General features: G+C 66.2%; 449 protein-coding genes, 2 tRNA genes, 3 rRNA genes and 4 pseudogenes (2 of these 458 only partly in view). 193 read left to right on the top strand and 265 right to left on the bottom strand.

Annotation, left to right across the window (positions count from 1 at the left end; translation table 11 throughout):
* The 3 genes in view from G6N43_RS12050 to G6N43_RS12040 are tightly spaced (each overlapping or abutting the next) and all read left to right on the top strand, a layout consistent with a single transcriptional unit that may run on beyond the window.
* Positions 1-1102: the 3' portion of an ABC transporter substrate-binding protein gene (locus G6N43_RS12050; protein WP_083153305.1), read on the top strand. 92 nt of this gene lie to the left of the window's left edge; only the last 1102 of its 1194 coding nucleotides appear in the window; its start codon lies off the left edge, out of view; it ends in the stop codon at positions 1100-1102.
* Positions 1102-1953: an ABC transporter permease gene (locus G6N43_RS12045; RefSeq protein ID WP_083153303.1), complete on the top strand. Its 852-nt coding sequence runs from the start codon at positions 1102-1104 to the stop codon at positions 1951-1953. Before G6N43_RS12050 ends, G6N43_RS12045 begins: the two co-directional genes overlap by 1 nt.
* The gene (locus tag G6N43_RS12040; protein WP_083153301.1) at positions 1953-2753 is read left to right on the top strand and encodes an ABC transporter permease; all 801 of its coding nucleotides are present in this window, start codon (positions 1953-1955) and stop codon (positions 2751-2753) included. The genes G6N43_RS12045 and G6N43_RS12040 overlap by 1 nt, the downstream gene beginning before the upstream one ends.
* Before the next feature lie 6 nt (positions 2754-2759).
* On the opposite strand, the gene G6N43_RS12035 is transcribed toward G6N43_RS12040, so the two are convergent.
* Positions 2760-3530: a MerR family transcriptional regulator gene (locus tag G6N43_RS12035; RefSeq protein WP_083153299.1), complete on the bottom strand. Its 771-nt coding sequence runs from the start codon at positions 3528-3530 to the stop codon at positions 2760-2762.
* Positions 3531-3872: 342 nt separating this feature from the next.
* On the opposite strand from G6N43_RS12035, the gene G6N43_RS12030 reads away from it, so the two are divergent.
* Positions 3873-5144 (top strand): MFS transporter, encoded by a 1272-nt coding sequence (locus G6N43_RS12030; RefSeq protein WP_083153297.1) that lies wholly within the window; start codon positions 3873-3875, stop codon positions 5142-5144.
* Here the strand turns inward: G6N43_RS12030 and G6N43_RS12025 are convergent.
* On the bottom strand, positions 5141-6406 hold the full coding sequence (locus G6N43_RS12025; RefSeq protein WP_083153295.1) for a low temperature requirement protein A: 1266 nt from the start codon (positions 6404-6406) through the stop codon (positions 5141-5143). The genes G6N43_RS12030 and G6N43_RS12025 overlap by 4 nt on opposite strands.
* A gap of 185 nt (positions 6407-6591) precedes the next feature.
* Here G6N43_RS12025 and G6N43_RS12020 point away from each other — a divergent pair, with 185 nt between their 5' ends.
* A complete protein-coding gene (locus G6N43_RS12020) occupies positions 6592-6957 on the top strand; it encodes a PPOX class F420-dependent oxidoreductase (RefSeq protein WP_407664908.1) in 366 nt (121 codons plus the stop codon).
* 47 nt (positions 6958-7004) lie between these two features.
* Positions 7005-7745 (top strand): IspD/TarI family cytidylyltransferase, encoded by a 741-nt coding sequence (locus tag G6N43_RS12015; protein WP_179968000.1) that lies wholly within the window; start codon positions 7005-7007, stop codon positions 7743-7745.
* Here the strand turns inward: G6N43_RS12015 and G6N43_RS12010 are convergent.
* The 6 genes from G6N43_RS12010 to G6N43_RS11985 form a co-directional block, all read right to left on the bottom strand.
* Positions 7708-8409 (bottom strand): IspD/TarI family cytidylyltransferase, encoded by a 702-nt coding sequence (locus tag G6N43_RS12010; RefSeq protein ID WP_083153291.1) that lies wholly within the window; start codon positions 8407-8409, stop codon positions 7708-7710. The genes G6N43_RS12015 and G6N43_RS12010 overlap by 38 nt on opposite strands.
* A 9-nt stretch (positions 8410-8418) precedes the next feature.
* Complete coding sequence (locus tag G6N43_RS12005) at positions 8419-9099, bottom strand: Rv1363c family protein (RefSeq protein WP_110810438.1); 681 nt, start codon at positions 9097-9099, stop codon at positions 8419-8421.
* Complete coding sequence (locus G6N43_RS12000) at positions 9096-10013, bottom strand: Rv1363c family protein (RefSeq protein WP_083153474.1); 918 nt, start codon at positions 10011-10013, stop codon at positions 9096-9098. The genes G6N43_RS12005 and G6N43_RS12000 overlap by 4 nt, the downstream gene beginning before the upstream one ends.
* Positions 10014-10157: 144 nt before the next feature.
* Entirely contained in the window at positions 10158-11585 is a 1428-nt protein-coding gene (locus tag G6N43_RS11995) for a FadD3 family acyl-CoA ligase (RefSeq protein ID WP_207569320.1), read from the bottom strand.
* Between the two features lie 32 nt (positions 11586-11617).
* Positions 11618-12808 carry an amidohydrolase family protein gene (locus G6N43_RS11990; protein WP_083153287.1) on the bottom strand — a complete coding sequence of 397 codons (1191 nt, stop codon included), beginning with the start codon at positions 12806-12808 and terminating at the stop codon, positions 11618-11620.
* 103 nt (positions 12809-12911) lie between these two features.
* Positions 12912-14441, bottom strand: a complete 1530-nt coding sequence (locus G6N43_RS11985; protein ID WP_083153285.1) for an AMP-binding protein — start codon at positions 14439-14441, stop codon at positions 12912-12914.
* Between the two features lie 139 nt (positions 14442-14580).
* Here G6N43_RS11985 and G6N43_RS11980 point away from each other — a divergent pair, with 139 nt between their 5' ends.
* The gene (locus G6N43_RS11980; RefSeq protein ID WP_083153283.1) at positions 14581-15297 is read left to right on the top strand and encodes an enoyl-CoA hydratase/isomerase family protein; all 717 of its coding nucleotides are present in this window, start codon (positions 14581-14583) and stop codon (positions 15295-15297) included.
* A 5-nt stretch (positions 15298-15302) separates the two neighbouring features.
* Here the strand turns inward: G6N43_RS11980 and G6N43_RS11975 are convergent, their stop codons facing one another.
* Positions 15303-15854 (bottom strand): VOC family protein, encoded by a 552-nt coding sequence (locus G6N43_RS11975; protein ID WP_083153281.1) that lies wholly within the window; start codon positions 15852-15854, stop codon positions 15303-15305.
* The gene (locus G6N43_RS11970; RefSeq protein WP_083153279.1) at positions 15851-16276 is read right to left on the bottom strand and encodes a nuclear transport factor 2 family protein; all 426 of its coding nucleotides are present in this window, start codon (positions 16274-16276) and stop codon (positions 15851-15853) included. Before G6N43_RS11970 ends, G6N43_RS11975 begins: the two co-directional genes overlap by 4 nt.
* A gap of 119 nt (positions 16277-16395) precedes the next feature.
* On the opposite strand from G6N43_RS11970, the gene G6N43_RS11965 reads away from it, so the two are divergent.
* Genes G6N43_RS11965 through G6N43_RS11950 form a run of 4 tightly spaced genes read left to right on the top strand, consistent with a single transcriptional unit; the run spans position 16396 to position 19037 of the window.
* Complete coding sequence (locus tag G6N43_RS11965) at positions 16396-16902, top strand: UCP032817 domain-containing protein (protein WP_083153277.1); 507 nt, start codon at positions 16396-16398, stop codon at positions 16900-16902.
* Positions 16903-16954: 52 nt separating this feature from the next.
* A complete protein-coding gene (locus G6N43_RS11960; protein WP_083153275.1) occupies positions 16955-17374 on the top strand; it encodes a Zn-ribbon domain-containing OB-fold protein in 420 nt (139 codons plus the stop codon).
* Positions 17375-17386: 12 nt separating this feature from the next.
* The gene (locus G6N43_RS11955) at positions 17387-18532 is read left to right on the top strand and encodes a thiolase family protein (protein WP_083153272.1); all 1146 of its coding nucleotides are present in this window, start codon (positions 17387-17389) and stop codon (positions 18530-18532) included.
* A gap of 55 nt (positions 18533-18587) precedes the next feature.
* Positions 18588-19037: an Rv2576c family protein gene (locus G6N43_RS11950; protein ID WP_110810444.1), complete on the top strand. Its 450-nt coding sequence runs from the start codon at positions 18588-18590 to the stop codon at positions 19035-19037.
* A 17-nt stretch (positions 19038-19054) separates the two neighbouring features.
* Here G6N43_RS11950 and G6N43_RS11945 read toward each other — a convergent pair whose 3' ends face one another.
* Entirely contained in the window at positions 19055-19663 is a 609-nt protein-coding gene (locus G6N43_RS11945; RefSeq protein WP_083153268.1) for a TetR/AcrR family transcriptional regulator, read from the bottom strand.
* A 193-nt stretch (positions 19664-19856) separates the two neighbouring features.
* Here G6N43_RS11945 and G6N43_RS11940 point away from each other — a divergent pair, with 193 nt between their 5' ends.
* Positions 19857-21152 carry a cytochrome P450 gene (locus G6N43_RS11940; protein ID WP_083153266.1) on the top strand — a complete coding sequence of 432 codons (1296 nt, stop codon included), beginning with the start codon at positions 19857-19859 and terminating at the stop codon, positions 21150-21152.
* 117 nt (positions 21153-21269) lie between these two features.
* Here the strand turns inward: G6N43_RS11940 and G6N43_RS11935 are convergent, their stop codons facing one another.
* Entirely contained in the window at positions 21270-21647 is a 378-nt protein-coding gene (locus G6N43_RS11935) for a hypothetical protein (protein WP_275989950.1), read from the bottom strand.
* 143 nt (positions 21648-21790) lie between these two features.
* On the opposite strand from G6N43_RS11935, the gene G6N43_RS11930 reads away from it, so the two are divergent.
* Positions 21791-22261 carry an Rv2253/PknI dimerization domain-containing protein gene (locus G6N43_RS11930; RefSeq protein ID WP_244960517.1) on the top strand — a complete coding sequence of 157 codons (471 nt, stop codon included), beginning with the start codon at positions 21791-21793 and terminating at the stop codon, positions 22259-22261.
* 79 nt (positions 22262-22340) lie between these two features.
* On the opposite strand, the gene G6N43_RS11925 is transcribed toward G6N43_RS11930, so the two are convergent.
* From G6N43_RS11925 to G6N43_RS11880, 10 genes are all read right to left on the bottom strand, one after another.
* A complete protein-coding gene (locus G6N43_RS11925) occupies positions 22341-24068 on the bottom strand; it encodes an MCE family protein (RefSeq protein WP_083153262.1) in 1728 nt (575 codons plus the stop codon).
* Positions 24068-25408, bottom strand: coding sequence for an MCE family protein (locus tag G6N43_RS11920; protein ID WP_083153260.1), 1341 nt, complete (start codon positions 25406-25408; stop codon positions 24068-24070). The genes G6N43_RS11925 and G6N43_RS11920 overlap by 1 nt, the downstream gene beginning before the upstream one ends.
* Positions 25405-26904 carry an MCE family protein gene (locus G6N43_RS11915; RefSeq protein ID WP_083153258.1) on the bottom strand — a complete coding sequence of 500 codons (1500 nt, stop codon included), beginning with the start codon at positions 26902-26904 and terminating at the stop codon, positions 25405-25407. The genes G6N43_RS11920 and G6N43_RS11915 overlap by 4 nt, the downstream gene beginning before the upstream one ends.
* Positions 26888-27991: an MCE family protein gene (locus tag G6N43_RS11910; RefSeq protein ID WP_083153256.1), complete on the bottom strand. Its 1104-nt coding sequence runs from the start codon at positions 27989-27991 to the stop codon at positions 26888-26890. The genes G6N43_RS11915 and G6N43_RS11910 overlap by 17 nt, the downstream gene beginning before the upstream one ends.
* Entirely contained in the window at positions 27992-29017 is a 1026-nt protein-coding gene (locus G6N43_RS11905) for an MCE family protein (protein ID WP_083153254.1), read from the bottom strand. It abuts the gene before it with no gap.
* Positions 29014-30210 carry an MCE family protein gene (locus G6N43_RS11900; protein WP_083153252.1) on the bottom strand — a complete coding sequence of 399 codons (1197 nt, stop codon included), beginning with the start codon at positions 30208-30210 and terminating at the stop codon, positions 29014-29016. The genes G6N43_RS11905 and G6N43_RS11900 overlap by 4 nt, the downstream gene beginning before the upstream one ends.
* Positions 30211-30220: 10 nt before the next feature.
* Positions 30221-31078: an MlaE family ABC transporter permease gene (locus tag G6N43_RS11895; protein WP_083153250.1), complete on the bottom strand. Its 858-nt coding sequence runs from the start codon at positions 31076-31078 to the stop codon at positions 30221-30223.
* Between the two features lie 8 nt (positions 31079-31086).
* Entirely contained in the window at positions 31087-31899 is an 813-nt protein-coding gene (locus G6N43_RS11890; RefSeq protein WP_083153249.1) for an MlaE family ABC transporter permease, read from the bottom strand.
* Between the two features lie 288 nt (positions 31900-32187).
* Entirely contained in the window at positions 32188-33396 is a 1209-nt protein-coding gene (locus G6N43_RS11885) for a CaiB/BaiF CoA transferase family protein (RefSeq protein ID WP_083153247.1), read from the bottom strand.
* Positions 33396-34889, bottom strand: a complete 1494-nt coding sequence (locus G6N43_RS11880; RefSeq protein WP_083153470.1) for an aldehyde dehydrogenase family protein — start codon at positions 34887-34889, stop codon at positions 33396-33398. Before G6N43_RS11880 ends, G6N43_RS11885 begins: the two co-directional genes overlap by 1 nt.
* Before the next feature lie 264 nt (positions 34890-35153).
* Here G6N43_RS11880 and G6N43_RS11875 point away from each other — a divergent pair, with 264 nt between their 5' ends.
* The 5 genes from G6N43_RS11875 (at position 35154) to G6N43_RS11855 (ending at position 38892) form a co-directional block, all read left to right on the top strand.
* Positions 35154-35852, top strand: coding sequence for an SDR family NAD(P)-dependent oxidoreductase (locus tag G6N43_RS11875; protein WP_083153468.1), 699 nt, complete (start codon positions 35154-35156; stop codon positions 35850-35852).
* A gap of 41 nt (positions 35853-35893) precedes the next feature.
* Positions 35894-36754 (top strand): mycofactocin-coupled SDR family oxidoreductase, encoded by an 861-nt coding sequence (locus tag G6N43_RS11870; protein WP_083153246.1) that lies wholly within the window; start codon positions 35894-35896, stop codon positions 36752-36754.
* Between the two features lie 21 nt (positions 36755-36775).
* Entirely contained in the window at positions 36776-36970 is a 195-nt protein-coding gene (locus G6N43_RS11865) for a ferredoxin (RefSeq protein WP_083153245.1), read from the top strand.
* 37 nt (positions 36971-37007) lie between these two features.
* A complete protein-coding gene (locus G6N43_RS11860) occupies positions 37008-38387 on the top strand; it encodes a cytochrome P450 (RefSeq protein ID WP_083153237.1) in 1380 nt (459 codons plus the stop codon).
* Positions 38388-38502: 115 nt separating this feature from the next.
* Complete coding sequence (locus tag G6N43_RS11855; RefSeq protein ID WP_083153466.1) at positions 38503-38892, top strand: hypothetical protein; 390 nt, start codon at positions 38503-38505, stop codon at positions 38890-38892.
* Between the two features lies 1 nt (position 38893).
* On the opposite strand, the gene G6N43_RS11850 is transcribed toward G6N43_RS11855, so the two are convergent.
* The 9 genes from G6N43_RS11850 to G6N43_RS11810 are packed head-to-tail and all read right to left on the bottom strand — an operon-like array spanning position 38894 to position 48274.
* On the bottom strand, positions 38894-40102 hold the full coding sequence (locus G6N43_RS11850; RefSeq protein WP_083153235.1) for a DUF1214 domain-containing protein: 1209 nt from the start codon (positions 40100-40102) through the stop codon (positions 38894-38896).
* Positions 40103-40111: 9 nt separating this feature from the next.
* Positions 40112-40885 (bottom strand): sugar phosphate isomerase/epimerase family protein, encoded by a 774-nt coding sequence (locus tag G6N43_RS11845; protein ID WP_083153233.1) that lies wholly within the window; start codon positions 40883-40885, stop codon positions 40112-40114.
* Complete coding sequence (locus G6N43_RS11840; protein WP_275989952.1) at positions 40882-42024, bottom strand: sulfotransferase family protein; 1143 nt, start codon at positions 42022-42024, stop codon at positions 40882-40884. The genes G6N43_RS11845 and G6N43_RS11840 overlap by 4 nt, the downstream gene beginning before the upstream one ends.
* A gap of 23 nt (positions 42025-42047) precedes the next feature.
* Positions 42048-43175, bottom strand: coding sequence for an LLM class flavin-dependent oxidoreductase (locus tag G6N43_RS11835; RefSeq protein ID WP_083153464.1), 1128 nt, complete (start codon positions 43173-43175; stop codon positions 42048-42050).
* 32 nt (positions 43176-43207) lie between these two features.
* Positions 43208-43984, bottom strand: coding sequence for an SDR family NAD(P)-dependent oxidoreductase (locus G6N43_RS11830; protein ID WP_083153229.1), 777 nt, complete (start codon positions 43982-43984; stop codon positions 43208-43210).
* A gap of 10 nt (positions 43985-43994) precedes the next feature.
* A complete protein-coding gene (locus G6N43_RS11825; protein WP_083153227.1) occupies positions 43995-45290 on the bottom strand; it encodes an acyl-CoA dehydrogenase family protein in 1296 nt (431 codons plus the stop codon).
* Between the two features lie 42 nt (positions 45291-45332).
* A complete protein-coding gene (locus G6N43_RS11820; RefSeq protein WP_110810443.1) occupies positions 45333-46109 on the bottom strand; it encodes an enoyl-CoA hydratase/isomerase family protein in 777 nt (258 codons plus the stop codon).
* Positions 46106-47281, bottom strand: a complete 1176-nt coding sequence (locus tag G6N43_RS11815; protein ID WP_083153223.1) for an acyl-CoA dehydrogenase family protein — start codon at positions 47279-47281, stop codon at positions 46106-46108. Before G6N43_RS11815 ends, G6N43_RS11820 begins: the two co-directional genes overlap by 4 nt.
* Positions 47282-48274 (bottom strand): acyl-CoA dehydrogenase family protein, encoded by a 993-nt coding sequence (locus G6N43_RS11810; protein WP_083153221.1) that lies wholly within the window; start codon positions 48272-48274, stop codon positions 47282-47284.
* 287 nt (positions 48275-48561) lie between these two features.
* Here G6N43_RS11810 and G6N43_RS11805 point away from each other — a divergent pair, with 287 nt between their 5' ends.
* Genes G6N43_RS11805 through G6N43_RS11790 form a run of 4 tightly spaced genes read left to right on the top strand, consistent with a single transcriptional unit; the run spans position 48562 to position 52157 of the window.
* A complete protein-coding gene (locus tag G6N43_RS11805; RefSeq protein ID WP_234810137.1) occupies positions 48562-49650 on the top strand; it encodes an amidohydrolase family protein in 1089 nt (362 codons plus the stop codon).
* A gap of 29 nt (positions 49651-49679) precedes the next feature.
* Complete coding sequence (locus G6N43_RS11800; protein WP_083153217.1) at positions 49680-50822, top strand: amidohydrolase family protein; 1143 nt, start codon at positions 49680-49682, stop codon at positions 50820-50822.
* 1 nt (position 50823) lies between these two features.
* Positions 50824-51252 carry a Rieske (2Fe-2S) protein gene (locus G6N43_RS11795; RefSeq protein WP_275989932.1) on the top strand — a complete coding sequence of 143 codons (429 nt, stop codon included), beginning with the start codon at positions 50824-50826 and terminating at the stop codon, positions 51250-51252.
* A complete protein-coding gene (locus G6N43_RS11790) occupies positions 51249-52157 on the top strand; it encodes an alpha/beta fold hydrolase (RefSeq protein WP_083153215.1) in 909 nt (302 codons plus the stop codon). Before G6N43_RS11795 ends, G6N43_RS11790 begins: the two co-directional genes overlap by 4 nt.
* 19 nt (positions 52158-52176) lie before the next feature.
* Here the strand turns inward: G6N43_RS11790 and G6N43_RS11785 are convergent, their stop codons facing one another.
* Positions 52177-52650, bottom strand: a complete 474-nt coding sequence (locus tag G6N43_RS11785) for a hypothetical protein (RefSeq protein ID WP_083153213.1) — start codon at positions 52648-52650, stop codon at positions 52177-52179.
* Positions 52651-52704: 54 nt separating this feature from the next.
* Between G6N43_RS11785 and G6N43_RS11780 the strand changes: the two genes are divergently transcribed.
* The 10 genes from G6N43_RS11780 (at position 52705) to G6N43_RS11735 (ending at position 61946) form a co-directional block, all read left to right on the top strand.
* Positions 52705-54006, top strand: a complete 1302-nt coding sequence (locus tag G6N43_RS11780) for an NADH-ubiquinone oxidoreductase-F iron-sulfur binding region domain-containing protein (protein WP_083153211.1) — start codon at positions 52705-52707, stop codon at positions 54004-54006.
* Entirely contained in the window at positions 54003-54314 is a 312-nt protein-coding gene (locus G6N43_RS11775; RefSeq protein WP_083153209.1) for a ferredoxin, read from the top strand. Before G6N43_RS11780 ends, G6N43_RS11775 begins: the two co-directional genes overlap by 4 nt.
* The gene (locus G6N43_RS11770) at positions 54311-55954 is read left to right on the top strand and encodes a thiolase C-terminal domain-containing protein (protein WP_083153207.1); all 1644 of its coding nucleotides are present in this window, start codon (positions 54311-54313) and stop codon (positions 55952-55954) included. The genes G6N43_RS11775 and G6N43_RS11770 overlap by 4 nt, the downstream gene beginning before the upstream one ends.
* Positions 55955-56001: 47 nt before the next feature.
* Positions 56002-56847 carry an alpha/beta hydrolase gene (locus G6N43_RS11765; RefSeq protein WP_179968036.1) on the top strand — a complete coding sequence of 282 codons (846 nt, stop codon included), beginning with the start codon at positions 56002-56004 and terminating at the stop codon, positions 56845-56847.
* Positions 56847-57665: an NAD(P)-dependent oxidoreductase gene (locus tag G6N43_RS11760; RefSeq protein ID WP_083153203.1), complete on the top strand. Its 819-nt coding sequence runs from the start codon at positions 56847-56849 to the stop codon at positions 57663-57665. Before G6N43_RS11765 ends, G6N43_RS11760 begins: the two co-directional genes overlap by 1 nt.
* Complete coding sequence (locus G6N43_RS11755; protein ID WP_083153201.1) at positions 57662-58453, top strand: NAD(P)-dependent oxidoreductase; 792 nt, start codon at positions 57662-57664, stop codon at positions 58451-58453. The genes G6N43_RS11760 and G6N43_RS11755 overlap by 4 nt, the downstream gene beginning before the upstream one ends.
* Positions 58454-58564: 111 nt before the next feature.
* On the top strand, positions 58565-59767 hold the full coding sequence (locus tag G6N43_RS11750; RefSeq protein WP_083153198.1) for a cytochrome P450: 1203 nt from the start codon (positions 58565-58567) through the stop codon (positions 59765-59767).
* 11 nt (positions 59768-59778) lie between these two features.
* Positions 59779-59979, top strand: coding sequence for a ferredoxin (locus G6N43_RS11745; RefSeq protein WP_083153460.1), 201 nt, complete (start codon positions 59779-59781; stop codon positions 59977-59979).
* Positions 59976-61181, top strand: coding sequence for a cytochrome P450 (locus G6N43_RS11740; RefSeq protein WP_083153196.1), 1206 nt, complete (start codon positions 59976-59978; stop codon positions 61179-61181). The genes G6N43_RS11745 and G6N43_RS11740 overlap by 4 nt, the downstream gene beginning before the upstream one ends.
* A 6-nt stretch (positions 61182-61187) precedes the next feature.
* The gene (locus G6N43_RS11735; RefSeq protein WP_083153193.1) at positions 61188-61946 is read left to right on the top strand and encodes an alpha/beta fold hydrolase; all 759 of its coding nucleotides are present in this window, start codon (positions 61188-61190) and stop codon (positions 61944-61946) included.
* Between the two features lie 104 nt (positions 61947-62050).
* On the opposite strand, the gene G6N43_RS11730 is transcribed toward G6N43_RS11735, so the two are convergent.
* From G6N43_RS11730 to G6N43_RS11670, 13 genes and pseudogenes are all read right to left on the bottom strand, one after another.
* Positions 62051-62338, bottom strand: coding sequence for a DUF1330 domain-containing protein (locus G6N43_RS11730; protein ID WP_083153190.1), 288 nt, complete (start codon positions 62336-62338; stop codon positions 62051-62053).
* Between the two features lie 14 nt (positions 62339-62352).
* Positions 62353-62547, bottom strand: a complete 195-nt coding sequence (locus tag G6N43_RS11725; protein WP_083153187.1) for a ferredoxin — start codon at positions 62545-62547, stop codon at positions 62353-62355.
* Positions 62544-63830 carry a cytochrome P450 gene (locus G6N43_RS11720; RefSeq protein WP_083153184.1) on the bottom strand — a complete coding sequence of 429 codons (1287 nt, stop codon included), beginning with the start codon at positions 63828-63830 and terminating at the stop codon, positions 62544-62546. The genes G6N43_RS11725 and G6N43_RS11720 overlap by 4 nt, the downstream gene beginning before the upstream one ends.
* Before the next feature lie 111 nt (positions 63831-63941).
* Positions 63942-64787, bottom strand: a complete 846-nt coding sequence (locus G6N43_RS11715) for a TauD/TfdA dioxygenase family protein (protein WP_083153182.1) — start codon at positions 64785-64787, stop codon at positions 63942-63944.
* A 19-nt stretch (positions 64788-64806) separates the two neighbouring features.
* Positions 64807-65142, bottom strand: coding sequence for a hypothetical protein (locus tag G6N43_RS11710; protein ID WP_083153458.1), 336 nt, complete (start codon positions 65140-65142; stop codon positions 64807-64809).
* Between the two features lie 2 nt (positions 65143-65144).
* The gene (locus tag G6N43_RS11705) at positions 65145-66416 is read right to left on the bottom strand and encodes an aromatic ring-hydroxylating oxygenase subunit alpha (RefSeq protein ID WP_083153179.1); all 1272 of its coding nucleotides are present in this window, start codon (positions 66414-66416) and stop codon (positions 65145-65147) included.
* Between the two features lie 45 nt (positions 66417-66461).
* Entirely contained in the window at positions 66462-67205 is a 744-nt protein-coding gene (locus G6N43_RS11700; protein ID WP_083153456.1) for an SDR family NAD(P)-dependent oxidoreductase, read from the bottom strand.
* Positions 67206-67222: 17 nt separating this feature from the next.
* Positions 67223-67504, bottom strand: a pseudogene (locus G6N43_RS11695) (2Fe-2S iron-sulfur cluster-binding protein); the annotation flags it as partial.
* Between the two features lie 33 nt (positions 67505-67537).
* A complete protein-coding gene (locus tag G6N43_RS11690) occupies positions 67538-67990 on the bottom strand; it encodes a MarR family winged helix-turn-helix transcriptional regulator (RefSeq protein ID WP_083153454.1) in 453 nt (150 codons plus the stop codon).
* A gap of 7 nt (positions 67991-67997) precedes the next feature.
* Complete coding sequence (locus G6N43_RS11685) at positions 67998-69260, bottom strand: metal-dependent hydrolase family protein (RefSeq protein ID WP_163658073.1); 1263 nt, start codon at positions 69258-69260, stop codon at positions 67998-68000.
* Positions 69257-69586, bottom strand: coding sequence for a hypothetical protein (locus G6N43_RS11680; RefSeq protein ID WP_083154734.1), 330 nt, complete (start codon positions 69584-69586; stop codon positions 69257-69259). Before G6N43_RS11680 ends, G6N43_RS11685 begins: the two co-directional genes overlap by 4 nt.
* Positions 69587-69589: 3 nt before the next feature.
* Entirely contained in the window at positions 69590-70855 is a 1266-nt protein-coding gene (locus G6N43_RS11675) for an aromatic ring-hydroxylating oxygenase subunit alpha (RefSeq protein ID WP_083154732.1), read from the bottom strand.
* Positions 70856-70974: 119 nt separating this feature from the next.
* Positions 70975-71577, bottom strand: coding sequence for a TetR/AcrR family transcriptional regulator (locus tag G6N43_RS11670; RefSeq protein ID WP_083154730.1), 603 nt, complete (start codon positions 71575-71577; stop codon positions 70975-70977).
* Between the two features lie 87 nt (positions 71578-71664).
* On the opposite strand from G6N43_RS11670, the gene G6N43_RS11665 reads away from it, so the two are divergent.
* From G6N43_RS11665 to G6N43_RS11655, 3 genes are read left to right on the top strand one after another with little or no spacing between them, the layout of a single operon-like run.
* The gene (locus G6N43_RS11665; protein WP_083154765.1) at positions 71665-72825 is read left to right on the top strand and encodes a spirocyclase AveC family protein; all 1161 of its coding nucleotides are present in this window, start codon (positions 71665-71667) and stop codon (positions 72823-72825) included.
* Between the two features lies 1 nt (position 72826).
* Entirely contained in the window at positions 72827-73645 is an 819-nt protein-coding gene (locus G6N43_RS11660; RefSeq protein ID WP_083154729.1) for a CbbQ/NirQ/NorQ/GpvN family protein, read from the top strand.
* On the top strand, positions 73642-75336 hold the full coding sequence (locus G6N43_RS11655; protein ID WP_083154727.1) for a nitric oxide reductase activation protein NorD: 1695 nt from the start codon (positions 73642-73644) through the stop codon (positions 75334-75336). Before G6N43_RS11660 ends, G6N43_RS11655 begins: the two co-directional genes overlap by 4 nt.
* A 23-nt stretch (positions 75337-75359) precedes the next feature.
* Here the strand turns inward: G6N43_RS11655 and G6N43_RS11650 are convergent, their stop codons facing one another.
* Both G6N43_RS11650 and G6N43_RS11645 read right to left on the bottom strand, forming a co-directional pair.
* Positions 75360-76217, bottom strand: coding sequence for a PDDEXK-like endonuclease domain-containing protein (locus tag G6N43_RS11650; protein WP_083154725.1), 858 nt, complete (start codon positions 76215-76217; stop codon positions 75360-75362).
* Positions 76218-76314: 97 nt separating this feature from the next.
* Positions 76315-77490: an acyl-CoA dehydrogenase family protein gene (locus tag G6N43_RS11645; protein WP_083154724.1), complete on the bottom strand. Its 1176-nt coding sequence runs from the start codon at positions 77488-77490 to the stop codon at positions 76315-76317.
* Positions 77491-77546: 56 nt separating this feature from the next.
* Here G6N43_RS11645 and G6N43_RS11640 point away from each other — a divergent pair, with 56 nt between their 5' ends.
* The 3 genes from G6N43_RS11640 to G6N43_RS11630 are packed head-to-tail and all read left to right on the top strand — an operon-like array spanning position 77547 to position 80187.
* Entirely contained in the window at positions 77547-78461 is a 915-nt protein-coding gene (locus G6N43_RS11640; RefSeq protein WP_083154722.1) for an NAD-dependent epimerase/dehydratase family protein, read from the top strand.
* A 10-nt stretch (positions 78462-78471) separates the two neighbouring features.
* Positions 78472-79215, top strand: a complete 744-nt coding sequence (locus G6N43_RS11635; protein ID WP_083154721.1) for a hypothetical protein — start codon at positions 78472-78474, stop codon at positions 79213-79215.
* Positions 79216-79224: 9 nt separating this feature from the next.
* Positions 79225-80187 carry a TIGR03564 family F420-dependent LLM class oxidoreductase gene (locus G6N43_RS11630; RefSeq protein WP_083154719.1) on the top strand — a complete coding sequence of 321 codons (963 nt, stop codon included), beginning with the start codon at positions 79225-79227 and terminating at the stop codon, positions 80185-80187.
* Positions 80188-80205: 18 nt separating this feature from the next.
* Here the strand turns inward: G6N43_RS11630 and G6N43_RS11625 are convergent, their stop codons facing one another.
* Positions 80206-80640 carry a VOC family protein gene (locus G6N43_RS11625; protein WP_083154718.1) on the bottom strand — a complete coding sequence of 145 codons (435 nt, stop codon included), beginning with the start codon at positions 80638-80640 and terminating at the stop codon, positions 80206-80208.
* 2 nt (positions 80641-80642) lie between these two features.
* The gene (locus G6N43_RS11620; protein WP_083154716.1) at positions 80643-81398 is read right to left on the bottom strand and encodes an SDR family NAD(P)-dependent oxidoreductase; all 756 of its coding nucleotides are present in this window, start codon (positions 81396-81398) and stop codon (positions 80643-80645) included.
* A gap of 63 nt (positions 81399-81461) precedes the next feature.
* Between G6N43_RS11620 and G6N43_RS11615 the strand changes: the two genes are divergently transcribed.
* From G6N43_RS11615 to G6N43_RS11595, 5 genes are read left to right on the top strand one after another with little or no spacing between them, the layout of a single operon-like run.
* Entirely contained in the window at positions 81462-82118 is a 657-nt protein-coding gene (locus G6N43_RS11615; protein WP_179967998.1) for a TetR/AcrR family transcriptional regulator, read from the top strand.
* Complete coding sequence (locus G6N43_RS11610; protein ID WP_083154713.1) at positions 82115-83125, top strand: zinc-dependent alcohol dehydrogenase; 1011 nt, start codon at positions 82115-82117, stop codon at positions 83123-83125. Before G6N43_RS11615 ends, G6N43_RS11610 begins: the two co-directional genes overlap by 4 nt.
* A gap of 13 nt (positions 83126-83138) precedes the next feature.
* The gene (locus G6N43_RS11605) at positions 83139-84440 is read left to right on the top strand and encodes an acyl-CoA dehydrogenase family protein (RefSeq protein WP_083154711.1); all 1302 of its coding nucleotides are present in this window, start codon (positions 83139-83141) and stop codon (positions 84438-84440) included.
* Between the two features lie 38 nt (positions 84441-84478).
* Complete coding sequence (locus tag G6N43_RS11600) at positions 84479-85462, top strand: phosphotransferase family protein (RefSeq protein ID WP_179968035.1); 984 nt, start codon at positions 84479-84481, stop codon at positions 85460-85462.
* Positions 85459-86424 (top strand): NADPH:quinone oxidoreductase family protein, encoded by a 966-nt coding sequence (locus G6N43_RS11595; RefSeq protein ID WP_083154707.1) that lies wholly within the window; start codon positions 85459-85461, stop codon positions 86422-86424. The genes G6N43_RS11600 and G6N43_RS11595 overlap by 4 nt, the downstream gene beginning before the upstream one ends.
* Positions 86425-86479: 55 nt before the next feature.
* Here G6N43_RS11595 and G6N43_RS11590 read toward each other — a convergent pair whose 3' ends face one another.
* The 3 genes from G6N43_RS11590 to G6N43_RS11580 form a co-directional block, all read right to left on the bottom strand.
* A complete protein-coding gene (locus G6N43_RS11590) occupies positions 86480-86983 on the bottom strand; it encodes a hypothetical protein (protein WP_083154705.1) in 504 nt (167 codons plus the stop codon).
* Entirely contained in the window at positions 86980-87588 is a 609-nt protein-coding gene (locus tag G6N43_RS11585) for a TetR/AcrR family transcriptional regulator (protein ID WP_179967997.1), read from the bottom strand. The genes G6N43_RS11590 and G6N43_RS11585 overlap by 4 nt, the downstream gene beginning before the upstream one ends.
* Positions 87589-87728: 140 nt before the next feature.
* Positions 87729-89012 carry a cytochrome P450 gene (locus G6N43_RS11580; RefSeq protein WP_083154701.1) on the bottom strand — a complete coding sequence of 428 codons (1284 nt, stop codon included), beginning with the start codon at positions 89010-89012 and terminating at the stop codon, positions 87729-87731.
* A 121-nt stretch (positions 89013-89133) separates the two neighbouring features.
* On the opposite strand from G6N43_RS11580, the gene G6N43_RS11575 reads away from it, so the two are divergent.
* From G6N43_RS11575 to G6N43_RS11565, 3 genes are all read left to right on the top strand, one after another.
* Entirely contained in the window at positions 89134-89748 is a 615-nt protein-coding gene (locus G6N43_RS11575) for a TetR/AcrR family transcriptional regulator (RefSeq protein WP_083154699.1), read from the top strand.
* 116 nt (positions 89749-89864) lie between these two features.
* Positions 89865-90704, top strand: coding sequence for a mycofactocin-coupled SDR family oxidoreductase (locus G6N43_RS11570; protein WP_083154697.1), 840 nt, complete (start codon positions 89865-89867; stop codon positions 90702-90704).
* A 5-nt stretch (positions 90705-90709) separates the two neighbouring features.
* Entirely contained in the window at positions 90710-91633 is a 924-nt protein-coding gene (locus G6N43_RS11565) for a TIGR03619 family F420-dependent LLM class oxidoreductase (protein ID WP_083154695.1), read from the top strand.
* A gap of 53 nt (positions 91634-91686) precedes the next feature.
* Here the strand turns inward: G6N43_RS11565 and G6N43_RS11560 are convergent, their stop codons facing one another.
* The 6 genes from G6N43_RS11560 to G6N43_RS11535 all read right to left on the bottom strand — a co-directional run bounded on the left by G6N43_RS11560 (position 91687) and on the right by G6N43_RS11535 (position 98643).
* Positions 91687-92835 (bottom strand): acyl-CoA dehydrogenase family protein, encoded by a 1149-nt coding sequence (locus G6N43_RS11560; RefSeq protein WP_083154693.1) that lies wholly within the window; start codon positions 92833-92835, stop codon positions 91687-91689.
* Positions 92836-92875: 40 nt separating this feature from the next.
* Complete coding sequence (locus G6N43_RS11555; protein WP_083154762.1) at positions 92876-94021, bottom strand: thiolase family protein; 1146 nt, start codon at positions 94019-94021, stop codon at positions 92876-92878.
* A 2-nt stretch (positions 94022-94023) separates the two neighbouring features.
* Positions 94024-94821: an enoyl-CoA hydratase/isomerase family protein gene (locus G6N43_RS11550; protein WP_083154691.1), complete on the bottom strand. Its 798-nt coding sequence runs from the start codon at positions 94819-94821 to the stop codon at positions 94024-94026.
* Positions 94818-96032 (bottom strand): CaiB/BaiF CoA transferase family protein, encoded by a 1215-nt coding sequence (locus tag G6N43_RS11545; protein WP_083154689.1) that lies wholly within the window; start codon positions 96030-96032, stop codon positions 94818-94820. The genes G6N43_RS11550 and G6N43_RS11545 overlap by 4 nt, the downstream gene beginning before the upstream one ends.
* A 54-nt stretch (positions 96033-96086) precedes the next feature.
* Positions 96087-97253: an acyl-CoA dehydrogenase family protein gene (locus G6N43_RS11540; RefSeq protein ID WP_083154687.1), complete on the bottom strand. Its 1167-nt coding sequence runs from the start codon at positions 97251-97253 to the stop codon at positions 96087-96089.
* Between the two features lie 94 nt (positions 97254-97347).
* The gene (locus tag G6N43_RS11535) at positions 97348-98643 is read right to left on the bottom strand and encodes an amidohydrolase family protein (protein WP_083154685.1); all 1296 of its coding nucleotides are present in this window, start codon (positions 98641-98643) and stop codon (positions 97348-97350) included.
* A 260-nt stretch (positions 98644-98903) separates the two neighbouring features.
* Between G6N43_RS11535 and G6N43_RS11530 the strand changes: the two genes are divergently transcribed.
* The 7 genes from G6N43_RS11530 to G6N43_RS11500 are packed head-to-tail and all read left to right on the top strand — an operon-like array spanning position 98904 to position 104723.
* Positions 98904-99443 (top strand): carboxymuconolactone decarboxylase family protein, encoded by a 540-nt coding sequence (locus tag G6N43_RS11530; RefSeq protein ID WP_083154760.1) that lies wholly within the window; start codon positions 98904-98906, stop codon positions 99441-99443.
* A gap of 7 nt (positions 99444-99450) precedes the next feature.
* Positions 99451-100806, top strand: coding sequence for an aromatic ring-hydroxylating oxygenase subunit alpha (locus G6N43_RS11525; RefSeq protein ID WP_083154683.1), 1356 nt, complete (start codon positions 99451-99453; stop codon positions 100804-100806).
* Positions 100799-101128 carry a hypothetical protein gene (locus G6N43_RS11520; RefSeq protein ID WP_083154681.1) on the top strand — a complete coding sequence of 110 codons (330 nt, stop codon included), beginning with the start codon at positions 100799-100801 and terminating at the stop codon, positions 101126-101128. The genes G6N43_RS11525 and G6N43_RS11520 overlap by 8 nt, the downstream gene beginning before the upstream one ends.
* Before the next feature lie 2 nt (positions 101129-101130).
* Positions 101131-102357, top strand: a complete 1227-nt coding sequence (locus G6N43_RS11515) for a metal-dependent hydrolase family protein (protein WP_083154679.1) — start codon at positions 101131-101133, stop codon at positions 102355-102357.
* Positions 102341-102799, top strand: coding sequence for a nuclear transport factor 2 family protein (locus G6N43_RS11510; RefSeq protein ID WP_083154677.1), 459 nt, complete (start codon positions 102341-102343; stop codon positions 102797-102799). Before G6N43_RS11515 ends, G6N43_RS11510 begins: the two co-directional genes overlap by 17 nt.
* Positions 102796-103929 (top strand): acyl-CoA dehydrogenase family protein, encoded by a 1134-nt coding sequence (locus G6N43_RS11505; RefSeq protein ID WP_083154675.1) that lies wholly within the window; start codon positions 102796-102798, stop codon positions 103927-103929. Before G6N43_RS11510 ends, G6N43_RS11505 begins: the two co-directional genes overlap by 4 nt.
* 2 nt (positions 103930-103931) lie before the next feature.
* Positions 103932-104723, top strand: a complete 792-nt coding sequence (locus G6N43_RS11500; protein WP_083154758.1) for an acyl-CoA dehydrogenase family protein — start codon at positions 103932-103934, stop codon at positions 104721-104723.
* Positions 104724-104726: 3 nt separating this feature from the next.
* Here the strand turns inward: G6N43_RS11500 and G6N43_RS11495 are convergent, their stop codons facing one another.
* Both G6N43_RS11495 and G6N43_RS11490 read right to left on the bottom strand, forming a co-directional pair.
* Positions 104727-105509 (bottom strand): enoyl-CoA hydratase, encoded by a 783-nt coding sequence (locus G6N43_RS11495; RefSeq protein ID WP_083154672.1) that lies wholly within the window; start codon positions 105507-105509, stop codon positions 104727-104729.
* An 8-nt stretch (positions 105510-105517) separates the two neighbouring features.
* Complete coding sequence (locus G6N43_RS11490; RefSeq protein ID WP_083154670.1) at positions 105518-106693, bottom strand: acyl-CoA dehydrogenase family protein; 1176 nt, start codon at positions 106691-106693, stop codon at positions 105518-105520.
* A gap of 131 nt (positions 106694-106824) precedes the next feature.
* Between G6N43_RS11490 and G6N43_RS11485 the strand changes: the two genes are divergently transcribed.
* From G6N43_RS11485 to G6N43_RS11460, 6 genes are all read left to right on the top strand, one after another.
* Positions 106825-107550, top strand: a complete 726-nt coding sequence (locus tag G6N43_RS11485; RefSeq protein WP_083154668.1) for a TetR/AcrR family transcriptional regulator — start codon at positions 106825-106827, stop codon at positions 107548-107550.
* Between the two features lie 58 nt (positions 107551-107608).
* The gene (locus G6N43_RS11480) at positions 107609-108430 is read left to right on the top strand and encodes an acyl-CoA thioesterase (protein WP_083154666.1); all 822 of its coding nucleotides are present in this window, start codon (positions 107609-107611) and stop codon (positions 108428-108430) included.
* A gap of 141 nt (positions 108431-108571) precedes the next feature.
* Positions 108572-109768, top strand: coding sequence for a cytochrome P450 (locus G6N43_RS11475; protein WP_083154664.1), 1197 nt, complete (start codon positions 108572-108574; stop codon positions 109766-109768).
* A gap of 37 nt (positions 109769-109805) precedes the next feature.
* The gene (locus G6N43_RS11470; RefSeq protein WP_083154662.1) at positions 109806-110645 is read left to right on the top strand and encodes a mycofactocin-coupled SDR family oxidoreductase; all 840 of its coding nucleotides are present in this window, start codon (positions 109806-109808) and stop codon (positions 110643-110645) included.
* Positions 110646-110656: 11 nt separating this feature from the next.
* Positions 110657-111742 carry a phosphotransferase gene (locus G6N43_RS11465; protein WP_083154660.1) on the top strand — a complete coding sequence of 362 codons (1086 nt, stop codon included), beginning with the start codon at positions 110657-110659 and terminating at the stop codon, positions 111740-111742.
* A 91-nt stretch (positions 111743-111833) separates the two neighbouring features.
* Entirely contained in the window at positions 111834-113267 is a 1434-nt protein-coding gene (locus tag G6N43_RS11460) for a WS/DGAT/MGAT family O-acyltransferase (protein WP_083154757.1), read from the top strand.
* Position 113268: 1 nt separating this feature from the next.
* On the opposite strand, the gene fadD12 is transcribed toward G6N43_RS11460, so the two are convergent.
* Both fadD12 and G6N43_RS11450 read right to left on the bottom strand, forming a co-directional pair.
* Entirely contained in the window at positions 113269-114804 is a 1536-nt protein-coding gene (gene fadD12, locus G6N43_RS11455; RefSeq protein ID WP_234810174.1) for an acyl-CoA ligase FadD12, read from the bottom strand.
* A gap of 63 nt (positions 114805-114867) precedes the next feature.
* Positions 114868-115671: a lysophospholipid acyltransferase family protein gene (locus G6N43_RS11450; RefSeq protein ID WP_083154655.1), complete on the bottom strand. Its 804-nt coding sequence runs from the start codon at positions 115669-115671 to the stop codon at positions 114868-114870.
* 101 nt (positions 115672-115772) lie between these two features.
* On the opposite strand from G6N43_RS11450, the gene G6N43_RS11445 reads away from it, so the two are divergent.
* Both G6N43_RS11445 and G6N43_RS11440 read left to right on the top strand, forming a co-directional pair.
* Positions 115773-116849 carry an NAD-dependent epimerase/dehydratase family protein gene (locus G6N43_RS11445; RefSeq protein WP_083154653.1) on the top strand — a complete coding sequence of 359 codons (1077 nt, stop codon included), beginning with the start codon at positions 115773-115775 and terminating at the stop codon, positions 116847-116849.
* 18 nt (positions 116850-116867) lie between these two features.
* Positions 116868-117695 carry an SDR family NAD(P)-dependent oxidoreductase gene (locus G6N43_RS11440; protein WP_083154651.1) on the top strand — a complete coding sequence of 276 codons (828 nt, stop codon included), beginning with the start codon at positions 116868-116870 and terminating at the stop codon, positions 117693-117695.
* Positions 117696-117717: 22 nt separating this feature from the next.
* On the opposite strand, the gene G6N43_RS11435 is transcribed toward G6N43_RS11440, so the two are convergent.
* Genes G6N43_RS11435 through G6N43_RS11395 form a run of 9 tightly spaced genes read right to left on the bottom strand, consistent with a single transcriptional unit; the run spans position 117718 to position 127664 of the window.
* Positions 117718-118515, bottom strand: coding sequence for an SDR family NAD(P)-dependent oxidoreductase (locus G6N43_RS11435; RefSeq protein WP_083154649.1), 798 nt, complete (start codon positions 118513-118515; stop codon positions 117718-117720).
* 9 nt (positions 118516-118524) lie between these two features.
* Positions 118525-120957, bottom strand: a complete 2433-nt coding sequence (locus G6N43_RS11430) for a CaiB/BaiF CoA-transferase family protein (protein WP_083154648.1) — start codon at positions 120955-120957, stop codon at positions 118525-118527.
* A gap of 26 nt (positions 120958-120983) precedes the next feature.
* The gene (locus tag G6N43_RS11425; protein WP_083154647.1) at positions 120984-121952 is read right to left on the bottom strand and encodes an enoyl-CoA hydratase/isomerase family protein; all 969 of its coding nucleotides are present in this window, start codon (positions 121950-121952) and stop codon (positions 120984-120986) included.
* 9 nt (positions 121953-121961) lie between these two features.
* The gene (locus tag G6N43_RS11420) at positions 121962-123098 is read right to left on the bottom strand and encodes a M24 family metallopeptidase (RefSeq protein ID WP_083154645.1); all 1137 of its coding nucleotides are present in this window, start codon (positions 123096-123098) and stop codon (positions 121962-121964) included.
* On the bottom strand, positions 123095-124336 hold the full coding sequence (locus tag G6N43_RS11415) for a M24 family metallopeptidase (RefSeq protein ID WP_083154643.1): 1242 nt from the start codon (positions 124334-124336) through the stop codon (positions 123095-123097). Before G6N43_RS11415 ends, G6N43_RS11420 begins: the two co-directional genes overlap by 4 nt.
* Complete coding sequence (locus G6N43_RS11410; protein WP_083154641.1) at positions 124333-125508, bottom strand: amidohydrolase family protein; 1176 nt, start codon at positions 125506-125508, stop codon at positions 124333-124335. The genes G6N43_RS11415 and G6N43_RS11410 overlap by 4 nt, the downstream gene beginning before the upstream one ends.
* Before the next feature lie 41 nt (positions 125509-125549).
* On the bottom strand, positions 125550-126785 hold the full coding sequence (locus G6N43_RS11405) for a cytochrome P450 (RefSeq protein WP_083154639.1): 1236 nt from the start codon (positions 126783-126785) through the stop codon (positions 125550-125552).
* 10 nt (positions 126786-126795) lie between these two features.
* Positions 126796-126990 carry a ferredoxin gene (locus G6N43_RS11400; protein ID WP_083154636.1) on the bottom strand — a complete coding sequence of 65 codons (195 nt, stop codon included), beginning with the start codon at positions 126988-126990 and terminating at the stop codon, positions 126796-126798.
* Positions 126987-127664: a TetR/AcrR family transcriptional regulator gene (locus G6N43_RS11395; RefSeq protein ID WP_083154633.1), complete on the bottom strand. Its 678-nt coding sequence runs from the start codon at positions 127662-127664 to the stop codon at positions 126987-126989. Before G6N43_RS11395 ends, G6N43_RS11400 begins: the two co-directional genes overlap by 4 nt.
* 83 nt (positions 127665-127747) lie before the next feature.
* Between G6N43_RS11395 and G6N43_RS11390 the strand changes: the two genes are divergently transcribed.
* Positions 127748-128470 (top strand): alpha/beta fold hydrolase, encoded by a 723-nt coding sequence (locus tag G6N43_RS11390; protein WP_083154630.1) that lies wholly within the window; start codon positions 127748-127750, stop codon positions 128468-128470.
* Here the strand turns inward: G6N43_RS11390 and G6N43_RS11385 are convergent.
* The 9 genes from G6N43_RS11385 to G6N43_RS11345 are packed head-to-tail and all read right to left on the bottom strand — an operon-like array spanning position 128467 to position 138584.
* Positions 128467-129279 (bottom strand): SDR family NAD(P)-dependent oxidoreductase, encoded by an 813-nt coding sequence (locus tag G6N43_RS11385; RefSeq protein ID WP_083154624.1) that lies wholly within the window; start codon positions 129277-129279, stop codon positions 128467-128469. The genes G6N43_RS11390 and G6N43_RS11385 overlap by 4 nt on opposite strands.
* Entirely contained in the window at positions 129276-130136 is an 861-nt protein-coding gene (locus G6N43_RS11380; protein ID WP_083154755.1) for an alpha/beta fold hydrolase, read from the bottom strand. The genes G6N43_RS11385 and G6N43_RS11380 overlap by 4 nt, the downstream gene beginning before the upstream one ends.
* Before the next feature lie 41 nt (positions 130137-130177).
* The gene (locus tag G6N43_RS11375) at positions 130178-131167 is read right to left on the bottom strand and encodes a cyclase family protein (RefSeq protein ID WP_083154621.1); all 990 of its coding nucleotides are present in this window, start codon (positions 131165-131167) and stop codon (positions 130178-130180) included.
* A 10-nt stretch (positions 131168-131177) separates the two neighbouring features.
* Positions 131178-131996 (bottom strand): coniferyl-alcohol dehydrogenase, encoded by an 819-nt coding sequence (locus tag G6N43_RS11370; RefSeq protein WP_083154618.1) that lies wholly within the window; start codon positions 131994-131996, stop codon positions 131178-131180.
* Between the two features lie 41 nt (positions 131997-132037).
* Positions 132038-133375 carry an LLM class flavin-dependent oxidoreductase gene (locus G6N43_RS11365; protein ID WP_083154616.1) on the bottom strand — a complete coding sequence of 446 codons (1338 nt, stop codon included), beginning with the start codon at positions 133373-133375 and terminating at the stop codon, positions 132038-132040.
* On the bottom strand, positions 133372-135141 hold the full coding sequence (locus G6N43_RS11360) for an FAD-binding protein (RefSeq protein ID WP_083154613.1): 1770 nt from the start codon (positions 135139-135141) through the stop codon (positions 133372-133374). The genes G6N43_RS11365 and G6N43_RS11360 overlap by 4 nt, the downstream gene beginning before the upstream one ends.
* Positions 135138-136082, bottom strand: coding sequence for a 3-carboxyethylcatechol 2,3-dioxygenase (locus G6N43_RS11355; RefSeq protein ID WP_083154611.1), 945 nt, complete (start codon positions 136080-136082; stop codon positions 135138-135140). Before G6N43_RS11355 ends, G6N43_RS11360 begins: the two co-directional genes overlap by 4 nt.
* A complete protein-coding gene (locus tag G6N43_RS11350; RefSeq protein ID WP_083154608.1) occupies positions 136006-137694 on the bottom strand; it encodes a bifunctional 3-(3-hydroxy-phenyl)propionate/3-hydroxycinnamic acid hydroxylase in 1689 nt (562 codons plus the stop codon). The genes G6N43_RS11355 and G6N43_RS11350 overlap by 77 nt, the downstream gene beginning before the upstream one ends.
* Entirely contained in the window at positions 137691-138584 is an 894-nt protein-coding gene (locus tag G6N43_RS11345; RefSeq protein ID WP_083154606.1) for an alpha/beta fold hydrolase, read from the bottom strand. Before G6N43_RS11345 ends, G6N43_RS11350 begins: the two co-directional genes overlap by 4 nt.
* Positions 138585-138723: 139 nt before the next feature.
* Between G6N43_RS11345 and G6N43_RS11340 the strand changes: the two genes are divergently transcribed.
* Together G6N43_RS11340 and G6N43_RS11335 are read left to right on the top strand one after the other, a co-directional pair.
* Complete coding sequence (locus tag G6N43_RS11340; protein WP_083154603.1) at positions 138724-139437, top strand: IclR family transcriptional regulator; 714 nt, start codon at positions 138724-138726, stop codon at positions 139435-139437.
* 29 nt (positions 139438-139466) lie between these two features.
* Positions 139467-141077, top strand: a complete 1611-nt coding sequence (locus tag G6N43_RS11335) for an FAD-dependent oxidoreductase (RefSeq protein WP_083154601.1) — start codon at positions 139467-139469, stop codon at positions 141075-141077.
* Positions 141078-141149: 72 nt separating this feature from the next.
* Here the strand turns inward: G6N43_RS11335 and G6N43_RS11330 are convergent, their stop codons facing one another.
* The 5 genes from G6N43_RS11330 to G6N43_RS11310 all read right to left on the bottom strand — a co-directional run bounded on the left by G6N43_RS11330 (position 141150) and on the right by G6N43_RS11310 (position 144956).
* Entirely contained in the window at positions 141150-141446 is a 297-nt protein-coding gene (locus G6N43_RS11330) for a cytochrome C oxidase subunit IV family protein (RefSeq protein ID WP_083154599.1), read from the bottom strand.
* 3 nt (positions 141447-141449) lie between these two features.
* The gene (locus tag G6N43_RS11325; protein ID WP_083154597.1) at positions 141450-142046 is read right to left on the bottom strand and encodes a cytochrome c oxidase subunit 3; all 597 of its coding nucleotides are present in this window, start codon (positions 142044-142046) and stop codon (positions 141450-141452) included.
* Positions 142043-142870 carry a hypothetical protein gene (locus G6N43_RS11320; RefSeq protein WP_083154595.1) on the bottom strand — a complete coding sequence of 276 codons (828 nt, stop codon included), beginning with the start codon at positions 142868-142870 and terminating at the stop codon, positions 142043-142045. Before G6N43_RS11320 ends, G6N43_RS11325 begins: the two co-directional genes overlap by 4 nt.
* Positions 142867-143574 carry a hypothetical protein gene (locus tag G6N43_RS11315; protein ID WP_083154593.1) on the bottom strand — a complete coding sequence of 236 codons (708 nt, stop codon included), beginning with the start codon at positions 143572-143574 and terminating at the stop codon, positions 142867-142869. Before G6N43_RS11315 ends, G6N43_RS11320 begins: the two co-directional genes overlap by 4 nt.
* 74 nt (positions 143575-143648) lie before the next feature.
* On the bottom strand, positions 143649-144956 hold the full coding sequence (locus G6N43_RS11310; RefSeq protein WP_083154591.1) for a glycosyltransferase: 1308 nt from the start codon (positions 144954-144956) through the stop codon (positions 143649-143651).
* 51 nt (positions 144957-145007) lie between these two features.
* On the opposite strand from G6N43_RS11310, the gene G6N43_RS11305 reads away from it, so the two are divergent.
* From G6N43_RS11305 to G6N43_RS11295, 3 genes are all read left to right on the top strand, one after another.
* Entirely contained in the window at positions 145008-145670 is a 663-nt protein-coding gene (locus tag G6N43_RS11305) for a TetR/AcrR family transcriptional regulator (RefSeq protein ID WP_163658071.1), read from the top strand.
* Positions 145671-145770: 100 nt separating this feature from the next.
* Positions 145771-146355, top strand: a complete 585-nt coding sequence (locus tag G6N43_RS11300) for a TetR/AcrR family transcriptional regulator (RefSeq protein WP_083154586.1) — start codon at positions 145771-145773, stop codon at positions 146353-146355.
* Entirely contained in the window at positions 146352-146816 is a 465-nt protein-coding gene (locus G6N43_RS11295; RefSeq protein WP_083154584.1) for a nuclear transport factor 2 family protein, read from the top strand. The genes G6N43_RS11300 and G6N43_RS11295 overlap by 4 nt, the downstream gene beginning before the upstream one ends.
* Here the strand turns inward: G6N43_RS11295 and meaB are convergent.
* On the bottom strand, positions 146813-147682 hold the full coding sequence (meaB, locus tag G6N43_RS11290) for a methylmalonyl Co-A mutase-associated GTPase MeaB (RefSeq protein WP_083154581.1): 870 nt from the start codon (positions 147680-147682) through the stop codon (positions 146813-146815). The genes G6N43_RS11295 and meaB overlap by 4 nt on opposite strands.
* Positions 147683-147777: 95 nt before the next feature.
* Here meaB and G6N43_RS11285 point away from each other — a divergent pair, with 95 nt between their 5' ends.
* Complete coding sequence (locus tag G6N43_RS11285) at positions 147778-148542, top strand: SDR family NAD(P)-dependent oxidoreductase (protein ID WP_083154579.1); 765 nt, start codon at positions 147778-147780, stop codon at positions 148540-148542.
* Positions 148539-149285: an SDR family NAD(P)-dependent oxidoreductase gene (locus G6N43_RS11280; RefSeq protein ID WP_179967996.1), complete on the top strand. Its 747-nt coding sequence runs from the start codon at positions 148539-148541 to the stop codon at positions 149283-149285. Before G6N43_RS11285 ends, G6N43_RS11280 begins: the two co-directional genes overlap by 4 nt.
* Positions 149286-149393: 108 nt before the next feature.
* Here G6N43_RS11280 and G6N43_RS11275 read toward each other — a convergent pair whose 3' ends face one another.
* The 4 genes from G6N43_RS11275 to G6N43_RS11260 are packed head-to-tail and all read right to left on the bottom strand — an operon-like array spanning position 149394 to position 153434.
* On the bottom strand, positions 149394-150161 hold the full coding sequence (locus G6N43_RS11275) for an enoyl-CoA hydratase/isomerase family protein (protein ID WP_083154576.1): 768 nt from the start codon (positions 150159-150161) through the stop codon (positions 149394-149396).
* Positions 150162-151250, bottom strand: coding sequence for an acyl-CoA dehydrogenase family protein (locus G6N43_RS11270; protein WP_083154573.1), 1089 nt, complete (start codon positions 151248-151250; stop codon positions 150162-150164).
* Positions 151237-152052 carry an acyl-CoA dehydrogenase family protein gene (locus G6N43_RS11265; RefSeq protein WP_083154571.1) on the bottom strand — a complete coding sequence of 272 codons (816 nt, stop codon included), beginning with the start codon at positions 152050-152052 and terminating at the stop codon, positions 151237-151239. The genes G6N43_RS11270 and G6N43_RS11265 overlap by 14 nt, the downstream gene beginning before the upstream one ends.
* Complete coding sequence (locus G6N43_RS11260) at positions 152037-153434, bottom strand: class I adenylate-forming enzyme family protein (RefSeq protein WP_083154568.1); 1398 nt, start codon at positions 153432-153434, stop codon at positions 152037-152039. The genes G6N43_RS11265 and G6N43_RS11260 overlap by 16 nt, the downstream gene beginning before the upstream one ends.
* A 115-nt stretch (positions 153435-153549) precedes the next feature.
* Here G6N43_RS11260 and G6N43_RS11255 point away from each other — a divergent pair, with 115 nt between their 5' ends.
* Positions 153550-153861: a 2Fe-2S iron-sulfur cluster-binding protein gene (locus G6N43_RS11255; protein ID WP_083154565.1), complete on the top strand. Its 312-nt coding sequence runs from the start codon at positions 153550-153552 to the stop codon at positions 153859-153861.
* On the opposite strand, the gene G6N43_RS11250 is transcribed toward G6N43_RS11255, so the two are convergent.
* The 4 genes from G6N43_RS11250 to G6N43_RS11235 form a co-directional block, all read right to left on the bottom strand.
* Positions 153849-154907 carry a CaiB/BaiF CoA transferase family protein gene (locus G6N43_RS11250; protein ID WP_083154562.1) on the bottom strand — a complete coding sequence of 353 codons (1059 nt, stop codon included), beginning with the start codon at positions 154905-154907 and terminating at the stop codon, positions 153849-153851. The genes G6N43_RS11255 and G6N43_RS11250 overlap by 13 nt on opposite strands.
* Positions 154904-155860 carry an LLM class F420-dependent oxidoreductase gene (locus G6N43_RS11245; protein WP_083154559.1) on the bottom strand — a complete coding sequence of 319 codons (957 nt, stop codon included), beginning with the start codon at positions 155858-155860 and terminating at the stop codon, positions 154904-154906. The genes G6N43_RS11250 and G6N43_RS11245 overlap by 4 nt, the downstream gene beginning before the upstream one ends.
* A gap of 67 nt (positions 155861-155927) precedes the next feature.
* Positions 155928-156353 carry a cobalamin B12-binding domain-containing protein gene (locus tag G6N43_RS11240; protein ID WP_083154556.1) on the bottom strand — a complete coding sequence of 142 codons (426 nt, stop codon included), beginning with the start codon at positions 156351-156353 and terminating at the stop codon, positions 155928-155930.
* A complete protein-coding gene (locus G6N43_RS11235) occupies positions 156353-157930 on the bottom strand; it encodes a methylmalonyl-CoA mutase family protein (protein WP_083154554.1) in 1578 nt (525 codons plus the stop codon). Before G6N43_RS11235 ends, G6N43_RS11240 begins: the two co-directional genes overlap by 1 nt.
* 190 nt (positions 157931-158120) lie before the next feature.
* Here G6N43_RS11235 and G6N43_RS11230 point away from each other — a divergent pair, with 190 nt between their 5' ends.
* From G6N43_RS11230 to G6N43_RS11200, 7 genes and pseudogenes are all read left to right on the top strand, one after another.
* Positions 158121-158954 carry an SDR family oxidoreductase gene (locus G6N43_RS11230; protein WP_083154551.1) on the top strand — a complete coding sequence of 278 codons (834 nt, stop codon included), beginning with the start codon at positions 158121-158123 and terminating at the stop codon, positions 158952-158954.
* Positions 158951-160441, top strand: coding sequence for a class I adenylate-forming enzyme family protein (locus G6N43_RS11225; protein ID WP_083154549.1), 1491 nt, complete (start codon positions 158951-158953; stop codon positions 160439-160441). Before G6N43_RS11230 ends, G6N43_RS11225 begins: the two co-directional genes overlap by 4 nt.
* 13 nt (positions 160442-160454) lie before the next feature.
* Positions 160455-160757, top strand: a complete 303-nt coding sequence (locus tag G6N43_RS11220; RefSeq protein WP_083154546.1) for a hypothetical protein — start codon at positions 160455-160457, stop codon at positions 160755-160757.
* Positions 160758-160770: 13 nt separating this feature from the next.
* Entirely contained in the window at positions 160771-162237 is a 1467-nt protein-coding gene (locus G6N43_RS11215; protein ID WP_083154543.1) for an adenylate/guanylate cyclase domain-containing protein, read from the top strand.
* 29 nt (positions 162238-162266) lie between these two features.
* A complete protein-coding gene (locus tag G6N43_RS11210; RefSeq protein WP_083154540.1) occupies positions 162267-163076 on the top strand; it encodes a putative hydro-lyase in 810 nt (269 codons plus the stop codon).
* Positions 163063-164382: an MFS transporter gene (locus G6N43_RS11205; RefSeq protein ID WP_083154538.1), complete on the top strand. Its 1320-nt coding sequence runs from the start codon at positions 163063-163065 to the stop codon at positions 164380-164382. Before G6N43_RS11210 ends, G6N43_RS11205 begins: the two co-directional genes overlap by 14 nt.
* A gap of 126 nt (positions 164383-164508) precedes the next feature.
* Positions 164509-164971: pseudogene (locus G6N43_RS11200) on the top strand (MFS transporter); the annotation flags it as partial.
* A gap of 185 nt (positions 164972-165156) precedes the next feature.
* Here the strand turns inward: G6N43_RS11200 and G6N43_RS11195 are convergent.
* Positions 165157-166419: an amidohydrolase family protein gene (locus G6N43_RS11195; protein WP_083154752.1), complete on the bottom strand. Its 1263-nt coding sequence runs from the start codon at positions 166417-166419 to the stop codon at positions 165157-165159.
* A gap of 37 nt (positions 166420-166456) precedes the next feature.
* On the opposite strand from G6N43_RS11195, the gene G6N43_RS11190 reads away from it, so the two are divergent.
* Complete coding sequence (locus tag G6N43_RS11190) at positions 166457-167296, top strand: AraC family transcriptional regulator (protein ID WP_179967995.1); 840 nt, start codon at positions 166457-166459, stop codon at positions 167294-167296.
* 12 nt (positions 167297-167308) lie between these two features.
* Here G6N43_RS11190 and G6N43_RS11185 read toward each other — a convergent pair whose 3' ends face one another.
* On the bottom strand, positions 167309-167926 hold the full coding sequence (locus tag G6N43_RS11185) for a TetR/AcrR family transcriptional regulator (protein WP_083154535.1): 618 nt from the start codon (positions 167924-167926) through the stop codon (positions 167309-167311).
* A gap of 107 nt (positions 167927-168033) precedes the next feature.
* Between G6N43_RS11185 and G6N43_RS11180 the strand changes: the two genes are divergently transcribed.
* Genes G6N43_RS11180 through G6N43_RS11170 form a run of 3 tightly spaced genes read left to right on the top strand, consistent with a single transcriptional unit; the run spans position 168034 to position 170329 of the window.
* Positions 168034-168351, top strand: coding sequence for a WhiB family transcriptional regulator (locus G6N43_RS11180; RefSeq protein ID WP_083154532.1), 318 nt, complete (start codon positions 168034-168036; stop codon positions 168349-168351).
* Between the two features lie 26 nt (positions 168352-168377).
* Entirely contained in the window at positions 168378-168875 is a 498-nt protein-coding gene (locus G6N43_RS11175) for an SRPBCC family protein (RefSeq protein ID WP_083154529.1), read from the top strand.
* Positions 168876-168889: 14 nt separating this feature from the next.
* Positions 168890-170329, top strand: coding sequence for an amidase (locus tag G6N43_RS11170; protein WP_083154526.1), 1440 nt, complete (start codon positions 168890-168892; stop codon positions 170327-170329).
* Between the two features lie 10 nt (positions 170330-170339).
* On the opposite strand, the gene G6N43_RS11165 is transcribed toward G6N43_RS11170, so the two are convergent.
* A tRNA-Leu gene (locus tag G6N43_RS11165) sits at positions 170340-170423 on the bottom strand.
* An 88-nt stretch (positions 170424-170511) separates the two neighbouring features.
* On the opposite strand from G6N43_RS11165, the pseudogene G6N43_RS31035 reads away from it, so the two are divergent.
* From G6N43_RS31035 to G6N43_RS11150, 4 genes and pseudogenes are all read left to right on the top strand, one after another.
* Positions 170512-170589: pseudogene (locus G6N43_RS31035) on the top strand (hypothetical protein); the annotation flags it as partial.
* Between the two features lie 357 nt (positions 170590-170946).
* Positions 170947-171282: an LAGLIDADG family homing endonuclease gene (locus G6N43_RS30675; RefSeq protein ID WP_234810171.1), complete on the top strand. Its 336-nt coding sequence runs from the start codon at positions 170947-170949 to the stop codon at positions 171280-171282.
* Positions 171263-171637, top strand: coding sequence for a hypothetical protein (locus G6N43_RS11155; RefSeq protein WP_083154520.1), 375 nt, complete (start codon positions 171263-171265; stop codon positions 171635-171637). The genes G6N43_RS30675 and G6N43_RS11155 overlap by 20 nt, the downstream gene beginning before the upstream one ends.
* A complete protein-coding gene (locus G6N43_RS11150) occupies positions 171634-171966 on the top strand; it encodes a DUF3817 domain-containing protein (protein WP_083154518.1) in 333 nt (110 codons plus the stop codon). The genes G6N43_RS11155 and G6N43_RS11150 overlap by 4 nt, the downstream gene beginning before the upstream one ends.
* Positions 171967-171969: 3 nt before the next feature.
* Here G6N43_RS11150 and G6N43_RS11145 read toward each other — a convergent pair whose 3' ends face one another.
* Complete coding sequence (locus G6N43_RS11145; RefSeq protein ID WP_083154516.1) at positions 171970-172854, bottom strand: haloalkane dehalogenase; 885 nt, start codon at positions 172852-172854, stop codon at positions 171970-171972.
* Positions 172855-172908: 54 nt separating this feature from the next.
* Here G6N43_RS11145 and G6N43_RS11140 point away from each other — a divergent pair, with 54 nt between their 5' ends.
* Complete coding sequence (locus G6N43_RS11140) at positions 172909-173511, top strand: TetR/AcrR family transcriptional regulator (RefSeq protein WP_083154514.1); 603 nt, start codon at positions 172909-172911, stop codon at positions 173509-173511.
* On the opposite strand, the gene rdgB is transcribed toward G6N43_RS11140, so the two are convergent.
* The 11 genes from rdgB to clpS form a co-directional block, all read right to left on the bottom strand.
* Entirely contained in the window at positions 173508-174122 is a 615-nt protein-coding gene (gene rdgB, locus G6N43_RS11135) for an RdgB/HAM1 family non-canonical purine NTP pyrophosphatase (protein WP_083154512.1), read from the bottom strand. The two genes, G6N43_RS11140 and rdgB, sit on opposite strands and share 4 nt — an antisense overlap.
* Positions 174119-174901: a ribonuclease PH gene (rph, locus tag G6N43_RS11130; RefSeq protein ID WP_083154510.1), complete on the bottom strand. Its 783-nt coding sequence runs from the start codon at positions 174899-174901 to the stop codon at positions 174119-174121. Before rph ends, rdgB begins: the two co-directional genes overlap by 4 nt.
* 32 nt (positions 174902-174933) lie before the next feature.
* Positions 174934-175707 carry a cyclic nucleotide-degrading phosphodiesterase gene (locus G6N43_RS11125; RefSeq protein ID WP_083154507.1) on the bottom strand — a complete coding sequence of 258 codons (774 nt, stop codon included), beginning with the start codon at positions 175705-175707 and terminating at the stop codon, positions 174934-174936.
* Between the two features lie 58 nt (positions 175708-175765).
* Positions 175766-176599, bottom strand: a complete 834-nt coding sequence (gene murI, locus G6N43_RS11120) for a glutamate racemase (protein WP_083154505.1) — start codon at positions 176597-176599, stop codon at positions 175766-175768.
* Complete coding sequence (locus G6N43_RS11115) at positions 176596-177291, bottom strand: rhomboid family intramembrane serine protease (RefSeq protein WP_083154503.1); 696 nt, start codon at positions 177289-177291, stop codon at positions 176596-176598. The genes murI and G6N43_RS11115 overlap by 4 nt, the downstream gene beginning before the upstream one ends.
* On the bottom strand, positions 177282-178244 hold the full coding sequence (locus G6N43_RS11110; RefSeq protein ID WP_083154501.1) for a cysteine synthase: 963 nt from the start codon (positions 178242-178244) through the stop codon (positions 177282-177284). The genes G6N43_RS11115 and G6N43_RS11110 overlap by 10 nt, the downstream gene beginning before the upstream one ends.
* Positions 178245-178517, bottom strand: coding sequence for a MoaD/ThiS family protein (locus G6N43_RS11105; RefSeq protein ID WP_083154499.1), 273 nt, complete (start codon positions 178515-178517; stop codon positions 178245-178247).
* Positions 178518-178541: 24 nt separating this feature from the next.
* A complete protein-coding gene (locus tag G6N43_RS11100) occupies positions 178542-178922 on the bottom strand; it encodes a M67 family metallopeptidase (protein ID WP_234810172.1) in 381 nt (126 codons plus the stop codon).
* Positions 178923-178989: 67 nt separating this feature from the next.
* Positions 178990-180021 carry a P1 family peptidase gene (locus tag G6N43_RS11095; protein ID WP_083154496.1) on the bottom strand — a complete coding sequence of 344 codons (1032 nt, stop codon included), beginning with the start codon at positions 180019-180021 and terminating at the stop codon, positions 178990-178992.
* Between the two features lie 2 nt (positions 180022-180023).
* Positions 180024-180605 carry an oxidative stress transcriptional regulator AosR gene (aosR, locus tag G6N43_RS11090; protein ID WP_083154492.1) on the bottom strand — a complete coding sequence of 194 codons (582 nt, stop codon included), beginning with the start codon at positions 180603-180605 and terminating at the stop codon, positions 180024-180026.
* A gap of 7 nt (positions 180606-180612) precedes the next feature.
* Entirely contained in the window at positions 180613-180915 is a 303-nt protein-coding gene (gene clpS, locus G6N43_RS11085; protein ID WP_083154491.1) for an ATP-dependent Clp protease adapter ClpS, read from the bottom strand.
* Between the two features lie 113 nt (positions 180916-181028).
* Between clpS and G6N43_RS11080 the strand changes: the two genes are divergently transcribed.
* From G6N43_RS11080 to G6N43_RS11065, 4 genes are all read left to right on the top strand, one after another.
* Positions 181029-181985 (top strand): alpha/beta fold hydrolase, encoded by a 957-nt coding sequence (locus G6N43_RS11080; protein WP_083154488.1) that lies wholly within the window; start codon positions 181029-181031, stop codon positions 181983-181985.
* A gap of 59 nt (positions 181986-182044) precedes the next feature.
* A complete protein-coding gene (locus tag G6N43_RS11075; protein ID WP_083154748.1) occupies positions 182045-183349 on the top strand; it encodes a nicotinate phosphoribosyltransferase in 1305 nt (434 codons plus the stop codon).
* A gap of 35 nt (positions 183350-183384) precedes the next feature.
* The gene (locus G6N43_RS11070) at positions 183385-185337 is read left to right on the top strand and encodes an ATP-dependent DNA helicase (protein ID WP_083154749.1); all 1953 of its coding nucleotides are present in this window, start codon (positions 183385-183387) and stop codon (positions 185335-185337) included.
* A gap of 75 nt (positions 185338-185412) precedes the next feature.
* Entirely contained in the window at positions 185413-186852 is a 1440-nt protein-coding gene (locus G6N43_RS11065) for a neutral zinc metallopeptidase (protein ID WP_083154486.1), read from the top strand.
* A gap of 5 nt (positions 186853-186857) precedes the next feature.
* Here the strand turns inward: G6N43_RS11065 and G6N43_RS11060 are convergent, their stop codons facing one another.
* From G6N43_RS11060 to G6N43_RS11050, 3 genes are all read right to left on the bottom strand, one after another.
* On the bottom strand, positions 186858-187619 hold the full coding sequence (locus G6N43_RS11060; RefSeq protein ID WP_083154484.1) for an MspA family porin: 762 nt from the start codon (positions 187617-187619) through the stop codon (positions 186858-186860).
* Positions 187620-187729: 110 nt separating this feature from the next.
* Positions 187730-188578, bottom strand: a complete 849-nt coding sequence (locus tag G6N43_RS11055) for a virginiamycin B lyase family protein (RefSeq protein WP_083154482.1) — start codon at positions 188576-188578, stop codon at positions 187730-187732.
* Positions 188579-188634: 56 nt separating this feature from the next.
* A complete protein-coding gene (locus tag G6N43_RS11050) occupies positions 188635-191247 on the bottom strand; it encodes a glycosyltransferase family 1 protein (protein ID WP_083154479.1) in 2613 nt (870 codons plus the stop codon).
* Positions 191248-191407: 160 nt separating this feature from the next.
* Here G6N43_RS11050 and G6N43_RS11045 point away from each other — a divergent pair, with 160 nt between their 5' ends.
* Together G6N43_RS11045 and glgB are read left to right on the top strand one after the other, a co-directional pair.
* Positions 191408-193489 carry an alpha-1,4-glucan--maltose-1-phosphate maltosyltransferase gene (locus G6N43_RS11045; protein ID WP_083154477.1) on the top strand — a complete coding sequence of 694 codons (2082 nt, stop codon included), beginning with the start codon at positions 191408-191410 and terminating at the stop codon, positions 193487-193489.
* Positions 193490-193493: 4 nt separating this feature from the next.
* A complete protein-coding gene (glgB, locus tag G6N43_RS11040) occupies positions 193494-195701 on the top strand; it encodes a 1,4-alpha-glucan branching protein GlgB (RefSeq protein ID WP_083154474.1) in 2208 nt (735 codons plus the stop codon).
* Positions 195702-195785: 84 nt separating this feature from the next.
* On the opposite strand, the gene G6N43_RS11035 is transcribed toward glgB, so the two are convergent.
* The 3 genes from G6N43_RS11035 to G6N43_RS11025 are packed head-to-tail and all read right to left on the bottom strand — an operon-like array spanning position 195786 to position 198285.
* Positions 195786-196673, bottom strand: a complete 888-nt coding sequence (locus G6N43_RS11035) for a tetratricopeptide repeat protein (RefSeq protein ID WP_179967994.1) — start codon at positions 196671-196673, stop codon at positions 195786-195788.
* Between the two features lie 13 nt (positions 196674-196686).
* On the bottom strand, positions 196687-197058 hold the full coding sequence (locus tag G6N43_RS11030; protein WP_083154470.1) for a DUF3817 domain-containing protein: 372 nt from the start codon (positions 197056-197058) through the stop codon (positions 196687-196689).
* Positions 197059-197103: 45 nt separating this feature from the next.
* Positions 197104-198285, bottom strand: coding sequence for an acetyl-CoA C-acetyltransferase (locus G6N43_RS11025; RefSeq protein ID WP_083154467.1), 1182 nt, complete (start codon positions 198283-198285; stop codon positions 197104-197106).
* Positions 198286-198364: 79 nt separating this feature from the next.
* Between G6N43_RS11025 and mce the strand changes: the two genes are divergently transcribed.
* Positions 198365-198835: a methylmalonyl-CoA epimerase gene (gene mce, locus G6N43_RS11020; RefSeq protein ID WP_083154465.1), complete on the top strand. Its 471-nt coding sequence runs from the start codon at positions 198365-198367 to the stop codon at positions 198833-198835.
* Positions 198836-198846: 11 nt separating this feature from the next.
* On the opposite strand, the gene G6N43_RS30670 is transcribed toward mce, so the two are convergent.
* Positions 198847-199140 (bottom strand): Rv1322 family protein, encoded by a 294-nt coding sequence (locus G6N43_RS30670; protein ID WP_083154462.1) that lies wholly within the window; start codon positions 199138-199140, stop codon positions 198847-198849.
* Between the two features lie 2 nt (positions 199141-199142).
* On the bottom strand, positions 199143-199814 hold the full coding sequence (gene nucS, locus G6N43_RS11010) for an endonuclease NucS (protein WP_083154746.1): 672 nt from the start codon (positions 199812-199814) through the stop codon (positions 199143-199145).
* Positions 199815-199860: 46 nt separating this feature from the next.
* On the opposite strand from nucS, the gene G6N43_RS11005 reads away from it, so the two are divergent.
* Together G6N43_RS11005 and G6N43_RS11000 are read left to right on the top strand one after the other, a co-directional pair.
* Positions 199861-201465 carry an adenylate/guanylate cyclase domain-containing protein gene (locus tag G6N43_RS11005; RefSeq protein ID WP_083154744.1) on the top strand — a complete coding sequence of 535 codons (1605 nt, stop codon included), beginning with the start codon at positions 199861-199863 and terminating at the stop codon, positions 201463-201465.
* Positions 201466-201547: 82 nt separating this feature from the next.
* On the top strand, positions 201548-203344 hold the full coding sequence (locus G6N43_RS11000; RefSeq protein ID WP_083154742.1) for a fatty acyl-AMP ligase: 1797 nt from the start codon (positions 201548-201550) through the stop codon (positions 203342-203344).
* Between the two features lie 5 nt (positions 203345-203349).
* Here G6N43_RS11000 and G6N43_RS10995 read toward each other — a convergent pair whose 3' ends face one another.
* Complete coding sequence (locus G6N43_RS10995) at positions 203350-203853, bottom strand: hypothetical protein (protein ID WP_083154740.1); 504 nt, start codon at positions 203851-203853, stop codon at positions 203350-203352.
* A 159-nt stretch (positions 203854-204012) separates the two neighbouring features.
* On the opposite strand from G6N43_RS10995, the gene G6N43_RS10990 reads away from it, so the two are divergent.
* Complete coding sequence (locus G6N43_RS10990) at positions 204013-205497, top strand: DNA-3-methyladenine glycosylase 2 family protein (RefSeq protein ID WP_083154460.1); 1485 nt, start codon at positions 204013-204015, stop codon at positions 205495-205497.
* Positions 205497-205997: a methylated-DNA--[protein]-cysteine S-methyltransferase gene (locus tag G6N43_RS10985; RefSeq protein WP_272937665.1), complete on the top strand. Its 501-nt coding sequence runs from the start codon at positions 205497-205499 to the stop codon at positions 205995-205997. The genes G6N43_RS10990 and G6N43_RS10985 overlap by 1 nt, the downstream gene beginning before the upstream one ends.
* A 65-nt stretch (positions 205998-206062) precedes the next feature.
* Here the strand turns inward: G6N43_RS10985 and rrf are convergent.
* The 4 genes from rrf to murA form a co-directional block, all read right to left on the bottom strand.
* Positions 206063-206176 (bottom strand): 5S ribosomal RNA (gene rrf / locus G6N43_RS10980).
* A gap of 139 nt (positions 206177-206315) precedes the next feature.
* Positions 206316-209435, bottom strand: a 23S ribosomal RNA gene (locus G6N43_RS10975).
* A 356-nt stretch (positions 209436-209791) separates the two neighbouring features.
* A 16S ribosomal RNA gene (locus G6N43_RS10970) occupies positions 209792-211311 on the bottom strand.
* Together the 16S, 23S and 5S rRNA genes form the textbook arrangement of a ribosomal RNA operon.
* A 314-nt stretch (positions 211312-211625) precedes the next feature.
* Positions 211626-212879: a UDP-N-acetylglucosamine 1-carboxyvinyltransferase gene (murA, locus tag G6N43_RS10965; RefSeq protein ID WP_083157146.1), complete on the bottom strand. Its 1254-nt coding sequence runs from the start codon at positions 212877-212879 to the stop codon at positions 211626-211628.
* Between the two features lie 69 nt (positions 212880-212948).
* Between murA and G6N43_RS10960 the strand changes: the two genes are divergently transcribed.
* Positions 212949-213527, top strand: a complete 579-nt coding sequence (locus G6N43_RS10960) for a cob(I)yrinic acid a,c-diamide adenosyltransferase (RefSeq protein WP_083157147.1) — start codon at positions 212949-212951, stop codon at positions 213525-213527.
* Here the strand turns inward: G6N43_RS10960 and G6N43_RS10955 are convergent.
* From G6N43_RS10955 to rpmE, 15 genes are all read right to left on the bottom strand, one after another.
* On the bottom strand, positions 213524-213970 hold the full coding sequence (locus G6N43_RS10955; protein WP_083157148.1) for a DUF2550 domain-containing protein: 447 nt from the start codon (positions 213968-213970) through the stop codon (positions 213524-213526). The genes G6N43_RS10960 and G6N43_RS10955 overlap by 4 nt on opposite strands.
* Positions 213971-213976: 6 nt before the next feature.
* Positions 213977-214342 (bottom strand): F0F1 ATP synthase subunit epsilon, encoded by a 366-nt coding sequence (locus G6N43_RS10950; RefSeq protein ID WP_083157149.1) that lies wholly within the window; start codon positions 214340-214342, stop codon positions 213977-213979.
* Between the two features lie 3 nt (positions 214343-214345).
* Positions 214346-215830, bottom strand: coding sequence for a F0F1 ATP synthase subunit beta (gene atpD / locus G6N43_RS10945; RefSeq protein ID WP_083157150.1), 1485 nt, complete (start codon positions 215828-215830; stop codon positions 214346-214348).
* Positions 215831-215854: 24 nt separating this feature from the next.
* A complete protein-coding gene (locus tag G6N43_RS10940; RefSeq protein WP_083157151.1) occupies positions 215855-216784 on the bottom strand; it encodes a F0F1 ATP synthase subunit gamma in 930 nt (309 codons plus the stop codon).
* 35 nt (positions 216785-216819) lie between these two features.
* On the bottom strand, positions 216820-218466 hold the full coding sequence (atpA, locus tag G6N43_RS10935) for a F0F1 ATP synthase subunit alpha (protein ID WP_083157152.1): 1647 nt from the start codon (positions 218464-218466) through the stop codon (positions 216820-216822).
* Between the two features lie 51 nt (positions 218467-218517).
* Positions 218518-219852 (bottom strand): F0F1 ATP synthase subunit B/delta, encoded by a 1335-nt coding sequence (locus G6N43_RS10930; RefSeq protein WP_083157153.1) that lies wholly within the window; start codon positions 219850-219852, stop codon positions 218518-218520.
* Positions 219853-220353, bottom strand: a complete 501-nt coding sequence (locus G6N43_RS10925; RefSeq protein ID WP_083157154.1) for a F0F1 ATP synthase subunit B — start codon at positions 220351-220353, stop codon at positions 219853-219855. It lies immediately after the preceding gene.
* A 13-nt stretch (positions 220354-220366) separates the two neighbouring features.
* On the bottom strand, positions 220367-220633 hold the full coding sequence (locus G6N43_RS10920; protein WP_083157155.1) for a F0F1 ATP synthase subunit C: 267 nt from the start codon (positions 220631-220633) through the stop codon (positions 220367-220369).
* An 89-nt stretch (positions 220634-220722) separates the two neighbouring features.
* Complete coding sequence (gene atpB / locus G6N43_RS10915; RefSeq protein ID WP_083157156.1) at positions 220723-221517, bottom strand: F0F1 ATP synthase subunit A; 795 nt, start codon at positions 221515-221517, stop codon at positions 220723-220725.
* 10 nt (positions 221518-221527) lie between these two features.
* The gene (locus G6N43_RS10910; protein ID WP_083157157.1) at positions 221528-221974 is read right to left on the bottom strand and encodes an ATP synthase subunit I; all 447 of its coding nucleotides are present in this window, start codon (positions 221972-221974) and stop codon (positions 221528-221530) included.
* Positions 221975-222218: 244 nt separating this feature from the next.
* A complete protein-coding gene (locus G6N43_RS10905) occupies positions 222219-223421 on the bottom strand; it encodes a glycosyltransferase family 4 protein (protein WP_083157158.1) in 1203 nt (400 codons plus the stop codon).
* Between the two features lie 10 nt (positions 223422-223431).
* Positions 223432-224085, bottom strand: coding sequence for an L-threonylcarbamoyladenylate synthase (locus G6N43_RS10900; RefSeq protein WP_083157159.1), 654 nt, complete (start codon positions 224083-224085; stop codon positions 223432-223434).
* 12 nt (positions 224086-224097) lie between these two features.
* On the bottom strand, positions 224098-224961 hold the full coding sequence (gene prmC / locus G6N43_RS10895) for a peptide chain release factor N(5)-glutamine methyltransferase (RefSeq protein ID WP_083157160.1): 864 nt from the start codon (positions 224959-224961) through the stop codon (positions 224098-224100).
* Complete coding sequence (gene prfA / locus G6N43_RS10890) at positions 224958-226031, bottom strand: peptide chain release factor 1 (RefSeq protein WP_083157161.1); 1074 nt, start codon at positions 226029-226031, stop codon at positions 224958-224960. The genes prmC and prfA overlap by 4 nt, the downstream gene beginning before the upstream one ends.
* 94 nt (positions 226032-226125) lie before the next feature.
* On the bottom strand, positions 226126-226371 hold the full coding sequence (rpmE, locus tag G6N43_RS10885; RefSeq protein WP_083157162.1) for a 50S ribosomal protein L31: 246 nt from the start codon (positions 226369-226371) through the stop codon (positions 226126-226128).
* Between the two features lie 281 nt (positions 226372-226652).
* Here rpmE and G6N43_RS10880 point away from each other — a divergent pair, with 281 nt between their 5' ends.
* Complete coding sequence (locus G6N43_RS10880) at positions 226653-227195, top strand: TetR/AcrR family transcriptional regulator (protein WP_407664907.1); 543 nt, start codon at positions 226653-226655, stop codon at positions 227193-227195.
* 58 nt (positions 227196-227253) lie between these two features.
* On the opposite strand, the gene rho is transcribed toward G6N43_RS10880, so the two are convergent.
* The 6 genes from rho to argS form a co-directional block, all read right to left on the bottom strand.
* The gene (gene rho / locus G6N43_RS10875) at positions 227254-229152 is read right to left on the bottom strand and encodes a transcription termination factor Rho (protein WP_083157164.1); all 1899 of its coding nucleotides are present in this window, start codon (positions 229150-229152) and stop codon (positions 227254-227256) included.
* A 300-nt stretch (positions 229153-229452) separates the two neighbouring features.
* The gene (thrB, locus tag G6N43_RS10870) at positions 229453-230397 is read right to left on the bottom strand and encodes a homoserine kinase (protein ID WP_083157165.1); all 945 of its coding nucleotides are present in this window, start codon (positions 230395-230397) and stop codon (positions 229453-229455) included.
* A gap of 11 nt (positions 230398-230408) precedes the next feature.
* Entirely contained in the window at positions 230409-231491 is a 1083-nt protein-coding gene (thrC, locus tag G6N43_RS10865; protein WP_083157166.1) for a threonine synthase, read from the bottom strand.
* Positions 231488-232813, bottom strand: coding sequence for a homoserine dehydrogenase (locus G6N43_RS10860; RefSeq protein ID WP_083157167.1), 1326 nt, complete (start codon positions 232811-232813; stop codon positions 231488-231490). The genes thrC and G6N43_RS10860 overlap by 4 nt, the downstream gene beginning before the upstream one ends.
* A gap of 2 nt (positions 232814-232815) precedes the next feature.
* Positions 232816-234234, bottom strand: coding sequence for a diaminopimelate decarboxylase (lysA, locus tag G6N43_RS10855; protein WP_083157168.1), 1419 nt, complete (start codon positions 234232-234234; stop codon positions 232816-232818).
* Positions 234231-235883, bottom strand: coding sequence for an arginine--tRNA ligase (gene argS, locus G6N43_RS10850; protein ID WP_083157169.1), 1653 nt, complete (start codon positions 235881-235883; stop codon positions 234231-234233). Before argS ends, lysA begins: the two co-directional genes overlap by 4 nt.
* Positions 235884-235987: 104 nt before the next feature.
* Between argS and G6N43_RS10845 the strand changes: the two genes are divergently transcribed.
* Positions 235988-236063, top strand: a tRNA-Arg gene (locus tag G6N43_RS10845).
* A 3-nt stretch (positions 236064-236066) separates the two neighbouring features.
* Here G6N43_RS10845 and G6N43_RS10840 read toward each other — a convergent pair.
* Positions 236067-238022, bottom strand: coding sequence for a M48 family metallopeptidase (locus tag G6N43_RS10840; RefSeq protein ID WP_083157170.1), 1956 nt, complete (start codon positions 238020-238022; stop codon positions 236067-236069).
* A 13-nt stretch (positions 238023-238035) separates the two neighbouring features.
* The gene (locus tag G6N43_RS10835) at positions 238036-238659 is read right to left on the bottom strand and encodes a LemA family protein (protein ID WP_179967993.1); all 624 of its coding nucleotides are present in this window, start codon (positions 238657-238659) and stop codon (positions 238036-238038) included.
* Positions 238660-238955: 296 nt separating this feature from the next.
* Here G6N43_RS10835 and G6N43_RS10830 point away from each other — a divergent pair, with 296 nt between their 5' ends.
* Positions 238956-239528, top strand: coding sequence for a cysteine hydrolase family protein (locus G6N43_RS10830; protein ID WP_275990162.1), 573 nt, complete (start codon positions 238956-238958; stop codon positions 239526-239528).
* 233 nt (positions 239529-239761) lie between these two features.
* The gene (locus tag G6N43_RS10825; protein ID WP_234810298.1) at positions 239762-240133 is read left to right on the top strand and encodes a hypothetical protein; all 372 of its coding nucleotides are present in this window, start codon (positions 239762-239764) and stop codon (positions 240131-240133) included.
* Positions 240134-240151: 18 nt separating this feature from the next.
* Here the strand turns inward: G6N43_RS10825 and G6N43_RS10820 are convergent, their stop codons facing one another.
* The 3 genes from G6N43_RS10820 to G6N43_RS10810 all read right to left on the bottom strand — a co-directional run bounded on the left by G6N43_RS10820 (position 240152) and on the right by G6N43_RS10810 (position 243674).
* The gene (locus G6N43_RS10820; RefSeq protein WP_083157173.1) at positions 240152-242242 is read right to left on the bottom strand and encodes a hypothetical protein; all 2091 of its coding nucleotides are present in this window, start codon (positions 242240-242242) and stop codon (positions 240152-240154) included.
* Between the two features lie 205 nt (positions 242243-242447).
* Positions 242448-243077, bottom strand: coding sequence for a MarC family protein (locus G6N43_RS10815; protein WP_083157174.1), 630 nt, complete (start codon positions 243075-243077; stop codon positions 242448-242450).
* Between the two features lie 75 nt (positions 243078-243152).
* Positions 243153-243674: a DUF4232 domain-containing protein gene (locus tag G6N43_RS10810; RefSeq protein ID WP_083157190.1), complete on the bottom strand. Its 522-nt coding sequence runs from the start codon at positions 243672-243674 to the stop codon at positions 243153-243155.
* 244 nt (positions 243675-243918) lie between these two features.
* On the opposite strand from G6N43_RS10810, the gene G6N43_RS10805 reads away from it, so the two are divergent.
* From G6N43_RS10805 to G6N43_RS10795, 3 genes are all read left to right on the top strand, one after another.
* A complete protein-coding gene (locus G6N43_RS10805) occupies positions 243919-244242 on the top strand; it encodes a DUF732 domain-containing protein (protein WP_083157175.1) in 324 nt (107 codons plus the stop codon).
* A gap of 234 nt (positions 244243-244476) precedes the next feature.
* Positions 244477-245463, top strand: coding sequence for an alpha/beta fold hydrolase (locus tag G6N43_RS10800; RefSeq protein WP_083157176.1), 987 nt, complete (start codon positions 244477-244479; stop codon positions 245461-245463).
* A gap of 269 nt (positions 245464-245732) precedes the next feature.
* Positions 245733-246728 (top strand): lipoprotein LpqH, encoded by a 996-nt coding sequence (locus tag G6N43_RS10795; RefSeq protein WP_234810299.1) that lies wholly within the window; start codon positions 245733-245735, stop codon positions 246726-246728.
* A 162-nt stretch (positions 246729-246890) separates the two neighbouring features.
* Here G6N43_RS10795 and G6N43_RS10790 read toward each other — a convergent pair whose 3' ends face one another.
* Positions 246891-247781 (bottom strand): SDR family NAD(P)-dependent oxidoreductase, encoded by an 891-nt coding sequence (locus G6N43_RS10790; RefSeq protein WP_083157177.1) that lies wholly within the window; start codon positions 247779-247781, stop codon positions 246891-246893.
* 123 nt (positions 247782-247904) lie between these two features.
* Here G6N43_RS10790 and G6N43_RS10785 point away from each other — a divergent pair, with 123 nt between their 5' ends.
* A complete protein-coding gene (locus G6N43_RS10785) occupies positions 247905-248339 on the top strand; it encodes a hypothetical protein (RefSeq protein ID WP_083157178.1) in 435 nt (144 codons plus the stop codon).
* Positions 248340-248342: 3 nt separating this feature from the next.
* Here the strand turns inward: G6N43_RS10785 and G6N43_RS10780 are convergent, their stop codons facing one another.
* The 5 genes from G6N43_RS10780 to G6N43_RS10760 all read right to left on the bottom strand — a co-directional run bounded on the left by G6N43_RS10780 (position 248343) and on the right by G6N43_RS10760 (position 253150).
* Positions 248343-249236 carry an LLM class flavin-dependent oxidoreductase gene (locus G6N43_RS10780; RefSeq protein WP_083157192.1) on the bottom strand — a complete coding sequence of 298 codons (894 nt, stop codon included), beginning with the start codon at positions 249234-249236 and terminating at the stop codon, positions 248343-248345.
* 63 nt (positions 249237-249299) lie between these two features.
* Positions 249300-250151, bottom strand: coding sequence for a class I SAM-dependent methyltransferase (locus tag G6N43_RS10775; protein WP_083157179.1), 852 nt, complete (start codon positions 250149-250151; stop codon positions 249300-249302).
* A gap of 85 nt (positions 250152-250236) precedes the next feature.
* Complete coding sequence (locus tag G6N43_RS10770) at positions 250237-251583, bottom strand: flavin monoamine oxidase family protein (RefSeq protein ID WP_083157180.1); 1347 nt, start codon at positions 251581-251583, stop codon at positions 250237-250239.
* A 28-nt stretch (positions 251584-251611) separates the two neighbouring features.
* Positions 251612-252622 (bottom strand): nitronate monooxygenase, encoded by a 1011-nt coding sequence (locus G6N43_RS10765; protein WP_083157181.1) that lies wholly within the window; start codon positions 252620-252622, stop codon positions 251612-251614.
* Complete coding sequence (locus tag G6N43_RS10760; protein WP_234810300.1) at positions 252623-253150, bottom strand: GNAT family N-acetyltransferase; 528 nt, start codon at positions 253148-253150, stop codon at positions 252623-252625.
* A gap of 58 nt (positions 253151-253208) precedes the next feature.
* Between G6N43_RS10760 and G6N43_RS10755 the strand changes: the two genes are divergently transcribed.
* Entirely contained in the window at positions 253209-253601 is a 393-nt protein-coding gene (locus tag G6N43_RS10755) for a VOC family protein (RefSeq protein WP_083157182.1), read from the top strand.
* Here the strand turns inward: G6N43_RS10755 and G6N43_RS10750 are convergent.
* Together G6N43_RS10750 and G6N43_RS10745 are read right to left on the bottom strand one after the other, a co-directional pair.
* Positions 253570-254229 carry a maleylpyruvate isomerase family mycothiol-dependent enzyme gene (locus tag G6N43_RS10750; RefSeq protein ID WP_083157183.1) on the bottom strand — a complete coding sequence of 220 codons (660 nt, stop codon included), beginning with the start codon at positions 254227-254229 and terminating at the stop codon, positions 253570-253572. The genes G6N43_RS10755 and G6N43_RS10750 overlap by 32 nt on opposite strands.
* Positions 254216-255118 carry an alpha/beta hydrolase gene (locus G6N43_RS10745; protein WP_083157184.1) on the bottom strand — a complete coding sequence of 301 codons (903 nt, stop codon included), beginning with the start codon at positions 255116-255118 and terminating at the stop codon, positions 254216-254218. Before G6N43_RS10745 ends, G6N43_RS10750 begins: the two co-directional genes overlap by 14 nt.
* 81 nt (positions 255119-255199) lie before the next feature.
* On the opposite strand from G6N43_RS10745, the gene G6N43_RS10740 reads away from it, so the two are divergent.
* Positions 255200-255841: a TetR/AcrR family transcriptional regulator gene (locus tag G6N43_RS10740; protein WP_083157185.1), complete on the top strand. Its 642-nt coding sequence runs from the start codon at positions 255200-255202 to the stop codon at positions 255839-255841.
* Here the strand turns inward: G6N43_RS10740 and G6N43_RS10735 are convergent.
* The 4 genes from G6N43_RS10735 to cysD are packed head-to-tail and all read right to left on the bottom strand — an operon-like array spanning position 255838 to position 259827.
* Complete coding sequence (locus G6N43_RS10735; protein ID WP_083157186.1) at positions 255838-256314, bottom strand: Rrf2 family transcriptional regulator; 477 nt, start codon at positions 256312-256314, stop codon at positions 255838-255840. The two genes, G6N43_RS10740 and G6N43_RS10735, sit on opposite strands and share 4 nt — an antisense overlap.
* A gap of 8 nt (positions 256315-256322) precedes the next feature.
* A complete protein-coding gene (locus G6N43_RS10730) occupies positions 256323-257054 on the bottom strand; it encodes a 3'(2'),5'-bisphosphate nucleotidase CysQ (protein ID WP_083157187.1) in 732 nt (243 codons plus the stop codon).
* Positions 257051-258904: a sulfate adenylyltransferase subunit CysN gene (cysN, locus tag G6N43_RS10725; protein WP_083157188.1), complete on the bottom strand. Its 1854-nt coding sequence runs from the start codon at positions 258902-258904 to the stop codon at positions 257051-257053. Before cysN ends, G6N43_RS10730 begins: the two co-directional genes overlap by 4 nt.
* Positions 258904-259827, bottom strand: coding sequence for a sulfate adenylyltransferase subunit CysD (gene cysD, locus G6N43_RS10720; RefSeq protein WP_083157194.1), 924 nt, complete (start codon positions 259825-259827; stop codon positions 258904-258906). Before cysD ends, cysN begins: the two co-directional genes overlap by 1 nt.
* A 170-nt stretch (positions 259828-259997) precedes the next feature.
* On the opposite strand from cysD, the gene G6N43_RS10715 reads away from it, so the two are divergent.
* Positions 259998-260387 carry a PaaI family thioesterase gene (locus G6N43_RS10715; RefSeq protein WP_083157195.1) on the top strand — a complete coding sequence of 130 codons (390 nt, stop codon included), beginning with the start codon at positions 259998-260000 and terminating at the stop codon, positions 260385-260387.
* A gap of 60 nt (positions 260388-260447) precedes the next feature.
* Here G6N43_RS10715 and G6N43_RS10710 read toward each other — a convergent pair whose 3' ends face one another.
* From G6N43_RS10710 to G6N43_RS10685, 6 genes are all read right to left on the bottom strand, one after another.
* Positions 260448-260939 carry a beta-class carbonic anhydrase gene (locus G6N43_RS10710; RefSeq protein WP_163658069.1) on the bottom strand — a complete coding sequence of 164 codons (492 nt, stop codon included), beginning with the start codon at positions 260937-260939 and terminating at the stop codon, positions 260448-260450.
* A gap of 80 nt (positions 260940-261019) precedes the next feature.
* Positions 261020-262912, bottom strand: a complete 1893-nt coding sequence (locus tag G6N43_RS10705; RefSeq protein WP_163658068.1) for an ArnT family glycosyltransferase — start codon at positions 262910-262912, stop codon at positions 261020-261022.
* 28 nt (positions 262913-262940) lie between these two features.
* Positions 262941-264197, bottom strand: coding sequence for a bifunctional glycosyltransferase family 2/GtrA family protein (locus G6N43_RS10700; protein ID WP_110810406.1), 1257 nt, complete (start codon positions 264195-264197; stop codon positions 262941-262943).
* A 56-nt stretch (positions 264198-264253) separates the two neighbouring features.
* Entirely contained in the window at positions 264254-266128 is a 1875-nt protein-coding gene (locus G6N43_RS10695; RefSeq protein ID WP_083152069.1) for a glycosyltransferase family 39 protein, read from the bottom strand.
* Positions 266129-266151: 23 nt separating this feature from the next.
* Positions 266152-267735, bottom strand: a complete 1584-nt coding sequence (locus tag G6N43_RS10690) for a sensor histidine kinase (RefSeq protein WP_083152072.1) — start codon at positions 267733-267735, stop codon at positions 266152-266154.
* Complete coding sequence (locus G6N43_RS10685) at positions 267713-268417, bottom strand: response regulator transcription factor (RefSeq protein WP_083152457.1); 705 nt, start codon at positions 268415-268417, stop codon at positions 267713-267715. Before G6N43_RS10685 ends, G6N43_RS10690 begins: the two co-directional genes overlap by 23 nt.
* A gap of 189 nt (positions 268418-268606) precedes the next feature.
* On the opposite strand from G6N43_RS10685, the gene G6N43_RS30665 reads away from it, so the two are divergent.
* A complete protein-coding gene (locus tag G6N43_RS30665) occupies positions 268607-269122 on the top strand; it encodes a hypothetical protein (protein ID WP_083152075.1) in 516 nt (171 codons plus the stop codon).
* Between the two features lie 3 nt (positions 269123-269125).
* Here G6N43_RS30665 and G6N43_RS10675 read toward each other — a convergent pair whose 3' ends face one another.
* The 3 genes from G6N43_RS10675 to G6N43_RS10665 form a co-directional block, all read right to left on the bottom strand.
* Positions 269126-269350, bottom strand: coding sequence for a hypothetical protein (locus G6N43_RS10675; protein WP_110810395.1), 225 nt, complete (start codon positions 269348-269350; stop codon positions 269126-269128).
* Complete coding sequence (locus G6N43_RS10670) at positions 269350-269619, bottom strand: hypothetical protein (protein ID WP_110810396.1); 270 nt, start codon at positions 269617-269619, stop codon at positions 269350-269352. Before G6N43_RS10670 ends, G6N43_RS10675 begins: the two co-directional genes overlap by 1 nt.
* A gap of 96 nt (positions 269620-269715) precedes the next feature.
* The gene (locus G6N43_RS10665) at positions 269716-269982 is read right to left on the bottom strand and encodes a hypothetical protein (protein WP_083152082.1); all 267 of its coding nucleotides are present in this window, start codon (positions 269980-269982) and stop codon (positions 269716-269718) included.
* A 181-nt stretch (positions 269983-270163) separates the two neighbouring features.
* Here G6N43_RS10665 and G6N43_RS10660 point away from each other — a divergent pair, with 181 nt between their 5' ends.
* Genes G6N43_RS10660 through G6N43_RS10645 form a run of 4 tightly spaced genes read left to right on the top strand, consistent with a single transcriptional unit; the run spans position 270164 to position 275572 of the window.
* Positions 270164-271138 (top strand): oligopeptide ABC transporter permease OppB, encoded by a 975-nt coding sequence (locus G6N43_RS10660; RefSeq protein ID WP_083152085.1) that lies wholly within the window; start codon positions 270164-270166, stop codon positions 271136-271138.
* Positions 271138-272061 carry an oligopeptide ABC transporter permease OppC gene (locus G6N43_RS10655; RefSeq protein ID WP_083152087.1) on the top strand — a complete coding sequence of 308 codons (924 nt, stop codon included), beginning with the start codon at positions 271138-271140 and terminating at the stop codon, positions 272059-272061. Before G6N43_RS10660 ends, G6N43_RS10655 begins: the two co-directional genes overlap by 1 nt.
* The gene (locus tag G6N43_RS10650) at positions 272058-273893 is read left to right on the top strand and encodes an oligopeptide ABC transporter ATP-binding protein OppD (RefSeq protein WP_083152090.1); all 1836 of its coding nucleotides are present in this window, start codon (positions 272058-272060) and stop codon (positions 273891-273893) included. Before G6N43_RS10655 ends, G6N43_RS10650 begins: the two co-directional genes overlap by 4 nt.
* Positions 273894-273904: 11 nt before the next feature.
* Positions 273905-275572, top strand: a complete 1668-nt coding sequence (locus tag G6N43_RS10645; RefSeq protein WP_083152093.1) for an oligopeptide ABC transporter substrate-binding protein OppA — start codon at positions 273905-273907, stop codon at positions 275570-275572.
* Here G6N43_RS10645 and G6N43_RS10640 read toward each other — a convergent pair.
* Positions 275562-276824, bottom strand: a complete 1263-nt coding sequence (locus G6N43_RS10640; RefSeq protein WP_083152460.1) for an alpha/beta hydrolase — start codon at positions 276822-276824, stop codon at positions 275562-275564. The two genes, G6N43_RS10645 and G6N43_RS10640, sit on opposite strands and share 11 nt — an antisense overlap.
* A 78-nt stretch (positions 276825-276902) precedes the next feature.
* Here G6N43_RS10640 and G6N43_RS10635 point away from each other — a divergent pair, with 78 nt between their 5' ends.
* Positions 276903-277304, top strand: a complete 402-nt coding sequence (locus tag G6N43_RS10635) for a DUF1622 domain-containing protein (protein WP_083152096.1) — start codon at positions 276903-276905, stop codon at positions 277302-277304.
* Here the strand turns inward: G6N43_RS10635 and G6N43_RS10630 are convergent, their stop codons facing one another.
* The 3 genes from G6N43_RS10630 to G6N43_RS10620 form a co-directional block, all read right to left on the bottom strand.
* Positions 277305-278849 carry a GMC family oxidoreductase gene (locus tag G6N43_RS10630; RefSeq protein WP_083152099.1) on the bottom strand — a complete coding sequence of 515 codons (1545 nt, stop codon included), beginning with the start codon at positions 278847-278849 and terminating at the stop codon, positions 277305-277307.
* Positions 278850-278991: 142 nt separating this feature from the next.
* Positions 278992-281634: an AAA family ATPase gene (locus G6N43_RS10625; protein WP_083152101.1), complete on the bottom strand. Its 2643-nt coding sequence runs from the start codon at positions 281632-281634 to the stop codon at positions 278992-278994.
* Positions 281631-282779: a metallophosphoesterase family protein gene (locus G6N43_RS10620; protein ID WP_083152463.1), complete on the bottom strand. Its 1149-nt coding sequence runs from the start codon at positions 282777-282779 to the stop codon at positions 281631-281633. The genes G6N43_RS10625 and G6N43_RS10620 overlap by 4 nt, the downstream gene beginning before the upstream one ends.
* A gap of 150 nt (positions 282780-282929) precedes the next feature.
* On the opposite strand from G6N43_RS10620, the gene G6N43_RS10615 reads away from it, so the two are divergent.
* Positions 282930-283448, top strand: a complete 519-nt coding sequence (locus tag G6N43_RS10615) for a SixA phosphatase family protein (protein ID WP_083152104.1) — start codon at positions 282930-282932, stop codon at positions 283446-283448.
* A 3-nt stretch (positions 283449-283451) separates the two neighbouring features.
* Here G6N43_RS10615 and G6N43_RS10610 read toward each other — a convergent pair whose 3' ends face one another.
* Positions 283452-284003 (bottom strand): DUF3558 domain-containing protein, encoded by a 552-nt coding sequence (locus tag G6N43_RS10610; RefSeq protein WP_083152107.1) that lies wholly within the window; start codon positions 284001-284003, stop codon positions 283452-283454.
* Positions 284000-284593, bottom strand: coding sequence for a DUF3558 domain-containing protein (locus G6N43_RS10605; protein ID WP_083152109.1), 594 nt, complete (start codon positions 284591-284593; stop codon positions 284000-284002). The genes G6N43_RS10610 and G6N43_RS10605 overlap by 4 nt, the downstream gene beginning before the upstream one ends.
* 114 nt (positions 284594-284707) lie before the next feature.
* On the opposite strand from G6N43_RS10605, the gene G6N43_RS10600 reads away from it, so the two are divergent.
* The 3 genes and pseudogenes from G6N43_RS10600 to G6N43_RS10590 all read left to right on the top strand — a co-directional run.
* A complete protein-coding gene (locus G6N43_RS10600) occupies positions 284708-286456 on the top strand; it encodes an ABC transporter ATP-binding protein (protein WP_083152466.1) in 1749 nt (582 codons plus the stop codon).
* Positions 286457-286464: 8 nt separating this feature from the next.
* Positions 286465-288357, top strand: a complete 1893-nt coding sequence (locus G6N43_RS10595) for an ABC transporter ATP-binding protein (protein WP_083152112.1) — start codon at positions 286465-286467, stop codon at positions 288355-288357.
* A gap of 20 nt (positions 288358-288377) precedes the next feature.
* Positions 288378-288554, top strand: a pseudogene (locus G6N43_RS10590) (hypothetical protein); the annotation flags it as partial.
* A 55-nt stretch (positions 288555-288609) separates the two neighbouring features.
* Here G6N43_RS10590 and G6N43_RS10585 read toward each other — a convergent pair.
* Both G6N43_RS10585 and G6N43_RS10580 read right to left on the bottom strand, forming a co-directional pair.
* Positions 288610-289173, bottom strand: coding sequence for an ATP-binding transcription factor AbmR (locus G6N43_RS10585; RefSeq protein ID WP_083152118.1), 564 nt, complete (start codon positions 289171-289173; stop codon positions 288610-288612).
* Positions 289174-289246: 73 nt separating this feature from the next.
* Positions 289247-289450 (bottom strand): hypothetical protein, encoded by a 204-nt coding sequence (locus G6N43_RS10580; protein WP_083152121.1) that lies wholly within the window; start codon positions 289448-289450, stop codon positions 289247-289249.
* A gap of 38 nt (positions 289451-289488) precedes the next feature.
* Between G6N43_RS10580 and G6N43_RS10575 the strand changes: the two genes are divergently transcribed.
* The gene (locus G6N43_RS10575; protein WP_083152123.1) at positions 289489-290379 is read left to right on the top strand and encodes an AIM24 family protein; all 891 of its coding nucleotides are present in this window, start codon (positions 289489-289491) and stop codon (positions 290377-290379) included.
* Positions 290380-290393: 14 nt separating this feature from the next.
* On the opposite strand, the gene dtd is transcribed toward G6N43_RS10575, so the two are convergent.
* Positions 290394-290825, bottom strand: a complete 432-nt coding sequence (gene dtd / locus G6N43_RS10570; protein ID WP_083152126.1) for a D-aminoacyl-tRNA deacylase — start codon at positions 290823-290825, stop codon at positions 290394-290396.
* 154 nt (positions 290826-290979) lie between these two features.
* Here dtd and G6N43_RS10565 point away from each other — a divergent pair, with 154 nt between their 5' ends.
* From G6N43_RS10565 to G6N43_RS10555, 3 genes are read left to right on the top strand one after another with little or no spacing between them, the layout of a single operon-like run.
* Positions 290980-291189 (top strand): heavy-metal-associated domain-containing protein, encoded by a 210-nt coding sequence (locus tag G6N43_RS10565; RefSeq protein WP_083152129.1) that lies wholly within the window; start codon positions 290980-290982, stop codon positions 291187-291189.
* The gene (locus tag G6N43_RS10560) at positions 291189-292073 is read left to right on the top strand and encodes a DUF8832 domain-containing protein (protein WP_083152132.1); all 885 of its coding nucleotides are present in this window, start codon (positions 291189-291191) and stop codon (positions 292071-292073) included. Before G6N43_RS10565 ends, G6N43_RS10560 begins: the two co-directional genes overlap by 1 nt.
* 1 nt (position 292074) lies before the next feature.
* Positions 292075-294270, top strand: a complete 2196-nt coding sequence (locus G6N43_RS10555) for a heavy metal translocating P-type ATPase (RefSeq protein ID WP_083152469.1) — start codon at positions 292075-292077, stop codon at positions 294268-294270.
* Here G6N43_RS10555 and G6N43_RS10550 read toward each other — a convergent pair.
* From G6N43_RS10550 to G6N43_RS10540, 3 genes are all read right to left on the bottom strand, one after another.
* Positions 294254-295165 carry an NAD-dependent epimerase/dehydratase family protein gene (locus G6N43_RS10550; RefSeq protein ID WP_083152134.1) on the bottom strand — a complete coding sequence of 304 codons (912 nt, stop codon included), beginning with the start codon at positions 295163-295165 and terminating at the stop codon, positions 294254-294256. The genes G6N43_RS10555 and G6N43_RS10550 overlap by 17 nt on opposite strands.
* Positions 295166-295191: 26 nt before the next feature.
* The gene (locus G6N43_RS10545; RefSeq protein ID WP_083152137.1) at positions 295192-295605 is read right to left on the bottom strand and encodes a hypothetical protein; all 414 of its coding nucleotides are present in this window, start codon (positions 295603-295605) and stop codon (positions 295192-295194) included.
* Positions 295606-295674: 69 nt separating this feature from the next.
* Positions 295675-296793 carry an adenylate/guanylate cyclase domain-containing protein gene (locus tag G6N43_RS10540; protein WP_083152140.1) on the bottom strand — a complete coding sequence of 373 codons (1119 nt, stop codon included), beginning with the start codon at positions 296791-296793 and terminating at the stop codon, positions 295675-295677.
* Positions 296794-296833: 40 nt separating this feature from the next.
* On the opposite strand from G6N43_RS10540, the gene G6N43_RS10535 reads away from it, so the two are divergent.
* Positions 296834-297331 carry a DNA-deoxyinosine glycosylase gene (locus G6N43_RS10535; RefSeq protein ID WP_083152143.1) on the top strand — a complete coding sequence of 166 codons (498 nt, stop codon included), beginning with the start codon at positions 296834-296836 and terminating at the stop codon, positions 297329-297331.
* Here G6N43_RS10535 and G6N43_RS10530 read toward each other — a convergent pair.
* Positions 297328-298704, bottom strand: a complete 1377-nt coding sequence (locus G6N43_RS10530) for an amidase (protein WP_083152146.1) — start codon at positions 298702-298704, stop codon at positions 297328-297330. The two genes, G6N43_RS10535 and G6N43_RS10530, sit on opposite strands and share 4 nt — an antisense overlap.
* A gap of 115 nt (positions 298705-298819) precedes the next feature.
* Here G6N43_RS10530 and G6N43_RS10525 point away from each other — a divergent pair, with 115 nt between their 5' ends.
* Positions 298820-299260 (top strand): HIT family protein, encoded by a 441-nt coding sequence (locus G6N43_RS10525; RefSeq protein ID WP_083152149.1) that lies wholly within the window; start codon positions 298820-298822, stop codon positions 299258-299260.
* A 29-nt stretch (positions 299261-299289) separates the two neighbouring features.
* Here the strand turns inward: G6N43_RS10525 and G6N43_RS10520 are convergent, their stop codons facing one another.
* Together G6N43_RS10520 and G6N43_RS10515 are read right to left on the bottom strand one after the other, a co-directional pair.
* Complete coding sequence (locus G6N43_RS10520; protein ID WP_083152151.1) at positions 299290-300327, bottom strand: LLM class flavin-dependent oxidoreductase; 1038 nt, start codon at positions 300325-300327, stop codon at positions 299290-299292.
* Positions 300328-300340: 13 nt separating this feature from the next.
* Positions 300341-301240: a uracil-DNA glycosylase gene (locus tag G6N43_RS10515; protein ID WP_083152153.1), complete on the bottom strand. Its 900-nt coding sequence runs from the start codon at positions 301238-301240 to the stop codon at positions 300341-300343.
* 59 nt (positions 301241-301299) lie between these two features.
* Between G6N43_RS10515 and G6N43_RS10510 the strand changes: the two genes are divergently transcribed.
* Positions 301300-302538, top strand: coding sequence for a multidrug efflux MFS transporter Tap (locus tag G6N43_RS10510; protein ID WP_083152156.1), 1239 nt, complete (start codon positions 301300-301302; stop codon positions 302536-302538).
* A gap of 55 nt (positions 302539-302593) precedes the next feature.
* On the opposite strand, the gene G6N43_RS10505 is transcribed toward G6N43_RS10510, so the two are convergent.
* Positions 302594-305209 (bottom strand): LuxR C-terminal-related transcriptional regulator, encoded by a 2616-nt coding sequence (locus tag G6N43_RS10505; RefSeq protein WP_083152159.1) that lies wholly within the window; start codon positions 305207-305209, stop codon positions 302594-302596.
* Between the two features lie 130 nt (positions 305210-305339).
* On the opposite strand from G6N43_RS10505, the gene G6N43_RS10500 reads away from it, so the two are divergent.
* The 4 genes from G6N43_RS10500 (at position 305340) to G6N43_RS10485 (ending at position 310300) form a co-directional block, all read left to right on the top strand.
* Entirely contained in the window at positions 305340-306995 is a 1656-nt protein-coding gene (locus G6N43_RS10500; protein ID WP_083152162.1) for an L-lactate permease, read from the top strand.
* A 22-nt stretch (positions 306996-307017) separates the two neighbouring features.
* A complete protein-coding gene (locus tag G6N43_RS10495; RefSeq protein WP_083152165.1) occupies positions 307018-308385 on the top strand; it encodes an FAD-binding oxidoreductase in 1368 nt (455 codons plus the stop codon).
* A gap of 92 nt (positions 308386-308477) precedes the next feature.
* Positions 308478-309719 carry a cytochrome P450 gene (locus tag G6N43_RS10490; RefSeq protein WP_083152167.1) on the top strand — a complete coding sequence of 414 codons (1242 nt, stop codon included), beginning with the start codon at positions 308478-308480 and terminating at the stop codon, positions 309717-309719.
* The gene (locus G6N43_RS10485; protein ID WP_083152170.1) at positions 309719-310300 is read left to right on the top strand and encodes a TetR/AcrR family transcriptional regulator; all 582 of its coding nucleotides are present in this window, start codon (positions 309719-309721) and stop codon (positions 310298-310300) included. Before G6N43_RS10490 ends, G6N43_RS10485 begins: the two co-directional genes overlap by 1 nt.
* A 4-nt stretch (positions 310301-310304) precedes the next feature.
* Here the strand turns inward: G6N43_RS10485 and G6N43_RS10480 are convergent, their stop codons facing one another.
* The 3 genes from G6N43_RS10480 to G6N43_RS10470 are packed head-to-tail and all read right to left on the bottom strand — an operon-like array spanning position 310305 to position 313885.
* The gene (locus G6N43_RS10480) at positions 310305-311024 is read right to left on the bottom strand and encodes a siderophore-interacting protein (protein ID WP_083152173.1); all 720 of its coding nucleotides are present in this window, start codon (positions 311022-311024) and stop codon (positions 310305-310307) included.
* 27 nt (positions 311025-311051) lie between these two features.
* The gene (locus G6N43_RS10475; protein WP_083152176.1) at positions 311052-312194 is read right to left on the bottom strand and encodes an acyltransferase family protein; all 1143 of its coding nucleotides are present in this window, start codon (positions 312192-312194) and stop codon (positions 311052-311054) included.
* Positions 312191-313885, bottom strand: a complete 1695-nt coding sequence (locus G6N43_RS10470; RefSeq protein ID WP_083152178.1) for a DEAD/DEAH box helicase — start codon at positions 313883-313885, stop codon at positions 312191-312193. Before G6N43_RS10470 ends, G6N43_RS10475 begins: the two co-directional genes overlap by 4 nt.
* Positions 313886-313997: 112 nt before the next feature.
* On the opposite strand from G6N43_RS10470, the gene G6N43_RS10465 reads away from it, so the two are divergent.
* Complete coding sequence (locus G6N43_RS10465) at positions 313998-314531, top strand: LppP/LprE family lipoprotein (RefSeq protein WP_083152472.1); 534 nt, start codon at positions 313998-314000, stop codon at positions 314529-314531.
* 19 nt (positions 314532-314550) lie between these two features.
* On the opposite strand, the gene G6N43_RS10460 is transcribed toward G6N43_RS10465, so the two are convergent.
* From G6N43_RS10460 to G6N43_RS10440, 5 genes are read right to left on the bottom strand one after another with little or no spacing between them, the layout of a single operon-like run.
* Entirely contained in the window at positions 314551-315759 is a 1209-nt protein-coding gene (locus G6N43_RS10460) for a M20 family metallopeptidase (RefSeq protein ID WP_133056556.1), read from the bottom strand.
* A complete protein-coding gene (locus tag G6N43_RS10455) occupies positions 315756-316709 on the bottom strand; it encodes an asparaginase (RefSeq protein ID WP_083152184.1) in 954 nt (317 codons plus the stop codon). Before G6N43_RS10455 ends, G6N43_RS10460 begins: the two co-directional genes overlap by 4 nt.
* On the bottom strand, positions 316706-317677 hold the full coding sequence (locus G6N43_RS10450; protein WP_083152187.1) for an ABC transporter substrate-binding protein: 972 nt from the start codon (positions 317675-317677) through the stop codon (positions 316706-316708). The genes G6N43_RS10455 and G6N43_RS10450 overlap by 4 nt, the downstream gene beginning before the upstream one ends.
* Complete coding sequence (locus G6N43_RS10445) at positions 317674-318465, bottom strand: ABC transporter ATP-binding protein (RefSeq protein ID WP_083152190.1); 792 nt, start codon at positions 318463-318465, stop codon at positions 317674-317676. The genes G6N43_RS10450 and G6N43_RS10445 overlap by 4 nt, the downstream gene beginning before the upstream one ends.
* On the bottom strand, positions 318462-319289 hold the full coding sequence (locus tag G6N43_RS10440; protein ID WP_163658064.1) for an ABC transporter permease: 828 nt from the start codon (positions 319287-319289) through the stop codon (positions 318462-318464). The genes G6N43_RS10445 and G6N43_RS10440 overlap by 4 nt, the downstream gene beginning before the upstream one ends.
* Before the next feature lie 263 nt (positions 319290-319552).
* On the opposite strand from G6N43_RS10440, the gene G6N43_RS10435 reads away from it, so the two are divergent.
* Both G6N43_RS10435 and G6N43_RS10430 read left to right on the top strand, forming a co-directional pair.
* On the top strand, positions 319553-322975 hold the full coding sequence (locus G6N43_RS10435) for a TM0106 family RecB-like putative nuclease (protein ID WP_083152196.1): 3423 nt from the start codon (positions 319553-319555) through the stop codon (positions 322973-322975).
* The gene (locus G6N43_RS10430; RefSeq protein WP_083152199.1) at positions 322972-324324 is read left to right on the top strand and encodes an FAD-binding oxidoreductase; all 1353 of its coding nucleotides are present in this window, start codon (positions 322972-322974) and stop codon (positions 324322-324324) included. The genes G6N43_RS10435 and G6N43_RS10430 overlap by 4 nt, the downstream gene beginning before the upstream one ends.
* A gap of 82 nt (positions 324325-324406) precedes the next feature.
* On the opposite strand, the gene G6N43_RS10425 is transcribed toward G6N43_RS10430, so the two are convergent.
* The gene (locus G6N43_RS10425; protein WP_083152202.1) at positions 324407-326329 is read right to left on the bottom strand and encodes an MFS transporter; all 1923 of its coding nucleotides are present in this window, start codon (positions 326327-326329) and stop codon (positions 324407-324409) included.
* Positions 326330-326413: 84 nt separating this feature from the next.
* A complete protein-coding gene (locus tag G6N43_RS10420) occupies positions 326414-327718 on the bottom strand; it encodes a multidrug effflux MFS transporter (RefSeq protein WP_083152205.1) in 1305 nt (434 codons plus the stop codon).
* Between the two features lie 144 nt (positions 327719-327862).
* On the opposite strand from G6N43_RS10420, the gene G6N43_RS10415 reads away from it, so the two are divergent.
* Together G6N43_RS10415 and G6N43_RS10410 are read left to right on the top strand one after the other, a co-directional pair.
* Positions 327863-328603 carry a hypothetical protein gene (locus G6N43_RS10415; RefSeq protein WP_083152206.1) on the top strand — a complete coding sequence of 247 codons (741 nt, stop codon included), beginning with the start codon at positions 327863-327865 and terminating at the stop codon, positions 328601-328603.
* 226 nt (positions 328604-328829) lie between these two features.
* On the top strand, positions 328830-332495 hold the full coding sequence (locus tag G6N43_RS10410) for a multifunctional oxoglutarate decarboxylase/oxoglutarate dehydrogenase thiamine pyrophosphate-binding subunit/dihydrolipoyllysine-residue succinyltransferase subunit (RefSeq protein WP_234810105.1): 3666 nt from the start codon (positions 328830-328832) through the stop codon (positions 332493-332495).
* On the opposite strand, the gene G6N43_RS10405 is transcribed toward G6N43_RS10410, so the two are convergent.
* Positions 332470-332937 (bottom strand): DUF417 family protein, encoded by a 468-nt coding sequence (locus G6N43_RS10405; RefSeq protein WP_083152211.1) that lies wholly within the window; start codon positions 332935-332937, stop codon positions 332470-332472. The two genes, G6N43_RS10410 and G6N43_RS10405, sit on opposite strands and share 26 nt — an antisense overlap.
* Before the next feature lie 150 nt (positions 332938-333087).
* On the opposite strand from G6N43_RS10405, the gene G6N43_RS10400 reads away from it, so the two are divergent.
* A complete protein-coding gene (locus tag G6N43_RS10400; RefSeq protein ID WP_083152213.1) occupies positions 333088-333918 on the top strand; it encodes an SDR family NAD(P)-dependent oxidoreductase in 831 nt (276 codons plus the stop codon).
* Between the two features lie 18 nt (positions 333919-333936).
* Here G6N43_RS10400 and G6N43_RS10395 read toward each other — a convergent pair whose 3' ends face one another.
* From G6N43_RS10395 to G6N43_RS10385, 3 genes are read right to left on the bottom strand one after another with little or no spacing between them, the layout of a single operon-like run.
* Entirely contained in the window at positions 333937-334779 is an 843-nt protein-coding gene (locus tag G6N43_RS10395) for a glycine betaine ABC transporter substrate-binding protein (protein ID WP_083152216.1), read from the bottom strand.
* A gap of 7 nt (positions 334780-334786) precedes the next feature.
* Positions 334787-335968, bottom strand: coding sequence for an NAD(P)-dependent malic enzyme (locus G6N43_RS10390; RefSeq protein ID WP_179967992.1), 1182 nt, complete (start codon positions 335966-335968; stop codon positions 334787-334789).
* Between the two features lie 48 nt (positions 335969-336016).
* On the bottom strand, positions 336017-337006 hold the full coding sequence (locus tag G6N43_RS10385; RefSeq protein WP_083152219.1) for a malate dehydrogenase: 990 nt from the start codon (positions 337004-337006) through the stop codon (positions 336017-336019).
* 152 nt (positions 337007-337158) lie between these two features.
* On the opposite strand from G6N43_RS10385, the gene corA reads away from it, so the two are divergent.
* Positions 337159-338262 carry a magnesium/cobalt transporter CorA gene (gene corA / locus G6N43_RS10380; protein ID WP_083152222.1) on the top strand — a complete coding sequence of 368 codons (1104 nt, stop codon included), beginning with the start codon at positions 337159-337161 and terminating at the stop codon, positions 338260-338262.
* 71 nt (positions 338263-338333) lie between these two features.
* On the opposite strand, the gene G6N43_RS10375 is transcribed toward corA, so the two are convergent.
* The 6 genes from G6N43_RS10375 to G6N43_RS10350 all read right to left on the bottom strand — a co-directional run bounded on the left by G6N43_RS10375 (position 338334) and on the right by G6N43_RS10350 (position 344020).
* Positions 338334-338939: a suppressor of fused domain protein gene (locus tag G6N43_RS10375; RefSeq protein WP_083152225.1), complete on the bottom strand. Its 606-nt coding sequence runs from the start codon at positions 338937-338939 to the stop codon at positions 338334-338336.
* Complete coding sequence (locus tag G6N43_RS10370; protein ID WP_083152228.1) at positions 338936-340141, bottom strand: ABC transporter ATP-binding protein; 1206 nt, start codon at positions 340139-340141, stop codon at positions 338936-338938. The genes G6N43_RS10375 and G6N43_RS10370 overlap by 4 nt, the downstream gene beginning before the upstream one ends.
* A gap of 4 nt (positions 340142-340145) precedes the next feature.
* The gene (locus tag G6N43_RS10365; protein WP_179968033.1) at positions 340146-340970 is read right to left on the bottom strand and encodes a carbohydrate ABC transporter permease; all 825 of its coding nucleotides are present in this window, start codon (positions 340968-340970) and stop codon (positions 340146-340148) included.
* Between the two features lie 13 nt (positions 340971-340983).
* Positions 340984-341895, bottom strand: coding sequence for a carbohydrate ABC transporter permease (locus G6N43_RS10360; RefSeq protein WP_083152234.1), 912 nt, complete (start codon positions 341893-341895; stop codon positions 340984-340986).
* The gene (locus G6N43_RS10355) at positions 341892-343289 is read right to left on the bottom strand and encodes an ABC transporter substrate-binding protein (RefSeq protein WP_110810408.1); all 1398 of its coding nucleotides are present in this window, start codon (positions 343287-343289) and stop codon (positions 341892-341894) included. The genes G6N43_RS10360 and G6N43_RS10355 overlap by 4 nt, the downstream gene beginning before the upstream one ends.
* Before the next feature lie 209 nt (positions 343290-343498).
* Positions 343499-344020 (bottom strand): YflT domain-containing protein, encoded by a 522-nt coding sequence (locus tag G6N43_RS10350; RefSeq protein WP_083152237.1) that lies wholly within the window; start codon positions 344018-344020, stop codon positions 343499-343501.
* A gap of 119 nt (positions 344021-344139) precedes the next feature.
* On the opposite strand from G6N43_RS10350, the gene G6N43_RS10345 reads away from it, so the two are divergent.
* Both G6N43_RS10345 and G6N43_RS10340 read left to right on the top strand, forming a co-directional pair.
* Positions 344140-344865 carry a DUF4190 domain-containing protein gene (locus G6N43_RS10345; protein WP_083152240.1) on the top strand — a complete coding sequence of 242 codons (726 nt, stop codon included), beginning with the start codon at positions 344140-344142 and terminating at the stop codon, positions 344863-344865.
* Positions 344866-345282, top strand: a complete 417-nt coding sequence (locus G6N43_RS10340; protein ID WP_083152243.1) for a DUF4190 domain-containing protein — start codon at positions 344866-344868, stop codon at positions 345280-345282.
* Position 345283: 1 nt separating this feature from the next.
* Here the strand turns inward: G6N43_RS10340 and G6N43_RS10335 are convergent, their stop codons facing one another.
* On the bottom strand, positions 345284-346240 hold the full coding sequence (locus G6N43_RS10335; protein WP_083152245.1) for an HpcH/HpaI aldolase/citrate lyase family protein: 957 nt from the start codon (positions 346238-346240) through the stop codon (positions 345284-345286).
* A 25-nt stretch (positions 346241-346265) separates the two neighbouring features.
* Between G6N43_RS10335 and G6N43_RS10330 the strand changes: the two genes are divergently transcribed.
* From G6N43_RS10330 to G6N43_RS10315, 4 genes are all read left to right on the top strand, one after another.
* The gene (locus G6N43_RS10330; protein ID WP_083152248.1) at positions 346266-347555 is read left to right on the top strand and encodes a magnesium transporter MgtE N-terminal domain-containing protein; all 1290 of its coding nucleotides are present in this window, start codon (positions 346266-346268) and stop codon (positions 347553-347555) included.
* A complete protein-coding gene (locus tag G6N43_RS10325) occupies positions 347552-348103 on the top strand; it encodes a DUF1003 domain-containing protein (RefSeq protein ID WP_083152251.1) in 552 nt (183 codons plus the stop codon). The genes G6N43_RS10330 and G6N43_RS10325 overlap by 4 nt, the downstream gene beginning before the upstream one ends.
* 88 nt (positions 348104-348191) lie before the next feature.
* Positions 348192-349736, top strand: coding sequence for a lytic transglycosylase domain-containing protein (locus G6N43_RS10320; protein WP_083152254.1), 1545 nt, complete (start codon positions 348192-348194; stop codon positions 349734-349736).
* 32 nt (positions 349737-349768) lie between these two features.
* Positions 349769-350911: an Mrp/NBP35 family ATP-binding protein gene (locus G6N43_RS10315; RefSeq protein ID WP_083152256.1), complete on the top strand. Its 1143-nt coding sequence runs from the start codon at positions 349769-349771 to the stop codon at positions 350909-350911.
* Positions 350912-350918: 7 nt separating this feature from the next.
* Here the strand turns inward: G6N43_RS10315 and tatB are convergent, their stop codons facing one another.
* The 4 genes from tatB to sigE form a co-directional block, all read right to left on the bottom strand.
* Positions 350919-351326, bottom strand: coding sequence for a Sec-independent protein translocase protein TatB (gene tatB, locus G6N43_RS10310; protein ID WP_083152259.1), 408 nt, complete (start codon positions 351324-351326; stop codon positions 350919-350921).
* A gap of 3 nt (positions 351327-351329) precedes the next feature.
* Positions 351330-352820 (bottom strand): serine protease HtrA, encoded by a 1491-nt coding sequence (gene htrA / locus G6N43_RS10305; protein ID WP_083152262.1) that lies wholly within the window; start codon positions 352818-352820, stop codon positions 351330-351332.
* A gap of 69 nt (positions 352821-352889) precedes the next feature.
* Positions 352890-353294: an anti-sigma E factor RseA gene (gene rseA, locus G6N43_RS10300; protein ID WP_083152481.1), complete on the bottom strand. Its 405-nt coding sequence runs from the start codon at positions 353292-353294 to the stop codon at positions 352890-352892.
* 90 nt (positions 353295-353384) lie between these two features.
* Complete coding sequence (gene sigE / locus G6N43_RS10295; protein ID WP_083152265.1) at positions 353385-354182, bottom strand: RNA polymerase sigma factor SigE; 798 nt, start codon at positions 354180-354182, stop codon at positions 353385-353387.
* A gap of 178 nt (positions 354183-354360) precedes the next feature.
* Here sigE and G6N43_RS10290 point away from each other — a divergent pair, with 178 nt between their 5' ends.
* From G6N43_RS10290 to G6N43_RS10270, 5 genes are all read left to right on the top strand, one after another.
* Positions 354361-355026: an O-methyltransferase gene (locus tag G6N43_RS10290; protein ID WP_083152267.1), complete on the top strand. Its 666-nt coding sequence runs from the start codon at positions 354361-354363 to the stop codon at positions 355024-355026.
* A gap of 105 nt (positions 355027-355131) precedes the next feature.
* Positions 355132-355818 carry a TetR/AcrR family transcriptional regulator gene (locus G6N43_RS10285; protein WP_083152270.1) on the top strand — a complete coding sequence of 229 codons (687 nt, stop codon included), beginning with the start codon at positions 355132-355134 and terminating at the stop codon, positions 355816-355818.
* Positions 355790-356725 (top strand): ABC transporter ATP-binding protein, encoded by a 936-nt coding sequence (locus tag G6N43_RS10280; protein WP_083152273.1) that lies wholly within the window; start codon positions 355790-355792, stop codon positions 356723-356725. Before G6N43_RS10285 ends, G6N43_RS10280 begins: the two co-directional genes overlap by 29 nt.
* Positions 356722-358332 carry an ABC transporter permease gene (locus G6N43_RS10275; RefSeq protein WP_083152275.1) on the top strand — a complete coding sequence of 537 codons (1611 nt, stop codon included), beginning with the start codon at positions 356722-356724 and terminating at the stop codon, positions 358330-358332. Before G6N43_RS10280 ends, G6N43_RS10275 begins: the two co-directional genes overlap by 4 nt.
* Positions 358333-358340: 8 nt before the next feature.
* The gene (locus G6N43_RS10270; RefSeq protein WP_083152278.1) at positions 358341-359015 is read left to right on the top strand and encodes a methyltransferase family protein; all 675 of its coding nucleotides are present in this window, start codon (positions 358341-358343) and stop codon (positions 359013-359015) included.
* Position 359016: 1 nt separating this feature from the next.
* Here the strand turns inward: G6N43_RS10270 and G6N43_RS10265 are convergent, their stop codons facing one another.
* Positions 359017-360291, bottom strand: a complete 1275-nt coding sequence (locus tag G6N43_RS10265) for an HNH endonuclease (RefSeq protein WP_083152281.1) — start codon at positions 360289-360291, stop codon at positions 359017-359019.
* Between the two features lie 39 nt (positions 360292-360330).
* Between G6N43_RS10265 and G6N43_RS10260 the strand changes: the two genes are divergently transcribed.
* Positions 360331-360927, top strand: coding sequence for a DUF4126 domain-containing protein (locus tag G6N43_RS10260; protein ID WP_083152284.1), 597 nt, complete (start codon positions 360331-360333; stop codon positions 360925-360927).
* Here the strand turns inward: G6N43_RS10260 and glgC are convergent.
* Positions 360924-362138, bottom strand: a complete 1215-nt coding sequence (glgC, locus tag G6N43_RS10255) for a glucose-1-phosphate adenylyltransferase (RefSeq protein WP_083152287.1) — start codon at positions 362136-362138, stop codon at positions 360924-360926. The genes G6N43_RS10260 and glgC overlap by 4 nt on opposite strands.
* A gap of 126 nt (positions 362139-362264) precedes the next feature.
* On the opposite strand from glgC, the gene glgA reads away from it, so the two are divergent.
* A complete protein-coding gene (gene glgA, locus G6N43_RS10250; RefSeq protein WP_110810397.1) occupies positions 362265-363428 on the top strand; it encodes a glycogen synthase in 1164 nt (387 codons plus the stop codon).
* Between the two features lie 37 nt (positions 363429-363465).
* Here the strand turns inward: glgA and G6N43_RS10245 are convergent, their stop codons facing one another.
* The 7 genes from G6N43_RS10245 to G6N43_RS10215 form a co-directional block, all read right to left on the bottom strand.
* Entirely contained in the window at positions 363466-363633 is a 168-nt protein-coding gene (locus G6N43_RS10245; RefSeq protein ID WP_005059648.1) for a DUF3117 domain-containing protein, read from the bottom strand.
* A 115-nt stretch (positions 363634-363748) separates the two neighbouring features.
* On the bottom strand, positions 363749-364333 hold the full coding sequence (locus tag G6N43_RS10240; protein ID WP_083152290.1) for a DNA-3-methyladenine glycosylase I: 585 nt from the start codon (positions 364331-364333) through the stop codon (positions 363749-363751).
* On the bottom strand, positions 364330-364704 hold the full coding sequence (locus G6N43_RS10235; protein ID WP_083152293.1) for a DivIVA domain-containing protein: 375 nt from the start codon (positions 364702-364704) through the stop codon (positions 364330-364332). Before G6N43_RS10235 ends, G6N43_RS10240 begins: the two co-directional genes overlap by 4 nt.
* A 60-nt stretch (positions 364705-364764) precedes the next feature.
* On the bottom strand, positions 364765-365727 hold the full coding sequence (locus tag G6N43_RS10230; protein WP_083152296.1) for a glucosyl-3-phosphoglycerate synthase: 963 nt from the start codon (positions 365725-365727) through the stop codon (positions 364765-364767).
* Positions 365724-366599 (bottom strand): dihydropteroate synthase, encoded by an 876-nt coding sequence (gene folP / locus G6N43_RS10225; RefSeq protein ID WP_083152299.1) that lies wholly within the window; start codon positions 366597-366599, stop codon positions 365724-365726. The genes G6N43_RS10230 and folP overlap by 4 nt, the downstream gene beginning before the upstream one ends.
* 72 nt (positions 366600-366671) lie before the next feature.
* Positions 366672-368483 (bottom strand): long-chain-acyl-CoA synthetase FadD6, encoded by a 1812-nt coding sequence (fadD6, locus tag G6N43_RS10220; RefSeq protein WP_083152302.1) that lies wholly within the window; start codon positions 368481-368483, stop codon positions 366672-366674.
* Between the two features lie 62 nt (positions 368484-368545).
* Positions 368546-369106, bottom strand: coding sequence for a cytokinin riboside 5'-monophosphate phosphoribohydrolase (locus G6N43_RS10215; RefSeq protein ID WP_083152487.1), 561 nt, complete (start codon positions 369104-369106; stop codon positions 368546-368548).
* A 28-nt stretch (positions 369107-369134) separates the two neighbouring features.
* Between G6N43_RS10215 and G6N43_RS10210 the strand changes: the two genes are divergently transcribed.
* A complete protein-coding gene (locus G6N43_RS10210) occupies positions 369135-371216 on the top strand; it encodes an ATP-binding protein (protein WP_083152305.1) in 2082 nt (693 codons plus the stop codon).
* Here the strand turns inward: G6N43_RS10210 and G6N43_RS10205 are convergent, their stop codons facing one another.
* From G6N43_RS10205 to G6N43_RS10185, 5 genes are all read right to left on the bottom strand, one after another.
* On the bottom strand, positions 371217-371786 hold the full coding sequence (locus G6N43_RS10205) for a hypothetical protein (RefSeq protein ID WP_163658062.1): 570 nt from the start codon (positions 371784-371786) through the stop codon (positions 371217-371219).
* Entirely contained in the window at positions 371776-372876 is a 1101-nt protein-coding gene (locus G6N43_RS10200) for a hypothetical protein (protein WP_083152311.1), read from the bottom strand. The genes G6N43_RS10205 and G6N43_RS10200 overlap by 11 nt, the downstream gene beginning before the upstream one ends.
* A gap of 56 nt (positions 372877-372932) precedes the next feature.
* The gene (locus tag G6N43_RS10195) at positions 372933-374540 is read right to left on the bottom strand and encodes an ABC-F family ATP-binding cassette domain-containing protein (protein ID WP_083152314.1); all 1608 of its coding nucleotides are present in this window, start codon (positions 374538-374540) and stop codon (positions 372933-372935) included.
* 78 nt (positions 374541-374618) lie between these two features.
* Positions 374619-375686: a succinyl-diaminopimelate desuccinylase gene (gene dapE, locus G6N43_RS10190; RefSeq protein ID WP_083152317.1), complete on the bottom strand. Its 1068-nt coding sequence runs from the start codon at positions 375684-375686 to the stop codon at positions 374619-374621.
* A gap of 59 nt (positions 375687-375745) precedes the next feature.
* A complete protein-coding gene (locus G6N43_RS10185) occupies positions 375746-376819 on the bottom strand; it encodes an IS110 family RNA-guided transposase (RefSeq protein WP_110810398.1) in 1074 nt (357 codons plus the stop codon).
* Between the two features lie 318 nt (positions 376820-377137).
* On the opposite strand from G6N43_RS10185, the gene dapD reads away from it, so the two are divergent.
* Positions 377138-378082 carry a 2,3,4,5-tetrahydropyridine-2,6-dicarboxylate N-succinyltransferase gene (dapD, locus tag G6N43_RS10180; RefSeq protein ID WP_083152320.1) on the top strand — a complete coding sequence of 315 codons (945 nt, stop codon included), beginning with the start codon at positions 377138-377140 and terminating at the stop codon, positions 378080-378082.
* Here dapD and G6N43_RS10175 read toward each other — a convergent pair.
* From G6N43_RS10175 to G6N43_RS10165, 3 genes are read right to left on the bottom strand one after another with little or no spacing between them, the layout of a single operon-like run.
* Positions 378079-378633 (bottom strand): M15 family metallopeptidase, encoded by a 555-nt coding sequence (locus tag G6N43_RS10175; protein WP_083152322.1) that lies wholly within the window; start codon positions 378631-378633, stop codon positions 378079-378081. The genes dapD and G6N43_RS10175 overlap by 4 nt on opposite strands.
* On the bottom strand, positions 378630-378983 hold the full coding sequence (locus tag G6N43_RS10170; protein ID WP_083152329.1) for a VOC family protein: 354 nt from the start codon (positions 378981-378983) through the stop codon (positions 378630-378632). Before G6N43_RS10170 ends, G6N43_RS10175 begins: the two co-directional genes overlap by 4 nt.
* Positions 378974-380380, bottom strand: a complete 1407-nt coding sequence (locus G6N43_RS10165; protein WP_083152332.1) for an acyl-CoA synthetase — start codon at positions 380378-380380, stop codon at positions 378974-378976. Before G6N43_RS10165 ends, G6N43_RS10170 begins: the two co-directional genes overlap by 10 nt.
* A gap of 21 nt (positions 380381-380401) precedes the next feature.
* Here G6N43_RS10165 and G6N43_RS10160 point away from each other — a divergent pair, with 21 nt between their 5' ends.
* On the top strand, positions 380402-380944 hold the full coding sequence (locus G6N43_RS10160; RefSeq protein ID WP_083152334.1) for an NUDIX domain-containing protein: 543 nt from the start codon (positions 380402-380404) through the stop codon (positions 380942-380944).
* 65 nt (positions 380945-381009) lie between these two features.
* Entirely contained in the window at positions 381010-381138 is a 129-nt protein-coding gene (locus G6N43_RS30870; protein ID WP_263991990.1) for a hypothetical protein, read from the top strand.
* 7 nt (positions 381139-381145) lie between these two features.
* Here the strand turns inward: G6N43_RS30870 and G6N43_RS10155 are convergent, their stop codons facing one another.
* Both G6N43_RS10155 and pruA read right to left on the bottom strand, forming a co-directional pair.
* Positions 381146-382108: a proline dehydrogenase family protein gene (locus tag G6N43_RS10155; protein WP_083152337.1), complete on the bottom strand. Its 963-nt coding sequence runs from the start codon at positions 382106-382108 to the stop codon at positions 381146-381148.
* 1 nt (position 382109) lies between these two features.
* Entirely contained in the window at positions 382110-383738 is a 1629-nt protein-coding gene (gene pruA, locus G6N43_RS10150; RefSeq protein WP_083152340.1) for an L-glutamate gamma-semialdehyde dehydrogenase, read from the bottom strand.
* A gap of 94 nt (positions 383739-383832) precedes the next feature.
* Here pruA and G6N43_RS10145 point away from each other — a divergent pair, with 94 nt between their 5' ends.
* From G6N43_RS10145 to G6N43_RS10130, 4 genes are all read left to right on the top strand, one after another.
* The gene (locus G6N43_RS10145) at positions 383833-385419 is read left to right on the top strand and encodes a PucR family transcriptional regulator (RefSeq protein WP_083152342.1); all 1587 of its coding nucleotides are present in this window, start codon (positions 383833-383835) and stop codon (positions 385417-385419) included.
* Positions 385420-385509: 90 nt separating this feature from the next.
* Positions 385510-387000: a carotenoid oxygenase family protein gene (locus G6N43_RS10140; RefSeq protein ID WP_083152343.1), complete on the top strand. Its 1491-nt coding sequence runs from the start codon at positions 385510-385512 to the stop codon at positions 386998-387000.
* A 9-nt stretch (positions 387001-387009) separates the two neighbouring features.
* A complete protein-coding gene (locus G6N43_RS10135; RefSeq protein WP_083152344.1) occupies positions 387010-388191 on the top strand; it encodes a sensor histidine kinase in 1182 nt (393 codons plus the stop codon).
* A complete protein-coding gene (locus G6N43_RS10130; protein WP_083152345.1) occupies positions 388188-388823 on the top strand; it encodes a response regulator in 636 nt (211 codons plus the stop codon). The genes G6N43_RS10135 and G6N43_RS10130 overlap by 4 nt, the downstream gene beginning before the upstream one ends.
* Before the next feature lie 47 nt (positions 388824-388870).
* Here the strand turns inward: G6N43_RS10130 and dapC are convergent, their stop codons facing one another.
* Positions 388871-389899: a succinyldiaminopimelate transaminase gene (gene dapC / locus G6N43_RS10125; RefSeq protein WP_234810107.1), complete on the bottom strand. Its 1029-nt coding sequence runs from the start codon at positions 389897-389899 to the stop codon at positions 388871-388873.
* Between the two features lie 80 nt (positions 389900-389979).
* On the bottom strand, positions 389980-390303 hold the full coding sequence (fdxA, locus tag G6N43_RS10120; protein WP_083152347.1) for a ferredoxin: 324 nt from the start codon (positions 390301-390303) through the stop codon (positions 389980-389982).
* 368 nt (positions 390304-390671) lie between these two features.
* On the opposite strand from fdxA, the gene G6N43_RS10115 reads away from it, so the two are divergent.
* Positions 390672-391625, top strand: a complete 954-nt coding sequence (locus G6N43_RS10115; RefSeq protein ID WP_083152348.1) for an LmeA family phospholipid-binding protein — start codon at positions 390672-390674, stop codon at positions 391623-391625.
* A gap of 62 nt (positions 391626-391687) precedes the next feature.
* Here G6N43_RS10115 and G6N43_RS10110 read toward each other — a convergent pair whose 3' ends face one another.
* The 3 genes from G6N43_RS10110 to G6N43_RS10100 form a co-directional block, all read right to left on the bottom strand.
* Positions 391688-392236, bottom strand: a complete 549-nt coding sequence (locus G6N43_RS10110) for a YceI family protein (RefSeq protein ID WP_083152349.1) — start codon at positions 392234-392236, stop codon at positions 391688-391690.
* A 93-nt stretch (positions 392237-392329) separates the two neighbouring features.
* A complete protein-coding gene (locus G6N43_RS10105) occupies positions 392330-392791 on the bottom strand; it encodes a DUF2231 domain-containing protein (protein WP_083152350.1) in 462 nt (153 codons plus the stop codon).
* A 117-nt stretch (positions 392792-392908) separates the two neighbouring features.
* Complete coding sequence (locus tag G6N43_RS10100) at positions 392909-395488, bottom strand: bifunctional FO biosynthesis protein CofGH (RefSeq protein ID WP_083152351.1); 2580 nt, start codon at positions 395486-395488, stop codon at positions 392909-392911.
* Between the two features lie 590 nt (positions 395489-396078).
* Between G6N43_RS10100 and G6N43_RS10095 the strand changes: the two genes are divergently transcribed.
* Positions 396079-396963 (top strand): hypothetical protein, encoded by an 885-nt coding sequence (locus G6N43_RS10095; RefSeq protein WP_133056557.1) that lies wholly within the window; start codon positions 396079-396081, stop codon positions 396961-396963.
* Between the two features lie 2 nt (positions 396964-396965).
* On the opposite strand, the gene G6N43_RS10090 is transcribed toward G6N43_RS10095, so the two are convergent.
* The gene (locus G6N43_RS10090; protein WP_083152356.1) at positions 396966-397394 is read right to left on the bottom strand and encodes a hypothetical protein; all 429 of its coding nucleotides are present in this window, start codon (positions 397392-397394) and stop codon (positions 396966-396968) included.
* 114 nt (positions 397395-397508) lie between these two features.
* Positions 397509-398384: an N-acetyl-1-D-myo-inositol-2-amino-2-deoxy-alpha-D-glucopyranoside deacetylase gene (gene mshB, locus G6N43_RS10085; protein WP_083152358.1), complete on the bottom strand. Its 876-nt coding sequence runs from the start codon at positions 398382-398384 to the stop codon at positions 397509-397511.
* A 40-nt stretch (positions 398385-398424) separates the two neighbouring features.
* Between mshB and G6N43_RS10080 the strand changes: the two genes are divergently transcribed.
* The gene (locus tag G6N43_RS10080) at positions 398425-399660 is read left to right on the top strand and encodes a chloride channel protein (protein WP_083152361.1); all 1236 of its coding nucleotides are present in this window, start codon (positions 398425-398427) and stop codon (positions 399658-399660) included.
* 12 nt (positions 399661-399672) lie between these two features.
* On the opposite strand, the gene G6N43_RS10075 is transcribed toward G6N43_RS10080, so the two are convergent.
* Together G6N43_RS10075 and typA are read right to left on the bottom strand one after the other, a co-directional pair.
* Positions 399673-401589: an ABC transporter family substrate-binding protein gene (locus G6N43_RS10075; protein WP_083152363.1), complete on the bottom strand. Its 1917-nt coding sequence runs from the start codon at positions 401587-401589 to the stop codon at positions 399673-399675.
* 54 nt (positions 401590-401643) lie between these two features.
* Positions 401644-403539: a translational GTPase TypA gene (gene typA, locus G6N43_RS10070; RefSeq protein WP_083152366.1), complete on the bottom strand. Its 1896-nt coding sequence runs from the start codon at positions 403537-403539 to the stop codon at positions 401644-401646.
* Positions 403540-403595: 56 nt separating this feature from the next.
* Between typA and G6N43_RS30415 the strand changes: the two genes are divergently transcribed.
* Positions 403596-403763, top strand: a complete 168-nt coding sequence (locus tag G6N43_RS30415) for a hypothetical protein (protein WP_110810402.1) — start codon at positions 403596-403598, stop codon at positions 403761-403763.
* A gap of 93 nt (positions 403764-403856) precedes the next feature.
* Complete coding sequence (locus G6N43_RS10065) at positions 403857-404123, top strand: hypothetical protein (RefSeq protein WP_083152369.1); 267 nt, start codon at positions 403857-403859, stop codon at positions 404121-404123.
* 34 nt (positions 404124-404157) lie between these two features.
* On the opposite strand, the gene G6N43_RS10060 is transcribed toward G6N43_RS10065, so the two are convergent.
* Both G6N43_RS10060 and G6N43_RS10055 read right to left on the bottom strand, forming a co-directional pair.
* Positions 404158-405234: a hypothetical protein gene (locus tag G6N43_RS10060; RefSeq protein ID WP_083152372.1), complete on the bottom strand. Its 1077-nt coding sequence runs from the start codon at positions 405232-405234 to the stop codon at positions 404158-404160.
* Positions 405235-405282: 48 nt separating this feature from the next.
* A complete protein-coding gene (locus tag G6N43_RS10055) occupies positions 405283-405672 on the bottom strand; it encodes a (deoxy)nucleoside triphosphate pyrophosphohydrolase (protein ID WP_083152375.1) in 390 nt (129 codons plus the stop codon).
* A 27-nt stretch (positions 405673-405699) separates the two neighbouring features.
* Between G6N43_RS10055 and G6N43_RS10050 the strand changes: the two genes are divergently transcribed.
* Entirely contained in the window at positions 405700-405981 is a 282-nt protein-coding gene (locus G6N43_RS10050; RefSeq protein WP_083152378.1) for a 4a-hydroxytetrahydrobiopterin dehydratase, read from the top strand.
* Here G6N43_RS10050 and G6N43_RS10045 read toward each other — a convergent pair.
* Positions 405962-407155, bottom strand: coding sequence for a mannosyltransferase (locus G6N43_RS10045; protein ID WP_083152381.1), 1194 nt, complete (start codon positions 407153-407155; stop codon positions 405962-405964). The genes G6N43_RS10050 and G6N43_RS10045 overlap by 20 nt on opposite strands.
* A 139-nt stretch (positions 407156-407294) precedes the next feature.
* Between G6N43_RS10045 and G6N43_RS10040 the strand changes: the two genes are divergently transcribed.
* Positions 407295-407852: a hypothetical protein gene (locus tag G6N43_RS10040; protein ID WP_083152383.1), complete on the top strand. Its 558-nt coding sequence runs from the start codon at positions 407295-407297 to the stop codon at positions 407850-407852.
* 54 nt (positions 407853-407906) lie between these two features.
* Complete coding sequence (locus tag G6N43_RS10035) at positions 407907-408932, top strand: Rv1157c family protein (protein ID WP_083152386.1); 1026 nt, start codon at positions 407907-407909, stop codon at positions 408930-408932.
* 71 nt (positions 408933-409003) lie between these two features.
* Here the strand turns inward: G6N43_RS10035 and G6N43_RS10030 are convergent, their stop codons facing one another.
* Positions 409004-409150 (bottom strand): DUF1059 domain-containing protein, encoded by a 147-nt coding sequence (locus G6N43_RS10030; RefSeq protein ID WP_083152389.1) that lies wholly within the window; start codon positions 409148-409150, stop codon positions 409004-409006.
* A 33-nt stretch (positions 409151-409183) separates the two neighbouring features.
* On the opposite strand from G6N43_RS10030, the gene G6N43_RS10025 reads away from it, so the two are divergent.
* Positions 409184-409846 carry a nitroreductase family protein gene (locus G6N43_RS10025; RefSeq protein WP_083152392.1) on the top strand — a complete coding sequence of 221 codons (663 nt, stop codon included), beginning with the start codon at positions 409184-409186 and terminating at the stop codon, positions 409844-409846.
* A 107-nt stretch (positions 409847-409953) separates the two neighbouring features.
* Positions 409954-410340, top strand: coding sequence for a recombinase family protein (locus tag G6N43_RS10020; RefSeq protein ID WP_083152395.1), 387 nt, complete (start codon positions 409954-409956; stop codon positions 410338-410340).
* Positions 410341-410357: 17 nt separating this feature from the next.
* Here G6N43_RS10020 and G6N43_RS10015 read toward each other — a convergent pair whose 3' ends face one another.
* On the bottom strand, positions 410358-410936 hold the full coding sequence (locus tag G6N43_RS10015) for an HhH-GPD-type base excision DNA repair protein (RefSeq protein WP_083152398.1): 579 nt from the start codon (positions 410934-410936) through the stop codon (positions 410358-410360).
* A gap of 64 nt (positions 410937-411000) precedes the next feature.
* Between G6N43_RS10015 and G6N43_RS10010 the strand changes: the two genes are divergently transcribed.
* From G6N43_RS10010 to G6N43_RS09980, 7 genes are all read left to right on the top strand, one after another.
* On the top strand, positions 411001-412212 hold the full coding sequence (locus G6N43_RS10010; protein ID WP_083152401.1) for a sensor histidine kinase: 1212 nt from the start codon (positions 411001-411003) through the stop codon (positions 412210-412212).
* On the top strand, positions 412209-412970 hold the full coding sequence (locus tag G6N43_RS10005) for a LytR/AlgR family response regulator transcription factor (protein ID WP_083152404.1): 762 nt from the start codon (positions 412209-412211) through the stop codon (positions 412968-412970). The genes G6N43_RS10010 and G6N43_RS10005 overlap by 4 nt, the downstream gene beginning before the upstream one ends.
* A complete protein-coding gene (locus tag G6N43_RS10000) occupies positions 412963-413337 on the top strand; it encodes a hypothetical protein (protein ID WP_083152407.1) in 375 nt (124 codons plus the stop codon). Before G6N43_RS10005 ends, G6N43_RS10000 begins: the two co-directional genes overlap by 8 nt.
* Positions 413334-415073 carry a sodium/solute symporter gene (locus G6N43_RS09995; protein WP_083152410.1) on the top strand — a complete coding sequence of 580 codons (1740 nt, stop codon included), beginning with the start codon at positions 413334-413336 and terminating at the stop codon, positions 415071-415073. Before G6N43_RS10000 ends, G6N43_RS09995 begins: the two co-directional genes overlap by 4 nt.
* Positions 415074-415231: 158 nt before the next feature.
* Positions 415232-415567 carry a DUF485 domain-containing protein gene (locus G6N43_RS09990; RefSeq protein ID WP_083152413.1) on the top strand — a complete coding sequence of 112 codons (336 nt, stop codon included), beginning with the start codon at positions 415232-415234 and terminating at the stop codon, positions 415565-415567.
* Positions 415564-417228 carry a monocarboxylic acid transporter gene (locus G6N43_RS09985; protein ID WP_110810403.1) on the top strand — a complete coding sequence of 555 codons (1665 nt, stop codon included), beginning with the start codon at positions 415564-415566 and terminating at the stop codon, positions 417226-417228. Before G6N43_RS09990 ends, G6N43_RS09985 begins: the two co-directional genes overlap by 4 nt.
* A gap of 160 nt (positions 417229-417388) precedes the next feature.
* Positions 417389-418543, top strand: coding sequence for an MFS transporter (locus G6N43_RS09980; RefSeq protein WP_083152496.1), 1155 nt, complete (start codon positions 417389-417391; stop codon positions 418541-418543).
* Position 418544: 1 nt separating this feature from the next.
* Here the strand turns inward: G6N43_RS09980 and G6N43_RS09975 are convergent, their stop codons facing one another.
* Both G6N43_RS09975 and G6N43_RS09970 read right to left on the bottom strand, forming a co-directional pair.
* Positions 418545-418712 (bottom strand): DUF5302 domain-containing protein, encoded by a 168-nt coding sequence (locus G6N43_RS09975; RefSeq protein ID WP_110810404.1) that lies wholly within the window; start codon positions 418710-418712, stop codon positions 418545-418547.
* A gap of 40 nt (positions 418713-418752) precedes the next feature.
* Complete coding sequence (locus tag G6N43_RS09970; protein WP_083152415.1) at positions 418753-419196, bottom strand: PPOX class F420-dependent oxidoreductase; 444 nt, start codon at positions 419194-419196, stop codon at positions 418753-418755.
* Positions 419197-419227: 31 nt separating this feature from the next.
* On the opposite strand from G6N43_RS09970, the gene G6N43_RS09965 reads away from it, so the two are divergent.
* The 3 genes from G6N43_RS09965 (at position 419228) to G6N43_RS09955 (ending at position 421434) form a co-directional block, all read left to right on the top strand.
* Entirely contained in the window at positions 419228-420046 is an 819-nt protein-coding gene (locus tag G6N43_RS09965; RefSeq protein ID WP_083152418.1) for a class I SAM-dependent methyltransferase, read from the top strand.
* Positions 420047-420055: 9 nt separating this feature from the next.
* Complete coding sequence (locus tag G6N43_RS09960; RefSeq protein ID WP_083152421.1) at positions 420056-420577, top strand: DUF1697 domain-containing protein; 522 nt, start codon at positions 420056-420058, stop codon at positions 420575-420577.
* A gap of 80 nt (positions 420578-420657) precedes the next feature.
* Entirely contained in the window at positions 420658-421434 is a 777-nt protein-coding gene (locus G6N43_RS09955) for a class I SAM-dependent methyltransferase (RefSeq protein WP_179968031.1), read from the top strand.
* Here the strand turns inward: G6N43_RS09955 and G6N43_RS09950 are convergent.
* A complete protein-coding gene (locus G6N43_RS09950) occupies positions 421431-421796 on the bottom strand; it encodes an Rv1152 family transcriptional regulator (protein WP_083152425.1) in 366 nt (121 codons plus the stop codon). The genes G6N43_RS09955 and G6N43_RS09950 overlap by 4 nt on opposite strands.
* Before the next feature lie 35 nt (positions 421797-421831).
* Between G6N43_RS09950 and G6N43_RS09945 the strand changes: the two genes are divergently transcribed.
* Both G6N43_RS09945 and G6N43_RS09940 read left to right on the top strand, forming a co-directional pair.
* The gene (locus G6N43_RS09945; RefSeq protein WP_083152428.1) at positions 421832-422545 is read left to right on the top strand and encodes an NAD-dependent deacylase; all 714 of its coding nucleotides are present in this window, start codon (positions 421832-421834) and stop codon (positions 422543-422545) included.
* Positions 422546-422646: 101 nt separating this feature from the next.
* The gene (locus G6N43_RS09940; RefSeq protein WP_110810405.1) at positions 422647-423501 is read left to right on the top strand and encodes a type IV toxin-antitoxin system AbiEi family antitoxin domain-containing protein; all 855 of its coding nucleotides are present in this window, start codon (positions 422647-422649) and stop codon (positions 423499-423501) included.
* A gap of 60 nt (positions 423502-423561) precedes the next feature.
* On the opposite strand, the gene G6N43_RS09935 is transcribed toward G6N43_RS09940, so the two are convergent.
* The 3 genes from G6N43_RS09935 to G6N43_RS09925 are packed head-to-tail and all read right to left on the bottom strand — an operon-like array spanning position 423562 to position 427107.
* The gene (locus G6N43_RS09935; RefSeq protein ID WP_083152431.1) at positions 423562-424194 is read right to left on the bottom strand and encodes a class I SAM-dependent methyltransferase; all 633 of its coding nucleotides are present in this window, start codon (positions 424192-424194) and stop codon (positions 423562-423564) included.
* Complete coding sequence (locus G6N43_RS09930) at positions 424178-424855, bottom strand: TetR/AcrR family transcriptional regulator (RefSeq protein ID WP_083152434.1); 678 nt, start codon at positions 424853-424855, stop codon at positions 424178-424180. The genes G6N43_RS09935 and G6N43_RS09930 overlap by 17 nt, the downstream gene beginning before the upstream one ends.
* Positions 424852-427107, bottom strand: coding sequence for an MMPL family transporter (locus G6N43_RS09925; protein WP_083152436.1), 2256 nt, complete (start codon positions 427105-427107; stop codon positions 424852-424854). Before G6N43_RS09925 ends, G6N43_RS09930 begins: the two co-directional genes overlap by 4 nt.
* Positions 427108-427266: 159 nt before the next feature.
* Between G6N43_RS09925 and G6N43_RS09920 the strand changes: the two genes are divergently transcribed.
* A complete protein-coding gene (locus G6N43_RS09920; protein WP_083152439.1) occupies positions 427267-427806 on the top strand; it encodes a DoxX family protein in 540 nt (179 codons plus the stop codon).
* 99 nt (positions 427807-427905) lie between these two features.
* Positions 427906-428037, top strand: coding sequence for a hypothetical protein (locus G6N43_RS30865; protein ID WP_110810410.1), 132 nt, complete (start codon positions 427906-427908; stop codon positions 428035-428037).
* Positions 428038-428131: 94 nt separating this feature from the next.
* On the opposite strand, the gene G6N43_RS09915 is transcribed toward G6N43_RS30865, so the two are convergent.
* The 3 genes from G6N43_RS09915 to G6N43_RS09905 are packed head-to-tail and all read right to left on the bottom strand — an operon-like array spanning position 428132 to position 430989.
* Entirely contained in the window at positions 428132-429130 is a 999-nt protein-coding gene (locus G6N43_RS09915; protein ID WP_083152442.1) for an NAD(P)H-dependent flavin oxidoreductase, read from the bottom strand.
* Positions 429127-429879, bottom strand: a complete 753-nt coding sequence (locus G6N43_RS09910) for a 3-hydroxyacyl-CoA dehydrogenase (RefSeq protein ID WP_083152445.1) — start codon at positions 429877-429879, stop codon at positions 429127-429129. Before G6N43_RS09910 ends, G6N43_RS09915 begins: the two co-directional genes overlap by 4 nt.
* A gap of 18 nt (positions 429880-429897) precedes the next feature.
* A complete protein-coding gene (locus G6N43_RS09905; protein WP_083152448.1) occupies positions 429898-430989 on the bottom strand; it encodes a CaiB/BaiF CoA transferase family protein in 1092 nt (363 codons plus the stop codon).
* A gap of 87 nt (positions 430990-431076) precedes the next feature.
* Here G6N43_RS09905 and G6N43_RS09900 point away from each other — a divergent pair, with 87 nt between their 5' ends.
* Complete coding sequence (locus G6N43_RS09900; RefSeq protein WP_083152451.1) at positions 431077-431895, top strand: enoyl-CoA hydratase; 819 nt, start codon at positions 431077-431079, stop codon at positions 431893-431895.
* Positions 431896-432042: 147 nt separating this feature from the next.
* Positions 432043-433299 carry a tetracycline efflux MFS transporter Tet(V) gene (gene tet(V), locus G6N43_RS09895; RefSeq protein ID WP_179968030.1) on the top strand — a complete coding sequence of 419 codons (1257 nt, stop codon included), beginning with the start codon at positions 432043-432045 and terminating at the stop codon, positions 433297-433299.
* Here the strand turns inward: tet(V) and G6N43_RS09890 are convergent.
* From G6N43_RS09890 to G6N43_RS09880, 3 genes are read right to left on the bottom strand one after another with little or no spacing between them, the layout of a single operon-like run.
* Entirely contained in the window at positions 433296-434018 is a 723-nt protein-coding gene (locus G6N43_RS09890; RefSeq protein ID WP_163658060.1) for a CPBP family intramembrane glutamic endopeptidase, read from the bottom strand. The genes tet(V) and G6N43_RS09890 overlap by 4 nt on opposite strands.
* On the bottom strand, positions 434015-435160 hold the full coding sequence (locus G6N43_RS09885) for an NAD(P)H-binding protein (protein ID WP_083157870.1): 1146 nt from the start codon (positions 435158-435160) through the stop codon (positions 434015-434017). Before G6N43_RS09885 ends, G6N43_RS09890 begins: the two co-directional genes overlap by 4 nt.
* A 40-nt stretch (positions 435161-435200) precedes the next feature.
* Positions 435201-435728, bottom strand: coding sequence for a gamma carbonic anhydrase family protein (locus G6N43_RS09880; protein WP_083157871.1), 528 nt, complete (start codon positions 435726-435728; stop codon positions 435201-435203).
* Positions 435729-435804: 76 nt separating this feature from the next.
* On the opposite strand from G6N43_RS09880, the gene G6N43_RS09875 reads away from it, so the two are divergent.
* Positions 435805-436743, top strand: coding sequence for an SDR family NAD(P)-dependent oxidoreductase (locus G6N43_RS09875; RefSeq protein ID WP_083157872.1), 939 nt, complete (start codon positions 435805-435807; stop codon positions 436741-436743).
* Here the strand turns inward: G6N43_RS09875 and G6N43_RS09870 are convergent.
* On the bottom strand, positions 436740-437696 hold the full coding sequence (locus G6N43_RS09870) for a GlxA family transcriptional regulator (RefSeq protein WP_083157873.1): 957 nt from the start codon (positions 437694-437696) through the stop codon (positions 436740-436742). The two genes, G6N43_RS09875 and G6N43_RS09870, sit on opposite strands and share 4 nt — an antisense overlap.
* Before the next feature lie 82 nt (positions 437697-437778).
* On the opposite strand from G6N43_RS09870, the gene G6N43_RS09865 reads away from it, so the two are divergent.
* Together G6N43_RS09865 and G6N43_RS09860 are read left to right on the top strand one after the other, a co-directional pair.
* The gene (locus tag G6N43_RS09865; RefSeq protein WP_179967990.1) at positions 437779-439053 is read left to right on the top strand and encodes an MFS transporter; all 1275 of its coding nucleotides are present in this window, start codon (positions 437779-437781) and stop codon (positions 439051-439053) included.
* Between the two features lie 81 nt (positions 439054-439134).
* A complete protein-coding gene (locus tag G6N43_RS09860) occupies positions 439135-439920 on the top strand; it encodes a fasciclin domain-containing protein (RefSeq protein WP_083157139.1) in 786 nt (261 codons plus the stop codon).
* Between the two features lie 25 nt (positions 439921-439945).
* Here G6N43_RS09860 and G6N43_RS09855 read toward each other — a convergent pair whose 3' ends face one another.
* Genes G6N43_RS09855 through G6N43_RS09835 form a run of 5 tightly spaced genes read right to left on the bottom strand, consistent with a single transcriptional unit; the run spans position 439946 to position 445602 of the window.
* Complete coding sequence (locus G6N43_RS09855) at positions 439946-441121, bottom strand: aromatic ring-hydroxylating oxygenase subunit alpha (RefSeq protein ID WP_083157138.1); 1176 nt, start codon at positions 441119-441121, stop codon at positions 439946-439948.
* Between the two features lie 32 nt (positions 441122-441153).
* Positions 441154-442536: an aminobutyraldehyde dehydrogenase gene (locus G6N43_RS09850; protein ID WP_407664906.1), complete on the bottom strand. Its 1383-nt coding sequence runs from the start codon at positions 442534-442536 to the stop codon at positions 441154-441156.
* Between the two features lie 7 nt (positions 442537-442543).
* Positions 442544-443425, bottom strand: a complete 882-nt coding sequence (locus G6N43_RS09845; protein WP_083157136.1) for an ABC transporter permease — start codon at positions 443423-443425, stop codon at positions 442544-442546.
* Positions 443422-444363: an ABC transporter permease gene (locus G6N43_RS09840; protein ID WP_083157135.1), complete on the bottom strand. Its 942-nt coding sequence runs from the start codon at positions 444361-444363 to the stop codon at positions 443422-443424. The genes G6N43_RS09845 and G6N43_RS09840 overlap by 4 nt, the downstream gene beginning before the upstream one ends.
* A 6-nt stretch (positions 444364-444369) precedes the next feature.
* Positions 444370-445602: a polyamine ABC transporter substrate-binding protein gene (locus G6N43_RS09835; RefSeq protein WP_083157134.1), complete on the bottom strand. Its 1233-nt coding sequence runs from the start codon at positions 445600-445602 to the stop codon at positions 444370-444372.
* Between the two features lie 91 nt (positions 445603-445693).
* Here G6N43_RS09835 and G6N43_RS09830 point away from each other — a divergent pair, with 91 nt between their 5' ends.
* On the top strand, positions 445694-447079 hold the full coding sequence (locus G6N43_RS09830) for an aspartate aminotransferase family protein (RefSeq protein WP_083157133.1): 1386 nt from the start codon (positions 445694-445696) through the stop codon (positions 447077-447079).
* Between the two features lie 16 nt (positions 447080-447095).
* Positions 447096-448244 (top strand): ABC transporter ATP-binding protein, encoded by a 1149-nt coding sequence (locus G6N43_RS09825; RefSeq protein ID WP_083157132.1) that lies wholly within the window; start codon positions 447096-447098, stop codon positions 448242-448244.
* Here G6N43_RS09825 and G6N43_RS09820 read toward each other — a convergent pair.
* Positions 448231-448890 carry a TetR/AcrR family transcriptional regulator gene (locus G6N43_RS09820; RefSeq protein WP_083157131.1) on the bottom strand — a complete coding sequence of 220 codons (660 nt, stop codon included), beginning with the start codon at positions 448888-448890 and terminating at the stop codon, positions 448231-448233. The genes G6N43_RS09825 and G6N43_RS09820 overlap by 14 nt on opposite strands.
* Positions 448891-449004: 114 nt before the next feature.
* On the opposite strand from G6N43_RS09820, the gene G6N43_RS09815 reads away from it, so the two are divergent.
* From G6N43_RS09815 to G6N43_RS09805, 3 genes are read left to right on the top strand one after another with little or no spacing between them, the layout of a single operon-like run.
* Entirely contained in the window at positions 449005-450627 is a 1623-nt protein-coding gene (locus tag G6N43_RS09815; RefSeq protein ID WP_083157130.1) for a phytoene desaturase family protein, read from the top strand.
* Positions 450628-450663: 36 nt separating this feature from the next.
* Positions 450664-452688 carry an acetate--CoA ligase family protein gene (locus G6N43_RS09810; RefSeq protein WP_083157129.1) on the top strand — a complete coding sequence of 675 codons (2025 nt, stop codon included), beginning with the start codon at positions 450664-450666 and terminating at the stop codon, positions 452686-452688.
* 30 nt (positions 452689-452718) lie between these two features.
* Positions 452719-453552 carry a mycofactocin-coupled SDR family oxidoreductase gene (locus tag G6N43_RS09805; RefSeq protein ID WP_083157128.1) on the top strand — a complete coding sequence of 278 codons (834 nt, stop codon included), beginning with the start codon at positions 452719-452721 and terminating at the stop codon, positions 453550-453552.
* 3 nt (positions 453553-453555) lie between these two features.
* On the opposite strand, the gene G6N43_RS09800 is transcribed toward G6N43_RS09805, so the two are convergent.
* Together G6N43_RS09800 and G6N43_RS09795 are read right to left on the bottom strand one after the other, a co-directional pair.
* A complete protein-coding gene (locus G6N43_RS09800; protein ID WP_083157127.1) occupies positions 453556-453900 on the bottom strand; it encodes a cupin domain-containing protein in 345 nt (114 codons plus the stop codon).
* Positions 453897-455099, bottom strand: a complete 1203-nt coding sequence (locus G6N43_RS09795) for an NAD(P)/FAD-dependent oxidoreductase (RefSeq protein ID WP_083157126.1) — start codon at positions 455097-455099, stop codon at positions 453897-453899. The genes G6N43_RS09800 and G6N43_RS09795 overlap by 4 nt, the downstream gene beginning before the upstream one ends.
* Before the next feature lie 53 nt (positions 455100-455152).
* Here G6N43_RS09795 and G6N43_RS09790 point away from each other — a divergent pair, with 53 nt between their 5' ends.
* Positions 455153-456316, top strand: coding sequence for an acyl-CoA dehydrogenase family protein (locus tag G6N43_RS09790; protein WP_083157125.1), 1164 nt, complete (start codon positions 455153-455155; stop codon positions 456314-456316).
* A gap of 61 nt (positions 456317-456377) precedes the next feature.
* Here the strand turns inward: G6N43_RS09790 and G6N43_RS09785 are convergent, their stop codons facing one another.
* Positions 456378-457163: the 3' portion of an acyl-CoA dehydrogenase family protein gene (locus G6N43_RS09785; RefSeq protein ID WP_083157124.1), read on the bottom strand. The gene runs 357 nt beyond the window's last position; 786 of the gene's 1143 nt are visible here — the last part of the coding sequence; its start codon lies off the right edge, out of view; the stop codon is at positions 456378-456380.

Below are 457163 nucleotides of genomic sequence, written 5' to 3'. Positions count from 1 at the left end.
CACCGGCGAGAAACCGCCGAAGTTGGAGCCGCTGGCGGCCCTCGGTGACGGCGAGGGCGAGCTGAACCTCATCGCGTGGGCGGGCTACGCCGAGGACGGCTCAAACGACAGCACGGCTGACTGGGTGACGCCGTTCGAGCAGGAGACCGGTTGCCAGACCAACGTGAAGATCGGCAACACCTCCGACGAGATGGTCGCGCTGATGCGCAGCGGTCAGTACGACGGTGTTTCGGCGTCCGGTGACGCGACGCTTCGTCTGATCTATGCCGGTGACGTGGCGCCGGTCAACACCGATCTCGTCCCGAACTACGCCTCGATTTCGTCGTTCCTCAAAGACAAGCCGTGGAATTCCGTCGACGGCCAGATGTACGGGATCCCGCACGGCTGGGGAGCCAACCTGCTGATGTACAACATCGATGTCGTTCGCGATGCGCCGAACTCGTGGTCGGCCGTGTTCGACGACGCGGGCAAGTACAAGGGAAAGGTCACCGCGTACGACTCCCCCATCTACATCGCTGACGCGGCGCTGTATCTGTCCAAGACCAAGCCCGAGCTCGGTATCAAGGACCCGTATTCGCTGACGCCCGAACAACTCGACGCCGCAACCGAACTGCTCATGAAGCAGCGGGAGAACATCGGTGAGTACTGGTCGGATTACACCAAGGAGGTGCAGGCGTTCGAATCCGGCACCTCGGTCATAGGGACGACGTGGCAGGTCATCGCGAACACCATCGGCGCGGGAAATCGGGTGCAGGTCAACACGGTTCTGCCCAAGGAGGGTTCGACCGGGTGGTCGGACACGTGGATGCTCTCGGCGAAAGCCGCCCACCCCAACTGCATGTACAAGTGGATGAACTGGATCACCTCGCCGGAGGTCAACGCCGAGGTTGCCGAGTTCTTCGGCGAGGCGCCCGCCAACACCGAGGCGTGTGAGCACACCTCCCAGGCGGACTTCTGCGAGATCTACCACGCCACCGACGAAACCTTCGCCTCGAAGATCCACTACTGGACCACTCCGCAGAAGAACTGCGTCGACGGCAGCGGCGACAACTGCACGGCCTACAACGAGTGGGTCGACAAGTGGCAGCAAATCAAGGGGTGATGCCGCGCGGGGTCGCCCAGTCGGTATCGGTGCGGCGGCGCATCAGCCTCGCGCTCCTGCTCACGCCGCCGTTGACCTGGCTGATCGTCGCGTATCTCGGCTCCCTTGCGGTGCTTTTGGTTTCGGCCTTCTGGAGTACCAACTCCTTCACCGGCGCCGTGGTGCGCTCGTTCACGTTCGACAACGTCGCGCGGGTGTTGACCGATGACATCTTCCGGACGGCGACGGTGCGGACCGTGTCGGTGGCGTTGACCGTCACAGTGCTCTGCGCGGTGCTCGCCGTGCCGCTGGCGTTCTACATGGCCAAGATCGCTTCGCCGCGAGTGCGTTTGGCGCTCGTGGTGGCGGTGACGACACCGCTGTGGGCCAGTTACCTGGTGAAGGCGTATGCGTGGCGGATGCTGCTGTCTCCGGAAGGGCCGCTCTCGTGGGCGATGGACTACACGCCCGGCTACGGGCTGGTCGCCACCATCGTGACCCTCACCTACCTCTGGCTGCCATACATGGTCATCCCGGTGTTCGCAGCGTTCTCCCGCGTGCCGGACTCGCTGATCGACGCGAGCTCCGATCTCGGCGCCTCCGACGCGGCCACGCTCCGAATGGTGGTGGCGCCGTTGGTGTTCCCCGGTATCGCCGCGGGCTCGATCTTCACCTTTTCGCTGTCGCTCGGCGACTACATCGCGGTGACGATCGTCGGCGGCAAGACCCAACTGCTCGGCAACATCATCTATGGCCAGCTCGTCACCGCCAACAACCAGCCGCTGGCGGCGGCGCTGTCGATCATCCCGCTGCTGGCGATCGTGGCCTACCTGCTCGCGATGCGGCGCACCGGCGCACTGGAGAACGTCTGATGCTGTCGACCACAGCCCGCCGTCTGGTCGTGGGATGGGTACTGCTGGTGCTGCTGTTTCTCTACATACCACTGCTTCTCGTGGTGATCAACGCGTTCAACAGTTCGCGCACTTTCGCCTTCCCGCCTACCGGTTTCACCCTGCACTGGTGGTCGGACGCCTGGAACAGCCATGGCATGTGGAAGTCGCTGGCGAATTCGGCGGTGGTCGGCCTGGGCGCCACGGCGATCGCGCTGGTGCTGGGCACGATGGCCGCCGTCGCCGTCCAGCGTTACGACTTCTTCGGCAAGCACGTGGTGAGTTTTCTGGTGGTACTGCCGATTACGCTGCCCGGCATCGTCACCGGTATCGCTTTGAACGCGACGTTCACCTCCGCGTTGGGTGTGGGTCTCGGCCTGGCCACCGTCATCGTCGGACACGCCACCTTCTGCATCGTCATCGTCTTCAACAACACGCAGGCACGACTGCGCCGCATGGGCGGGCATCTGGAGGACGCGTCGGCCGACCTCGGCGCGTCGCCGTGGCAGACGTTTCGCTACGTGACCTTCCCGATGCTGCGGGGCTCGCTGGTCGCGGGTGCGGTGTTGGCCTTCGCGTTGTCCTTCGACGAGATCGTCGTCACCACGTTCACTGCGGGACCAACGGTGCAGACGCTGCCGATCTGGATTTTCGGAAACCTGTTCCGCCCCAACCAGGCACCCGTGATCAATGTGGTCGCCGCTGCGCTGACCGTCGTCGCGATCATTCCGGTGTGGCTGGCTCAACGCATCGGCGGTGACCCCGCAGGCACCAGGGTGTAGCCGGCCTTACTGTCGCCCGGCTTCGCTCAGAATCCCGGTGGTGTAGCGCGACACCGCCGTCGACTCCTGCCGCTGCAGTGATTCGCTCAGCCGATCCGACACGACGCGGTCCCACAGATCGCGGTAATCCTGGGAAGCCCGGCCCAATTCGTCGACCTCGCCGTCCCGCAGCACGTGGTCATCGCCGAACTTCGCTTCGATGTACCGCTCCAGTGCCCGCAGGTAAGCGACCGCCAAATCATTGATGGCGTTGCGGGTCGAGTCGTAGATCTGTAACAGGGCGCGGACGTACGGCAGGTGATCCGTGGTCCGCCCTAGAACCTCGGCGATTTTCGGATCCAGACAGACAACGCGGCCATTCCGCATCTCGGCGAGTCTGGCGTCGATCAGCCGACCCGCCTCACTGCCCGCCGGATCGATGTGGATGACGGGCAGCCCGGCCGACGTCTCTCCGTCCCCCGGACTCGCCTGGACCGGCACGCCCCCGGGATAACCGTCTGCCCGCGGCCCGAGGAGCGCACGCTGGATCCCCAGGATGTCGGCCAAGTCGGCGCCTTGACGCATGCTCGCGAAGAACTCGGCAATGTGGGCCGAGTTGAAGCCCCGCTGCAGCAGCTGCGTGATGGTGCGTAGCTGGGAGAAGTGGTAGTCGTCGTAGAGCGCGGCACGGCCGACCCGGCGCGGAGGGTCCAGCAACCCTCGTTCACGGTAGGCGCGGATATTGCGGGCACTGACACCAGAGATCTTCGCGAGTTCGTCAAGGCGGTACTCAGCCAACGCAGCGCACCCCGATCTGCATCGGGGCGCGGGCGCGCTGATGGCCGCGACGGCTCATGCCCCCTATTTTAGCGTGACGTTCAACACCTGAGCGAAGACCCCATACCTAGGGTTCTCGGATTGCAGCTAATCGACTCATGTGCCACCATCAGCAAATTTTGACGGCATGGTAACTCCGAGACCGACGGTATCGTTAAGTTCTAGCCAACTCGCTTGTCATAGGCGAGCGACCTCACGACAAAACGATTGGCATTCCAGACCGTCGTTGCGGGACGATGAATTTGTCGGTCATTTGAGACAAATCAGACAGATCAAGCCAGATCGGGAAGTCAGAGGTTCGGAGTGCGTCCGTGGATCGTGTGGACCACCGGACTCCTGGCCTACATCGTCGCCGTCCTCGACCGCACGACACTGGGCGTCTCCGGACTTGACGCGGCCGACCGCTTCGGCGCAGGCCCGACCGTGCTGTCCGCGTTCGTCGTCCTCCAGGTCATCGTGTACGCCGGCGCTCAAGTTCCGGCCGGCCTCCTGCTCGATCGGTTCGGCTCCAAGGCACTGATCGTCGCGGGTGCCTCGTTGATGGCCTCGGGTCAGTTCGTGCTGGCGTTCACCGAATCCCTGCCGACGGCCATCGGCGCGCGTGCAGTGGTCGGTCTTGGCGACGCCTTCACCTTCATTTCCGTCCTGCGCCTCGTTCCGCACTGGTTCAAGCCTCGGCAGGTGCCGCTGGTCACGCAGCTCACCGGCATCTGTGGCCAGCTCGGCCAGGTGTTGTCGGCCATCCCGTTCTTCGCCTTGCTCGCCGGTGCAGGGTGGACGACCGCGTATGTGTCGGTGGCCGCGGTGGGACTGCTGTCCATCGTCCTCACGCTGCTTCTGGTCCACGACACGCCCGCGGGCCGCGTCGTCGAGCACGAGGCCACATCGGTGCGCAAGGTTCTGGCCAGCATCAAGACGGTCTGGTTGCGGCCAGGAACCCGCCTGGGGTTCTTCACACACATGGGCACCCAGTTCTCGGTGACGGCTTTCTGTCTGATGTGGGGTGTTCCGTATCTGACGGTGGCCCAGGGGCTTTCCGCCACCGCCGCAGGAACTCTGCTGACGCTCTCGGTCGTCGCCGCCATCACCGCGGGAATCGTGATCGGAATCTTCACCGGCCGCGTACCGCACCGCAGGTCGCGGTTGGTGCTCTGCATCATCGCCAGCAACGCCGTCATCTGGACTGTGGTCCTGGCGCTGCCTGGTCCCGCACCGCTGTGGCTCCTGGTCGTCCTGATTCTGGTGATTTCGGTGGGCGGTCCCGGCTCGATGGTCGGCTTCGACTTCGCGCGGACCTTCAACCCACGCGCGACGCTGGGCACCGCCTCGGGCATGGTCAACATGGGCGGCTTCATCGCCTCGCTGCTCGTCATGCAGTTCATGGGCGTCATCCTCGACGCGGTGGGTGGGATCTCGTTCGAGGCGTTCCGCGTGGCATGGACAGTTCAATACGTCGTCTGGACCGTTGCCGTGGTCGGCATCCTCATCACCCGCCGCAAGGCGCGCGCCGCGATGAGGGCCGAGAAAGAGCTGCTGATCGAGAGTTTCGGGCCGAGCCCCGCGCAAGCTCGCTAGCGACCGCCCCCGAGCGCCTCGAGGATGTCCGCGGCGGCGTGCCGATGGCCCGCCACTTCGTAGCCCACGACGGTCACCAAGGGTGCCAGGGTCACGACGAGCAGGCAGTTGGCCATCGAGAAACCCGCCTCGGCCAACCAGACGGCGACGGCCAGAACCACCGCGCTGAGGACGAGAAGCACAACGTGAAACAGCGCGACCTTCCGCACGATCACGAAGTACAGGGCGTAGATCGAAACGATGTACAACCCGACCGGCAGCGCCACCGCCAAGACGGTCTCCACGGAACTCAGCTTGGAGTGATGCTCGATGTAGTAGCCGGCGACGTGCAGCCCGGCACCGGTCGCCACAATCGCGCCGTACATCACGATCGGCACGTAGCCGAACCAGAACGATCGCTCGCGATGGGCACGCAGCAGTTCCGCCTGCGGGACCACGAAATACGACCACCACATGCCAAACGTCAACCCGATGCCTGCCACCACCACGAACGCGCAATCGAACGACCAGCCCTGTTCGCTGACCACCGCCGACAGGGATGCGACGGTGCCGACCACCCCTTCGCCGAGAGCGATGATGGCCAGTAGGCCGTAGCGTTCGGCGATGTGGTGTGCATGCCACGGGGTGCCACCGGCGCGGTACTCGGCGATGATCGGTCCCAGGGTCTCGATCCCGATCAGCACTGCGACCATCGCGAACGTCACCGGAATCGATTTGTGCACCATGGCTCCTGCGATCCAGCCGACCTGTGCGACGCTGACCCACAGCGCATAGGTCAGACATGCCGCGCGTCGCGCGGGATCCTGCGCGGCGGCACGTAACCACTGCGCCACCAACGCAATTCGCATGATGACGTATCCGGCCACCATCACCCGGCTGTCGACGTGCCCACCCTGTTCGACGGAGGCGAACATCGGCGGAAAGCCCAGTGCCATGATGATGACGCCGACCATCTGCAGCATCGTCATCAGCCGGTACACCCAATCGTCGGTGTCATACGCCGACGCGAACCAGCTGAAGTTGATCCACGCCCAGCACACCGCGAAGGCTGCGAGTGTGAAAGCGAGTAAACCGGCGCCGACATGGTTCTCGGCCAGTTGGTGCGCGAACTCGTTGGCGGCGATACCGAACGCGATGACGAACGTCAGGTCGAACAGCAGCTCCAGCGGCGTCGCCACCCGGTGCGGTTCGTCGGGATCACGGCCCGTCATCCGGCGAACCGGGTGCTGAATCGTGATCGGTGGCTCCTGCGAGTCGCTCATATCTACATTCCACCCCACCACCCGACTGGGGGATCGCACTACGCAGGTGTTCACAGCGGCCGCGGGTACGACCGTCACGCAGATGACTGACGGTCGACGCCGTCCTGCCTGCGTCCTACGTTGGAGCCGTGACCGAACTTTCCGACGACGTCATCGCTTTCCTGTCCGAAGGAACCCGCACCGGGATGCTGGGCTATCTGGCGTCCGACGGCCGTCCGCTGGTGGCTCCCGTGTGGTTCGTCGTGGACAACGGGCAACTGGCGTTCAACACGGGTAAGGGCACCGCCAAAGGCAGGGCGCTCGTCCGGGATCCACGTGTCGTGATGTGCGTCGACGATCCACACCCTCCCTATTCCTTCGTCCAGATCCAGGGCGTCGCTTCGGTCAGCGAAGATCCCCAGGAGGTGCTCGACATAGCCACCCGCGCCGGCGGCCGGTACATGGGTGCGGACCGGGCTGTGGAATACGGACGCCGGAACGGAGTGCCTGGCGAACTGGTCGTGCGAATCACGCCGACCAAGGTGCGCAGCGCCTTCGACCTGGCGAATTGACCGAACGCACGGTGCCCCGCTGAACGCCCAGTGACATGATGTGAGCGATGAGCGCGCCGCAGGTGTCCAACGCTGTGGCCGTCGTGCTTGCCGCCGGTCTGGGCACCAGGGTCGGCGCCGACGGCAACAAGGCCTATCTTCCGATCGGCGGCCGCTCGATGGTGACCTGGTCGATCGACACGCTGACCCAGGTGCCCGAGATCGCCCGCATCGTACTGGTGTTCCGGCGCGGTGAACGCGCGCTGGCGCAGGACGCGCTGCGGCGGGAATTGCCTTCGGCAACAGTCGAGTTCGTCGAGGGCGGCGACAGCAGGCACGGGTCGGAATTCAACGTGCTGCAGTATCTGGCCGACGACATCGAAACCGGGGCCGTCGACGTCGTCGTCATCCACGATGCTGCGCGGCCGGTCGCCGGAGCGGACATGTTCGTCACCGCCCTGAGCCTCGCCCGCGACGCCGGCGGTGCGATCCCGGCGATTCCCCTCGACGATGTGCTCCGGACCCGCACCGACGATGACCTCGAACCGGTGACTGAACCCGGTGCGCTGGTCCGCGTCCAGACCCCACAAGCGTTTCACGCGGCGGCACTGCTGGACGCCTATCGGGCGGCGGCCCGCGAGGGCTTCGAGGGCACCGACACGTCCTCATGTGTCGAGGCCTTTACCGACGTCGAAGTGCGCACGTTCCGTGGCGAACTACGCAACCTGAAGGTGACCTACGCCGCCGACATCGCCGTCGCCGAGCGACTTCTCATGCGCCGTGAGGGTCCTGCGCCCTGCTCGCGATGATCGCCTCGACGAACTCGGCGTCTCCGGGCAGCTCTGTGCGAAACGCATCGGGCTCGCCCTCGACGACGGTGACGGGTCCGGCGAGACCTATGGCGGCCGCGACCTCGTCGAAATCACCCGACGAGTGCTGCGCGAGCATCTCGCTCAACGCGGCGAGGCTGTAGCCGCGCGGGAATTGCACAGCGCGTAGCTGCGATCGGTCGACGGTGGCGGTGATCGCACCGCGTGCATCGACGGCCTTGACGCTGTCCGTAACCGCAAGGATCGGCATCACGACGGTGCCGCCGTCACGCATGGCTGCCGAGACGCGTGTGGCGAGTTCGACGGACGCGAGAGGACGCGAGACGTCATGGACTAGAACGTGACTCGTCGAAAACGCTGCCTCCCGCAGGTATTCCGCACCAGCGCGCAGGCAGTCCGCTCGGGTCGCCGCGCCGCCGACGGCAACGACACTCACCGACGCCAGTCCGTCGGAGGCGAGGGCGTCGCGGACATCTCCGACCAGCGACTCCGCGGCAGCAACGACGACGCGCTTCGGCTCCGCAACCGCTGCGAGCAGCGCCGCTACGACGCGGACCAACGGCGGTGCGGTATTCAGTGGCGCAAACGCCGCCCTGGTGTCCGCGACCGAAATCGGCAGCGGCACAACGCCGGAGAGCTCCACTGACCCGCGCTATACGGGGTCGAAGGCGGAGATCAGCCAGCGGCCGTCGACCTTCTTCAAGCCGACCTTGACGCTGCTCGCGGCGAACGCCCCATCCGGGTTCTCCTTGCTGGTGGTCGTCTGGTTGATGAACACCAGCACCACTGCGGAGTCGCGGTGGATCTCGATCACTCCCGCCCGGACGACCACGGCGACGGTCTTGACCTGCTTCTCCTTGGCAGCCGGGGTGACGATCTGCTCGGTGAATTGCGTGTAATACGAAAGGAAGTCACCGGTCAGATTCGACTTGGCGTTGGCGAAGTCCTGGTCGAGCGTGTCCGGCGAGTACGACAGCAGCGCGACGGTGCCGTTCTTCGCTGCTTCCAGTGCGACGTTCGCCGCAGCGGCATTGGTCTCCTGGTCGGGTTTGTATTGCAAGAAGTACAGACCCGTCGCCAGTCCCGCCGAGATGACGAGTGCCGCCGCCACAATGATGACGCCGAGGTTGCGGCGCGTCGCGCGGAGCAATCGCCGGTCACCGATCTTGCGGCGGGCGGGCTTGTCCTTCTCGTTGGACTCCTCGGAGTCGTCCGCCTTTGAGTCCTCGGCGATTTCGCCGGCCTCAGTGAGCTCGACGGCTTCGCTGCTCTCGTCGAACGTGGGCTCGTCTTCGGGCGCGGCTGTCTTCGCCGTCTTTTCGTCGGTGCTCACGGTACGAACTCAACTTTCGACATCTTCACCTGGCCGTCCTCGACCCGTTCGAGGTTGACCGACAGCCGCCAGGCGCGTGGTTCCTGTTTGGCGCCTGCCGCGTTGGTGACGCGGGAGGTTGCCGCGACGAGTACGACGGCGGAATTGGGCGTCATCGACTCAACGGCGGCCGCCGTGACGGTGACGTCGGTGACCACCTTCGACTCCTGGGCCACCTTGACGAAATCCTCGGCCTGGTTCTCGAAGTCGGTTTTGAACTGTCCGGTGGAGTTCGCGATGATGCGATCCACGTCTTCCTGCGCCTTGTTGAAGTCCAGCGACATCAGAGTGACGACGCTCTGCCGGCCCGCCGCGAGGTACTCCCCGTTGAGTTTTTGCAGGTCGACTTCTTTGCGGTGCTGCACGATCATGTAGCCGCTGGCGGCCAGCAGTGCGACGGTGCCGAGGATCGCCAGCGTCATCGCCACGATCTTGAGGACGAGACCCCACCGACGTCGCTTCGGCGCGGCGTCTTCTTCGCCGTCCTCTTTCTTGACGTCGTCCTCGGCCGTATCGGTGTCGGCTTCCGTCGCATTGTCCGGTTCTGCGACAACGGTGTCGGCCTCGGTCTTCGATTCAGCCTCCGCCTCAGCCTTCTCTGCCCTGGCCTTCTTGGCTTCCTCCGCTTCGCGACGTAACCGGATCGCCCGCGCCCTCGCACGCGCCGCGGCGGCGCGCGCTTCGGCCTCAGCCGCCTCGGCCTCGGCCTGCTCGGCCAGCGTCAGGGGGTCGACCTCGGAGTCATCCGCCGTGTCATCCACCGTGTCTTCCACGGTGTCTTCCACCATCTCGTCCACCTCGTCCTCGACCTTGTCGGCCGGTTCTTCGACGTGATCAGTGTCGGTCGCTGACGCGCGGCGCCTGAATGACGGCACGGCGACCTCCTTGTCCGTTATGCGCACTACTCATGAGAATGCCATTTTCCATTTTTGCGTATCGAGGCGACGATACCCTCCCGCCGCAGGCCCGGACCATGCTGTCCTTCCTGCGGAAATGCTATTTACGTGCTGTGCGCACGCTTAGCTCTGTCGATTGAGCAAGTCGTCCTTCATCACCTTGCCGGTGGCGTTCAACGGCAGCTTGTCGAGGAACTCTACATACCGCGGCACCTTGAATCCCGCCATTCGTCCGCGGCTCCATTCGATCAGCTCGTCGGCGCTGATCGCCGGGCCGTCCTCCTTTGTCACGATGAACGCCTTGCCGACCTGCCCCATCCGCTCATCGGGTACGCCGACGACCGCAGCCTGCGCGACGGCCGGATGCTCCAGGAGAAAACCCTCGATCTCGGCGGGATAGGCGTTGAAGCCGCCGACGATGAACATGTCCTTCTTGCGTCCGACGATCCGCAGTCGTCCTGTCTCGTCGAGCGTGCCCAGATCGCCGGTGTGCAGCCAGCCGTCCGGATCGATGGTCTCGGCCGTCGCGTCCGGGTCGTCGAGGTATCCCTGCATGACGTTGTAGCCGCGCACCAGGACCTCGCCGTCATCGGCGATGCGGACCTCGACGTCCTCGCACGGCAGGCCCGCCGTGCACGCGACGTCCTCTGGCGAATCACCGGGCCGAGACAGCGTGACGTTGCCCGCCTCGGTGAGGCCGTAGCCCGTCATCAGCGACTGGAACGGAAGGTCGTCGCGAATCCGTCGGATCAGTTCCACGGGGATGTCTGCCGCACCGGTCACCGCGGCGCGCAGGGAAGCCAGTTTGGATTTGTCGGCGATGGTCAGCAGCGAGTGATACAGCGTCGGCGGCCCCGGCAGCATCGTGATGCGCTCGGCCTCAACGATTTCCACCACCTTATCGACATCAAACACCGCCAGCGGCACCATCGCGGCACCGCGCAGGAACGACGCGACGAGGCCCGCCTTCAACCCGAAGGTGTGGAAGTACGGGTTGATCATCAGATAGCGGTCACCCTCCCGAAGATCCGCGAGGGTCGCCCACTCCTCGTAGGCGCGCAGCGTCTGGAGGTGATTCATCTTGGCGCCCTTGGGCCTACCCGTCGTGCCCGAGGTGAAGATGATGTCGGCGACGTCGGTGCCCCGCAGGCCGTCGGCCACGAAGGGCGGACCACTGGACAAGAAGTCGGACTTCAGATCGATCACCGGGACGCCGTCGGGCGCGGCGTAGTCCTGACCCAGGAAGCCCTGCTGTATCAGCACGGCCTTGGCGCCACTGCGGGAGATGATGTCGCCGGCCTCGTCGGCCTTGAACCGTGTGTTCACCGGGACCAGCACTCCACCGGCCGTCATGATCCCGAAGGCGGCGATGATCCATTCCGCGGAGTTCGGCGCCCAGACGGCCACCCGATCGCCCTTGGCGATTCCGAACTCCGCGAAAGCGCCTGCCGCGCAACGAATCCGCGCGACAACCTCGGTGAAGGTGAGGCGCAGCGGACCGTCGACGACCGCTTCCGCGTCGCCGAAGCGGTCCGCCGCGCTCAAGACCATCTCGGGGATGGTCTCCCAGGATTGGGTACCTGTCACACGGTGACGAGGCGGCCGAGGTTGCCGCCCATGATCTTCGCCTGATCCTCCATCGAGAGGTGCTCGAGCGCCGTCACGTAGTGCGTCGGCTCGGCCAGCCCCTCAGGATGCGGCCAGTCGGAGCCGTACAGCACCTGGTCGACACCGACCAGGTTGATCAGATCGTCGATGCCCTCCTCGTAGAACGGGCTGACATAGATGCGGTTCTTGATCTCCTCGATCGGGTTGCCCAGGAAGGCTTCCGGCGCCTTCTTGTAGACCTCGGCCATCGAGTCCAGCAGCGGGAACATCCACTTCGACCCGGCCTCGACGATGCCGACCTTCAGCTTCGGGTGCCGGAACAGCGCGCCGTGAATCACCCACGACGCCACCGCATCCTGGATCGGGCGCCACTCGTTGAGGATCGACATGGCGTTGGTCTGGAAGGGCAACATCTCCTGCGCCTTGCCGTCCCACTCCGAGGTGTAGCGCGAGTAGCCGCTGTCAGACGAGTGCATGCCGACGAAGACGTCGTGATGCACGACGCGCTCCCAGAACGGGTCGAACTCGGGCAGCGCGAACGAACGCGGGCCGCGGAATCCGGGCACCGGAGCCGGCCGGATCAAGATGGCGCGCGCACCACGCTTGACCGCCCACTCCAGCTCCTCGATGGCCTTCTCGACGATGGGCAGCGTGATCACCGGGGTGGTGAAAATGCGGTTCTGGTAGTTGAAGCCCCAGACCTCGTCCAGCCACTGGTTGAGCGCATGGATCAGCACGTGGATGGCGACCGGATCGTCGGACAGCCGCTCCTCGATGAGGCTGGCCAGCGTCGGGAACATCAGGGTGCGCTCGATGCCCAGCTCGTTCATCTTCTCGAGGCGCGGCCCGGGCTCGAAGAACGCCGGAATGGCGCGCATCGGCTCACCGAACAGCTCGCGCTTGCTCTTGCCCTCCGGGTTGCCGAACTTGAAGTACTCCTCCCAGGCGCCCGGCCTGGCGACCACGTTGAACGTGGGGTTGGGGATGTAGTTGCTGATCACCCCGCGCAGCGCGATCTTGGTGCGGCCGTTGATCTCGACGTACTGAACGAGGTCCTTGTACTCCTTCGGGAGGTGCTTCGTCATCGCCTCCGGCGGCTCGTACAGATGGTTGTCGGCGTCGAACAACGGAAATGGGATGTCGACCCGGTGCGAAAGCTGACCCATGAAAGACTCCTTATCCTCCTACGAGAATCTTATTCTCCTGATGCCACCGTAACAAGGTTTTGGGCCGGAGTGGTAATGACGTTCTCACACTCTGGCCAGCCATTCACCCCCGCAGGTCCTGGCGGACCCGGAACTTCTGCACCTTGCCGCTCGCGGTACGCGGAAAGTCCTCGACCTCATGCAGCTCTTCCGGCCATTTCTGGACCGCGACCCCTTCGGCTTTGAAGTGGTGACGCACCTCGTCGAGCGTCGGCAGCCGGTAGCCGTCGCGCAGCCGCAGCACCGCCGCCGCACGTTCGCCCAAACGGTTGTCGGGCACCGCGACCACCACGGCCTCCACTACGGCTGGCAACCCGAGCAGAACCTCCTCGACCTCGAGGGCGCTGATGTTCTCGCCACCACGGATGATCACGTCGGCCTTGCGGTCGGTGATGGTCAGATAGCCTTCGTCGTCGAGGACGCCGACGTCACCCGTGCGGTACCAACCGTCGGCGTCGAACGCCTGCTCGGTCAGCGCATCGTCGGTGTAGCCGAGACACAGATCGGGACCACGGCTGAAGATCTCGCCGTCGGGCCCCAGCCGGATCTCGACCCCCGGCCGCACATCGCCGTCGGTGTACAGCCGCTTGCCCTCCGGCGCGTTGCGCCGCGATCCGGTGATCGACGGATGTTCAGTGCTGCCGTAGGAGCGGAAGACGAACATTCCGAGATCGGCCAGCCGACGGGTCACCGCGGCCGGGACGGTCGAGCCGCCCAGTCCCACCGTGGTGAAGTGGCGGATGTGTTCCGGCGTGCAGTCGGGGTGATCCAACACGCTGGTCACGAAGTACGGCGGCCCGCCACCGATGGACAATCCGTCGCGTTCGATCAGCTCGAGCACCCGGCCCGGGTCCCACACATCGCACAGATCGATGGGCGCACCTTCGAGCACCGGGATGAGGAACGCACCGAGCATTCCGATGAAATGCCCGACCGGAGTGGCCGTCAGCTGCCTACCCCGGTCAGGCGGGTAGTTCTCGAGCAGCTGACGAGTCTCGAAGACCAGCGTCTGGTGGCTGTGGATGACGCCTTTGGGATTGCTGGTGGTACCCGAGGTGAAGGCGATCAGCGCGGGGCTCGCGGGGTCGGCGGCGATGGTTCCGGTCATCGGCTTGTCGGCGAGCAGGTCGTCGTAGGTGTCCCCCACCAAGGCGACGATCGGCACGTCGGCACAGAGGTCGGGCTGGAACGTCATCCGGCCGAACGCCGCGGTGGTGATGAAGACCTTGGGGCGCGCCGTCGCCATGATGTGGGCGAGTTCCTTGCGGCCGTAGAAGTGCACGATCGGTACGACGACCGCGCCCAGGAACGTCGCAGCCCAGAACGCCGCGGCGGCCTCCTTCCAGTTGGGCAGTTGGATGGCCACGACGTCACCCGCGCCGACGCCACGCGAACGCAGTCCCGCCGCGAGCCTGCGAGCCTCGATCTCGACGTCGCAGAAGGTGCCGGAGTAGGGCCGCACCGCGGAGTGCACGTAGAAGCCCGTCGCAGGGTTGGCGGCCAGGCCGTCGGCCACCAGATCCCCCAGCGTTTCCTCAGTCCACCACCCTTGCGCCCGATACCGTTTGGTCAGCTCATCAGGGATGTTTCGCATGAGTCCTCTGCTCTTCGCGCAAGCGGTCCCCCGCAAGCGGGAGGTGCCCCTCATCGCGGATTCGGCTGCACCTCCGCGTCGCCGTCCGATGCTATTCTCCGCTAGAGAGAATGCCAATACCGAAGACGGAGAACGTGTGATGGTCGACCTCGAGGTGAACGACGGACTGGCGGTCATCACCGTCGATCGTCCGCACGCGCGCAACGCGATCTCCCTTGAGACCATGGACCAGCTGGAGAAGGCACTCGACGGTGCCGACGGCGCACGTGCGCTCGTCATCACCGGTGCCGGCGACCGCGCCTTCGTCTCAGGCGGCGATCTCAAGGAACTGAGTGCGCTGCGCACCGAACTCGAAGCGTCGGTGATGGCATTCCGGATGCGGACCATCTGCGACCGGATCGCGGGTTTTCCGGGACCAACGGTCGCCGCGCTCAACGGGCACGCGCTCGGTGGCGGCGCGGAGTTCGCGGTCTCGGCCGACATCCGGGTTGCGGCCGACGACATCAAGATCGGCTTCAACCAGGTGGCGTTGGAAATCATGCCGGCGTGGGGCGGAGCCGAAAGGTTGGTTGCTCTGGTCGGCTACAGCAAGGCCCTGCTGCTCGCAGGGACCGGAACCATCATCGACGCCGCGGAGGCCGAACGCATCGGACTGGTACAGCAGGTGATACCGCGAGCGTCATTCGACAGCGGCTGGCGCGACCTCGCCCGTGCGCTGGCCAGCCGTCCGGCAGGTGAGATCAAGCGGGTGATGAAGGGCGCGACGACCACCGAGGCCGTCGCTGCCTTTGCCCGCCTGTGGGTCTCCGACGAACACTGGGCCGCCGCCGACAAGGTGATGAAGCGCGGCAAGTAGGCCGCTTACCCGCCGAGGACGCGAATCGGGTCCCTTCCGTCCCAGTCGACGGCGGCGTCGCGGACGAATTTGCCCATGCCTGCGGTGATTTCGTTGTTCTCCATGATTTCGATGACCTGAGCCGGGCTGTTCGGCGGCTCGACGTAGGCGAACCGCGTTCCGACGTCTTCGTCGCCGAGCCACACGATCGGCCAGCCGGCTTCGCGTATCGAGGCCATCGTGGCGTCGAAATCCTCGGTCCAGTAAGCCAATTGGTGGTACCCGGGACCGTGGGCCTGGAGGAACTCGGTGTAGACGCTCGGGGTGTCGTCCTCCTGCTGGATCAGCTCGAGCTGCATCTCCCCGCTGTTGGCCAACGCCATTGAGATCGTGGTCGCACATTTCTCGCCGCGGTAGGTCGCACGGATCGGAATGCCCCGCATGACGAACCACGGACCGACGCCCAGCGCGACCCACGCAGCGAGCGCGGCGTCGATATCGTCGACGATGTATCCGATCTGGCGGATCGGGCCCGGCAGCGTCGTCGCGGGGCGGTCGGGTGTGAAGTCCTCCGTCATCGCTGCGGCGCCGGCGTGACCCCGGACTGCACCCGCGCGATATGGGTGGTGCGCTTCGCGATTCGCCAGCCGTCGGATGTTCGGACGAGTTCGTCGTCGTAATGGCCAAGGGCCTCAACCCAACTGGCGGGATCGTCGCGCACCGCCTGCAGGTGGGCGAAGACATAGGACCTGGCCGTGGCGCGATCGCCGTCGACATTGATCGTGAAGTTGGACAGCCGGTGATAGGTCGGCCCCATCGACGCGTGAAGTTGTTCCATCAGCTCGGATACGGCGTCGACGCCGGAATACCGCCCCACTTCGCCGTAGTCGCAGTCGACGTCGTCGGTCCAGCAGGTGCGCAGCAGCGCCCAGTCCTTGAAGTCGATTCCGGTGGCGTAACGGGTCAAAACCTCTGCGATCTGCGCTTTGTCGGCGTCCACACCGGCAGGCTAAACCAAAAGTTAGTCCAGTCAACTATGAAACCGGTGGGAATCGTTGCCAATGACGGAGTCAGTGATCATCGCCCTCGTGAACGGCTATCGCAGCCTAGGGTGATGACGTGCGACGCTGGCGCGGTGACCCGATCGACCGGGTGCTGGGCGCGGTGTCGGAACTCGAACTTCCGGCCGCCGTGTTCAAGACGTGTCCGTGGGAGCCACGCGAACTGATCGACACCGGGCTGCGACAGTGGCTGAGATGTTGCGGCGCGGCGCTGCGCGACAACCAGCTGATCGGCATGCCGTCGCACGCCGTCGACGAGGCATGGCACGGCCTGATCCTGTGCACCGCCCGCTACGCCGCGTTCTGCGACAAGGCATATGGCCGGTTCCTGCACCACCACCCCGAGGGTGGCGCACCCGCGGGTGTGGTCACGGATTCGATGGACGAGCAGCTGCGCAGGACGGTGATCGCGTGGTCGGTGGTCGCACGGCCGGGCGAACAATGTGTGTTGTGGGACCTCGACCGGCGCGTCGGGGTCGAACCGCCGTGGGGTCTGGACCTGGACCGGGTGGCGGCCATCGAGGCCGATATCGCGCGGGTCATGGCGGACGAGCGGGCACGCTGACGCGAGGCTGTTCTCTCTAGACGAGAACGTCATTTCCGATTATGGTCAACCCGTGTCCACCCAGAAAGCGCTCGCACCCGAGATTTCCACCTGGCCGGATGAGAATCCGCAACTGATCGGCAGCACCTGCGGCAACTGCGGGGCCACGGTGTTCCCGGTGCAGGACCACTGCCCCAAGTGCAGCGGTGCGGAGATGGCCGAAGTCCTGCTCCCCCGCCGCGGCACCATCGTGGCCTGGACGACGCAGGGCTTCCCGCCCGGCGCGCCCTACGCGGGTCCGACCGGCAAGGACTTCGTCCCGTTCGGCGTCGGGCTGGTGCAACTCGGGGACGTGATCCGGGTCGAGGGCCGGCTCACCGAAAACGATCCCGCCAAACTGCAGTTCGGCCAGGAGGTCGAGCTGACGATGATCCCGTTCACCACCGATGCCGAGGGCAACGAGGTGGTCACCTTCGCGTTCCAGCCGGTGTAAGGAGCTCATGCCATGACGAACGACGTTGCCATCATCGGTGTGGGCCTGCACCCGTTCGGCCGGTTCGACAAGCCCGCCGTCCAGATGGGCGCCGAAGCCATCCGGCTGGCGCTGGCCGACGCGGGTGTCGAATGGAAGGACATCCAGTTCGGGTTCGGCGGCAGCTACGAGGTGTCCAATCCCGACTCCGTCACCCGGCTCGTCGGGCTGACGGGAATCACCTTCACCAACGTGTTCAATGCCTGCGCCACCTCGGCAAGCGCCATCCAGCAGACCGCCGACACCATCCGGCTGGGCAAGTACGACATCGGTGTCGCGGTGGGCCTGGACAAGCACCCGCGCGGCGCCTTCACCGACGACCCGGCCAAGCTCGCGCTGCCACAGTGGTACGCGCAAAACGGGCAGTTCGTCACCACCAAGTTCTTCGGCATGAAGGCCAACCACTACATCCACAAGCACGGCATCTCGCAGGAGACGCTCGCGAAGGTGGCCAACAAGAACTTCCGCAACGGTGCGCTCAACCCGAATGCGTTCCGCCGCAAGGAGATCTCGGTCGAGGAGATCCTCAACAGCACCGTGTTGAACTACCCGCTCACGCAGTACATGTTCTGCGCCCCCGATGAGGGCGCAGCCGCGGTCATCATGTGCCGCGGCGACCTCGCGCACAAGTTCACCGACAGGCCGGTGTTCGTGCGCGCCAGCGAGATTCGTACCCGCACCTTTGGCGCGTATGAGGTGCATGCGACCTCCGCGCCGCTCGACGAGGACGCCTCGCCGACTGTGTACGCGGCCAAGGCCGCCTACGAGATCGCCGGAATCGGTCCCGATGATGTGGACGTCGCGCAGCTGCAGGACACCGATGCCGGCGCCGAGGTGATCCACATGGCCGAAACCGGGCTGTGCGCCGACGGTGAGCAGGAGAAGCTGCTGGCCGACGGTGCCACCGAGATCCACGGCAGCATTCCGATCAACACCGACGGCGGACTGATCGCCAACGGCGAGCCGATCGGCGCGTCGGGGCTGCGCCAGGTGCACGAGCTGGTCCGCCAACTTCGCGGCGAGGCGGGCGAGCGGCAGGTGCCGGGCGAGCCGAAAGTCGGCCTGGCGCAGGTATATGGTGCACCAGGGACGGCCTCGGCAACGATCTTGTCGCTGTGACGCGGATGGCCATTCGGCTCCGGGTCGGAAAACATCGTTCTAAAATTCGCAAATGATGTTTTCGCGGGTTCGGCACCACACTCGTCGCACAGCGCTGGTGACCACCTTGGCAGTCGCCGGCGTCGCGATTCCGGGCACGACGGCCGTCGCTCAGGGGCCTCCCCTGCCGCCGCCTCCCGCACTGCACAGCGTCAAGTACACGATCTTCGCCGAGCAGCCGACGTCTGTGCAGATCTACTACCGCGACGTCGACCCACCGAACTGGGCCGACTACAGCCACAACCCGTACGTGTTCAGCCCCAAAGTGGACGCGAGTGTCGGTCCGGACAGTCAATGGACCCTCGACGTCGCGCTGGCCAACCCCGACGAGTGGGCGATGGTCACGGCGACCAGCGGGCAGGGGGCGAAGACCCCCAACGTCCATTGCGTGATGGCGGTGGACGGCGTCGTCGTGTCCACCGACCAGGGGCCAAAGGGCGCCCTCTGCTCAATCCGCAACTGGTAAGCGCTGATTCGCGACGGTCAATCGACGGGAAGCGGGTCACCCTCGAGACGGCGAATCCATTGCTCGCAATACGCGAACGTCTCGGCGTGGCCGGTGGTCATGCCCAGCGCCCGCTCCATCACCAGACCCTGCGAGACGCTGGTGGCGAACACGGTCCAGACGACGGGCGGAACCTCGTCGGACGCAACGCCGTAGCGCTCGAGTGCGGCAGTGATCGCGGCATTCTGTTCCGCACGGAAACGTTCGGCGTAGTAGACGATTTCGGCGCGCAGCGCCTTGCGATGATTCGCCAGGCCCATGAACTCCATCGTCAGCCGGGTGGCCTCGGGCTGCGTGCTGAACCGCCACAGCGCCCACAGCGGTTGCGGGGACGACAGCGCCGTCGACAGCACACTCAACCCGGCTTCGGCCATGCGGCGAAACACCGCCATGAAGAGGTCTTCCATCGTGCGGAAGTAGTAGTGGACGAGCTGGGGTTTGAGCCCCGCCCTCTCGGCGACCCGGCGCGATGTGACCGCGGCGTAGCCCTCCTCGAGCAGCAACTTCTCCGCGGCATCGAGCAGCACACCGCGGTTCTTCGCCTCCGGCGCCCCGATCCGTCGCGACGCCCCAGACACCCCGGTCATGCCATCAATCCTCTTTCCCGACGCACCCCGTTGCGACACGCCGATCGTAGTGGCGACCTGCCCGCGTGTTCTTGACCCTGACCTTAGCGCCATGCTAAGCAAGTGCTCAGCACATTCGACCAGCCGGCCCGCTCAGTGGCCGAATCAGTCCCGGTCACGACGCGGGTAAGTGCCGACCTTGGAGGGCTCAACGATGACCACCGGTTCCGAGACCACTGATTTCGACTCGGTCGACTACTTCACCGATCCGTCGCTGGTACCGGATCCCCACCCGTACTACGACCACATCCGCGCGAAGGATCCGGTGTGCTGCCCGATCAACAACGGCGTGCTCGCGGTTACCGGCTGGGACGCCGCCAACACCGTCTACAAGGACAGTGAGAACTACTCGTCGTGCGTCGCGGTCATGGGGCCGTTCACGCCGATCCCGTTCACGCCGGAGGGCGACGACATCTGCGCTCAGCTCGAGGCGCACCGCACCGAGATCCCGATGTTCGAGCACATGGTCACGATGGATCCGCCGCAGCACACCGACGCGCGCTCCATCCTCTCGCGGCTGCTGACCCCCAAGCGCCTCAAGGAGAACGAGGACTTCATGTGGCGGCTGGCCGATCGCCACATCGACGAGTTCATCGACAACGGGAAGTGCGAGTTCCTCGCGGCCTACGCAAAGCCATTCTCCCTCTTGGTCGTTGCCGATCTGCTCGGTGTCCCCGAGGCCGACCACGAGGAGTTCCGCGAGTCCTTCGGCGCAAGCCAGCCGGGCACCAACATCGGCGGGCTCGACCACGAGGTGATTGCCGTCAATCCGCTGGCGTGGGCGGACGAGAAGTTCACGCAGTACATCGAGGAGCGCCGCGAGAACCCCCGCGACGATGTGCTCACCTCGATCGCGACCGCGAAGTACCCGGACGGTTCCACCCCCGAGGTGGTCGACGTCGTCCGCACGGCGACGTTCTTGTTCGCGGCAGGTCAGGAGACGACCGCCAAGCTGCTCGGCGCGGCGATGCGGGTGCTCAGCGACCGGCCCGACATCCAGCAGCAGCTGCGCGACGACCGCAGCCTGATCCCGGTCTTCATCGAGGAGTGTCTGCGCATGGACAGCCCGGTGAAGAGCGTGTTCCGGATGGCCCGCAAGACAACGACTCTCGGCGATAAGCCGGTGCCGGCGGGCACGACGGTGATGGTCAGCCCCGGCGCGGCCAACCGCGACCCGAAGCGCTTCGAGAACCCGCACGAGTTCTCACTCGATCGCAAGAACGTGCGCGAGCACATCGCGTTCAGCCGCGGCATCCACTCCTGCCCCGGCGCCCCGCTCGCGCGGGTCGAGGGCCGAGTTTCGATCGAGCGAATCCTCGACCGGATGGCCGACATCACGGTCAGCGAGGAAAAGCACGGGCCGATCGACGCGCGCCGTTACGAGTACGAGCCGACGTTCATCCTGCGCGGGCTCACCGAGATCAACATCGAGTTCACGCCCATCAGGTAACGGCGCGGCGGGAACCAGACTGTTGATTGAGCCGCTTGTTCGTTGACTCTGCGTCCAGGGCGCGATTCGCTCGACTTTTTCGGCCTCACCGCACAGTCAACGCCAAATTGGCGCGGGCTAAAGGTTGCCCTGCTCCCAGTACGCCCTGCCGTCCTTGGCCACACACGTGAGGAACAGTCCGTCGGGCGCCTGCGCCACCTCGCCCTCCATCGCGGGGCACAGATCGTTCTCGAGCTTGATGCCGTGCATCTCGGGTGACCGGAACCACCGGGGCTCGTAACGCCGAGGGGACCCACAGAACACCAGCCGGCCCCAATCCGTGACGCCGAACGCGTAGTACGTCGTATTGCTGCAGTAAGAGCCCAGCACGATGTGGGGCGCGATTCCCGGTGTGCACTCAGGAGAGTTGCACTCCTCGGGGGCCGGCGGAGGCGGTGGCTGTGCGGCCGCTGGAGCCGCCGTTACTGTGCTTACAGTTAGCAACGCAGCAAGCATGCCGATGACGTACCGCACTCAGTCATTTTCCCATGAACGGCAACGAAATTCTCGCTTTTGGAGAGCATTACTCTAAGCACGATTAAGCTGACCGTATGCGCCCACTAGGAGTCATTTCCGGCCTGGCGGCAACCGTAGTCACCGTGCTGGGCAGTCTAAGCGGTACGGCCACGGCGCACGCCTCGAACTACGGCATCGAGCTGAACGGGACATGGCGGGTCATATCGGACGGCGATTGGGCGCGGACCAACGAAGTCAAGATCAAACAGAAGACGGTGATCCAGACCTGGACCATCACGTCGAGCTGTGTGAGTCCCGTCGAATGCACCGGCGAGGTGCACAGCGATCAGGGCTGGAGTGCTCCCATCCGGCTCAACGAATGGTGGATCGTCGACCGCGTTGTGCCCAACTGGATCCCGTGTTCCAACGGCACGTTCGTCGACGGCTTCCAGAAGTTCATGTTGTGGGGAATCAATCCCGTAGCAAACGAACGGGACCTGAAGATCACCGACCTGATGGCAGGACGCGACCGGACCACCGGCCCGAGCGGGGCGTGCGGCGTCAACAAGCCCGTCGTCATCGAGATGCCGTTGCGGTTGGAGCGAATCTCCTAGGGCGGTGATAGGTCGTACCTAGACGGCACGGCGCGTCGCGCACGAAACTCGCACTGAGCCCGCCGGATTCGACGTGCCGTCAGGTCGGCATCAAATCCTGCCACGACTTCGGAGCCGCGCCGATGGCCATGTTCGTCTGCTGCTGCAGCTGACCGTCGGCCGTCAGGTACTGGCCCGTCCCCGGGTCGTACGGGGTGTAAGCGACGGTGGGCCCGCTAGGCGCACGGGAATCGTTGCCGCCGAACGAACTTGGTTGGGCCGGCACGGCGTCCGGAGCCGACTCGGCAGGCGGCGGCGCCGGAATCGGTGTCCCGTTGATCGAGTTACCGGGGGGCGGTGGCGGCGCAACGGGAGCACTGGCGGCTACGGGTCCGCCCGACACGGCAAACGGGGCCTGGTCCGACGGCGGTGGCATGCCTGGCGGCATGAAGGGCGCCGGCTGAAGGGGCTGGCCTGGCGGTAGGCCTGGTGGCGTGCCCGACGGCACCGCACCCGGCGGCAGCGGAGTGCCCTGTATCGGTGCGTAGATCCGCTCCTGGTAGTCCACCCGGTCGTCCAGTGGGACGCCCTGCTTGATCAGGTTGGGATCGATCGGGTACGGCCCGACATAGTGCTGCCGCATGGCCAGCGGTTGATAGCCCTTTGGATCGTTGCAGAGTTCGACTGTGGGAGCGCGTTTTCCGGGGTGCGCCATGCACGGGTAGTTACGCGCGCCGCGCACCGAAATCGGAGAGTCCTGCGGCAGTTTGCAGTACAGCCCATCCGGTGTGTCGACAACCGTCTCGTCGGCCGGGTTACGCCACTGTGACGGCGGCAGGAACCCGACGGTGCACGGCGGCGGATCCGTGACAGTCAGCGCGAAGTCGCCGGACGGCAGGCCCGTCGGGTTGTTCTTCGGCAACCCGAACGCCTGCTGCGCCGAGATGACCGCAGGGAACAACACCAGCAGTTGTTCCAACGACGGGTTGTACGTGACGAGGATCTGGCCGACGGTGGTGAGGTTCGCCAACAAGATGGGCAACGTCGGCTTCACCTGGTTCAGCAGATCCGACACCTCTGCCGCGAAGCCGGGTCCGCGTTGCAGCAGCGCGCGGACCTCGGGGTCGTTCTCCGCGATCTGCCCCGTGACACCGGCGAGGCTGCGCGCCCACGTCCGGATCTGATCGGTGGTCTCGGCCTGCGAATCCAGCAGCGGCCCACTGTCATCGATCAATCCCCGCGTCTCATCCGAGACTGCGTTGACGTCGTTGGTCAGCGTGGATGCGGAGTCGAGCAGCGACTGGAAATCCGGGCCCGCCCCGTTGAACGCCTTGAACGACTCCTCGAGCAGGTCACTGATCCTGTCCCCCGGGATGGTCTCGACCAGCTTGCTCAACTGGTCCAGCATCGGGCCCACTTCCTGCGGAATGGTGGTGTTGGCCACGGGGATTCGTGAACCGTTCTGCAAGTACGGTCCGGAGTCGGTGCGGGGGCGCAGATCGACGTACTGTTCGCCGATCGCCGACACGCTCAGCACATCGGCCCGCAGGTCGGCGGGAATCTTCGGCGAGGTGTTCAAGGACAACTCGGCTTCCGCGCCGTTCTCCGTGAGCTTGACCGACGTGACCTTGCCGATCTGCACACCACGGTAGGTCACATTGCCGAAGCGGTAGAGGCCGCCGGCTGCGGGCAGCTCCAGAGTCACCGTCAGGCGTCCCAGCCCGAGCAGCGTGGGCACCTGCATGTAGGCGAAGAGCATCACCACGACGCCCACGATCGAGGCGATCGTGAAGATGATCAACTGGTTTCGGACGAAGCGCGTCAGCATCAGCCACCGCCTCCCGGTGTCAGTGGTGCGGGTGGCGGAAGCGGCCCAGGCGACGCGGGCGCTTCGGCGTCGTATGGCCCCGCGAAGATCTGCGACGACGACATCGGCGCGGCAGGCAGCCATGGTGCCGCCGCGGGCGGCGGCAGCACCGGCAGCAGCGGGGCGGCGGCGGTCGAGACCTGCGCTGCTCCAGGCTCGGCGGGCGGCGGCGCGACAGCCTCATCCGGCGGCGGAGTGACACCGACCATCATCGGGGCATAGGAGTAGTTCAGGTAATACGGATCACCTGGTGCCGGAATGAGTTTCGCGTTCTCGTCGCCCCACCGCGTGCCGAGCAGCAGCGTCTTCTTCAGACGCGGATACGTGAGATCGAAGACGGCGATCAGGTTGATGTAGTCACCGCGGGTGATCTTGTCGGCGAAGTCGGGCCCGTACGGGAAGGCCGTCGCCCAGATCAGCGCCGTGCTCAGGTCAGGTCCGATGTCGACAAGCGCCTTGAGTGCCGGTTCCAGATTCTTCAGGTCGGCCACGAGGTCATCCCCGGCGTCGTTGACCAGACCCGCAGCGGTGTCGCCGAACTGCCCGAGCTTCTCGAGTGCGGTGGTGAGGTTGGGACGCTCCTTGATCAGGACGTCAAGGGCGGGCGGAATCTCCTTGAGCGCGCGGTCGATCACGTCGCGCTGTCCGGCGAATTTGCCTGCGACCCGGTTCAACTGCTGGATCGAGGCGACGATATTGTCCCGTTGCTCATCCAGCACGCCGACAAAGTTGTCGAGGCGAGTAAGCAGTTCGCGGATCTCGGGTTCGCGGCCGGACACGGCGGTGCTGAAGTTGTGGATGATGTCGCCGATCTGTCCCAGCCCGCCGCCGTTGACAATGGTCGCCAACGAGGACAGCGTCCGTTCGGTCGACGGATAGGTCGAGGACTCGCTCAGCCCGATCGTGCCGCCGGGCTGCAGTCGGCCTTGCGGCTCCTCGCCGAGCGGTGGATTGAGCGCGAGATGCATCGAGCCCAACAGGCTGGTCTGCCCGACCGTCGCAACGGCGTTCGCCGGCACCACCACATCGGGCTTGACCGAGATCTCCACGTCGGCATGCCAGTTGTCGACCGTCATCTTGCCGACACTGCCGACCACAACGTCCGATATCAGGACGGGCGAATTCGACTCCAGCGTCGCCACATTGGCGACCTCCACGTGGTAGGTCACCGCGTCCGGACCCCGCCCCTCCGCGCCGGGCAAGGGCAGCGAGTTGATGCCCTGGAAGGAGCAGCCGGTCAACGCCAGTGCCGCACAGGATCCAGTGATGATCGATCGCTTCACAACCGTCCGTCGAATCATGAGGGTGGCATCCCTTCCGCCGGAAGCAAGGGTGCGTTGGGCGGTACGGGTGCCGACGTCTGCGGAAGCAGCATGCCTTCGACCGTCGCCGGACCCGCCGGAACGTTCGACACGACGTGGGGCGGGCCGGGAATCGGCGCGCCGGGGAACAACGCGGGCGACGGTATCGCCGGCGCATCGTTGTCCGGCTTGTACAACCCGCCCGGACCGGGGGGAGGCCCGTTCCAGCCGGGTGGCGGCGGGACATCGCCCTGACCGGTGTACGCCGACACCGTGGGCGGCGACTCGGGCGGGTCGCCCGGGCCTGCGGCCCCAGGCGCCAGCTTCGGATCGGTGTAGATCATCCGGTCCGGGTTGATGGCAGGTCGCAGGTAGGCGTTGATGGGCAACGGGATGCCGTTGAAGTTCAATTGTCGCAGCGCGGGTCCCAGGTACTGCTCGCAGAGTTTCGCGGTCGTCGGCGCAGTGGTGTTCGCGACGGCGCCGATCATGCCGCAGATCGCGTACACCGGGTTCGAGAAGTTGACGAGCGAGAATGCTCCCGTCACCGAGCCGCCGTTGGGGTAATAGATGTTGTTGTAGTTCGCGATCGCGTTGGGCGTGATGTGCAGAACGTTCTCGAACGCCAGTTTGTGGTCGATCACAATCTGGGTGAGGTTGGCGAGCCGCTGAATCTGCTCGGCGGTCTGGTTTCTGGTGCCCGCGACGAATCGCTGCACCTCGCCAATCGCGACCGACAGGTTCGACACCGCCGCATCCAGATCGGACCGGCTGTCATTGATGACGCTGCTGAGGCTGGCCAGGCGGTTCTGGAACAGCACGATCTGCTGCTTGCTGTCCCGCAGCGCCGAGACGAAGACCTGCAGGTTCTTGATGATGTCGACGATGTTCCCGCTGCCCTCGGCGAAAACCCTTGCCACGCCGGACAGTTGTGAGAGCGTCTCCCGCAGCTTCTCACCGTTACCGTCCAATGCGTTCGCCGCACTGTCGATGAATCGGGCAGTGGAGGTGTCCGCAACGCCGGGCTTGGCGCCGGGCTGTGGGCCCAATTCGGTTGCGAGGCGCATCAATTGGTCTTTGACCTCATCCCACTCGACGGGCACGGCCGTTCGGTCGCTTCCGATCACCGCGCCGTCGCGCATGGTCGGACCGCCCCCGGTCCGGTAGGCAGGGGTGAGTTGGACGTAGCGGGCCGCCACCAGGTTCTGCGCCACGATCACCGCTTTGGCGTCGGCCGGGATGGGCACATCGCGGTCGACCTTGAGGACCATCTTAGTCTGCGTGCCCTCGGGCGTGATCGATTCGATCCTGCCCACCTTCACCCCGGAGACCCGCACCTCGTCGCCGGGATAGATCGCCGTCGCGGTCGGGAAATACGCGGTGATCGTGGTCGGCCCGAAGAACACGTTGCGGACGAGCAACGCGGCTCCGGCCAGGAGGACGATGGCGAGCACGATGGCGGTGCCGGCCACCAGTCGCTTACGGGTTGCCATCATTGGGGAGGTCTCCTGGCTGGGGAAGGCTGTTGACGGGGAACGGCAGTTCCGCCCGCGGCCCGGCGGTGTCCGGCGGCTGACCGGCGTCGATGCCGCGCCGGAAGCCGAAGGCGTAGTCGAGGAACGGCTGCAAAAGCTGTCCGAAGACGAGGTTGGGCACCAGCGCGTTGTAGTACGCGCCGTTCGAGACGATCTCGCCTTGTGTCAGATAGTATTTCGCGGCGCCCGGCAGCATCTTGGCGAGGTTGTCGCGGTTCTTCTCGAGCATCGCGGTGACGGTGTTCAGCCGTTCCAGCGTCGGTGCAAGTTCCTGCTCGTTGTCGGCGACGAGAGCCGTCAGCTCCTGCGACACCGCCGAGGTCGCGGACAGCAGGCTGGTGATCGCGTACCGACGCTCGTTGAGCACGGCCAGCAGATCGTTGGAGTTGAGGATCAGCTGGTTGACCTGCTGACTGCGCTCAGAGAAGATCGCGGTCACGTCACCGGCCGTCCTCAGCAGCTCCGCGAGACTCTCGTTGCGATTGTTGAGCGAACGCGAGAGCCGGGACACCCCCTCGAACGTGGGTCCCAGCTGAGGGGCGATCTGATCGAGCGTCTGCGCCAGCGTGTCCAGCGACTGGTTGAGCGCATCGGTGTCGGTACCGGCGGTGTTCGCGGTCAGCTCGCTCACGGCGTCGGTCAGCGAGTACGGCGACGAGGTTCGCGTCGCGGGAATGACCTGGCGGCGATCCAGCGTCCCGGTGCCCTTGGACTCCAGCGTCAGAACACGTTCACCGAGAAGCGTTCCGGTGCGGATATGCGCGGTGGTGTCGGATCCCAGCGCGTACTTGCCCTCGACCGTGAAACCGACCAGCGCGTCTCCGTTGACGAGTTCGATCGAAGACACCGAGCCGACCTTGATACCCGACATGGTCACGTCGTTGCCGACGTTGAGACCGCCGGCCTCGGCGAACATCGCCTCATAGCGCAGCGCTGTGGCCCAGGAGTACAACCGCTCCGGCTGCAGCCCGATCGCGATGACCAGGATGATGAGGACCACGCCCATGAAGCCGGCCCGCATGAGTTGGGATCCGCGGTACTTAAGCATCTAGCCCTCCCTGCACCTTCCCTCTTCCTGCTTGACCCAGGGGAAGATGACGGTTCGGCCCTCGAGGTCGCTGGCACGGAAGGTGACCGCGCAGATGTAGTACGGGAAGAACGCGCCGTAGGAGCCCACGCGTGCGAGCTTGCGGTAGATTTCCGGCAGACGCTGAATCGTCGCGTCGACGCGGTCCTTGTCGTTGTAGAGAATCGGGGCCAGCTTGTTCAACTGGTCGATGGTGCCCGCCAGCGGAGGCCGCGCCCGGCCGAGAAGATCTGCCAGCGAAGACGTTCCGTTGTCCAGGGATTCGATCGCCGTACCGATCGGGTCACGGTCCGAGGACAGGCCCTTGATCAGCTGCTCGAGCCGGTCGATGGCTCCGGAGAACTCGTCGCCGTCCTTGGACAGGGTGTCCAGCACCGTCCGCAGCTCGTCGATCAACTGCTCGATCACCTGATTGTTGTCGGCGAGCGAGTTCGAGAACGACGACGTCTTGGAGAACAGCGATTCGATCGTGCCGCCCTGCCCTTGCAGGATCTGGACCAGCGACGTCGTGAGGGCATTGACATCCTGCGGATTCAGGCCCTGGATAACGGGTTTCAGCCCACCCAGCAACAGATCGAGGTCCAGTGCGGGTGCCGTGCGATCGGCGGGGATCTGCGCGCCGGCCGGCAGGATCCTGGCCGACCCGGGGGTGTCGACGAGCTCCAGATACCGATCCCCCACCAGGTTGAGATACCGGATCGCGGCCTTGGTGCCGTCGGTCAGCTTGGTGCTACGGTCGGCGTCGAACTCGACCAGCACCTTGCGGTCGGCCTGAAGCGAGACTTTCTTGACCGTGCCGACGCGAATGCCCGCGATCCGTACCGAATCCCCGGCCTCGAGTCGCGACGCATCGGTGAAGACGGCCGAATACTCCTCGGTCGCACCGCTTCTCGACTCGCCGAAGACGACGAATAGGAACGCGGTGAGAACCGTCATCACCACGCCGAAGATTGCGAACTTGACGATGGTGCCGACCGAGCGCGTCATCCCGGCATTCCGATCTGTGCGGTGTTGCGCGGCGGGCCGTCCAGTGGCCCGAACAACCAGTTCTTCAACGCCTCTGAGTTGAGCAGGATGCCCTGATTTCCATACTGTGCCGGGTTCGAGCCGACATCGCCCGCGATGAATGGCGGCGTGAAGCCAGCGGGTAGCTCAGGAAGGCCAAGCGCCTCACAGTAACTGGCGCCACCGCTCTTGGCAGCAACCTTCGGCAGGTCTTTCGGATAGCGATAGCGTTCGACGCCCAGCGTCAGACCGGCTGACACGATGACGGACGAGTACTGCGGCGGTGACTTCGCGAACGGGACGAGGCCACCGAGACCGCACCGCAGCGAGTCGTGGTACAGCGCCAGGATGCCGGTGGTCGGCACCAGCAGGTGGGACACGTCGGTCAGACCCTGCCGGTTGCCGCCGATCACATCGTTGCCGACATCGGCGAGACCTATGGTGCTGACCAGGAATTCGTCGAGGTTCCGTTGCTCGTCGACGATGGAGTTGCTCAGCTGCGTCGCGCTCTCGATGGTCGAGACCAGGTCCGGCGCGGCGTCTCCGTAGGCGGTCAGGGTTGGCACCGACGCCTCGATGTCATGGGCCAGATTCGGCAGGCTCGGTTCGATCTTCGCCAGCAACGCGTTGAAGTCGACCAGCGTCTGGCCGAACTTCTCGCCGCGGCCGTCGAACGCCGTCGCGATGGCGCCGAGCGTCTCGTTGAGCTTCGCGGGATCGATCTTGTCGAGGACCGTGACCAGTTGCTGGAACACGGTGTTGATCTCGACGGTGACGTGCTTGTTCTGGATCACCTGACCGGCGCGCAGCTTCTCCGGGGAGGGATCTTTGGGAGGCACCATCTGCACGAACTTCGCGCCGAACACGGTGGAGGAGGTGATGTCCACCGAGACGTTGCCCGGAATGAGGTGCATCGCGGACCGATCCATCGCCAGGTGGAGGGCAGCCGTGCCGTCGGGCCGCGGCTCGATCGACGACACCTGCCCCACCTGGACGCCGCGCATCTTGACCTTCGCGTCGGGGTTCATGACGAGTCCGGCGCGGTCGGCGATGACGGTGACGGGGACGGTGTCGGCCCAGCTGCCGCGGAAAAGGCTGACAGCCAAGGCGATGATCGCGCCGATCACGACGATCAACGCCAAACCGGTCAGCGGACGTAGCGCACTGCTTTTCATCAACCCGTCCCTACCCCGACAGGTTGAAGTTGCCGTTGGAACCGTAGATCGACAGCGACACCAGCAGCGTCACCGAGACCACGACGATCAGGCTGGTACGCACCGCGTTACCCACCGCCACACCCACCCCCGACGGGCCACCGGAAGCGAAATAGCCGAAGTAGGTGTGAATCAACAAGATGGTGATGGCCATCAACACCGCCTGCAAAAACGACCACAACAAGTCGATCGGATTCAAAAACGTATCGAAGTAATGGTCATACAGGCCACCGGACTGACCGAACAACACCACCGTGGTGAACTGGCTGGCCACGAAACTCAAGATGACCGCGATCGAATACAGCGGGGTGATCGCGATCATCCCCGCAATAATGCGCGTGGACACCAGGTACTCGACCGGGCGGATCGCCATCGACTCCAACGCGTCGATCTCCTCATTGATGCGCATCGCGCCCAGCTGCGCGGTCACCCCCGCCCCGAAGGTGGCGGCCAACCCGATACCGGCGACCACCGGCGCGGCGATACGCACGTTGATAAACGCCGCCAAAAACCCGGTCAACGCCTCGATACCGATATTGCCCAACGACGAATACCCCTGCACCGCCAACGTCCCACCGGCAGCCAAAGTCAAGAACCCGACGATCACCACCGTGCCGCCGATCATCGCCAACGTGCCCGCCCCCATAGAGATCTCGGCGATCAACCGCACAATCTCCTTGCGGTAATGCACCGAGGCATGCGGAATCCCACCCAAGGCCCTCAGGTAGAACAGCATGTGGTCGCCAACACGGCTCAACCACTCCACCGGGCGTCTGGCCCCCCTTGTAAACCGCGGATACGTCGTCTTCAGGATCGTCGCTGTGCCCATGAGCCCGGCTATCCCGTCGTCATCCGGATACCGATCGCTGTGACAAGCACATTGATCACGAACAACGCCATAAATGCATACACCACGGTCTCGTTGACCGCGTTACCGACCGCCTTGGCCCCACCCCCGCTGATCACCAACCCGCGATAACAGGCCACCAACCCCGCGATCAACCCGAACAACGCCGCCTTCACACACGAGATGACCACCTCAGGCACCCCGGTCAACAACGTGATCCCCGCCGCGAACGCCCCCGGATTCACATCCTGGATGAACACCGAAAACGAATAACCACCCAGAATGCCGATCACCACCACGAAACTGTTGAGCAACAACGCCACCAACCCCGAGGCCAGCATCCGCGGAGTGACCAGCCGCTGCACCGGGTTGATCCCCAACACCTCCATCGCGTCGATCTCCTCACGAATCGTGCGTGACCCCAGATCCGCACAAATCGCCGTCGACCCCGCACCAGCGACGATCAACACCGTCACGATCGGCCCGATCTGAGTCACCGCACCAAACGCCGCACCCGCCCCCGACAGATCAGCCGCACCCAACTCGCGCAACAAAATATTGAGCGTGAAGCTCACCAACACCGTGAACGGAATCGCCACCAACAACGTCGGCGCCAACGCCACCCGCGCAATGAACCAACACTGCTCAACGAACTCACGCCACTGAAACGGCCGCCGGAACACAAACCGCACCGCATCAGCCGACATCGCAAAAAACCCACCAACAGCCTGCATCGGCCCGGCAAAACTGCTCAACTGCGGCAACCCCGGCGACCAACGCTCCGGCCCACTACCCCGCGCCACGAGTAGCTCCCTCCAGAATCATCACTGCGGCCATCGCCGCCGGGCCAACAGTATTGTGCGACAAGCCGATCCGCGCACCGTTCAAACCCCCCAGTCGATCGTGATGAGCTTCACGTCGACGAGTGCACAGCCCCCGCAGCCACTCGCCGACGCCGAGGAATCCATACTTGACCAACTCATCCCCCATGTCGAAATCGTGAACTTCGGCCACACGGCATGCGTCAATTCGGCGCGACACATGTGTGCAGGTCGATGCGACGTCGGGCATGGGCTGTGTCCCTCTGGTCCTCACGTGACGGCGCCGGCCGTCTTCAGCTCGATGATGCGATCCCAATCCAGTCCGAGTTCCAGCAAGATTTCGTCAGTTTGCTCCGCAAATCCCGGAGCGGGGCCCGTTTCCGGAGGACTCACATCGAACTGCACCGGATTCGCGACCAGTTCGAGTTCTCCCGCGGGCACCAGATAGTCGTTGGCACGGACCTGCGCATCCTCGGCAGCCTGCAGGGTGTCCTGCACCGGCGCCCATGGACCGAGCAGGGTGGCGAACCTGTCACTCCACTCCGCAAGCGGACGCTTGCTCATCGCTTCCTTGAGGATCTCCGCGGCGGTTTCAGTGTGCTCGGCGATCGATTCGGCCGTCGCGAATCGCGGATCGTCGGCCAGCTCGTCCAGGTCCATGTGCTTGCAGACATCGGCCCAGAACTTGGTAGGCTGCATCATCACGAAGGAGATGTAGCGGTCGTCGGCCGTCGGGTACAGGCCGACCAGCGGGTTGATCGGCGATCCGTGCACTCCGGGAGGGAAGGCCTCCATCCGCTGACCGAGGTGCTTGGTCAACGCCACCGTGTGGCCGAGCGACCACAGCCCGCTGCCGAGCAGCGAGACGTCCACCACCGACGGCTCACCGGTGCGTTCACGCTTCACCAGCGCCGCGGCGATTCCGCCGGCAAGGTTCGTACCGGAGATCGTGTCGCCGTATGCCGGGCCCGGCGGGCCGACCATGCCCGGTGTGCCCGGCGGGGTGATCGTCGCCGCCGTCCCCGCACGGCACCAGAATGCCGTCATGTCGTAGCCGCCCTTGACCGACTCTTCGCCGCGCGGCCCCAGCGCACTACCTCTGGCGTAGATGATCTTCGGGTTGACGGCTCGGATGTCGTCGACGTCGATGCCGAACTTCTGCCGATGACCGGGCAAGAAGCTCGTCAGGAACACGTCAGCGCGCTTGGCCAGTTCGAGCAGTATCTCCTTGCCCTCAGGCACGGACATGTCGAGGCCGAGGCTGCGCTTGCCGCGGTTGGCGTGCTCGATATTGGGGTTGGGATCGCCCTCGACCCGCAGCAGACCGGTCTGACGCAGCCCGCGCTGTGGATCACCGGTCACCGCATGCTCGACCTTGATGACGTCGGCACCCCATTCGCGCAGCACGGCGCCCGCCGACGGCACGAAGCCGTACATCGCGACCTCGAGGACACGGATTCCGTCCAGCGGCCCACTCATCAGCCCACCACCGTCGCGAAGGTCTTGGACTCGAGGAACTCCTCCAAGCCGGCGGTGCCCATCTCGCGTCCGATACCGGACTGCTTGTACCCGCCGAACGGACTGTCGGGGCTGAAGTAGTTGCCCCCGTTGATCGAGAAGGTGCCCGTCCGGATGCGGCGGGCGACCGCGAGTGCGCGGTTCTGGCTGCCGAACACCGCTCCGGATAGGCCGTAGATGGAGTTGTTGGCGATCCGCACCGCGTCGTCATCGTCGTCGTAGGCGATCACGACGAGGACCGGACCGAAGACCTCCTCCTGGGCGATCTCGCTGTCGGGGTCCACGTTGGTCAGCAGAGTGGGCGTATAGAAGTAGCCCGGACCGACCTTCTCGCCGCCGGTCACCAGCGTGGCGCCCGCCTCGACGGCGCGCTTGACCATGCCGTCGACCTTGTCGCGCTGCTTCTCGCTGATGAGCGGACCCATGTACGTCGACGGGTCGGCCGGATCGCCATAGCGCACGAGCTCGAAGTTGTTCTTGATCAGCTCGACGATCTCGTCGTGCTGCTTCCTGGGCACCAACAGCCGCGACGTCAGGGCGCAACCCTGGCCGGCGTGGGTGACCATGCTGAAGGCCGAGAACAACGCCGCGGTGTTGAAGTCAGCGTCGTCCAGCACGATCGCGGCTGACTTGCCGCCGAGTTCCAGGAACACCTTCTTCAGGGTGTCGCTCGCGGCCGACATGATCCGGCGGCCGGTCGGGGTGGAGCCGGTGAAGGTGACCATGTCGACGTCGCGGCTGGTGGTCAGTGCGGCACCGACCTCGGGGTCGGCCCCGCTGAGCACGTTCACGACGCCGGCGGGGATATCGGTGTGGTTGGCGATCAACTCGCCCAGCGCCAGCGTGATCAATGGGGTGTCGGGTGCGGACTTCAGGACCACGGTGCAGCCAGCGACAAGTGCGGGCGCGAGCTTGGCCAGTGCCAGCTGGTTGGGATAGTTGTACGCGATGATCGCGGCGACGACGCCGCCCGCTTCCTTCTCCACCCAGCGGTGGTGTTGCATACCGCGGCTCTCGACGTTCCCGAGATCCTCGGTCATCGGGTAGGTCTTCAGCAGATCGGCGTAGTAGCGGACGATCGCGATCGGCTGGTCCAGCTGCGCGCCCTGGCACAACGCCTCCGTCGCGCCGACCTCGGCGATGGTCAGCGCGGCGAGCTCGTCGCGGTGGTCGAGTAGCGCTTGATGGAACTGCTCGAGGCAACGGATACGCAATTCGGTGTTCGTCGACCAATCGGTCTCGTCGAAGGCACGCCGTGCCGCCGCGACGGCGGCTTCGGCGTCGGCGACGGTGGCGTCCGGCGCGTGGCCGATCACCTCACCGGTTGCGGGGTTGACGCTTGGAAACGTCCGCGACGTGTCGAGGAGCTTGCCGTCGATCAGCAGTCGCCGGTCGACACCTTTCTGGGTGTTGGCGGCTGACTCGTCACTCGAGATCGTCGTCGTTCCCTGCATCATCCTCCTCAGCACACAACCCAACAGACCGAGTGTGATGGAAACTTCATTCTCATCACCGGCGAATCATACATTCGTGACAAGAGAACTCAAGGAAATGTCGAGAACTCCCCCTGCCTGCGGTTAACGGTGCGACAATCGCAGAGCAAACGTCTCACCAGTGCGAATCCGGCCTCCACCCTGTCTTGCGATATTGCAGGTCACGAGAGTACGGTTCTCATAATCGGAAGGATGATTCTTGATGCGTGACCGGCAGGTGTGGGGTTGAAGAACGCTGTTGTGACCGGAGGGGGCTCCGGCATCGGGCAGGCTGTCGCGAACCGGCTACGCGCCGACGGCATGAATGTCGCGGTCCTCGATCTCAATCCCGGGGACGGTGACCACACCTACGTCGCCGACGTCACCGACCGGGCACAGGTCGATGCCGCCCTCGACGCCGTTCGCTCCAAGCTCGGCCCGGTGACGGTTCTCGTGAACGCCGCGGGGCTGGAGAAGTTCAAACGCTTCACCGACATCTCGTTCGAGGACTGGCAGCGGGTCGTCGACGTCAACCTCAACGGCGTGTTCCACTGCATCCAAGCCGTGCTGCCCGACATGATCCAGGCCGGCTGGGGCCGCATCGTCAACATCTCCTCGTCGAGCACCCATTCCGGCCAGCCCTACATGTCCCCCTACGTCGCCGCCAAGTCGGCCGTCAACGGACTCACGAAGTCACTCGCACTCGAGTACGGCCCCGCAGGCATCACCGTCAACGCGGTGCCGCCCGGCTTCATCGACACCCCGATGCTGCGCAAGTCCGAAGCACGCGGCTATCTGGCCGTGCAGCAGACCATCGAGTCGACACCGGTGCGCCGTATCGGCAAGCCCGAGGACATCGCCGCGGCGTGCGCGTTCCTCATCTCAGAGGAGGCGGGTTACATCACCGGACAGATCTTGGGCGTCAACGGCGGCCGGAACACGTAACCAATAGCGGGACCAACAGCGGAATTCGAAAGGACATCTGGATGGGACGAGTACAGGGCAAGGTCGCGTTCGTCACCGGCGCTGCGCGCGGACAGGGCCGTAGCCACGCGGTCCGGCTCGCCGAAGAGGGCGCCGACATCATCGCGGTCGACCTCTGCCAGGACATTCCGACGATCGGATACCCGATGGCGACGCCGGAGGATCTCGAGGAGACCGCCAAGCTGGTCGAGAAGACGGGCCGCAGCGTGTTCACCGCCCAGGCCGACGTGCGTGAGGCGTCGCAGCTGCGCACCGCACTCGAAGAGGGCATCTCCCAGTTCGGCCATCTCGACATCGTGGTGGCGCAGGCCGGTATCGCGGGTATGAAGGGTGACCCGCCACTGCAGGCCTGGGTCGACGTCATCAACACCAACCTCGTCGGCACGCTCAACGCAATCAATGTCGCGCTGCCGCATCTGACCGAGGGCGGGGCGATCGTCGCGACCGGTTCGACCGCCGCATTGATGGACACCCACAACAAGCCCAACCCGGGCAACGATCCGGGCGGTATGGCGTATGTACACAGCAAGCGCGCGCTGTCGGCCTACGTGCACGACCTGGCGACCGAGCTCGCACCGCGGGGCATCCGCGCGAACGTGGTCCATCCGACCAACTGCAACACCGACATGTTGCAGAGCGAGCCGATGTACCGGTCGTTCCGGCCCGACCTGGACAAGCCGACGCTCGAGGACGCCGAACCCGTCTTCTATGTCCAACAAGCCATGAAGGTGCCGTGGATCGAGCCGGTGGACATCAGCAACGCAGTGCTGTGGCTGGCTTCCGACGAGGCGCGCTATGTCACCGGCATGCAGGTTCGCGTCGACGCCGGCGGCTACCTCAAGTGGTACGACTACCACAACTGACGCGGAGGGCAGGAGAACGCCGTGAAGGTTTTCGTTGATCCGCAGCGCTGCCAGGGCCACACACTGTGCTCGATGATCGCGCCGGATTCCTTTGAGCTCAGCGACATTGACGGGACCGCCTCGCCGGTCAACGAAGTGGTGCCGCCCGACCAGGAGGACGCGGTGCGCGAAGCGGTGCAGTCGTGTCCCGAGCAGGCCATCTCGATCGAAGAGTGAAGCCGGCTCGATCGCCGAAAGTACAGGGAGACAAGCGTTGAGTAACGTCGACGACATTGCGGATCGCGCTGCCGCCGACAGCGAGCGCAAGAAGAATCGGTACCACTTCGACCGGCACACCCCGGAGTATCGGGAGCAGTTCGAGAAGATCACCGAGGAGATGCACGCCAAGTGCCCGATGGCGTGGACGGACGTCTACGACGGACACTGGGTCGCCGCCGACAGCAAGCATGTGTTCGAGCTGGCCCGCTGTCCGGTGGTGTCCAACGACCACGACATCAACGGTGAGCGCAGGGGCTATCAGGGCATCACGATCCCAAGAGCGCAGCGGGCCACCGTGGTTCGCGGCGGCATCCTCGAGATGGACGAGCCCGAACACAGCATCTACCGCGGCGCGTTGAATCCGTATCTGTCCCCCGCTGCGGTCAAGCGCTGGAAGCCCTTCGTCGACGAGATCACCCGTGCGGCGCTGGACGAGAAGATCGAGTCGGGTCGCATCGACTTCGTCGACGACCTCGCCAACATCGTGCCCGCGGTGCTCACCCTGGCGATGATGGGCATCGAGCTGAAGAAGTGGCCGGTCTACAGCGAGCCCGCGCACCTGTCGGTGTCCACTCCCGAACACTCGCCCGACGCCCCGCGCGTCGCCGAGATGAACAGGCAGATGGGCATCGACATGATCAACACGATGATGGAGGTTCGGGAGAACCCCAGGCCCGGCCTGATCAATGCCCTGCTGCAGCTGCGCATCAACGGTGAGCCCGCTCCCGACCTCGAGATCCTCGGCAATCTCGGCTTGATCATCGGCGGCGGCTTCGACACCACGACCGCATTGACCGCGCATTCGCTGGAATGGCTGTCCCAGCACCCCGATCAGCGCGAGCTGCTCAGCCGCGAACGCGACACCCTGCTGGACCCCGCCACCGAGGAGTTCCTGCGCTACTTCACGCCCGCACCGGGTGACGGGCGCACCTTCGCCGACGACGTGGAGGTGGAAGGCACGAGGTTCAAGGAAGGCGAACGCCTTTGGATTTCGTGGGCGATGGCGAACCGCGATCCGGCGGTGTTCGAGAAGCCCAACGAAGTCATCCTGGACCGGAAGGGCAACCGGCACTTCAGCTTCGGCATCGGTGTGCACCGCTGTGTCGGCTCCAACGTGGCCCGCACGGTGTTCAAGTCGATGCTCACGGCGGTACTCGACCGGATGCCGGACTACGTCTGCGACCCCGAGGGCACCGAGCACTACGAGACGATCGGCGTCATTCAGGGTATGAAGCACCTGCCCGCGACGTTCACGCCGAGCAAACCGCTCGGCCCGGGTCTGGACGAAACCCTGGAGAAACTGCAGCGTATCTGCGACGAACAGCAGCCGGCCCGGCCTATCACCGAACACAAGAGTGCCGTCGTGATTGACTGAATCACCGTCCCAGTTCCTGACCGAGTGGTTTGATGCAGCCAGCAATCGAGATTGGAGGGCACTCGTGAGGTCGTTGAAGGCGGTCGTGGCCGCGGTCCTGCTGTCAGCGGCCGCCATGGTGGTCCCTGCGCCGGCCAACGCGGCGATGTTGCTGGGTAACTACGACCTGCTCACCAACAGGTACACGCAGGCCTCGTGGGTCTGGTTCGTCGCGCAGTGCATTCCAGAGAAGTCAGCGGAGTGCGTCGACGTCCACGGGATTCCGCGGCTGAAGTTTTACGCCTACTACCAGTCCAAGGCCTATCTGGTGGATGGCCGCTATTCGTTCACCGTCGACGTCAACGACGGCCTGCGTTGCCTCCCGGGTTACAGCATGCCGACCCGGGACACCTATTCGTGGGATGCGGTGTCACTTGTCGGAACCATCGACTCGGTCTATGACGTCGGCTGTTTCAACGGCCCGCCGGGCAAACAGTTCTGGACGTTCAAGCTGCAGCGGCTCTGACTCACAGGTCGTATCGCTGGCGAATCCCGTTGAACCGAGCCCACATCTGCGCGACGCGCTCGTCCGCGGTGACGGTTGTCGTGTCGGGCGGCAGCGTGTCGAACAGGTCGGCACGCTTGACCACCCGGGTGTGCAACTCGGCAGGCTCGCCTTCCAGCATGTGGCGATAGGTGACGTTACCGCGTTCGAAACCCTGTGTGTCGATCCAGTTGTGGACGCCGGGATCGTCGTGGGCGAGCACCAGCCGGACCTTGCCGTCACTATCCACCGCGGTGCGGCTGGGCGTGTAGCTCACCGGTCGGTACAGGTAGTCCATGCTGGTGAAGAAGACGCCCATGTTCGTGAACATCCACAGTCCGTCATGCGCGTCGAACTCGATGACCAGCGTCTCGTCGGCGCTCAGCACCCAGTGCATGTTCGTCGCTGCGCGACCGCGTTTCGCATCTGAGTCGGTGGCCGGTGGCTGCGGGAACCGATTGGGGTTCTCGGCGTCCACCCCGCCGTAGCTGAACGGGAACTCCGGCCAGTCGTCCATCAGGCCCGTGATGAACTCGCCCGCCCAATCCATCGCGGCGATCATCACCGCCGGCGTGGGCGGCGGTTTAGGAGCGTCCATGCCGACCCGCTCGATCCGCATGCGCGCGGGCCTTTCATCCCACGAGTCGAAACCCTGGCGGATGAACAGCTTTCGCGATCCGGCCGTGGTGGGCAGCCAATTCGGACCGCGCTCCTGGCCGCCGATGTAGATCTCGAAGGTGCCGTCGGGCGCGGTGTCGAGCTGCTGTCCGCTCAGATTCGCCTCCGGCACATCACCGAAAGGTTCGTGCAGGACACCGGGGCCGTCTGCGCGCGGACCCTGCACGGTGATGTTGAGAAACCGGGCGGTCCCCCGCTCACCGACGATCCGGTACGTCGACTCACCGTCGATCCATGCCTGCTGGTACACGAAGTCCGCGCAGTCGCCGCCGAGCTTGCGCGTCGGATTGCAGAAAGTGTGCAGCGCCGGGTAGCGGGTGTCCTTGGTCTCCAGCGCCAGGTCGAATGCCTGGCCGAGGTTCTGGGTGAGGAACCGGAAGCCGTCGGCCCGCTGCAGACCGGAGGTGGCGTTGTCGTCCTTGAAGACCCGCTCGCCCGCGGCCTTCAACCGGTCGCAGAACTGCGCCCACGCGGCATTCAACGCCGCATCGTCGGTGCCGTCGCCAAAAGCCATCGTTATCCCCTATGCGCCAAGTCTTTCCAGCATCGCCGACACCGCTTCGCAGGCGCGGCGCGTCGCCTCGACTCGACCCTCGACTTCGATACGCGGGCCGATCAACTCCAGGTCGAAGCCGTGGGCGTAGCCACCTTCGAGGGCCTGCCGGACGAACGGCTCGATCGGGATCGCCCCGTCACCGGGAACGGCACGGGCCGGCAGTGCGCGATCACCGAGCACGTAGTCGCTGAGCTGAATCTGGACGGTGCGCGGCAATGCGCGGTCGAGGAGACCCGCGAGATCGGCCTCGGCCCAGCAGTGAAACAGGTCGACGCAGACCCCGACTCCGGCCATCTCCGCAAGCGCGGTGGTATCGCGCAGCGTGTGAGCGAAGTGGATGTCGGCGTAGAGGGCGGAGGCGTTTTCGATCGCCAACGCCACGCCGGCCTGCCGCGCCGCATTTACACAGGGCGCGACCGCTTCGCAGAAGCGTTCGGCCGCGTGCTCCCAGCTCAATTCGGCCCTGCCGCCGGTCAGCATGTACACGACGCGGGCGCCGACGGCGGCAGCGCTCTCGATGACACGGGACAGTCCCGCGCCCGACTCGAACAGGTGGTAGACGGTGTCGACCGTGTAGCCGTTGTGCTCGATGAGTTGCCGCAGCCCGGGTTCGGTGAGTTGGGAGTCGATGAGGCTGAGCCGCGTGAGTCCGAGCGCGCGCCATATCGCGTGCTGCTCGGCGACGGGCGTGCCGAGGAACGTCACGCTGTGCACCGACAGCCGGCCGCGCACGGTGCTCAGTCCCTCTTCTCCACCGCGACGCCGAATCGCTCACGGAACGGCCGGAATTCCTCGTGCAGCGCGTCGAGGTCCTCGCCGATGTCGGTGAGCAACTTGGTCGAATAGCGGAACTTCCCGTGCCGGTCACCGGGATTGTTCTTCAGATAGGCCCGCATCTCGGCTTCTGCGTCGGCGCGAAGGGTTCGCCCGCAGAACTGGTAGTAGCGGGCCACGGTTCCCACTGGGTCGGCGACGAAATCGGTGTAGCGCACGTGCAGGATTCGAGGGTCGTCGGTCAACGGGTTGGTCATCGTGTTGGCGATGGAGGCCCGCGTCAGTTCGAGATGCATCTTCGCCGCGGCCTGCAGGTCGACGGCGCCGACGATGCCCTCGGCGATGTCGGCCATCATCATGGTGCGCGACGCCGCGACCTGGACGGGGTCGCGGTGCAGCCACAGCAGGGTCGCGTCCGGATAGCAGTCGAAGAACTCCTGCAGACGAAAGCCGTGAAACCCCTTCAGAACCCACTGTTTCGGCGACCGCCCGTACTGGAACTGCTGCAGCATCGCCTTGTGGATGCGGTACTGCGCGGCGGCGTCGGTGGGCAGTCCGCCGACCACCGTCGGCATCGGCACCCGCCACCATGCTGTCGGTGTCATGACGCGAAAGTCGAATGCCCAGGTGCGCTCGTCCTCCGGTAGACCGTTGCCGAGCATGTCGTTGTAGGGATGACTGTGCAGCCATTTCGGCATCTTGGCGTTGATCTCGCGCCAGTCGGCGTCGGACTGGGCGCGGCGCGGATCGTCGTCGTCGGAGGCACCCGGCGGCGGCGACGGGTACATCACCTCCCAGAACCGAAGGGCGCGCGCATCGGGATCGACCGACATCAGGGCGTGCATCAGCGTGGTCCCCGACCGCGGTTCGCCCGTGACGAACATGGGTCGCTCGATCACCTCGTCGGCGACCGGGTATCGCTTGCGGTCTTCGAAGAACTCCAGGCGCGAGGTGAGCAGCCAATGACAGACGTCCTCGGCCCGCTTGCGGCCGTCGACGTCCATGCCCATGCCGTTGAGAAGGTCGACCGCCGTTGCGAATCGCTCTGGCAGTGTCGGATCACCGTAGTCGGTCAGGCCTGTCGCGTCCTGCGCCCGTTGCAGCATGTCGGCAGCGTTCAGCGTCGCGCTCACCGGATGTCCTCGCACAGGCTCAGCAGTTCGTCCTCGACGGCACGCACGTTGTCGGCCGACGCGGCGGAGTATGAGAGCCCGGCCATCCCGCCATAATCCAGGATCTTCGGCACGCGTAGGCCCGCATCGACGTAGTCCTTGATCACGTGTGCGACCTGCTTGGGTGTGCCGTGCGGGACGATGGCCAGGATTGATTCGGGGTCGACGCGGTCGAGGAACTCGACGATGCGTTCGCGGGTCAGGGTCGCCGGGTCGATGTCCTGGTAGCCCCGCCAGTTCTCGCCCATCGGGTGTTCGTAGCCGAGGCTTGCCAGTAACTCGGCCGACACCTGCAGCAGGAACGCCTTGACCAGTGGAGCGTTCAGGATCTCGGCGAGCGCGGCGTCGTCGCGTCCGATCAGACACACCTGGATGTAGCACGGTGTGATGGCCATGGGATCGCGTCCGGCGCGTTCCGCGGAAGCCCTTACGGTTCCGAGCTTTTGGGCATAGTCGTCGGGACTCCACGCCCCCGTCGGCCACCACCCGTCGGCGTAGCGCCCGACGATCTCCAGTGTCCGCGGCCCGCTCGCCCCTATCCAGATCCGCGGCGGTGTGCCGTCATACGGTTCGGTGTCGAGGCGGGCGTGATGTAGATGATAGAACCGACCGTCGAAATCGACCGGTCCCTCACTGTCCCAGAGCAGCCGGATGACCTTCAGCGCCTCCTCGAACCGGCTCACCGGCTTGGCGAAGTCGAACCCGTAGGGCACGGTGTTCTCGGTCTCGCCGCTGCCGAGGCCGAGTATGAAGCGGCCCTTGGCGAGATGATCGATGGTCAGCGCGCTCTGCGCGAGCATCACCGGATGACGGCGCACCGTGTCTACCACGCTGGTTACCAGCGGCACGTTCTGCGTGAGAACCGCCGCCGCCGCGGCGACCGCCATCGCGTCGAGGTGGCGGTGGGGCGACGCGGAAACCGTGGCCAGATCGGTGAATTCGGACGTCCAAATCGAGTCGGGCCAGAAGCTGACCAGGTGGTCCGGCAGCCAGATCGAGTGGTAGCGGCCGCTGTCCAGCTGTTCCAGCACCGACAGATCCAGCGGAAGCGTGGTCCGCAGATAGGCGGCCGGCTGAACCTTCACCGGCGCACTTCCGACCCTGAGCGCCGAGTGGTTCACAGCCGGCCGATCTCGCGAAGGAACGCCTGCGTATGCGCGATGCGACCCGTCAGCGTCTTCGGATCCCCCGTGCACAACGCGAATGCCGTCTCGGTGATCAGCGCGATGTCCTCGGTGTCCGTCTTGGCCAGATCGAGCGCGCCCGCGCCCTCGGTGGCGACGGGGTTGGTCGGCGCAGCGGCGTTGACAGCGATCCCGTCGTTGTAGAGCTCTGCCGCAAGGCTTTTCGTCAACCGATTGAGCGCGGCCTTGACCGTCCCGTAGATGCCGAAGCCGGCCTGACGGTCGAATTCGGAGAAGGGCGGACCCTCGGGTAGGTCGCCGGCGACCGATGTCACGTTCAGCACCCACCCTCGGCCCCGCTCGCGCATCGCGGGGATCGCCAGCTGAGTGAGGTGCAACGGCGCCAGCACGTGCATCTCCATCATGAGCCGCACCCGCCGGTCTGGGAAGTCGTCCAGCGGCCGGAGGAACGTGACGGCGGCGTTGTTGACGAGAATGTCCGGCGCCCCGACCTTCAAGACCACCTCGGTGAAGAGTCGTTCGCGCTCTTCGGGTTTCGAGAGGTCGGCGGGCACAGTGATCGCCGATCCGCCGGCCTGCTCGATCTCCTCAAGCGTCTGTGCCAGTGAGCCCTGGTACTTGCGATCGGGCTCGGCGGTGCGGGCGGTGAGGGCGACGGTCGCCCCCTCGGCGGCCAGCCGCTTCGCAATCGCCTTGCCCAGCCCCCGACTGGTGCCGGTCACCAGGGCTACCTTCCCCTGACACGTCATTGCGAACCTCCTAGCTCCGCGGAATTCCCGCGAGCTTGTCGGCGAACTTCGCCTCGGCCGCTTGGCGCAACCTCAGCAGGTGCTCGGACGGGAACATGTCGGGTGCCGGCTTGCGGTCCTTGAGCAGCAACCGCGCCAGGGTGACCTTGTGGACCTCCGTGGGGCCGTCGGCGAGGCCGAGCACGAAGGACTCGACGAGGTACTGCACGAACGGCATCTCGTGGGTGGTGCCGAGCGAGCCGTGCACCTGTAGAGCGCGCGCGGAAACGTCGTGGAGCACCTTCTGCATCATCGCCTTGACCGCCGAGATATCCGCCCGTACCGCTTTATAGTCGTTGTGTTGATCGATCTTCCACGCCGTCTGCATCGTCAGGAGCCGGAATGCCTCGATCTCCATCCACGAGTCGGCGATCATCTCCTGGACCAGTTGCTTGTTGGACAGCATGTCGCCCTGGGTGTACCGCGACACGGCCCGCTCGCACAGCATGTCGAAGATGCGCCGCACGAGGCCCACGGTGCGCATGGCGTGATGGATCCGGCCGCCGCCCAACCGCGTCTGCGCGACGACGAAGGCCCCGCCGCGGGGGCCGAGCATGTGGTCGGCGGGTACCCGGACGTTCTCGTACCGTACATATCCCTCGCGCCCGCCGCCGATCGGCTGGTAGCCCAGCCCGACATCGCGCATGACGTTGATCCCCGGCGTATCGCCCGGCACCACGAACATCGAATAGCGTTCATACGGCGGCGCATCCGGGTCCGTTATCGCCATCACGATGATGAACGACGCCATCGACGCGAAGGAGGAGAACCACTTCTCGCCGTTGATGACCCAGTGATCGCCGTCCTGCACGGCCGTGGTGGTGAACACCTTCGGATCGGCGCCGCCCTGCGGTTCGGTCATCGAGAAGCACGACACGATCCTGTTGTCCAACAACGGTTCGAGGTACCGCTCCTTGAGCTCGTCGGTGCCGTAATGCGCCAGGATCTCGCTGTTGCCGGAGTCGGGTGCCTGCGAGCCGAAGACGATCGGGGCGCACTCCGACCGCCCCAGGATCTCGTTGAGCAGGGCGAGCTTGACCTGACCGAACCCGGGACCACCGAGGTGCGGACCGAGGTGAGTGGCCCACAGGCCGCGTTCCTTGACGATCTGCTGCAGCGGTGGAATCAGCGCCTGCCGCACCGGATCCCGCAGATCATGGGACTCCTTGACCACGTAGTCGATGGGCTCGCATTCCTCGCGGACGAACTGCTCGACCCATTTCAGTTGTTCTGCCCATTCGGGGTCGGTCGAGAAGTCCCACGCCATTGTGGATCACAGCCCTTTCATCGTTCGGCTACTCACGTCGGACTAGCGAGGCCGCCGTCGTGCCTCGGCTTCGTCCGTCGCGTGGCTGAGCACCTGGTTGCGGTTCTCCAGTTCCAGCGCGGCGCCCAGCCCCGCCGCATCGGTGTTCACCTGCAGCGCCCGTTTCGTCAACTGGGTGCCGAACGGCGGCAGATCGGCGATCGCCCGCGCGAGTTCGAGTGCGCGAGGTATCAGCTGCTCCGGCTCGGTGAGCTCGCTGACCAGGCCGCGGCGGTCGGCCTCGGTCGCCGATACCGTCCGCCCCGTCATCATCCAGTCGGCGGCCACACTCGTGCCGACGATGCGGGGCAGGTGATAGCTCATGCCCATCTCGGCACCGGAGAGTCCCAGCAGGATCGCCCCGTTGCCGAACGTCGCCGCCGTCGAGCAGATCCGGATGTCGGAGGACAGACAGAGGGCGAAGCCCGCACCGACGCAGGGTCCGTTCACCGCGGCGATGACGGGCTGCGGCAGATTCCACATCGCCTGTGGCAGTGCGGCCATCGCCTCCTGGAACCGCAGCCGGTCGATCGCGGGGTCGGACGTCTCGAGCGCCCGCGGGGCGAAATTGCGCACGTCGATACCCGAGCAGAAGCCGCGGCCGGCTCCGGTGATCACAACGGCGTGCACGGACGCATCCGTGCCGATGGCGGCGAGCGTCTCGATCAGCTCGTCGCGCATCACCTCGTTGATGGCGTTTAGCTGTCGGGGCCGGTTCAGTTGCAGCACAACAACTCCGGCGTGCGACCGGTCGAGGATCAGCGTGTCGGTCACCGTCAGCGCCGCGGCAGACCGAGCACCTGTTGCGCGATGATATTGCGCTGGATCTCCGATGTCCCGCCCGCGATGGTGCCGCCGAAGCTGCGCGCATAGCGTTCGAACCAACTAACGAAGTAGTGGTCGAGGTTCATGTGCTCGTACGGGCCGGTCGTCGACGGGTGCGTCAGCCCGTCGGCACCGGCAGCGGTCAGGGCGTTCTCGAAGGCCTGCCGCTCCGCCTCGGAGCCGAACAGCTTGAGCACCGATACCGATGCGGTGTCCATCTCGCCGCGCGCCGCGCGCGCCAGTGCCGCCGAGCCCATGGCCCGCAACGCCTGGTAATCCATGATCGTCGTCGCATACTGGTCGCGCTCCAACTCCGTGCGCGGCTGAAAGTCGGCGATCATGTTGTCGATGCGGTCGGCGAAGCCCAGCCACATCATGGTGCGCTCGTGACCGAGGGATCCGTTGGCCACGCCCCAGCCGCCGTTCAGCGGTCCGACGAGATTCTCGGCGGGCACCCGGGCGTCTGTGAAGAACACCTCGTTGAAGTCCTTGTTCTCCTCACCGGTCATGTCGGCGAAGGGTCGGCACACCACACCGGGAGTGTCGGTGGGGATGATCAGTACGCTGATGCCCTTGTGTTTGGGCGCATCGGGGTCCGTGCGCACAAACGTCAACAGGAAGTCGGCGTCATGTGCGCCCGAGGTCCACACCTTCTGGCCGTTGACCACGAAATGGTCGCCATCAAACTCAGCCCTGGTACGCAGCGACGCCAGATCGGAGCCCGCACTCGGCTCGCTCATCCCCAACGACGCGGTGAGCTCGGCGCGCAGCACGGGCACCGCCCACCGATGCTTCTGCTCCTCGGAACCGAACGAAAGTAGCGACGCCGCAACGATGTTCACACCCTGCGGGTTGAAACTGTGATAGATCCGCCGTCGGCACAACTCGTCGAGGTGCACGAACTGCTGCAGTACGTTCGCATTACGACCACCGAATTCCGGTGGCTGCGCGGGCAACAGCCAGCCGTTATCGAACAGCAGGCGCTGCCAGTCGCGCGCCCACTGTGGCATGTGCGACACCGAACGCGGCCGCTCCTGAGTCGCCGTCTCCGGCGGCAGATGCTCATCGAGGAACGCGGCGAACTCTGCGCGGAACTCCTCGACATCGGAATCGAATGTCAGTTGCATTTAGAAACCCCTGTATTCCGCAGCGATCACGGCGCGATGCTCAGCGGCACCACCCAGCAGCAGTTCACCGGCCTTCGCCCGTTTCAGCGCGAACTGCAGGTCGTTCTCCCACGTGAATCCCATGGCGCCGAACAGCTGTATACCGTGCCGGAAGACCAGCGCCTGCGCCTCCCCCGCCGACGCCTTGGCCATCGCCGCGGCCAGCCGCCGACGCGGATCGTCCTCGGCGATCGTCAGCGCGGCGAAGTAGGACAGCGCGCGCGCCCGTTCGATCGCCACGTGCATGTCGACGGCCTTGTGCTGGACGGCCTGGAACGTTCCGATCACCACGCCGAACTGCTGACGCTGCTTCACGTGCTCGAGCACCAGATCGAGGATGCGTTGGCACGCACCGACGGTGGTGATGGCCATGCCGGTGAGCGCCACATGGCGGGCCCGTTCGGTGTCGACGTGGACGCGGTCGGTGTCGGGGACGTGGACCCCTGCGAAGGTGACCTCGCCGATGTGCAATACGGGGTCGAAGACATTGCTGCGCCGGGTGATGGCGACGCCCGCGTCGACGACGAACACCCCGGCGGCGGTGACGACCGCGAGCCTCTCGGCGCGGTCGCCGTCGAGGACGTGTTGCGCCGTGCCGTTCAGCACCCAACCGTCGGCGTCCCGGTAGGCGTTCACCCCGCTGTGCACGGCCGTGCCGGAGACCTGCGGGTCGAACCGGTCGCCGGCAAGCGGTGCGAACTGCGTCAGGGTCGCGAGGAACGGGGTGGGATCGGTGGCTCGGCCCAGCTCTTCGGCCACGATCGCCAGTTCGACCGCGTGCTCCGGGTCGGCCAGCTCGGTCCAGCCCGCGTCGACATAGGTCTTCCACAGCGGGGTCGGGTCCACGCCGTTCTCGGCGACGCCGCGCACCAGCGACGCCGGGCAGGCCTTGGTCACCGCGTCCCGCACGGTCTCTTGCCACAGCCGCTGATCGGCGTCGAACTCCAGTAACACGTGTGGCCTCCTGGTGGACCTCGTCACTACCCCGTCGGTAGGCACGAGAATAACATTCTCGTTAGATGCTGTAACCGTTCTCTGGTTCCGGCTACCCCATTTCGCCAGCTGAGCGCCAAGCGACTGACCAGCGCACACTCTGACCTGCGAAGAAGTAAGCGATCCGCTGGAGAACACAATTCTTGCCTTTGAAGAACAAGGCTTTACTATGGCTTTATGTCCGGTGCCGGTACATGTTGCAGCCCCACGCGCATTCCGGCCGCCCGGATGGACTTCGGAGGCCCTGCGTGATCACACATCCCGACGGAACGACGACCCCGGTCATCGACGCCAGCGTGCACATCTTCAGCCAGTCGAACAAGGATTTGCGCAGCTTCATGCGCGAGCCGTTCAAGAGCCGCGGCTTCCCCGACTACGAGATGGACTGGTACGGCGCGCCTGGCGGCGAATACCTGTCGAAGGCCGAGGGGCCGGACCGGCAGTATCCAGGCTCTGACCCCGAGATCGTCGGCAAGCACATCTTCGACGAGGGCGTCGCCGACTTCGCCGTCCTGCACCCGATGACCCGCGGAATCATGCCCGACCGTCATCTCGGCACGGCGATCGCGGCGGCGCACAACGAATTGATGGTGACACGCTGGCTCGAGGACAACCCGTACGCGGAACACTTCCGGGGCACCATCCGGGTCAATCCCGACGACATCACCGGTGCCCTCCGGGAGATCGCGAAGTACAGGGACCATCCGCGCGTCGTCCAGGTCGCCGTCCCGCTGCAGTCGCGGGAGTTGTACGGAAAGCCGCAGTTCTGGCCGCTGTGGGAGGCCGCGGTGGAAGCCAATCTGCCGGTCGGCGTGCACATCGAGGTCGGTGCGGGCGTCTCGTTCGCGCCGACACCGTCGGGGGTGCCCCGCACGTACGAGAACTACGTGAGCTTCATGGCGCTCAACTTCCTGTACCACCTGATGAATCTCATCGTCGAAGGGGTATTCGAGAGGATGCCCGACTTGAAGTTCGTATGGGCGGACGGGGCCGCGGACATGTTGACGCCGTTCATCTGGCGGATGGACTGCTTCGGCCGTCCGCACCTGGAGCAGACGCCGTGGGCGCCGAGGATGCCGAGCGACTATCTGCCCGGGCACACCTACTTCGTGCAGGGCGCGATGGACGGCCCCGGTGACACCGACTTCGCAGGCGAGTGGTTCGGCTTCACCGGCAAGGACGACATGGTGATGTACGGGTCGAGCTATCCGCACTGGCAGTACAACGAGCTGAAGGTGCCCGCCTCGTATTCCGACGAACAGCGCGACAAGCTGTGCTGGCGAAACGCCGCCCAGCTGTACGGCATAGACGTCGGGGCAGGCGTCGGCGCACAGTAGAGAAGACTTCTCAAGAGGAGGCCACCACTATGACGGTCACAGCGACAGAGCGAAAGCCCGCAACGGAGCACGTCGCCGTCCGCTGCGTCGACTCCGACGTCCACCCGACGCCGAGGGCGGGCGAGCTGACGCCGTACATCCCCGAGCCGTGGCGCAGCAAGTACTTCCTGACGCGCCGAATCGGTGACCAGATCTATTACGACGCACCGGACTACGCACACGCCTATGCGATGCGCGTGGACACGTTCCCGTCGGACGGCAACTTCGCGGGCAGTGACCCTGACCTCGCCTTCCGGCAGCTGATCATGGAGGCCGGCGCCGACATCGCGATCCTCGAACCCGCCGCCTACCCGGCGCGCTTCCCCGAGGTCAACCACGCGATGAGCATGGCGCTCAACGACTGGCAGGCCAACCACTGGCTGGACAGCCACAACAACTGGCACGGCCGCTGGCGCGGCTCGATCTGCGCGGCGGTCGAGGCCCCGGAGGACGCCGCCCGCGAGATCGAACGCTGGGCCGGCCATCCCTACATGGCGCAGATCCTCATCAAGGCCGAAAACCGCCCGGCATGGGGCGATCCCAAGTACAACCCGGTGTGGGAGGCGGCCACCAAGCACGACATCACGGTCAGCTGCCACCTGTCGCGCAGCCACCACGAGGAGCTGCCGATCCCGCCGGTCGGCTTCCCCAGCTACAACCACGATTTCATGGTCACCTACTCGCTGCTCGCCGCGAACCAGGTGATGAGCCTGATTTTCGACGGAGTCTTCGACCGTTACCCGACGCTGCGAATCGTGTTGGTGGAGCACGCATTCACGTGGATCCTGCCGCTGATGTGGCGCATGGACGCCATCTACGAGGCCCGCAAGTCCTGGGTGGACATCAAGCGCAAGCCGTCGGAATACGTCAAGGACCACATCAAGTTCACCACCCAGCCGCTGGACTACCCCGAGGACAAGACGGAGTTGACCCGCGCATTCGAGTGGATGGAGTGCGAGAAGATCCTGCTCTTCAGCAGCGATTACCCGCACTGGACGTTCGACGATCCGCGCTGGCTGGTCAAGCATCTGCCCGAACACGCACGCGAGGCCGTGATGTTCCGCAACGGGATAGCGACCTATCACCTGCCGGAGACGGTGCCGGCGCTCGAGGGTCAGGTGCGGGTGTTCTGAATTGAGCGACAAGAGCACGAGCGAAAAGAGCGGCAAGATAACCGAAGAGAAGAAACCGCCCCGGCTCGCTCAGGGGCGTGAGCACGTAGTCGCCACGGTCGACGAGATCCCGCCCGGCACACACAAACTGGTGCCCATCGGACGCCACGGCGTCGGCGTCTACAACGTCAACGGCACCTTCTATGCCATCGCGAACTACTGCCCGCACGAGGGCGGTCCCCTGTGTTCGGGGCGCCCGCGCGGCCGCACCATCGTCGACGACGACGTTCCCGGTGACGCGGTGATGGTGCGCGACCTCGAGTACATCTACTGCCCATGGCACCAATGGGGTTTCGAGCTGGCGACGGGCACGACCGCGGTCAAGCCCGAGTGGAGTATCCGGACCTACCCGGTGCGGGTGGTCGGCAACGAAGTGATGGTGCAGGCATGACCTCTACGCAGTCCTCGGGTCTCAAGCTCAAGCGCGGCGAGAAGACGTTCGAGTACAACGGCGGCCGCGTCGTCTACGAAATCCTCGGCAAAGAGGGCGAATTCATCGCGCTGACGCCGGGTGGCCGGTTCAGCAAGGACATCCCGGGGCTGCGGCCGCTGGCGCAGGCGTTGGTCAAGGGCGGGTACCGGGTGCTGCTGTGGGACCGGCCGAACTGCGGCAAGTCGGACGTGCAGTTCTACGGCAAGAGCGAATCCCACATGCGCGCAGAGACTCTGCATGCGCTGATCACCGGCCTCGATATCGGGCCGTGCGTCATCGCCGGTGGTTCGGGCGGGGCACGTGATTCGCTGCTGACTACGATGCTCTACCCGGAGATCGTGCGAAAACTGGTGGTGTGGAACATCGTCGGCGGGGTCTACGGATCATTCGTGCTCGGCGGGCACTACGTGGTGCCGAGCATCCTCGCGGCGCGCGGCCTGGGAATCGAGGGTCTGCTACACGTCCCCGAGTGGAAGGAACGCATCGCCGAGAACCCGGACAACGAGGCGCGCTTCCGCGCACTCGACGTCGACGAGTTCCTCAAGGTGATGTTGCGCTGGCTCAACGCGTTCGTGCCCAAGCCGGGCCAGACCATCCCCGGCGTTGAGGACGAGATGTTCGACAACATCCAAGTTCCCACGTTGATCATCCGCGGCGGCGAGAACGACTGGGATCACCCGAAACGCACCTCGCTCGAGGTGAGCTGCCTCGTCAAGGGCTCCACGCTGATCGATCCGCCGTGGCCGGAGGACGCGTGGGAGCGCGCGGGCGAGAAGTTCGCCGCGAGTGGGGGGAAGAAGTTCTGCCTGTTCGACACGTGGGTGCAGGCCGCGCCCGCGATCCTGAAGTTCCTGGACGCCTGATGCGCTACACGGCGTCGGTTCACACCGTGTGGATATGCACTTCGCAGTTCAGCGACGCCTCCAGCGCGGTGTGTACGCGGCTCTCCGGGACGCGTTCGAGGTCGGACTTGCGCAGCTTCACGTGGACGACGTCCCACCCGTCTTCATCGGCGACACGTTCGATTTCGCCAGTGATCCCGAATCCCGCCAGCACGCCGTGGGCGTCGTCGTCGGTTCCCCGGCTGATGAAGGTCAGCACACCGGGGACCGGCGTCGTGCCGAACGCCTTGGCGCACAGGGCGATCGCGGTCCGCTCGAGTTCCGCGGCGTCGTCCCCCGCGATCAACAACTCGACCTCACGACGGTGCGCAGGCAGGCCAACGAGATTGTTCTCGACCACCTCGATGCCCACCGCAACAGCCGATTCACGCAGGCGCACCATGCCGTCGGTCAACTGCGCGGGCGCGAGCTCGCCCGCCGGGTCGACCCCGACGCGCACCACAGCGGTCCTCATGCCCGTCAGCCTATCCAGCGGTCCCAGCCCGGCCGCAGACCCGGTGGAGGCGCCATGACCACTGCCGCAACCGCTCTCAACGTGGCCGCATGGCCCGACTGTGCGCCGCGACTGCTGCGACCCACGCAAGCCGGTGCCGAGGAACTGGCCGACTATGTCCAGGCCGGTGGCTACCGGCCGTTGGACGACCCAGACGCGCTACTCGAACAGGTCGACCTGTCCGGACTGCTCGGACGCGGCGGTGCGGCCTTCCCTCTCGGGACCAAACTGCGCACCGTGCGCGACACCGGACGCCGCGGCGCCCAGACGGTCATCGTCGCCAATGGCGAGGAGGGTGAACCCGCCTCGGCGAAGGACCGGTGGCTGCTGCGCAACCGGCCGCATCTGGTGCTGGACGGCCTGCGGCTGGCGGCCGCGATCATAAACGCCGACCGCGCGTACGTCTACGTCTCCGACGAGCAGTCCGCCGCAGCGGTGAACCGGGCGCTGTCCCAACTGGACTCGCAGGTATTCGGCGCGACCGACGTCGTCCTGGTGACCGTCGAACCCGGCTACGTCGCGGGCGAGGAAACCGCCGCGGTGCGACGCATCAACGGCGGCCCCGCCAAACCGACGGACAAACCACCCCGGCCGTTCGAGGAGGGCGTTGCGGGGCTGCCCACGACGGTCAGCAACGTCGAGACGCTGGCCAACCTGCCCCACATCCACGAGCACGGCTCGCAGAGTTTCCGCGCCGTCGGCACACCGATGTCACCGGGGACGTTCCTGGCGACCATCACGGGTGGGGGCAAGCCTGCCGCCCTGTACGAGATTCCCCACGGCGCAACATTTTCCGATCTGCTGAAGGTGCACGGCGTGCCCGCGGATTCGGTACGCGGGGTGCTGATGGGCGGATACTTCGCCGGGCTGGTCAACACCGACATCCTCGATGCGACACTCGACCACGAGACGATCCGCCGACTCGGCAGCGGTCTCGGATGTGGGGCGATCTCGATCCTCACCGACGACTGCCCCGTCGCCGTGGCCGCGGCGGTGCTGTCCTACTTCGACCGCGAGAACGCCGGGCAGTGCGGCTCATGCTTCAACGGCACGGCCGCCATGGCCGCCGTGACCTCCGCGCTGCGCGACGGCGCGGCGACCCAGGAGGACATCACGCGCCTGGAGCGGTGGTCGGTGGTGCTGCGCGGCCGCGGAGCGTGCGGCACCCTCGACGGCGCCACCAACGTCGCCGCGAGCCTGCTGCGCCAGTTCCCGCAGCTCATCAGCAGCCACCTCGCCAAGGACTGCCCGTCCTGCCGAAGCGGTGCGTTCCGCCCGGTGCGACCCTACGAAGTGGAGGCGGTGGCCCGATCATGAGTGACGGCTTGAGGATTCGCCTGGATCGGACGCTATGCGACGGCTTCGGCATCTGCGCCAAGCACGCACCGGACTACTTCTCGCTCGACGACTGGGGCTATGCCTCGCTCATCGGGGACGGAACGGTGCCTGAGAAAGACCGCGACGCGGTGATGCGGGCACTGCTGGACTGCCCCGTGCACGCCATCATCTATATGGGTGAGCACCGGCCGTCCAACGACGGGGCCGCGCATCAGGACGCCAAAGAGGCGCCCGAACCTGCGCCGAAAACCGATGACAACGAAGCGATCTCGGAGTTCGTCCGGTGACCAGACCACTTCCCGAACTCACCGCCCAGAACGAATTCTTCTGGACCGCCGGAGGCGACGGCGTCCTGCGCATCCAGGAGTGCCGTGACTGCGAGGCGCTGATCCACCCGCCGCAGCCGGTGTGCCGGTACTGCCGCAGCCGGAACATGGGCGTGCGGGACGTCTCCGGCAAGGCGACGCTGTCGGCATTCACCGTCAACCACCGCTTCGGCTTTCCCGACCTCCCGCCGCCCTATGTCGTGGCGCAGGTCGCCGTCGTCGAGGACCCACGAGTTCGCCTGACCACCAACATCGTCGAGTGCGAACCCGACGAGCTCGAGCTCGGGCAGACGGTCGAGGTGACGTTCGAGAAGATCGAGGACGTCTGGCTTCCGCTGTTCCGTCCGACAGCAGTCAAGGAGATCGGGCCGCTTCCCGAGGACGAAATCACGCCAACCGATTTCGCCCGTCACGTGAGCGCACCGCTGACCGCGACGAAGTTCGAAGAGCAGTCGGCGATCACCGGCATCGGCGCCTCACGGCTCGGCCGCCGGCTGATGGTGGCCCCGCTGTCGCTGACCATCGACGCGTGTGAGGCCGCGATCGCCGACGCCGGCCTGACTATCGACGACATCGACGGGCTGTCGACCTACCCGGGACTCGACGTCGCGGGCATGGGTGAAGGCGGCGTGACCGCGCTCGAAGGCGCGCTCGGCATCCGCCCCACGTGGATCAACGGCGGCATGGACACATTCGGTCCCGGCGGATCCGTCATCGCCGCCATGATGGCGATCGCGACGGGCATGGCGCGCCACGTGCTGTGCTTCCGCACGCTGTGGGAGGCGACGTTCCAGCAGCTGATGAAGGAGGGCAGGACCAGCCCGCCCGGCGGGCCGCGCACCTCCAGCTGGCAGATGCCGTTCGGCGCCACCTCGGCGGCCCACGTGCTGGCGCTCAACGCACAGCGGCACTTTCAGCGGTACGGGACGACCCGGGAGACGCTGGGCTGGATCGCCTTGAACCAGCGCGCCAACGCCGCGCTGAACCCGACAGCGATCTACCGCGATCCGATGACCATGGACGACTACCTGAACGCGCGGCCGATCACGACCCCGTTCGGGCTCTACGACTGCGACGTCCCGTGTGACGGCGCCGTCGCGGTCATCGTGTCGGCGGTCGACGCCGCCAAGGACATGCCGCGCAAGCCGGTGTATTTCGAGGCCGTCGGCACCCAGATCATCGAACGCACCGACTGGGACCAGACCACGCTGACGCACGAACCGCAGGTCCTCGGCCAGTCAGCGCACCTGTGGACCCGAACATCGCTGCGGCCCAAGGACGTCGACGTCGCCGAGCTCTACGACGGCTTCACGTTCAACTGCCTTTCGTGGCTGGAAGGTCTCGGCTTCTGCGGCATCGGCGAGGCGAAGGACTTCCTGGACGGCGGCAAGGCCATCGCACGCGACGGCGTCATCCCGCTCAACACCCACGGCGGCCAGCTCTCCCACGGGCGCACGCACGGCATGGGTCTCATTCACGAAGCGGTCACCCAGCTGCGCGGCGACGCCGGTGAGCGGCAGGTCAAAGATGCCCATGTCGCGGTCGTCAGCAGCGGCGGCCTCACCCCGAGCGGTGTGATCCTGATGCGGACCGACGGGTGAGCGACCCGACCGTGCGGCCACGCGTCGTCTTCGTCGACGGCGTTCCAATGTCCGGCCTCATCGCGGCGGTCGAGGAGCCGAAGGCCGTCGTCGTCGCATTCCACGGAGGCTCAAGCACCGCAGCGTATTTCGACTGCCCGGGGCATCCGTCGCTGTCGCTGCTGCGGTTGGGCGCCGGCAACGGTTACACGATGGTGGCGTTGGACCGACCCGGGTACGGGAGTTCGGCGCCCTACCCGGACGCCATGGAGCGACCGGAGCAGCGTGTGGCGCTCGCCTACGGCGCGATCGACAAGATCCTCGGTACGAATCCCCGCGGCGCCGGCCTGTTCCTCGTCGGCCACTCGGCCGGTTGCGAATTGGTGGTGCGGCTGGCCGCGGATGAGCACGCCGATGAGTCCGACGTCATCGGACTGGAGTTGGCGGGCACCGGACTGCAGTACCACCCGGAGATGGCGGACATCATGAAGGCCGCGACGGCCACGGGCCGCCCGACCGGGCTGCGTGAGGTGCTCTGGCAACCCGCGGAGCTCTATCCCCCCGACGTATTGTCCGGTATGACGAACTCGTCGACCGGCGCCCTCTACGAGATGAACATGACGAGAAACTGGCCCCGGCAGGACTTTCCGGCCCTCGCACCGCAGGTTCGGGTGCCGGTGCAGTTCAGTGTCGCCGAGCACGAACGGGTGTGGCGATCGGACGCGGAGGCCATGGCGCAGATCGCCGCCCTGTTCAGCGCGTCACCACGGTTCGTGACCAACGAGCAGCCGGGGACCGGCCACAACATGTCCTTGTCTCTCAACGCGGCCGCGTACCACAACTCGGTGTTGTCGTTCGTCGGGGAATGCGTTGCCGCGAAGACCAATACATCAGAAGCAATGGAGGCGGGTTGATGCGCGTCGGATTCATCGGATTGGGCAGCCAGGGCGGTCCGATGGCACGCAAGATCGTGGAAGGCGGATTCGAGACGACGCTGTGGGCGCGCCGGGCGGCCAGCCTCGAACCGTATGCCGACACCGCGGCGAAGACCGCGGGTTCGCCCGCCGAACTGGGTGCTGCCAGCGACCTGGTCTGCCTGTGTGTGGTCGGCGACGATGACGTGCGCGAGGTGCTCTACGGCGAAACCGGTGTGCTCGCCGGCCTGGCGCCCGGCGGGATCGTCGCCATTCACAGCACGGTGCATCCCGACACTTGTAGGGAGATCGCCGAGAAGGCTGCCGCGCAGGGTGTTTCGGTGATCGACGCTCCGGTGAGCGGCGGTGGACCCGCTGTCGAGGAGGGCAAGCTGCTGGTCATGATCGGCGGCGACGAGGAGATCGCGGAGCGGTGCCGCCCGGTGTTCGCGACCTATGCCGATCCGATCGTCCACCTGGGTCCGCTCGGCAGCGGGCAGGTCACGAAGATCCTGAACAATCTGCTCTTCACCGCCAACCTGGGCAGCGCCCTGAGCACACTGGATCTCGGTGAAGCCCTTGGCATCCCGAGGGTGCGGCTCGCAGAGGTGCTCAACGGCGGTTCGGCCACCAGCAAGGCACTGGGCAGCATCGCCGTATTCGGCGGCACCGTCGAGGGTCTCGCACCAATCGCAGGTGCGCTGCTGCAGAAGGACGTTCGCCACGCGGCGACCATCGCCGCCAGCGCTTCGGCACCGGAGGGTGCCGTGTTCACCGCGGCCGACACCGCGCTGAAATCCATGGACCACCCGCGATGACCCGAGTCGGATTCGTCGGCGCAGGCCGGATGGGCGGGCCGATGGTCTCCCGTCTCGTCGAGGCCGGCCACGAGGTCCGCGCACTGGGCAGGACGGACGAAAAGCGCCGAGCCGTCGCTGAGCTCGGCGCACAGCCGGTCGCGGGACTTCACGACATCGCCAGGGACGCGGACGTCCTCATCGTCTGCGTCTTCACCGACGAGCAGGTGGCGCAGGTGTGCTCCCCCGGCGTGCTCGCCGCGATGTCCCCCGGCTCCACACTCGTCGTTCACACGACCGGAAGTCCGCGCACCGTCCAGACGGTCGCAGCCCATTCCCCCAACATCGACGTCCTCGATGCGCCGGTCAGCGGTGGACCGCACAACATTGCCGCCGGTGCGCTCACATTGTTCGTCGGCGGTCCCGATGACGCCGTCGCACGTGTCCGGCCGGTGCTCGCCGCCTACGGCGACCCGATCCTGCACGTCGGGCCGCTCGGCGCGGGGCAGGCCGTGAAGCTGACCAACAACGCGCTGTTCGCCGCCCAGATCGGACTGCTGCGGGAGGCGGTCGCCCTGGGCGACCGTTTCGGCGTGGGCGAGGCCGAGCTGCTCGAGGCCATCACCCACGGCAGCGGGGCGAGCACGGTCGCGGGCTTCGTCGCCGCAGGTGGTTCGGTCGACACGTTCGTCGAGCGGACAAGTGAGTTCATCGGTAAGGACGTCGAGGTCGTGCGCAAGATCGCCGCGGAACTGGGCGAGGCGCTCGGCCTGCTCGACGACGTCATCGACGCAGGAATTCAGTCATGAAACGGCGCCGATCCGTTTACCTAAGGCCTTGCCGTGAGGCATACTATGCGTTACACAAATGCAGCCTCGCGTAAAGGAAGCCGACGCCAGCCCGCGGCGAAAGAGGAGACAATGACCAAGCCCAAATTGGTGTTCAGCCCGGTATCGCAGGAGTATTTCGAGAATCCGTACGACATCTACAAGCGGATGCAGGAAGAAGCTCCGATCTACTACGACGAGCAAGAGGACTTCTACGCGATCACCCGGCATGAGGACGTCGCTGCCGCGCTCAAGGACACCGACGCGTTCTCGTCCTCCCGCGGTTGCGACCTCGCCATGGTTCGCTCCGGTGAGCCGCCGCAGAAGTCGATCATCTTCATGGATCCGCCTGAGCACCGGCATATGCGCAGCCTGCTGAACAAGGCCTTCACCCCGCGCGCCATCCAGTCGCAGCGCGAAACCGTCATCGAGGTCGTCGAGCACTACCTGTCGCAGTGCAACCCCGACGGCTTCGACGTCGTGCAGGATTTCTCGGGGCCGTTCCCGGTCGAGGTGATCACCCGGATGGCCGGTGTGCCCGAGGAATTCCGCCAGCAGGTGCGGCACTGGATCGACACCAGCCTCGAGCGGCAGCCCGGTCAGATCGAGTTGTCCGAAAAGAACATGCAGGCCAACATCGACTCGGGCATGTACTACTACAGCCTGGTCCAGGAGCGACGCCAGAACCCGCAGGACGACATGATCAGCCGGCTGATCGCAGCGGAGATCCCCGGTGAAAACGGCGAAATGCGCAAGCTCGACGACATCGAGATCACCGGTTTCTGCGCGCTGCTCGGCGGAGCTGGCGCCGAGACAGTCACCAAGTTGATCGGCAGCGCGGTGGTCGAGTTCGCCAAACATCCCGACCAGTGGCAGCTGCTGCTCGATGACCGGAGCAAGGTTCCAGACGCGGTGGAAGAGTTGCTGCGCTATGTCGGACCGGTGCAGTACAACGTGCGTTTCACGTTGAAGGAAGCCGTACTGCCCAGCGGCACGATCCCGGCGGGCAAGCCGGTCTTCATCATGAAGGCCGCGGCCAACCGTGATCCGCGCGCGTACGACCGCGCCGATGAATTCGACATCACCCGAGACCGGACCCAGTCGCCGCACATGGGCCTCGGCTACGGCATCCACAGCTGCCTCGGCGCGGCGTTGGCCCGGCTGGAAAGCACCATTGCGCTCGAGCATCTGATCGACTTCATGCCGCGCTACGAGGTCGACTTCAGCGGACTGCACCGCGTCACCATGCAGAACGTCGCCGGTTACCACAACGTGCCGGTACGGGTGCTCAAGTAAGGGGGATGCGCATGGCACAGAAAATCGAGGTTGATTTCGGTCTGTGTGAGAGCAACGGGGTGTGCATGGGCATCATCCCCGAGGTCTTCGATCTGGATGACGAGGATTATCTGCACGTCCTGCAGGACGAGGTGACTCCCGAGAACGAGCAGCAGGTGAAGGAAGCCGTGCGGCAGTGCCCTCGGCAGGCGATCTTCATCAAAGACGAATGACCGCTGCCAAGGTCGTCTTCGATCCGTTCTCCGAAGAGTTCTTCAACGGACCGTGGGAGATCTATCGGCGCCTTCGCGAGGAGGCGCCGGTCTACTACAACGAAGAATACGACTTTTACGCCCTGTCCCGGCATGAGGACGTCGCCGCGGCCTACAAGGATTACGAAACCTATTCGTCTGCTTACGGTTTGGACCTTTCGACCGTGCGCTCCGATGAGCCGATGATGGCGAAGATGATCATCGTCATGGACCCGCCGGAGCATCGACAGATGCGCAGCCTGGTCAACAAGGTTTTCACGCCGCGGGCCATCGAGGCCTTGCGCCCCATGGTCACCGAGACCATCGATCGGTACTTCTCGCGCGTCAACCCGCAGCGCTTCGACGTCGTACAGGACTTCTCCGCGCTCTTTCCGGTTCAGGTCATCACGCAGATGCTCGGCGTCCCTGAGGAGTACCGCCAGCAGGTCGGCGAATGGGTCGACACCACGCTGCGTCGCGAGCCCGGGCAGATCGACATGTCCGAGGAAGGCATGCAGGCGGTCGGCGAACTGATGGGGCTGTACTACAACGTCATTCAGCAGCGCCGAGCCGAACCACGCGACGACATGTTCAGCAGGTTGATCGCCGCCGAGATCGAGCGCGAAGATGGCGAGAAGCAGTCGCTCGACGACTTCGAAATCGCCGGATTCGCAACGCTGTTGGGCGGCGCAGGCGCAGAGACCGTCACCAAGTTGATCGGCAACGCGGCGGTCACCTTCGCACGCTTCCCCGACCAGTGGCAGAAGCTGCTCGACGACCGCAGCAAGATCCCTGCCGCGGTCGAGGAGCTGCTTCGGTACGAGGCGCCCAATCAGTACAACGTCCGCCGCTCGATGAAAGAGATCGAGCTGCACGGTGTCACGATCCCCGAGGGCAAACCCGTGTTCCTGCTCACCGGGTCGGCCAACCGGGACCCCGATGCGTTCACGGATGCCGACACCTTCGACATCGACCGCGACCGCACCGAGGCGCAGAACCTCGGGTTCGGGTACGGGGTGCACAGCTGCCTGGGTGCGGCGCTGGCCCGCATGGAGAGCGCGATAGCGCTCGAACGGCTGCTCGACTTCATGCCGCGCTACGAGGTGTTCTTCGACGAGTGCGAGCGGGTGGCCGCGCAGAACGTCGCCGGCTGGTCGCATGTTCCGGTCCGGGTGCTGGACTAGCGCCCGATGCGATTCGTGTTCGTGCACGGCGGATTTCACGCCGCCTGGTGCTGGGAACGGACGATCGCGGAACTGGAAGCGCTCGGACACGTCGGCGTAGCCGTCGACCTGCCCGGCCACGGCGCGTTGGTCGACCACGAGTCGACGCTGGCGAACCGTCGCGACGCCATCGTCTCAGCGCTACAGGCCGGTGACGTCCTCGTCGGACACTCCGGCGGCGGATTCGACGCCACCTTGGCTGCCGACGCCGTACCTGAACTGGTCAGCCACATCATCTACCTGGCCGCGGCCCTACCACGTGAAGGCCGTACCTACCCCGAGGCCATGGCGATGCGCGACGCCGAGGACGGCGAGTTCGAAGCCGATGTCGGAGAGATGTTGGGCTACTTGAAGTTCGACGATGACGGCGCGATGTGGTTCGCCGACTTCGAGGGCGCGTGGAAGTACTTCTACCACGACTGCGACGAGGCCACCGCCCGCTGGGCGTTCGAACGCCTAGGCCCCGAACGCTTCGGCGACACCACCGTCACCCCGGTGTCGGTGCCGAACTTCTGGGCGGCAGACCTCCCCCGCAGCTTCATCCGCTGCCTTCAGGATCAGTCGATGCCGCAATGGCTGGCCGACTCCGTTACGCGCCGACTCGGCGTCGAGCAGTTGACGATCGACACGTCACACTCGCCGTTCCTCAGCAGGCCCGAGGAGCTGGCGGAGTTACTGGTCCACGCCACCATGACGGTGCCGACCGGCCCGCTGGTGCCGAACTAACCTTCCTCGGCACTAGCTTCCTCGGCGAGCAGACGCAAAAACCCCCAAATTTCCGCCAAAATGGGGGTTTTCACGTCTGCTCGCGGGGATTCGTGCGCGGAAGATCAGCCCAGGCCGTGCAGGATGACGCCGTTGCAGTCGGCGGCGGCCTGACGCAACTTGAGCGCCTCCTGATAGGCGTCGGAGTAGTACCACTCCTTGGCCGCCTCTTCCGACTCGAACTCCAGGAGAACGGTCTGCGTACCGTGCCACTGGCCCTCGATCACCTCGGCGTTCGTGTCGAACGACAGCAGCGCGGCGCTGCCCATCGTCTGGCTCGCCAGCTTGCCGTATTCCGCCATCCCGGCCGGATCTTTGACGTCCTCCGTGATGAGGATGTACGCCTTGGGCATTCGATTCTCCTTGATTATCCGTCGATTTCAGAGATGGCTTGTTCCGGGCAGTTGGCGATGGCGTCCTTGGCCGCGCTCTCGAGACCCGCGGGCACCTCGGACGGGTCCGCGACCGCCCAACCGTCGTCGGTCATTTGGAAGACCTCCGGGCACAGCGTCAGGCACATGCCGTGGCCGGCGCAGCGGTCCTCGTCGACGGTGACCCTCATGGCTGGTCCTCGGCGAGATCGAATTCCAGATGCAGTTCCGTCAGCCCGCGCAGGATATATGTCGGAATGTATTGGTAGTTGCGGTTACTCGCGGGTCCGTGGTGCGCCTCGCTGATGCGGATGTCGGTCGTGCGATCGAGGAGACGCTCGAGACCGACCCTGGTCTCCGCGCGAGCCAACGGAGCGCCGGGGCAGCTGTGGATTCCCCTGCCGAACGCCAGATGCTGGCGCGCGTTCTTGCGTTCGGGGTCGAACGTGTCGGGATCCTCGAACCGGCGAGGGTCGCGGTTGGCTGCACCGTTGATCACCATCAGCGTGCACCCCGCGCCGATCTCCTGATCGCCGACAGTCGTCGGCACCCGCGACAACCGGAAGTCGCCCTTGACCGGACTCTCGATGCGCAGGCACTCCTCGATGAAGTTCGGCAGCAGGCTGCGGTCGTCGCGCAGCCTGCGCTGAATATCGGGGTTGTCGCCGATCACCTTCAGCGCGGTGGACAGCAGCCGCACCGTCGTTTCCTGCCCCGCGGAGAACACGTTGGTGGCCACCCGGACGACGTCACCGACCTCCGGCATCGTGCCGTCCGGGAAGGTGGCCGTTGCGAGCCCGGTGAGCACGTCGTCGCGCGGCTCTGCCCGCCGGTCCTCGACGTAGGTCGCGAACACCTCGTACAGGTACTCCAGCGGCGTCTTGGCCAGGGTCTTCTCGGCGTTGCCCAGCCCGCTGCCGTGCGTACCGCGTGCGAGCCGCTCCAGCAGCTCGGGGCGGTCCTCGTCCGGCACGCCGAGCAGGTCGGCGATGACGCGCAGTGTGAACGGACCGGCGAAGCCCTTGATGAACTCGCCCTCACCGGGGGCCAGGAAGTCGTCGAGGATGTCGTCGGCGAGCTGCCACATCGCGTCCTCGTTCTCCTTGAGGCGCTTGGGCGTGATCAGCCGCATCAGCAACGCACGGTGATTCGTATGCGTCGGCGGGTCGAGTGTCGGCAGCTGATCGCTGAACGGAATCTCGTCGCGGTGCGCTTCGATCAGCTCGGTGACGTCGTCACCCTCGAGGGGGACGGGAAACCCGGGGAACGGGCCCGTCACCGAGATGCAGGACGAGAAGGTCTCTGCGTCGTTGTAGACGTCGACGGCCTCCTGCCAGCCGGTCACCATCGTCACGCCGTAGTGATCCTCGCGGGTGACCGGGCACTTGTTGCGAAGCGCCTCGTAGAACGGGAACGGGTCATCCGTCAGGCGACTGTCCCGGAAGAAATCGACCGAGGTGAGGTCCTCCGTCATGCGTCACTCCGTAATCTCTGGTGAGTACGAGAACGTGATTCTCATATGCGGGTATTAGATTTCCATAGTGGCACGTTGGCGTCAACGAGAGGGCTGTGCACCCGCTCAGCGCTACTGGATGGGCTCGTCGCCCAGGACGGTGGTTCGTAGCATTTCCCGAGGTGAATCCGGGTCATACGGAGCGGCCCGATGCAGGACCCCGCGGTTGTCCCAGATGACGGTGTCCCCGACCGACCAACTGTGGCGATAGACCTTCTCGGCCGTCGTGGCGCGGTCGAGCAGCTCGGCGAGCAGCGCCCTGCCATCCTCGAGATCCATCCCGACCACGTAATCGGCGGAGGCCCCGAGCACCAGCGAGCGGCGGCCGTTGCGGTGCGTCCAGACGAGTGGATGCTCGTGCGTGGGCCTGGCTCGCCACCGCGCCAGCAGCTCGGGTGACGGATCGGGCGTGATGCGACGCTGCGACGCCTCCAGCGAGTGCACGACGCGCAGTGACGACAGGCGCTCCTTCTCGTCCTCGGTGAGCGTGTCGTAGGCGCCGTAGCTGCTCGCGAACTCGGTCTCCCCTCCACGCTCGGCCACCTGCCGGGCCGACAGCAGCGTGGCCTTCTGCGGGTACTCGTCGTTGGTCGGCGTGCACCCGTCGATATGCCAGTCGAACGTCGCGCGCAGATACGCCGCCGACGCGTTCTTGGACTTGTCGAGCGTGACCGGATAGATGCCCGCGACGGGATGATGCCCATCCGAGGAGTGGTCGACCTCGCCGAGTCGGCGGCAGAACTCCACCTGAGCCTGCGGATCGAGATGCAATTGCGGAAACACCAGCACGCCGTTGTCTTCGAGCGCTTCGAGCACCGCAGCGCCCATCGCGTCGTCGGCCACCAGGCGGTCGGAATCCAGTCCGATTACCTCGGCACCGACCGAGGACGTGAGCTTGTTGATGGTCAGCACAGTCATTTTCGAGTCGTCCTGTCTGTCACGGCACCGGCGCGCTGACGCGGTGCAGTTCCGCGTCCGCAGAGTCGGTCGGTTTCTGAGTGCCGAAGACCTCGACGGCCATCGAAACCATGATCATCGAATAGATGAGATGCAGCAGGTTCAGGACGTCCTCGGGCAGGTCATCGAGAGGAAACTTGTCGCAATAGTCGATCGCCTCCTCAAACCGTGGCGTGAAAGCATCGTAGAACTCGCGGATCTCGGGCATCGGGGTGGCCAATCGCGTGTTCCACCGTTCGGCTTCTGTTGCCAGACACCACTTCTCGGCGTAGGTCTCGAATTCGGCGAACGCACTCGGCAGTCGGGCGTCGGCCATGGTCACACCCCCACCGGACGGCGCTCGTTCTGGTATTCCTCGACCCAGTCGACGACCACCTTGTGCAGATGACGAACCAGGATCTCCTGGTCGTTGAGCGGGAAGTCGTCGACGATCGGCTCGTCCAGGCCGTACTCGAGGGCGGCCTGGGTACCACCGAGCATGCCGGCGTCCTGCAGCGCGAACTCCTTCAATACCACCGACGCGACTTCGTGTTCGATGCGTTCACGCACTGTGCGCGCGGGATGAAATGCGTTGTACGCCTCGAACCTGTGGGTGTTGTGCGACGTCGGCCAGTAGCGGTACAGCAGGTACCAGCCGTGGTAGATGAGGATCTCCAGGTTGGGGAAGATCTGGAAGTTGGTGATGCCCCACGGTTCGATGCCACCGGGGTTCAGGCCGGCGGAGAAATGCGTCTCCGGCGTCCGCCAGGGGCCGACCAGTCCGCTGCGGGTGGCCCGTTCGACGGGATACATGAACTCCGGATCGAGCAGCCACCGCCGGGTACCCGCGGTCGAGACCAGCCGGTGCGGCCCGTCGATCTGGAAATGTCCGCACTCGAACGTGGCATTGGGCTGGCGCACGGCCGACGGAACCTGTTGGGAATGCAGCGATGGCACGTGGTAGTACTCCTGGAAGGCGTCGGCGAAGATCTTCCAGTTGCTGTTGTTGTGCGCGATGAAGTCGTACCGCTCGGTCATCTGGCCGAACGGGTAGTCGTCCAGCGCCGTGATCATCGGTCCGAGGAACTCCCGCAGGCTCCACCGCGGCTGTGGATCGAAGTTGACGAAGATGAACCCGTTCCAGACGTCGCAGTGCACCGGACCGAGTCCGAACTGCTCGGTGTCGAGGTCGAAGAACTCGCCGGGCTGCTGCACGAAGGTCAGCGCGCCGTCGAGCCCGTAGCGCCATCCGTGGTACTTGCAGGTGAACTGGCGACAGGTGCCCTTGACCTCCTCATTGGGAAAGTCGTTCCACACCAGCTTGTTTCCGCGGTGGCGGCAGATGTTGTAGAAGGCGCGGATCGTGTCGTCCTTGCCCTTCACCACGATCACCGATGTCCGTGCGGCCTCGATCTCCTTGGTGAAGTAGCTGCCGACACGTGGCAGTTCCTCCACTCGGCCGACGTTCAGCCAGGCCCGTTTGAAGACCGCTTCGCGCTCGAGTTCGTAGAACTCGGGCGAGGTCGAATCGCGGAACGACACTCCTCCGGTGCCGAGTCCCGGGTAGTGCTCGGTCCAGCTGCCCTCGGCCGGTTTGGGCCACTTACCCATGTGAACCTCCCTCTGGTACTCCAAGATTCGGACGTGATGGCACGGTCACATCACCGATCCGCCGTTGACACCCAGGATCTGACCCGTGATGAAGCCGGCCTGCTCCGTGCAGAGGAACCCCACCGCGACAGCGACGTCTTCGGCGGTGCCGAGGTGCCCCAGCGGGACGCTCTGCGCCATCTGTTCGTTGGACGGAAGATGCCCCGCGGCCTGACCCGCGTGCTGCATCGGCGTCTCGATGGCCGACGGCGGAATGTTGTTCACCGTGATACCCGCTGGTCCGTATTCGCGGGCAAGCGATTTGGTCAACGACAGCAGCGCGCCCTTGGACGCGGCGTAGTGCGCCATTCGCGGCGAACCGCGCTGTGCGCTCGAGGACGAGATCATCACGATGCGGCCCCAGCCGGCCTCGACCATGTCCGGCACCGCCACCTGCGCGCAGTGAAATGTTCCTGTCAGGTTGACGTCGACCAGTCGTGTCCACTTCTCGGGTGTGATGTCGGTGAAGGCGCAGAAGTCGACCACACCTGCGCTGGTGACCAGGATGTGCACCGGGCCCAGTTCCGCGCGCACCCTCGCGAAGGCCGCCTCGACCGCCGCGCGATCGCTGACGTCGACCGCCGCACTCAGCGCCTCCACGCCCTTCTCTCGCAGCTGCTCCGAGACCCGTTGCGCCGCCTCGCCGTTGACGTCCAGAACTGCGATCTTGTGCCCACGGGCGCCGAGCTCGTGGCAGATCGCCTCCCCCATACCCGACGCACCACCGGTCACCACCGCAACTCGGTTCATCGCACGACCCTCCGTCACTACTCGTACACCACCCGCACGGCTCTGCTCGTCGGCAACGACTGGCAGGTCAGCACCCAGCCCTCCGCGACCTCGTCGTCTTCTAGTGCGTCGTTGTTCACCATGCGCGCGCTGCCCTCGACGATCCGGGCCATACACGATCCGCAGGAACCGATTTCGCACGAGTACGGCGGCTGCAGTGCCGCTGCGCGCGCACTCTGGAGCAGGGTCTCACCCTCGCGGTACTTCAGCGTGGTGGTCCGACCGTCGAGCTCGATCGTCACTTCCTCGGTCGCCTCGGCGACACAGGTCACGTCGTCTGGTGACATCTCGCGTCAGTCCCCGATGTGGTCGTTGAAGAGTGTGTGGCCGGTCCCCTTCTCCACTACCCGCGCCAGCAGGTCGCGCAGTGTCTCCTGCTCTTGGGGAGACAGCACGCCGAAGACGGCGTCGTGGGCTGCGATCGCGTCACCGACGACCGCGTTCGCCACCTCCCGACCCTCGGCGGTCAGCTGCGCCTGCAGGATTCGCGCGTGCTGCGGATCCGGCTTGCGCTCGACCAGGCCCCGCTGTTCCAGCGACTTCAGCGCGAGCTGCACTCCCTGCGGTGTGATCAACAGCCGGCGGGCGAGCTCTGCACCCGATAGCCCCGGTTCGTTGGCGAGCTGACGCAGGATGCCGATCTGCGCGGTGCTGACGCCGTGCTGGCTGACCGCGTCGTTCACCGCCGTCAGCGAGAAGTACCAGGCCTGCTTGAGGTGCCACAGCAGGTTGTCGACGAGCTCCATGCTCGTTTCACGCGCCATCGCTAATACCGTCCTGCTTGTAGACGCGGCCGTCCTTCATCACGAAGCGCACGTCGAGCGTGGTCGTGATGTCCTGCGACGGGTCGCCCGGCACCGCGATGATGTCGGCGAGGTAACCCGGTGCGAGACGGCCCAATTCGTCGTCGGTCTCGATCAGTTCGGCGCTGGTGACCGTGGCCGCGCGGAGCGCCTGCATCGGTGTCATACCGCGGTCGACGAGTGCACACAGCTCTTTCGCGTTCTGCCCGTGCGGGATCGCCGGCGCGTCGGTTCCGCAGGCGATCCGCACTCCGGCGGCGATCGCCTTGGGCAGCATCGCCTGTGCTTGCGGGAACACCACCTCCGCCTTCTTGCGGAGCTCAGGGGCGATGCGGTCGACGGCCATCGCCTCGGTCAGATAGGTGGTCGACACCAGGAACGTGCCGGTGTCGGCCATCAGCTTGATCGTGTCGTCGGTGGCGAGGAAACCGTGCTCGATGCAGTCGATCCCTGCACGAATGCAGGCCCGAATAGCGCTGTCCCCCACCGCATGCGCGGCCACGCGTACACCGGCGCGGTGTGCCTCGTCGGCGATCGCGGCGAACTCGTCGTCGGAGTACTGCTGCGCGCCCGGTGCCGTGCTGTGCGACATCACGCCACCTGACGCCGACACCTTGATCAACTTCGCGCCGTGCCGGACCTGGTAGCGCACGCACGCGCGCACGTCGTCCACACCGTTGGCGATGCCCTCGGCGACGGACAACGGCATGATGCCCGGTGCCAGCCGCTGGAACACCGTAGGGTCGAGGTGCCCCCCGTACGGGGTGATGGCATGTCCCGCCGGATAGATGCGGGGGCCGACGTGCCAACCCTGGTCGATGGCGCGTTGCAGTGCGACGTCGAGCAGATAGCCGCCCGTCTTCACCATGAGACCGAGGTTGCGGACGGTGGTGAAGCCGGCCTCCAGCGTGGTGCGTGCGTTGACCGCGCCACGCAGGGTGCGATAGACGGGGTCGTCCTGCACGCCGTGCATCGGGTTCGGTAGCCCTTCGGGACCGCCAGGACCGCCGATCAGCAGGTTGAGTTCCATGTCCATCAACCCCGGCAGCAAGGTCACGTCACCGAGGTCGACGACGGTGGCATCCGCAGGCAGCTCAGCGGGATTGACCTCCGCGATCCGATTGCCGTCCACCACGATCGCGGCAGGAGCGCGCACCTCGCCCGCGTCGATGTCGGCCCAGCGCTGGGCGCGCAGGACGGTCGGCCCGGTCACGGCACCGGTTCAGACAGGCAGTCCAACGACGCGGCGCCGGAGTCGGGCACGCGTGGCTGCTTCCAGCACTCGACCGGGAAGGACACCATGATCATCGAATACAGCAGGTGCATCAGGTTCAGGACGTCCTCGGGCATGTCGTCGAGGGAGAACTTGTCGCAGAACGCGATCGCCTCCTCCGCACGCGGGGTGATGGCGTCGTAGAACGCCTGCATCTCGGCCATCGAACTGGCCAACCGCTTCGCGTAGCGTTCGGGTTCGGTCGCCAGGCACCACTCCGAGAACCGTTCCAGGTCAGCGAATTCGGGCGGCAGCTTCGCAGTCATCGGTCACACCCCCGCCGTCTTGCGTTGGTACTCGTCCACCCAGGCGGCGGTCTCTTTGTGCAGATGGCGGATGAGCACTTCCTGGTCACACAGCAGGAACTCGTTGACGGCTCTGCCCTCGATCATCGTCTGGGTGGCCTCCAACGTGTTGGCATCCTGCAGTCCGTACTCCTTGAAGGAGACGGCCGCCAACTCCTGGGCGATGCGCTCGCGCGGGGTTCGCGGCTGCGGGAAGTACAACGTGCCCTCGAAAATGTGCGTGTTGTACGACGTCGGCCAATAGTGATAGGTCAGATACCACCCCTGGCCCCAGACCAGGATCACGAAGTTCGGGAAGAGCTGGAACGAATCCAGGCCCCACGGTTCGCATTTCGCGGGATTGAGGCCTTCGGGCATCGGTCCGAGATCCGGCTTGTCCCACGGCCCGAACAGTCCGCTCTGGCAGATGTCCTCCATTGGCTTGCGCATCTCGGGATCCATCTCCCACGCCCGGACACCCGACGTGCTCACCAACCGGTGCGGGCCGTCGATGCGGTAGTGCGGCGCCTCGAAGCCTGCCTCCGCGGCCGCTTTCGAATACGTCGACGGCGACTGGTTCGCGTGCAGGATGGGTGCGTGATAGAACTCCTGGAACGCATCCATGTAGAGCTTCCAGTTCGCCTTCACCTCTGAGCGGTAATAGAAGCGCGAGGTCATCTCGCCGAACGGATAGCCCTCGAGACCGGTGATCATCGGACCGAGGAAATCGCGCAGCCTCTGCTCGGGTTCGGGTGCGAAGTTCACGAAGATGAACCCCTCCCAGACCTCGCAGTGCACAGGCACCAGCCCGTAGCGACTCTTGTCGAGGTCGAAGAACTCCCCCTCCTGCTGCACGAACGTCAGATTTCCGTCGAGGTCGTAGCGCCAGGCGTGGTACTTGCAGGTGAACTGCCTGCACACCCCGCTGGTCTCTTCCAGCGGCATGTCGTTCCACACCAGCTTGTTGCCGCGGTGACGGCAGATGTTGTGGTACGCCTTGACCTCTCCGGAGGTGGTTCGCACCACGATGATCGAGGTGTTGACGACCTTCAGTTCCTTGGTGAAGTAGCTGCCTTTGCGCGGAAGTTGTTCGACGCGACCGACATTGAGCCAGGCGCGTTTGAACACGGCCTTGCGTTCGGTCTCGTAGTACTCGGGGCTGATCGAGTCCTCATAGGAGACGGGGTCCGTGCCGAGTTCCGGATAGTGCTCCGTCCAGCTGCCTTCGGGTGGTTTCGGGAATCGAGCCATCGCATGTTCCTGTCGACATCTGTGGGGGCTGTAGAGCTGACGCTATCTGCTCGACGAATCAATCGCAAGTAGTTGATATTCATCCGTTGCGTCACGGCGTCGTGACAGAAATGCCCTGGTCAGGGCAGTTTGATCGCGGACGCGTACATCTCGATGATGGGCCGGTAGAGGTCGACGTCATCGAGTTCGCTGCCGAGGACAACGGCGTCGCTGGTGGCGATGAGCACCTGAGCGAAGGTACGCGGGGGGATCAGCAGGGCGCCCCCCATCCGGTCTATTCCGTTGACGATGAACTTGGTCAGCGCCTCCACGACCTCAGACCTCTTGGCGGCCACCCGTTCCCGCGCGTCGGGGTTGCGCAGCAGATACAGCGTGAACTCGTGTCCGAGCGCGGCGTGTTCGGCGCCGCGGTCGCGGCTGAGCTTGCGCCACCGCTTGGCGATCTCGTCGAACTCGCGGGCGCCGATCTGCTTGGCCGACGCCATGACCTCGGCGAAATTGTCGAAGTAGCGACGCCAGTAGCGGTCGCTGACGGCCAGGAAGAGGTCTTCTTTGGTCGAGAAGTGTTTGTAGATCGCACCCTTGGTATAGCCGGCGGCACGCGCGATGTCGTCGAGACTGGCTGGGGTGAAACCCTTTTCGGCGAACACTTCCTCGGCGGCGTCGAGGAGGAGCGAACGGGTGCGTTCCAGGCGTCGCTCCCTGGTCCATTCCTCCACCATGGCCCGAGTCTGCCACAGAATCTAAGATCCCCATTGGATACTGAGATACTCGGTGGTATCTTGGCCGACGATGAGAGGGGCGTCGTCGTGAGCGATCTGTCGAACAGGAAACCCGCGACCACCGAATCACTGGACACCGCCGGCCTGGATACGCCGGCGACACCCTCGCGGCGCGTCTACTACTGGGCGACCGCGGGCGGCCTCATCCTGGCCCTGCAGGGCTACGTGTGGATCCGCTGGATCACCGGCCCCTACTTCACGCGCGTCGACCCCGGGCCGACCGATCCGCCGACCTTCATGAAGGTCGCGCTGATGCTCTGGCAGATCGGCTCACCGGTGCTGTTCCCCGTCGCCATCTGGTGGTTCATCATCCGGCCGTGGCGACGGGAACGACGGATCACGTTGGACGGCATGATCATGGTGTCCACGGGATTGTTCTTCTTCCAGGACCCGCTGCTGAACTACATCAACACCTGGTGCACCTACAACGCCTGGGCGTTCAACATGGGCTCGTGGGCACCGCACGTCCCGGGTTGGCTCTCCCCGGAGCGGCCGGGCGCGCAGGTGGCTGAACCCTTGGGAATCAACGTCTCTGGCTACGCCTACGGCGTGCTGCTATGCACGATCTTCGGCTGCTGGGTGATGCGCAAGGCGCAACAGCGGTGGCCACGGCTCGGCACCAAAGGCCTGATCGGAGTGGCGTTCGCGTTCGGGTTCGTCTTCGACTTCGTAATGGAGGGCCTCGTGTTGATGCCGTTGGGGATGTACACCTTCCCCGGCGCCATACAGTCACTGTCGATCAACGCCGGCACCTACTACCAGTGGCCGATCTACGAGGGCCTGATGTGGGGCGGCGTGCAGGCCGCGCTGTGCTGCCTACGGTTCTTCACCGATGACCGCGGCCGCACCGTCGTCGAACGCGGATTGGACAACGTCCGAGGCGGTTTCGCCAAACAGCAGTTCGTCCGCTTCCTGGCGATCTTCGCCGCGATCAGCGCGTCGTTCTTCGTCTTCTACATCATTCCCGCGCAGTTCATGGCTACGCATGCCGACCCGTGGCCCGAGGATGTGCAGAAGCGCTCGTACTTCACGTCGGGGATCTGCGGCGACGGCACCGACCGGCCGTGCCCGGATCCGTCGCTGCCGATTCCCACCAGACACTCCGGCTACATCAACACCGACGGTCAGCTGGTTCTCCCGGAGGGGGTTGAGATGCCGACGGTCGTGCCCCACGAGCGGGGCGACTGAGTTGTCGACCGACAACGGTGCCGTCATCGAAACCCGGTCGACTGCACCGTACTACCGGCCGGTCCGCGATGAGGTGGAGGTTTTCCGCGCCGCGGCCCGTCGCGGACTGCCGGTGCTGCTGAAGGGACCCACCGGCTGCGGCAAGACCAGGTTCGTGGAGGCGATGGCGCATGAACTCGGCCGCGATCTGATCACCGTGGCCGGCCACGAGGACATGACATCAGCCGACCTGGTCGGCCGGTTCCTGCTCAAGGGCGGTGAAACCGTCTGGGTGGATGGGCCGTTGACGCGGGCCGTGCGCGCGGGGGCGATCTGCTATCTCGACGAGATCGTCGAGGCGCGCCAGGACACCACCGTGGTGATCCATCCGCTCGCCGACCACCGGCGGGAGCTGCCGGTCGACCGGCTCGGCACGACGCTGTCGGCCGCGCCAGGATTCCAGTTGGTCATCTCGTACAACCCGGGCTACCAGAGCGTGCTGAAGAACATCAAGGAGTCGACGCGACAACGGTTCGTGGCAATCGAATTGGACTTCCCGCCACCGGATGCCGAGGCCGAGATCGTCGCCCATGAAGCCGGGATCGACGGCGAGACGGCCCGCGCCCTCGTGGCGGTGGGCACCGCGATCCGCAGCCTCGACGGCTCTCCGCTCCGAGAGGCGTCGTCCACCCGCATGCTGATCCTCGCCGGCGGCCTCGCCGCCGAAGGACTCAGCCTACGCCGAGCCGTTCAGTCGGCGATCGTCGAAGCGCTGACCGACGACCGCGATGTCGTGCGCGCGCTCGGTGAGCTCGTCGACGCCGTACTCCCCCGGACGTGAGCGTCGCCGATTGCCAACAGCACGAGCGCTTTCGGCTGCTCGCGAACTTCATCGCCGGCAGAGCTGTTGAGATTGCCGAGGCACCGACCGGTCAGCCGGCGTACACCGACGGTCGTGCCGTGTTCGTCTCCGCTGAGGGTTCGCAGGATCGGCAGCGCCGAGAGGTGGTGCTGCAGTGCGCATTGCTCGGAGCCGGCAGTCTGGCTGCAGAGCTGATCAGACCGTTGCGCGCACGGCCGTCGCTCGCTCGCCGGTATCTCGCGCTCGAGGGCCGTCGCGTACTCGCCGACCTGAGCGCCCGACTACCCCTTGCCGCAGCAATACACATCGACTCGCCGAGCACCACCTCGGCCCTCGAGTCGCTCGAAACGGCCCGCGGTCGTGGTGAAGTCGCCGACCCGCCGTTTTGGTTCGGCGTCATCAAACCGTCCCGGTTGTTGACCGCCGAGGCGAACATGTCCGGACGAGCCACCGATGCCGATCTGCGGCTGCAGTTCCGTCCGGAATACGCGCAACCGGAGGAGGAAGAGTCGGACGACGAACCCGCAGAACCCAGCAAGATTCTGCGACTGTTCGACAACCCTCTGTTCAACTCCGAGGCGGTCGGGGACTTCCTCCGCAAGCTACTCGGCACCTCCCGTTCGTCGGGAGACAGTCGCGGCGGCGCGGAGATGCGAGTCGGCGCCGTAAGGCGCGGGCGCACGGCGACACCCGAAGCTCGACCGCTGCCCACCCGGATCCGCTTCATCGATGACGACCATCCGGGCGCCACGGTCGGTGTGGGCGGTGCACTTTATCCGGAGTGGGATGTGTTCGGGAACCGCTATCGCCCTGACTGGTGCCGCGTCATCGACTATCCGTTGACGACACACGCACAGGTCTCCGCGGCCGGGGTCCGTCGCGACGACATCCTGCGCCGGCGCCTGTCACGCATCGGCCTCGGGCCGAAGATGTTGCGTCGCAGGCCCGATGGCGACGAGCTCGACACCGAGGCGCTCGTCGATCTCGCGGTGGACCTCCGCTCGGGCTACTCACCGCCCGAACAGATCTACAACGAGCACCGCAAAGTCGCGCGGAATCTGGGTGTGCTGATACTCCTCGACGCGTCCGGCTCGGCGACCGACGCTGACCCCGACGGGCTGGCCGTCCACGAGCACCAGCGTCGGGCGGCTGCCACGATCGCCGCCACCCTCGAAGACCTGGGCGACCGTGTTGCGGTGTACGCCTTTCGATCCAAGGGCCGCCATGCCGTGCACCTACCGGCGATCAAGACCTTCGACCAACGCTTCGGCGTCACCGGACGGGCTCGGCTGAATCAACTGCAGCCGTCGGGTTACACCCGTCTCGGCGCCGCCGTCCGCGGCGCGGGCGAGATCCTCAAACGCGACGCCGGTACGCCGAACCGCTTGCTACTGGTGCTGTCTGACGGATTTCCATACGACGACGGCTACGAAGGACGATACGCGGAAGCCGACGCTCACCGGGCGCTGGAGGAGCTGCGGATCGACGGCGTTGGCTGCCTGTGCCTTTCGCTGGGGGCTGCTACCGCGGCTGACGTCCTCGAGCGCGTGTTCGGCGCAGCATGTTATGCCGCCGCCGCGACACTCGCCGACCTGAGCCCGCGGATGGACGAACTGTTCATGTCGTCGTTGCGCGAGCTCGCCGCCCCAAAACCTGCGATTTCGGTGTAGTTGGTCGCGCCCCGCGCGACTAGTTACACCGAAATCGCAGAACGAATGGTCGCAATCACCCGATCGGGATACTCGACCAGGTCGATCCAGGTGAAACGCAGCACCTGCCAATCCATCAACATGATGTTGTTCTGGCGGACACGGTCGCGATGAAAGTCGTCAGGTTCGCTGTGGTACGCAAGACCGTCGACTTCGATCGCCACCTTCGAGTCGGGGAATCCGACGTCCAGCATGTATCCGCCCACGCGATAGTTGGTCTGCCAGCCGGTGATGCCGGCCTTTCGCAGCAGCCTCACCAATAGACGTTCAGCTGCAGACCGTGCGCCATCATCGGCGGCCTGCAGGCGAATTCGCGCTGCCGGCGACCCGTACCGACCCTTGTTGCGCATGTGCGCTCGCCACAACTCGCTGAGCCGAACATCGTGTAGCAGCGCCCAGTCCATGATCTTCATGCCACCCCGGCGCCGAATCGCCGCCTCGACGACCGTGAACGGCACGGCGGTGACGAGAAGCCCTCGGCGCTCCACGATGTCGGCGGAATCCAAGTCTCGTCGCCGCAACACGGATTCCGGCCGGCGGCGACCGCTGGCGTTACGTGGCATCGTCACTTCAACACGATCCGGCGCGAACTGCGTCAGACCATGCCACCACGCGGCGGTCAGTCCACTGCCGACGGCATGGTCGCCATAAGCCCACACGCCGGCCCGGATACGGGACGCGTCGGTGAAGGGGCGGTCGTCTGCGAAGTACACGCCCCGCGAACAGCGACGCCACTCTCCCGACCGCACGCGCCGGTACACCGCATGCTTGCTCAGGCCCGCTTCGCGCGCGTGTTGCAACGTCACCACACCGTCGTGTCGGCGCAGAAACTCGTTGAGCACGTATCAATGGACGCAATACACCCAGCAATCGGTTCCACCCCTCGCGATTTCGGTGTCGAGAGTCGCGCCGACCGCGACCAACGACACCGAAATCGCCTCAACGCGCGGGCAACCCCAGCACGCGCTGCGCGATGATGTTGCGCTGGATCTCCGACGTGCCACCCGAGATGGTGCCGGCATAGCTGCTGATGTACCGGGTGAACCAGCTGGCGGTGAAAAGGTCTGGGCTGTAAGGGTTGTACGGACCCGTGAACACCGGACTGAGAAGACCGTCCGCACCGGCGCCGTCCAGCGCGTGGCGCAGCGCATTCTGCTCGGCTTCGGATCCGAGGAGCTTCAGCACCGAGATTCCCGGGATGTCGCGCTCGCCGCGTGCCGCCTGTCCGAGCGCGACCGAACCCAGCAGACGCAGCGCTTGGTAGTCCATCACCATGGTGGCGTAGCGATCGCGATTGACCTCGCCGTCGGGTTGATAGTCCTCCAGCAGCTGTTCGAGCCGGTTGGCGAATGCCATCCACATCATGGTGCGCTCATGTCCCAGTGACCCGTTGGCCACTTTCCAGCCACCGCCCAGCGGGCCGACGAGATTCTCCGCAGGCACCCGGACGTCGGTGAAGAACACCTCGTTGAAATCGACTTCGTCGCGTCCGTAGACCGATGCGAACGGACGACGCTCCACTCCCGGCGTGTCCGTCGGGATGATCAACGCGCTGATGCCTCTGTGTTTCGGCGCATCGGGGTCGGTGCGCACGAAGGTCAGGATGATGTCGGCATCGTGGGCGCCCGACGTCCACACCTTCTGCCCGTTCACCACGAAGTGGTCGTCCACCAGTTCGGCGCGGGTACTCAACCCCGCGAGATCCGATCCGGCGCCGGGTTCGCTCATGCCGAGCGCGGCCGTCATGTCGGCGCGCAGGATGGGCACGGCCCACCGCCGCTTCTGCTCCTCGGTGCCGAACGACAACAGCGACGCGGCGATGATGCCCACACCCTGCGGGTTGAACGCGTGGTAGATCCGTCGTCGCGAGAGCACCTCGCGGTGGACGAACTGCTCGAGGATGCCGGCGTTGCGACCGCCGTACTCGGGCGGGTTGCCAGGCAACAGCCAGCCGTGGTCGAACTGCACCCGCTGCCACCGCCTTGACCACTCCGGCACATGCGCGGTCGACGTCGACGGCTCGGCAGCCTCGGCCTCAGTGGGCAGGTGCTCGTCAAGAAACCGGACGAACTCCGCGCGAAACGCCTCGACCTCGGCATCGAAGGTGAGCTGCACGGCACAAGAGTATCAAGTACTTAACATTTGAGTCGTGGTGCGCTATGACTGATGGGATGCTCGACTCCGAAAAGATCCTGATCACCGGCGCGACCGGGAAGATCGCGTTCCCGATCGCGCGGGCGTTGGCGCAGCGCAACGAGGTGTGGGGCGCGGCGAGGCTCAGGAGCACGGCCGATCGCGACAAGCTCACCGCCGCGGGCATCACCCCCGTCGCGCTCGACATGAGCGTCGGAGACTTCTCGGTCCTTCCCGACGATTTCACCTACGTCTTCCACGCCGCCGTCGACCCCGGCTCGGGCGACTGGCAACAGTGCGTCGACACGAACGCGCAGAAATCCGGCGATCTGCTCTACCACTGCCGCGCCGCCAAGGGTTTCGTCTTCTGCTCGACCGGTTCGGTGTACGCGTATCAAGGACGACGACCGCTGCGCGAATCCGATCCGCCAGGTGTTCCGCTGCGCCCGAACTACAGCTTCTCGAAGATCGCCGCCGAATCCGTATGCACCTGGATCGCAAGGCAATACGACATACCGCTGACGATCATCCGGATCTGCTCCACCTACGGCCCGCAGGGTGGAGCACCCGCCGACCGGCTCGAGATGATGCTGGCGCACCAGCCCATCCGGCTGCACCCCGACAAACCGAACAACTACAACCCCATCTACGAGGACGACTACGTCGAGCTCGGTATCCGCGCGCTGGAGGTCGCGGCGACGCCGCCTATCGTCGTGAACTGGGCAGGCAGCGAGACCATCAGCGTCGAGGACTACTGCGCGTACATGGGTGAGCTTGTTGGTGTCGAACCCATCTTCACCTACACGGCAGATGCACATACCCCGTTGTGGCCCGACGTCACGTACATGCACGAGGTCCTCGGCCGGACAAAGGTGCACTGGCGCGACGGGTTCCGACGCATGATCGCCGCGCGACACCCCGAGATCGTCCTGCCCGAAACCTCGACGCCCTGAAGGACATCCGATGCAGCTACCCGGGACCCCCTCCGATGAGATCGACGACGTCCTTGCCACCGGTCGCGGCGATATCACCACGCTGTTCGTCTCGATGGCCACCCGGCATCCCGACGGCGCGGACGCCGAATACCTGCGCTGGCACACCCTCGACCACCGCCCCGAGCAGCACCGGCTGTCGGCCGTGCGCGCCTCGCTGCGGCTGGTGTCGACGCCCGAGTGTCGCGCCGCCCGCGCCGCGACCCACGACCCCCACAACTCGATCGACCACGTGATGACGTACTTCTTCACCGACATCGCGGGCATGGACGGCTTTCTCGCGCTGGCGAAGGCGCTCATCGGGGGCAAGCGGAAACTTCCGCTGCTGCCGCCGGTCGAACGCGGCATCTACGACGTGACACACAAGTCGGCGGCGCCCCGCGTGAAGATCGGTTCCGACGTGCTGCCGTGGTGGCCGGTGAAGGGGGTGTACCTGCTGCTGGAAAACGGTGGGGCCCCGACGGATCCGTTGCTTGGTGTCGACGGGGTGGCAGGTGTGTGGTCGGCGACGTCGCTGGACGTGGACGCGCGGTTGGCGAGCGCACCGGGCGGCCAGTCGATCACGTACTGCTTCCTCGACGACGACCCGGTGGTCACCGCGAAGCGGCTGGACCCGGTGCTGGCCACCCGGTGGGAGCAGACCGGTGTCGAACCGATGCTGGCCGCGCCCTTCTATCCCGTCGTCCCGCACGAGTGGGACCGCTATGTGCCGTAGGAGGACTCGATGCGGATCGGCTTGATGGTCGGCTCCGACAAGGAGCGTTCGCGTGCCGATCGGTTGACCGGACTCCTGGACGACGGAAAAGCCGCCGAGAGAGATGGTTTCGCCTCGTTCTGGATGCCGCAGGTGCCCGGCTATCTCGACGCGATGACGGCCGTCGCGCTGCTCGGGCAGGTCACCGACCACATCGAGATCGGCACCGCGGTGGTGCCGATCCAGACCCGCCATCCGCTGATCATGGCGCAGCAGGCGTTGACGACGCAGGTCGCGTGTGCGGGACGCTTCACACTCGGTGTCGGGCCGTCGCACCACTGGATCATCACCGACCAACTCGGGCTGCCCTACGACAAGCCGGCGCTGCTGGTGCGTGACTACCTCGACGTGCTCGATGCGGCCTTCTCCGGTCCCGGTCCGATCGCGGTGGACAACAACAGCTTTCATGTGCACAGCCCGGTGGACGTCACCGAGGCTTTCACGGTGCAGGTGCTCGTCGCCGCATTGGGCCCCGCGATGCTGCGGCTCGCAGGCGAACGCACGGGCGGAACGATTCTCTGGATGGCCGACGAGCGGGCGATCGGCGACTACGTCGTCCCGCGCATCGTCGCTGCGGCGGAGGCCGCGGGCCGGACCGGCATCCGCGTCGTCGCAGGCGTCCCCGTCGCACTGTGCTCGAACAGCGAGGTGGATCGCGCCCGGTCCTACGCCAGCGAGGTGCTCGGCCACGCCGACTTCTCCCCCAACTACGTGCGGCTGCTCGAGCACGGGGACGCCGAAGACGTCGGCGACACCATGGCGGCGGGCGACGACGCGAGCATCCTCGCCCGGTTGCGCCGGTATCGCGACGCCGGTGTCACCGACCTCGCCGTACGAGTCGTGCCGTTGGGCGACGACGCCAAGAGCCGCAGCGAATCACGTTCCCGGACACAGGAGTTCCTGGCCTCCAACATCGCGTCGCTGAGCTCGTGATACCCGGGCCGACGGCCCTCAGGAGACGTCCGAATCCGATTCCGGGGCATAGGAACCCATGAACTCCACGGGCACGCCGCCCATCGTGCAGAAGAACAGGTCGACGCCCGGGACACCGGTGTCGAACACGGTGACGTCGCTGGCGTGGGCCTTGGCCCGCTCGCGCGCACCGGCGAAGTCGTCGGTGAGAAACGACAGTGCCGCCAGGCCCTCGGGAGCGACGCCGCGCAAGTGCTCGGGAACGTCGAGCACCTCTACCAGACCGGCATCGCCGGTGCCCAGCATCGTGACATCCGCCCCGTCCGACGGCGGCCAACCCAGCGTCTTCTCCAGAATCTCCCCCGGCACGCGCATCTGGAACTGCACCTCCATGCCGACCACGTCCGTCAGGAAGGCGACGAACGTCGGCGCCGAATGGCTGCGCATCACCACGTGGTGGAGTCTTGGCGCCATGGCTATGCGCCCAGCATGACGAGGCCGCCGTCGATGGCGACGAGCTGACCGGTCATGAAATGTGAAGCGTCACTGCAGAAGAAGACCAGTGCTGGGCCCAGGTCAGTCTTCGGGTCACCCAGCGCACCGCCGAGTGGAATCGTCTTCTTGATCTCTTCGTCGATGAACGCCGCTGCGGCGGGGCCCAGGAACTCGCGTAACCGGTCGGCGCCGGGCGTCTGCACGGCGGGGGCCAGCGCGATCGCCGACACCTTCTCGGCGGCCCATGCCTTCGCGATCGAGCGGGTCCACGCTGACACCGCACCCTTGGTCGCGGCGTAGACGGCCGAGATCGGGCTGCCCATCACCGCCTCCCCCGACCCGAAGTTGATGATCCGCCCACCCCCGGTCTTACGCATCACCGCGTAGGCGGCCTGGTTGGTGAAGATGGTGGCCTTGAGGTTGGTCGCGACGAGGAAGTCAATGTCCTCGCCGGTGATCTGACCGGGGATGCCCGCCTGCCACAGACCGGCGGCGTGCAGCAGCACGTCGAGGCCACCGAGTTGCTCGACAGCCGTGGCCACCATGTCGTCCACCGCGGCGGCGTCCCGCACGTCGCACTGCAGCCATGAGACGCCGTCGACGTCGGGCGGAGGCGTCGTGTGGTAGGTCGCGACGACGCCGGCGCCCGCCTCCGTCAGCACTTCGACGGCTGCCGCGCCGATACCCGTCGCCCCGCCGGTCACCAGTATTCGTCTGCCATCCAAGGATCCTGTCATCACTAGATAGTTAGACAAACGTCAACTATATGCAAGCCCCAATACAGCTGTTACAGTGCGGCTGTGCCCAAGTCTGTGACGGCGAATGGCGTTGACGGTAGTCAGCGCCGCGCGTCGTTTCAGCGGGCCCGCTCGCACGAGACCAAGCGTGCTCTGGTGCAGGCGGCGATGGCGCTGTGGCGCACCAACGGCTACTCCCAGACCACGGTCGCCGACATCTGCCGTGCCGCGGGCGTGTCCCGTGCACTGTTCTACTTCTATTTCCCCGCCAAAGAGGACATCTTGTTCGAAGTCGGCCTGCTGTCGACGCGGGCGGCGCAGAAGACCGTGCGCGCGATGCTCGGCGCCGACTACGAGGTCGAGGACGTGATCGCGGAGGCGCTACGCAGCCTCGAACGTTCGATGGCGCGCAACCCGCGCGACCTCATCGTCGAGACGATCCTCGAGGGGTACCGGCACGAGCACCGGATCCTGTCCGGGCGCGAACAGACCGACATCGATGCCGACATGTTCGGCGACCTGTTCGCCAAGGCTCAGCGCGACGGCAAACTCGCTGCGGGTGTCGACGTGAAACATCTGTCGCACCTCGCCGGGATGCACGTCAGCGAGGGCGTGCGGCACTGGGCCTCAGGCGGTTTCGGCGGTCGGTCGTTCGCCGAGGTGGTCACTGACGATATCGCGGCCCTGGTGGCCGGATTCAACCTGAAGGCGGCGAAATGAAAGCGACGATGGTGACCGCGCCCGGTGAAACGGAGGTGCTCGACGTGCCGACACCGACGGTCGGACCGAACGATGCCCTGGTCAAGATGCGGGCGTGCGGTATCTGTGGATCCGATTCGCTGTACATCGCCATGGGCGGGATACCTCCCCGACAGGGGTGCCAACCGCTGGGACACGAACCGGCAGGTGAGATCGTCGAGATCGGCAGCGCCGTCACCGGAATCGCGGTCGGGGATCACGTCGTCATCAACCCGCTGGCCGCCCCTTCCGGATTCATCGGCAACGGCGGCCCGGGCGGTGCGCTCGCCGAGTACCTCCTCATCGAGGAGGCTGTCCGAGGGAAGAGCCTGGAAGTGGTGCCGGATCACATTCCGTTCGAGGTGGCGGCGCTCAACGAGCCGATGGCGGTGGCCCGGCACGCGGTCAACCAGTGCGCGCCTGCGCCGGGCGACAGAGTCGTGGTGTTCGGCGCAGGCCCGATCGGGCTGGGCGCGACCATGGCCTTCAGATCCCTTGGCGTAGCACACATCGTCGTCGTCGACCTGATTCCCAGCCGTCTGGACAAGGCGCTGAAAGTGGGCGCCGATGCGGTGATCAATACCGCGAACGAGGACCTCACAGCGCGTCTCATTGAACTGCACGGTCCTGGTGAGTCGATGTTCCCCGGCAAGGCGGACACCGATATCTATCTCGACGCCGCCGGTGTTCCCGCGGTGATCTCGGCGGCGATCGGTGCCGCCAAGACAGGCGCTCGCCTCGGCATCGTCGCGGTCCACAAGGAACCGGTGTCCGTCGACTTCCTCAGCGTCATGAGCAACGAGATCACGATCGTCGGATCAATGGCCTACCCCGACGAGATCTTCGAGGTCACCGCGGACATCGTCGCGAACTGGGAGAAATACGCCGAGATCGTCAGCCACACAATTCCATTCGACGACGTCGATGAGGCGTTGCGATTGGCCACCACCCCGGGCGCCGCCGACAAGGTCGTCGTCACGTTCAACTGAGAGGAGTCCCGACATGGCATGGGATTTCGAGACCGACCCCGAGTACCAGAAGGTGCTGGACTGGGCCGACGAGTTCGTCCGCCAGGAGGTCGAGCCGCTGGACCTGGCGTTTCCGCACCAGCAGTTCGTGCCGCTGGAGGGCAAACGACGCGACGCAGTCGACCCACTCAAGGATGAGGTGCGCAAGCGCGGGTTGTGGGCGACGCATCTGGGACCCGAACTCGGCGGGCAGGGCTACGGACAGCTGAAACTCGCACTGCTCAACGAGATTCTCGGCCGCTCGCAGTGGGCGCCGATCGTGTTCGGCTGCCAGGCCCCCGACACCGGTAACGCCGAGATCATCGCCCACTACGGCACCGAGGAACAGAAGCAGAAGTACCTCATGCCGTTGCTCAACGGTGAGTTGTTCTCCTGCTATTCGATGACCGAACCGCATGCGGGCGCCGACCCCACCCTGTTCAAGACCAGGGCGGTCCGCGACGGTGATGACTGGGTGATCAACGGCTGGAAGTTCTTCTCCTCCAACGCCCGAACGGCGTCGTTCCTCATCGTGATGGCGGTGACGAACCCGGACGTGAGCGCCTACCAAGGCATGTCGATGTTCCTCGTCCCCACCGACACACCGGGCGTGAACATCGTGCGCGACATCGGCCTCTACGGCGAACCCGAGGGCCAGGGTGGGCATGCGCTGATCCACTACGAAAACGTCCGGGTGCCGGCAGAGGCCCTGCTCGGAGGCGAGGGCCAGGCGTTCGTCATCGCCCAGACCCGACTAGGCGGTGGCCGCATCCATCACGCGATGCGCACCATCGGACTGGCCCAGCGGGCGCTCGACATGATGTGCGAGCGCGCGCTGAGTCGACAGACCCAGGGCAGCCGCCTTTCGGACAAGCAGTTCGTGCAGGGGTATATCGCCGACTCGTATGCGCAGCTGCTGCAGTTCCGACTGATGGTCCTCTACACCGCGTGGGAGATCGACAAGTACAACGACTACAAGAAGGTGCGCAAGGACATCTCCGCGGTGAAGGTCGCCATGCCGACGGTGCTGCACGATATTGCCTGGCGGGCAATGCAAGTGCACGGGGCGCTCGGCGTCACCAACGAGATGCCGTTCATGGGCATGGTGACGGGCGCGGCGGTGATGGGCTTGGCCGACGGCCCGACCGAGGTGCACAAGACGACCGTCGCCAAGCAGGTGCTGCGGGACTACCAGGCCACCGAAGACACCTGGCCTACCGAGTGGACGCCGCGCAAGCGGGAGGAGGCGCGGACCAAGTACGCGGACTTCCTCGAGCATCAGGTCGGCAACCTGTGAGCGAGAACGACATCGACGTCGCACGCCTGTCGGCGTGGATGGACGAAGCGGCACTGCCCGGCAAGGGCGAACCGCTGGAAACCCGGTTCCTGTCCGGCGGCACCCAGAACGTCATCTACGAGCTACGCCGCGGTGAGCACAGTTGCGTGCTCCGGATGCCGCCGCCGGGAGCCCCGCCGGATCGCGACAAGGGGATCCTGCGCGAGTGGCGGATCATCGAGGCCCTCGACGGTACCGATGTGCCGCACACCGCGGCCATCGGCGTGTGCCCGGATCCTGAAGTCCTCGGCAGGCCTTTCTATCTGATGGGGTTCGTCGACGGTTGGTCGCCGATGGACCAGCACGGCAAGTGGCCGGAGCCGTTCAACAGCGACCTCGCGACCCGACCGGGACTGTCGTTTCAATTGGCGGAGGGCATCGCGCTGTTGTCGAAGGTGGACTGGAAGGCCAAGGGGCTGCATGATCTTGGGCGTCCCGACGGCTTCCACGAACGACAGGTCGACCGGTGGACGGCGTTTTTCGAGCGCATCAAGGGCCGCGAGATCGACGGTCTCGACGTCGCCACCGAATGGCTGCGTAACCACCGCCCGCTCGACTTCATCCCCGGTCTGATGCACGGCGACTATCAGTTCGCCAACGTGATGTATCGGCACGGCGCACCCGCACAGCTCGCTGCGATCGTCGACTGGGAGATGGGTACCGTCGGCGACCCCAAGCTGGATCTTGGGTGGATGGTGCAGAGTTGGCCGGAAGATACCGACGCAAAGTCGGCGATGAGCTACGTCGACATGCGTGGAATGCCTTCGCGGGCCGAGGTTGTCGACCACTACGCCAAGGTGTCCGGCCGTCAGGTCGACGACCTCGACTACTACCTGGTGCTGGCCAAGTGGAAGCTCGCCATCGTGCTCGAACAGGGTTTCCAGCGTGCCGGGGACAACGAAAAACTGCTCGCCTACGGCCCCGTCATCCTGGACTTGATGCGGTCGGCGGCCGAGCTCGCCGAGTCCAGCGACTACCGGTGAGGGCAGCGGTCTGCCCGGCGTACGGACGGCCCGACGTCGTCCGCATCGAGGAACTCCCGTCGCCCACGGTCGGCCCGGGACAGGTTCGGGTACGTGTCGCGGCCGCGGCAGTGAACTTCCCCGATGTGCTGCTGATCGCTGACAAGTATCAGGTCAGCGTGCCGGCGCCGTTCGTCCCGGGGAGTGAGTTCTCCGGCGTCATCGTCGAAACCGGCTCGGATGCAGAGGGTTTCGCGGTCGGTGACCGGGTGACCGGTGCCGGGATGTACGGGGCGTTCGCCGAAGAGGTCGCCGTCGCGGCGGCGGGCCTCGCCCCAATCCCCGACAGTGTTGACGACCGCACCGCCGCTGCCTTCGGCGTCGCCTATCGGACGGCGTATCACACGCTGCGATCGGTGGCGCGGGTAAAAGCCGGTGACGAGGTGGTCGTGCTCGGCGCGGGCGGCGGCGTGGGCCTGGCCGCCGTTGCGCTCGCGGTGCAACTCGGCGCGTCGGTAACCGCCGTCGCCTCGTCCGACGAAAAGCTGGACGTGGCATCGTCATACGGCGCACGGCACGTAGTCAACCACAAGAGGGACGACCTGCGTGGCGCGCTCAAGGCTGTTCTGCCAGGCGGCGCCGACGCCGTGGTCGATCCTGTCGGCGGCGAATTGTCCGAGCCCGCCCTGCGCTCGCTGGGGCGGGGCGGACGGTTCGTCACAGTGGGTTTCGCGTCGGGCGACATCCCGCGCATCCCACTGAACCTGGTGCTGATGAAGGGAATCGCGGTGCTGGGCTTCCAATTCCAGGACGTTCCGCCCGACGAGTTCACCCGCAACGAAGACGAATTGCGCGAGCATCTCGTCAGCGGCCGGGTGCGACCGCACGTCGGGGCGGTCTACCCGCTGACCGAGACGGTTCGGGCGCTCGAGCACGTCGCCGACGGGCGCGCCATCGGCAAGATACTGATCGACCTGACCTGATCCCTGCGATTTGTGTGCGTTCGCGAGCGGTCAGCGCTCCAAAACGCACACAAATCTAGCTGGCGGGGACCAAATCGGCGGCGACCGAGGCCATCAAACCGCAGCGGAAGGTCTCGCTGGCCGTGACGGCGCCGGCATCCGGCGCGTTGGCCGCCGCGAGCGCGCGGGACTTGAAAGCCCGTGCGGCAGCGCTCAAGTGGTGCGAGGCGGAGTCGACGCTGTCGTTCAGATCGGCGGGCAGACTCTCGCCCCACAGTGTCACCTCCGTGGCGCCCTGGTCGAGCGCGTTGCGCACATGGGTGAGCACGCGGGGGTCGCGGTCGACGAGATCGGCCGCGACGGCGACGGTCTGCGGATGGGGCCGGGCCTCCCAGTCTTCCAACACCGACTCGAGATCCAGCGTCTGCGCACCGAGGATGTGCAGCGGCCGCAGATCGTCGGGGTTGGCGACGAGCACGGTGACGTCCCACCCGGCCATCACGCGGTCGTAGATCCAGCCGCCCGCGTAGCGCACCACGTCGAGCACAGTCGGGGCGACGACGTCGAGGCGGTACCTCACATCGGGCTCCGAGGCGACAAGTCGCGTGCCAGAGACTCCGCGTACCCCTTGAACACCTCGGTCAGCGGTATTGAGGGATCGAGTAGCCATAGGGTCTCCATTCCGTTGATAAAGGCGAGGATCTCGACGGCCTTACTGGCCGCATCGACGTCTGGGCGGTACTGGCCGTCGCTTTGGCCACGCTTGATGAGCTCGATGATGATGTTCGCGGCTTCTCGGTAGCGGTTGTGCAACCGGTCGTGCAGCGGCGCATCGGGGGCGATGTTCTCGACCAGCAGGACCGTGAACGTGCCGACCAGTTCGGGTGCGCGGTCGAACCGCTCGGGTACGCGGCTGAGTTCGGTGACCAGGTCGCCGGAGCGATAGTCGGCATGGATCTCGTCGTCGGCGTCGCGGGCGTCGAGCACCGCGTTGAGCAACTGCTCCTTGGATTCGAAGTGGTGCAACAGCCCCGCAGGCGTCACTCCGGCTTCCTTGGCGATCTGCGCCAGCGACGTGTTGCGCCAGCCGTTGCGGGCGAGGAGCCGCTCAGCCACAGCGAGTATCCGCTGCCTGCGATCCTCGCCTTTCGCGAAGAGGCTCGCATAGGGCCGTGGGGCTGACACGGGGCTCCTTCGTTGAACCAACCTAGTGAACACACAGTAGGTAGGTTTGTCTGCTGTGACAAGGGTCTCATCGAAATTGCCTTTGTGACTTGGGCGTGGCTGGTCTCGCTCAGCGTGACCCAGCACGCCGAATCGCCAGGTCAGCTGGTCGCAGGGGTGAATTCGATGTGCAGTTCGGTGAGGCCGCGCAGCAGGAAGGTGGGTTCGTACGCATACCGACGCTCGCCTACGGGGCCGTGCGCGGCCTCGTCGATGGCGATGTTGCGGGTGCGGTCGAGCAGCCGTTGGACGGTGATCCGTCCCTCGACGCGGGCCAACGGGGCTCCGGCGCAGGTGTGGATGCCGCGGCCGAACGCGATGTGTTCACGCACGTTCTTACGGTCCGGTCGGAACTCGTGAGGATCCTCGAACTTCTCCGGATCGCGGTTGGCGGCCCCGAGGCAGAGCATCACCACGGTGCCCGCCGGCAGGTGCACCCCTCCGAGCGTGGTGGTCTTGCGGACCAGCCGGAAGTCGACCTTCGTCGGGGAGTGCATGCGCAACGATTCCTCGATGAACGCCGGAATCCGGTCCGGCTGCTCGCGGAGCAGCTGCTGGTACTCCGGCCGGTCGCCGAGCACCTGCACCGCCGCGCTCAGCAGCTTGGTGACGGTCTCCTGTCCGGCGGCGAACAGGAACGTCGCCGGCTTGACCACCTCCATCAGCTCCGGCGTCGAACCGTCGGGATAGACGGCGGTGGCCATCCCCGAGAGGACGTCATTACGCGGTTCGCGGCGACGCTCGGCGAGATATCCGGCGAACTTGTCGTCGAGGTACTGCAGCGGGTCGGAACCGACCGGCTCGCCGTCGAGAGCTCCCACGCGCGAACCGTCGGGCCGCTCGGCGCCCAGCGCCGCGAGGAACTCCGGTCGATCCTCCTCCGGAACCCCGAGCAGGTCGATGATCGCCGACGTGGCAAAGGGTTTCGCGTACTCCGAGAGGAACTCGCAGCGACCGGCAGAGATGACGTGATCGAGCTGGGTGTCGGCCAGCTGCCATATGTAGTCCTCGTTCTCCTTCAACCGCCGCGGGGTGAGCAGCTTGGCGAGCAGTGACCGAGCCCGCTCATGGGCAGGCGGATCCATCACGACCATGTGCTCGTAGATCGGAAACAGGTGACGGTGCGCCTCGATCTGCTCGGAGATGTCGTCACCCTCCGGGGTGAACGGCAACGGTGGGAACGGTCCCCCGATGGCGTTCACGGCGGAGAACGACTCGTGATCCTTGAACGCGGCCATCACTTCCCGATAGCCCGTCACGGCGACGACGCCGTAGTTCGGCTCCCTGAACACCGGACCTTGCGAGCGCAGGTAATCCCAGTACTCGTAGGGGTCCTGACTGATCGCCTGGTCGGAGAAGTAGTCGACAGACGCGAGATCAGTCATGCGTATCGGTCTCCCTCTGAAGTCCGGAGCAATATTTGATCGATCGATCAAACTGATAATATGCGACATGCGTACCATGGACCGCGAAACCCGGTCAAGCAATCGAGCTGGGGGCCGCTGAATGCCTGGTTCCAAGACCCGCAAGCCCGCTGACACCGGCGCACGGCAGCGCCTCATCGAGGCGACCGCGAAGATCATGCGCGACGAAGGCTACGCGGCGGCGACCTCTCGCCGGGTAGCCACCGAGGCCGGCGTCAAACAGGCGCTGGTCTACTACTACTTCCCCACGATGGACGACCTCTTCGTGGAGGTGCTGCGCTCCGGCGCCGAAGCCTCGTTGGAGAACATGCGCGCCGCGCTTACCGACGACGATCCCTTGCACACGCTGTGGCTGATCAACAGCGATTCCCGGATGACCGGCCTGAACACCGAATTCATGGCCCTGGCCAACCACCGCAAGGCAATTCGCACGGAACTGAAGGCGTACGCGGAGCGGGTACGGGACATCGAGACCGCGGCGGTGACGGTCGCACTGCGCGCCAAGGGCGTCGACCTCGACGACTACCCACCGATCGCTGTCTCGATGCTCATCGCACAGATCGCGCGCAGCCTCTGCAACGAGGACACGGTCGGCGTCACGCTCGGCCACGACCAGATGCGTGCGTTCATGGAGCGCTGGATGAATCTGCTGACCGATCCGCAGGGCGTAGCCGCACCGCCGACGGCGCGAACCTAGTCCTCCGCACCCGTCCGTGTTCGCGGGCGGGCGGATTGATGGTTGACACCCGTCGGGATCAGTGCCACGCTCCTGATCGATCGACAAATTCTGATCTAACTAAGCGAGGTGGCGACATGGGTGGGCGAGTCGAGGGGAAGGTCGCGTTCATCAGCGGCGCGGCACGTGGTCAGGGCCGTAGTCACGCGGTGCGGCTCGCCGAGGAGGGCGCCGACATCATCGCGGTCGACGTGTGCAAGCGAATCAGCAGCCAGACCGATATCCCCGCCGCGACTCCCGACGATCTGGCCGAGACCGCCGATCTGGTGAAAAACCTGAACCGACGCATCGTCACCGCCGAGGTCGACGTGCGTGACTATGACGCGCTCAAGTCCGTCGTCGACAGCGGCGTCGAACAACTCGGACGCTTGGACATCGTCGTCGCCAACGCGGGCATCGGCAACGGCGGGGCGACGCTGGACAAGACCAGCGAAGACGACTGGACCGACATGATCGACGTCAACCTGGCGGGTGTCTGGAAGACCGTGAAAGCCGCTGTCCCCCATCTGTTGTCGGGAGGCCGGGGCGGTTCGATCATCCTCACCAGCTCGGTGGGCGGCCTGAAGGCGTATCCCCACACCGGTCACTACATCGCCGCCAAGCACGGCGTGATCGGCCTGATGCGCACGTTCGCCGTCGAACTCGGACAACACTCGATCCGCGTCAACGCCGTCTGCCCCACCAATGTGAACACACCGCTGTTCATGAACGAGGGCACGATGAAGCTCTTCCGTCCGGATCTGGAGAACCCGGGCCCCGACGACCTCGCCGTCGCCGCGCAGTTCATGCACGTGCTTCCCGTCGGTTGGGTCGAGCCGGTCGATGTCAGCAATGCGGTGCTGTTCCTGGCCTCCGACGAATCCCGTTACATCACGGGCCTTCCCGTCACGGTCGATGCGGGAAGCATGCTTAAGTAGCGCGTGTGAAGCTCGTCTTCAATCTCCCCCACATGCTGCGGCTCCCAGCGATGTCGCAGCCGTGGGAGGCGTCCGTCACCGGCTCCGACCAGACTCGGATGGCCAAGTGCGCCGACGAGTGGGGATACGACATGATCGCCGTCCCAGAGCACTTCGTGATCCCGCGTGAGCACGTCGAATTGTCCGGGCCGCATTATCTGCAATCCACTGTGGCCCAGGCATACCTCGCCGGGGCGACCGAACGGATAGCGCTCAACTCCTGTATCACGGTGCTGCCGCTGCAACATCCGATCGTCCTCGCCAAGGCACTCGCCACCGCCGACTGGATGAGCAGCGGCAGGATGATGGTCACGTTCGGCGTGGGCTGGCTCCAGGGGGAGTTCGACCTGCTCGGCGTCCCATTCCATGAGCGTGGCCGCATCGCCGACGAGTACCTGGCGGCGATCGTCGAATTGTGGACGAGCGATTTCCCGAGTTTCGAGGGCAAGTACGTCTCGTTCGACGACATCGCGTTCGAGCCCAAGCCAATTCAGAAGCCACACCTGCCCATCTGGATAGGCGGCGACGCCGATGCCGCGTTGCGCAGGGCGGCGAAGTACGCGACGGGGTGGTGGTCGTTTTTGACTCCACCCGAGCAGATCGCCGAGCGCATCGACTTCATCAAGTCTCAGCCGACCTACGACGGCCGGCCCTTCGATGTGATGCACGGTCTAGGCACGAATCGGGTCGGCGAGGGTCACGTGGCACGCGAAGATCCCCACGCCCGCCCGGGAATGAGCGCGGCCGAGATCGTGGACGAGTTGAGTTGGCTCGGCGAACAGGGCGTGACCGTCAGTGCGGTACCGCTCCCACCCGTTTCGGGTGTCGACGAGTACCTCGACTATGCGCAATGGGTGATCGAGGACGTCAAACCCCAGCTCCCCCAGTGATTTCGGCGTGCTTGGTCTCGCTCAGCGAGACTCAGCACGCCGAAATCGCAAACTCAAAGGCCGAGTGACTTGGCGATGATCACCTTCATCACCTCGCTGGTACCCGCATAGATCCGGGCCACGCGCGCATCGGTATAGAGCCGCGCGATCGGATACTCCATCATGTAGCCGTATCCGCCGAACAGCTGCAGGCAGCGGTCCACCACGCGCTGCTGCATCTCGGTGCAGAACAGCTTCACCCGGGCGGCGTCGGCGGCCGACAGCTCACCCTCGACGTGCAGCGACACCGCCCGGTCGAGCATCGCCTGGGCCGCCTCGACCTCAGTCGAGCAGGCCGCCAGCTCGAACTTCGTGTTCTGGAACGACGCCACCGGGGTGCCGAATGCCTTGCGGTTCTTGGTGTAGTCGATCGCCGCCGCTATCGCTGAACGTGCCTGCGCCACCGATCCGACGGCCACCGTGAGCCGTTCCTGCGGCAGGTTGTGGCCGAGGTAGCCGAACGCCTCGCCAACTTCACCCAGGACGTTGGCGTTCGGCACGCGGACGTCGACGAACGACAGCTCCGCGGTGTCCTGGACCTTGCAGCCCATCTTCTCCAGCTCACGACCACGGGTGAACCCGGGCATGCCGTCCTCGACGACGAACAGCGTCAACCCTTTTCGCCGGTTATCCGGGTCGGTCGACGTGCGCGCCACGACGATCACCAGGTCGGCCTGCATGCCGCCGGTGATGAAGGTCTTGGCGCCGTTGAGGATCCAGTCGTCACCGTCGCGCACCGCGCTGGTGCGCATGCCGGCCAGGTCGGACCCGGTACCGGGTTCGGTCATCGCGACGGCGGTCAGCAGCGTGCCCGCGGCCAGTCCGGGGAACCAGCGCTTGCGCTGTTCCTCGTTCGCGTAGTGCAGGAAGTACGGCAGGATCACCTCGAGCTGCGTGCGCACCGTCGACAGCGTCACCAGCGCCCGCGCCGCCTCCTCCTGCAAGACCACGTTGTAGCGGTAATCGGGTGCACCACCACCGCCGTACTCCTCGGGGATGGCCATTCCGAGCATGCCGAGCGAGCCCATGTGCTTGAAGACGTCGCGAGGCATGCGTCCGCCCTTCTCCCACTCCGGGTAGTGCGGAACCACCTCCTTCTCGACGAAATGGCGGGCCAACTCGCGGAAGGCTTCGTGGTCTTCGGTGAACAGGTCTCTGCGCACGCGATATGTCCGATCTATGTAGTGAGTTCTGCTTCCATCGCTACGCGATGAGTTCTACCAGCGTGGCGTTGGCGGTGCCGCCGCCCTCGCACATGGTCTGCAGCCCGAAGCGAATTCCGTTGTCGCGCATGTGGTTGAGCATGCGCGTCATCAGCACCGCCCCCGAGGCCCCGAGCGGATGACCGAGCGCGATCGCCCCGCCGAGCGGGTTGAGTTTCGCCTCATCGGCGCCCGTTTCGGCCAGCCAGGCCAACGGCACCGGCGCGAACGCTTCGTTGACCTCGAAGACACCGACTTCGTCGAGCGTGACGCCCGCCTTGTGCAGCACCTTCTCGGTGGCGGGAATCGGACCCGTCAGCATCAGCACCGGGTCGGCCCCGGTGACCGCACCGGCGCGATAGCTGGCGATCGGCCGCAGTCCCATCGCCAGGGCATTCTCGGCGGCCATCACCAAAAGCGCGGCGGCGCCGTCGGAGATCTGCGACGAGTTACCCGCGTGGATGACGCCGTCCTCCTTGAACGCCGGCTTGAGTCCGGCCAGCTTCTCGACGGTGGTCCCCCGCCGCACCCCTTCGTCGGCGACGACGGGCTCGCCGTCGGTGAAGACGGGCATGATCTGGGTCTCGAACGCGCCGCTGTCCTGTGCGGCCGCCGCCAGCTCATGGGAGCGCACCGAGTACTCGTCGAGCCGGGTCCGCGAGAAGCCCCACTTCTGAGCGATCATCTCCGCGGAGATGCCCTGGTTGAACGAGAAATCGCCATACCGCTCAAGGACTTTGGGGCCGTACGGCATGCCGGTGGAACGGGCCGCCCCCAGCGGCACCCGGCTCATCACCTCGACGCCACCCGCGACGACGACGTCCTGCTGACCCGACATCACCGCCTGCACCGCGAAGTCGAGTGCCTGCTGGCTCGAACCGCAGGCGCGGTTGACCGTCGTACCGGGGATGTGCTCGGGCCAGCCCGCCGCCAGCACCGAATAGCGGCCGATGTTGCTGGACTGATCGCCCACCTGTGAGACGCAGCCCCACACCACGTCGTCGACGATCTCGGGGTCCACCCCGGCCCGCTCCATCAGCGCGTTGAGGACGATCGCGGACAGGTCTGCGGCGTGAATCTCCGACAGTCCGCCGTTGCGCTTCCCGACGGGGGTGCGCACCGCCTCGACGATGACTGCTTCGCGCATCTTCACTTCTCCGATCTTGGTACTGCCCATTGGCCGGTGAACGTCGCATCGCGCTTCTGCGCGAATGCGGCATACGCCTCCGTTGAGTCTGCAGTGGCGAAATTTCCCGGTTGCGCTCGGGCCTCGTTGGCGAGCGCTTCGCGCAGTGTCGCGTTGGCGCCGTCGTTGAGCAGGGCCTTGCTCTGCGCCAGCGCGACGGGCGGGCCTGCGGCGAGACGGCCCGCGAGGTCGGCGACGAACCCGTCGATCTCGTCGGCCGCCTTGACCCAGGTGACGAGGCCCATCGACCGCGCCTCCTCCGCGTCGATCATGTCGGCCAGTAGCACCAGCCGTTTGGCCTGCTGCAGGCCCACGAGCTTGGGCAGCAGCCAGGACCCGCCGAGATCGACCGACAAGCCGCGCTTGGAGAAGATCTGGCAGAACCGCGACTCGGGCGTCGCGACGACGAGGTCGCAGCCGAGCGCCAGGTTCCAGCCCGCGCCGACGGCCACGCCGTTCACCTTCGCAATCGTCGGGACAGTCAGCTCATGCAGCGCGAGCGCCACCTCGGTCAGCCGGCGCAGCTTGTGCCGCGGATGGATGTCCTCACCCGTGGAGATGTCGGCGCCGGAGCAGAACGCCCCGCCCGCACCTGTGATCACCAACGCGCGCAACTCGGTGTCTCGCGCGGCGGCGCGTAGGGCGTCGGCCAGCTCCTCCCACAACTGCGCGTTGATCGCGTTCTTGCGGTCGGGCCGGTTCAGCGTCAGCGTGCGGACCCCGTCGCGGTCCTCGCGCAACAGCACCTGGTCTTCGCTCACGGGTATGCCGGTCCGATCACGCCGTCGGCCCGTAGCCGACTGAGTTCCTCTGCGGTCAAACCCAATTCGCTCAGGACGGCGTCGGTGTGCTCGCCGAGCCCGGGTATCGCGCCCATCGGCTGTTCGAACCCGCTGATGACCGGCGGCGGCCGCAGCGCCTGGATGTCGCCCACCGGCGTGGCCACCGTGCGCCACCGATCGCGCGCGGTCAGGTGCGGGTGCGCGACGACCTCGCTGGGCAGGTTGTAGCGGGAATTGCCGATGCCCGCAGCGTCGGCGATCTTCTGAATCTCGGCCAGATCGTACTGGGCACACCAGGATCGGATGGCCTCGTCGAGGATCTCCCGGTGTTCGCAACGCCCCGGATTGGTGGCGAAGCGTCGATCGTCGGCGAGGTCGGGCCGGTCGATGATCTCGCGGGCGACGCGCTGCCATTCGCGGTCGTTCGTCGTCCCCAGCACCACGGTCTGACCGTCACGGGTCGGGTATGCCCCGTAGGGCGCAACCGCGGGTGAGCCGACGCCGAGAGGCTCCTGGTCGATGCCCGAATGCTGGGTGTAGGTCAGCGCGTAACCCATGACATCGGTCATCACGTCGAACAGGCTCAGTTCGACCGCGGGGGCCGCGGCACCGTCGTGGCGTCTCCCCCGCGCGAACAACAGCGCCAGAATGGAGATCGCGGCGTACAGGCCCGTCGTGAAGTCGGCGACCGCAGGCCCGGGTTTGGCAGGCATACCCGGGTAGCCGGTGACGGCACATGAGCCCGACTCCGCCTGCACCAGAAGGTCATACGCGCGCTTGTGCGAGATCGGACCGCCGGGGCCGTAACCGTCGATCTCGACGGGGATGACATTGGGGTGACGGACCGCCAGATCGGCCGCCGAGATTCCCATCCTGGCCGTCGATCCCGGCGCGAGATTCGATACGAAGGCGTCGGCGCGGTCGAGAAGCCGGTGCAGCAGGTCCAGCCCCTCCGGCGATTTCGTGTTGAGAGTGACCGACTCCTTGCCGCGGTTACACCACACGAAGTGTGCGGCCATCCCGCCGGGACCGTTGACGACGTCGTCGTAGGCGCGAGCGAAGTCGCCGCCATTGGGGTTCTCCACTTTGATCACGCGGGCACCGAAGTCGGCGAGCACGCGGGTGCACATCGGAGCGGCAACGGCCTGCTCCATCGCTACGACGGTCACGCCCGCCAACGGCGCATTCATGTGACTACATAACCATTCCGCCGTCGACCGGCAACAGATGCCCGGTTAGGACCATCAGTAGCTTCTCGGCATTCCGAGAACGTGCTCGCCGAGGAAGTTCAGGATCATCTCCTGGCTGACGGGCGCGATCTTCATCAGCCGCGACTCGCGGAAATACCGTGAGACGTGGTACTCCTCGGAGTAGCCCATGCCGCCGTGCAGCTGCAGAGCGCGATCGGCGGCGCCGAAACCGGCGTCGGCACAAAGGTATTTGGCGGTGTTGGCCTCGCGCCCGCAGGGCTTGCCGTTGTCGTAGAGCCACGTGGCCTTGCGCAGCACGAGCTCAGCCGCGTCAAGGCGGGCAAGGGAATCCGCGAGCGGGAATTGCAGTCCCTGGTTCATGCCGATGGGCCGGTTGAACACCACGCGCTCGTTGCCGTACTTGACGGCCTTCTCGAGTGCGACGCGTCCGATTCCCAGCGCTTCGGCGGCGATCAGCATCCGCTCCGGGTTCAACCCGTCGAGGATGTACTTGAACCCCTTGCCTTCCTCGCCGACCCGATCGCCGACGGGGACGACGAGATCGTCGATGAACACCTCGTTGCTGCTGACGGCGTTGCGGCCCATCTTCTTGATCGGCCGGATGTCGACGTGGTCGCGGTTCAGATCCGTCAGGAACAGCGTCATGCCGTCGGTCTTCTTGGTGACCTGGTCGTACGGCGTGGTCCGGGTGAGCAGCAGGATCTTCTCGGACTCCTGCGCTTTGGAGATCCACACCTTGCGGCCGTTGATCCGGTACTTGTCCCCCTCGCGCTTCGCGAACGTCGTGATACGCGAGGTGTCCAGCCCGGCAGTCGGTTCGGTGACGCCGAAGCAGACGTGCAGATCGCCGTTGACGATGCGCGGCAGCGTTGCGGCCTTCAGTTCGTCGGAGCCGTGCTTGACGACGGGCTGCATGCCGAAGATGGTCAGGTGGATGGCGCTGGCGCCGTTCATCGCCGCGCCGGACCGCGCGACCTCCTCGAGTAGCAGCGTGGCCTCGGTGATGCCCAACCCGTGTCCGCCGTACTCCTCGGGGATGGTCATGCCCAACCACCCGCCGGAGGCGATCGCGTCGTAGAACTCCTGCGGGAATTCGTGCGCAAGGTCTTTCCGCATCCAGTACTCGTCGTCGAACTTGCTGCACAGCTCGGCGACGGCCTGACGAATGGTCTGCTGATCCTCGCTCAGCTCGAAACTCATACCGCCGGACACGTGCTCTCCTCTATTGCATGGCGATTTCGGCGTGCTAAGTCTCGCTGAGCGTTACCTGGCACGCCGAAATCGCTGTGGGGACTCAGTCTTTGTTGCCCGTCAATTCCTTGGCCTTGGCCGCGAAGTCACCGAACGTGGCGCCGGTCTTCTCCTTCTTCGACAGCGCCTGGATGGACACGTCGTGACCCTCGGCCGCCTTGCGCAGCGCGCCGACGGTCGCCTGCTCCTTGGTCATATGGGTGAACGGATCCCAGTGGTACCACCGCATGGCGTTCTCGTAGGTCATCTTGTTGATCTCGTCGTCGGGCACGTTGTTGGCCTTCAGCACCTCATCGAGCTGCTCGGGCGCACCGGGCCACATCGAGTCGCTGTGCGGGTAGTCGGCTTCCCAGCAGATGTTCTCGACGCCGATCTGATGACGTGTCGTCACCCCCACCGGGTCGGCGATGAAGCAGGTCAGGAAGTGATCCCGGAACACCTCGGAAGGCAGCTTGCCCTTGAAGTCCTGGCCCGTCCACGTCGAGTGCATCTCATAGGTGCGGTCCACCCGCTCCAGGAAATACGGAATCCAGCCGGTGCCGCCCTCGGACAACGCGATCTTCAGCGTCGGGTACTCCTTGATCGGCCGAGACCACAGCAGGTCCGCGGCGGCCTGCACGATGTTCATCGGCTGCAGGGTGATCATCACGTCCATCGGCGCGTCCGGGGCGGTGATCGCCAGCCGACCCGACGACCCGATGTGCACGTTGAGCACGGTCTCGGTGTCGACGAGCGCGTCCCACATCGGCTTCCAGTGGTCGAAGTCGTGGAAGCTGGGATAGCCCATCGCCGAAGGGTTCTCGGTGAACGTCAGCGAGTGCACACCGCGCGCCGCGTTGCGGCGGATCTCCTTGGCGCAGGCCTCCGGATCCCAGATCACCGGCAGCGTCATCGGGATGAACCGCGCCGGGTACGCCCCGCACCACTCCTCGACGTGCCAGTCGTTGTAGGCCTGCACCAGAGCCAAGGAGAACTCCGGGTCCTCGGTGGCGAACAGTCGCCCGGCGAAACCGGGGAACGACGGGAAGCACATCGAGCCGAGAATGCCGCCGGCGTTCATGTCCTTGACCCGCTCGTCGACCTGCCAGCAGCCCGGCCGGATCTCGTCGAGACCCTGCGGCTCCAGGCCGTACTCCTCCTTGGGCCGGCCGGCCACCGCGTTCAACGCGACGTTCGGGATGACGACGTCGCGGAACTGCCAGGTGTCCGACCCATCGGGGTTGTGCACCAACCGCGGCGCCTCGTCGAGGTACTTCTTCGGCAGATGATTCTTGAACATGTCAGGCGGTTCGACGATGTGATCATCAACGCTGATCAGGATCATGTCTTCTTTGTTCATGCCTGTTCCCTCCGTCGAAACCTGTGATGGCACCGACACTAGTTGCCCAGTGGTGTTCTCTATCTCAGGAAACTAGCTTCTCTTGCGGCGAGAATCAATGTCCGAAAGCGTCCGCATGGCCTTCTTGCTGCACCGTTGGCGCTAAGTGACAGCTCGCTGACCGGCACATCCGACGTTCGGGATTGACCATCTGAAGGAAAGGTGGAAATCTATTGGCGAAATATGAGAATCTAATTCTCGTGAACGAGAGGAAGCCGTCGGTGCGTGTCTCGCCGCTCCCCGCTGACCAGTGGGATGACGCCGTCGACCGTGCGCTGTCGAACATGCCGATCGAGCGCCGCAACCCGGAGGCCGCGGGCAACCTCGTCGCGACACTCGTCCGCCACCCCAAGCTGACCCGGGCGTTCCTGCGCTTCAACTTCCACTTGCTCTACGGGTCGACGCTGCCGGAACGGTTGCGCGAGCTGGCGGTGCTGCGCGTCGCCCACCGGCGCCACTGCGAGTACGAATGGCGCCACCACGTCCGCATGGGCGGCGAGGCGGGCCTGACCCCCGAGGTCATCGAGGGTATCCAGCGCGGTGAGGCGGCCGACGCACTCGACCGCGCGGTCATCGCGGCCGTGGATGAGCTCGAGGACGACTCGGTGATCTCCGACGCCACCTGGGCGGCGCTCTCGGAGCACCTCGACGAGCGCCAACGGATGGATCTCGTCTTCACCATCGGCTGCTATGGCGCACTCGCCATGGCTATCAACACGTTCGGTGTCGAACCCGACGCAGAAGAACACGCAGAGAGGTAGACAAACCGTGGCATTTTTCCCCAAGCCGGCGGCGGGCAGTTGGACTGAGAACTGGCCCGAACTGGGAACGGCGCCGGTCGATTACACCGATTCGATCGATCCCGAGCAGTGGAAGCTCGAACAGCAGGCCATCTTCCGCAAGTGCTGGCTCAACGTCGGACGCGTGGAGCGACTCCCCAAGAAGGGCAGCTACTTCACCAAGGAGATGCCGTCCGCCGGCAAGGGCACGTCGGTCATCATCGTCAAGGACAAGCAGGAGAAGGTTCGCGCCTTCTACAACCTGTGCCGCCACCGCGGAAACAAGCTGGTGTGGAACGACTATCCGGGTGACGAGGTGTCGGGCACCTGCCGTCAGTTCACCTGCAAGTACCACGCCTGGCGCTACAGCCTCGAGGGTGACCTCACCTTCGTGCAGCAGGAGGACGAGTTCTTCGACCTCGACAAGGGCGACTACGGACTGGTGCCCGTGCGCTGCGAGGTGTGGGAAGGCTTCATCTTCATCAACTTCGACAACGACGCCGAGCCGTTGACCGACTATCTCGGTGAATTCGCGAAGGGTCTGGAGGGCTATCCCTTCCATGAGATGACCGAAACCTACAGCTACCGAGCCGAAGTCAACGCCAACTGGAAGCTGTTCATCGACGCGTTCGTCGAGTTCTACCACGCGCCGATCCTGCACATGAAGCAGGCGGTCAAGGAGGAAGCCGAGAAGCTCGCGAGCTACGGTTTCGAGGCGCTGCACTACGACATCAAAGGTCAGCACTCGATGATCTCGTCCTGGGGCGGCATGAGCCCGCCGAAGGACGAGAACATGGTCAAGCCGATCGAGCGGGTGCTGCACAGCGGGCTGTTCGGCCCGTGGGACCGGCCGAAGATCAAGGGCATCCTGCCCGACGAGTTGCCACCGGCGGTCAACCCGTCGCGCCACCACGCGTGGGGTCAGGACTCGTTCGAGTTCTTTCCCAACTTCACCCTGCTGCTGTGGGCGCCGGGCTGGTACCTCACCTACCACTACTGGCCTACCGATGTGGACAAGCACATCTTCGAGTGCACCCTGTACTTCGTGCCGGCCACCAACACCCGCGAACGGCTCGCCCACGAGCTCGCGGCGGTCACGTTCAAGGAGTATGCGTTCCAGGACGCCAACACGCTGGAGGCCACCCAGACACAGATCGGCACCCGGGTCGTCACCGACTTCCCGTTGTGCGATCAGGAGATTCTGCTGCGTCACCTGCACAAGACGGCATGGGATTACGTCAACGCGTACAAGAAGGAAAAGGGCCTGACCAACGGCGATACCAACGGTGACGCCAATGGTCACGCCACGTCGAACGCCAGCAAGAAGGACGCCATCAATGCCTAAGTTGCCACCAGAGTTCGCCGACCTGGAACGCTTCACCGATTGGTGCCTGCCCAACGAGGAAGACCGCTATCAGAAGCGACTGGCCTCCTCCATGGAGGAGTTGCAGGAGTTCTACGACGCAGCCTTTCCGCGCCTGGAGGCAGTCATGGAATACTGCGATGCCAGGTTCCCGCTGGACGGAATGCCCGACGATGCAAAGGCTCTCATTCACATGATGCAGTCGCTGGTCAACGTGTCGTTCCCCATCGAGGTGTGGAAGCAGCCCCGCGTGCTCGACAGCGGCGCCACCTACATCACCTGTATCAAGGAGCCGGTGGTCTGACCGTGCTGACCCTCAAGGCCGCGGGTCTACTCGACGTCGACGCCGGCGAGATCGTCCGACCGGGAATCGTTCTCATCGAAGACGATCGGATCGTCGGCGTCGGCGGGGCGGCAGGTCCCGACGATCAGGTCATCGATCTCGGGGACGCCATCCTGCTGCCTGGCCTGATGGACATGGAGGTCAACCTCCTGATGGGCGGGCGGGGTGAGACCCCGGGCCTGTCCCAGGTGCAGGACGATCCCGCGATCCGCGTGCTGCGTGCCGTCGGTAATGCGAGGCGCACACTGCGCGCGGGGTTCACCACGGTGCGCAACCTCGGATTGTTCATCAAGACAGGCGGTTACCTCCTCGACGTCTCGCTCGGCAGGGCCATCGACGCCGGATGGATCGACGGTCCGCGGATTGTGCCCGCGGGTCACGCGATCACCCCGACCGGCGGGCATCTCGACCCGACGATGTTCGCCGCGTTCATGCCCGGTGCGCTCGAGTTGACGGTCGAGGAGGGCATCGCCAACGGCGTCGACGAAGTCCGCAAGGCCGTCCGTTACCAGATCAAGCACGGCGCCCAGGTGATCAAGGTGTGCGTGTCCGGCGGAGTGATGTCGCTGACCGGTGAGGCTGGGGCACAACACTATTCGGACGACGAACTGCGGGCGATCGTCGACGAGGCACACCGTCGCGGCCTGAAGGTCGCCGCGCACACCCACGGCGCGGAGGCCGTCAAACACGCTGTGGCGTGCGGTATCGACTGCATCGAGCACGGCTTCCTGATGGACGACGAGGCCATCAAGATGCTGGTGGACAACGACCGGTTCCTGGTCACCACCCGCCGACTGGCCGAGGCGATGGACGTGTCCAGAGCTCCAAAGGAGTTGCAGGACAAGGCCGCCGAGATGTTCCCGAAGGCGCGTACGTCCATCCAGGCGGCGTATGAGGCCGGGGCGAAGATCGCGGTCGGCTCCGACGCCCCAGCGATCCCGCACGGAAAAAATGCCGATGAACTCGTCACGCTGGTCGACTGGGGCATGCCTGCCGACGCGGTGCTGCGGGCGGCCACGGTCGTCGCCGCGGACCTGATCGACAGATCGGACCTCGGCCGCATCGCCGAGGGCTACCTGGCAGACATCATCGCCGTACCCGGCGATCCGCTGGCGGATATCACCGTTACACGGAATGTAAGTTTTGTAATGAAGGGCGGTAAGGTCTTCAAGAATGACGCCAAGCAATAGTCGGCCTGCGGCCCCACCACGAACGGACGATCTCGTCGAGATCCAGCAGCTGCTCGCCAGGTATGCGGTCACGATCACCCAAGGCGACATCGACGGACTGATCTCGGTGTTCACGCCGGACGGCACGTACAGCGCGTTCGGCTCCACGTACACGTTGGCGCGCTTTCCAGAGCTCGTCGAGGCCGCCCCAAAGGGACTGTTCATGACGGGCACATCCCTGGTGACCTTCGATGACGCCGATCCCGACAAGGCCACCGGCACACAGCCGCTGTGCTTCATCGAGCACTCCAAACACGACATGCGCATCGGCTACTACAACGACACCTATGTCCGCACCGACGACGGGTGGCGGCTGAAAACCCGCGCCATGACGTTCATCCGGCGCAGCGGAGACCATGATTCGGGGCGACCACACGCGATCGGCCGGCCGGAGGCCGGATGACCAGCGAACTGACCGCTGGCACCGAGTTCGCGACAGTCGCCGAGTTCCGCTCGCAGTTGGTCGCGTGGCTCGACAGCCACGACCTGGCCCCGCCGCCCGGTGACCACTCGCTGGACGCCAAGCACGCGCAGCACGCCCGCGTGCTGCGCGAGCTCTACGACGCGGGCTGGATGCGGTGGGGCTGGCCGGAATCCGCGGGCGGCCTCGGCGGGCCGATGATCCTGCGCGCCATCGTCGGCGAGGAGGTCGTCGGCCGCCGGCTCGACGATCCCGGTCCGTACTCCATGCTCGAGGTGCTGACCCCGACGATGATCGACTACGCCCGACCCGAACTCGCCGCGGAGATGGTGCCGCGCCTGCTGTCGGGCCAGGAGACGTGGTGCCAAGGGTTCTCCGAGCCGGGCTCGGGCAGCGATCTGGCGTCGTTGACCACCCGCGCCGAACAGCGTGGTGACGAGTGGGTGATCAACGGCCAGAAGGTGTGGACCAGCTTCGCGCAGTACGCAAAGCGGTGTGTCCTGCTCACCCGAACGGGGCCAGGACATTCGGGGATCACCGCCTTCTTCATCGACGTGGACAGTCCGGGCGTCGATGTCCGCCCATTGCGCACGATGCATGGCGTCGACGAGTTCTGTGAGGTCTACTTCGACGACGTGGTGGTGCCCGCCGACCGGATGCTCGGAAACCCCGGCGACGGTTGGCAGGTCGCGATGGACTTGCTGCCCTACGAGCGCTCGACGTGCTTCTGGCAGCGCATCGCCTACCTCTACTCACGCTTGGACTCGCTGGTCGGTGAAGTCAAAAGCCTTGGCCAGGCCGCAGATTCGGAATTGGGCGAGACATATCTGGCCCTACACACGTTGCGCTGCCGGTCGCGAGCCACGCAGCTTCGGCTGGCCGATGGCAACAAGCTGGGCGCGGACACGTCGATCGACAAGGTGCTGTTAGCCGGTGCCGAACAACAGCTCTACGACACCGTGCGCGATCTGCTGCCCGGTGTCATCGAGCTCGACGACACCGACTGGCGCACCGAATACCTCTATTCCCGGGCGGCCACCATCTACGGCGGCACCGCCGAGGTGCAACGCAACATCATCGCCCGCCGCCTGCTGGACCTCGGGAAGGAGTGATCGTGGACGACGAATCACTCGACCTGCTCGAAGACGGCCTGCGCAAGACGATGCTGTCGACGTCCGGCGTCGAACTCGACGCCGCACTCGCCGAGCTCGGCTGGGCCGAGATGCTGTCTGACATGTCCGAGGTGGCGATACCCCTGGTGTTCCGCCTACTCGGCGAAACAGGTGCGCACGCTTCTGTTCTCAACGACGTGGTGCTGCTGGCCTCCAGCCCCGACGAGGGCGCTACCCCCGCACTCCCCTATGCGGGCGGAGGCTGGGTGGTGTGGGACTACGCCACGGCTGATGAAAGCTCCGCGCTCGGCGGGTTGCCGTTGCGACGGGTCGAGGAGGGCGGTCATCCACGGCTGCCCGACGCCCGTCGCGCGGTCGGCTGGTGGCTCGTCGGCTCGGCACGGGCGATGCTGTCGCTGGCCCGCCAACACGCGCTGGACCGGGTGCAGTTCGGTAAGCCGATCGCATCCTTTCAGGCGATCCGTCACAAACTGGCCGAGACGCTGGTGGCGATCGAAGGTGCGGAGGCGACGCTGGCGCTGCCCGGCGACGACAACCCCGACCTGACCGCGCTGTTGGGCAAGGCCGCCGCCGGTAAGGCCGCGTTGACCGCGGCCAAACACTGCCAGCAGGTGCTGGCAGGCATCGGCTTCACCGCCGAGCATGAACTGCACCACCACATCGAGCGCGCGCTGGTTCTCGACGGGTTGCTCGGCAGCTCAAAGGAACTCACGCGCAGGGCCGGGGCAGGGCTGCGAGCCCGCGGCTCGGTCCCCCGCCTCGCCCATCTCTAGCGACTACTGGATATTCGCCTTCATATCGTCGAGGTTCACCAGCACCGGCCAGCCGCTCACGCTCAGCGCGTTGCCGTGGCCGGTCTGGTGGATGTCGAACACCGATTGGATGGCCGCGTAGAAGCCCTGCACGTCGAGAGTCTGGTTGACGGCCCGTTTGGCTTGGCGCAGCGCAAAACTCGGCATCTTGGCGATCTGTTCGGCCAATGCCCTGGTCTCGGAATCGAGTTGGTCGCGCGGCACCACCCGGTTGACCATTCCGGTGCTCGCGACCTCATCGGCCGTCATCGCCCGACCCGTGAACAGGATCTCCTTGGCCTTACGCGGCCCCAGTTCCCAGGTGTGGCCGTGGTATTCGACGCCACCGATACCCATCAGCACCACCGGGTCAGAGAACAACGCGTCATCGGCGGCGACGATGAGATCGCACGGCCAGCACAGCAGCAGGCCACCGGAGATGCAGCGGCCCTGCACGGCAGCGATCGACGGCTTGGGCACGTTGCGCCATTTAAGCGTGTATTCGAGGTAGCGCCGGTGCTCGTGCTGGATGAGGAACTCGAGCGTGATCTTGTCGGGGATGGGTCCGCCGCCGCGCAGATCGTGTCCGGCCGAGAAGTGTTTTCCGTTGGCGCGCAGGATGATCACCGCGACATCGTTGTCCTCCGCGGCCCGCGTCCACGCGGAGTCCAACTCGTCGAGGAACTCGGTGTTCTGTGCGTTGGCGGCCTCGGGCCGGTTCAGGGTGATGGTGGCGATCTTGTCGGCGACTTCGTATTCGATGTACACGGTTGTTCCTAATTGCGGGGAAGGCCCAGCAGTCGCTGGGCGATGATGTTGCGTTGAATCTCCGAGGTGCCGCCGGCGATGGTGCCGCCGAACGTCCTGACGTATCGCTCGAACCAGGCGCTCCGGTAGAGGTCGAGGTGTTGCGCGCTGTAGGGCCCGGAGAAACCCGGCCAGTTCAGGCCATCGGCGCCCGCGGCGGAGAGCGCGTACTCGGTCGCCGATTGCGATGCTTCGGAGCCGAAGAGCTTGAGAACGGAAAGTGCCGCGGCGTCCTCGTCGCCGCGCGCGGCGCGGGCCAGCGCCACCGAGCCGAGCAGGCGGAGAGCCTGGTTGTCCATGACGAGCCTGGCGTAGCGGTCACGGTCGAGCGGGCTGGCCGGGTGGAAATCTTCGATGAGTTCCTGCAAACGGTCGGCATAGCTGAGCCACAACATGTTCCGCTCGTGGCCCAGGGACCCGTTGGCCACCTGCCAGCCCCCGTTCAGTGGGCCGACGAGGTTCTCGGCGGGCACGCGGACATCGTTGAAGAAGACCTCGTTGAAATCCAGGTCGTCGGCATCGCATACCGAGGCGAAGGGACGTCGCACCACACCGGGCAGGTCCGTCGGGATCATCAGCACGCTGATGCCTTTGTGCTTGGGGGCATTCGGATCAGTGCGAACGAATGTCAGAAGGACATCGGCGTCATGGGCGCCGGAGGTCCACACCTTCTGCCCGTTGACCACGAACTCGTCGCCGTCGAGTTCGGCGCGGGTGCGCAGGGATGCGAGGTCGGATCCCGCACCCGGCTCACTCATCCCCAGCGACGCCGTCATCTCGGCGCGCAGGATGGGGACGGCCCAGCGCTGCTGCTGCTCGGGGGTACCGAACGAGATCAGCGACGCGGAGATGATGCCGACGCCCTGCGGGTTGAAGGTGAGATAGGCCCTGCGACGTGCCAGTTCCTCCTGGTGGACGTACTGCTGGAGGATGGTGGCCTTGCGGCCCCCGAACTCGGGCGGATAGCCCGGCATCAGCCAGCCGTTGTCGAACATCAGCCGCTGCCAGCGCCGCGCCCACTCCGGAACATCGCTGCTGGAGCGCGAACGGTCCAGCGCCTCGAGGTCCGTGGGCAGATGCTCGTCCAGAAAGGCGATGAACTCCGCACGGAAGGCCTCGACGTCGGCGTCGAAGGTCAGCTGCAACGGCGCTCCTCAAACGAGCACGGATCAAATTTTTGGTATGACTACTGTTATCAGTAAAACGAGAATACTATTCTCCAAGTGAGAAAGTTACAATCTCTGACACGTTGGCCGCGAGGGGGTCGAGGACCGCAATGGCAAGGCGTTCTCCGGTACAGTCAGTCCATGTTCTCCCAAGTCGGGCAGCATCCGAGCCGCCCGTGACCATCCCCAGCGAAGAGCCCGCCTGGAAGCAGCGCGCGGTCGAGCGATCGATCAAAACCGCGAAGCTCCGGGCCGCGCAACGCGTCCAGAGATTCCTCGATGCCGCCCAGGCGATCATCATCGAGAAGGGCAGCACCGACTTCACCGTCCAAGAGGTCGTCGACCGCTCGCGCCAGTCGCTGCGAAGCTTCTACCTGCAGTTCGACGGTAAACACGAGCTGCTGCTGGCGCTGTTCGAAGATGCCCTCGCCCGCTCTGCGGACCAGATCCGCGCGGCCACGAGCGGCCCTGATGAGCCGATCGAGCGCCTGAAGGTAGCCATTCAGCTGCTGTTCGAGTCGTCGCGGCCGGATCCCACCGCCAAGCGGCCATTGTTCACCGACTTCGCTCCTCGACTTCTGGTCTCGCATCCGTCCGAGGTGAAGATCGCCCACGCGCCTCTGTTGGCTCTGCTGACCGAGCTCATGGAAGAGGCCAGCGCCGCAGGTCAGCTGCGGGAAGGCATCAACCCGAAGCGGATGGCGGCCATGACGATGCAGACCGTGATGTTCAACGCGGCGCAATCCGCCGGCGAGGACTCCACGGACGCGGCGTCGCATCCGATCACCGCCGAAGAACTCTGGGACTTCTGCGCCCACGGATTCGCCGCCAGCTAGCTCCAATCAAGTCGAGAACTTCGTTCTCGTCGACGAGAATCTGACTTACACTGGGCGAGTGCCCGATCTCTGGATCGATCTGCTCCGCTGTCTGGACATCCCCGGTCCGTCGACCCAAAACGGTGAAACGGCCGAGTACGAGGGCCGCAATCAACAGCTGGAGTACTACCGGGTATTCGGCGGCCAACTCCTTGGCCAACTTCTCCAGATCGCCTCGCTGACCTGCCCGGATAAAGCGGTCAAATCGCTGCACACGGTGTTCACCCGCGAGGGCCGGGCCGCCGAACCGGTCCGTTATCAGGCCGTTCGTGCCCATGAGGGCAAGTCGTTCGGTGCGGTCACGATCACTGCGACGCAACCGAGTCGCGGCGTCATCGCGACCGCGTCGATCAGCATGCACGTCCTCGAAGATGGTCCCGAACACCAGGAGGTCGAGGAGGTCGGGCCGGTGCTCGGCCCCGAGTACGAGATCCCGCTCGACCTGATCCCGTGGGAGACGCGAGCGGCGGTCGATCTCAACGACCCGACCGTCGGCCCCCCGCAGTTCGAGGTATGGATGCGCACCCCGAATGTCGACGCCGCGCTGGCGCCGGCGCTGGCTGCTTATGCCACGGACCTGACGTTGATCGGTACCGCGCTGCGCCCGATCGAGGGCGCTGACCAGCGCGGCAATGGCACGACCTTCGCGTCCGCGGTCACCTCCCACACCGTGTGGTTCCACCGGCCGTTCCGCACCGACGACTGGCTGCTGTTGCGTCAGCACAGTCCCCTGCTGGCGCACGGCCGCAGCTTCGGTCGTGGCGACGTGCTCACCCGCGACGGCGTCCTGGTCGCCTCCTATGGCCAGGAGGCTCTCGTGCGCTTCGCCAAACGGGATTGAGAAGCAGATTCTGTTAAGCGGAGAGTATAAATTGCCCGAAACGAGTCTGTTGTTGACACCATTGAGTCGCCGATGCCAGAGTTGTGAGACAAAAGACAGCCATTTGTCTTACACATCCCTGGTCCAGCGAGAGGCGACCCCGTGACGATCAGTGCCGAGAACTCCGACGTCCAAACGGACGAGTTGTATTACGACCCGTACAGCGTCGAACTCAATATGAACCCGTACCGGGTGTTCGCCCGCATCCGCGAAGAAGCACCCCTGTATTACAACGACAAGCACGACTTCTATGCGTTGAGTCGCTACGAGGACGTCAACAAGGCGCTGATCGATCACGAGACGTTCATCTCCGGCAAGGGCGCGCTGCTCGAGATCATCAAGTCGGGGATGGAGATCCCGCCCGGCACACTGATTTTCGAAGATCCGCCGCTGCACAACATCCAGCGCAATCTGTTGTCGCGGATGTTCACGCCGCGCAAGGTAGCCGCGCTCGAGCCGCAGATCCGCGAGTTCACCTCCCGTTGCCTCGACCCGTTGATCGGCACGGGCAAGTTCGACTTCGTCAACGACCTCGGCGAGCAGATGCCGATGCGCGTCATCGGAATGCTGCTCGGCATCCCGGAGGAAGACCAACGGCGGGTGACCGACCACGGCGAAGCCACGCTCCAGGGAGAGCAGACACTGATGGCGTCCGGTGAGGTGTTCGCCGAGTTCATCGACTACCGCGCGGAGCATCCCTCCGACGACATCATGACCGACCTGCTCAACGCCGAATTCACCGACGAGACAGGCACGGTGCGACGGCTGCGCCGCGACGAGCTGCTCATGTACCTCACGGTGATAGCCACCGCCGGAGCCGAGACCACCACGCGGCTGATCGGCTGGGCGGGCAAGACCTTGGCCGACTATCCCGACCAGCGCCGCGAACTCGTGGAGAACCCGGCTCTGATTCCACAGGCGATCGAAGAGATCCTGCGTTGGGAGCCACCGGCACTGCAGATGGCGCGATACGTCGCACGCGACACCGAGCACCACGGCCAAACCGTGCCGGAGGGAAGCGCGATGCTGCTTCTAGTCGGCGCTGCCAACCGGGACCACCGCCGCTTCCCGCCGGATGGTGACATCTTCGACATCCATCGAGAGCAGCACTCGCACTTGACATTCGGCGCAGGTACGCACTTCTGCATGGGTAATGCATTGGCGCGCTTGGAGGGCCGCATCGCCCTCGAGGAGATCCTCAAACGGTTCCCGACGTGGGAGGTCGACTGGGCGAACGTGCGTCCGTCTCCGACGACGGCGGTCCGTGGCTGGGAAGCCATGCCGACCTTCGTTTCCTGAATCAGATGACCCAACAACACCAGAAGGACTGAAAGACATGGCAGGTCGTGTAGAGGGCAAGGTCGCGTTCATCACCGGCGCGGCGCGTGGACAGGGCCGTGCGCATGCGGTGCGGTTGGCGCAGGAGGGCGCCGACATCATCGCCGTCGACATCTGCAAGAAGGTCGACACCGTCGAGTTGATCGAGCCGTCGACGCCCGAGGATCTGGCCGAGACTGCGGATCTGGTGAAGGGCCACAACCGCCGCATCTACACCGCCGAGGTCGACGTCCGCGATTACGACGCCTTGAAGGCGGCGGTCGACACGGGCGTCGAGCAGTTGAGTCGGCTCGACATCATCGTCGCCAACGCGGGCATCGGTAACGGCGGTCAGACGCTGGACAAGACCAGCGAAACCGACTGGACCGCAATGATCGACGTCAATCTCGGCGGTGTGTGGAAGACCGTGAAAGCCGGTGTGCCGCATATCCTTGCCGGCGGTCGCGGCGGCTCGATCATCCTGACCAGTTCGGTCGGCGGCCTGAAGGCCTACCCGCACACCGGCCACTACGTCGCCGCCAAACACGGTGTGGTGGGCCTGATGCGGACCTTCGCCGTCGAACTGGGCGCGCAGAACATCCGCGTAAACTCGGTGCATCCGACGAACGTGAACACTCCGCTGTTCATGAACGAGCCGACCATGAAGCTGTTCCGTCCCGACCTGGAGAACCCGGGCCCGGACGACATGAAGGTCGTCGGACAGCTGATGCACACGCTGCCGATCGGTTGGGTCGAGCCCGAGGACATCGCCAACGCGGTGCTGTTCCTGGCGTCCGACGAGGCGCGCTACATCACCGGCGTGACGCTGCCGGTCGATGGCGGCAGCTGCCTGAAGTAGGGCATCCCACAGTGACTGTCGCGGAGCTGTCGCTGCCGCGCGGCTGGGATGACATCACCCCGGACTGGATGACGGTGGCGCTGTCGCGTCACCATCCGGGTGCCGTCGTCGACGATGTGCGCGTCGCACTGCGCGACGACGGCACCAACCGGCGTGCGCGCCTGGCGCTGACGTACGCGGAGGGCTCGGGGCCTGCGACGGTGTTCGCCAAGGCGGTCGACCCCGACCATGCCGAGCTCGTCGCATTGACCAGCGGGCTCTATCACGAGCCGCGGCTGTTCACCTGCGGCGTCGAGTTACCGCTCGATCATCCGACCGTCTACACCGCGCTCATCGATGAAGATCGCTCGGACTTCGTGATGATCATGGAGGATGTCGTCGCGCGCGGCGCCGATCCGCGCGACTCGACCCGGCCGCTGACGATCGACCAGGCGGCCAGCGGAGTCCGCGGCCTGGCCAGGATGCACAGTCGGTTCTGGGGCGAACGCGTGACCGCCGATCCCGCGCTGGGCTGGCTCGAGCCGTTCGTCGCATTCGAGGGCATGCAATACGCGCCGTTGCACATCGCCCATGAACGGCTGGGCGACACCGTGGCGCCGGAGATTCTCGCGCTCAGCGGAACCGAGCTCTTCGTCGACATCTGGGCGCGCTACATCGGCACCCTCACCACCTCTGTGCAGACGTTGCTGCACGGCGATCCCCACATCGGCAACACCTATGTGCTGCCCGACGACTCCCCCGGCGACAAAGTCGGGTTCCTCGACTGGCAGATGGCCCGCCGGGGCAACTGGTCGCTGGACCTCGGTTACTTTCTGCAGGGCGCGCTGACCATCGAGGACCGCCGCACGGCCGAGCGCGACCTGCTCGAGGAGTACCGCAACGCGCTCGCGCTGCCCGCCGATGAGATGCCGAGCGCCGACGAGGTGTGGCTGCGCTACCGCGCGTCAGTCGCCCACGGGCTGGCCATCTGGATGGCGACGTCGTCGGGCGGCGATGCCTGGCAGAGCGCGGCCATCTCGGTCACGCTGGCGCAGCGGTATTCGGCGGCGTTCATCGATCTGGAGACGCGCGCGGCGCTGGACGCGATCAGCGCATAGGTCATTCGCGGAAAGCCCCCGATCATGGGCGGACGGTGGTTGCATGGACCCCACGGCGCGGGTCGACCCGGCCGAAGGGGTGGGGTGGGATGTGAAGCGACTCAATGGCATGGACGCGATGCTGTTGTACAGCGAGACGCCGAATCTCCACACCCACACCCTGAAGGTGGCGATCGTCCACGCGGCCGACTATGACGGCGAGTTCACCTTCGATGTCTTCCGATGGACCATCGCCCGGCGGCTGCACCTGCTCGACCCGCTGCGGTACCGGCTGGTCGACATCCCACTGAAACTGCATCACCCGATGTGGTTGGAGGACTGCCCGGTCGACCTCGACTATCACCTGCGCCGCGTGGAGGTGCCCGCGCCCGGCGGCCGCCGCGAACTCGATCAGGTGATCGGCCGGATCGCGAGCACACCGCTGGACCGCACGCGGCCGTTGTGGGAGTTCCACTTCGCCGAGGGCATGGCCGACGACCGTTTCGCGCTCATCGGCAAGGTGCACCACACCCTGGCCGACGGGGTGGCGTCGGCCAATCTGCTCGCCCGACTGATGGACCTCACGGGATCGGCGCAAGACGAACGTGACGCCTACGCCACGTGCGAACCGCCGTCGCCGAACGAGTTGGTCAAGGAAGCGATGCGCGACCACGTCGCACACGTCGCCGCGCTGCCACGACTGGCGCGCGATGCAGCCGAGGGAGCCGCCCGGCTGCGGCGCCGCGCGAAACAACGCAGCGACCATCCCGATCTGGCGAAGATGTTCCAGACCCCACCGACGTTCCTCAACCATGTCATCTCCCCGGGGCGAACGTTCGCCACCGCGTCGCTGTCGCTGGCCGATGTCAAGGAGACGGCCAAGCGGCTGGACGTCACGTTCAACGACATAGTGCTGGCCACCGCAGCCGGTGGCCTCCGCGAACTGCTCCTGCGCTACGACGGCCGTGCCGACCAACCGTTGATCGCATCGGTGCCCGTCAGCACCGACCTGTCACCGGATCGCGTGACAGGCAACGAGATCGGCGGACTGTCGGTGTCCTTGCCCGTCCACATCGACGATCCGCTCGAGCGGGTGCGGCTGACCTCGTTGTCGACGGCGCGCGCGAAGGAGAACTACGAACTTCTCGGGCCGAAGCTGCAGGGTCAGCTGATGGAGTACCTGCCGCCGCCGCTGACCCCGGCGGTGCTGCGCTGGCAGGCCAAGCGCGCCGCGCACAACAGGCTCATGAACGTCGCGGTGTCCAGCGTTCCCGGTCCGCGCGAGCGTGGCCACATCGGCGGCGCGCCGGTCAGCGAGATCTACTCGATCGGCGTGCTCTCGGCGGGCAGCGCCTTCAACATGACGGTGTGGAGCTACGTCGACCAGGTGGACATCTCCATACTGTCCGACGATCAGACGTTCGACGATATCCATGAGGCGACCGACGCGATGATCCACGGGCTGGCCGAAATCCGGTCGGCCGCCGGCCTGCCACGACTGCGCACCGTCGACACCGCGATGGCGCCCGCACCCGCGGCCAGCTAGGTCACGGGCGCAGTTCGTTGCGCAGGATCTTTCCGGTGCTGCCGCGCGGCAACTCGTCGAGCACCGTGATCTCGCGCGGCACTTTGTAATTCGCGAGGTTCTCCCGTACGTGCTGCTTGAGCTCCTCCGGTGTGGTCGACGCACCCGGCTCGAGCACGACGAACGCGACGAGCCGCTGCCCGTACTGCTCGTCGTCCACTCCGAGAACCGCGGCCTCGGCCACGTCGGCGTGCGCCGCCAGCGTCTTCTCGACCTCGATCGGGTACACGTTCTCGCCACCGGAGACGATCATCTCGTCGTCGCGGCCCACCACAAACAGTCGGCCGGCCGCGTCGAGGTAACCCATATCCCCCGAGGCCATGAAGCCGTCGTGGAAATCCTTGGTCGTGCCGGTGGTGTACCCGTCGAACAGGGTGCCGCTGCGAACGAAGATCTGCCCGACCTCGCCGGTGGGCACCTCGTTGAAGTCCTGGTCGAAGATTCGGATCTCGGTGCCGTCAGCGGGTTTTCCGGCGGTGTCGGGCGCCGCGCGAAGATCCTGCGGTGTCGCGGTCGCGATCATTCCAGCCTCGGTGGCGTTGTAGTTGTTGTAGATCACGTCACCGAACTGATCCATGAACTTGATGACCACATCGGGGCGCATCCGCGATCCCGATGCCGTGGCGAAGCGTAACGACTTGGCGCTGTAGCGGTTGCGCACCTCGTCGGGCAGATCCATGATGCGGTCGAACATCACCGGGACCACCGCGAGGCCCGTCGCCTGGTAACGGTCGATCAGGTCCAGCGTCGCCTCGGGATCGAACTTGCGCCGCGTGACGATCGGACAGGCCAGCAGCGCCGCGAACAACAACTGCGAGAAGCCCCACGCGTGGAACATCGGCGCGACGATGACGATCGGCTCCTCGGCGCGCCACGGCGTGCGGTCGAGCACCGCCTTCAGGTCACCCGTACCGCCGCTGCCCGCAGAACGCTTGGCACCCTTGGGCGTTCCCGTCGTCCCCGAGGTGAGCAGAATGATGTCGCTCTTGCGCTCGCTGGGCTTGGGCCGTTGGCCGTGGTGGCGTTCGATCAAGTTGTCCACGGTCAGCGCGACGTCGGTGCGATCGGTCCAGGCCAGGATGCGTGTGGTGTCGGGCCTGCCCTCGAGCGCCCGGTCGACGATCGCGGTGAACTCCTCGTCGTAGATCACGGCGTCGGCGCCCTCGCGTTCGACGACCTCCGCCAACGCGGGGCCCGCGAAGGATGTGTTGAGGAGTAGCACGTCCGAGCCGATCCGGTTGGAACCGACCAGCGCCTCGATGAATCCGCGGTGGTTACGGCACATCACCGCAATGGTTTTCGGGGGCCCGACCTCTTGGAGTGCGGCGGCCAACGCGTCGCAGCGGTCGTCGAGCTCGCGCCACGTCAACGTGCCGCGCTCGTCGATCAGCCCGGGGCGGTCGGGGCAGCGCTGTGCAGCCGTGGCGAATCCCACGGTGGCGGTCATCCCGGCCCTGCGCACCGCCGCGCCCATGCGCAGATAGCGGTCCGGACGCATCGGGGCGATCAGTCGTGCGCGCCAGAGAGTCTGCAGGAGTCCTAGAGAGTCGGCCACGATGCGTCAGCCAAGCACAGGAAAGCGGCGTTCGCGGGCGAGTTCGTCGAGCGCCTCCTGCATCACGGCCCGGACATGCAGATCGACCATGTCGATGTCGGGGTCGTCCCCGAACTCGGCCGCGATATCGATGGGGTCGAGCACCCGGGTGACGACCTTCGACGGCAACGGCACGTTCGGCGGGAAGAACACCGAGACACCGAATGGAAAGCCGACGCTGATCGGCAGAATGTCGGCCCGCAGCCGGTTGAGCCCTATTCGCCGGGCGAGCGAGTCGCCGCGGGCGAGGAACAGTTGGGTTTCCTGCGCACCGATCGAGACCATCGGCACGATCGGCACCCCGGCGTCGATCGCCGTCCTGACGTAGCCCTTACGGCCGTTGAAGTCGACGACGTTCTCGGTGAAGGTCGGGCGGTACGCGTCGTAGTCGCCTCCTGGGAACACCAACACGAGGGCACCGTCGCGCAGTGCCTGGGCGGCGTTGTCCCGATTCGCCTCGATGACGCCCGCCCGACGCAGTAGGTCCCCGACCGGGCCGACGAAGATCGCGTCGTGGCCGAGTGTGTAGACCGGACGGTCGAAGCCGAACCGCTTGTAGAACTCGGGCGCGAAGACCAGCACGTCGGGGGTGAACATGCCGCCGGAGTGGTTGGAGACGACGAGTGCGCCGCCTGCTGCGGGCATCCGATCCAGATCGCGCACCTCAGCGCGGAAATAGCGCTTGATGAGTGGGCCGACCCGGTTGACGATCTGCCGGGTGAACCCGGGATCCCATTTGGCGACCTCTGGCTTGTCCACCCCGTTGCTCATGGCGTCCGTGTTCCCACTTCTCGCGGCCGGCTACCAAGCCGGTGATCCGAGTATGCTACTTTCGTAAAAAGAGAATGTCATATCCGCAGGTTGGGGGCCAAATGTCGGACGCTGTGCTCGTCACGGGCGGCTTCGGCCTGGTTGGCTCCGCAACCGTGCGCCGCCTCGCCGCCGACGGTCGGCGGGTCATCGCCGCCGATCTCGATACGCCGGCCAACCGCAAGACCGCGGCGAAACTTCCCGCCGGCGCCGAGTTCCGCTGGGCCGACCTCACCGACGCCGATCAGGTCCAGCACCTGGTGTCCGAGATCGCCCCGACCGCGATCATCCACCTGGCGGCGATCATCGCCCCCGCAATCTATCGAATCCCCAAGGTGGCGCGTCGAGTCAACGTCGACGCGACCGCGACGCTGGTCCGCATCGCCGAGGCGCAACCGAACCCGCCCCGGTTCGTGCACGCGTCCAGCAATGCGGTGTTCGGCCCCCGCAACCCGCATCTGACTCCGTCGCCGCTGACCGCGGACGACCCGATGCGGCCCTGCGACATCTATAGCGGCACCAAAGCGGAGGCCGAAGAGATCGTGCAATCGTCGAGCCTGGAATGGGTGGTGCTGCGGTTCGGCGGCGTGCTCACAAGCGATCTGTCGGCGCTGCCGCTCAGCGCCGACGCCATGGTGTTCCAAAGTGCGCTGCCGAGCGACAACCGGGTGCAGACCGTCGACGTCCGAGACGTCGCGTGGGCCTGCGCGGCGGCGACCACCGCGGACGTCGCGCACGAGATCCTCCTGATCGCCGGCGACGACTCGCACCGGACCTGCTACGGCGACCTCTCCTCGAACCTCGTCGCGGCGTTGGGGATGCCCGGCGCGTTCGCACCGGGGCGACTCGGTGACCCCTCGAGCGCGACGGACTGGTTCGTGACCGACTGGATGGACACCACCCGCGCGCAGGAAGCACTGCAGTTCCAGCACTACTCGTGGTCCGACATGATGGCCGAACTCGCCGACGTCTTCGGATGGAAGCGTTATCCGGCGGGCCTCATCACGCCGATCGTGCGTGCGGTGATGAAACGGCGCGGGGTGTACTGGAAGGCACCGGGACAGTACGCCGATCCGTGGGGCGCGATCCGCACCCATTTGGGCGATCCCACGTGGATTCGCCCGACCGACTCCGCCTGACCGCATAGTGTTCGCGCCGTGGACCACTACCAAGGGCGCAACGCAGTCATCACCGGAGGAGCCAGCGGAATCGGCTTGGCCGCCGCGAAGGAGTTCGCCCGACGCGGCGCGCGCCTGATGTTGGCCGATATCAACGAGACCGCGCTGGACGACGCGGTTTCGACGCTGCGCGGCGACGGGGTCGACGCGCACGGCGTGGTATGCGACACCCGCAAGCTCGACGATGTCGTGCACCTCGCCGACGAGGCCTTCAACGTGTTCGGCACTGTGCACGTGGTGTTCAACAACGCCGGTATCGCGTATGCCGGTTCGATAGTCGACACCAGCCACGACGACTGGCGCTTCGTGATCGACGTCGATCTGTGGGGCCCGATCCATGGCGTCGAGGCGTTCCTGCCCCGGCTGATCGCGCAGGAGGACGACAGCCACATCGTGTTCACGTCGTCGTTCGCCGGGCTGATCCCGAATGTGGGGCTCGGTCCGTATTGCGTGGCGAAGTACGGCGTCGTCGCGCTGGCCGAGACGCTGCAACGCGAGGTGCGGGCCAATGGCATCGGAGTCTCGGTGCTCTGTCCGATGATCGTGGCGACCGATTTGATGGCCAACAGTGAACGCGTCAGGAGCTCGGACTACGGACCACCGTCGTCGTCCGCTCAGGAACTGCCGATGGACTCGACCGATCCGGAGGTGCGGGCGGAGGACGTCGCACGCCTGACGGCCGATGCGATCCTGGCCAATCGGCTCTACATCGTTCCGCACCAGGCCGCGCGGGCGTCGATCCAGCGCAGGTTCGAGCGCATCGACCGCGCCTTCGAGGACCAGATCGCCGAAGGCTGGACGCACTAGCGTGCGATCAACCCGATAAGCGCTACCCCAGCTGATACTCGCCGGTCTCCGGGTGGTGATACCAGCCGCACGACGCTTGTGTACCCCCGTCGACGTGGATCGTCTGCCCGGTGATGTAGCCCGACATGTGGGACGCGAGAAAGACTGCGACGCTGGCGATTTCGTCGACATGGCCGGCTCGGCCCATCGGAATCATCCGCTGATTCGCCGGGTCGAGCCCAGGCGACAGCTGCATGAGCCCCTCGGTGACGGTCAGGTCCGGAGCCAGTGCGTTGACTCGGATGTCGTGCGGCGCGAATTCCAGTGCGGCGGTCTTGGTGAAGTTGATGACGCCGGCCTTCGCCGCCGCGTATGCCGCAAAGCCCGGCGCTGCCCGCACTCCCTCGATCGACGTCACGTTGATGACGCTGCCGCCGAGGCCTGCCGCGACCAGCCGCTTGGCGATCCGCTGGGTGCACAGCAGCACATGACGAAGGTTGCTCCGGTACAGCGCATCCCAGCCGTTCTCGCTGGTCTCCAGCAGCGGCGCCTTGAAGGTACCGCCCGCGTTGTTGACCAGGATCGACACCTCGCCGAGTTCGTCAACGGTGCGCTGCAGCGCCGCGTCGACCTGCTCGCTGTCGCGGACATCGACGACGATCCCCAGTGCGCCAATACTTTCGGCAGCCGATGCGCAGGTGTCGGGATCACGTTCCCAGATGGCCACCGAGGCCCCGAATGCCGCGAGTCCCGCCGCGACGCCGCGCCCGATCCCTGCTCCCCCGCCGGTCACCACCGCGACACGGTCGGTCAGCAGGATGTTGGACGGATCGATAGCCATCGGTCGAGGCTAGCCCGTTTTCGCCTTGCTTGGCCCCATCGCCGGGGCATTGCCGATCACGCCCCCGGCCTCGAGGTCGGCGATCTCGTCGGCGGTCAGCCCGAGTTCGGCCAACAGTTCGTGGTTGTGCTGGCCGAGCAGCGGGGCTGGCTCGACGTGGACGCGCTCCGGACCACGCGACATCCGGAACGGCAGCGTGCTGTGCGGCGTACGGGCGTTGACCGGATGCCCGACGTCCTCGAAGAAGCCGCGGGCGGCCAGCTGGGGAATCTCGGTCTGGCGGTGCGGCTGCAAGACCTTGGCCACCGGCACACCGTGCTCCCACAGCGCGGCGACGATCTCGTCGCCGGTGCGATCCGCACACCACACGGCGAGATATCCGTCGATGGCGTCGTGACCTGCACGCCTGCCGGCGGCGGTGCTCAACTCGGGGTCGGCCGCCCAGTCGGGGCGCTCGACGGCCTCCGACAGGCCAACCCACTGCTCGTCGGTTGCCACAGCGACTGCGACCCAGCAGTCCGCGCGGCCGAACTCGTCGATCTCGTTGGTGCGGTACAGGTTCTGCGGTGCCGCGGTCGGCCCCCGGTTGCCGTCGCGCTCCAGCAGCGCACCGTAGGCGGAGTACTCGATGACCTGTTCGGCGGCGACGTTGATCGCGGCATCGACCATCGCGGCCTCGACGAGCACGCCCTGCCCGGTGCGACGCCGATGTTCCAGGGCGATCAGCAGCGCATTCAGCGCGTGGATGCCGGCGTTCGGGTCACCGACCGAATAGGGCTCGTACGGGTTGCGGTCGGGATAGCCGGTCACCCAACTGATCCCGGACGCCGCCTCGATCACGTAGGCGAAGGCGGGATTGTCGCGCCACGGACCGTCGAGCCCGAATCCGGGCATCCGCAGCATCACGACGTCGGGCCGGATGGCCTGCACGGCAGCGAAATCGAGTCCGATCTGGTCCACGACTCGTGGGGTGAAGTTCTCGACGATCACGTCGCAGGTGGCGATGAACCGATTCAGCAGGTCATGGCCGGCGTCGCTCTGCAGGTCGAGCGTCAACCCCTTCTTGTTGGTGTTGAGCCCCGAGAAGATCGGCGACTTCTCCCACCACAGCTCCTCGGTGACCGGTATGCCCGCGATCAGCCGGGTGCCGTCGGGTCGTCGCGTCGACTCGACGTGGATGACCTCGGCGCCGAGCATCGCGAGGATGTGTGTGCACGACGGCCCCGCCCAGAAGGTCGTCATGTCGAGTACGCGCAACCCATCGAACGGCAACCCCGTCCTCGCCGAGATAGCATTCCGGGTCGCTGGATCACCGATTTCGCGACCCGGAATGCTATTTCGGCGATACAAGTCGGTGTGTTCGCCCAGCCGGGGCGCGGGCCCTGGCGCGTCGAGCAGCGCCGGCGTCGTCCGATAGGGCGGGCCGGGCTGGTCGAAACCGTCGCGGGGGTTCGATACGAAAGACCCGCGTTCGACGAAGTGGTCGAGTCCGATGATGTTGGCCCCGTTGGCGACCGGGGCGTTCGGGATCCGGAACGCGGTCGCCAGGTCCCTGATCTCGTCGACCGTGTGACTGTCGACCCACGCGTAGAGCTCGTCGGCCTTCTCGGTGGCCTGCTCCGTGATGGACAGCGGCGAGTCCTCGTCGATCCAGTCCTGATGGCCGGTCATGGCGCACAGGTCGAACCACTGCTGCGCGGTGCCGCAGCCGATGTCGATCAGGCCGTCCTTGGCGCGGGCGATACCCGGCACAGTCAGCCGCCGCGCATCCCGCCACGGCCTGCCGAGCATCTCGTAGTAGGCCACCGGGTAGTACGTGAGGCCGAGGATCTGGGTCTCGAGCATCGACACGTCGACCAGTTCCGCGCCACCCCGCAATCGCGAGGCCAGCGTCGCGGCGCTGGCGTACGCCCCGGCGAGGTATTCACCAACCTGTCCGCCGACGTAGACCGGCGCGCGGTCGGCCGAACCACGGCCGAGGCCGACGATCCCCCCGGACCACGCCTGCAGCGTGAATTCCGTTGCGGGACACTCTGCCCAGGGGCCGTCCAACCCGAACGGCGTGATCGATGTGACGGTCAGGTGGGGGTGCGCCGACCGGACCGCGGCGGGGGTGAACACGACGTGCTCCGCGACGTTCGAACCACGCGACCAGACGACGGCATCGGCGCTGCCGAGCAACGCGTTGACGTAGTCGAGGTCGGACTCCGGGTCGGCCACCACGCTGTGCTTCGAACAGGCCAGAAAGCTGAACAACGCACCGTCGCCACCCGGCGCGATCTCGGCGCCTGACGCCGACCACCGGCGCAGTGGATCACCTTCGGGCGGTTCGACTTTGATGACCGTGGCGCCGGCGTCGGCCAGCAGCTTGGTGCAGTAGGCACCCGCGATGCCGACGGACAGATCGACGACGGTGTAGCCGTTCAGCGGCGCGTTAACCATTGTGTTCCTCGCGTGCGCGCCGTCTGTTACTTGTCCTTCTTGCGGTTCGACTTGCTCAGCCGGAAGTCCGGCGGGAACTTGCTGTCGTTGTCGTTGACGGCACCCGCCAATCCGCTGTCGATGGCCTCCATCATGTCGAGGTCATCCGTATCGTCGTTGGCCACACCGCTTCCCATGGATTCGAAGAACGCGGACAACAGGCTGCCCATGTACTCGCCCTGGTGCTGCTTGTAGACCTCGAAGAAGATCTTCTGCTGGAAGACGGTGTCGACGGGCCGGTTACGCGCACACGCCATGGCGTACTTCTCGACCTCGGCCTCAAGCTGATCGCGCGGCACCACCTTGTTGAGGAAGTTGCAGTCGTACATCTCGGCGGCGGTGAACGGCCGTCCGGTGAAGACCATCTCCTGAAACTTGCGCAGCCCCATCATCTGGATCCACGTCCACATCCGCGGTCCCCACCCGTAGTAACGGAACGACGGATGACCGAACAGGGCGTCGTCGGACGAGATCACGAGATCGGCGTCGGCACACTGGTAGAAGTGCCAGCCGTAGCAGTAGCCCTTGGCCTCGACGATGCTGATCTTCTTCAGCTCCTGCAACGGGCGGTTACCCGCCTGCACGTTGGCGTACCACGCGCTGATCGTCGCACCGCTGCGGAAGGTGCCCGCAGGCGGATACTTCACGTCGCCGACGCCCTCGTCCTCGAGACGCAACTCCGCGAGCCGCAGGTCGGTGTTGTCGTAGCCCTCCATGAACTCCGGGAGGTCGGCCCCGCTGCCGAGGTTGTCGCCGACGCCACGGATGACGACGACCTTGACGTCGTTGTCGACGGTCGCCGCGCGCAGCAGATCGGCGTAGCGCAGCCGCGCCAACGACGTCGGCGCGTTCAGGTACTCGGGACGGTTGAAGGTGATCGTCGCGATCTTGGTCTTCGGGTCCTTCTCGTAGACGATCAGCTCTTCGGGGGACGGCCGACTTCCGTTCTCAGACATTGATTCTCCTCAGCTGATTCCGGCGGCGGCCTGTGCCGGCGATGGGCTCGCGGTGAGCACCTCGGGTCCGGAGTCGGTGACCAGCACGGCATCGCGGCGGAACACCGCACCGACGCCGGCTTCCCACACGTAGGTCGTAACGGCCAGCACCGAGCCCGGGTCCAGGCGCTCATCGGCCGACGTCTTCGCCAGATCTGGAGAGATCACCGGCGGATCGAACCCGAGGCCGAGACCGTGCGCGACCGGCATCGGGGGCAACGGCTCACCCGCGGCGTCGTACGCGGCGAACAGATCGCTGGCAAGCGCTCCGGGCTGGCATGCCGCAACCAGCCTGTCCCACAGTCGGTTCGAACGCCCGAACAGGGCGTCGGCGCCCTTCACATTGCCCACCGGCCAGGTGCGTCCGACCTCGCCGACGTAACCGTCGGCCAGCGCGCCGGCCGCGAAGGCCACCAGGTCGCCATCGGCAACCTTGCGGTCGCGCTTGCCCACCCGCCACGACTGCTCGCGCGGCGTTATCCACGCGCCGTCCTGCGTCGCCGATGTGCTGACGCCGCCTGCAGCCATCGCCTCCAGCATCACGCCCGTCAGCGCCTGCTCGGTGACGCCCTGCGCGAGTTCGGCGACCGCGGCCGCCAGGCCGTCCTCCGCGACCTTGAGAGCACCGCGCAGCGCACGGATCTCCTCGGCGGTCTTGATCCGGCGCGCGGCGCGCATCGCGACCTCACCGTCGACGAGTTCGGCGTTGGGGAACGCCATCGGCAGCAGCTGGCCGAATGTCGGTGAGAGCGCGTCGGTTCCGACGCGTTTGGCCTCGGCGGCGCCCGTGATGTTCTTCAGGACCTCGATGAGCGTCATCGGGTTCCACGCCAGGCCGTACAGATGATCGTGCCCGATCTCCTCGGGCATGCCCTCATCCCAGCTGCTGTTGAGGTGGATCTCGCCGGTCGCCCGGACCACCACGCAGATCGGCGCGAACGGACGGGTGCCGGCCACCCACAGCTGCGGAGCCCCGGTCACATAACGGACATTGGCCTGCCGTCCGAGTACGAGGACGTCGAGGTCGTTGGCCTCCATCTGAGCCAGTGCACGCTCACGGCGGCTGGTGCGCAGAGCCGGATCGTCGGGCAGGATCTCGTCGCTCACGAGGCCACCCCGTACGGCGCGTAGGGATAGTCGGTGATGGACTGATACCCGTCTTCGGTGATGATCACGATCTCCTCGCTGCGGTAACCGCCGGTGCCGTCCTCCCAGACGACGGGCTCGAGCACGAGCGCCATGCCCGCCGGGAAGACGAAGTTGTCGTCGAACTCCTGGCCCAGATCCGTTCCGATCATCGGCATCTCGGCCGCGTTGGTGCCGATGCCGTGACCCAGGTAGAAGTGTGGAAGCCACGGTTTCGCACCGCCGTTGGCTGCGACGGCCGCCCGCGCGAGATCACCAGACGTCGCTCCCGCCTTGGTGACTGCGAGGACCGCGTCGAGGATCTCGCGCCATTTGTGGAACTGGGCCTGTTGGCGCGGCGTCGGCTTCTCGCCCACCAGCCAGGTACGGCCGAAGTCGGAGCAGTACCCCTCGTAGGTGATGCTGACGTCGGTCCAGAGCACATCGCCCTTCGCCAGTTCCTTCTCGGTTGTCAGCAGCGGCAGCGCCAGATCACCGGTGGTGGTCCAGACCGAACCGCTGTTCTTGGTTGTCGGCATCACCTGCCAGATGGCCTCAAGCATGTTGGCCGTCGCGCCGAGTTCGAAAGCGCGCCTGACGAATGCGGCCGACAGGTCGATCTGCCGCACGCCGGGGGCGAGCGAACGCTGCACGTCGACGACGGCCTCTTCGGTGATGCGGCAGGCCTTTCGGATCGCTGATATCTGATCGACGGTCTTGACGAGTTTGGCCGGACCGACCACCTGCGCGGCGTCCGACGGTGGGCCGCCAGGGAACAGCCGGTCCGACGCCCTGCGCATCGCACCGGTCAGTTCGTCGACCGCGATCGAGGCACCTGCAGGTACCAGTTCGGCCAGCACCTTCCCGAAATGGTCGACGCCCTCGTCGAATTCGAGGTAGAGCGGGCCGTGGACATGATCGTCGGGCAGTTCGGAATCGAAGGAGCTGCCCTCACGGAACGGCATGTAGAGGTGCGGATGCTCGTCGTCGGCGAGAACGACCGCGATCGGTCGCTCGACGTGCGACAGGCCGGCGTCCAGCAGCGGCCAGCTTGCGCCCGTCGCGTACACCACGTTCCCGTTGCCGAGCAGCACGAGGACGTCGACGCCCTTGTCCGTCATGGCGTCTCGCAGCCGGGCACCGCATTCGCGGTACATCCTGGCGCGATCCGGTAGGTCGGGGATGTCGAGCAGTGCGGAGCCGGAGGCGAATGTCGTCACGAGACACCCAGGAAGTTCTTGATGTTGGTGCTGACGATCTTCACCGCGTTCTCCGGGCCCACCGTCTCCACGACCGACGCCAGCGACTTTTCGGAATAGCCGAACGTGCTCTCGTTGTGCGGGTAGTCCGACGACCACATCACGTTGTCGACGCCGATGCGGTCGACGAGCTGCAGACCGAGCGGATCGACCATGAACGAGGCGCACATGTGGTCGGCCCAGTAATGGTTGATCGGGTGCTCGAGTTCGTGGTTGAACATGTGCCGGTAGGAGGCCAGCATGTGCTCGGCGTCCTGCAGCGCCGTTGGCACCCAGGCGATCCCGCCTTCGAACCAGCCGATGCGCAGCTTCGGATGCCGGTCCAGGATTCCGGAGAACACGTACTTGGCGAACTGTTCGCGGAACGAGTCGACGTTGACCATCATGCCGACCACGACACTGTTGTTCTGGCACGGAGTCTTCGGCGGCGTCTCGCCTATGTGGTGGCTGACCGGCAGCCCGGCCTCCTCGATCTCGTCCCAGACGGCGTCCATGTCGGTGCTGCCGTAGTCGTAGATGTTGCCCTCGTCGTCCTTACCAGGGTTGAGCGGCAGCAGGAACGTCCTGAGCCCCAGCGACTTCAGCTCCTCCAGAGTGCTCCTGGTGCCCTTCGGGTCCCACCAGTTGATCAACCCGACGCCGTAGAAGTGCCCCTTTGAGCGCTCCTGCAGATCGGCGATGTGTTCGTTGTAGATCCGGAACACCCGCTCGCGCAGGGCCTTGTCGGGATAGTGGAACAGCGCCAGCACCGCGTTCGGAAACGCGAGTTCCTTGTCGATACCGTCCTCTTTGAGTTCGCGGATGCGTGCCTCGATGTTGTTCGAGGCGGCGCCGGCGAGGTCGTCGTACTGCATGAGAACGCGGCCGAAGTCCCCACCGGTCCACGCCCTGCCCCTCATGCCGACCATGTACGCCCCGTCCTCGTACCAGATGCGCGGCGCCGCTCCCTTGAGTTCCTCGGGGAAGCGGTCGTAGAAGATGTCGTCGGCGACCGAGATGTGGTTGTCGGCGGAGAAGATCTCAGTGCCCGCGGGAAGCCCTACCACGGTGCCGGTCGAGTGGCCCTGCCGGTACTTGGGTGCGCCGAAGCCCTCGGGTGGGTAGAGAGTGCTCTGCACTGTTGGGGTGGACATCGTTGGTACTCCAATCGGGCTGTGGGCCAAGGGCTCGGTGACTACCAGGTCACCGGAAGTTCGTAGACGCCGTAGGCGAGGCGGTCGTGCTTGAAGGGCACCTCGTCGAACGGGATCGCCAGCGCGAGCGTCGGGATGCGACGCAGCAGCGTGTGGAACACGATCTGCAGTTCGGCGCGCGCGAGCTGCTGCCCGACGCACTGATGCCTGCCATACCCGAAGCCCAGCTGCTGGCCGGCATCTCGGGTGAAGTCGAGTTTGTCGGGTTCCGGGTACGCGGCCGCGTCCCAGTTCGCCGGCGCGAGGTCGATGATGATGCCCTCGCCCGCGCGAATCGTCTCGCCGGCGATCTCGATGTCCTCGATCGCCACCCGGCGCTGGCCGTTCTGGATGATCGACAGATAGCGCATCAGCTCTTCGACGGCGTTTGCGATGAACTTCGGATCGTTGGAATTACGAAGGAGCGCAGCCTGTTCGGGGTTCTCGAGCAGGGCGAGCACGCCGATGCCGATCATGTTCGCGGTCGTCTCGTGGCCGGCGATCAACAGACCGGTGCCCAACTGGGCGGCCTCCTTGACGCTGATCTCGCCTGCGGTCACCCGCTCGGCCAGGTCGGAGACGGCATCCTCGGACGGCTGCTCCATCTTCGTCTCGACCAGGTCGATGAGGTACTTGTGGAGGCTCATCGCCCCCTTCTGGCCCTCTTCGGCGGTGGCGTACCGGGCCAGTCCGACGTTGGCGTGGTGCTGGAAGAACTCATGGTCCTCGTAGGGGACGCCGAGCATCTCGCTGATCACCTTGGTTGGCACGGGCAGTGCGAGTTTCGCGACGATGTCAGCGGGTTGCGGGCCCGCGAGGATCTCGTCGATGCACTGATCGGTGACCTCCTGGATGGCGGTGCGCAGGCCCTCGACACGTTTGAACGTGAACGGCTTGGACAGCATCCGGCGGAACCTGGTGTGCTCCTCGGCATCCGAGGTGAACACCGACCGTGGCCGCTTGTACACCGTGGAGAGCATGTGCTCGTTCCAGTGCGGGAAGCCCTCGCGACGGTCGTCGACACTGACGCGCGAATCCGAGAACAGCGCCCGCGCCACCTCGTGCCCGGTGATCAGCCACGGTGTGGTGCCGTTCCAGATCCGCACTCGCGACAGCGGCTTGGACTCGCCCATCTCGAGAACCGGCGGCGGAGGCGCGAACGGGCACCGCGCATCACGTTCCATCGGATACTCGGGAACATCGGCCGAAACCTGTTCTGCGGCAAGGGTCTCTGACATCAAATCTCCGTCATTCCTCGATGTGGATGGCCAGGGCAGGGCACGCCGCGGCCGCCTTTCGGGTTTCCTCGGCCAGGTCGGGACAGGGCTCGTCGATCAACAGCACCACGACGCCGTCGTCGTCGCGCTGGTCGAACACCTCGCCGGCGTTCATGACGCACATCCCCGAGGACACGCACTTGTCCTGGTCGACGCTGACCTTCACGGCTGCTCCGTGATCGGCGCCTGCCACAGCCCGACGATCGCGTCGATGAGACCTGTGGCCACCGAGCGCCAGGTGGTACGGGGCATCGCCGTGCCCTCGGCGAATGCTCGCTCGAAATCTGCACACGTGTGCATCATCAGGTTGCGCACCATGATGTTGCGCTCCATGACGACGGTGACCGGCAGGTCCGGCAGACAGCGCGTGATGCGATCGACGACCGCAACGAGCGACGGCGATGCGAGGGCGTCCTTCACGACGATCTTGTGGTACGCGGGGTCGGCCAGCGCCTGAGCTGCGAAGCGCGCGTACCACGTCGGGTTGCCGAGCTGATCGAGATGCTCGGTGAGCGAGCACACCATGCATGCGATCCAGTCGCGCAGTTCCGTGGAATCGCCGGTGTCGGCCACCATGCGGGCCAACAGTCGCTCGATCGACACCCGGTGCTTCTGTTCGATGGCACGGACGAGGTCCGCCTTGGTGCCGAAGTGGTAGCCGACCGCGGCGTTGTTGCCCTGCCCGGCCGCCTCGCTGACCTGCCGGTTGGACACGGCGTAAACCCCGTGTTCGGCGAACAGCCGCTCGGCCGCGGCCAGGATCGCTTCGCGGGTGATGGAGGCCCGCTCGGTGCGAACAGGCCTGCTGGCTGTGGTCACCCGCTCAGTGAACCCCGTCACAGCAGTTAAGTCAAGCGACTGATTTAAATTTTTGGAACCTTTCGCGCCGATCTCGCCCGCGGACGCATAGAGTCCCCGGGACCATGGCTGATTCGCGGTTCATCCACAACGGCGACGCGCGCATTCACTACCTCGACTCCGGCGGTGACGATCGCGGCGCGCCGGTCGTGTTCGTGCCGGGCATGACATGTGTCGCCGACGACTACGCCGAAATCCTGACGCTGTTCGGCCGCAGGACCGTCGTCATCGACCTCAGGGGGCACGGCCGAAGCGGTGCGCCGGCGGCGGGTTACGACGCCCCGACGTTGAGCACCGACATCGGGGCGGTGGTGGACGCCGTCACCGACGGCCCGGTGCACGTAGTGACGTTCTCCAGGGGCACGACCTATGCGCTGATGTGGGCGATCGACAACGTCGAGCGGGTCCGGTCGATCGCGATCGGCGACTACGTGCCCGAGGAGAAGGTGCTGACGCCCGAGATCTCGCGCCGCCTGCTCGGCGGCCGCTGGCGCGGGACCCCGGTCAGCGAGCGGCTCGACGAGGATGCCGCTAACAAGACGTTCGGAGCCGCGCAGTTGCGATCGTTATGGGAACCCCTTGCCCGACAGCAACTTCCGCTGCTGGCCGTGCGCAGCAGCGAACGCTTCCTCGTCGGCGATGAGCAGTGGTCGCGCTACCGGATGCTGTTTCCGGACGCACGTCTCGTCGAGTTCAACGATTCGCCCCACGACATCTTCCGTCCCGACCGCGGCCGATACCCCCGACTGGTCTGCGAACACATCGATCGGGTGGACGACGGCCGCTAGTCGCTTTTCGGCTTACGCGCGATCACCTTGCCCGCCACCGTGCCGCCGTCGACGGGCAGCACAGTCCCGGTGACATAGCGCGAGCGATCCGTCGCGAAGTAGAGCGCCGCTTCGGCGACGTCCTCCATGGTGCCTTCGCGTTTGAGCGGACGGTCGTTGCGCATCTGCTCACGGATCTTGGCCTCGAACTGCTCGAGCTTCTCGAGGTCCTCCCCTGCCGCCGACTTGCGCACGATTGCCGTGCGGATGTTGCCGGGTGCGATGGCATTCACCCGGATCTCGTAGTGCGCCAGCTCGATTGCCGCGGACTTGGTGAACTGGATGACGGCGGCCTTGGACGCCCGGTAGGTCATCACTCCGCCGCCGGCCTGGATGCCGCCGATCGACGTGAGGTTGATGATCGAGCCGCCGCCGTGTTTGGACATGTGCCGGGCGGCGTCGCGTGTCCCCGCCATCACCGCGAGCACGTTGATGGCCATCACCTTGTGGAAGTCCGCGAAGTCGTCGTCGAGGAAGTGCCGGTGCATCGTGCCCGACACTCCTGCGTTGTTGACCATGACGTGCAGGCCACCGAAGCGGTCGACCGCCGTCGACACGAGCCCGCTCACCTGCTCGATATCGGATACATCGGCCTCGACGAAGTGCGCGTTGACGCCGATGTCCGCCGCGAGCGCCACACCGCTCTCGACGTCGACATCGCCAATCAACACCTTGGCGCCCTCGGCGGCGAATCGGCGTGCCAGACCCTCGCCGAGGCCGGACGCGCCGCCAGTGACGATCGCGACCTTGCCGGCCAATTCGTCTGTCATGTCGCCGCTCCTTCGCGCTGCTCGGCCAGGAAGTCCAGAAGTAGGTCGTTGACCGCCGCCGGTTGTTCGATCTGTGGGCAGTGTCCCGCATCGGGGATCACCGCCGAACGGCCGGAGGCGATTTGGCCGGCGATCTCGGCCGCCCAGCCTCGCGGCAACAGCTTGTCGCCGCCGCCCTCGACCACCAGCGTCGGCACCGTGATGCGGTCGTAGGCGCGCTTGCTCGACGGCAGGGGCGGTGGTTCGAGACCGGGTCGGCGAAACCTCGCTGCCGCCAGCGCTTCCCAGGCCCCGGGGGCGATGCTCGACTGGTATCGCCGCTGCACATACTCGTCGTCCGCAGGATAGGACGAATCGTAGAAGAGGGCCTCCACGATCCTGCGCATTCCGTCGACGGTGGCGTCGTAGTCGTAGAGGGCGGCCGAGTGCTCGTTGCGTTGGATCTCGCCTCCGCCGCAGATCATCACCATGCTGCGCACCGGCAGCACCGGCGACTCCGAGGTCGAGTCGACGAAGAGGTTGACCGCGCCCATCGAATTCCCGACGAAGTGAGCCGATTCGACGCCGACCGCTTCGCAGAACCGCGCGATGTGACGGATCCGCATGCCGCGGCCGTCGTTGAAGTCGATCACCTTCGCGGACTCGCCGAACCCCAGCATCTCCAGGGCCAGCACGCGATGCCGTTGAGCGAGTGCGTCGATGTTGTTCTCCCAGGCGATCTCGGCGTTGACGCCGAACTCGCCGCCGTGCAGCAGGACGACCGGATCACCCTGTCCCGCTTCGAGATACCCCGTGACCAGACCGTCGACCAGAATGTTCTTTCTTTCTGTGCGAGCAGACGCAAATTGCCCCGACACGTCGGCATCTTCGTGCTCTTTGCGTCTGTTCACCTGACCCCCTACTTGATGGCGATCGGATTGATCGGTGAGCCGACGGCGCCGGTCACCCGCAACGGTGGTGCGATGAGCTGGAATTCGTAGACACCGTCGGCCGCGCAGTCGGCGGCGAGTGCCGTCAGATCCCAATATTCCCCGAGCATCAGCCCCATATCGCGTAGACACAGCATGTGCATGGGCAGGAAGGCCTCGTCGACGCCCGACACCGGGTTCTCCACCATCAGGTTGTCGGCCGCGATCGCGGCGATCTCGTGATCGTGCATCCACGACGCGCACGTCCAATCCAGACCCGCACCCGGTTCGCCACCGTCGCCGGTTTGCAGAAACCTTGTCCACCAACCGGTTTTGACCAGGACGATATCGCCGCGTTCGACGGTGACGCCTTGGTTGCGAGCGGCCTCATCGAGTTCGGCAGGCGTGATGGGATCACCGAGATCGCAGAACGTCTCGACGCCGCGCAGGCGGACGATGTCGAGCAGGACGCCGCGTGACGTAATGCCCTTGCTGTCGACCTTGTCGATGCCGCAGTGGAAGGCGCCAAGGCTGGTCACCGAGCTCGCCGGGAAACCGTTGTAGAGCTGGTCCTCGTAGTACACATGCGACAGGGCGTCCCACTGGGTCGCGGCCTGCAGCGGCATGATGATCACGTCGTCGTTGAACCGCATCGGGCCACTGACCGCGAACTCGCTGAGCTGGGTCGCCGCCGGATTCTTCAGCCATGACGGACCATACTGGGCCAGGGTGCTGGCGTCGCCGCCGTCGATGGTCATCACGTGTAGCGGGTTCTGCCGGAAGTGGAATGCACCCTGTGGCCCGGAGGAGCCGAAGTCCACTCCGAGCGGAAAGACCTTGCCGTGCTTGACCAGACCGGCCGCCTGCTGGACCTTCTCGCTGGTGATGAAGTTGAGCGTGCCCAGCTCGTCGGCGTCACCCCAACGGCCCCAGTTGCGCACGTCGTCGGCGACCCGGCGGAAGTCGTTCATGCTGGCCATAGTTCGCCTCTCATCGTCGCGACACCCAGTCGGCGAGATCCGTCTCGCCGATGGCACCGCCGTCCACCCAGATCACCTGTCCGGTAATGTAACTGGCTGCCTTGCTGTTCAGGAAGACCAAGACGCTGGCCTGTTCGTCGGGTGTCGCGGCGCGGCCGAGCGGAGTGTGGAAGGAATCCAGGAACTCCTGGCCGTACGCCGACCGCAGCTGGTCGAGGATCGGTGTATCGGTGACGCCCGGTGCGGTGCAGTTGATGCGAATCCCCTTGGCGCCCAGTGCCACCACGTTCGCCATCGCGTACAGGATGATCGCCTCCTTGGACAGCCGGTAGCCGCCGCCTTCGGCGACGGCATCGGGATGTCGTTCACACCATTCGATTCCCTCGGCCATGGTCTCGGTGTCGACCAGGCCCGCGGTGACCGCAGCGTTCTGCCGATAGGCCGACGCCGCCAGCGAGGAGACGCAGGCGATGGCCGACCCGGCAGGCATCGACGGCACCAACGCCTCGGCGAACCGACGGGTTCCCAGGAAGTTGACGGTGACCACCCGCAGCGGGTCCTTGATGCCCGACGACACCCCGGCGATGTTGAACAGGGCGTCGACGCGGCCGCCGATCGATGCGGCCGCCGCGTCGATCGACTCCGGATCGTAGAGGTCCAGAGCGATGAACTCACCGATGTCGAAATCGGGTTCCCGGATATCGAGACCGACCACCTCGGCGCCGAGGTCGGTGAGCTGTCGCGCCACTTCGGCGCCGATGCCCGACGCGCATCCGCTGACTACGGCGCGACGACCGTCATAGCGCCACAGCTCGTCAATCCGACCCATGGGTCATTCAGTGCCCTTCGCGCTCGCCGCGTCCGCCCCCGTCATTCGCTCCTCGCGTCCGCGGCGGGGTTCCTGCTCGTCCACCCCTCTCCCGATTTGAGCTTCGCCGCGGCCGCCTCGATACCCGCGTTCATCTCGTCCATCGCCAGGGAGACCTCATTGGCTGTGTAGTTCTCCCGGCCGGTGGGCAGCCCGCCGAACGCGTAGGTCTCATCGAACTCGGGAACGTTGGACACCGGCCTGCGTGCCTCGGCCTTCTCCAGGATGGGTTCCATCCGCTTGGCCTTTTCGGCGGCGGCCTTCTCATGGCGTTCGATGAACTCGGGCAGCACCTCCTTGCCCATCATCTCGATGGACTCCATCGTCTCCTCGTGACGGCGCGGGGTCAGGAGCAGTATCAGTTCGTCGACGCCGCTGTCTTCGTAGCCGCGCAGGAATTCGCGCACGGTGGCCGGGCTGCCGATCGGCCCACGACCGGGACCGTAGACCAAGGACGGATCCTTCTCACACTCCTCCAGGTGACGCTGCCAGACTCCCGTCCGGCCGGGTATGTGCATACCGGTCATGTAGTAGTGCATGATCCCGAACGCGAAGAACCCGCCGCCCTTGCCGAGCCGCTTGATGGCCTGCTCGTCGGTCTTGGCCAGCATCATCGACAGGTCGCCTCCGATGGCCAGGATGTTCGGGTTCGGCTGCGGAACCACCGGAGCGGCGGTCTCCTCGAACTCCTTGTAATACCCTTGCACCCGCTCAGCGAGTGGGCCGGGGCCGGTGTAGGCGAAACTCAGTGCACCGAGGCCCTTTTGCGCGGCCATCGACACCGAAGCGGGCCGCGTGCACGCGACCCATACCGGCGGATGCGGCTTCTGCAGCGGCTTGGGGACGACGTTGCGCGGAGGCATCTCGATGTGCTCGCCCTTGAAGCCGGTGAACGGCTCCTCGATCATACAGCGGATCGAGACCTCCAGTGCCTCCTCCCACATCTTGCGCTTGTCGGCGGCGTCGATGCCGAAGCCGCCCAGCTCGCCCACCGAGGATGACTCACCCGTGCCGAATTCGACCCGGCCGTTAGAGATCAGGTCGAGGGTCGCGACACGCTCGGCCACACGGGCGGGGTGATTGACCGCCGGCGGCAGATGCATGATGCCGAAGCCGAGCCGAATATCCTTGGTGCGCTGGCTCGCCGCGGACAGGAAGATCTCGGGTGCGGTCGAGTGGCAGTACTCCTCGAGGAAGTGGTGCTCGGTGAGCCACACCGTGGAGAAGCCGGCCTTGTCGGCGGCCTCGACCTCATCGAGGCCGTCCTGGAACAGCTTGTGCTCGTCGTCCTCACTCCACGGCCGCGGCAGCGGGAATTCGTAGAACAGCGAGATCTTCATTTGGTTACCTTTCGATCTGAATCGAGTGTCGAATCGGTCTGGGCGCCCGACTGAACGGCTTTGTCGGGCAACTGATCTGCGATGTGCTTGGCCGCCACGTATCCGAAGGTCATCGCCGGCCCGATGGTGGCGCCCGCGCCCGCATAACTGCGTCCCATCACCGCGGCCGAGGTGTTGCCGACGGCGTACAACCCTGTTACGACGCTGTCGTCGGACCGCAGCACGCGGGCGTGCTCGTCGGTTCGCAACCCGCCTGAGGTGCCGAGGTCGCCGAGGATGATCTGGAACGCGTAGTACGGCGGTTTCTGTAGCGGGTACAGGTTGGGGTTGGGCAGGGTCGGATCGCCGTAGTAGTTGTCGTAGGCGGAGTCGCCGCGGAAGAAGTCGTCGTCGTGACCTTGACGAGCAAGTTCGTTGAAGCGGTCGGCGGTCGCGCGAAGCTGCGCGGGCGGAACGCCGATCTTCGTGGCCAGCTCCTCGAAGCTGTTGGCCTCGAACACGATCCCCGACTCCAACCATGCCTTCGACACCTTCCATCCCGTCGGCACCGGCGCGAAGGGCACCTTGGGAATCGGCAGATGCCCGCCGACTACGTAGCGGTGGAACGAGCGGATATCGGTGATGAGCCAGCACGGGATATGGGTGACACCGGAGTTCTGGCCCTCGATCATCGCGTGCGCGAAATCCATGTACGGCGCGGCTTCGTTGATGAACCGCTTGCCCTCGCCGTTGACCACGAACTGCGACGGCATCATGCGCTCGTTGAGCATGAACTGCAGCCTGCCGTCGGGCCAACACATGGCGGGAAACCACCACGCCTCGTCCAGCAGATCAGTCGAACCACCGACCTTCTCCCCCGCCCGGATCCCGTCACCCATCGATGCGGGATTGCCGAAACTCCAGTCCTTCTCGAGCACCGGCAGATGCTGCCTGCGCCACTCCATGTCGTGATCGAACCCGCCGGACGCGAGAATGACACCGTGCCGCGCACCGATGCGCAGCTGGCGACCCTCACGCTCGAGCACCGCACCGGTCACTTTCCCATCGACGTCGGTGATGAGTTCAGTCATCGGCGAACTCAGCCACAGCGGGATGTTCCGCTCCTTGAGCGCCAGTCGCATCCTCGCCGCCAGTGACTGGCCGATCGCGGCCATCCGGTCACCGAACACACGTGCCCGGAACATACGCCAGATCAGCTTCACTAGGACAGCCTTGCCGCGCCAGTTCTGACGCACCTGGTAGAACAGCCGAAGGTCCTTGGGAGCGAACCAGATTCCCCGGGGCGCCAGGGCCAACGGCTGCAGCAGGTTCTTCTCCTCATCGCCCAGCTTGCGTAGGTCGATCGCCGGCACGTTGATCGTGCTGCCGAGTTCCGAACCGCCCGGCAGCTCCGGGTAGTAGTCGGCGTAGCCGGGTTTCCAGACGAACTCGAACCACCGGCTGCGCTTCTCGAGGAACTCCATCATCTCCGGCGCGCTGTCGACGTACTTGCGCAACCTGGCATCGCTCACCAGACCGCCGGTGATGTGCTTGAGATATTCGAACACCCCGTCCGGGTCAGGCGCATAGCCCGCTGCACGCTGCGACGGCGCTCCCGGCACCCAGATGCCACCGCCTGACAGCGCGGTGGAACCGCCGAACTGCGGCGACTTCTCGACTACCAGGGTGTCGAGACCGAACGCATCGGCAGCCAGCGCCGCGGTCATGCCACCGCCGCCGGAGCCGATGACGAGCACGTCGACGGTGTGGTCGAAATCGGTGGTCATGGGTTGCACACCGCCGTCCTGACGGCGAAGCCGGCGATCAACTCGGGTGCCGCGCGGTAGAACCGGTTTCCCGTCTCATAGCGACCGTGGGCGGCCAGCGCCCCGAATGCCGCTACCCACGTGCGGATCTCGTGTGCAGAGTGGCCGGCCTGCTGCTCGATCCAGCTGTTGGACCAACCATCCACGTCGCTCAGGCGATTCGAATCGACCAACTCCAGGAACGCCCGGTCCCAGTCGGGGTTCAGCGGTTGCAGTGGGCTGTCGCCGTGCGCAAAGGCCTGCGCCGCATCCATCACCGCCACCTGCCTCGCCTGCCGCTGCTCCGGTGTCATCGGTTCGCCGTGGACGATGCGCCCCAGCGCCGCAGGCGGAGCGGTGGCCAGCGTCGGCACCGGCGGATCGTGCGACAGGCCACCGGATCCCACGACGAGCACCCGCTTGCCCAGTGTCGCCAGGTACGTGCCCACAGCGGCGCCGAGTGCCCGGACGCGCCGCAGCGGTCCGAGCGGGGTGGCGACCGAGTTGATGAAGATCGGGATGATCGGCTTCGACGTCGCCTCGCCGAACAGGTTCTGCAGCGGCTGCACCGTCCCGTGGTCGACGTCCATGCTGGCCGAAAGCGCCACGTCCACCCCCGATTCGAGCACTGCCCGCGCACAGTCGGCGGCGATATCGGACGCCACGTTCAACGGGCCCGCGTACGTGCCGTAGTCGCCGACACCCTGCGCGGCGGTGCCGATGCAGAATGGCGGCATGGTCCGGTAGAAGAACCCGTTGTAGTGGTCGGGTGAGAACACCACGACGAGTTCGGGATCGAAGTCGGCGACGAAGCCGCGCGCCGCCGCCAGGGCCGACTCGATGTCGTCAAGAAGATCCTGTGACGGTCCCGGAAGGTTCAGTAGCGGACTGTGCGACATGCAGCACAGGGCCAGTGTCGCCATGAGAACTCGAGCCTCCTTCCTGGGTGAGACAGAGGACGCCGAAAAGCGATTCGCTCATTTCAGGCGCGCGCTGCGCGATGCAGGCACCTGCGATGCAGCGGTCGGGCCGCACGAACAACACAGAATCGGTGTAGACGTCGAACCAGGACTTCAGCGCGCCGGTACGGTCGCCGACGACGACCACGTCGGGGTCATCGTGGCCGGGCCACTGCAGCTGCGTCATGGGCCGCGCCTCGACGAATCTGGCCCCCAACGCTTTCCAGCGGTTGAACGCTTCGTCGCCGAGTACGGCGCGCAGGTTGTTGCTCCAGCACAGCACCACGAAGCCGGGGCCGAAGACATCGTCGAGCAGAACGTTCTGTGCCGTTCGGGTGTCGACGCTGGGCTGGATGAACAGGGTGCCTGCCGGCGAGTTGGGTGCGCTGTAGTCGGCATGGCACACCGCACCCTGCTGATAACGCGGCATGGGCTTGAACCGCATCTCCAGCACGTAGCGCTTCAAGGTCGGCACGAGCGACGCACCGTGAATCACCCGGTCGCGCAGGGCTGCCACCCGTCGGTTGGTCGGCGAGATGACCCGTCCCACCATCGTGGACAGGTCGATCATCGCGCGCGCATGTTTGCGACGCTCGACGTCGTAGGTGTCCAGCAGGGCGTCGCCGGCCTGGCCGTTCACCACCGCGGCGAGCTTCCACCCGAGGTTGGCGGCGTCCCGGATGCCGCTGTTGTAGCCCTGGCCCTGCCATACCGGCATCAGGTGTGCGGCATCGCCGGCCAGCAACAGGCGCCCCTTGCGAAACGATCCCGCGATGCGCGAGTGGTGGGTGTACACGCGATGGCGGATCATGTCGACCCGATCGGGATGCGGAACACGCTGCGCGAGCATGCGTCTGACGAACGCCGGATCATCGGCGAGTTCGTCGGACTCGTCGTCGTGGATGAGGAACTCGAAACGTCGGATGCCGTGCGCGATCGAGATCGACACGTAAGGACGTGCGGGATCGGCTCCCACTTCGCTGTTCGGATGACCGAGCGGATCGTTCGCGACGTCGACCACCAGCCAGCGGGTCGAGGACGTCGTTCCGTCGAACGACACCCCCATCAAGCGGCGGGTGGCGCTGCGGCCGCCGTCACATCCGACGACGTAGCGGGCGTGCACCGGATCCCTGCCGTCGGCGAATCCGACAGTGACGCCGTCGCCGGTTTCGACGCAGCTCTCCATCCGGTGCCCCCACCGAACCTCGACGTGGTCGAATCGCTCCAACCCGCCGTACAGTTCCGCATCGACCATCGGCTGGACGAAGCCGTTGCGCTTGGGCCAGCCGAAACGTGCGTCGGGCGGCGCCATTTCGGCGAGCAGCCGGCGTTTGGCGTCGAAGAAGCGCAGGATCTGGTTCGGCACGGTGTGCGGCAGGACGCGGTCGACCAGGCCGATGGACTGGAAGGTGCGCAGCGCCTCATCGTCGAGTCCGACCCCACGGGGATAATCGATGAGCGTGTCCCGCTCCTCGACGATGAGAGTTCGGACGCCCTGCAGCCCAAGGATGTTCGCCAGCGTCAGCCCCGACGGTCCGGCGCCGACGATGACGACATCCACCTGCTCGACGCTCATGGCCGTCCCAGCAGGAAGTCGAGGTGCAGCCGGTTGAACGTCTTGGGGTCCTCGTACTGTGGCCAGTGCCCACAGCCGGGCATCAGCTCGAACCGGGCATTGGGGATCATCGACGCGATTCGGCGTCCCTCGTCGACGTCGGCCGTCGGGTCATCGCTGGTCCACACCACCATCGTGGGCGCGGTGATCGACCCGTATTCCTTCGGTCCGAGCAGGTTTCGCGCACGAATCTCCGGATCCTGCAGCGCCATGATGTCTTTCATCGCGGCGGCGAATCCGGGCTGGCGGTAGATCCGCTGGCGGCTGGCGACGATATCGTCGTAATCCTTGGACTTGTCGGCCATCAACCACTTGATGCGCGCCTGGACCGTTTCCCACGTCGGGTTTTCCGCGGCCGCCATCGACAGCGTGATGATGCGCTTCATCACCTCAGGGTCGGCCTGCGATCCGCCCGCGGTGTTGAGCACAAGTCGATCGACCCGGTCGGGATGGTCGACGGCGGCGCGCGCGGCCACCCAGCCGCCGAGCGACTCACCACTGATGTGGGCGCGCTGTGCACCGATCGCGTCGAGGAACGCCATCAGATGGGAGAGATAGTGTTCCACCTCCAACGGATGTCCGGGCTTGTCCGTATATCCGTGCCCGAGCATGTCGATCGACCATGTCGAGAAATGCTCGGCATGCGCCTCCAGGTTTCGCACGTACGCCTCGGCGTGCCCGCCCGAACCGTGCAGAAAGACGAGCACCGGCTTGTCCGGATCGCCAGCGTGGAGATAACGCGTGCGCACTCCACCCGCGTCGAGGTACCCCTGCGAGAACGCGACGCCTTGGAGGTCGCTCCAGACACTCTCGAAATCCGCGTCTGCGAGTTGTCGGGACGATTCCGGCACTCGGCACCTCTCTTGACGACGAGAATTGAATTCTCGTATTTTGTAAGCATTGTGCTCATTTATCGCACGTATGTGTGCACTATAGTCAGAGCATCACTCTCCTGAGCGGTAGATGTCAAGGAAAGTCAGGACGGGACGGATGTCTGATTCGGTCGGCGGGGCCAGCGCCAATGCCGCGCCGACCGGTGCGCCCGGCTCGCAGACATTGGCGCGCGGTCTGGCCGCGTTGCAGCTGGTCGCGACGTCCCGGTCGGGGCTGACGGCACAACAGGTCGCCGACGACATCGGCGTGCACCGGACGATCGCGTACCGCTTGCTCTCCACGCTGTCGGCGTATCGGCTCGTGGCCAAGGGTGAAGACGGCCGCTACCGGGCGGCCGCCGCGCTGGCGGTGCTCGGTGCGTCATTCGACAACCATGTGCGCCAGTTGAGTCTGCCGACGCTGCGTGCGTTGGCAGACGAACTCGGCAACACGGTGTCGCTCCTCGTGGCCGAGGGCGACCAGCAGGTGGCCATCGCGGTCATCGTGCCGACAAACGTGTACTACCAACTCGCCTTTCACGAGGGCAGCCGCTACCCGCTGGACCGGGGTGCGGCCGGCATCGCGCTGCTGGCGAGCATGCCGCCGAGGCCCGGCGAACGCGATCTCGTCCCGCAGACCCGCGAGCAGGGCTGGGTCATCACCCACGGTGAGATCGAGCCGAACACTTACGGGTTGGCCGTTCCCGTACGCAGGCAGCCGCCGTCACCGCCGACGTGCATCAACCTCATCTCCCATCGCGAGGACGTGGTGATGCGCGGTAAGGACGCGGTGATCAAGGCGGCCAACGAACTGTCCGCGATCCTGTCCTGAGGATCGCCTCAGCCGAAAGGATTGAGCACGTGACCAATTGGGATCACGAGGTCGATGTGGTCGTGCTCGGCAGCGGCGGCGCCGGGCTCACGTCAGCGCTCACTGCCGCGGTGAACGGGGCCTCGGTCGAGGTGTACGAGAAGGCCGCGACCGTCGGTGGCACGACAGCGGTTTCCGGGGGCATCATCTGGATCCCCGCGCACAACCGCGCCGCAGAAGGAGAGCTCACGGTCGAGGACGCAATGAGCTATCTGCGCGCGCAGTCGCTCGGTTATATGGACGACGACCTGGTGGAGACGTTCGTTCGCACCGGGCCGGAGATGCTCGATTTCGTCGAGGCCCACAGCGAATTGCAGTTCGAGGTGGCCGAGGGCTTTCCGGACTACAAGCCTGAACTCCCCGGCGGACGTCCGGGGGGCGGCCGCTCGCTGAACGCCAAACCGTTCGACCGGTCCAGGCTCGACGAGTGGAGTGAACGCATCACGTCGTTTCCCGCCGACTTCAGCAACGTCGGCATCGACGCGGAGACACGCGCGCGCATCCATGCGTCGGTCGACGACGAATCGGGCGACTACTGCGTGGCGGGCACCGCCCTGATCGCCGGACTGTTGAAGGGATTGCTCGACCGAGGGGTGGTCCCGCAGACCAATGCCCGCGCCGTCGAGCTCTTCGCCGACGCGTTGGGAATCACTGGCGTCCGGATCATTCAGGGCGACAGGGAGTTCAATGTCCGGGCGCATCGCGGTGTTGTGCTGGGCACGGGCGGGTTCGAGTGGGACCCGAAGTTGGTCGAGGCGTATCTGCGGGGCCCGATGCGCGGCGCGGTCTCACCGCCGAACAACACCGGCGACGGCTTGCGGATGGCCATGGCGCACGGCGCAGACCTGGCCAACATGGGCGAGGCGTGGTGGGTGCCGATCGTCCAGCTGCCCGGCGACACGTTCGAAGGTCAGCCGCGCAGCCGCAGTGTTCGGCTCGAACGCACCAGGCCCAGAAGCATCATTGTCAACCGCGCGGGCCGGCGATTCCTCAACGAGGCCGGCGAATACAACTCGATGGCGGGCCCGTTCCACTACCTCGATCCCAAGCAGGGTTACGCCAACGATCCCGCGTGGATCGTCTTCGACTCGCAGCACCTCAAGCGGTACGGGTTCCTCGGGATCCTGCCTGGCGAGGAAGCGCCGGACTGGTTCGCCCCGTCGGCTGACTTGGCGGAGCTGGGCGAGAAGACGGGTATCGACGCAGCCGGACTGGCGGCGACGCTCGCGGCGTGGAACGAGAACGTAGCCCACGAGCAGGATCCCGATTTCGGCCGCGGCGCAAGCGCTTACGACGGATATTGGGGCGACGACAAGGCCGCTACTCCCGCAGGGAAGACCCTCGGCCCCATCGACACGCCACCGTACTATGCCGTCCCGGTGTCGGTCGGCGCGATGGGTACCAAGGGTGGACCGCGCACCGACGGCGACGGCCGCGTGATGCACGTCAACGGCGGGGCCATTCCGGGGCTGTTCGCCGCGGGCAACGCCATGGCGGGCGCGACGGGTAAGGCCTACGGCGGCGCGGGTGGGACGCTGGGGCCCGCAATGGTTTTCGGGTACCGCGCAGGGATGGCGGTGTCCGCGCGGGTCACCTCTTAGGCGCGAGCAGTCGCAAAAACCCCCGACACGCCGACGAAAAAGGGGGAGTTCACGTCTGCTCGCGGGAAGAAGTCAGCCGGCGACAGCTGTGCCGATGAAGTAGCTACCCAGCAGGCAAGAGGCGACGAGCACCACCCAACCGTCGGTGAGGCGGCACAGCCACACCGGAGAGTGGCGTACCTCCATGAACTCGCGGAAGATGATGCGCACCTTGATCAGTGCGATCGCGATTGCACTGACGGTGACGACGGTGCTGGCGTGCAGTGTGCCCTTCTCGTCAGCAGAGTTGTCCAGCCAGACGTAAACCAGCGTCAACATCGTCAGGATCGACCAGACGATCAGCAGCCTCTTGTTGAACGTGTTGCTCACCGATCACCTCACGACGTAGAGCATTGCGAAGATGAGAACCCACAGGAAATCCACTGTGTGCCAATATGTTGCACCCGTCTCGACCAGCTCCTGGGAACGTCGCGCCGGACTCCGCAACTGATAGACGACCACACCCAGCACGATGAAGCCGATCAATACATGAATGCAGTGCAGTGACGTGAGGAAGAAGTAGTGCTGGAAGAACTCATCGCTGGTGAACGTGTTCCCCATCCGGATTTCCAGGATCCATTCGACGACCTTCGAGATCACGAACGTGACGCCGAGACCGACGGTGACGTATGCGTAGGTCATCGCCGTGTGGTGCAACCCGTCGCGCGCGGCGCGGACGCATCGGGCGATCGCCCACGAACTCGTCAGCAGGACGATGGTGTTGAAGACTCCGATGCGTAGGTCCAGATCCGCCTGGGATCGCAGGAAGAGGTCCTCGTTCTGCGTGCGCAGGGCCAGGTAGACGGAAAAGTAGCCGGTGAACAGCAGAGCTTCGAAAAGCACGAACAACCACATGTCCGGCTGACCGGGCACTCGCCGTTGCGGCTTGTTTTCGAGCCGTTTCGACTCGGCGTCAGCGAGGTCGGTCATCGGATCGTCTCCACGGATTCGGCAGGTTCGGCCACACCTTTGGGTGGCAGGTCAGGCAGCGGTCCGGTGCAGAAATCCTCGCGCTCGATCATCTTTCGCAATAGCACGATGAACGCCGCGGTGTAGGTGATGAATACGACCATGTTGATCCACCACGCGATCGCACCGTTCCACGCGAATGCGCCGCGCTGGAAAATCCAGGCCGGTGCGACGACGACTTCGGTCAGCGCATTGCACAGCCCCAGATAGGCGAACCACTTCGGAAACACGTTGTTCTTGTCGAGCAGGATCGCCACCAGCCAGACCACTGAACCGACCAGGAAGACCCCCATCGTTCCGCTGAACGACAGGAACGCGAAGTCATACATCCACACGATCAGTTCGGGGTCCCGGTCCGGTCGCAGTGCGCCGACGGTCATCGCGATCGCCATCACAAGCATGCCGGGCAGGGCGGCGAGCGAATACATGATCAGGTACGAGTACGCGAAGACGCGACTGACCGACATCCGCCACATCGAATATGCGAGTAGGGCATTCATCGGCGCACACATCCCCGAGATCAGGAACACGACGCCGAATCCGGTGAGCAGGCCGAGGTGGCGATCGGCGAACCACTGCACCACCAATGGCGTGTCCCAGTCAGGGCTCGGCGGTGGCTGCACCCTCGTCACGAGGAAGAACAGCACACCGTACAACTGGTAGAAGACGACCATCACCCACCACGCGAACCACAACTCGCGCTTGGGGTGATAGCGGATGTTCCAGACAAGACGGCCCAGCCGTGAATCGCTTGGCGGCGCCGCTTCGGTCGTCGGGGCGCTCATGCGGAGACCGGAACTTCCGCCCGTTCGCGGCGAATGTTCTGAGCGAGAACAACCCCCATCACCACGATCCAGACGGCGATCGCGATGTTCTTGACCCAGAACGACAACACGCCATCCCATGCGAACGGGCCCTCGTACGTCACCGCACCGAACGCCGCCGGCACCAGCGCGGCCGCGACGAGCAGGTTGAAGTGTGCCACCCACGGCCGGAACACCGGTTGGTCTTGGCGATCCCAGTAGATCGCCAGCGCCAACACCAGGCACTGGGCGATGAGGTAGGGCACCAGGACGGTGAACGTGACCCACGCGAGGTCGTTGAGCAACTGGGTGAGTTCGGGGGAACGCTCGGGCCGGAAAGATCCCAGCAGCCAGAACATGTTCGCGATGAGAAACAATGTCGGCGGCCCACCCGCGCAAGCGATGAGGCAGAAGGACAGGATCGGCGTCCGGTGCGCCATCTTGCGTACCTGCATCGCCAACAGGATGACGGTGGGGATCAGACCGACGCCGAACCAGTTGAACAGGATCATGCTGTAACGGATCCGCGCGGTGTCATCGCGGTAGAAGCCGGCGACCTCCTCGGCCGACATGGTCGGCGACATCGGGTGAAGGAACCCGGGGAACAGCAGGAACGCCGACACCCAGATGATCACCATCGCGGGCAACGCCCAGAGCATGATCAACTCGCCGTCACGTCGTTTCATCGTGGACCCAATCCCATGCGTCGCCTCAGTTGCCGATCGGCAACTCGCACGGTAGCCGATCGGCAACTAGGCGGTCAATGCTGGGCGGTCTCGGCTCCTGCGGTCGCGGGTCTGCCGGTGAGGCGGTCGACGATGTCGGCCAGGCCGGCGAACCCCGGCGCGGCGGCCATGTCCACCGCGATGCGCCTGCTGGCTTGGCGATAGCGCGGATCGTTCAAAACCGCGAGGATGTTGCGGCGCATCGCCTTCGGCGTCGGGTGTTCGGTCTTGAGACGTCGCCCGACACCGGACCATGCGACGCGCGCGCCGACCTCGGGCTTGTCCTCTTTACCACCGGTCGCGACGATCGGCACGCCGTATCGCAGGGCGTACTGAACGCCGCCGTATCCGCCGTTGGTCACCAAAACCGAAGTGCGCGGCAGCAATTCGTCGTAGGGCAGGAAGGTCGCCGCGCGCGCGTTGGCAGGCAACGGCGGGAGGGTGTCGACGGGTCGGCCACCCGTGCTGATCACGACGAGAACGTCCTCGTCAGCCAGGGCGCGCAGCGTCGGCACGATGGCTTGGCTGTAGTCGCTGTTGGCGATCGTCCCCTGCGTGACGTGGATGACGGGTCGGCTTCCATCGAGATCCGACCACCAGTCCGGCACCGGCGTCTGCGAACACATCGGAGACAGCGGCCCGATGAAGTGGAGGTTGCGCGGGGCGTCGGACATCGGGTAGTCGAACGACCGAACACAGAACTGCGCGATGGCGTCGGCGTGCCGACCCCAATCCATGAACGTGAAGGGCATGTCGATGCCATGCACCTGTCGGTGGGCGGCGTCGATGGCTGCAAACCCCTCGCGCAGGACGCGCCGAGAGATGGCTGTCAGCAACGTATTTCGTGCCCGGTTCCCGATTCTGGCCGGCATCAGTCCCATACCGTAGGGGGCGGTGTCGCGACTCTCGAGAGCCACCGGAATGACTCCGCACATGATCACCGGTGGCCGGTCCGGACGTGGGTGACCGAGAAGGAACGCGGCGCCGAGCGAAGCGATATCGGCGATGACGACGTCGGCAGGGCGCACTGCGAGCGCGGCGATGATCGTTTCGTACTGGGGCTTGGCAGGTTTGGCGAAGACCTGCTCGATATCGAAGGCAATGGCCTTCCGCCCCTTAAGTCCGGCGCGTTCGGGAAATCGCTCGTTCAGCGGTTGCTCGTCGAAGTCGGCATCCGGATGCACAGGTATATACGTCGCACCAGAGGCGGCAACCTTGTCGGCGAACAGTGCGCCGGTGATGAAGCGGACGTCGTCGCCGCGTTTGACGAAGTTCTCGGCGGCGGCCAGCAGAGGTGCCACGTGACCGTGTGCAGAAAACCCGACGATCAGGATCGATGACACTGGGTGCCCCGCTCCCCGGCGAATTCCTACTGTGATGTAGTATTCATTACTGTGCCACCCAAGTCAATATCGAAAAGTGAACCTCGCCGCTATCGATCGGAGCTGCGCCAACAACAGGCCGAGGCGACGCGGTCCCGGATTCTCGCTGCGGCGGCCGAGCTGTTCGCCACCGACGGTTATGCACGCACGACCCTGGCGAAGATCGCGGCGTCAGCGGGGGTTTCCGCGGAAACCGTTCAGGGTCAGGGCCCCAAAGCCGCGCTGCTGATCGCCGCGATCGAGTACGCCGGTTTCGGTGTCGCCGGCGAAGAGAACGTGCTCAACCTCGACGTGGGCCGCCATTTGCTGGCCAACGAGGATTTCGACGAAGCGCTGGACTTGGTGGTCGACACCGTCACCGACGTTCACGTGCGTACCGCCCCCTTGGCGCCCGCGCTGTATGGCGGCGCCAACGCCGATCCCGAACTCGAGCGGTACCTGAACGACCTACTCGTCAGCATCAACTCCCAGTCCCATCGGATACTCGAGGTGTTTCGCAACCGCGGGTGGGTTCGCGCCGATATCCCCTTCGACGAACTCGTCGGGACGACCACGGTGGTCTGCAGTATCGAGACCTACCTGCGGCTCACCCGTCGCAACGGCTGGAGCGTCGACGACTACCGCCGGTGGTGCCGTCGAATGCTCGCCGAGTCAGTCCTCGTCGCGCCTGAGTGATTTGTGTGCGTTCGCGAGCGGTGAGCGCGCCGAAACGCACACAAATCGCTGGAGAAGGGCGAGTAGCCGATCGGCAACTGGCTCGACTAGGCTCGACGCTGTGACATCCACGCAGGATGACCTCAAGTTCAGCGAGATCACCCGTACCGCAGCACAGACCCGCGTCCTCGATGCGGCGTTGAAGCTGATTGCCGAGCACGGCGTGAGCGGGACGTCGCTACAGATGATCGCCGACGAGATGGGTGTGACGAAGGCGGCCGTGTACCGCCAGTTCAAGACCAAGGAAGAGATCGTCATCGCGATCACCGAGCGCGAGATGAGCAAGCTCGAAGATGTGCTGGAAGCCGCCGAGGCCGAGGGCCATCCCGTGCGGGCACGCGCGGTGCTTTTGGATCGGATGGTCGAGCAGGCCATCGACCGACGCGACGCGTTTCGCGTGCCGATGTTCGATCCGGTGATCATTCGCCTGCAGGCCGAGTATCAACCGTTCCAGCGGTTCATCGAGCGGCTTTACGCCGCGTTGCTCGGGACGGAGGCCGGCGTCGAGGCGCGCTTACACGCGGCGATGCTCTCGAGTGCGATCAGCGTCGCCGTCATGCACCCGCTGCTCGCCGACGTCGACGGCGATACCCTGCGCACCCAGTTGAAGCAGATGACCAGCCGCATGCTGGGCCTGCCCGAATGACGTTCCGGCACAACGCGGATGACCAGGAGATCCGCAACCTCGTCCACCGCTATGCCGATGCTGCATCACGTCGTGACGCAGCCGGCGTCGCGGAAACATTCGCAGCCGACGGCACCTGGTATTCACCGGAATTGGGACGCTTCGAAGGTCGCGATGCGATGGTCGCGTTCTTCACCGCGATGCTCGACGGCTGGAACGTCTTTCTGCAGGCGATGATGTCCGGGGTGGTCGTCGTTGACTCATCGAATCCCGTACGCGCCGTGGGCCGATGGTTCGTCCAGGAGACGGGCAAACGCGCCGAGGGTGTCAACCTGATCATCTCAGGCGTCTATCACGACGAGTACACCCGCAACGGCGACGCGTGGCTGATCCTGCACCGTCGTTACGACGCGCTGATGCGGAACAGCGACGGTACAGTGACGACGCAGCCGTTTCCGACCGACGTGCCCGCGATCGGCTAGGGCTCGGCGGTGAACAGCTGCTCGGTGGCGGCGTAGGGATCCGACCCGCCGTCGGCGACCTGCTCTGCCAGGCGATCCAGCTCAGGATGACTGCGCAATCGCGTCTGCGCCAGCGACAGGATCTGGGCGCGGGCGCGTGCAATGCGGCGCTCCGGGCTGTCGGTGCGATGGTGGACCTCGATGGCATCGACCAGCTCGGGAATGCCTTGCCCTTCTGCGGCAACGAGTTTCAGGATCGGCGCCTTAGTTTCAGCCTTGAGGTCGCGCACCGTCTGATCCGCTCCCTCGCGATCGGCCTTGTTGACGACCACGATGTCGGCGACCTCGAGCAGGCCGGCCTTGGCCGCCTGAACCGCATCGCCCGCACCGGGATTGAGGATCACGATCGTCGGGTCCGCGATGGCGGCGATCTCGATCTCCGACTGGCCGACGCCGACCGTCTCCAACACGACGAGGTCGTAGGACAACGCAGCCAGCAGCCTGATGGCGGCCGGCACCGCGGCAGCCAATCCGCCGAGGTGACCGCGCGCCGCCACCGACCGAATAAGCACGTCGGAGTCGTTGATATGCGCGGCCATTCGAATCCTGTCGCCCAGCAGCGCTCCCCCGCTGTAGGGCGACGACGGATCCACTGCGAGCACCGCCACGCGCATCTGCCGTTCGCGGTACGCGCTGACGAGTGCGCCGACCGTGGTCGACTTGCCCGCGCCCGGCGGGCCGGTCACCCCGATGACCTGTGGGGTAGGCACCGAACCGAGCGCATCGAGCACCTCACCGCGCCGCGCACTTTCGACCAGGCTCAGCAGTCGGCCGGCCGCACGGGTGGACCCGCTGCGCGCCGCCTCGATGAGCTCGTCGATGGTCATTCCGTACAGCTTACGGAGCAGGTATTTCTGTCATGGACCACATGAGAATGTTATTCTCTCAGTCCGAGAGTGCCAGTTGCAAGAAGGGGAACCACATGCAAATCGCAGGTAGCTCGGCGATTGTTGTCGGAGGTGCGGGCGGCCTCGGCGAGGCGACGGTCCGGCGCCTGCACGGTGCTGGTGCCAAGGTCGTCGTCGCAGACCTCAGCGACGACAAGGGCAAGAAGCTGGAGTCCGAGCTCGGAATCCGCTACGTGCCGACCGACGCCACCTCCGAGGAGTCAGTGCTGGCCGCGATCGCCGAGGCGGAGTCGCTCGGACCGCTGCGGATCTCGGTCGACACCCACGGCGGTCCCGCCGGCGGTGGTCGGCTGGTCGGCAAGGACGGCTCCCCGCTCGGCATGGACGCCTTCGAGACGACGATCAAGTATTACCTCACCGCGGTGTTCAACATCATGCGGCTGACCGCGGCGGCCATCGCCAAGACCGAGCCGCTCGAGGAGGGCGCCCGCGGCGTCATCGTCAACACCGCCTCGATCGCCGGCTACGAGGGACAGATCGGCCAGCTCCCCTACGCGGCCGCAAAGGGCGGCGTCATCGGTATGACGCTCAATGCCGCGCGTGACCTGTCGCCGCTGGGCATCCGCGTCGTCACCATCGCGCCCGGCACCATCAACACGCCGGCGTATGGCCAGGCCGCCGACCAGCTCGAGCAGTACTGGGGACCCCAGGTGCCGTTCCCGAAGCGGATGGGCCGGTCGACGGAATACGCGCTGCTCGCGCAGAGCATCATCGAGAACGACTACCTCAACGGCGAAATCATTCGCCTCGACGGAGCATTGCGGTTCCCACCGAAGTGAGCGGACCGCTGGAAGGCAAGGTGGCCTTCGTCGCCGGGGCCAGCCGCGGTATCGGTGCGACGATCGCCACCGCGCTGGCCCGCGAGGGTGCCGCGGTCGCCGTCGCGGCGCGTTCGGAGCAGGAGGGCAAGGTACCCGGCACGATTCACGCCGTCGCCGAGCGCATCACCTCGGCCGGCGGCCGGGCCCTACCGGTGCCCTGCGACGTCACCAGTGAGGTGTCGGTCGAGAATGCCGTCGCCGCAACGGTTTCGGAGTTCGGCGGCATCGACATCCTGATCGCGAACGCCGGCGTGCTGTGGCTCGGCCCGATCGAGTCAACGCCGCTGAAGCGGTGGCAGTTGTGCCTCAACGTCAACCTCACCGGCGTCTTCCTAGTGACGAAGGCCGTCATACCGCATGTGAAAGCGCGCGGCGGCGGTTCGCTGGTGGCGATCACCACGACCGGCGTCGGCATGATCGAGCACGGCGCCAATGCCTACTGGGTGTCCAAGGCGGGGGTCGAGCGGCTGTACCTCGGTTTGGCCGCAGACCTCAAGGCGGACAACATCGCCGTGAACTGCCTGAGCCCGTCGCGCGTCGTCCTCACCGAGGGATGGCAGGCCGGAGGCGGCGGCATGGAGATCCCGCCGGAGATGGTCGAGCCACCGGAGGCCATGGCCGACGCCGCGGTGCGGCTGGCCCAGCAGGACGCCGGCGGCATCACCGGCACCATCCAGCGCTCCGAAGAGCTCACCTTTTAACGGCGAGCTGGGCCCACGCGAAGCTGGGGAACGCGAAAACCCCCAAAATTGCTCGAAATTGGGGGTGTTGGCGTCTGCTCGCCGGGGCCCGGCTCGCGAGGGAATCCGCTACTTGTCCTTCGCGATCAGCCCGTCGACGATCTTGTTGAAGTCGGCGGTCCCGAACGACACATACTCGGACAGGTTCGCGTAGTCCAGCGACGCCATCACCGACTTCTCGAGTTGCAGGTTCATCAACCGCTTCGTGCTCTCGAGCGCCTGCTGCGGCAACTCCATGATCTTCTTCGCGCACGCGATCGCCTCGGCCAGCGGATCGGCGACGACATGGTTGGCCATCCCCAGCTCGAGCGCTCGCGCGGCCTTGATCCGAATCCCGGTGAACGCGAATTCCTTGGCGTGCAAAAGACTTATCTGCGACGGCCACACCAGCGGCCCACCGTCGGCGGCCACCAACCCGATCGACACGTGTGGATCGGCGAAGAATGCGTTCTCGGCCATGTAGACGATGTCCGACAGCGCCGCCAGGCTGCAGCCCAGGCCGACGGCCGGACCATTGACGGCCGCGATCACCGGGATGCGGCACCGCACCATCCCGATGACGAGGTCACGCCCGTGCTTGATCGTCTTCTGGCGCAGCGCTTCGTCGTTGCGCAGCTCGTCGAGGTAGTTGAAGTCGCCGCCGGCCGAAAAGGCCCGTCCCGCACCGGTGATCACCGCGGCCCGCGCGGAGGTGTCCTCGTTGAGCGCTTCCCAGATCTTGGCCAGCCCCACATGCAACGGGTCGTTGACCGCATTGAGTTCGTCGGGGCGGTTGAGCGTGATGATGCGCAGGCCACCATCGGCCTTGACATCGATCTCGTCCGGCATTCCGTACATCTAGACTCCTAATCCGAGAATCCGCGAAGCGATGATGTTCTTCTGAATCTGTGACGTTCCGCCCATCACGCTCTGCGCGCGGCTGTACATATAGGCGCCGAACAGTTCGGGATCACTGGTGCCGACGGTAGTCAGCGCCGCATGGCCGACGGACTGCTCGACCCAGGTCATCAGCAGCTTGTCCAGCGAGCCCTGCGGCCCGTGGGTCATGCCGTCGAGCTGTTCGGACAATCGTCTACGCACGTGTAACCTCAGCATCTCGGTCTGCACCCATGCCCATGCCAACTCTTCGGGTGGCGTGCCATCGACCCGGGATGCCAACTGGCGCACCAGTTTCCCGTATCGCGCGGAAAAGCCCAGCGTCGACGGCTCGCGCTCATGGCTGACGACCGTCATCGCGAGCTTCCAGCCCTCCCCGAGGCTGCCGACCAGGTTCTCGGCCGGCACCCGTGCGCCATCGAAGGTCACCTGACCGAATTCCTTTGTGACGCCGCTGATCATCTTCAGCGGCCGCTGCTGGACGCCGGGTTGGTGCATCGAGACGACGAACGCGGAGATACCTCGATGCTTCGGCACATCCTTGTCAGTCCTCGCGAGCAGCAGACACCAGTCGGCGACATCGGAGTAGCTGGTCCAGATCTTGTGGCCGTGGATCACGTAGTCGTCACCGTCGCGGGTGGCCGTCGTGGTCAGCGAGGCGAGATCGGAACCCGCGCCGGGCTCCGAGAAGCCCTGACACCACCGCTCGGTGCCGTTGATCATGCCGGGCAGGAAGCGTTGCTGCAGTTCCTTGCTCCCGTGATGGCCGAACGCGACGACCAGATACCCCAGGCTGGGGCGCGCCGGGGCGCCCGCCTTGGCGATCTCCTCGTCGACGATGACGTCGTACACCGGAGGTAGATCCTGGCCCCCGTACTCCTTCGGCCATGACGTGCCGAAGAAGCCGGCCTGGTACAGCGCCTGGTGCCAGGCGCCCTGAGCGGCCCAGTACTCGTCGCCCGACGTCGGGAACTTGCCCTTCTGGTCGATCAGCCAGGCGCGCAACCGTTCCCGGAATGCGGCTTCCTCCGGGGAATCACGGAAATCCAATGGTCAGCTCCTCCAGCTTGACGGGCCACGCCTCGGTAGCGGACAACACGCGCCGTAGGTAGACGTGGGCAAGGCATTCCCAGGTGTTGCCGATCCCGCCGTGGACCTGGATCGACGTCTCGCATACGGTCAATGCCGCACGCGCACAGTAGATCTTGGCCACCCGCGCCACTTCGATGGCCTCCGCGCTCGGCAGTTCGTCGACGGCCCACGCGGCGTGGCGCAGCACGCTGATCGATCCCTCGATAAGTGCGAGACTCTCGGCCAGCAGGTGACCGATCGCCTGATACGAGCCGATCGTCGCACCGTACTGCTCACGGACCTTGGCGTACTCGCACGCCAGGGTATGCGCACCGCGCGCGGCGCCCACCAGGTCGGCACACGTCACGGTCAGTGCAAGTGCCCGCCACCGACCGGCGTCCTCCTCCGTCAACTCACCCAGCTCGGCGGGCGAGTCGACCACTCCGGCAAGGCTTCTCGTCAGGTCGACGGTCTCGCGATCCACCAAAGCGGCCGTCGGTGAGCGCCCGAGCGCACGCCGCAGGTCGTCGGTGAGCACCGGTCCGATGAACGGCACATCGACCAGGCCGCGTGCGAATTCCTCGGCGACGATGGCCACCTCGACGCCGGATGCGCCGTCGGAGCGCAGCGTGCGAAACCCGGTGTCCTCGACGGCCTTCTCCAGCCGGACACGCCGGCTCTCGTCGTCGAGATCGGCGACCGAACCCGGACCGAGATCGTCGGCGAGCTTGGCCGCGGCGTCGCGCAGCTGTTGCTGTTCACTTGTCAGACGGACGTCCACAGACGCTCCTTCAACACTCGACGCAATACCTTTCCCGATGGCAGACGCGGTATTTCGTCTACGAATGTGATTTGACTGGGTCGCTTGTATGAGGCAAGCCGATCACCGATGAGGGCCGTGAGCTCCTGGGCGTCGACAGCGCCGGATGCCTTCACGGCGGCGACGATCGCCTCGCCGTTCGCGGCATCGGGCACTCCGAACACTGCGCAATCCTCCACCGCCGGATGGCCGTGCAGCACCGCTTCGATTTCGGCGGGTGCGACCTGAAAGCCGCGCACCTTGATCATCTCCTTCGAGCGGTCGGTGATCCGCAGCCAGCCGTCGGCGTCGAGGTACCCGACGTCGCCGGTCCGGTACCAGCCATCCGAAAATGCCTCGGGGGTCGCCGAATCCGGCAGATACCCGGCCATCACGGAGTCGGAGCGAACCTGTATCTCCCCGGGTTCTCCCGGCGCCACCACCATGCCGATGTCCAGGGAGACCACTCGCAGCTCGACACCCGGTACGGGGCGCCCCACGGTGTCGAGACGGGCACCGGTGAGCTCGTTGCACGAGATCACCGGCAGCTCACTGGCGCCGTATGCAGTCACCCAGGTCACCCCCGTCCTGCGCGTGACGACGTCGGCAACGCTCTCGGTGACCGGGGTGGCACACCACATCACATATCGCAGCGAGGACAGGTCGTACTTCTCCAGGTCGGGATGGGCCGCCAACGCCAACGCGATCGGTGCCACGGCCATCTCGATGGTGATCCGGTCGGATTCGATGTGCCGCAGCATCTGGTCGATGTCGAACCGGCTGTGCAGCCGAATCCAGGTGCCGGTGTCGAGTGCCATTGCGATGTTCAGCAGCCCGAGGATGTGCGAGGGCGGCGTCATGATCTGCATGCGATCCGCGGCGGACAGGCCCAACGCGTCGCGCCAGTGCCGCACCGCCACCGCGAACGACGCGTGCGTATGCCGCACGGCCTTAGGCATACCGGTGGTGCCGGAGCTGAAGACGAAGAGCGCATCGGACTCGGGCGCCGGTGGTTCAGCGGACCGAGGGCCAGGCGTGATCGGCTGATCCAGCGACAGCATCGGCATGAGTTCGGCGAGCACCGGATGGTCGCCGACGGCATAGCTGGGCTTGGTCAGCGTGAGCGCATGCTCGACCTCGGTGCGCTTCCACGCCGGGCTCAGCAGGACCGCCGATGCGCCGAGCAGCCAGAGTGCCCGCAGCGCGACGACGAATTCGGGGCGATTGGACGACATGAGCGCGACCCGGTCGCCCCGCCTTACGCCGTGCTGTTCGAGGGTGGTGGCCATGCCGCCGGCCAGGGCGTCGAGTTCGGACAGCGTGTACTCACGCTCCTCGAAAGCGAGCGCGATCGCCTCACCCACAGCCTGTCCTCACTCGCCGCTGCCGTCCGTCATGACGCGAATTTGAGAATAGCGTATCATTAAACGAGAATGGTATTCTCGCTTTGACAGAACCAATGTGTCAGGAGAGAGGCTTGTGACGGCAGAACCGGCGCCGAGCTCACCCGCCGACGACGGGCAAGTGACCATCGTGCTCGATCGGAAGACGGTATCGGTGCGACGGGTGCCCAACGAGACTCTCCTGGAAAGCGCCAGGCGCGCGGGTCTCGCTCCCCCGTTCTCGTGCGAAGCAGGCAACTGCGGCACGTGCATGGGCAAGCTCGTCGAAGGTAAAGCCACCATGCGTGTCAACGACGCGCTGGACGAGGACGAGGTCGAGGAGGGATACATCCTGACCTGCCAAGCGGTTCCGGACACGGATTCGATCAGCTTCACCTACGACGACTGACCCGTCGACGAGGCGTGTTCGTCGATGCGCGGCGCCGGACGGTATTCGGGGTCATACCCGTCGATATGAATCGGGCTGCCTACCAACCGGAAATCCCCTGCGGTGACGATGACTTCGGGTGTCTCCTCCAACGCTTCGGGCAGCGTGCGCACGGCGGCGGAGGGAATCCCCAGCGGCCGCAGCCTGGCCTCCCAGCCCTTCGCAGTGTCAGTGGCGAGGGCGGCGGCGACGACGGCAAGCACCTCTTCGCGGCGGGCTGCGCGCTCGGCCATCGTCGTGAAGCCCTCGATCCCGGCCTCCGCGGCGAACGACTTCCAGAACGCGTCGTGCGTGATGAACAGCGCGAGAAATCCGTCGGCGGTCAAGAACAGCTGCGCCGGAACGTAATACGAGTGTGCTCCGTACGGGTACCGCTGCGGTGCCGCGCCGTCGTTCAGATAGGCCGACGCCCGGTAGTTCAGCTGCGACAGCATCACGTCCCGCAGCGAGACGTCCACCTGTCCCCCACGCCCCGACACGATCTGCGCGAGCAGGCCGAGCGCCGCCGCGAGTCCGGTCGAGTTGTCGGCCGATGAATAACCGGGCAGGGTCGGCGGATCGTCGGGGTTGCCCGTCATCGCCGCGACGCCCGTCGCCGCCTGGATGACATAGTCGAACGCCGGATTATCGCCGCCGTTCAACCCGAACCCGGTCAGCGCGACGCACACGATGCGGTCGTTGAACTGTCGCAGTGCGTCGTAGGTGAGTCCCAGTCGCTTGATCGCCGACGGCTTCATATTCACCAGCAGCGCATGCGAATTCGCGACGAGTTCACCGAGGCGCTCACGTCCTTCATCCGACCGCAGATCCAGGACGATGCTCTGCTTGTTGCGGTTGATGCTCGCGAAGTAGCTGTCACCGACCTGTCGCGAGATCTCGCCGCCCGGGGGTTCGATCTTGATGACCTCAGCGCCGAGATCGGCAAGCAGCATGGTCGCGTACGGGCCTGCGAGCATGACGCCGACCTCGAGGATCCGGATGCCGGCCAGGGGTCCGGCTTGGCTCACCGCACGGCCTTGGCGAGTTCGGCGATCACCTCGCGGGTGCGGTATTTCGAGGCGATCAGTTGGTCGCGGTTCTCGCCGATCGGCAGCAGGCGGACCGACAGGTCGGTCACTCCCGCGTCGGCGAACTGGCGGAAGCGCGCGAGGATCGCCTCCTCGTCGCCCGCCGCGGTGAGGTCGCCGACATCACGTGCGTCGCCGCGATCCAGCAACCGCTGATAGTTCGGCGACGTCTCCGCCTCGGCCAGGATCCGGTTGGCCCGCTCCTTGGCGGCCTCGATCTCCGAGTTGGCGCACAGGCACACCGGGATGCCCGCGACGATCCGTGGAGCCTGACGCCCCGCGTTGTCCGCGGCCTTGGTGATGCGCGGCGCGATGTGCTCACCGATCGCACGTTCGTCGGCCATCCACAACACCGTGCCGTCGGCGAGTTCGCCTGCGATCTGCAGCATTACCGGCCCGAGCGCGGCCACCAGAACGGGCATCGGCTGGTCGGCGCCCAGGACGGTCGGGTTGTGCACGGTGAAGGTGTCGTTCTCCACGTCGACGTCGCCGGGGCCGGCGATCGCGGCGTTGAGCACCTCGAGATAGTCGCGGGTGTATGCGGCCGGCTTCTCGTAGGGGATGCCGAGCATGTCGCGGACGATCCAGTGGTGCGACGGCCCGACGCCGAGCGCCAGTCGTCCTCCGGTGCCCGCATGGATGGACAGAGCCTGACGCGCCAACGCGATCGGATGCTGCGCCTGCAGCGGCACCACGGCGGTCCCCAATTCGATTCGCGACGTGCGCGAACCCATTAGCGAGACCATCGTCAGGCAGTCGAAATCGTTGGGCACCTGCGGCATCCACGCGGTATCCAGGCCCGCGGCTTCGGCCCACTCGATGTCCTCGAGCAGCTTCTTCACCTTGCGCGCCATATCGCCGCGCTCGGCGCCGATCATCACGCCCAGTCTCATGACGGGTCCACCTTCTGTAGCGTCAGCGCCGGGACATATCGCAGCCAGCGCACGTTCGCTGAATACGTCACCGGTTCGCCTTCTCGGTCAACGCCCGAACGTCGCGCACCAGGGTGTCCAGCGGTGTCCCGGTGGGGAATACCGCAGCGGCGCCCGCGTCGAGCAGTTTCTGCACGTCGGCTTCCGGGATCGTGCCGCCCACCACGACGGCGATGTCGCCGGCGTCGGCGGCGCGCAACGCGTCGACCGTTCGCTTCGTCAACGCCACATGGGCACCGGACAGAATCGAAAGCCCCACCAGCGCAACGTCTTCCTGCAGTGCAATGGACACGATGTCCTCGATGCGCTGACGGATCCCGGTGTAAATGACCTCGAAGCCGGCATCGCGCAGCGTGCGTGCCACGATCTTGGCGCCGCGGTCGTGACCGTCCAGACCTGGCTTGGCGACCAGGACCCGCGCCGGACTCCCCTGTGCGGCAACAGAATCAGACACTAGAACACCACCGGCTGCTGGAACTCGCCCCACACCGACTTCAGGGTCGACACCATCTCCCCGACCGTGCAATAGGCGTTGGCACAGTCGATCAGCTTGTGCATGAGGTTGTCATCCCCCTCTGCGGCGCGTGACAGCGCCGCCAGCGTTTCCTTGACGGCGACCCCGTCCCGCTCGGCCTTGACCTTCGCCAGGCGCTTCAGTTGCAGATCGCGTCCCTCGGCGTCGAGTTCGTAGGTGGCGATCTCCGGCGGCGGCTCGTCGACGACGAACTTGTTGACGCCGACCACCGGGCGCTCACCGGATTCGACCTCCTGATGGATCTTGAAGGCCTCGTCGGCGATCAGACCCTGGAGATAGCCGTCCTCGATGCAGCGCACCATGCCGCCGTGCTGTTCGAGGTCGTGCATGATCTCGATGATCTTCTTCTCGGTGGCGTCGGTGAGCGCCTCGACGAAATACGACCCACCCAGCGGATCGGCCACCTTCGCGACCCCGGTCTCGTACGCCAGGATCTGCTGGGTGCGCAGCGCCAGCGTCGCCGACTCCTCACTGGGCAACGCGAACGGCTCGTCCCAGGCGGCGGTGAACATCGACTGCACACCGCCGAGCACCGAGGCCAGCGCCTCGTAGGCGACGCGGACCAGGTTGTTCTGCGCCTGCGGCGCGTACAGCGACGCCCCGCCGGACACGCAGCCGAACCGGAACATCGACGCCTTGTCGCTGCTCGCGCCGTAGCGTTCGCGCACGATGGTGGCCCAGCGGCGACGACCCGCCCGGTACTTGGCGATCTCCTCGAAGAAGTCGCCGTGGGTATAGAAGAAGAACGAGATCTGCGGGGCGAACTTGTCGATGGTCATCCGGCCGCGCTCGACGACGGTGTCGCAGTAGGTGACTCCGTCGGCGAGGGTGAACGCCATCTCCTGGACGGCGTTCGCGCCGGCGTCGCGGAAGTGCGCGCCGGCGACCGAGATCGCGTTGAACCGTGGGACCTCGGCGGCGCAGAACTCGATGGTGTCGGCGATCAGTCGCAGCGATGGCTCCGGCGGCCAGATCCAGGTGCCGCGCGACGCGTACTCCTTGAGGATGTCGTTCTGGATCGTGCCGGTCAGCTTCTCCCGCGGCACACCTTTCTTCTCCGCGGCCGCGACATAGAAGGCCAACAGGATCGCCGCGGTGCCGTTGATGGTGAAGCTGGTGCTGATCTTGTCCAGCGGAATACCGTCGAAAAGGATCTCGGCATCGGCCAGCGTGTCGACCGCAACCCCGACCCGGCCGACCTCCTCGCCGTACTCGGCGTCGTCGGAGTCGTAGCCGCACTGCGTGGGCAGATCGAGCGCCACCGACAACCCCGTGCCGCCCTGGTCCAGCAGGTAGCGGTAGCGACGGTTGGATTCCTCGGCGGTGCCGAAACCCGAGTATTGGCGGAACGTCCACAGCTTGCCGCGGTACCCGCTCGCGAAGTTGCCGCGCGTGAAGGGGTAGGCGCCAGGTGCCGGCGGCTCACCGCGTAGGTCTTCCGGTCCGTATACGGGCTGGAGCGGGATGCCGGAGGGGGTCTGTACAGGCTCGGTCATCACTCGATAACGTACTTGCAAAAAATGAGAATGCCAATACCGCACGCCGCAAACATGCAGTCAGCGGGACCGATAGCGGCCGCCAGAACGCGATTGAAGGCCCGGTAAACAGCGATTATGGCACTTGCCTAGAATGAGAACGCCACTACCAGTCCGGTAGAATCCGGGCACTGCGCATCCAAGGAGGCCCATGACGAGCCCAGCACCGTTCACCGATCGCACGCTGGTGGTGTCCGGCGGCAGCCGCGGCATCGGCCTGGCGATCGCCCTGGGCGCGGCAAAGCAGGGTGCAAACGTCGTACTTCTGGCGAAAACGTCCGAACCCCACCCCAAGCTGCCCGGCACCGTGCATACCGCCGTGGCCGACGTGGAGGCCGCGGGCGGTAAGGGCGTCGCGGTCGTCGGCGACGTGCGCAAGGAAGAGGATGTACAGCGCGCGGTGGACGCGGCGGTCGAACACTTCGGCGGCGTCGACGTCGTCATCAACAACGCCAGCGCCATCGCGACCGAACCGACCGAGGAACTGGCCGCCAAGAAGTTCGACCTGATGATGGACATCAACGTCCGCGGCACGTTCCTGCTGACCAAGGCGGCGCTGCCGCACCTGCGCAAGTCGCCCAACGCACACGTCATCACGCTGGCGCCCCCGCTGAACATGAACCCGCACTGGCTGGGCGCGCATCCGTCCTACACGTTGTCGAAGTACGGGATGACGCTGCTGTCGCTGGGTTGGGCGGCTGAGTACGCCGATTCCGACATCGGATTCAGCTGCCTGTGGCCAGAGACGTACATCGCGACGGCCGCGGTCGCCAACGCGCCCGGTTTCAAGGAGAATCTGGCCCGGTCACGCGATCCGCAGATCATGGGCGATGCCGCGGTGGCAATCCTGTCCCGGCCCGCCGCGGAGGTCAACGGGAAGTGCTTCATCGACGTCGAAGCGCTGGCATCGGCGGGCATCACCGATTTGTCCAGCTACGGCGGTGGCGACGACCCCATCCTTGATATCTTCGTCGACAAACCATGAGCATTTCACTGCTGCTGGAGATGGCAGCCTCCACAAACCCGGACCGCACGGCTGTGGTGTCCGGCGAGATGCGGCTCACCTCAGCCGAACTGAGCGAGCTGGCCGACGGCGGTGCGGGTGTCATCACCGCGGCAGGCACCTCGCATGTGGCCTACGTCGGGCTGGGTGGCGCGATGCTGCCCCTGTTGCTGTTCTCCTCGGCGCGCGCGGGCGCAGCCTTCACACCGCTCAACTATCGGCTGAGCGCCGACGGTCTGCGCGAGCTCATCGACCGCCTGCCGCAACCGCTCGTGGTCGCCGACGCTCAGTACCTCGACGTCGTCGTGGGCGCAGGCAAGCAGGTCATCAGCTCTGACGAGTTCGTCGCCTCCGCCCGCACCGCCGAACCGGCCGCTGAGTTCGCCGACCCCGACGACGTCGGGGTGGTGCTGTTCACGTCGGGTACCACCTCGCGGCCCAAAGCCGTTGAGCTGACCCACAACAACCTGACCAGCTACATCACCGGGACGGTCGAGTTCGACGGTGCCGAGCCCACCGATGCGGCGTTGATCTGCGTGCCGCCGTACCACATCGCGGGGGTCAGCGCGGCACTGTCGAACCTCTATGCCGGCCGAAAGATGGTGTACCTGCCGCAGTTCGACGCCGCCGAATGGGTGCGTTTGGTGCGCGACGAGGGCGTCACCTCCGCGACCGTCGTGCCGACGATGCTCGACCGCATCGTCTCGGCGCTCGAAGCGGAGCCAGTCGAGTTGCCCACCCTGCGCAACCTGGCCTACGGCGGATCGAAGGTCGCACTTCCGTTGGTGCGCAAAGCACTTGGGCTGCTGCCCGACGTCGGTTTCGTCAACGCCTACGGTCTGACCGAAACGAGTTCGACGATCGCGGTGCTCGGTCCGGACGATCACCGCGCAGCAATGGCCTCCTCCGACGAGTCGGTCATTCGGCGCCTCGGCTCCGTCGGCCAGCCGGTCCCAGGGGTCGAGGTACAGATCCGCAGTGAGGCCGGTGAGGTCCTCGGCCCCGGCGAGACAGGTGAGCTTTTCGTGCGCGGCGAGCAGGTGTCGGGCCGCTATGCAGAGATCGGGTCCGTGCTCGACGCCGAGGGCTGGTTCCCCACCAAGGACATCGCCATGCTCGACGAGGAGGGGTACCTGTTCATCGGCGGCCGCTCCGACGACACGATCATCCGCGGCGGCGAGAACATCGCGCCCGCGGAGATCGAGGACGTCCTCGTCGAGCACCCGCTGGTACGGGACTGCGCGGTCGTGGGCCCCGAGGATCCCCAGTGGGGCCAGATCATCGTCGCGGTGGTCGTCCCGGATGGCGATTCCACCCCTGATCCCGACGAACTGCGTGAGCACGTGCGCGCGCACCTGCGGGGGTCACGTACGCCCGACCGCGTGGTATTCAGGAACGAACTGCCGACCAACGCGACCGGCAAGGTGCTGCGTCGCGAGCTGGTTCAAGAACTGACAGCCTCGAATTAACAAGGAGCCGAACATGATCAAGAACGGCACGCGACTGCAGAGCCAGGTCTGCGACACCCAGGTGATCGTGGTGCGCAGCAGCGACAGCCTCGACGACCTGCGCGCGGGTGGGGTCCCGATGGTGCCGCTCGACAGTCAGAAAGATCCCGACGTCACGATCGATCCGGCCTTCTCCGACGGCAACGCGATGGGTAAGCGCTACGTCGACGAGTCCGGGGCCGAGGTGCTCGTGACCAAGGCCGGCGCAGGCACCCTGTCCGTCGGCACCACCCCACTGTCGCTCAAGGAAGCCAAGCCGCTGCCCGCGAGCGACTGATACCTTCGGCCATGTGAAGCCCCGCAGGCTGCTCATTCGGTATGCCGCCGGGCTGACGTTCGCGTACCTGCTGACGACGGCCGAGGTCGGTGCGCTCGTCATCTCCCTCACCGGCCGCGGCAGAGCCACGTCTGCGATCGCTTACGGCGCCGTGGCGGTGATCATCGTCGGAACCGCGATCGTCGCGGTCGGGGCCGTCCTCATCATCGCGCCGACGCTGCGATGGCTGGGGATCCGTGAGCCAACGGACGCCGAGCGACGGTCGGCGCTGAAGATCATGCGGTGGCAATCGGCGATCACCGTGGCACCGTGGATCGTCGGCGCCGCTGTCATGGTTCCGTTGAACCTCGGCGCGCCGATCGAGCTCCAAGTGGTGATCATCTCGGCCATCCTGTTCGGTGCCATCGCCACGGTATGCACCGGCTTCCTGTTCACGCTGCGCGCCCTGCGCCCACTACTCGCAGGTCTGACAAGGGATTTCAGCGAGATCACCCCGACAACGGCTCCTGGCGTACGGGCCAGGATGCTGATCATGTGGGCCGTCTGCATAGCGCTTCCCGGCGTGGCCATCGCCTCACTGCTGACGATGCGGGCGAACGGATGGTTCATCCAGAAGACCACCCAGATAGAGCTCGCACTGCTGGTGCTCGCCCTCGTCGCGGTGGTCCTCGGGCTTCGGGCGATGATTCTGGTGTCCATTTCGATCTCAGATCCGCTGCGGGAGGTCGTCGAAGCCATGGCCGAGGTCGAGCGCGGCGAGATCGACAGAACGCTCGACGTCTACGAGTGGTCCGAAATCGGGCGGCTGCAAAGCGGATTCAACCGCATGGTCGCCGGATTGCGTGAACGTGAACGGCTGCGTGATCTGTTCGGCCGCCACGTCGGCGAAGAGGTGGTGCGCCGCGCCATCGACGAGAACGAAACGTTGTCTGGTGACGAGCGAAACGTCGCAGTTCTGTTCATCGACCTGGTCGGCTCGACGCAACTGGCGGCGACACGTGAACCACATGAGGTCGCGGCCGTGCTCAACGAGTTCTTTCGGATGGTCGTCGATCACGTCGACGCGAACAGCGGGCTGGTCAACAAGTTCCAGGGTGATGCGGTGCTCGCCGTGTTCGGTGCACCGCTACGGACGGACGATCCCGCTTCGGCGGCGCTGGCGACCGCGCGCAGTCTCGCCGTCGAACTGCGCAGACTCCCTGTCGATTTCGGCATCGGCGTCTCCGCGGGACCGGTGTTCGCAGGCAACATCGGCGCAGAGAACCGATACGAATACACCGTCGTCGGCGACGCCGTCAACGAGGCCGCGCGGCTTGCCGACCTTGCGAAAGAGCATGCCGGCCGAGTGCTGTGCTCCGGCACCGCGATCGAGCAGGCCGCCGAAACCGAGCGTGCGCACTGGGTCGCGCAAGGTTCCGAGGTCCTACGCGGGCGTTCGGTCCCGACGGAGATCTCCGCCCCAGCGCGGCCTGCAGGTTAGGGCCTGGGCGCAAGCGGGAATGCACATGTATGACCTTGCGGGCTGCGCAGACCCCTGCCGCCGAACGGCTGCGCATTCGGGCGGGCGAGCACACCGGTCCGACGAGTGGGCTCGCGCCGGGTTTCGCGCAGGCCAACCTCGCGATTCTGCCCGCTGACGACTCGCTCGACTTCCTGCGGTTCTGCGTACGCAACCCGAAGCCGTGCCCACTTCTCGAGGTGACCGACAGGGGGTCGCCGCACCCCACGGCTCTCGCCCCCGATGCCGACCTGCGCACCGACCTGCCGCGCTATCGGGTGTTCCGGGACGGTCAGCTCATCAGCGAACCGACCGACATCACCGACTACTGGCGCGCGGATCTGGTGGCGTTCCTGCTGGGGTGCTCGTTCACGTTCGAATGGGCGCTGGCCGCTGCCGGGCTGCCGATCGCGCATCAAGTGCAGGGCGTCAACGTGCCGATGTACGTCACCAATCGGCGCTGCAGTCCCGCGGGAGCGTTCGACGGGCCTTTGGTGGTGTCGATGCGACCGTTCCCTCCCGACGCCTTTCCGCAAGTCATCGAGATTTCCGCACGTTTTCCCGTGATGCATGGCGCACCGGTACACATCGGCGACCCGACCGAGATCGGGATCGACGACCTTGCGGCACCGGATTTCGGCGACGCGGTACGCGTCGGTGTCGATGAGGTACCGGTCTTCTGGGCCTGTGGGGTGACCCCGCAGGCTGTCGCCATCGAGGCACGGCCTTCACTCGCGATCTTCCATGCGCCGGGCCACATGTTCGTCACCGATAGACGACACGTCGACTTCGACATCAAGGAGAGCCATGACCGTCCATGAGGCACCCCACCGGCGACGCGACAGTGACCCAAAGATGGTCCGAAAAGCGGTGCGCGGCGCCGCAATCGGTAACACCGTGGAGTGGTACGACTTCGCGATCTATAGCACGCTGGCGACATACATCGCCGACAAGTTCTTCCCCTCCGGCGACGAGACCGCGGCACTGCTGAGCACGTTCGCCGTCTTCGCCGCCGCGTTCTTCATGCGACCGCTCGGCGGGTTTTTCTTCGGCCCCCTCGGCGACCGGATCGGCCGACAACGGGTGCTGGCACTCGTCATCCTCCTGATGTCGGGCTCGACGTTCGTCATCGGCCTCGTGCCCAGCTACGACTCCATCGGCGTCGCAGCACCCCTGCTGCTGTTGTTCCTCCGCTGCGTCCAGGGCTTCTCTGCGGGCGGCGAATACGGCAGCGGCGCGTGCTATCTCGCCGAGTTCGCACCCGACAAGCACCGCGGCTTCGTCGTGTCGTTCCTGGTGTGGTCGGTCGTCGTCGGCTTTCTGCTGGGTTCGTTAACGGTCACCGGGCTGGAAACGTTGCTGTCCACAAGCGCAATGGAGTCCTATGGCTGGCGGATCCCCTTCCTCATCGCCGGTGTGTTGGGCGTGGTGGGTCTCTACATCCGGCTGCGGCTCGGGGATACCCCAGAGTTCGAGACGTTGCGCGACGAGGGCGAAGTCGCGTCCTCGCCCCTGCGCGAGGCGCTCACGACGTCGTGGCGGCCGATCCTGCAGATCGCAGGTCTGGTGGTGATTCACAACGTCGGGTTCTATGTCGTCTTCACCTACCTGCCAACGTATTTCACGAAGACGCTCGAGTTCACCAAGACGAATGCCTTCGTCTCGATCACCATCGCCAGCATCGTCGCGATCATCCTCATCCCGCCGCTGGGCGCGCTGTCGGACCGTATCGGCCGAAAACCTCTGCTGATCGCTGGGGCGGTCGGATTCGCGGTGTTCGCCTATCCGCTGTTCATGTTGCTCAACGCCGGATCGCTCGCCACCGCCATCAGCGCGCATGCGGGACTGGCCGCCATCGAGGCGGTGTTCGTCTCCGCGTCGTTGGCAGCCGGCGCGGAACTGTTCACCACCCGGGTGCGCTCGAGCGGTTATTCGATCGGATACAACGTGTCCGTCGCCCTGTTCGGCGGCACGGCACCGTACGTGGCGACCTGGCTCGTGGACCGGACCGGCAACGTGACCGCACCCGCCTACTACGTCATCGCCGCGGCGATCATCACCCTCGCCACCGTGATGACCATGCGGGAAACGGCCGCTCAGCCGCTGCGGCATACGGTGCGCACATAACGCACGCGAGATAGCTCCGTAGTGCCGTCGCAGGATTGCCGTTTCTGCCTTTGCTTTCCCGCGAAACTGCGCGCTCGACGGGACACGCGCGCCGTCGAGGACCGCGAGGGACTCAAGGGACCGGACATGTCGACACCGAAACGGGCCACCTCTCCGCTGCGGGTGGCAGTGGCGAGCTTCATCGTCACCACGGTCGAGTTCTACGACTTCCTCATCTACGGCACCGCGGCAGCGCTGGTGTTCCCGAACTGTTCTTCCCCAACGTGTCACCGGCCTCGGGGCTGTTGTTGTCGTTCGCGACGTTCGGGTCGGCTTCGTCGCACGGCGCTGGGCGGAATCGTGTTCGGCCACTTCGGCGACCGCGTCGGGCGCAAGCATATGCTCGTCTACTCGCTGCTCATCACGGGTATCGCCACGGTGCTGATGGGCCTGCTGCCCACCTACTCCCACATCGGGCTGGCCGCCCCTATCCTGTTGACACTCTTGCGTCTTGCGCAGGGGTTCGCGGTCGGTGGCGAGTGAGGCGGCGCCACGCTCATGGCGGTCGAACACGCGTCAGCGGAACGCAAGGGACTGTACGGGGCGCTATACACCGCGACGAAGACGAGTAACTCGATCGTCGCCTATCTCGTTGCGGTGTCGGTTATCTCCGCGGCGTCAGCGTGGTTCCTCCCCGCGGGCAAGACACTCTCGTGAAGGCATGGCAGCTGGTGGCGGCCAACGAACCCCTGCGCCGCATCGAACTCGAGGACCCGCCCAGTCATCGACTGACGGTTACGCCTTCGCGAGCTGCTTCTCGTGGTAGAGCCGTGCCCACTCGGCACGCGGCCGGATCGACACGTCGACGTCGGTCGCCTTGGCGCGCAGCGCTTTCACCGTCGCCTGCTCCCGGGGCGTCAGCTTGAACGGATCCCACGTGAAGAAGTTGCACGCGTTCTGCCACGTGATCTTGTTGATGTCGCTGTCGTCGGCGCCCGCGGCCCTCAGCTCCGCGAGCACCTGCTCGGGCGCGTCGGGCCAGAAGCAGTCCGAGTGCGGGTAGTCGCACTCCCAGGCGATGATGTCGATACCGATCTCGTGACGCAGCTTCAGCGACGTCTTGTCGGTGACGTAGCAGGCCAGCGAGTGCTCACGGAACACGTCGGACGGCAGCTTGTCACCGAAGTCACGCCGCAACCACTTCTGGTTGGTGTAGTGCCGGTCGCTGCGATCCAAATAGAAAGGAATCCAACCGATTCCGCCTTCGGAGAAAGCGAACTTCAGATCCGGGTAGTTGCGCATCGCCGGACCCCACAGCAGGTCCTGAGCACACATCGCCGACACCTGGGTGGCCAGGATGATGAGGTTGTCGATCGGCGCGTTGGGCGCCATGCTGATCGCCCCGAACCCGGTGCCGATGTGCAGACACATCACCACGTTCTCCTCCGAGAGCGTGGTGAACACCGGACCCCAGTACTCCTCGTCGTGGTAACTCGGAAGCCCTTCCAGGTGCGGCAATTCGGGCATCGTGACCGCCCGGCATCCCTTCGCGGCGACGCGGCGGATCTCGGCGCACATCGCCTCCGGACTCCACGTCGGCAGGATCGCGATCGGAATGAAGCGATCCGGGTAGGACCCCGCCCACTCGTCGATGTGCCAGTCGTTGTAGGCCGACACCATCACCAACGTCACGTTCTCACGCGTCATGTTGAGATGCCGCGCCGAGAAGCCGGTAAAGGTCGGGAAGCACATCGATGCCAGGATGCCGTTGCGGTTCATGTCGCGGACCCGCTCGTGCACGTCGTACACGCCGGGCCGCATCTCGGCGAAGCCGGCGGGATCCCGGCCCCACTCCTCGGCGGGCCAGGACACCACCGCGTTCAGCCCGCTGACGCCCTGCGGACGGCCCTGGTACATCCACTGGTCGACGCCCTTGTCGTCGGTGACGACGATCGGGGCCTCCTCCTTGTACTTCTCCGGCACATGGTTGAGGAACATGTCGGGCGGCTCGACGACGTGGTCGTCGATGCTCACCAGGATCAGGTCGTCTGGGCTCATCCCCTTGCTCATGACATAAGTAGTACCGTCTAGGTTCATGACCGTCTCTGCGCTATCGGACAGGGATTTGGCCGAAACGGCCAGAACTCCCCGACGCGTGATCGAGCTGCGTCGCGGCGGACGCGCGCTCGGCGGTAGCTATCTATACGAGGGCGACGGCTTGATCACCGGTTGGCACTCCCATGAGGTGCATCAGATCGAGTACGCCCTGCACGGCGTCGTCGAAGTCGAGACCGACTCCGCGCACTATCTGCTGCCGCCCCAGCAGGCGGCCTGGATCCCGGCCGGGCTCGAGCACCAGGCGGTGATGAATCCGGACGTGAAGACCGTTGCGGTGATGTTCGATCCCGCACTCGTGGCGGCGCCGGGCGATCGCGCCCGGATCCTTGCGGTGTCACCGTTGATCCGGGAGATGATGATCTACGCACTGCGGTGGCAGATCGACCGTCCCGACGGAGATGCCGAGTCCGACAGCTTCTTCCGCACGCTGGCCAATCTGGTTGCCGAGGCGCTGGACCACGAGGCTCCGCTGTCCCTGCCGACGAGCGATCACCCCATCGTGGCGGCCGCAATGACATACACAAAGGAACATTTGGACTCGGTCACCGCCGAGGAGGTGTCGCGGGCGGTATCGGTGTCGGAACGAACGCTGCGCCGTCTGTTCCAGGACACGCTCGGATTGTCCTGGCGGACTTATCTTCTGCACGCGCGCATGCTGCGGGCGATGGCGCTGCTGGCCGCGCCGGGACAGTCGGTCCAGGGTGCGGCGTCGACCGTCGGCTTCGAGAGCCTCAGCTCGTTTACCAGAGCATTCACGCAGTTCTGCGGGGAGACTCCGAGCGCCTATCGCAAAAGGGTTGCGGGCGAGTCAGTTTGAGTCGTTGCTCGGTCACGGGTAAAGCCCCTCGCGCAGCAACGTGTTGACGGAGTTCTGCCACCGGTCGAGCTGTTCGGGCGTCGTGAAGGCGTCCGGCACCTGGCGCTCGATATGGCCGCGAACGATGAGCGTCCCCACAGCCAGCACCAACGAGTTCACCGCCGCCCATGTCACATCGATGTCGTCGCGCGCTTCGCCCCGCTCCTTCCGCGCCGTCCACCGGACCGTGCCGAATGCGTAGAGCGTGTCCCAGATGGTGTTGCCCAACCGGCTACCGTCGATGAGCGCGCGACCGAAGTAGTCCACGACATCGGGATGCTCGAGGAGCAATGTGGTGACACGGCTTCCCATGTCCGCGATCGAATCCCCCGGCGGCGATGAGACCGGCTGCGACACAACGTCGATCACCACGCTCAGCACATAGTCATCCACGGCCTTGATCAGGCCCGCCTTCGTTTCGAAATGGTGCTGCACGAGGCCGAGCGAAACACCGGCGTCGGCCGCGACAGAACGGAGCGATGTCGCCGCGGCACCCCTGGTCGCGAAGCTTTTCAGCGCCGCACGACGGATCCGCTCGAGCTTCCTTAGTTCGTCGCCCCCGACTCGGTCGCGGTCCGTGACTGCCGTCATCAGGCAGTGACTTCCGTGGTCACCGACCCAGGTTAGACAATACGAACGTATTGTGTCTACCATACAAACGTATTGCTGGGGGGCTGTACGAGGGGGAGGACAGAGCAATGCACAAGCAGGCGGGCGCACATCTGCGCGCAGTAAATGCGTCCGAGGCCCCTGCTGTCATCGAGGGGTCACCGATCGGGGTCTGTACGCAGGACCCCGATCGGTGGACGACGGCGGCCGACAAAGGCGCGAAGGCACTGTGCCGGACCTGCCCCCTTCGGTGGCGGTGCGCTCAAGAAGCGTGCCTGACTCCGGGGGCCGAGGGAGTATGGGCCGGCATCTTGATACCGGAGGGAGGACGTGCACGCCGATTCGCACTGAAGCAGCTGCGGTCCCTGGCGGAGCAGAACGGATATCCCGTACGAAAGACGGGCTAGCGCGCCGAATGTAAGGATTGTCAGCCATGACCCGTTCGTACGCACTCGAACCCGCTGACAGTGATTTCCTGGCCTCGGCCCCGCACATCTTCCGTTATCAGAAGCGATATGCCGCACCGCCCGAAAAGGTATGGGAGTCACTCGTTTCCGACGAGTCGCTGGCCGCCTGGGGGCCGATGATCAAGGACGTCACATGGACGTCGCCCCGACCGTTCGGAGTGGGCACCACGCGTGACGTCACGGCGCCCGGCGGAGCCGTGATGCGGGAGCGCTTCTTCCAATGGGAGGACGGACGCAGCAAGTCGTTCTACGTCTACGAGTCCGCGGTGCCGGTGTTCAAGCGATTCGCCGAGCACTACCTTGTCGAACCGGCGGGGGACGGCGAAACGCTGTTCACCTGGACGCTGGCGGTCGAAGCCAAGCCGGCGTTCGCACTGCCGGTCAGGCTGCTGGCGCCGGTGCTGAAGGCCGGCTTCGGGCGGATACCGGCGGGCGGTCAGAAGTACTTCGCGGAGCAGGGCTGAGGGGTTTCCGCATCGTGAGTTCACTTGCGGACCAGACCCGTTGGATGACGGCGACGGATCAGGCGGCACTCGTCGCATCGGGCGAGGTGTCGCCCGGCGAGCTACTGGAAGCCGCGATCGAACGCATCGAACGCATCGACCCTGCACTCAACGCCGTCGTCATCCGCTGGTTCGACCACGCACGCGAGATCGCGGCAAGTCCCGATCTTCCCAGCGGCCCGTTCCGCGGAGTGCCGTTCCTCATCAAGGATCTGTTCGCCGATTACGCCGGACAGCGCATCAGCAACGGCAACGTGGCGTTGAAAGAGGCGAACTTCATCGCCCCCGCCGATACGACGCTCGTCAGCCGCTACCGCGCGGCGGGGCTGGTGATCGCCGGCCGCACGAACAGCCCCGAGTTGGGCAGCGTGCCGACCACCGAGCCCATCGCGTGGGGCGCGACGCACAACCCTTGGGATACGACGCGCACGCCGGGAGGTTCGAGCGGTGGTGCGGCCGCTGCGGTGGCGTCGGGGATGGTGCCGTTCGCCCATGCCAGCGACGGGGGCGGATCGATCCGTATCCCCGCGTCCTGTTGCGGGCTGGTCGGTCTCAAGCCGAGCCAGGGCCGGATCACGCTCGGCCCGGTGCGCGACGAAAGCGGACTGGCGGTCGAGCACTGTGTCAGTCGTACCGTCCGTGATTCGGCGGCGCTGCTCGATGCGACCCGCGGCCCGGCGATCGGCGACACCGTGATCGCGCCTGCGCCGGCACGGCCCTATGTCGAGGAGTTGGGCGTCGACCCGGGGCGACTGCGCATCGGCATCCTCGACCACCACGCGCAGGGCGGTCACGTCGATCCCGAGGTCACCGACGCGACCCAGTCCGCCGGCCGGCTGCTCGAGTCGTTGGGCCATCACGTCGAAGAGGCGTGGCCGAAGGCGTTGGAGGACGAGACGCTCGGCTCCAAGTTCGGCGCAATGTGGAGCACGAACATGGGAGTCGCGCGACTACGGTTCGAGCAACTGCTCGGCCGCCAGCTCGAGGATCACGAGATGGAGCCGATGAACCGGGCCCAAGCCGATTTCGCGAAGCACTTTGGCGCCGTCGATTACGCGCTCGCGCTGGCCGGTGTCTCGCAGTTTCGCCGGGCGATGCACTCGTGGTGGTACGAGGGTTGGGATCTGCTGCTCACGCCGACGCTGGCCGAGTTGCCGCTGAAACTCGGCGCGATCGTCAACGACCCCGACAACCCAATGGCGCCGATGCGTCGCGCGGGAGAGTTCGTGCCGTTCACTCCCCCGTTCAACACCAGCGGGCAACCGGCGATCAGCCTGCCTCTGGAGTGGACGGATGAGGGGCTGCCGGTGGGCGTGCAGCTGGTTGCGGCGTATGGCCGTGAAGACGCCTTGATCCGCGTCGCCAGTCAGCTCGAGCAGGCGAAGCCGTGGGCTGATCGGAAGCCGGAGATCTGAGCGAAAAGAGTGCGGGCGGGGGGACTCGAACCCCCAAGCTCTTCCGAGCAATGGCACCTAAAGCCATCATGTTTGCCAATTTCATCACGCCCGCGGCGTGGTTGATCGTACCCAGTCTGCCTCACGCGACTTGTCGGACGTCAGGCCTAGCGTGATGGCAAGTCCGACGAAAGGGGCAGGTCATGAGATCTGCCGAAGAGTTCGACGCTGCGCAGCGCCTCATTGCAGCTGGCGTCAACGATTGCGAAATTGCGCGGCGGCTCGGCATCCCGCGAACGACGGTGCGGGATTGGCGATGTAGACCGCAGGTATGGCGGAGGCCTGACAGCGGAGCTCCCTGCGGCGTCCACCACGACTTCGCAGCGCTCCCGGTTGCCGCCTACTGCTACGTGCTGGCCATGTATTTGGGTGATGGCTCGGTCTCGCGGGCAACTCGCGTGTGGCGTATACGAATCACACTCGACCAGAAGTACCCTGCAATAATCGAACGCCGCTGCCAGGCCATCGAGATCCTGATGCCCGGCCAACGAGCGGGCATTGTGAAACGCGTCGGGTGTGTCGACGTTTCGCTATTTTCCAAGCACTGGCCGTGCCTGCTGCCACAACACGGCCCTGGAATGAAACACAAGCGATCGATAGCCCTCGAACCCTGGCAACAAGCCCTTGTCGACCAGGCCACCGAAGAGTTCGTGCTCGGACTGATCCACAGCGACGGCTGTCGCGTCGTCGCCAATGACCGCGGGGTCTGCAGCATCAGGTATCACTTCTCGAACCGGTCCGAAGACATCATCGGTCTATTCACCGCCGCACTCGACAAGCTCGGTATTCACTGGACACGCTCAACCAAGTACATCGTGTCCATCTACCGGAAGGCCGATACAGCTCGCCTCGACGAATTCGTCGGGCCGAAGACCCGCGCGGTACCGTTGGAAGGTGTCCACTACGCGGCGTAGGAGACCGGCGCTGATCCTTTTGGCGATCATCGGAGCCGCCGGTTGCCTCGCCCTTGCCTGGTGGCAGTGGACCCGCTTCGAGTCCGCCTCGGGCACCTTCCAGAACCTCGGCTATGCCCTGCAGTGGCCACTGTTCGCCGGCTTCGTCGTCTACGCGTACTACAAGTTCGTGCGCTACGAGGACGCCCCACCCGAGCCCAGGCGGCAGGATGAGGTCACCGAGATACCCGCGGGCCTGCTTCCCGAACGGCCGACGGCCGTGACCCAACCCATCGATGACGACCCCGAGTTGAGCGAGTACAACGCCTACCTCGCCGACCTCGCCAAGGAAGACAAGGAACGACCCACGACATGACGGAGACCACCGGCACCCCCGTTGAAGCCATCCGCAAGGCGCTGCTCGGCTATCGCGCCACCGCATGGATCACCGGCATCTGGCTGATCGCACTCTGCTACGAGATGGTGATGAAGTACGGCTTCGGAGTCGAGGGCCTGAGCTGGATCGCCGTCGTGCACGGCTGGGTCTACTTCGTGTACCTGCTCTTCACCGCCAACCTCGCGGTCAAGGTGCGCTGGCCCATCGCCAAGACCATCGGCATTCTGCTGGCCGGCACCATCCCGTTGGTCGGCATCATCGTCGAGCAGATCCAGACCAGAGAGATCAAGCAGGAGTACGGCCTGTAGCCGTCACGTCAGGTGCTTGAGGATTTCCTCGGCCAGCCGCTCGCCGCGGTCCTCCTGTAGGAAGTGGGCCGCGCCCTCGATCTTCACCTGTTCGGTCGCGGTGGGGATCAGATCGCAGAAGACTTGTCCCGCTTTGGGATACGGGAAGATCGGATCCTGATCGGAGAACGCGACCAACGCCGGCTTCTGCCACCGCGACAGCTCGTCGGCCACCGCACGCATTTCCTTCGCGCCGGGTGCCTCCTCGGCGATCGGCACGAGCAACGGGAACTGCGCCGCACCGGCCTTCGACTCGACAGTCGGGAACGGGGCGTCGTATGCGGCCACCACATCGTCGGGTAGTTCGGTCGCCGTCGCGCCCTGGATCACGAAGCCCACCGGCAGGTCGGGGTTGCGCTCGGCGAAGTCGCGCCACGCCATGAACCCCTTGGACACTCGCCCGGTGAAGAGCCCGGTGTTGAAGATCGCCAACGCTCCGACGCGGTCGGCGTTCTCGACAGCCCACCGCAGTCCGATCGCGCCACCCCAGTCCTGCACCACCACGATGGCGTCGCGCAGATCGAGGCCGGCGAGCACCCGCGACGTCAACTCGACGTGGCGGTCATAGCTGTACCACCCGCGATCGGTCGGCTTGTCCGACCGCCCGAACCCGGCATAGTCAGGGGCCACCACGCGGTGCCCCGCCTCCACCAGCGGGCCGACCATCTTGCGATACAGGTACGCCCAACTCGGCTCGCCGTGAAAGCACACGATCGGCCTACCGCCGCGCGGACCCTCGTCGACGTAGTGCATTCGCAAGCCGTCGACATCGACGTAGTTGGGCGCGAAGTCGTAGCCAGGCAGGTTCTCAAAGCGTTCGTCCGGCGTCCGGAAGACCTCATCAGTCATGGGGACAACCTAGTCACGAGTTGACCGACCGGTCAACTATCGTAGGATCGACGCATGCCACGCACGTCAGACGCCCGCGAGCGGATCGTCACGTCGGCTGCGCGGTTGTTTCTCGAACGCAGCTATCAAGCTGTCGGCGTCGACGAACTGTGCCGCGCCGCCGACGTCCGCAAGGGCAGCTTCTACCACTACTTCCCCTCGAAGTCCGAACTCGCCAAAGCCGTCATCGACCTGCACGCCGAGGCCTTCGCGCGACGACTGTCCGACTCCTCCGCGACGACGCCTGCGCAGCGACTGCACGCCGTCCCCGACGCCATCGGCGCCATCCAGACCGCGCTCGAGGCACAGTTCGGACGCGCCGTCGGATGCCCATTCGGTAACTTCGCCGCCGAGTTGTCGACCACCGACGACGACGTGCGCACCCACCTCGCCGGCGTGCTCGCCGCAATGGAACGCCACCTCGCCGCGGTGTGTCGCGACGCGGCCGAGGCTGGCGTACTACGTGACGGCACCGACCCAGACCGACTCGCCCACGCGCTGCTGGCGCAATACCAGGGCATCATCCTGCTGGCCAAGGTCAACGACTCCGGCGTGGATGCGCTCGCGCCCGCACTGCACGACTTCATCGACAGCTACCTCGTCGACGCGCGCACCTAACCCGCCAACTCGCGCAGCGCGGGCACCAACTGCGTCAGCGCTCGGCCGCGATGCGATACCGCATCCTTCTCGGCGGGGCTGAGTTCGGCGGCCGTGCGGTCAGATCCCGTCGGCAGGAAGACCGGATCGTAGCCAAACCCGCCGTCTCCGCGCGGTTTTCGCACGATGGTGCCCGGCCATTCGCCGCGCACCACGACCTCGCCCGCCGCCGACACCAACGCGCATGCCGATACGAACGCGGCATTCCGCCGCGACTCCGGGACATCCTCGAGCTGCGCCAAGAGCAGCGCGGTATTCGCTCTGTCTTTTTCGGCGGCGTCGCCGGGCACGCCTGACCACCGCGCCGACAGCACTCCGGGCATCCCGTTCAGCGCCGCCACCTCAAGACCGGAATCATCGGCCACCGACGGCAGCCCGGTGGCGCGGTACGCGTCACGCGCCTTGGCCAACGCGTTCTCCTCGAACGTCGCGCCCGTCTCGGGTGCTTCGTCGAAGGCCGCGACGTCGTCGAGCGACAACAGCGTCAGACCCGAGATGCCCGCCGCATCGAGCACGCGGTGCAACTCGGCCAGCTTCTTGCGGTTGCGGCTGGCGACGAGCAGATCGGTCAGCTTCCGAACGCTTTCTTCGGTGGCTCCGTCGACTCCGGCAACTCGCCGGGATAGGGCAACTCCAGCGCCTCACGCTGGATCGCGAAAAGCTGATCGCAGGCAGCCATCGCGGCGTCGAGCATCTTGTCCAGCGTCGACCGCGGGAACGTCGCGCCTTCTCCCGTGCCCTGGATCTCCACCAGAGTGCCGGTGTCGGTGGCGACGACGTTCATGTCGACCTCGGCTCGCGAGTCCTCGCTGTACGGCAGGTCGACGCGAACCCGACCGTCGACCACCCCGACGCTGACCGCGGCGATCGCACATGACAACGGACGGGGATCGGACAGCTTGCCGGCCGCACCCAGATACGTCACCGCGTCGGCCAGCGCCACATACGCACCGGTGATCGCGGCGGTCCGCGTACCCCCGTCGGCCTGCAGCACGTCGCAGTCGACCGCGATGGTGTTCTCCCCCAGCGCTCCCAGATCGATGCACGCACGCAGCGAGCGGCCGACCAGCCGGCTGATCTCCTGCGTGCGACCCCCGAGGCGGCCCTTCACCGACTCGCGGTCGGAGCGGTCGTGGGTGGCGGCGGGCAACATCGCGTACTCGGCGGTCAGCCAGCCCTGCCCGGAACCCTTACGCCAGCGGGGCACGCCTTCGGTGACGCTGGCCGTGCACATGACCCGCGTCTGGCCGAACTCCACAAGCACCGACCCGGCGGGATGAGTGGTGAAGCCGCGGGTGATGCGGACCGGTCGCAGCTCGTCGTCGAGCCGGCCATCTTCTCGTGTGGACACGGAGCAACCCTATCGGGTGGGTATGACGGGCCTCAGGACCGAGCGACGTCGAACGACTCGCCGCAGACCACGGCGTGTACGGGACCGTCGAACTCGGCCTTCGCCTCACTGATGACGTCTTCGCGTGACGTCCACGGCGGGATGTGCGTCAGCAGCAGTTCACCGACGCCCGCGTTGGCCGCGGCCCGGCCCGCCTCGGTGCCAGACAGGTGCAGTCGGGGCGGGCGCTCGGGCGAATGCGTCCACGACGACTCGCAGAGGAACACGTCGGCGCCGCGGGCGAGGTCGATCAACGCGTCGCAGTAGCCGGTGTCACCGCTGTACACGAGCGTGGCTCCCGTGGGATCGGTGATCCGAAAGCCGTAGGACTCGGTGGGATGACAGACGAGGCGCGGCACGATATTCAGCGTCCCAATCTCCACCGCGTGGTCGTCCACCCAATGCCGGATCTCGAAGATGTCGGAGAAGTCGTCGATCTCTCCGCCCTCGGGCGACGATGCGGCGCCCAGCCGTGCCCAGGTGTTGGCCGGGCCGTACATCACGCCGCGCTCCTGCGCCGGCGACGGGTGATAGCGCCGCCACACGAACAGGCCGGGGAGATCGAGACAGTGGTCTGCATGCAGATGCGAGAGAAGTACGTACACCGAGTTCGGGTCGGCGTAGCGCTGTAGCGCGCCCAGCACCCCGCCGCCGAAATCCAGGACGAGCGGTGGAGTCTCAGGGGCGGTGACCAGGTAACCGGAAGCTGGCGAATCAGGCCCGACAACACTGCCGGAGCAACCTAAAATGGTGATTCGCACACTCACTAGCTTGCCATGCCCACCTGCGAGTTGACGAAAACATCGCCGGTTTGCGCATCCGAATTCACTTTTGCCGGTCGACGTGGCGCTGAACAGGACGAACACCGTCCAGTGTCGGGCCCAGGAACCTGCCGGCCAATGTGGTGAACGCCTCAGGGTCGCCGGTCGCCTCGAATCGGCGGTGAACTGTGGCGCCCGGATCGTCGGGATGAGGATGCAGCAAATCGAGTTCGGTGAGCACGCGGAGTAAGTCCTTGGCGGTTTCCTCCGCGCTCGACACCAGCGTGACGTGATCGCCCATCGCGAGTTGTATCAGCCCCGAAAGCATCGGGTAGTGCGTGCACCCGAGAACCAACGTGTCGACCTCGGCGCGCTGGAGTGGCTCAAGGTATCCCTCCGCGAGGCCGAGCACCTGCCTACCGCTGGTCACTCCCCGCTCGACGAAGTCGACGAAGCGCGGGCACGCCACCCCGATCACCTGGGTGTCGCGCGCCGCCGCGAACGCGTCGTGATACGCCCCCGACGCGATGGTCGCCTCCGTGCCGATGACGCCGATGCGGCCGTTGCGGGTGGCGGCCACCGCGCGACGGACCGCGGGCAGGATCACCTCGACGACGGGGACGGGCGCGTACCGCTCACGCGCGTCGCGCAGGCAGGCCGATGACGCTGTGTTGCATGCGATCACGAGCGCTTTGACACCGCGCGAAACGAGGTCGTCGCCGATCGCCAGCGCGTGGGCGCGGATCTCCGGAATGGTCAGCGGACCGTACGGGCCGTTGGCGGTGTCGCCCACGTAGATGATGTCCTCGTCGGGCAGCTGGTCGATGATCGCGCGGGCGACGGTCAGCCCGCCGACCCCGGAGTCAAAGATCCCGACGGGCGCGGTTGCCGAACTCACGTCGTCAGATACGGGTTCTTCGCCGCGACCTTGCGGCGCTCCCGCGCCTTACGTTCGGGCCCAGAGAGCACATACGCCGCGATGACACCGGCGATCGCGCCGCACAGGTGGCCCTGCCATGAAACCCCGGGGGTGCCCGGCAGCACGCCGAACAGAACGCTGCCGTAGACCAGCATGACGACGACGCCGATGACGATCTCCCACACCTTGCGGGTGAAGAATCCGAACACGATCAGAAACGCCAACCAGCCGAAAATCAGGCCCGAGGCGCCGATGTGGTTGGTCTCGCAACGCACCCCGACGTACGGACAGTGCGCGCCGACGTTGCCGAGCAGCCAGGTGCCGAAGCCGCCCAGAATCCAGACGATGGCAGTGGCGAAGACGAACCGCGACATCCCCGCGAGCGTCATCAGGAAACCGAGGATGAGCGCCGGAACGGTGTTGGCGATCAAGTGGTTCCAGTCCGAGTGCAGCAGCGGCGCCCAGATGATGCCCCACAGCCCGTCGGTCTCCAGCGGCCGGATGCCGTTGTTGTCCAGGCGATGGCGGGTCAGCGAGTCCCACAGTTCGATGCCCCACAGCAGCACGACGAAGCTGATGATCGTCACGCCGCCGACCACCCAGGCGGGCCGCTTCTTCGGCGTCGCCGGTGTGCCCGGCATGCCCTGATATCCCGGGCCTGTCATGCCCATAGCTGCCCTTCCAACGCGTCTTCCGCGTCATCCAGGCTACCGGCGTATGCACCGGTCGACAGATACTTCCAACCCGCGTCGGCGACGACGAACGCGATGTCTGCCCGCTCCCCCGCCTTGACGGCCTTGGCCGCCATCCCGAGCGCGGCGTGCAGCACCGCGCCGGTTGAGATACCGGCGAATATGCCCTCCACCTGAACAAGTTCACGAGTGCGCTTCACCGCGTCGTAGGAACCGACCGAGAACCGCGTCGTCAGCACGTCGGGGTCGTACAGCTCGGGGATGAATCCCTCGTCGATATTGCGCAGCGCGTAGACCCCTTCGCCATAGCGGGGTTCGGCCGCCACGATCTGGACGTCAGGCTTGTGCTCACGCAGGTAGCGACCGGTGCCCATCAAGGTGCCGGTCGTGCCGAGGCCCGCGACGAAGTGCGTGATCTCCGGCAGGTCGGCCAACAGCTCGGGACCCGTGCCCTCGTAGTGCGCAAGCGAGTTGGCCTCGTTGCCGTACTGGTAAAGCATGACCCACGAGGGGTTCTGTCGCGCAAGCTCTTTCGCATGCGCCACCGCGGTGTTCGAGCCGCCTTCGGCCGGCGAGTAGATGATGCGCGCGCCGTAGAGCTCCAACAGCTGCCGTCGCTCGATGGAGGTGTTCTCGGGCATCACGCAGATCATCTGATAGCCCTTCAGCAGTGCCGCCATGGCCAATGAGATGCCGGTGTTGCCGCTCGTCGGCTCGAGAATCGTTGCGCCGGGCTGCAATACACCGCGCCGCTCGGCATCCTCGATCATCCGCAGCGCCGGCCGGTCCTTGATGGAGCCGGTCGGGTTTCGGTCCTCCAGCTTGGCCCACAGCCGAACGTGCGGCTCCTCGTCCCACTTCGGCGACAACCGTTGCAGGCCCACCAGCGGCGTATCGCCGAGCGCCTGGAGAAGTGAGTCGTATCGGGTCACTCAGCCACCCGCGACGGCGGGCAGGATGGTCACCGAATCCCCGTCCGAGATCGCGGTGTCCAGCCCTCCGGAAAACCGCACATCCTCGTCGTTGACGTAGATGTTGACGAAGCGGTTCAGCTTGCCGTTATCCATCAGGCGCTCGGAGATCCCGGAGTAGTTCGCTTCGAGATCGCTGATCACCGCACCAAGGGTGTCGCCCGCTGCGGAGACGCGCTTCTCGCCGCCGGTGTGGACGCGCAGGATGGTCGGGATCGACACAGTGACAGACATGGTCGGTCACTCCTTTCCAAAGTTCTAATACTGTTCGACGATCTTGACGGGCTCTTCGGTGACGACGCCGTCGACGATGCGATAGCTGCGGAGCTCGTGCTCGTCGGGGTCGCGCGTCGACACCAGGACGTAGTGGGCGTCCGGCTCGGACGCGTACGAGACGTCGGTACGGCTGGGGTAGGCCTCCGTGGCGGTGTGCGAGTGGTAGATCACGACGGGCACTTCATCCGCGTCGTCCATCGCGCGCCACACCTTGAGCTGCTCACCCGAGTCGAACCGATAGAAGGTCGGCGACCGCTCGGCGTTCGTCATCGCGATGAACCGCTCCGGGCGATCGGTGCCCTCTGGTCCCGCGATCACCCCGCACGCCTCGTCGGGGTGGTCAGCGCGGGCATGGGCGACCATCGCGTCGACCAGATCCGCTCGGATCACCAGCACTGCTATTTCCTCCTGTAACCGCGACCGCGAGCGATCATTCGAACGCACCCGGCAACATGCCACGGTACGTCGGTATTCCTGCCACCGACTCCGCGGCCAGCACTCCCACCAGCACCGCACGTGCCAGGCAGTCCGCCGCCGCGGCGCCAAGCGCGGTGATCAGTGGCACCTCCGGGGACATCGACGCCGGGGTCGTCGGGTCCGGCGGCACCTCCACGGCTCCGGTGGCCAGCGCAAACACCGTATCGCCATCGAGCGGGGTGTGACACGGCCGGATGGTGCGGGCCAGCCCGTCCTGCGCGGCGACGGCCATCCGACGGCACCCGGCCTTGCTCAGCATCGCATCGGTGGCGACGACGCCGATGGTGGTGTTCAGGGGGCTGAGCTCGGTGTGGCGGTCGGCGTAGGCGGCGATCTGATCGGCGGGCGGCGCCACCAGACCGAACTCCTCGATCTGGTCGGCCAGCCAGGGCAATCCCGTCGCAGGATCCACGGCGTCACCTGCGGCGTTGACGACCACGAGGGCCCCCACCGTCACGCCGGACTCCAGCGTCACCGACGCGGTGCCGACGCCACCCTTCAGCACCCCGACCCGCGCACCGACCCCGGCGCCGACGGTGCCGATGGCCACGTCGGTGCCGGCGTTCTCGGCGGCGGCCCGGCCGAACGACGCATCCGGCCGGCACTGCCACCCACCGACCGGGAGGTCAAAAATCACGGCGGACGGAACGATCGGCACGACACCCTTTTGGATGCCGTCGTCCAGCGCGACACCCCGGCCCTGCTCCTCCAGCCACTCCATCACTCCGTGTGCGGCGGCCAGTCCGAACGCACTGCCCCCACTCAGCACCACGGCGTCGACGTGACGCACGGAGTTGATCGGGTCGAGGAGGTCCGTCTCACGGGTGCCTGGTGCACCACCGCGGCAGTCGACGGCGCCGGTCGTGCCGGGCGGCGTCAACACCACCGTCGTGCCGGTGGCCCAGCCCGAACCGAGCTCGGCATCGGGATCGATGCGATGGTGGTGGCCGACGCGGATTCCGCCGACGTCGGTGATCGCGCTCATGGTTATGACTTCCCCATCATTCCGAGCACCAGATACTCCTGCAGCACGGTCAGCCACTGATACACGTCCAGATGACCCGCCATCGGATGGTCGGGCGGCAACTCGTGCGGGCCGTCGGCGGTTATTCCGAGCATGGTGCCCAGCGCAAGCCGCATGTCGTTGACCGCCGCCGCCCAGGCGTGGGCGTCGTCCTCGGTGAGCTCGAACTTGCCACCGTTGGGCGGCACGGTGTCCAACAGCCGTTGCACCGCTTCGCGTTTGGCGTCGATGATCTCCGGCTCGTGCAGGCTTCGAAGCGCGCTGTTGAGGCTTTCCGCGGTGCCCGAACCGGCGGGGTGGTCATTCTGCGGGCGGAAGAAGTCCGGCAGCAACCGCTTCATCGTCTCGTCCTGCGGAGGCGACGAGTGACCGGTGCGCATACCGGTTATCTCTTTCAATTCGTCAGCGGGAGAAGACGATTCGCGGTCGTCGAGCATTCCGACGAGTGATGTCGCGAGGTTCTGCAGCAGCGACACCTCGTGCGCGGCCAACGCCGAGCGGAAGCGCGGGCCGTCGGCGGTATCGACCCGTTTCCATTTGCGCACAGTCGGATCAGCGGTCCTGCTGCATGGTCGCCCACAGGCCTGCGGCGTGGAGCTTGGAGACGTCGACCTCCATCGATTCCCGGCTGCCCGACGACACCACCGCCTTGCCCTCGTTGTGCACCTGCAGCATCAGTTTGGTGGCGTGCGGCTCGCTGTAGCCGAAGAGCTTCTGGAAGACGTACGTCACGTAGGTCATCAGGTTGACCGGGTCGTCCCAGACCAAGGTCACCCAGGGGGTATCGGTCGCATCGACGGTTGCGACGTCCGGTTCCTCGCGAGTTCCCGGTCGGGTCTTCGCAGGCGTAACCATGTGCACAAGGATAGCGAGGCCGTGAAGCAACACGCCCAGCGGATGCTTCGCCGCATGTCCTTCGCGAACGCCATTCCAGCGCTTTCGATGCCGACGCCTCCTACGATGCGGCGATGACACTCCCGAGGTTCGCGGTGCATATCGCGAGGTGCGCCGCAGCGATCGGTCTAGCACTCGCTTGGACGGGATTCGGAACTTCCACCGCTGTCGGACAACCCGATCTCTTCGTGCCCGGCACGGCCGATAGTTCCGGGCTGGTCGACATCGGCGGCGGTCGCATGATCTACCTCGAATGCCGCGGGATGGGTTCCCCCACCGTGCTACTCGTCTCCGGCGCGGGGGTGGCCGCAGACAACTGGAGCTACACCGGCGATCCGAACGACACCGAGAACGGCGCGAAACGCACCGAACACGCGGTTTACCCGTCGGTTGCGACCTTCACCAGGGTGTGCGCCTACGACCGGCCCGGCACTGAACAGATGGACGACGCGCCCAGTAGGTCGACACCCGCGCCCCAACCGACGACGACCCAGACCGACGCCGCCGACCTGCACGCGCTGGTGTCGGCGGCGCAGCTTTCCGGCCCCTACATTCTGGTCGGCCACTCCTGGGGAGGTTTGATTGCCCAGACCTACGCACGAACCTTCCCGTCCGAAGTCTCCGGCCTCGTGCTCGTCGACCCCAGTTCGCAGTTCTTGCCAACGGTGTTACCGACCGACGTATGGGCGAATTGGATCGAAAGCCTCGTCGAGCACGGCCGCGAGCATCCCGGTGTCGAGTCGACGAACTATCCCGCGAGCATCGGTCAACTCGCGGCGACACCGGCCATACCTGCGATCCCTGTCTCGGTGCTCAGTGCGGATAAACCCTTCGACTATCTCGGCATCGGCAATGCCGACACGTTCTGGCCCCAGTGGCTCGAGGCCGCCGCCAAGCTCTCCGCCTATCTGGGGGCAACCCACATCACCGCGACGAACAGCGATCATTTCATCGAGAACGAGAGTCCGGCTTTGGTGATCGGCCAGATCTGTGCGGTGGCGAGGGCGCCACGCGCGTGCCCCGCCATTTGAGTCGAGGCAAGTCGCCCATCAGCCGATACGGTTGCTACGTGGTCCCGCAGTTCGAGGGGATGTCCCCGGCGCTACTCACCGACAAATACGAGTTGACGATGCTCGCCGCCGCCCTGCGCGACGGCTGCGCGCACCGACAGACGACGTTCGAGTTGTTCGCCCGTCGGCTTCCCGACGGTCGCCGATACGGCGTGGTGGCCGGAACCGCTCGATTCTTGGAAGCGTTGAGCCAGTTCAGGTTCGACGACGACGCACTCTCGTCGCTGTCGGACTTCTGCGATCCCGACACGCTGGCGTATCTCGCCGACTACCGGTTCCGCGGCGACGTGGACGGGTACGCCGAAGGTGAGCTCTACTTCCCCGGGTCCCCGGTACTGTCCGTGCACGGCACGTTCGCGGAGTGCGTCGTCCTCGAGACGCTGGCGCTGTCGATCTTCAACCACGACACCGCGATCGCCTCTGCGGCGGCGCGGATGGTCGTCGCCGCACAAGGCCGAGGGCTGATCGAAATGGGGTCGCGTCGCACGCACGAGCAGGCCGCTGTCGCCGCAGCACGAGCCGCCTACATCGCGGGTTTCACGGGCTCGTCGAACCTCGAGGCGCAACGCACCTACGGCGTGCCCGCACTCGGCACGAGCGCGCATGCGTTCACGCTGCTGCACACCACGCACGGCGGACCCGACGAGAAGGCCGCGTTCAAGGCGCAGGTCGACGCGCTCGGCATCGGTACAACGCTGCTCGTCGACACCTACGACATCACCGCGGGCGTGGCCCTCGCCGTGGAAGTGGCCGGCCCGGAACTCGGTGCGGTCCGCATCGACTCCGGAGATCTGGGCGTGGTCGCGCGCCAGGTGCGCGACCAGCTCGACGGCCTCGGCGCCCGCAATACCCGGATCGTGGTGTCCGGCGACCTCGACGAGTTCTCGATCGCCGCGCTGCGCGCCGAACCGGTGGACACCTACGGCGTGGGCACCTCGGTCGTCACGGGCTCGGGCGCACCGACGGCGTCCATGGTCTACAAGCTGGTCGAGGTCGACGGCATGCCCGTGGAGAAACGCAGCCTCAACAAGGCGTCCCACGGCGGCCGTAAGCAGGCGGTGCGTCTGGCCAAGCGAACGGGCACCATCGTCGAGGAGGTCGTCCATCCCGTCGACGCCAAACCGTCGGCGCCGCCGGACCTGGTCGAGCGCCCGGTGACCGTGCCGCTGGTTCAGCAGGGTGAGCTCGTCGACGGCAGCCTCAGCCTCGAGGCCGCGCGCGAGCGTGTCAGGGAGGGGTTGCACAGCCTGCCGTGGGACGGTCTCAAACTGTCCCGGGGCGAACCGGCGATACCCACCCGCATGATCGCCCCCGCGAGTCCCTAGGAGCAGCCACGGGCGAAACCGGAGACGTCACCGAACTGCTGGCCAAGGCGGTCACGGCACTGGGCGGTGCAGAACGCCCCGGCCAGATCCAGATGGCCGAGGCGGTGGCGCATGCATTCGACACCGGCGAACACCTGGCCGTCCAGGCGGGCACCGGGACCGGTAAGTCGCTGGCCTACCTCGTGCCCGCCATCGCGCGGGCCGTCGACACCGACGAACCCGTCGTCATATCAACGGCGACCATCGCGCTGCAGCGCCAGCTCGTGGACCGCGATCTCCCCCGCCTCGCGGAATCGCTGACCGACGCACTGCCGCGCAGCCCCAAATTCGCGCTACTGAAAGGCAGGGGAAACTACCTGTGCCTCAACAAGATTCACAACGGATCGGCGACAGAGCCCGACGAGCAGTCGCAGGAGGAGCTCTTCGAGCCGGTCGCGACGTCAGCTCTGGGACGCGACGTGCAGCGGCTCATCGCGTGGTCGTCGGACACCGAGACCGGTGACCGCGACGAGCTGACACCGGGAGTGCCCGACCGGTCGTGGTCGCAGGTCAGCGTCTCCGCCCGGGAGTGCATCGGGATGGCACGCTGCCCGTTCGGCACCGACTGCTTCGCGGAGAAGGCGCGCGACAAGGCCGGCCAGGCCGATGTCGTCGTCACCAACCACGCACTGCTGGCGATCGACGCCGTGTCGGACGCCGCCGTGCTCCCCGAGCACCACCTGCTGGTGGTCGACGAAGCCCACGAACTCGTGGACCGGGTGACGGGTGTGGCCACCGCCGAACTGTCGGCGACGTCGATGGGTGTCGCCCATCGACGCTCCGCGCGCCTGGTCGACCAGGAACTCGCGCAGCGTCTCGAGGCGGCCACCGCGATCCTGTCGTCGGTCATCCACGATGCGACACCCGGGCGCATCGACACGCTCGACGACGAGATGGCAACCTATCTGACCGCCTTGCGGGACGCGGCTCACCGGGTGCGGTCGGCGATCGACACCAGCCCCAGCGATCCGAAGGCGGCTGCCGCGCGCGCCGAGGCCGTGACCGCGCTGACCGACGTCGGCGACACCGCGTCACGCATCCTGGACTCCTTCGTCCCCGCCATCACCGACCGGTCCGACGTGGTGTGGCTGGACCACGAGGACAACAGGGGCAACGTCCGGGCGGTGTTGCGGGTGGCACCGCTGTCGGTGTCAGGTCTGTTGCGCACCAGGCTCTTCGAGAATGCGACCGCGGTACTCACCTCGGCCACGCTGACCGTCGGCGGCACGTTCGACGCCATGGCCTCGGCGTGGGGGCTGGCCGGTGAAGGTGACAAGGTGCGCTGGCGCGGTATCGACGTCGGCTCCCCGTTCGAGCATGCGAAGTCGGGCATCCTCTACGTGGCGGCCCACCTCCCACCGCCCGGTCGTGACGGCACCGGCTCGGCCGAGCAACTCGATGAGATCGCTGCGCTCATCGCCGCCGCAGGCGGTCGCACGCTCGGCCTGTTCTCCTCGATGCGCGCGGCGAAGGCCGCCGCCGAGATCATGCGTGAGCGCGTCGACACCCCGATCCTGTGTCAGGGGGAGGACACCACGTCGGCATTGGTGAAGCAGTTCGCCGACGATGCCGAGACGTCGCTGTTCGGGACGCTGTCGCTGTGGCAGGGCGTCGACGTTCCCGGCCCGTCCCTGTCGCTGGTGCTCATCGATCGCATCCCGTTCCCGCGGCCCGACGACCCGCTGCTGACGGCGCGCCAGCGTGCGGTGGCCGCCCGCGGTGGCAACGGTTTCATGGCCGTCGCCGCAAGCCACGCCGCGCTGCTGTTGGCCCAGGGCGCCGGCCGCCTGCTGCGCCGCATCGACGACCGCGGTGTCGTCGCCGTACTGGACTCACGGATGGCAACCGCCCGCTACAGCGGGTTTCTGCGGGCCTCGCTGCCGCCGTTCTGGGCGACCACCGACCCGGTCCGGGTCCGACAGGCGCTCGAACGTTTACGCGGGGGCTGATTAATTTCACTATCCTGTCGGCTACTTCTACGTGCGGGCCGCCCCGGCCGCCGGCAGATCCGAAAGGCGGCGTCAATGCCCCGACGACACCTGGTCGGCGCGGTGATCGCGGTATCCGCCGCGCTCGTCCTCTCGTCGTGCAGCACGACGCTGCAGGGTCGTGCCGTCTCGGTGTTCGACGACCCCTTCCGGGTCGCGGGGATGCCCGCCACCGACGGGCCGACCGGTATGCGACCCGATCCGGCGGCGCCGACGCGGGATGTGTTCGGCACCGACGACGGCGATATGGACGAACTCGGCCGCCAGGCGATCAGCGACATCGAAGAGTTCTGGGAAGCCACCTACGGTGAGCACTTCGACGGGACATTCACTCCGGTGGAGGAACTGATCTCCTGGGACGCCAACGGTTTCGAAGACGTCGAGTTCTGCGGCGACTTCACCTACGGCATCGTGAACGCGGGCTACTGCCTGGACGACCACACCATCGGGTGGGACCGCGGTGAACTGCTGCCTGCGCTGCAGGCGGCACACGGCGATATGGGTGTGACGATGGTGCTCGCGCACGAGTACGGGCACGCGATCCAGTACCAGTCCGGCATGTCCGACGAAGACACCGAGACGCTGGTGTCCGAGCAGCAGGCCGACTGCCTGGCCGGCGCCTATATGCGCTGGGTCGCCGAAGACAACTCACCGCGGTTCACGCTCTCGACGGGAGAGGGCTTGAACAGCGTGCTGGCGGCCGTCATCGGATTCCGCGATCCGCTGCTCAACGAGGACGACCCCGAAGTCGGTGTGGACGAACACGGTTCGGCGTTCGAACGGGTGTCGGCGTTCCAGTTCGGGTTCACCGACGGCGTGCAGGCCTGCGCGTCGATCGACATGCGGGAGATCGGCCAGCGCCGCGGCAACCTGCCCGTGTTGCTGCCCGAAGACCACACGGGCGAACTGGCCATCACCGAGAAGTCCGTTGAAGACATCATCGCGGCGATGGACACCTTGTTCCGCCCGAAGAATCCACCGCAACTGACGTTCGACGCCGTCGACTGCCCCGACGCACGACCCAGTCCACCGGTGTCCTACTGTCCGGCGACCAACACGATCTCCGTGGACCTACCCGAACTCGAAGCGCTGGGCGCCCAGGCCGATTCCGAGGAAGAGGTCAGCCTGGCGACCGGGGACAACACCGCCTACTCCGTCCTGGTTTCGCGATTCATGCAAGCCATTCAGCACGAGCAGGGCGGCGTCGCCCTCGACAACGCCGAGGCCGCGCTGCGCACCGCATGTCTGACCGGAGTGGCCACCGCGAAACTGTCGAAGGAGGCCACCACTCCCGACGGCAACACCATCCAGCTGACCGCGGGCGACGTCGACGAGGCGGTGTCCGGGATCCTTACCAATGGGCTGGTCGCCAGCGATGTCAACGGCGAGTCGGTGCCGTCGGGCTTCTCCCGGATCGATGCGTTCCGCGTCGGTGTGCTGGGCGATCAGGAGCGCTGCTTCAAACGGTTCGAGTAGCTCGACTAGATCTTCTTGGTCACGCCATACCAGGCGAGCACGGCCTCGGACTGCGCAGTCGACCTCGTCAGGAATGCGTACGAGCGGATGAACGACTCGCCGACGCACCCGTCGATCTTGACGCGGAACTTGCTGACCATCACCCACGGGTCCGTGCCGGTGTACTCCTTCTTCGTCACCGGGACCACGTTGACCAGGCCGGGTTTGAGGCCGACCGTGATGCCGCCGCCAAGGTTTCCGCCGAGGGAGGGCAGGACACCGTCGATGCCCGGCGAGACGACGTCGATGCCGAGCAACCCGATGGACGGGCTGAGACCCATCGTTCCCGTCAGCGAGACACCGTTGGACGTGCTCATGTCGATGCCACAGCCGATCTCGTAGCCGACCTCGAGGGTGCCGCCCGGCTCCTCACCGTCGTCGGGTCCCCTCAGCGTGCCGCTGTAGGTTCCGCCCACGACGTACTCGCGTGACGACAGCGCCGTCGTGAGCGGCGGTATGGGCGCCTGCGTCTCATCCTTTGCCGAGAGCGTGAGCTCCCAACCGTCGGGCGTCTCTGTGACGGCGGGCGGCGTCGATTCGACACGTCCTTCATCGACCGGCGGCGGTGCCACCCCCTCGGGCCCCGGCGCGGTTGAGGCCACGGGCGCGATGGCCGGGGTGGGCTCTGGCGCCGGCTGGGCGGACGCGGCTCCGATTGATGGGCCCGCGAGCAATCCACCGACGGCAAAAACCGTGATGCCGCATCGCAGCGCATCGCCAACCGTCACGCCGAGTCCTTTCCACGAGCCGCAGTAGTAACTGACGCAACCTACCCCGACAGCGATCTGCGCCGGGCAGGTGTTGGCGAGATAGTTTGTTCGGCTTCCAAACGGCCTTTTCAGGAGGGCATGCGGAGCACGAAGCCGGCCTCCAACGCGACCCACAACGCGCCTTCGGAGTCGATCGCCAGACCGTGCGGCTCACTGCCCGGGGGAAGGTCGATGGTGACGATCTCGCCGTCGCCGCTCACGCGGGCCAACTGACTCGAACCCCACAGGCTCACCCAGACACCGTCGTCCGGATCGGCGACGACGGCGTGCGGCTTGCCGGGCAGATCCACCTCCTGGATGGCGTCATCCATGGGGATCCGGCCGAGCCGCTCGGCAAGGATCTCGGTGAACCAGATCGCGTCGTCGTGGGTGGCCGTGATGCCCACCGGACCGGCTGCGGCAGTTGGCAATTCGCGCACGGTGAGATCCCCGGACAACGACAGGCGGCCGATCGCGCTGCGTTGGTTGAGGGTGAACCACAGCGCGTTGTCGGGCCCGCTGACGATCATCGACGGCGCGCCCCCGACCGTATAGCGTTCCGTCAGCTCGCCGTCGACGGACAGTCGGCAGACCTCACCTGTCGTCATCGCCGTGAACCAGAGGGCGCCGTCCGCTCCGACGGTGATCCCGTACGGCGCGCTTTCCTCTCCCAACTCGACGTCCGTCAGCTCCCCCGCGATGGTGATCCGCCCGATGCGGTCGTCGCCGTTCCGCGTGAACCACAGGGCACCGTCTGGGCCTGCGGTGATGATCGACGGCCTGCTCTGAGCGGCGACGGGAAAGGTCTCGACGTGGCCGCCCGTCGTCACCCGCGCGATCGCACCGTGGTGCACCAACGTCACCCACAGAGCGCCGTCCGGACCGGCCGCGATCGCGTACGGTCCGCCTTCGATCGCGACTTTGAGGGCGTTAGTCATTCCCCTGCCCATCGGGTGTGGGCCCAGCGATCCTCACTCGCGCTCGTCTTCGGCCGTCACGCGAGCGTGACGAGTCCGAGTTCGTTGTCGCCGGCCAACAGCGGATGATGCGGCAGCACCCGCACCGTGTAGCCCACCGGCCCCGCGACCGGCAGCGGTGTGGTGGTCGTGAAGATCTCGTTGCCGCCGTCGGCGGTGCCGGTGTGCTCCATGGGCACCGTCACCGGATCGACCAGCGCGTCGCTGGCGTCGACGCGACCCAGCACCGCCTGGACCGACACCTCCTCGGCCGTCAGACCTGCCAGATGAACCGTCGCGGTCAGCGTCAACTCGGAGCCGAGCAGCGGGGTGTCCGGAAGGCCGTAGCTGTCGACGTCGGTGATCTGGATCTTGGGCCACGCCTCGGTAGCGCGCTCACGGTAGGCCGCCAACTCGCGGGCAGCACCGAACGGCTGCCCGTCGGCGCCGGATTCGACGGTCCTGCGTAGCGATTGCGCGGCGGGTGCGTAGTACTTCTCGGTGTAGTCGCGGACCATTCGCGACGCCAGCACCTTCGGCCCGAGCGCGATCAGCGTGTGCCGCACCATCTCCACCCACCGCACCGGAACGCCGTGCTCGTTGCGGTCGTAGAACTTCGGCGCCACCGACTGTTCCATCAGGTCGTAGAGGGCTGCAGCCTCGATGTCGTCACGCCGCCCCTCGTCCGCGAGGCCGTCGGCGGTCGGTATCTCCCAGCCGTTCTCGCCGTCGTACCACTCGTCCCACCAACCGTCGCGGATCGACAGGTTCAGCCCGCCGTTGAGCGCACTCTTCATGCCCGACGTGCCGCACGCCTCCAGCGGCCGCAGCGGGTTGTTCAACCAGACGTCGCAGCCCCAGTACAACTGGCGCGCCATCGACATGTCATAGTCGGGCAGGAACGCGATGCGGTGGCGGACCTCGGGACGGTCGGCGAACTTGACCACCTGCTGGATCAACGCCTTTCCGCCGTCGTCGGCGGGATGCGACTTGCCGGCCACGATCAGCTGGATCGGCCGCTCCGGGTCGAGCAGCAGCCTCTCCAACCGTTCCGGATCACGCAGCATCAGGGTCAGCCGCTTGTAGGTCGGGACACGTCGCGCGAAGCCGATGGTCAGCACATCGGGATCGAATGCCGTTGCGATCCAGCCTAATTCGGCCTCCGTTGCGCCACGCTCGAGCCAGGACCGCCGCAGCCGCGCCCGGACGTCAAGGACCAACTTCTCGCGTAACTGCGAGCGGATCCACCACATGTGCCCCGGATCTACCTCGTGCAGCCGCTGCCACACCTCGGGCTCGCGCAGGTCGCCGAGGTCGGCACTGCCGATCAGTTCGCGGCCCAGCTGCACCCACTCGGGGGCCGCCCACGTGGGCGCGTGTACGCCGTTGGTGATCGAGCCGATCGGCACCTCGCCCGGGTCGAAGCCCGGCCACAGCTCGTTGAACATGCCGCGGCTGACCTTGCCGTGCAGCAGCGAGACGCCGTTCGCCCGCTGGGCGAGCCGCAGGCCCATATGCGCCATGTTGAACTTCGACGGGTCGTCCTCGGCGCCGAACCAGATGATGCGGTCCAGCGGGACGCCGGGCAGCAGCCGCGAATCGGCGCCCGACGGATCACCGGGCCCGCCGCCGAAATACCGCTTGACCATGTCCACGGGAAACCGGTCGATACCAGCGGGAACAGGGGTGTGGGTGGTGAAGACCGTCGACGAACGCACGACGGTCAGCGCCGTGTCGAAGTCCAGCCCGGCGTCGATCAGCTCGCGGATGCGCTCGACACCGAGGAAGCCGGCGTGCCCCTCGTTCATGTGGAACACCTCGGGCGCCGCCAGACCGTCGATCTCGATGAACGCGCGGATCGCGCGCACACCGCCGATACCGGCGAGGATCTCCTGCTTGATCCGGTGTTCCTGATCGCCGCCGTACAGCCGGTCGGTCACGCCACGGAGGTCGTGATCGTTCTCCGGGATGTCGGAATCCAGCAGCAGCAACGGGATTCGGCCGACCTGAGCGATCCAGACCCGCGCGCGCAGCTCGTTGTCCTCGGGCATCGCGACGCTGACCAGCACCGGCTTGTCGTCGGAGTCGGTAAGCAGCCGCAGCGGCAGGCCCTGCGGATCCAGCGACGGATAGCTCTCGTGCTGCCACCCGTCGGCGGTCAGCGACTGCCGGAAGTATCCGGAGCGGTAGAGCAGGCCGACGGCGATCAGCGGCAGACCGAGATCCGAGGCGGACTTCAGATGGTCGCCGGCGAGAATGCCCAGCCCGCCGGAATAGTTCGGCAGCACCTCGGCGACGCCGAATTCCATCGAGAAGTAGGCAATGCCGTTGGGCAGCTCAGCGCCCTGTTCGAGCTGCTGCTGGTACCACAGCGGCCGGGTCAGGTAATCGTCCAGTTCGGCGGCCAGCTCGTCGAGCCGACCGAGAAAGGACTCATCTACCGCTAGTTCGTCCAGCCGCTTCGGGCTGACCAGCCCCAGCAACGCGACCGGATCGCAGCCGACCTGACTCCATAGCTCCGGGTCGATCGTCGCGAACAAGTCCTGCGTCGGCTTATCCCATGACCACCGCAGGTTTATCGACAGCCGCTCGAGCGCGACCAAACGATCGGGAAGGTGGGCGCGGACGGTGAACCTGCGAAGAGCTTTCACGCGAGCCAACCTTACTGACATTTCGTCGTGCTGCAGGCTTGGCGCCGATACCGCTTCACCTCCGCTTGATTGGGCAGCGCATTACGGTGGGTATAGGGCCGAGAGGGCGCACATTCGCAGTCAGTGACCTGAGACGACGCAGCTGAAGGAGTGGTGGGAAGTGGTCGGTCGGATCGGCATCGATGACGTCGCCCCCGTCGTGTCCGGCGGGAAATTCCCCGCCAAGGCGGTCGTGGGCGAAGTCGTGCCGGTCCGCGCGACGGTGTGGCGCGAAGGCCACGACGCCGTCGCCGCCACGCTTGTCGTCCGCTATCACGGTTCGACCTACCCACAGCTGGTCAACGGGCCGGCGGCGCCCACACCAGAGCCGGTGCCCATCGAGAAGGTCGTCACACCACCGACGCGCATGAAGCGTCAACACCTGCCGATGGCCTTGGGCACTACTCCCGACGTGTTCCACGGTCAGTTCACCCCCGATTCCGTCGGGCTCTGGACCTTCCGGGTGGACGCGTGGGGCGATCCGATCACGACGTGGCGCAACGCCGTCACCGTCAAGCTCGATGCGGGGCAGGGCGAAGTCGAACTATCCAACGATCTGCTTGTCGGAGCGCGGCTGCTCGAACGCGCCTCGACCGGAGTGCCGCGCAAGCTGCGGGCACCGATCCTCGCGGCGGCGGAGGCGCTGCGCCAACCCGGTGACCCGTTCGCCCGGGCCGGCGCGGCGCTTTCAGACGAGGTGGCGGCGTTGCTCGCCGATTATCCGCTACGCGAATTGGTCACGCGCGGAGAGCAATACGGCGTGTGGGTGGATCGCCCGCTGGCGCGGTTCGGCAGCTGGTACGAGATGTTTCCGCGGTCGACCGGCGGCTGGGACAAGAAGGGCAAGCCCGTCCACGGCACGTTCGCGACCGCCACAAAAGCGCTGCCCCGCATCGCCGCCATGGGTTTCGACGTCGTCTACCTGCCACCCATCCACCCGATCGGCAAGGTCCATCGCAAGGGCCCCAACAACTCCGTCACCGCTGCCCCCGGCGACGTGGGGTCACCGTGGGCGATCGGCAGCGACGAGGGTGGCCACGACGCGGTCCATCCGCAACTGGGCACCATCGAGGATTTCGACGACTTCGTCGCCGCCACCCGCGATCTCGGCATGGAGGTGGCACTGGACCTTGCGCTGCAGTGCGCCCCCGACCATCCGTGGGCCAAGGAGCACCCGGAATGGTTCACGGTGCTGCCCGACGGCACCATCGCCTATGCCGAGAACCCGCCGAAGAAGTACCAGGACATCTATCCGATCAACTTCGACAACGACCCGGCGGGGATATACGCCGAAGTGCTACGGGTGGTGCGGTTCTGGGTTTCGCACGGGGTCAAGGTGTTTCGGGTGGACAACCCGCACACCAAGCCGCCGAACTTCTGGGCCTGGCTGATCGGCAAGGTCAAGAACGACGATCCCGACGTCCTGTTCCTCTCGGAGGCGTTCACTCGGCCGGCGCGGCTCTACGGCCTGGCCAAACTCGGATTCACGCAGTCCTACACGTATTTCACGTGGCGAACGGCGAAGTGGGAGCTCACCGAGTTCGGTCAGGAGATCGCTGCGCACGCCGACTACGCACGTCCCAATCTGTTCGTCAACACCCCGGACATCCTGCACGAGAGCCTGCAGCACGGCGGTCCCGGCATGTTCGCGATCCGTGCGGTGCTGGCCTCGACGATGAGTTCAGCATGGGGTGTCTATTCGGGGTATGAGCTCTTCGAGCACCGCGCCGTCCGCGAGGGCAGCGAGGAGTACCTCAACTCCGAGAAGTACGAGCTGCGGCCGCGCGATTTCGAGGCGGCGCTGGCCGACGGTGAATCGCTGGAGCCGTTCCTGACCCGGCTCAACGAGATCCGTCGCGTGCACCCCGCGCTGCATCAGCTGCGCACCATCAAATTCCACCACGTCGACAACGACGGCATGTTGTCCTACAGCAAGTTCGACCCGGTGACGGGCGACCAGGTGCTGGTGGTGGTGACGCTCAACCCGTTCGGCCCCGAAGAGGCCACGCTCTGGCTCGACATGGGCGCACTGGGGATGGAACCCTACGACCGCTTCTGGGTACGCGACGAGATCACCGGCGATGAATATCAATGGGGCCAAGCCAATTACGTCCGCCTCGACCCGGCCAGGGCGGTGGCGCACGTGCTGAACATGCCCCAGGTGCCGCCCGACCAACGACTCAACCTACTGCGTAGGGAGTGACGAGATGACGCAGACCAACCAACGCACGAGCCCGCACCTACGCCCGCACACAGCCGACGTGAACCGTCTGCTTGCCGGCGAACACCACGACCCGCATTCGATCCTGGGAGCGCACGAGTACGGCGACCACACGGTCATCCGCGCGTACCGACCGCACGCGGTCGAAGTGGTGGCCCTCATTGGTGGCGAGCGTTATCCGTTCCAGCACATCGAGGGCGGGCTGTTCGCGGTGGCGCTTCCGATGACGAACCTGATGGACTACCGGCTTGAGATCGCCTATCCAAACGGCGACGGTCAGGTCACCCACACCGTCGCCGATGCATACCGATTCCTGCCCACCCTCGGCGAGATCGATCTGCACCTGTTCGCCGAGGGCCGCCACGAGCGGCTGTGGGAGATCCTGGGTGCGCATCCGCGCAGCTTCACGACACCCGACGGTGTGGTCGAGGGCGTCTCCTTCGCGGTGTGGGCGCCGAACGCCAAGGGCGTCAGCCTCATCGGCGAGTTCAACCACTGGGACGGCAACGAGGCCCAGCTGCGCGTGCTCGGCTCGACCGGCGTCTGGGAACTGTTCTGGCCCGGTTTCGAGGTCGGCGGACTCTACAAGTTCCGGGTGCACGGCGCCGACGGGTCGGTCAGCGACCGCGCCGATCCGATGGCGTTCGCCACCGAGGTGCCGCCGCAGACCGCGTCTAAGGTGACCCGCAGCGAATACACCTGGCAGGACCAGAAGTGGATGGAGCGCCGGGCCCGCCAGAATCCGGTTTTCGAACCGATGAGCACCTACGAAGTGCACCTGATGTCGTGGCAGCCGGGTCTGAGCTATCGCGAATTAGCCACCGAACTCACCGAATACGTGGTGGCCAACGGCTTCACCCACGTCGAGCTGATGCCGGTCGCCGAGCACCCGTTCGGCGGTTCGTGGGGTTATCAGGTGACGTCGTACTACGCGCCGACATCACGTCTGGGCACGCCCGACGAGTTCCGCCATGTGGTGGACACCCTGCACCAGGCCGGAATCGGCGTGATCATGGACTGGGTGCCCGCCCACTTCCCCAAGGACGCGTGGGCGCTTGGCCGCTTCGACGGCACGGCGCTGTATGAGCACTCCGACCCCCGGCGCGGTGAGCAACTCGACTGGGGCACTTACGTATTCGACTTCGGTCGGCCCGAGGTCCGCAACTTCTTGGTGGCCAACGCGCTCTACTGGCTGCAGGAGTTCCACATCGACGGGCTGCGCGTGGATGCCGTCGCCTCGATGCTCTACCTGGACTACTCGCGGCCCGAAGGTGGCTGGACGCCGAACATCTACGGCGGCCGGGAGAACCTCGAGGCCGTGCAGTTCCTCCAGGAGATGAACGCCACGGTGCACAAGATCGCACCCGGCGTCGTCACCATCGCCGAGGAGTCGACGTCATGGCCCGGAGTGACCAGGGCGACCAACCTTGGCGGCCTTGGCTTCTCGATGAAGTGGAACATGGGCTGGATGAATGACACGCTGGAGTTCATCAAGCGGGATCCCATTCACCGCAGCTACCACCATCACGAGATCACGTTCTCGATGCTGTATGCGTTCAGCGAGAACTTCGTGTTGCCCATCAGCCACGACGAGGTGGTGCACGGCAAGGGCACCCTCTGGGGACGCATGCCGGGCAACGACCACGTCAAGGCCGCCGGGCTGCGTGGCCTCCTCGCCTACCAGTGGGCCCACCCGGGTAAGCAGTTGCTGTTCATGGGTCAGGAGTTCGGTCAGCGCGCCGAGTGGTCCGAGGAACGCGGCATCGACTGGTATCAGCTCGACGAGAACAGCTTCTCCACGGGCGTGCAGCGGTTCGTCCAGGACATGAACGAGATCTACCGCACCAGGCGTGCGCTGTGGTCTCAGGACACGAAGCCGGAGGGCTATTCGTGGATCGACGCCAACGACTCGGCCAACAATGTGCTGAGCTTCCTGCGGTTCGGCGATGACGGTTCCAAGCTGGCGTGCGTGTTCAATTTCTCGGGCTCAGAGCACACGCGGTATCGCCTCGGCCTGCCGCATGCGGGCACCTGGCGGGAGGTGCTCAACTCCGACGCCGACATCTACAACGGGTCGGGCATCGGCAACTACGGCGCGGTCGAGGCGACCGACGAGCCGTGGCACGGTCGACCGGCCTCCGCGGTCATGGTGTTGCCGCCATTGGCGGCGCTGTGGTTCGAACCCACGGACTAGCTTCCTCTCGCGAGCAGACGCGTACACCCCCGTTTCAGAGCGAAATAGGGGGTGTACGCGTCTGCTCAGCGGGGTGGAGCGGGCTCAGTACAGAGCGTTGGCCAGCTTGCGCCGGCCCGCGATGACCTCGGGGTCGGCCGGATCGAAGAGATCGAACAGTTCGATCAAACGGGTGCGCACCCGCGTGCGGTCATCGTCCTTGGTGCGCTTGAACAACCCGATCAGCCGATCGAACGCAGCCGCGATGTTCTGCTGCAGGATCTCCACGTCGGCCGCGGCGAACGCCGCCTCGATGTCGTCGGGTGCGGCATCGGCCGCGGCGATCGCATCGGGACGGTGCGCCGTTGCCCGCTGCAGGAACGCGATCTGACGGACCGCACCCTTGGCCTCGGCATCGTTGGGCCTGGCATTCAGGATCGCCTGATACGCCTTCAGCGCGGCGTCGAAGTCACCGGCCTCCAGATGCGCCCGCGCCTGGGCCAGTTCGGGATCGACCTCCTGTTCGGAATCCTCGCCTGGACCGCTGAGCTTCCCCGCGGTCGCCTTTAGCAGCGAGTCGATCCAGCCGCGCAACTGCTCCGGCGGCTGCATCCCCTGGAAACTCGACAGCGGTTGGCCCGCGCCCACGGCGATGACGGTCGGGATGGCCTGCACGCCGAACATCTGCGCCACCCTCGGGGTGGTGTCGACGTTGACCGTCGCGAACGCCCACTTACCGCCGTCGGCCGCGGCGAGGCTGCCGAGCACTTCACCCAACTGAACACTGGCGTCGCTGCGCGGTGACCACAGCAGCACGACGACGGGAACCTGGGTGGAGCGGACCAGGACCTCGGCCTCCAGGTTGGCCTCGGTGACCTCGACCCCACCGGGCGGGCCCGCCGCGCCGGCGCCGCCGGCAGACGCCGGTTGTTTGAGCGCCGAGAGATCGATCGCACCAGCCATGGACGCAGCAACAGGACGTGGACGAGTCACGTCCACAAGTTTGTCACGTCGTTTCGGCGATCGGATGCCCCGGTTGAGCGACGGGCACGGCGCCGAGCTTCGCGGTCCGATCAGCCCATATGAGGAAGATCACACTGCCCAGGGGCACGATGCTCGCCAGAACCGCCAGCAACCACGTTCCCGCCGCCCATCTGAAGGCGATTCCGGCCAGCAAGCCCGCCACGACGAAGGCGACGAAGATCAGCCCGTGGGCCATCCCGAAGACCTTGACGCCGATCTCGGTCCTGGGGTTGCCGAGGTACTTGAAATACATGCCTACCAGCAATCCAACCCAGCTGACGGCCTCAAGTAGCGCGACCAGACGGAACCACCCGGCAACGGACCGCAGATCAAAGGCGCCAGTCATGGCCGCCATTGTGCCCGAAGACCGCGGGGATTACTACACAGTGTCGTAGACGCGCTAGCCCGCCCGGAGCACCAGGGCGTCGCCCTGCCCGCCGGCGCCGCACAGCGCCGCAACGGCGTAGCCGGAACCGCGTCGTGCCAGCTCAAGGGCGGCGTGCAGGGTGATCCGGGCGCCCGACATGCCGATCGGATGCCCGATCGCGATCGCACCGCCATTAACGTTGACCTTCTCCAGGTCGACGCCCAGTTCCTTCGCCGACGCCAGTGAGACCGCCGCAAACGCCTCGTTGATCTCGATCACGTCCAGCTGGTCAACCGAAATGCCTTCGCGCGCAATGGCTTTCTTGATCGCATTCGCGGGCTGCGACTGCAGCGTGGAATCCGGACCGGCCACCACGCCGTGCGCACCGATCTCGCACAGCCAGGTCAGCCCCAGGTCCTGAGCCTTTTCCTTGCGCATCACCACCACCGCGGCAGCGCCGTCGGAGATCTGTGACGACGAACCGGCCGTGATGGTGCCGTCCTTGCGGAACGCCGGCTTGAGGCCGGCCAGAGACTCCGCGGTGGTGTCGGCGCGGATGCCCTCGTCCTTTGTGAACTCGATCGGGTCGCCCTTCCGCTGCGGGATCATCACCGGCACAACTTCGTCGGCGAAGACGCCGTCTTTCCATGCCGCCGCTGCCTTTTGGTGCGAACGCGCCGCAAACTCGTCCTGTTCAGCCCGGGTGAACTGGTCAACCTCGTTGCGCACCTCGGTCAGCGCACCCATCGGCTGATCGGTGAACACGTCGTGCAGGCCGTCATACGCCAGGTGATCCAGAACAGTGACATCTCCGTAGCGATAACCGCTCCGGCTGTCCATCAGCAGGTGCGGCGCCTTGGTCATCGATTCCTGGCCACCCGCGACCACCACGTCGAACTCGCCGGCCCGGATCAGCTGATCGGCCAGTGCGATGGCATCGATACCCGACAGGCACATCTTGTTGATGGTCAGCGCCGGCACGTCCCAGCCGATGCCCCCGCCGACTGCCGCCTGCCTTGCGGGCATTTGCCCCGCTCCGGCGGTGAGGACCTGGCCCATGATGACGTACTCGACGGCCGAGGCCGGGACCTTGGCTTTTTCCAGCGCACCAGCGATCGCGATGGCCCCCAGATCGGTACCCGAGAAGTCTTTGAGCGACCCCATGAGTTTGCCGACCGGCGTGCGAGCTCCAGCAACAATTACCGACGTCGTCATTCTTTCCTCCGGGGGTCCTGCCGGCCGATGTGACCGATTACGCATATGCAACCGATCTATTAAACGTTACCGTTGGCTCATGACTGCCGAGCAGGTTGATGCCCGTCCGATCCTCGCAAGTGCGTTGGTGACCGCGCTCGACCACGTCGGCATCGCAGTCCCCGACCTCGACGTCGCCATCAAGTGGTACCACGACAACCTCGGAATGATCGTCCTGCACGAGGAGGTCAACGAGGAGCAGGGTGTCCGTGAGGCCATGCTGTCCGTGCGTGGCGCGCCCGTCGGCAGCGCCCAGATCCAGTTGATGTCCCCGCTCGACGAGACCTCGACCATCGCGAAGTTCATCGACAAGCGCGGCCCCGGGCTGCAGCAGCTCGCGTACCGGGTGAGCGACATCGAGGCCCTGTCGGAGCGTCTGCGCGCCGACGGCGTTCGCCTTCTTTACGACGCCCCGCGCCGCGGCACCTCGAACTCGCGGATCAACTTCATCCATCCCAAGGACGCCGGCGGTGTGCTGATCGAACTCGTCCAGCCCGTCGCCGATCACTGACGCTTACATCGTCAAGACCATTTCCTGGTTGGACCCCGCGTAGCCCGATGCGCCCAGCACGGCGTGTGCCAGTGTCGCCTGTCCTCTGACGCCTGCTCGCCGCGACCGGCCGGCCACACGACCAGATGCGCAGTGCCAGGCCGTATTTCGTGATCGCATCCCGGGCAGCGGTAGGTTTTGGTCGCACGCGCGGCCGCGACCGGGTGCACTTCGTAGTCGTAGCCGTCTGGGCCGAGTTCGATACGCATCGCGGCCAGTGGCCGCACGGGACGTCGCTTGCGCGGCGGTGTCCGGCGCCGAGGCATGCTCAGAAGAGCCGGAACTCGTCGTTGTCCATGCCGCGCATCTTGTCGTAATCCAAAGTCACGCAACGAATCCCACGGTCCATCGCCAAGGTGCGGGCCTGCGGCTTGATCTGCTGGGCGGCGAACACCCCGGCAACGGGCGCCAGCAGCGTGTCGCGGTTGAGCAGCTCGAGGTACCGCGTGAGTTGTTCGACGCCGTCGATCTCGCCCCGCCGCTTGATCTCGACGGCGACCGAGCGGCCCTTCTCGTCGCGGCACAGCAGATCCACCGGGCCGATCGCGGTCATGTACTCGCGCCGTACGAGTGAATAACCCTCGCCGAGCACCTCGACGTGTTCGGCCAGCAGCTCCTGCAGATGTGCCTCGACGCCGTCCTTCACCAACCCCGGATCGACGCCGAGCTCATGGCTGGAGTCGTGCTCGATCGCCTCGACGGTGATGCGCAACTGCTCCCCCGCCTTGTTCTCGACCACCCATACCGGCGCCGGTCCGTCGGACTCCTCGGTCAGCCAACAGGGCGGGGACATCCAGTTCAACGGCTTGTAGGCGCGGTCGTCGGCGTGGACGCTGACCGATCCGTCGGCCTTGATGAGCAGCAGGCGCCGGGCGGACGGCAGGTGAGCCGTCAAGCGTCCGACGTAGTCGACAGTGCACTGGGCGATCACGAGACGCACCCGAACCACCTTAGGCGGCGGCGCGGCAACTTACGCTGAGGGCACGATGACGTTCAACAAGTCGTTGCCCCAGCGGCTCGGTCGCCTACTGGAGCGGGTGACACGCCAGGGCAGCCGCGTCACCTCGACACCCGAATACGGCTCGTGGGTGCTGGGCCGGGTCTCCGAGAGTCAACGCAAGCGTCGCATACGTATCCAGATCATCCTCACCGTCTTCATCGTCACGGCCAATCTCATCGGAATCGGGGTGGCGGCGCTGGTCGTCATAGTCGCCTTCCCGACGCCCAGCGTCTTCGAGCCGCAGGTCCGCTGGATCACGTTCATCGCGGTGCCGATCTACATTGCGACCGCGCTGATCGTCGGGGTGGTCTGGGCGACCACCCGCGTGATCAACAATGTGCGGTGGGCTATCGAGGAACGACAGCCGACGCGTGAGGACGAGCGCAACACCTTCCTCGCACCCTGGCGGCTGACGCGAGTGTTGCTGTTCCTGTGGGGCGTCGGAACCATCGTGCTCACCGCGTTGTACGGGCAGGTCGATACCGACTACATCCCGAAGTGGCTCCTGGGCGTCAGCTTTCCCGGCATCGTCGTCTCGGCCAGCTGCTTCCTCTTCACCGAGTTCGCGCTGCGGCCCGTCGCAGCCCAGGCGCTCGAGGCGGGTAAGCCGCCACGTCGCCTCACCGAGGGGCTGATGGGCCGCACGATGCTGGTCTGGGCCCTCGGCTCGGGAGTACCGGTACTCGGCATCTTCCTCGCCGCGGCGATCACGCTGTTCCAGCAGAACGTGACGCCGAAGCAGTTCACCGTCGCCGTCATGATCCTCGCGCTGTTCGCCTTGGTGTTCGGTGCGATTCTGATGTGGATCCTGTCGTGGCTCACCGTCACTCCTGTCCGGGTGGTCCGCGCCGCGCTCACCCGCGTCGAGGAAGGCGATCTCCGCACCAACGTGGTGGTGTTCGACGGCACCGAACTCGGCCAGCTGCAGCGAGGCTTCAACTCGATGGTCGCGGGACTACGTGAGCGAGAGCGTCTTCGGGATCTGTTCGGCCGCCATGTCGGCCGTGAGGTGGCCGCGGCGGCCGAGCAGCAGCGCCCGAAGCTGGGCGGCGAGGAGCGCCACGTCGCGGTGATCTTCGTCGACATCATCGGGTCCACTCAGCTGGTGACCGGCCGTCCAGCGACCGAGGTGGTCGACCTGTTGAACCGGTTCTTCGCGGTGATCGTCGACGAGGTCGATCGCCACCACGGGTTCGTCAACAAATTCGAGGGGGACGCGGCACTGGCAGTGTTCGGTGCGCCCAATCATCTGGACAATCCGGAGGGCGAGGCTCTGGCCGCGGGGCGGGCGATCGCGAGGCGGATCCGCGACGAGGCCCCCGAATGCGACGCCGGCATCGGCATCGCGGCCGGCGAAGCGGTCGCAGGCAACGTGGGTGCGTACGAACGATTCGAGTACACCGTGATCGGCGAGCCCGTCAACGAGGCCGCGCGACTTTGCGAACTCGCCAAAGATGTACCAGGACACCTGCTGGCGTCGTCCGAGGCGGTCGCGAACGCGGACGAGGATGAGCGGGCGCATTGGACCCTCGGCGATTCGGTGACGCTGCGCGGATACGACGAACCCACTCGGCTCGCGCTACCGATCTGACCGTGCGCGTTCGGTCAGATCAACCGCCAGATAAGTGATACTTGCCGTTACGTTAACTAGGATTGGGTGCGTGCGCGGTTCGATGGCCGACGAGGGTCCGCTGCAGATCGAGGACTGTCTCGATGCCGACGGCGGGATCGTCCTGCCGCCCAGCGTGACGCTGATATCGCTCATCGACCGCAACGTTGCCAACGTCGGCGACGCGGTCGCCTACCGGTACCTGGATTTCGCCGTATCCGACAGCGGTGCGCCCGTCGAGTTGACCTGGAACCAGCTGGGCCGCCGGATGCGAGCCATCGGCGCTCGGGTGCAACAGGTGGCATCGCGCGGTGACCGGGTCGCCATCCTTGCGCCACAAGGCCTCGAATACGTCGCGGCGTTCTTCGCGGCCGTGAAGGCGGGCGCGATCGCGGTGCCGTTGTTCGCCCCCGAACTCCACGGGCACGCCGAGCGCCTCGAAACGGCACTGCGCGACGCCCGTCCCGCGGCGATCCTGACGACCAGCACGTCGGCCGGCACCGTGCGAGACTTCCTCGCTCACTTCGCATTCGCGCGCTCGCTGCCCGTTGTCGCGGTCGACGATGTTCCAGACGATGCCTCAGACGATTTCGTCCCCGTCGAGCTCGAGGTAGACGATGTCTCGCATCTGCAGTACACCTCGGGGTCGACGCGCCCACCGGTCGGCGTGGAGATCACCCACCGCGCCGTCGGGACCAATCTGTTGCAGATGATCCTGTCGATCGACCTGCTCGACCGAAACACCCACGGCGTCAGTTGGTTACCGCTGTACCACGACATGGGGCTGTCGATGATCGGCTTCCCCGCGGTGTACGGCGGGCACTCGACGCTGATGTCGCCGACAGCCTTCATTCGTCGGCCGTACCGTTGGATCCGCGCGCTGACCGACGGGTCACGGGAGGGACGGGTGGTTACGGCGGCGCCGAACTTCGCCTACGAGTACACCGCCCAGCGCGGATTGCCAGGGCCCGGCGAGGATCTCGACCTCGGCAATGTCGTGATGATTATCGGGTCCGAACCCGTCAGCATCGAGGCGATCACTGCGTTCAGTGACGCCTTCGCGCCGTACGGCTTGCCGCCCACCGCGATCAAGCCGTCGTACGGGATCGCCGAGGCGACGCTGTTCGTATCGACCATCGCTCCATCCGCTCGGCCCACGGTCGCGTATCTCGATCGACGCCGGCTGTCTGAAGGACAAGCGGTGCGTGTCGCCGCTGACGCGGACACCGCAGTCGCACACGTGTCGTGCGGCCAGGTCGCGCGCAGCCAGTGGGCGGCGATCGTGGATTCCGACGCGCACGCCGAACTTCCCGATGGGAGGGTTGGCGAGATCTGGCTGCATGGCGACAACACCGCGCGGCGGTACTGGGGGCGGCCCGAGGAGTCACGACAGACGTTCGATGCCAGGCTGCGTTCGCCGTTGGAGTCGGGAAGTCATACCGGAGGCGTTCCGATGGATGAAACATGGCTGCGCACTGGCGATCTCGGGGTGTACCTCGATGGCGAGTTGTACGTCACTGGCCGGCGCGCGGACGTGATTCTGGTCGACGGCCTTCAGCACTACCCGCACGACATTGAGTGCACCGCCGAATCCGCCTCGCCGATGGTACGGCGGGGCTACGTCGCGGCGTTCGCCACCGACGACGGCGTCGTCATCGTCGCTGAGCGCGCGTCAGGCACCCGTCGAGCCGATCCGGATGCTGCCGCGGCGGCGATCCGTGCGGCCGTCGCCGAGATCCACGGACTCACTGCCGCTGACGTCCGGTTCGTTCCGGCGGGCGCGATCCCGCGCACCACGAGCGGCAAGCTCGCCCGCCCAGCCTGTCGTGAGGAATACCTCCGTGGAGAGCTAAGCGGCTAGTCAGATCAGCTGGCTTCGCCGCCCACTTCTGCGGGGAGCGGTGGTGGCAATGGCGTTGTCGGCGTTGATGTCTGGGCTTCCGGCGGTGATGCACCGACCTCGGTCATCTGCGCGGTGTGGAAGTCAATCATCTTTTCGTCACGGATCACCCGCGAGCCTGCACTGATGACCAGCGAGTCCTCGGTGACGGTATACGTGATGCCGTTGTTCTCGGCGGTGTATCCGCCGCCCCTCTTCGTTGCGGGGATGATCAGCTTGGCGCCGTCGCGCAGTCGGACGCCGCGGTAGACGTACTCTCCGTCGACCTCACATATCGCCACCCGCGATGATTCGGTGCTGCCGAAGACGACCATCTCGCTCGGTGAAGCGCATCGCGCGGTGGAATTGACGTAACCCTGATCGTCGGCGGTGGGGGCCGCATTGGCCGCACCCCATTCGACACTGGCCAGCGATGCCAAGGCGGCCGCGGCGGCGGCCAGACGAAGAACGGACAGCAAACGAGTGGACATCGCCATACACCAGAACACAGCGGTGTCCTTCTGCGCGAGCGACGATGCCGAGAATTGACGGGATCGTTAGGGCCTTGAGATCGGTCCAGTTTTTCGGGCCGAACGACCATGTCGGTTTTCCGCCAGTCTTGTCGGTGGGCGCGTGTAATTGTGAGAGACATGCACGAGGATTTCGACCGCTGTTACCGGGCCGTCCAGTCGAAGGACGCACGGTTCGACGGTTGGTTTGTCACCGCGGTGCTGACCACGAAGATCTACTGCAGGCCCAGCTGCCCGGTCCGTCCGCCCTATGCCCGCAACATGCGGTTTTACCCGACCGCGGCCGCCGCCCAGAAGGCCGGTTTCCGCGCCTGCAAGCGGTGCCGGCCGGACGCCTCACCGGGTTCACCAGAGTGGAATATGCGCGGCGACGTGGTCGCCAGGGCGATGCGCCTCATCGCCGATGGCACGGTCGACCGTGAAGGTGTCACCGGCCTCGCCGATCGCGTCGGATACACCACACGCCAACTCGAGCGGTTGCTGCAGGCCGAGGTCGGGGCGAATCCCCTCGCACTGGCGCGTGCCCAGCGCACACAGACCGCCCGCGTGCTGATCGAAACCACCGAATTGCCGTTCAGCGATGTCGCATTCGCCGCCGGCTTCTCCAGCATCCGGCAGTTCAATGACACGGTTCGCGCGGTGTGCGATCTGCCCCCGACCGCGTTGCGGCAGCGTGCACGCTCGAGATTTGGGCGTCGAGAAAGTGCGCCCGGGTCACTGTCTCTCCGGCTGCCGGTGCGCACGCCGTTCGCCTACGAGGGCTTGTTCGGCCATCTGGCGGCCAGCGCGGTGCTGGGGGTGGAAGAGGTACGCGACGGCAGTTACCGACGGACTTTGCGGCTGGCCAATGGCAGCGGAATCGTCAGTCTCACACCACAACCCGATCACGTGCGATGCGAGATCGTACTGGACGACTTCCGCGATCTCGCCGCCGCGATCGCCCGCTGCCGACGCCTGCTCGACCTCGACGCCGACCCGGAGGCGGTCGTCGACGCGCTCGGCGCCGACTCCGACCTCAGTGTGCTCGTCGCCAAGGCACCCGGGCAGCGGATACCGCGGACGGTCGACGAACAGGAACTGGCCCTGCGGGTTGTGCTAGGTCAGCAGGTGTCGATGAAGGCCGCACGTACCCACACACACCGCATCGTCGCCACCTACGGTCAGCCGGTCACCGATATCGATGGCGGTCTCACGCACGTCTTCCCAGCTGTCGAGGACCTCGCCGATATCGACCCGGTGCATCTTGCCTTTCCGAAGTCTCGCCAGCGGTCACTGATCGCCTTGATCAGGGCGCTGGCCAACGGTGATGTGGTGCTGGACGCCGGCTGCGACTGGGACCGAGCCCGTGCACAGCTGATGGAACTGCCGGGGATCGGACCGTGGTCGGCCGAGGTAATCGCGATGCGCGGACTCGGTGATCCAGATGCGTTCCCCGCCAACGATCTTGGAGTGCGTGTGGCGGCGCAGCAGCTTGGCTTGCCAGCCGAACCGCGGCCACTCACCGAGCACAGCATGCGGTGGCGGCCATGGCGCTCATATGCCACACAACACCTATGGACAGCTTTGGATCATGCGGTCAACGAGTGGCCGCCGAAGGAGAAATGATGGAGATTCTGCAATTTCGCGCCATCGACAGCCCGGTGGGTCTGCTCACCTTGGCCGGCAAGAATGGGCGGTTGCGACACTTGCGGATGGTCGACCAGACCTACGAGCCGAGCCGTGACGGTTGGGAAGTCGATGACGTCGCGTTCCCCGACGCCGTCGAACAGCTCGGGGCGTATTTCGCTGGGGAGCGAACCGATTTCGACCTCGCTCTCGATCTGGTCGGCACCGAGTTTCAGCGACGGGTGTGGGCCGCCCTGCTGACGATCCCCTACGGTGAGACACGTTCGTACGGCGAGATCGCCAGACAGATCGGTTCACCCGGCGCGTTTCGCGCGGTCGGACTGGCCAACGGCCACAACCCGATTGGCATCATCGTGCCGTGCCATCGGGTGATCGGATCAAACGGCAGTCTCACCGGGTATGGCGGCGGACTCGATCGAAAGCGAGCGCTGCTCGACATGGAGAAAAAGCGTGTCGGCGCCGCGCCGACGTTGTTCTAGAACGGAATAACTCCACGAATGCCTGTGCCCCCCAATAGAATTGGGGGGCACAGGGCTTAATTTGTGTTCGGCGGTGTCCTACTTTTCCACCCGGGTGGGTAGTATCATCGGCGCTGGCAGGCTTAGCTTCCGGGTTCGGGATGGGTCCGGGCGTTTCCCTGCCGCTATGTACCGCCGTAACGTTATTCACTTGTCAAAGTGACCCACATGGTGTGGGAATTCTTTGAGCACTGCCCCCACTGTTTTCACCGTGTTGGTGGTGTTTTTGGTGGTGGGGTGTGGCTGGTGTTTGTGGATTGTGTGGTTGCGAGGTTGGTTGTGTGTAAGTTTTCGGCCGGTTAGTGCCAGTTCCCTGAACACATTGCTGTGCGTGTAGGTCTGGTCTATCGATCCCGTGGTCTGCGGGGGGCCTTATCCCACTGAAATGGGTGAGAAGCCTGGTCTTGGAGGGGGTTTCCCGCTTAGATGCTTTCAGCGGTTATCCTGTCCGAACGTGGCTATCCAGCGGTGCCCCCTGGTGGGACAACTGGTGGACCAGAGGTTCGTCCGTCCCGGTCCTCTCGTACTAGGGACAGGTTTCCTCAAGCTTCTGACGCGCGCGGCGGATAGAGACCGAACTGTCTCACGACGTTCTAAACCCAGCTCGCGTGCCGCTTTAATGGGCGAACAGCCCAACCCTTGGGACCTGCTCCAGCCCCAGGATGCGACGAGCCGACATCGAGGTGCCAAACCATCCCGTCGATATGGACTCTTGGGGAAGATCAGCCTGTTATCCCCGGGGTACCTTTTATCCGTTGAGCGACACCCTTCCACTCGGGGGTGCCGGATCACTAGTCCCGACTTTCGTCCCTGCTTGACATGTCCGTCTCGCAGTCAAGCTCCCTTGTGCACTTACACTCAACACCTGATTGCCGTCCAGGTTGAGGGAACCTTTGGGCGCCTCCGTTACTTTTTAGGAGGCAACCGCCCCAGTTAAACTACCCGCCAGGCACTGTCCCTGAACCGGATAAACGGTTCGAGGTTAGAGGCCCAATACGATCAGAGTGGTATTTCAACAACGACTCCACTCAAACTGGCGTCTGAGTTTCACAGTCTCCCACCTATCCTACACAAACCGTATCGAGCACCAATACCAAGTTGTAGTGAAGGTCCCGGGGTCTTTTCGTCCTGCCGCGCGTAACGAGCATCTTTACTCGTAATGCAATTTCGCCGAGTCTATGGTTGAGACAGCTGAGAAGTCGTTACGCCATTCGTGCAGGTCGGAACTTACCCGACAAGGAATTTCGCTACCTTAGGATGGTTATAGTTACCACCGCCGTTTACTGGGGCTTAAATTCTCCGCTTCACCCCCGAAAGGGTTAACGGGTCCTCTTAACCTTCCAGCACCGGGCAGGCGTCAGTCCGTATACATCGTCTTGCGACTTCGCACGGACCTGTGTTTTAGTAAACAGTCGCTTCTCACTGGTTTGTGCCACCCACCCCCGCTGCCCACCGCAAAAGGTGTTGACGGTACGTGGGTCCCCCTTCTCCCGAAGTTACGGGGGCATTTTGCCGAGTTCCTTAACCATAGTTCACTCGTACGCCTCGGTATTCTCTACCTGACCACCTGTGTTGGTTTGGGGTACGGGCCGTGTACCGACTCGCTAGAGGCTTTTCTCGACAGCATAGGATCACCGAATTCGCCTCACTCGGCTATGCATCACCTCTCAGGATATGTGCTGGGCGGATTTACCTACCCAACTCCCTACAGGCTTGCCCCAGTATTACCACTGACTGGTACGGCTACCTTCCTGCGTCACCCCATCGCTTGACTACTACCCAACCGGGTCCCACGCAGCGGGCGACCCCGCCTCCTAAAGGAGTTGGTAGGCCACCGTTTGGGTGGTTAGCAGATTGGATTCATCAGGGACGCTGATACACGGGTACGGGAATATCAACCCGTTGTCCATCGACTACGCCTGTCGGCCTCGCCTTAGGTCCCGACTCACCCTGGGCGGACTGGCCTGGCCCAGGAACCCTTGGTCTTCCGGCGGGCAAGGTTCTCACTTGCCTTATCGCTACTCATGCCTGCATTCTCACTCCCACACCCTCCACCACTAGATCACTCTGTGGCTTCACCGGATGCAGGACGCTCCCCTACCCAGCCAAATTGGCTGCCGCGGCTTCGGCGGTGTGCTTGAGCCCCGCTACATTATCGGCGCACAATCACTTGACCAGTGAGCTATTACGCACTCTTTCAAGGGTGGCTGCTTCTAAGCCAACCTCCTGGTTGTCTTCGCGACTGCACATCCTTTTCCACTTAGCACACGCTTAGGGGCCTTAGCCGGCGATCTGGGCTGTTTCCCTCTCGACGCACGGAGCTTATCCCCCGCCGTCTCACTGCCGCACTGTCTGTCTTGTCGGCATTCGGAGTTTGGCTGACGTCAGTAACCTAGTAGGGCCCATCGGCCATCCAGTAGCTCTACCTCCAACAAGAAAAATGCGACGCTGCACCTAAATGCATTTCGGGGAGAACCAGCTATCACGGAGTTTGATTGGCCTTTCACCCCTACCCACAACTCATCCCCTCAGTCTTCAACCTAAGTGGGTTCGGGCCTCCACGCGGTCTTACCCGCGCTTCACCCTGGCCATGGGTAGATCACTCCGCTTCGGGTCCAGAACACACCACTACACCACACACTGTTGTGTGGATACGCCCTATTCAGACTCGCTTTCGCTGCGGCTACCCCACCCGGGTTAACCTCGCGACATGTCCCTGACTCGCAGGCTCATTCTTCAAAAGGCACGCCATCACCCCACAACAAAGTCGAGGGCTTTGACGGATTGTAGGCACACGGTTTCAGGTACTCTTTCACTCCCTTCCCGGGGTACTTTTCACCATTCCCTCACGGTACTAATCCGCTATCGGTCACTGGGAAGTATTCAGGCTTACCGGGTGGTCCCGGCAGATTCACAGCAGATTCCACGGGCCCGCTGCTACTCGGGGACAGTTCCACGAAAGCCATGATGTTTTCAGTTACGGGGCTCTCACCCACTACGGCAGGCCATCCCAGACCACTTCACCTAACACCACGGTTTATCACTTTCGCCCTCCTCGGCGGAGAAGGGAAGAAACGCCCCACAACACCGCACACACAACCCCGCCGGGTATCACATGCACGCGGTTTAGCCATCCTCCGCTTTCGCTCGCCACTACTCACGGAATCACACTTGTTTTCTCTTCCTACGGGTACTGAGATGTTTCACTTCCCCGCGTTCCCCCCCACTACCTATACATTCAGTAGTGGGTGACACGACATCACTCGTGCCGGGTTTCCCCATTCGGACATCCTCGGATCCACGCTCGGTTGACAGCTCCCGAGGCATAACGCAGCCTCCCACGTCCTTCATCGGCTCCCAGTGCCAAGGCATCCACCATGCGCCCTAAAACACTTACAACACAAAACAGTTAAAAATTCTCGGAAGAATCAAAAATTGCATTATCAAACCCAACAGCCAAAGCTGCCGGATCGATGCTCGCAACCACTATCCACAAATCAAACACCACACCCCACCACCAAAGACGGGGCAACAACACGCCTCCCACCACACACAGTGGCCAGGGAACAACGGGCCTGTTGTCTCAAAGCCCAATAGTGTGTCTGGCAATTCCATCACCGCAATCCACCCCAAAAGAGTGAACCCCGTTGCGGCTCAACGTTTGTCGTGCACCAAACCCCCACCCACTACAGGCAAAGGGTTCCTCACGGCTGACACCCTCCCCACTGGAGAGTGTTTTTCGTGGTGCTCCTTAGAAAGGAGGTGATCCAGCCGCACCTTCCGGTACGGCTACCTTGTTACGACTTCGTCCCAATCGCCGATCCCACCTTCGACGGCTCCCTCCCACAAGGGGTTAGGCCACCGGCTTCGGGTGTTACCGACTTTCATGACGTGACGGGCGGTGTGTACAAGGCCCGGGAACGTATTCACCGCAGCGTTGCTGATCTGCGATTACTAGCGACTCCGACTTCACGGGGTCGAGTTGCAGACCCCGATCCGAACTGAGACCGGCTTTGAAAGGATTCGCTCCACCTCACGGCATCGCAGCCCTTTGTACCGGCCATTGTAGCATGTGTGAAGCCCTGGACATAAGGGGCATGATGACTTGACGTCATCCCCACCTTCCTCCGAGTTGACCCCGGCAGTCTCTCACGAGTCCCCGGCATTACCCGCTGGCAACATGAGACAAGGGTTGCGCTCGTTGCGGGACTTAACCCAACATCTCACGACACGAGCTGACGACAGCCATGCACCACCTGCACACAGGCCACAAGGGAACCGACATCTCTGCCGGCGTCCTGTGCATGTCAAACCCAGGTAAGGTTCTTCGCGTTGCATCGAATTAATCCACATGCTCCGCCGCTTGTGCCCCCGTCAATTCCTTTGAGTTTTAGCCTTGCGGCCGTACTCCCCAGGCGGGGTACTTAATGCGTTAGCTACGGCACGGATCCCAAGGAAGGAAACCCACACCTAGTACCCACCGTTTACGGCGTGGACTACCAGGGTATCTAATCCTGTTCGCTCCCCACGCTTTCGCTCCTCAGCGTCAGTTACTGCCCAGAGACCCGCCTTCGCCACCGGTGTTCCTCCTGATATCTGCGCATTCCACCGCTACACCAGGAATTCCAGTCTCCCCTGCAGTACTCCAGTCTGCCCGTATCGCCCGCACGCCCACAGTTAAGCTGTGAGTTTTCACGAACAACGCGACAAACCACCTACGAGCTCTTTACGCCCAGTAATTCCGGACAACGCTCGCACCCTACGTATTACCGCGGCTGCTGGCACGTAGTTGGCCGGTGCTTCTTCTGTACCTACCGTCACTTGCGCTTCGTCGGTACTGAAAGAGGTTTACAACCCGAAGGCCGTCATCCCTCACGCGGCGTCGCTGCATCAGGCTTGCGCCCATTGTGCAATATTCCCCACTGCTGCCTCCCGTAGGAGTCTGGGCCGTATCTCAGTCCCAGTGTGGCCGGACACCCTCTCAGGCCGGCTACCCGTCGTCGCCTTGGTAGGCCATCACCCCACCAACAAGCTGATAGGCCGCGGGCCCATCCCACACCGCAAAAGCTTTCCCCCACCAGGCCATGCGACCAGCAGGGTGTATTCGGTATTAGACCCAGTTTCCCAGGCTTATCCCAAAGTGCAGGGCAGATCACCCACGTGTTACTCACCCGTTCGCCACTCGAGTACCCCCGAAAGGGCCTTTCCGTTCGACTTGCATGTGTTAAGCACGCCGCCAGCGTTCGTCCTGAGCCAGGATCAAACTCTCCAAACAAAAACAACCCAACCAAACAGTCAGGTGAAATCAATCAGAGACAATCTGACCAAGCAAGACACCAAAAACTGGCATCACAAAAAATCCACCCCTAAACGGGAAAAAGAGGCGGACAAAAAACAACAAACAAAAACCACCAAACACACTATTGAGTTCTCAAACAACACACCCGGTTTTCAGGCAACCCTGCCACTGTACTCCACTGAGGCAGAGAGGTCAAACCCGGTCCGCCAATCCATTTGGACTGGGGCCCTTGGCTTCTGGGCTAAAGACTACGCCTCCGACGGCCCAGTCCCAAATGAGATCCGCCCGGTCTAGGCGATCCGCTCGATCTCCGCGCCGAGGCTGACCAAATTCTCCACAAACAGCGGGTAACCACGGTCAATGTGGAAGACGTCGTGCACCTCTGTATCGCCGTCGGCGACCAACCCGGCCAGGACCAATCCGGCGCCTGCCCGGATGTCCGACGACCACACCGGCGCGCTGGACAGCTGAGGAATCCCCCGCACCACCGCGTGGTGGCCGTCCGTACGGGCGTCGGCGCCCAGCCGGATCATCTCCTCGACGAAGCGGAACCGCGCCTCGAACACGTTCTCGGTAATCATCGATGTGCCGTCGGCGATGGAGGCCAGGCCGATGGCCATCGGTTGCAGATCCGTCGGGAAGCCCGGGAACGGCAGGGTCGCCACGTTGACCGCCTTCGGCCGCTCGTACTGGACGACCCGGAAACCATTGTCGTGCTGCGTGACGGTCGCGCCGGCGTCGTGGAGCTTGTGCAGCACTAACTGCAGGTGTTGGGGGTCAACGCCGGTGACCGATATATCGCCGCGGGTCATCGCCGCCGCAATGCCCCATGTCGCCGCGACGATGCGGTCGCCGATCACCCGGTGCTCAGTTGGATAGAGCCGGTCGACGCCGGTGATCGTCATCGTCGACGTCCCGGCGCCTGAGATCTGGGCACCCATCTGGTTGAGCATCGTGCACAGATCGACGACGTCGGGCTCGCGTGCCGCATTGTGAATGGTCGTCACGCCCTCGGCGACGACCGCGGCCATCAGGATGTTCTCGGTCGCACCGACGGACGGGAATTCCAGCTGAATCTCCGCGCCCCGCAGATGATCCGCTTCGGCGACGACGCACCCGTGCTCGATGTTGCACCGCGCGCCAAGCTGGCGCAGACCGGCCTGATGCATGTCGAGGGGTCGGGACCCGATGGCATCGCCGCCGGGCAGGGCCACCTTGGCCCGCTTGCACCGACCGACCAGCGGACCCAGGACGCAGACCGACGCCCGGAACTGCCGAACCGCGGCGAAGTCGGCGTCGTATTTGGGCTCATCCGGCGAGGTGATCCGGACGACGTCGCCCTCGAGTTCGACGGTCGCCCCCAGCCCCCGGAGGACCTCCGCCATCAGCGGCACGTCCAGAATGTCGGGGCAGTTGGTGATCGTGCTTGTGCCCTCAGCCAGCAGCGATGCCGCCATCAGCTTCAGGACACTGTTCTTCGCCCCCCCGACGGCAACTTCGCCCGATAACCGATTTCCACCGGTTACCACGAATCGCTCGCTCACGCGGGTCAGTGTAAACAGCGCCGTCAGCCATGTCAGTTTCCTTGGCCACATCTCCGGTACCGTTTCACCATGGCTGTTCATCTGACCCGCATCTACACACGTACGGGCGATGACGGAACCACCGGCTTGAGCGATTTCAGCAGGGTGTCGAAGAACGACGCCCGGCTGGCGGCGTACGCGGATTGCGACGAGACCAATGCCGCCATCGGCGTCGCGGTCGCCCTCGGAGATCCGCCCGAGCAGATTCTGAAGGTGCTCAGGCAGATTCAGAACGACCTCTTCGACGCCGGCGCCGACCTGTCCACCCCGGTGGTCGAGGAGCCGGAGCACCCGCCGCTGCGCATCTCGCAGAGCTACATCGACCGGCTCGAGGCCTGGTGCGACGAGTTCAACGAGCCGTTGCCCCCGCTGAATTCGTTTGTGTTGCCCGGCGGTTCGCCTCTATCTGCACTGCTGCATGTGGCCCGCACGGTCGCCCGCCGGGCCGAACGGTCGGCGTGGGCGGCAGTCGAGATTCACGGAGAGTCCATCAGCGTGCTGCCGGCCAAGTACCTGAACCGGCTGTCGGATCTGCTGTTCATCCTGTCCCGGGTGGCCAACCCGGACGGCGACGTGCTGTGGCAACCGGGCGGTCCCGCAACGGGTTAGGACGTGCGACGTCGCGCCCGCGGGGACGGTCTCGACTCAACCCAGGACAAGAACGCCGTCAAGGCCCCGCGGTCGAGTGCCACCTCGTATCCCCGTCGGCGCTCGGGGCTGTTATCCCGAATCTCGAGGATGACGATCTCGTCGGTCATGATGTCGAATTCGTCGCCGCGCGGCGACCGCCGCGAAACGATCTCCAACCCTCGGCGGCTCAACGTGCGGTCCGGCCACCATCGAATACTGGACAACCGGTAGAAGCCGGCTTCCCCACCGCGGTATCGCATTACGCCGTGGCGCCATCCGTGACCACCGACCGCGGGAACATCGCGCAGGATCGCGGCGGTACCGCCAACCTGCCGGAGCTTCCACAGCCGGTAGCACATCATGACGACGACCACCAGCAGCACACCAACGAGCGCGACCATGAGGAACATGGGCACGCTCATCGGCGCCTAGTCGATCTGGCCTAGAGCGCGTAGACGCGCCCTGCCCCATGCAGCCGTGCGCTCGTCCTCGGACTCGGCATCCTGCTTTGCGCTGTCGGCGTTGATCTCTGACTCGAACTCCGCGTTCTCGACGAGGATCCGCACCGTCTTCTCGGTGACCGAGAGAAAGCCGCCGTCGACGGCGATCCGAAGATCGTCCTCCCCTTCACGTTCGACGCGCACCATCGCATCGTCGACGAGTTGGGCCACCAGCGGAATGTGGTGCGGCAGGATGCCGATCTCGCCGGCGGTGGTACGGGTGAACACGAAAGTCGCGTCACCCGACCAGAGTTCGCGCTCGACGGCGACGATCTCGACCGTCATCTCGGCCATGCGCTAGCTGTCCTCGCTCTTGGCGGCCGTCGTCGGCGCACCGTCGCCGCCACCGCTCTTCTCGATCTTGGCGCCCAGGCTCTCGGCCTTCTTCGCCAGATCCTCGAGACCGCCGATGAGGAAGAACGCCTGCTCGGGCAGGTGGTCGAAATCGCCCTTGGTCAGCTTGTCGAACGCCTCGACTGTCTCCTTCAGCGGCACCGTCGAGCCCGGCTGACCGGTGAACTGCTCGGCCGCCATCATGTTCTGGCTCAGGAAGCGCTCGATACGACGCGCCCGGTTCACCAGCTGCTTGTCCTCTTCGGAGAGCTCGTCGATACCGAGGATCGCGATGATGTCCTGAAGGTCCTTGTAGCGCTGCAGGATTCGGATGACCTCCTGCGCCACGCGGTAGTGCTCGTCGCCCACGACCGCGGGGTCGAGGATCGTCGAGCTCGACGCCAGCGGGTCCACCGCCGGGAAGATGCCCTTCGAGAACACCGCACGCGAAAGCTCCGTGGTGGCGTCGAGGTGGGCGAACGTGGTCGCCGGGGCCGGGTCGGTGTAGTCGTCCGCGGGCACGTACACGGCCTGCATCGAGGTGATGGACCGACCACGGGTCGAGGTGATGCGCTCCTGGAGCTCACCCATCTCGTCGGCCAGGGTGGGCTGGTAACCCACCGCCGAAGGCATACGACCGAGCAGCGTCGACACCTCGGAACCGGCCTGCGTGAAGCGGAAGATGTTGTCGATGAACAACAGCACGTCCTGGCCCTGCTCATCGCGGAAGTACTCCGCCATGGTCAGCGCCGAAAGGGCGACGCGCATACGGGTGCCCGGCGGCTCGTCCATCTGGCCGAACACCAGGGCGGTGTCCTTGAGCACGTTGGCGTCCGCCAGCTCAACCCACAGGTCGTTGCCCTCACGGGTGCGCTCACCCACGCCGGCGAACACCGAGGTACCACCGAAGTTGCGGGCGATGCGGTTGATCATCTCCTGGATGAGCACCGTCTTACCCACGCCCGCGCCGCCGAACAGGGCGATCTTGCCGCCGCGCACGTACGGGGTGAGCAGGTCGACGACCTTGAGGCCGGTCTCCAGCATCTCGGTGCGAGGCTCGAGGTCGGCGAAGGCCGGCGGCTTGCGGTGGATCGACCAGTGCTCGAAATCCTTGCCGTAGCCGGGATCGTCGAGGCAGTCACCGAGCGCGTTGAACACGTGACCCTTGACGCCGTCGCCGACAGGCACGGAGATGGAGCGACCGGTGTCGGTCACCTCGACCCCACGAACGAGGCCGTCGGTGGGCTGCATCGAGATGCAGCGCACAAGGCCGTCACCGAGGTGCTGGGCAACCTCGAGCGTCAACGTCTTCGCGAGATCCTTGAAGCTGATCTCGGCGTGCAGCGCGTTGAACAACTCGGGTACGGCGCCGCGCGGGAATTCGACGTCGACAACCGGGCCGGTGATGCGGACGACGCGACCTGCGGTCTTTTCTGCGGTAGCAGTCATTTCTCTCTTCGCTTCCTACGGGGTCTACTTCGCGTCGGCCAGCGCGTTGGCGCCGCCGACGATCTCGCTGATTTCCTGGGTGATCTGCGCCTGGCGTTCACGGTTGGCCGCGAGCGTCAGTGCCTTGATCAGATCGTCGGCGTTGTCGGTGGCCGACTTCATCGCACGGCGCCGCGACGCCGATTCCGAAGCTGCCGCCTCCAGCAGGGCGGCGTACACGCGGGTGGCCACGTAGCGCGGCAACAGGTTGTCGAACAACGTCTCGGCGTCGGGCTCGAACGAGAACAGTGTGTGCGGGCCGCCCTCGGGCGTCTCGTCCTCGACGTATTCGACCACCATCGGGGCGATGCGTCGCGCGACGGAAGTCTGCGACAGCATCGACCGGAACTCGGTGAACACGATGTGCAGTTCGTCCACCCCGAGGATGCCGTCTCCGCCCGGGTCATCACCCTCGTCGTCGGCGCCCGCCATGAAGGCCGTCACCAACGTCTCGGCGATCTCACGGGCATTCTCGTACGTCGGCCGCTCCGAGAATCCGGTCCACGACTCCACGACGGGGCGTTGGCGGAAGCTGAAGTACCCCAACGCCTTCCGGCCGACCGTGTAGAGCACCGGACTCTTGCCCTCCTCGCGCAACAGCGCGAAGAGCTCCTCGGACTGGCGCAGCACGTTGGCGTTGTAGGCGCCGCACAGACCGCGGTCCGACGACACCACAAGCACGCCGGCCCGCTTCGGGTTCTCCCGCGAAACCAGCAGTGGGTGATCCAGGGCGCTGGCGCTGGCGAGCTCGGTGAGCATGTTGGTGATCTCGGTCGAGTAGGGCCGGGCGGCCTCAACTCGGGCCTGCGCCTTGGCGATCCGCGACGTGGCGATCAGTTCCTGGGCCTTGGTGATCTTCTTGATCGACCCGGCGGAACGGATGCGCCCGCGTAGCTCGCGCAGTGTTGCAGCCATCTAGCTTCTCCAGACCCCTTCTCGGCCTTTTCCGTCTACTTCTTGCCTGCCGGCTTGCGGACCTTGACGGTTTCCTTCTCGACCTCTTCTTCGTCCATCGCCTCGGCCTCGGGGTCGTTCACCACGACCGAGCTGCCGTCGCTGGCCGCGAAGCCCTTCTTGAACTCGTTGATGACGTCGGAGAGCTTCGCTTCCGCCTCTTCGGAGAGCTTCTTGGTCTCGCGGATCTCCTTGAGGATCTCGTCGTGCGAGGCCTTGACGTGCTCGAGCAGTTCAGCCTCGAAACGTGCGACGTCCTCGACCGGAACGGAATCCAGGTGACCACCCGTGCCGAGGAAGATCGCGACGACCTGATCCTCGACCGGATAAGGCGTGTACTGCGGCTGCTTGAGCAGCTCGACCAGACGCGCACCACGGTCCAGCTGCGCCTTGGAGGCAGCGTCGAGATCCGAGGCGAACGCGGCGAACGCTTCGAGCTCGCGGTACTGCGAAAGCTCCAGACGCAGTGAACCGGCAACCTCTTTCATCGCCTTGATCTGCGCGGCGCCACCGACGCGGGACACCGAGACGCCGACGTTGATGGCCGGTCGCACACCCTGGTTGAACAGGTCGGACTCGAGGAAGCACTGGCCGTCGGTGATCGAGATGACGTTCGTGGGGATGAACGCCGAGATGTCGTTGGCCTTGGTCTCGATGATCGGCAGGCCGGTCATCGAACCACCGCCGAGCTCGTCGGACAGCTTCGCGCAGCGCTCGAGCAGCCGCGAGTGCAGATAGAACACGTCACCGGGGAACGCCTCGCGGCCCGGCGGACGACGCAGCAGCAGCGAGATCGCGCGGTAGGCGTCGGCCTGCTTGGAGAGGTCGTCGAACACGATCAGGACGTGCTTGCCGTCGTACATCCAGTGCTGGCCGATGGCCGAACCGGTGTAGGGCGCAAGCCATTTGAAGCCGGCAGCGTCGGAAGCGGGTGCCGCGACGATGGTGGTGTACTCCATCGCGCCGCCCTCTTCGAGTGCGCGCTTCACGCTGGCGATCGTGGTGCCCTTCTGGCCGATCGCGACGTAGACACAACGCACTTGCTGCGTGGGATCGCCGGTTGCCCAGGCCTCGCGCTGGTTGAGGATGGTGTCAACGCAGACGGCGGTCTTACCGGTCTTGCGGTCACCGATGATCAGCTGGCGCTGGCCGCGGCCGATCGGCGTCATCGAGTCGATGGCCTTGATACCGGTCTGCAGCGGCTCCGAAACACCCTGCCGCTGAACCACGGACGGCGCCTGCAGTTCGAGGGCGCGGCGGGTCTCGGACTCGATGTCGCCCTGACCGTCGATCGGCTGACCCAGTGGGTTGACGACGCGGCCGAGGAACGCATCGCCGACGGGCACCGACAGCACCTGGCCCGTCCGCTTGACCTGCTGGCCCTCTTCGATCTTCTCGAACTCGCCGAGGATCACGGCGCCGACGCTGTGCTCGTCGAGGTTCAGCGCCACACCGAGCACGCCGCCTTCGAACTCGAGCAGCTCCTGGGTCATGACCGAGGGCAGACCCTCGACGTGGGCGATGCCGTCACCGGCATCGACGACGGTGCCGATCTCTTCCCGCTCCGTCTCGGCGGAAAACGAGGATACGTAATCCTCGATGGCACCTTCGATGTCAGCAGCGGAGATGGTCAACTCTGCCATGGTTTTTCGTCTTCCTACCTTGCGTTAACGGGTGGTCTGGTTGTGTTTCGGTCAGTCCGGCAGCTGGCTCTCAGCGGCCGCCAGCCGGGAGGCGATCGATCCGTCGATCACCTCGTCGCCGACGGTGACGGAGAGGCCACCGAGCAGTTCGGGGTCGACGTGAAGCTGCACAGCGACGGGGTGCCCGTAAATCCGGGTGAGCACCTCGGTCAGCCGGGTGCGCTGCGCGTCGGACAGCTCCGCCGCGGCGGTGACGTGGGCGACGATCTCGCCACGACGTGCCACGGCCAGTTCGGCCAGATCGAGGACGGCCTCGTCGGCACGCTCGCCGCGGAGCAGGCGCACCGTCTGGGTGAGCAGCGCCTTGGCCGTCTGGTTGACGCCTTCGCCTCCGAGCACCTTGTTCAGCAAGGCGACTCGGCCCTCGACCGGCGCGGTGTAGTCGCTCAGCAGGGTCGATAGCCGCGGCTCGGCATCGAGGATGCGGCCGAACCGGAACAGCTGGTCCTCGACCTCGTCCACTTCATCGTTGAGTTCGGCGAGCTTGAGGAGCGCCAGCCGTGCGATGTGTTCGATGCCTGCGAGCAGGTCGGCGTCTGCCGACCAGCGCTGCGAAACCGCTGTCCGCAGAAGCTCGAGGGTGTGGGTGTCCAGCTTGTCCGCCAGCAGCCGATCGACGAGAGCGATCTTCGCCTGCGGATTGTCGCTGGGCTCTGCGAGGTGACGGGTCAGGATCGGCTCATTCACGAGAAGCGTGACCACGGAAGCCAATTCGTCGGCCAAGGTCGTCAGACCGGATTCGCGCAGCCGGCCCGCGACCGAGTCGAACTCCTCCGTCAACGTCGCCATCGCCTGCCTGCTGGCGGCACGCAGCCGCGCCGATGCCCCGGTCTCGATCACCGCGGTCGACGACGACATGCTGTCGAGGTCGTCGAGGAAGCGGTCGACCGTCGCGGCCTGGGCGGCGGGATCGGCGACGTGCTGACGCACGATTTCGGCGGCTTTCTGTACCGACCCCTCACCGAGCCCGGCGCGCAGCTGCCGGATCACCTGCTGCCGAAGCAGCTGAACCTGTTGTGCGCCTTGGGCTTTGATCCGTTCGGCATCGAGGCCCGCCTGCTCCTGCAGCTGCGCGACGATGCGCTCCGAATCCTGACGCGCCTCTTCGGTCACCCTGGCCGATTCGGCCTTGGCATCCTCGACCGCCCTGGCGTGCATCGCGTCGGCGTCTTCGAGCTTCTTCGCCGCCTCAGCGCTCTCGGCGAGAGCGGCGCGAATCGCGTCCTGCTGCTTGCGCATCATGTCGCGCACCAGCGGAACGACCCACTTCATGAGGATGAAGACGATGACCGCGAAGCCGATCAGCTGGCCGATGAAAGTCGACATCTATTGCTTCCCACCTGGTTTCACGTCGACGCCGAGAATCTTGCTCGCCAGCGTGGCGGCCAGGCCGTCGACCGACGAATACAGCTCCGTCTGCGTTGCCGCACCCTGCTCGGACAGCCGCTGTTCGGCTTCGTGCAGGGTGTCGGCGACCTCGGTGCTCGCCGCCGCGCGCTTCTCGTCGATGACTTTCCGGCCTGCCGTCCGAGCCTCGTCACGGATGGCCGACGCTTCACTACGCGCACCGGCCATCTTCGCTTCGAAGTCGGCCTCAGCGGCCGCCAGTTGCTCAGCCGACTTGCGGTTGTCGGCCGCCGTCTTCGCCAGCATCGCTTCCCGTGCGGCGAGGACCTGGCCGACCGGAGGCACCACCCATTTCCAGATCACCGCGAGAGTGATCAGGAAGATGAGCAGCACTGCGAAGAAGGTGCCGTTGGGGATCAGAAAGTTGCTCTGTCCCCCACCTTCCTCGGCAGCGAGGATCGTCGTGGTCAGTTCGGTCATGAGCGACGAATGACTACTTCTGGATCAAGCCGGGCGTGGCGAAGACGAACAGCGCCATGAAGGCCAGGTTGATGAAGTACGCCGCCTCGACCAGACCGACGGTGATGAAGAACGGGGTGAACAGCCGGCCCTGGGCCTCGGGCTGGCGAGCGATACCCGCGATCAGCGCGTTACCCGCGATGCCGTCGCCGATACCGGCGCCGATGGCGCCGCCACCCATGATGATTCCACCGCCGATGAGCGCGCCCGCCGTGATGATGGCGTTCGGGTCGAGTTCCATTTCCTTTATCCTCCTTGATAACTGACGGTCGAGCCGCCAGAGTCCGTGCTCGTTGGTGCTACAAGTTTCAGTTGTTCTCGGTTGAACTCTCAGTGATCGTCGTGGTCGAGCTCCATCGACTGGCTGAAGTACAGGATCGTCAGCAGCGAGAAGATGAACGCCTGGATGAGGCCGACGAAAAGGTCGAACGTCTTCCAGATGGCATTGGGCGCCCACTGGATGTACCAGGGGAACATCGCGATCAGCGCCACCAGGATGCCGCCCGCGAAGATGTTGCCAAAAAGTCGGAGTGCCAACGAGATCGGCTTGGCCAGCTCCTCGACGATGTTGATGGGCGCCAGAAGTGCGACGTGACCCTTCAGCAGCTTCACCGGGTGACCGATGATGCCGCGCCGCCAGAACCCTGCCGCGTGGTAGCAGACGAACACGAACAGGGCGAGCGCAAGGACGAAGTTGATGTCCGATGCCGGCGGCTTGTACAGCTCGGCCGCGGCCCCGTCGGCCCCGCCGTATTGCAACGGCAGCACCGCCAGCCAGTTCGAGATGAGGATGAAGACGAAGATCGCGATCGCGAGCGGCAGCACGAACGGAGCGACCTTCATGCCGATGGCGCTCTCGATCTGATTGCGCATCTGGATGGTCAGCGCTTCCCAGAACAGCTGCACGCCGCCGGGAACGCCGGTCGACGTGACCTTGGCCCGCAGGACGAACGCCAGGGCGATGACGATCAGCGCGGTGATACCGGTGGCCAGGATGGTGTCACCGTTGAACGTCATTCCGAACAACTCGAACACCAACGAGTGATGGCCGACGTGGATGGTCGCGCCGCCTTCTTCCTCAGCAGCGAGAACGATCTCCGACGTCCCTGTCGTAGCCCAGTTCATGAAAGCCTGCTCAACCCTTCGAATCCGTGTCCACGTAATCCAGACCATCGGTTCGGATCTTCTTCAGCACCGGAATGCTGGTGCTCATCACCAGCAGCGCCTGGAATACCGCGAGCCCGAACAAAACACCAAGTCCACCGTTGTTCCTGAAGAAGAACGCGATCCCGAGCGCGACAGCGGAGATCACCAGCAGCCGGCTGGCGGAGTTCAGCGCCATCTTCTTTTTCAGCGGGTGTTCTTCGGCCGTGATCGCCTCGACGGCACGCTTGACCAGAATGGCGTTGACCAGACCAAGACCCAGTCCGACTCCGAAGAAAACGCCGAAGAGTGGGTGGCCGGTGAGCCAGGAGGCGGTGACCGCAACAGCGGTGAGCGCAACGGAGACAACGAGCAACCGCAACGGCCGGAAGGCTACGGACGGAAACACCAACGGCGCGTCATGCGCTGGCGTCGTCACTGCTTCACCTCGATCCCGCGGTCAGAGGAAGTTTCCCGAATGATCCCAATGTTCCTGTGAGTGGCGCCCCGAGCGTATCGGAGGGCATCGAGCTCACTGGAATCACCCTGGGGTCGCTCCCTATGTCGGTCGTTTTTCCGCGCCAGTCGGTGGTTAGCCGATGGCCCGGAGGCCGGCAACCCGCGAGGTTTTTTCGGGTTCTAGCTGAACCCTAACACATGGTGAGGGCCATAAAACACGTCTACTACTTTTTGTCGTACATTTCGTCCAGTTGGCCGTTTCGGCGGCGCAGCAGCGGGACGAGAGTGACCACGATGGCGACCACAATCGCGGCCAGCATCACCGCACCGGAGTAGCGCGGATCGAAGAAGATCGTGCTCGCCGCCCCCAGTGCGACGATGCCCACCCACAGGTAGATCACCAACACGACCCGTCGGTGCGAATGACCGATCTGCAGCAGCCGGTGGTGCAGGTGCATCTTGTCGGGACTGAACGGGCTACGGCCCGCACGCGTCCGCCGCACGATCGCCAACAACATGTCCAGTGCGGGCACGAACAACACGGCGATGACCAACAGGAACGGCGACAACAACGCGAACACATCCCGTGCGCCGTACGCGGTCTGCGAAATCGGCCCCGCCGCAGTCGTCGAGGCGGCGGCGAGCATCAACCCGATCAGCATCGAGCCCGAGTCGCCCATGAAGATCTTCGCGGGATGGAAGTTGTGCGGCAGGAAGCCCAGACACGCCCCGGCGAGCACCACCGAGATGACGGCGGGCGGATAGAACAGGACGTCGCCGCCGTGATCGCGCAGCAGTCCGATGGAGAAGATGCAGATCGCCGACGCCGTGATGAGGCCGAGTCCGGCGGCGAGACCGTCGAGCCCGTCGACGAAGTTCATGGCGTTCACGATCGCGACGGTGAGCGCCAGCGTCAGCAGGATCGACGACACCTGGTCCAGCACGATGGTGCCGACGCCGGGGATGTACAGCACGCTCCAGGCGACGCCCATCGTGACGAGCACGCTGGCGGCGGTGATCTGGCCGGCGAACTTCGTCAGCGCGTCCAGTCCCCACCTGTCGTCGATCAGACCGATGGCCATGATGAGGCCGCCCGCCACGACGACCGCGGGCATGCCCGAGGAATACACGAAGCCCCGGGTCAGCGCCGGAAGTTGGGATGCCAGCAGAACCGCGGCCACCACGCCGATGTACATGGCCAGCCCGCCCATCCGCGGCGTCGGCTGCAGATGGACGTCGCGTTCACGGGGGTAGGCCACGGCACCGAGTCGGCGGGCCAGGACCCGCACCCACCCGGTGGCGAAGTACGTGATGATGGCCGCGGTCAGGCCGACGAGTGCGAGTTCGCGCAGCGGCACACCGGCGCCGCGATCGTTGAGCGCCAGCAGAGTGTCTGCCGCGTAGCCCACCGATGAACCGTATGTCACGTTGCCCTGATCAATCCGTCAGTGTCGAGGGGTCCACATCGAGTACCTTCGCCAGCGCGTCGACCGTTACTGGTCCCTGCCGCAGCACCCGCGGCTGTGCGCCGGTGAGGTCAAGGATCGTCGACGCCGCCTGTTGTTGCGACGGCCCAGAATCGAGGTAGACCTCGACGAGATCGCCGAGTTGGTCGCGCGCCTCCTGCGCGGTGACCGCGGCGGGCCTGCCCGAGATGTTCGCACTCGACACCGCCATCGGCCCCACCTCACGAAGCAATTCGATGGCCACGGGGTGCAGGGGCATCCGCACCATGACGGTCCCCTGCGCATCGCCGAGGTCCCATTGCAGCGACGGCGCCTGCCGCACGACCAGACTCAGCGCGCCGGGCCAGAACGCGCGGATGAGTTCACGGACGGTGTCCGGTACGGAGTACACCAGGCCCTCGATCGTGTGCCAGGAACCGACGAGCACCGGCACAGGCATGTCACGACCGCGGCCCTTGGCCGAAAGCAACGCCGAAACGGCCTCGCGGTCGAAGGCGTCGGCGCCGATGCCGTAGACCGTGTCGGTCGGCATCACCACCAGGCTGCCGCCCTTGACGGCACTGACGGCCGAGGCGATTCCGATCGCCCGCGTCTGCTCGTCGCGACAGTCGAACAGTTCCGTCATGAATCCAGCATCTCACCGGCACCGCACCGCGGTGACGAACCGGGGTCGTCCCGTCAGGTCGCGTCGCCCGATCACGTCGTCGAATCGCCCTGCCCGAGTGAAGGCTTCAACCGTCTGTTCCGAGGTGGTGTCGTCGTGCTCGACGGCGCAGCGGCCGCCGATGCGTAGCCACCTGGCCGCCAGTTCCGCGATCGCGTCGATGACGGCCATTCCGTCCGGGCCGCCGAAGAGCGCATGCGGCGGATCATGGTCGGCCACTTCAGGTTCCAAGGTTGCGCCGTCGGGAATGTAGGGCGGATTGGCCACAAGTAGGTCGACGGAGCCGTCGAGTGTGGGCAGCAGTCCCGGGTCGGTGACGTCGGCCCGGATCAGTTCGATGCCGGTGCCGGCGAGGTTTCTCTCGGCGTACTCCAGCGCGCTCTCGGAATCGTCGACGGCGATGATGCGGGCGTCGGGCCAGTGCTTCGACAGCGCGAAAGCCAGCGCGCCAGTGCCGGTGCACAGATCGACGATCAAGGGCTCCTGCGATAGTGGTTGCGCGACAGCCCATTCCAGCATCGCTTCGGTTTCGGGACGCGGAATGAACACACCGGGTCCGACCTCGACGGTGACGGGTCCGAAGGCGGCAGTTCCGACGATGTGTTGCAGCGGCTTTCGCGTGACGCGCTCAGCGACGAGGGCGTCATACCGTTCGAAGAAGTCGGGTCCGGGCTCGAGGAATGGCAACCGCCCGCGGTCGACGCCTGCGGCGTGCGCGGCGAGGAGTTCGGCGTCCGCTTTCGGAGACCCGACGCCCGCCTTGTCCAATACCGCCGCGGCGGCATCGATGGCCTGGCGGAGGGGCGTGCATGCCGGCCCCCGGCCGAACCGGGTCATGTGATCTGCAGTCGAGACTGCTTGTCGGCGGCGGCCAGCGCGTCGAACAGCGGGTCGAGGTCACCATCGAGCACCTGGTCGAGGTTGTGCGCCTTGAAGTTGATCCGGTGATCGGCGATCCGGTTCTCGGGGAAGTTGTAGGTGCGGATCCGCTCGCTGCGGTCGACGGTGCGGATCTGGCTGGCGCGGTCCGCGGATGCGTCGGCCTGCGCTTGCTCCTCGGCGAGGGCCTGCAGGCGTGCGGCCAGCACCTGCATGGCGCGGGCCTTGTTCTGCAGCTGGGAGCGCTCGTTCTGGCAGGTGACGACGATGCCGGTGGGCAGATGCGTGATGCGCACGGCGGAGTCGGTGGTGTTGACGCCCTGGCCGCCTTTACCAGACGAGCGGTACACGTCGATGCGCAGATCCGACTCGTCGATCTGGACTTCCTCGATCTCTTCGGGTTCGGGGTAGACGAGCACGCCGGCCGCCGAGGTGTGCACGCGGCCCTGCGACTCGGTCACCGGAACGCGCTGCACGCGATGGACCCCGCCCTCGAACTTGAGCCGCGACCACACACCGTCGGCCGAGTCGCCCTTGCTCCTGATCGACAGCGTCGCGTCCTTGTAGCCACCGAGGTCCGAGGTGGTCTCGTCGAGGATGGTGACCGTCCAGCCGTGCCGCTCGGCGTACCGGATGTACATCCTCGCCAGATCGGCGGCGAACAGCGCCGACTCCTCGCCACCTTCTCCGGACTTGACCTCGAGGACGATGTCGTCGGGGTCGTGGGGGTCACGGGGCGCGAGCAGATCGGTCAGCTGGTTGTCGAGCTGCTCGACGGTCTTCTCCAGCTCGGCCACCTCGTCGACGAAGGACTCGTCGTCGGCAGCCAGCTCGCGCGCGGCTTCGAGGTCGCCGCGGGCGGCCTCGAGCTTGCGGTAGGTCGACACGATCGGCGACACCTGGGCGAACCGTCGGCCGACCTTACGGGCGGCGGCGGCATCCGCGTGCAGGTTGGGGTCCGAGAGTTGACGCTCGAGGTCGGCATGCTCGGCGAGCAACGCTTCGATCGCGGGCGCTGTGTCGGCCATGCCGTCCTCCTTCCGTGAAGCGCACTGACTTTCGCTGAACGCAAACCGACGCCCGGCCTGCGCTCACGCGCAGCATCGGGCGTCGGAAAGTCAGCTAGTTGTCGGCAGCCTTGTCAGCGCCGTTGGCGCCGGCCTTGCGCTTGCCGTACCGCTTCTCGAAGCGGGCCACGCGGCCACCGCTGTCGAGGATCTTCTGCTTGCCGGTATAGAACGGGTGGCACTGCGAGCAGACCTCGACGTGGATCTGTCCGCCGGCCTTGGTGCTGCGCGTGGTGAACGTGTTGCCGCAGCCACAGTGCACCGTGGTCTCGACATAGTCAGGGTGAATACCTGATTTCATGGTTTCCTCTTCAATCGTGGGCCCCGGGTCGCCCCTCCCCGTTGACCAGGAGGTTTCGGCGTGAACCGGGACCGAGGGTGTCGGCGCCATTATGCCAGGTCAACCGCCAACGGCCTAAACGCGTGCGACGGGGCCACTATTCCTGGCCGGTTACCGATGCTCTCCGGCGGGCTGGCAACCCACGTTCGGCAACCGGTCCACCGTGCCACAATGCCCAGGTGACGACCGGGACAGCCACCAAAACCGTCCGCGACCGGCTGATCGACGCGGCCGAGGTGTGTATGCGCGCGAAGGGCATCCGCGCGACGACGGTGTCGGAGGTGGCCGAGGTCGCCGGGGTGTCACGGGGATGGCTGTATCGCCACTTCCCGGACAAGGTCACGCTGCTCGGAGCGGCGATCGTGCGGCTTAACGAGGCGTACTGGTCTGACGCGCACGCGATGCTCGAGCAGGTCAAGGGCCTGGACCGACAGATGGCGTTGGGCATCCGCCACGCCCGCACGGCGTACGACGACCCCGGCGCGCTACTGATGAAGCTGCGGATGGAAGAGCCCGAGGAGTTCGCGGCGTGCGCAGGCGCGGGCGTCCAGGGACTGGTACCCGATCTGGCGGATTTCTGGTCCCGCTATCTCGTCGCGGCCCACGATCGCGGCGAGGTCCACCCGGACACCAACATCGCTGAGGCGTCGGAATGGGTTGCGCGTGTGATCATTTCGCTTGCCACCGTGCCGGGCGACACGCTGGACCCGGAAGACGCCGACGCCGTGCTCACCCACGTGCGGCGCTACGTGATGCCGGGCCTGCAGGCCGACCCTTTCGGGTGATTTGTGTGCGTTTAGGAGCGCTGAGCGCAACGCAGCGCACACAAATCGCTGGGGAGCGTCAGTCGACGTCCATGTTGCCGGGCGCGGTCTTGGAGACCTGTACCAGGAACTCGTAGTTGTTCTTGGTCTTGCGCAGCTGGCTCATCAGCAGGTCGATGGCCTGGTGGGGGTCCAGTCCGCTCAGCACGCGACGCAGCTTGTGAACGATCGCGAACTCGTCCGGCGAGAGCAGCAGCTCATCTTTACGGGTGCCGGATGGGTTGACGTCGACGGCCGGGAAGACGCGACGCTCGGCGATCTTGCGGTCGAGCTTGAGCTCGGCGTTACCGGTGCCCTTGAACTCCTCGAAGATCACCGTGTCACCGGTCGAGCCGGTCTCCACCATCGCGGTGGCGATGATCGTCAGCGAGCCGCCCTCTTCGATGTTGCGGGCCGCGCCGAGGAACCGCTTGGGCGGATACAGCGCGGTCGAGTCGACACCACCGGACAGGATTCGGCCCGACGCCGGGGACGCGTTGTTGTAGGCGCGGCCGAGGCGGGTGATCGAGTCGAGCAGCACGACGACGTCCTTACCCTGCTCGACGAGCCGCTTGGCACGCTCGATCGCGAGCTCAGCGGCCTGCGTGTGGTCTGACGGCGGGCGGTCGAAAGTGGAGGCGATGACCTCACCCTTGACCGAGCGCTGCATGTCCGTCACCTCTTCCGGACGCTCGTCGACGAGCACGACCATCAGATGGCATTCCGGATTGTTCTTGGTGATCGCGTTGGCGATGTCCTGCATGATCGTCGTCTTGCCCGCCTTCGGCGGCGACACGATCAGGGCGCGCTGACCCTTGCCGATCGGCATGATCAGGTCGATCACACGGGTCGTCAGCTTCTCCGGAGTGGTCTCCAGGCGCAGCCGCTGGTTCGGGTACAGCGGGGTCAGCTTGGTGAACTCGGGGCGATTCTTCGCGTCTTCGACGGGTCCGCCGTTGACGGTGTCCAGTCGGACCAGCGGGTTGAACTTCTGCCGCGGATTCTGACCGCCGCCCTCGCCGTCCTTCGGCACCCGGACCGCGCCGGTGACCGCGTCACCGCGGCGCAGGCCGTTCTTGCGGACCATGTTCATGGACACGTAGACGTCGTTGGGGCCGGCCAGGTAACCCGACGTGCGAACGAACGCGTAGTTGTCGAGTACGTCGAGGATGCCCGCGACGGGCTGCACGACATCGTCCTCGCGCAACTCGGTATCGCGATCTCCGCCGCCCTCGCCGCCGCGCTCGCGGCGCCTGCGATCCCGGAATCGGCGACCGCGACGACCCTGACGGCCCTCGCCGTCGTCGTCGCTGCCCTGGTTGTTGCGGTTCTGCTGACCGCCCTGCTGGTCGTCGCCGTCGGCCTTGTCGCCCTCGGACTTCGTGCGCTGCTTGGCGTTCTGATCGCCCTCGGCGTCGGACTTGCTGTCCTGACCGCCACCGCCCTGATCGGAACCGCCGGGGGCGCCGGGCTCACGGGAGGCGCCGCGACGCTCGCGGCGTGGACGCTGCTGGTCGGATTGCTCACCGGAGGTCCGGTCGTCGGAGCCGGTTGCGGTCGTTTCAGAAGCCGGGGCCTCAGGAGCAGCATCGGCCTGGCGGGTGTCTGCGGGCGCCTTTGTGGACGCGCCGTTGGCCTCGCCGCGGTGCGCACGGATGGCGGCAACCAGTTCGCTCTTGCGCATTCCGGAGGCACCCTCGACGCCGATCTGTTTGGCGAGCGCCCGCAGTTCGGGCAGCACCATGGTCGTAAGGGAGGCCGCACGATCGCCGGACGCGACGTCCTTTTCTGGGCTGGCCGTCGGGGCGGTTTCCGCAGTAGGCGTGCTGTTCGACGGCTCTTGAGCCGCCTGAGTTGAGATGTCTGAATTCACGGGGTTCTGCAGCTGTTCGGTTTCGCTGCTGCTACCGCCAGCCGTGATCAGGTCCGTTTCGGTCACGGATGTCCTTTCTTTCCCTCGCTGATCGAGTCATGCGGGGGTTCGTTGCGTTCAGCTGATCCGCTGAGCGCGGGGGTCCCACCATTGCCTCTGCAACAGTGATCGCCGGGATTCGCCGGGGTACGGCGAACCGTCAGTCCACGAGATGAGCACTTGAAAGAAGAGTGGTCGTCCTAGTGTCGGCGCAGGCAGAGACGCTGCAATTGCTGGACGAGAGCGAGAATAACCCGCTTCCGTGCTGGAAGCAAGAATCCCGCTGGTTCGCATGTGACTCCTGTTGCTGATGCTTCCCAGCTCAGGTCAACTGCGAGCGGTCACACCCGACGTCCACCGGACGCCCTCGCCGACCGCCATCTCGCTGACGGTGAACCCGTGCGCGGTGCCGTACTCCAAGGCTGCTGCAGGCAACTCCGCTTGCGGACTCAACGCGATGACCGCAGGTCCGGCACCGGATAGCACCGCTGCCACCCCACAACGCCGAAGGAGCTGCAGATATTCCGCGGAGCGGGGCATCGCGGCGGCCCGCTGCGGCTGGTGCAGGACGTCCTCGGTGGCCTCCATCAGCAGGTCAGGCCGCTGGGTCAGCGCCACCACGAGCAATGCGGCCCGACTCAGGTTGAACCGGGCATCGGTGTGACTGACCTCCTCCGGCAGCAGCACGCGCGTCTCGGCGGTCGACGAGCGCTCCTGCGGGATGCCGGGGAACAGGTGGATGTCGGGATGCAGCCGGATGGGCACCGCCGAATAGCGCGGCAGGACCCCTTCGTGTTCGGTCCACGACACCACTGCGCCACCGAGGACGGCGGCCGACGCGTTGTCGGGATGGCCTTCGAACTCGCTTGCCAGCTGGATCAGTTCGGCGTCGGTGCGCGGTTTCGAACCCACCTGCGTCACAAGGCCGTTGACAATCGCCAGGCCTCCGACGACCGCCGCAGCCGATGACCCCAGGCCGCGCGAGTGCGGAATGTCGTTGCAGCAGTGCACTTTCAGGCCGGGGACCTGGACACCTGCGGTCAGCAGGCCGTGCTCGATCGCGCGGACGACCAGATGAGTCGAGTCCAGCGGAACCTGGCCGGCACCTTCGCCCTCCACCTCAACAACGAGGCCGGATTCGATGGTCTCCACAACGATTTCGTCGTACAGACTCAGCGCGAGGCCGAGGCTGTCGAATCCCGGACCGAGGTTGGCGCTGGACGCCGCTACGACGGCACGGGCCGTCAACCCGACCGGCAGAGTCTGTGTCACAAGCCCACCCGCTAGACCAGGCCCAGCTTTTCGGCCACAGCGGACGGGTCGACGGGCAGCGGCGTGACCGTCGGCATCCCCTTCAGCGCCGTATCGGGGTCCTTGAGTCCGTTGCCCGTCACCGTGCACACCACGGTCGATCCCTTGGCAATCCAGCCGTCCTCGATCGACTTGAGCAGTCCGGCGATGCTGGCCGCCGAGGCGGGCTCGACGAAGACGCCCTCGGTGCGGGCCACCAGGTGATACGCGGCGAGGATCTCCTCGTCGGTCGCGGCGATGAAGCGGCCGTCCGACTGTTGTTGCGCCTCGACGGCGGTGGTCCACGACGCCGGCGAGCCGATCCGGATCGCCGTCGCGATCGTCTCGGGTTCGGTCACCGGTTCACCGAGCACGAGCGGCGCGGCACCCGCGGCCTGGGTGCCGAGCATGCGCGGCAACCGGTCCGACAGTCCGTCCCGGTGGTACTCCTTGTAGCCCTTCCAATAGGCCGTGATGTTGCCCGCGTTCCCCACCGGCAGCGAATGCACGTCGGGAGCGGTACCGAGGGCGTCGACGATCTCGAAAGCGGCGGTCTTCTGCCCCTCGATGCGGAACGGGTTGACCGAGTTGACGAGCGACACCGTCGAGTAGTCGGCGGTGAGTTTTCGTGCCAGTTCCAGGCAGTCGTCGAAGTTGCCGTCGATCTGGATGATCTGCGCACCGTGCATGACGGCCTGGGCCAGCTTGCCCATCGCGATCTTGCCCTGCGGTATGAGCACCGCGCAGGTGATACCCGCCCGGGCCGCGTAGGCGGCCGCCGACGCTGAGGTGTTGCCGGTGGACGCGCAAAGTACAGCCTGCTGGCCGCGGGCGACGGCCTCGGTCACGGCCATCGTCATACCCCGGTCCTTGAACGAACCCGTCGGGTTGAGACCTTCGACCTTCAGATGCACAGTGCAGCCGGTGTATTCGGACAGCCGCGGTGCGGGTACCAGCGGGGTGCCGCCCTCGCGCAGCGTGATCGGGGTCCAGTCGTCCTCGACCGGAAGCCGATCGCGATAGGCGGCGATCAGCCCGGGCCAGGGTTGATGAATCGCCTTAGAAGGGGCGCTCATTCGGTGGTTCCTTCCAGGCGAAGCACGCTGTTGATGCCCTCGACGACGTCGAGATCCGCCAGCGCCTCAACGGTCTCGGAGAGTGCGGCGTCGGTGGCCTGGTGTGTGACGACCACGATGCGTGCTCCGCACCGCTGGCCGCCCTCGTCCACCATGCCTTCCTGACGCACCTCGGCGATGCTCACCTCGCGCTTGCCGAATTCGGCTGCCACTGAGGACAACACGCCCGGCCGGTCGGCGACGTTCATGCTCACGTAGTACCGAGTAGGGATGAACCCGATGGGCGCGACCGGCAGCTTGGCGTACTTGGACTCGCGCGGTCCGCGTCCACCCTGCACCCGGTTGCGTGCGGCCATCACCAGGTCGCCCATGACTGCGGAGGCGGTCGGTGCGCCGCCTGCGCCCTGGCCGTAGAACATCAGCCGTCCCGCGGCCTCGGCCTCGACGACGACGGCGTTGAACGCACCGTTGACCGATGCGAGCGGATGGCCGAGAGGGACCAGCGCGGGATAAACGCGAGCCGAAACTCGTTCCAGCCCTTCGTCAGTCGTGATCCGTTCGCAGATCGCCAGCAGCTTGATGGTGCAGCCGAGTGCGCGTGCGGAGGCGAAATCCGCCGAGGTGACCTTCGTAATGCCTTCGCGGTACACGTCGTCCGCGGTCACCCGGGTGTGGAAGGCGATCGAGGCGAGGATGGCGGCCTTGGCCGCCGCGTCGTATCCCTCGACGTCGGCGGTCGGGTCGGCTTCGGCGTAACCCAGCGCGCTCGCGTCGGCCAGCGCCGAGGCGTAATCAGCGCCCGTGCTGTCCATTTCGGAGAGGATGTAGTTCGTCGTTCCGTTGACGATGCCCGCGACCCTGATCACGGTGTCACCGGCAAGCGACTGGGTCAGCGGTCGGATGACCGGGATCGCGCCGGCCACGGCCGCCTCGAAATACAGGTCGACGTGGGCGTGTTCGGCGGCCTGCGCCAATTCCCCGGTGGAGACGGCCATCAGTGCCTTGTTGGCGGTGACGACCGACTTGCCCTGCTCCAGCGCGGACAGAATCGCCTTGCGCGCAGGTTCGACCGGCCCCATCAGCTCGACAACGATGTCGACGTCGTCACGCGACACGAGCTCGTCGATGTTGTCGGTCAACATGTCGACGGGCACGCCACGGTCGTCGGCCACGCGGCGCACCCCGATGCCACGCAGCACCAGAGGCGCGCCGATCCGCGCCGCCAGGTCCTCCGCGCTCTCCTCGATGATGCGGACCACCTGGCTGCCCACGTTCCCGAAGCCCAGGACCGCTACGCCGATTGGCTTCTCGTCGGTGCTCATGGCTACCTCACTTCCAGACTGAGTAGATCGTCGACCGTCTCCCGGCGCAGGATCAGGCGGGCCTGCCCGTCGCGCACGGCCACCACGGCGGGACGGCCGACGAGGTTGTAACGGCTCGACATGGAATAGCAATAGGCGCCCGTCGCTGCGACCCCCAGCAGGTCGCCGGGCTTGATGTCGTCGGGGACCCAGGTGTCACGCACCACGATATCGCCGCTTTCGCAGTGCTTTCCGACGATACGTCCCAGCGTCGAGGAACCCTCGCTGGCCCGCGAGACGAGGCGGACGTCGTACTCCGCGCCGTACAGCGATGTGCGGATGTTGTCGCTCATCCCGCCATCGACGCTGACGTAGCGCCGATGCGCGGTCGGGCTCACCGCAACGTCTTTGACGGTACCGACCTCATACAGCGTGATGGTGCCGGGCCCGGCGATCGCACGGCCCGGCTCGACCACGAGCTTCGGTGCGGGCAGTCCGACCGCCGCCGACTCGTCGCGGACGATCGCGCTGAGCTTGGCGGCGAGATCCTGCACCGGCGGCGGATCATCCTGTGGCAGATAGGAGATGCCGAGTCCGCCGCCGAGGTCGACGATGGACATCTGCGACGTCTTCTCCACGCCGAATTCGGCGACGACGTCGCGCAGCAGGCCGATCACCCGGTGCGCGGCGATCTCGAAGCCTGCGACGTCGAAGATCTGCGATCCGATGTGGCTGTGCAGGCCGACCAGGCGCAGATGATCGGTGGCGAACACGCGGCGCACCGCGGCCATCGCGGCTCCGCTGGCGAGCGAGAGGCCGAACTTCTGGTCTTCGTGTGCGGTCGAGATGAATTCGTGCGTGTGCGCCTCGACCCCGACGGTGACGCGAACGAGAACATCCTGGACGACGCCTGCCGCACCGGCGATCTCGTCGAGGCGTTCGATCTCCGTCATCGAGTCCAGCACCACGTGCTCGATGCCCGCCTTGACGGCGACGGTCAGTTCCTCAACGGATTTATTGTTGCCGTGCAACGCGATCCGTTCCGCCGGGAAGCCCGCGTGCAGTGCGACCGCCATCTCGCCGCCGGTCGCCACATCCAGCGACAGACCCTCGTCGGCGACCCAGCGAGCCACCTCGGTGCACATGAACGCCTTCGCCGCGTACCGCACGTACTCACCGCCGCCGAAAGCCGCGGCGATCTCGCGGCAGCGCGAGCGGAAGTCGTCTTCGTCGATCACGAAGACCGGCGTGCCGAACTCGGCGGCGATGTCGGTGATCGCCACTCCCCCGATCGACACCACACCATCATCACCGCGAACGGTGCTGCGGGGCCATACATTTGGCGCGAGCCGCAATACCTCGTCTGCAGACAGCGGACGGGGTGGCGCACCACCGTGGTGGATCTCTTCGGCGTGCCGGGGCCCGGCGGGGTGCGCGATCACATCCGCTCCGGAGCGGTGACGCCGAGGATGCCCAGGCCGTTGGCGATCGCCTGGCGCGTCGCTTCGCACAGTGCCAGGCGTGCGGAGTGCAGTTTGTTCGGCTCTTCGTCGCCCTGCGGCAGCACGCGGCAGGAGTCGTAGAAGCGATGGTAGTCGCCCGCGAGATCCTCGAGGTAGCGCGAAACGCGGTGTGGTTCGCGAAGCGCCGCAGCGGTTTTCAGCACGCGGGGGAACTCGCCGATGTTGCGGATCAGCGCGCCCTCCTTCTCGTGCGTCAGCAGGTCGAGGTGATCGGTGCTGGCGGTGATGCCCAACTCAGCGGCGTTGCGGGCGAGCGCGGACAGCCGTGCGTGCGCGTATTGCACGTAATAGACCGGGTTTTCGTTCGAGGCAGACGACCACAAGGCCAGGTCGATGTCGATCGGGGTGTCCACCGAGGACCGGATCAACGAGTACCGTGCGGCGTCGACACCGATGGCCTCGACGAGGTCATCGAGCGTGATCACTGTGCCGGCACGCTTGCTCATCCGCACGGGCTGGCCGTCGCGCACCAGGTTCACCATCTGACCGATCAGCACCTCGACGGTGGCGGGGTCCTCACCGAGGGACGAGGCGATCGCCTTGAGGCGGGCGATGTAGCCGTGATGGTCGGCGCCGAGCATGTAGATGCACAGATCGAAGCCACGCTCGCGCTTGTCGAGGTAGTACGCGATATCGGCGGCGACGTATGCGGGCGCGCCGTCGCTCTTGATCACGACACGGTCTTTGTCGTCGCCGAAGTCGGTGGTGCGCAACCAGACTGCGCCATCCTTTTCGTAGACCTTGCCGGCGTCGCGCAGCCTGGCGATCGCCTGCTCGACCCTGCCCGAGGTGTGCATCGAGTCTTCGTGGGTGTAGACGTCGAAGTCGGTGCCGAACTCGTGCAGCGATGACTTGATATGCGCGAACATCAGGTCGACGCCGATGGAGCGGAACGTCTCCCGCATCTCGTCGTCGGGCAGGCTCAGTACGTCCGGCTCTTTGGCGAGCACCTGGGCGGCAATGTCTTTGATGTAGTCCCCGGCGTAGCCGTCGTCGGGCGTCGGCTCGCCCTTCGCCGCCGCGATCAGCGAGTTCGAGAACCGGTCGATCTGGGCGCCGTGGTCGTTGAAGTAGTACTCGCGCACCACGTTGGCGCCCTGCGTCGAGAGCAGCCGACCGAGTGCGTCGCCGACGGCCGCCCAGCGGGTACCGCCGATGTGGATGGGCCCGGTCGGGTTGGCGGAGACGAATTCGAGGTTGATGTTCTGACCCTTGAGCACGTCCGAGTGCCCGTAGTTCTCGCCAGCGTCGAGGACATTGTTGACGATCACCGCCTGGGCGGAGGCATCGATGCGCAGGTTGACGAACCCCGGGCCTGCGACGTCGGCCTCGGCGATACCGTCGACCTGCGCGAGCGCGTCGGCTAGCCAACCGGCCAGTTCACGCGGGTTCGCTCCGACCTTCTTGCCCAGTTGAAGGGCCAGGTTGGTGGCGTAGTCCCCGTGGTCGGGGTTACGCGGACGCTCAACGGTGACCGTGGCGGGAAGGGCTGAGGTGTCGAGGCCATGCTCGGACAGCACCGCGGTAGCGGTGGTCTTGAGCAGCTCTGCCAGGTCGGCGGGGGTCACGAGGGTCCATCCTATGGTCTGACATGGTCAGGCCCCGAATCCGTTTCCATTCACGTCGATGAGTTAGGCTGTCCACGCCCATCGGCGCAGCGTCACCCGTATGCGCCCCCGTAGCTCAGGGGATAGAGCGTCTGCCTCCGGAGCAGAAGGCCGCAGGTTCGAATCCTGCCGGGGGCACCATTTTCACCCCAGCAATGCAGGCAGCGGAACGTGCATCAATCCGCAAGCTGCTCGTAGCAGTTCGGCCTCCGCCGCCGTCACGGCGCCGTCGTCGAGGACTGACATCACCATCGCCTCCACGAGTGCCTGCTTGGCCTTCGGTTCCAATGCGTCCAATGCGGCCCAGCCGTCGTCAAGCGTCTTTTGCCAGCTGAGGCGACGCGGATTGTGAGCCGTCGCCGCATCGCCGTACAGGCGTCGCAGCGCACCATGAAGTGCTCGCGTTGCCGAGTCCTGGTCGCCGCCGCTCGCCGCCGCGAGCGTCGCCAAGAGGGTCGTCACCACCGGGCGCGCGTCCCTCAGCGAGCCGTGGCCGACCTTGCTGCGACGAGAGGGGTCGGCGGCGTCCTGCAGGTAGTTCCACACCAGGCGGGTGACGCAGTACTCGAAAATGGTCACCGAGCCGTCGGCGACGGCGAGATCGTCCAGTACCGCGACCAGCCGGTCCTGATAGTCGCGCGGATGCGCGGCCAATTGCGGGAGTGCGATGCCGACGAAGGGCAGTCGAAGCTCGTGCGGCAGCTTCGCCGTCCGGTCGGCGAGTGCGGCCGCCTCTCGCGACGCGGCCGGGCCGAGGCGCTGAGCGACCGACTCGAGCTGGCGCACCCGGAGCGGCTCAGCGGCAGGCGCGAGAAGCAGCGCGATCACAGCAATCGGGGCGGTGGTCGGCTGGGTTGCCAGTAGTCGAACGTCGTCAGGCAATCGCGCGTGCAGGGCGGCGCCGTAGCTCAGGTCGGCGGGGGTGAATGTGCCCGCGCGGGCGACGACCTGTTCGGGGCTGGTCACCTGTCTGCCGGACGTGGCGACCGACGGCTCCTGGGTGGGGAGTGCGCGGCCGGCCGCCGTTCCGGCGGGCGCAAATCCGGCGGCGAAGTCCTCGGCCAGCCCGTCGGGCGGCTGCTGCGCATAGCGCTGTTGCAGCTCCGCGATCTCACGTGGGTCGAAGCTGGGGTTGAGCGCCTTCACGCGGTCCACCAACGGTGGATGCGTCGCGAACAGCGAGGCGAACGACCGCCGTGCCCCCTCTCCGAACAGCATGTGACTGACCTCAGCCGCGCTGCGGGAGTCGCTGAGCCGCGAACCGGTCGGAACGCCACCGATCTTCTTCAGCGCGCCCTCGAGCCCGTCGGTCTGCCGGGTGAACTGCACCGCAGACGCGTCGGCCAGCCACTCGCGCTGTCGCGACACCGCAGCCTTGATCACGTTCGCGAAGAACACACCGATGAACCCGAGGACCATCAGCGCGAACGCAAACGCCAAAACGGGTAGCGCTCCCTTGCTGTCGCTGCCGCGACCGCCGAACTGCAGCGCCCGCAGTCCGATCATGCCGATCAACAGAATTCCGGCGAGCAGACCGATGAGTCGGATGTTCAGCCGCATGTCGCCGTTGAGGATGTGGCTGAACTCGTGTCCGATCACCCCCTGCAACTCGTCGCGGTTGAGCTGGGCGAGCGCTCCTGCGGTCACCGCAATCGCCGCGTCAGCAGGAGTGAATCCCGCTGCGAACGCGTTGATGCCCTGCTCGCGCGGCATGACGAACAATCGCGGTGCCGGCACGCCTGAGGCCAGCGCCATCTCCTCGACGATGTTGACGAGCCTGCGGAGCTGCGGATCGGATGTGGTCGGGTCGACGGGTACGGCACCGACCGCGGCGGCGACCGCTGCTCCTCCCTGCCGCAGCGACAGCGTCTTGAAGAGCATGCCGCCGGCGATGACCAACAGCGTGACCGCGGTGACTACAAGGACGACAGCGACAATGGCTGAAGCGTCGACCTCATTGTGGTCCGAAGCGAGGTAGAGCATCGCGACCACAGCGGCGCCGTCGATGGCGGCGACCAACGCCACCACGGCAGCGGCGAAGAGGAACACCAGTTTGAGCGTGGTGCCCCTGGCCGCCCGCTGGCGGTCGAAGAAGTTCATGACCGTTGGTCGGTCAGAACTGAACCTTCGGGGCGTCCCGCATCTCCGGGCGCTCCGGCGGGATCTCCAAAAGCGCCGCGGGTGCGAAGTTGAAAATGCCCGCATACAACGTGCCCGGGAAGGTCTCCCGCTTGTTGTTGTAGTTCATCACCGAGTCGTTGTACGCCTGCCGGGCGAACGCGACCCTGTTCTCCGTGGAGGTCAGCTCTTCGGAGAGCTGCATCATGGTCTGGCTCGCCTTCAAGTCGGGATACTGCTCGACGACCACATTGAGCCTGCTCAGCGCTCCTTCCAACGCCTGCTGCCCAGCGGCCAACTGCTGCATCGCGGCCGGGTCGCCCGGATTGGCTTGCGCGGCCGCGAGGCCGTTCATCGCGGCGCCGCGTGCCGCCACAACCGCCTCGAGAGTCTGGCGTTCGTGCGCCATATACGTCTTGGCGGTTTCGACCAGGTTGGGGATCAGCTCGAAACGGCGCCGCAACTGGACGTCGATCTGCGCGAAGGCGTTCTTGTACGCGTTGCGCGCGCGGACCAGACCGTTGTAACCAACGATCACGAAAACCACGAGCAGCACGACTATTACGACGATGACAATGATGCCGATGAAGAGCCCCACGGCGTTATACCTCCAGGTCATGCCTGCAAAGTGGTGCGGTGGGCGGAAGCTTAGCCGCTCGCCGTGCCCGTCGCGCCATTTCTCGACGGCGCAGAAAATCGAGCGACCGGTTGTTCATCGCGGCTGTGCCGGACGCAATCCTTTTCGGCGCCGTAGTCCCGGCTGTCGGAGAAATCTCTGAATCGCCATTTGTCAACGGTGATTCGGCGATGCCGGACCACCCCGCACCACCTGCGAGTAAGACAAGCGCTTTGAACCGAACACGACTGCCTGACAGTAGGCTGCGAACCGTGACTGCTCCCCAAACTCTGCGCGCGATGTCGGGCCTTCCGCTGGCCCCGGTCAGCCTGGACGATTCGACGCTTGTCCTGATCGACTGCCAGAACACCTACACGCAGGGGGTCATGGAACTCGAGGGCGTCCAGGCGGCACTCGACGAAGCGGCGGTGCTGCTGGATCGTGCCCGGAGGGCGGGAACGCCCGTCATTCACATCCAACACGACGATGGCCCCGGCTCGCTCTATGACGTGGAAGGCGAGAGCGGCGCGATCGTGGCACAAGTGGCACCACGCGACGGCGAGCGGGTGGTCATCAAGAACTATCCGAACGCGTTCGTGGAGACCGACCTTGACGAAATCCTCAAGGCCGCCAACGCGTCCAACCTCGTGCTCGCCGGATTCATGACGCACATGTGCGTGAATTCCACGGCGCGTGGGGCTTTCAACCTCGGCTACTCGCCTACGGTTGTCGCCAGCGCGACCGCGACGCGCGCATTGCCCGGTGTCGGAGGTCAGACGGTGCCTGCGAACGTCTTGCAGTCAGCAAGCCTGGCCGCGCTGTCGGATCTATTCGCGGTGGTCGTCGCTGACAGCGCCGCGATACCCGGCTGAAATCGATCGCAAAACCCGAGACTTCACCGACACATCGCGATCCAGTCGGCGCCGTCGCAATAAGATGGGTGCCGACTGCACGCTTATTCCCGACCCTTCTCGGGCGATGCGTGCAACAAGCGTGCACTCGAAACAATCTCCGCCGCATGCCGACGCGACCTCGGCGAGCGGTGCTGTGCGGTCAGAACTTTGTAATCTGCTCGATTCACCCGCGATCGCCGGATAATGATCTGGTGCGCGCCGAAACTGCCGGCGATGGACGCCTGAAAGCCTTCGTCGTCGCCGCCTGCGTGATCGGTGCGATTGCCGCTTTCAGCCTGTCCGTCTGGACGTATATGGCCGTATCCATGTTCGGTTTTCCCGATGGCTACGTCACCGACTATCAAAAAGCAGCAGACTCACCTCTGACGGTGATCGCATGGGCGGAGGCCGGTCTCGGCCTACTGTTCCTGGCGCTCGCATTCTCGCCGATCAGTACCCGAGTGCGCACAATCGCCTGGCTTGCCACATTCATTGCATTGGTGCTCGTCATCGCCGCGGGACAGGCCGGAGTCCCTTGGTATTTCGGAACACACCTCGGACTCGACAACGGAATCGGAGGCTGACCAGACTAGGTCCTGAGCTCAGCCCCCGAGACCGCCCTTGCCGATCTTGCTCAGGCTGCCGACCGCACCGCTGACGGCGCCGCTGACCTTGTCGGTGACTGACTTGACCGTCCCACTAACCGTGTCCGTGACCTTCTTCGGAGCGTTCTGGACCGTCGAGCGCAGCCCGCCCGGCGCAGTCGACCCTGAACTGCCGGTCGCGGTGCGGGTGCTGTCCACCACGGACTGCACTGGGTTGCCGGTGCCGGTAACGACATTCAGCCGAGGACGGTTCCGTGGTTGCGAGACGTTCGGCACATCGAGGTCGTCGACGAGGCCTGTCACGGCGGGCAGCGGCGCACTCGGAACGGCCGGCGCCGACACCGGCAAAACGTTGTCGACAACCTCGGGGACCGACGGCGTCGGGAGTGGTAGGTCGGACCCGTTCGGTATCTCTGGAGGCGGAATCGTCTTGGCCACTTTCGCCAGCTCCGCGTTCAGCGCGACCACATTGCGAGCGATCTCGGCGGCAGCTGGGCCGAACGCGCCGTCAAGCGCTTTGGTGATTTGAGGCAGATTCGCCGTCGCGGTGGCGAGCACCGGGTTCACGGTAGACGTGAGGGCACCGGTGTCCACGATGGACGTGACTGCCGCGGTGTCGACGGCCGGCAACGCCACGGGCGGCAGCCCGAGGGCTGGCAGCGGCAGTCCAAGGGACGCAAGGACACTCGTCACCTGCGCGGGCGACACTGGCACAGGAACGGCCACTCGCGGAACGGCCAATCGCGTAGGAACAACGCGTGCCACAGATTGGAACGGCTGTGCGGTGCGGAACTGTACGGGCGGCACGGCGCTGAGGCCGAATACCGACGGTCCGACATATCCCACTCCGTTGGGACCGGCGCTGACAGCGCCGAGCGAGTACAACACCGGAATGACGCCGACGGACGTGAGGAACAGTCCGAGCGTGGTCCCGCTGTTGTAGTAGACGCCGTTGGGTCCGAGCGAGAATGCCGCACCGGAATTGATGCGCGAATAGGTGACGAGCACCGGCGGGGCCACGAGCGCAGCGGCAGGGCTAACCACGATCGGCATCGCGAGCGCACCGAACGACGCGATGCCGAACGGCAGGTTTGTGCCGTACGCGGCGAGAGGAACCGCAACCATCGTCTCGGATGCGCGGTTGATGGGGACGGGCGGGGTGGCGCGGAGAGGGACTCCCGGGAGAGCGGGGAGAGGAACGCTGGGGACCCCCGCGACAGGAAGAAGAGCCAAGGCCCCGACGGGTCCTATCACGACGATCGGCGCGGCTGCCAGGAAGCCGAGCGAATAGCCCAGCGCGTGGTAGGAACCGGAACCGGCCGGTATCCAGGCGGTCACCGAGGGGGTGTTTACGACCTTGTCCAAGGGAGCCAACGTGTCCTTGACAAGTTTCTGCACCTCGGGAGGCGTATCCGGGAGGGACAGGCCGCCGACCGTGAGCCGATCCAGGAGTCTGGGAACCAGCACGGACGCGGTCTGGGCCGGCAACTGGATGAACGTGTTGCCGATCGCCGTCTTTCCGTCGGCCCGGAAGAGCGGCCAGTTGAAGGTCGTCTCGAAGGTCGTCTGAGTCGCGGTCAGACCGAGAGCATCAAGTACGCCTTCGACCGTCGGGATTCCGACGAGGGGGCCGCCGAGTACCGGGGTCGAGTTCAGGGCGTGGAGTTTTTCGATCGCGTCGGAGACGGTCGAGAGCGGTACCAGGACCGTCCCGGCGGTCGTTTCCAGCTGGTCGGTTACGCCCGGGACGGGGAGAAGTGTGTGGGCGGTTGTCGCAGCGACGGTGACGACCGCTTCCCTGGTGATACCGGGGACAACATTCCCTTCGGCCGCGGCGGCCGATGCATTGACAAGGCCGTCGTAAGTGGTCAGATCGTTGCGGGTGGTGTGGGCTGTGAATGTCGGCAGCCAACCGCCTGACATACCTGCGATCGGATTCCAAAACGCCGCAGCCATACCTCCGTAGGTGCCCGCGAGTATCAGGCCGCTGTCCATCGCCCTCGACGAGTTGGTAACGAACTGCGTGTACGGGCCGGTGGCCGCGGTGAGCGCCACATCCGCGGTGACCGGGGGCGTGGGGGCAGCCATTGCGACCGTCAGGGCCGACGCCGTTACAGCGGCGGCACCCACAATCGTGATCTTTGAAGAAGAACGTCCTACGGTCCGGCACTTACCAGTCATCTTTGACCAGTCCCTTCAGGCCCCCGAATCACCGTACTACTACGGGCGGGACAATTACCAAGATCGTCAATTGGGCGCCGCCTACCCGATGATGCGGGTTCCTAAACACGTCCTACATAAAAAAGTTCTTGAGGCCGCCGAGGAACATCTGAAATCCCAGCGTGGCCAGGAGTAAGCCGCCGATGCGGGCCATGATCGCGACGGCACCCGGCTTCAGCCGCGCCAGCAGGCCGCCCATGTAGCAGTAGAAGAGAAACGTCACCAGCGCGACGCTCGCGATGGCGATGGCCATCGCGACGAGCCCCGACGTGGACGTGTTCTGCGAGCCGAAGGCGATCGTCGTCGCGATGGCGCCGGGGCCGGCGATGAGCGGGATCGACAACGGCATGAGCAGCCCGTCGCCCTCCTCAGGGCCTTCCTTTCGCTCGTCCTCACCCTGGGCCTTCGACGCGCCGCCGCCGTACAGCATCTCGAATCCCATCGAGGCGATCACCAGACCTCCGACCGCGCCGAATACGTGGAGGTTGATGCCCATCGCCTCGAGCAGTTCCTTGCCGGCCAAGGCGGCCACCGCCAGGATGACCGAGACGTAGACCGTCACCTTGAGGGCGGCACCGACGCGACTTTGAGGCCGGTCGGTCAGCACCTGGTTGAAGAACAACAGTTTCACCGGATCGAACGGCGCGGTGATGACGAGCAGACCGATCGTCACCCGGAGTACGAAGTCGACGTCGATCTGCATGAAGGGATACTAAGCGCTACGGCCGCGAACTGATCTTGTTCCGGGAGGGCTGCTTCACTTGACCGCCAGCTGAATTCAGCCGGTCGGTTCCAGCGGTCCGATGTAGGTGCCGGGGCTTGTCGCACCGTCCTGCCGCAGAACGCCGACGCCGCCGGGAATCCACGGGACCTCGAGTGAAGTGGTGGCGTCCGGCGGGGTCACGACGATGAAGGTAGGCACCCAGCCGTCGGGTGCAGGCAGGAAGGTGAGGCGGCTACTGGCCGATGCGCCCGGTGCAATCGTGAGCGGCTGCGGATCGCCGCTCTGTCTCGGCAGGCTGTAGACCGGCCCCCACATCGGGTCGTCCGGGCCGACCAGATCGACCCCGGGATAACCCTGCAGAGCGCACGCCTGTTCGGCGATGTTCGTCAATATGACGTCGAAATGAATCTGCGACGAATCACCCGGCGCCCCATACGGGCCGGTGTTCACGGTCAACGAATCGGGTGTGCACCACGGCATTGCCCATGCTGTCGTATTCGTAACTGCCGCAACGACCAACGCGCACACACCGGCAACGGCGATACCCACAGACCACGCCGGCATTTTCGGGGCCATCATTCGCCACCTGCCTCGAATCTCGATACGGGTCGGAGCTCATTTCCATTCGTGCTATACCACAGCGGTCGGGCCACCGCATTATTAAGATAAATCCAAACGCGGTTCCGTACGCGGATAATTCATTACCCGTGCGAGCGTGAACACAATTTGCCGAATTTCGACCCCGCACCTCCGGGCGTCATGTAACGATTCGTTATGTAACGATTCGCGTTACCTACGAACCCTTACAGGAAGTACGACCATGAAGCATCTCGTGAAACTCGCCGGGTCGGTCGCGGTCGGCTTATCCGCGGCCGCGGTGATCTGCGCACCACTGGCGTCTGCCGACGGCACCGATGACGCCTTCCTCGGCGCGCTGGAAGAGCAGGGCGTCACGTGGCCGGGTGCGACCCCAGACAACCAGATCGCCGCGGGTAAAGGCGTCTGTCAAGACTGGGCGGCCGGCGCTACCTTTGAGCAGGAAGTCTCCTCGCTCACTCCCCATCTGAGTGCCGAAGACGCCGCTTTCCTTATTGGAGCGGCGACGGCTGCATATTGCCCGGAGTACGAGTCGAAGGTGAGCTGACTCGCACACAACGCTTCACGATTAACGCCCCGCGAAATTCGCGGGGCGTTTTTCGTAGCGCGTGCGTTTGCTCATTGTTCGGTTCTGATTCGCGATTTAGTACAACTGCAGCCGCCTGGAATCGCTGCACTGACATCGACGGTCCTGGGTCTCCAGCCCTCGAGTTCCAAGGAATCGCCAAGTCCTCCCTTTCAGGCTCCCTGCATCGGAAAGCCTCACAAAAAGGGAGCAAACATGCCCGCTTCACGCGCCGACCTGCGGCCAGTGCGCAGTGCCGCTCTCCCGTCGCTGCGGTTTCGCACCATTCACGGCTATCGCCGGGCCTACCGCATCGCCGGGACAGGACCCGCACTGCTGTTGATCCACGGTGTCGGCGACTCCTCCGCGAGCTGGAGCTCCGTGCACGCCAAACTCGCGCAGCGGTTCACCGTCATCGCACCGGACCTCCTGGGGCACGGCGAGTCCGATAAGCCGCGCGCGGACTACTCGCTGGCCGCTTTCGCGAACGGTTTGCGCGATCTGCTCGCGACGTTGGATATCGACCGTGTGACGCTCGTCGGTCATTCACTTGGTGGCGGTATCGCTGGGCAGTTCGCCTACCAGTACCCGCATATGGTCGAACGCGTGGTGCTGGTGAGCAGTGGGGGCATCACGAAGGACGTGAGCATCGCGCTGCGGATGGCCGCCCTGCCGATGGGTAGCGAGGCGTTGGCCGCCCTGCGACTTCCGGGTGCCGCGCCTGCTCTGCAATTCGTAGGCCGCGCCGCCGAGACGCTTTTCGGCTCGACGAAGTACGGCCGTGATCTCCCGGACGGCCTTCGGCTACTCGCGAGATTGCAGGACCCTGCGGCATTGTCGGCGTTCTCTCGCACCTTGCGTTCAGTGGTGGACAGCCAGGGACAACTCGTCACCATGCTCGATCGCAGCTATCTGATGACGCCGGTCCCGAAGCAAATCGTCTGGGGCGAAGACGATTTGGTGATTCCCGTGAACCACGCCCGAATCGCGCACGCAGCGATGCCCGAGTCACGACTGGACATCTTCGAAGATTCGGGACACATGCCATTCCGCGACCATCCCGATCGATTTGTGGAGGTCGTCGAGCGGTTCATCGACTCGACCGCGCCGGCCGAACATAACCAGGACCGCCTTGCATCGCTGATGCGGGGCGACGGCGAACAGGAAACGGCGGCGACCGAAACCGCATCGCTCGGCGCCTAGCGGATAGCCCGGCGCACCCCCTCTTCTTCGAACTCCGCCAGCTGGGCCCCGAGCACCGCCGCCGTATCGCGAAAGTGGTGGTAAAAGGCACCTTTACAGGGCTCGGCGGTCGTCACGGCGCGCTGACGTCGGCGGCGCATTCGCATCCTGGCTATTGACGCCGACGTGATTTATGGTTTTCTGGCGCCCTCCGAGTCGCGTGTGGTGTTGGACGACGCGACCGCCTGTCGCACAGCTCGTGGCCTAGCAGCAGGAGGATCGACGTCGACATGAAGGTTCCCGACAACACCCCCGTCAGGCTGACCGCAGTCGGTATTGCACTCGTCTGTGTGCTCGCCGGCTGCGGCAAGGACGACAAAGCGGCAACCTCGAGTTCGTCCACATCGGCAACCAGTACGTCGAGCGCGCCGGCGACGACGACCGCCGCGGAGCCCGCGGCGAATGACTACAGCGCGCTGCTCATCTCCGCCGAAGACATCGACGCACCCGAACCGTTCATCGCCGATGAACCGATGAACAACCCGGACGGAATGAACGGCATCGCAACGATCTTCCACAACGAGAGCAACACCGCGATGATCGGCGACACCATCACCGTGTTCGCCGATCCGGCCGAGGCCGCGGCTGCCCTGGGCAAGACCGCAGAAACTCTGCCGACCACCACAGTGGTGGGTGATGCAGTACCGTCACCGATCGGTTCCGACGGGCTGCTGGTCGCTGGCACGTCCCCGGACGGCACAAGCGCGGTCACGGTGCTGCTGTTCCAAGAGCAGAACGCCGTTGTGACGCTCCAGTTTGAAAGTGCCCCAGGTGATCTCAACCCAGTGCCGCCGGATTTTGTGCAGTCGGTCGGTCAGCTTCAGTTCGACACCCTCAAAGACGGGCTTCCGAACATCACGCCCCCACCTCCCGCAGGGGCCGGTGCGTCATCGCCCGTCAGTGTCACCGTCGACGGCAACCCGGCGAACGTACAGGGCCAGGTGGTGTGCGCAACGAATGACGGCAAGTTCTCGATCGCCGTGGGCGACATGGCCACCGGAATCATCGTCGGTCTCGAGCCCGACGCTTCGGCGGTCCACAACGTGGGACTCGGCACTGTCGACGGCGTGGTCATGAGCTTCACCGAGGGTGTTCCGGGCAATAGCGCGACCGCCACCAAGGAAGGCAACACCTACAAGATCTCCGGCGTGGCTTCAGGGTCCAGTGAGGCCAATCCGGCAGAGCAGATCACCAAGCCCTTCGAGATCACCGTCACCTGCCCTTAGCGGCGTACGCGGATCAGCGCAGCGTTGGCGCCGCGGCATCCTGCGCCGGGAGGCGCCGGATGCACAGACGGCGCGGGTGGGTGCCGGGCTGCTCAAAAAGCCTGGCCAGCAAGGACACCCGGGTAATCGGAACTCTGTTCGGACGGCCGCGCAGCGAATCCGCTAGATGGGCAGACTCGTACCCGTCTCGCTTTCGGCGAATTCCCAGAGCTGTTGGGCGTCGTCGTAGTCACACGCGTGCGCGGCCCGACCGCTCAACGTCGGCCCGCCCTTGAGTCCGAGCCTTCCGTCGCAGCCCACATAGCTTCCGGGCGGAATTGGCTCGCTGATGCAATACAGCGTCGGCGCGGCCCCCGCATCGATGTCATTGCCAACCACATTCGCGATCCGGGTCACCACAGAATGGAACGTCGACATGACGCGGGTGTCGGACACGTTGGACAGATTGGACGCGACGAAGCCCGGCTCCGTGAGGAAAGCGGCGACCGGCGAACCCGCCTCGCGCAACCGGCGGTCCAATTCCAGACCCCACAACATGACGGCAAGTTTCGAGCGGCCGTACGCCGGGAAGGCCGACCACTTCCGCGACCTCAGGTGCGGGTCGTCGAACGCGAACGACGATGTCTTGTGGGCATTGGAGCCGACGTTGATGATCTTCGACCGCACCCGCTCGAACAGCAGGTTGGTCAACGCGAAAGGGCCCAGGAAGTTGGTGCCGAGGGTGATCTCGAAGCCGTCGACGGTGTCACTTCGCGTCTGTGCGACCAGGCCCGCGTTGTTGATGAGAATGTCCACGTCACCGGACAGCAGATTCGAGAACGCGCGCACCGACGACAGATCGGCGAGGTCCAGTTTGACGACCTCGGTGTCGCCGCCGATTTCCGCCGCGCGTTGCGCGCCCAGTTCCAGGTTGCGCACGGCAAGGATCACGTGTGCACCCGCACGGGCCAACGCCCGCGCCGTGCCCAGACCCACACCGTTGGTCGCACCGGTGACGATGATGCGCTTGCCACTCAAATCGCCGAGCCTGCTCGGCGTCCACTGTGTCGCCACGGTCTGAGATTAGCGAGGTCTGCGTCCGCAAGCGTCGGCCAACCCGGCACGCGACACAATAGGCGGCATCGGAGTGTTCGTCATGGCTTCAACCGGCCACTGTGCTGCTGCTACGTTCGGCGCGTGCGTACCACGTTCGAGTTCGACTTCCTGACAACAGCGTCGCCCGAACAAGTCGTCGAGTTGATGACAGGTTTCTCGCCGAAGCGTCCCGCGCGCTGGCCCGCATGCTCGGCGAAGGCGTTCGAGGTGTATCGCATCGGCGACACCGACGCCGACATCCGCGAAGGGCAGGATTTCTTCAAGCTATGGGCGAAATGGCATTACGACTGGTCGGAGCCGAACTCGGTGACATTGACGATCACCGAAAGTGACGACCTCGAGGTGGGTGGTTTCATGTCACTTTCCGCTGCGCCCCGCGACGGCGGAACTTCGGTGCACGCGGTGTGGCAGCAGACCCCGAAGAGCACCAGGGGTCTGTTGGCTGTCGTCATGATGCGGTTCGTCGGGCCACGGTTTCTGTCGAGGTACTACAAGAGGGTCTACGACGCCCTCTGAAGTTCACGCCGAGAGCGGATAGATGTCCTTGACCACGTCAGCGACTCGACGGACCTGGGCAATGTCCGAACTCGTTGGGATCAAATGGATCTCGTCCGTGCCGATCGCCTCGAACCGGCGCAGCACCTCCAGCAGGTGGTCCTCGTCTCCGGCCCAGCCGGTTGTGGGTGCCATCGCGTCGACGAATTCGGCTGGAATCCAATTCATGTAACGGCGCAGATGGGCGTGGACCTGCGCCCGCGCCTCATCCCCGTCGCCGATGGCGAACCAGAACGATGTCGCCAGATGCGGACGGCCCTTGCCCGCTTGTGCCCATGCCGCGCGCGCGACGTCGAAGAGCTCGTTCTGCTTGCCGACGTCGAGGTCCAGCGTCGTACCCGCCAACCCGTCGGCCCACGCCGCCGCGCTGCGAACGGTCTTGGGGCCGATGGTGCCGACCAGCAGTTGTGGCCCTCCTGCCTGATGCGGCGGCGGCCCTACCGGAAGGGTGGAGTCGGTGACCTTCTCCCCCGCCCAGACACGTTGCATCACCGCCACGCTCTCGGTCAGCCCACGAATGGTCTGGGTGGCGATGTCCGCACTGACGGCGTTGTAGTCCTCGTGCCTGCCGCCGACTCCCAGGCCGACCGTCAGACGTCCGCCGCTGAGCATGTCACCGGTGGCCAGCGCCTTGGCCAGCATGACCGGATCGTGCAGCTGCGGAACCACCACGGTCGTCACCAGCCGCACGCGGTCGGTCCATGCCGCCAGCGCGCCCAGCAGCGTCAGGGAATCGGGATTGTCGAACGCAATGCGCTCACCCCAGCACAGCGACGAAAACGGTCCGGTGTCTATCGCCTGCGCCCACGCCGCCAGCGTCGCGGCGTCGAGATCCGGCTCCATCACCGGCATCGTCATCCCGATCTGCACGAGGGCGATTGTGGCACGGCCGACGGCGGCGTCGTCGCGGCGTCGAGAGACTTACGTCCCCCGCGTCAGCCTGACGATGCCGCTGTAGGTCTGGTTGCCCGGATTGCGTGGATCGGGCTGAGGGAGCAGCGCCGCGATCCGCATCCATCGCGGCAGCCTGTTGAAACGATGCGCTGCGGAGAACACCGAGTCGAACTCGAGCGGACGCCAACCCAGGTCTTCGTAGAAGGCCAGGCCGTTGGAGGGCGCGAACTTGATCGGCGCACTGTCCAGCAGGCCGCCGGTCCGCTTGTTCAGGCGCTTCTGCAATCCGGGACCGGCGAAGTCGAGCATCCACCAAGCGATTTCGGGGCGAGTGAATGCGTTCGACAGCGCGACGACGTCGCTCTCCTCGAGGTACATCAACAGGCCCTCGGTCAGCACGAGGGCTTTCGACGCGCCGCGCAGCGCTTTGTCCAAGAATGCGTCGCGGGCCTGCGGGTCGGCGAGGTCCACAGGGTGCATCGTCAACCTGCACCGCGGCATCTCGTCGGCGAGCAGCTGTTGTTTCTCGGTGAGCAAGCCCGGCAGATCAGCCTCGACCCACTGAAGTTCCGGCGGCAACGCCAACCGGTACGGCCGGGTGTCGAGGCCCGCGGCCAGATTCAGGACGCGATCGCATCCGTCAGCGATCGCCGCCATGACGATGTCGTCGATCACCTTGGTTCGCGCCACCAGCCACCAACCGTTGCGGATCGACCGCGGCGCGGCGGCGACCATCGCGCGGCCCCGATCACCGGCCAGCCTGGCGGCAAGAGGATCGTGGAACAGCGCATCGCGGCGTTCGGTCTCTTTCGCCCGATAGGTGGCGACCCACCGCGCGGTGTCCGAAACGTTGGTGATGAGTGCGTCGGGGCCAGGCACTCAGCGAGTCTCGCATGCCCACCTACGACGGCGATTTCGGCGTGCTCGGTCACGCTCAGCGTGACCAGCCACGCCGAAATCGCAATTACCCGAGGATTCGCTCGGCCTCGCGGATGCCGCTCTGATACGCACCGTGGACGGTCGCGAAGAACTCCGGATTGGTCGCCTCTCCTGCGAATGCCAGCCTGTCGTTGATCGGCTCGGCGAGGGCATCCATGTCGTCGGGGCTCGAACCGACGGCGATGAAGCTGTATGAACCCCGCGCGTACGGATCCGCGGCCCAGCGGGTGACGAGTGATCCGGTCGGGTTGGGCGCCTTGAGGGCCGCCACCACTTGGGCGACCGCATCCTCATCGGAAAGGGCCTCACGCGCACGCGCGTCGCGACCGCCGCGCAAGGCGACCAACAGCGGCGCGTCGGCGAACGCCTCGCCGTTGATCAGGAACGGCACCGGCTGGTCGGCACCGACGAGGCCCAAGACATCGGCATCAGGCCAGAAGGGTTGGTCGAACTTCAGCACCACCTTGTCGAGTAAACCGAAGCCGAGTCGCTCGATCGCGGCCTGCTTCTCGTGGGGCAACGGCGGGTCGAAGGTGATCGTGCCCGCCTTGAGCACACCCAACGGGATCGTGAGGATGACCCGGTCGGCGTCTACCGCACCCTGTGACGTCTCGAGTCGCACCTTTTGGTCGTCGTACGTGACGCGAGTGATCTCCGTACCCAGCTGTATGTCCAGTCCGCGCGCGAGATGTTGTGCCAACTCCTGGTATCCGCCGGGCAGGAGGACGTCGGGTCCGTCGAACTCGCCTTCATTGCCCAACCACTTGAGCGAGAGCTCTTCGGGGTCGGCCGCGTACTCGCCGACGATCTCGCTGGCCACCGCCCATTGGATGAGCGGATCGTTCATATCGGCGACCTCAGCCAGACCGTTGGCGACCGACTCGTGATCGCCTGCGTTATCACTAAGGGTGCCAAGGTCTTTGGCGATCTGCTGCCAGCGCTCCAGGGTGTTCTGCACAACCTCGGAGCTGAGTTCGCGTCCGTCCTGATACAGAACCGGCCTGTCGAAGTCGGTCTCGACTCGGCGCGCTCCCACCTCGTCGGCGAGCTCGGTGAGCGGATTGTTCTCGGTGCCGTGTATCCACGCCGCGCCCAGGTCGATCGGAACACCGAGCGATGTGTTGGTCCACATGCGGCCGCCGATCCGATCACGGGCCTCCAACACGGTGACGTCCTTGCCCGCATCGGCGAGGCGCCGCGCGGCCGCGAGCCCCGCCATGCCTGCTCCCACCACCACGATGCGTTCTTTCGGTGCGTCGCTGCGCTGATCGCCGCCGCTACTTTCCTCGCTGTCGCTGCAGCCGGGCAGCATCGCGACCGCCGCAAGCACGCCTGCGCTCGCGGCGAATTGGCGCCGTGTCAGCTTTGGCATGGCGTGGACGCTATCTGCTGACGACCAATTACATCAGGTTCTCGATGATTTCGGCCACCGAACCCGCCCTGGCGTGGCGGAAACCAGTCCCTGCCCAGACATTGACGGCATGCGGATCACCCGCGCGCACGGACGCAGCCCGCACCGGACTGGTCAGGTAGTGAATCTCCGGATAGCCGAACGGTGCCTGTGCCTCGTGCTCATCCACGAACCGGTTCCGCAGGCCGCGGGCATACCGCCCGGAAAATGACCGGGTGACAACGGTTTCGGTGAACTGCGGGTCCGCGAGCGCGGCTCGGTGGACGGGACTGCTGCCCGCCTCGTCGGCGAGTAGGAAGGCCGTGCCGAGTTGCGCTGCGACCGCACCTGATTGCAGCACCCGGCTGATGTCGTCGGCGGTCGACAGTCCCCCCGCGGCGATCACCGGAATGTCGAACGTCGCCGTCAGCCCGGTGAGCAGTTGCTCCAGCGGTTCGACGGCGGGTTGCGCGGCCGGGTCGAATGTCCCGCGATGGCCACCTGCGGACGGGCCCTGCGCGGCAATCACGTCCACACCCGCTTCCACCGCAGCCCGCGCTTCCGACAGCGTTGTCACGGTCCCGACGGTCGTGATGCCCGCATCGCGCAGTCGTTTACATTGGTCTGCGCTCGGCACGCCGAACGTGAACGACGCCACCGCGGGCCGCAGATCGAGCAACACGTCCAGCTTCGCTGCCCATGCATCGTCGTCGAACCGCGGATCGCCGAGGGCAACGCCGTAACGTTCCGCTTCAGGGGCGAGCGCCGCGGCGTACGCCGCGATCTCGGCTGCGGTGCCCGCACTCGGCTGCGGCACAAAGAGATTGGCGCCGATGGGTCCCGTCGTCAGTTGGGCCGCCGTCCCGAGGCGTTCGGCGAATGCGTCGGCCGCGAGATACCCCGCAGGGACGAACCCGAGACCGCCGGCGTCCGTCCCCGCCGCTGCCAACTCCGGCGTCGACGGCCCACCGGCCATGGGCGCGACGACGATCGGTACGGCGAGCTCGCGAAGGTCAAACATCTAGCGCACCCCTTTCGCGAACAGCAGGCAGTCCTGCGGCTCAGAGCTGATATTCGGCAATACCGCATAACGCACCAGCCGACCTTCGAATTTCAGCCCGCTGCGCTCCAACACCCGTGCCGATGCCGTGTTGTCGACGTAACAGTGCGCCGAGACACGGTACACGCTCGGGTCGCGCTCGACGTGGTCAAGAACCAGCCGCACCGCCTCGGACATATAGCCCTTCCCCCACCATGGACGGCCGAGGTAGTAGCCGAAGTCGACGATGTGCGGCTGCGGACGCCGCCAACCGATAGCGCCGATCACGCCGCCGCCGTCGTTTAGATCGATCAGCCGGGCCGTCTCCCCACCGACGTTGAACACCTCGGTGATGACGTGGCGGGTCTCGCCGACATTGCGATGCGTCCGCCACGACATGTACCTCGACACCTCAGGGTCGGAGGCGATGCGCTCGAACAGCGGTTCTGCGTCATCGAGGGTCGGTGGTCGCAGCGTGATCCGCGGACCCTCGAGGACATCGACTCGCATCACCCCTCCATCGTGCATCGTTGCCGTCGCACCGGAACCGGTGGTTGACTGGATTGGCATGGCGATCCAGTTCAACCACACCATCGTCGCCTCGCGCGACCGGGAAGAATCGGCACGATTCTTCACCGAACTGTTCGGCCTGCCGCCGGCCAAGGAGTTCGGCCACTTCCTCGCGGTCGGACTCAGCCACGACGCCAGCCTCGACTACGCCCAGGTCGGACCCGACGAGGACATTCGCCCGCAGCACTACGCGTTCCTCGTGTCCGAGGAGGAGTTCGACGCCATCTACGGACGGATCCGCGAGCGCGGCCTGCAGCACTGGGCCGACCCCAGAGGAAGCCGTCCCGGCGAGATCAACCACAACGACGGCGGCCGCGGGGTGTACTTCCAGGATCCCGGTGGGCACTACCTCGAGATCATCACCCGGCCCTATGGATCGGGCGCGGACTGATCCGCGACGCGAGCAGTTCGACACCGTCACCGCGTAGAGCGGGCAGCATCCGCGGCCGGCTGCCGAGCACGGACACCAGTTCCGCGGCGCGCCCTTCGACGACCGGCCCGCTGTCACCGTGTGCCCAGTCGATATCGGTGGTCCGCAGCCGCAATCCACGGCTGTTGCGGTAGGCCGGCACAAACGGATTGGGTAGCGCCACTTGCGTGTTGAGTACCGTCGCGAGCATCTCGTCCGGAATCTGCGGTACGCGCTCGACGGCGAACAGGATGTCGAGTTCGTGCGTGATGTGATCGCCAAGGAGCAGCCGCGGTGGAAACACGCGGCCGAGCCCACGCGGCCGGTACATCAGCTGACCGAGTTCGTCGAGTAGTTCGTCGGGACTGTGGATCTCAGCAAGCGCACGCGCCATCGCGGAGTTCGCGCGGTCGAATAATCCACCGTGGCGCGCAATCTCGCGCAGCATCTCGCCGGGGCCACAGCGGTAGCCGACGACGAGGTGTGCCAGCACGTCGTGGTTTGACCACTGGTCGCACAGGCTGGGATGCGCCCACTCGTCTGAGCCGAGGCCGGCGACCACGGTGCGGAACCGTTCGTCGTTGCGGCACAGCATTTCACGCACGGACATCGAGATGCTCCTGCAGAAAGGCCGTCTGGTCGGCCAGCACCTCGCTGACCAGCGGTGGATGGTAGATCGCGAAATGGTCTGAGTCGTAGTGGCGGGCGATGCCGCGCGGTGCCCTACGCGCGACCTGTTCGGCGTACGCGGGGTCCATCAGGTTCTCGCGATCGCACACGCACACCAGCAGCGGCGCCTCGACGTCGCGGGCCTGGCGCAGCGCCGATGTCGTCACCATGGCCAGGGCATCTGCGGCGACAATGCGGTTGTCGAAGGTTCCGCCCGGCGGCACGGTCGAGTTCCAGCCCGATTCGGCACCATCGACCGTCACCATCGCAAAGCCTCCGGGCGGACCGACGATCGGTACATAGCGGCGGCGCCGGCGCGTGATGAGACGCAGGAAATCCTCGGCGATCGCCGGCGCGAGCCGTAGCGCCGCGAGAGGTCCGAGTCGGCGTGCGGCGCCTGGTCCGTGCACGATCGGGCACTGCACGATCGCGACGGCGATGTCGTCGAGCACCGCCGCGACCTTGATGACGTTCATCGCACCAAGGCTGGTACCCCAGAGCCCGATCCGCGCGGCGTCGATGTCGGCACGCCCGCGAAGGTGCGCGACCGCCGCCGCGACATCCTGGCATTGGTTCCGTATCGAAATATGTTGTCGCGGAGCACCGTTCGAGGCTCCGGTGTTCCGGTAATCGAAAGCGAGCGTAGCGATGCCCGCCGCGGCGAAGTGCTGTTCGTACTGCGCCAGCATCATGTCGTGCGTCGCGCCCAGACCGTGCACCAACACCACGGCGGGGTGCGGTCCGCGGCCGGCCGGCAACGTCAACCACGCCGCGCAGCGGGTGCCGCCCGAGTCGAAGTCCACACGGTCGGTCGGGATCGTCGCCGTCATCGCCTACTCCTCATAAGTACGTTGTACGTATAGCTACACTGCTTTACGTACGACGTACTTGTCAAGGCGTAAGGGCGGAAAATGCGGGCACGGTTCACCACCGAGGAGATCGCCGCCGCGGCGTTGAGCATCGTCGACGACGCCGGAGTGAGCGCGCTGAGCATGCGCGCACTGGCCGCAGCATTGGGCACCGGACCGATGACCGTTTACAACTACGTGCCCGACAAAGAGGGGCTCGAGGAACTGGTGGTGGCGGCGGTGGTCGCCGAGGTGCGGGTGCCCGAGCCGACTGAACACTGGATCGACGACGTCTACGCGGTGGCCCAGGAAATATGGCGGGGCATCCGCGCGCATCCGGCCGCCATTCCGCTGGTGCTGACGCGCCGCACCGCGTCGGCGACCGGATTCGCCGCGGCAGACGCGCTCATCGCGGCCCTTGCCCGCGGAGGCCTTTCCGACGCCGACCGTCTGTCCGCCTTCCATGCCGTCCTCGCGCTGGTCGTCGGAGCCGCCCAGGCCGAACTTGCGGGGCCGTTGACGCGCGGTCGCGACGCCGCCGACGTCGCCAAGCGCATCGGCTCGGCGGCAGGGGCCGCACATCCCCACGTCGAAGCGCTCTCCCACGTCGCACAACGGGTATCGGTCGAAGAGGACTTCGCGCAGGGTCTGCGCATGCTGCTCGACGGGATCGCCGCGCACGGCAGGAAGAGACGCCGGCGCTAGCGGACCGAGTGGCCGCGCGTCTCCTCCTGCGCGCGGTAGTCGTCGGCCAGCTTCCCGACATGCTCCGGCAGGGTGCCTGCGGCGACCTCGGCGAGGCTGGTCTCCTCGAGCACGGACCGCATGCTGGCCCGCAACGCCCGCCAGACGTCGGTCAGCGCCGCCGTCGGACCCGAGTACGGTAGATCGCCGAGCCCGATATCGCGGACGCTGGCCAGCGGGCCGTCGATGCATCGCAGTACGTCGGCGATGCTGATATCGGCCGCAGGCCGGGCCAATTCGTATCCGCCGTCACGGCCGCGGTGGCTGCGGACCAGACGGTCGGTGCGCAGGTCGGACAGGATGTCGACGAGGAACTGCGGCGGGATGCCCTGGGCCTTGGCCAAGTCCTCGGTCTTCACCACCACGCCTTCCTCGGCGGTGGCCAGCTGAACCATCGCACGGACGGCGTATTCCGCTTTGGCCGACATCCGCATGAGGCCAGTCAATCACGTGTCACTTCGAGAACGGCGTCGGCGAGTTCGGGTCGACACACCACCAGGTCCGGCAACCGTGGGTCCTGCCGGTTGTAGAGCAGCGGCGAGCCGTCGATACGCGACGTGTGCAGCCCCGCTGCGCGGGCCACGGCGACCGGTGCCGCCGAATCCCATTCGTACTGACCGCCCGCATGGACGTAGACGTCCGAGAGCCCCTGCACCACCGAGGCGACCTTGGCCCCCGCCGAGCCCATTTCGACCAGAACACCGTCCAGCGCGTCACGCACATCGAGCGCCACGGCGGGCGGTCGGGTCCGTGACACCACCACGCGCGGCTTCGACGGCGCAGGCGGCGGCGCGCTCACCGTCGGGGTTGCCAGCGTGACGCCCTGCGCCGGTAGCGCAACGGCCCCCGCGACCAACTCGCCCGACTGCCAGAGTGCGACGTGAACGGCCCAGTCGTCGCGTCCCAACTCGGAGAACTCTCGCGTGCCGTCGAGTGGGTCGACGATCCATACCCGGTCGGAGGACAACCGCACGGGGCTGTCCGCACCCTCCTCCGACAACACCGCATCGCCCGGTCGTTCGTCGGCCAGCGCGGACATCAAGAAGTCGTGAGACCGTTTGTCCCCCGCCGCTTTCCGCTCATCCTGGCTGGCATCGGCGAACTCGATGCGGACGTCGAGCAGCAGCTTGCCCGCCTGCGTCGCCAATCGAGCGGCGACGTCGTGGTCGTTCACTGCCTGCTTTCCAGCAGTTCGACCACCCGGTCGGCGAGCTCCTCGGGCGTGTGGTCGGGAGTGAGCCGCAGATCGGGATTCTTGGGTCGCTGGTACGGGCTGTCGATTCCGGTGAAGTGGGTGATCTCGCCCGCACGCGCCTTGGCGTACAACCCCTTCGGGTCACGACGCTCGCAGTCCTCCAGCGGGGTGTCGCAGAACACCTCGAAGAAGTCGAGTCCGGCTTCGGTGGTGACCTTCCGCGCCAACTCACGGTGCTCCTCGAGTGGGCTGATGGCGGGAACGAGCACCACCTGACCGGAGTCGGCGAGGATGGCGGCGACGTGTGCCAGCCGCCGCTGGTTCTCGGCACGGTCGGCCATCGAGAACCCGAGGTCGGCGTTGAGCCCGTGACGCAGGTTGTCTCCGTCGAGAACATATGCGGGAACGCCCTTTTCGAGCAGCTTCTGCTCGACGAGCATCGCCACCGACGACTTCCCCGAGCCGGACAATCCGGTGAACCACACGGTCCTGCCCTTGGACAGCCGGTCCTCGGCCTTGCACAACGATTCGTGGCGCACGGTGTTCGGGCTCGACGTACGGGCGGTGACCTGAGGCAGGATCATGCCCGCGGCCACGGTTCCGTTGGTGTTCGGATCGATCAGGATGAACGAACCGGTGGCGGCGTTGCGGCTGTACTCGTCGAGCAGCAGCGGCGTCTGGGTCCGCAACGAGATACGGCCCAGCTCATTGAGTTTCAGCGCAGTTGCGGACTTGTCGCGGTGCAGCGAGTTGACGTCGAGGCGGTAGTCGAGCGCCGTCACCCTCGCCCGCGTCGTGCGGGTGGTGTGCTTGATCAAATAGTCACGGCCGGGCTCGAGCGAGGACTCGTCGGCCATCCAGCACACCGTGGCGTCGAATTCCTGTGCGACCCTCGGCTGGTTGTTCGGCCGGGCGATCATGTCGCCGCGCGAGATGTCGATGTCGTCGGCCAGGCTGATCGACACCGCCATCGGCGGGAAGGCTTCCTGCACAGGGCCGCTGGGACCCTCGATCGCGGTGATGCGGCTGGTCTTTCCGGTCGGCAGTACGACGACCTCGTCGCCGGGACGCATCACACCGCTGGCGACGGTGCCTGCATAGCTGCGGTGGTCGTGGTGCTCGAGGCTCTGCGGCCGGATGACGTACTGCACCGGGAATCGCACGTCGACGAGGTTGCGGTCGCCTGCGATGTAGACGTCCTCGAGGTGCGACAGCAGCGCGGGACCGTCGTACCACGGCGTCAGATCCGACTTGGTTACGACGTTGTCGCCGTTGAGCGCCGACAGCGGGATGGTGGTGACGTCGTGAAAGTCTAGTCGCGCCGCGAACTCGTGGAAGTCGTCGCGGATTTTCTCGAATTGCTCACGGTCCCAACCGACGAGGTCCATCTTGTTGACCGCGAGGACGATATGCCTGATGCCCAGCAGCGACGCAAGGAAGGCGTGCCTGCGGGACTGCTCGAGCAGTCCGTGCCTGGCGTCGACCAATACGATCGCCAGTTGTGCCGTCGAGGTGCCGGTCACCATGTTGCGGGTGTACTGGATGTGGCCCGGGGTGTCGGCGATGATGAATTTCCGCTTGGCCGTAGCGAAGTAGCGGTAGGCGACGTCGATCGTGATGCCCTGTTCCCGCTCGGCGCGCAGGCCGTCGGTCACCAAAGCCAGGTCGGTGTAATCGTGTCCGCGTTCCTTGGAGGTGCGCTCGACCGCGGCGAGCTGATCCTCCATGACGGCCTTCGAGTCGTACAGCAACCGGCCGATGAGGGTCGACTTTCCGTCGTCGACGGAGCCGGCGGTCGCGATGCGCAGCAGCGTAGAAGTCGACGCCATCAGAAGTAGCCCTCTCGCTTGCGGTCTTCCATACCTGCTTCGGAGATGCGGTCGTCGGCGCGGGTGGCTCCGCGTTCGGTCAGGCGCGAGACCGCCGTCTCGGCGATCACCTCGGACACCGTTCCCGCAAGGGATTCCACGCAGCCGGTGCAGGTGACGTCGCCGACGGTGCGGAACCGCACGGTCTTCTCCATGACTTTCTCGTCCTTGCGCGGCTGCATGTACTTGTGGACGGCCAGCAGCATGCCGTCGCGTTCAAAGACCTGGCGTTTGTGCGCGTAGTAGATCGACGGCAGCTTGATCTTCTCGGCACCGATGTAGGACCAGATGTCGAACTCCGTCCAGTTCGACAGCGGGAACACCCGGATGTGCTCGCCCTTGTGATGGCGGCCGTTGTACAGGTTCCACAGTTCGGGCCGCTGCGCCTTGGGATCCCACTGACCGAACTCGTCACGGAACGAGAACACCCGCTCCTTGGCCCGCGCCTTCTCCTCGTCGCGGCGCGCACCTCCGAACGCGGCGTCGAACTTGTTCTCGCGGATGGCGCGCAACAGGGTGAACGTCTGCATGGGGTTACGCGACGGGATGGTCTCCACTACGCGGCCCGCATCGATATCGTCCTGCACCTTGGCGACCACGAGACGCACGCCCGACTCGGCGACGAGTTCGTCGCGGGCCTGGAGGACCTCCTCGAAGTTGTGCCCGGTGTCGACATGCATCACCGGGAACGGCAGTCGGCCGGGCCGGAAGGCCTTCAGTGCGAGGTGCAGCATGACGATCGAGTCCTTGCCACCGGAGAACAGCAGCACGGGCTTCTCGAACTCCGCGGCCACCTCGCGAATGATGTGGATCGCTTCGGCCTCCAGCGAGCGTAGATGGCTCAGCTCGTAGCGGCCGGCATTGAGTTGCTCCGTCGCGGTCATCATTTCCTCGTAAAGTTGGTAGAGATGACCAGAATTATCTGCATAACCCGACATAAAACCAGGGTTGGCCTGCGATGTCAATGCCCGCGCGGCGTCACTACCCCGGAGGTAATTGATCCGCCGCAGATACTGGAACCATGTCCACCGCTACCCCGCTGACCGGCGCCGACGTGATGGCGCAGTTCATCCCGGCGTCGCCGTTCGTCGCCAAGCTCGGCATCGTCGCCGAGGTCCTCGACGGCGACCAGGTGCGCCTGCGCCTGCCGTGGGAGCCGTCCAACGTCACCGTCGGCGACATGGTCCACGGCGGCGCCGTCGCCGCACTCGCCGATGTCGCGGTGATGGCCGCCGCCTGGGCGGGCGCCGAGGTGCCCGACTCGCTGCGCGGCGTGACCACATCGATGTCGATTCAGTTCCTGGCGCCGGCCCGCGCGACTGACCTCATCGCGGTCGGCCGGGTGCTACGACGCGGCAAGACGTTGGTGAATTGCGACGTCGACGTGGTCACCCCGGACGGTGAGGAGGTCGCGAAGGCGATAGCGACCTACAAAGTCGGCTGACGCCCTCCTCGAGTGCACGCTTGTTGTACGTGACACGCGAGTAGCGCCAGTCGGCGGGACCTAGAGCGTCACCTCGTTCAGCTTGCCGGTGGCGACGTCGAACACAAACCCGCGCAGCGACTCGTGCTTTGTGACGAACGGGCTGGCCTCGATGCGGCGCAACGACTGACGCACATCCTCCTCCACATCGGGGAAGGCCTCAGCGGCCCACTCGGGCTTCAGACCCGTCTCCTCCTGAATCTCGCGCTTGAAGACGTCGTCGGTGAACGTCAGCATGCCGCAATCGGTGTGGTGGATCAGGATGATCTCCTTGGTCCCCAGCAGCCGCTGGCTGATCGCCAACGAGCGGATCTCGTCATCGGTGACCACACCCCCGGCATTGCGGATCACATGCGCCTCGCCGTCCTTGAGGCCGAGAATCCGATACACATCGAGCCGAGCGTCCATGCACGCCACCACCGCGACATGCTTGCTCGGCGGCAACGGCAGCGGACCCTTGAAGGTGCTCGCATAGGCCTCGTTGTTCTTCAGGTACTCGTCGGTGACAGACATGTCCTGAACTTTAACGCCGATCAAACTGGGCGACGGCCGCCCTCCTGGGGATCGGAGGGCGGCCGTCTGGTCAAGGGGTGCTACCTGGGCGCGTCGAGGTCGTACACCGTGGTGCCGTCGACATCGATCCGACTGAAGTTGTCCTTCACCCACGTCGCGATGTCGCTCGCGGCGCCCGACTCCCGCCAGGCGGGACCACCGTGCCCTCCTGCGATGAAGTACCGCACCTCGTGGTTGGCGACGTAGGACTGGAATTGCTCGAGAGTCGGCGAGTTGTCGGCGCCCGTGAAACCGCCGATCGCCATGATCGATGCGCCGGTCTGCAGCTCCAGACCGCTCGCCCCCATCGAGCCGATTGTCGCTGCGGCCCAACGGTTGTCCACCCCCTCGACAAGGTGCTGCAGGGCCACGTTGTCGCTGCTAGCGCCCGGACCCCCGTGTCCTGGCGGAGGAGTCATATGGGCGATGCGGCTCGGGCCCGCCACGGCCATCGGTCCGCTGCTGTGCGAGCTCATCACCGTCGCGATCGAGTAGCCGGCCGGTGCGAGGAGACCGAAGAACATTGCGGCGGCGACAAACACCGGCGTGTAGCGGCCGATCCGGTGCGCCCCGACGGCAAGGATCGCCGCCACGACGATCGAGCCGATCAGCACGACCCAGCGCAGGGCGGGCCACCAATCCGGCGTCCGGTCGAGCAGGATGAACGCCCACACGCCGGTGCCTGCGGACATCGTCGCCAGAAGTATGCGCGGTGCCAGGAACTCTTTGCCGCGCCACAGCTCTCGCACCGAGATACCGAGCAGTGCGGCGATCGCCGGCGCCAGCGCGACGGTGTAATAGGGGTGAATGATGCCGTCCATGAAGCTGAACACGGCGCCGCTGACCACCAGCCAGCCGCCCCACAGCAGAAGTGATGCTCGCAACCCGGCGGTCCGAGCGGTGCGACGCGTGAACCAGAGTCCGGCCAGCAGGCCGATGAGTGCCGCGGGCAGCAACCACGACGCCTGCGCGCCCATTGACTGACCGAACAGCCGGCCGAGGCCCGGTTCTCCCCCGAAGAACAAGTGATGAGCCGCGCCTGGCCCACCCTGACCTCCACCCGGCGGCGGCCCACCCTGCGGAGCGCCACCACCGCCGCCGAGCACGCGGTCGATTCCGTTGTAGCCCAACGTCAGCTGCAGCAGGCTGTTGTCGGTCGAACCGCCGATGTAGGGCCGCGAATCGGCTGGCCACAGATCGACCAGGACGAGATACCAGCCGGCGGATATGATTATTGCGAGTCCGCCGATCGCCAGCTTGCCGATGCGCTTCCACATCCCGACCGGGGCCGCGACGAGGAACGCCAGCGCCAGGCCGGGGACCACCAGGAAGGCCTGCAACAACTTGGCCAGGAACGCGAAGCCGATGGCGCAGCCGGTCAGCACCAGCCAGCGGGTGCCGGCCGTCTCGATGGCCCGCACCATGCAGTAGGCCGCGACCACCAGCAACAGCACCAGCAGGGCGTCGGGATTGTTGAACCGGAAGATCAACGCCGCCACGGGAGTCAGTGCCAGCACCGCACCCGCGATCAGGCCCGCAGCCGGTCCGCTGGTGCGGCGGACGGTCGCATACAGCACGCCGACCGCGCCGACGCCCATCAACGCCTGCGGCAACAGCATCGAGAAGGCGCTGAATCCGAAGATCCGGCCCGACAACGCCATCAACCACAGGGAGGCTGGCGGCTTGTCGACGGTGATCGCGTTACCCGAGTCGAGCGAGCCGAACAACCACGCCTTCCAGTGCTGGGTGCCAGCCTGCGCGGCGGCGGCGTAATAGTTGTTGGCCCAGCCGGACGAGCCGAGACCCCACAAGTAGAGGACCGCGGTTGCCGCCAGCAGGGTGAACAGCGCGGGACGCACCCAACGCGGTTGGATGTCACGGGGGTCGTCCGGCGCAGGAGCGGTCCGCTGTTGCACGTCGGCGCTGATGGTCATCGATGGATTCCTTTGCGTTTCAGGAGAATCAGCGATTCCGGCGGGGATGGAACACCCAGCCGCGCAGCAGCACGAACCGCGCTGCGGTGGCTACGAGGTTGGCCACCACCAGCACTGCGAGCTCGACCAGATGATGCGGGTCGGTGACGAAGAAGTGCAGCACGGCCAACGATCCACTGGTGATCGCCAGCGCGATAGCGAACACGATCAGACCTTCTACATGGTGCCTGGTCACGTTGGCCTTACCGCCGATCCCGAAGGTGAAGCGGCGGTTGGCCGCGGTGTTGCCGATCGCGGTCAGCAGCAGCGCGATCAGGTTCGCCACCTGCGCTCCCAACGAGCCCTGAAGCAGCACGAACAGCATCGCGTAGGCCGCCGACGACACCAAACCGATGGTGCCGAACCGCACCACCTGTCGGAACAGCGATCCCGGGGCCGCCGAATGTTGTGATGAACCCAGCTGTGCGGCAATGGTATTGACCGGAATCGAGCCGTTGGTGAAGTTGCGCAGCAGCCGACCGATACCCCTGAGATCGGCCGCCGCGGTCGCGACGATGTCCACCCGACTGTCCGGGTCGTCCACCCAGTCCACCGGGACCTCGTGGATGCGCAGACCGCTACGTTCGGCGAGCACCAGCAGTTCGGTGTCGAAGAACCATCCAGTGTCGGCGACATGGGGCAGCAGACGCTCGGCGACGTCGGCGCGGATCGCCTTGAACCCGCACTGCGCATCCGAGAACCCGGCCGCGAGCGCGGATTTGAGGATCAGGTTGTAGCAGCGGGAGATGACCTCGCGCTTGGCGCCCCGCACCACCCGGGAGCCGCGGCCCAGCCGGGTGCCGATCGCAAGGTCGGAATGTCCCGACACCAGCGGGGCCACCAGCGGGGCGAGGGCGGCCAGGTCGGTGGACAGATCCACGTCCATGTAGACCAGCACCGGTGCGTCCGATGTCGACCATGCGGCGTGCAGGGCCCGACCGCGACCCTTCTCGGACAGCCGCACCACCCGGATGTCGCACAACTCGGCGGCCAGTTCGGCTGCGATCCGCGCAGTGTCGTCGGTGCTCGCATTGTCGGCGATGGTGATGCGCGCAGAGAAGGGAAAGTGCTCACGCAGATGGCGGTGCAGGCGGTGCACCGAGCCAGCGAGGGCGGCTTCTTCGTTGTAAACCGGCACCACCACGTCGAGCACCGGCACGCCGGCGTCGCGGGCTATCTCCGCGGCATTCGGTCGGGATTCGAAGCGGGTCCGGGCCGTGTCACGCTCGAGGGCGATATCGGTCATGGAACCCATCGTCGAGGTGCAGGTTGTGCTGGCCGTTGGTGGTAGCTGTGTGGCAGCTATGAATCCATTGGCGGCCGACTGAGGTCGTAGATGACCGCTTGCTCGACGGACAGCGGCGTGTAGTGCTTCTCCACCCAGTCCGCGATCTCAATGGCGGCACGGCTGCCGCTCTTCGGCGATCCCCAGGACATCATCCGGCCGCCGATGAAGTAGTGGATCTGCCGCGTGGCGACAAGCTGCTGGAACTCCTCGAGCGTCGGCGCGGGATCGGTGCCGTTGAAACCCCCGATCGCCATCACAGGCGCGCCGGTAGCCAGCTGATACCCCGCGGCGTTGTTGGAACCGATCACCGCGGCGGCCCAGGTGTAGTCGTCGGCGTCGCGGGCCAATGTCGCCGTCAGCTCGGGCCCGGGTTTCGGCGCATCCAACAGGCCGCCAGGCCCGCCGCCGAACCCATGCCGCGACGTGCCCACACTCGGAATCGCACCGCTGTGCGGTGTCGCCGCAGTGACGATCGAGTACGCCGCAGGTGCCGCCAGACACGACACGATGGCGAGGACGGCGACGGCGCGCGCCACCGTCGGCGTCAATCGACCGGAGACCAGCAACAGCGTCGCTGCTCCCACTCCGCCGACCGCGACCACCGCCCGCAGCCACGGAGTCCACTCCGCGTGCCGGGACATCAACACCGCCGCGAGGACAACGGTCACCAGGGCCGTGCCGGACAGCGCGGTCGCCGCGCGGATATCGAATCTGTTCTGCCACAACAGGGTTGTGCCCATCCCGACACATGCGCCGACCGCCGGCGCCAGAGCGACGGTGTAGTAGGAGTGCACGATGCCGTTGGCGAAGCTGAACACCACGGCGGTGACGACAAGCCAGCCGCCGCAGAGAATCAGGGCAGCCCTGGCCGGGTCGGTGCGAGGTGCGCGTCGTGTGATGAGTAGACCCGCGACGAGACAGATCGCCGCCGCAGGCAGCAGCCACGCGATGTCCAACCCCATCCCCGCGCCGAACAGCCGGCCCCACCCGACGTCGTGGTTGAGATTGCCGAGGCCACCGGTCTCGTTACCCGTCAGCCGGCCCAATCCGTTGTAGCCCAAAGTCAATTCGACGATGCTGTTGTGCTGCGAGCCGCCGATGTACGGCCGCGACGACGCGGGCCAGAGCTCGGCGAGCGCGAGGTACCACCCTCCGGAGACCACGACCGCTGCAGCCGCGAGGAACAGGTCGGCGATCCGGCGCTTCAGCGGGCGGTGCCCCGCGACGAGGTAAGCTGCCGCGAATCCGGGCAGGACCAGGAATGCCTGCAGCATCTTGGCGAGGAAGCCGAATCCGACCGCAGCGCCCGCGGCGACCAACCACCAACGGCTTGCGCCCTTTTCGCAAGCGCGCAGTACGCAATAGGCGGCGGCGACCAGCAGCAGTACCAGTAGCGCATCGGGATTGTTGAACCGGAAGATCAACGCCGCGACAGGGGTGACGGCCAGCACCGCGCCAGCCAGCAGTCCGGCGCCGGGACCGGCGACGCGGCGGACCGCGGCGTACAGAATGCCGACGGCCGTGACCCCTTCGAGCGCCTGAGGCACCAGCACACTCCACGGGTTCAGCCCGAACAGCCGGACCGACACGTCGATAATCCACAGCGCCGCCGGGGTCTTGTCGACGGTGATCGCGTTCGCGGCGTCGCTGGAGCCGAACAACATCGCTGTCCAGTCACTCGCCCCGGCCTGCGCCGCCGCCGTGTAGAACGCGTTGGCCCACCCGCTGGCGGACAGGTTCCACAGGTACAGCACCGCGGTGGCCGACAGCAGCGCCGCGAGTCCAACTCGCGACCAGACAGAAACTGCACGCGGTGCCCTGCGTGTCGGGGCAGTTTGCGACTGCTCGCGTGGGCGCAGCTCGCGAGGGACGGCGAGTGTGGAGGTCACTGAGAAGATCCTGTCCCGGCGAGCTATGCCCGCGATTGGCCCGCGCTGGGTGTTACCTGTGAATCACCGGGCAACGTCACGGCGAACACCGTCGAACCGGGCGCGCTGCGCACATCGATGGTGCCGCGGTGGGCCTTGACGACGGCCGCGACGATCGCGAGCCCCAGCCCGGTGCTGCCCCCGCGCCGCGAGCGTGATGAGTCGCCCCGGGCGAATCGCTCAAAGATCTCGGGCTGCAACCACTCCGGGATGCCCGGGCCGTCGTCGGCCACCGTCAACACGGCACCTCCGTCCGCGGCGCGCGCCAACGAGGTGGTGACGGACGTACCAGGCGGGGTGTGCGTACGCGCGTTGGCCAGCAGGTTCGCCAGCACCTGGTGCAGCCGCGCCTCGTCGCCGGTGATGACGACGGGTTCATCGGGCACGTCGAGTGACCACTGGTGCTCGGGCCCGGCGATGTGGGCGTCACTGACCGCGTCGACGACCAATCGCGAAAGATCAACGGGCACCTGCTCCAACGGCCGGCCGGTGTCCAGTCGGGCGAGCAGCAGCATGTCCTCGACGAGCTGCGTCATCCGGGCGGTCTCGGACTCCACCCGGCTCATCGCGTGTGCGACGTCGTCGGGCACATCGTCGCGTTTGCGTTGCGCCAGCTCGGTGTACCCGCGGATCGCGGCGAGCGGGGTGCGTAGTTCGTGGCTGGCGTCGGCGACGAACTGACGCACCCGGGTCTCGCTGGCGTGGCGTGCCGACAGCGCGCCGGCGATACGGTCGAGCATCCGGTTCAGGGCCGAGCCCAGCTGCCCGATCTCGGTGTGGGCCGCCGCCGGATCGATCTCAACGATGGGGGTCGGCAGCCGCACCTCGCCGCGGTCGAGCTCCAGGTCGGCCACCTGTCGCGCCGCAGCGGAAACCGTTGACAGCGGCGCGAGTTGGCGCCGGATGATCATGATGCCCGCGACCGTCCCACCGATGAGCGCCACCGCCCCAACCACGCTGAAGATGATCGCGACGGTGAGCATGGTGTCGTCGACCTCGGAGGCGGGCAGACCGGTGACAATGGTCTCGCCCGGTCCGTGCGCGCGCATGGCGAGCACGCGGTAGCGGCCGAGCTCGTCGAGCTGCACGGTCGTCGGTTCCTCCTGCGGCTCCACGCGCGCCAGTTGTTGTGCTGCGGCGGAACTGATCTCGCTCTGACTGCCGTCGGCGTTGATGACGCCGGCGTCGACAGGAGTGCCGTGCGATATCACGGCGCCGACCGTGCCGGCGGCCTGGCCGGGCGCATTGAGGAACGCCGGTCCAGGTCCCATGTTTTCGCGAACGATCATCCGTCGCGGGAAGCGGGGCGGGAGGCCGACCCCGGGTGGCGGCGGGGGTGGCGGACCGAATTCGAAAATCCCCGCGGAACGCTTGGCCGTCTCGGCGAGCCGGTCATCGAGCTGGTTGGTCAGAAAGTGTTGCAGCGCAAAGATTGTGCCGATGCCGATGCCCGCGCACACCAGAGCGAGCAGCAGAATCTGCGAGGCGAGCAGCCGGGCGCGAAGCGACCACGTGCGCGGTGAACGCAGGCGGGTCAGCTTGCCCTCAGCGCGCTGGCTTGAGGACATAGCCGGCACCGCGCAGAGTGTGGATCATCGGTTCGCGCCCGTTGTCGATCTTCTTTCGCAGATACGACACGTACAACTCCACGATGTTGGACCGGCCACCGAAGTCGTAGCTCCACACCCGATCGAGGATCTGCGCCTTGCTCAGCACATGTTTCGCGTTGCGCATCATGAAGCGCAACAGCTCGAACTCGGTCGCGGTAAGGGTGATCAGCTCACCCGCGCGGGTCACCTCGTGACTGTCCTCGTCGAGCACCAGATCGCCGACGACGAGCTTCGCACCTCCCGACTCGCTGGCGACCCCGGTGCGGCGCAGCAGGGCGCGCAGACGCAACACCACCTCTTCGATGCTGAACGGCTTTGTCACGTAGTCATCACCGCCGGCAGTGAGACCGGCAATCCGGTCCTCGACCGAATCCTTGGCGGTCAGCAGCAACAGCGGCAACCCCGGGATCTGTTCGCGCAGCCGGTGCAGGACGTCCAAGCCGCTCATGTCCGGCAGCATCACGTCAAGCACCACCACATCGGGCGGGTTCTGGCGGGCCAGGGCGATGGCGGTGGCCCCGTCGCCGGCGGTCTCGATGTCCCAGCCCTCGTACCGCAGGGCCATGGACACCAACTCGGCGAGTACCGGTTCGTCGTCGACCACCAGCACCTGGATCGGGTTACCGTCGGCCCTACGCATCACGACGCGCGCGGACTCGGTGTCGTTGACCGTCGAACCGTTGGAACTGACCACACATCCATTATCGACGGGGCTGTGGGCGGTCCCTGTGCGCTGTCTATGTGCCAGCTGTGAATGTGCCAGCTGCGATTGCGCCGGCGCATATCGGGTGCACAGCCGACGCACATGAACCTCGTGCAGCCTGGACCCATGGCGAGCGAACAGGTCTGGGGTGCACCGCAGCCTGCGCAACGCTGGGGTGCACGAGAAACCGTCACGGCGGTCGGCGTGGCGGTTGTCATCGCGGCACTGGGCGGTGCAGCCATCTATGCCGCCACCGGATCGCATGCCCAACAGTCGTTCGGACATGGCCCGCCAGGCCCGCCACCAGGCGGTTTCGCGTCTGCGCAGATGATGTCCGCACTACCTGCCCTTCACGGCGAGCTGGTCGTCGAAGACGGCAAAGGCGGCTACTCCAGCCTGCTCACCCAGATCGGAACCGTGACGGCCATGTCGCCGACCAGCATCACGGTGCGCAGCGCGGACGCCTTCACCCAGACCTACGATCTGCAGCCGACGACCCGCACGACTCTGTTGATCGCGGTCAACGACGAGGTGTCGGTGCAGGCGACCCGCAACGGACATGCGGTAACCGCTGACACCGTCGACGAGAGAATCGGTCCCGTTGGCCCTGCCGGACCACCGGGACCTACCCCCCACAACTGACCGCTACGGCGTCGGAGCGGGCTCCGCTGTCACCTCGGGTGAGGCGCTGGGAGTCTCGATTTCCGTCTGCCCCGTGGACGACGTGGTGGTTTCGCCCAGTGTGATCTCAGGTCCCTCACCGACGGTGGCGGTGCCCTCATCGTTGGTGGTCATCGCCACACCAAGGACACCCATCGCCACGACTGCAGCCATACCGACCCCGGCGGACGCGATCTTGATTCGGTTCATCATGACTCCTTCGCCCCTGTCGCAGCGGTCTCGGGTGGAGTGGTGATCGGCGGCGTCGCGGCCGTGGTCTCGGGAGCCTCGGGCGCCACGGTTTCGGTGATGGTTTCGCCGGTCGTGATCTCCGAAGTGGTGACCGGACCAGGCGGCGGGGGGTCGGTCTCGTCTTGAGCCGAACTCACGCCGCTCGCCGATATGCCGAAGATGCCCATTGCGAGCAGGGCGCTGGTGCCCAACGTGGCCGCGCCCAGCTTCAACTGCTTCGATTCCACCCTGACCTCTCCATTCGGTCTTCGTGAACAGTGCATGACGGGGTCAACGCTGACCCCTACACCTTTGGGTAACCGAAGTGGACAGAGGTGAAACGACTACTTGGCGGCCTCCTCCTCGGAAGGCAGCGGTGCGGGACCCTTCATGAGGGGTTTGGCGATGCCGACAGTCGGCGCCTTCGGCGGCGTGGTCTGCGTGCTCGTCGAGCCGACTGTCATCGACGATGACTTCGCCACCGCGGCGCCGTCGTGCTCCTGCGCGACGATCAGACCGATCGCGGCCATCGCGACCACGGCGCTGGCACCGATCGTGGCCAGGCAGACCCTGAGGTCCCCCCGGGACTTGCTCCTTTTGTGACTACCCATCTCACGTTCCCTCTCTCGCGCGAGTGTTTCTGCAGCGCCGCAGCCACCGTGAAAATGCAGTTCAATACCACTGAACGCGCCGGATCTGAAGATGCGCTGGACGCCACCTGCGGGTTGTCCAGAGCTCAGCCGCCCGCATCTCTTAACCTGTGCGCATGCAGCCCACGTGTGGACCCACCGGATGACGCGCTTCCTCGCGCGCCGGCTGCTCAACTACTTGGTGCTGCTGGCACTGGCGTCGTTGTTCGTGTTCCTGCTCGCCTGGTACCAATTCGATCCCCTCGAAAGCCTGGAAAGCCGCAACCCGCGCCCCCCGCAGACCGTCATCGAGGCCAAACGCGTCGAACTCGGTCTGGACAAGCCTCCGCTGCAGGCCTACCTGCACTGGGCAGCCGGGGCGATCCGCGGCGACTTCGGCACGACCGTCGGCGGGCAGCCGGTCTCGGAGGAACTGTGGCGGCGAGTCGGAGTCAGCCTGCGGCTGCTCGTCATCGGCTCGGTGGTCGGGACCATCATCGGCGTGGTCGCGGGCGCATGGGGGGCTGTCAGGCAGTACCGCCTCAGTGACCGAGTCATCACCGTGCTCTCACTGTTGGTCATCAGCACACCGACCTTCGTGATGGCCAATCTCCTGATTCTGTCGGCACTCGGCGTCAACAACGTGCTGGGCTTTCAACTCTTCGAATACACCGGAGAGACGTCACCGGACGCGATCGGAGGCGCCTGGAACCAGTTCGTCGACCGGCTTCAGCATCTGGTGTTGCCGACGTTCACGTTGGCGCTGGGAGCCATCGCCGTATACAGCCGCTACCAACGCAACGCGATGTTGGACGTCCTCGGTCAGGACTTCATCCGCACCGCCCGCGCCAAGGGGCTGACGAGGCGGCGCGCCCTGTTCAAGCACGGCCTGCGCACGGCGTTGATCCCGATGGCAACGCTGTTCGCCTACAGCGTCGCAGGCCTGGTCACCGGCGCGGTGTTCACCGAGAAGATCTTCGGCTGGCACGGCGTCGGCGAGTGGGTGGTGACCGGCATCCTCACCCAGGACATCAACATCGTCGCGGCGATCACCATGCTGTCGGCCGTCATGATCCTGCTCGCGGGTCTGCTTTCCGACATCGTCTACGCGGCGCTCGACCCGAGAGTCCGAGTCTGATGAGCGAACCGGTAACCGAGGAAACATCGACGATCGCGCAGTCCGGCGTCGACGTCGCAGGTTTCGCGTCGCGACGCACCCTGGTGATGCGTCGGTTCCTGCGCAACAAACCGGCGGTGGCGTCCCTGGTGCTGCTGGCCCTGATGTTCGTCGCCTGCTACGCCCTGCCGCCCCTGCTGCCGTACAGCTACAGCGATCTCGACTACTTCGCGCTGCAGCAGCCACCGACGGTCGATCACTGGTTCGGCACCAACGCGCTCGGCCAGGATCTGTTGGCCCAAACCCTGCGCGGTATGCAGAAATCCATGCTGATCGGTGTCTGCGTGGCGTTCATCTCGACGGTGATCGCGGCGACCGTCGGCGCGATCGCGGGCTACTTCGGCAGCTGGCGCGACCGCACCCTGATGTGGCTCGTCGACCTCATGCTGGTGGTGCCGAGCTTCCTGCTCATCTCGATTGTCGTGCAGCGCACCAAAGGTGACATTCTCTGGTTGATCGTGCTGCTGGCCGCGTTCAGCTGGATGATCAGCTCCCGCATCGTGCGGGGTATGACGATGAGCCTTCGCGACCGCGAATTCATCGCTGCCGCAAGGTATATGGGCGTCAGCAATACGCGAATCATCCTTCGGCACATCATCCCGAACGTCGCGTCGATCATCATCATCGACACCGCGCTCAACGTCGGCGTTGCGGTCCTCGCCGAGACGGGCCTGAGCTACCTGGGCTTCGGCATCCAGCCGCCCGACGTGTCGCTGGGCACCCTGATCGCCGACGGCACCAAATCCGCGACCACCTTCCCGTGGCTATTCCTGTTCCCTGCAGGCGTTCTCGTGTTGATCATCCTGTGGGCCAACCTCGTCGGCGACGGACTGCGCGACGCGCTCGATCCCAGCGCAAGGCAGTTGCGGGGGCGACGCAAGTGAGCCTGCTGGAGGTACGCGACCTCACCGTCGCCTTCCCCACCGACGCCGACCCGGTGAATGCGGTGCGCGGCATGAACTTTGACGTCAACCCGCGTGAAGTCGTCGCCCTGGTCGGAGAGTCTGGTGCCGGCAAGTCGGCCAGCGCGATGGCCGTCGTCGGCCTGCTGCCCGAATACGCGACGGTGTCCGGCTCCATCAAACTGCACGGAGGCGAACTCATCGGGTTGTCGGATCAACGGATGTCCGAGATACGCGGCAAGAAGATCGGCACGGTCTTCCAGGATCCGATGTCGGCGCTGACCCCCGTCTACACCGTCGGCGATCAGATCGCCGAGGCGATCGAGGTCCACCAGCGCGACGTCACCCGCCGGGCGGCCAGGGCCCGTGCCGTGGAACTCCTCGAACTCGTCGGCATCGCCCAGCCGGAGCGCCGGGCGCGGTCGTTTCCACACGAGTTGTCCGGCGGCGAGCGGCAACGGGTGGTCATCGCGATCGCGATCGCGAACGACCCCGATCTGCTGATCTGCGACGAGCCGACCACCGCGCTCGACGTCACGGTGCAGGCGCAGATCCTCGACGTCCTCAAGACCGCGCGGGACGTCACCGGCGCCGGCGTGCTGATCATCACTCACGATCTCGGGGTCGTCGCCGAGTTCGCCGACCGCGCATTGGTGATGTACGCCGGGCGGCCCGTCGAGATCGCGACCGTCGCCGAGCTGTACCGCGACCGCCGGATGCCCTATACCGCGGGACTTCTCGGCTCGGTCCCCCGGCTGGACGCCGCGCAGGGGTCGCGGCTGGTGCCCATTCCCGGCGCCCCGCCGTCGATGGCCGCGCTGCCACCCGGCTGCCCGTTCGCCCCGCGCTGCCCGCTCGCCATCGACGACTGCCGCGCCGAGGAGCCTGACCTGCTCGAGATGGGCCCCGACCACACTGCCGCGTGCATCCGGACCGACCAGGTCGCCGGCCGCAGCGCCGCGCAGATCTACGGCATGTCCACCGAACCGCCCACCCGCGCAGAGGTCCCGGACTCGTCGGTCGTGCTGCGCGTCCGCGACCTCGTCAAGACGTACCAGCTGACCAAGGGCGTGGTGTTCCGCAGGCACGTCGGCGAGGTGCGTGCGGTCGACGGCGTCAGCTTCGAACTGCAGCGGGGCCGCACGCTGGGCATCGTCGGTGAATCCGGCTCGGGCAAGACGACGACGTTGCACCAGGTGCTTGGGCTGACCGCCCCGCAGTCGGGGTCGATCGAGGTGCTCGGCCACGACGTTGCGACGCTGGATCGGCGCGGTCGCCGCGAGCTGCGCGGCGACCTGCAGGTCGTCTTCCAGGATCCGGTCGCGTCACTGGATCCTCGGCTCCCCGTGTTCGATGTCCTCTCAGAACCGTTGAGCGCCAACGGCTTCGACAAGAATAGAATCGACGACAGGGTGGCGGAGCTGCTCGGCATCGTCGGACTGCAACGGGAGGATGCCAGCCGCTACCCGGCGGAGTTCTCCGGCGGTCAGAAGCAGCGCATCGGGATCGCGCGGGCGTTGGCCACGCAGCCCAAGATCCTCGCGCTCGACGAGCCCGTGTCGGCGCTCGACGTGTCGATCCAGGCGGGCATCATCAACCTCCTGCTCGACCTGCAGCAGCGGTTCGACCTGTCCTACCTCTTCGTCTCCCACGACCTGTCGGTCATCAAGCATCTCGCCCACCGGGTGGCGGTGATGTACAAGGGTTCGATCGTCGAGCAGGGCGACGGTGACCAGGTGTTCAACAGCCCGCAGCACGACTACACCCGCCGGTTGCTTGCTGCAGTTCCTCAGCCAGAGGTGAAACGCAGCTAGAGTCTGTGCGCATGAGGATCCGACGCCTAGCTGTAGCAACTGTGATCGCTGCCCTGACCCTGTCCGCCTGCTCGGGCAGCAACCAGGAGGCGCCGCCGGCGGGCGGATCCGCGGAGGTCGGCACCACCAACGACATCAACCCGCAGGACGTCGCCAACCTGCGGCAGGGCGGCAACCTCCGGTTGGCGCTCAACGACTTCCCACCGAACTTCAACTCGCTGCACATCGACGGCAACACCGGCGACGTCGGCTCCCTGATGCGGTCCACGATGCCGCGCGCGTTCCGGATCGCCGCCGACGGTTCGGCCACCGTCAACACCGACTACTTCACGAGCGTGGAGCTGACGAGCACAGACCCGCAGGTCGTCACCTACACGATCAACCCGAAAGCGGTCTGGAGCGACGGCACCCCGATCACCTGGGAGGACATTCAGTCGCAGATCAACGCCATGAGCGGTAAGGACAAGAACTTCGCGATCGCGGCCACCAACGGCTGCGACCGGGTCGAGAAGGTCGAGCGCGGGGTGGACGACCGGCAGGCCGTCGTCACCTTCGCCAAGCCGTGGGCCGACTGGAAGGGCATGTTCGCGGGCAGCACCGTGTTGTTGCCGAAGGTGTCGACCGCCGACGCGGAGGTCTTCAACCGTGGGCAGCTCAACGGTCCTGGACCGTCGGCGGGACCGTTCATCATCTCCAACCTCGACCGCGGCGCGAAGCGGATCACGTTGACGCGCAACCCGAAATGGTGGGGTGAGAAACCGCTGCTGGACAGCATCACCTACCTGGTTCTTGACGATGCGGCACGGATTCCCGCGCTGCAGAACAACACGATCGACGCCACCGGTCTCGCGACCCTCGACGAGATGGAGATCGCGCGGCGGACGAACGGGATCGCGATTCGCCGTGCTCCCGGCCTCGGCTGGTATCACTTCACGTTCAACGGTGCCCCGGGCCGGATCCTCGAGGACCCGGCATTGCGACGGGCGGTCGCCATGGGCATCGACCGCAACACCATTGCCGCCGTGACACAGCGTGGGCTCGCCGACAACCCTGCCCCGCTGAACAACCACATCTTCGTCGCCGGCCAGGAGGGCTATCAGGACAACAGCGGTGTCGTGGCGTTCGACCCCGAGAAAGCGAAGAAGGTGCTCGACGGGCTCGGCTGGCGGATGAACGGCCAGTTCCGTGAGAAGGACGGCAAGCAGTTGGTCATCCGCGACGTGCTCTTCGACTCACTCGGGACGCGGCAGTACGGCCAGATCGCGCAGAACAACCTCGCGCAGATCGGCGTCAAGCTCGAACTCGACATCAGGCCGGCAGCCGGGTTCTTCACCGACTACGTCACCGTCGGCAACTTCGACATCGCCCAATTCGCCTGGAGCGGTGATGCTTTCCCGTTGGCGAGCCTCACCCAGATCTATCGCACCGATGCGGAGAGCAACTTCGGCAAGATCAGCAGCCCGGAGATCGACGCCAAGATCGAGGAGACGGTCGGCGAACTGGATCCGGCGAAGGCGCGACAACTGGCCAACGAACTCGACAAGATGCTCTTCGAAGAGGTGTTCAGTCTCCCGCTGACGCAGTCGAGCGGAAACATCGCGGTGCGAAGCAATTTGGCGAACTTCGGCGCGTTCGGGTTGGCCGACCCGGACTACACGGAGATCGGCTTCATGAAGTAGCGCGGCGCACGGTTCGCGGAACCACCGCGGGCACCGCCGCTTCCAGGGCGGCCGCCGCCTCGATCCCCCAGATCAACGCCCGGACCGCCAACCCTGGGGACTTCGAATCCAGCACGGACTCGCGTTCGGGCAGCCTCTCGATCGCGCCGTCGTAGATGGCCTTGACGATGTCCAGGGCGGCCCGTTCGCGAAAATCGACGATGCTGTGGCCTGCGGTCGCCAAGTTGACCAGGACCGCATTCGGGATCAGCGACGCGACCCTGCGCGCCACCGTCGGCGGTGTGATCAGGTCACGACCACCGGAGATCACCACCGTGCGCCAGGTGAAGTTCGGCATCTCGGCGACCAGGTCGAAGGGTTCGGCGTCGAATTCCGTTGTGTCCGGGGCTGCTTCGCGGTATGCCAACGCGGGATCGAACGGTTCGCCGTCCGGTGTCGCCCCGTAGTTCAGTTCGCGGTACCCGATGCGGCCGACCAGATCGGGTTCGTGCCGGTACGGCGCCTTGCGCTCGAACATCAGACTGGTGGCGTGGGCCATGGCTGACCACAACCAGCGGCGTCCGGTGAGCAGCAGGTCCAGTTGGCGCTGCAGCAGCGTCGGGCCGGCGAAACCGTAGACGGCCATGGCCAGTTGCGTGGCCGCCGGCGTCAACTGCTCCTCATCGACGAGGCGTCGCACCTTGGGCGCCAGGTCTGCGGTCTCGGGGTCGTCGCCGTTCCAGAGCAGCCGACGTGCCGCCTCGCGGACGGCGTCGATGTCCTGCGCAGACAGCACCGGCGAGTCCAGGACCATCGCGTGCACGCGGTTCGGATGGCGGACGCCGAACCCGGCGGCGAGATAGGTGCCGTAGGACGTGCCGTAGACGACCGCCTTGTCGACGCCCGCGTCGTCGAGTACAGCGGCGATGTCGTCGACGACCTGGGTGATCGTCAACGCCTCCGGCGGCAGGTCAGCGCCGCGGTCATCATGGCGTGACATGCCGACGCCCCGGTGTTCGACCATGATGACGTCGAGGCCCTCGGCTGCGGCGCGGCGCCGAAAGCCCCGGTACAACGCGATCGACGCAGCCCCGGGACCGCCTGGGATGACGACCAGCGGATGCGCGGATTTGCGCCCGGTCCGCACGTAGTAGAGGTCGAACTGGTCATCGGCGCCGCCCTCGCCGGACCGTACCGGCCGCCGGACGGCCCGAACACCTGGCAGCGCCGCGAGTTTGTCGTGCGCCCGGCGACGCTTGGCGTTCATGGTCATCACGTCCATTGTGCCCTCAGCCCGCCGAGGTTCTATAGAGTCGCCAGACGAATGGATCACACCTAGAACCGAGGCAGCGTGCAAACAGGAGAGTTCTTCGAGTGGGCCACCAAGGCCTTCGAGGTGCTGGGCGTGCTGTCGATGATCATCGGGTTCGTGTTCGCCTTCGCGCTGTCGGTACTCACCTGGGCACGCACGAAGAGCGGCGGCCGCGCGTTCAAGACGTTGCGGGAATCACTGGGAGGAGCAATCCTTCTCGGCCTGGAACTGCTTGTCGCCGCGGACATCGTCAAGACCGTCACGTCGACACCTTCGCTGACCGACGCCGCGGTACTCGGGATGATCGTCCTCATCCGGACGGTGCTGAGCTTCACGATTCAGATCGAGATCGACGGTGTCGCGCCCTGGCGCAAGGCGCTGAGAACCGGACCGGAAGTGCTGGCCAGCGCGACTCGCAAGGCCCTGCAACCGGAGCCCTAGTCAGCGGCCTCCGGCGCGGATCAAGTCCGCGGCCTTCTCACCGATAAGCACGCTGGGCGCGTGGGTGTGCCCGCGGATGATCGTCGGCATCACTGATGCATCGGCGACGCGCAGGCCCTCGACGCCGCGGACTCGCAATTCGGGGTCGACGACGCTGGCGTCGTCGCTGCCCATCCGGCAGGTACCCACCGGGTGATAGAGCGTGTGCGACAAAGAGTTCAGCGCCCGTTCCAACGTCTCGTCGTCCAGCGTCGTGGCGTTCAGCGGTCGGGCGATCGCGCCGATGATGCCGCTGAGCGCGGGCGCTTTCGCGATCGTCGCGCATATCCGCAGACCGGACATCAGTGCCTCGCGGTCCGCACCGGCGGGGTCGGTGAGATAACGCGGGTCGATGATCGGCTTGTCCTTGGGATTCGCGGACCGCAACGTGATGGTGCCGCTGCTGCGAGGCTTAAGCAGGATCGGCCCCAGCACGACCGCATGGCCCGGATACGGATCGCCGATCCCCTCCTCGAAGTACGGTGCGGGAGCGAAGATCAGCTCCAGATCCGGCAATTCGAGATCCGAGCGGCTCTTCACGAATCCGTACGCCTCACCGACGTTGGACGTCAGCATGCCGCGTCTGCGGATCAGATAGTTCACGAGTTCAAGCGGCTTCTCTGCTGCGTAGAGGGTGTCGTTCGGCGCGTCGAATCCCAGTGGCACGACAAGATGATCGAGCAGGTTGGCGCCGACTTGCGGTGACGGGGCGACCACCTCGATGCCGTGCTCGCCCAGCTGGTCACGGTCACCGATGCCGGAGAGCATCAGTAGTTGCGGGCTGTTGATCGCGCCGCCGCACAGGATCACCTCGCGCCGTGCGCGCACCGCCTGCTTGGTGCCACCCTTGTCGAACTCGACGCCGACGGCGCGGCGCCCGTCGAACAGCACCCTCGTCGCGGTGGCCTCGGTCAGCAGCGTCAGGTTGGGCCGCTTGAGCGCGGGCCGCAGATAGGCATCGGCGGTGCTCCACCGTGCACCGCGACGTTGCGTGACACGGGTTTCGCAGAAGCCCTCCGGCTCAGCCTGATTGGGTTCTTCGATGCGATAGCCGCATTCCTCGACGGCCCTCAGCCACGCTGCGGTGGACGTGCGCGGGCTTCGTTGGCGCGCGATCGACAGCGGACCGCTCTCGATGCGAGTCAGATACGGCTCGAGGTGCGCGTAGTCCCATTGCTCGCCGGCGGCCGCGCCCCATTCGTCGTAGTCGGCGGCGAAGCCGCGCACCCACATCATCGCGTTCATCGACGACGAGCCGCCGAGCATTTTGCCTCGCGGCCAATAGATCTCGCGGCCGTCGAGTGCCTTCTGGGGTTCCGTCAGATAGTCCCAGTCCATCGGGGTGCGCATCAGCTTGGCGAAACCCGCGGGAATGTGGATGAATTTATCCTTGTCCTTCGGCCCCGCTTCGAGCACCACAACCTGGGCCGAGCTATTGGCACTGAGGCGATTGGCCACGACCGAGCCAGCAGAACCCGTTCCCACAACGACATAGTCGGCGTCCACGCGCCGGAGTCTATGAGTCCGGTGGCGCCGATGGGGTCGCTTGGCGCGGATGCGCCGCCCCGACTTCGCGCGAGCAGACGCAAAGCACACGACACGCCGGGAGATTCACGACTTTTGCGCCTGCTCGCCGGTAGTCCCGTAGTTAGGCGGACAGTGCGATGTGGTGCGCGTCCTCGACGGCCGCGTACCGGTCCGGGCTGCACGTCAGCACGATGACCTGCCCGTCGCCGCCGACAGCGTTGAACACCGCGCCCATCTTGACGAGTCGATCCGCGTCCGTGAACCCCAGGGCGTCGTCGATCACCACCGGAACGGTGTCCTCCTTGGCGACCAGCGCCGCGCCTGCCAACCGCGCAACGATGCCGAGCTGCTCCTTCGCCCCACCGGACAACGACTCGTACGGAACCGTGCGGCCGGACAATGTGCGGCTGCAGATCTTCAGGTCACTGTCGATCTCCACTTCGAAACTGTCGCCGAAGACCAGGCGGCCGAGCCGCTCCACCTCGGTGCGGAACGGGTCGACGTAGCGCAGCCGGGCGGCATCTCGGTGCCGAATGATCACCGACCGCAGCAGTTCCGCGGCGCGCGCACGGCGCTGCACCCGCAGGTACTCCGCCTCGGCGTGCTCGCGTTCGGTCTCCGCCGCGTCGAGTTGCCCCTTGCGGCCTTCGGTGCCGTACACCTTCAGTTGCGTCTTGACCTCGCGTAGCGCCTCGGCCACCTCGTCATGCTGACGGCCCACCTCATCGGCGCGACGGGTGGCGTCGCCGAGCGCGGCGGCGACGCTGTCCGGCGCTGCTTTGGCCAATTCAGCGCTCAGGTCGGCGACGAGCGTGTTCGCGCGTCGTGCCTCCTGCTCGCACGTCTCGGCCTTGGCCGTCAACTCGTCGTCGGCGGTTGTCGCGCGCTGCCGCGCCAACTGGTCACGCGTGAGCCCTAGCTGCTCCTGCTCGGTGGCGAGCTTGTCCCGTAGCAGGGCAACTCGAGTCTCGCGCTCCGCCAACTGCTTTGCCGCCGCCTCGGCGACCTTGCGATGCTTCTCGCAGTCCGCGATGGCCTGCGTCACGGCGGTGTTGGCCGCGTCGAGCTCGGCGCGTGCGGCGTTCGGATCGGCTTCGAACAGGTCGACGTCGACGGGTTGGCGCGCGGTCAGCTCAGCCAATCGGGTCCGCAACTGCTCGACCGACACGTCGCCGGTCAACGCCTCGATTCGTGCGACCAGTCGATCCTGGGTGGCCACCAATTGTTGGCGGCGCTGGCCGAGGGCGCGTGCGGCGTCGACGTCGGCAACACCGCCCTTCGCCAACTCCGAAGCCAGAAGCTGCTGGGCCGCATCGAGTTTAGCCTGCGTCTCCGACGCCGGCGTGCCCGGCGCCAGACGTGCGGTCAGCACCCCGGGCACCTCGATCTCGGTCTGCGAGCTGACACCGGTCGACCAGGACTGACCCGCCTCGAGCGCATGTACTTCACCGTCGACACGCACCTCGAGGTCGGCGATCGCGACCAGCTCGAGGTGCGCCGACATCAGCTCGACCTGCCCCATCGCGACATCGACCGCCGACTTGGCCGCCTCGATGGCGCGCATACCCTCATCCGTCAGTGCGATGCCCGCCAGCTCCGACCCGGTGCTGTCCAGATCGCGTTGTGCCCCAGCGATCTTGGCCAGCAGCCCCGCCAGCCGGTCGGCCTCCTCGCGCGCCACCAGCTGATCCACGGTCCGGCGGGCCGAGTCGGCGCGGTCCTGGGCGGCCGCCATCGCGGTCCGCGCCTCCTCCGCGACCACATCGGCTGCCTGCTTCACCTCGGCGGCCGTGGCCAGCGCTTCGGCAGCCTCGGCCGCCGCGGCTTCGAGCTCGACGATGGCTGCGGCCCGTTGGTCGATTGCGTCCCGCAGCGCGTGCCGATCGTTGACCGCCGCGACCGCCGCGCTGCGTCCGGCCTCGGTGGCGGCCGCGACCAGCTCGGCCTGTTTGAGCTGACCGGCCAGCGCGGCAACCGTTTCGGCGGCGGCCTGAGCCTGTTCCAGCTGTTTCGCGGCGTCCGTGCGCGCGGCACTCAGCCGAGCCAGTTCCTCGGTGAGATCGGCGTGGCGGTGAATCGCTTCGTCCACTTCCGCGATGGCGGCCGCGCACCGGGCCACCTCATCATTGGCGGTCTGGAGCCGCTTCTCGGCGGCGGCCCACTGCCCGGTGGGACGGCCGGTGCGGGTGAAGTACGTGAGGTACTCGGCCTCGATGCGGTCGACCAGCAGCGTGTCGGTGCCATTGGCCGTGGGTGAAGCATCGGCGGGTGCCGCGGCCACGCCAGCAGCCACGTCGAGCGCCCGCGACAGCGCGTCACACCCCGACAGGTCCACGGCCTCGGTAGACGCCGACTGCAGTACCCGCTGGGCCTGCCACAGGCAGGTGTCGACCGTCTCCTCCAACATGGCCCGAACCCGGTCGTGCGCCTCGTCTCCGGTGAGCTGCTCGCGCCGTGGCGCCAGCACCGTCAACTCGGTCTCGCACCGCTTGTGGAACCGCTTGCGGTACACGAATCGGTAAGGGCCGGTGGAGATTTCCGCGGTGATCTCCGCGCCGACGTCGGCGTGCGTCGGCTTGACCTGCTTGACCTCTTTCTTCGACGACCGGTCCTTGGCCTCCAGAAGCAGGTCCAGCGCCTCGATCATCGACGACTTGCCGACCTCGTTCGCGCCGCTCACCACCACGACGCCGTGATCGGGGAACTCGATCTCGCGGTGCACGATGCCGCGGTAGTTGGTCAACACCAAGCGATGCAGTTTCACGCCACACCCCTGTCGGCCAGGCGCAGCAGTAGCGCCAACGCCGCACGCGCGTCGTCGGCGTCGTCGCCGTCGGACCGCGCAGTGGCGACCAGTTCCTCGACCGCGGTCGCTGCGAAGCCACCGATCCCGAGATCGTCGAACTCGCCGTCGGCGGGCATGACGGCGATATGGGATTCCTTGTCCCACACGGTAAGTGCGGCGAACAGGCGGGCGTACTTGTCCAGGCACGCATCAAGGGTCGCCTTGTCGGTGACCGTCAGCGACCCGGTCAGCCCGACGCGCACGACGGTGCGTTCCTTGTCGGGCATCAGGTCCAGATTGAGGTCCAGATCGGCGATGTCACGGCTGCTGTCGACCGAACGGCGCAACGTCACGAAGCGCCAACGACCCACCTTGCGGGGTTCGACCCGCACCGGCGCCGAAGGATCGGTCTCGTCGAGGTCGACCACCAGGACGTGGCCGGGATCTGTCTCGATGTCGTCGTAGTTGGTGACCTCCGGCGAGCCGGAGTACCAGATGCGGCCGGTGGTGCCGACCTGCATGCGAGAGTGCTTGTCGCCCAACGCCACATAGTGGACCGCACCGCGCGCGATGGCAGCCTCCAGCGCCGCCAGCCGAATCAACGACGGCCGGTCCTTGTCGGGAACGAAGATGTCGACCCCACCGTGGCCGACGACGATGCGCGCGACGCCGTCGGCGGGTAGGTCGTCGAGCACGGAGGCGACGGGATCGGCGCACGGGGCCTTGGAGGTCCACGGCGCCGCCACCAGCTGCAGGCCGGGCCGCACCTCATGCACACCGGGTCGATCGAGCACGGTCACGTTCTCCGGGCACTCGGACCGAAACAGTGGACTGGTGTAGACCGACGATGCATCCAGCGGATCGTGGTTGCCGGGCAACAGGTACACCGGGACGCCGATGGCGCGCATCGCCTCCAGCGACTGGCTGACGTCGCGGGACGCGAGTTGGTTGTGCTCGAAGACGTCACCCGCGACGACGACGAACTCGGCCCCGGTGTCGGCGGCGAGCGCACCAAGACCGGCCACCACATCCCGTCGCGCGGCCGAATAACGGGGCTGCGCCTCACCGTTGAGGAAGTAGCGGGTCATGCCGAGCTGCCAGTCGGCGGTGTGAACGAATCGCATCTCGGCCCATCCCCTTCCAGTCTCGATGTTCAGCCGGTCTTTGCCGGGCATGGCGAGTGTAGGTCTGGGCGCCGACAAGTCCGGTGAGGCGCGACGTGTCACAAGCACGTCCTGCTGGACCGGCACTCACGGCACCTCTACGGTGGGACGGTGAGCGACTCCTACCGCACGCTGTTGCTGCTACGCCACGCGAAGTCGGACTACCCGACGGGAGTGCCCGACCACGAACGCCCGCTCGCACCTCGCGGAATCCGCGAGGCCGCACTGGCCGGCGACTGGCTGCGCGCGCACGCGCCCGCGGTGGATGCGGTGCTGTGCTCGACGGCCACGCGCACCCGGGAGACGCTCGAACGGACCCGTATCGACGCACCGGTGAAGTTCCTGGACCGCCTCTACGAAGCCACGCCGGGTGCGGTGATCGGCGAGATCAATCGGGTGCCGCAACGGTTCGACTTCGACGTCGCCACACTCCTGGTCGTCGGGCATGAGCCGACGATGTCCGACCTGGCCCTCGGACTGGCCACGGACGAGGGCAGCAACAGCGCTGCGGCCGAACGCATCTCGATGAAGTTTCCCACCTCGGCGATCGCCGTACTGCGCACGGCCGAGACGTGGGATCAGCTGACGCTGGACGGCGCCACACTGGTCACGTTCCACGTGCCCCGCTAGAACTCAGGCGCGCGTCGCCAGCGTCAGCTCCATCAGCTTGAGCGCCATCGCACATGCATCGCTGCCGGGTGACTGCGGGTTGACCCACCACCCGACCACGCCCGCCGCATCGCTGGCGACGCCGCACGAGCCGTTCGGATCGTTCGGGCGCATCAGGATGGATTCGATACCTGCCACCGTCTTGTTCTCGACCCGGTACCCGAGCTGGTCGGCCACCTCGCGCTCGTTGTCCAGGCTGCCCTCTTCGAACCAGAACCGGGTGATGTCGACCAGGCCGGTCGGATTCGCCGCCTGCCATCGGCACACCGCCCCGACGAACGTGCTCTGGATGTCCAGCGGATCGGCGTTGACCGTTTCGGCGAGGATGTCCTCCGTCAGGACGTCGCACTCCTTCTGCAGGTTCGGGTACTGCCGTTCGGAGTCGTTGTTGCGGGGCACATCGCCGCTACCGGCCTTGGTCGCGGTGCCTTCAACGGTGCTTGTGCACCCGGCGAGCACCGCGAGTGCGGCGCACGCCGTGACCAGAGCGCCTGCGGCGCGACGAGCAAGTCTCATTTGGAGTTCACAATCGACTGGCGGGTGAGTTCCTTGGCGACCTCGCAGGCGTCCGGAAACGGCTTCTCGCTGTAGCTGACCGACCATTCGATGAAGTCGTCCTCGAACTGGATGCCGATCTCGCACAGGTTGGTTCCGAGGATCGGGTCCTCACCGATGGCGATGAAGCCGTCGTGCCCCTCGATGTTGATGTCCTCCACACTGGCGCGCGTCAGTTCCTCGGTCTTGCGCTCGCGGCCGATAGGGCTGCCCCGAAACCACGTGAACGAGAAGTGCGGCCCCAGGATGCTGCCGCCGGCAAGCCACTGGCAGCCCACCGAGTTCTTGGCGGTGTTCACCAGGCCCGGTACGCGCGCCTGCGAAATGACCTCCTGATCGCTGATTCCGCCGCATTCGGGGAAGAACGGACCGTGGGTAGCGCTGGCTGTCGGCGTCGAGGTCTGCGGGACCTCCGGGTTGGCCGGCTCAGAATCCGAGCAGGCGGCGAGCATCGGAATGATCGCCACAGCCGCGACCGCCAGCGCCTTGGTATTTCGGCTGGTGTTTCGGCTCGTCCGGGCTGGACGCGTCGTGGAAGTCACGCCATGCACTGTAGCGGCAGGTCAGGGCCTCAACCACCGACATGCCGGTTGACCTGGGAATTTATGCAATTCTCAGGCGACACTGCTGATCAGGACGAACAGCCGGTGTGCGAAAGTAGCGAGATGTTGTGGGCGCTGCTGCGACAGTACGCGCGGCCGTACCGGTGGCTGCTCGCGATCGTGGCGGTGTTCCAGTTGATCAGCACCCTGGCGTCGCTGTACCTGCCCACCGTCAACGCGGCGATCATCGACGACGGAGTTGCGAGCGGAAATCTGCGAAGGATCGTCGAACTGGGCGGCGTGATGCTCGCGGTCACCGCGCTGCAGGTGATTTGTGCGGTCGGCGCGGTGTACTTCGGCTCCAGGGCAGGCATGGGTTTCGGACGCGATCTCCGGTCGGCGATCTTTCACCACGTCACCGGGTTCTCGGCCGAGGAGACGGCCCGGTTCGGCGCATCGTCACTGCTCACCAGGACCACGAACGACGTGCAGCAGATTCAGCTGCTCGTGCAACTGACCTGCACGATGCTGATCACGGCGCCGCTGATGTCGATCGGCGGCATCTTCATGGCGATACATCAGGACGCCGGACTGTCGTGGCTACTGCTGGTGAGCGTGCCGATCCTGGCCGCCGCCAACTACTGGATCGTGTCGCACCTGTTGCCGATCTTTCGGCGCATGCAAAGGTTGATCGACGGCATCAACCGCGTCATGCGGGAACAACTCGCCGGCATCCGGGTTATCCGCGCATTCACCCGGGAACCGCACGAACGCAACCGCTTTGGGCAGGCCAATCAGGCCCTGGCGGACGCCGCGCTGGAGGCGGGACGCTGGCAGGCGCTGATGCTGCCGACGACCACCCTCGTCATCAACATCTCCAGCGTCGCGCTGATCTGGTTCGGCGGCTTGCGCATCGACGCCGGCCAGATGCAGGTCGGCTCGCTGATCGCGTTCCTGTCGTACTTCATGCAGATCCTGATGGCGGTCCTGCTCGCCACGTTCATCCTCGTCATCATTCCCCGCGCGTCCGTCTGCGCCGACCGCATCGGGGAGGTGCTGTCCACCGAGCCGCAGATCGCCAGCCCCCAGCATCCCGTGCGCCCGGACGTAGTCAGAGGCGAGATCCACCTGGACCACGCCACGTTCAGCTACCCGGGCGCCGAGCGCCCTGTGCTACAGGATGTTTCGCTGATCGCCCGTCCGGGGACGACGACGGCGATAGTCGGATCCACCGGTTCGGGCAAGTCGACGTTGGTGTCGCTGATCTGCCGGCTGTTCGACGTGACATCGGGCGCGGTGCGCATCGACGACATCGACGTGCGCGACTTCGATCCCGAACAGCTGTGGGCGGCTATCGGTGTAGTGCCGCAGCGGGGTTACCTGTTCTCCGGCACCGTCGCCGACAATCTGCAGTTGGGCGCTGCCCCGGGACAGGTGGTGACCGAAGACGACATGTGGCGCGCATTGGAGGTGGCCGCCGCCGATGATTTCGTGCGCGCACACGCCGACGGGTTGGGCATGCGAGTCGCCCAGGGTGGCATCAACTTCTCCGGCGGCCAGCGTCAGCGCCTGGCGATCGCCCGCGCGGTCATCCGTCGCCCCGCGATCTACCTGTTCGACGACGCGTTCTCGGCGCTCGACGTGCACACCGACGCCCGGGTCCGCGCCGCCCTTCGCGAGGTGTCGGCCGACTCAACGGTTCTGATTGTCTCCCAGCGTATTTCGACGGTAGCCACCGCAGATCAGATCGTCGTCATCGACGACGGTTGGGTTCGCGGAGTCGGCACCCACGAGACACTGCTGGCGGATTGCCCCGAATACGCCGAGTTCGCCGACTCACAGGCGCTCGCCGGCGAGGGAAGCACCGCGTGAGCGGGCCCATGGCACGGCCCATCCGGGGCGCGGTACAGGCGCCGACCGAACGGTCACGCGACTTCAAGGGATCGGCGATCCGACTCGTAAAGCAGCTGACCCCGCAACGAGGCCTGGCCGCCACGGTCGTCCTGCTGGGCATCGGCGGCATCGCGATCGGCGTCGTCGGCCCACGCATCCTCGGGCACGCGACCGACCTGCTCTTCAACGGTGTGATCGGCCGACAGTTGCCTGCCGGCCTGACCAAGGAACAGGCCATCGAGGCGGCCCGAGCACGCGGTGACAACACCTTCGCCGACCTGCTCTCCGGCATGAACGTCGTGCCCGGGCAAGGGGTGGACTTCGGCGCCGTCGGCCGCACACTGGCGCTGGCGCTGGGGCTGTATCTGGTTGCCGCGCTGATGGTTTGGCTTCAGGCCAGGCTGCTCAACGTCGCGGTGCAGCGCACGATGGTGGCCCTGCGCTCCGATGTCGAGAACAAGATCCACCGGATGCCGTTGTCCTACTTCGACAACCGTCAGCGCGGCGAAGTGTTGAGCCGCGTCACCAACGATGTCGACAACATCCAGACATCGCTGTCCATGACCATCAGCCAGCTGCTGACGTCGGTGCTGACAGTGTTCGCAGTGTTGGTGATGATGTTGACCATCTCGCCGCTTTTGACGCTGCTGACCGTCATCACCGTGCCGCTATCGCTTTGGGCGACACGGGCGATCGCACGCCGGTCCCAGCGCATGTTCGTCGCGCAATGGGCCAACACCGGCCGGCTCAACGCGCACATCGAGGAGACCTACAGCGGTTTCACTATCGTCAAGACGTTCGGTCATCGCGCCAAGGCTGAGGATCAGTTCCGGGAGTTCAACGACGACGTACACGACAGCAGCTTTGGGGCGCAGTTCTTTTCGGGTCTGGTGTCGCCTGCGACGGTGTTCATCGGCAACATCAGCTATGTCGCGGTGGCCGTGGTCGGCGGCCTTCACGTCGCGACCGGACAGATCACCCTCGGCAGCATCCAGGCGTTCATCCAGTACGTGCGCCAGTTCAACCAGCCGCTGACGCAGGTCGCGGGCATGTACAACACGCTGCAATCCGGCGTGGCCAGCGCGGAGCGGGTGTTTGACCTGCTCGACGCCGAGGAAGAATCGCCGGAGCCGGCCCCGATGCTGTACGCGCCGGACGGACGGCCCGGCCGGGTCGAGTTCAAAAACGTCACCTTCAGCTACCACCCCGGCACCCCCGTCATCAGCGACCTCTCGCTGGTCGCCGAACCCGGGACGACGGTGGCGATCGTCGGACCGACGGGTGCGGGCAAGACGACACTGGTCAATCTGCTGATGCGGTTCTACGAAGTCGACTCGGGCCAGATCCTGCTGGACGGCGTCGACATCGCCACCATGAGCCGTCAATCGCTGCGCTCGCGCATCGGCATGGTGCTGCAGGACACCTGGCTGTTCGCCGGCACGATCTACGACAACATCGCCTACGGCAGACCGGACGCGACCGAAGACGAGGTGATCACGGCCGCCACCGCCGCCTACGTCGACCGGTTCGTGCACCAACTGCCCGACGGCTATCAGACCTGGGTCAGGGACGACGGGACGAACATCAGCGCGGGCGAGAAACAGCTCATCACCATCGCCCGTGCGGCGCTGTCCAGCCCGCACCTGCTGGTGCTCGACGAAGCGACGAGTTCGGTCGACACCCGCACCGAGTTGCTGATCCAACAGGCGATGGCCGAACTGCGCCGCGATCGGACGAGTTTCATCATCGCGCACCGGCTTTCGACGATCCGCGATGCCGACGTCATCGTCGTCCTCGAGGCCGGCCGGATCGTCGAGCAGGGCAGCCATGACGAGCTGATGGCTAAGCGTGGCGCTTATTGGGCTATGGCGCGCGCCTAGTCGCCGTACGCTCGAAAACGATGAGCTCGACGGTGTACACCTTCTGCAGATACTGCTCGGCAGCATGCGGTATCGAGGTCACCGTCGAGAACAACAGGGCGACGCGAATCTCGCCGGACAAGCAGAATCCGCACAGCTGGCAGGACTTCTGCGCCAAGGGCACAACCGCAACCTGCTCACGACAACACCGCCGTCGATCCGCTGTCGCAGACCCGCACCGCTGAACTCGTCGTACGTGGGCGTCGAACGGGTCTAGAGCTGCGGCCCCTCGGCGCGTAGGTCGTCGACGTTGCGCATCGCGTCGCGCAGCTTGCCCAGCCATTCGTCGGCGTGCTCACCTACAAGCCGAACGCACCATGCCAGCGCATCGGATCGCGACCGCGCGACGCCGGCGTCCACCAGGGTGTCGAGCACCTGGCGTTCGGGCTGGCGGAGACGCGTCATCACCGGCACGGCGATGTGGGTGAACAAGACCCGCTCGGGTTCCTCGCCACCGGTCTCGACGCCCCACGCCACCTTGCGCCCGTAGCGGGCCTCGGCCTCGTCGGCGATGCGCATGCGTTCTGCTCGCGTTTCCTCGCGGAAGCGCGCGATCCTGCCGGATGCGTGGGCTTCGCTCTCCTCCCCCTCGATATCGGGGAGGCGACCGATGACCGTGATCTCCTCGCGGTCCACGACGACCGTCGGATCGCCGGCGAACCAGCCGGGGAGCCGTCCGGCGAACCAGTCGGCGGCATCGCTCGCGTCGGGCTGCTGGGCCTGTTGCCAACCGCCGGGACGGCCGGACCGTCGACCATGGGAATGATGGTGTCTCATGATTACATGATTACATCGTTACAACACAGTTGGGGCGGCTTTCTCCCGAAGCGAACAGCGGTCCGATCAGGTCCTAGTTGCGGTTCATGAGTAATACGGCGCCGCCACCGACGGCGGCGCCGATGAAGAGCAGAACGGCCAGGGTCGGACTGACCAGCCACCACACCAGCGCCAGCCCGATGAGCACCGGGGAGGCGACGAACAGCACCATGACCGGGTGCTGTTTGATGACCGCGAGAGCGCTCTGCGCCCGCACCCGGTCAATTTCTTTTGCCATGCCCCAAGGATGCCAGTCAGCGGGCTACCTTGGTCGCCATGACGGGACCAAACAGCGGAAGCTGGCGACCGGATCCCGAAGGTCGCTACGAGCACCGATGGTGGGACGGCCAGCGTTGGACGGATCAGGTTTCCCACCAAGGGCAGATGTTTCGGGCGCCGCTCGGTGGCGCACCGCCGCCCGGACCCCAGCCACCACCGCAACCCGGGCCACCACCCCAGGCGATGGCCGTCGCCGGACAGCCGCAAGGTGACGGCTTCTCGGGCATCACAGGCGATCTGGTCGACGGGCGCTTCAGCGAGAAGGAAGCCAAGCCGATCGCCAACCAGAACTCGAAGCTGCTTCGCGTGCGCCTGGGCGAACCGTTCATGGCCCGGCAGGGTTCGATGGTGGCCTATCAGGGCAACGTGGACTTCGCCTTCGAAGGCGGCGGTGCATCGAAGTTCCTCAAGAAGGCGCTCACCGGTGAGGGATTGCCGCTGATGCGGTGCCAAGGCCAGGGCGATGTGTTCCTCGCCGAGCGGGCGTATGACGTGCACCTGCTGAACCTGACGAACTCCGGGCTGTCGATCAGCGGCAAGAACGTGCTGGCCTTCTCGTCGAGCCTCGACTGGAACATCGAGCGCGTGAAGGGCGGCGGCATGGTCGCCGGCGGCCTGTTCAACACCACGCTGCGCGGGACAGGTTGGGTGGCGCTGACGACGGACGGACCACCCGTCGTGCTGAATGCGGCAGAGGCACCGACCTTCGCCGACACCAACGCGGTGGTGGCGTGGTCGGCGAATCTGCAGACCCAGCTGAAGACGAGCTTCAAGGCGGGCGCACTGATCGGCCGCGGCTCGGGCGAGGCGGTTCAAGTCTCGTTCTACGGACCGGGTTTCGTGATCGTGCAACCGTCGGAGGGCGCCCCGCCGGTCGCATCAGCCTGACCACGCCAGCGTGATCACATCTCGAGCATCACCGTCACCGGACCGTCGTTGACGAGCTCGAGCTGCATATCCGCACCGAACACACCGGTCTCGACACGTGCGCCGAGTTCGCGCAGCGCGTCGGCGAACGCAGTCACGAGCGGCTCGGCGACCGAACGCGGAGCGGCGGCGTTCCACGTGGGCCTGCGCCCCTTGGCGGTGTTGCCGTACAGCGTGAACTGGCTGACGACCAGGATCGGTGCGCCGACGTCGCTCGCCGACTTCTCGTCATCGAGAATGCGCAATTGCCAAAGCTTTTCGGCCAGCCGCTGCGCCTTGGCCGTGTCGTCATCGTGGGTGACACCCACCAGTGCGACCAGCCCTTGGCCCTCGGGACGCACCGCACCGACGACCTCGCCGTCGACCCGTACCGCCGCCGACGTCACCCGTTGCACCAGAACACGCATGGCTGCCGATGCTGCCATGTACGCGACGACGGCGACGATGTAGACGTGGTTGAGATATACCCCATGGGGGTAGGTTTCGCCGGGGTGGCGCGCAAGACCCGACGTTCCGGGGGCCGTTTGTCATACCCCATGGGGGTATGGTACTGATGTAGTCATGAGCACGACGACAACCGTCACGGTCACCGGGATGAGCTGCGGACATTGCGCGGCGTCGATCCGTGAGGAGGTCAGGGAGATCCCGGGTGTCCGGGCGGTCGAGGTGGACCTGGCCAGCGGCACCGTCACCATCGACAGTGACAAAGTGGTCGAGCCGTCCGCGATCAGGACCGCCATCGAGGATGCCGGCTACCAGCTGGCGAGCTGATGAAGACCGGGCAGAAGGTCATCGCGTTCGTCGTCGCACTGGCCGCGGTGTTCGCCATCGCCGTGTGGGTCGGCAACGCCGTCAGCAAGGATGAACAGACCGTCGCTGCCGCCGAGGAGCTGCCGGGCGGCCTGCAGTCGACGCAGGACGGGTACACGCTCGCGTTGGACGATTCGATCGCGAACGCAGGACCGAACACGACGCTGAAGTTCCGCATCCTGAGTGCGTCCGGCGCACCGGTGCAGCGCTATGTCGAAACCCACGAGCGACCGTTGCATCTCATCGTCGTCCGCAACGACCTCGCCGTGTTCCAGCACGTCCACCCGACCCTGGACGAACACGGCACATGGAGTGTGCCGCTGAACCTCTCGCGAGCGGGTGACTACCGCGTCTATGCCGATTTCATGCCATCCGGCGGCCCCGCGTTGACACTGGCAGCCAACCTGCACGTCGCAGGAAAGTACGACCCGCAACCGTTGCCCCCGGCGTCGACGACAGCGGAGGTCGACGGCTTCAACGTGACACTGAACGGCACCCCGAAGGCCAATGAAGCGTCGATGCTGACCCTGTCGGTCAGCCGGGACGGCAAGCCCGTTCGCGACCTGCAGCCCTATCTCGGCGCGTACGGACACCTCGTCGCGATACGCGCGTCCGATCTGGCCTACCTGCATGTGCATCCGATGGGCCAGGTGGGCGACAACACCACCACACCGGGCCCGGACATCGTGTTCCACACGACATTTCCCAGCGCAGGCGCCTACCGGCTGTTCCTCGATTTCCAGCACGGCGACGTCGTCCGCACCGCCGCGTTCACCGTGAACATCACCGACACCGCGCAGGAAGCGGCACCGTCCGGCGGCGGTGGCGGCGGACATCAGCACTGACATGTCGGTCGTAGAACTCGCGGTCGACGGCATGACGTGTGCGTCATGCGCCAGTCGAATCGAGAAGAAGCTCAACAAGATCGACGGCGTCACCGCCACGGTCAACTTCGCGACGGAGAAGGCCCGCGTCGAGTTCGGCGACGATGTCACCGCCGATCAGCTCGTGAAGACGGTCGAGCAGGCCGGCTATCAGGCCCATCTGCCGACGTCGGAACAGGCTGAGGCGGAAGAGGATCCGACAGCCGCGCTGCGTTGGCGGCTGCTGATCTGTGTGGCCTTGACGGTGCCCGTCGTCGCGACCGCGATGGTGCCCGCACTGCAGTTCATGTACTGGCAGTGGGTTTCGCTGGCGCTGGCGGCGCCCGTGGTGCTGTGGGGCGCTTGGCCGTTCCATCGGGCGGCGTTGGCGAATCTGCGTCATGGCACCGCCACCATGGACACGCTGATCTCGATGGGCACCCTGGCCGCGCTGGGGTGGTCGGTGTACGCGTTGTTCTGGGGTGCGGCAGGGACGCCGGGTATGACGCATACGTTCGAGCTGACGATCGGCCGCGGCGACGGCAGCGGCAACATCTACCTCGAGGCCGCGGCAGGCGTCACCACCCTCATTCTCGCCGGGCGCTATTTCGAGGCCAGGTCCAAGCGACGTGCCGGTGCGGCACTGCGCGCGATGCTGGAACTCGGGGTCAAGGATGTGACGGTACGGAGAAGCGGTGCCGAACAACGCATCCCGATCGAAGAGCTGAAGGTCGGCGATGAGTTCGTGGTCCGCCCCGGCGAGAAGATCGCCACCGACGGCGTCGTCGTGGAGGGACGGTCCGCCGTCGACGCGTCGCTGCTGACCGGAGAATCGGTGCCCGTCGAGGTCGAACCCGGCTGCGAGGTGGTCGGTGCCACTGTCAACGCTGACGGCCGACTGGTGGTGCGGGCCAACCGGGTCGGCGCCGACACCGCGCTGGCCCAGATAAGCCGACTGGTCGAGGAGGCGCAGAACGGCAAGGCGCAGGCCCAGCGTCTGGCCGACCGGATCGCCGGCGTCTTCGTCCCGATCGTCATCGCGTTATCCGTTGCGACGCTCGGATTTTGGATCGGCACGGGCGGACCGGTGGCGGCGGCGTTCACCGCGGCGGTCGCAGTGCTGATCATCGCGTGCCCCTGCGCGTTAGGTCTCGCGACGCCGACGGCGTTGATGGTCGGTACCGGCCGGGGAGCGCAGTTGGGCATTCTGATCAAAGGCCCCGAGGTGCTGGAATCGACCAAGGAAGTCGACACCATCCTGTTGGACAAGACGGGTACGGTCACCACCGGCACGATGACGCTCGTCGACGTGATCACCGCGGACGGTGAGCGGCCCGAACAGCTGCTTCGCCTCGCGGGGGCACTCGAGGTGGCCTCCGAACACCCGATTGCGAAGGCCATCACGGCGGGCGCGCAGGCCAGGGTGGGTGAATTCCCCCAGGCAACGGACTTCACCAATCTGCGGGGACTCGGCGTCCGAGGTGTCGTTGACGGCGCCAAGGTGACAGTCGGGCGACGGCGGCTGTTCAGCGAGATGTCCGAGGAACTTTCAGAGTCCGTGCGGAGCGCGGAATCCGCGGGCAACACGGCGGTTGTGGTCGGCCTGGACGACACCGCCCTCGGTGTGCTGGTGGTCGCCGACGCGGTCAAGACGACCTCCGCCGAGGCAGTCAAAGAGCTTCGCGCTCTTGGCCTTACCCCGATCCTGCTCACGGGTGACAACGAGGCGACGGCGCGCACGGTCGCCCAACAGGTCGGCATCGACGAGGTGATCGCAGGCGTACTGCCTGAGGAGAAGGTCGACGTGGTCAAGCGTCTGCAGGCCGAGGGCAAGATCGTCGCGATGGTCGGTGACGGCGTCAACGATGCGGCCGCCCTCGCACAGGCCGACCTCGGACTCGCCATGGGCAGCGGCGCGGACGTGGCGATCGAGGCGAGCGATCTGACTCTCGTTCGCAATGACCTGCGCACCGTCCCGGACGCGATCCGGCTGTCGCGCCGCACGCTGGCGACGATCAAGGGCAACCTGTTCTGGGCGTTCGCCTACAACGTCGCCGCGCTGCCGTTGGCCGCCGCGGGCTTACTCAACCCGATGATCGCCGGCGCCGCAATGGCTTTCAGTTCCGTCTTCGTCCTCAGCAACAGCCTGCGACTGCGCCGGTTCACACCGTCGCGCTAGTCACCAGTTCCGGGTGGAACTTGGCCGCCATGCGGCGCAGGCCGTCCTTCCAGTCGACGGTCGCGGGTCCGACGAGTTCACGCATGAGCGTGACGTCGAGAGGGTTGCCGCGCAACGCCTGGTCGCTCTCCTCGAACGACGGCTGCACACCGACGAGTGAGCCGAGGTAGGTGCACCACTCCTGAATGCTGACGAACTGCTCGCCTGCCCAGTTGATGGTGGTGGCCGGAACCGACGCGATCTCGAGGAGCTTCGGAAGAGTCGCGATGATGTCGTCCTCGTGCATGAGGTTGTAGCGGGCCGGGCCCCCGGGCGGAACCGGGATCGGCATGCCGCTCAGCATCATCTCCATGTGGAAGAACGGCCATCCACCGTTGTCGCCGTACGGGACATTGAGCCGGGCGATGGTGCTGCGAATGCCGAGTGCGCGGGCCATCGTGCGGACGACCACCTCACCGGCGATCTTGGAGATGGAATACGTTGGGAACAACGGTTTGTGGTTGTCGCCCAGCGCGGCGCGTTCGGTACGGGGTTCGTCGCCGGGTGGGTCGTAGACGGCTCCCGACGAGCAGTGCAGGAAGGCCTTCATCTCCCGGCAGTGCGCCATCAGGAGTCCGACCGACTCCGCATTGGCGGCAAGATCCTTGTCCCAGCGACCGCTCTTGGCCACCGCCAAATTGATGACGTAGTCGAAATCCGGCGGGATTCCCGAGAAGTCACCGCCCGCGAGGTTGACGGTCTCGCAGCGCACCCCGGCCTTCTCCAGGTCATCCCGCGCGACAGTGTCGGTGAAACGGGCGATCCCCCACACTTCGTTCTCGACGGCAAGCGCCTTGGCGACCGGCATGGCGACCTGACCGGTTGGGCCGGTGATGAGAATCTTCGAACCGCGCATCGGCTGATCGTAGAGCCGCGCCGCGGTTACAGCGGCGCGTTTACCGGCCCCAGCACCAGACAGTTCGGGTCGGTCGTGAAGTCGAAGATCGCACCGCAGCCCCGACCGGACGACTCATAGGTCTTCCCGGGCTCGTACGGCTCGTAGAACACCTGCGCGGGAGCGGCGTCGCGGGACTGCATGCATTGATCGGCCTGGCCGACGACGGATACACACGCAACGGCGAACTTGGGCTTCCACGGCGCCAGGCAGCCTGCCGGGGTCAGCGTGGCGGTCACCTTCGCGACGCCGTCGACCTGGACCACCTGGGGCGGGGAGAGCGTGAAGTTGCACGGACCGGGATTCGGCGGAGGCGGCTGCGCGTGTGCACCGCTTGCGCTCGCAATGCCGGCCAACACGACCGTCGACGTCAACCCGATCACCACGGCGGTCCGGTTCATTCCTGGATCGTAAACGACCGGAGCCGGCCTTCGGGCTGGTCTGCGCGTAGCAATACCGCCCCACCCCTCTCAGTCGGCCGACCGTCGGACGCGGAACAGCTTGACGTCGGATGAGATGCCCTTGAGGTGGCGTGCGCCTGCGAATGACCACGTGAACCGTTCGTCGTCGCCGATGGCCTCACGGGTGGACTCGGCCACCAGAACCGAACCGGGACGGGCGGCGCCGGTCACTCGACTCGCGAGGTTCACCGGACTGCCGAACCAGTCACCGGCGCGGCTGACGGCCTCCCCCGTGGCCATCCCCGCCCGGAGTCGCGGGAACCCCTCGTCGCGTTCCGCTTCGCCGACCAACGTCAACACGGCTTCCAGCAGTAGCACCGGATCGGGGCTGACGAGCATGACTTCATCGCCGATGGTCTTGACGAAGCGCACGGGCGGCACCGCGACCTCGTGGGCGAGGTCGGCCAGCCGGTGCGCGAGCCCCTCCAGCTCCTCCGGCGGAACCATCTCGCCGAGTCGGGTGAACCCGACGAGATCGGCGAAGGCGATGCTCACCAGGCGCGCGCCCGGAAGTCCTTGGCCCTCAGCCATTTCCGATGCGCTGATCGCCTCGGTCTCCAACAGATGCCGCAGCTGTAGTCGCAGCATCTCCTGGATCATGGGTTCCAGCATCGGCGCGGCCGCACCCACGAGCGCCTCGGAGTTCTTCGCGATGGTCAGCTCGCTCGCCGTCTGATCGAGGATCGACGCCAAACCCGCGTAACGCATCGCTTCAGCCGCCCTCGACAGGCCGTCGGCCAGCACCCGCGTCACCTGTACCAGCTGGTCCGGGTCGATACCCAACTCAACGAAGCGCTGCCCGAAGGCCGCCGCCTCGGCATCGGCGCGCAGAAGCATGGGGGCGTCAGGATCGTCGATGCTCGGCAGCCCCATCGCCCGTTGGAAGCGCTTCAGGAGCTCGAGGTCGATACCGGTCTTCTCGCAGGTCTCGCGCGCGGAGACGTAAACGCCGTCGTCACCGAGCAACCGGCGGGCCGGGAGCAGCATCGGCGCGTACGAGCTTTTGATCTGTTCGACGCTGTAGCCCTTCTCGAGCAGCCATTCGACGAGCTCGAGGCGGTCAGCGCGGGCCTTCCCCTCAAGCCCGTCGAGCAGCCCGGACGCCTCGAGATCGCGTTCTTCGGCCACCGGCTCAACGTATACCCCGCGGGCGTGCAATATTCGGCACATGGGCGCGCCGCTGGTGCACGGCCTTCCGCCGATCGCAGGCGAGGGGGCGCACACGTTGATCCTCGGCAACATGCTCAGCGTGATGTCGATGGCGTCGGGGCAGTACTACGGCAACCCGCGCAACGCGTTCTGGCGGATCACCGGTGAGCTGTACGGGTTCGCCGCCGACGACCCGTACGAGCACCGGGCCGCCGCGCTGGTGGCGCATGGCATCGCGGTGTGGGACGTGCTGAAGTCGTGCAGGCGCACCGGCAGTCTCGATTCGGCGGTGCAGCCGGACAGCATGGTGCCCAACGACTTTGGTGAACTCTTCATCGCACAGCCGGGCATCAGGCGGATCCTCTTCAACGGTGCGGCCGCGGAGAAGAACTTCAACCGACTCGTGCGGGTCGCACCCGATGTGCACTACCAGCGATTACCGTCGACCAGCCCGGCTCAGACCATGCGCTACGAGGACAAACTGAAGCTCTGGCGCGAGGCCCTCACCGCCAACTAGGACACGGGGGGCCGACGGTCGGCCCAGGGTCGTGCCTTCTCGATCTGGGCGCTCAGTGAGAGCAGGGTCGCCTCGTCGAATGGCCGGCCGACCAGCTGGATCGAGGTCGGTACCCCGTTTCCGTCGAATCCCCATGGCACGACGGCCGCCGGCTGGCCGGTCGCGTTGAACATCGCCTGGAACGGCACCCTAGCCGCGACCAGCATCAGCGTCGACACCGCGCCGCGCCGCTGGTAGGCGCCGATACGCGACGGGCCCAACGCCGTGCCGGGGGTGAGGAGGACGTCGACGTCGTCGTAGATGGACATGACGCGTTCGGCGAGGACGCTCTCCGTCGCCCTGATCCGGTTCATCCGCTCATCGGAGATCAACCCGCCGATTCGCGCGAAGTTGCGGGTGCGGGGTTCGAGCCGGTCCGGCCGGGGCAGCGCCGAAACGTCGTCATAAGCCCCGCGGAAGTACCGCGACAGCGCATGGGTCAGACCGGTGGCCGGATAGTCGGGATCGCGTACGACGACGCTGTGCCCGAGCTCACGCAGCAGCTCCGCCGCCTCCTCCACCGCCGCTCGCTGCGGGGCGCCCACGCGAGCCACCACGCCCAGCGGGACCTTGGTGCTGATCGCAACCCGAAGCCTGCCAGGGTCTTTCGCCGCTGCTACGACGAAGCCGGACTCGTCGCTCGTGACATCGAGAAACAGTGCCGCGTCCTCGACAGTGCGCGCCATCGGCCCGTTGACGGTCAACCCGTTCCACGCGTCGTCGTGAGGCGTCATCGGCACGCGATCGCGCTGCGGCTTGAGCCCGAACAACCCACACCACGTCGACGGGATCCGGATCGACCCCATACCGTCGGACCCCAATGCCATCGCCGCGAGTCCCGCGGCCACCGCCGCACCGCTTCCGGCGCTGCTGCCGCCCGGGGTGTAGTCGGTGTTCCAGGGGTTTCTGGTCGCACCGAAGGTGAGGGTCTCGGCAAACGACCACAGCGTCATCTCCGGCACGTTGGTCTTGCCGACGATGACGGCACCGGCCTCGCGCAGCCGCCGGACCACTTCGGCGTCAGCGGTGCGGGCGGGTCCGTGCGCGGCGGACCCGATTGCCGTCACCTCCCCCACGACGTCGACGTCGTCCTTGATGGCGATGGGCACACCGAGCAGCGGCAGCCGCTCACCCGCGTCGAGGCGGGCCTGGGCCGCGGCGGCCTGCTCGCGGGCGCTGTCGGCGAGGACGACGCGATAGGCCCGCAGTTCGGGGTCGAGGCGGGCGATGCGTTCCAGATACACCTCGAGCAACGCGGGTGCGGTGATGGCGCCGTCGGCCAGCAACCGGGCCTGCTGCGCAGCGCCCGCGAAGGCGAGTTCGCGATCGTCCATCCGACACCTCCGTGCTCACCGCGCACCCGACGGCGCTGCGCTGCCGACAGGCTACGAAACGGGTGCGGGTTGTGCGGTCCAAACGGGGCCAGAGTCCAACCGCTACCGTGGCGGAATGTCGTGTGTGTTCTGTGCTGTCGTCGCCGGCGAAGCCCCGGCCATCAGGATCTACGAGGACGACGACTACCTGGCAATCCTCGACATCCGCCCGTTCACCAGGGGCCATACGCTGGTGATCCCGAAGCAGCACAGCGTCGACCTGACCGATACGCCCCCTGAGACGGTCGCCGCGATGATGACCATCGGCCAGCGCATCGCGCGGGCGGCACGCCAGTCCGGCCTGCACGCCGACGGCAACAACATCGTCATCAACGACGGCAAGGCCGCCTTCCAGAGCGTGTTCCACATCCATCTGCACGTCCTGCCGCGGCAGAGCGGCGACAAGCTGTCCTTCGCCAAGGGCATGCTGCTGCGGCACGACCCGAACCGCGAGGAATCCGGACGTCTGTTGCGTGAGGCGCTCGAGAAACTCGACGCTCAGGAAGAGACGTCATGAGCTCGCTCAGGCTGACGCCAAAAGCCTGACTAGAACAGCTCTTTCGCCAGCAGTTCCAGCGTCGTGTCCCGACCAGGTGCGGTCGCGGGGTCGGTGCCGCGGTGTGCCGAGGCGGCGGGGTTGACCATGACCTCGTCGACACCGAACTCGTCAGCCAGCGCGCGAATCTGGTCGGCGGCGTCGGTCGGCGAGCCGACGACGGAACGACGTAGGACCGCCTCGACGATGTGTTCCGCCTGCGGGCTGAGCACCGCGGCTTGCGCGTCTTCGACGAGATCCAGCGCACCGAGCGGTTGCCCGGTCCGCAGCCGCGCCATCATCTGCAGGTTCGGCAGCGCCAGAGCCATTGCCTCGTCGTGTGTTTCGGCCACGACGGCGTTGACGGTGAGGAATGTCAGGGGTTCGGGCGCCAGGTCGCTCGGCCGGAACTCCGACCGATACACCGCCAGCGCCTCGGCGGTGCCCTGGCCGGAGAAGTGGTGTGCGAACACGTACGGCAGACCTTTGACCGCGGCCAGTTGGGCCGAATACATCGACGAACCAAGCAGCCACAGCTTCGGTTCCGTCACCGCGGCGGGTGTGGCCTTGAGGATGTAGCGCTGGTTCGGGATCGGGACCCGCACGCCCTTGGCGCTCATCAGCGCGACGACGTCGTCCAGATAGTCCGGGAACGCCTCGATGTCCCGATCGTCGCGGCCCGCGGCGCCGCGCAGCGCCATCGACGTCACCGGATCCGACCCGGGCGCCCGTCCGATGCCGAGATCGATGCGGCCCGGATGCGCGGCCTCCAGCAGCGCGAACTGCTCGGCGACGGCCAGCGGCGCGTGGTTGGGCAGCATGACACCGCCGGAGCCCAGCCGCAGCTGCGTGGTGTGGGCGGCGAGGTGGGCGATGACCACCGGCGGGCTGGTCGCCGCGACCGACGGCATGTTGTGGTGCTCGGCGACCCAGTAGCGGGTGTATCCCAGCCGGTCAGCCGTCTGCGCGAGGGCGGTCGATGCCGCCAGCGCATCCGATGTCGACTGGTCGGTGCGTACCGGCACGAGGTCTAGGACAGAAAGGCGCATGGCACCAACAACGCTACGACGTGGCCCGTCGTTCCCGCGATTTGTGTGCGTTTTGCTGCGGTGAACGCTCCTCGACGCACACAAGTCGCTTGGCCTGACCGAATATGTCGTCCAGCATCGCCGGGGTGAGGCGCCCGGTGAAGGTGTTCTGCTGGCTCGGGTGGTAGCACCCGATCAGCGTGACCCCGCCGAGGTCGGCGGTGGCGCCGTGGCCGAACCGAGGCGCGGGCGACCCGATGACACCGCCGCCGTTGCGCACTATCTCGAGCGCGGCCCGCCACGCGAACCCGCCGAGCGCGATGATCACCCGCACCGACGACTTCGTGAGTCGCCACTCGGCGTCGAGCCACGGAGCGCAGACCGCCCGCTCCTGTGGCGTCGGTGCGTTGGCGGGCGGCGCGCAGCGCACCGCGGCGGCCACGCGAGTGTCGTTGAGCGCCAAGCCATCAGCGGCATCGGTACAGAGGGCCTGATTCGCCAGACCGGCTCGATACAGCGCGGCGAAGAGGAAGTCGCCGGATCGATCGCCGGTGAAGACCCTGCCGGTTCGGTTGCCGCCGTGCGCCGCTGGCGCCAGGCCCACGATCAACACCCGCGGCTGCGACGACCCCCACCCGGGTATCGGCCGACCCCAATACGGCTGGTCGGCGTAGGACTTGCGCTTGGCGACGGCGACGTCTTCGCGCCACTTCACCAGCCGGGGGCACGCTCGGCACACCGACACCTCGGCGTCCAGCTGCTCGATCGTCGTCACCGCGCGGGCCCGCCGGACCACCTGCGCGGGCGTCGCCGCGACCACGGTCTCGGCCGAGGCCAGGTCCCCTGGCCACCCGACACCAGGGGGTACGGGTGAGTCAAACAGCTCGCCGGTACGCGGATGCGGGAGCTTGGTGTTCACAGGACCACTGTGCATGCTGGGGAAATGGGCGTGCCGAGCGGCCCTGGCCACTGCTAGATTCTGTCCCGATCCCTATGACGAATAGCAAGCGCGGCCCGCTTTATCTGATCCTGTTCGCCGCGCTGATGGCCGGTGCAGGCAACGGCATCTCGATCGTCGCGTTCCCGTGGCTTGTGTTGCAGCGCAGCGGCTCTACCTTCGAGGCGTCGCTGGTGGCGATGGCCGGGACGCTACCGCTGCTGGCGGCCACCCTGATCGCCGGGGCCGCGGTGGACTACCTGGGGCGCAGGCGTGTCTCGATGATCGCCGACACGTTGTCGGCGGTGTCGGTCGCGTCCGTACCCGTGCTGACGCTGACTTTCGGGGCCGACGCCGTCAACGTGGCCGTGCTCGCGGCGCTCGCAGCGGTCGGCGCGTTCTTCGATCCGGCGGGGATGACCGCCCGCGAGACGATGCTGCCGGAGGCGGCCAAGCGTGCGGGCTGGACCCTGGACCACGCCAACAGCGTCTACGAGGCGATCTTCAACCTGGCCTACATCGTCGGGCCGGGCATCGGCGGCCTGCTGATCGCCACCCTCGGGGGCGTCAACACCATGTGGGCGACGGCCGCGGCGTTCGTGTTGTCGATCATCGCGATCAGCGTGCTGAAGCTGGAGGGCACGGGCAGACCGGACAAAGAGGCGCTGCCGCACAACGTCTGGGCGGGCATCGTCGAGGGACTGCGGTTCGTCTGGCACAGCCGGGTGCTGCGCACGTTGGCGTTCATCGACCTGGCGGCCACCGGCCTCTACATGCCGATGGAGTCAGTCCTGTTCCCCAAGTACTTCACCGATCGCAACGAGCCCGCGCAGTTGGGCTGGGTGCTGATGGCGTTGAGTGTCGGCGGTCTGGTCGGTGCGCTGGGCTACGCCGTGTTGTCCAAGTACATGAGCAGGCGCACGACCATGCTGACCGCGGTCCTCACGCTCGGCGTGGCGATGACGGTGATCGCGTACCTTCCGCCGCTGCCGACGATCCTGGTGTTGTGCGCCGTAGTCGGGCTCGTGTATGGGCCGATCGCGCCGATCTACAACTACGTCATGCAGACGCGGGCGCCGCAGCACCTGCGCGGGCGGGTGGTCGGGGTGATGGGTTCGCTCGCCTACGCCGCGGGTCCACTCGGATTGATCGTGGCGGGTCCGCTGGCCGACGCCGCGGGTCTGCACGCGACGTTTTTGGCGTTGTCACTCCCGATGTTGCTCCTTGGCGTCGTCGCGGTCTTCCTGCCGGCGTTGCGCGACCTCGACCGTCCCCCGGTGGAACCACCGAGCTGAGCGGTCAGCGCAGCATCAACGTTGGGTCGGCGCTCCGCTTGCCGTCCATCGACTTTCAGCGTGCTGCGGCTGGACCGGCACGAGCGATCGCGGCCAGCTCCTCACGTGAGCTCGCGCCGACGCGTTGGCACGCGCGGTACACGTGGCCCTCGACGCTGCGCACGGACATGACCAGCCGGTCGGCGATCTGGCGGTTGGTCAGCCCCGCCAACACGAGTTCGACGATCTCACGCTGGCGACCCGTCAACGGCTGCCCCGCGGGACTGCGCAACGCAGGCGTGCACAACCCGCCGCAGGCGTCGCTGAGTTCCTTGGCCACCGCGGCGGCCCACAGGCCGCGCTTGCGCTGCTGGTTCCCGGTGAACGCCACCGCGGCCTGTGCGGCGACGTCGGCTGCCGCGGCGCGGTCCCCGATCTCCTGGTATTCACTCGACGCCGCCAGCAGACCTTCGCCGTCGTTGGTCTTCAACGACTCCGTATGCCGGGCAACGGCTTTCGCCAGCGGTAACCCCAACTCGTCGGCGAGCTGACGCGCCCGCGAAGCTCCGGAGGCGTCACCCCACTGCGCCGCCACTTGCAGACACGCCAGTTCGTGGGTCGGTTGATTGCGTTCGCGCGCCACCTCCGCGGCCGACTGCACGGTGGCGATCGCCTCGCTGAGGCAGCCGTTGGCGGCCAGCGACCACCCGGTGGCGATGCTCAGCGCCGTCTGCATGAACAGGTAATCGGGCGGAACACCGGCCTGCGCCTCGGCGATCGCCTCCTTGGCGGCCTCCGCCTCACCGAGTTTTGCGTGCGCCTCAGCTAGCGAGAAGCAGGTGGCAGGGCGCAAACCGGTTGTGACACCGTGTCTTTCGACACCGGCGAGCGCCTCGTGCAGAAGTTTCACGGCGGCGCGGACGTCGCCGCGCATCAACGCCGAGACACCCATCAGCGAGGCCAGGTTGGCGTAAGCCAGGCTGGGAATCTCACGTGCCGAGTCGGCGAGCCGCTCGACCATCGCCACGCATTCGTCGATCCGGCCGGTCAGCCTGCAGGCCCTGGCGTAGACGCTGCCGAACCAGAACCGCATGTGCGACGCCTGAAATGAGGTGATGGACCGATCCAGGGCGGCCTGCGCCACGGTGGTGAGGTCGTCCCCCCGCCCCAGCGCACCGAGTGCCATCGTGAGCGCCACCGAGGCCATCATCGCGTGGAAATCCGACAGCACGCCGGAATCCAGTGCCGCTACAGCCTTTTCCGCTGCGGAGTCACACCGAGCGGAGGCCGCGTCGACGCAGGCCTCTATCGCGGTTCGCGCGGCCACGTCGGCCGGCGATTCCGCACCGCGGGCCAGCTCCCCGAGCAGGGTCGCGGCGTCACTGCAGCGGCCGAGCATCCAGATCATGTTCGCCGCGCGCAACGTGGCCCACTGGTGTGCCCCTTCGTCTTCGCCGATCGCGGCCAACACCTCCTCCGCCTCCGCACCGCGACCGACGAGCAGCAGATTCGTCGCACGCACCCCGAGGGCATCGGGCGCTCCCGCCGACGCAGCCGACGTCGCGAAGCGGTCCGCCAACTCGAGGTCCAGCAGAGTCATCGCGTACTGCGCTGCCTGAAGGCACAACTGCGGATCGGACGGCAGATCGGACTCCAGCGCCAGCAGGGCCCGGCGCACCGTCGCCTGCGAATCGGCGTCCGGATCCTTCGCCAATCGCTGCGCCAGCCGGCCCCGGATCTTCGACAGGTACATCTCGCCTGCCCCGGCCCGGCGGAGTTCGCCGTACAGCGGGTGAGCCAGCCGGGCCATCAGCTGACCGCCGGACCGCTCGATGGTGATCAGGTGCAGCTGCTCGGCGGTCTCGAGGTCGTCGCGCCCCACCAGATCGCAGAGCACATCGACGGCCAACGGTTCGCACTGCGACAGGGTGTCGACGACGAGGGCCACCTCCGGCGTGAGTTCATGCAGTTGCCTGCCGACCATGTCGCTGATGCTCTGGGACACCGCGACGTCGCCGTCCCACATCCACACACCGGAGATCATCCGCATCCGACCCGCGGCGACTTGATCCGCAACGAGTTGGTGGAGGAACAACGCATTCCCCCCGGTGAGTTTCCAGAAGCGTCGCGCACTGCGGGCGTCCACGGCACCGCCCAGAGCACCCTCGATCATGGCGCGGGTCGCCTCGACCGTGAGCGGCTCCAGATCGAGGCGCGTGAGCAGGTCGTCCTTCCACAGGGCGGTGATCGCGTCGGGCGGTTTCGTGCCGGCCCGCAACGTCACCACGAGGCGCGCCGCGCGACTGTGGGCGAGCTGGTGCACGACGTGAGCGGACAATCCGTCGAGCAGGTGGGCGTCGTCGACACCGATCAGGATCCTGCCCTGACGATGCTGCGCGACAAGGGAATTGATCACGTACCGCACGTTGGGTAGAGGATCGCCCTGCGGATCGCTGATCAACGCGGTGAAGGCGCCGAGCGGAAGCGCTCGCGCGGATTCGGTGCCGACGATCCAGTTCGTGCGCTCACCCTCGGCCTCGGCGCGCGCAAGGACCTCGCGTGCGAGCCGGGTCTTCCCGACACCCGCGGCCCCCACGATCACGACGCCGGAGCTCTTGCTGCTTCCGCTGAGCGAGCGCCGAATTGTCGAGAGCTCAGCGTCGCGACCCGCCAGCGGATCCCCGCTGATCACGGCGCGACTATAACCCCGTTCGAGTTGGTGACGGCTGCGAATGACGGGGATTGCCGCTGCGGCGTTTCACATCCGAGGCGCAAGGGGTAACCGGGACTGGATGTGACGCGGACCACAACAAAGGTAGGCCATGTATCAGCAAGTCCTTGATCCGGTTGCCAATTCGCTCGCGTGGAGTGCTGCGGTCGCGGCGATACCGCTGCTGCTGTTGTTCGTCCTGCTGGGCGCGCTGAAGGTGACCGCGTGGGTGGCGTCGCTGATATCGCTGGCCGTCAGCATCGTCATCGCCGTCGTGGTCTATGGCATGCCGGTCGGACAGACGCTGCTCGCCGGAAGCGAGGGCGCCGCGTTCGGCTTCTTCCCCATTCTGTGGATCGTCATCAACGCGATCTGGGTCTACCAGATGACGGTGGAGACGGGACATTTCGACGTTCTGCGCCGGTCGTTCAGTCAGGTCAGCGACGACCAGCGGATCCAGGCCATCATCATCGCGTTCTCCTTCGGTGCGTTGATGGAGGCGCTCGCCGGGTTCGGCACGCCGGTCGCGGTGACGTCGGTGATGCTGATGGCGCTCGGCTTCAAGCCGCTGAAGGCGGCCGTCCTCGCGTTGGTCGCCAACACCGCACCGGTCGCGTTCGGCGCCATGGCCACACCCATCATCACGCTGGGCAAGGTCACGGAGCTGCCCGCCGACACGCTCGGCGCGATGGTGGGACGGCAGACCCCGATCCTGGCGTTGTTCGTCCCGCTGGCGTTGGTCGCCATCGTCGACGGCAGGCGCGGTATCCGGGAGACCTGGCCGGCCGCGGTGGTCTGCGGAGTGGTGTTCGCGTTCGGCCAGTTCGCCACGTCGAACTTTCTGTCGGTGCCTCTGGCCGACGTCGTGGCATCGCTGCTGTCCGCCGCTGCGGTCGTGGCGCTGGTGCGGTTCTGGCGGCCGAGGCACGCGTACACCGAGCAACCGGCCGTCGTGGCCGGCGGTGCGGCCGACAAACCGTCCGCCGATTTCGCGCAGCGGGTCGAGAACGCCGACGCCCCTAGTGATTCGCGCGCCGACGTCATCCGGGCGTACGCGCCGTACGCGATCATCATCGCGGTCTTCGTCGTGGGTCAGATCTCGGCGGTGAAGAGTCTGCTCGACAAGGCCACGGTCGCGTTCAACTGGCCTGGGCTCAACATCGTCGACGCGGACGGTGATCCGTTGTCGCTCACCAAGTTCAGCCTGAACGTGCTCACCACCCCGGGCACCCAGATGCTCTTCGCTGGAATCCTCACGATGGTGGCGTTGAAACTCTCGGTGCCACGGGCGCTGAAGGCGTACGGCGCGACGCTGCACCAACTCCGGTGGGCGATCGTGACCGTCATGGCGGTGCTGGCGCTGGCGTTCGTGATGAACACCTCGGGTCAGACGATCACGCTCGGCACCTGGATGGCCGCCGCGGGAGGGGCGTTCGCGGTGCTGTCGCCGATCCTGGGCTGGCTCGGTGTCGCGGTCACCGGATCCGACACGTCGTCCAACTCGCTGTTCGGTGCGTTGCAGGTGACCGCCGCCAATCAGGCCGGGCTGTCGGACGTGCTGATGGCCGCGTCGAACAGTTCGGGCGGCGTGCTCGGCAAGATGGTCTCGCCGCAGAACCTGGCGATCGCCGCGGCCGCGGTCGGTCTCGACGGCAAGGAAGGCGACATCTTCCGCCGCGTCGTGCTGTGGAGCCTCGGGTTCCTGGTCCTGATGTGCATCCTCTCCGGGCTGCAGGCCTCGCCCGTACTGGACTGGATGGTGCCGTGACGCGGGCTCGTAGGATCGATTCGTGAGCGCCGAAGTGCTGGATGGGTTGATCGCCGAGCTGCCCGACGGAGCCGTCGTCACCGATCCCGACATCCTGGCGTCCTACCGGCAGGACCGGGCCTTCGATCCGAGCGCGGGCACGCCGCTGGCGGTGGTGCGGCCGCGCTGCACGGCGGACGTGCAGGCGACGATGCGGTGGGCCACCGCCCACAAGATCGCGGTCGTGCCGCGCGGCATGGGCACCGGGCTGTCCGGCGGCGCAACGGCTCTCAACGGCGCAATCGTGCTGACCACCGAGAAGATGCGCGACATCACCGTCGACCCGGTCACCCGCACCGCGGTCACGCAGCCCGGCCTGCTGAACGCCGAGGTCAAGAAGGCGGTCGCGGAGTATGGGCTCTGGTATCCGCCGGACCCGTCGTCGTTCGAGATCTGCAGCATCGGCGGCAACATCGCCACCAACGCCGGCGGGCTGTGCTGCGTGAAGTACGGGGTCACGACGGACTACGTGCTCGGTCTCGAGGTGGTGCTCGCTGACGGCACCGCGGTGCGGCTCGGCGGCCCGCGACTGAAGGATGTCGCGGGGCTCTCGCTGACCAAGCTGTTCGTCGGCAGCGAGGGCACGCTCGGCGTCATCACCGAAGTGACCCTGCGCCTGCTGCCACCGCAACAGGTTGCCAGCACGGTCGTCGCCACGTTCGACTCGGTCGAGGCCGCGGCGAAATCGGTAGTCACCATCACCGGCAAGATGCGCCCCTCGATGTTGGAGTTCATGGATTCGGTGTCGATCAACGCCGTCGAGGACAAGCTGCGGATGGGTCTGGACCGCACCGCCGCCGCGATGATGGTGGCCGCGACGGACGACCGCGGCGCCTCCGGCATCGAGGATGCTCGATTCATGGCTGACGTGTTCACGAGACACGGTGCGACGGAAGTCTTTTCGACGTCCGACCCCGACGAGGGTGAGGCCTTCGTCGCCGCCCGCAGGTTCTGCATCCCCGCCGTGGAGTTGAAGGGCTCGCTACTGCTCGAGGACGTCGGCGTCCCCCTGCCCGCACTGGCCGATCTGGTCAGCGGGGTGGCGAAGATCGCCGCCAATCACGACCTGTTGATCTCGGTGATCGCGCACGCGGGCGACGGCAACACGCACCCGCTCATCGTCTACGACCCCGCCGATGCGGCCATGACCGAACGCGCACACCAGGCGTTCGGCGAGATCATGGATCTGGCGGTCGGCTTGGGCGGAACGATCACCGGCGAGCACGGCGTCGGCCGGTTGAAGCGTCCGTGGCTCGAGGGGCAGATCGGCCCTGAGGCGATGGAACTCAACCGGCGGATCAAGGCAGCCCTGGACCCCGACAACATCCTCAACCCCGGCGCGGCCATCTGATTTGTGTGCGTTCGGGAGCGCTGACCGCTCCTTTTTGCACACAAATCGCCGGGGTATTGACACGATCATGTGAATTGTCGTACCAATGAGACATGGCAGCTGCTCTGTCTCAGAGCTCTCGTCCCCGCTTTCAGCTCGCGACCGCTGAGTCGTGGGCGAACCCCTGGGGGATGTACCGGGCGCTGCGTGACCACGATCCCGTGCACCATGTCGTACCGGTCGACCGACCCGATCACGACTATTTCGTGCTGTCGCGGCACGCGGACATTTTCAGAGCGGCTCGTGATCACGAAACGTTCTCGTCGGCGCAGGGTCTGACGGTCAACTACGGCGAACTCGATCTCATCGGCCTGGCAGACAATCCGCCGATGGTCATGCAGGACCCGCCGGTGCACACGGAGTTCCGGAAATTGGTGTCGCGCGGCTTCACACCTCGACAGGTCGAGGCGGTCGAGCCGAAGGTGCGTGAATACGTCATCGAGCGGATCGAGCGCATCAAGGCCAACGGCGGCGGCGACATCGTCACCGAGTTGTTCAAACCGCTGCCGTCGATGGTGGTCGCGCACTATCTCGGTGTGCCCGAAGGGGATCGCGGCAAGTTCGACGGGTGGACCGAGGCGATCGTCGCGGGCAACACCGTGGAGGGCGGCGTCACGGCGGCGCTGGGCAACCTCGGCGACGCACTTGGCGAGATGATGGCCTACTTCACCACGCTGATCGAGAAGCGCCGCGCCGAGCCCGAGGACGACACGGTCTCGCATCTGGTGGCGGCCGGCGTCGGCGCCGACGGGGACATCGCCGGTGTGCTGTCGATTCTCGCCTTCACGTTCACCATGGTCACTGGAGGCAACGACACGACGACCGGCATGCTCGGCGGCTCTGTACAGCTGCTCCACCAGCGACCCGATCAGCGAAAGCTGTTGGCCGGCAACCCTGATCTGATCCCCGACGCCGTCGACGAATTCCTGCGGCTCACCTCGCCGGTACAGATGCTCGGCCGGACGGTGACCCGCAATGTGACGATCGGCGACACCATGATCCCCGAGGGCAGGCGCGTGATGTTCCTCTACGGCTCCGCCAACCGCGACGAACGCCAGTACGGTGACGACGCGGGCGACCTCGATGTGACGCGCAACCCGCGCAACATCCTGACCTTCAGCCACGGCGCCCACCACTGTCTCGGCGCCGCGGCCGCACGAATGCAGTCGCGGGTTGCGCTGACCGAACTCTTGACGCGCATACCCGACTTCGAGGTCGATGAGGACCGAATCGTCTGGGCAGGAGGAAGTTACGTGCGTCGGCCGCTCTCCATTCCGTTCACGGTGGTCGCCTGATGGCCGGCGACTGGCTGGCCGAGCGGCGCACCGAGGTGGCCGCCGACCGCATCCTCGACGCGGCGGACCAACTCTTCGCGCAGAAAGATGCCGCGACCGTCGGCATGCACGAAATCGCCTCGGCGGCAGGCTGTTCCCGTGCGACGCTGTACCGGTACTTCGAGAACCGCGAGGCGCTCTACACCGCGTACGTGCACCGCGAGTCGTACCGGCTCTACCGTGAGATGACCGATCAGCTGAACGCACTTCAGGATCCGCGCGATCGCCTAGTCGAGGGAATTCTGACCTCGCTGCGTAATGTCCGCGAAAGTCCCGCCCTGTCATCGTGGTTCGCGACGACGCAGCGCCCGATCGGCGGTGACATCGCCGAGCAGTCGGAGGTCATCAGGGCGCTGACGGAGGCGTTCGTCATCTCCTTGGCGCCCGACGATCCGAAGCTCGTCACGCACCGTGCCCGTTGGCTGGTGCGAGTGATCACGTCGCTCCTCGTCTTCCCCGGCCACGACGAGGCCGACGAGCGCGCGATGATCGAGGAGTTCGTGGTGCCGATCGTGGTGCCGTCGCCCCAGACCACCGGCTAGGACGTCAGGCCACCCAATACGCCTGCGCCTTGATGGATTTGCGCGGCATGCGGTAGTCCTCGCGCAGCACCTTCGCGACCGCGCGGGTGGTGCGGTTGTCGCACGCCACCCAGCCGAAATGGTCGGAGGCGTCGAACACCGACGAGCTGATGGCCTGGATCAGCGCCTCGCCGTTGTTCTTTCGGTCGACCCACTCGACATCGGTGGCGCGACCTCGCACCGGCAGTTGCTTGTCGTCCTCGTGAGCGGCCTCGAGGAACACCCACGACGGTGTGTCTTCGATCGCGTCGAGCAGCGAGTTGACCGCGGGCAGCGAGGCCGTGTCGCCGACGATGATGTAGCCCGCCGGCCTCGGCTGAGGCAGCGCGAAATTGCTGCCGAGGACCGTCACGTCGACGCTGTCCCCCGGCTTCGCGTTCCGCGCCCAGTTGGCCGCGACGCCGTCATGCAGTGCGAACTCGATGGCCACGGTACCCGCCTGTGGGTCGGGGTCGACGAGCGTGTAGCCGCGCTGATGCAGCTTGTCCCCGTCGGCGAACCACATCCGGATCCACATCGTCGGGTGCAGCGCATGCGCGGTGAGCAGATCACCGGCCGTAAAGGTCAGTCGCAGGTAGTGCGGGGTGAGCTGCTGTCGCTCCGTGACCGTCAGCGTGTGATCGCCCGCGCCCAAGAGCTTGAGCACCGCGCCGGGCAATCCGCGCGAGAGCCTCGATTCGGACATACAAGTTAGGTTACCCTAACATGAGCGTCAAGTGGAGCGCACGCGGGTGAGGCGATGCAACAGCCAGGCCAGCGGTACCGTCACCACGAACGTCACGATGAACAGCCACCACATCGAGCCGGTGTAGATCGGGTACCGGACGATCTCCACCATCACCAGTTCCATCGTCACGAGGTGGATCAGGAAGATCTCGTAGGAGATCTCACCGAGGAAGACCATCGGCCGCGACGCCAAAAACCGTGCGTAGAGGCCGCGGTCCCCCAGCGCCAGCGGCGCCACCATCAGCGTGGCGATCACGGCGTAGAAGCCCGTCTTCACCAACGCGTCGCGCAGCTCGGTGGGTGAGGTGGTGGGCTCCCCACCGATGGGCGTCGACACGATGAAGTAGCTGACCACCGCGAGCGGAATACACGCGAGTCCGTACGCCCGCACACCCAGCGGCTGTAAGGCCGCGAGCACCATGCCGCCGATGAACCACACGAGGTACGTCGGCAGCCAGAGCCGCGCAGCGTCGGGCAGAAAGTCGGTGGTGTGCACCAGGATCAGCCATGCCGGGCTAATCAACGCCAACCCACCGAGGCCGGTCAACAACAGGCCCGGCCGCCACCGCCGCCGGCACAGCACCACGAGCAGCAGATAGGCCAGCACCGGCAGCACGACATAGAACGCGACCTCGACCGCCAGGCTCCACATCTGCGTAAGCCCTTGGTGCAGAAACGAATACAGATAGTTGTCCGTGTAGATCTGGGTCAGCGTGAGGTTACGGAACAGTCCTTCCCAGGTATGTCCGGGGTTCGGCCCCGCGGTGCGGAAGTGGTACAGCAGGTACGCGGCCAGCACGGTGACGACGTAGGCGGGCATGATGCGTCGCACCCGATGCCAGGCGTAGCGGCGCACCGACGGCGACGCACCGCCCGTCGCCGCCGCCTTGACCCACGGACCGAACAGCAGAAAGCCGGAGAGCACAAAGAACACCGGCACACCGATCTCCGCGCGCGACCACACCAGGCCGATGTAGCCGTGCGTGTACTTGCCCGTCGTATAGGCGGCATGAGTGAGCATGACCAGCAGCGCCGCGACCGCGCGAATTCCGGTCAGCGAGGCGACGCGCTCGGGCTTGCCGACGGACTCCAGGCCGCCCTGTGCGTCGACGCTGCCGGACAGGGTCATTTGGACTTGTGGCCGGATTTCCCGCCTTTTCGCGGCGGACGATCGGGTTGGAGATTGATCAGGATGCCCTGAATGCGGGTGCGCTCCAAGGCTTTCACGGTGTCACGCGACAGCTTGGCGGGCAGCTCCACCAGCGAATGGTCGGGGCGAATCGAGATGTGGCCGAAGTCGCTGCGGTGCAGACCGCCCTCGTTGGCGATGGCGCCGACGATCGCGCCGGGACTCACCTTGTGCCGCTTGCCCACCGCGATCCGGTACGTCGCGAACCCCTGGCCCGGTTTGCGTTGCTTCGGCCCACGCTCGCGGTCGCGCTCGGTCCGCTCGGGGCGCTCACGGCGCTTCTCCGGCGGCGGTTCCTTCATCAGGAACTGCTCACCGTCGCGCGACTGCGCGGCCAGCGCGGCGGCGATGTCGACCATCGGGACATCGTTCTCGCGTTCGTAGTCCTCGATCATCCGCCGGAACAACTCGAAACCCGGGGCGGTCAGCGCGTCGGTGATGGAATCGCGGAACTTGGCCACCCGCTGTGCGTTGACGTCCTCGACCGTGGGCAGTTCGGCTTCGGTGAGCTGTTGACGAGTCGCCTTCTCGATCGCCTTGAGCATGTGCCGTTCCCGCGGCGACACGAACAGCAGCGCCTGCCCGGAGCGACCCGCGCGACCGGTACGCCCGATGCGGTGCACGTAGGACTCGGTGTCGTGCGGAATGTCGTAGTTCAACACGTGCGAGATGCGTTCGACGTCCAAACCGCGCGCCGCGACATCCGTCGCCACCAGGATGTCGATGCTGCCGTCCTTGAGTGCGGTGATCGTGCGTTCGCGTTGCGCCTGCGGGATGTCACCGTTGATCGCGGCCGCCGAGAAACCGCGGGCCCGTAGTTTCTCCGCGACCTCCTCGGTGGCCTGCTTGGTGCGAACGAAGACGATCATCGCCTCGAACGGCTCGACCTCGAGGAGACGGGTCAGGGCGTCCATCTTGCGCGGACCGGCGACCTGGATGTAGCGCTGCGTGATGTTCTCTGCGGTGGCCGTTTTCGATTTGACGGCCACCTCGACGGCGTCGTGCAGATATTTCTTGGTGATCTTGCGGATGCCGGGCGGCATCGTGGCGGAGAACAGCGCCACCTGCTTGTACTCGGGGGTGTCGGCGAGGATGCGTTCGACGTCCTCGGCGAAGCCCATCTGCAGCATCTCGTCGGCCTCGTCGAGCACCAGATAGTCGAGGTGGGTGAGATCGAGCGTGCCCTTCTCGAGGTGGTCGATCACCCGACCCGGAGTACCGACGACCACCTGGGCGCCGCGTCGCAGACCGGCCAGTTGTGGACCGTAGGACGAGCCGCCGTAGACCGGCAGCACGTTGATCTGGGGCAGATGGGCGCCGTAGCGACTGAACGCCTCTGCGACCTGCAACGCCAACTCACGCGTCGGCGCCAGCACCAGCGCCTGGGTGTCCTTCTTGCCGGGATCGATCTTCGACAGGATCGGGATCGCGAAGGCTGCGGTCTTGCCGGTGCCGGTCTGCGCCAGGCCGACGACGTCGGAGCCGGCCATCATGGGCGGAATGGTGGCGGCTTGGATGGCCGAAGGGGATTCGTATCCGACGTCGCCGATCGCCCGCAGCACCGAAGGGTGAATCTGCAGGTCGTCGAAGGTCAGATCTTCCCGGCTCTCGTCCGGGTCGGAGGACGTCATCAGTCGTCGAGTCTAGTGCCCGTCGCGTGCCCGACCCGCCGCACGGCCTGCAGGATCGTCGTGCCGGGTTTCGGTACCGTGGCGCACCGTGAAGTCGGCTGTCGTGATCGGGATGTTGACGGCTGGGGTCGCATCGGTGGTTGTCGGGTGCGGATCGAGCGACTCCACGGCCTCCAAGACTCCGGGACCAACCGCGCCCCAGGTCAGCACAGCGCCGCCGAGCGCACCGGCCGCGTCGGGTCCGAGCCCGTCCGCCGATACCGCCGATCCATGCGAAGTCAACCTGGCCGCACCCGCGATCGCCGCCGCGGTGTCGGAGCTGCCCCGCGACCCGCGCAGCAACCAGGGCTGGAATCCCGAGCCGCTGGCGGGCAACTACAACGAATGCGCTCAGCTGTCGGTGGTGATCGTGAAGGCCAATACCAACGCGGAGAACCCGAACACCCGCGCGGTGATGTTCCATCTCGGCAAGTTCATTTCCAGCGGTGTGCCGGACACTTACGGATTCAACGGCATTGACAAGACCGCGAGCACCGGAGACACCGTCGCGCTGCGGTACTCGAACGGTGCTTCGGGGTTGGACAGCGTCGTCCGGTTCCGCTGGAACGGCAACGGAGTGGAGCTGATCGGCAACACGGGAGGCTGACTCGTCCCACTCCGTCGTACTACGTGAGGAATCGGCGGATGGCGTTCTCGAGGATGTGTACCGCCGTGACCGTAGCTTCCACCCGAATGCTCTCGTCGTAGACGGCCCAGCCGTCGTCCCCGGGACCGAAGGTGACCGCCGGGATGCCGGCGTGTCGGAACCGGATCGTGTCGTTGAACGCCGGTTTCGTGTAGTGCCGCACATCCTCGCCGACCACGTCTGCGTAAGCCGCGTCGATGGCCTGCACGAGCGGATGCGCAACGGCCACCGGCAGCGTTCCCGCGACGAACGTCGGGCCGGGCACGTATTCCACCGAAACCTCGATACCCGCCGGGGCGAGCGCAGCAAGGCGCTGGTGAAACGCAATGAGGACATCCGCACTGTCGACGTCGGGTCCGATGTTCACCGCCGCGACCCGGGCGCGTGCTTCGATCGGCGTGAACTGCGCCATCCCAGCTTCCCCCGCATCCAGCCCGACGATCGAGATCGGCCAGTCGGCGACGGGAACAGCGGTGACGTCGGCGAGCGCGTCGACCAGGAATTTGGCCGGGTTGACGCCCGTATCGGGTCGCCAGATGTGGCTGGCGACCCCACGCGCGGTGATGTCCAGCAGCGCGTGACCCGTCTGCGCGGTGGCCAGTGCGATTCCCCACCGCCCGTCTTCCGTCCACGCGGTGGGCTCGACGGTGATGGACGCGTCGGGGGCGATGAAGTTGTTCTCGAGGAGGTAGCACGAGCCGTCGACGCCGTTGCGCTCTTCGTCGACGGTCAGCACCACCAGCAACGTGCCACTTTCGGGCGGATCGGCGGCCACCCGCTTCGCAGCGGTCAGTAGCGCGGCTAGATTGGCGCGGGTGTCTGACGTCCCACGCGCATAGACACGTCCGCCGAGTTCGACTGCACGGTAAGGACTTTCGGAGCACACCGTCCAACGGCTCGGCGGGCCGGATGGATAGGTGTCGAGATGGTCGTTGAGCATCAGCACTGGGCCGGACCCAAAGCGCCGCATTGCGATGACATTCGGTCGAGTCGGGGTGCGACCGACGAGAGTCACGTCGAAACCCCACTCGCGCAGCAACCGTGCGACTGGTTCGGCGATGCGGACCTCTTCCGGCGGCCGCGCTGGGCCGTCCAGACTGTTCTCGCACCACGGCTGTCCGGCCGCCACCAGAGTGGTGATCAGGTCGATGATCTGACGCTGATCGACGGGCAATCCTGTTGCTGTCACGGTTGTTCCGCCTCCGAGTTCACGAGCGCACGTAGGCCGTTAAGATCGCGGCCCTGCGCGAGGCCCAACGTGACGAGCAATCGGGCTCGATGCGGCGAGAGTCCCGATGCCAACAGCACGCCCCCCTCGACAAGGGTCGCCCCGCCGCCCGGATAGGCGTAGCGGGCACCTACGCGGGCATCGGGTGCCCGGGTCGTGACGACAACCAACACCCCGTTGGCTACGAGCTCAATGGCGATCTCGGCCGACCGCGGCGGCAGATTCCCAGCGCCGTTGGCCGCCACTACGACTGCGGGATGCCGCTCACCCGCCGCGGCGAGCAACGCGCCGTCATCGCCGAGTCCGGTCGCCACGATCGGCACCGGCCGGATCGGGTGAATCGGTGCGCCATGCGCCTTGCGCCGCTCGGGCACCCGATGCCAGCGAACCTCACCGGAGTTCACGATGCCGAGCGCACCACGGCCGGGGGCGCCGAAGGCATCGCGCTCCACCCCCGACGTCTTGATCACCTCGCGGCCCGAAAAGATGCGGCCGGCGAAGACGACGACGGGGTCGACCGTTATACCGTCGGCAACAGCCTGCGCGTCGGCGAGGTTCGCCGCGCCGTCACTGTCGGAACGGGCACCGGCAACCATCGAACCGGTGACGACGACGGGGATCGGCCACTGCTCCCGGTAGGACAGCCACGCCGACACCTCCTCGATCGAGTCTGTCCCGGTGGTGACGACGACGCCGTGCGCGCCGGTGTCGATGAGCCTGGTCACCGCGGCGACCAGCCGCTCGAGATGCGGGAAATCCACCTCCGATCCGCCGAGCACTTCGAGGCTTTCCGCAGTCGCGAAACCACCTGTGCGAGCGGCGATCTCGCTGGCATCCGCCGAGGGCACAGCACCACGATCCGTATCGTGCATCGAGATGGTGCCACCGAGTCCAACGAGGTGCAGCGTCATTGCTCGTTGCTTCCCAGCACCGAGGCGTCGATACGGGTCTGATAGTCGGGGATCTGCGCATCCGCGGGGATACGCCCTAGCCCTTGTGCCCAGCGCGCGCGATCGGCGAGGTCGGCGGCAAGTTCCGGCCCCAACTCGACTTTGAACACGAACTCACGCAGCACGTTGTCCACCAGCGTCTCGTCCAGTGCAGTAGCCTTCGCCACCGCAGCCATCGCTTCGGGGGTCCGATCCGTCAGCGGAGCGTCGGCCTCGGCGACGGCGGAAAGGAACTTGGCCAGCTCGGGTTTCTTGGCCGCGATGGTGTTCTCATTGGCCAGATAGAGACTGTGCTGGTTGTACTTCGGCGATCCCTGCAGTTCCAGCGAATCGCCGTTCAGCGCCTCGACCGCCTTGGCGAGTGCTGGCTGGAACACCGCCACCGCGTCGACATCTCGGTTCCCGATCGCGCCTGGGATCTCACCGGGCCCGGTCTGGATGAGTTCGGCCTGGACACCTGCCTGGGTCAGGAATTTCGTCGCGAAGTAGTGCGCGCTGCTGCCGAGCGGCACCGCGATACGCCGGCCCGCGAGGTCGGGAATGGTGGTGATATCCGAAGATTTCCGGACGACGAATCGTCCACCGTCCCAACGGGCCCCGTCGGCGATGATGCGCAGCCGCTGGTTCTTGAGTGCCGCGGCCGAAGTGGGCACGTCGCCGCCGTTGGCGACGTCGACGGCACCACCTGCGAGAGCCTCCAGCGCCGCGGCGCCGGTCGGGAATGGCACCACCTTCACCGTCACTCCCGCGTCGGCGAAGAAGCCCAGGTCCTCGGCGACCGGTACCTGCGCCCAGCACGGATCGACGACCCAGGCGACTGTCAGTTCACCTGGCGTCGGTTTTGATCCGCCACACGCGGTGACAGTCACCCCGAGAACGATCGACAGCACCAGGGCCGCCGCGGTGCGTAGTCGCGATTCAACGGTCATCGCCGATCTCCATTCATTATCAAAGGTTGCGGGTCTGGTCGGAGCCGTTCGTGCAACCTGCGACGCAGGGCGGGATAGTCGGCGAATTCGCCGATCGTCCCTGCCGGGCGAGGACGGGGTAAGGGGTTGTCGAGTCGGTCCACGACCGCGCCGTGCGCACCAAGCACGACGACGGTCGATGCCACCCGCAAAGCCTCGTCGACGTCGTGGGTGACGAAGGCGATGGTGGTGTCTGTCCGCTCCCACAGGTCTGATACGAGATCTTGCATCTGCGAACGCGTTTGGGCGTCGAGCGCCCCGAACGGTTCGTCCATCAGCAGCACCTGCGGTTTGTTGGCGAGCGCGCGGGCGATCCCGACCCGCTGGCGCATACCGCCGGACAATTCGTGCGGCAACCTGCGTAGCACCGCGGCGGACAGCCCGACGGCTTCGAGCAGCGAAACCGTGCACGCTCGCCGTTGTGCTCGTGGAACGTGTGCGGCGCGAAGCGCAAAGCCGACGTTCTTCTCGACGCTCGCCCACGGGAACAGGATGTCGCGCTGGAACACCACCCCCCGCTCGCGGCCGGGCCCGATCACCGGTGTCCCGTTGAAGTACACCGCGCCCGCACTGGGGCGCACGAAACCCGCAATCGCGTTGAGCAGTGTGGACTTTCCGCATCCAGAAGGACCGAGGATGGCCAGAAACTCCCCCGGCTCGATCACGAGATCCAAATCGGACAGCACCGGTTCGACCGTCCCGGGGTAGGCGACGGCCAGTGCGCGAACGTCGATGCGGGCACCGGTCATGCCTGCTCCGTGGACCAGCGCACGTAACGGCGGGTAAGCCGGTGGAACACCTGATCGGTCAGAGCGCCGATGACGCCGAGCGCGGCCAGGCAGACAAAGAGCCGGTCAGGCTGGCTGAACAGGCGCGCCTGGTCGAGCCGGAACCCCAATCCTTCGGTGACACCCGCCTGCTCGGACGCGACGATCAGGATCAACGACATCGCAATGCCCTGCCGGAGGCCGGTAAGGATGAACGGCATCGCCGACGGCAGCACGACCGAACCGAACACCTGACGACGCGACGCTCCCACACATGCTGCGACGCGCAGATAGTCCTCGCGGGTGGACGCGATCCCCGCGTGGGCGTTGACCCACACCGGGAAGAAAACCCCGAGGGTGGTCAGGAACAGCTTTGACTCCTCGCCAATGCCGAACCACAAGATCGCCAGGGGAACCAGCGCGATGGCCGGTATCGGCCGCAGCACCTGAATGAGCGGCTCGAGCAGCCCACGGGCGATGTGGCTCCGTCCCGTGAAAGCCGCCACGATGATGGCGATCGTCGAACCGAGGAGGAAACCCGACACCGCGCGCCGGAAGCTCGCGGCGGCATCGGCCAGCAAGGTGCCTTGCTCGAGCATTTGGCGCGCCGCCTCGGCGACGGCGGCCGGTGACGGCAGGAGACTCGGCGAGAAGAGTCCGACGCGCACAACGAGGTCCCAAACGACGAGTGCGCCCACGATGCTGATGACCGGCAGGACCGCGGCCAGTCGGCGACTCGACCACCGTTGCTTCGTCGCCGCAACCGACGGAACCGGCCGCGTGGGGGCGGGCGCCGTTAGACTCATCTCGCACCCCCTCCGCCTGGTCTCGTCGGCGGCAACGGTATGCAGGATCGAAGTCGTCGCGCGGCACGCACTGCGGGCACGACCGCTTCGTTCAGGCATCCCGCCACCCCGAAGAAGAAGCGACCTGCGGGAAAGCTGGCCTAGAGGCGCTTTGCGCCACCCGTAGAGGCCGTCGCCAATTGCACTCACGACGAGTAGAAGTCATCTTGCAGACGGTCGTGTGATGCGGAAGAGGTGTCGTAGGGCTCACCTACAGTGGCAGCGTGTTCGTCTCCGGCGACAGCGTCATCTACAGCGCCTCGGATCTCGCAGCGGCTGCCCGCTGTGAGTACGCCCTGCTGCGTGCGTTCGACGCGAAGCTGGGACGCGGGCCCTCCGTCGCCGTCGAAGACGAATTACTCGCCCGCACCGCCGAGCTCGGCGACCAACACGAGCAGCGCCACCTCGATGAGCTCCGCGAGTCGAACCGGGACAACATCGCGATCATCGGCCGGCCGCCCTACACCGTCGACGGGCTGACCGCCGCGGCCGAGGCCACCATGCGCACCGTCGAACGCCGTGCCCCGGTGATCTATCAGGCCGCGATGTTCGACGGCCGGTTCGCCGGCTTCGCCGACTTCCTGGTGTTGGACTCCGACGAGTACGTGCTGCGCGACACCAAGCTCGCGCGCTCGGTCAAGGTCGAGGCGCTGCTGCAGCTCGCCGCCTACGCCGACGCGCTGACCCGTGCGGGCGTACCGGTGGCCTCCGAGGTCGAGTTGGTGCTCGGCGACGGCGCCACCGCCCGATACCGCGTCGACGAACTGCTTCCGGTGTACCTAGCCAGGCGCACCGCCCTGCAGAAGCTGCTCGACGACCACCTCGCCTCCGGTACCGCGGTCGCATGGGAGGACGAGGATGTGCGGGCGTGTTTTCGGTGCCCGGAGTGCGAAATTCAGGTCCGCGCCACCGACGACCTGTTGCTCGTGGCGGGAATGCGGGTCAGCCAGCGATCCCGTCTTATCGACGCGGGCATCACCACCGTCGCCGAACTCGCCGCTCATACCGGGACCGTGCCCGAACTGTCGGCGCGCACCGTGGCGGCGTTGACGGAGCAGGCGCGGCTGCAGATCGCACCGCGGATCGACGGTAAGCCGCCGTATCAGGTCGTCGATGCGCAACCGTTGATGGTGCTGCCGGACGCCAACAAGGGAGACCTGTTCTTCGACTTCGAGGGTGACCCGCTGTGGACCGTCGACGGCGGGGAGTGGGGTCTGGAGTACCTGTGGGGCGTGCTCACGGTCAACGACGAGTTCCACCCGTTCTGGGCACACGACCGGGCCAGCGAACGCCAGGCGCTGATCGACTTTCTCGCGATGGTGCGCAAGCGGCTCAAGCGATACCCCGGAATGCACATCTACCACTACGCGGCGTACGAGAAGAGCACGTTGCTCCGGCTGGCCGGCAGGTACGGCGTCGGCGAGAACGACATCGACGATCTGCTGCGTAACGGCATCCTCGTCGACTTGTACCCGTTGGTGCGCAAGAGCATTCGGGTCGGCACCGAGAACTACAGCATCAAATCGCTGGAACCGCTGTACATGGGTAACGAGCTGCGCAGCGGCGAGGTCACCACGGCGGCCGATTCCATCACGCAGTACGCGCGCTACTGCGCGCTGCGCGACGAGGGGCGGGTCGACGAAGCTGCGGGTGTGCTCAAACAGATCGAGGACTACAACGTCTACGACTGCAGGTCGACGCGCCGCCTGCGCGACTGGTTGATGGCGCGCGCAATCGAATCCGGTGTCCCTCCGCGCGGTCCGCAGCCGGTTCGCAACGAGGAAGTCATCGAACTGGGCGACGACCTCGAACGCAAGCTGCTGAAGTTCGCTGGTGACGGTGTAGAGCCGCGCACCGCCGAACAGACCGCCGTGGCAATGGTGGCCGCCGCCAGGGGTTTTCACCGTAGGGAGGACAAGCCGTTCTGGTGGGCTCACTTCGACCGCGTCAACAATCCCATCGAAGAGTGGGCGGACAACAGCGACGTGTTCATCGCCGAGAACGCGATCATCGTCAACGACTGGCATCAGCCGCCCAAGGCGCGTAAGCCACAACGGCACGTGCGGCTGATCGGCGGCGTCGCGAACGGCGAACTGTGCCAAGAGATGTACGCGTTGTACGACCCGCCCGCACCCGCAGGCCTTGCCGACGATCCCGACCGCCGCGGCTACGGAACGGTGCAAGTCGTCGGATGTGACAACCCCGAGGCGCCTACCGAGGCGCTGATCATCGAACGACAACCCAAGGGCGGCGACGTCTTCGATCAGTTGCCGTTCGCGCTGACACCGGGTCCGCCGTTCAACACCAAACCTCTGCAGGAGTCCATCGAACAAACTGCGCTCGCGGTGGCCGCGGGCCTTCCAAACTTGCCAGTCGACGGCGTCACCGACATCCTGTTGCGACGCCCCCCGCGCACGAAGAGCGGCGGCGAACTGCCCCGCAGCGGCGTGATCGCCGACGACATGACCGCCGCGCTGCTGGATCTCGATTCGTCTTACCTCGCGGTGCACGGGCCGCCGGGCACCGGGAAGACATATACCTCGGCGAGGGTGCTCGCGCGGTTGGTCAACGAGCACGCGTGGCGCGTCGGCGTGGTGGCGCAGTCGCATGCGGTGGTCGAGAACCTGTTCCGTGACGTACTGACCGCGGGCGTCGACGGTAACCAGGTCGCAAAGAAGTTCAACACCGTGAACTCGGGCTGGACCGACCTGGAGAATTCCGAGTTCGCCGGCTACATCGCCGACCACGCCGATCGGAAAGTGGGCTGCGTCGTCGGTGGTACGGCGTGGGACTTCGCCAACGCCAACAAGATTCCGCGACGGTCGCTCGATCTGCTGGTCGTAGAGGAGGCTGGCCAGTACAACCTCGCCAACACCATCGCGGTCGCGCCGTCGGCGCACAACCTGTTGTTGCTCGGCGACCCGCAGCAGCTGCCGCAGGTCAGCCAGGGCACCCATCCCGAACCCGTCGACGCGTCGGCCCTGGGCTGGCTGATCGACGGAAATCACACGCTGCCAGCCGAATTCGGCTACTTCCTCGATCGGTCCTTCCGCATGCACCCGGCCGTGTGCGCGGCGGTGTCCCGGCTGTCCTACGACGGCAGGCTGCAGTCGTTCGACGAGGTGACGGCGGCGCGCAGCCTTGCCGGACACCCGCCCGGGGTGCGCGTACTCACCGTCGAGCACACCGGGAACTCCACCGACAGCCCCGAGGAAGCCGACGCGATCGTCGCCGAGATCCGCGATCTGCTCGGCACCGCCTGGACCGACGAAAAAGGCACGGTGGGGCTGACGCAGGAACATGTGCTGGTCGTCACGCCTTACAACGCGCAGGTCGTGACCCTTCGCAGGCGGCTCGACAGCGCGGGGCTGACGGATGTCGAGGTCGGCACCGTCGACAAGTTCCAGGGCAGACAGGCGCCGGTGGTGTTCATCTCGATGACGGCCTCGTCGGCCGACGACGTCCCTCGCGGAATCGCATTCCTGCTCAACCGGAATCGTCTCAACGTCGCGGTGAGCCGCGCGAAGTACCTCAGCGTCATCGTGCAGTCGCCGCTGCTGACCGAATACCTGCCCGGCTCCCCCGATCGGCTTGTCGAGCTGGGGGCGTACCTGTCGCTCACCCCGTGTGATAAACCCACGGGGTGAGCTTGACCGAGCGGCTGGCCGACATCGTCGGGCCCGGCTATGTCAGCGCCGACGCCGACGTGCTCGCCAGCCGCAGCGTGGACCACACAGGGCGCTACCGCGGGCGGGCGGGTGTGCTGGTGCGGCCCGGCTCCGCCGATGAGGTCGCGGCGGTGCTGCGCGAGTGTCGCGATGCGGGCCAATACGTCACCGTTCAGGGCGGCCGAACCTCACTGGTGGCCGGGACGGTGCCCGAACACGATGACGTGTTGTTGTCCACCGAGCGGCTGCGTGACATCGACGACGTCGACGTCGTGGAGCGGCGGATCCGAGTGGGCGCGGGCGTCACGCTCGCCGAGGTGCAGCGGGCGGCGTCCGCGGCCGGGCTGGTGTTCGGTGTCGACTTGGCCGCCCGCGATTCGGCCACCGTCGGCGGCATGGCGTCGACGAACGCCGGCGGACTGCGCACGGTTCGCTACGGCAACATGGGCGAACAGGTCATCGGCCTGGACGTGGCGCTGCCCGACGGCAGCGTCGTGCGCCGCCACAGTCAGGTCCGAATGGACAACACCGGATACGACCTGGCCTCACTGTTCATCGGCGCCGAGGGCACGCTCGGCGTCATCACCAGCCTGGACCTGAGGCTGCATCCCGCGCCGAAGAGCCGCATCACGGCGATATGCGGGTTCGCCGACCTGGACTCGCTCATCGCCGCCGGTCGCGGCTTCCGCGAGATGGACGGCATCGCGGCGCTGGAGTTGATCGACGCCCGCGCCAGCGTCCTGACCGCTGAGCACGCGGGGGTGTCGGCACCCGTCGACGGCGCGTGGCAGCTGTTGATCGAACTGGCCGGCGACACCGACCAGACCGAACGGCTCGCCGAGGCGCTCGAGGAGGCTCAGCTGGTCGGTGAGCCCGCGGTCGGCGTCGACGCGGCCGCTCAGCAGCGGCTCTGGCAGGTGCGCGAGGCCATCGCCGAAGTGCTCGGCGTGTACGGGCCACCGCTGAAATTCGATGTCTCGCTGCCCCTTTCGTCCATCGCGGAGTTCGCGACCCAAGCCGTCGAGCTGGTTGCCGAGCACGCCCCGGACGCCATCCCGGTGTTGTTCGGCCATATCGGCGAGGGGAATCTGCATCTCAACCTGGTGCGCTGCGTACTGGACCCCGACCGTGAACACGCCCTGTATTCGGCGATGATGGCGCTCATCGCACGGCTGGGCGGCAACGTCAGCTCCGAACACGGCGTCGGCACCCGCAAGCGGGATTACGTGGGCATGTCGCGCACCGAATCCGACATCGCCGCGATGCGGGCGGTGAAGGCGGCGTTCGATCCGACCGGCTACCTCAACCCCGCGGTGCTGTTCGGCTAGTCCCGGCCCCTCGCGAGCAGACGCAAACACCCCCAAAATGCGTCGTGTTTGGGGGATTTCGCGTCTGCTCGCGGAGAGAAATCTAGTCGTCGGGATCGTCGCGGTAACGCCGACCGCTGGACGATCTGTGGTGCCGCGAGTGGCGGCCAACGGGCGGGGTATCGTCCTCGACCCGCGGCAGTGGCTGGAATCGCTGTTCCTTGTCGACGTGGAATCCGTTGTGCGCGAAACCGATCGGCTCGGCGGAAACCACCCGAGACTCGGCCCGCAGGAAGTCCAGGATGCTCCCCTGCTGTCGCCAGCGCGGCGCATCGAGGTCGGGCCCGTCACGCCACGCGTCGTAGGGCTCATGCGGGACACGGGATTCCACCGGCTCGGTATCGGATTCTGGCACGGAATCCGCCACCATCGATTCGTCGCCATCCCACACCACCGTGTACTCCACGTAGTCGTCTTCGTCGGGCGCGAATCCGTCGTCGGGATCGACCGGGTAGCCGTCGTTTTCGGAGTCGAGCAGGGTGGATCGCGGATCGCCGAAGCCGAGGAAGAACAGCGCCGCGCCGACGCCGACCAATGCGATGAACGCCGGCAGCAACAGCGTCTGCGACATCGCGGCGGAAAACGGCCCCTGCAGGAATGGGGGCAACACCATCGCCATGTCGTCGCCGCCTGACAACTCCGCAGCCATCGGCGGCAACTCGTCGCCGATGCGCCACGTCATGAACGCCGCCACGCCCGCACTGCCGAGCACCGAGCCGACCTGGCGGGTGGTGTTGTAGACGCCCGAACCCGCGCCCGCCAGGTGCGGCGGCAGATTGCGGGTGGCGGTCGCCGCGAGCGGTGACCAGATGAACGCCATGCCGACGCCGGTGACCGTCAAGGGCAACACGATTCGCCAGATCGGGGTGGTCGGCGTCATCTCGAAGGACAGCCATGTCATCGAGATCGCGACCAGCGAGAAACCGAAGCCGATCACGGGCCGGGGATGCGACCTGTCGACAATCCGCCCGACCAACGGTGCGAGCACACCCGATGCGATCGCCATCGGGGCAACCACCAACGCCGAACGCGTCGGCGAAAGACCGCACACCTGCTGCGCGTAGAACATGACCGGCACGATCATCGCGGTCACGACGAAACCGATTGTCGCGACACCGATATTGGACAGCGAGAAGTCGCGGTCGCCGAAGATGCGCAGCGGGACGAGAGCGTCGGTGGGATTGGCGTACTGCCAGAACAGGAATGCGGCCATGAAGCCGATGCCGCCGGCGATCGTGCCCCACACCCACGGCGCCCAGTCATGCGACTGCCCCTCCTGCAGGGCGAACACGATCATGAACAAGCCGATCCCGGACAGCGTCATACCGAGCAGGTCGAAACGCTGCATCTGCGACTCCAGATTGGGAATCAGCCGCAGCGCCAGGACCACACCGACGATGCCGACCGGCACGTTGACGAAAAAGATCCATTGCCACCCGAGCCCGTCGACCAACACACCGCCGGCCAATGGACCGACCAGGGTCGCCACGCCCGCGGTCGCGCCCCACAGACTCATCGCCACCCCGCGGCGCTCGGCTGGGAAGATGCGGGTGATCGTCGACAGCGTCTGTGGCGTGAGCAGCGCCGCCCCGAGGCCCTGCGCGACGCGGGCGACGATCAGCATGCCGATGGTGTCGGCCAGCCCGCACCACAGCGACGCGATGGTGAAAAGCGTCAGGCCCAGCAGATAAAGGTTCTTCGGTCCGAACCGGTCGCCGAGCCGGCCCGCCACGAGCAGCGGCACCGCGTAGGCCAACAGGTAGGCGCTCGTCACCCAGATGACCGAGTCGTAGCTGGCGCCGAGCGCGGTCATGATCGACGGATTGGCGACCGAGACGATGGTGGCGTCGACCAGAATCATGAAGAAGCCGACCAGCATCGCCCACAAGGCGTGCCACGGATTCGCCGTAGCGCACCGCATCCCGGAGTCGCGGTCGTCGTGCCGGGGAGTCAGGGTCTGATCCATCACATCGACTAATTACTCAACGTCCAGCCGACGCTACGGACGGCGGCTGATCCCGACAAGTCAGGAAAACCGCCAGAGTTACTGTCAGGCCGGCTCAGGGACGGCGTCGCCGATGACGCCGTCTTGTGCTCTGTTCTCAGGGCCGGAGGCCGGCTGGCCCCCCAAGCGCAGCGTAAGCGACAGAGCGACCAACGCAATCACCATACCGACCGTCATCACCACCGCGAGAGCAAGCTCGTCGTTGCCGAGCACACCCACGAGAGGCGCGATCGCCGCGCCCAGGCCGAACTGGGCCGCGCCGAGCACCGCCGCCGCGGTGCCTGCCGCGTCGGGATGCCGGGCCAGCGCCACCGCCGGGGCGTTGGGAATGACCAAGCCCATCGCGGCGAGGATCGCCCACACGGGGAGCACGAAGCCGAACAGTCCACCGGTGTGCGTCACCGCCAGGCCGACGAAGACGACGCCGGCGGCCGACGCCGCGGCCAACGCCCACAGCGCGATGCGCTGCGGTGGGAACCTGCGCAACAGCACGACGTTGAACTGCGTCGCCCCGATCAACGCGAAGGCCCCCGCGCCGAACACGAGCGCGAAGACCTGTTGATCCAGTCCGTACCGGCCTTGCAGTACGAAGGCTGCGCCCGAGATATAGGCGAACAGGCCCGACATGCCGAGCGCGGCGACCAGGGCCAGCACGACGAAGCGAACGTCACGCAGCACCTCGACATAGGTGGTCCCGATGCTGCGCACATGCAGCGGCCGACGGTGGGACTCCGGCAGCGTCTCCGGCAATGCCAGCGCGGCCACCAACAGCAGCGCCCCCGCCATGACCACCAGCACCGCGAACACCCAATGCCACGACGCCTTCAGCAGCACCACGGCACCGAGCGACGGCGCGATCACCGGTGCGGCGCCGAGCACCAGCATGATCCTCGAGATGACCGTGGCTGCGGCCGACTCGGCGAAGAGGTCGCCGACGACGGCGAACGCCACCACCATCGCTGCGGCGGCACCAACCCCCTGCAGCGTGCGTGCCACCCCGAGCACGGCCACGTTCGGCGCGAACAGGCACAGCAGCGACGCCAGCATGTGCAGCACGATTCCGGCCATCAGCGGACGGCGACGGCCCAGCGAGTCCGACAGGGGCCCGACGATGAGCTGCCCGAGCGCGAGACCGGCCAGCGTGCCGGTGAGCGTCAGCTGCGCGACCGACGACGACACCCCGAGGTCCTCGCCGATCTTGGGTAGCGCGGGCAGATACATGTCGATGGTCAACGGGCCCAGCGCAACCATCAGCCCCAGGACGATGACCATCCGGACGCGGCTCGGCGACTTCGCCGCTACGCCGGCGGCTTCAGTAGCCGTTGCATCCACAGAGGTTGATGTTGCCATGAAAATGGTTAGCGTCGCTTCTCAATATTTTCTTCCCGATGTCGCGCACAGTGAGCGCGATCACGTCCGGGCACCTGTAGCCGGTCGTCGTGCGTTCACATAGGGCTAGCCTGAAAGGCCAGCCGTAAGGACAGGGAGGCCGCCATGAGTGCCCGGTCAAGCGCCAAGAACCTGCCCGCAACCGTGGACGAAAGTCCGAGTGCTGCGGCGAAGGTGCTCTCGGCGATCATCGAACGCAGCGCACGCGTTCAGGCGCCAGCGGTCAGGGCCTACGTCGACCGCCTCCGCCAGCAGAGCCCCGGTGCGACGCCGGCGGAAATCGTCGCCAAACTCGAGAAGCACTACATCGCGGCGGTGATGGCCAGCGGCGCGGCCGTCGGCTCCGCGGCGGCCTTCCCGGGGATCGGGACGCTGGCCGCCATGTCGGCCGTCGCCGGCGAGACCGTCGTCTTCCTTGAGGCGACGTCGCTTTACGTGCTGTCCGTCGCGGAGGTGTTCGCGATACCCGCCGATCATCGGGAGCGCCGACGCGCCCTGGTGTTGGCGGTACTGGTCGGTGAGGACAGCAAGCACGCGGTTGCCGACCTGTTGGGGCCGGGCCGCACCAGCGGCTCCTGGATCGCCGACGGCGCGGCGACGCTGCCGTTGCCTGCGGTCTCGCAACTGAACTCGCGGCTGCTGAAGTACTTCCTCAAGCGCTACACGCTCAAGCGTGGGGCGATCGCGTTCGGGAAGTTGCTGCCGGTCGGCATCGGGGCCGTCGTCGGCGGTGTGGGTAACCGGTTGATGGGCAAGCGCATCGTGTCCAACGCCCGCAAGGCGTTCGGCACCCCGCCGTCGCGTTGGCCGGCGACTATTCACGTCCTGCCGCCGCCGCGGGACTAGCAGCAATCGGGGGTGCGTAGGACCACAACGACCATAAGGGCGTTGTCATGGTGTGGGTGTTGCAGGAGGGATAGCCTTTAGGCGGCAGATAGCGGGTACCCGATGACTGCAGCAGAGTATGGGCGGCGAACGCCTGGCGCGTTCGCATGAGTCGAAGGAATCGAGGCGAGTAGCTACCGTGAGCTCACCTTCACCATTCGGACAGAACGAGTGGTTGGTCGAGGAGATGTATCGCAAGTTCCGCGAGGATCCCTCGTCGGTAGATCCGAGTTGGCATGAATTTCTTGTCGACTACTCCCCCGAGCCGACCACCGACAGTCAGACCAGCAACGGACAGCGCACGGCCGCGCCGGTAGCGCCCCCCGAATCCGCACCTGAGCCCGCGCCCGCACCCCCGCCGAGAGCGGCCGAGAGCAAGAGCGCCCCCGTCAAGGAGAAGCCGGCCGAATCCGCGCCTGCGAAGCCGAAGGCGGCCCCGGCGCCGGCCCCGCCGGACGGCGCTGAGACTCAGATTCTGCGCGGAGCCGCGGCCGCGGTCGTCAAGAACATGTCGGCCTCGCTGGAGGTGCCGACCGCGACCAGCGTGCGGGCCATCCCCGCCAAGCTGATGATCGACAACCGGATCGTCATCAACAACCACCTCAAGCGCACGCGCGGCGGCAAGGTCTCCTTCACGCACCTCATCGGTTACGCGGTCGTGCAGGCGGTCAAGCAGTTCCCGAACATGAACCGCTACTTCGCCGAAGTGGACGGCAAGCCCACCGCGATCACCCCTGAACACATCAACCTCGGTCTCGCGATCGACTTGCAGGGTAAGGACGGCAACCGCCAGCTCGTCGTCGCCGGCATCAAGAACTGCGAGAACATGCGCTTCGGCCAGTTCCTCGCCGGTTACGAGGACATCGTGCGACGCGCCCGTGACGGCAAGCTGACCGCCGAAGACTTCAGCGGCGTGACCATTTCGCTGACCAACCCCGGCACCATCGGCACGGTGCACTCGGTGCCGCGGCTGATGCGTGGCCAGGGCGCGATCATCGGTGTCGGCGCGATGGAGTACCCGGCCGAGTTCCAGGGCGCGAGCGAGGAACGCATCGCCGAACTCGGCGTCGGCAAGCTGGTGACCTTCACGTCGACGTACGACCACCGCATCATCCAGGGCGCGGAGTCCGGCGACTTCCTGCGCACGGTGCACGAACTGCTGCTGTCCGACGACTTCTTCGACGAGATCTTCCGCGAACTGGGCATCCCCTACGAGCCGGTGCGATGGCGGACGGACAACCCCGACTCGATCGAAGACAAGAACGGCCGCGTTCTCGAGCTGATCGCGGCGTACCGCAACCGCGGCCACCTGATGGCCGACATCGATCCGCTGCGGCTGGACCAGACCCGGTTCCGCAGCCACCCCGACCTCGACGTGAACAGCCACGGTCTGACGCTGTGGGATCTGGACCGCGAGTTCAAGGTCAACGGCTTCGCCGGTGCGGAGCGCAAGAAGCTGCGCGACGTGCTCGGGTTGCTGCGCGACGCGTACTGCCGTCATGTCGGTGTCGAGTACACCCACATCCTCGAGCCCGATCAGCAGAAGTGGCTGCAGGAGCGCATCGAGGTAAAGCACGAGAAGCCGACTGTCGCCGAGCAGAAGTACATTCTGTCGAAGCTGAACGCCGCCGAGGCGTTCGAGACCTTCCTGCAGACGAAATATGTTGGCCAGAAACGGTTCTCGCTTGAGGGTGCCGAAACCGTGATCCCGATGATGGACGCGGCGATCGACCAGGCGGCCGAACACGGGCTCGACGAGGTCGTGATCGGCATGCCCCACCGCGGCCGGCTCAACGTGCTCGCGAACATCGTCGGCAAGCCGTACTCGCAGATCTTCAGCGAGTTCGAGGGCAACCTCAACCCGTCGCAGGCCCACGGTTCGGGTGACGTGAAGTACCACCTCGGTGCGAGCGGCAACTACATCCAGATGTTCGGCGACAACGACATTGCGGTGTCGCTGGTCGCCAATCCGTCGCACCTCGAGGCCGTCGACCCGGTGCTCGAGGGGCTCGTGCGCGCCAAGCAGGACCTGCTCGACGTCGGAGAAGAAGTCGACGGTTCCAAGAAATTCTCGATCGTGCCGATGATGCTGCACGGCGACGCCGCCTTCGCGGGACAGGGTGTGGTGGCCGAGACGCTGAACCTGGCGCTGCTGCGGGGGTACCGCACCGGCGGGACGATCCACATCGTCGTCAACAACCAGATCGGGTTCACCACGTCGCCGGGCGACTCGCGTTCGTCGGAGTACTGCACCGACGTCGCAAAGATGGTGGGCGCACCCATCTTCCACGTCAACGGCGACGACCCGGAGGCGTGTGTCTGGGTTGCGCGCCTGGCGATGGACTTCCGGCAGAAGTTCAAGAAGGACGTCGTCATCGACATGCTGTGCTACCGCAGGCGCGGGCACAATGAGGGCGACGACCCGTCGATGACGCAGCCGTACATGTACGACGTGATCGACACCAAGCGCGGTTCGCGAAAGACGTACACCGAAGCGCTGATCGGCCGCGGCGACATCTCGATGAAAGAAGCCGAGGACGCGCTGCGCGACTACCAGGGTCAGCTGGAGCGGGTGTTCAACGAGGTTCGTGAACTCGAGAAACACGAGGTCGCACCGAGTGCATCGGTGGAGGCCGACCAGATGGTGCCCGCCGGGATGAAGACCGCAGTGGACAAGTCGCTGCTGGCCCGCATCGGCGATGCACACCTGGCATTCCCCGAGGGCTTCAACGTGCATCCGCGCGTCAAGCCGGTGCTGGAGAAACGCCGCGAGATGGCCTACGAGGGTAAGGTCGACTGGGCGTTCGCCGAGCTGCTGGCGCTGGGATCGTTTGTGGCAGAAGGCAAGACGGTCCGGTTGTCCGGGCAGGACACCCGCCGCGGCACGTTTACGCAGCGGCATTCGGTGATCATCGACCGGTCGACCGGGGAGGAGTTCACGCCGCTGCAGTTGCTGACCACGAACCCCGACGGCACCCCGACGGGTGGCAAGTTCATGGTGTACGACTCCGCGCTGTCGGAGTTCGCAGCGGTGGGCTTCGAGTACGGCTACTCGGTCGGCAACCCCGACGCACTTGTGCTGTGGGAGGCGCAGTTCGGCGACTTCGTCAACGGCGCGCAGTCGATCATCGACGAGTTCATCAGCTCCGGTGAAGCCAAGTGGGGCCAGCTGTCCGACGTCGTGCTGCTGCTGCCGCACGGCCACGAAGGGCAGGGTCCGGACCACACCTCCGGTCGCATCGAGCGGTTCCTGCTGCTGTGGGCCGAGGGGTCGATGACGATCGCGATGCCGTCGACGCCCGCGAACTACTTCCACCTGCTTCGCAGGCATGGTCTGGACGGCATCCACCGGCCATTGATCGTCTTCACGCCGAAGTCGATGCTGCGCAACAAGGCTGCCGTGAGCGATCTGCGGGAGTTCACCGAGGCGAAGTTCCGCTCGGTGCTCGAAGAGCCCACCTATACCGACGGCACGGGTGACCGCAGCAAGGTCAAGCGGCTGCTGTTGACGAGCGGCAAGATCTACTACGAGCTGGCGGCCCGTAAGAACAAGGACGAGCGCGAAGATGTGGCCATCGTTCGTATCGAGCAGCTCGCGCCGTTGCCGAAGCGGCGGCTCAACGAGACGTTGGACCAGTACCCGAATGTCGAGCAGTACTTCTGGGTTCAGGAGGAGCCGGCCAACCAGGGTGCGTGGCCGACGTTCGGGCTGACGCTCCCCGAGGTGTGCTCGGACAAGCTGTCGGGCATCAAGCGGATTTCACGGCGCGCGATGTCGGCGCCGTCGTCAGGGTCGTCGAAGGTGCACGCGGTCGAGCAGCAGGAGATCATCGACGAGGCGTTCGCGCCGTAACGGCGCGTGCTTCCAGCGACTCGCCGAGCGTCCAAATCGCCACGCCGATCAGGACGAGATCCTTCAGCAGGAATTGTCCGGGCATCCCGCTGAGCACGGGCAGTACGCCGGCGTGGGTGGCAACCACGCCCGGGGTGGTGAAGAGGAAGCTCAGCGTCCCGACGAACAGGATGACCGCGAGCGCGCTGCCCGCCGCAGACAACGTGGGCCATAGCGGTCGCAGCGCGATCAGTACCGCGGACACGATCTCCATCGTGCCCAGGGCCGCGGCGACGGCGCCGACGCTGAGGAAGTCGTAGACCCATGACATGAGCGGACTGTGTTCGATGAGCACTCGGCTTTCCATCTTCACGTACTTGCCGACCCCGATCCACGCCAGCACGACCACCAGGCCGTATCGGCAGACCAGCTGTCCGAAGCGCGCAACCGCACTCGGTGTCATCAATCTCCCTTTCGTCGGGCAATACCGGCTCCCGTCTTAGTGGCAGGAAGGTCGGTGGGCGTTACAGCGAGCGGCTCGGCATTGGGGTGCGCGTATGCGCTACCGCGGGTAACGACTAATCTGGCCGGAGCAACCGACACGAGGAGTGGTATGCAGGGCTTCGCAGGAAAGGTCGCCGTGGTGACCGGCGCCGGATCGGGCATCGGACAGGCGCTGGCGATCGAACTGGCCCGCTCCGGCGCCAGCGTGGCGATCAGCGACGTCGACACCGAGGGGCTCGCGGTCACCGAGGAGAGGCTGAAGGCCATCGGCGCGCCGGTGAAGGCCGACCGGCTCGACGTCACCGAGCGCGAGGCGTTCGAGCTGTACGCCGACTCCGTCGTCAAGCACTTCGGCAAGGTCAACCAGATCTACAACAACGCGGGCATCGCGTACGTCGGCGACGTCGAGGTCACGCCGTTCAAGGACATCGAACGAGTGATGGACGTCGACTACTGGGGCGTGGTCAACGGCACGAAGATCTTTCTGCCCCATCTGATCGCATCGGGCGACGGTCATGTCGTCAACGTGTCGAGCCTGTTCGGCATCTTCTCGGTGCCGGGCCAGGCGGCATACAACTCCGCGAAGTTCGCGGTGCGCGGTTTCACCGAGGCATTGCGTCAGGAGATGGTCGCCGCGGGCCATCCCGTGAAGGTGACCACCGTGCACCCCGGCGGCATCAAGACCGCGATCATGCGCAACTCGACGGCCGCCGAGGGCGTCGACAAGGAAGGTCTGACAAAGACTTTCGACACCAGGCTGACGATCACCACACCGGAGAAGGCCGCGCAGATCATCCTCGACGCCGTCCGCAAGAATCGGCCTCGCGTGCTGGTCGGCCCCGACGCCAAGGTGCTCGACCTCATCGTGCGCATCACCGGATCCGGCTATCAGCGGCTGTTCTCCACCGTGATGTCACGACTCGTGCCCAACGCGCACTGAGTCACTGCCGCCAACGCGCTAGGAGTCGCCCAGCGGGTGTTCGTCGAGGAACGCACCTGCGACGAGCCCCGGATCGGTGCCGTCCTCGACCTGCGCGCGCATATCGGCAAGCGCGGCGGTGTCCAGCACACCGGCCACCTCGTTGAGGGCCAGCACCTGCGACTCGTTGAGCTCGTTGCGTCGGTACAGCGGCACCAGGTTCTCGGCCCGGATCAACGACGTGCGATCGGACAGCATCAACAGCTCGGTCGGGATGTACGGCGCCGCCGTCGACGTCCACGCGGCGTTGATCTGGCCCGACTTGACCGCTGCGAACATCGTTGCGCGGTCGGGGTATTCGCGGGGCTTCGGCAGTTTGCACGTCCCGATCGCGCGCGGCGGGGCCAGCCCGGAGTCCACCTTGCCGGTCTCGAGTTCGTCGCAGTTGCGCACCGCCGCGGTCAAGTCCCGGCCCCACGCCTCGGCGGTCTTTGCGGTGACCGCCAGCGCGGGTTTGTCCTCGGCCGACTCGGTATAGTCGCCGGCCGCGATGCCCTCGGGCAGCGCGGACACCATCTCCCGGTACACCTGGGTCGCCGAGCGCGCCGTCGAGTCCGGGACGAACCTGTGCAGCAGGCGACCGGTGAAGCCGGGTACCACGCGCGCATCATCCGAGTCCAGCTCCGTCAGCGGGTCCGGCGACACCGCGACGTGTGCCGGGCTGCCGTAGAACCGCAGGGCTGCGGCGTAGATGTGCGCGATCAGCGCCGACTCGGGATCGTCGGTCGCTCCGACCGCGACCGACGGCTGCGCTTCGTCACCGGCGCACCCGGCGACGCCCACCAGCACGAGGGCTGCGAGCGCGCAGGCGAACCGGCGCACGCGGAACCTAGGCCCCCGACGCCGCGGCAACCGCCTGCGCCACAGCGGGGGCCACCCGCGGATCCAGCACGCTCGGCACGATCTGGTCGACCGCGAGATCGTCACCCACCACCGAGAAGATCGCCTCGGCCGCTGCCACCTTCATCTGCTCGGTGATACGGCGCGCCCCGGCGTCCAGCGCACCCCGGAACACGCCGGGGAACGCGAGGACGTTGTTGATCTGGTTCGGGAAGTCGCTGCGACCGGTTGCCACCACCGCCGCATACTTCCTCGCCTCGTCGGGGTGGATCTCCGGGTCCGGATTGGACAGTGCGAACACGATCGAGTCGGGGGCCATCGTCTCGACGATCTCCGGGGGCACCACACCGGCGGACAGGCCGAGGAACACGTCCGCGCCCTTCAGCGCCTCGGCAATGCCACCTGAGAGCCCGTTCGGATTCGTCTGCGCGGCGATCTCGGCCTTGTACTGGTTGAGGTTGCCGCGGTCCTTGTGCAGGATGCCCTGCGAATCCAGCAGCGTGATGTCGTGAATCCCCCTGGCCAGCAAGATCTTTGCGCACGCGACGCCGGCGGCACCCGCGCCGGAGACGACGACCCGCAACGACGTGATGTCGCGGCCGAGCACCTCCGCCGCACCGAGCAGCGCGGCCAGCACGACGATCGCCGTGCCGTGCTGGTCGTCGTGCATGACCGGGCAGTCCAGCGCCTCGACCACGCGACGTTCGATCTCGAAGCAGCGGGGCGCCGAGATGTCCTCGAGGTTGACGGCACCGAACGTGGGACGCAGGCGCACCAGGGTCTCGACGATCTCGTCGGGGTCCTTGGTGTCGAGCACGATCGGGATCGAATCCAAGTCGGCGAACGCCTTGAACAGCGCGCTCTTGCCCTCCATCACCGGCAGCGACGCGGCGGGACCGATATCGCCGAGGCCGAGGACGGCGCTGCCGTCGCTGACCACCGCGACCAGGCGGCTGGCCCACGTGTAGCGCGCAGCCAGCGTGTGATCGGCCGCGATCGCGCGACTGACCTGCGCTACGCCGGGCGTATAGGCGACCGACAGCGCACGCTGGGTGTTCAGGGGTTCGTGCGCTACCGACAGCTTCCCGCCCAGGTGAGCAGCGAAGATCTCCTCGTCATGCAGGACGATCGGAGGTCTCTTATCTGACAGGTTTCTCACCGCTTGGGACACGGCGTTCACGTTACTTTCGAACTGGTAGGTAACCTAATCGACTCTGTTTCAGATAAGTCCCAGGTCGGTGACGGCTTGGCGTTCATCTGCCAGCTCAGCGGTCGACTTGTCGATCCGTGTGCGGGAGAAATCATCGATGTCCAGGCCCTGCACGATGGACCAGTTTCCGTCCTTCGTGGTCACCGGGAACGAGGAGATCAGGCCCTCGGGAACGCCGTAGCTGCCGTCGGACAGCACCGCCATCGAGACCCAGTCACCCTCGGGGCTGCCGAGCAGCCAGTCCCGGGCGGCGTCGATGGTCGCCGAGGCCGCAGAAGCCGCCGACGAGGCGCCGCGGGCGTCGATGATGGCCGCCCCCCGCTTGGCGACGGTCGGGATGAAGTCGTTCTCGATCCAGTCCTGGTCGTTGACGACCTCTGCGGCGTTCTTGCCATTGACCTCGGCGTGGAAGAGGTCGGGGTACTGGGTGGCCGAGTGGTTGCCCCAGATCGTCATCTTCTTGATGTCGGTGACCTTGGCGCCGGTCTTGCGCGCTAGCTGCGAGATCGCCCGGTTGTGGTCCAGTCGGGTCAACGCGGAGAACCGCTCGTTGGGGATGTCGGGCGCATTGCTCATCGCGATCAGGGCGTTGGTGTTGGCCGGGTTGCCCGTCACGCCGATGCGGATGTCGTCGGCCGCCACCTCGTTGAGCGCCTTGCCCTGCGCGGTGAAGATCGCGCCGTTGGCCTCCAGCAGGTCGCCGCGCTCCATGCCCGGGCCGCGGGGCCGCGCACCGACGAGCAGCGCCAGGTTCACGCCGTTGAAGATCTTGTTGGCGTCGGCGCCGATCTCCACGCCCGCCAGCAGCGGAAACGCGCAGTCGTCGAGCTCCATCACCACACCCTCGAGCGCCTTCAGCGCGGGCTCGATCTCGAGCAGACGCAGCTCGATCGGGCGGTCCGGGCCGAGCAACGAGCCGCTGGCCAGACGAAACAGCAGGCTGTAGCCGATCTGGCCGGCGGCGCCGGTGACCGCGACCTTGAGGGGAGATGTGCTCACGTGAGGTGCTCCTTGGACGGATGTGGTTGCCCGCACCGCGGGCGTGTGCCTTCGGGGACGAAACTAGCAGGGTCGGTTTCGGGCGTGCCGCGTAGCATTCACCAAGGCAGATAAGACCGGCGCTGCTGGCCTTGACCAGGGGAGAGTGACCGATGCCTTCATTTCGCCCACTACCTCCGTCACTGCGACCCGTCGTCCGCTCCAAGGCCGCCGCGCCCGACGCCGCCTCGATCCATGTTCCCGTCGCCCGCGCCATGGTCGACTGCGCCGTGTACTGCGAGGGCATCCGGCTGCCCGGGAAGTACACGCACGCGGCGGCGCTGAACAAGGTGCGCGACCTCGAGGCGTCGGGCAAGGAGGCGTTTGTCTGGATCGGCCTGCACGAACCCGACCAGCACCAGATGCAGGCCGTCGCCGATGTATTCGGGCTGCACGAACTGGCCGTCGAGGACGCCGTGCACGCCCACCAGCGACCGAAGCTGGAGCGTTACGACAACACGCTGTTCCTGGTGCTCAAAACCGTCAACTACGTCGAGCACGCATCCATCGCGCTGGCCCGCGAGATCGTCGAGACCGGCGAGATCATGATCTTCGTCGGACCCGACTTCGTCGTCACCGTGCGCCACGGCGAACACGGCGGGCTGACCGGGGTCCGCAAGAAGCTCGACGCGTCACCCGCCACCCTCAAACTCGGTCCATATGCGGTCATGCACGCGATCGCCGACCACGTCGTCGACAGCTATCTCGATGTCACCGATCTGATCGAGACCGACATCGACGTCATGGAAGAAGACATCTTCTCGCCGACGCGCAAGACCAACATCGAATGCATCTACCTGTTGAAGCGCGAGGTCGTCGAACTCCGCCGGGCGGTCGCACCGTTGACGGTGGGATTGCAGCGCATCGGCACCGACCACAACGACCTGATCTCGATCGAGGTCCGCCGGTACATGCGCGACGTCCTCGACCACAACACTCAGGCGTCCGACCGGATCACGAGCTACGACGAGATGCTCAGCTCACTGGTGCAGGCCGCGGCGGGCAAGGTGGCGATGCAGCAGAACATCGACATGCGCAAGATCTCGGCCTACGTCGCCATCGCCGCGGTGCCGACCGCGTTGGCGGGCATCTACGGCATGAACTTCGACAACATGCCCGAATTGCACTGGGCGTACGGCTATCCCACGGTGCTGGCCGTGATGGTCATCATCTGCGCGCTGTTGTTCCGGGCGTTCCGGCGCAACCACTGGCTCTAGGCCGGATTGGCGGCTCGCCGCTCAGGCCGGATTGGCGGCTCGCCGCTCAGGCCGGATTGGCGGCTCGCCGCTCAGGCCGGATTGGCGGCTCGCCGCCGTGGATCGAACACGTCGACACCATCCTGCTGCCACGCCTCCCGCATGGCATCGGCGCCCTTAAGCCGCACCCACGCCGCCTCGGTCGCGGTGATGGGGGTGGCGGCCAGCACCGTCACCGGAGGCAGCGGTGGCGTCAACGGTACATCGTGAATATCGCTGCGGCTCAACAGGAATGCGGTAAAGGGAGCGCCCTCCCACAGCGGCGTCTCCAGATCGATCAGCGCATCGGGCTCGAGTATCAGGCCTTCGACCGCGGGCGCGGCCGCCACCACCGCCAACGATCGGGCCAGGCCGGCCGGTGACGAGCCCCGCAGCGTCACCGTCACCTCGGCGCGTGGTCCGTGCAGCGCGTCGGTCACCATCTCGGTCGGATCGAACATCGGATGTCGCGAACACCCCAGCGACACATAATGAACGACGCCTTCCATTCCCGACCGCATGTCTGGGCCGAAACGCAGCACATCGATCTTCTCGGCGCCCAGGAACGTGATGCTGGCCTCGTCGGGTTCGGCGGTGATGCCGATGGCGGCGAAGTGCTCGCGCAGGTGCGCGCGCACCTGCGCCAGGACGTCGATCACTCGACCTGCGGCGGCGTCTGCTCGCGGGAGACAGCGTGGTCGGGAAGAGTCAGATTCCCGCCGGTGTCGGCGTCGAAGATCGTCAGCTTCGAGGTATCGAACGCCAGCTGGATCGTGGCGCCGGTTTTCGCCTGGGATTCGGTGGAAACCCGTGCCACGAACTCGTTCTCGCCGACACCGGACTCGTTGGCCAACTCGGCGAGCTGAGCGGCCTGTGCGCCGGCCCCCTCGCTCTTGAAGTGCACGTACTTGTCGGCGCCCAGCGACTCGACCATATCGACCGCCACGTCGAACGTCGAGGCGCTGATGCGCGCATAGCCATCCAAAACCGAGGCGTCCTCGAGATGTTCGGGCCGCAGGCCGACGATCACGTCCCTGGGGGCGTTGCGTCGGGCGAGCAGGTCGTGGGTCCCCGGGGGCAGCGTGACCTCACCGAAGGGCAGGCGCACGCCGATGTCGGTGATTGTCGCCGGGAAGAAATTCATGGCGGGAGATCCGATGAATCCCGCGACGAACAGATTGGCCGGGCGGTTGTACAGCTCCTCAGGCGTGCCGATCTGCTGCACTTCCCCCGCGAGCAGGACCACCACGCGGTCCCCGAGCGTCATGGCCTCGGTTTGGTCGTGCGTGACGTAGACGGTGGTGGTGCCGAGCTTGTTCTGCAGCCGCGCGATCTCCGACCGCATCTGCACGCGAAGCTTGGCGTCGAGATTCGACAACGGCTCGTCCATCAGGAACGCCTTGGGGTTGCGCACGATCGCACGCCCCATCGCCACCCGCTGCCGCTGGCCGCCGGAGAGCTGTGCCGGTTTGCGGTCCAGAAGCTCGGTCAGGTCAAGGACTTTCGCTGCCTCGTCGACCTTCTGCGCGATCTCGGCCTTGTTCATCTTGGCTAGGGTCAGCGGGAACGCGATGTTCTGGCGCACGGTCATGTGTGGGTAGAGCGCGTAGGACTGGAACACCATTGCGATGTCGCGGTCCTTTGGCGCCTTCTCGTTGACCCGCTCGCCGCCGATGCGCAGCTCGCCCGAGGAGATGTCCTCGAGGCCGGCGATCATGTTGAGCGTGGTCGACTTCCCACAGCCGGACGGTCCAACCAGGATGATGAACTCACCGTCGGCGATCGTGATCGAGAGTTCCTTCACCGCCGTCGCGCCGTTGGGGTAACTCTTGGTCACCCGGTCCAACACAATTTCGGCCATCGAACTACCCCTTCACCGCACCGGACGTCAGGCCGGCGACGATCCGTCGCTGGAAGATGAGAACAAAGATAATGATCGGGATGGTGATGACCATCGCGCCGGCGGCGATCGACCCGGTCGGTTCCTCGAATTGTGAACTGCCCGTGAAGTTCGCGATCGCGACGGGAGCCGTGATCGCGCGCTGCGTCGCGGTCAGTGACAACGCCAGCAGCAGGTCGTTCCACGCGAAGATGAACACCAGGATGGCCGCGGTGACGATGCCCGGAGCGGCCAGCGGGGCGATCACCTTGCGGAACGCCTGCGACGGCGTGGCGCCGTCCATCTTCGCCGCCTTCTCCAGATCCCAAGGGATCTCACGGAAGAACGCCGACAGCGTGTAGATCGCCAACGGCAGCGCGAACGTGATGTACGGGATGATCAGGCCGGGCCACGTGTCGAACAACCCGAGCCGACGCTCGATGTTGAAGATCGGGGTCACCAGCGAGATCTGCGGGAACATCGCGATCAACAGCGCGACTCCGACGAGCAGCCGCTTACCAGGGAATGCCAGACGGGCGACCGCATACGCCGCCATCCCGCCGATGACCACCGCGATCAGCGTGGTGATGAGCCCGATCCCGATCGAGTTGATCAGGGCCGAGCTGAACGCATTTCCGGAGAAGATCCCCTTGTAATTGTCGAACGTGATCTGCGCCGGAATCAGCTTGCCGTCCTTGACACTTGACGTCGGCTTGAGCGACAGGCTCAGGATCCACAACACCGGGAACAACGCGTAGATCACGACGAGGAGGTCGATGACGATCCACCCCGTGGCGCGGCGCCCTGTCACCCGATCCCCCATGTCAGCGCCTCTCCTCGGCGTCAGAACCCGGCGCCGCGGCGCCGAAGACCTTGACGTAGATGAGCGCGATGATCGCTACCGATAGGAAGATCAGCACGCTGATGGCCGACCCCAGCCCAAGGTTGAAAGCCTTGAAGAGGTTGTCATAGCCCAGGATTGACACCGAGCCCGTGTCGTTGGCGCCGCCGGTGAGCACGTAGATGTTGTCGAAGATGCGGAACGCGTCGAGGGTGCGGAACAGCAGCGCGACCAGGATCGCCGGTTTGATCAGCGGCAGAATCACTTTGGTCAACCGCTTCCACGGACCTGCGCCGTCGATCTGGGCGGCGTTGAGTAGATCCTGTGGCACCAGCGCGAGGCCTGCGAGCAACAGCAGCGCCATGAACGGCGTGGTCTTCCATACCTCGGCGAGCACCACGATCGCCAGCGAAGGCAGCTGCTCGGTCAATGGTGCACTGCCCTGCGGCAGGAGGTTGGCCAGGTAGCCGGTGCCTGGTGTCCATGCGTAATACCAGCTGTACGACGCAGCGACGGTGACGATGCCGTACGGAATGAGGATCGCGGTGCGCACCACACCCTTGGCGAAAATCGTCCGGTGCATCACCAGCGCCAGTGCCATCCCGAGTACGAACTCGATGGCCACCGACACCACGGTGATCCCGAGTGTCACTACGAAGGCCGTCCACCAATACCGATCGGTGAGGACGGTGATGTAGTTCTCCAGGCCGACGAATGCGGTGTCTTCGGGCTGGGCGAGGTTGTAGCGCTGCAGACTGAGCCACACCGCGTAGGCGATCGGATACGCGGTGACCGCCAGCATCAGGATGACGGCGGGGGCGATCAGCGCGAACGCAAGCCGCCGTTCGGATTTCGTGTCGTCGGTACCGCCGGCGACTCGTACGGCGGCCGTCATGGGATTAGCCCCTTACCGTCGATGGCCTTCTGCACCTGCACCGTCAACTCGTCAGCGGTGCGCTGCGGGTCGATGCCGGTGATCGGCGCCAGCGTCGCCGAGATCCTGGTCGAGACGGCCTGATACACCGGCGTCGCCGGACGCACCGCGGCGTTGGTCAACTGCTCGCGGATGATCGCGTACTGCGGGTACTTCGCCTGGAAGGTCGGATCGTCGTACAGAGAGGTGCGCACTGCGGGCAGACCGCCTTCGACGGAGGTGTAGCGCTGGTTCTCCGGACTGCGCAGACATCTGATCGCTTCGAACGCCTCCGCGCGGTGCTGCGTGGTCTTCGCGACCGCGAGGTTGAGGCCGCCCAGCGTGACCTTGGCGGGCTCACCCTCGATCACAGCCGGGTAGTTGGTGAAGCCGAACACCTTCTTGCTGGCCTCATAGGCGGCGGTGAACTGCTCGTCGGTCGGCGAGAAGGTGCCGATGTCGTTGATGGCGCCGGTGAGCTGCGGATCGTCGTTGAGCGGCAGGAACGACACCCCGCCCTTGACCGCGTTCTCCAGCATCGACGGCAGCACGAACGGCCAGTTCACCTCGAGCGCGGCCTTGCCCTGTTCCAACGCCAGTCGCGCGGTGCCCTCGTCGGTCTGGGTGATCGACGGATCCGCGCCGGGCGCGGTGGCAACGGACTTCATGATCTCCAACGCCTTGACCGTTGCGGCGCGATGCTCGTCGGTGTCGGTGAGTGTGACGGTCTTGCCGTCGGCGGAAAGGACTTGACCGCCAGCGCTTTCCAGCAAGGTGTTGAACCACACCACCAGACCCTCGTACTGCTTGGCCTGCACGGCGATCCAGCTCGGCTTGCCCTCGGCGTGCAGCCGCGTCGCCTCGGCCACCATCCCGTCCCACGTCGCCGGCGGCTGATCCATGAGATCGGCTCGGTACCAGAGCAATTGGGTGTTCGTCGTGATGGGCGCGGCGTAGAGCTTGTCCTGCCATTTGGCGGTTTCGAGCGGGCCGGGCAGCGTGTCGGTGGTCGCGTCGGACTCGGCGAGGCCCGCCGGATCGTCCGAAAGCGGCAACGCCCAACCGGCTTCGGCGAACTCCGCGGTCCACACCACGTCCAGCGCCATCAGATCGAGTGTCCTGTCGTTGCCGGTGAGCCGTCGGGCCAGTTGCAGACGCTGGTCGTCGGCGCCCTTGGGCAGGCTCACCTGTCGAATCGTGAAGCGCCCGTCGAGTTTTTCGTTGCACCGTTTGGCCACTGCCGTGAAGGTGGCCATCTCGCTTGCCGGGGTGTAGTAGTTGATGACGATCCCGCCGCCGCCTGAGCCGCACGCCGAGACGATCGACGCCGTCGTCAACGCGGCCAACGCCGTAGCACCAAGCCGTCGGGGCCCCACGCGCAAGCTGGGGACGCGCACCGCTGCCTCCCGTCCCGGGTCTGATGTTGTCGCCGGAGCGTCTTCTACAGAAACCCTCCTGCGCGAACCGTATTGCCACATGCGCGTGATTTGCAACACGACAGGCGGCAGTTGCCCAAATGCGGGTAGGCGCATGAGCATGCGCGAAAACGCCAGCTAACGCCCGGGTGTAGGCGCGAGCGGTGGGACTAGATCGTCAAGCGCGCCAGCAGGTCCCGCCCGCGTTCGGCGTTCTGCGGGTCGCACAGGACGTCGTAACGCCCGGCGACGAGTTGCATCGTCGAGCTGAAATCTCTTGTGCCGCGTGCCATCGCGTACGGGATCGCCGACGTGATGAGGCCGAAGAAGACACCGGCAACCAGGCCGGTGATTAGTGCGCCCCACGGGTTCGGGCTGAAGAAACCGAGGATCAGGCCGATGAACAGGCCCAACCATGCGCCGGTGAGCACACCGCCACCGAGCACCTTGGGCCACGTCAGCCTGCCGGTTACGCGTTCCACCTGCATCAGGTCGACACCGACGATGGTCACCTGCTGGACCGGGAACTGCTGATCTGACAGGTAGTCCACCGCACGCTGAGCTTCGGCATAGGTGGGGTAGGAACCGATCGGCCAGCCTTTGGGAGGAGTCGGCAGGTTCACCGGACCGCGTCGCGTTGGGGTGCCGGGTGTTGCGCCTGACTGCTGGCCGGGCTGAAACGGGCTGGTCATCGCGTCCTCATTCTCCTCTAAAGCGCGCCGGGTGTCATCGCTGATCCTTCTGGCGTTCTCATCCAACCAACGTGTTCGGCTCCCCAAAGGTGCCCTGTATTTGCGCTAGGTTGATCAGCATGACAAATCCGGGCGAAGACGCTGGCCAATCGGCGTCATCCGGCTCCGACTCAGGAGCTTCCGAGCCGACGTCGACCAGCTACGAGGCCCCGCCGATCGAGCAGACCCAAGAGCCGACTCCGCAACCGATCGACGACATCACCGCGGTCTACCGGCAGCCGGCGCAGCCATTTGAGCCACCGGCACCCTCATTCGAACCGCCCTCGTACGAACCGCAGGCCTACCAGCCGCCACCGCCGTATCAGGCGCCCGACTACTCGCAGGGCGGCGTACCTCCTGCGCCGGATCCAAACTTTCCTCCCCCACCCGGCTATCCACCACCACCGCCGTACACCACCCCGGGCGGGTTCGGGGCGCCGGGCGCACCCGGATATCCGCCACCCCCGCCCTACGGCACACCGCCGCCCGGCTTCGGCCCCCCGCCACCCGGTTTCGGTCCGCCACCCGGTTTCGGTCCACCTGCTCCTGGCGGCTACGGCGCGTACGGCGCGCCGCCCGCGCAGAAAACCAATCCGATGGCGATCGGCTCACTGGTGGCATCGATCGTCGGAGTCTGCTGTGGCATCGGTTCGGTCGTCGGGATAGTGCTCGGCTTCGTCGCCATGAACCAGATCAAGCAGAGCGGCGAGAACGGGAACGGGCTTGCGATCGCGGGCATTGCGGTGGGCGTGATAACGCTGCTCATCAACGGCGTCTGGACCATCGCCGCGATCAGCAGCGGGTAGATGACCACCGGCGGCCCGGAACGTCCGGCATACGAGTCGAGCAGCGGAGGCGTCGAATTCCCGCCGCTGGAGGACACCGGGTTGCCCCCGCCGATCTACGCACCGCCACCACCCGGCTACCCGGGCACAGTCCCCTATTACCCGATGTATGACCCGTATCGGCCAGTCCGGCCGCCGGGCACGAACGGCACAGCGGTCGCTTCGCTCGTCACCTCCATCGCGGGTTGGTTGTGTTGTGCACCGCTCGCGATCGTCGGACTCATCATGGGCGTCATCGCAATGCGCGAGACCAAACGCACCGGCCAGGAGGGCTGGGGATTGGCGTTGGCGGGCACGATCATCGGCGGCGTGTTCGTCGCCTTGGCATTGGTCGTGGTGTTCATCTACATCGCGCTCGGCGTCAGCACCCTGCAGTAGGTCACTCCGGCGGACGGAAGCGTTCGCCCTTGCGTTCCATCCCGGCGGCGCGGCCCTTGCCCGCGATCACCAAGGCCATCTTGCGACTGGCCTCGTCGATCATCTCGTCGCCGAGCATCACCGCTCCCCTGGCCCCGCCTGCCTGCGAGGTGTGCCACTCATAGGCCTCCAGAATCAGCTCCGCGTGGTCGTAGGCCTCCTGGCGCGGGCTGAAGATCTCGTTGCCCGCCGCGATCTGGTCGGGGTGCAGCACCCACTTGCCGTCATAGCCCAGCGCGGCGGATCGCCCCGCGACGCGACGGAAGCCGTCGACGTCGCGCACTTTCAGGTACGGACCGTCGATCGCCAGGATGCCGCGGGCGCGGGCGGCGACGAGAATCCGCATGAGCACGTGGTGGTGGGCATCGCCTACGTCGTAACCCTCAGGCTGTTCGCCGACCTCCAGCGTGCGCATGTTGAGGCTGGCGGCCATGTCGGCCGGGCCGAGCACCAGCGCCTGCACGCGTGGGCCCGCGGCGATCGCATCGATGTTCGTCAAGCCTTCGGCGTTCTCGATCTGGGCTTCAATGCCGATACGGCCCAACGGAAATCCGTGCGTCGCCTCGAGTTGGCTGAGCAGCAGATCGAGCGCATGGATGTGCGAGACGTCGGACACCTTCGGCAGCACCACGATGTCGAGCGACGCGCCTGCGGCCGAAACCACGTCGATGATGTCGGCGTGGGTCCACGGCGTGGTCCAGTCGTTGACCCGAACTCCACGCAGTTGTCCGGCCCATCCGGGCTCGGCCAACGCGGCCGCAACCTGTGCGCGGGCCTCGGCTTTGGCGTCGGGCGCGACGGCGTCCTCGAGATCGAGGAAGACCTCATCGGCGGGCAGATTCTTCGCCTTCTGGATCATCTTCATGCTGCTGCCGGGAACCGAAAGGATCGTTCGGCGGGGTCGATAACGGTTTTCCACAACCACACTCTCTACCCTTTTAGGCATGGCGGCGGTGAACAGGGTCTATGCGGCCCGACTCGTGGGGATGGTCGTGCTTGGGCCCGACGGCGAGTCCATCGGCCGCGTGCGCGATGTGGTGATCAGCATCAGCATCGTGCGCCAGCAGCCGCGTGTGCTCGGCCTCGTCGTCGAATTGCTCACGCGCCGAAGGATTTTCGTACCGATTCTGCGAGTCACCGCAATCGATCCCGGCGCTGTGACGTTGGCGACCGGTAGCGTGTCGCTGCGCAAGTTCACCCAACGCCCGGGCGAGGTGCTGGTGCTGGGACAGGTGGTCGAAACCGTGGTGCGCGTCGAGGATCCCGAGCAACCACAGCTCAGCGGACTCGACTTGTACGTCGTCGATCTGGGCATCGAACAGACTCGCACGCGCGACTGGATGGTGACCAAGGTCGCGGTGCGGCCGGCGCGGCGCCTGGGTCGCCGCAGCAATGTCTCTATCGTCGACTGGCACCAGGTCCAGGGGCTGACCCCGTCGGGCCTGGCGATGCCCGACCAGGGTGTGGCACAGCTGCTGGAGCAGTTCGTCGGACAGCGCGCGGTCGAGGTGGCCGAGGCGATCCGCGAGCTGCCGGACAAACGGCGCTACGAGGTGGTCAACGCGCTTGACGACGAGCGGCTGGCCGACGTGCTCCAGGAGCTGCCCGAAGACCAGCAGGCCAACATGCTGCGCCAGCTGCCCGCGGAACGGGCCGCTGACGTGCTCGAGGCGATGGATCCCGACGACGCCGCCGACCTCTTGGGTTCGATGCACCCCCTGGACGCCGAGCAGTTCCTGCGGCGGATGGACCCCGAGGACTCCGAGGATGTGCGCCGACTGCTGTCGCACTCGCCCGACACCGCGGGCGGTCTGATGACGTCGGAGCCGGTGGTGCTGGCCCCGGACACCACGGTCGCCGAGGCATTGGCCCGCGTCCGCGACCCCGACCTCACGCCTGCGCTCGCGTCTCTGGTGTTCGTCACCAGGGCGCCGACGGCGACCCCGACGGGTCACTATTTGGGCTGTGTGCACCTGCAGCGGCTGCTGCGCGAACCTCCCGCGGACCTGGTCAGCGGAATCATCGACACCGACCTGCCGAATCTGGCGCCGGAGGACTCGCTGGCTGCGGTCACGCGGTATTTCGCCGCCTACAACCTGGTCTGCGGGCCGGTCGTCGATGACGAGAACCACCTCCTCGGGGCGGTGTCGGTCGACGACGTGCTCGACCATCTGCTGCCGCACGACTGGCGCGAACAGGAAGAACCCGAGTTGAGCAGCGAGGGCGCACCATGAGCGAACTGACGGCACGTCAGCGCCTGGACACTCCGCGCACCTCGCGCTGGCGCTTCGGACTGAACGTCGACGCGGAGACCGTCGGCAAGGTTTCGGAGTCGATCGCACGCTTTCTCGGCACCGGCCGCTACCTGGCTTGGCAGACCATCCTCGTTATCGTTTGGGTGGCTCTCAATCTGTTTGCCGTGAAATGGCGATGGGACCCGTATCCCTTCATCCTGCTGAATCTCGCGTTCTCCACGCAGGCGGCATATGCGGCACCGTTGATTCTGCTGGCCCAGAATCGGCAGGAGAACCGCGACCGCGTGGCGCTGGAGGAAGACCGCAGGCGGGCCGAACAGACCAAGGCCGACACCGAGTATCTGGCCCGTGAGCTGGCCGCATTGCGGTTGGCGGTGGGCGAGGTGGCCACCCGCGATTATCTGCGCCGCGAACTCGAGGAAATCCACGAACTGCTGATTCGACTGCAGCCGCAAACGGCGTCCGAAAAGGACGACCGGGGTAGCAAATCGGAGCACAGCGAGCGCCGAACTAAAAAATCCGGCTGAAACGCCTAACCCGATTGCTGTAACACGCGCGTTATCGAGTAGGTATGGTGACTTGGTTCACAAACACCACAGACCCAAGGACGGTTGAGTGCACATAGGGGGAGGAGCCGCCCTCAAGGCAGCGCGACGCCTCACCGGGCGAGTCGCGCATTCGGCGACCGGTGCTGTTTCGCGCGTGCGCGCAGTTAATGTCCGCGACGCCCTGCGGCCGTCTCGGGTCCGGGGTGCCCTCACCCCGGCTCGCGCCCGGGTCGCCTCGGGGTTCGCCGTCATCGCGCCGATCATTCTGGTCGGCGCGGTTGGCGCATCGGTACAGCCCAACTCGCCGGTCCGTAACGCCGCGGTCACCAACCTTGCCGCCGTCGAATCGTCGTCCAGCACGAGCCCCGGACCAACTGTGGTGGCGGTCGCGAAGTCGCCGAGCGCGTTCCACATCGCCGCCTCCTCGTCCTCCTCTCCGCAGCCCGCTGCGGTGGTGAATGCTCCTGGCACGCTTCGGATTCCGGCGATGGCACTTGCGGCATATCGCAACGCCGAGCGAATGATGGCAGTGGCAGCCCCCGAGTGCGGCGTCAGCTGGAACCTGCTGGCCGGCATCGGCCGTATCGAGTCGATGCACGCCAACGGTGGCGCCACCGACTCCCGCGGCACGGCGGTGCGACCCATCTACGGCCCCGCCTTGGACGGGTCGCTGCCGGGCAACGAGGTCATCGTGCAGAGTCGCACGGCCGACCGCGTGACCTACGCCCGCGCAATGGGTCCGATGCAGTTCCTGCCCGGAACGTGGGCCCGGTACGCGTCCGACGGTGACGGCGACGGTAAGGCCGAGGTGCAGAACCTGTTCGACGCCAGCCTGGCCACGGCGCGCTATCTGTGCAGCGGCGGGATGAATCTTCGCGACCAGTCCCACGTGATGGCCGCGATCCTGCGCTACAACAACTCGGTGGCCTACGCGCGCAACGTGCTTGGCTGGGCGGCCGCGTACGCGACGGGCGTGGTGCCCGTCGACCTGCCGCCGATCACCGGATCCGTCCCCGTTCTGGAGGACTCCGGCGACATGCACCTCGACGGCTACCAGGGCCTCGGCCCCGGGCTGCCGATGAACGCGCTCGGACTGCCCGCCAACGATCCGCTGGCGCTGATGCCGACACTGACTCGCAGCGATGTCGCCAGCCAGTTGCCCGGATTCGTGCCAGGCCAGCGGCTCGGCCCGCTGCCGGGACCCGCACCGGGCCCGCTTGCGGTGGCGCCGACGCCCGAGCCTCAGCCGCAGCAGTGGCTGCCGCCGTGGCTGCAACCGCCGCCGAAGAAGACGCCGGAGTGCGCGGTGTTCTGCATCAAGGACAACCCCGCGCCGCTGCAGTCCGCGATCGGCGCGCCGCCGGTGGCACAACCGATGGTTCCGCCGGGGACGGCTCCTCCCCCGGGTCCGTTGACGCCGGTGGGTACGCCGCCCGGTCCCGCACCGCTTGGGACGCCGCCCGGACCCATGCCGATGGCGCCGCCACCGGGCCCTGCACCGCTGGCACCTGCGCCAGGCCCTGCTCAGGCACCGCTGGGTACGCCACCCGGACCATCGCCGGCGCCCGCCCAGGCACCGCTGCCCGGTCCACCGCCCCCACCGGCTGGTTAGGACGCCCGTCGAGTCGGCTTAGACTCGACGTGATGTCCTCAACTTCTCCTGACCTGGAATCCGCAGTCCGCGCTGGGTTGACGAAGGTGATCGACCCCGAGCTGCGGCGGCCGATCACCGAGCTCGGCATGGTCAAGAACGTGACCGTCGAGCCCGACGGCGGGGTGCACGTCGAGGTGTATCTGACCACTGCGGCATGCCCGAAGAAGACCGAGATCTCCGAACTCGTCCGCCAGGCGGTCGCCGATGTCCCGGGGACCGGCGCCGTCAAGGTGACCCTCGACGTGATGAACGACGAGCAACGCACCGAACTGCGCAAGCAGCTGCGCGGCGATTCCCGTGAGCCCGTCATCCCCTTCGCCCAGCCCGGATCCCTGACGCGGGTGTACGCCGTCGCCTCCGGGAAGGGCGGTGTGGGAAAGTCCAGCGTCACCGTCAACCTCGCCGCGGCGATGGCCGCCCGCGGACTGTCCGTCGGTGTGCTCGACGCCGACATCTACGGGCACTCGGTCCCCCGGATGATGGGCACCACCGACCGGCCTACCCAGGTCGAGTCGATGATCGTGCCGCCCGTGGCCCACGACGTCCGGCTGATTTCGATCTCGATGTTCACCCAGGGCAACACCCCCGTGGTGTGGCGCGGGCCGATGCTGCACCGGGCGCTGCAGCAGTTCCTGGCCGACGTCTACTGGGGCGATCTGGACGTGCTGCTGCTCGACCTGCCGCCGGGCACCGGGGATATCGCCATCTCGGTGGCCCAGTTGATCCCCGGCGCGGAGATCCTGGTGGTGACGACGCCGCAGCTGGCCGCCGCCGAGGTGGCCGAGCGGGCAGGCGCGATCGCGCTGCAGACCCGTCAGCGTATCGCCGGTGTCGTCGAGAACATGTCCGGACTGCTGCTCCCCGACGGCACCACGATGCAAATCTTCGGCGAGGGCGGCGGCAAGCAGGTCGCCGAGAACCTGTCCCGTTCGGTGGGCGCCGACGTGCCACTGCTCGGCCAGGTGCCGCTGGATCCCGCACTGGTGGCGGCGGGCGACGCCGGGGTTCCGCTGGTGCTGTCAGCACCGGATTCGGTGGCGGGCAAGGAATTACGCAAGATCGCCGACGCACTGTCCAGCCGTAAGCGCGGACTGGCCGGCATGTCGCTGGGCCTGGATCCCGCGGGGCGCTGAATCGCGTCTAGGTCGCGTCGCTGTCGAACGGAGTCGTCGCGGGCGTGGGCGGCGTCTCGGGTTGAGCCGCTGGCGTCGCGGGCGTAGGTGCGTCTTCGCTGACGGGCTTCTGGGCGGGCGTATCGAACTTGCCCGTGAAAATCGAGTCGTCGCCGTCGAGCAGATGCTTGGTGAGCGCCGCCCGCGGCGTCATCCCTCGCAACTGGTTCAGCTGACTCAACGGCTCCCGAAGGTCCTCGAATTCAGGACCGAGGTCCTCGCGCAGCTGGCTGGTGGCACCGCTGATGTACTCGCGCGCCTGTCGCAGCGCACCCGACGTCCATCGGATTGCGCCCGGCAGCCGTTCGGGCCCCAGGATCACCAGACCGGCGATCACCAGGACCAGCATCTCGCCCCAGCCGACGTTCGCGAACATGGTCTAGGTGCTGTTGTCGGGGCCGGGGTTCACGATCAAGGTGACCGGCCGGCCGTCGCGCATCACGACGATCGGCGCGTCCTGCCCGATCTTGAGCTGGCGCACGGCGACCACGAATTCGTCTGCGTCCGCGACGGTTCGGTCGCCGACCTTGACGACGACGTCGTTCTCGAGGATGCCTGCCTTCTCCGCAGGGCTGCCCGCCTTCACGTTGGCCACCTGAGCACCCGACGCGAGGTCATTGCTCACCGACCGGGCCGTCAGGCCGAGCGTCGGATGCGCGATCTTGCCGTCGCGGATCAGCGATTCGATGACCGTCTTGACCTCGTTCACCGGGATCGCGAAGCCCAGGCCGCTGGCGCTGTCGGACAGCGACTTGCCCGCGGTGTTGATGCCGATCACGTTGCCGTCCATGTCGATGAGCGGTCCACCGGAGTTGCCGTGGTTGATCGACGCGTCGGTCTGCACGCCGTCGATGACGGTGTCGGTGTCCGACCCGTCGCCCGACAGCGGAATCGGTCGGTGCAGCGCGCTGATGATGCCCTGCGTGACGGTGCTGCGCAGGCCCAGCGGCGCTCCCGCGGCTATCACCTCTTGACCGACGTAGAGCTTGTCGGAGTCGCCGAGCCTGGCGACCGTCAGGTTGTCGACGTTGTCGACCTTCAGCACGGCGAGGTCGGTCTTGGGGTCACGGCCCACCAGGTTGGCGGGAACTTCCTTACCGTCGTTGAACACGACGGTCATCTTGTACTTGCTCGCGTTGACCGCGGCCTCAGAGATCACGTGGTTGTTGGTGACGATGTAGCCGCGGCCGTCCACGACGACGCCGGAACCCTGCGAACCGTCCTCGTCGCTCTTGGTCTCAATCGTCACAACCGAATCAGCCACTGCCGCAGCGACTTTGGCGAAGCGGCCCTCGGGTGCGTCGCCAGGGTCGCTGGTCTCGAGGGTGACTTTGGAGGTGGTGAACGCCTGGACGACCTCGGCCGTCGTCCGCCCCACCCAACCTCCGGCGACACCGATGACGAGCGCCATGATGCCCAGCACGCCCAGTGCGACGTAGGAGACCTTGCCGCCGAACAGCACGTCGCGCACGCCCAGCTTGCCGGTGTTGACGTTCGACGCTTCGCGCGGCGCCGCCGCCATCGCCGGAGTGCCCAGCGCCACCGGGGCACCCGGATTGCGCCACGGATCGTCGGCGTCGTCGGGGCCCGTCCCCTCGCGTTCGGCCTCGAGCGCACCCGCGTCCGCCGGGTGCCGCTGCAGCGATTCGACGCCGGGATAGGGCCGACCGAAAGCCTCGGCCAGAACCGGGTCGGCCGGCGCATCCTTCGGCGTGAACTCACCTTGATCGCGGTACTTGTCCGCATCGAGGAAGGATCCAGTTACGCCTGCGGGTCGGCCGAACGCCCGCTGTGACGCCGGATCGACCGGAGGCCGCGACACGGGCCGCGGCTCAAGGCGTTCGCGACCGGTCTGGTCCAGATTGCTCACCCGTTCATCACTCTCTATCCGAGCGTCAGCAATGGCCGACGCACGCCGTCGTACGACTTTGCATCCACCCTACCGGCGTTTACGGCGAGAATTCGCCGCGCCATCAGCTAACTGCGAGTCCTGAATCGAGGCAGTCTGATCGGCGGCGGTCTGGCCACTGTGCAGCGGAATCTGCGACAACTGGCCCAGCAGCGAGCTCGGTATGGCTATCGGCAGCGACTCCCGCAGCGCACTGCGCGCCTGGCGCTGGGCCTCGACCTCCGCGGAGCACTGCGGACACAACGACAGGTGGTTGGCGGCGCGCAGATGCGGGGTCAGGCGCAGCTCATTGTCGACGAACGCCGCGATGGCCTCGGTGGACAGATGCTCGGTGGAGCCGAACTGGCGCGGTCCCACAGGGGCGTCGCTCTGTGAAGCGAACTGGGCGGGCAGCCAGGAAAACGCCCGGCGGAACACGTGCCCCGCGTCGACCATCGCCCAGCTCCTCTCGGCATCCTCGCGTCGCATAAACGTTTTTCTTACTCGAATGTAGCGCGGCGCGCTCCACCAGACACCTGACAACACTCAGGCTGACTTGGCCGTGTCCCGGTAGTTGGGGGCGTCAGCGGTGTCGGCGCCGTTGTCGCCGTGGCGGGCCAGGTACTCACGCAGCGCCTGCCGTCCACGGTGGATACGGCTGCGCACGGTGCCGAGCTTCACGCCCAGCGTGGCGCCGATCTCCTCGTAGGACAACCCCTCAACGTCGCAGAGGACGACGGCTGCGCGGAACTCCGGCGGCAGCGAATCCAGCGCGGCCTGCAGGTCAGGGCCCAGCCGCGAGTCGTGGTAGATCTGCTCAGGGTTGGGATCGTCAGCCGGCACCCGGTCGTAGTCCTCGGGCAGCGCCTCCATCCGGATGCGGCCACGCCTACGGACCATGTCGAGGAACAGGTTCGTGGTGATGCGGTGCAGCCAGCCCTCGAACGTGCCGGGCTGATAGTTCTGGACCGAGCGGAAGACGCGAATAAAAGTCTCCTGCGTGAGGTCCTCGGCGTCGTGCTGGTTGCCCGAAAGCCGGTAGGCGAGCCGGTAGACGCGGTCGGCGTGCTGGCGCACCAACTCGTCCCATGACGGCATCGTGGAGTGGTCGCCGGTCGCGTCGAAGACCGCGGTACCGGTCAATTCGTCAGACGGCTCAACCCATTCCCCGTCGGTGTACTGCTCGAGATGAGCCATGGTCGACGGTGCAGCGGGGGCGAACTTGGTGGTGATCGTCAGATCCTCCTGGTCACAGATGTCATCGAGTGTCGACGGCTCGACATTCGCGAGAACAGAAAACTCCGTGTGGTTATTCCCCGTATCCCAGCGTCCACCGTCGTCCATGCGACTTACCGTCTCCGACCCTGGTGTGCTTGGCATATGAGCCACCTGAACATTTCCTGAGAAAGATTTTCTACCCATTTTTGACCTGCGAAAACCACGAGATTTGTCGCGAAATCCGCAGTTCGGCAACGGGCGTGTCGCGGGCTCGGCCTCCGGGGTTGGTTCTACGCTGCGGGGCATGGCAGGCATCGACGACGTCATCGGGGGCGGACCCCAGAGCCGCGCCGAGTCGATCGTCAAGCACGCGGAGCAGTCGATCTCCGAAGACGCCATCGTGGCGGCCGCCCGGGAACGGGCCGTCGATATCGGTGCGGGCGCGGTGACCCCCGCCGTCGGGGCGCTGCTGTGTGTCTTCGCGAAGCTGACCGGGGCCAAGGCGGTTGTCGAGGTAGGCACCGGCGCCGGGGTGAGTGGGCTGTGGCTGCTGTCGGGCATGCGCGACGACGGGGTGCTCACGACGATCGACGTCGAACCCGAGCATCAGCGGATCGCGAAGCAGGCGTTCACCGAGGCCGGCGTCGGCCCGGGTCGGAGCAGGTTGATCAGCGGGCGGGCGCAGGAAGTGCTGACCCGCCTCGCCGACGAGTCCTACGACCTGGTGTTCATCGATGCCGATCCGATCGATCAGCCGCAGTTCGTCGTCGAGGGCGTGCGATTGCTGCGCTCCGGTGGCGCGATCGTGCTGCATCGCGCCGCGCTCGGCGGCCGGGCAGGCGACGCGAACGCCAAGGACGCCGAGGTGTCCGCGGTACGCGAAGCCGCGCGGCTGATCGCCGAGGATGAGCGGCTGACGCCGGTGCTGATCCCGCTCGGCGACGGGCTGCTCGCCGCCGCTCGCGACTGATTTCTTAGCGATTTCGGCGTGCTGGGTCACGCTCAGCGTGACTGTGCACGCCGAACTCGCCCACTTCATTGACTGACGACTGAACGCGCGTTTAGCATACTAAACATGCGTTCAGCGCCTGACGATCGCACGGCCATCGCCCGGATCCGCGATGCCGCAATCGACCAATGGGGCCAGCACGGGTTCAGCGTCGGGCTTCGGACCATCGCCGAAGCCGCAGGCGTGTCCGCCGCGCTGGTGATCCACCACTTCGGCTCCAAGGACGGTCTGCGCAAGGCATGCGACGACTACATCGCCGAGATCGTGCGCGAGTCGAAGACCGAGTCGATGCGCAGCGCCGATCCGGCGAACTGGCTCGCCCAGGTGGCCGAGATCGAGGAGTACGCACCGATGATGGCCTACCTCGTCCGCAGCATGCAGTCGGGCAGTGACCTCGCAAAGTCGTTCTGGCAGCGGATGATCGACAACGCCGAGCAGTACATCGAGGAGGGCGTGGCGGCAGGCATCATCAAGCCGAGCCGTGATCCCAAAGCTCGGGCCAGGTACGTCAGCATGATCAACGGTGGCGGGTTCTTGCTCTACCTGCAGATGCACGAGAACCCCAGCGATGTACGCGCCGTGCTGCGCGACTATGGCGAAGAAATGATGTTGCCCGCGCTGGAGTTGTTCACCAACGGCCTCATGACCGACTCGACGATGTACGACGCGTTCCTCGCTCAGCACGAGAAGGGCATCCCGTTCACATCCGGAGAAGGAGGTTCCCATGACGGCACCGTTCCTACAGGGGGTTGACACAGGCAGGCGATCCCCCCACGCAGTCGAGATCCGGGGATTGTCAAAGTCTTTCGGGCGGACCAAGGCGCTCGACGGCCTCGACCTGACCGTCGCGCCGGGTGATATCACCGGCTTCCTCGGCCCCAACGGCGCAGGCAAGTCCACCACGATCCGCGTGCTGCTCGGCCTGTTGCGCGCCGACAGCGGGACTGCGCGGCTGCTCGGCGGCGACCCATGGCGCGACGCAGTGGAGCTGCACCGCCGAATCGCCTACGTCCCCGGCGATGTCACGCTGTGGCCCAACCTGACCGGGCTGCAGGCGATCGACTTCCTCGCGCGGCTGCGCGGCAACGGCGTCGACACCCGCAGACGTGATCAACTGATCGAGCGCTTCGAACTCGACCCCCACAAGAAGGCCCGCACCTACTCAAAGGGCAATCGGCAGAAGGTGGCGATCGTCGCCGCGTTCTCGACGAACGCCGAGCTCTACATTCTCGACGAGCCGACCTCCGGGCTGGACCCGTTGATGGAGAAGGCGTTTCAGCAATGCGTGCAGGAAGTGGCCGACCGTGGGGCCGCCGTGCTGTTGTCGAGTCACATCCTCGCCGAGGTCGAAAAACTTTGCGACAAGGTCACGATCATCCGCGCCGGGAGGACGGTGCGCTCAGGCTCGCTCGACGAGTTGCGGCACTTGATGCGCACGACGGTGTCCGTGCGCACCCGAACCGACGGCGCCGCACTGCAGCGCAGCCCGTACGTACACGACTTCGCAATCGCCGACGGCCATTACACGTTCTCCGTCGACCGCAACGACCTCGACTGTGTCATGGCCCAACTCACCGATCTCGGGATTCTCGACCTGACCGTGACACCGGCGTCGCTCGAGGACATGTTCCTGCGCGAGTACCAGGGGGCGGTGCGATGACCACCACCCTCGCGCGCACCTCGCGCCACAGCGTCTCGACGGCGCCGTGGACGGGCACGAAGAGCCTGCTGCTACTGGCGCTGCGCCGCGACCGCATCCGCCTGTCGATATGGGTCGGCGCGCTGACCTTGCTGATGGTCTACGGCCCGAATGCGATCAAGCTGGCGTACCCGGATGAGGCGTCGCGTCAGGCCAGGGTCAACCTGATGAAGACGCCCGCGGCGATCATCATGGGAGGACCGATGTTCGGCGGCAACGAGACCGACCTCGGCGCGATGACGGCCAACGAGCTGATGCTCACGATGATCATCGCGGCGTCGATTCTGGCCACTCTCACCGTGATTCGACATACGCGGGCCGAGGAGGAGAGCGGCGCCGCCGAATTGGTGCTGTCCTCGGTGGTCGGCCGCCATGCGCGCACCTATGCCGCCCTGATCCTCATCGGCGGAGTCAACGCAGTGCTCACGGTGACGATGACGCTGGCCATCGCGTCCGCCGGGTTCGGGCTGGTCGACAGCGCGGCGATGTGTCTCGGCATCACCGGTGCGGCGATGGTCTTCGGCGCGGTCGCCGCTGTCACGGCGCAGCTGTGGCGTCAGTCGCGCACCGCGACGGGAGCTGCGATGGCCGTGCTGGCACTGGCCGCGTTTGTGCGCGGGATCGGCGACGTCATCGACAACTCCGGCAGTGCGCTGAGCTGGTTCTCACCGATCGCGTGGGCCCAGCAGATGCGCCCCTTCGTCGACCTGCGGTGGTGGCCTCTGGCCCTGTTGGTCGTGGTGGCGATCGGACTGATGGCCCTGGCGACCGCGCTGGAGAGCAGGCGCCAGTACGACGACGGCACTTTCCCTTCCACAGGTGAGCGTCCCAAAGCGCGCGCAATCACCTCGGTGATCGGCCTGCACCTGACGCTGCAACGCGGCCAGACGATCGGCTGGGCGGTCGGGTTGTTTCTTGGCGGGTTGGCATTCGGGTCGATGACGAAATCGCTGCTGGATGCCGCCAAGGAAAACGAGTTGATCCAACGAGTTCTGGTGGCGCAAGGCACCGACAGCGTTTACACGACGATGACCCAGTTCCTCGCCGCGGCGGCCACCGCATACGTCGTCTCCGCGGTACTGCGCTTGCTCGGCGACGAGGACAAGGGCCTCGCCGAGGCGGTGCTGGCGGGCGCCGTTTCCAGGTGGCGCTGGCTGTTCACCACGGTCGCCTCCGCTCTGGTAGGCGCGGTCGTACTGATGTTCTTCGCGGGCTTGGGCAACGGGCTTGGCGCAGGCATCACGCTTGGCGAACCGGCGACGATCGTGCGGCTGACCGTCGCCGGCCTGGCGTACCTACCCGCGATGGCCGTGATGGCAGGCATCGCCGCGCTCGCGGTCGCCCTACACCGGGCCTGGATCGGCTGGCTTGCAGTCACTTTCGTCGTCGTCGCGCTGTATCTCGGCGCACTGCTCCGCTTGCCGAGGTGGCTGCTGGACCTCTCCCCCGTTGGCCAGACGACCGCACCGTCGGACTACCCGGTCCTCGCGATGACCGTGATGGTCGTCGTCGCAGCTGCGCTGACCGTGCTCGCCGGGGCGATCTACCGTCAGCGCGACGTCGTGTAGGAGGAACCGTGAAGGTCGCACTGCAACTACTGGCCTCCACCGTCGGAGGCATCCTCTTCATGGGTGCGCTGCTGTTCTGGCCGGCAGGTACTTTCGACTACTGGCAGGCGTGGGTCTTCATCGCCGCGTTCATCGTCGGCTCCATGGTTCCGACCATCTATCTCGCGGCGAAGTATCCCGACGCCTTACAGCGGCGCTTCAAATCGGGACCATGGGCCGAAACCCGTATGGCGCAACGGCTCATCAACGTTGGCATCATCACGACGGTCATCGCCGCCGGAGTAATCAGCGCACTCGACTACCGGTTCGGTTGGTCACACCCGCCGATCGCCGTCATCGTGCTCGGCAACGTCCTAGTGCTGACGGGTCTCGTCATCGCCGAGCTGGTGATCATTCAGAACAACTTTGCGGCGGCCACGATCACCGTCGAGGAAAACCAGCCAGTGGTGTCGACCGGCCTCTACGGCGTTGTGCGCCACCCGATGTACGTCGGGGCGCTGATCGTGATGGTTGGAATGCCCCTGGCGCTGGCCTCGTACTGGGGCCTGCTCACAGCCATCCCCGCCGTACTCGTCTTCGTCGCCCGCATCACCGACGAGGAGAAGGCGCTGCGCCAGGAACTCGACGGCTACGACGAATACACCCAGAAGGTGCACTATCGGCTGGTGCCCGGCGTGTGGTGAATCAGGCTGCGGTGAACCCCGCCAGCTGACTGGCGATGAGCGCTTCAACCGCACTCGGCTTGAACATCACGATGTCGCCGGGCAACGGCGGGGCGTGTGACTTGTGGCGCGCGCCCGTCGGCGTGACGTACTCCGCCGTGTGCCGCTCGCCCTCACCGTCGAACGTGTGCACGCGCCATCCCGGTGCTTCCTTCGCGTAGTTGCACGCCTCGCATTCTCCGAGACCGTTCGCGGCGGTGGTGGGGCCGCCGCGCGCATGTGGAGTCGCGTGGTCGGTGTGTCGAATGGGCGCATCGCAATACGGAGTCCGACAGGTGTCATCTCTGATCGCAATGAACTGCGCGAGCCCCTTTGGGAACAAACGTGATCGCGATTCCATGGCGACCAGCGCTCCCGAGTCCGGATGGCGATACAGCCGGCGCAGCGTCGCTTTGGAGTTCTCGTCGGCGATGGCGTCGTTGGCCAGGCGGCAGGCGATCGCCGCAGGCACCGGCCCATACCCGGCGATCTGAGCCGGTGTGGTGGCACCGCCCAGCAGCGTCTCGTCGGTCAGGACGAGGTTGACTGCAACGGGAACCGGAACGTCGGCGGGGCGGCCGGTGACGCGCTCGACGAGAGTGTCCGCCATGACCTGGCCGCGACTGCGGTCGTCGAAGGTGGTGTCGGCGGCGCGTTTCAAAGCGGCGTAGACGGACACCCCCTGGGCCATGGGCAGCAACGCCGTCACGTAGCTCATTGTGTCCGGGGCGGGGCGCACGGTGACCCTGCGTTCGGATTCGGCACGGACCGCCTTGTCAACGACGGCGTGCGGGTCGAGTTCGTAGGCGATGGCCTTGGCGTCGGCCGCAATCCGCTTGTCGCCTCGGCCTTCCAGAGCCGCTTGGTCGGCGCACAACCGGGCGTCCAACGTTCGGCGGTCCTCGATGGACAGACACGCCGACTCCCGGACGATGAGCGTTGCGCGCCATTCCGAGAGCGCCCCGCATTCCAAAGCCGCCAAGGTGTAGGGCATCTCGTGGACGAGTGCCCGCGCGAAGCCGAGATGGCGCCCACCAAGATTGGGCGAATCGTGGCGCGCCAACGCGATCTCATTGGCCAGCCCGCGGCCGCGCTTGCTGGCGGGCACCCCTTCGGCGGCCTCGCGTGCGCGGCGGGCGGTGTCGAGGTCGGCGGTGAGCCTGGCCTGCTCGGCAGCTGCGGCGGACTTGCTCCGTTCGAGCTGCGCGATGCGTTCGACCAGTGATGCCTCGTGAGCAATCCCGCCTGCTTCGAACATACATTCGATCCTACTTCGACACTGTGACAAGATTGTCCGATGGAGCTGCTGACCGGCTTCGGGCTGGCCACCGCGGCGGGACTCAACGCCTACATCCCGCTGCTGGCGCTCGGTCTGCTGTCCCGGTTCACCGACCTCGTCACCCTGCCGGCGGGATGGACCTGGCTCGAGAACGGCTGGGTGATGGCGATCGTCGCCGTCCTGCTCGTCGTCGAGATCATCGCCGACAAGGTGCCCGCCCTCGACAGCATCAACGACGCCGTCCAAACCTTCGTCCGGCCGACGGCCGGTGGCATCGTCTTCGGATCGGGCACCGCGGCCCAGACCAACGCCGTCACCGATCCGGGCGCCTTTGCGCAATCCGGACAGTGGATCCCGGTAGCGATCGGTGTCGTCGTCGCACTGGTGGTGTCGTTGACGAAATCGACGGTGCGACCTGCCGCCAACGTCGCCACCGCAGGAGTGGCCGCGCCGGTACTGAGCACTGTCGAGGATGGAATCAGCGTCGGCCTGGTGCTCGTGGCCGTTCTGGTCCCGGTCCTCGTTCTGGTCGTGCTGGTCCTGTTGGCATGGGCTGCCGTGCGCCTATTGCGGAGACGACGACGGCGGGCGCGCGCCGCAAGAACCGAACCCTAGATCCAGACGCCCTTGCCGACCGCGACGACGCCCCCGGCGCTGATCGCGAACCGCTCCCGGTCCTTGTCGAGGTCGACGCCCACCATCTCGCCGGGCCCGACGACGACGTTCTTGTCCAGAATCGCGTGCCGCACCACCGCGCCACGGCCGATGCGGGTCCCCGGCATGATGACGCTCCCCTCTACGATCGCGCCGTCGTCGACGACGACGTTGGACGACAGCACCGAGTTGCGCACGGATGCGGCCGAGATGATGCTGCCCGCGCCGACGACGGACTCCTGCGCCGAGCCGCCGTTGACGAACTTCGCGGGCGCCAGCATCTCCATCTCACCGCGGATGGGCCAGCGCTTGTTGTAGAGGTTGAACACCGGGTGCACCGACACCAGGTCCATATGTGCGTCGTAGAACGCGTCGAGCGTCCCGACGTCACGCCAGTAGCCGTGATCGCGTTCCGTGGCGCCCGGCACCTCGTTGTTGTTGAAGTCGTAAACCGCGGCCATCCCGTCGGCGACCAGACGCGGGATGATGTCGCCGCCCATGTCGTGGTCCGAGTCGTCGTCCTCGGCATCGGCGCGGATGGCGTCGATGAGCACCTTGGTGGTGAAGATGTAGTTGCCCATCGACGCAAACGTCTGCTCGGGGTCGTCGGGAGTGCCCGGCGGGTCGGTCGGCTTCTCGATGAAGCTGCGGATCCGGCCCGACTCGTCTGCGTCGATGCACCCGAACGCGGTGGCCTCAGACCGCGGGACCCGGATACCGGCGACGGTCGCGCCGGCACCGCTCTCGATGTGGAACTGCACCATCTGCTCGGGGTCCATCCGATACACGTGATCGGCACCGAAGACGACGATGTAGTCGGGGTCCTCGTCGTAGATCAGATTCAGCGACTGGTAGATGGCGTCGGCGGATCCCGTGTACCAACGCGGACCGAGCCGCTGCTGGGCGGGCACCGGGGTGATGTACTCGCCGGCAAGCCCGGACAGCCGCCAGTTCTTGGAGATGTGACGGTCCAGCGAATGCGACTTGTACTGCGTCAGCACGCAGATTCGGAGCAACCTGGCATTGACCAGATTCGACAGCACGAAGTCGATCAGCCGGTAGGCGCCGCCGAAAGGGACCGCCGGTTTGGCCCGATCGGCCGTCAATGGGTACAGCCGCTTGCCCTCGCCGCCCGCCAGGACGATTCCCAGCACGTGTGGCAGTTCCCGCATGATCCAAACCTATCCGCAGTAAAGGACAGCGGCTAGCCATTCGCAGCTGTCTGTCAAGACTATTGACACCTGACCGCATCCGAAACAAAGCTGCGATCAAGACAGGCGGCCACTACCGTCGTGACTATGCGGGTGGCGATGATGACTCGGGAGTATCCACCCGAGGTTTACGGAGGGGCCGGCGTACACGTCACCGAACTAGTCGCGCAGCTACGCCATCTGTGCGACGTCGACGTGCACTGCATGGGCGCACCGCGTGCGGACGCGATCGTCGCACAGCCCGATCCCGCGTTGGTGGGCGCCAATCCCGCGTTGTCGACGCTGTCTGCCGACCTCAACATGGTCAACGCCGCGAGCCAGGCGACCGTCGTGCATTCCCACACCTGGTACACCGGGCTGGCGGGTCACCTCGCCGCACTGCTGTACGGCATTCCGCATGTGTTGACCGCGCACTCCCTCGAGCCGATGCGGCCGTGGAAGGCCGAACAACTCGGCGGCGGGTACCGCGTGTCGTCCTGGGTGGAGAAGACCGCGGTGGAGGCCGCCGACGCGGTGATCGCGGTCAGCTCTGGCATGCGCGACGACGTGTTGAGCACCTACCCGGCATTGGATCCGAACCGGGTACATGTGGTGCGCAACGGAATCGACACCGACGTCTGGTACCCGGCTCCGGCGCAGCCCGGCGAGTCGGTACTCGCCGAACTCGGCGTCGACATGACGCGGCCCATCGTCGCGTTCGTCGGACGGATCACCCGGCAGAAGGGCGTGCCGCACTTGATCGCGGCTGCGCACCGGTTCGCGCCCGACATCCAGCTGGTGCTCTGCGCGGGCGCGCCCGACACCCCGGAGATCGCGGCCGAGGTCACCGAGGCCGTTCAGGAGTTGGCTCGCAGTCGCACTGGTGTGTTCTGGATACGCGAGATGATGGCGATCTCGAAGATCCGCGAAATACTCTCAGCAGCAACCGTTTTCGTATGCCCCTCGGTGTACGAGCCGCTCGGCATCGTCAACCTGGAGGCGATGGCCTGCGCGACAGCCGTGGTCGCGTCCGACGTCGGCGGTATCCCCGAGGTGGTGGACGACGGTCGTACCGGAGTACTGGTGCACTACGACGCGGGCGACCCGACGGGGTACGAATCGCGACTGGCCGACGCGGTCAATGCAGTGGTGGCGCAACCGGAGATCGCGAAGCAGTACGGCCAGGCGGGCCGACAGCGCTGTATCGAGGAGTTCTCCTGGGCGCACATCGCCGAGCAGACCCTCGAGATCTACCGGAAAGTCGCTACCTAGTCACCCGTAAGTGTGTACCCCCGCGCGCACACGTGGACTAGCTGGTGACGTTCTTCAGTTCGTCGCCGAGCGCGGCCGCCTCATCGGGCGTCAGTTCGACGACCAAACGTCCGCCGCCTTCCAGCGGTACCCGCATCACGATGCCTCGCCCCTCCTTGGTTGCTTCCAGTGGACCGTCGCCGGTCCGGGGCTTCATCGCCGCCATCGAGTGCTCCCTCCACATGAGCCAGCCCGCACGGTGGGCCTAAACAATCCCCCCTATTGTTCCCTATCCACGGCATCGCGTGTGCAAAGACCCGGCGATGACGCCTGTGGACGGGTCACGGGATCGTCGCTGGCACCCAGCAGTCTGCGGTGTGGTCGTCGACCATTCCGGTCGCCTGCATCAAGGCGTAGGCGGTGGTCGGCCCGACGAACCTGAACCCCCGGCGCTTCAGTTCCTTGGCCATGGCGGTCGACTCGGGCGTGACCGCCGGGACGTCGGACATGGCTGCCGGTCGCGGTCGCGGCGGCGGGGCGAACGACCACAGCAACTCGCCGAGATCGGTATCCAGATCGGCGACCGCGCGGGCGTTGGCGATGGTGGCCTCGATCTTCGCGCGGTTGCGCACGATGCCTGGGTCGGCCATCAGCCTGGTGATGTCACGCTCGCGATAACGCGCAACACGATCGATGTCGAACCCGTGGAACGCGCGACGGAAGTTCTCCCGCTTGCGCAGGATGATGAGCCACGACAGCCCACTCTGAAACGCCTCGAGGGTGATCCGTTCAAACAATGCCTTGGAGTCTCGCAGCGGCCGTCCCCACTCGTTGTCGTGGTAATCCCGGTACAAGACGAAATCGTCTGGCGACAAACGTGATTCGTCGATCCACGCGCAGCGGACCCGTTGATCGGTGGCGGTCATGCCTCGGCCTCGGCCTCCGACGGCGGCAGCGCGTGTGCACCACCCTCGACGCGGTGCTCTCCCCCTTCGTCGACATCGATCCCGTGCGCAGCGCGCACCGCGGCCAGCTGACCGCGCACCAGATCGAGTTCCTGACCCAACCGGTCGAGCACCCAGTCCACTTCGCTGGTCTTGTAGCCGCGCAGCGTCTGGCTGAACTTGACCGCATCGACGTCGGCGCCGGTGACACCGGACGCGGGCAACACGGTGGCCGTCGTATCGCGCGGCAACGGCGGCAACGACTCACCACGTCCGAACAGCACGCTGCCCAGTGCGAACAGCACGATCGCGATCAGAACCAGCACGACCAGATACAGCAGAACCAGCGTCACGCTCTCGATACTGCCCGATCACCCCGACAAGCAACGACCACCGGCACGCCCAGGGGTCGGCTAGGTGCGCGGCCGCAGGGTGTTCATCGGCGGCCGATCGACAAGCGACACCTCCGACGTGCGGGGAGTGAAGTCGTCGCCGTCGGCGAAGAACTGTGTCAGACCGACGCCGGAATCCGGCACCCCGCACCGTGAGAACAGGGTCGCGATGACCTGGCGGCTCATCGCGGCCAGCTCGGTCAGCGGCCGGTTGCGGTGCTCGCGCACACCGAGGTTTACCTGCGCGATCGCATCCAGGCCGAGTTTGTCGTAGGTGTCGACCAGCAGGCCGATCTCCACACCGTAGCCCGGTGCGAACGGCACCGAGGACAACAGTTCTCGGGTGCCCGCGTACTCGCCGCCCAGCGGCTGCAGCAGGCAGGTCAGCTCGGGCCGCAGCGCGGCGAGCAGCGGCCTGGCCACCAACTCGGTGACGCGCCCGCCGCCGTTGGCGTCCTCGCTGCCGCTGACCTTCAGCGGGCGCCGGTAGAAGCCCTTGACGAGGTGGACGCCTTCGCCGACGAGCAGCGGGCCCACCAGCTTCGGCACGAACATGGGGTCGGGGTCGATCAGGTCGGAGTCGACGAACACCACGATGTCGCCGGTCGTGACGGCCAGCGACCGCCACAGGACCTCACCCTTGCCCGGCTGCGGTGCGACCTCGGGCAGCGCCACCTCACGGCTGATCACCCTGGCGCCCGCGGCGAGAGCACGGATCTCGGTGTCGTCGGTCGACCCGGAGTCCAGCACGATCAGCTCGTCCACCAGGCCGCCGACCAGGGGTGTGATGGTCTCGATGACGCCTGCGACCGTCTCTTCCTCGTTGAGGGCAGGCAAGACCACCGAGATGGTGCGTCCGGCCTTGGCGGCCACCAGTTCGTCGATCGTCCACATGGGCCGGCTCCAGCTGTTGTCGGCCAGCCAGGGATGTTTGGCGATATCCGCGGTGGCCAGCTCTGTTGGCTGTTCGATTAGCACAGTCATGCCAGTCCCCTCACTGTGCGCGTCGGTGGACGCGTTCCCTGAATCGACGCGACCATCTCCAGTACGCGTCGCGTGGGTCCCACCTCGTGCACTCGGAACATGGCGGCGCCGTCGGCGGCCGCGAGTGCGGTCGCAGCCAGCGTGCCTTCGAGGCGTTCGGTGAGGTCCACACCCAGAGTTTCCCCGACGAAATCCTTGTTACTCAGTGCCATCAGGACCGGCCATCCAGTGTTTACAAGGTCTTTTACATGGCGCAACAAACTAAGACCGTGATAAGTGTTCTTGCCGAAATCGTGGGTGGGATCGATCAGGATCGCATCTTTTTCCACCCCGGCGGCGACGGCACGTTCGGCCGCCGCAGTTACCTCAGCGATCACGTCGTCGACAACGCCGCGCTCGGAAATGCCGTAGTTGACCCGAAAGGGACGGGTGCGTGGCACGGCGCCGCCGGTGTGCGAGCAAACCAGCCCGGCGCCGAACTCAGCCGCGACCTCCGGCAGTGCGGGGTCGTGGCCGCCCCAGGTGTCGTTGATCAGATCCGCACCGGCGGCGCAGGCCTGTTTGGCCACCGCGGCGCGCCAGGTGTCGACGCTTATCAGCTGGTCAGGGTAGGTGTCGCGGAGCCATTCGATGAACGGGACGACGCGGGCGATCTCTTCGTCGACGTCGACCGCGCTGCCGGGCCCCGCCTTGACTCCGCCCACGTCGACGACGTCGGCGCCCTCCTCCACCACGCGATGGGCGGCCTTCTTCGCGGCCTCGTCGGTGAAGGTGGCGCCCCGATCATAGAACGAATCGGGTGTGCGGTTGACGATCGCCATGATCAGCGCGCGGTCGCCCGCCACCGGACGGCCCAGAAACGTCGATTGCACGCCCTCCAGGCTACGGGCGTGCGATTTGGGCGTGCTGAGTCACTCTGAGCGAGACCTAGCACGCCGAAACCGCTAATTCTTGGGCTTCTTGCCCGCGGCGACCTCTTGCGGGTACTCGTCGTAGAACTCGACGTAGCCCTCATCGCGACCGGCAAGGACGTAGATCGGGTCCTCGATCTTGCCGGCGTCCTCGTCGCCTTCACCCGTACTGCCGCCGTAGCCCTCCTTGCGCAGGTCCACTTTCTGGCTCTTGAACGTCGACGTGTGCGCGAGTTCCTTCACCACCCGGACGAAAAGCGGCACGGCGTAACCGGGCAGGCGTTCGTAGGCCGCCTTCGCCAACGCCTTTCCGTCGAACTCCTCGCCGTCCTTGAGCTGGATCGCCACCATGCCTGCCCGACCGCCGGCGCCCTCGACCTCGACGCCGAACGCGGTGGCCTCCTCGACCTGCGGATCGCGTGCGACCGCCGCCTCCACCTCGGTGGTCGCCACGTTCTCGCCCTTCCAGCGGAACGTGTCGCCCAGCCGGTCGGTGAACGCCGCGTGGCCGAACCCCTGCGACCGCATCAGGTCGCCGGTGTTGAACCAGACATCGCCGTCCTTGAACGCGTCTCGGACAAGCTTCTTTTCGCTGGCCTTCTCGTCGGTGTAACCGTCGAACGGCTGGAAGTTGCTCACCTTCGAAAGCAGCAGACCCGGCTCGCCACGCTTGACCTTGCGAACGCGGCCCTTCTCGTCGCGGATTGGCTCACCGGTATCGGGGTCGTACTCCACGAACGCAACCGGGCTCGGGCAGATGCCGGTGGACTTGTCGATGTTGAGCACGTTGACGAACGCCGTGTTGCCCTCACTGGCGCCGTAGAACTCGCACACCCGCGGGATACCGAACCGCTTCGTGAAGTCATCCCAGATCGCGGGCCGCAGGCCGTTGCCGATGATCACCCGCACCTTGTGCTTGCGGTCGGTGTCCTTGGGCGGCTGGTTGAGCAGATAGGCGCAGATCTCGCCGATGTAGATGAACGCCGTCGCCTGGTAGCGGATGACCTCGTCCCAGAACTTCGACGCGGAGAACGACTTGCCAAGTGCCAGAGTCGCACCGGCGTTGACCGTCGATCCGACCGCGACCGTCAGCGCGTTGTTGTGATACAGCGGCAGGCAGCAGTACAAGACGTCGTCGCTGTGCAGACGCAGGCCCAGGCCGCCGAAACCGGCCAACGCACGCAGCCAGCGGTAGTGCGTCATCACACTGGCCTTCGGCATCCCCGTCGTGCCCGAGGTGAAGATGTAGAACGCCTTGTCCTTGGCCAGCACCGCCGCGGTCGTCGCGGGGTCCTGCGTGGGGGCGGTGGCGGCGAGGCCCTCCAACTCGTCAAGCGTCATCAAGCCAGTGGTGTCCGCGCCGCTTTCGGTGATCGGCTCGATGAAATCGGTCTCGGCGACGATCGCCTTGGCGCCGAGGAGTCCGATGCTGTGGGCCAGGACGTCGCCGCGCTGGTGATAGTTGAGCATGCCCGCGATGGCGCCGCACTTGACCACCGCCAGCATCAGCAGCACCGCCTGCGGTGAGTTGCGCAGCATGACGCCGACGACGTCGCCGTGGCCAACCCCACGCGCGGCGAGCACCGCGGCGTACCGGTTGGCGGTCTCGTTGGCCTCGCCGTAGGTCAGCTGTTGATCCTCGAATCGCAGAAACACCCGATCGGCATATCGCGCCGCACGCTCCTGAAAGACCTTGCCGATGGACGTCTTCGCCGTCGGGCGCGCCATGAAACCGGTCAGCGCGCCACGCAACATCACTGGCGCGTCCATCAACAGGCCCGGAAGACGGGTTGCGATATCGAGCAGTCCGACACTGCTCCGGACGCCGTTCTTCGGCTCGGTCATTGCGATGGGTCCCCTCCGGTGCTCGCTTGCAGAACACAGCCTATCGGCGAGGGTGACCGCCATCACCCATGCGGTTGGCAGGCGGCCAGTGCGGCGTCGACGTCGTCGACGACCACCAACCGGTCCAACGCGCGCTGGGCGACATAGCCGGTGTCGATCAGCCCATGCAGCCAAGTCAGCAAACCGGTGTAGTGCCCGAACGGGTCGAGCATCACCACCGGCTTTTCGTGCATACCCAGGTAGCCGGCCGTCCAAGCCTCGAAAAACTCCTCGAGCGTGCCGATTCCGCCGGGCAGGGCAATGAACGCGTCGGCCCGGTCCTCCATCACCTGTTTGCGTTCCCGCATGGTGTCGGTGACAACGAGCTCGTCGGCGTCGACGTCGGCGACCTCGCGATGCACCAGCGCCTTGGGGATCACCCCGATGGTGTGGCCGCCGCGCTGCCTGGCCGCGTTGGCCAGCGCACCCATCGCCGACACGTTCCCGCCGCCGGACACCAGCGTCCAGCCCCGCTCCGCGATCGCGGTGCCGACCCGTTCGGCGAGGTCGAGCAGCTCGGGATGCGTCGGGCCCGACGCGCAATAGACACACACCGCCCACTCGCCGGAGTTTTTCGGAGACACCAGCACAACCTAGCCATAGACTCCGGCCGTGCCTGTTGAGTGGGTGACCGTTCCGCTTGAACCGGCACTGGAAGCTCTCGAAGTCGGTTCAGGGGCCCGGCCCGGGACGGTGATCATCGGTCCCGCGGGGGTCGGCAAGACCACGCTCGCGCGCGCCGCCGTCGCCCGCCTGGGCGCGAGGTTCGACCGCGTCGACTGGGTCACCGCGACCACGCCGTCGGCGGCCATCCCGTTCGCCGCGTTCAGCCATCTGATCGACGTACCCGAGGCCGGCAAGACCGCCGAAGTGCTGCGCACCGCACGTGCGACCCTGGGCGACGGACGACTGCTGGTGGTGGACGACGCGCACCTGCTGGACAAGTTGTCGGCGGCGCTTGTGCACCAATTGGCTGTCAGCGGCGCCGCCTCGCTGATCGTCACGGTCTCCGCCAACGGGCCTGTGGCCGACGAGATCTCGACGCTGTGGACCGACGACCTGCTCGAGCGGATCGACCTCGATCCGCCTGGCCATGACGACAGCCGGCTGGCAACGATGGTCAACGACCACGTCTCGGCGCTGCCCGCCACCGCGCGTCGTGTGCTGGAGTACTTGGCCGTCGACGACCCGCTGCCGCTGGCAGAGTTGGGCGATCTGGTCGGACGGGACGCCGTCGCCGAGGCGGAGTCCGCGGGCGCGATCACGGTCGACGACGGTCTGGTGCGTCCCGCCCATCCACTCTTCGTCGACGCCGTGCGCGCCGCGCTGGGTGGACCGGAACTGCGCCGATTACGAACGGATTTGGTCGAACGACTCGGCGCAGCGCCGCCGCGCGATGTGGTGGCCATGCTTCGCCTGGCCGTGCTGGCGCTGGACAGTGACCGTCCACAGCCGACCGCGGAGATCGTGTCGGCCGCCGACGAGGCCCTGCGTCTCGGCGACCTGGTGCTGGCCGAGCGACTCGGCAGGGCGGCGGTGCAGCGCGACGCCGGACTGCCCGCGCGGATCACGCTCGCTTACGCCCTCGCGTGGCAAGGACGCGGTCGTGACGCCGATTCCGTTCTGGCCCAAGTCGATCCGTCGACACTGTCGGAATCCGAGTTGATGGTGTGGGCATTGCCACGGGCAGCCAACCAGTTCTGGATGTTGTCCGAGCCCGAACGGGCGACGGCGTTTCTAAAGGCGACGCGGAACAAGGTGTCCTCACCCGCCGCGCAGGTCACGCTCGACGCGTTGTCCGCGACGTTCGCGATGAACGCGGGCGGTCCTGTTCGCGCACTGCAGATCGCCAACGAGGTGCTGGCATCGCCGTCGGCCGACGACACCGCGATCGGGTGGGCGGGCGCCGCCGCGGCGTTGAGTTCGGCGCGAATGGGACGCTTCTCCGACGTCGACGCGTTCGCCGAGCGGGCGATCGCCGCGGGACACCCTGGACTGCTGCGGTTCACCAGCGGCTTCGGCCAGACGACAGCATTGATGATGACGGGCGAACTGGACAGGGCGCAGAAACTCGCCCAGCAGCTCACCGATTTCGCGCAGCTACAACAGCCCGGACGTGCAATCGGTGAGGTGTTGGTTGCCGATGTGCTGATCGCGAAAGGTGAACTCGACACCGCGGTTCGGCTGTTGCGCAGGGCGGCCACCGCGTTGGCTCCGACCGGCTACTCATGGGGACCGCTGGCCTGGATGCTGCTGGCGCAGGCGCTCGGTCAGCAGGGTGCGTCGGCCGAGGCGGGAAAGGCGTTGTCGCGGGCGGAATCTCGGCACGGATTGAAGTCGATGCTCTTCGCGCCGGAGCTCGCGTTGGCGCGCGCCTGGGCGATGTCCGCGCGGGGCGACAAGCTCGGAGCCATCGCCGCTGCGCGCGACGCCGCGCGAGGCGCTGAGCGCGGTGGTCAGTCGGCGGTGGCGTTGCGGGCCCTGCTCGACGCGGTGCGGCTCGGCGACCTCAGAGCGGTCGACGGTATCGCGCGGATCGGTGCCCAATGTGATTGTGCAGTAGGCCAACTGGCGCTTACCCATGCGCGCGCGCTGGCGGGTCACGACTCGGCGGCATTGAGCGACGTGTCGAAGGAATGGTCGGCGATCGGCATGAACCCGGCGGCGGCCGACGCTGCCGCACAAGCGAATTAGCTACAGCCGACGGCCGAGATCCTCGTCGTCCCGCTCAGGCGGTGTGACGGGCGCCGGGCCCGCATCGGGCCGGCTCTCGTCGGCACGCGCCAGCGGTTCCTGCTCGTCGTGCTCTTCCACCGGCTCACGCAGCGGGTGCCCCCCAGCCTGTCCCGGTCCCGCCGGAACCGGCGCACCGCCGCCCTGCGCGGCCTTCATCGCCTGCCCGATCAGCGACCCGAACACGCCCGACCCGCCTTGAGCGGCCTGCGAGGGCGCGCCTGCCATCTGGCCCGCTTGCTCACCGAGCTTGCCGAGCATGCCGACGACCTGACCCACCGACTGCGATGCGACGTCATCGGAGTTCTGGTACGCCGCCTGCGCGACGCCCAACTTGCCCGAGTACGTGTGCTCCTTGGCCGACAGCGCGGCGACGTTGGCGGTCAACTGGGCGGCCAGTGTCGCAAGTACGGCGGAGATCGTCGCGCTCATGGCATCCGGACCCGCGGGAAGCATTGGCATTTCCGGCAATTCGATCGAGGCAGCGTTCCAGCCGATGCCCTCCGGCTTTTTCAGCGGGCTACCACTCATCGTCGGCGTCGTCCTCGTCGAGGTCGTTATCGAGCGGCGCGGGAACTGCCAGCCCCGCCGTGGTGCCACCACTCTCCCCGCGCACACCGCCCATCATCGGACCCATACCGCCCATACCGGCCCCCGCCGCCATCGGTGCGACGCCGCCAACCGCGCTGCTACCGGCATGCGCACCCTCCGCCGGCGCGGTCGAGACCGCCTTGCTGCCCACCAGATTCGCCATCAACGGCGTCTGCGACGGCACCCCTCCCGAACCGGGCAGCGATGCCGCGCGCACCATGCCGGACCCGACGCCCGCACCGCCTCCACCCGCCAGCGGATGATTCGAGAACGCCGAAAACGGCATGCCCATCATCGAATCCGCCTTGCCACCTTGACCGAACATCGAGGTCAGCTGCTGCAAAGGTTGGGATAGCTGCTGCAGCGGCTGGGTCATCTGCTGAGGTATCTGCATCAGCAGCTGCGGGAGCTGACCTGCCATCGACCCCAGCTGGCTCAGCATCTGCATCGCCTGATCCGACCCCCGGCCGGCTTCCTCACTGGACTCCTCGGCCTGTTTGGCACCGGATATCTGCGGGGCGCCGGGCAGGGGCAGGCTGGGCGGCACCCCGAGGGTGTTCGCCAGCTCGGCCGTATTGGCGCCCACATTGGCCATGTTCTGCGACAGGCCCATCTTGATCCGGCTCTGCACCAGCGCCTGGGCGTTGCCGAAGGGCATCGCGGCAATGGCTTCGCATTCGTGCTGCACCTCTTGCGCGATCGTGTTGGCCAGCAGCTTCGTCTTCACGACCGTGGCCTCCATCGTGCGCAGCTTCGCCGCGATCGCGGCGGCGTGCGCGGCGTTGGCCTCGTGGCCGCCGATGATCGTCGTCGCCTCACCCGCCGCAGCCAGCGACCCGGAGCCCTCCCAGACCTCGGTGAGCTGCATCAATTGGCTCTGCTGCTGCGGCACCACCGTGCCGGTCAGCTTGGTGGCCAGCGCCTCGTAGGTGCCGGCCGCCGCCGCCAAGGCCTCCTCGTCGACGTTCGGCCAGCCCGGGCCGGTCACCGTCTGCGACCCGTACGGGCTGGAGTCGGGCTCGATAGCCATAGGGATCAAACCTACCGTGGTCTCGGTAGCTGTCCGTTCGCCAAAATCGGCGCTGATCAGATCGACTCCAGCCGGCCCGCCGATAGCCGTAGCGTGCGCTGCACCCCGATCTCCGCCAGGAATCGCTCGTCGTGGCTGACGACCACGAACGCGCCCCGGTAGGCGTTCAACGCCGACTCCAGCTGGCCCACGCTGACGAGGTCGAGGTTGTTGGTCGGCTCGTCGAGCAGCAGCAGCTGCGGCGCCGGCTCGGCATAGAGGACACACGCCAGCGTCGCGCGGAGCCGCTCGCCCCCGGACAGTGCTGCCACCGGCAGGTGGATGCGGTCGCCACGGAATAGGAACCGGGCCAGCAGATGCATGCGACGGGTGCGCGAGAGACTCGGCGCCGACGCAGCAATGCTTTCCGCGACGGTGCGCTCGGGCTGAAGCAGGTCCAGTCGCTGCGACAGATACGCCACCCGGCCGTCGGCGCGGTGCACCGATCCGTCGTCGGGTGTCAGCTCGCCGCCGATGATGCGCAACAGCGTCGACTTGCCCGCACCGTTGGGCCCCGTAAGCGCAATGCGTTCGGGTCCGCGGATCGACAGCTGCACATGCTCGAACAGCAGTCGGCCCCCGCGGCGCGCCGACAGGCCTTCGGCCAGCACGACGGTTCGCCCGGCGGGCACGGTGGTTGCCGGCAGTTCGAGGACCAGCGCATCGTCGTCGCGAAGGGCGCGCTGCGCCTCGTCCAGACGGGTCTTGGCGTCAGCGACGCGGGCCGCGTTGACACCGTCGATCCGGCCCGCCGACTCCTGCGCCCTGCGCTTCATCGCGCCCGCGATGATCTTCGGCAGCCCCGCATCCTTCACGTTGCGGGCGGCGGTGGAGGATCGGCGCGCCGCCCGCTCGCGGGCCTGCTGCATCTCCCGCTTCTCGCGCTTGAGCTGTTGTTCGGCATTGCGGATGTTGCTCTCGGCGACCCGTTGGGCGTCGGCAATAGCCTGCTCGTACATCGTGAAATTGCCGCCGTAGAACAGCATTTCGCCGCGGTGCAGCTCGGCGATGCGGTCCATCCGGTCCAGCAGCACCCGGTCGTGGCTGACCACAAGCAGGCATCCGGCGAACTCGTCGAGCGCAGCGTAGAGCCGTTTACGTGCATCGGCGTCGAGGTTGTTGGTCGGCTCGTCGAGCAGCAGCACGTCGGGTTGACGAAGCAGCTGCGCGGCCAGCCCGAGCGAGACGACCTCGCCGCCCGACAACGAGCCGAGGCGCCGGTCCAGATCGAGGTGGCCCAGACCCAGGTTGTCCAGCTGGGCGAGGCTGCGCTCCTCGACATCCCAGTCGTCGCCGATCGCGGCGAACACGTCGTCGCCGGTGTCGCCGCGGGCCAGGGCGTCCAGTGCGTTGATGACGGACGCGACGCCGAGCACATCGGCGACGGTCTTCTCCGCGACGAACGGCAGCGTCTGCGGCAGGTACGCGACGGCGCCGTCGACACTGATTGAGCCGACGGCGGGCGTGCGGTCGCCGACGATCAGCTGGAGCAGCGTGCTCTTACCGGAGCCGTTGGGGGCGACCAGGCCCGTGCGCCCGTCGCCGATCGTGAAGGACAGCTCGCTGAACAGGGAGGTGCCGTCGGGGAATGCGAACGACAGATTGGAACAGGAAACACGAGACATGCGGGAGAACTCTCATGACAGAAACGACTGGATACCGGAGTCGTTGTCTCACCGCATGCTTCCAGCGTACGGATCCGGTCAACCGGTTAAATATCTCCGCAGCATGTCCGTGGCGGCGGTGATGGCCGCGGTGTCCACCCGCTCGTCGACGCGGTGGGCCAGGTTCGGATCGCCGGGCCCGTAGTTGACCGCGGGGATGCCCAGCGCTGCGAACCGCGCGACGTCGGTCCAGCCGTACTTCGCCCGCACCTGTCCCCCGGCGGCCTCGACGAGTGCCGCGGCGGCGGGGGCCGTCAGACCCGGCAGCGCACCGCCCGCCGAATCGGTCAGCTCGATCTCGACATCGAGCCCGTCGAACACCTCGTACACATGCTTGGTGGCCTCTTCGACGGTGCGGTCGGGCGCGAAGCGGAAATTGACCGTCAACGAAGCGGCGTCGGGTATCACGTTGCCTGCGATCCCGCCGTCGATGCGGACGGCGGACAACCCCTCGCGGTAGGTGCACCCGTCGATCTCGACACTGCGCGCCTGATACGACGCCAGGCGGTCCAACACAGCGCCGAGTTTGTGGATTGCGTTGTCGCCCAACCAGGATCGCGCGGAGTGCGCCCGCGTTCCCGAGGCGCTCACCACCACGCGCAGCGTGCCCTGACAGCCGGCCTCGATGTAGCCGCCGGACGGCTCGCCGAGGATGGCGACGTCTGCCTGCAACCACTCGGGCAGTTCGAGTTCGATGCGGCCGAGACCGTTGGCGGAGGCCTCGATCTCCTCGCAGTCGTACATCACCAGCGTGATGTCGTGTACCGGTTCGGCCACCGTCGCGGCCAGGTGCAGGAAGACCGCGTCGCCCGATTTCATGTCCGACGTGCCGCAGCCGTGCAACTGGCCGTCGGCCAGGCGGCTCGGCAGATTGTCGGCGACGGGGACGGTGTCGATGTGGCCGGCGAGCAGCACGCGCGACGGCCGGCCGAGTTTGGTGCGCGCCAGCACGGCATCGCCGTTGCGCACGATCTCGAACCCGGTGGTCTGATCACGCAGGGCGGTTTCGATCTCGTCGGCGATGCGTCGCTCGTCACGCGACTCGCTGGGGATGTCAACCAGCGCCGCGGTCAGGGCGACGGGGTCGCTGCGCAGATCGAGGGCCACGATGTCGAGGTTAGCCGGTGGCGCTGCAGATAAAGACAGGGCGAACAATAGCTCCTATGTCAAGCGGCGGTTGTTTGTATTGGCGTTTGGCGGGTGTTGTGGTCGGTGAGCATAGCGCGGTAGACGACTCGGGCGATGCGGCGATTGACGCAGCGTCGTGCGCGGCGGCTGGTCTTGCTCTGACTGATCAGGCGGTTGTAGTAACCGTGGCCGGGACTGTCGGGCATCCGGATCTGTGTGAGCGCGATGCGGTGGATGGCGCTGTTGAGCTGTCGGTTGCCCGAGCGGCTCAACCGCATCTGCCCGGCGGTTTCACCTGACCACACTGGGATCGGTGCCACGCCGGCGTGGGCGGCGAAGGCCGCCTCGCTTTTGAACCGGGTGATGGCGGCGGCCTCGCCGAGGAGCTTGGCCGCGGTCAGCTCGGCGCAGCCCGGGATGGCCAGCAGTCTGGGAGCGACCTTGTGGACTCGCTCGCCGATGCGCCGGGCCAGGGCGGCGATCTCGGCGCACAGTCGGATGACGTCGTCGAGTTCGGCGCGGGCCAGTTCGGCGACCAGTCCGGGCACCGCGTCCAGCCACACGTGCAGCGCCTGCTGATGAACGGCGGCGGTGAGTTTGCGCGGCGCCGGTTCGCGTCCCGGGTCGAGTTCGTGGACGTTCCAGCGCAGCCGGTTGATCGCCGAGGTGCGTTGGGCGACAAGCACATCGCGGCGATCGGTGAGCAACTTCAGCTCGCGTGACACCTCGTCGTGGGAGGCCACCGGCAGGTCGGGTTCGCGCAGCACCGCCCGCGCCACGGCTTCGGCGTCGATCGGGTCGGACTTGCCGCGGGTACGCGCCGACTTGCGGGTCGCAGCCATCAGCTTCGTCGGGACCCGCACCACGCACTGATCGGCGTCGAGCAGGTCACGTTCCAGCCGCGCCGACATGTTGCGGCAGTCCTCGATACCCCATTTCAGTGCGGGACCGAATCGGTCGTGGGCCCACATGACCGCCGCGCGGTGACCGTCGGTGGTCGCCTTCACAGTCATCTCGCCCAGCCTGCAGCCGACCTCGTCGACGGCGACGAAGGTGTGACTGCGCTTGTGTACATCGACTCCAACAACAACCATGGTGGTTGCCTCCTTCACTTCGGATAGGTGTTGAGGTTGGACCGGCCGGTTGACACATCTCAGTCGGGGCGATGCCACGCTCCTATCAAGTCACGCCGGTCGGTCCGTCTCACCTAGTGCCGGCACTACTGCTCCAAGCCAACCCGAAGGCAGCAGACACAAAGGGAGCCAAACACCAGGTGAAACGGAACCAACCACCGCATCACGGCCCTGCCCTGCAGGCACGCCGTAAACCCCGGCAACCACAACACTGACACTGAGACACAAAGGGCCCCTCGGTCCGGCGTGTCGGGGGACTTTACCGTCTGCTCGCGAGGGGAAGTAGCCTCTACCAACGTGACTTCTGCTGCAGGTATCGGCGTGGCGACCATCGCCGCCGACGGGTCCGTGCTCGACACCTGGTTCCCGGCGCCCGAGCTGGGTGCCGACGGCCCGTCGGGCACCACACGGCTGTCCGACGCCGACGTTCCCGAGGATTTACGTGCGCTGACCGGGCCGGACGAGGACCGCGGGGTCGAGACGGTCGCGGTCCGCACGGTCATCTCATCGCTGGACGACAAGACCACCGACGCGTACGACGCGTATCTGCGGCTGCACCTGTTGTCGCATCGACTGGTGCCGCCACACGGTCTGAATGCTGACGGCTTCTTCGGCGTGCTGACCAATGTCGTGTGGACCAACCACGGGCCGTGCGCGGTCGAGGGCTTCGAGACCGTGCGGGCGCGGCTGCGCAGGCGCGGTCCGGTGACCGTCTACGGCGTCGACAAGTTCCCGCGCATGGTGGACTACGTCCTGCCGTCGGGTGTGCGCGTCGCCGACGCCGACCGTGTCCGCCTGGGTGCGCATCTGGCCGCGGGGACGACCGTGATGCACGAGGGCTTCGTGAACTTCAACGCGGGGACACTGGGCAGTTCGATGGTGGAAGGCCGCATCTCGGCGGGCGTCGTCGTCGACGACGGATCCGACGTCGGTGGCGGCGCGTCGATCATGGGAACGCTTTCCGGCGGTGGCACAGAGGTGATCTCGGTGGGCAAACGCTGCCTGCTCGGCGCGAACGCCGGACTGGGCATCTCACTCGGTGACGACTGCGTCGTCGAGGCAGGCCTCTACGTCACCGCGGGCACCAAGGTGCAGACCGCCGACGGTAAGACGGTCAAGGCGCGCGAGCTCTCAGGCGCGAACAACCTTCTGTTCCGGCGCAATTCGGTGACCGGCGCCGTGGAGGTCGTCAAGCGCGACGGCACCGGCATCACGCTCAACGAGGCGCTGCACGCCAACTAGCCCGTCGCGTTCGGCTTCAGCGGCGGACACTGCCCGCGCTCGTCGACCGCCAGCTCGAAATGCCATATCTCGTTCGCGAAGATCTGGCACAACCCGAACTGCCTGCCGTTGGCGATCAGCCACCTGTCGGCCTCGACGGGTGCGATGTCCACGGCTCTGCCCTGCACATGCATCGACGTCTCGGGTGAGGCGACCAATTTCCTTGCCGCGTCGACGCTTCCGTATGTGCGGACGCCGTCGTCGAACAACCGCTGCTGAAACCCTTGCGACCGCCATCCCGAGTTGATCCGGATGTCGACTCCGTCGGCTTCGGCCTTCTTCGATGCCCGCTGGATCGCGTTCAGCAGCGCCGGATCCAGCCATCCGACGACCGGATTGCCGACATCGAACGGGCTGAGGGTCACGCCGTCGGGCAGCCAGCCGCCGAGGGTATCGGAGGCTGCTGGCCCGATGCCCAGGGGCGCGACGTCGACGGGTGGGTCCGGTGACGGCGGCGGAGGTTGCGATGCGTCGCAGGCGGCGACGGCCAGCAGAAGGAGCGCCGCGGTCAGTCCTCGGCGGCGAGTATGCAGAATTCGTTGCCCTCCGGATCAGCCAGCACAACCCAACTCTCGTCACCGGTTTGACCGATGTCGACGCGACGCGCGCCCATGGCCAGCACTCGGTCCACCTCCGTCTGCTGGTCGTCGGGCCGGAAATCGAGGTGGATGCGGTTCTTGACCACCTTATCGTCGGGTACCGAGATGAATATCCAGTTCACCCCCGCACCCGGCGGCGCGTGCAGTACGACGTCGCCGTCGTCGTCCACATCATGCGGCCAGCCCAGCACCTCCGACCACCAGGCACCCAAGGCTGTGGCATCGTGGGCGTCGATACAGATCTCGTCGAACTTCAGTGCCACTGCGCCAACTCCTTCTTCAGCACCTTGCCCATCGCATTGCGCGGCAGGCTGGCGACCACCCGCACTTCCCGCGGACGCTTGTGCACCGAAAGCTCTTGTGCGACATAGTCGATCAGTTCTTGCGGATCGGCGTCACCCACGACGAACGCGACGATGCGCTGGCCCAGATCGTCGTCCGGTACACCCACCACGGCCGCCTCTGCGACACCGTCGTGTCCCAGCAGTGCGGTTTCGATCTCGCCGGCGCCGACCCGAAACCCACCCGTCTTGATCAGGTCGACGGATTCGCGGCCGACGATCCGGTGCATGCCGCCGGCGTCGATGACCGCGACGTCACCGGTGCGATACCAGCCGTCGGTATCGAGAACCTCCGCGGTCGCGTCGGGCCGGTTGAGGTATTCGTCGAACAGTGTCGGGCCTCGAACATGAAGCTGCCCAATGGTTTCGCCGTCATGTGGCACTTCGGAGCCCGAGTCGTCGAGTAACCGCGTCTCGACTCCGGTCAGCGGCAGCCCCACCCATCCCGGACGCCGTTCGCCGTCGGCGCGCGTGCTGATGGTGATCAGCGACTCCGTGGAGCCGTAGCGTTCAATGGGCCGGTGACCGGTCAGTTCGGCCAGCCGCTCGAAAACCGGAACGGGCAGCGGGGCGCTTCCGGACACCAGCAGGCGCGCGGAGCGCAACGCTGAAGCCGCTGTGGCGTTCTCGGTCACCCGCGACCACACGGTCGGAACGCCGAAGTACAACGTCCCGCCAGCGGCGGCATAGAGGTCCGGTTTCGGTTTGCCGGTGTGTACGAAGCGATTTCCGATGCGCAGCGATCCGAGCAGGCCCAGCACCAACCCATGCACGTGATACATCGGCAGGCCGTGCACGAGGGTGTCCTCCGGCGTCCACTGCCACGCCGCCGCCAATGCGTCGATGTCCGCGGCGATGGCGCGGCGGCTGACGACGACGCCCTTAGGCGGACCCGTGGTGCCCGAGGTGTAGATGATCAGCGCCGTCGAGTCGGGGTGCGGTTCGGCGTAGCGGTGCCAGGACCGCGCGTGCAACCGGACGGGGATGTGCGCAAGACCGCCGGTGTCCTCGGGCTTCTCCCCCAGCCACGCCTGCGCGCCGGAATCGGAGAGGATGTGTGCGCGTTCGGCGGCGCCGACGTCGGCGGGCACCGGGACGACGGGCACACCGGCGATCAGGCAGCCGGTCACCGCCAGCACCGTCGTGGCGGTCGGGGTCGCGAGCACCGCGACGCGGTTCGCGCCCGCCACTCGCTCGGCGACGGAGGTTCCCCCGCCGACCAGGTCGCTGCGGCTGAGCACTGCGTCGTCGATGCGCACCGCGTCGCCGATGTCGGCGCCGGCCGCCACTGCCGCGGGGTTCAAGGAGGACAGCAGCACGTCCGTGAGGATACTGGTCGCGTGGATTCGATCGAGACGGTCGCTTCGCGCGAGATCTACCGCAACAGCTGGTTCTCACTGCGTGAGGACGATATCCGTCGCCCCGATGGCAGCAACGGCATCTACACCGTCGTCGACCGGCCAACGTACGCGCTGGTGATCGCGCAGGACGGCGATCGGTTCCACCTGGTCGAGCAGTTCCGCTATCCGCTTGGGCGGCGGCGATGGGAGTTTCCCCAGGGCACGGCCCCGGACCTGCAGGATCTCGAGCCGACAGCGTTGGCTGAGCGCGAACTGCGCGAGGAGACGGGCCTGCGAGCGGAGTCCTTGACGGTGCTCGGTCACCTCGATCTGGCACCGGGTCTGAGCAGCCAACGCGGCTGGGTCTTCCACGCGACGGGTATCACCGAGGGTGAACACGACCGCGAGCATGAGGAACAGGACATGCATAGCGCGTGGTTCGACCGCACTGAGGTCGAGCGGATGATGCGCGACCGCGAGATCACCGACGCCCAGTCGATCGCGGCATATGCCCTGCTGCTGTTGTCTGAGCAACAGCGTTGAACCGTCCGACGGCCCACCCCGTTGTAACTAGTGAGGACAGAGCCGGCACGAGAGGGGTGATCCCGATGACAGCGTTTTCCTCGATGGTGTTCGGGATGATCGCGATGGTCCCGGTCCTATTCGCGGGTGCCGGCTATGTCCTCGTTTCGTCGGGGGGCACCGACGAGCACAAGGGCTACCGATCCGGGAAGTGACGCCGTCTCAGTGCCGGCGCTCGGCCAGCGCCCGCAGGAAGAATGTCAGGTTCGCGGGCCGTTCGGCCAGCCGGCGCACGAAATACCCGTACCACTGCGTGCCGAACGGCACGTAGACGCGCACATGGTTACCCTCGGCCGCCAACCGGCGTTGCTCCGCGTCGCGGATGCCGTAGAGCATCTGATACTCGAAATCGTCAACGCCCCTGCCGAACTCACGAACCATCGCAGGCACCGCGTCGACGACCGCCGGATCATGCGACGCGACCATGGGATAGCCGTCGCCGGCCATCAGAACCCGCAGACACCGTAGGTAGGACGCGGTGACCTCGTCACGGTCCCGGTAGGCCACCGACGCCGGTTCGTCGTAGGCACCCTTACACAACCGGATGCGCGCACCGGACGCGGCGAACTCCCTGCAATCGGCCTCGGTGCGCCGCAGATACGCCTGCAGAACCGTGCCCAGCCAACGGAACTCGGTGCGCAGATCCCGCACGATGGACAGCGTCGAGTCGGTGGTCCTGTGATCCTCGGCGTCGATGGTCACCCACGCGCCCGCGCGCTGCGCCCGCTCGCAGATGGTGTGGGCGTTCTCCAGCGCGATCTTCTCGCCATCGCGCGGCAACGCCTGCCCGAGGGCCGACAGCTTCAACGACACCTCCAGCGGTCGCACCGCCGCCGACGGTTCCGCGCGGCGGTCGAGCGCGTCGAGCAGGTCCAGGTAGGCGTCGACGGTGGCATTCGCCGTGTCGACGTCGGTGACATCCTCACCGAGGTAGTCGATGGACACCAGGCGGCCCGAATCCCGCAGCTGCCCAACGGAGTCCAGTGCGTCGGCCACCGTCTCACCCGGCACGAAACGGTGCACCACCTCCCGGGTGACGGGCAGGCGCTCGGCGGCGCGCCGCATCCCGTCGGACCGGCTAGCGGCCATGATCACCGGGCGCGCGACCCGATCGAAGAAGCCCACGTCAGACCTCCATGTGGGGGTAGGTGTGGTTAGTCGGTGGGACGAACGTCTCCTTGATCGACCGGGCCGACGTCCAGCGCAGGAGGTTCAGCGCCGAGCCCGCCTTGTCGTTGGTGCCCGACGCCCGCGAGCCGCCGAACGGCTGCTGGCCGACCACCGCGCCGGTGGGCTTGTCGTTGATGTAGAAGTTGCCCGCCGCGTGGCGCAACCGCCGCTCGGCCCTCAGCACGGCCGCACGGTCGTCCGCGATCACCGCGCCGGTCAGCGCGTACCGGGCGCCCGTGTCGACGACATCGAGGATGCGTTCGTAGTCGTCGTCCGGGTACACGTGCACCGACAGGATGGGTCCGAAGTACTCGGTGGAGAACGACTCGTCCGCCGGGTCGTCGGACAACAGAATCGTCGGACGAACGAAATAGCCCTCGCTGTCGTCGTATTCACCACCGACGGCGATCGTGACGCCCGGGGCGCCCTTGGCGCGCTCGATCGCCCTGACGTTCTTCGCGAACGCTCGGTCGTCGATCAGGGCGCCGCCGAAGTTGCTCAGGTCGGTGACGTCGCCGTAGGTCAACGCCTCGGTGGCCGACAGGAGGTCGTCGCCCATCTGATGCCACACCGATCGAGGAATGAACGCCCGCGATGCAGCCGAACACTTCTGGCCCTGGTAGTCGAACGCGCCGCGAATGAGCGCGGTGCGCAACACATCCGGGCGTGCCGAGGAGTGGGCCAGCACGAAATCCTTACCGCCGGTCTCCCCGACCAGCCTTGGATATGTGTGGTAGCGGTCGATGTGGGTGCCGACCTCGCGCCAGAGGTGCTGGAACGTCGTCGTCGACCCGGTGAAGTGGATCCCGGCGAGCCGTGGATCGGCAAGGGCCACATCGGAAACCGCGATACCGTCACCCGCCACCAGGTTGATCACGCCCGGCGGCAGGCCGGCCGCCTCGAGCAGCTGCATGGTCAGGTAGGCCGCGAATGTCTGTGTGGGCGACGGCTTCCATACGACGGTGTTGCCCATCAGCGCGGGGGCGCTGGGCAGATTGCCCGCGATCGCGGTGAAGTTGAACGGCGTGATGGCGTAGACGAAACCCTCGAGCGGCCGGTAGTCGGTGCGGTTCCAGACACCCCGCACGCTGATCGGTTGCTGCGCCTGGATCTCGCGGGCGAAGGCGACGTTGAACCGCCAGAAGTCGATCAGTTCACACGCCGCGTCGATCTCGGCCTGATAGGCCGACTTGGACTGCCCGAGCATCGTCGCCGCGCACAACTTCTCCCGCCAGGGTCCGGCGAGCAGGTCGGCGGCGCGTAGGAAGATCGCCGCACGCTCGTCGAACGGCGTTGCCTCCCAGCCCGGCTTGGCGGCCATCGCGGCGTCGACGGCCGCGGTCGCGTCGGCGTGGTCGGCGTTGGTGAAGGTGCCCAGGCGGGCGGCGTGACGATGCGGCTGGACTACGTCGGTACGGGTGCCGCCACCCATGCGGTGGGTGCCGCCGATGACGTGTGGCAGGTCGATCGAGTCGGCGGCGAGCGTCTTGAGGGCGTCGGTGAGGCGGGACCGCTCGCCCGACCCCGGCGCGTATTCGTGGACCGGCTCGTTGGCCGGCGCGGGTACGTCGGTTATGGCGTCCATGCAGTAAGGATGCGCGCGGGCGGCGCGCCCAACCGATGGCTGATCGAACAAAGAGCTCGCGGTCATATAGTTGGATCGGACAAAGGAGCGCGTGATGACGACACCGTCTCCCGGCCTCGGACTCGGTCAGCTGCTGCTGGCCCTCGACCGCACGATGGTGACGCTGGTCGAGGCGCCCCGTGGCCTCGATATGGCGGTCGGCTCGGTCGCGCTCGTCGACGCCGATGACGTCCGGCTGGGTCTGGCCGTGGGCCCGGGGTCGGCTGATCTCTTCTTCCTGCTCGGTGTCGCCGACGCCGAAGCGGTGCGATGGCTCGAGCAGCAGTTCGCCGGGTCGGGGCGTGTGCCTGCGGCCATCTTCGTCAAGGAACCCAGCGAGGCCGCGGTGGCTCGGGCCGTCGCACTCGGCACCGCGGTGGTGGCCGTCGACCCGAGGGCGCGTTGGGAGTCGCTGTACCGCCTCGTCAACCACGCCTTCGAGCACCACGGCGACCGGGGCGACCCGCACCGCGACACGGGCACCGATCTGTTCGGGCTCGCCCAGTCGATCGCCGACCGCACCCGCGGGATGGTCAGCATCGAGGACGAGCAGTCGCACGTGCTGGCGTACTCGGCGTCCAACGATGAGGCGGACGAGCTGCGCCGGTTGACGATTCTGGGTCGGGCCGGCCCGCCCGAACATCTGGAGTGGATCGGCCAGTGGGGCATCTTCGACGCGCTGCGGGCCGGTGGCGACGTCGTTCGCGTGGCCGAGCGCCCCGAACTCGGGCTGCGCCCTCGCCTGGCGGTCGGCATCCATTTGCCGAGCACCGATGTCCGTCGCCCCCCGGCATTCGCCGGCACGATCTGGCTGCAGCAGGGCTCCGCGCCGCTGGCCGATGACACCGAGGAAATCCTGCGCGGTGGAGCGGTGCTGGCGGCGCGGATCATGGCACGGCTGGCGTCGACGCCCTCGACACACGCGATGCGGGTGACCGAACTGCTCGGGTTCGCAGGAGACGACGTCGACACCGCAGCGATCGCGCGTGACCTCGGCATCACCGCCGACGGCCGTGCGGCGCTCGTCGGCTTCCAGGGCTCCCCGCCGCCGCCGACCGGCGTCATCGCCTTGAGCGCCAGCGCATTTCGCGCCGACGCGCAGGCGGTGTCGGTCGGTGAGCGCGTCTATGTTTTGCTGCCCAAGGTCGGTGCGACGTCATCGGTGATGTCGTGGGCGCGCGGAGTGGTCGCGGCCATGCAGCGCGAACTCGGCCTGACCCTGCGCGCGGTCGTCGCAGCCCCGCTGGCCGGGCTGGCGGGCGCCGCGGCGGCCCGCGTCGAGGTGGACCGGGTGTTCGACAGCGCCGATCGCCATCCGGGTGCGATCGGACAGATCACCTCGCTGGATGAAGCGCACACCACCGTGCTGCTGGATGAGATCGTCTCGCAGGTGGCGAGCCGGCCCAGCCTGATCGATCCACGGGTGCGGCAACTGCGCGCCGAGGAGCCGATTCTGGCCGAGACCCTGCGGGCCTATCTGGACGCGTTCGGCGACGTGTCGACCGTCGCGAAGCAGTTGCACGTGCACCCGAACACCGTGCGCTACCGGGTGCGGCGCATCGAGAAGCTGGTGTCCACCTCGTTGGACGACCCCGACGTACGGCTGGTGTTCTCGCTGGGACTGCGCGCCACCGATCCGTAACCGCAGGCCGGGTGTCAACCGTTCGATGGACACCAAAGTTCATCCGTCAAGCCGTCGCGCGCCGCACACCCGATAGCGCACGATGGGCACATGACCACTGCAGCCCCCGTCCGCGAGACGGAGAATCCGTATCTGAACGGCAACTTCGCCCCGGTGCGCGAGGAGATCACGGCCACCGATCTCGAAGTCACCGGCGCCATTCCCGAATATCTCGACGGGCGCTATCTGCGGAACGGCCCGAACCCGATCGGCGACCCCGACCCCGCCCGCTACCACTGGTTCCTCGGTTCCGGGATGGCGCACGGTCTGCGACTGCGCGACGGCAAGGCGCACTGGTACCGCAACCGGTGGGTGCGCTCGGCGGACGTCGCGCGCAAGCTTGGCGAGACCTGGCACGGTGGGCCGACCGACGGGGGCTTCGACTTCGCGGCCAACACCAACATCATCGAGCAGGGCGGCAGGACGCTGGCCATCGTCGAGGGTGGCGCGCGGCCCTACGAGTTGACCGACGAACTGGAAACCGTTGGGCCGTCGGACTTCTGCGGCACGCTGTTCGCCGGCTACACCGCTCACCCCAAGCGGGATCCGGCGACCGGTGAACTGCACGCGGTCTCGTACAACCCCCTGCGCGGAAACATCGTGCAGTACACGGTGATGGGGGTTGACGGAAAGATTCGTCACACGGTCGACATCCGCTTGAAGGCGCAGACGATGATGCACGACTTCTCGCTCACCGAGAAGTACGTCGTGCTGTACGACCTTCCGGTGGCGCTGGATCTCGGCCTGAATCTGCACAACAGGCCTGCCAAGACCGTCGCGAACCTGTTGACCAGGTTCGCCGAACGGCATGCCGCACCGGACTTATTCGTGCGGGCCGCGATGCGTGGGTCGAATCGCGGCGGATCGGGCCCGTCGGGGATGCCGTACCGCTGGGCCCCTGAACGGCAGGCCCGTGTCGGCCTCATGCCACGCGAGGGCACCGCCGCCGACGTCCGGTGGTTCGAGGTGAACGCGTGCTACGTGTTCCACCCGCTCAACGCCTACGACAGCTCCGGTCCTCTAGGCGATCAGGTGGTGCTCGACGTCGTACGGCACGCATCGGTGTTCGCATCCGGCCACGCGCTGGTGCCCGAAAACCCGACGCTGGACCGCTGGACCGTCGACCTCACCACCGGCAAGGTCACCGAGGAGCGTCTCGACGACACGGGGCAGGAATTCCCGCGTGTCGACGAGCGACTGGTCGGCCGCAAACACCGCTACGGCTATGCCGTCGGTGTTGCGGGTGATGGGCCGGGGGTCTCGGATCCCGACGCGATCCTCAAGCACGATCTCGTCGCACGCCGCACCGAGGCTCATCGCTTCGGCGCAGGCCGCGAACCCGGCGAGTTCGTGTTCGTCCCGTCCAGCCCCGATGCCGCGGAGGACGACGGCGTGGTGATGGGATTCGTCTACGACAAATCCACCGACCGCAGCGACCTGGTGCTGCTCGACGGGCAGACCATGGAAACGGTGGGGACGGTGCACCTTCCGGTGCGGGTACCGCACGGCTTCCACGGCAACTGGGCACCGACCGCCGGTTAACATCGCCGGATGAGCCACGACGTGCCCGAAGGCTGGCCGCGTGGGGGTGAGTGGAACTGGCTCTGGGAGGCCTACGTCGTCGGCCTCGCTGTCGCGGCCATCGTCGCCGTGGTTCTGCTGGACCATCGCTTTCCCGGCAATGTGATCGGCGCGGCGGTGGCGCTGTCGGCGATGGCGGCGGTGGTGCTGGCCTTCGGTCGCCGGGCAACCCGGCTGCCCGAACGTGACTGGCGCACAGTCGCGTTCGTCGGCGCGGCGATCGGTCTGTGGATCCTGGCGATGGTGGCGTCCCCCGTTTCGGTGGCGGCCGTGCCGGCGATCTATCCGATCGTGTTCTCCACTCTGCCGCTGGGTGCCGCGTTGGTGGTGACGACGATCGTCAACATCGCTCCGCTGGCAATGTTGTTGCTGAGCAACGGCATCCGGTCGCCGAATCTGTCGATGGCGGTTGCGGTCACCCTTGTCGCCGTCGTCGCCGCCCCGGTGATCGGCACCGTCATCATCACATCGCTGCGCCAACGCCGACAGCTGGCCGCACTGGTCGCCGAACTGGCGGCCACCCGCGCCGAGAGCGCCCGTCTGTCCCGGGAGGCGGGCACGGCCGCCGAACGGGAACGGCTGGCACGCGAAATCCACGACACGCTGGCGCAGGGCTTCACGAGCATCGTGATGCTCGCCCAGGCCGTCGAACCCGAGCTGGACACCGACACCGCGGCGGCCAGGCGGCATGTCGAGTTGATCGGTGCCACCGCGCGGGAGAACCTCGCCGAGGCGCGGGCGATGGTGGCCGAACTGACGCCGAGTTCACTCGAAGAGCCGCTGCCCGCAGCGATTCAGCGGCTGTGCGACCGGCTCACGGCCGAGACGGACACTCGTGTGACGGTGCACATCGCCGGCGACCTGCCCGCCCAGAGCATGGCGTCGGATGTGGTGCTGCTGCGCGCCGCGCAGGAAGCGTTCGCGAACATCCGTAAGCACGCGCACGCCACCGCGGTGACCGTCGAACTGTCTCGGTCAGGATCGGGCACCCGGCTTGTGGTGACGGACAACGGCATTGGGTTCAATGGCGGACACGGCGAGGGATTCGGACTGCGGGGTATGCGCACCCGGATGGCGCAGGTCGGCGGCGCGGTCACCATCTCGCCTGCGGCAGGTGGCGGTACGACGCTGACGGTCGAGGTACCGGCATGAGGGCGACGAAGGTGCTGCTGGTCGACGACCACCCGGTGGTTCGTGAGGGCCTGCGCGGCATGATCGACGCCGAAGCCGACCTCACCGTCGTCGGCGAGGCGGGGTCGGGCGCCGAGGCGATCACCCTGGCCGAATCCCTGCGGCCCGACGTCATTCTCATGGATCTGCGGATGCCGGACGTGGACGGCGTGGCGGCGACCGAGCGCATCCTCGCGCTGCTGCCGGGGACACGCATCATCGTCGTCACGACCTACGAGTCCGACTCCGACATCCTGCGTGCCGTCGAGGCGGGCGCGGCGGGATATCTTCTGAAGGATGCCTCGCGCGCCGAACTCGCCGAGGCTGTACGAGATGCCGCCCGAGGCAAGACGGTGTTGGCGCCCGCAGTGGCCGACCGACTGATCCACTTTGTGCGTCAACCTGTTTCGGCGGCGCTGTCGACGCGTGAGATCGAGGTGCTGGGCCTGGTGGCCGTCGGCAAGACCAACGCCGAGATCGGACGCGAGCTGCACATCAGCGAGGCGACCGTGAAGACCCATCTGCTGCGGACGTTCAACAAGCTCGGTGTGTCCGACCGCACGGCGGCCGTAACGACCGCGATGTCTCTCGGCCTCCTGCGCGAGCAGACGTGAAAGCCCCCAAATCGTCGGCGTGTCGGGGGATTTAGCGACTGCTCGCGCTAGGTGGTGAGCCGTTGCGAAGCAGCGGCTATCCGCTCGTCGGTCGCGGTCAACGCGACTCGAACGTGCTGCGCTCCGCGCGGTCCGTAGAACTCACCGGGCGCGACGAGGATCCCCCGCTGCGCGAACCAGGCGACAGTCTCGCGGCAGGACTCGCCGCGGGTGGCCCAGAGGTAAAGTCCCGCTTCCGAATCGTCGACGGTCAGTCCGGACGCCTTCAGTGCGGGCAGGAGCGTGGCCCTGCGCCGCTCGTAACGCTCGCGCTGCAGGCGTTCGTGCTCGTCATCGTTGAGCGCGGCGACCATCGCAGCCTGCACCGGCGTCGGCACCATCATGCCCGCGTGCCTGCGCACCGCCAGCAGCTCAGCCACGACGGCCTGGTCTCCGACGACGAAGCCGGCGCGGTAGCCGGCGAGCGACGACGTCTTCGACAGCGAATGGATGGCCAGCAGCCCGGTGTGGTCACCGTCGCAGACCGACGGGTGCAGCAGCGAGACCGGCTCGGCATCCCAACCCAGCCCCAGATAGCACTCGTCGGAGGCGACGAGGACGCCGCGCTCGCGCGCCCAACCGACCACCTTGCGCAGATGATCGACGCCCAACACCTTGCCGGTCGGATTGCTCGGCGAGTTCAGGAACACCAACGCGGGCGACTGCGGCCCCAACTGCGTCAGCGAATCTGCTCGCACAAACGGCACCTTCGCCAGCCGTGCGCCGACTTCGTATGTCGGATAGGCTAATTCGGGCACCACAACGACGTCGTCGGAACCGAGACCGAGCAGCGTCGGCAGCCAGGCGATGAGTTCCTTGGTCCCGATCACCGGCAGCACCGCACTCTCGGCCAGGCCGATGATGCCGTATCGACGCTCCAGCGCCGCCACGGCGGAAGCCCGCAACGAGGGAGTGCCCGCGGTCGCCGGGTAGCCCGGCGCCGAACCGGCCGCGGCCAGCGCCTCTTGGATGACAGGAGCTACGTCATCGACGGGGGTGCCGACCGACAGGTCGACGATGCCGTCACGATGCGACATGGCCAGCGCGGTGGCGTCGGCCAAGGTGTCCCACGGGAACACCGGGAGCGACGCCGAGACGCGCGGCAAGCGAGCCGTTGTCAGTCCTCGCCTTGCGGGGGCAGGTCCTTGACCGCCTGCGGATCGTTGTCGGTCTGGCCGACCTTCGACGCCCCGCCGGGAGAACCGAGCTCAGCGAAGAAGTCGGCGTTGATCTGCGTGTAGCTGGACCACTGGTCCGGCACATCGTCCTCGTAGTAGATGGCCTCGACCGGGCACACGGGTTCGCAGGCCCCGCAGTCCACGCACTCGTCGGGGTGGATGTAGAGCATGCGGGCGCCCTCATAGATGCAGTCGACTGGGCATTCCTCGATACACGCCTTGTCTTTGATGTCGACACAGGGTTCGGCAATGACGTACGTCACGGGTGCTCCTCGATCTCCTGTCCAAGTGGGCTGTGGGGTCGTTCCGGGGTTAAGGCCCCAGAGGGTTCCCGCAAGTATGCGCAGTCCATACCTGCACGGTCGTCTCAGTGTGCCCTAACTTCACGCGCCGCCCGGTAGGGGTGGCGCGTGGTTACTGATACTAGACGTCGCAGATACAGCTAGACCAGTCGCCATGCCCATCGTATGAGGCGTGCTGTCCAAGTGCTCAGCACCGGATGCGAATCTCGACGCTTCAGCGCACGCTCACCGGCCGCCGGGCAGCCCATCAAGGTTTCTCCAAGTCCGTCCGCCCAGTCTTTCCGCCGACGACCCACACCACCTGTTCGGCTCTACGGAAAGACCAGCACATGACCTATCCCACGTACGCACGAAGCACGCTCACCCCCGCCCGCCCGGAGAGTTTTCACTCCGCGCCCACCCAGGGCTGGCCGATTCCGGCGGTCCCGGCGTATCAGCCGCCGGTCCCGCCGCCGGCGCAACCGCAAACCAAGCGCGCGCGGTTTCGTGGTCCGATCGCGATCGTCCTGATCCTCGTGATCGTTCTCGCCCTCGCTGCCGCGGGATTGCTCGCGACCGAGCTCTACGCACGCACCGTCGCCGTCGACAAGGTGAAATCGGCTGCCGCATGCCTCATCGAGGGTTCCGAGAACGCGGTCGACGTGACGTTCGAGACGTCGCCGCCGGTGCTCATGCAGTACATCAACGACAAGTACACCGGGTTCACGATCAAGACCAATGGCTCCGACATCCGCGGCGTCGACGGGATCACCGCGGACATCGCGGTCGACGATCTCGATCTCAACGGCGACGCGACCAAGCGGGGCACCATCGGCGCGATCGACGCGACCATCGCCTGGACCAACGAAGGCCTGCGGGAATCTGCCAACACCGCACTCAAGGAAGCCATCGACGAGTACCTGGCCGAGAGCTTCCTGAGCTTCCTCTCGGACTGGATCTCGACCGACGAGGTCGTGACGAGTGTGACGACCGATCCGTCGACCGGGATCGTCACGTTGAACGGCATGTTCGACAGCAGCATCGCCATCAAGCCGGTGACGACCGACGGCGGCATCCGGATGGTCATCCAGCCCGACAGCTTCTGGCTGGGCGGAAATCTGGATCTCCCTCAGGACGATCTACAGAAGAAGCTCGACGAGATGACGGGCGAGCTGACCGACAACAAGTACGGCCTCGGCGTCGACTCGCTCGACGTCACGGACAGCGGCGTGGTGGCGAAGCTGTCGGCGACCAACGTCGAGATCCCGGCCGGCGACGGCACGAGCAGCTGCCTCGACCTCTGAGCACCAACGTATCTGGCGCGTCTGCAGGATCAGTCAACCTGCAGACACGCCAGCGTGTTGCCCTATGCCTGCTTGAGTGCCTCGATCTCCAGCGTGACGGTGACCTTGTCGCCGACGACTGTGCCACCGGTTTCCAGCGGCAGGTCGATGTCGATCCCGAAGTCCTTGCGGTTCAACACCACCGAGGCCTCGAAGCCCGCGACCTCGCCGTGTCCCATCCCGGGGTTGACGCCGTTGAACTCGAGCTCAAGGGTGACCGGCTTGGTCACACCCTTGAGGGTGAAGTCGCCGTCGACGAGGTACGTACCGCCGTTCGACCGAACGCCGGTCGACACGAAGGTGGCGGTCGGATACTGCTCGGCGTCGAAGAAATCCGCGGACCGCACGTGAGCGTCGCGTTGCTCGTTGCGGGTGTTGATCGAGTCGACGGCGATTTCGGCGGTCACCGACGGGGTGCCGTCCTCGGCGACGACGATCGCACCGCTGAACGTGTCGAAGGTGCCCCGCACCTTGCTCACCATCAGGTGGCGCACGGAGAAGCCGATGGTCGAGTGCACGGGGTCGATTGCCCAGGTGCCGGTGCTCAAGTCGGTGGCTACGGCGACGGTCATGTTGGATCTCCTCGGAATGTGGGTGCCGGCCAGCCCGGCACCTTCACCCGCATCAACCGGACCGTAGTCCGTTTCTATTCCCAGGGCGGTGCGTCAGCCCCTGTCACCCCACACGGCCTGCGCGCCGGCGTCGCCGATCCGGACCACTGTGACGATCGACGACACCCCCACGACGAGCGTGACGACGGCGAGCACGGCCGCCGCGGCCTTCCGGGGTTTGTCCGACCGGCTCTCCGCCCAGTGCAGCGCCGCCAGTGCCACCGCGACGATCAGCATGGCGACCGAGAAGTAGATCATCCACTCGCCGCGGTCGGCATGCTCCTGCAGAATCGGGCGCGGCGGTCCGCCGTGCTGCAGCAGCCACTCACCCGCCGACGTCGTCAACGGCGTGAGAATCGTCGTCACCACCGCGAGAGCCAACACGAGCCACACCAGTCGACGACGCGCTGCGGGCCAGAACGCGCACAGGATCTCGAGCAGAGCCGTCAGAGGGGCGAGTACCACGACACCGTGGACCAACAAGGCATGCGCGGGAATTCCCGAAATGGTGTCCATTGCGCTCCAGGGCTCGATGACAGCGCTACCAAGGTATACGTAGCGAAACCGTCTGGTTCGAGTTTCCGTAAAGCCAGACGCAACAGCGTGTTTCGGAACCTGCGCTGTTAGGTAAGGCTAGGCAGCCAACGGTGCGTAAGTCGTGGACCGCTGCCGCGCCGGACGGCCGATTCCCTCCGCGATCGCCGCGAGTTCCTCGACACTCTTGGCCGAGCCGAACTCCGAACCCGCCATTCGCGAGATGGTCTCCTCCATCAACGTGCCGCCGAGATCGTTGGCGCCGCCGTTGAGCATCACCTGCGTGCGCTCCACGCCGAGCTTGACCCAGCTGGTCTGGATGTTGGAGATCCTGCCGTGGAGCATGATCCGCGCCAGCGCGTGCACCGCGCGATTGTCGCGGTGCGTCGGCCCAGGCCGCGCCCCACCCGCGAGGTACAGCGGCGAGCTCTGATGTACGAATGGCAGCGGCACGAACTCGGTGAAACCTCCAGTGCGGTCCTGGATTTCGCGCAGTACGCGAAGGTGGCCGACCCAGTGCCGCGGCGAATCGACGTGGCCGTACATCATCGTCGAACTCGACCGCAGCCCGACCTCGTGCGCGGTGGTGACGACCTCGATCCACATCGACGTCGGCAGCTTGCCCTTGGTCAGCACCCAGCGGACCTCGTCGTCGAGGATCTCGGCGGCGGTACCGGGGATGGTGTCCAGGCCCGCCTCCCGCAACGATGTCAACCACTCGCGGATCGAAAGCCCGCTCTTGGTAACGCCGTTGGCGATCTCCATCGGCGAGAACGCGTGCACGTGCATCGACGGCACCCGCTTCTTGACCGCCCGCACCAGATCGGCGTAGCCGGTCACCGGAAGCTCGGGATCGATGCCGCCCTGCATGCACACCTCGGTGGCGCCGGCGACGTGCGCCTCCCACGCCCGGTCGGCGACCTCGTCGACGGACAACGAGTAGGCGTCCGCATCACCCTTACGCTGGGCGAACGCGCAGAACCGGCAACCGGTGTAGCAGATGTTGGTGAAGTTGATGTTGCGGTTGACGACGAACGTGACGTCGTCGCCGACAGCGTCTTTGCGCAGCGAATCCGCCAGCGCGGCAACGGCATCCAACGCCGGGCCATCCGCGGTCGCCAGTGCCAGATACTCGTCGTCGGACAGACCCGCCGGATCGCGCTCGGCCGCGCGCAGGGCCGCCAGCACGTCGGTGTCGATGCGTTCGGGCGCCTGGGCAGCGAGCTCGTGCACCTTCTCGCGGATCGATTCCCAGTCGCCGAACGCGCTTCCCAGGTCGCTGCGGGTCTCGGTGAGCCGACCTGAGTCGTCGATCGCCGAGTGAAGGTCAGTCCGGCCCAGGGACTCCCACGCCTCGTCGGGTTCCTGCCAGGGTCGTCCGACGGGGTTGACGTCGAGCGCCAGACCGGTCTGCGGGTCGGCCAACGCGTCGACGTGCCCGCGCAGCCGCGGGTCGATCCATGCCGCACCGGCCTGCACGTACTGCGGCTGTGCGGTTAGCCGCTGCACCAGGTCGTAGCCGGCCTCGGCCGTCACCGCAGACAATTCGTCGAGGGCAGGCCAAGGCCGTTCAGGGTTGACGTGATCCGGGGTCAGCGGCGACACCCCGCCCCAGTCGTCGACCCCGGCACCGATCAGCGCAAGGCACTCTTCCCGAGAGACCAGGTTCGGCGGCGCCTGGATCCGCACCTTGGGTCCCATCACCAGGCGGGTGACCGCCAGCGTCGCCACGAAGTCCTCGAACCCCGCGTCGGGCGTGGACGCCATCGCGGTGTGGTCCTTGGCCCGGAAGTTCTGCACGATCACTTCCTGGACGTGTCCGAACTCCTTGTGCGAGCGCCGGATCGCATGGATGGTGTCGGCGCGCTCGGCCAGCGTCTCCCCGATGCCGACGAGGAGTCCGGTGGTGAACGGAATCGACAGGCGGCCCGCATCGGCCAGAGTGCGCAGCCGGACGGCCGGATCTTTGTCCGGGCTGCCGTAGTGGGCCAGGCCTTTGGTCTCGAACAGTCGGCGCGACGTGGTCTCCAGCATCATGCCCATCGACGGTGCGACCGGCTTGAGGCGGGAGAGCTCCGACCAACTCATCACGCCGGGGTTCAGGTGCGGCAGCAGTCCAGTCTCCTCGAGCACCCGGATCGCCATCGCGCGCACGTAGTCCAGCGTGGAGTCGTAGCCGCGCTCATCGAGCCACTGCCTGGCCTCGTCCCACCTCGCCTCGGGACGGTCGCCCAACGTGAACAGCGCCTCCTTGCAACCCAATTCGGCGCCGCGACGGGCCACATCCAGGATCTCGTCAGGCTCCATGTACATGCCGACGCCCTGCGCGCGCAGCTTGCCAGGCACCGTGACGAACGTGCAGTAGTGACAGGTATCGCGGCAGAGGTGCGTGACCGGAATGAATACCTTGCGCGAATAGCTCACCGGCAGTCGCCCGGTGGGTCCACGTCGGCCGGCAGCCTCTAGGCCCGCATCGCGCACCCTGGCCGCACTGGCACACAAGTCGGTCAGGTCGTCGCCGCGGGCGGTCATCGCGATCGCGGCTTCCTCGACGTTGAGTGCGACACCGTCTCGTGCTCGTCGCAGTACCCGCCGCAGACTGGCGGGGCTGGGCGCACCGGACTTCGGTGGGACCACCGGGTTGGGCAGATCGGCACCGGGCTGGGGGTTCAGAGCCACTCCCGTTTAACCCCGCGATCGTTGAATATCATCCGCACGTCTCACATTCTGAAACATCGGCGCCTGACATATCGGCCACAGTAGTCGGCGCGTCGACGGTATGGCGGGCTGCCATCGTGTCGGCCGGGATCAGCCCGAAGCTGGAGGGATTTCCACGCGCGCGAGCAAACAACGGTGTACGGTCAATCTCGTCGGGGCGACGGGAGGGCAACATGTCACGCTCCGCACGTCCACTCCTGGTCTTCGGGATGATTCTGCTGGTAGTGACCGCTATCGGAATCGTTCCGACGCGTCCGCACGGGCCGTCAACGCCGATAGCGGCGGTTCGTTATGCGCCAGCCGTCCACTGGACGCAGCTATCGCCCCAGCCCGCAGGGCCGGTGGCCCGCCGAACGGCATCGGAAACGCTGCTGGCGCCCTCCGTCGAATCGGCTGCCGACGTGCCCGATCTGCTCGTCGGGTGGCTCGCACGCATTGTCGTGCCACCGAGCGTCGGCGCTTCGTTCCCCGAACCCGAATTCCCGCCGGTCGTCGTGGGCAACTCAATCGACAGCGCGATCAAGAACGTCTACAACGCCATCGAACCGTGGGTGGAGTGGGGGTTCGATGTCGCCGCGTACGCGGTCGGTTGGATCCCTTACGTTGGGTGGCTCGCGCCCCAGATCGAAATCTTCTACAACTTCGGCGAACGCATCGTGCGAAGTATCACGTTCAACATCGCCGACTGGCTCGGCGGGAACATCAGCTTCTGGGACGGGTTGGTCAATGTCGTTGTCGACACCATCAACTCGTTCATCTTCCTGGCGAATGATCAATTGGCATTCTGGCTGCCACCGCTTCCCCCGATTCCGCCGATCGGCCCGTTCGCCACGGACATCGAAGCCAGGGACATCGAAACCACCGACATTGAAAGCACAGACATTGAAGGCACATACGACACTCAAGACTTTGAAAAGTCCGTGCACGCCGGGACCTCCGGCTTGATGTTGATGTCCTCGTCGCTCGATGGATCGACACAGCCGATCGAACCCGAGACCGAGGGCGAACCGGCGGACGAAAACCTCGGCGAAATGCTGACCCAAAGTGATGAACTCCCCCTGGAACAGGAGTTGACGCAAGGGCAGGGTGTGCAGGTCGTGGACGGCTCCATCGGCCAGACCGAACCCGGTCTTCAAGCAGACGGGCTCGCCGTTCGGGACGAACTGAAAGGCGATGACGACAGGGCGACGACCGATAAGTCCGGAACGGTCCAGGCACAAGGCGAAATTCGCCGATCCAGTGTCGCCACACCGAACGACTTGTCGCCGCACCAGCAGAACACGAATCCGTCGCCTGCCGACAATGCGGGAGCGCCGCCCGCAGACCCCGTCCAGCCACCGTCCCCGCAAACGCCGTCAACAGATGATGACAGTGCGCAGAACACCGCCGACCCGAACCCGGGCCAGGGCGCGGGCACGACAGCGGGCACGGATTGACGTCAGGCGGTGATGTGTCGCCACAGCACCACCGCGGGAGGCAGGGTGCCGAGCACGAGGAGCAGTACGACCCCGTAGGCCAAGAGTCCGGATCCGCCGAACACGATGTCGTCGCCGGGCCCGCCGAGCGTCAGCCCCGCCACGGTCAGCAGCCAGGTCCACAGCGGTAGCGCCGCCACCCGCGGCGATGAGGTCCAGTGCAGTGCCGCCCACACCAGCGCGGCGTTCACCAGGCCAGCGATTAGCGCGCTGATCGGAAACGGCCACGTCCCGATGCGAATCGGGAGGAAGAGCGACGCCATGATGGCGCAGAGAACGCCGTCAATGGCGAGCAGCGTGAGAACGATGACGCGCCGGTAGTCGGCGCCTGCGGCGGGCGAACTCAGGTCGGAATGCTGTCGACCAGGGCGGTGATGGAGCCGAGGACCCACTGGAAGTTGTCCAGTCGGTCCTGCCAGTGCTGCAGGTTGGGATCCAGATCCTGGTCCATTGCCGTCCCTTCCACGCGCCGGGTCTGTCGGGCAGCTTACCCCGTGGCGGCCCCGCTAATTGAGGTTCAGGCCGGACAGCAGGTCGGTTTCCCATCCGCGGTGGTCACGCGCGCCCGGCGTGCCCGACACCAGGATGTAGTGCTCGAGCGCACCGACCGGCAGCGCGATGTTGTTCGACAGCGCCAACGAACGACCGTCGGGTGCGACGGTGACCTGGGTGGCGTGCGCCCGCAGCGCCGCCAGCTTGGCCGGCAGCCGGTCGGGGACGTCGATCACGGCATCGATTGCCTCGTCGGGATGGACGAACGGCACGTCGTCGATGGAGACCCGCGTCCACTCCTGCGGCACGTCGCCAAGGTCATCCAACCCAGCGGCGAGCGCGGACTTCGACAACACGGTCCAGTACACCTTCGGCACGGTCCATGGCTCGCCTGGATACTCGGAACCCGCCGACGCCGCGACGGCCGCCATCGTCACCTCGTGGGTGTGTATGTGGTCGGGATGCCCGTAGCCGCCCTCCGGGTCATAGGTGACGACGACGTGCGGCCGCAGCTCGCGGATGATCGCGACCAGGGCACCGACCGATTCGGCGGGGTCGGCGTCGATGAACCTCGGATGGTGCCGCCGCGGCGTACCCGCCATCCCGGAGTCGCGCCAGCGCCCCGCGCCGCCGAGGAAGGTCGGCTCGTCGACACCCAGCGCACGCAAGGCGGCCGTCAGCTCACCGATGCGAAAGCCACCGAGTTGGTCGGCTGCGTCGACGGCCAGGTGCGCCCACCGGTCGCCGATCACCTCGCCCTCTTCGCCAAGCGTGCATGTGACCACCCGCACCCGCGCGCCCCGAGCGACGTAATGCGCGATGGTCGCGCCCGTCGTCAGGGTCTCGTCGTCGGGATGCGCGTGCACGAACAGCATCCGCGGACTTTCCATTGCCCCAGCTTGCCCGATGACCGGCAGCTAGATTCACCTGGTGTCGCGCCGCACGCTCGAATTCTCCTGCGCGATCGTCATCGTGGGCCTGCTCGCCGGGGTTGCTGGTGCGGCCACCACGCTGCTGCTGCACGCCGTCGAACACCTGACGTACCACTACGGTTTCGGCACGCTGCTCTCCGGCGTCGGCGGCAGCAGTCCGGTGCGGCGGGCGTTGGGTCCGATGATCGGCGGTGCGCTGGCCGGCTTCGGGTGGTGGATATTGCGACGGCGGACGACGGTTCCGAAGCTGGCCGAGACGATCGCGGCTCATGAGCCGATCCCCCGGGTGCCGCTGTCCATCGACGCGGGCCTTCAGGTCCTCCTCGTCGGCTCGGGGGCGTCGCTGGGCCGCGAAGGCGCGCCGCGCCAACTCGCCGCCGCGCTGGGTGATTTCGGCACCATGCGGCTCGCGCTCACGGCGCGCGACCGTGAGATTCTGCTCGCCTGCGCGGCGGGTGCGGGCCTAGGAGCGGTCTACAGCGTGCCGTTGGGCGGAGCGCTGTTCGCCGCCCGGATTCTGCTCGGCACCTGGCATCCACGGGCGCTCGGCACCGCGCTGATCACGTCGAGCCTTGCCGTCGCGGTCGCGGCCCCGGTCACCCATCTCGAGCACCCGCTGACGTGGCCGGACGCGCGGACGTCGTATCTGTTCGCATTCCTGGCGCTGGCCGTCGCACCCCTGGCCGCCGCCATCGGTCTGGCGTTCAACCGGGTGATGTCGACCGCCAGTCCGAAGGTGCAGTTCCACTCGTGGATGCTGATTCCCGCGATTGCGGCCGCCGGACTGCTGACCGGTGTCTGCTCGATCTGGTACCCGGAACTGCCTGGCAACGGGCGAAGCATTCTGACAGTGGCACTGAACAGTGACATGACGCTCACCGCCGCCTGCGTGATCTTGTTGTTGAAACCACTACTGACAGCGGTGTTTCTGCGGGCAGGCGCCGTGGGCGGCCTGCTCACCCCCGCGTTGGCTACCGGCGCGGCCGCCGGATCGGTTGTCGCACTTGCCCTCAACGAGTTGGCCGGCTCACACATCCACGTATCGGCGCTGGCGCTGACGTGTGCGGCCGGGGTGCTAACGATCACCCAGCGGTCACCGCTGTTCGCCGCCTTGTTCGTGTGGGAACTGGCGCACCCGCCGCTTTGGTTGCTGCTCGTGTTCGCCGTCGGCGCGTTCGCCGCACACGGCCTGCGCGTGTTGCGCGAACGCCATCAAGCCGCCGGCGTCAGATAGCCGATTGCACTGTCACTGACGGGTTTTCACCCAGGTGCCGGCATCGCCGACGATTCCGACCGGCACGGCTCCGGACAGCTTGACGTTCTGCACGCTCGGGCCCGCCGCGACGATCGTGGTGTCCTGCAGGATCGGCAGCACCGTCGAGAGGTTCCACAGCCGCGGTTCGACGGCGGTGATCACCTCATCGATGGGTTCGCTGCCGTCGAGGGCCGCGTCGATCTTCGGCTGAATGCTGCGATCGCAGATACCGGTGATATTGCTTGGCGCCTGGAGCAATTCGCCGCTTTCGGGCGCGGGGCTGGCCGGAGTGGTCGCCGATGTGGTTGTGGTGGCGGTTGGAGTCGCAGATGTCGTTGTGGTGGTCGCGGTCGTCGACGGAGTGGTCGTCGTCCCCGAAGTTTCCGAAGTCGTTTGCGGCGCTGGCGTTCCCGGCGCGGCCGTCGCCACCGCGGTGGCCTCCAACGCCCGGCAGCCGTACCGCGAGGCCAGCGCGGTCGCCAGGTCTCCCCCGGCCTGACGCCAGCCGACCACGGCGTCGACGCGATTGTTCGTCAACGCCTCGCCGTACAGGGTCACCGGATCGAGCGCCGACACCGAGGCCTCGATACCGACGTTGCGCAGTTGGTCGGCTGCCGTGTTCGCGACGGCGACGGATGTCGGGTCGTTCGCGGCGACGCCGAGCACCAGCGACAGCGGTACGCCGTCCTTCATGATGCGTCCGCGGCCGTTTTCCGGGGCGGGAGTGCCGGGGGTCGGTGGCGTTGACGTCGTCTCCGACTCCACCTCGTAGCCGGCATCGATGAGCAAGTCAAGCGCGTGGTCCCGCGAGATCGCGGGTGGCGCGGTCGGCACGTAGCCCGGATCCGACGGCGAGCGAACCTGCGCCTGTGCCAACGTCACCGTGTTGTCGTCGCCCGCACCCACCGCGGCCAGCAGATCGACGTCGAGCAGACCGAAAATCGCTTTGCGCACTTGGGAATCCGCGAGGGCGGGCTGCTGAGCGCGCAACGAAATCTGCATGACGCGCGGCGTGACGATGCGCGCCGTCCGCACATCGGGAATCGCCGACAGCTGCGCGAAGGTGGCCGCGCCGCCGTGCACCTGGGCCACCTGAGTGTCGCCGTTGCGGATCGAGTCGGCCAGCGCGGCCGCGTCACCGCCGCGGCGCAACAGCACCAGGTCGGGTTTGGCAGGCGCGGCCCAGAACCGGTCGTTGCGGGCCAACAGGATCTCGTCGCGCTGGGGGTCGATGTTCTCGACGCGGAACTGGCCGCCGGTGACGGGCAAGGTGCGCGCGAGGCCCGCGGCAAAACCGCCGGGGATGTCCTTGACGATGTGCGCGGGCAGGATGTTGTTGAACAGCTCGCGCCAGGCCGGATACGGCTGTGAGAAGGTCACCACCGCGACCTTGCCGCCCTCCACCGACTGCACGCCGGTGATGAGGTCGTACCCGGCGGGGTCGACGACGCCGGGTTGGGTCACCATCTGCTGCCAGAGGTACCAGAAGTCGTCGGCGCCGATCGGGGCGTTATCCGTCCACGACGCCTCGGGCCGGATCTTGTAGGTGACCGTGAACGGGTCCTGGCTGGTCACTTCGGCCGACTCCAGCAGCGTGGTGTCGAGCTCCCACCGCGATCCGGTGGGGGTGTTCTGGTCGGGCACCGGCCGGAAGGAGCTGGGCAGCACCAGCGAACTGACCGCAGCGTTGACGGGTGACTGGTCGGCCAACAGGTGCGGGTTGAAGCCGGGGCCGATCCAGTCGATGGCCATGATGATCTGCGTCGCCTTCGGCGGCGGCGGCGCCGTCGTCTCCGCGGTATCGGTGCTCTGCGGCGCCGGAGGAGGGCTCACCGTGCACCCTGAAACCAGCGTCACCAGCGCGGATAGCGCGGCAATGACGTGTACTGGCCTCGGCACGGTGTTCAGGGTATCGGCAGCACCTGAGCAACTTCGGGTAACCGGCCGCGCCGATCCGAGGGCTCAGCTGCTATCGCGGGCCTTGGCGCGGGCCTTCGAACGCGCTCTCAGCGTGGCGCTGAGTTCGACCTTGCGGACCCGCACGACTTCCGGTGTGACCTCGACGCACTCGTCCGCGGCGCAGAACTCCATGGCCTGTTCGAGGTCGAGGGTGAGCGGCCGGGCCAGCGTCTCGATGACGTCGGCGGTCGAGCTGCGCATGTTCGTCAGCTTCTTCTCGCGCGTGACGTTGATGTCGAGATCCTCGGCCCGCGGGTTGATGCCGACGACGTGGCCCTCATAGGTGTCGTCGCCGGGTTCGACGAAGAACTGCCCGCGGTCGGCGAGCTGGATCAACGCGAACGGCGTGATCGTGCCCGAGCGGTCGGACACCAATGAGCCGGTGTGCCGCGCGCGGATCTCCCCCGCCCACGGGCGGTAGCCGTCGAACACGGCGTTCGCGATGCCGGTGCCGCGGGTCAGGGTCAGGAAGTCGGTGCGGAACCCGATGAGCCCGCGGCTGGGCACGATGAAGTCCATCCGGACCCAGCCCGCCGCGTGGTTCGTCATCTCCTCCATACGGCCCTTGCGCCCGGCCATCAGCTGGGTGATCGCGCCGACGAACTCGTCGGGGCAGTCGATGGTCATCGCCTCGAACGGCTCGTGCAGCTTGCCGTCGATGGTCCGCGTCACCACCTGCGGCTTGCCGACCGTCAGCTCGAAACCTTCGCGGCGCATCTGCTCGACGAGCACGGCCAGCGCCAGCTCACCACGGCCCTGCACCTCCCACGCGTCCGGACGGCCGATGTCGACCACGCGGATCGAGACGTTGCCGACCAGTTCCTGGTCCAGCCGGTTGCGCACCATGCGGGCGGTGAGTTTGTGCCCGGACACCTTGCCCGCCAGCGGTGAGGTGTTGGTGCCGACGGTCACCGAGATTGCGGGCTCGTCGACGGTGATGCGCGGCAGCGCGTGGGCGTGCTCGGTGTCGGCGAGCGTGTCGCCGATCATGATCTCCGGCAGTCCGGCGACCGCGACGATGTCGCCGGCGATCGCCTCGTCGGTCGGGGTGCGGTCGACGCCCTCGGTGACCAGAAGTTCAGTGATTTTCGCGTTGGTGATGACGGGCGCGCCGTCCACTTCCCGCATCCACGCCACCTGCTGGCCCTTGCGCAGCCGGCCGTTGTAGATCCGGACCAGCGCCAACCGGCCCAGGAACGCCGAGGCGTCGAGGTTGGTCACCAGGGCCTGCAGCGGGGCCTCGGGATCACCCTGAGGCGGTGGAATGTGCTCGAGAAGCACGTCGAACAGCGGGTCGAGGTTGTCCCCCTCGGGGTTCTCGCCGTTGGCGGGTTCGACGGTGCTGGCGATGCCTGCGCGACCGGAGGCGTACAGCGTCGGAAGTCCGAGTGCCTCCTCGGCAGCCTTCTGCGCCTCCTCGTCCAGGTCGGAGGCGACGTCGAGCAGAAGGTCGTGGCTGTCGGAGACGACCTCGGCGATGCGGGCGTCGGGCCGGTCGGTCTTGTTGACCACGAGGATCACCGGCAGATGCGCGGCCAGCGCCTTGCGCAGCACGAAGCGGGTCTGCGGCAGAGGGCCCTCGGAGGCGTCGACCAGCAGCAGCACGCCGTCGACCATGGACAGCCCGCGTTCCACCTCGCCGCCAAAGTCGGCGTGGCCGGGGGTGTCGATGACGTTGATGACCGTCACGCTGCCGTCGGCATGCCTGCGGTGCACGGCGGTGTTCTTGGCGAGGATCGTGATGCCCTTCTCACGCTCGAGGTCGCCGGAGTCCATCAATCGCTCGATGGCATCATCACCGCGATGGCTCAGGGCACCGGACTGCCGCAGCATCGCATCGACCAGGGTGGTCTTCCCATGATCGACGTGCGCAACAATGGCGACATTCCGAAAATCCACGCCGGTAAGTGTCGCAGTGAGGGTGCTCGATCGCGAAAACGAGAGATTCAAGTCACTTGAAGGCCAGCAAGCTGCTCGACATCAAACCGAAGAAGAAGTGCTGTCGCAGTAAGCCCCGGTGTAAGAGGTGCCCGCTGGTGCTGCACAAAGTGCACAAGGCCGAGCTCATGGGCATCCGCGGCAAAGAACTCGAGAAGATCTACAAGCGCGCCCGCAAACGCTGATCCGGCGTCTCAACCGGGCCTCGACGCCCCCGGTTCAGGCGTACCTTTGAACTATCCGTCAGGTGTGCTCGGTTTCGGTTGGAGGTACCGGATATGACGGTCTATCAGGTTCTTACCATCGCGCTGATCATGGTGGTCGCGTCGGCTGCGACGCTGGCGATCTACCTCGGGCTGCTCAATTGGGTGGGCAGGTTCTACGTGGTGCACTGCTCGGCCTGCCATCACCTCACCGCATCGACGGCGAACCAACCGCAGGCGTCGTGCCCGCACTGCCGCCATCCACTGCTGATGCACCCGCTGTACGCCGCCACTCACCCGAAGGCGCGGGTCCGGGTGGTCAGCGACTCGCTGCGGTACTGAGCGTCCGACCGGAAGCCGCTGGCCGGCTTGCCCGTCAGGGATAGGACAGCAACAGCATGACGCGACCGTCGGGCGACGGGTCCGGGAAGTCGCGTTCGTCGAATCCGTAGTACTCCTGTTGGTCGTCGGTGATGTGGTCGATCACCTTGCCCTGAGTCTTGATCTCACCGTTCTTGACGTCCTCCATGACGCCATTGAAGTCGGGCACCGACAACGATTCCGCGAGCAGCAATGCCTCACCGCCCGCGGGCAATTCGACGAGCACCCCGGCACCGGCGTAGTTGTTGCCACCACGTCCGGTCCCCCGCGGGGCCCAGTACACCGGATCCGAATCGACGGCGCCTTCGACGCGGCGGTACTCGCCCGCGTGGTCGGTGTCGGCGACCGTGACGACGGGCAGGTCGGCGATCTTGCGGTCCTCCTGCCAGAACATGATGCCGAGCGGAATGCAGACGATCGCGTACATCATGACCATCAGCATCAGCACGGGCTTCCACGCGATCTCCCAACCCAGCCGACGCTGCGACATGCCCATGGCCTCGGCCTGGTTGTCGAGTTGGACTCGGCCGAATCTAAAGACGTACCAAGCCAATACGCGCGCCAGCGCCATCAGCGCGAGAATGATGAGCCCGACGACACCGGCCACCCGCCAGTAGAAGGTGCTGTCACCGTGGTTGGTGGTCATCAGCACCATGGTGGCCGGAATCGGCGCGGTGAGCAGGAGCAGCAACGCATATGACGGATGGCTCGTCAGGTAGTTGTAGCTGGTCTGCCACGCTCGATTGCCTGCCATGACGGTGTAGTCGCCGACGTCGGCCTTGATCATCGGCGTCCACGTCCCACGCACCACACGCGGCCGGATCAGGCTGCGGAAGAAGAAGAATCCGGCGATCAGGGAGACCACGAGTGCGCCCCAGAACACGCCGGGCATCGACTCGCCGGTTCCTGGCACGCCGAACGCGCCTCGGATGTCGATGATCTTCGCGGTGAAGAACATCAGGGGCACCGCGAAGAAGAACTCGATCAACCAGATCTGAATGAGTTGCGGGATGCGCGATCCGATCCGGTCGAAGGCCAGCACCCCCCGCCAGAGGAACCGCAGCACGCGCATGGACCGGAACAATAGTGTGAGCTGGCCGGATTGGCGCCGTGTTGAGCCTTAGACCGTGAGGGCCTGTCGAAGCTCCGCGAGCCAGGTGCGGTCGGCGGGAACCCAATCGAGGTCGTCGAGTTCGTCGGCGGTGATCCAGCGCAGCGCGCGGTGATCGTTGGGATGGAGTTCGCCGCCGGTCTGAGTGACCCGGTAGGCGCGCAGCGCGGTGGTGGTGTTGAGCGCGACGTCGACGCCGATACGCGCACCGACGGTCACGTCGACGCCGAGTTCCTCCTTGAGTTCACGGGCCAGCGCTGACTCGTCACTTTCGCCGGCCGCGACCTTGCCTCCGGGCAGTTCCCACAGTCCGGCGAGTGCGGGCGGGTGTGCGCGCTGTGCGACCAACAACGCGTTGCCCGCGATCAGTGCACCCGCGACGACGATCTGGCTTGGCATCACCGGCGACGGTATACCGTCGAAACCATGGCTGTGTTAACGGACGAACAAGTAGACGCCGCACTGCCCGACCTCGACGGATGGGAGCGCTCCGACGGGGCGCTACGCCGGTCGATCAAATTCGGATCCTTTCTCGACGGAATCGATGCGGTGCGGCGCGTCGCCGAGAAGGCCGAGGAGAAGGACCACCATCCTGATATCGACATCCGTTGGCGGACAGTGACTTTTGCGTTGGTGACGCACTCCGAGGGTGGTATCACCGACAAGGACGTCGAGATGGCGAAAGAGATCAACGCGATCGTCGGGTAGCCGCGATCCACGCCAGCGTCGCCAGTGTCGCGACGATGTAGATCAACCCGGCCCAGGCCAGGTACCAGGGCCGGGGCATCACCCAGATCGTCGGCTGCGCGAAGCTGAGCAGCCACGGCACGCCGATCAGGGTCAGCGCCAGCCACCCCCAGCCCAGAATGCGTGCGCCGAGGCGCTCTCGCAGCGGCCCGTGCAGCAACCAGATCATCAGCGGGATCAGCCACACCCAGTGGTGCGTCCACGAAATCGGCGAGAGCAGCAGAGCGAACAGCTGCACGACGACGATGGCGCCCAACCGATCCGACGCGCCACCGATCGCCCGCCACGCCAGCACCGCCAGCACCGCCGTCACCGCGATACCGGCCAGCACCAGCGGCCCATAGCCCGCGTCGTGCCCGAGGATCCGTGAGATGCCACCGCGCCAGGACTGGTTGAACGACGTGCCGACGGGCCCCACCCGCGAGGCGTCACCCAGCAATTCGGTGAAGTAGTAACGGGTTTCGTCGCCGATGATCAACCACGAGAGCCCCACCGTGCCGAAGAACACGACCGCCGAGAACGCGACGGCGGCCCACCGCCGCGCACCGACGAAGTACAGCCCCGAGGCCGCCGGCGTCAGCTTCACCCCGGCGGCCAGTCCGACGAGTAGCCCTGACACCCACCATCGCGTGCTGTACACCGCGTAGAGCACCGCCAGCACCAACAGCACGTTGATCTGCCCGTAGTCGAAGGTGCTGCGCAGGGGTTCGATCCAGATGCCGACGGCCGTCCACAGCATCGCGGTCCGGTGATCGCCCACGCCCAGCAGGCGCTGACTCATCCGCACGACCCCGTACAGCGCCGCGATGATGCCGAGCTGCCATAGGAACGCGATGAGCCCGAACGGCAACAGGTGAAGCGGGTAGAACACGATGGCCGCGAACGGCGGATACGTGAACGGCAGCGGGAAGTCCGGCGTCTGGTCGGCGTAGACGTAGTCATAGAGCGAGCCCGGCTCGTCGAGCATGCCCGCTCCGCCGACGTACACGTGCAGGTCGACGAAGTTGGCCCCGTTGGGCACGAGGTACGTCCACGCCAGCCGGGCGAGGACGCTGATCACCAAGAGGATCGGCGCCGCGGCGGCCAGTCGGGACGACGCCCGCGTAGCGGTCGGGGTAGCGGTAGGCGTGTTTATCCGTACGACTCTATCGACCGGTCACCGTTCACAGTCGCATCCGTAACGGTTGCATAAACGCCACACGTGTCACTTGAGTAACACCAGTAACTCCGTAGCTTCAGGCGAAGGCGTGCCGACCAACCTGAATGGGAGAACCATGCATAGCACCGGAAAACTGTTCGCGACCACGATGATTGCCGCTGCGGGAGCCGTGACGGCCGCGGTTGCGCTGAGCGGCACTGCCGCCGCCCAGCCTGCGGCCCCTGCCCCGACCCCCGGCGTGCCGGGCCTTCCGTTCATCCAGCAGCTGGCCACCAATCCGGCCACCGCGACGCAGCTCGTGCAGGGCTTCACGTCCCTGCTGAACACCGCGGCCTCACCGGCGGCGGCGACACCGGCGACGCCTCCGCCGACCGCGACCGCGTCGGTCACCCTCCCGCAGCCTCCTGCCGCGTTGCCGGCCAATTCGGTCGTCAGCACCCCGACGGCTCCGGCGACCGGCCCGGCGAACATCCTGCCGGAGGTGGCGGCGATCCCGACCAGCCTCGCCTCGCTGCTGCCCGCCGGCACACCGTTGGCCGGCCTGCTGCCCGCGGCCACGAACGCGGCCACCAATGCAGCCGCCCCTGCCGCGGCCGCCGTACCAGCTGCTGCTGCACCCGCCGCCGCTGCTCCTGCGGCACCGCTGATCCTGCCGTTGTCGGCACTGCCCTGACGGTAGCGGCGACATCGACCGAAAAGACCACTACAACCACTCTTTGGGGGAGTCATGTCAACCAGGACGATGTTCGCCACCGCTGCCGTCACGATCGGCGCATCGGTCACGCTGCTGTTCGGCGGCGTGACCGGTGTCGCCAACGCAGAACCTGCGGCGCCGCCTGCGCCACCGCTGCCCATCGACGGGCTGATGGCCCCAGGCCTGCCTGCGGTGCAGAACCTGGCGCCCGTCATCCAGCAGGCCGCGGCTGACCCGACCAACGCCGCATCCACACTGATGGCCGCTGCGGCGGTGTTCGCAGGCGATGCCGCTGCACCGCCCGCCTCCCGGAATGTCGCGACGGCCGTCAACCAGTTCGTCGCGCACACTCCGGCTCCGGGTGCGGTGCCCGGCACCGAGGCGCACCTGCCCGCGGGCATCAACCCCGCGCACGTCGTCGGACCCGCACCCGAGGAGGCGCCCGCGCCTGAGGCGGCCGCTGTCCCCGACGCGGCGCCCCTAGCCGCGCCTGTTCCGGAGGCGCCTGCCCCCGCACCGGAGGCCGCCGTGCCGGTCCCGGCGCCCGCGCCGGAGGCCGCGGCCCCTGTTCCGGCCCCTGCGCCCGCTCCGGCCGACCCGGCTGCTGCCGCCCCGGCAGCCGCACCCGGTGGTCCCGATTTCGGTCCGGACGCCCCGACGACACAGGACTTCCTGTATCCGTCGATCAGCAACGGGTGTCTCAAGGACGGCGGAAACGTGCTCGCCACAGCGATTTCGGTGGCCGGCCCCGCCAAGATCCCGACACCCGGCCCCGGCCCGGGCCAGACCGCCTACGTGTTCACCGCGATCGGCACGCCCGGACCCGCCGCCGAGCAGAAGCTGCCGCTGAATGTCACCTGGGTGAACCTGACGACGGGTAAGTCGGGCAGCGCAACGCTGACGCCGCGCGCGGACATCAACCCGCAGGGGCCGACGACGCTTGTGGCGATCGCCGACACCGGCTCGGGCAGCATCATCTCGACGATCTTCGGCCAGGTCACCACGACCGAGAAGCAGTGTCAGTTCATGCCGACGATCGGGTCGACGGTCGTTCCCTGACACATCGAGTGCATGGTTGTTGACACCTCTACTCGAGGTTTTTGTTCAACAACCGTGCATTCGGCGTGTGGTCAGTAGGCCATGAAGAGGATGGCGTCCCGGTCGTAGTCGCGACCGGGGTGCACCTCGGACAGGTGAGCCTGGGCCTTCTCCACGAGATCGTCCTCGTTCTCACCGGTGATCGCCTCGCCACAGGGGCAATTCAGGTGTGTCTTCATGTCAATAGCTTCCCACAGCCGATGATGTGAGGCATGGAGCTTTATGACGTCATGCGCACCACGGGTGCCGTCCGCCGATTCACCGACGACCCAGTGCCCGACGACGTGCTCGAACGCATCCTCGACAACGCGCGGTTCGCACCCACCGGCGGCAACCGTCAGGGGACCCACGTGATCGTGATCCGCGACGACAAGACCCGCAAGGCACTGGCCGACCTCAGCGTGACGGGAGCGCGTCGCTACACGGCGCAAGTCAAGAACGGCGAATACCCGTGGAACCCGACGAAGCCGATGAAGGTAACGCCGGAGGAGGTCGCCGCCACGGCGGCCGGCCCGTATCTGCCGTTCATGTACTGCGGCGCCGTCCTCCTGATCTGTGTCGACCTCAATGTGTGCGCAGCGTTTGACCAGCACCTCGACCGGATCGGACTGATCGCCGGCGCCTCGGTGTATCCCTTCGTGTGGAACGTCCTGTTGGCCGCGCGCAACGAAGGACTCGGCGGTGCACTCGCGACGGTCACCGTGGCCGAGGAGCCTCGCGTCAAGGAGCTGCTCGGCATTCCCGAGGACTACGCGATCGCGGCGTTGCTGCCGATCGGCAAGCCGGTGAAGCAGGTCCGCAAGCTGACTCGTAAGCCGGTCTCCGAGATCGCCACCCGCGAGCGCTTCGATGGTGAGCCGTTCACGGCTGGGTGATGCGGTTTCGGCCGGTAGGTCGACGTTCGATAACAGATCGGCAGTTAGCCAGACTCGATGGCGTCGCAACTCTTCCGGATTCGCGGCGGCCGTGGGACCTTGAACTCATGACCTGCACGCTGGGTTATGCCACCGCGAGTTCCGTCGAACAGAACCTCGACGATCAGCTCGCAGCGCTCGGCGCCGAGGGCGTCGACCCGCGGCGCGTGTTCACCGACAGGCTGTCCGAATCCGCCGACCGGGCGCGCGCCGGTCTGCACGCGATGCTGAGCTACGCGCGATCGGGCGACACGGTCATCGTCGTCGCGCTCGACCGCCTGGGCCGCTCGACGACCGAGGTGACCCGGACGATCGCCGACCTCACCGATCGTGGACTACGGCTGCGGGCGTTGCGCGAGGGGTTGGACACCGGCACGTCGACCGGGCATGTCGTGGCGAGCGTCCTGCGCAGCCTGGCTCAGCTCGACCTGCAGCACGACCGCGGATCTCACTAGGCTCGGCGCGATACGCGCTAAGCCTTGGCCGCCTTCGCCGCCGCCTTGGCCTGCTTCTTGTAGTTGCGCACCTTCTCGAGCGAGCCGGGATCGACGACGTCGGCCACCGACAGGAACGACCCTGCCTTGCCGTAATCGCCCGCCGCCTTACGCCACCCGGTAGGCGTCACGCCGTACTGCTTGCCCAGCAGCGCGAGGAAGATCTTGGCCTTCTGCTCGCCGAACCCGGGCAGCGCCTTGATGCGACGCAAAACCTCGGCCCCGTCCGGATCGCCTGCGGTCCACAGCCCCGCCGTCTGCCCGTCGTACTGGTCGACGATCAGCTGCGCGATGGCCTGGATCTTCTTGGCCATCGACCCCGGGAAGCGATGTATCGCAGGCGTTTTCGAACAGAGCGCGGCAAACTCGTCGGGGTCGCACTCGGCGATCTCACGGACGTCGAAGCCGCCCATCCGGTCGGCGATCTTCTTCGGCCCCGCGAAGGCATGCTCCATCGGATACTGCTGATCCAGAGTCATGCCGACCAGCAGCGCGAATGGATTGGACTCGAGCAGAGCATCGGCCGCGGGATCTTGAACTAGCTGCAGTTTCGCCACGTGGCCAGTTTAAGGTGGCGACAGCGCCACGGGCGTGGCCCGTGCGACCACCTGGTGAGGTGAGATGTCCGGCGAGCTCGCGATCGTACTGGCGATCCTGGTTCTGGCCGCTGTGGCGGCCGCGGTCATCACCGTGCGCACGCGCCGCGTCGTCGCCACCCCCACCGAGCGTGGCGTGCACGCCGCGCTGTACACCGCCTCGCTGGCCGCCCGCGCATTGCGCCAGGGCCTGGACACCGACTCCGCGGGCACCGCGGTCCCCTTCCTGCGCGGTCTCACCGGCACCGAGGGCGTGGCTGTCTTCGACGTCGACGGCCGGCTGCTGGCGTCGGACCCGCCCGACGAGACGCTGTGGACCCGGTCGGTGCTCGACGCCTGCGAGCGCGCCGCGGGCGAGTCGATCTCCGGGGAGCGACGGGTCCTCACCCACGCCGAGAACTCGACCGTCCTTGCGCAACCGCTGCTCGCCGAGGGCGGTGACGCACTGGGCGTCCTCGTCGTGGTGACCACGCGCTCCCCCGCACCGGGGCTGCTCGGCGCCGTCGGCGAGGTGGCCCGCTACGCCGCCAGCCAGATCGAGCTGGCGGAGCTCGACGCGTCGCGCGCCCGTCTAGACCGCGCCGAGGTGCTGGCCCTGCGCGCCCAGATCAGCCCGCACTTCATCTACAACGCGCTCAACACGATTGCGTCGTTCGTGCGCACCGACCCGGACCGCGCACGCGAGCTCATCCTCGAGTTCGCGGACTTCACCCGCTACTCGTTCCGCGCCGCCGGGCAGTACACGACACTCGCCGAGGAACTGCGCAACATCGACCGATATCTCACGCTGGAGCGTGCGCGCTTCGGTGAGGCCCTCAAGGTCAGGCTTCAGGTCGCGCCGGAGGTGCTCAACGTCGTCGTACCGTTCCTTGCGCTGCAGCCGTTGGTCGAGAACGCGGTGCGACACGGCTTCGCCGGACGGGCCAGCGGCGAGATCGAGATCATCGCCCGCGACGAGGGTTCGGACTGCGTCATCACCGTCGAGGACAACGGCATCGGCATGGACCCTGAGATCTTGCGCTCCGGACCGGGCGATGCCCTCGCCGATGACCAGAAGGACTCCGCACACGTCGGGCTGACGAATGTCGACCATCGGCTGCGCGCGGCGTTCGGCAACGATTACGGTCTGGTGGTCGAAACGGCAATCGGCGCAGGCACCAAGGTCGTGATGCGGGTACCCAAGTTCCGCTCGGGCGTGCGGGCCGGCGGAGGAGCATTCGGGTTGGACGCGTCATGACCAAGGCCTTGACAGTGCTCGCGGTCGACGACGAGGCGCCCGCGCTCGACGAGCTGGCCTACCTCCTGGAGAAGCACGCCGATATCGGCAAGGTGTTGCGCGCCGGTGACGCCACCTCTGCGCTGCGCGAACTCAATCAGGGGCCCATCGACGCGATCTTCCTCGACATCAACATGCCCGGCCTGTCCGGGATCGAACTCGCCGGTGTGCTGGCCAACTTCTCGCAGCGGCCCGCCATCGTGTTCGTCACGGCGCACGACGACAAGGCCGTCGCCGCGTTCGATGTCGGTGCGCTGGACTACCTGCTCAAGCCGATCCGCCAGGACCGCCTGGACGAGGCGGTGCGACGGGTGACGACGAGGACGGCCACCGAACCCGAGAAACCCGACGACGACGTGATCCCCGCCGAACTCGGCGGCGTCACGCACCTGGTGCCGCGCGACACCATCGGTTGGGTGGAAGCCGAGGGCGACTACGCCCGACTGCACTCCGTATCGGGATCCCACCTGGTGCGTATCCCGCTGAGTACCCTCGAAAACCGTTGGCGGGACAAGGGTTTCCAACGCGTGCACCGCTCCTATCTGGTGGCGCTGCGCATGGTCACAGGCTTGCGCAGCAACGCCGGCGGGGTCCTGGTGCGCCTGCGCGCCAACGGCGCCTCCCCCGCGGTCGAACTTCCGGTCAGCCGACGCCAGGTCCGCGAACTGCGTGACCGTGTGATTCGCGACCCGATGCGGAATCTGAAACCCGATGACTAGCAACGAGAAACCCCAACGCGAACGCGTCGTGCTGGCCCACCGTCGCGGTGCCCGCATGGTGCGCACCCGCGTGGAAGTTCAGGAGCAGACCCTCGTCGGCGATGCGCTGGTGCGCGGCCTGGTGCGGGCCCAACTCGGCCTGGCGCTGCGGCTCGCCGTGGTGGTGGTGTGTGCCGTCGTCGCGATTGCGTTGCTCAACACGGCTTTTCCGGATCTCGCCGCCATCACGGTCATCGGCATCCGGCTCAACTGGCTCGTGCTCGCCGTGCTGGTCTACCCGTTCTTCTATGGGGTGGGGCGGCTTTACGTGCGATTGGCCGAGCAGGCGGAGCGCGACTTCGTCGGCGTCGTCGACAGCGAACCATGACCGGCTCACCACTGACCGCTGCGGCGCTACTGCTCGCGGTGATTGCCACCGTCTCGATCGGCGTGTACGGAGTTCGGTTCTCCCGCACCACGTCCGACTTCCTCGTCGCCTCCCGAACCGTCGGGCCGCAGTGGAACGCCGCGGCAATCTCGGGTGAATACCTCTCGGCCGCATCGTTTCTCGGGGTCGCCGGGCTGATCGCCAAGTACGGCGCCGACGCGCTGTGGTACCCGGTCGGCTTCACGGCGGGCTACCTCGGACTGCTGCTGTTCGTCGCCGCGCCGCTGCGCCGCTCGGGTGCCTACACGGTGCCCGATTTCGCGGAGTTCCGACTGCGCTCGGCGCGACTGCGCAAGGTCACCATGCTCGTCGTCGTGGTGGTGTGCATCTACTACCTGGTGCCGCAGTACCAGGGCGCCGGCCTGGCGCTGAAAGCGCTTCTGGGTCTGCCGGTTTGGGTGGGGCCACTGGTGGTCGGCACCATCGTCATCTCCAACGTGGTCGCGGGCGGTATGCGGTCGATCACCTTCGTCCAGGCGTTCCAGTACTGGTTGAAGCTGACCGCGATCGCGATACCCGCGCTGGCGTTGCTCGCCCTCTTCGTCGCCGACCGTGGCGAACTCGGCGGTCCGCTGCCCCCGACGGCCACCCAGGACACGACCGTCGCAATCGAAACCGACGTGGTGGTGCACGTCGCCAAGCCCGCCGGTATCACGGTGACCGGCGTGCTCGACGGCACACGCGTTGACGCCCAACCGATCCCGGCACCGGGCGACCATACGCTCGACGCGGGCACCACGCTGACGCTCGCGGCGGGCGCGGCAACGCCGGTGGTGGCCGGCACCCCGAGCAGCGGTGCCGACTGGATCGCGTCCGGCGGCGGTCTCGGCGGTGGTCATCCGCTCTACCAAGTGCTGTCGATCATCGTCGCAACGTTCCTGGGCACCATGGGTTTACCGCATGTGCTGGTCCGCTTCTACACCAACCCCGACGGCCGCGCCGCCCGACGGACCGCGCTTGCGGTCATCGCCCTGCTGTCGCTGTTCTATCTGTTCCCGACCCTGCTCGGCGTGTTCTCACGGCTGTACGTGCCACGGGTCCTGATCACGGGCAACGCCGACGCCGCGGTCCTTCTCGCGCCGTCGAGTGCGATCGGCGGAGCCGTCGGCCAACTGCTCGCCGCGCTTGTCGCCGCCGGGGCCATCGCGGCGTTCCTGTCGACGTCGTCCGGGCTGTTGGTCAGCGTCGCCGGTGCGTTGGCCACCGATGTGTTGCGCGGCCGGGTCCGCGACTTCCGGGTCGCTGCGGTGGTGGGCGGGCTCATCCCGATCCCGCTGTCGCTGGCCACCACCGGCGGGCTGGAGCTGTCGCGCAGTGTGGGACTGGCGTTCGCCGTCGCCGCGTCGACGCTGTGCCCGCTGCTGGTGCTTGGCATCTGGTGGCGAGGTCTGACCGCATGGGGCGCTGCGTGCGGGCTGGTGGTCGGCGGCGTGCTGGCCGGCACCGCGGTGACGGTTGCGGTGGCCGGCGGAATCGACGACGACGTCCTCGGCGGGTGGCCCGCAGTCATGATCGGTTACCCCGCCGCGATCACCGTCCCGCTGGCGTTCGCGACGATGATCCTGGTCAGTCGGCTCACCCGCGCCTCGGCACCGGCGGATATCGCGCGGATCTTCGCCCGTATGCACGTGCCGGAACGGCTCGGCATGGGCGTCGAACGCGTGCCACGAGGCTGACAGGGACTGAGCGGCCACCGTTCGTCGTCACCGACCGACCGCTCACCGCACCGCCTGCGGGCTTCACCGTGTCAGCGCCGCTAGCTCTGGGTATGTGACCTGCATCTCATCTAGGTTCGGCAGTTGAGCCGCTTCACATCGACGTTCAGGAGCCCACGATGCCGACCACCGAAACCGCCGTCAGCGGTCAGGAGTACCTGGCCGTTCAGGCCAGTCCCGAATTCCAAGAATTACGAAGCAGATTGCGTCGCTTCGTGTTCCCCATGAGCGGGCTGTTCCTGCTCTGGTACACGATCTACGTTCTGCTCGGGGCGTTCGCCCATGACTTCATGGCCACCAGGGTGTGGGGCAACATCAACGTCGGCATCGTGATCGGCCTGGGCCAGTTCGCGTCGACCTTCCTCATCACCGCGCTCTACGTCCGGTTCGCCAACCGTGAACTCGACCCGCGCGCCGCGGCGATCCGGAATGAGCTCGAAGGCGGTGCGGCATGACCGACAGCTTCAATACGGTGAGCATCCTCGCCGCCGAGGGCACGATCGTCGGCAACCCCGTCGCCAACATCGGGATCTTCGGACTCTTCGTCGCCGTCACGCTGTTCATCGTGATCCGAGCCAGCAAGAAGAACGCCACCGCCGCCGAGTTCTTCACTGCGGGTAGATCTTTCACCGGGCCGCAGAACGGCATCGCGATCTCCGGCGACTATCTGTCCGCGGCCAGCTTCCTCGGCATCGCGGGCGCCATTGCGGTGTACGGCTACGACGGATTCCTGTATTCCATCGGCTTCCTGGTGGCCTGGCTGGTCGCATTGCTGTTGGTCGCCGAGTTGCTGCGCAACGCAGGCAAATTCACGATGGCCGACGTGCTGAGCTTCCGGCTCAAGCAGCGGCCGGTGCGGCTCGCGGCTGCCACCACCACTCTTGCCGTGTGCCTGTTCTACCTGCTGGCGCAGATGGCGGGTGCCGGCGGCCTGGTCGCGCTGTTGCTGAACGTCACCAGTGATATCGGTCAGGCGCTGGTCATCGCCGTCGTCGGCGTGCTGATGATCGTCTACGTGCTGATCGGTGGCATGAAGGGAACGACCTGGGTGCAGATCATCAAGGCGGTGCTGCTGATCGGCGGCGCGGCCATGATGACGGTCTGGGTGCTGGCCAAGTTCGGGTTGAACTTCTCCGAGATTCTCGGTGCGGCGCAGTCCGCGGTCTCGCAGTCGACGAACGAGGCCGTCGCCAGCCGCGACGTGCTGGCACCGGGTGCGCAGTACGGCGCGTCACTGACCTCGCAGGTCAACTTCATCTCGCTGGCCCTGGCGCTGGTGCTCGGCACGGCGGGCCTGCCGCACGTGTTGATGCGGTTCTACACGGTGCCGACCGCCAAGGAGGCCCGCAAATCCGTGGTCTGGGCGATCGTGCTCATCGGCGCGTTCTACCTGTTCACCCTGGCGCTCGGCTACGGTGCCGCCGCGCTGGTCGGGCCCGACGCGATTCTCGCCGCACCTGGCGGGCAGAACGCCGCGGCGCCGCTGCTGGCATTCCAGCTCGGTGGCGTGGTTCTGCTCGGCATCATATCGGCCGTCGCGTTCGCGACCATCCTCGCGGTGGTCGCTGGCTTAACCCTCACGGCCGCAACGTCATTCGCACACGACATCTATGCGAGTGTAGTGCGAAGTGCCCATGAAAAAGGCACAGTGAGCGAGAGCGAGCAGGTGCGGGTTTCGCGCATCACCGTGGTGGTGCTCGGCATCCTCGCCATCGGCCTGGGCATCCTCGCCGCGGAACAGAACATCGCGTTCCTCGTTGCGCTGGCGTTCGCGGTCGCCGCCGCGGCCAACCTGCCGACCATCCTGTACTCGCTGTACTGGCCGCGGTTCAACACCCGCGGTGCGCTGTGGAGCATGTACGGCGGCCTCATCTCGACGATCGTGCTGATCATCTTCTCGCCCGCGGTGTCCGGCGCGAAGACCGCGATGTTGCCTAACGTCGACTTCGCCTGGTTCCCGCTCGCCAACCCCGGCATCGTGTCGATCCCGCTGGCGTTCATCCTGGGCATCGTCGGCACGCTGAGCTCGCCCGACCGTGGCGATCCGGCGATCGCCGCCGAGTTCGAGGTGCGCTGCCTGACCGGAGTCGGCGCCGAGAAAGCCGTCAGCCACTGACGCTCCCCCGCCGAAACTGGATTCCAGCAGGGAAACGCCTCACAACTCCCTGCTGGGATCCAGCTTCGCGGAATAACCCGGCAGCCCCCGACCGCTACTCTCTAGCGTGACCTCGCAACGCCTGGCTTTCCCGCTGCTGGCCTACGCCTTCGCCGCGATCATGGTCGGCACGACGTTGCCGACGCCGATGTACGCGCTTTATGGCGAGAACCTGCAGTTCGCGGTGCTCACCACCACGGTCATCTATGCGACGTACGCGGGCGGGGTGCTCTTCGCGCTCCTGGTGTTCGGCCGGTGGTCCGACGCGATCGGCAGACGGCCGATGTTGCTGGCGGGCGTCGCCGCCGCCCTGGCCTCGGCCGCGGTTTTCCTGGTCGCCGATTCGGTGGGCGTGCTCCTGGTGGGGCGCGTCCTGTCCGGCCTGTCGGCGGGGATCTTCACCGGGACGGCCACCGCGGCCGTGATCGAGGCGGCACCGCCCAGCTGGCGCACCAAGGCCGCCGCAGTCGCGACCGTCGTGAACATCGGCGGGCTGGGCATCGGTCCGCTGCTCGCAGGAATCCTGGTTCAGTACGCGCCCGCACCACTGCACCTGAGCTTTGTCGTGCACATCGCGCTGACAGTGCTGGCCGGCCTCGCGGTGCTGATGGTGCCCGAGACCTCACAACGCTCAGGCTCTATCGGCGTGCAGCGGCTCTCCGTACCCGTCGAGGTGCGCTCGGTGTTCGTGATCGCCGGCCTTGCGGCATTCGCAGGCTTCGCGGTGACGGGCCTGTTCACCGCCGTCGCTCCGTCGTTTTTGGCCGACGTCGTCGGCATAGACAACAACGCGGTCGCCGGGGTGATCGCCTGCTCGATCTTCGCGGCGTCCGCCGTCGCGCAACTGGCCGCTCGCAACATGGTGCCGCAGCGCGCCGTGGCGATCGGCTGCGCGATCCTCGCTGCCGGTATGATCATTTTGGCTGTCGCACTTCAATTCTCGTCGCTGGCCGGACTGGTCGCCGCGGCCGTCGTTTCCGGTGTCGGCCAGGGCATCAGCTTCAGCCGGGGACTGGCCGCGGTCGTCGAACGCACACCCGCACAGCGCCGGGCCGAGGTGAGCTCGACCTACTTCGTCGTCGCGTACGTGGCCATCTCGCTGCCGGTCGTCGGGGAGGGGCTCGCCGCGCGCGCCTGGGGACTGCGTACGGCAGGAGTCAGTTTCGCCGTCGCGGTGGCGATTCTCGCGGGCATCTGCCTGGTGGCGATCCTGGTGCGGGAGGCCCGCGAATCTCGGCGTGCATCGGCCGAACTGGTGGCTACGAGCTTGCGGTGACCTAGCCGCTCTTGCGTCGGAACTCGCGGCGATTCTCGACCGGTCCGTGCGCCCGCGGCTGCTTGGCGCCCTTGTCCTTGTGGTCAGCGCCGCCCGCCGACTTGGCCTTCTTCCGCTCCAGCGCTTCCCGGAACTTGCGTTTGGTGTCGTCTTCCGGTGCATCAGGCATGACCGCAGCCTAACGCGTTGCCGCAGGCAAGTCGCCTGCTTTACCGCTTGCCCGGCGGCATGCCGTAGACGTGCGAGATCGGCATCGTCATCAGCACCCGCCTGTCGTCGACCATCGACTGCCGGTAGTCGTCCCAGTCGGGATGCTCACCGGCGATATTGCGGTACAACGCAATCAGCCCCTCGACGGTGTCGTCATGCGGCGACGCCGCAGGCGGGGTGAGTTCGGCGACCCCTTCGGCGACCGCATACGCCCAGCCGTCGTCCGAGCTGACGTGAATCGATGCCCGCGGGTCGCGCCGCAGGTTGCGCGTCTTGGCCCGGGGCTCGGTGATCGATACCTGAATCGTCAGATTGCGCGGATCGAAGTAATACCGCACGTTCGACAGTTGCGGCCGGCCGTCACTCTTGATCGTGGCCAGGACGCCGAGCGAGTTTCCGCCGATCAAGGCCAACAGCTTGTCGTCGAAAACGTGACGTGCCATGTCTGCAGCCTACGTCTCTACCATCGGGCGAATGACCGCGATCGACGGCAATACTCTCGAGAGCGTCTCTGCCACCACGCTGTGGACACTGCACAACCGCGCCAGCGAAGCCAAGCGCTCCGACGGGGTGATCCGCGACCCGCGGGCGGTCACCCTGTTCGACGCGATCTCCTACGACTACCTGAAGTTCGGGAAGCCCAACCAGTCGCATGCGCTGCGGGCCGTCGCCTTCGATGCCACCGCGAGCGCATACCTGACCGCCCATCCGCGAGCTTCGGTGGTGGCGCTGGCCGAGGGCCTGCAGACCAGCTTCTGGCGGCTGGACCGCACCGGCGTGGCCGACGAATTGACCTGGTACTCAGTCGATCTTCCACCCGTGATGGCGCTGCGCCGGCAGCTCCTACCCAAGGACGACCGGATCGTGCCGGTGGCCCAGACGGTGCTCGATCTGAGCTGGATGGACCGCGTCGACGCCTCGCACGGGGTGTTCATCACCGCCGAAGGGCTGCTGATGTACCTCGAGCCGGGGGATGCGCTGGGTCTGATCCGCGACTGCGCGGCCCGCTTTCCCGGCGGCCAGATGATGTTCGACTCCATCCCCCACTGGTTCTCCCGGCGCACGCTAAAGGGGATGCAGCTCTCCGACCGCTATATCGCCCCACCGATGCCGTTCGCGCTTTCCGCCGACGAAGGCCTCGCCCTGGCCGGCCGCATCCCCGGCGTGCGCGCCGCTCGCGACATCGCCCTGCCGCGGGGTCGGGGCCTGTTCAAGTTGGCGGCCAGGCCGACCCTGGATCGCCTCGGCTTCGTGCGCCGGCATCGCCCCAGCATCACGCTGCTGGAGTTCTAGGCTCGAATTGTGACCAGATATGCCGCATTTCTTCGCGGCGTCAATGTCGGTGGCGTCAACCTGAAGATGGCTGACGTGGCCAAGGCATTCGAAGACGCCGGGTTCACCAACGTGAAAACGATTTTGGCCAGCGGCAACGTGGTGCTGGACAGCCGTTCCGGGGTGGACACGGTCCGGAAGAAGGCCGCGCAGACGTTGCGCGACGCGTTCGGCTACGACGCGTGGGTGCTGGCGTACGACATGGACACCGTGCGGACGATCTCCGAGGGGTACCCGTTCGAACGCGAGGTCGAGGGACGCCACTCCTACATCACCTTTGTCACCGATCCCGATGTGCTGGACGAACTCGCGGCGCTCGGCAAGGATGCCGGGCCCGACGAGAAGATCCAGCGCGGCGAGGGGGTCATCTACTGGCAGGTGCCCAAAAAGGGCACGCTGGACACGACGATCGGCAAGACGATGGGCAAGAAGCGGTACAAGTCGTCGACGACCACCCGCAACCTGCGCACCGTCGAGAAGGTGCTGCGGTAGGTACATTCGGCCGTGTGACTATCGATTCGACCGCAAAGGTTGACGGCGCGATCCTGACCGGGGTGTCCGAGACGGCCCTGATGACGTTGAAGGTGCGCGCGACCGAGGCGAGCAGGCCGGACTCGATCATCGACGATCCGATGGCGATCAAACTCGTGGAGGCCATCGATTTCCCGTGGGCGAAGTTCGGCGTGAGCCGTCGTCAGGACATGGCGGTCCGTTCGCGCGCCTTCGACGCCGAGACACGCCGTTATCTCGCCGACCATCCGCGGGCCACCGTGGTGGCGCTGGCCGAGGGTCTGCAAACCAGCTTCTATCGTCTCGATGCGTCCGATGTCGGTCATGAATTCCGTTGGCTCACCGTCGATCTCCCACCCATGGTCGAGTTGCGCCGCAAGCTACTGCCGCCGTCGGACCGGATCGCGATGTGTGCTCAGTCGGCGCTCGACTTCAGTTGGATGGACCGGGTGGCCACCGATGACGGGGTGTTCATCACCGCCGAGGGCCTGCTGATGTATCTGCAGCCCGACGAGGCCCTGAGGCTGATCGCCGCGTGCGCGGAGCGCTTTCCAGGCGGTCGCATGATGTTCGACCTGCCGCCTGCCTGGTTCGCCAAGGCGATCACCAGCGGGGTGCTGCGACCGTCGCTGCGCTACCGGGTGCCCCCGATGCCGTTCAGCATGACGCCCTCGCAGCTGGCAAACCTCGTCAACGAGGTGCCCGGCATCAGGGCGGTGCACGATCTGCCGCTGCCGCCTGGGCGCGGCAAAGCGTTCAACACCATCTCGTGGGCAGTGCAGCGTGTTCCGCTGTTCGATTCGGTGCGGCCGCTGACGACGCTGCTGGAGTTCGGTTAGCCGAACGCGGCTTCGACGTAGCGCAGCGCTTCGGCCTTGCCGATGCCCAGCGCCTTGGCCGCTGCGACGTAGGTGTTGGCCGCGGTGGCCATTGCCGAATCGGCGGGATCGACGCGGGCGACGAAAGTGCCGAAGCGGCCACGGGTTTCGAGGACACCGGCCGCCTCGAGCTCGCGGTAGGCACGGGCCACCGTGTTGACCGCCAGGCCGAGTTGGCCGGCAAGCTCGCGGACCGTCGGCAACCGGGCGCCCGGGGGCAGCCGGCCGCCGCGCACACCGTCGATTATCTGCGTTCTGAGTTGATCAAACAGGGGGCCAGACGTCCGGTGGTCGATGTTCACCCAATCCCCCAACTTGGTCACGTGCTCAGTATCGCTTAAGCGGCTACTTTGGTCATGTGCAAATAGCGGTCCTCAGCGGTGCGGGCATCTCGGCGGAGAGCGGTGTCCCGACGTTCCGCGACGCCGAAACCGGGCTGTGGGCCAAGGTGGACCCCTACGAGATATCCAGCTCGGAAGGCTGGCGGGCGCACCCCGAACGGGTGTGGGCCTGGTATCTGTGGCGCCACTACATGATGGGCTCGGTCGCGCCCAACAACGGCCACCGTGCCGTCGCGGCCTGGCAGGACTACGCCGACGTGCACGTCGTCACGCAGAACGTCGACAATCTGCATGAGCGGGCAGGCAGCAAGAACGTCTACCACCTGCACGGCAGCCTGTTCGAATTCCGTTGCGATCGTTGCCAAGCCGCCTATACCGGCGAATTGCCTGAGATGACCGAACCGGTCGAGACGGTCGACCCGCCCCGGTGCGCGTGCGGCGGGATGATCCGGCCAAATGTCGTGTGGTTCGGGGAGTCGCTGCCCGACGACGCGTGGCAGCGATCGGTTCAGGCCGTCGCGGGGGCCGACATCGTGATCGTGGTCGGCACGTCGTCGATCGTCTATCCGGCCGCGGGCCTCGCCGAGATGGCCGTGGCCAACGGCACCGTGGTTATCGAGGTGAACCCGGAACCCACGCCGCTGTCGGCCAGCGCGACGGTGTCGCTGCGTGAGACTGCCGCAGGGGCCTTGCCCGGACTGCTGCAGCGATTGCCCGCCCTCCTCGGCTAACCCCAGCGATTTGTGTGCGTTTAGGAGCGCTCACCGCTCCTCGATGCACACAAATCGCCGGGAATGGAACCGATTGGGGGTCGGCGGCGTCAACCCCTTGCGTGGTCGCCGACTATCTACGCCAGCATGACGGGGTCATCACGCTCGAACAGGCACGGCGTGCCGGCTTGAGCAGGCACGCGGTCAACCGACGTGTGCGAACCGGCGATTGGCGGCGCTGCTACCCCGGCGTGTACTTCGCAGACGACCGCCCCTTCACCGACGCCGCGCGGGTGAGAGCTGCGGTCTGGGGTTACGGACTCCAAGCTGCGGCCAGCGGATTGGCGGCGGCGTGGTGGCAGGGCTTGACCAAGTTCGCGCCCGAAATCGTCGAAGTCACCGTGCCCAAGACGAGCCATCACCCCCGCCGCGACGGCGTCCGCATGCGTCGCCGCGACTTGGAGCCAACCGATGTCGTCGAGCGAAACGGCTTGCGGGTCACCGAATTGGCCTTGACGGTCGTCGAAGCCGCCGTTCGAATGCGCGGCGGGGCCGCACTTATGGATGCGGCGCTTCAGCGCCACGTCGATCTGCGCGAACTGTGGCGCGCGCACCTGAGCAACAAGGGACGACACGGATCTCCAGCCGCACGGCGACTGCTCCAGGCAGCGTCGAACGGTGCACGCTCCGAAGCCGAACGACTGCTCGTGAAACTCCTTCAGCGAAATCGCATTACAGGCTGGCGCGCGAATTATCCGGTCGGCGGCTTCGTCGTTGACATCGCATTTCCCAAACTGAAGGTGGCCATCGAGGTCGACGGCTTGGCATTTCACAGCGACGCCGACGTGTTCGTCGCCGACCGTCAACGGCAGAACCTCATCACGCTGCGAGGGTGGAAAGTGCTGCGCTTCACGTGGCTGGACCTCACCGAATACCCGGAGCGAGTCATCGTCGAAATCAAGCACGCACTCGGCTAATTCCAGCGATTTGTGTGCGTTTAGGAGCGCTCACCGCTCCTCGATGCACACAAATCGCAGTTATTTGACCGCTCGGCCGATCGCGAACTCGGCCACCGGCAGCGGCAGCCACGCGGGCATCGTCCACTCGCGCCGCGCCTGCGACACCGCGAACCCGGCGCCGATGATGCTCTTCTCCGTATGACGATGGGTGTGGCAGTTGCCCAGCAGCCGCGGCCAGAACGTCTTGTCGGCGAACTTCTGCACGCGTGCGCGCCAACCGCGGCTGGCGATGTGCTCCAGATAGCGCAGCTCGCCGCCCGGTTTCAACAGCGAATGCAGCTCCCGCAGAACACGATCGGGATCCTCGACCGAGCACAACACGAGCGAGCACACCACCGCATCGAACAGCTCACTACCGGACGCCAGGTACTGCTCCACCGTATCGGTGCTGACGGTGACGGGCACCGGTGCCGCGGCGGCCGCGTGCTGCGCAATTTCAGCCAGCCGTCGCTCGGGCTCCACGGCAACGACTTCCGTCACGGTGTCTGGGTAGAACTCAAAGTTGGTTCCCGTCCCCGCACCCACCTCGAGCACGCGACCGGACAGTCCCGCCAGGTTCTGCCGCCGCAGCCGACGGATGGCCTCGGTCTCGTGGGCGGACATCACCGTCCACAAGCGGGCGAAGAACGGGTTGTCAACCGTTTCGGGCATTCAGCAGTCCCTTCAACTGGGCTACGGCATCTTGCGGGGCGGTCGCGGGACCGATCGCGCCGCCCACCATCTCTCCCACGACGACGGCTTGCAATACACGGTCGGCGAACTCCTCGGTCTCCCCCCACGGCAAGTATGGCCGCGAGATGAACATCGCCGCCACCCCGTGCGCAGCAGTCCACAGCTCGAGCGCGATGGTGGTCGAATCGCCTTCCGGCAGGACGCCTTCGGCCATCAGCGTCGCCACCGTGTTGCGGATGTGGACGAACGCCGACGTGTTCAGCACCATGTCCACGTCGGACCCCGGCCGACCCTCCCCCATCGTGGCGATCCGATACAGCTCAGGGGTTTTCACCGCGAAGCGAACATACGCCAGCCCCTGCGCACGCAACGCGTCGATGGCCGAGGAATGACTGGCGGCGGCGGCCTGCATCTCCTCGTCGAGCTTCTCGAAATACCGTGCGCACACCGCGTCCAGCAGGGCGTCCTTGTCCGTGAAATGCAGATAGATCGAGGGTGGGGTCACTCCGACCCGCTGTGCCACCGACCGGATGGACACATTCTTGGCGTGACCGGTTTCCAGCAGCAGTTCCGTAGTCGCGTCCAGGATCTCGTCGCGGAGTTGCTCACCCGACCCGCGAGGCGCGCGTCGTCGCTTCATCGGGACGTGACGGTTTCGGCGGCCCGCGCGGGATCGTCGGCCGATTCGCTGAACCCGATCCGCTCGTGCAACTTGGCCAGGGGCTTGGGCGCCCACCAGTTCCACCGCCCGAGCATGTGCATGAATGCGGGGACCAACGCCATACGCACAAGTGTGGCATCGGCGATGATGGCAAGTGTCATACCGACACCCATCATTTTCATGAAGGACACCTGCGCGGCGATCAGCGCGGCGAACGAGATCGACATCAGCAGTGCCGCCGCGGTGACGACGCGTCCCGTCCTCGCCAGTCCGAGTGCCACGCTCTCGGCGTTGTCCGCGCGGGTCTGCCGGGACTTCAACCAGAACTCGCGGATCCGCGACACCAGGAACACCTCGTAGTCCATCGACAGCCCGAAAGCGATGCAGAACAACAGCACCGGCATGTTCGCGACCAGCGTCCCGGTAGGAGTGGTGCCCAGCGCACCCAGATGCCCGTCCTGGAAGATCCAGACCAGTGCGCCGAACGCAGCAGTCAGCGATAACACGTTGAGCACCAACGCCTTGAGTGGCAGCACCACGCTGCCGGTGAGCAGGAACAGCAGCACGAATGTGATACCCGCGATCACTCCGAGAACCAGGGGCAGCCGCGAGGTGACCGCTTCCGAGCTCTCGCGATTGATCTGCGCCACCCCCGTGACGAGCACAGGTTTTCCGTCCGGAGCGCCCACGGCGTGTATCGCATCGAGCTGGGCGTTGGACGCGTCGGTGAACAGCGGCGCGGTGCTGCCGATCGTCAAAAAGGCGCTGCCGTCTTTCATTGCGGTCGCATCGGCGGGCGGGCCCACCAGTCGGCCGTCGACGAACGCACCGCCCGGAGCGGACACCGATGACACGTCGACCACCTGTGACAACGCCGCGGCGTAGCGATCCAGTTCTGCCGGTGCCACCCCCGCGGTATCGGGTAGGACGACGGTGACATTGGTCGACGAGTCGACGGCGAAGCCGCTGCGCAGATCGTCACCGACCTCGCGCGCCGACGCGGATTGCGGCAGCACCCGATCATCGGGGAAACCCCATTTGATACCGAGGAACGGCGCGCCGAGGAGAAGAAGCAGCGCGACGATGGCTACGGTAATTGGAATCGACCGGCGCATAACGAATTTCGTGCTGCGGTACCAGAACGTTTGCTCGACGGGCTTGCGCACGGGTTCGGGTCGGCGGAGCAGCCGGCGGAACAGCCGTCGGGTGTCCAGCGCGTCCAGCCGGTCACCCAGCAGCACGATCGCCGCGGGTGCCACCACGATCGCGGCGGCCGCCGCGAAGGTCACCACCGCGATTCCCGCGTAGGCGAACGATTTGAGGAAGTACATCGGGAACAGCACCATCGCCACCATCGACAACGCGACGGTCAGCGCCGAGAACAGCACCGTCCGCCCAGCGGTCGTCATCGTGCGGATCAGCGCCCGGTCCCGGTCCGCCCCCTCGGCGAGCTCCTCGCGGTACCTGCTGATGATCAGCAGCGAGTAGTCGATGGCGAGCGCCAAACCCATTGCGATGGTGAGGTTCATCGCGAAGATCGACACGTCGGTGACAAATGTGACGGCGCGCAGAACCGCCATCGATCCGAGGATTGCGAACCCGCCGATCGCAAGGGGCAACGCTGCGGCCAGCACGCCGCCGAACACCCAGACCAACGCAAGGAAGCTCAGCGGGATGGCGATGGCTTCCATCGCCAGCAGGTCTTTTTCGGTCTGCGCGTTGATCTGCACGTAGATCATCGCCTCACCGCCCGCACGCACCGTCACGCCGTCGCGGTCGTGGACGAGCCGCCCGGTGAGTTCCTTGGCGTGCTTCTGGGCACCAGTCTCCCCGCCGGTGAGACCAGCGACTATCAGTCCGGTCTTGCCGTCCTTGCTCACGAGCGCGGGTGCGGCCGATGGCGGCGCGGTCCACGCCGAGGTCAGCTGCGCGACGCCCGGCGATTCCTGCAGCGCCGTGATGATGTCGGTGGCGACGGCGCGGGCGGTGGGACTCTGCGCTCCGTTGGGATCGGTGACGCTGATGACGAGCTCCATGTCGCCCTGACCGAACTTGTCGACCAGCAGCTGCGTCGCCCGCGTCGATTCGGACGTCGGGTCCTGAAAGCCGCCGGCGGACAGGCTCTTGGCGACGGGGATGCCGAAGATCCCGCAGGCCACCATGACCAGCGCGGCGGTGGCCACGATGCGCCTCGGCGCGGTGATCGCCGACAGTGCGATGCGGTGCAGCACGTCGCGTCCTCCCCCAAGAGATCCATCGTTGGATATCGTCGGTAACTTATCAGCGATAACTTAGTGTGGCAAGGTCCTGCCCTTAGCCACGGAACGGACCGCCCAGGCGTTCAATCGCCGCCGCGATGAGATTCAGGGACGCCGCGGGTCTATTGCTGCATGACAACCTCGACCGCCGACTCGACCACTTCGACGACCACGCTGACCGACGTCGGCCTGTTGATCCTGCGGATAGGGCTAGGTGCGTCCACGGTGTACGCCGGCCTGCGAAAGGCGTTCGACTTCAGCACCACCACGGGCTTCATGGAGGCGGGCGGATGGCAGCCGCCGACGCTTTCCGCCCTGATGGTGACGGTGGCCGAGACGCTCGGCGGGATCGGACTGCTGCTGGGCGTGCTGACTCCACTGGCGGCGTGCGCCGTCGTTGCGGCGATGGTCGACGCGTGGGCGGTGAACGTCTCGGCCGCGGCCGTCTGGTACGACCCGTTCAACGCACCTTTTCTGATCGCGCTGGGAGCGACGACGCTGCTGTTCACCGGCGCGGGGGCGCTGTCGCTCGACGCCCGCATCTTCGGCCGGACGGTGTGGTCGGCGCGGCTCGCGATTGGGGTGCTGATCATCGCGATCGCCGCGGCGGTCCTGACGTGGCTGTTGCTGAACGGGACAAACCCGATCCACTTCAGCTCGCCAACCACATAAGACCCAGCGGTCCCTGACCCTACTTCGGAGTAAGAATTGCCACTGTTTTCCGAATCGTGACTCAAAGATTCCTTAATGGCGATGGTTACTGTTCAGTACATGTGGATCGACGACACCAGTGCTGATGTCATCAAGGTTGACTTCGAGGCGCTCTACCACGGTGATTTCCTGGTAGAGGGCGATACCTCGGAGCAGCTCGACGACGAGCACCCACTGCCCACCGCGGTATGAAAGAACGCGCACCCAGCGGGTGCGCGTTCTTCCGTGACGGTCTGCCCCGTGCCGGGGCCCCTACTCGTTGATTCCTGTTTTCTGAATTCCCGTCTTAAGCGACGTTCTCTTCCTCGTCCAGCTCGAGCATTCCGGTCAGCCGGCCGGTGATGATCTCCTCGGCGTCGGCGACGATGCGCGACACCAGCTCTTCGCAGGTCGGAATGTCGTTGATGAGCCCCATCGCGGTGCCCACCGACCAGATGCCGGCATCCAAGTCGCCCACTTCGTAGACCTTGACGCCACGCGATCCGGCGACCAGGTCCTTGACGTCCTCGAACTGACCACCGCGGTTGAGGATTTCCACGACCTCGCGCGACACCGCGTTGCTCGCGACGCGGGCGGTGTTACGCAGCGGACGGAAGATCAGCTCGGTGTCGAGCTCGCTGCCCGCCACGATTGCTTCCTTGACCTTCTGGTGGATCGCCGACTCGACGGTGCACATGAACCGCGACCCCATGTTGATACCGTCGGCGCCGAGAGCCAGCGCGGCGACCAGACCACGCCCGTCCGCGAAGCCACCCGACGCGATCATCGGGATCTCGATCTTGGCAGCGGCGGCCGGGATCAGCACCAGACCCGGGATGTCGTCCTCGCCGGGATGGCCGGCGCATTCGAAACCGTCGATGCTGATGCCATCGACACCCAGGCTCTGGGCCTTGACCGCATGGCGCACCGAGGTGCACTTGTGCAGCACCTTGATGCCGTTGTCATGGAACATCGGCAGATGCGGTGCGGGGTTGGAGCCCGCGGTCTCGACGATCTTCACACCCGAATCGACGATCACCTGCCGGTACTCGTCATACGGCGGCGGGTTGATCGTCGGCAGGATCGTCAGGTTGACGCCGAACGGCTTGTCGGTCAACTCCCGGCACCTGTCGATCTCCTTGGCGAGGTCCGCGGGCGTCGGCTGCGTCAGCGCCGTGATGAAGCCCAGCGCACCCGCATTCGCCACGGCCGCAACGAGTTCGGCGCGGCCGACCCACTGCATGCCACCCTGGACGACGGGATGCTCGATCCCGAAGGTCTCGGTGAACTTCGTCCTGATCGTCATCGGGGCGCCATTCTGATGGCCCCGTCCAGGCGGATGACCTCACCGTTGAGCATCGGGTTCTCGACGATGTGCACCGCCAGCGCGCCATACTCGTCGGGATCGCCGAGGCGCGCGGGATGCGGTACCTGCTTGCCAAGCGACGCCTGTGCCTCCTCGGGCAGCGAACCCAGCAGCGGGGTCTTGAACAGGCCGGGCGCGATGGTGACGACGCGGATCAACTCACGCGACAGGTCGCGCGCGATCGGCAGCGTCATCCCGACCACGCCGCCCTTGGACGCGGAGTAGGCGGCCTGACCGATCTGGCCTTCGAACGCCGCGACCGACGCGGTGTTGATGATGACACCGCGCTCCTCACCGAGGGGCTCGGTCTTGGCGATGCGCTCTGCGGCCAGCCGCAACACATTGAACGTGCCGATCAGGTTGACCTCTATGACCTTCTTGAAGCCGTCGAGCGGGAACGGGCCGTCCTTGGACAGCGTCTTGATGGCGTTGCCGATGCCCGCACAGTTGACGTTGATGCGCATCGGACCCATCGACTCGGCGACGTCGAGGGCCTTGCCCACCGCAGCCTCGTCGGTGACGTTGGTCTCGACGAACTTGGCACGATCACCGAGCGCGGCGACGGCCTCCTCGCCCTTGAGGTCGATGACGACGACCGATGCGCCCCTGTCGAGCAGTCGCTTGGTGGTGGCCAGGCCGAGGCCCGATGCGCCACCGGTGACGACGGCTACGGCGTCCTTGATCTCCACTTGTGGGTGTTCCTTTCTCTAGGCCCAGTCTCGTAAGACGGCTTCGGTGTCCGCTCCGGCCTCGCCGGGTGGTGTGGGCTTCGGCGGCACGCTTCGGGAGAACCGCGGTGCCGGCATCGGCTGCAGATGGTCTCCATCGCGATAGAAGGTGTTGCGCTCGGTGACATGCGGCTCGGTTTCGAGCTCGCTGAACGACAGCACGGGCGTCACGCACGCGTCGCTCTCGGCGAACACCTTGGCCCAGTGGTCGCGGTCCTTGCTCGCGATGACCTCGGTGAACTTCGCGCGCAGCTCCGGCCAGCGGCTGGAATCGTTCTGGTCGGGCAGGTCGGCGTTCTCGAGGCCGAGGCCCTTGAGGAACTCGGCGTAGAACTGCGGCTCGATGCACCCGACGGCGATGTAGCGGCCGTCGGCGCAGGTGTAGGTGTCGTAGTAGGGCGCGCCGCCGTCGAGGATGTTGACGCCGCGCTCGTCCTTCCAGAGCCCGTCCTGCAGGAAGCCCCAGATCATCTGCGCCAGCACACTGGAGCCGTCGATCATCGCGGCGTCGACCACCTGACCCTTGCCCGAGGTCTGCCGCTCGAACAGCGCCGACAGGATGCCGACGAGCAGGAACATCGACCCGCCGCCGAAGTCACCGGTCAGGTTCAGCGGAGGCACGGGGCGCTCGCCGGCCCGCCCGATCGAGTGCAGCACGCCGTTGAGCGAGATGTAGTTGATGTCGTGGCCGGCCTGCAGTCGGCGGGGCCCGGTCTGGCCCCACCCCGTCATGCGCCCGTAGATCAGCCGCTCGTTGACCTTCGCGCAGTCCTCCGGGCCAAGGCCGAGCCGTTCGGTGACTCCGGGGCGCAGGCCCTCGATCAGCACGTCGGCCTTCGCAACGAGGCGCAGCACGAGCTGGCGGCCTTCGTCGCTCTTGAGATCGGCTGCCACCGACCGACGGTTTCGCAGCGTGGCCTCACGCTTGCTCAGGGGGATGCCGCCCAGCTTTCCGGGGCGCTCGATGCGGACCACGTCGGCGCCGAGATCGCCGAGGATCATCGACGCGTGCGGGCCGGGTCCGATGCTCGCGAGTTCGATTACCCGCAGCCCATGCAGTGGTCCCGCCATGCTTACCGCCCTTCGTTGGACTAACGCTCCCGGATCGCCGACATAGCTTACTTGTATAACCAAGTGGATCGGTCCTAGGGTGCAGCCATGACAACCGTCGACTCGAGCGAGCAGACGTACACCGGCATCGACGACCTGCTCGTCGAGCTGAAGGACGGCGTTCTGCACCTGACCATGAACCGGCCGGACAGCCTCAACTCGCTGACCGCCGCGATGTTCCGGACCATCACCTCGACCCTCGAGCAGGCCGCCACCGACCCGCGGGTCAAGGTCGTGCGCCTGGGCGGCGCCGGCCGGGGCTTCTCGTCGGGGGCGGGAATCAGCGACAAGGATCAGGCACAGAAGTCGGAGGACGGACCCGAATCGGTGCTCACAGCGGCCAACGACGCCGCGCGATCGATCGTGAAAGTGCCGCAACCCGTGGTCGCCGTCGTGCAGGGCCCGTGCGCGGGTGTCGGGGTGTCGTTGGCGCTCGCGTCCGACTTCGTCATCGCCTCGGAGAAGGCCTATTTCATGTTGGCCTTCACCAAGATCGGGCTGATGCCCGACGGTGGCGCATCGGCGTTGATCGCCGCGGCGGTCGGTCGCATCCGGGCCATGCGGATGGCGTTGATGGCCGAACGCATCAACGCCAGAGACGCCTACGACTGGGGCCTCGTATCGGCCGTGCACCCGGCCGAGGAACTCGAGGCCGAGGCGGACAAGGTGATCACCACGCTGCTGAACGGCCCCGCCGTGTCGCTGCGTAAGACCAAGTACGCGGTCAACGCCGCGACGCTGACGGAGCTCGAGGCCGCCATCGCCCGCGAGACCGAGGGCCAGTTGGTGCTCCTTTCCTCACCCGACTTCCGCGAGGGCGCCCGCGCCTTCCAGGAGCGACGGCACGCGAACTTCACCGACATCTAGCCCCGCGGCAACTGCACGCTTGTTGTACGCAAACAGCGAGTGACCCCACAAACAAGCGTGCACTCGGCGATTCAAAATCGGTGGACTCGGCGTCATCCGATCAGCGACCATCGATAGGTGAGTACGCAATTCGAGATCGAACAGCCGGTGCGCGCCGCCGGCGGTTGGCGCGTACTCGCACCGTTCCAGATTCGCGAGTACCGCCTGCTCATCGCCGCGGTCTCACTATCGATCTTCGCCGAGGGCATGTGGGCAGTCGTGATGGCGCTGCAGGTCATCGAGCTCAAGAACGATCCGGCGGCGCTGTCGCTTGTCGCGACATGCCTGGGGGTCGGCCTGGTGGCCTTCCTTCTGGTCGGCGGAATCGCCGCCGACCGCTTCGATCAGCGCGCGATTATCATCTTCGTCGAGGCCGTCAACGTCACCGTTACTGCAGTCGTCGCGGCGCTGGGACTGACCGGTGCATTGCAGATCTGGCACATGGCAGTCGCCGCAGCGGCGCTGGGTATCGCGGCGGCGTTCTTCTTCCCCGCCTACAGCGCGATCCTGCCGAGAATCCTGCCCGCCGAACAACTGCTGGCGGCCAACGGAATCGAAGGCGTTGTGCGCCCGGTGTTTCAGCGCGCCGTCGGCCCCGCGGTCGCGGGCATGCTCGTGGGTGCGACGATGCCTGCGCTGGGCTCGGTCGTCGTGGCGGCGCTGTTGGCCGCCGCCCTGGTGCTGCTCGTCGTCAACAGACCCGTCGTGAAAACGCCTGCCCCCGAACCTGTTCAGGAGCGCGTGCGCCTGCTGCGCGATCTGCGTGACGGCTTCGTCTTCATGCTGGGCACACCCTGGTTGCTGTGGACGTTGCTGTTCGCGAGCATGTTCGTGCTCGTGGTGCTGGGCCCCATTGAGGTGCTGCTGCCGTTCATCGCCAACGACCGGTTTCACGACGGCGCGCGGGCGTACGGCTTCATTCTGGCGTTCTTCGGCATGGGCAGCGCCCTTGGCGCACTTGCGGTGTCATCGCGACGGCTCCCCCGTCGCTACCTCACGGTGATGATGGCGATGTGGGGCGTCGGCTCCGTCCCGTTGGTGATCGTCGGCGTCACGTCGTCGTTCACCTTGATGGCGGTCGCCACGTTCGTCATCGGCGTCACCGACGGTGCGGGCATGGTCATCTGGGGCACCCTGCTGCAGCGGCGAGTGCCGAGGGAGATGTTGGGCCGAGTGTCGAGCCTGGACTTCTTCGTCTCGCTGGCCTTCATGCCGGTGTCGTTCGCGATCGTCGGCCCGCTGTCGAAAGTCGTTTCAATGCAGACCATTTTCCTCGTGGCCGGCCTGGCGCCGGTGGTGTTGGCGGCGATCGCGATGTACGCGGCGAAGATGCGGCGCGACGAGCTGACGCACCCGTTGCGTTAGACGCCGAAAAGTGGCGGCAGTGCGAGCACCATGACCAGACCCCAGAAGAAGTGAGTCAGCATCGGTGCGAGCACTCCCCCGGTGGCTCGACGCTCGAACGCACACACCGTGCCGAGAATGATCGCCGCCACGCCCAGCATCGGGTTGCCCGTGGTGACCGCCGTCGCGATGACGTAGAGCACCGTCGACACCAGCACGGGATGGAATCGGCCCAGCGCGGTGTAGAGCGCGCCACGGAAGAACATCTCCTCGGCCACGCCGTTGACGACCGTGATGAACGTGACCAGCAGCAGCGGCCCGTAGTCCGCGAATTCCAGCACGCGAGTGATGTATTCGCGCACACCGGGAATCTCGCGGGCGATCAATCCGCCCACGATGAAGACGGCACCGAGCACCAGCCCTACGGCCGTCCCGGTGAGCCACGGGCGCTGATTACGGCCACGGAACCGAATACAGCCAAGGTGCAGCGGACCCGAAGTTAACGCGCCGACGGCCCACACCGCGGCCAGCGCCAACGTAAGCCAGTAGAACGAACTGTCTCCCGGTGGCCGGGTCAGCGAGTAGCCGAGCAGCGCTGCGCCGATCACCAACACGACCGCGACGATGATGCGCCTGCGCCGGATCACCGAGGGCGGCTCGTGATGCGGTACCGGGCACGCGCCGATGATGTCCTTGGCCTCGGCGAGCCATCGCGGCCGGGTCGCAGCGGGCTGGGTCACGCCGACTTCGCTTTCGGGACAAGGCCGATGGCCGTGTCGAGTCCGGTGCGCACCGCCGCGGCGACGGGTCCCGGCACGACACCGAGCAGTGCCAACGCCGGTCGCGCGAACGACGGGGTGATTGCGCTGGCGAGTTGCCGGATGCGGAAGGTGTCGCCGCCCGCCCACGTCGGATCCGTGTCGGCGAGATGGTGTGGATCGGCGAGCGCGTCGACCGGTTGCGGCTTACGACTCGCGAGTGCCCGCTCGATCGCTTCATCGATCCCGACGAGGCCGCCGGGCGGGTCGGGCACCAGATCACGAAGACCGTTGCCGGAGGCCAGCATTGGATGGTCCAGCGACTCGACAAGGTCGGCGGCCAGACCGCCGGGCACCGGCAGCACCGCCGATGTCACCAACGAGACCAGACCGGTGTCCACACCGTTGACGGGTAGTTCGGCGCGCCACTTGCCGGAGATGCGCGCGTACGCCCGCAGCAGGTCGGCGTAGGTCGTGGTCTCCGGCCCACAGATGTCGTACGCCCCGGCCGGCACGTCGGCGCCCGCGGCGGCGACCAGGTAGTAGACGACATCGCGAATCGAGATCGGATCGATCGGGTTGACCGACCAGTCGGGCATCGGCATCAGCAGAAACCGGTCGGCGACGTAGCGCAGCATCTCGAACGACGTCGAGCCCGACCCGATGATCATCGCCGCGCCCAGCCAGACGACGTCGGGTCCGCCGTCCACGCTGAGCGACCCGGCGACTTCGGCGCGGCTGCTCAGATGCTCGGAGAGGTTGTCGTCCTCAGGCACGAACCCGCCGAGGTACACGATGCGGCGCACGCCGGCCGCCTTCGCGGCGTTCGCCACGGTGGCCGCCGCGCGGTTGTCCGCTTCGCGAAAACCGGGCTGGCCGATCCCGTGCACGAGGTAGTAGACGACGTCCACCGGGCCCGCCGCGTCGAAGGCATGCCGCGCCGATTCGGCGTTGTGCGCGTCCAACGCGACGCCTTCGACGCGGTCGTGCCAGCCGAAGTCGGCCAGCCGGGCGGGGTTTCGAGTGGCGGCGACGACGTCGTGACCCGCGTCGAGCAGGGCGGTCACGAGCCGCGATCCGACATACCCGGTCGCGCCGGTCACCAGGATTCGCTTGTTGCTCACGCTAGGGCTGTACCCCGAGACAACCGAATCACAACCTCGATCAGGAGTTGGCGGCGACGCGGTGCAACTCGACGAGCGCCTGGTACACCTGCGCGTTGTGCCGATTGTGCGCGACCTCAGCGTCACTGAGAGTGCGCCGGATCTTGCCGGGCACGCCTGCCACCAGTGATCGCGGTGGTACGACGAAGCCCTGCGGCACCAACGCACTGGCGGCGATCAACGATCCTGCGCCGATCTTGGCGCCGTTGAGGATTACCGCGCCCATCCCGATGAGGCAACCGTCCTCGACCTCACAACCGTGCAGGACTGCGTTGTGCCCGACGCTGACATTGGCGCCGATGCTCACCGGAAATCCGGGGTCGACGTGGATGGTGACCCCGTCCTGGATGTTGGTGCCTGCGCCGATTTCGATGGGTTCGGCCTCCGCGCGCAAGGTGGCGCCGTACCAGACGCTGGCCCTCGCGGCGAGGGACACCTGACCGATCAGGCTCGCGTTCGGCGCCACCCAACTCTCAGCGTGCAGTGCGGGTGCGCGACCGCGGATGGTCAGGAGCAGCGGTTCAGGCATGCAGGCATCGTATGCAGGCACCAACCGCAGCCCGACGTCGGTGCGATTTGATCACCGAACATGACATCCTGACCCGGTGACATCACCGACAGCACTCGAGGTCGTCGACGGCGTCGACCTCACCGGCAAGGTTTGCGTCATCACCGGTGCATCGGCGGGCCTGGGCCGTGAATCGGCACGGGCGCTCGCCAAGACCGGCGCGCACGTCATCCTCGCAGCGCGCAATCGGCAGGCCCTCGACGACACCGAGGCGTGGGTTCGTGCCGAGGTCCCGGGCGCGCAGACGTCGACAGTCCAACTGGACCTCACGTCGCTGGCCTCAATCCGTTCGGCAGCGGAGGCGATAAGCGCCGCGGCCCCCGCGATCCACGTACTGATGAACAACGCAGGAGTGATGTTCACCCCGTTCGGCAGGACCGCTGAAGGTTTCGAAATGCAGTTCGGCACAAACCATCTCGGGCATTTCGAACTGACGCGGCTGCTCACACCTCAACTCGTTGCGGCGGGAGGTGCGCGCATCGTGACACTCTCGTCGGATGGCCACCGACTTTCCGACGTCAACCTCGACGACCCCAACTGGGAGCGCCGGCAGTACGACAAGTTCGCCGCCTACGGTGCGTCGAAGACGGCGAACGTCCTGCACGTGATCGAACTCGACCGGCGGCTGCGCGACCAAGGGGTCAGGGCATACGCGGTACACCCGGGCGTGGTGGCAACCTCGCTCGCGCGGCATATGTCCCGCGACGACTTCATCGCCCTTACGCAGTTAGTTTCGTCGGATTCCAACCAGGAAAAGGTCGACGTCCGACGCGATTTCACGGTTCCCGAGCAGGGCGCGGCCACGCAGGTGTGGGCAGCGGTCAGCGGCGAGCTCGCCGACGTCGGTTCGGTGTATCTCGCGGACTGTCGCATACAGGACGATCTCGTGCCGTACGCGGTGGACGAATCGCGCGCTCGGCAGCTGTGGGACATCTCGGAAAGCCTGTGCGCCGTGGCAGTCCCCGAAGGCGCTTAGGCGCCCTGATAGACCTTGCGGTAACTGGACGGAGACATCCCGACGCCGCGACGCAGGTGATGGCGAAGGTTTCCGCCGGACCCGAGGCCCGAAAGCCTGGCCACCTCCTCGACTGAGTGGTCCTCCGACTCGAGCAGCTGGCGAGCCAGGTCGATGCGGCGGTTGCGGATCCACGCACCCGGCGCCTGTCCGGTCTCCTCGCGGAAGCGCCGATTGAACGTGCGCGCGCTCATCTTGGCGTGGCGGGCCAGGCGCTGCACCGTGAGCTCCTCGTCGAGATGCTGCAACGCCCACTCGCGGGTCGCGGCGGTCGAGAAGTGATCGGGCGCGGGCACCTGCCGCTCGATGAACTGCGCCTGCCCGCCCTCACGCCACGGCGGCACGACGCAGTACTTCGCGACCGCGTTGGCCGCCTGCGCACCGTGGTCGGCTCGAATGATGTGCAGACACAAGTCGATTCCGGCCGCCAGACCCGCCGAGGTGAGAACGTCTCCGTCGTCGACGAAGAGCACGTTTTCGTCGACGCGCACACGCGGGTGCAGGCGGCGGAGGTCATCGGCGAATCGCCAGTGCGTGGTGGCCGAGCGTCCGTCGAGCAGTCCGGCCGCCGCGAGCACGAACGCCCCCGTGCAGATCGACACGAGTCGGGTACCGGGACGGACCAGGGCGAGCGCCGCGGCGACGTCGGGTTCGAGCGTGCCGTCGACCCGCGCAGGCGGATAGCGGGTGCCAGGGATGACCACGGTGTCAGCGGTCGCCAGCGCCTCCTGGCCGGCCTCGGCCACCACCGCGAAGCCGGTCGTCGCGGGCACGGGGTCGCGCGACAGCGCGCAGGTCACCACCTCGTAGAACGGGTTGCCGTCGGCACCGTGGGCGTTCGAGAACAACAGCGGCGCGATGCTGGCGTCGAACCCCACGACGGGAGGCAGGAGCAGGACGGCGATGCGGTGCACGCGTTCAGTTTGGCATGTTTTTGACGAATAGTGTCATTCATGCCACTAGGCGCACCCGGACGCGATAGGCGAGGGTATTGCGGTGACCTCGACCGCCGAGCCCAAGACCGTGCCCCGCATCCACTGGGCGTGGGTGGTCGCGGCCGTCAGTTTCGTCGCGATCCTCGGCGCGGCGGGTTTCCGATCCGTGCCCGGCGTGATGATGAACCCGCTGCATCACGAGTTCGGTTGGTCGCACGGTGTGGTCGGACTGGCGATGTCGGTCAACATGACGCTGTTCGGCCTCACGGCGCCGTTCGCCGCCGCGCTGATGGACCGGTTCGGTGTGCGCCCCGTGTTGTCGGCAGCGCTGGTGATGATCGCGGGCGGTTCGGCGCTGTCGGTGACGATGACGACGAGTTGGCAGCTGGTGTTGTTGTGGGGTGTGCTCGTCGGTGCGGGCACCGGCGCGATCTCGATGGGCTTCGTCGCGACGATCGCGACGCGCTGGTTCGAGGCGCGGCGCGGCCTGGTTACGGGAGTGTTGACGGCCGCAAGTGCGACCGGGCAGCTGATCTTCCTGCCGGTGGTCGCCGAGGTCACGACCAGACACGGGTGGCGCTGGGCGTCGCTGATCGTCGCGGCCGCGGCGCTGTCCGTGGTCCCGCTGGTGCTGGTGTTCATGCGAAATTACCCGCAGGACAAGGGTTTAACGCCCTACGGCGCGACGGCGGCATCCGAACCGGCCGAGGTGCCTGCTTCGAGTTTTCGTGCCGCGTTCGACGGACTGCTCATCGGCGCGCGCGTACCCGCGTTCTGGCTACTGGCGGCCAGCTTCGCGATCTGCGGGATGACGACGAACGGGTTGATCGGGACACACTTCATCCCCGCGGCCAACGATCACGGCATGCCCACGACGGTCGCGGCGGGCCTGCTCGCGACGATCGGCGTTCTCGACGTCGCGGGCACGGTGTTCTCCGGATGGCTGACCGACCGCGTCGATCCGCGTCTGCTGCTCGTCGTCTACTACAGCGGCCGCGGGATCTCGCTGCTGGCGCTGCCGTCGCTGCTGTCGCCGCACGCCGAACCGAGCACGTGGGTGTTCGTCATCTTCTATGGCCTGGACTGGGTGGCGACCGTGCCCCCGACGATTGTGTTGTGCCGCGACTACTTCGGCAGCAGGTCTCCCGTCGTGTTCGGCTGGGTCTTCGCATCCCACCAACTGGGGGCGGCAGTGGCCGCGGCGGGCGCTGGTTGGCTACGTGATCTCAACGGCGGCTACGACGTGGCGTTCTACCTTGCGGGGGGCCTTTGTTTCGCCGCTGCGGCATTGTGTGGCCAGATCCGAAACGTGCAGGTCAGAGCACCTGTGACGTGAGTTTCGACAGGTACGCGCTTTGGCGTGGGCCTACTACGGGCCTTAACATGCCTTGCGAATGAAGAGACTCGAGGAGCACACGTGAAGACTCGCACCAGCAAGGCCATCGGAGCCGCCGCCGGAATCGCCGCCATCGCGCTGTCGGTTCCCCTTGCAGTGACCGCCTATGCGGAGCCGACCGAGGCACCGACGCTCGAGATCCCCGATCCGCAGGGTCCGGGTTGCGACAGCTTCAAGACCGAGGTGCCTGACTACAAGTCGCTGGCGAACTCGCCGGTGGGCACGGCGCTGCAGAGTATCCCCGAGGCCAGCACCTTCTACTCCGCGATCTCGGGTGGCTTCAACCCCGCGGTCAACATCGTCCCGGTCCTCGAGAACGGGCCCTACGTGGTGTTCGCGCCCACCAACGAGGCGTTCGCGGCACTGCCGCCCGCGCAGCTCGATGCGCTCAAGGCCGATCCGGCTGCGCTGACCGATCTCGTGTACTACCACGAGTTCCTCGGTCTGCTCGGCAACGATGACGTCAAGGGGCAGCGGCCGACCCAGCAGGGCGCGGAAATCAACGTCGAAGGCAAGGGCGGCGACATCACGGTCAACGACGCCAAGCTGGTCTGCGGTGCGATCTTCGCCAAGGATGCGCGAATCTACTTGATCGACACCGTGCTTGATCCCAAGTCGCCGCCGAAGCCGCTCACGCCGTCGTCGACGTCGACCAGCGAGACCACCACCACGACGACGAGCGAGACCTCCACTTCCGAGACCACCCCGACCGAGACTCCGGCCGCCGGAGCGCCTGCCTCGGTGGCCTCGGTTGCCCCGTCGTCGGAGCCGGAGCCGTTGCCCGCCGCCGACGCCCCGATCGGCTAGGTATTTTTTTGCGATTTCGGCGTGTTTAGTCTCGCTGAGCGGTACTCAGCACGCCGAAATCGCGATAAGCCCTGGCGACGCGCGTGACGAACTGGTAGACGCCGTCCTCATCGGGTGCCAGTGGTCCCGGCCGCGCATGCGGTGACGACAGTCCGCGCTGCACCGACTCGCACGCCGCCCAGTCTTGACGATTCGTCAGGTCCCAGAAGTCGACCGCATACGACGGATCGAAGTCAGGCTGGGCCGCAACGTCTTTCGGGAACGCCCAGGCGCACTCGACGTGCGTGCGGTCGGCGGCCAGCGGCGTCATCAGGTGCGTCATCACATAGTCGGGGTGCAGGCTCACGAGCAGGTTCGGATACCCGACGAGGTACATCACGCTGCGCAGCTCGCGTTCGGACAGACCGGCGATGGCCACACCGCCGCTCTTGCCCGTCAGCGACATCGTCTCTGCCCCTTCGACTATCGACATCCAGCCGCCCATCCACGAGCCCTTCAGATCGAGATTCTCGCCGCTCGTCGGCGGGCTGATCCGCGACAGCTCCGGATGGATGGCTGAGCAGTGGTAGCACTCCTGATAGTTCTCGGCGATGACCTTCCAGTTGGTGGCCAGCTCGTACGAATGCCTGGCGACGACGGTCAGCTCCTCCGGTCGGTACGGGCCGACGATCTCCTCCAAACCTTCTACATGCTCGGCGAATTCGACGTCCTGACCACTCGGATCGACGAACAACCAGCCGTGCCAGTTCACCAGTCGCAACTCGGCAAGCCCGAACTCCTCGGGCTGGAAGCCCTCGACATCACCGAACGACGGCGCGTTCCGCAGTCGGCCGTCGAGGCGGTAGGACCATGAGTGGTAGGGACATACGATGCTGCGCCCCTTGGTCACGGTGTTGCACGCCAACAGCTCGTGCCCGCGGTGCCGGCACGTGTTGGCGAAGGCGCGAATGACGTCGTTCTCGCCACGCACCAGAAGTGTCGCGTTGGCGCCGGTGCCCACCGCCTTCTGCGCGCCGACGCCGACGAGGTCGGCGGCATGCCCGACACACGACCATCCCGAGAAGATGTGGTCCTGTTCCCATGCAAACACCGCCGGATCGACGTAGGCCTCGCGTGGCAGCATCCGCGACTGGCCGAACGGCGCCAGCGCAGCGGCCAGCCCATCGGCGGGAACAGGAGCCGAACCCTGCTGTTTGAACATACAGTCAGCCTACTGCGCGGGATCCCGCCGGTCTACAGGGCGTGCGCGATGTGCTTGATCCGGGTGTAGTCCTCCAACCCGTAGATTCCCAGGTCCTTGCCATAGCCCGACGACCCGAAACCCCCGTGCGGCAGTTCGGAACCCATCGGTGCATGGGTGTTCACCGAGACCGCCCCGAAGTCGAGGTCTCGCAGGAATCGCATTGCGCGCGAATGCGAACGCGTCCACACGCTTGCCGTCAGCCCCTGCTCGACGCCGTTGGCCAACGCCAACGCCTCGTCGTCGTCGTGGAACGACTGCACGGTGATCACCGGACCGAAGATCTCCGACTGCACCAGTTCGTCATCCTGGCGTAGGCCGGCAACCACCGTCGGCTCCAGGAAGAACCCGTCCCGATCGGGCGCACCGCCCCCCGCGACGAGCTTGGCGTGTGCAGGCGTGGCCGCCAACATCGACCGCACCCGCTCGCGGTGTTCGCCCGAGATCAACGGTCCGATCGTGGTGGTGCGGGCCGCCTCGGCCAACCGCTGCACCACGTCGTCGTAGACGGATTCGTGGGCGATCACCCGGCTTGCGGCGGTGCAGTCCTGGCCGGCGTTGTACAACGCGGCGAAGGCGACCTGCTCGACGGTCGCGTCGAGATCGGCGTCGTCGAAGATCAATACGGGCGCATTGCCACCGAGTTCGAGGTGTACGCGCGCAAACCGGTCCGCGGCGGCATGCGCAACGGCCCGCCCGGTTCGCGGTGAGCCGGTGACCGCCACCATCGCGACGCCCGGGTGCGCGGCCAGTGCGGCACCCACGTCGGCGCCACCGCATACGACGTTGAAAACGCCCGGCGGCAAGATGTCAGACAGCAGCTCGGCCATGCGCGACGTCGAAGACGGTGTCAGCTCAGAGGGTTTCAGCACGACGGTGTTACCCGCCGCCACCGCGGGCGCCCATTTCCACGCCGCCATCATGAACGGGTAGTTCCATGGCGTGATCTGCCCGCACACGCCGACGGGTTCGCGTCGGATGCCGGAGGTGATTCCCTCGATGTACTCGCCGGTGCTGCGGCCTTCCGGTGTCCGGCAGACCCCCGCGTAGTAGCGAACGACGTCGATGCTCGCCGGAATCTCCTCGTCCCGTGTGACATCGGCCGGCTTTCCGGTGTCGGTCACCTCGAGGTCGGCGAGCTCGTCGGCGTGCTCCTCGAGGGCGTCGGCGGCAGCGAGCAGCGCAGCGGACCGCGTGGCGGGTGTGGTGCGCCGCCATTCGTCGAACGCACCGCGGGCGGCCGCGACAGCCACGTCGACGTCGGCGGGGGTGGATTCGGTGGCGAACCCGTGTACGGCCCCGGATGCCGGATCGATGAGTTCACGCCGATCGCCTCCGGAGGAAGCAACCGCACGGCCGTCGATCACGTTGAGAATCACGTCATTACGCCTCTCCCGCGAATGCCCCGATCCCGCGGTCCTTCGTGGTGGTGTCCGATCGGGTCATGTACCGATAGACGATGAATCCGACAGCGACGGCCACCAATGCCGCGAGCAGCAGCAGTGTGGCCAACGCGTTGAGCGCGGGAGTCGGCGCGGCTCGGGCGGTGTTGTAGATCTTCACCGAGACGGGCTCGCTAGAGGCCGCGCCGGACAGATAACGCACCAGCACGAAGTCGTCGATGACGTCGGCGAAGACCAGCACCGTGCTGGCGAAGATCGCAGGCATCAGCATCGGCAGGATGATGCGGCGCAGCGCACCGAGCGGCGAAGCGCCGAGATCCATTGCCGCTTCCTCATATTGGGGCCCGATCGTGGCCAGCCGTGCGCGCACGAGCACCGCCGGGTAGGACACCTGGAAGGTGACGAGACCGATGACCTGGGCGGTGGTGCCGAGATTGATCGGAACCGCCACCGTGGTGATCACGAACAGCAGCGCGACGGCGAGCAGCACCTCCGGCAGCACGAACGAGATCAGCATCAAGAAGTTCGCCCCGTTGGGCAGCCTGCCCCGCCACCGGTCGATGCCGATCGCGAACAACGTCCCCAGCGGAACCGTGATCAGTGTCGCGATCACGCCCAGCTTCAACGTCTGCAGCAGCGCGGTGTGCAGAGCGTCGTTGTGCCACACCGAAAGCGTCTCGTCGCCCCAATACCACCGGGTTGAGAACCCCTGCCAGGTGGTCCGCGACCGGCCGGAGTTGAACGAGTAGAGCACCGCGATGGCGACCGGCAACAGCGACCACAGTACGTAGCCGATGGTGATCGCGATCAGGAATCGCGGTGGCCGCCATGGGTTGTTCCACCACGCGACGGGGCCCCTCACGTCGACACCTCGCTCCCTCGTGTCACCGAACGGAGGTAGTAGAGCATCGGCAGTAACGCGATGAGGAACACCAGCAGAACGAACGCGCCCGCCTGACCGGTTTGCCCCGGCGCCTGCACGCCGTCGTTGATCAGGTTGCCGACCATGGTGGTTTTCGGCGACGCCGACAACATGTCGTTGGTGAAGTAGTCACCGAGCATCGGCAGACAGGTCAGCAGCAGCGCCGCCACGATCGTCGGTCGGCACAACGGCAGCGTCACACGCCAGAACGACGAAAAGCGGTCGGCGCCAAGGTCACGCGACGCCTCGAGCATCGGCTGCGACAGCCGGTCGAGGCCCGCGTAGAGAGGCAGGATCATATACGGCACGTAGCCGTACACCAGCCCGAGAATCACCACCACGGGTTGGCCGGTCAGCCACTTGATGTCCGGGTGAAAGAGGCCTCCGAGGCTGAGCACCTTGTTGAACAGGCCGTCGTCCTGAAGCAGGTTCACCCACGCGAACATCCGCATCATGTAGCTGATCCAGAACGGCGCGATCAACAGCGCGAGCAACAGCCCCTTGTGCTTGCCTGCCAGCCGGGCCACGTAGTACGAGACCGGGAAGGCGATGAGAAGGCAGAGCACGCTGGCCACCACCACGTAGATGAACGTGCGCACGATCGCCGGGCCGTACACACCGTTCTCGCCGATGATGTGGGTCAGCACATAGGTGAACTGGGTGGGATCCCACTGCAGCGGGTTCCACACCGGAATGGGCGTGCGGAACAGCGGATCGATCTGCCCGAAGACGATGCACAGCACCACATAAAGCGGGAAGAGGAAGAACGCGCCCAACCAGATGACTCCGGGCGCGGCCAGTAAGGCCCAGACCCGATTGCCGCGCTCACGGGCCGGTGGAGCCTGCCGCGACGGCGCGGCGACTACCGGGACCGCCACCGCTTCTTACGACCCTCCGCCGGCCTGGAAGGCCTGCCACACGTTGCGCCATGCGGTCTCGTTGGCCGCATCGAGTTCCAGCAGCCGGTAGCCGTTGTCGAAGTACTCGGGTCGCACGATCGCCGACTGCAGGTGTTCCGGGATGAACTCTTCTTGGACAAGCGAATCCGGCGTGATGCTGTTCTGCGGCGGCTGGTAGCCGATCGCGGTGAAGTTCTCCATTGCCACATCGGGATCGAGCATGTGGTTGATGAACAAGTGGGCGAGGACGGGGTTCTTGCCGCCCCGCAGCGTGACAAGCATGTCGTTGTCGACGAGTCCTTTGCCGTCCGACGGGAACCAGTACCGAAGGATCTCCGGGCTGGTGCCTTCGGGCAGATAGGACTGCGCGTTGATGATGTCGCCCGACCACATCTGCGCCAAACCCATCTGTCCGGCGGGCAGGTCGTTGTACATCGTGATGGTGACCTTCGGCGAGGTGGCTTTCACCAGCTCCTGCAGTTGCTCACCCACCAACTTCAGATCGTCTGCATTGGAGGTGTTGACGTCCGTGATGCCGTTCTTGAGCAGCACCATGGCCATAGCGGTGTGGAAGTCGTCGAGGATCGCGGTCTTGCCCTTGTACTGCGGATCCCACAACGACGCATACGGATTGGGCAGTGCGCCGATGTCGGCGGGCACCTGATCGGTGCGCCAACCGATTCCGGTGGTGTAGATCGTGTACGGCACGCTGTACTGCCAACCCTGGTCGTACCAGGGGTTGGTGAAGCTGGGCCACACGTTCTTGATGTTCGGAATGTAGGAGTGGTTCAGCGGGCGCAGCAGCCCGCCGTTGACCAGGCGGCTGATCTCGGTGTAGTTGGCGTTGTAGATGTCGAAGTCCACACCACTGCGCAGCTTGGTGATCGCCTCGTCGCCGTCGTTGAAGGTCGAGACCTCTATCTTGATGCCGTACTTGTCCTCGAAGCTCTTCATCGCCTGCGGGCTGAGGTAGTCGGCGTAGTTGTAGATCTTGAGCGTTGCGCCCTTCTCGGGCGCCAGGTTGTCGGCGATCGGTTTGTTGTCGTCTGCGATCGGCCACTTCACCGGATTGTCCGGCGATGCGAGCGTCAGACTCGGCCCTCCCGACGAGGGCCCCGATTTCGAGCACGCGGCAAGGAATGCGGGCAGACTGGGCGCTGCGGCGGCGAGAACCGCTGCGCGCACCAGAAACTGCCGGCGGCTCGGAGGTGTGGGCATTGGGACCTCCCGTTGATTTCGCGCCTTGTTGCTGGTAGGACTCTCGCATAGACTGAATGCTCAGTCAACCGTTGCGGAGTGGAGGTTCGACGTGTCCCCGTCGGTGGTGGAGTCCAAGGCGGCTGACACCGTAGACCAGCTGATTCTCGATGAGGAGAAGTACTTTCTGCGGCGCCAGCCGCGCAGCACGGAACTCATCGTCCAAGCGCGTGAACATCTTGCCGGCGGCGCGACGTCGAACTGGCAGATCGCCGAGCCACAAGCCGTGTGGATGAGCCACGGCAAGGGCTCGAAAGTCTACGACGTGGACGGCAACGAGTACGTCGACATGCACGGCGGTTACGGCGCTTCCATTGCCGGGCATGCGCATCCGGCGATCGTCGAAGCCGTCAGCGACCGGGTCCGGCGCGGTACGCATTTCGCCCAGCCGACCGAGGACGCGATCTGGATCGCCGGCGAGTTGGCGCGGCGGTTCGATCTGCCGCTGTGGCGGTTCGCCAATTCCGGCACCGAAGCGACCATGGATGCGGTGCATCTGGCGCGTTCGCTGACGGGACGGGATCTGATCATCAAGGTCGAGGGTTGCTATCACGGCCACCATGACTCCGTGCAGGTCTCCGTGCTCCCGGACGCCGACGAGGTCGGTCCGCGCGAGCACCCCACACCGGTGCCCGGCAACACGGGTATCCCCACGGCGATCCGCGATCTCGTGATCGTCGTGCCGTTCAACGACCCTGAGGCGGTGGCTCGCGCGCTCGCCGAACACCGCGGGCAGGTCGCGGCGATGATCCTCGAGCCGGTGATGATGAACGCAGGCATCATTCCGCCCGACGACGGTTATCTGGCCGCCATCCGCGAACTGGTGCACGCCGAGGGCGCACTGCTGATCTACGACGAGGTGAAGACGGGCTTCACCACCGGACCGGGCGGCGTGACGGCGCGCAGCGGCGTGGTGCCCGACATGGTCTGCCTGGCCAAGGCGTTGGGCGGCGGTATCGCGGTCGCGGCGATCGGCGGTACCCGCGAGGTGATGTCGGCCATCGCCGACGGCCGCTACGAACAGGTCGGCACGTTCAACGGGAACCCGTTGGCGATGGCGGCCACTCGCGCGACGCTGACCGACGTGCTGACCCCGCAGGCATACGCTCACCTCGACGAGCTCGCGGCGCGGCTGTCCGGCTCGCTGGAATCCGTCATCGCGCGGCACGGCGCCGGCTGGCACGTCGTCGTCGCCGGCGCCAAGGGCTGCGTCACCTTCCGCCGCGACCCCGTGCGCGAGTTTCGGGATTTTCTGGACATCGATGCCCGACTCGGCCACCTGCACTGGCTGATGCAGCACAATGGCGGTGTGTTTCTCCCACCGTGGGGAAAGGTGGAGCAATGGCTGTTGTCAGTTCAGCATCAACGCGACGATGTCGACCGATTCACCGCGAACTTCACGCGGTTCGCCGACGCGGTGATGTCCCCGGTCACGTGAGGAAGGACTGGGTTTGGTGACCGGCGGCGAGATCCAACTGCACCAGTTGGTGAAGTCGTTCGACGGCATCCCCGCCGTCATGGGCATCGACCTGAATATTCCTGCGGGCAAGTTCTATTCACTGCTCGGCGCATCTGGTTGCGGCAAGACCACGACACTGCGGATGATCGCGGGCTTCGAGAAGCCCGACTCGGGCCAGATCTTGCTCGACGGCCGTGACGTGGCCGCCGATCCCCCGCACCGGCGTCCGGTCAACACCGTCTTTCAGACCTATGCGTTGTTCCCGTTCATGACGGTCTGGGACAACGTCGCGTTCGGGTTGAGGTACCAGAAGTCGTCGCGTGAGGAGACCAAGCGCCGGGTCGGTGAGGCACTCGAGCTGGTGCGGATGAGTGACTTCGCCAAACGGCGTCCGGCCCAGCTCTCCGGCGGCCAGCAGCAGCGGGTCGCACTGGCCCGGGCGCTGGTGCTGCGCCCCCGCGTGCTTTTGCTCGACGAACCCCTCGGCGCGCTGGACGCCAAGCTGCGCAAACAACTGCAATTGGAGTTGCGCGCGATGCAGCGCGAGGTCGGCATCACCTTCGTCTATGTGACGCACGACCAGGAGGAAGCGCTCACGATGAGCGACCAGATCGCCGTGCTGGCCGAGGGCCGAGTCGAACAGGTCGGCCCACCGCAGGAGATCTACTCGGCGCCCGCCACCACGTTCGTCGCGGGATTCCTCGGCGCCGCCAACATCTTCGACGCCGTCGTCCTCGAGGCCGACAGCGCCTCGGCGGTATGCGAGACGCTGAACACGCGCCTCGGGGCGGCCGTCGGCGACGCCGTCGAACTGGGCGCGGCCGCGATCGTCATCCGGCCGGAGAGGATCAGCCTGCAGGCTCCGGGTGATCCGATTGGCCAGGGCCGCAACGTGATTGGCGGAGTCGTCTCCGAGGTCGTCTACCTCGGCAACTGCACGCAGGTCCACGTCGACGTCGGCGCACCGGCGCCACTGGTGGTCGAGGTGCCCAACCACTCGGGTCCCCGGTCGGTGGCGCACGAGCCGGGCGCCCAGGTCAACTGCGTGTGTACACACGATGCGGTGCGGGTGCTGCACCGCAGCCAGGCCCAGGTGGTCGCCGATCCGGTGGCCGACGAGGTGAGCGCGCTCACTCCTTCTTGACGCGTGCCCTGCCGTTCACCCGTTTCGTCACCGGGGCGAGGTTGAGTACCCGTTCGGCGAATCGCATCGCGATGTCGTACGCCAGATCCGAGTCGACCTCGGGGTCGTCGAGTGCCACCTGGATGGACAGGCCGTCCAGGAGCGCCGCGAACTCCACCGCGAACATGCGGGGGTCGACCTTCGCATCGAACTCCGACGGGTCCGCCGACTTGATCGCATCGACGATCATCTGCCGCCACCGGGCGTCGAGTTCTGCACGGTCGGACTTGATCTCGTCGTGCCGAAATGCCTGGGCCCACAGGTCGAACCACAGGCCCCACGCGCCGGGGATCTCCTCGCTGCCCTCCCGCACGCACGTCCATCGGATCAGCAGCGAGAGTCGCTCGCGCAGCGCGGTAACCTCACGCAACATCTCCTCGGCCGCCTCGTAGAACGACACCTCCGAGAATCGCAGTGCGTCGACCAGGAGGCGGTCACGCGTGCCGAAGTAATAGATGACGAGCGCCGAGCTCACGCCCGCCCGCCTGGCGACATCGGCGATGCGGGTGTCGCCGAACCCACGCTCGCAAATCAGCTCCGCTGCGGCGCGGAGCATATCGATACGCCGCGCCTCGTTCTGTTCTGTCGCGGGTGCCGGCTCGGCCATTGTCGTGTCCGTTCCCCTCCGAAGTGCATCGTCGCTCTTGTCTGGAGCCTATCACTTCGTTAGATTGAACAGTCAGTCAGGCCGCGCGGCGGCGTCGACGAGAGTAGGACTTCCATGTCGAACAATTACGACGCCATCGTCATCGGTGGCGGCCACAACGGACTCGTCTCCGCGGCCTATCTGGCGCGGTCGGGTGCCAGAACCCTGGTGCTGGAAGGGCGCGGATCGCTGGGCGGAGCGGCGACCACGGAGGCGCCGTGGGACGACGCTCCCCACCTGCGGGTGACCCGACTGTCGTATGTGATGAGTCTGATGCCGCCGACTATCGTGCGGGAGCTTCAACTCGAGCGCCACGGGTACAAGGTGCATCCGATGGGCCCGTCCTACCAGGCGTTTCCCGAGGGCGGCTCGCTGATCATCTACGAGGACGACCCCAAGCGCACCCACGAGCAGGTGTCGAAGTTCTCCAAGAAGGACGCGGACGCGTTGCCGGAGTACTACGACTGGATCGGCGGCATCGCCGAGGTGATGGGGCCGCTGCTGACGCAGGTGCCGCCCAACATCGGCTCGAAGCGACCGTCGGATCTGTTCGACCTGGCCAAGCTGGCCTGGCCGCTGCGCAAGAAGATCACGCCGCGCGTCACCGCGGACATCACCCGGCTGCTGACCATGAGCATCGCAGATCTGCTCGACGACTGGTTTGAATCACCGCAAGTGAAAGGTCTGATGGCGGTCAACGGCATCATCGGGACCTGGGCCGGGCCGTATGAACCGGGCACGGCCTACGTCATGGCCCACCACTCGATCGGCGACGTCGGCGACGGCCAGCTGGGCAGCTGGGGCTACCCCGAGGGTGGCATGGGCGGCGTATCCGAAGCCATCGCCCGATCCGCGAAGAGCTTCGGCGCCGAGATCCGCACCAATGCGCGGGTGTCCCGGGTGTTGACTCGGGGTAGCCAGGTTCGGGGTGTGGTTCTGGAGAACGGCGATGAGATCACCGCACCGCTGGTCGTCACCACGCTGCATCCGAAGACCGCCTTCCTCGAACACCTTTCGCCGTCCGAACTGCCCGACGACTTCGTCGCCGACATCGAGCACTTCAAGACGCGCAGCGGTGTGGTGAAGATCAACGTCGCGCTGTCGGAGCTGCCGAGTTTCACGGCGAATCCGAGTTCGGGGATCGCCGAACATCTCACCGGGTCGATCGAGATGGCGCCGACCATGGAGTACCTGGAAGCCGCCTTCCAGGACGCGCGCGTCGGTAAGCCCGCAGTGCTGCCGTTCAGTGACGGCGTCATCCCGACGACGTTGGACAAGACGTTGAATCCCGATGGCACCCACATCATGTCGCTGTTCACCCAGTGGGTGCCCGCCGAGTGGGCGAACGCACCACACACCGAGGAGCTCGACGCCTACGCGGAACGCGTCATCGACACCTACGACCAGGTGGCACCCGGCTTCAAGGCGTCGATCACGCACCGCGACGTCGTCGGCCCGTACGAAATGGAGCAGGAATACGGCCTCATCGGCGGCAACATCTTCCACGGTGAACTGTCGTTGGAGCAGCTGTTCCACATGCGGCCCGCACCCGGGTACGCGGACTATCGCACGCCCATCAAGGGGCTTTACAACGGCAGCTCGGGCACACACGCCGGCGGTGGCGTCTGCGGAATCCCCGGATGGCAGGCGGCGCGCGCGGCCCTGGCGGACAAGAAGCGCCGCTTCGGCCGTCAATGAGCGCTTGCGGGTATCGATGAGCGCTTGCGGGTATCGATGAGCGAAGCGCGGCGCGCGGCCGTCGACGCGATGCTCGGCGCCCGGTCGATAGCGCTCGTCGGAGCCAGCGCGCGGCCGGACACCCTCGGTGCCCGGATGATCATTGAGGCACAACGGGGTTCGGCACGCTTTCATCTGGTCAATCCTCGCTACGACCGGATAGGCGATATGCCCTGCGCGCCGTCGCTGACCGACCTCGATGACGAGGTCGATCTGGTGCTGCTCGGTGTGCCCGACGGGGCCCTGCTCGAGCAGCTGGAGTCTGCCGCCACGATCGGCGCGAAGGGGGCGGTGCTGTTCGGTTCCGCGCACGGATTGCGCGACAAGGTCACGGCGATCGCCATGAGTGCCGGCATGGCGGTGTGCGGTGCGGGTTGCATGGGCTTCATCAACAACGCCCGCGGGGTGCGAGCATTGGGTTACCTGGAGCCGGATCCCCTGCCGGCCGGTGGCATCAGCCTCATCACGCATTCTGGGTCGGCGTTCTCGACGATGCTGCGCGCACGACGCGGATTCGGTTTCCGTCTTGCGGTGTCCTCCGGCCAGGAACTGGTGACCAACACCGCCGATTATGTCGAGTACGCGCTCGACGATCCCGATACCCGCATCATCGCGTTGCTCATGGAGACACCGCGGGACGTGCCCAGGCTGCGAAACGCGTTGCTGCGTGCGGCGGCCCAGGGCGCGCCGGTGGTGATCCTCACGGTGGGCGGATCGCCGCGCGGTAAGGCGATGGTGGCGGCGCATTCGGGTGCACTCGCTGGTGAGCGCGCGGCGTGGGACGCATTCTGCGCTGCCACCGGGGCCGTTCACGTCAGCGATCTCGCCGAGTTCGCCGACACGCTGGAATTGTTCTCGGCGCCAAGGCGATCCCGCGGCGGCGGCATCGCGACCGTGCACGATTCCGGCGCGGAACGCGCGCTGGTCGCCGATCTCGCCCACGAACTTGGCGTCGAGTTCGCCGACCTGGCCGACGACACACTCGCCACGATCGGCGCCCTGCTCGACGAGGGACTGGCTGCGACCAACCCGTTGGACGTGTGGGGCACCGGTGCCGATACCCGCAACCTGTTCGGCAGCTGCCTGCGCGCGATGGTCGATGACCCTGGCGTCGGCGTCACCGCCTTAGCCGTCGACCTCGTCACCGAATTCGACGGTGACACGGCCTATGCCGACGCGGTGCTGGACGTTGCGGACGACACTGAAGCGCCGATCGCGGTCGTCGCATCCGTGTCCTCGGCGATCGATCGTCCGACGGCGCAACAACTGCGCGACAACGGGATTCCCGTGCTGGAAGGCGTGCGTAGTGGACTGGCCGCGCTCGGTCATCTCGTACGTTGGCCGCTTCCCGTCGAGGAGATGCCAACTCCCGGTCCGCGTCGCGACGTCCGCACCGATGCCTCCGCGTCCGAGCTGCTGGCCGCGTACGGCATCCCGGTGGCGGAGTCGCGGCCGGCGAATTCGCTCGACGAGGCGCTGGCAGCGGCGGATGCGGTCGGATATCCGGTGGCGCTCAAAACCGTTGGGGTGCTGCATAAGACCGAGGCAGGCGGAGTCGTCTTGGGCATCGCCGATGAGGCGGCGTTGACGGCGGCCTACGAAGCGATGGCGCAGCGACTGGGTCCCGCTGTGACTGTCGAGGCGATGGTCGACGGCGGTGTGGAGATCTCGGTGGGGTTCGTGAGAGACGACGCGTTCGGCCCCCTGGTGGTGGTCGCCGCGGGCGGCACGCTGGTCGAGTTGATGGAAGACCGCGTGGTGGCGTGCCCGCCGCTGTCGCGCAGCGGCGCCCGACGTCTCCTCGACGGGCTCCGTATAGCGCCGCTGCTGGCGGGATGGCGCGGCGCACCGGCCGTCGACGTCGAGGCGCTTACCGACGTCATCGTGCGCTTCTCGGAGATGGCCATCGACCTCGGGGATGCGTTCGTCGCGGTCGAGGCCAACCCCGTCATCGCCACCGCCGACGACGTGATTGCGGTCGACGCGTTGATGATTGCGAAAGACCCACCCCGGTCCCGTTGAGGCGCGCATACTCCGAATCTGGGAGGCGCCATGACGAAACAATTCGACGGCAAGGTTGTATTCATCACGGGGGCGGCGCGCGGCCAAGGGCGTTCTCACGCGGTCCGTTTCGCAGAAGAGGGAGCGAACGTCATCGCTTTCGATCTGTGCGATCAGATCGAGTGCGTGGGCTATCCGATGGCCACACCGGAAGACCTCGACCAGACGGTCAACCTCGTCGAGAAGACCGGGCAGCGCATCGTCGCCGAGCAGGGCGACGTCCGTGATTTCGCAAGGCTCAAGGCGGCTGTGGACAGCGGGGTCGCCGAGTTCGGGCGCATCGACTTCGTCCTCGCCAACGCCGGTATCGCGCCGGTGCTCAGCCCGGGCGCCGACGAGATGCAGTCATTCGTCGACGCCGTCGACGTGATGCTCAAAGGGGTCTACTACACCATCGAAGCGTCGCTACCGGCGATGCTTGCCCACGGCGACGGCGGGGCCATCGTCATCACGAGCTCCGTCGCGGGACTGTCCGGCATGCGGATGAGGTTCGGCCAGAAACAACACGGCTTGATGGGTTACGCCGCGGCCAAGCACGGTGTGGTCGGGTTGATGCGCGGCTACGCGAACATGCTCGCCGAGAGGAACATTCGCGTCAACAGCGTCCATCCGACAGGTGTCACGAGCCCGATGATCGTCAACCCGCAGGTCGAACAGCTGATGGCCGAACGTCCCGAGTACGCGGCGATGTTCGAGAACCTGCTTCCGGTACCGATGATCGAACCGACCGACATCAGCGAGGCGATGGTATACCTCTGTGGGTCATCGGGCCGTTACATCACCGGGGTCACGCTGCCTGTCGACGCGGGGTGGACGTCGAAGTAGCTCTCAGAAGATCGAATAGACCTTGCGCACCGTCTCGTGCAGTTCCCAGGTGCCCTTCCACCCGACCGGGAACACCGCGACGTCGCCTGCCTTGATCTCTTTCGGCTCGCCACCGTCGGGTGTCACGGTCATCCGGCCGGACAGGACGTAGATGACCTCGTTCTCGTCCTGAACCCAGTAGGACGGCCCCGCGGTGCATTGCCAGATGCCCGCGGACCTGTCGCCGTCCACCCAGATCTCGAGGCCGTGCGTGGCCATCGGGTCGCCGGTCGCTTCAGCGAGCGGGCCCCAGTCCTCGAGTTCTGCGTCAGCGGCCTGGGCAAGGAATGCGGTGTCGATGATGGTCACAGTGTCGCTTTCTCCGGGAAGGGTAGTGAAATCGGCTCTGGGGCAACGCGACTGTTGCCGTCGGCGTCGAAGCGGTCGAGCCCGAGGTCGGTCAGATCGAGCCACGTGCACGTGCCCGTCGTCGTGAGGTCGGCGGCGACCTGCGCGACCGCGGGACCCCACATCATGCCGTGACCGGCAGGGCTGGCCACCACGGTGCCCTCGACCGGACCGTCGTCGGTCAGCAGCGGCCCCAGGATCGGCAGGTGGTCGGGGGTGTAGTCGATGGTCGCCGCCCACGACCGCTTCAGCCCAAGGCCCGCCACCGCGGGGAACAGCTCCTCGATACGATCGCGCATCTTGTGGTAGTAGACGGTGTCGAAGTCCATCGCTACACCCGGCGGTTCCTCCGGGTTGCTCATCCCCCACAGCAGCCCACCGGATTCGCCTGGCCGCCAGTAGATTCCGGAGCTGACGTCGAACACCATCGGCAGCTCGTTGACATCGACACCGGGAACGGGCGCGGTGACCACCACCTGATGGCGGGTGCCGCCGGCGTGGATACGGCCACCCGCGGCACGGCCGACATCGCCCAGCTGCGGGCCGCCCGTCAGGACGACGTGCGGCGTGTCGATCGGGCCCGCCGACGTGTGGACGCCGACGACACGGCCGCCCGCTGTGCGAAGACCGGTGAAGCTGCAGCGTTCGCGGACCTCGACTCCGCACGCGGTGAGGGCCGCCGTGTATGCGAGCACGTTGCGCGGCGCGTCGATGTACCCGTCGCCGGGGGCGTATGACGCACCCAGCGTGACACCTGGCGCCAGGCCGGTGTCCCGATTGTCGAGGTCGTCGGAGGAGAGCCACTCGACATCGAGACCGATGGAGCGTTGCAACGCAATGCGATCGTGCGCCTGCTGCACTTCGGCCGGGGTGAAACAGGGCATCAGGTAGCCCTGCGCCACGAAACCGCAGTCCAGCGGGAATCGGTCGCCGCTGGCGGCATAGAACTCCTGGGTGCGAAGGCCCAGCCTGATGGCGGTTTCGGTGCCGCCCTGCGCCCGCACCATGCCCGCGGCGCGGCTGCTGGCGCCTTCGCCCAGTGTTCTGGCTTCGAGCAGTACGACCTTGCGATCGCCGCTCTCGGCGAGCAGCACGGCCGTCCACGCGCCGACCGTGCCGCCGCCCACCACCACGACATCGGCACTATGGGAGCTGGTCATAGCATGGAACGCTGGCATAGACTGAACGCTCAGTCAAGAGGGTGGAGGTATGGATGTACGGCCTGACAGAGGAAGATCGGCGCATCCGCGACACCGCGCGAGCGTTCGTCGAAACGCTGATGCCGTACGAGGTGGAGGCCGAGCTCGCCGGAGGCGTGCTACCCAAGGAGATCACCGCCGAGCATCAGGCGCGGGCAATCGAATTGGGTTTGTACGCCACCAATATGCCGACGTCCGTCGGCGGTCCCGGTTACACCGCGCTGCAGCAGGTGCTGGTGCAGGAACAGTGCGGCCGGGTGACCAACGGGTTGGGCTGGGTGATGGCCACCCCACCGCAGTGGTGGGTTGACGTCGCCACCGACTACCAACGCGAACGCTGGCTGCTGCCGTCGGTGCGCGGCGAGAAGCACGAGGCCTACGCGATCACCGAAGAGTTCGCGGGCTCAGACGTCTCCGCGCTGGCCGCCACCGCCCGCCGCGACGGCGACGAGTATGTGATCAACGGGGTCAAGTGGCACGTGACGTCGTTCAACCTCGCCGACTACGTCTTCGTCGAAGCCGTGCTTCCCGACGGCGACCACGTGCTGCTGGTGGTCGATCTGCCGTGGCCGGGTGTGGAAGTGGTTCGCACACCCCACTATTCGCATCACATCGCCGACGAGCATCCGATCGTGGCGTTCAACGATGTTCGTGTTCCGCTCGAGAACCTGGTCGGTACCGAGGGCGGTCCGATGACGTTCACCCAGGACTGGTTCCGATTCGAGCGGATGATGGTGGCCGCGCGATGCGTGGGCGCGGCGCAGCGCCTCGTCGACGAGACGACCGTGTTCGCGCAGACCCGGATCGTGGACGGCAAGCCGTTGGGTGAGCACCAATTGGTGGCAGGCATGCTCGCGGACAATGCGACCGAATTGTTCGCAGCCAGAACCATGCTCTACGAGGTCGCGCGCTCGATCGACGCCGGACACGACCGCAAGACGCTCCACGGCCAGGCCTCGATGGCGAAGTTGTACTGCTCAGAGATGGCGGGGCGCGTCGCCGATCGCGCGGTGCAGATCTTCGGCGGCCGTGGCTATATGCGCGAGAACGTCGCCGAGCGCATGTTCCGAGAGCTTCGCGTCGAACGCATCTGGGAGGGAGCCAGCGAGATCCAGCGGATCATCGTGGGCCGCCAGTTGATGACCCGCGGCCCCAGAGCACTACTCGACCCGGCCTAGTTTTTGCGATTTCGGCGTGCTGGGTCACGCTCAGCGGTACCCAGCACGCCCAAATCGCTGTTTAGAGGCCCAGATCGCGGCCGATGATCTCCTTCATGATCTCGGTCGTGCCGCCGAAGATCGTCTGGATACGTCCGTCGACGTAGTCGCGCGCGACGCGGTACTCGAGCATGTAGCCGTAGCCGCCGTGCAGCTGCACGCACCGGTCGACGACCTTCTTCGCGATCTCGGTGGCCCACCACTTCGCCTTGGCCGCCTCGACCGCGGTCAGCTCACCGTCGACGACACCCCGCAGGCACCGGTCGATGTAGTTCTCGGTGACCTCGAGCTCGGTGTCCATCTCGGCGAGCAGGAACCGGTTGTGCTGGAAGCTGCCGATCGGCTGACCGAACGCCTTGCGATCCTTGGCGTACTGCACGGTCTGACGCCAGGTTTCGCGCGCGCCTGCGATCGCGCTGATCGCGATCGAGAGCCGCTCCGACGGCAGGTTCTGCATCAGGTGGTAGAAGCCGCGGCCTTCCTTGCCCAGCAGGTTGGCGTTCGGCACGCGGACATTCTCGAAGTGCAGCTCGGAGGTGTCCTGCGCGTGCAGGCCCATCTTGTCGAGCTTGCGCCCGCGGGTGAAGCCCGGCATGTCACGCTCGACGACCAACAGGCTGAAGCCCTTGTGGCCGGCTTCGGGATCGGTGCGGCACACCACCACGACGAGGTCGCTGTTGATGCCTGACGAGATGAATGTCTTGGAGCCGTTGACGATCCAGTCGTCGCCGTCGCGCACCGCCGAGGTGCGGATGCCCGCCAGGTCGCTTCCTGCACCGGGCTCGGTCATCGCGATCGCGATGATCGT

The sequence above is a fragment of the Mycolicibacterium moriokaense genome, from assembly GCF_010726085.1.
Classification (GTDB): domain Bacteria; phylum Actinomycetota; class Actinomycetes; order Mycobacteriales; family Mycobacteriaceae; genus Mycobacterium; species Mycobacterium moriokaense.
The sequence above is the reverse complement of the archived record's forward strand: the minus strand, read 5'-3'. Positions and strand labels throughout refer to the sequence as shown.

Excerpts from the sequence above, each read along its gene's own strand:
- G6N43_RS12045 (WP_083153303.1), top strand. The coding sequence starts at position 1,102 with ATGCCGCGCGGGGTCGCCCAGTCGGTATCGGTGCGGCGGCGCATCAGC.
- G6N43_RS12040 (WP_083153301.1), top strand. The coding sequence starts at position 1,953 with ATGCTGTCGACCACAGCCCGCCGTCTGGTCGTGGGATGGGTACTGCTG.
- G6N43_RS12025 (WP_083153295.1), bottom strand. The coding sequence starts at position 6,406 with ATGAGCGACTCGCAGGAGCCACCGATCACGATTCAGCACCCGGTTCGC.
- G6N43_RS12020 (WP_407664908.1), top strand. The coding sequence starts at position 6,592 with ATGCTGGGCTATCTGGCGTCCGACGGCCGTCCGCTGGTGGCTCCCGTG.
- G6N43_RS12015 (WP_179968000.1), top strand. The coding sequence starts at position 7,005 with ATGAGCGCGCCGCAGGTGTCCAACGCTGTGGCCGTCGTGCTTGCCGCC.
- G6N43_RS11995 (WP_207569320.1), bottom strand. The coding sequence starts at position 11,585 with ATGGTCTTGAGCGCGGCGGACCGCTTCGGCGACGCGGAAGCGGTCGTC.
- G6N43_RS11990 (WP_083153287.1), bottom strand. The coding sequence starts at position 12,808 with ATGGGTCAGCTTTCGCACCGGGTCGACATCCCATTTCCGTTGTTCGAC.
- G6N43_RS11985 (WP_083153285.1), bottom strand. The coding sequence starts at position 14,441 with ATGCGAAACATCCCTGATGAGCTGACCAAACGGTATCGGGCGCAAGGG.
- G6N43_RS11980 (WP_083153283.1), top strand. The coding sequence starts at position 14,581 with ATGGTCGACCTCGAGGTGAACGACGGACTGGCGGTCATCACCGTCGAT.
- G6N43_RS11975 (WP_083153281.1), bottom strand. The coding sequence starts at position 15,854 with ATGACGGAGGACTTCACACCCGACCGCCCCGCGACGACGCTGCCGGGC.
- G6N43_RS11955 (WP_083153272.1), top strand. The coding sequence starts at position 17,387 with ATGACGAACGACGTTGCCATCATCGGTGTGGGCCTGCACCCGTTCGGC.
- G6N43_RS11950 (WP_110810444.1), top strand. The coding sequence starts at position 18,588 with ATGTTTTCGCGGGTTCGGCACCACACTCGTCGCACAGCGCTGGTGACC.
- G6N43_RS11945 (WP_083153268.1), bottom strand. The coding sequence starts at position 19,663 with ATGACCGGGGTGTCTGGGGCGTCGCGACGGATCGGGGCGCCGGAGGCG.
- G6N43_RS11940 (WP_083153266.1), top strand. The coding sequence starts at position 19,857 with ATGACCACCGGTTCCGAGACCACTGATTTCGACTCGGTCGACTACTTC.
- G6N43_RS11935 (WP_275989950.1), bottom strand. The coding sequence starts at position 21,647 with ATGCTTGCTGCGTTGCTAACTGTAAGCACAGTAACGGCGGCTCCAGCG.
- G6N43_RS11925 (WP_083153262.1), bottom strand. The coding sequence starts at position 24,068 with ATGCTGACGCGCTTCGTCCGAAACCAGTTGATCATCTTCACGATCGCC.
- G6N43_RS11920 (WP_083153260.1), bottom strand. The coding sequence starts at position 25,408 with ATGATTCGACGGACGGTTGTGAAGCGATCGATCATCACTGGATCCTGT.
- G6N43_RS11915 (WP_083153258.1), bottom strand. The coding sequence starts at position 26,904 with ATGATGGCAACCCGTAAGCGACTGGTGGCCGGCACCGCCATCGTGCTC.
- G6N43_RS11910 (WP_083153256.1), bottom strand. The coding sequence starts at position 27,991 with ATGCTTAAGTACCGCGGATCCCAACTCATGCGGGCCGGCTTCATGGGC.
- G6N43_RS11905 (WP_083153254.1), bottom strand. The coding sequence starts at position 29,017 with ATGACGCGCTCGGTCGGCACCATCGTCAAGTTCGCAATCTTCGGCGTG.
- G6N43_RS11900 (WP_083153252.1), bottom strand. The coding sequence starts at position 30,210 with ATGAAAAGCAGTGCGCTACGTCCGCTGACCGGTTTGGCGTTGATCGTC.
- G6N43_RS11895 (WP_083153250.1), bottom strand. The coding sequence starts at position 31,078 with ATGGGCACAGCGACGATCCTGAAGACGACGTATCCGCGGTTTACAAGG.
- G6N43_RS11885 (WP_083153247.1), bottom strand. The coding sequence starts at position 33,396 with ATGAGTGGGCCGCTGGACGGAATCCGTGTCCTCGAGGTCGCGATGTAC.
- G6N43_RS11880 (WP_083153470.1), bottom strand. The coding sequence starts at position 34,889 with ATGCAGGGAACGACGACGATCTCGAGTGACGAGTCAGCCGCCAACACC.
- G6N43_RS11870 (WP_083153246.1), top strand. The coding sequence starts at position 35,894 with ATGGGACGAGTACAGGGCAAGGTCGCGTTCGTCACCGGCGCTGCGCGC.
- G6N43_RS11855 (WP_083153466.1), top strand. The coding sequence starts at position 38,503 with ATGGTGGTCCCTGCGCCGGCCAACGCGGCGATGTTGCTGGGTAACTAC.
- G6N43_RS11850 (WP_083153235.1), bottom strand. The coding sequence starts at position 40,102 with ATGGCTTTTGGCGACGGCACCGACGATGCGGCGTTGAATGCCGCGTGG.
- G6N43_RS11840 (WP_275989952.1), bottom strand. The coding sequence starts at position 42,024 with ATGCTGCAACGGGCGCAGGACGCGACAGGCCTGACCGACTACGGTGAT.
- G6N43_RS11830 (WP_083153229.1), bottom strand. The coding sequence starts at position 43,984 with ATGACGTGTCAGGGGAAGGTAGCCCTGGTGACCGGCACCAGTCGGGGG.
- G6N43_RS11825 (WP_083153227.1), bottom strand. The coding sequence starts at position 45,290 with ATGGCGTGGGACTTCTCGACCGACCCCGAATGGGCAGAACAACTGAAA.
- G6N43_RS11815 (WP_083153223.1), bottom strand. The coding sequence starts at position 47,281 with ATGCAACTGACATTCGATTCCGATGTCGAGGAGTTCCGCGCAGAGTTC.
- G6N43_RS11800 (WP_083153217.1), top strand. The coding sequence starts at position 49,680 with ATGACGGTCACAGCGACAGAGCGAAAGCCCGCAACGGAGCACGTCGCC.
- G6N43_RS11790 (WP_083153215.1), top strand. The coding sequence starts at position 51,249 with ATGACCTCTACGCAGTCCTCGGGTCTCAAGCTCAAGCGCGGCGAGAAG.
- G6N43_RS11785 (WP_083153213.1), bottom strand. The coding sequence starts at position 52,650 with ATGAGGACCGCTGTGGTGCGCGTCGGGGTCGACCCGGCGGGCGAGCTC.
- G6N43_RS11780 (WP_083153211.1), top strand. The coding sequence starts at position 52,705 with ATGACCACTGCCGCAACCGCTCTCAACGTGGCCGCATGGCCCGACTGT.
- G6N43_RS11775 (WP_083153209.1), top strand. The coding sequence starts at position 54,003 with ATGAGTGACGGCTTGAGGATTCGCCTGGATCGGACGCTATGCGACGGC.
- G6N43_RS11765 (WP_179968036.1), top strand. The coding sequence starts at position 56,002 with ATGTCCGGCCTCATCGCGGCGGTCGAGGAGCCGAAGGCCGTCGTCGTC.
- G6N43_RS11760 (WP_083153203.1), top strand. The coding sequence starts at position 56,847 with ATGCGCGTCGGATTCATCGGATTGGGCAGCCAGGGCGGTCCGATGGCA.
- G6N43_RS11755 (WP_083153201.1), top strand. The coding sequence starts at position 57,662 with ATGACCCGAGTCGGATTCGTCGGCGCAGGCCGGATGGGCGGGCCGATG.
- G6N43_RS11750 (WP_083153198.1), top strand. The coding sequence starts at position 58,565 with ATGACCAAGCCCAAATTGGTGTTCAGCCCGGTATCGCAGGAGTATTTC.
- G6N43_RS11745 (WP_083153460.1), top strand. The coding sequence starts at position 59,779 with ATGGCACAGAAAATCGAGGTTGATTTCGGTCTGTGTGAGAGCAACGGG.
- G6N43_RS11740 (WP_083153196.1), top strand. The coding sequence starts at position 59,976 with ATGACCGCTGCCAAGGTCGTCTTCGATCCGTTCTCCGAAGAGTTCTTC.
- G6N43_RS11735 (WP_083153193.1), top strand. The coding sequence starts at position 61,188 with ATGCGATTCGTGTTCGTGCACGGCGGATTTCACGCCGCCTGGTGCTGG.
- G6N43_RS11730 (WP_083153190.1), bottom strand. The coding sequence starts at position 62,338 with ATGCCCAAGGCGTACATCCTCATCACGGAGGACGTCAAAGATCCGGCC.
- G6N43_RS11725 (WP_083153187.1), bottom strand. The coding sequence starts at position 62,547 with ATGAGGGTCACCGTCGACGAGGACCGCTGCGCCGGCCACGGCATGTGC.
- G6N43_RS11720 (WP_083153184.1), bottom strand. The coding sequence starts at position 63,830 with ATGACGGAGGACCTCACCTCGGTCGATTTCTTCCGGGACAGTCGCCTG.
- G6N43_RS11715 (WP_083153182.1), bottom strand. The coding sequence starts at position 64,787 with ATGACTGTGCTGACCATCAACAAGCTCACGTCCTCGGTCGGTGCCGAG.
- G6N43_RS11710 (WP_083153458.1), bottom strand. The coding sequence starts at position 65,142 with ATGGCCGACGCCCGACTGCCGAGTGCGTTCGCCGAATTCGAGACCTAC.
- G6N43_RS11705 (WP_083153179.1), bottom strand. The coding sequence starts at position 66,416 with ATGGGTAAGTGGCCCAAACCGGCCGAGGGCAGCTGGACCGAGCACTAC.
- G6N43_RS11700 (WP_083153456.1), bottom strand. The coding sequence starts at position 67,205 with ATGAACCGAGTTGCGGTGGTGACCGGTGGTGCGTCGGGTATGGGGGAG.
- G6N43_RS11690 (WP_083153454.1), bottom strand. The coding sequence starts at position 67,990 with ATGGAGCTCGTCGACAACCTGCTGTGGCACCTCAAGCAGGCCTGGTAC.
- G6N43_RS11680 (WP_083154734.1), bottom strand. The coding sequence starts at position 69,586 with ATGACTGCGAAGCTGCCGCCCGAATTCGCTGACCTGGAACGGTTCTCG.
- G6N43_RS11675 (WP_083154732.1), bottom strand. The coding sequence starts at position 70,855 with ATGGCTCGATTCCCGAAACCACCCGAAGGCAGCTGGACGGAGCACTAT.
- G6N43_RS11670 (WP_083154730.1), bottom strand. The coding sequence starts at position 71,577 with ATGGTGGAGGAATGGACCAGGGAGCGACGCCTGGAACGCACCCGTTCG.
- G6N43_RS11640 (WP_083154722.1), top strand. The coding sequence starts at position 77,547 with ATGCTCGACTCCGAAAAGATCCTGATCACCGGCGCGACCGGGAAGATC.
- G6N43_RS11635 (WP_083154721.1), top strand. The coding sequence starts at position 78,472 with ATGCAGCTACCCGGGACCCCCTCCGATGAGATCGACGACGTCCTTGCC.
- G6N43_RS11630 (WP_083154719.1), top strand. The coding sequence starts at position 79,225 with ATGCGGATCGGCTTGATGGTCGGCTCCGACAAGGAGCGTTCGCGTGCC.
- G6N43_RS11625 (WP_083154718.1), bottom strand. The coding sequence starts at position 80,640 with ATGGCGCCAAGACTCCACCACGTGGTGATGCGCAGCCATTCGGCGCCG.
- G6N43_RS11620 (WP_083154716.1), bottom strand. The coding sequence starts at position 81,398 with ATGACAGGATCCTTGGATGGCAGACGAATACTGGTGACCGGCGGGGCG.
- G6N43_RS11610 (WP_083154713.1), top strand. The coding sequence starts at position 82,115 with ATGAAAGCGACGATGGTGACCGCGCCCGGTGAAACGGAGGTGCTCGAC.
- G6N43_RS11605 (WP_083154711.1), top strand. The coding sequence starts at position 83,139 with ATGGCATGGGATTTCGAGACCGACCCCGAGTACCAGAAGGTGCTGGAC.
- G6N43_RS11600 (WP_179968035.1), top strand. The coding sequence starts at position 84,479 with ATGGACGAAGCGGCACTGCCCGGCAAGGGCGAACCGCTGGAAACCCGG.
- G6N43_RS11580 (WP_083154701.1), bottom strand. The coding sequence starts at position 89,012 with ATGACTGATCTCGCGTCTGTCGACTACTTCTCCGACCAGGCGATCAGT.
- G6N43_RS11575 (WP_083154699.1), top strand. The coding sequence starts at position 89,134 with ATGCCTGGTTCCAAGACCCGCAAGCCCGCTGACACCGGCGCACGGCAG.
- G6N43_RS11570 (WP_083154697.1), top strand. The coding sequence starts at position 89,865 with ATGGGTGGGCGAGTCGAGGGGAAGGTCGCGTTCATCAGCGGCGCGGCA.
- G6N43_RS11555 (WP_083154762.1), bottom strand. The coding sequence starts at position 94,021 with ATGCGCGAAGCAGTCATCGTCGAGGCGGTGCGCACCCCCGTCGGGAAG.
- G6N43_RS11545 (WP_083154689.1), bottom strand. The coding sequence starts at position 96,032 with ATGAATGCGCCGTTGGCGGGCGTGACCGTCGTAGCGATGGAGCAGGCC.
- G6N43_RS11540 (WP_083154687.1), bottom strand. The coding sequence starts at position 97,253 with ATGAGTTTCGAGCTGAGCGAGGATCAGCAGACCATTCGTCAGGCCGTC.
- G6N43_RS11535 (WP_083154685.1), bottom strand. The coding sequence starts at position 98,643 with ATGAACAAAGAAGACATGATCCTGATCAGCGTTGATGATCACATCGTC.
- G6N43_RS11520 (WP_083154681.1), top strand. The coding sequence starts at position 100,799 with ATGCCTAAGTTGCCACCAGAGTTCGCCGACCTGGAACGCTTCACCGAT.
- G6N43_RS11510 (WP_083154677.1), top strand. The coding sequence starts at position 102,341 with ATGACGCCAAGCAATAGTCGGCCTGCGGCCCCACCACGAACGGACGAT.
- G6N43_RS11505 (WP_083154675.1), top strand. The coding sequence starts at position 102,796 with ATGACCAGCGAACTGACCGCTGGCACCGAGTTCGCGACAGTCGCCGAG.
- G6N43_RS11485 (WP_083154668.1), top strand. The coding sequence starts at position 106,825 with ATGGCAAGGCGTTCTCCGGTACAGTCAGTCCATGTTCTCCCAAGTCGG.
- G6N43_RS11470 (WP_083154662.1), top strand. The coding sequence starts at position 109,806 with ATGGCAGGTCGTGTAGAGGGCAAGGTCGCGTTCATCACCGGCGCGGCG.
- fadD12 (WP_234810174.1), bottom strand. The coding sequence starts at position 114,804 with ATGCGTCCGGACCGCTATCTGCGCATGGGCGCGGCGGTGCGCAGGGCC.
- G6N43_RS11450 (WP_083154655.1), bottom strand. The coding sequence starts at position 115,671 with ATGAGCAACGGGGTGGACAAGCCAGAGGTCGCCAAATGGGATCCCGGG.
- G6N43_RS11445 (WP_083154653.1), top strand. The coding sequence starts at position 115,773 with ATGTCGGACGCTGTGCTCGTCACGGGCGGCTTCGGCCTGGTTGGCTCC.
- G6N43_RS11435 (WP_083154649.1), bottom strand. The coding sequence starts at position 118,515 with ATGGCTATCGATCCGTCCAACATCCTGCTGACCGACCGTGTCGCGGTG.
- G6N43_RS11430 (WP_083154648.1), bottom strand. The coding sequence starts at position 120,957 with ATGGTTAACGCGCCGCTGAACGGCTACACCGTCGTCGATCTGTCCGTC.
- G6N43_RS11425 (WP_083154647.1), bottom strand. The coding sequence starts at position 121,952 with ATGTCTGAGAACGGAAGTCGGCCGTCCCCCGAAGAGCTGATCGTCTAC.
- G6N43_RS11410 (WP_083154641.1), bottom strand. The coding sequence starts at position 125,508 with ATGTCCACCCCAACAGTGCAGAGCACTCTCTACCCACCCGAGGGCTTC.
- G6N43_RS11405 (WP_083154639.1), bottom strand. The coding sequence starts at position 126,785 with ATGTCAGAGACCCTTGCCGCAGAACAGGTTTCGGCCGATGTTCCCGAG.
- G6N43_RS11390 (WP_083154630.1), top strand. The coding sequence starts at position 127,748 with ATGGCTGATTCGCGGTTCATCCACAACGGCGACGCGCGCATTCACTAC.
- G6N43_RS11385 (WP_083154624.1), bottom strand. The coding sequence starts at position 129,279 with ATGACAGACGAATTGGCCGGCAAGGTCGCGATCGTCACTGGCGGCGCG.
- G6N43_RS11375 (WP_083154621.1), bottom strand. The coding sequence starts at position 131,167 with ATGGCCAGCATGAACGACTTCCGCCGGGTCGCCGACGACGTGCGCAAC.
- G6N43_RS11370 (WP_083154618.1), bottom strand. The coding sequence starts at position 131,996 with ATGGGTCGGATTGACGAGCTGTGGCGCTATGACGGTCGTCGCGCCGTA.
- G6N43_RS11365 (WP_083154616.1), bottom strand. The coding sequence starts at position 133,375 with ATGAAGATCTCGCTGTTCTACGAATTCCCGCTGCCGCGGCCGTGGAGT.
- G6N43_RS11360 (WP_083154613.1), bottom strand. The coding sequence starts at position 135,141 with ATGACCACCGATTTCGACCACACCGTCGACGTGCTCGTCATCGGCTCC.
- G6N43_RS11355 (WP_083154611.1), bottom strand. The coding sequence starts at position 136,082 with ATGGCGACACTGGCCCTGTGCTGCATGTCGCACAGTCCGCTACTGAAC.
- G6N43_RS11350 (WP_083154608.1), bottom strand. The coding sequence starts at position 137,694 with ATGAGCGTCGAGCAGGTGGATGTCGTCATCGTCGGCGCCGGACCGTCG.
- G6N43_RS11340 (WP_083154603.1), top strand. The coding sequence starts at position 138,724 with ATGTCTGATTCGGTCGGCGGGGCCAGCGCCAATGCCGCGCCGACCGGT.
- G6N43_RS11325 (WP_083154597.1), bottom strand. The coding sequence starts at position 142,046 with ATGACCGACCTCGCTGACGCCGAGTCGAAACGGCTCGAAAACAAGCCG.
- G6N43_RS11320 (WP_083154595.1), bottom strand. The coding sequence starts at position 142,870 with ATGAGCGCCCCGACGACCGAAGCGGCGCCGCCAAGCGATTCACGGCTG.
- G6N43_RS11315 (WP_083154593.1), bottom strand. The coding sequence starts at position 143,574 with ATGAAACGACGTGACGGCGAGTTGATCATGCTCTGGGCGTTGCCCGCG.
- G6N43_RS11295 (WP_083154584.1), top strand. The coding sequence starts at position 146,352 with ATGACGTTCCGGCACAACGCGGATGACCAGGAGATCCGCAACCTCGTC.
- meaB (WP_083154581.1), bottom strand. The coding sequence starts at position 147,682 with ATGACCATCGACGAGCTCATCGAGGCGGCGCGCAGCGGGTCCACCCGT.
- G6N43_RS11285 (WP_083154579.1), top strand. The coding sequence starts at position 147,778 with ATGCAAATCGCAGGTAGCTCGGCGATTGTTGTCGGAGGTGCGGGCGGC.
- G6N43_RS11275 (WP_083154576.1), bottom strand. The coding sequence starts at position 150,161 with ATGTACGGAATGCCGGACGAGATCGATGTCAAGGCCGATGGTGGCCTG.
- G6N43_RS11245 (WP_083154559.1), bottom strand. The coding sequence starts at position 155,860 with ATGAGACTGGGCGTGATGATCGGCGCCGAGCGCGGCGATATGGCGCGC.
- G6N43_RS11235 (WP_083154554.1), bottom strand. The coding sequence starts at position 157,930 with ATGACCGAGCCTGTACAGACCCCCTCCGGCATCCCGCTCCAGCCCGTA.
- G6N43_RS11230 (WP_083154551.1), top strand. The coding sequence starts at position 158,121 with ATGACGAGCCCAGCACCGTTCACCGATCGCACGCTGGTGGTGTCCGGC.
- G6N43_RS11225 (WP_083154549.1), top strand. The coding sequence starts at position 158,951 with ATGAGCATTTCACTGCTGCTGGAGATGGCAGCCTCCACAAACCCGGAC.
- G6N43_RS11220 (WP_083154546.1), top strand. The coding sequence starts at position 160,455 with ATGATCAAGAACGGCACGCGACTGCAGAGCCAGGTCTGCGACACCCAG.
- G6N43_RS11210 (WP_083154540.1), top strand. The coding sequence starts at position 162,267 with ATGACCTTGCGGGCTGCGCAGACCCCTGCCGCCGAACGGCTGCGCATT.
- G6N43_RS11205 (WP_083154538.1), top strand. The coding sequence starts at position 163,063 with ATGACCGTCCATGAGGCACCCCACCGGCGACGCGACAGTGACCCAAAG.
- G6N43_RS11195 (WP_083154752.1), bottom strand. The coding sequence starts at position 166,419 with ATGAGCCCAGACGACCTGATCCTGGTGAGCATCGACGACCACGTCGTC.
- G6N43_RS11190 (WP_179967995.1), top strand. The coding sequence starts at position 166,457 with ATGACCGTCTCTGCGCTATCGGACAGGGATTTGGCCGAAACGGCCAGA.
- G6N43_RS11185 (WP_083154535.1), bottom strand. The coding sequence starts at position 167,926 with ATGACGGCAGTCACGGACCGCGACCGAGTCGGGGGCGACGAACTAAGG.
- G6N43_RS11180 (WP_083154532.1), top strand. The coding sequence starts at position 168,034 with ATGCACAAGCAGGCGGGCGCACATCTGCGCGCAGTAAATGCGTCCGAG.
- G6N43_RS11175 (WP_083154529.1), top strand. The coding sequence starts at position 168,378 with ATGACCCGTTCGTACGCACTCGAACCCGCTGACAGTGATTTCCTGGCC.
- G6N43_RS30675 (WP_234810171.1), top strand. The coding sequence starts at position 170,947 with ATGAAACACAAGCGATCGATAGCCCTCGAACCCTGGCAACAAGCCCTT.
- G6N43_RS11150 (WP_083154518.1), top strand. The coding sequence starts at position 171,634 with ATGACGGAGACCACCGGCACCCCCGTTGAAGCCATCCGCAAGGCGCTG.
- G6N43_RS11145 (WP_083154516.1), bottom strand. The coding sequence starts at position 172,854 with ATGACTGATGAGGTCTTCCGGACGCCGGACGAACGCTTTGAGAACCTG.
- G6N43_RS11140 (WP_083154514.1), top strand. The coding sequence starts at position 172,909 with ATGCCACGCACGTCAGACGCCCGCGAGCGGATCGTCACGTCGGCTGCG.
- G6N43_RS11115 (WP_083154503.1), bottom strand. The coding sequence starts at position 177,291 with ATGGGCATGACAGGCCCGGGATATCAGGGCATGCCGGGCACACCGGCG.
- G6N43_RS11105 (WP_083154499.1), bottom strand. The coding sequence starts at position 178,517 with ATGTCTGTCACTGTGTCGATCCCGACCATCCTGCGCGTCCACACCGGC.
- G6N43_RS11100 (WP_234810172.1), bottom strand. The coding sequence starts at position 178,922 with ATGGTCGCCCATGCCCGCGCTGACCACCCCGACGAGGCGTGCGGGGTG.
- G6N43_RS11095 (WP_083154496.1), bottom strand. The coding sequence starts at position 180,021 with ATGAGCGCGATCACCGACGTCGGCGGAATCCGCGTCGGCCACCACCAT.
- clpS (WP_083154491.1), bottom strand. The coding sequence starts at position 180,915 with ATGGTTACGCCTGCGAAGACCCGACCGGGAACTCGCGAGGAACCGGAC.
- G6N43_RS11080 (WP_083154488.1), top strand. The coding sequence starts at position 181,029 with ATGACACTCCCGAGGTTCGCGGTGCATATCGCGAGGTGCGCCGCAGCG.
- G6N43_RS11075 (WP_083154748.1), top strand. The coding sequence starts at position 182,045 with ATGTCCCCGGCGCTACTCACCGACAAATACGAGTTGACGATGCTCGCC.
- G6N43_RS11065 (WP_083154486.1), top strand. The coding sequence starts at position 185,413 with ATGCCCCGACGACACCTGGTCGGCGCGGTGATCGCGGTATCCGCCGCG.
- G6N43_RS11055 (WP_083154482.1), bottom strand. The coding sequence starts at position 188,578 with ATGACTAACGCCCTCAAAGTCGCGATCGAAGGCGGACCGTACGCGATC.
- glgB (WP_083154474.1), top strand. The coding sequence starts at position 193,494 with ATGACGCAGACCAACCAACGCACGAGCCCGCACCTACGCCCGCACACA.
- G6N43_RS11030 (WP_083154470.1), bottom strand. The coding sequence starts at position 197,058 with ATGGCGGCCATGACTGGCGCCTTTGATCTGCGGTCCGTTGCCGGGTGG.
- G6N43_RS11025 (WP_083154467.1), bottom strand. The coding sequence starts at position 198,285 with ATGACGACGTCGGTAATTGTTGCTGGAGCTCGCACGCCGGTCGGCAAA.
- mce (WP_083154465.1), top strand. The coding sequence starts at position 198,365 with ATGACTGCCGAGCAGGTTGATGCCCGTCCGATCCTCGCAAGTGCGTTG.
- G6N43_RS30670 (WP_083154462.1), bottom strand. The coding sequence starts at position 199,140 with ATGCCTCGGCGCCGGACACCGCCGCGCAAGCGACGTCCCGTGCGGCCA.
- G6N43_RS11005 (WP_083154744.1), top strand. The coding sequence starts at position 199,861 with ATGACGTTCAACAAGTCGTTGCCCCAGCGGCTCGGTCGCCTACTGGAG.
- G6N43_RS11000 (WP_083154742.1), top strand. The coding sequence starts at position 201,548 with ATGGCCGACGAGGGTCCGCTGCAGATCGAGGACTGTCTCGATGCCGAC.
- G6N43_RS10995 (WP_083154740.1), bottom strand. The coding sequence starts at position 203,853 with ATGTCCACTCGTTTGCTGTCCGTTCTTCGTCTGGCCGCCGCCGCGGCC.
- G6N43_RS10990 (WP_083154460.1), top strand. The coding sequence starts at position 204,013 with ATGCACGAGGATTTCGACCGCTGTTACCGGGCCGTCCAGTCGAAGGAC.
- G6N43_RS10985 (WP_272937665.1), top strand. The coding sequence starts at position 205,497 with ATGGAGATTCTGCAATTTCGCGCCATCGACAGCCCGGTGGGTCTGCTC.
- G6N43_RS10960 (WP_083157147.1), top strand. The coding sequence starts at position 212,949 with ATGGCTGTTCATCTGACCCGCATCTACACACGTACGGGCGATGACGGA.
- G6N43_RS10955 (WP_083157148.1), bottom strand. The coding sequence starts at position 213,970 with ATGAGCGTGCCCATGTTCCTCATGGTCGCGCTCGTTGGTGTGCTGCTG.
- G6N43_RS10950 (WP_083157149.1), bottom strand. The coding sequence starts at position 214,342 with ATGGCCGAGATGACGGTCGAGATCGTCGCCGTCGAGCGCGAACTCTGG.
- atpD (WP_083157150.1), bottom strand. The coding sequence starts at position 215,830 with ATGACTGCTACCGCAGAAAAGACCGCAGGTCGCGTCGTCCGCATCACC.
- G6N43_RS10940 (WP_083157151.1), bottom strand. The coding sequence starts at position 216,784 with ATGGCTGCAACACTGCGCGAGCTACGCGGGCGCATCCGTTCCGCCGGG.
- atpA (WP_083157152.1), bottom strand. The coding sequence starts at position 218,466 with ATGGCAGAGTTGACCATCTCCGCTGCTGACATCGAAGGTGCCATCGAG.
- G6N43_RS10930 (WP_083157153.1), bottom strand. The coding sequence starts at position 219,852 with ATGTCGACTTTCATCGGCCAGCTGATCGGCTTCGCGGTCATCGTCTTC.
- G6N43_RS10925 (WP_083157154.1), bottom strand. The coding sequence starts at position 220,353 with ATGACCGAACTGACCACGACGATCCTCGCTGCCGAGGAAGGTGGGGGA.
- G6N43_RS10920 (WP_083157155.1), bottom strand. The coding sequence starts at position 220,633 with ATGGAACTCGACCCGAACGCCATCATCACGGCGGGCGCGCTCATCGGC.
- atpB (WP_083157156.1), bottom strand. The coding sequence starts at position 221,517 with ATGAACTGGGCTACGACAGGGACGTCGGAGATCGTTCTCGCTGCTGAG.
- G6N43_RS10900 (WP_083157159.1), bottom strand. The coding sequence starts at position 224,085 with ATGACGGAACTGTTCGACTGTCGCGACGAGCAGACGCGGGCGATCGGA.
- prmC (WP_083157160.1), bottom strand. The coding sequence starts at position 224,961 with ATGACCCGGTTCGGCCGGGGGCCGGCATGCACGCCCCTCCGCCAGGCC.
- prfA (WP_083157161.1), bottom strand. The coding sequence starts at position 226,031 with ATGGCCGACACAGCGCCCGCGATCGAAGCGTTGCTCGCCGAGCATGCC.
- rpmE (WP_083157162.1), bottom strand. The coding sequence starts at position 226,371 with ATGAAATCAGGTATTCACCCTGACTATGTCGAGACCACGGTGCACTGT.
- G6N43_RS10880 (WP_407664907.1), top strand. The coding sequence starts at position 226,653 with ATGCGCGCGAAGGGCATCCGCGCGACGACGGTGTCGGAGGTGGCCGAG.
- thrC (WP_083157166.1), bottom strand. The coding sequence starts at position 231,491 with ATGAGCGCCCCTTCTAAGGCGATTCATCAACCCTGGCCCGGGCTGATC.
- G6N43_RS10860 (WP_083157167.1), bottom strand. The coding sequence starts at position 232,813 with ATGAGCACCGACGAGAAGCCAATCGGCGTAGCGGTCCTGGGCTTCGGG.
- G6N43_RS10840 (WP_083157170.1), bottom strand. The coding sequence starts at position 238,022 with ATGAACTTCTTCGACCGCCAGCGGGCGGCCAGGGGCACCACGCTCAAA.
- G6N43_RS10835 (WP_179967993.1), bottom strand. The coding sequence starts at position 238,659 with ATGACCTGGAGGTATAACGCCGTGGGGCTCTTCATCGGCATCATTGTC.
- G6N43_RS10830 (WP_275990162.1), top strand. The coding sequence starts at position 238,956 with ATGTCGGGCCTTCCGCTGGCCCCGGTCAGCCTGGACGATTCGACGCTT.
- G6N43_RS10820 (WP_083157173.1), bottom strand. The coding sequence starts at position 242,242 with ATGGCTGCCCCCACGCCCCCGGTCACCGCGGATGTGGCGCTCACCGCG.
- G6N43_RS10815 (WP_083157174.1), bottom strand. The coding sequence starts at position 243,077 with ATGCAGATCGACGTCGACTTCGTACTCCGGGTGACGATCGGTCTGCTC.
- G6N43_RS10810 (WP_083157190.1), bottom strand. The coding sequence starts at position 243,674 with ATGGCCCCGAAAATGCCGGCGTGGTCTGTGGGTATCGCCGTTGCCGGT.
- G6N43_RS10805 (WP_083157175.1), top strand. The coding sequence starts at position 243,919 with ATGAAGCATCTCGTGAAACTCGCCGGGTCGGTCGCGGTCGGCTTATCC.
- G6N43_RS10800 (WP_083157176.1), top strand. The coding sequence starts at position 244,477 with ATGCCCGCTTCACGCGCCGACCTGCGGCCAGTGCGCAGTGCCGCTCTC.
- G6N43_RS10795 (WP_234810299.1), top strand. The coding sequence starts at position 245,733 with ATGAAGGTTCCCGACAACACCCCCGTCAGGCTGACCGCAGTCGGTATT.
- G6N43_RS10780 (WP_083157192.1), bottom strand. The coding sequence starts at position 249,236 with ATGACGATGCCGGTGATGGAGCCGGATCTCGACGCCGCGACGCTGGCG.
- G6N43_RS10770 (WP_083157180.1), bottom strand. The coding sequence starts at position 251,583 with ATGCCAAAGCTGACACGGCGCCAATTCGCCGCGAGCGCAGGCGTGCTT.
- G6N43_RS10765 (WP_083157181.1), bottom strand. The coding sequence starts at position 252,622 with ATGTTTGACCTTCGCGAGCTCGCCGTACCGATCGTCGTCGCGCCCATG.
- G6N43_RS10760 (WP_234810300.1), bottom strand. The coding sequence starts at position 253,150 with ATGCGAGTCGATGTCCTCGAGGGTCCGCGGATCACGCTGCGACCACCG.
- G6N43_RS10755 (WP_083157182.1), top strand. The coding sequence starts at position 253,209 with ATGGCGATCCAGTTCAACCACACCATCGTCGCCTCGCGCGACCGGGAA.
- G6N43_RS10750 (WP_083157183.1), bottom strand. The coding sequence starts at position 254,229 with ATGTCCGTGCGTGAAATGCTGTGCCGCAACGACGAACGGTTCCGCACC.
- G6N43_RS10745 (WP_083157184.1), bottom strand. The coding sequence starts at position 255,118 with ATGACGGCGACGATCCCGACCGACCGTGTGGACTTCGACTCGGGCGGC.
- G6N43_RS10740 (WP_083157185.1), top strand. The coding sequence starts at position 255,200 with ATGCGGGCACGGTTCACCACCGAGGAGATCGCCGCCGCGGCGTTGAGC.
- G6N43_RS10735 (WP_083157186.1), bottom strand. The coding sequence starts at position 256,314 with ATGCGGATGTCGGCCAAAGCGGAATACGCCGTCCGTGCGATGGTTCAG.
- cysN (WP_083157188.1), bottom strand. The coding sequence starts at position 258,904 with ATGGCGTCGACTTCTACGCTGCTGCGCATCGCGACCGCCGGCTCCGTC.
- cysD (WP_083157194.1), bottom strand. The coding sequence starts at position 259,827 with ATGACCGCGACGGAGCAACTCAATGCCGGCCGCTACGAGCTGAGCCAT.
- G6N43_RS10710 (WP_163658069.1), bottom strand. The coding sequence starts at position 260,939 with ATGTCTGTCACCGACGAGTACCTGAAGAACAACGAGGCCTATGCGAGC.
- G6N43_RS10705 (WP_163658068.1), bottom strand. The coding sequence starts at position 262,912 with ATGACCATCAGCGCCGACGTGCAACAGCGGACCGCTCCTGCGCCGGAC.
- G6N43_RS10700 (WP_110810406.1), bottom strand. The coding sequence starts at position 264,197 with ATGACCGATATCGCCCTCGAGCGTGACACGGCCCGGACCCGCTTCGAA.
- G6N43_RS10690 (WP_083152072.1), bottom strand. The coding sequence starts at position 267,735 with ATGTCCTCAAGCCAGCGCGCTGAGGGCAAGCTGACCCGCCTGCGTTCA.
- G6N43_RS10685 (WP_083152457.1), bottom strand. The coding sequence starts at position 268,417 with ATGCGTAGGGCCGACGGTAACCCGATCCAGGTGCTGGTGGTCGACGAC.
- G6N43_RS30665 (WP_083152075.1), top strand. The coding sequence starts at position 268,607 with ATGGCGAGCGAACAGGTCTGGGGTGCACCGCAGCCTGCGCAACGCTGG.
- G6N43_RS10675 (WP_110810395.1), bottom strand. The coding sequence starts at position 269,350 with ATGAACCGAATCAAGATCGCGTCCGCCGGGGTCGGTATGGCTGCAGTC.
- G6N43_RS10665 (WP_083152082.1), bottom strand. The coding sequence starts at position 269,982 with ATGGGTAGTCACAAAAGGAGCAAGTCCCGGGGGGACCTCAGGGTCTGC.
- G6N43_RS10660 (WP_083152085.1), top strand. The coding sequence starts at position 270,164 with ATGACGCGCTTCCTCGCGCGCCGGCTGCTCAACTACTTGGTGCTGCTG.
- G6N43_RS10655 (WP_083152087.1), top strand. The coding sequence starts at position 271,138 with ATGAGCGAACCGGTAACCGAGGAAACATCGACGATCGCGCAGTCCGGC.
- G6N43_RS10645 (WP_083152093.1), top strand. The coding sequence starts at position 273,905 with ATGAGGATCCGACGCCTAGCTGTAGCAACTGTGATCGCTGCCCTGACC.
- G6N43_RS10640 (WP_083152460.1), bottom strand. The coding sequence starts at position 276,824 with ATGACCATGAACGCCAAGCGTCGCCGGGCGCACGACAAACTCGCGGCG.
- G6N43_RS10620 (WP_083152463.1), bottom strand. The coding sequence starts at position 282,779 with ATGCGATTCGTTCACACCGCCGACTGGCAGCTCGGCATGACCCGCTAC.
- G6N43_RS10610 (WP_083152107.1), bottom strand. The coding sequence starts at position 284,003 with ATGAGACTTGCTCGTCGCGCCGCAGGCGCTCTGGTCACGGCGTGCGCC.
- G6N43_RS10600 (WP_083152466.1), top strand. The coding sequence starts at position 284,708 with ATGTTGTGGGCGCTGCTGCGACAGTACGCGCGGCCGTACCGGTGGCTG.
- G6N43_RS10595 (WP_083152112.1), top strand. The coding sequence starts at position 286,465 with ATGGCACGGCCCATCCGGGGCGCGGTACAGGCGCCGACCGAACGGTCA.
- G6N43_RS10585 (WP_083152118.1), bottom strand. The coding sequence starts at position 289,173 with ATGAGACACCATCATTCCCATGGTCGACGGTCCGGCCGTCCCGGCGGT.
- G6N43_RS10580 (WP_083152121.1), bottom strand. The coding sequence starts at position 289,450 with ATGGCAAAAGAAATTGACCGGGTGCGGGCGCAGAGCGCTCTCGCGGTC.
- G6N43_RS10575 (WP_083152123.1), top strand. The coding sequence starts at position 289,489 with ATGACGGGACCAAACAGCGGAAGCTGGCGACCGGATCCCGAAGGTCGC.
- dtd (WP_083152126.1), bottom strand. The coding sequence starts at position 290,825 with ATGCGTGTTCTGGTGCAACGGGTGACGTCGGCGGCGGTACGGGTCGAC.
- G6N43_RS10565 (WP_083152129.1), top strand. The coding sequence starts at position 290,980 with ATGAGCACGACGACAACCGTCACGGTCACCGGGATGAGCTGCGGACAT.
- G6N43_RS10560 (WP_083152132.1), top strand. The coding sequence starts at position 291,189 with ATGAAGACCGGGCAGAAGGTCATCGCGTTCGTCGTCGCACTGGCCGCG.
- G6N43_RS10555 (WP_083152469.1), top strand. The coding sequence starts at position 292,075 with ATGTCGGTCGTAGAACTCGCGGTCGACGGCATGACGTGTGCGTCATGC.
- G6N43_RS10550 (WP_083152134.1), bottom strand. The coding sequence starts at position 295,165 with ATGCGCGGTTCGAAGATTCTCATCACCGGCCCAACCGGTCAGGTCGCC.
- G6N43_RS10545 (WP_083152137.1), bottom strand. The coding sequence starts at position 295,605 with ATGAACCGGACCGCCGTGGTGATCGGGTTGACGTCGACGGTCGTGTTG.
- G6N43_RS10535 (WP_083152143.1), top strand. The coding sequence starts at position 296,834 with ATGGGCGCGCCGCTGGTGCACGGCCTTCCGCCGATCGCAGGCGAGGGG.
- G6N43_RS10530 (WP_083152146.1), bottom strand. The coding sequence starts at position 298,704 with ATGGACGATCGCGAACTCGCCTTCGCGGGCGCTGCGCAGCAGGCCCGG.
- G6N43_RS10525 (WP_083152149.1), top strand. The coding sequence starts at position 298,820 with ATGTCGTGTGTGTTCTGTGCTGTCGTCGCCGGCGAAGCCCCGGCCATC.
- G6N43_RS10520 (WP_083152151.1), bottom strand. The coding sequence starts at position 300,327 with ATGCGCCTTTCTGTCCTAGACCTCGTGCCGGTACGCACCGACCAGTCG.
- G6N43_RS10515 (WP_083152153.1), bottom strand. The coding sequence starts at position 301,240 with ATGCACAGTGGTCCTGTGAACACCAAGCTCCCGCATCCGCGTACCGGC.
- G6N43_RS10510 (WP_083152156.1), top strand. The coding sequence starts at position 301,300 with ATGACGAATAGCAAGCGCGGCCCGCTTTATCTGATCCTGTTCGCCGCG.
- G6N43_RS10500 (WP_083152162.1), top strand. The coding sequence starts at position 305,340 with ATGTATCAGCAAGTCCTTGATCCGGTTGCCAATTCGCTCGCGTGGAGT.
- G6N43_RS10490 (WP_083152167.1), top strand. The coding sequence starts at position 308,478 with ATGGCAGCTGCTCTGTCTCAGAGCTCTCGTCCCCGCTTTCAGCTCGCG.
- G6N43_RS10485 (WP_083152170.1), top strand. The coding sequence starts at position 309,719 with ATGGCCGGCGACTGGCTGGCCGAGCGGCGCACCGAGGTGGCCGCCGAC.
- G6N43_RS10480 (WP_083152173.1), bottom strand. The coding sequence starts at position 311,024 with ATGTCCGAATCGAGGCTCTCGCGCGGATTGCCCGGCGCGGTGCTCAAG.
- G6N43_RS10475 (WP_083152176.1), bottom strand. The coding sequence starts at position 312,194 with ATGACCCTGTCCGGCAGCGTCGACGCACAGGGCGGCCTGGAGTCCGTC.
- G6N43_RS10470 (WP_083152178.1), bottom strand. The coding sequence starts at position 313,885 with ATGACGTCCTCCGACCCGGACGAGAGCCGGGAAGATCTGACCTTCGAC.
- G6N43_RS10465 (WP_083152472.1), top strand. The coding sequence starts at position 313,998 with ATGTTGACGGCTGGGGTCGCATCGGTGGTTGTCGGGTGCGGATCGAGC.
- G6N43_RS10455 (WP_083152184.1), bottom strand. The coding sequence starts at position 316,709 with ATGACGCTGCACCTCGTTGGACTCGGTGGCACCATCTCGATGCACGAT.
- G6N43_RS10450 (WP_083152187.1), bottom strand. The coding sequence starts at position 317,677 with ATGACCGTTGAATCGCGACTACGCACCGCGGCGGCCCTGGTGCTGTCG.
- G6N43_RS10445 (WP_083152190.1), bottom strand. The coding sequence starts at position 318,465 with ATGACCGGTGCCCGCATCGACGTTCGCGCACTGGCCGTCGCCTACCCC.
- G6N43_RS10440 (WP_163658064.1), bottom strand. The coding sequence starts at position 319,289 with ATGAGTCTAACGGCGCCCGCCCCCACGCGGCCGGTTCCGTCGGTTGCG.
- G6N43_RS10425 (WP_083152202.1), bottom strand. The coding sequence starts at position 326,329 with ATGGATCAGACCCTGACTCCCCGGCACGACGACCGCGACTCCGGGATG.
- G6N43_RS10420 (WP_083152205.1), bottom strand. The coding sequence starts at position 327,718 with ATGGCAACATCAACCTCTGTGGATGCAACGGCTACTGAAGCCGCCGGC.
- G6N43_RS10415 (WP_083152206.1), top strand. The coding sequence starts at position 327,863 with ATGAGTGCCCGGTCAAGCGCCAAGAACCTGCCCGCAACCGTGGACGAA.
- G6N43_RS10410 (WP_234810105.1), top strand. The coding sequence starts at position 328,830 with ATGTATCGCAAGTTCCGCGAGGATCCCTCGTCGGTAGATCCGAGTTGG.
- G6N43_RS10405 (WP_083152211.1), bottom strand. The coding sequence starts at position 332,937 with ATGACACCGAGTGCGGTTGCGCGCTTCGGACAGCTGGTCTGCCGATAC.
- G6N43_RS10400 (WP_083152213.1), top strand. The coding sequence starts at position 333,088 with ATGCAGGGCTTCGCAGGAAAGGTCGCCGTGGTGACCGGCGCCGGATCG.
- corA (WP_083152222.1), top strand. The coding sequence starts at position 337,159 with ATGCCTTCATTTCGCCCACTACCTCCGTCACTGCGACCCGTCGTCCGC.
- G6N43_RS10370 (WP_083152228.1), bottom strand. The coding sequence starts at position 340,141 with ATGGCCGAAATTGTGTTGGACCGGGTGACCAAGAGTTACCCCAACGGC.
- G6N43_RS10360 (WP_083152234.1), bottom strand. The coding sequence starts at position 341,895 with ATGACGGCCGCCGTACGAGTCGCCGGCGGTACCGACGACACGAAATCC.
- G6N43_RS10350 (WP_083152237.1), bottom strand. The coding sequence starts at position 344,020 with ATGACCAGCCCGTTTCAGCCCGGCCAGCAGTCAGGCGCAACACCCGGC.
- G6N43_RS10345 (WP_083152240.1), top strand. The coding sequence starts at position 344,140 with ATGACAAATCCGGGCGAAGACGCTGGCCAATCGGCGTCATCCGGCTCC.
- G6N43_RS10340 (WP_083152243.1), top strand. The coding sequence starts at position 344,866 with ATGACCACCGGCGGCCCGGAACGTCCGGCATACGAGTCGAGCAGCGGA.
- G6N43_RS10330 (WP_083152248.1), top strand. The coding sequence starts at position 346,266 with ATGGCGGCGGTGAACAGGGTCTATGCGGCCCGACTCGTGGGGATGGTC.
- G6N43_RS10325 (WP_083152251.1), top strand. The coding sequence starts at position 347,552 with ATGAGCGAACTGACGGCACGTCAGCGCCTGGACACTCCGCGCACCTCG.
- G6N43_RS10315 (WP_083152256.1), top strand. The coding sequence starts at position 349,769 with ATGTCCTCAACTTCTCCTGACCTGGAATCCGCAGTCCGCGCTGGGTTG.
- tatB (WP_083152259.1), bottom strand. The coding sequence starts at position 351,326 with ATGTTCGCGAACGTCGGCTGGGGCGAGATGCTGGTCCTGGTGATCGCC.
- rseA (WP_083152481.1), bottom strand. The coding sequence starts at position 353,294 with ATGGTCGACGCGGGGCACGTGTTCCGCCGGGCGTTTTCCTGGCTGCCC.
- sigE (WP_083152265.1), bottom strand. The coding sequence starts at position 354,182 with ATGGACGACGGTGGACGCTGGGATACGGGGAATAACCACACGGAGTTT.
- G6N43_RS10290 (WP_083152267.1), top strand. The coding sequence starts at position 354,361 with ATGGCAGGCATCGACGACGTCATCGGGGGCGGACCCCAGAGCCGCGCC.
- G6N43_RS10285 (WP_083152270.1), top strand. The coding sequence starts at position 355,132 with ATGCGTTCAGCGCCTGACGATCGCACGGCCATCGCCCGGATCCGCGAT.
- G6N43_RS10280 (WP_083152273.1), top strand. The coding sequence starts at position 355,790 with ATGACGGCACCGTTCCTACAGGGGGTTGACACAGGCAGGCGATCCCCC.
- G6N43_RS10275 (WP_083152275.1), top strand. The coding sequence starts at position 356,722 with ATGACCACCACCCTCGCGCGCACCTCGCGCCACAGCGTCTCGACGGCG.
- G6N43_RS10265 (WP_083152281.1), bottom strand. The coding sequence starts at position 360,291 with ATGTTCGAAGCAGGCGGGATTGCTCACGAGGCATCACTGGTCGAACGC.
- G6N43_RS10260 (WP_083152284.1), top strand. The coding sequence starts at position 360,331 with ATGGAGCTGCTGACCGGCTTCGGGCTGGCCACCGCGGCGGGACTCAAC.
- glgC (WP_083152287.1), bottom strand. The coding sequence starts at position 362,138 with ATGCGGGAACTGCCACACGTGCTGGGAATCGTCCTGGCGGGCGGCGAG.
- glgA (WP_110810397.1), top strand. The coding sequence starts at position 362,265 with ATGCGGGTGGCGATGATGACTCGGGAGTATCCACCCGAGGTTTACGGA.
- G6N43_RS10245 (WP_005059648.1), bottom strand. The coding sequence starts at position 363,633 with ATGGCGGCGATGAAGCCCCGGACCGGCGACGGTCCACTGGAAGCAACC.
- G6N43_RS10240 (WP_083152290.1), bottom strand. The coding sequence starts at position 364,333 with ATGACCGCCACCGATCAACGGGTCCGCTGCGCGTGGATCGACGAATCA.
- G6N43_RS10230 (WP_083152296.1), bottom strand. The coding sequence starts at position 365,727 with ATGACTGTGCTAATCGAACAGCCAACAGAGCTGGCCACCGCGGATATC.
- fadD6 (WP_083152302.1), bottom strand. The coding sequence starts at position 368,483 with ATGACCGAGCCGAAGAACGGCGTCCGGAGCAGTGTCGGACTGCTCGAT.
- G6N43_RS10205 (WP_163658062.1), bottom strand. The coding sequence starts at position 371,786 with ATGAGTGGTAGCCCGCTGAAAAAGCCGGAGGGCATCGGCTGGAACGCT.
- G6N43_RS10200 (WP_083152311.1), bottom strand. The coding sequence starts at position 372,876 with ATGGCTATCGAGCCCGACTCCAGCCCGTACGGGTCGCAGACGGTGACC.
- G6N43_RS10195 (WP_083152314.1), bottom strand. The coding sequence starts at position 374,540 with ATGTCTCGTGTTTCCTGTTCCAATCTGTCGTTCGCATTCCCCGACGGC.
- G6N43_RS30870 (WP_263991990.1), top strand. The coding sequence starts at position 381,010 with ATGACAGCGTTTTCCTCGATGGTGTTCGGGATGATCGCGATGGTCCCG.
- pruA (WP_083152340.1), bottom strand. The coding sequence starts at position 383,738 with ATGGACGCCATAACCGACGTACCCGCGCCGGCCAACGAGCCGGTCCAC.
- G6N43_RS10145 (WP_083152342.1), top strand. The coding sequence starts at position 383,833 with ATGACGACACCGTCTCCCGGCCTCGGACTCGGTCAGCTGCTGCTGGCC.
- G6N43_RS10140 (WP_083152343.1), top strand. The coding sequence starts at position 385,510 with ATGACCACTGCAGCCCCCGTCCGCGAGACGGAGAATCCGTATCTGAAC.
- G6N43_RS10135 (WP_083152344.1), top strand. The coding sequence starts at position 387,010 with ATGAGCCACGACGTGCCCGAAGGCTGGCCGCGTGGGGGTGAGTGGAAC.
- G6N43_RS10130 (WP_083152345.1), top strand. The coding sequence starts at position 388,188 with ATGAGGGCGACGAAGGTGCTGCTGGTCGACGACCACCCGGTGGTTCGT.
- dapC (WP_234810107.1), bottom strand. The coding sequence starts at position 389,899 with ATGTCGCATCGTGACGGCATCGTCGACCTGTCGGTCGGCACCCCCGTC.
- G6N43_RS10115 (WP_083152348.1), top strand. The coding sequence starts at position 390,672 with ATGACCTATCCCACGTACGCACGAAGCACGCTCACCCCCGCCCGCCCG.
- G6N43_RS10110 (WP_083152349.1), bottom strand. The coding sequence starts at position 392,236 with ATGACCGTCGCCGTAGCCACCGACTTGAGCACCGGCACCTGGGCAATC.
- G6N43_RS10105 (WP_083152350.1), bottom strand. The coding sequence starts at position 392,791 with ATGGACACCATTTCGGGAATTCCCGCGCATGCCTTGTTGGTCCACGGT.
- mshB (WP_083152358.1), bottom strand. The coding sequence starts at position 398,384 with ATGGAAAGTCCGCGGATGCTGTTCGTGCACGCGCATCCCGACGACGAG.
- G6N43_RS10065 (WP_083152369.1), top strand. The coding sequence starts at position 403,857 with ATGACGGTCTATCAGGTTCTTACCATCGCGCTGATCATGGTGGTCGCG.
- G6N43_RS10060 (WP_083152372.1), bottom strand. The coding sequence starts at position 405,234 with ATGCGCGTGCTGCGGTTCCTCTGGCGGGGGGTGCTGGCCTTCGACCGG.
- G6N43_RS10055 (WP_083152375.1), bottom strand. The coding sequence starts at position 405,672 with ATGCCAAGCCAGATCGTCGTCGCGGGTGCACTGATCGCGGGCAACGCG.
- G6N43_RS10050 (WP_083152378.1), top strand. The coding sequence starts at position 405,700 with ATGGCTGTGTTAACGGACGAACAAGTAGACGCCGCACTGCCCGACCTC.
- G6N43_RS10040 (WP_083152383.1), top strand. The coding sequence starts at position 407,295 with ATGCATAGCACCGGAAAACTGTTCGCGACCACGATGATTGCCGCTGCG.
- G6N43_RS10035 (WP_083152386.1), top strand. The coding sequence starts at position 407,907 with ATGTCAACCAGGACGATGTTCGCCACCGCTGCCGTCACGATCGGCGCA.
- G6N43_RS10030 (WP_083152389.1), bottom strand. The coding sequence starts at position 409,150 with ATGAAGACACACCTGAATTGCCCCTGTGGCGAGGCGATCACCGGTGAG.
- G6N43_RS10025 (WP_083152392.1), top strand. The coding sequence starts at position 409,184 with ATGGAGCTTTATGACGTCATGCGCACCACGGGTGCCGTCCGCCGATTC.
- G6N43_RS10020 (WP_083152395.1), top strand. The coding sequence starts at position 409,954 with ATGACCTGCACGCTGGGTTATGCCACCGCGAGTTCCGTCGAACAGAAC.
- G6N43_RS10010 (WP_083152401.1), top strand. The coding sequence starts at position 411,001 with ATGTCCGGCGAGCTCGCGATCGTACTGGCGATCCTGGTTCTGGCCGCT.
- G6N43_RS10005 (WP_083152404.1), top strand. The coding sequence starts at position 412,209 with ATGACCAAGGCCTTGACAGTGCTCGCGGTCGACGACGAGGCGCCCGCG.
- G6N43_RS10000 (WP_083152407.1), top strand. The coding sequence starts at position 412,963 with ATGACTAGCAACGAGAAACCCCAACGCGAACGCGTCGTGCTGGCCCAC.
- G6N43_RS09995 (WP_083152410.1), top strand. The coding sequence starts at position 413,334 with ATGACCGGCTCACCACTGACCGCTGCGGCGCTACTGCTCGCGGTGATT.
- G6N43_RS09990 (WP_083152413.1), top strand. The coding sequence starts at position 415,232 with ATGCCGACCACCGAAACCGCCGTCAGCGGTCAGGAGTACCTGGCCGTT.
- G6N43_RS09985 (WP_110810403.1), top strand. The coding sequence starts at position 415,564 with ATGACCGACAGCTTCAATACGGTGAGCATCCTCGCCGCCGAGGGCACG.
- G6N43_RS09980 (WP_083152496.1), top strand. The coding sequence starts at position 417,389 with ATGGTCGGCACGACGTTGCCGACGCCGATGTACGCGCTTTATGGCGAG.
- G6N43_RS09975 (WP_110810404.1), bottom strand. The coding sequence starts at position 418,712 with ATGCCTGATGCACCGGAAGACGACACCAAACGCAAGTTCCGGGAAGCG.
- G6N43_RS09970 (WP_083152415.1), bottom strand. The coding sequence starts at position 419,196 with ATGGCACGTCACGTTTTCGACGACAAGCTGTTGGCCTTGATCGGCGGA.
- G6N43_RS09965 (WP_083152418.1), top strand. The coding sequence starts at position 419,228 with ATGACCGCGATCGACGGCAATACTCTCGAGAGCGTCTCTGCCACCACG.
- G6N43_RS09955 (WP_179968031.1), top strand. The coding sequence starts at position 420,658 with ATGACGTTGAAGGTGCGCGCGACCGAGGCGAGCAGGCCGGACTCGATC.
- G6N43_RS09935 (WP_083152431.1), bottom strand. The coding sequence starts at position 424,194 with ATGCCCGAAACGGTTGACAACCCGTTCTTCGCCCGCTTGTGGACGGTG.
- G6N43_RS09930 (WP_083152434.1), bottom strand. The coding sequence starts at position 424,855 with ATGAAGCGACGACGCGCGCCTCGCGGGTCGGGTGAGCAACTCCGCGAC.
- G6N43_RS09920 (WP_083152439.1), top strand. The coding sequence starts at position 427,267 with ATGACAACCTCGACCGCCGACTCGACCACTTCGACGACCACGCTGACC.
- G6N43_RS30865 (WP_110810410.1), top strand. The coding sequence starts at position 427,906 with ATGTGGATCGACGACACCAGTGCTGATGTCATCAAGGTTGACTTCGAG.
- G6N43_RS09915 (WP_083152442.1), bottom strand. The coding sequence starts at position 429,130 with ATGACGATCAGGACGAAGTTCACCGAGACCTTCGGGATCGAGCATCCC.
- G6N43_RS09905 (WP_083152448.1), bottom strand. The coding sequence starts at position 430,989 with ATGGCGGGACCACTGCATGGGCTGCGGGTAATCGAACTCGCGAGCATC.
- G6N43_RS09900 (WP_083152451.1), top strand. The coding sequence starts at position 431,077 with ATGACAACCGTCGACTCGAGCGAGCAGACGTACACCGGCATCGACGAC.
- G6N43_RS09880 (WP_083157871.1), bottom strand. The coding sequence starts at position 435,728 with ATGCCTGAACCGCTGCTCCTGACCATCCGCGGTCGCGCACCCGCACTG.
- G6N43_RS09855 (WP_083157138.1), bottom strand. The coding sequence starts at position 441,121 with ATGTTCAAACAGCAGGGTTCGGCTCCTGTTCCCGCCGATGGGCTGGCC.
- G6N43_RS09835 (WP_083157134.1), bottom strand. The coding sequence starts at position 445,602 with ATGCCCACACCTCCGAGCCGCCGGCAGTTTCTGGTGCGCGCAGCGGTT.
- G6N43_RS09820 (WP_083157131.1), bottom strand. The coding sequence starts at position 448,890 with ATGGCCGAGCCGGCACCCGCGACAGAACAGAACGAGGCGCGGCGTATC.
- G6N43_RS09815 (WP_083157130.1), top strand. The coding sequence starts at position 449,005 with ATGTCGAACAATTACGACGCCATCGTCATCGGTGGCGGCCACAACGGA.
- G6N43_RS09810 (WP_083157129.1), top strand. The coding sequence starts at position 450,664 with ATGAGCGAAGCGCGGCGCGCGGCCGTCGACGCGATGCTCGGCGCCCGG.
- G6N43_RS09805 (WP_083157128.1), top strand. The coding sequence starts at position 452,719 with ATGACGAAACAATTCGACGGCAAGGTTGTATTCATCACGGGGGCGGCG.
- G6N43_RS09795 (WP_083157126.1), bottom strand. The coding sequence starts at position 455,099 with ATGACCAGCTCCCATAGTGCCGATGTCGTGGTGGTGGGCGGCGGCACG.
- G6N43_RS09790 (WP_083157125.1), top strand. The coding sequence starts at position 455,153 with ATGTACGGCCTGACAGAGGAAGATCGGCGCATCCGCGACACCGCGCGA.